Genomic DNA, 403650 nt, shown 5'->3' on the forward strand with positions numbered 1-403650 from the left:
ATACTAAACAATCTACCAGTGGTTTACTAATACACACTACAGTAACGATTGGTTATGATGTTCCGTGGAAGGAAATTTACGCCGCTTTAGTAGAAGCAGCTTTGAATACTGAAATGACAGAAAAAGAACCAAAGCCATTTGTACTTCAAACTAGCTTAGATGACTTTTATGTTTCGTACCAGATTAATGTTTACACCAAGGAACCTACTAAACAGCCTCGAATTTATTCTTCGCTCCATCAAAATATTCAGGATTCTTTCAATGCAGCCGGAATCGAAATTATGTCACCACATTATAATGCGATTCGGGATGGAAACACAACTACAATTCCACCAAATTATTTAAAAGAAGATTATGAAACACCCGCTTTTAATTTGAAGAACAAAAGTTAAATAATTGAAAACGAGTCATTAAATAATAAATTTTAACATGTATTTATTTTGTAATTAATTAGATAAAAATTAACTTTAGGCTGAAAATTTAATACTACTTGGAAGAAATTGCAGAATTATTTCTAACAAAATCACTAAATGTAGGTATTTTATTATTTTTTTATTTTGATTAAGTTTGCAATAAAATGTGAAAGAAAAAGTTTATGATTAATTGAAGAATTGAAGAATTATGAAGGACAATCAGCTCAGCCAGGAACAAAGCATGCAAGTATTTTCAAATATGATATCAAACAAAGTTCATAATGGATTTACGTTGGAAGAAAGAAATGATGAATTCCTTTTCGCTGTTTTATCAAAAGGAGGAAAAGTAGTTAATCACAGTTTAAATTTCATGATTTTTTGTTTAACTCTTGGGTTATGGTCATTTGCTTGGCTCTATTTAACCTTTGAGGCATCCAAACAAAAAAAGATTTTAGTAGCTATCGACGAAGATGGTCTTCCTTTTGAGGAAAGATGTCTGGTAGCTTAAAGTAAAAAAGAAATAAAAAAATAAGCCATAAATACAAACTAATCAATTGTATTTATGGCTTATTTTTTTGGAAGTTTTATAATTTATCTTTTAAATAAACTCCTGTTACAGATTCTTTTACTTTTACAATATCTTCAGGAGTTCCGGACGCGAGTAAATGCCCTCCGTTTTCTCCTCCTTCAGGACCAAGATCCAAAATCCAGTCGGCACATTTTATCAAATCCAGATTATGTTCGATTACAATAATAGAATGTCCTTTTTCTATTAAAGCATCAAAAGAAGCCAGAAGTTTTTTGATATCATGAAAATGAAGTCCGGTTGTAGGTTCATCAAACACAAACAGTGCTTTATCTTTTGTAGCTCCTTTTACAAGGAATGAAGCTAGTTTGATACGTTGTGCTTCACCACCGGAAAGGGTAGAAGAAGATTGTCCCAATTGAACATATCCCAAACCAACATCCTGAAGAGGCTGTAATTTTTGCGTGATTTTAGTTTGCTTATTCTTTTCAAAAAAAGCAATTGCATCATCAATCGTCATGGTAAGAACATCATTGATATTTTGATTGTCAAAATTGACTTCTAAAATCTCTTTTTTAAATCGTTTTCCTCCACAGGTTTCACACGGAAGCGAAACATCGGCCATAAATACCATCTCGACGTTTATAGAGCCTTCTCCTTTACAAGTTTCGCATCTTCCTCCATCAACATTAAAAGAGAAATGTTTGGCCTGATAACCTCTTATTTTAGATAATTTTTCTTTTGCATATAAATCTCTAATGTCATCATACGCTTTGATGTAAGTCACAGGATTAGAACGTGAACTTCTTCCTATTGGATTCTGATCGACATATTCAATATGTTTGATTTGAGAAAAAGAACCTTTTAGTTCACTGAATTGTCCTGCTTTTTCGGCAGCACTTTCCAGTTTTTTCTGCATTGCAGGAAACAGGATTTTTTTAATTAAAGTACTTTTTCCACTTCCGGAAACTCCTGTAACAACAGTCAATACATCTAATGGAAAAGTAACGTCAATATTTTTTAAGTTGTTTTCGCGTGCTCCGACAATGTCAATATGATTTTTAAATTTTCTTCTTTTTTTTGGAACAGAAATCTCCAGATTTCCATTTAGATATTGAGAAGTTAAAGAATCGGATTTCAGGATTTCATCATAAGTTCCCTGAGCAACCAATTTTCCTCCGAAAGTTCCGGCTTCAGGACCAATATCAATAATCATATCAGCAGCTTTCATAATATCTTCATCATGTTCAACCACAATAACTGTATTTCCCAAATCACGAAGAGAAAGCAATACTTTAATCAGTCTTTCTGAATCTTTCGGGTGTAGACCAATACTGGGTTCGTCCAAAATATACATAGATCCAACTAAGCTACTTCCTAAAGAAGTTGCGAGATTAATACGTTGGGATTCACCTCCGGAAAGTGTAGCAGAATTTCTGTTTAAAGTCAAATAATCTAATCCAACTTCACTCAAAAATGACAAACGGTTATTGATTTCGATCATTAAACGTTTGGCAATCTGCTGTTCGTAAACATTTAATTCGATGTTTTTAAAGAAAGTAACCAAATGTTTTATAGGCAAATCAACTAAATCTGAGACTGTTTTACCGTTGATTTTTACATAAGAAGCTTCTTCTCTTAAACGCTTGCCTTTGCAGACATGGCATTTTGTTTTACCACGGTAACGTGATAACATTACGCGGTTCTGAATTTTATAATTTTTCTCTTCTAATTCTCTGAAGAAATCATTTAATCCTTGAAAATATTGATTTCCGGTCCAGATTAAATCTTTCTGTTCTTCAGTTAGCTGAAAATAAGGTTTGTGAATAGGGAAATCAAATTTATAAGCATGTTTTACAAATTCATCTTTGTACCAGCTCATACTTTCTCCACGCCAAGGATAAATAGCACTTTCAAAAACCGATAAAGAAGTATTTGGAACAACCAGATCGGCATCAATTCCAATTATATTTCCATAACCTTCACAAGCTGGACAAGCTCCGTACGGATTGTTAAAACTGAATAAATGGACATTTGGTTCTAGAAAGGTGATTCCGTCCAATTCAAAATTATTTGAATAAGAAAATCTTTTATCACCGTTTAACTCCTGTAAATAGCAAATTCCCTTTCCTTCAAAAAAAGCAGTCTGAACAGCATCGGCAAGTCGATTATAGAATTCTTCCTCCTCTTTTACAACGATACGATCAATAATTAATAAGATATCTTTATTGTCAAACTGATGTAAATCTGAAGCTGAAAATTCATCTAAACGAATCATTTCGTTATCAACCAAAATACGGGCAAAACCTTGTTGCAGTAATATTTTTAGTTTGTCTTCCAGCTGTCTTCCTTCTTCAAGATGAATAGGAGCAAGCAAAAGCCATCTGCTGTCAATTGGCAAGGTTTTAACATCTGAAATTACATCAGTTACGGTGTTTTTTTTGACCTCTTGTCCGGAAACTGGAGAGTAAGTACGACCAATTCTCGCAAATAAAAGTTTGATGTAATCGTAAATTTCTGTTGATGTTCCAACAGTAGAACGAGCGTTGGTAGTGTTTACCTTTTGTTCAATTGCAATTGCCGGAGCAATTCCTTTAATATATTCTACTTTCGGTTTGTCCAATCGGCCTAAAAACTGACGGGCATAAGAAGATAAACTTTCTACATAACGTCTTTGTCCTTCGGCATATAAAGTATCAAATGCTAAACTCGATTTTCCGGATCCGGAAAGTCCTGTAATAACAACCAGCTTGTTTCTCGGAATAACTACATCTACATTTTTTAAATTATGTACTTGCGCTCCTTTTATTATAATATTTGATTTTGGATCTATTTTAGAAAGGTCAATTTGCATAAAAAAGTCAATTTTTACAAAAGTAATCAATTTTGAATTGGATTCTGTTAAGGATATAGTTCCAAATTTTAACTATTTTATCATAATTCCAGTAAGTTGAAAAGTTATTTTCAGAAGAGCTTTTTCAAATAAAATACATTTTTTAAAGGAACGAAGCCTTAAATAACATAATCATGAAAAAAAGAAAGGAATTAAAAACAAAGATTAATCAAAAAAAAAGTTGTAATTTAAATCTGTATTTTAAGAATATAATAAACCGTTTATCGATTAATTTTAACGTTTGAAAGCCTGTTTTTAAAGGGATTTGGTTAATTTTTATTTTATAGATTTTTAGCCTTTTCTATGTAAAAATTAGGTTTATTTTATTTTAATAAATGTTTTTATTAGAATTATTAGTGATTTTATTTGCTTTTTAAAACATTTATTTGTTAAATTTGGTCGCAATATTAACACAACTCAAAAAAGATTACGCCTATATAGAAAAACTACTTTTTAGAAAAATTACTCCAAATTTTAAAATTAAAACTAAAAAGGTAGAATTATGGCTGATCTGCATACTCCAGATGCTCTATTAGTGAAAAATTATGTCGATGGCAGTGAAGCTGCTTTGGCTACATTAATAAAGAGGCACGAATCGAAGATATATGGTTTCATATATTCTAAGATAGCTGATAGAGATATTTCAAATGATATTTTCCAGGATACATTTATTAAAGTAATTAAAACTTTAAAAAGCAATTCTTATAACGAAGAAGGTAAATTCCTTCCTTGGGTAATGCGTATTTCCCACAACCTGATTGTGGATCACTTTCGTAAAACTAAAAAAATGCCAATGTACAGAGAAACCGAAGAGTTTTCGATTTTCTCTATTATGTCGGATGATGCTTTGACGATTGAAGGGAAAATGATAGTAGATCAGGTGGAACTTGATTTAAAAAAACTTATTGAAGAACTTCCGGACGATCAGAAAGAAGTGCTTGTAATGCGTATGTACCAGGATATGAGTTTTAAAGAAATCTCAGAAATTACAGGTGTTAGCATCAATACTGCACTAGGAAGAATGCGGTATGCATTAATGAATTTGAGAAAAATAATTGATAAACATCAAATTATTTTAACCAACTAATAATATTATGGTAATAAGCTCGTTATACTATTATAAAACATTTTACAAGTATGGCGAAAATTTACTCAAAAAAAGCAATAGCTTCTAAAAATCTTAAACCTAATAAAGAAGTAGTTTCTTTTATTTTAAACTATTCTCAAGCTTTGACAGTAGTTAAAATTGAAGAAAAAAGTTTCGAGATTATAGCTAATTAAACAACCCACTGCTCCTGTCGGATGTTTAGTAAAATAAAACCAAATGGTCGTTTTGGTTAAAAGGCTCACTGTTTGTATGTACATCAAACAGTGAGTTTTTTTATGTAAAAATATTCTTCAAATTCCTTCCTCGGGACTAATACGGATTTCTTTTTGTAGCTTATATTTTTTTTATAAGTATTTTATATCAGTTTTTTGAAGTTTTGTTAAAATTTAATATTTTGACCCGATTTTGTTTAGATATTTAATATTTAATTTTATTTTAGTTAAAAACTAGTTTTTTATTCATTAAAAATGCTTTTAAGGAGTGTTTTTCATATTGTTGTATTCATTCGGATTTTCAATTAAAAGAATAGTAAGCTAAAAATAAAATACTTAACCCAAAACCTGATTACTTATGAAGAAAAATTACCCTGTCTTATTTAGTTAAGTTTGATGTCTATTTGATTTTAGCAGAAATATTTGTGCCAGAAGATATTTCCTGCTGAAAGAATAGCTGCTATCGATAATTGTTTAAACCAGTTTTAATTATCTGTTGTAGCTATGTTTCAGAAATAAAAAGAAAAATCATTTAACCAACCAAAACTTAACCGAAAAATGAAAGAGAATATTAGAATGTTATCCTGCTTATTACTAATAAACGTTTGCGCTTTTGCTCAAAAAGACCGAATTAAAGAAGCGCAATCTTTATACGATAAAGGAAAAAGCGATGAAGCTTTAGCAATTTTAACCAAAACGGAATATCTCATCCTTAATGCCCCGGACGAAGATAAATCCGATTATTATTTCTTAAAAGGAAATGTTTTAAAAGATTTAGCCTTAAAAAATATTGATGCTGCAAATAACTTCACATTGGCTGCTCAATCTTACCAGGATGTTTTTTTGTATGAAAATGAATCAGGTAAATTTAAATCGACTGTTAAAGCTAACATAGCACTGAAAGATATGAAAGCAGGTCTTGTTAACGGAGCAATGGCAGATTTTAAAGCCGGAAAATTCAAAGAAAGCGCAGAGAAAAGTTACAAGGTATATTTGTTTGATAAAAAAGATACATTAAACTTAGTAAATGCAGCAGCATCTTCTATAAATGCCAAAGACTACAGTTCTGCGGTTACTTATTATGAACTATTGAAAAAAATCAATTTCTCTGGAAAAGGTGTTTTGTATTACGCAACAAATAAGAAAACCAAAGAGGAAGATGTTTTTATTTCACCAAAAGCAAGAGAATCGGCTATTCAGCAAGGTTTTTATGAAAAACCAAGAACAGAATCAGTTCCTTCTAAAAAGATAGAAATTAATAGCAATTTAGCTTATTCCTATATGGAAAGAAAAGATTTTCCTAAAGCTGAAGCAACATATAATTATGTTTTAGAATTAAACCCTAATTATATTGATGCCTACATTAATCTCGCTTATTTGAAACTGCAAATCAAAAAAGACTTATCTGATGAAATAGCAGCATTAGGAACCTCTAAAGCAGAAATGCAGAAATATGATAAATTAAGTGCAGTAAAAGATGATGTAACAAGAAGTGCAATTCCATACTTAAAAAAGGTGTTGGCCATAGAACCTAAAAATCAAGATGCGACCAAAGTGTTATTAGGAGTTTATAGAGCTCTGGATATGACTGCCGAATACAATGCTTTGAAAGCAGGAATGTAGTTTTTTAAGTTACAAAGATACAGAGATACAAAGGCACAAAGTTTTTTTCTTTGTGCCTTATTTTTTTGAAACCGTTTTTTCCATCTCTTCAATTAGAGATTTTTTTCCAACTGTTTTAGTAATAATATCTTTTTCTAAGCTCCAACCGCGTGCCGGCGAATATTCACGTCCGTACCAAATAATCTGAAGGTGTAAATCGTTCCATAAATCTCTTGGAAATAATCTTTTAGCATCTTTTTCAGTTTGAGCTACATTTTTCCCGTTCGATAAATTCCATCTGTACATTAATCTGTGAATATGTGTATCGACTGGAAAAGCAGGAACTCCAAAAGCCTGAGACATTACAACACTTGCTGTTTTATGTCCAACTGCAGGTAATGCTTCAAGTGCTTCAAAGCTCTGCGGAACTTCTCCATTATATTTCTCAATCAAAATCTCAGATAAGCCGTGAATTCCCTTTGATTTCATTGGTGACAAGCCACATGGACGAATGATTTCTTTAATTTCCTCTATCGACATTTTAACCATATCATAAGGATTATCTGCTTTTGCAAATAACAAAGGCGTAATCTGATTCACACGAACATCGGTACATTGTGCAGACAGCAAAACTGCAATCAGAAGTGTATAAGGATCTTTGTGATCAAGCGGAACAGGTATAGTAGGGTAGAGTTCTTTTAATTTGTCAATAACAAATTGCACACGAGCTTCTTTATTCATTTTAGTCTTTTTAATCCCGTAAAAATAATGATTTATAAGTTATCAAGTTAAGAGTTATAAGTTATAAGTTATCTTTGTGAATAAATCTAAATTCAACAATCTGAAATCTAAAATAACAAGATATGACAACATTAAAAGCAGGAGATAAAGCACCCAATTTTTCAGGAACAGATCAAGACGGAAAAACACATAAACTGGCAGATTATGCTGGAAAAAAGTTAGTAGTTTTCTTTTATCCAAAAGCAAGCACGCCAGGCTGTACAGCAGAAGCTTGTGATTTAAGAGATAATTTTCACCGTTTTCAGGCTAATAATTACGAACTTTTAGGAGTAAGTGCAGATAGTGCAAAAGCACAAATTAAGTTTAAAGATAAATATGAATTACCTTTTCCGCTAATTGCAGACGAAGATAAATCGGTTATCAATGCTTTTGAAGTTTGGGGACCAAAGAAATTTATGGGAAAAGAATACGACGGAATTCATAGAACGACTTTTGTAATCGACGAAAAAGGAATTATCGAAGAGGTAATCGAAAAAGTAAAAACTAAAGAACATGCTTCACAGATTTTGAAATAGAGATTTTTTGTTTCAGGTTTTCCTTGTTTCAAGTTTCTTTACTTAATGCTTAGTTTTAACGCAAAGTACGCTAAGTTTTTTTATGAGCCAAACTTAATAAACCCGCAAAGTTCGCAAAGCTGAATCTAAATAAAGCTTTGCGAGCTTTGTAGGTTTAAATGCTCTAGCTCAAATAAAAAAACTTAGCGTACTTAGCGTTAAAAAAATACTCGCTCCAACAATAACTTCAAACCTGAAACAAAAAAAGCCTCTGTAAAGAGGCTTTTATATTAAGTATTTTGTTCCAATTCTTTTTGTGGATGGTATCCGAAAAGGTGATGTTCCTTGATGATTTCTGGAATTCCAGGTGGTAACATTGGTTCCCAGCCTTTTTTTCCCTGATTGATCATTTTTAGAACTTCTCTGGAGAAAACTTCCAAAATATTTGGGTCGTAATCTTCAATATCAACCACTTTTCCGTTGAATTTAAAGAATTTGTATAATTCTTTCATTCTAGGATGAACTTTCAGGTTGTTAGAATTCATTAAACTTCCGTCTTCATCTAACATTGGGTATAAGAAAACTTTCATATCACGATAGAATAATTTTCCGAAAGCTTCCAGAATTCCACCGCTTAAATGACGGTAATATTTCTCGTCAAAAATATCAACAAGGTTGTTTACACCCATTGCCAGTCCCATACGGGCTTTGGTATAATTAGCGAAGTATTCAACAACTTTATAATATTCCTGAAAATTGGAAATCATTACGGTTTGCCCTAAGGAACAAAGTAGTTCGGCTCTGTCCATAAAGTCACGTTCGTCAATTTCTCCGTCAGAACGTAAATTTGAAAGCGTGATTTCGAAAATAACCAATGTATTGTTTTTTTCAACCTTATTTTCCTGAAGGAACATTTTTAATGATTTTTCATACATGTCCATATTTACCTTAGTAACCGGACGGAAACTTCCTCTTAAAGCCAAAAGATTCTTTTTGTACAGAATTGCAGCAGGTAAAATGTTTTTTCCTTCCGGGTTAAACATTACGGCATCTGTCATTCCGTTTTTAACCAACTGTAAACTCATCAAACGGTTATCAACGTCGGCAAAACGCGGGCCGGAAAAGTTAATGGTATCAATCTCTAATTGATCTTTGTCTAAGTGATCGTATAAGTAACGAAGTAAACGTTTAGGATCGTTGTATTTGTAAAAAGCACCGTAAATTAAGTTAACTCCTAATATTCCAAGTGTTTCTTGTTGTAATCTGGCGTCGGTCTCTTTAAAACGAATGTGAAGAATAATTTCGTTATAAGCTTCGTCTGGTTCAATTTGGTATCGAATTCCAACCCAGCCGTGACCTTTGAATTGTTTTGCAAAATCTATTGTAGCTACTGTATTGGCGTAACTGAAGAAAAGTTTTGTTGGGTGTTTTTCTCTGCTCAAACGCTCTTCGATAATCTGACCTTCATGTGTCAGCATTTTTTTCAAGCGTTCTTCCGTCACATATCTCCCATCATTTTCAGCACCATAAACGGCGTCACTAAAATCTTTGTCATAGGCAGACATTGCTTTTGCTATCGTTCCTGATGAACCTCCGGATCTGAAAAAGTGTCTAACTGTCTCTTGTCCAGCTCCAATTTCAGCAAATGTTCCGTAAATATTCTCGTTTAAATTAATGCGTAAAGCTTTGTCTTTTATAGAAGGAATCTGTTCGATGACCTTGTCACCTTTGAGTTTTATTTCTGTACCCATTTTGTTTTAAATAGATTTGTTACAAAGTTAGTAAATTAGGAGTCTAATGAAAGAGAAATAATCTATTTTTGTAAAAAAATTAAGTTCAATTGAAGGTTTATTTTTTAGGTACAGGTACTTCTCAGGGCATTCCGATTATCGGAATCGATCATCCAGTTTGTAAAAGCACTGATGCTAAGGATAAAAGGCTTCGTGTATCCATCTGGATTACATGGGACGAAAATTCTTATGTAATAGATTGCGGTCCTGATTTCAGACAACAGATGCTTTCCTGCGGATGTCGAAAACTGGATGCAATTCTATTTACACACGAACATGCAGATCATACTGCAGGATTAGATGATATTCGTCCATTTAATTTCAGACAAGGCGAAATTCCGATTTACGGACATCAGCGTGTTTTGGATAATCTAAGACGTCGTTTCGATTATGTTTTTGAAACCGTAAATAAATATCCCGGAGCTCCATCGGTTAAAACAATTGAAGTGGAAAACAATGCTCCGTTTGCTGTTGGCGATAAAACGGCTATTCCAATAAATGTAATGCATGGCGAATTGCAGGTTTTTGGTTACCGAATAGACGATTTTGCTTATTTGACAGATGTAAAAACAATCGATCCAACTGAAACGGAAAAACTTAAAGGTTTGAAAGTTTTAGTCGTAAATGCTTTACGTGTAGAACCTCATGATACTCATTTTAATCTGCAGGAAGCGCTTGATTTTATAAACCTTGTAAAGCCTGAAAAAGCTTATTTAACACACATCAGCCACGTTTTAGGTTTTCACGAAGAAGTGCAGAAACAACTTCCTGAAAATGTTTTTCTGGCTTACGATAATTTAGAAATTACCATTTAATTATACCACAAAATGAAAAAATCCTTAATGCTTTATCTTTTTATTCTTGCCATTCTAATGAATGTTTTTACTTACGCATTTTACAGCGGAGAAGTAAAATTTGCGCAAAATAGATATGATAAAACTACTAAGAAGCTAAGAGATAGTATTAATCTAGTGAAAACACAATTAGCCGAAGCTGATTATTTTTCTTTGGAACATAACGAGAATGCTCAAAATTACTTTGACAACAGTGCTTCAGGAGGAAAAGTAATTCTATATGAAAAACTAATTCCGGTTGTAACTGAAAAGTTATTAGACTTTAATTCGAATCCAAAAGGAAACCCTTATACAGGACAAGACCAGATTGGACCAACTAAATTTATCATCAATAAAGTAAAAATTTTAAACCACAGATGGATTATTGCAGATTACAGTAATGGAGAGTTGTGGGGAGAAGTCTTGTTAAAATACTTTGTGGATAACGACGATAATATTACCTTTGAAGTAAATCAAACTTGGTTATATCAAAAATAGGATTTTATAATCCTATTTTTTTTGCTCAATTTAAAACTATTAGGATTATGAAAAAGATTTTTTTGTTTTTGATTATTGCGAGTGCATTTTCTTGTGGAAAAAAAGTTTCTCAGGAAAATAAAGAAAATAATAGTACTCCAAAAGAGCCTCAAAAAGAAACTGTCGTAGGCAGAGATGCTGATTCTCACGGCTGTAAAGCTTCTGCTGGGTATACATGGTCAACACTTAAAAACGAGTGTATCCGAGTTTTTGAAAATAGCACAAGATTGAATCATGCTGAAGATGGAAAAACGTATTCTACGGTTTCGTATGTAATTTTCGACGGAAATAAAGCAGAGCTTTTTTTGGATACTCAAAAAGAATCCATCATTTTAGAAAGAAAATCGGAAGGAGATTCGTGGGTTAACGGCGATTGGCAGTTAATTCCTTGGAAAGGCTATGTTTTGAAGAAAGGAGAGAAGATTCTTTATACTGGAGAATAGTTTAGTATTTTAAATCTGATAATTCTATTTGAAATTTAACTTTAGCTTTTAAAGCAGTAAAAACTTTAATTAAGGTTTCTAAAGTCACATTTCCAGCATTGTTTTCTAATTTTGATATTTGCGCTTTTTGAACACCAATAAGTTTTCCTAGTTCTTCCTGAGTCAAATTTCGTTCTTTTCGGGTTTGTTTGATTGCATTTCCAATTAAATCCATTTGTAAATCATACTCAAATTGATCTCTTTTTGGAGTTCCAATTTTGCCTACAATTTCGTCTGTAACTTGATCTAATGTATATGTTTTCATTTGTTTAAAGTTTAATTTTAATCTTTTTCTTTAAAATAATCGAATCTAATTTTTTTTGCTCGTTCGATTTCATTCACAGGAACTTTACTTTGTTTTTTTATAAATCCATGTGTTGAAATAACAAGGGTGTTTTTTGAATTTGTTTTATCCCAAAATGCTAATAAACGATATTGATTTCCTTGATATAAAGTTCGAAATTCCCAAATCTCATCGTTTAACTTTTTAAAGAGTTCAGGATCGTTGTTGGTTTGTGATTTTCTAATGTTATAAATTATTTTTTCTGAATGTTTCGGTTTTAATTCTTTTAGAAAAAGAAAAGCCTCTTCTAAAAATATAATATCAAAAATTTTATCCATTCTTTTCGTATTACAAAAATACCCAAAAGTTTCCTTGAAAAGAAACTTTTGGGTATTTAATTATTTTTTTGCTTTAATAAACTTAATTAGTTTACAGGACTAAAATACAATATTACGATTTATAAAAAAAAAAAAAATAAATAAGTTTTTTCTTTCTTTTTTTACAAAGCTAACCAATTCTTAAAATCAAAGAAATTCTGAGGTGCAACTCCATGTCCAACTGGATATTCTTTGTAAGTAACCGGAATGTTTAGTTTTTCTAAAATCGCAGGAGTTTTTCTAGCCCATTCAATCGGAATTACTTGATCTACAGTTCCGTGTGAAGCGAATATTGTTAAGTTTGTAAAGTTATTATTTTCAAAACCTTCTTTGATGATTTCTTCATTAAAATAACCACTCATTGCCACAACTCTCTGTATTTTTTTAGGATATGAAAGAGCTGTTGCATAACTTAAAATAGATCCTTGGCTGAATCCGATTAAAGTTACATTGTTGGCATCAATTGGATAATTTGCTACTAATTCGTCAATAAAATTGGCAATAATATCTCTTGAAGTTTTTGCTTGTTCGTTATCTGAAAATTTATTTTGGTCGGCATCAAAATTAATGGCATACCAGGCATAAGCGCCATATTGCAAATCGTAAGGTGCTCTTGCAGAAATGATGTAATAATTATCAGGAAGTTCAGAGGCAAAAGAAAATAAATCAGCTTCGTTGCTTCCGTATCCGTGTAATAACAATAAAAGCGGGTTTTTGTCTAAAATTACTTTTGGTTCTTGTATTTTATATTCTAAAGATAGATTCATTTTTTTAGTGTTCAGTGTTCAGATTTTTAGTGTTCAGTTTGAGCTTTATCAAAGTTTTAAACTTTGACAAAGCTTTATAGCGTCCAGTTTTGGAATTTGGAATTTTAAAACTTGGAATTTTAAAAATTACCCAATTTTTTTAAACCATTTTTGAAATAACTCTCCCACTAAAGGAATCGGTTTCATTTGTCCTTGAATAGCATTAAAAATGCCAAAAGTCCAAAGAATAGAAATGCATATCCACATTGGGAAAGTGATGTAAAAGCTATCGAAATTACTAACGATTGCTCCGAAAGAAATAAAGGTTAAAGACAAACCCAAAGCCTGGCGGATATGAAAAGAAGCAAAACTGTTTTTGTTTTCAGAATTCATGCTCATGGCAATCAAAACACCAACAATCAGAATATAACTGGTAATGGCGATTGGTTTTCCTTCTTCTACTGAATTATTCATTGTATTATTTTGTAACAAGTTGATTTTGATTGAAAATTCCATACACAGATCCTTTAAGTTCTGTTCCTAAAAAGGCAGAATTTTTAGATTTTGAAAGAATGTTTTCTTTTGTGAAAGTTGATTTGTGTTCAGGAGTAAAAAGTGTCAAGTTGGCTTTTGCGCCTTCTTGAATTGTATTGCTTTCCAGACCAAAAACAGTTCTTGCTGAAGTTAATTTTGCAACTACAGTTTCTAATGGTAAAACAGTCAATAAAGCTCCAAAAGCGCTTTCTAAACCAATAGTTCCATTTTTAGCTGTGTCAAATTCCATTTTTTTGAATTCAATATCAATCGGATTATGATCTGAAGTAATCATGTCAATTGTTCCGTCAGCAACTCCGTTTAGAAGAGCTTGTCTGTCAACTTCTGTGCGTAAAGGAGGTGTTACTTTAAAACGAGTGTCAAATCCGTCCAGTTTTTCATCTGTCAAAACCAAATGATGAACAGAAGCACTGCAGGTTACGTTTAATCCTTTTGCTTTAGCTTCTCTAATCAATTCAACCGATTTTGCTGTAGAAATCGTCGGAATATGAAGTTTACCGCCTGTATATTCCAATAAAAATAAGTTTCTTGATATTTGCAGTTCTTCCGCAAGATTTGGAATTCCTTTTAGACCTAATCTGGTAGAAACAATTCCTTCGTTTGCTACACCGTTTCCTTTGATGTTTGGATCTTGTGAATATGCGATTACCAAACCATCAAAATCCTGTACATATTGCAGAGCGATTTTCAGGATATTCGCATTGTCGATACTTTTGTTGTAATCTCCAAAAGCGATCGCACCGGCATTTTTCATGTCAAAAAGTTCTGCCATATCTTTTCCTTCACTTGCTTTGGTTAAAGCTCCAATTGGGAAAATTTCTGTCGCAAAACTATTTGCTTTATTTTTTACAAAACTTACCTGAGACTGGTTGTCAATAATCGGTAAAGAGTTTGGCTGTAAACCAATTGCTGTAAAACCACTTTTCGCCGCAACATTTAATCCGTTTGCAATGGTTTCTCTGTCTTCGTAACCTGGTTCTCCAAGAGAAACACTACTGTCAAACCAGCCTTGAGAAACATGAAGATCGTCAAATCGTACGACTTCAGCATCATCGTTTGGAAGTGAAACACCGATTTTTTCTATTAAACCATCTGCAATTAAAAGATCAACGGTCTGATTGTGAAACGGACTTTTGGAGTCGATAATTTTGGCGCTTTTGATGATTATTTTCATATGTAGAGAAATTTATTTTTTTTATTAAAAGATTTCGCTTTGTCATTTCGACGAAGGAGAAATCTCACTAGATATTCCGTTCCAAATGTTCTCAGCATGTGTGATTTCTCCTTCGTCGAAATGACATACTAAACGAATAATTTGAAGATTATTTCACAAATTTTATAATTGCCATTTCTAATGCTAAAAATAACAGTGCAAAGATAACAAACCATTTCCAAATTTGGCTGTCAGTTCGCTCAGTTTGTAAGGTGTTAAAAATGGTTGATATGGTATCGGCAGTTTTGAAATCTGAAACCAAATTGGTGTTTACCTGACTCAGATCGCTTTCGGTTCTATTGTAATTAAAGCTAATGTTTTCAATCCATTCTTTTTTGTCAAAAATTCCGTAATTGCCGGCCGTTTCGGGAAAGTCATTGAAAGTTAATTTTACTTTATTATTTAAAATCTGCTGAACCGGAATAAAAGAATCTTCATTTCCTTTGACTTCCAAAATAGCATCTTTAGTCAAAAGAACATCCACAAAATAAGGCTGATTATTTCCAATGGTTAAAGCATTTACACCTGTTTTCTGATTATTCTGCGCTATTTTATAAAACAACGGAACAATCAATGGCGATTGCTGAAAATTAGAATTAGTGCTATTTATCGGAGCTGTAAAAACCGTTATTCCTGCAACCTGATTCTGAACAGCAGTAACAAACGGAGTCTGATCTTCAAATGAAAGCACAGCTGGATAAGAGCTTGAAACAGCAAACGAACTGCTCACTTTCGGATATTGAAAATTCAAGATTTTATTTTCAAAAACACCTGAAAACAAAGGATGATCGAAGTTGATTTTAGTGATTAATTTGCTGTTGGTTTCTAAATTCCCAAATTGAACTTTTCCAAAATTACTCAGTAAATTATTCAAATTAGAAATTGAACTTTTTTCAGAAGGAATCACAACCAGATTTCCGCCTTTAGAAACAAACGCTTTCAAAGTAGTCTGTAATGCTTGTGGAATCTCCATTAATTCATTTAAAATAATAGTATTCTGTTTTTCTAAACTATTGTAATCAAGAGAACTAATGGAATAATTATGATAATTGAATTCACCAGAAGTATAAATTCGGGATAAGAAATTAGCTTTTTCAGGTTCACCAATACTAATTACGTTTGTTTTTTTGTTTTTAGAAATACTGAAAAACAATTTATTATCATAAGTCAAACCATTATCTTCAATGGTTACATAGCCGTGAAAAGCTTTTTTTGGAATAGTAAAACTGATTTTCTTTTTCTTTGCATCAAAATTGACAATCGTTTTGGCAATCAGTTTGTTTTGATTGTATAATGCAGTCGAAACAGGTTTGAAATCTTCTCCGTAAGCCGATAAATTAATGCCGATTTCATAGAAGTTTTCCAAAGTCTGATTGATGTAAACGCTGTCAATTGAAACGTTGTTTTTCTGCTCTGCTTTAGGAACTATGAAGTATGGTTTTTCTTCAAAATCTATATTCTGAATGTCTTTTTCTTTTAAACCAACTGCATCAGTGATAATGACAATATCTTTTTTGTGTGCCGATTTATGCGCTTTGATTTTAGCGGTAATGGCTGAAAGATCAAATGGAGAAGCGCTATATTTTAGATTTTGTAAAGCACTTTTTGAAGCTTTAATATCGGTATTCCAAAAATTTTCGGTGTTGGTTAAAAGCGAAAACTGCGTATTTTCGGGAGTATTTTCCAATAATTCCTGAACCGCTCTTTTTAATAATTCTCCTTTTTTTCCTTTTGCCTGCATACTGAATGAATTATCCAGAACAATATACATTTCGTTTGAAGCATTTTTACTGTCAACAGCTTCAAAAAAAGGTTGAGCAAAGGCTAATATGATGCAGGTTAGCAATAATAAACGAGTCGCTAATAAAAGTCTTTTTTTAATTTTGGAACTTTTACGAGTCTGAATGGCAAGTTCTTTTAAGAATCGAACATTGGTAAAATAGGAAGTTTTAAAACGTCTTAATTGAAATAAGTGAACCAAAATTGGAACGATCAATAAAAACAGAAAGTATAGAATTTCGGGATGTTTAAAATGCATTCTGGCTTCGATTTACTTCACTACGTTTTGTTTTTCGCGAAGATGCTGGTCAAAAATACGAATTAAAAATTATTTTAAACCATATAAGTTCATGTAAGAAATTATAAGCACTGCAGATGAACCGGAAAAAAAAATACAGTTGAAACCATATAAGTTCATATAAAAGATTATAAGTTGAGTTCTGAAAGCTAAAATGAACTTATATGACTTATATGGTTAATAATAAAAATGTAACTTTTGTAATTTCTTTTGTAACAATCAAGCAGTTTCAGAACAATATTATTCCTTATTTTAGCTGATTAAAAAAACAAACTATGAAGAAAATATATCTAGTTTTATTTTCTGCTTTATCATTAACCACGGTTAAAGCTCAAAATAAATTCAACTTATTGGTAGGAACTTACACCAACACCTGTCAAAGCAACGGAATTTATGTTTATGAATTCGATGCCTCAACAGGTAATTTTAAAGAAAAGAATTCCTCAGAAAATGTAATCAGCCCGAGTTATTTATCGGTTTCTGCAGATAATAAATTTATATATGCCGTAAACGAAAACGGAAATCAAAGTGCGGTTAGCGCATTTGGATATGATTCAGCTTCCGGAAAAGTAAAATTTTTAAATTCAAATGCTTCTTTGGGAGCTGATCCTTGCCATTTAATTAATGATGATAAAAACGTAATTGTTGCCAATTATTCTGGTGGAAATATTGTTGTTTTTAAGAAAAATGCTGACGGAAGCATTACAGAAGTACAACAATTAATTCAACATGAAGGAAAAGGGCCAAACGCAGCGCGTCAGGAAAAAGCACATGTTCACATGGTAATGTTTTCTCCAGACAAAAAGTTTGTTTTGTCAAATGATTTAGGTTTAGATAAAGTATTCATTTATAAATACAATCCAACTTCTAAAAACGAAATGCTGACATTAAAAGGAAGTGTTGATGTAAAACCAGGAAGTGGCCCAAGACATTTGACTTTTAGTAAAGACGGTAAATTTGTTTATTTGGTTCAAGAATTAGACGGAACATTAACAACATTAAGCTACGACAAAACAGGAAATTTAAAAGTAGTTGCTGAAACGAGTATTCTTCCAAAAGGATTTACAGGCGGAACTGGTGCTGCAGCAATCAAGACTTCACCAGATGGAAACTTTTTATATGTTTCTGACCGTGTAGATGCGAACTCTATTTCAGTTTATAAAATCCAAAAAGATGGTGCTTTAGAGTTAGTAGAACAACAAAGTACTTTAGGAAAAGGACCAAGAGATTTTGCTATTGACCCAACTGGAAATTATCTTTTAGTTGGTCATCAATACACAAATGATATTGTTATTTTTAAAAGAGATATCAAAACAGGAAAACTTTCTGATACAGGAAAAAGAATCGAATTGTGTTCGCCGGTTGGATTGGTTTTTACTAAAATATAAAAAGGAGCTAAGCTACTAAGATAAAAAAGCTCAAAAGTTTAATATGAAACTTTTGAGCTTTTTATTTTTTTAATGCAAAAAAACTTAGAACGTCAGTTCCTTACAATCTTAGCATCTATAAAAAGATTATTTTCCGTCTTTTTTCTTCTTAGCTCTTGTTTTTAGCATATTTCTGTTAACAGAACCGTGAGTTTTCTTTTTGGTTTTTGAAGGACCACCAAGGTTGACTTTTTGGTTCTTTTTGGCTTTTTCGTGGAAAGCGCCATCACCATCCAATTTAGGTTTCTTCATTAGAAACTTAACAGGTTGTCTGTCTTTTTCAGGGCCGATTAATTTATCTGAGATTTCAACTTCTTCAGGAAAATCAGCAATTTTAAGTTCTAAGTTCATTAAAACTTCCGCTTCGATTTTGTATTCTTCTTCACGAGGCGTTACAAAACTGATTGCAGTTCCGGTAGAATCGGCACGACCGGTACGACCAATTCTGTGCATGTATTGTTCCGGTAATTCAGGAAGTTCAAAATTGATAACGTGCGAGATATTAGAAATATCCAAACCTCTTGCCATAATATCAGTAGTAATAAGTCCGCGAAGATTTCCTTCCTGAAATTCAGCCATTGCACTCAAACGATAATTTTGAGATTTATTAGAGTGAATTACTCCAAACTGACCTTCAAATAGTTCTTCAATGCGCGTGTGAAGCATATCCGAAATCTTTTTATTGTTTACGAAAATCAGGATGCGTTCCATGCTTTCGTCTGTTTCCAATAAATGTTGAAGTAAATTTACTTTTGTATTAAAGTTTGGAACGTTGTATGTAATTTGTGTAATTTTTTCAAGTGGAGTTCCTGAAGTTGCCAAAGTAACTTCTTCAGGAAAATCGAAATAATCATTTAAAATAGCATCAACTTCATCCGTCATTGTTGCTGAGAAAAGAATATTTTGACGCTTGGTTTTCATCATTGCCAAAAGTGCCGTCAATTGCGTACGGAAACCCAAATTAAGCATTTCGTCAAATTCGTCGATAACTAGTTTTTGAGTTTCGTCAAAACGAACAACAGCGTCTAAAGCTAAGTCCATTGTTCTACCTGGAGTTCCAACTAAAATGTCAACTCCTTCGTAAACGGCTTTTTTCTGCGTATTGATGTTTACACCACCATAAATTCCTAAAGTTTTAACTGACATGTATTTTGTTAGTTTTTCTACTTCATCTACAACCTGAACGACTAATTCGCGGGTTGGAACCAGAATTACAATTTTAGGAGTATTAGTATGGGTAAACTTGTAAAGTTTTAAAAGAGGCAGTAAATAAGCAAATGTTTTACCCGTTCCGGTTTGTGCAATTCCCATCATATCTCGTCCGGAAGTAATCACTGAAAAAGATTTTTCCTGAATAGGAGTTGGCGTAACAAACCCTAAATCATCTATTGCTTTTTGTACTGATTTTGGAAGATTAAATTTTTCGAAAGTGCTCATTTGCTTTAAATTTTGTGCAAATGTACATTAAAATGACGGTTAGATCACTACAATTTTCGAATCATCTAAAATTTTGTTTGTGTAATGGTTTGATTTTCAGTTTTTAAAAGTGTTTTATTTGCGTTTAATTATATTTAGAAAGGTCTAATGTATTGAAATGATCTGGCGAATATTTTTATTATTTTTGGAAAAAGTAAAAAAAACTGCTAGCAGATTCAACAAGATGGCAACATATTCACAAACCAATATAAAATGTAATGATGTTCAAACTGTAGCAACCGAACTAAAGAAATATTTACGAATTGGAAGAGAAAAATGGTTTGATACTAGAAAACCATGGTTTTATAATGTGCCACACGATGAAAATTCTTTTAATGGTGATAATCTAACAATAGTAGTTTCAAAAATCGATAGTGAGGATTGGGTTGAAGTTGAGTTTGATTTTCAGTTTGGAGTGTATTTTTTTGATGAAATTCTGAAACAAATTTCAAAAAATCTTAATACTGATATTTTGTTAGCCTACTATCAGTCGACTAGTGGTCAAGGTAGGTTAGCGAAATTTAAAAATGGGAAATTGGAATTGTCTTATTATGAAAAGTATCGTTATGAAGTTACTCCTGGAAATGATTCTTATACTGTAGAATCCAATTATGTAGCAGATAATTTTGGAGTTTCTGGTTCAGATATCGAATTACTTAAAAACACAAAATTAGGAGATCAATCTCTAATAATTGATTACGATTTAATAAATGAATTCTATAAAGCAGAGGGCTGGAAAGGTGATTCAGGGAAAAACATATTTTCTGATTGGGACTATTTGCATTTAGAACAATTGAAAAAATAATTGCCAGTTTAAAAATTTAAAACCCTTCAAAAACGCCTAATCCAAATAGGGCAAAATCATATTTTACAGGATCATTAGCATCCATTTCCCTTAGTTTCGTATCTAATTCCAATAAAGCTTTAGCATCGTTTTGCTTTCGCGAAAGAATTCCAAGTTTGCGGGCTACATTTCCGGAATGAACATCGAGCGGACAAGATAAAACAGCAGGCGAAATGGTTTTCCAAATTCCTAAATCGACTCCTTTTGCATCTTGGCGAACCATCCATCTTAAGTACATGTTGATTCTTTTCGCTGCGGAATTATTTAAAGGATCCGAAATGTGTTTTTGAGTTCGGGCCAAATGATCTGTTTCGAAGAATATCTTTTTGAATTCGCTGATGCTCTTTTGTAAACTCTCTTTTTCCTGATTTTTAGCAAATACATTTTCCAATCCATTGTGGTTTTCATAGATGTTTTTTAAACCTTTTATAAAACCAGCAAAATCATTTCCGTTGAAAGTTCTGTGCACAAAAGTTTCGAGTTTGACTAAGTCTTCATCGGTATGCGACATAACGAAATCGTAAGGTGTATTACCCATTAATTCCATCATTTTATGCGAATTTTTGATAATCATTTTACGGTTTCCCCAAGCAATGGAAGCGCTTAAAAAACCCGCAATTTCGATATCTTCTTTTTGAGTAAAAAGATGCGGAATCTGAACGGGATCACTTTCTATAAAATCCTGATTGTTATATTGAATGACTTTTTCGTCTAGAAATTCTTTTAGTTCTGTACTATTCATTTTTGGTAATTTCTTTGGAGTAAAATCCGTCTTTTAAATTATTGGTGCGCATTTGCGGTCTATAATGAAAATATTTTTCAAAATATTCTATCTGCACTTTATTAATGCAAGGTAAATCGCCATTCCCATTTCCCCAGAAAAAATCATTGTTTTGAGGAGAATTATATTTTAAATTTCCTATTCGAATGGTTTCAAACGTGATGCTGTTTTTCGAATTGGAAAAAGGAAAAATAATATTTTGACTGGAAAAATTACTGATTTCCATCAATGAGTTATTATTGGCAAATTTACTCAGATTTATGGAGAAAAATAGAACAATAACAACAGGAATTAAGGAAAGCATTATTAGTATATTAATCACTCTGTTGTTTTTTATCATGCATATCAAACAGAAAAGAGAGAAAAATAAAATGTAATTAAGGAAAAATCGGTATTGCGGAGAGGTTATCAAAAGCAGAATCAACTGTATAACCATCACAAAATAAATGCTCCAATGTGCTTTTTCGTTTTTAAATTTCAAAATTAAAAATGGCGTAATAAGAATCAATAAAACACTGATTTTATTAAATAATCCATTAAGTTTTGACATTGTGATCCATCTTAGAAATAAATCACCGGCAGACATCGAATTATATTTTTCAGGAGTTACGAAATAGCCATAACATTTAATCTGTTCATAGTAAAAGCTCTGAATGGAATTTGGTATAGCATAATCCATATTAATGGAACCAAAAAGGTTTGAGGGAAAAGCAACTGTGCCAGATACAATCAAATTTTTTACAATAAATAACGAGATTAGAATTATTGAAAGTAAAGCTGGTTTTAATAATTCTTTGAATATTGATTTGAAATGAAATAGTAATAAGATAATAGGGAAAACAAAAAATGTTACAGTGGTGTTTTTTATATAGAACAAAAAAAGTGCTAAAATAACCAGTAGATTAAAAGTTTCAGGAGTTAATTTTTTAAAGTTTTCTAAGAAATAGAAAAAGAAGATAAACGAAAAAACATAAACTGGAATATCGGGAGAAGGTGCGCTGATAAATTGAAAGAACAAAATATTAAACAAAGGAAACAATCCAATAATTAAATAATTTGAGTTGTTGTTTTTGAAATAGTCATTCAGTTTTTGAATAGCAAATAGGTTTCCTAAAAGCAGGCAAAAACCGCTTAAATCATTAAAGTTTTGATATAAAAAAGAAAAATTAAAAGCACTTTGGGTAACGTGCCATCCGCTGGTTTGTCCTAGAAAAAGATGAAGATTTGCGAGTCCTTTTACAAAACCATACTCATTTAGCCATTTTATGGTTTGAATGTAATACGATTCATTGTCAATTACAAAAGGAATGGACGCACATTGAGCTAGAATCAAAAAAAATAGAATAATTAGAAAAACCTTTAATGCTTTATTTAATTGTTTTAGCTCAATCCAAAAAGCCGTATAATGTTCGGTTATTGATTTTTGAAATCTGATATATAACAAAATGTTAGTTAGCAGTAATAGAGCATGAAATTCAATGTTTATTCTCCCAAAAATTGCCCATATGCTAGCTAAAATTGTAACTGAAAATAATCCGAGAATAGAAGTGATGACAAAGTTTTTGTTTTTTAACTGAAGAATTTTATCGGTTAGAAAACCTAAGTTTATTGTTGTAAAAAGAATATAGATCCAGCTGATTACAATTAAAACCATATTTAGGAAATAATTTGCCCGTCTGACATTACTAATTTTCTGTCGGCCATATTGGCTAATTCTTCGTTGTGAGTAACAATTACAAAAGTCTGTCCGAATTCATCACGAAGCTGAAAGAATAACTGATGCAGGTTTTCTGCAGAATGTGTGTCTAGATTTCCAGAAGGTTCATCAGCAAAAATAACATCCGGTTTATTGATTAAAGCTCTTGCTACTGCGACACGCTGTTGTTCTCCTCCAGAAAGTTCGCTTGGTTTATGATTAATACGATGGGAAAGTCCTAGAAAAGTAAGCAGCTTTTTTGCTTCAGCTTCGGTTTCTGAAGTTTTTTTGCCCGCAATATAGGCTGGAATACAAACGTTTTCTAAAGCGGTAAATTCAGGTAAAAGCTGATGAAACTGAAAAATAAAGCCTAGGTTTAAGTTTCTGAAATCAGATAATATTCTGTCTTGTTTGCTTTTCTTTTTGAAATAACGATTGTAGTAAAAAAGCATTGAAATTATAGGCAGGAATAAAGTTATGCTTGCCACTAATCTAAGTGTGTCATCGAATATTTTAGTTCTGAAAAATAATAAATAAACAGCCAGAAGTACAATATAAATAGATCCTGTCCAAGTAATTATTTTGAATATTTTTTCTTCTTTTGAATTGCTTTTTTTGATGTCTTGCAATTCAAGAACATTTTTACCATTTATGGTTAAAGAAGAATCTGGTGCATAATCTGGCTTATCCAAAGTTCCCAGAATCTGCAGCAAAGTGGTTTTTCCAGCACCTGATGCACCAACAATAGAAACAATTTCGCCTTTCTTAATATGTAAATCAACTCCTTTTAAAACTTCAAGTTTATCGTAGAATTTATGTATGTTTTTTGCGTGTATCATTTAGTGAAACTGTTTTTACAAAGAAACGAAGTTTATAGTCAATATCAAATTCAAAATCCTAAATTCCAATTTTTAACCGCAAAGATTCGCAAAGGTCTTTTTTTAATTTCTTTGAGAGTATTTAAGTTCGCAAAGCTTTGTGGTTAAGAAATCTAAAATGGGTACGTTTCTTGATATGGGAATTTTAGAAATTAAACTTAATAAAGAAATAAAACAGTTTATGTCAATTATTTTTAATTTCGAATAAACTCAATTAGACTTAAAAATGCAAGACTTAGAGGCTATAGAAGATAACAGAATGTCCAAATTGATCATAGGTTTAATTTTGGACGGAATTGGTATGTTGACTTATTCTGTTTTTGGATTGGGAGAATTTGGAGATATAATTTGGGCGCCAATTGCAGGAGTCATTATGACGAGAATGTACAAAGGAAGAGTAGGAAAGGTTGCGGGGTTTTTGACTTTTGTAGAAGAAATATTGCCCTTTACAGATATTATCCCTTCGTTTACGCTGACTTGGATTTATACTTATTTTTTTCAGAGAAAATAAAAAAGACGGCTTTAAAAACCGTCTTTAGTTATTCTTGATTTCTTATTGAACAATTATCTTCTTAACATATTTTGTTTTTTTAGTTTGCGGATCTACTACTTTGATTATAAAAACTCCTTTAGAATGTAATTGAATAGTTTCCTGAGTGTTCCCTCTAATTTTTTGCTTCACTAATTCTTTTCCGGAAATATCATAGATTTTAAGATCTGAAATTTCGGTTTCTTCATTATCAACATATACAGAAAATGTTCCGTTGCTAGGGATTGGCCATACACTAAATGAATCTTTTGTTGTTTTTGTTATTTCTTCAGTGCCTAAATGTACAGTTTGTCCGCTTACAATATTTACTTTTCGTTTCATAGTACCTCCTTCAGAGTCCGTTACTGTAAATTCGAAAGAGCATAATCCATTTGAAGCTGGTGTAAATGCAACAGTATCTGTGTTTAGTGTAGCGTTTCCGTTTACAACATTTGAAATAGTATAAGAGACACCACTGGTAAATCCTCTTGATAGTTTTTGAATATTAATGTCAATTTTAGCGCCTTCCTGAGATTCATAACGCGGTAATGACATCCATTGCAGGTATTTATCCAGATTCGTATATCCGTCCTGATCTGTATCGGCATTTGCATCTGAAAAATCGCCAATAGCAGAATTTACATTTGTCCCGATTATGGTTTCCCACCAATTTGGGAGACCATCCTGATCAGTATCCCAGTTTGCATCTCTTACAGCAATTGGATAGACTTCAAATCCTCCTGCATCAGCTTCGTTATCAGGAAATCCTGGTTTGCCGGTAATGCTTCCAACAGCGGAATAAGTTCCGTTTAGGGTTTCTGTGATGATTCGCTGATCGTGCTCATCAAATTCAGGCTGTGTACATCCAACATCGGAAAGTACAATTTTATATGCGTTTTTTGCAGATTGAGTAGTTACGTAAGAGGGGAAAAAGGGTGTATTGACAAAATTTTCGAATGTAATGGCAACTCCGGAAGCCTTTCTTCCGGCTGTTTGATTGCTTTCGTCAAAATAGCCCGGCATTACATTTCCGCTAAAATAACATTGTTGAGTTCCGGTTCCTGCACCCTCATTTTGCTGATTGAATGCAGTAAATATTTTGGAACCTGCTCCTGGTTTGTAATAATTGTTTACAAAATTTACTTCTTTGGTTCCTCCATCAGTAGTTCTTCCGCCCCAATTGTAAACAACGTTATTAGTGATATCCATTCTTCCTGCATAAGCACCACTTCCGTCTAATCCACCTCCAAGACTCCAGTTACGTCCATAACAATGTGCTAATAGATTATGGTGGAAACTTCCAATATCACCGCCAATTGTTGCTGCATAACCATGTTCTGTTCCTGCAGGATAATTTTGGTGATTAGCAGCGTTTAAGGCTTCAGAAATTAGTGTTCTTTGCAGGGTAATATTTTTTCCCGATCTGGAGCTGAAAGATTCGTCTATTGTCCAGCTTATAGAGCAGTGGTCAATAATGCTGTTGTCGGCACCGGTAAGTCCCATTCCATCGTAAGTTGGGCCGGCTCCAATTCGAACTCTTAAGTTTTGCACAATAGCATCATTTCCTGTAACTCCAAAAGGAGCAGATCGAATACAGATCCCTTTTCCGGGTGCAGTTTGTCCTGCAACTGTCACATAAGGCTGACTTAAAACCAAACGAGATTGTAACTGGATTACTCCTGAGGTATTAAAAATGATTGTTCTGGGTCCTATATCATTGGTAACAGCTTCACGGAAACTTCCCGGACCGCTGTCATTTAAATTGGTTACAGCTACTACTTTTCCGCCACGTCCACCACGGGCAAAACGTCCATATCCTTCCGCGTCAGGAAAAGCAAGTTGGGCAGGGCGAAAACGCCAGACATTTCCTTTTTCAACTCCGTTTGCTAAAACTTCATCTACTCGCCAGTAATAAGTTGCTCCGGTATACAGTCCGTTTACTTGATAAGAAGTACTGGCTAAAGGCTGATTGCCTTTGTATTCTGGAGAAGAAGGTGTTGCGCTGTTAACAGCCGCCTGATCGGTTCCGAAATAAATGTTATGTGAAACTGCATTTGCGGCAGCTGTCCATTGCAATAATTTTCCTCCAGAAGTCAGTTCAACATGTTCGTCATTTTGTTTCGGATTTGGATTTGTTGCCTGATAGAAAATATTAGGCGTATTAAGTTCAAAACCATTAAACATAATGTTTTTAATGTTTTCAGTTCCTGAAGTCTCAGCCGCGATTAAAATCACAACATCATTTCCTGTTGTGGCTTGAAATTTTAAATAAGTAGATTTAGCATCGGCGGTTTTAAGTGCTCTTACAGATGGAATTAAATTATCGACAACTAAATTTCCATTAATGGAAATGTCAATTGGACTAAAGTTATTTCCGGAAGGACTGTCTACTGCATTAAAAAAAGCAAGTAAGGTATGTTCGCCAGTTGCTAGTCCGCTTATTTTAAGTTCTATTTGTGCACCTTGATTGGCAGTTGTTCCTTTTACGGTTAAGCCGTCACTAACTAATCTCGCATAATAAGGAGCTTGGATTCCAGCTTTGTACCAATTGGTTCCTAAGGCGTCTCCCTTATCTCCAACTCTTGTTACAGTAAAAGTAACACCGTTTTCAGTATAAGTGCTGGTATTTCCGGAAGCAATTACCCAAGAGGTATAATCGGGATCGTTGACTTCTGGTTTAGGTCTTCCTGACTGATCAAAGTCAATTTTAACAATCGGATTTTGGGCAAAAATCTTGGTCGGTGTCGTAATGAGACAGAGTATTGTCGCCATTACGGAGAATTTTAAGTAATTTTTCAGCATTTCAATGTGGTTTGGTTAGTAAGTAGATAATCTTAGTTTGGAATTTTTAAACAGTTGAAATTCAATGTTTAAAATGTTTCGAACTATTGTAAAGTTTGTTATTACCTAAAATAAAACCATCCTGCACCATCCTGTTCTGTATGATGATTTCTTAGTGAATTGCTATGAAAAAAATGTAATGTATTTTTTAAATGCTAAATTTTTAAATTGTTTGTATTTGATAAATAAAGGGATTGCCAACAATAGAAACTGTTTAGAAATGCAAAATTTCTAAAAATGGAAGGATTAAAATAAAACGAAAAAATAGGATTAAGAAAAAATCTTAACCAGAACGGTTTGTTTTATGAAAGAAGGAGTAATGGTAACAAGGGATTAATCTTTAAAAAGAAATCCAAGTCCCATTCTTTTTAGCATTTTCTTTTCAAAATTCCAAAAGAAACGGAATTGTCCAAAAATAGTTCCAATGGCAACTAATAAGACCTGATAAACAGGAAGGATAATTAATAAACGAATAAGAGTAAACCAAACTGCTCCTAAATCTTCTTTGTGTATTCCGACCCAGTCACAAAAAGGTCTGGAAATCCATGCAGATGCCGATCCGGTGATGGCAAAAACAATAAGTATAATTATGGCTTGTAGGTTGGAAGTAATTCCCCAGCGTTTTTTTAATCTATTCATTGTTATTTGTAATGATTACAAATATAGTATATTATCTTGAAGGAACATTACCCCAAAGCTTTTGTTTGTAAGTATTTTGAAAATAAATCATGTAATTGTAAATTAAGTAATTTACTTCATATCCGTAATGAATGTCAGGTCTATAATCGATACTCATTTCATATAAATTAGGATTGTAACGATTAGGTTGTAAAACGCGATTATTCCATTCGGTTACGTAGAGATAGTTTTTGTTTTCCAGATATGCCAAAGAATAATAATTACGAGGAAGAGCGCGGGATGCTAGCCACGTATTGAATCCGTTATCGATTATAATAACTTCGTATTCTAATGAATCATTTGCAATCCGGATTGTGTCGCCCAGTTTTTTATTTGGTACATTGTCATTACTTGCAATATTTTGCTGAGCTGTCGAACACGCAATTATTGTAGCTAAAACAAATAATATGGAAATGCATTTTTTCATGTTTTAAATTTACAAATAAATGATGGGAAAAAGTTAAGAATTAACTTTTTTTAAGGTTCTAAGGTGCTGAGATTCTAAGTTTTTAAGATTTTATTACGTTACGTTTTTAGAATTAATCATAAAAAAGGACTGCCTCAAAAGACAGTCCTTTTTTCTGTATCAGTTTAAAAACTTAAAAACTTAGAATCTCAGTACCTCAGTACCTAAGAACCTTTATTTGCTTCCAAATAATTTGCCAATAAATCCGGCTATGCCTCCTTTGCTTTTAGTAACCACTAAAACATCGGCTACATCTACTTTTCCGTCATTATTTTGGTCTAATCCGAATTGCATTCCGTATTTAGAAATAGTGTCCATTATTCCTGAAGCTTGTCCGCTGTTTCCGGATATTGAATTGATAATATCAGAAATTTGAAAACTGTTATCATTTGGATCTTTGGCTTTATTAACTAGGGAACCTAAGATCTGTGGGATTAAATTAGAAGCTACTCCGCTTGAATCTGCACTGCTAAGTCCGAATTTCTGTCCCAGGTTTCCGCTTAATTGTTGCTGAATTTGCTGTACAACCGGATTCGAACTGTCAATAGAAGAATTTCCGTTAAATAATCCGGCAATTTGATCAGTTCCGCCTTCAGAAACAATTTTTTTTAATCCTTCGAAGATTGAGTTACTGGTTTCGCTGATTACAGCTTCATTATGTTCGTTAGGAACAGCGTTATTGTTTACCACTGCATCGCCTCCATATTGTTGTACTAATTGGGTTAATTGTTCAAACATGATTTTTAGGATTTAGATTAGAACTCAAATTTAAACAAAAAAAGAAAGGGATTTATTAAACAATGTTAATAAATCCCTTGCAAGTAATTTAATTATAGTTAATTAGCTCAATAAAGTAATGATTTGTGAAGCTAATTCAGTACCAATTCTATCTTGTGCTTCTCCGGTTGCAGCTCCGATATGAGGAGTCAAAGAGATTTTAGAGTGCATTAAGATTGCCATTTCTGGTTTTGGCTCGTTTTCGAAAACGTCTAAACCTGCAAAAGCAACTTTTCCTGAGTCTAAAGCTTTAACTAAAGCTACTTCGTCAATAACACCACCACGAGCACAGTTTACAATTCCAACTCCGTCTTTTAGGATTTCGAATTCTTTCTCTCCAATGATGTATCCGTTTTGAGCAGGAACGTGAAGTGTAATGAAATCAGCTTCTTTGAATAAAGATTCTAAAGATTGAGAAACAATTTTAGTTGTGATTGACTGTCCGTCGAAAAATTCAACTTTTACGTCAACCTCAGGAATAAAACTATCAGCAGCAATAACTTTCATACCTAAACCAAGAGCCATTTTTGCTGTAGCCTGACCAATACGTCCGATACCAACAATACCTAAAGTTTTACCTCTTAATTCAGTTCCGTTAGCGTAAGCTTTTTTCAAACCGTCAAAATTAGTGTCTCCTTCAAGAGGCATGTTTCTGTTAGAATCATGTAAAAAACGTACACCGTTAAACAAGTGTCCGAATACTAATTCAGCAACAGATTCTGAAGATGAAGCAGGAGTATTGATTACGTGAATTCCTTTGCTTTTAGCATAATCCACATCAATATTATCCATACCGACACCACCACGTCCAATGATTTTAATTCCAGGACAAGCATCGATGATATCTTTACGAACTTTAGTTGCACTACGAACTAAAATTACGTCGATGTTGTTTTCGTTGATATAGTTAGCTACTTGTTCCTGAGCTACTTTTGTAGTGATAACTTCAAAACCACCTTTTTCTAAGGCTAGAATTCCACTTTTAGAAATTCCGTCATTTGCTAATACTTTCATTGTATTTATTTTGTTTATCTGGTTTGTCGTTTTAATTGTTTAATCAACAAACCAGCTATTTGATTTTTCTTTTTTGATATTTTAAAGGAAATACTTTTTAACGATTAAACAGTTAAGTAAATTAACGATTAACCGAGAAAAAATTAAACTTTAGATTCTAATGCTTTCATTACATCAACCAAAACTTGAACGCTTTCGATTGGCATAGCGTTGTAGATAGAAGCTCTGTAACCACCAACAGAACGGTGTCCTGGCAATCCTGAGATATTTGCTTCTTTCCATAAAGCATCAAAAGTAGCTGTATGATCTGGATTGTTCAGTAAGAAAGTTACGTTCATGTTAGAACGGTCTTCTACTGCAGCAGCGCCTTTAAATAATGGATTTCTGTCGATTTCAGCATAAAGTAATTCTGCTTTAGCATTGTTTAATTTTTCAACAGCAGCGATTCCACCTTTTTCTTTAATCCATTGTAAAGTTAAAAGAGACACATAAACAGAGAAAACAGGTGGAGTATTGTACATACTTTCTGCTTTGATATGTTTAGCGTAATCTAACATACTTGGAATAGTTCTTCCGTTTTTGCCTAGGATTTCCTCTTTAACTACAACTAAAGTTGTTCCTGCAGGTCCCATATTTTTTTGAGCTCCGGCATAGATTAAGTCGAATTTAGAGAAATCTAATTCGCGTGAAAAAATATCAGAACTCATATCGCAAACAACCGGAATGTTAGTTGCTGGGAATTCTTTCATTTGAGTTCCAAAAATGGTATTGTTACTTGTGCAGTGGAAATAATCAGCATCAGCAGGTATTTCGTAACCTTTTGGAATATGCGTATAATTGTCATCTTTTGAAGAAGCGACAACAATAGTTTCACCGAAAAGTTTAGCTTCTTTTATCGCTGCGGTTGCCCACGTTCCTGAATCTAAATAAGCTGCTTTTCCGTTTTCTTTTAATAAATTATAAGGTGCCATTAAGAATGCTGTACTTGCACCGCCTTGTAAAAATAAAGCCTGATAACCTTTTCCCTGAAGTCCTAATAATTCTAAAGCAAGGGAACGAGCTTCCTCCATAACTGCAACGAAATCTTTACTTCGGTGCGAGATTTCAAGGATAGATAAACCTGAATCATTAAAATTTAAAATTGCTTTTGATGCCTTCTCAAAAACTTCCTGAGGTAAAATACTTGGTCCTGCGCTGTAGTTGTGTTTTTTCATGGTTGTTGTTAATAGTCGAAAATTTTAAAGACGCAAATTTCGTCAATAAGAGCCGAAAAAGCGTTAAAATATTCGAAATAATTAAACAATTTATTACTTTGTTGTTAACAAAAACGTTATAGTATCGACATTATCTGCGTAATCCCACAATTGCGGTTTTTGCGTTTCTCCGAATGCAATGTTGTCTGAAGTAAAATTATTGCTTACAATACACTGAATTTGTTCTGAATCGTTCTGTAAACGTTTTTTAAGTTCTTCGGGATTTTCGTAGTACTCATAAAAAACGCTTGAGATAGGCGAGGCGTAGCTTGAGTCTTCTTTTATAGTCAGAAAACCGTTGTCTAATAACTTAAAGTTACTCATTAAAAACACCGCTTTATTGTAGTCGTAATTGTTGGCGTATTTTTCATAATGAATGACATCCTGATATTTGAACATAGCCTGAAAAAAGGCATCAAATGAGTAGTCTTTTGGAACAAAAAGTTTCGAAACATTACGGCATCCTAAACCAAAATACCTAAATATATCTTCTCCTAAATTTTCTAATTCTTCAGTAGATTCTTTTCCGGTTAAAACTGCTGCCGAATTTCTGTTTTTACGAATGATTGAAGGTTTATCTTTAAAATAATATTCAAAATATCGTGCTGTGTTGTTGCTTCCGGTTGCAATTACAGCATCAAAATTCTCCAGTTTTCCTTCTGTAAAAGTGATTTTGTCTTTAAGGTTTTCATCCACAGCAATTAAATATTTTGCAAGAAAAGGCAATAAATGCTGATCGTTTGATGATGTTTTAATTAAAGCTTTGTTCCCGGTTATTACAACTGATAAAAAATCATGAAAGCCGACAAGCGGAATATTTCCAGCCAAAATCAAAGCAACCGTCTTTTCTGTTTTATCAGATTTTGCAAATTCATCTTTATATCGGGAAAGCCATTTATCAATGTTTTCATCTGTTAAAGCTTCTGCCCAGGATTGTATTGAAAAATAAACTTGTTCAGGTGTATACCATCCATTATGAGATTGTGATAAATGAATTAGTTTTTCAAAATCGTCAAAAAAGATATCGTTATATAAAACGCTAGATTTTTGTATGGATCCTGTTTCGGAAAACTGACTTAAAAATTTTCCTAATTCAACAAAAACACTTTTTTTTGTTTCTAATGTCATAATGTTTGTTTATGAATTGTTTTGATTGTAATTTTGCACAAAAATAAGCTATATTACGTTATAAGGCAAAGTAGATTAAAATCTTTAATATTTTAATACTCTAAAGCTCATAACTTTTAACAAAAAGAAGAAAAAGATGGCAATTATTATAACTGACGAATGCATCAATTGTGGGGCTTGTGAACCGGAGTGCCCAAATGCAGCAATATATGAAGGAGCGGATGATTGGAGATATAAAGACGGAACAAGTCTTTCCGGAACTATAATTTTACCTGACGGAACTGAGATTGACGCTGATGAAGCTCAAACTCCAATTTCTGATGAAGTATATTATATTGTGCCAGGAAAATGTACAGAATGTAAAGGTTTTCATGACGAACCTCAATGTGCTGCCGTTTGTCCGGTTGACTGTTGTGTGCCGGATGATAATCATGTGGAAGACGAAGAAACTTTATTAGAAAGACAATCTTTCTTACATAACGAGTAAGAATAACGGTCATTAATATACAATCCTGAGCTAAAAAACTCAGGATTTTTTTTACCCTGATATCAGGTATTTCTAAAATTTACTTTCTTGATAACGAATGTTTTATTTTTTGACTGTTGCTTAATTGTTAGAAAATTAATACTTTAGTTGAAAATTTAATAACGCCTATGAAGAAAATACTACTTTTATTTGTCGTTTTACTCAACTGCTTAAATGTTTTGGCACAAAGTGAAGAGTATTCTGTTTTTGTAAAAGATATTGAAACTTTGCAGCCAATAGAAAATGCAACTGTAGTTGTTTTAAAAACGAAGCAGGTTTTAATGACGAATGAAGAAGGAAAAGTTACTTTTGTTCTGAGTGGCGGTTCGAATGTGCAGGTTTCTGAAATGAATTATGAGAATCTGACAGTTCGTTGGGCTTCATTAAAAGATAATGAGTTTGTGGTTTATCTGAAAAACAAAAAAGAAAACTTAGACGAAGTTGTAGTCTCTCAGGAAAATCTTCAAAAAACACTTCAGAGAATAGTTTCCAATTCGAAACAAAAAATAAGCGTAGCACATCGGTTGAAAGTATATGTTCGCGAATTTTTTATGCTCGATAATCAATATTCTTATTATAATGACGGACTGGTAAATTTTCAATTCAATAAAAACAATACTACGACTTTACTAGTAGAGCAAAATCGTTCTTACGGATTATTAGAAAATGATATAAGTGCCGATTTGATGGGGTATAACTTGAATAATATAATGGAGAATTATTCGAATTTCAAATACTTCGAACCGCTGCTTGATTCTAAAGCAAAGAAAGAATATGATTTTACAGTTAAAGGACATTCTAAAAATAAAGATTATTACGTGATGTCTGTTAACCCTTTGGATAAAGCTAAGGAAGCGGTTGATAATTTTGAGATAATTTATGATCCTGTTAAAAAGCTTATTTTAGAGTTTACTATTTCAGTTCCTCCTGCAAGTCTGGATAAAATTGTGGAAAAAACAGGTACAGGGGATAAGAATATGACCAAATCGTTTATAAATGTAAATTATCGCTTAGATGGAAATGATTATTATCTGTTGAGTTCCAATGAGGAAATCGGGTATACGCTGATTCAAAAAGAGAAATCAAAAAATATTCAGGTAAGAAATAGTTTTGTAACGACTGGTTTTAATAAGCAAAATTTCACTTATAACGAAAGTGATGTCTTTAAAGAAAAATCTCTTTTTAATAAAAAGAATAAAATCCTCACCAATTACTGGGATATATCCGGTTTTACAGCTACCGATGAAGAAAAAGCAATCATCGCTTCTTTAGAATTTAAATTGTAATTAAATAAATAGAAAAAAATCCTGAACTTAATTGGTCAGGATTTTTTGTTTTGTCAAAAAAGATCTCTGCTTTACTTCGTGCAAGAGCTATTAAATCTTATATTTGCAAAATTTTAAAGTCACGAAATATAATTTTGACTAAAAATTACAAGAAGCAGATAAATCATAATGCATTAAATTACAACGTTTAATGTTTTTAGGCTCAAAGAAAAAGCCGAATAAAATAATATAGAAACAAACAGATGAAAGCAGGAATTGTAGGATTACCAAATGTTGGAAAATCAACATTATTTAATTGTTTATCTAATGCAAAAGCGCAGAGTGCAAACTTTCCTTTTTGTACAATCGAACCTAATATTGGTGTTGTAAACGTTCCGGATCCAAGAATCAATAAATTGGAAGAACTGGTAAAACCAGAGCGCGTTCAAATGGCTACTGTAGATATCGTAGATATTGCAGGTTTAGTAAAAGGAGCAAGTAAAGGTGAAGGTCTTGGAAACCAGTTTTTAGGAAACATTAGAGAGTGTAATGCTATTATTCACGTTTTGCGTTGTTTTGATAATGACAATATCGTACACGTTGACGGAAACGTAAATCCAATTCGTGATAAAGAAACAATTGATATTGAATTGCAGTTAAAAGATTTGGAAACAATCGAAAAACGTTTAGAAAAAGTAAAACGTGCTGCAAAAACAGGAAATAAAGAAGCGCAGACTGAAGAAGCTTTATTAAACAGAATTAGAGAAGCTCTTTTACAAGCAAAATCGGCTAGAACAATTATTCCTCAAAGTAATGATGAAGAAGTTCTAATGGAAGGATTTCAATTGATTACTGCTAAACCAGTTTTATACGTTTGTAATGTTGACGAAGGTTCTGCTGTAAACGGAAATAAATATGTTGATCAGGTTCGTGAATTAGTAAAAGACGAAGATGCTGAGGTTATCATTCTTTCAGTTGGAGCAGAGGCTGATATTACAGAATTAGAAAGCTACGAAGAGCGTCAGGTTTTCCTTGAAGATATGGGATTAACCGAGCCAGGAGCTTCTGTTTTAATTCGTGCGGCTTATAAATTATTAAAACAACAAACTTATTTTACAGCAGGTGTAAAAGAAGTTCGTGCCTGGACAATCAACATTGGAGCAACAGCGCCTCAAGCAGCTGGAGTTATTCATACTGATTTCGAAAAAGGTTTCATTCGTGCTGAAGTTATTTCATATGATGATTACGTTCAATACGGTTCTGAGGCAAAAGCAAAAGAAGCTGGAAAATTCAAAGTAGAAGGAAAAGAATATGTGGTTAAAGATGGTGATGTAATGCACTTCCGTTTTAACGTTTAATCTTTTTTAGAGAAAATAGAATAAAGAACAAAGAATAAAGATTAAAACTGCTGGAGAGATTCAGCAGTTTTTTTATGTCTTAAAATTAGTCAAAGTAAAGTTTGTCATCCTGAGGAATGAAGGGTCACAAACGAGACTCTACAAAGATTGGCGACTTAGATTGCGGAAATTCTAGTGTGATCCTTCGTTCCTCAGGGTGACAAAAAACAGAAAAAAAATCCGTTCAAATCCGCGCTTTCGCGAAAGCGAATCAGTAAAATCCGTGTGCCATTTTCAGGAAGTAAAAATTTTTGGCTTAAAAATTGGTTACAGAAAAATTAACCAATTACTAATCTAAAAATCAACCAATCAAAATGCTAAAAAAATCTTTCAAATTTCTCGGCTGGACACTTTTCGGAATTTTTACTTTTCTGGCTTTGTACATCTCATCAGTACTTATTCTTTCAAAAATTACAGTGAATTCAGATATTGCAAAAGTTGAAGAACAAAATGCAGTTCCGATATATATTCTTTCCAACGGCGTTCATACTGATATTGTCGTTCCAATAAAGAACGAAATCAAAGACTGGCGAAATGAAATTCGGTTCAGTCAAACCCAATCAAAAGACTCTTTAATGAATTATATCGCTTTTGGCTGGGGTGATAAAGGCTTTTATCTTGACACACCAGAATGGTCAGATTTAAAAGCTAGTACAGCGCTCAAAGCGGCTTTCGGAGTTAGCTCTTCTGCAATGCATACTACGTTTTTTAAACAATTGCGAGAAGGAGACGACTGTAAGCGAATTTTAGTTTCAAAAGAAAATTACCAAAATTTAGTCGATTATATTTCTAACAGTTTCACAGATCCAGTTCGTCCACAATGGATTGAAGGTCACAGCTACGGAAAAAAAGATGCTTTTTACGAAGCAAAAGGAAGTTACAGTCTTTTTTATACTTGTAATACCTGGGCAAATAATGCTTTAAAAGCAGCTAATCAAAAAGCGAGTTTGTGGACGGTTTATGATAAAGGGATTTTTTATCATTATAAATAAATTTATAGTGTAGTCCCTACGGGAAAATTATTACGAACAGATTTTTCGGGTTACCAATATTTAATCTCTACGAGATTATTCCGCTAGGAATTCCATATTGGTAGACATGGAAAAAATATAAAATCCAACTAAAAATCAAGAAGAAAGAACTTTTCAGTATTGCGTAAATTTGAGAGAATATCAAAAAATCAGCAAATGAAAATCAAAAATATATTCTCCAAAACCTGGTTTCTCTTAAAGAATACTTTTTTAGAATTTAACGATGATAATGCCATTAAACTTAGTGCTGCACTCGCATATTATACCATTTTTGCACTGCCGCCTTTATTGATTATTATCATTACAATTTGTGGTGTCTTTTTTGGAGAAGAAGCTGTGACAGGCGAATTGTACGGGCAAATTAACGGATTAGTTGGTAACGGTGCGGCGAGTCAAATTCAGGAAGCTATTAAAAATGTACAATTATCCGGAGATAATGTTTTTGCAACCGTATTTGGAGTCATAATGCTGTTAATTGGAGCTTCAGGAGTTTTTGCTGAGATTCAAAGTTCTATTAATTTTATTTGGGGATTGCGTGCAAAACCGGATAAAGGAGTTAAAAAATTTATTCAAAACCGCTTAATGTCATTCTCTATGATTGTTTCTGTTGGTTTTTTAATGTTGGTCAGTCTTTTTATAAGTACCACTTTAGATTTACTTAGCACACGTTTAAAAGTCTATTTTCCAGAGAGTACAGTATATCTGTTTTATGTAGTCAATATAATTATTGTGTTGGCGAGTATCAGTACACTTTTTGCTATTATTTTTAGAACATTGCCAGACGGAAAGATAAGATGGAAAGATGCTTTTATTGGCTCTGGAGTTACTGCAATCCTATTTATGATTGGTAAATTTGCTATTGGACTTTATTTAGGTAATTCTACTGTTGCTTCCGTTTATGGCGCGGCAGGTTCTGTAATAATAATTCTCGTTTGGGTTTATTATTCGGCAATAATTCTGTATTTTGGAGCTGAATTTACGAAGGTCTATGCTAAATCATATGGAGGAAAAATTTATCCAAATGAATACTCTGTAGAAATAGCAAAAGAGATTTACGAAATCGACGGACCAAAAAAAGAACCAATAGAAGAAACACTACAAAAAGAGAAGCCATGAAAATTATCGCCTTTGGAGGAAGTAACAGTACACAGTCAATCAACAAACGTTTAGCTACTTATGCATCAAGTTTGTTTGAAAATGCAGATGTTGAAGTTTTAGATTTGAACGATTTTGCAATGCCGGTATTCAGCGTTGATCTTGAGAAAGAAATCGGTCAGCATAAAGTGGCGCAAGCATTTTTAAATAAACTCAAAGAAGCTGATATTTTAGTAGTGTCAATGGCAGAAAATAATGGTAATTATTCTGTTGCTTTCAAAAATGTTTTCGATTGGAGTTCCCGAATAGAAAAAGATGTTTTTCAACACAAACCAATGTTGTTATTAGCAACTTCTCCAGGAGGAAGAGGTGGCGCATCTGTTTTAGGAATTGCTCAAAATCTTTTCCCACGTTATGGGGCAGAAATTAAAGGAAGTTTCTCATTACCAGCGTTTGGCTCGAATTTTGATTTACAGGAAAATAAAATTTCTAATGTTGAGTTAGATAATGAACTGAAAGATATTATCAAATCAAATTTTTAAATGCCACAAAAAAAGATTGCCCTTATTTTCCTTTTATTAAATATTCTATTTATCAATTTTACTTTTTCGCAAAAGATTAGTGAAGTTGATAAAATAGTTTCAAAATACCCTAAAAGTTTCGATACTACCGAAAAATTGGCGGAAAAAATCGAAAAAGATTTTGATTCCGATGCTGAGCGCGCACGTGCTCTTTACAGCTGGATTGCACTCAATATAAGATATGATTATAATGCGTATCTGAATCCGCCGAGAGTGCAGGGTTTCAGTTATTCTACGGAAGCTGAAAAACAACGAAAAATCAAACAACTCAATGATAATCTGATTCAAAAAGCTTTTAAATCTAAAAAAGCAGTTTGCGAAGGATTTACAGCTTTATATCAGCATTTGGCTAATGCAATGGGAATTAAATGTGAAATAATACGTGGCGATTCTAAAGTATCAGTTAGAGATATTGGACGAAAAACTACCTCCTCCAATCATGCCTGGAATATGGTTTTGATTGATAAAAAATGGCGTCTTGTAGATGTAACCTGGGGACAGGGATATTATGACAGTAGTAAAGGAAGAATGGTAAACGATTTTAATCCGATTTATTTTGATACAGAGCCTGACTACTTTTTTGCAAAACATTTTCCGGATTCCGGAACTTTTTTAGGTGACAGATTAAGTAAAGAAAATTTTCTAAATGGTCCTTTGATTTACACTACTACAATCGAAAAAGATTATAAAATTAAATCGCCGGATTCCGGAATAATTGAAGCCGGAAATGGTGATAAAATTACAGTGGAAATCAAAAATCTTTCGAAATCAAATCAGGTTTTTTATTTAAATAAAAGAAATCAGCCTGTTAAAGTTCAGAATCCGAAAGAAAAACGGGGAGGTTTAGAATTTCAAATTCTAATTGATAGTAATATTGGCGATTATATTACTGTTTTTGTGGATGGTAACAGTGTTGTTTCTTTTAAAATAGTTTCAAAATAATGGATTAAGATACCGCAATTTTCATCTTTTCTGAAATTGCCGTATCTTAGCAAGAATGATCCGAATTTGAAAACTATGGAAACGACTTTTTTGAAATCTATTTTAGATAACGATTTCTACAAATTTACAATGCAGCATGCTGTAATAAAGCTTTTTCCAAAAGCAAAAGTTCGTTACGGATTTATAAATCGAGGAAAACATATATTTCCGGAAGGTTTTGCAGATTTACTTCGAAAATCTGTTGATGCATTGTCTGAACTTCGTTTAACAAAAGAAGAGAAGAATTATTTAGCTCATTATTGCCCTTATTTAGACCCGACATATTTAGATTTTCTGCAAGGATATAGTTTTGATCCGTCTGAAGTTCACATTAGTCAGGAAGGTTCAGAAATTGCAGTAACAGTAGAAGGATTTTGGTATCGAACTATTTTGTGGGAAGTTCCTTTAATGGCACTTATTTCAGAGCTTTTTTATAAATCGAATCATTTAATCCGTTTGAATGATGAAGCCATAAAAGATCTCACCAAAGAAAAAATTGACAATTACAACAAACTGGGGGTTTCTATTTTAGAGTTTGGAACAAGACGCCGCCATTCTTACGAAGTTCATGATTTAGTAAATAAAACTTTAAGAACCTATGGAGGTCATAGTTTTATTGGAACCAGCAACGTACATTTTGCCATGGTTAACAATAGAAGACCTTTGGGAACACATGCTCACGAATGGTTTATGTTTCATGCCGCTCAATATGGTTTTCAGGTAGCTAATTTTATAAGTCTGGAAAACTGGACAAAAGTTTATGGCGGTGATCTCGGAATCGCACTAACAGATACATATACAACAGAGATATTTTTTAATCAGTTTGATAAAAAATATTCGAAACTTTTTGATGGTGTCAGACATGACAGCGGAGATCCAATTGAGTTTGCTCAAAAAGTAATTTCTCATTATAATAAAATGGGAATTGATCCAAAATCAAAAGTCATTGTTTTTTCTGATTCTCTGAATTATGATAAAGTAAAAAAGATTGTCGATTTCTGTCAGGATAAAATAAAAATGTCGTTTGGAATCGGGACAAATTTCACTAATGATGTTGGTCTTCCGGCAATGAATATGGTCATCAAATTGACCGATACGAAACCCGATAATATACATTGGCAAGGTGTTGTAAAACTTTCTGACGAAAAAAATAAAAATACGGGAACGCCCGAAATGATTGCGTTGGCAAAAGAAGTACTGGGAATCAAATAGTTTTTTTATTAAAAAATCAGTTTTTTTACGATTTTACCGGTCTGTTTTATTTTAAAACCAATTTAAATAGATTTTAAACTGTTATTATTCATAACAAAAAAGAAATACGCTTTCATTTTTTGTTGAGAAATGGTACATTAGCAAAAAATCCTAAATTCATTTATGCTAGAGCAAAATCAATACAACGAAGACAATATTCGTTCACTCGATTGGAAGGAACATATTCGTATGCGTCCGGGTATGTACATCGGGAAATTAGGGGACGGATCATCACCGGATGATGGTATTTACATTCTTTTAAAAGAGGTTTTAGATAACTGTATCGATGAGTTCGTTATGGGAGCAGGTAAAACCATTGAAGTATCTATAAAAGACAAAACAGTTTCGGTTCGTGATTACGGACGTGGAATTCCGTTAGGAAAAGTAGTCGATGTAGTTTCGAAAATGAATACCGGAGGAAAATACGATTCTAAAGCTTTCCAGAAATCAGTTGGTTTGAATGGTGTCGGAACAAAGGCGGTTAATGCGCTTTCGAATTATTTCCGTGTAGAGTCGGTTCGTGATGATAAACAAAAAGGGGCGGAGTTTTCGGCTGGAAATTTAGTTTTAGAAGAAGAGATAATCGATACGACTAAACGTAAAGGAACAAAAGTAATTTTTACGCCAGACGAAACGATTTTCAAAAACTATAAATTCCGTTTAGAATATGTAATCAAAATGGTTAAAAACTATTGTTATCTAAACAATGGTTTGACCATTATTTTTAATGGAGAAAAATATTATTCAGAAAATGGACTTCGTGATTTATTGGAAGAAACAATCAGTGAAGAAGATTTAGAATATCCAATTATCCATTTAAAAGATCATGATATTGAGGTTGCATTAACACACAGTAAAACGCAATATAGTGAAGAGTATCACTCTTTCGTAAACGGTCAGAATACAACGCAGGGAGGAACGCACTTAGCGGCTTATCGTGAAGCGGTTGTAAAAACGATTCGTGAGTTTTACAATAAGAATTTCGAAGCATCAGACGTTCGTAAATCGATTGTGAGTGCGATCAGTATTAAAGTGATGGAACCGGTTTTTGAGTCTCAGACGAAAACCAAATTAGGTTCTACCGATATGGGTTCTGATGATGGAACACCAGCAGTTTCTGTTCGTACTTTCGTAAATGATTTTATTAAAACGAAACTGGATAATTATTTGCATAAAAATCCAACAACTGCCGATGCTTTATTGCGTAAAATTCTCCAGGCAGAACGTGAGCGTAAAGAATTATCAGGAATTAGAAAACTGGCGACAGATCGTGCTAAAAAAGCCAATCTTCACAATAAAAAATTAAGAGACTGCCGAGCACATCTTCCAGATACGAAAAACCCAAGAAACTTAGAAAGTACGCTTTTTATTACGGAGGGAGATTCGGCTTCCGGATCGATTACAAAATCGCGTGACGTGAATACACAAGCGGTTTTCAGTTTGCGTGGTAAACCTTTGAATTCATACGGAATGACAAAAAAAATTGTGTATGAAAATGAAGAATTCAATTTACTGCAAGCTGCGCTTGATATCGAAGATGGTTTAGAAAAATTACGCTACAACAATATAGTAATCGCAACCGATGCCGATGTCGACGGAATGCACATTCGTTTACTTTTGATTACTTTCTTTTTACAGTTTTTCCCTGAATTAATCAAAGAAGGGCATTTGTATATTTTACAGACACCACTTTTCAGGGTTCGAAACAAAAAAGAAACGATTTATTGCTATTCTGAGGATGAAAGAAAAGACGCTATCGAAAAACTAAAACCAAAACCAGAAATCACCCGATTTAAAGGTTTAGGAGAGATTTCGCCAGACGAGTTTAAAAACTTTATTGGAGATACAATCCGCCTTGATCCGGTTATGATGGATAAACACACTTCAATCGAGCAATTATTGTCTTTCTATATGGGAAAAAATACGCCGGATAGACAAGAATTTATTATCAAGAATTTGAAGGTGGAAATTGATGAGCTTGAAGAGGTTTAAGAGATGGAAAAGAAAAAATTGATATACGCAGCAATTGTTTTTATTTTCAGTTTTGCTTTAACTTATACTTTAATAAAAATGTATAAAAATAAGAAAAGCAACGAAACCGAAACAGTTGAGAAAATTAAGGATAAATAAAATAATATCGGAATCAAAATAAATGAAAGACGAAGAAGACGATAACATCATTCCAAACGACGACGAGAATAATCAAGATGAAAACCTGATGGATGACAATCAGAATGGAGATGACGATGAGATTATCGACGTAGATGCCAAACATTTTGAGGGACAGCATTTTTACGAAAATCAGGAAGAAGAAGGCGAAGACGTTATTACCAAAGTAACCGGGATGTACAAAGACTGGTTTTTGGATTACGCTTCATATGTAATTCTGGAACGTGCAGTTCCTGCTATCGAGGATGGATTCAAACCGGTTCAGCGTCGTATTATGCACTCTTTAAAGGAGCTGGATGATGGTCGTTATAACAAAGTTGCCAATGTTGTTGGTCACACCATGCAATATCACCCACACGGAGATGCGAGTATTGGTGACGCGATGGTGCAAATTGGTCAGAAAGATTTATTAATTGACTGCCAAGGAAACTGGGGAAATATCTTAACGGGTGACGGCGCAGCAGCTTCGCGTTATATTGAGGCACGTTTATCTAAATTTGCTTTGGAAGTTTTATACTCTCCAAAAATTACAGATTGGGGCGTTTCGTACGATGGTCGTCGTGCAGAACCAAACAACCTTCCTGTGAAATTCCCATTGCTTTTGGCACAAGGAGCAGAAGGTATTGCGGTTGGACTTTCTACAAAAGTTTTGCCTCATAATTTCAACGAATTAATTGATGCTTCGATCAAGATTTTAAAAGGAAAACCATTTACGCTTTATCCAGACTTTATGACTGCGGGTATTGCCGATGTATCAAATTATCATGATGGAATGCGTGGCGGACGTGTGCGTGTGCGTGCTAAAATTTCGCAATTAGACAAAAATACATTGGTGATTACACAAATTCCGTTTTCGACCAATACTTCGAGTTTGATTGACAGTATTTTGAAAGCCAACGAAAAAGGTAAAATCAAAATCAAGAAAATTGAAGACAATACGGCTGCCGATGTTGAGATTTTAATTCATCTTTTCCCTGGCGTTTCACCAGATAAAACAATTGATGCTTTATTTGCTTTTACAGCTTGTGAAACTTCTGTTGCGCCATTAGGATGTGTTATTGAGGATAATAAGCCGTTATTTATTGGGGTTTCTGAAATGTTGAAAATTTCGACACACAGAACCGTTGATTTGCTTCGTCAGGAATTAGAAATTCAGTTAGAAGAATTAAAAAATAAGTGGCACTTTTCTACTTTGGAGAAAATATTCATTCGTGAAGAAATGTATATTGACTTCAAATTATACGGAGACAGAGAATCGCTTTACAAATATTTATACGATCGTTTTGAGCCTTTCAAAAAATCATTCGTTAGAGAAATCAATGATGACGATTTACAGCGTTTGACTCAAATCCCAATGATCCGTATTACACGTTTTGATTCTGATAAAGCCGATGAATTGATTTCAAGGTTAGAAGAAGAAATGAAAGAAGTAGAGCATAATCTGGAACATTTAACCGATTTTGCAATTGCTTATTTTACCAAATTAAAAGAGAAATACGGAAAAGGCCGTGAACGTCAGACAGAACTTCGTGTTTTTGATAACGTAGAAGCAACAAAAGTAGTTTTAAGAAATACAAAACTTTACGTAAACCGCGAAGAAGGTTTCGTAGGAACGAGTTTAAAGAAAGATGAATACGTAGGTGATTGTTCTGATATTGATGATGTTATCGTGTTTTTACGAGACGGAACATTGATGATTACTAAAGTAGATGCCAAAACGTTTATTGGAAAAGATATTATACACGCTGCCGTTTTTGATAAAAATGATAAACGTACGATTTATAATATGATGTATCGTGATGGTAAATCAGGACCGTCATATATAAAACGTTTCAATGTTACTGGAGTAACTCGTGATAAAGCTTATGATTTGACAAACGGAACAAACGGTTCTCAGGTGGTTTATTTCTCGCATAATCCAAACGGAGAAGCTGAGGTAGTGACTATTTTGCTACGTCAGGTAGGAACGATTAAGAAACTGAAATTCGATATTGATTTTGCTAAATTAGCAATAAAAGGACGTGGTTCTAAAGGAAATTTAGTAACCAAATATCCAATAAAGAAAATTGAATTAAAGGAGAAAGGTATTTCAACTTTATTGCCAAGAAAAGTTTGGTTTGATGATACTGTAAAACGTTTAAATGTTGATGCAAGAGGAGAATTATTAGGTGAATTTAAACCAACAGACAAAATTTTAATTATTAGTCAGTCAGGAAAATTAAAGGTCATTATTCCAGAGTTGTCAACTCACTTTGAAGAAGATATGATTGTACTGGAAAAATGGAAACCTAAAAAACCAATTTCTGCGATTTATTATGATGGAGAAAAAGAGCGTTATTTTCTGAAACGTTTCCTTGTAGAAAATGAAGGAAAAGAAGAAAGTTTTATTACAGATCATCCAAATTCGCAATTGGAGATTGTTTCAACAGATTATCGTCCAGTTGCGCAATTAGTTTTTGCTAAAGTAAAAGGCGTCCAAAAAGATGATTTACATATAGATGTTGAAGATTTTATAGCGGTAAAAGGTTTCAAAGCGTTAGGAAATCAATTAACAACAGATAAGTTAAAACAGGTAAACTTATTAGAACCGCTTCCGTATGAAGAACCGGTTGAAGAAGTTCCTGAAAGACCAGAAATATCAGAAGACGATCCTGTTGAAACAGAATTGGATGATGATGGCCAGATTGGTTTGGTTTTAGAATAAAAATGAAAACGCTAAGATTAATTTCTTAGCGTTTTTTTTGTTTTAACAATTGATTTAATTCTCAGAAATAACTACTTCTTGTTTAATCCATTTTACTTCATTGTTTTCAATATAAACTGAAATAGTATCTCCGTTTTGTACTTCCCCCGATATTATTTTTCTGGCTAAAGGTCTTCTTAAATGAGTTCTAATAATATTTTTAATTGGTCTTGCGCCGAATTTATTATTATAGCCATTTTCTGCAAGATAAAGTTTAGCTTCTATAGGAATATTGACCGAAATATTGATGTTTTTTAATAAATCGGTAAACTCTTTTTTAAGATGAATCTCGAAGATTTTCAATGCATTTTGTTTACTGATAGGTGCAAAAGGTACTATTTCGGTTAGACGACCTAAAAATTCAGGGCGGAAATAATTGCCCATAATTTCCATTAAAGAACTTGAAGTCGGAATTTCACCATTATTGAATGTATTGATGATATGATCTGCCCCAATATTTGAGGTAAAAAGAATAATGGCATTGGAGAAATCACCTTCTTTACCTAAACGATCATGTAGTTTTCCTTCATCCATAATCTGTAGAAAAATATCGAAAACTGAAGGATGTGCTTTTTCAATTTCATCGAATAAAACTATTGAATATGGCAGAGATTAATCAACTTTTGGCTTCTGTTCAGCAACAAGCCAAGGAAAAAGATTTTTCTAAAAATAATGATCCTTATTTAATGATTAAACCCAAAAATGATGGACCTGAAGGAAAGAACTTTGGCATACACTATTGGTCAACCTGTGCTGAAGAAGGGAACGATATCAAAGCAGGTACAATGTTAGAATGCAAAGACACCTTTTTTATAAGTAAAGAGGTGACACTAATGACCAACACAGTTGGCGGTGTAAATAAACAAACCAATAAAGACAGAATCCTCGCTTATAGAAATGCCTTATTAACCCGTGGCAGAATTGTAACTTTTGCAGATATTAAAGCTTTTGGATTTAATCATTTTAAAGGCTCAATACAAGATATTCGAATTGAAAAAGGAACTCGAAAAGAAATCTCTGTAAAAGCAGGTTTCAGTCGCACAGTCGATATTTTCATAAAAACGAATCCTGAAGAAAGAAAACGACTCTCAGATTCTGAGTGGAATTATCTATGTGAAAGCTTTTTGAAAAACCTTAAAAGTAAATCATCAAATGTCTATCCCTATCGCATGTTTATAGATTAGAAATGAAAAACGCCAAAAAATATACTTTTCGGCGTTTTTGTTGAATTGAGGTTTTATTTTGGTTTTACTGGTATTTTTTATCCGTAAGTGTCTTCATAAAAGCAACAAGCGCTTTTTCCTCTTTGACAGTTAAATTCAGTTTATCGAAAGGCAGTGTTTGATTTTCTACTTCGTAACCCAAACCAATACCGCCTCCTTTGTTGTAGAAAGAAACGACTTCTTCCAGCGTTTTAAAAACTCCATTGTGCATATACGGAGCTGTAACAGCCGAATTTCTAACTGTAGGAGTTTTGAAAGCACCAACTAATTGTGGCATTTGATTGTAGATATAACGGCCTTTATCTGGACTTAGCGTTTTTCCGGAAGCCTCATTTGGAGTTCCAATAACTTCGTGTTCGGTTTTGGAATAACTTGGAGGAACTGTCCCGTTAAATAATGGTGTAAAATGGCAGGTGGCACATTTGGCTTTTCCCATAAACAGATTCATTCCCTCAATTTCTTCGTTATTTAAGGCATTTTTGTTTCCACGCATATATTCATCAAATCTGGAATCAAAAGCATTCAAAGAACGTACATAACTCGCAATAGCATTCTGAATCTGCCAGGCTTCAGGTTTTGAAATTTTTGGATAGGCTTTTTTAAAGAGTTTTAGATATTCTTTGTCTTGCTGAATTTTAGCATGAATGTTTTCCATTGAACCGTGCATTTCATCTTTATTCTGAATCACATCTACACTTTGTTTTTCTAAATCCAATTGGCGCATATCCCAAAATTGGGCATTCTGCAGAGAAGCATAGGTTAGAGTAGGAGTATTTCGTGGTAAATTCATTCCCGTTAATGAAACGTTTGTTTTTAAACCATCTGTAAATGCTTTTTCAGGATTATGGCAGGTGGCACAGCTTCGATCATTATTTTTAGAAAGGCTTTTGTCATAAAACAACTTTTCGCCTAAAACCGATTTTTCTTTAGTAAAATTATATTCTTTAGAAAGTACAAAAGCATTCACATCAAAAGCATCTTTATCAAATAACGTTTCAATTGTTGGTTTTAACGGACTGCTTTTTTTTACGTTTTTAATGTTTTCTTCTATCTGAAAAGTTTTTAGTTTTTTCGAAATCGGATTTAAATATTCGCTTATAAAAACAGCTCTGTTAAAAGCATTAAAGTTGTTGTTTTCTTTACAATACTTTTGAGCTTTTTCAGTCAGATTTTTTATTGCAGCTACTGATTTATTATTGGCATTAATCTTCTCAAGAGATTCAGGAATTGAAATTAAACTTTCTCCAGCTTCGGGAATTGATGATTGTAAAATTGGACTGTCAAAACCTGTAATTCCTAAGGCAATAACTCTAAAAACATTCTGCTGAATAGCATCCAAAACATAATCATCGCTTATTGTAATGACTTCAAAAGTACTTTCAAGCTGTTTTATATTCGATTTAAAAATGTTCAATTCCCTGATGAGGTTCTCTTTGTTTTCAGCTTCATATTCCGGATAAATCATTTCTTCCATAACCTGAAATCCGTGAGGTTCAAAAGACCTGTTTTCTTCCAGTTCCATTTCGTCCAAAGCAGGACCATTCATAAATCGGGCTGTTTCAGGGACAAAATATTCGATCGCCCATTCGACTTTTTTATAGAAAAGACGTGATTTTTTAAATTGTTCTAAAATTTCTTTTTGAGAAGAATTATTGTTTACTAGTTTCTGAAAAAGAACTATTTCATTATTGAGCTTGGTCAGATCAATAAGTAAATCTTGTTTGATAGTTGCTTTTGGAGTTTCATTTTCTTTGCATGAAAAGAACAAACATAGCATTAGAAATAAAAAAGTAAAGTGCTTTAATTTCATAATAGTATTGTAATAGCAACAACCCTTATTGAGAAATAAGGGTTGTTTTATGATTTTAAACGAAATTATTATCGTTGTACGTTTCTAATAATTACAGTTTGTCCGCCCTCTTTGTTCGTTTGAGTTCCTGAACCGTCAGCATTTTTAAATGCATCGCTCTGCCAAGTGTGAGGGTGAATATTTACTGTGAAAGTATCCGGAACACCAATGATATCAGAAATGTCTTCCATAGCACCAAATTCCCAGCTTCCAAATCTCATTTCACCTGTTTGGTTGTATAAAGTATTCCAAGCTGTATCAGTTCTTTTGTGGTTCATATTTAACCAAGGTTTGTTCTGTTTTGTAGCGATATTATATTGCCAGATATACGAATCATGTTTAGCATCTGCATAATAGCTATCCCCATCTTCCTGAATGTAAACAAAGTTTTCAGTTACACATAAGTTATCCGGATTGATGATTCCTGTTCCAGGAGTACTGTCGCCTTCAACTGCTAATTCTAAAGTCCCTTTTAACGGATTTGAAGCATCTAACTTCAATTTATAAACTCTTCCCCACATGGTATAGCCATCAACTGGAGCATTGTTTGTAGCCTGACCTGTTGCAGTAAAGTAGATTTCTCTGTTGTTGCTTGCGCTTCCTTTTCTGTAATCTACGTCTTCAACTCTAGAAAAACGGATTGCTTTTAAGTCATTAACCGTTGTGTTGATTACTGCGCCAGTTAAGTTTTTAGCATTAGGAATTTCAACAAATTCCACTGGATAAGAATTGTTTAATGTAATAGTCGTTTCAACCTGATTTCCGTCAGTTCTTTTTAAGGCATATAATTTTCCGTTAGATAAATCTCCAACCGTACTTACATACATAATTACCTGTCCTGCACTTACGTGAGAAGTTGCATAAGACTGATCTTCTCCAATCAAAATAACTGTTTTTCCAGGGTAAGCTTCTTTTGGAAGTGGCACCGCGTTTTCCATACTTGCTTTTCCTAAAGCTGGTAAAACTCTGTCTTTTCTTGCTTTATCTGAAGATAATCCTAACGGATTAATTCCGTGAACCATACTTTCCTGACCACTTTCTCCTGCAGTTAAAAACATAGGACCAAATCCGTGGATTTCAGGAGTTGCTAAAGTTGCAGAACACAAACGTGTTAAACCTCCAACACCATCAACGATATAATCTCCTTTTACAGGTTTGAAAGTTTTGTCTAAATATACTCTTGAAACCGATTGAAGGATTTCGTGATTGGTAATCATAATGTAACCATCTCCGTTTGGATCTTTCATTAATCCTGCACCATCTGGTTGTGCTCCATAAACAAATGAAGGAGATTGTGGTAAAACATCAGAACTTGCGATTAAAGTACTGATTTTTAAGTTTTCAAATCCGTTCATAGCATAAACAAACGCAGGAACTTTTGAGTGTGAGGTAAAATCGATGCTTGCATTTACATCGTTTTTGGAATCTTTGTCATCATTTTGACAGCTTACTAAGGAAAGAGAGGCTATTCCAAATAAAGCAATAGATTTAAGAAGGTTAGTTTTCATAATTGTTTCTGTTTTTTTTTGATAGAACAAAGCTATCTTTCCAAAACAAAATACAGGTTATGTTAATTTTTTCTTAATGCTAATAATTATAAGTCTTGTATTATGAAATAGTAAATTAAAAGTATTGAATGTAAATTTAATACTCTTAAAAAAATCTTAAAGTGGCTTAAAAAGCTGATTGAGATTAGTTGTTTTCTTCTCTTTCAGCTTTTTAACAATTTTTAAGAAGGCAATAGCGGTGATATAAGCATCGCCCAAAGCAGTATGTCTGTCTTTTTTAGAAATATCAAATTTATCAGCTAAATCATCTAAAGTGTAATGATCTTTTCGTTCAAATAAATGGGACTGAATCAAAGTCTTTTTATATAAATAAGCGGTGTCTAAAGTTTTATTGGTTAACTGAGGAAGTCCGTTTCTTTCCAGAGCTTTATTAATCATGGTGACATCAAAAATAGTATGATGTGCAATAATAATAGAATCTCCCAGAAACTCTAAAAACTGTTGTAAAGCTTCGAGTTCTGTGGGACGTTTTACCAGCAGATCTTTTAAAATACCATGAATTTGTGCTGTAGTTTTGTCATAATGTTCTTGTTCAAGATAGACTTCAAAGCTATTCTGAACATTAATAATTCCGTTTTGAAGAACTAACGCGCCAATGCATAACATTCGGTCGTTATCGTAATCAAAACCAGTAGTTTCAGTATCTAAAACCACAAAACGAGTTTCTTCGATTGTGACGCTTTCATCAAAGAAATTATGTTCTTCTTTTTTCCAAAAATTGAATAAACTCATTATTATACCAGATTTGAGATATTAAAACGTACTGAAATTAATTCCTGAAGCTCTTTAATGGTTTTAAAAGTACGTTTCAGTTTAATCTTTTCCATTTTCGTTAAAGATTCCAATTCGATAAACTGACCCGAATCATGATGTAATAATCCTTGTTTGGTTCTAAATTTCAATAAAGCTTTAAACGAATATGAGCAGGATAAATACAATTCTCTATTATTAGGTTCCAGTTCAGCCAATTTTTCAAAACGTTCTGCCGTATTACTAATTCCTTTTACAGAATGCGATAAAATTAAAAGACGTGCGGCGTCGGTTAAAGGCATTAAAGCTCTTCGTTTAATGTCAAAGTTGTCTTTGTTAGCCCCGTCTTGTTCCACCAAAAATTGCCTAAAGAAACCAGTAGGAGAAGGACTTTGCAAAGCACCACTCACCAAATGCATATAAAAAATCGGATTCGCTTTTACGTTTTCAAAAATAGAATCAGATAATTCGTTTACGATTTCAGAATCGCCATACGTTTTGCTGTAATCAAAGAAAATGAACGACAGTAAAACTTCATTTTTACCAGGATTGGTGATCCAGTGATGTACCTGAGCTTTCCAGTCGTCAAGGCTCATACACCATTTAGGACTTGATGCCATCATATCGGCAGGACAGTAATCGTAGCCAATTTCAAAAAGACCTTTGTTGACGTGTCCAGCCAATTTTAAGAAATAGATTTTAGTTTCATCTCTAAAAACGTCGTTTACATTTTCATACACAATAGCATTATCCTGATCGGTGTGAAGCATTTGTTCGCCTCTTCCTTGACTTCCAAGTGCCAGCCAGGCAAATTTTACTGGAGGCGGACTGCTCATTTTTTCCAAAGAAATCTCTATAACGCGGGTAGTGCAAGCTTCATTCAATTCTGTAATGATTTTAGTAATCAAAGTCATTGGAATATTTTGATCGAGATAACCCTGAAGCAACTGCATGATTTGGTTGCGAATCGGCTTTATTTCCTTAATTTTTTTGGTACGTTTTAACGCTTTTATCAAAACGGCAGGATTGTTTCCAAGCGCCACCATAACGTCATGCTTCGATAAAATTCCGACTGCTTTGGTATTTACCGTTCCGTCTTTCGTTAAACATAAATGACTGATATTACTTTTCATCATCGCCATTTGTGCTTCGGTAACCGTCATTTTTTTAGGATATGTAATTACCGGTTTTGTCATTATCGTTTCGGCAGTCGTCGTAATCGGAAAATCGCCGGTAACAATTTTATTTCGAAGATCTTTATCGGTCAAAATACCAATCGGAAGCATTTCATCTACAATCAAAATCGCTCCAACTTTCTTTTTACTCATAATCTTAGCAATTTCCTTAACTGTTGTTGAAGGACTGCAGGTTACGATTTTTTTAGAATATTTTATCGGCGTTAAATCAAAGGAATGATTGTTAGAATGCAGATTTTCATTCAACAGATCATCACCATATAATTTGTCTTTATGAATATCAGAATACGGATTTCGCGTATTAGAAGCATAACTTTCAATCAGGAAATTACCAACATTTCGGTTTTCCAATGCGTAAGGTTTAAAAACAGCAATCGGAATAGCGTATAAAATACTTTCTTCATGCGCTACCGCTTCCATAATATAGTTTTCCTGCGCTAAAAGCGGGCGAAGCCCAAAAATATCGCCTTCATCACACATATCCAGAACGGTATTTTTAGTGCTTTTTTTCAAAGCAACTGCACCTTTATGTACCACATAAAACGAATCGTGTGTTTTATCGTTTTCAGCAAAAATTACCGAATCTTTTTCTTTATATATAATTGAAATCTGTTCAGACAGCTTTTCTAAATCTTTCTGATGCAAAAAATTAAACGGCGGATATCCTTTTAAAAAGTCAGCAACTCTCTGCGAAATGGTATTTTTCATGTGGCTAGATTAAAGTCCTAAAGTACTATTTAAAATAGAAATGTAAAAGAAACACATTATAATAATTTGCCACAAAGGCACAAAGTCCCAAAGAAATAAATCCTTGGCGTCTTTGTGCCTTTGTGGCAAAAAAAACTTATATAATTTAATCGACTCTATGAACAGTACCGCGTTGCTTTTCTTCAGAACCAACCAAGCCAAATTCAAAAGTATAAGAATCCTTAGAAGTATTTAAAATCTTCATGCTGATGGCTTTTTCCTCTGCCATATTTTTTGGATGCATTTTTTGTAGCACATATTCGCAGTCACTTACCCAACGAATGGTTGCTGTGTCTGTTTTTCCTTCAAAAGTTTCGATTTCGATATCGTCTTTGCGTTCAAAAAAAGTCGTTTTTTTAACGCCGTTTACTTCTGTTTCAAATTTGAATTTTCCGGTTTTAAAATCTTTGCAGTTGTGTTCTGTATTATAGCATGAAACTAAAGTTAGAACAGGAAATAAGAATAGTATTTTTTTCATTTTAATTAAGTTGTTTTTTAGGAGCTAATCCCGCTTTCCATTTCAATCTTTTTATTTTTAAAGAAAAAATAAAAAGGATTTCCATTGCAATCGGGGCTAGGGCATTAGGATAACAAGAAACACTTGTATTATAATTTAGACTTTTTGAATATAAAATTCTTTGAGTTTTTTAGATTCTTTCACTTCTTCTCTCATTTCCTCTTTAGATTCGCTTTTTGAAGCTTTTGGCCAGATATGAAAACCTCCTTTTGTCATCGCTAGAACTTGTTGAAAAACGTTTGGCGAAAAATCAGCAAAAAAACTCAAGTCTTCAGGATTATCCCAAAGTCCCCAAATGCCGTTTTCGTCTATATCTCCAGCATAATTAATGATATGTGTTGGATAAGTTTTGACCATTTTCAGTTTAAAATGTTCCAAATTATAAGAACCGTTCCATCGAAATGAGTCCACATCATCAATTCCGGAACCCGTAATAATTGAATTCGTAAAACTTAATTCAATAGACATTTTATGTTGTGAAGGCGAATTAGAATAACAATAAAATCCTTCCCATTCGCCACTAGGCAGAAAATGATGCGTTTCGTTATCTTTTGATTTCATGTTTGGGGATTATTTCAATCTTTTTAATTCCTCATCGGTAAAGTTCTTGATTTCTTTTTCTTTGGCAAACTTTTCAGCATTATAATTTCCGGATTTATTCTTTGGAATTGATAAACTATTCCACTCGCTGTTTTTCAATTGTTTGGCATAAAAAACAATCTGACCAACATGATACGGATAATGTGCCAATTGACGATTGATGGCTTCAATTACCGTATGACCTTCGTTTCTAATGTAAATAATGTCTGAAAGCTGTTCTGGTTGTAAACTATTCAATGTTTCAAGAAAAATAGTCCAGCCTTTATTCCAAACTTCCAAAACTTCTTCTTTAGATTGTAAATCGTTTTCAAATTCGGCATCGCGGTTTCGCCATTCTTTTTCTCCATCAGAAGTTAAGAAATCCGTCCAGCGCGAAAGCATATTTCCTGAAATATGTTTGACAATAGTTGCAATACTGTTGGTATCGTCGTTAAAAGAAACAAAAAGCTGTGCAGGTTCGAGTTGATCGATTGCCTTTTCGCCAAGCATTTTATAATATAAAAATTGCTTTTTGACACTTTCTAAATAAGATTCATCCGTTTTCATGATGCAAAGATTTTAGATTATAGCTCAACTTTATTTTCAGAAATCAATATTTTTCCCCAATCATTTAGTTTCCAAAGAATTTCTACTAATTGTTTTCCTGTCTCGGTGAGAGAATATTCAACTCGTGGTGGAAGTTCATTAAAAGATTGTTTTAGCAATATGCCATCTTCGACCATTTCGCTTAATTGCTGGTTTAAAACCCGTCGATCGACTTTTGCAATGCCTTTTAAAAATTCGCTTGGTCTTTTTTTACCTTCATTGATCTGCCATACAATAGGGATTTTCCATTTTCCGCTAATGGTGTTTACAGCAATTTCTAATGGACAAATTTTATTTTCAGTACTTCTTTCCTTTGTTTGCATAAAATTGACTTTTATATCCCTATGGGATAAAAATATGCGGTATTGCTGGGCTGATCCCGCTTTCCGATCTTTACAAAAATAATCAAAATTTTAAGTCGAATGAATGATTTAGCCAATCAAATTGAAATTCTCAATGCAGAATTCTCAAAACAGGTTCCTCAGGAAATACTAACAGTTTTTCAAAAATCAATAGAAGATTTGCAATCTCAAAATATTGAGAAGAACAGTTTGAAAGTTGGAGATAAAATCCCTGATTTTTGTCTGCCTAATGCCAATCATGAGATTATTTGTTCAGAGAATATTTTAAAGAAAGGAAAAATGATAGTTGCTTTTTACAGAGGAAGCTGGTGTCCATATTGTAATTTGGAACTTCAGGAGTTGCAAAAGAATTTAGCTAAAATAATAGCAAAAGAGACAACGCTTGTGGCTATTTCACCTCAAAGTCCGGATAATTCCTTAACATTGTCAGAAAAGCATAACTTGCAGTTTGAAGTGCTCACAGATGCAAATAATATTTTTGCGAAACAATTAGGAATTACTTTCAAGCTGCAGGATTTCGTATTATCTTCATATAAATCTATTGGAATTAATCTCAAAGATTTTAATAAAGATGAGGAAAATACACTGCCAGTTCCTGCCGTATTTTTGGTAAATGAAAAAAGGGAAATATTGTATAATTTTTTTGACGTAAATTATACAAATAGAATCAACATTGAAGAATTACTTAATTTGTTATGAACGAAGTAAAACGAAAAGGGGCAAGATCGATAAAAGATATTCCCACAGTTATTTTGGAACAACTCAATAAAGGCGAAATTGAGACAGTAAATCTGGTAGAATGGCTTGCGGTAAATCAAACTAAGCTTCTGGAAAATGTCTTGAAAGAGTCTGATCGAATGGAATATCTGGAACCTATTTTAACAGATATAAGAAATTTGAAAAAGCAAACCGTAAATACTATAAATGAAGCAATAGGAACAGGTTTATTAACGGAATCAATCCTTAATAAAGATACTGATGTACTTTCAATAATTTCGAAACACAAATCGGATTTGGTGCGATGTTGGTCTGCATATGTAATTGGAAAAAATCCTGAATTGACAATTGAAGAAGTTTTGAAACAAATTCAATTCCTGTCAGCTGACAAACATTTTGGTGTCAGAGAAATTTCGTGGCTCGCAATTCGTTCCAGTATTATAAAGAATTTAGAGAAAAGTTTCGAAATTTTATTGGAATGGACTTCCAGTGAAGATGAAAATATCAGACGTTTTGCAACTGAATCAACAAGACCAAGAGGAGTTTGGTGCGAACATATTGAGCAATTGAAAAAGGAGCCGGAATTAGGTTTAAAGATTTTAAACGCCTTAAAGTCTGATTCTTCTAAATATGTTCAGGATAGTGTTGGCAACTGGCTCAATGATGCCAGTAAAACAAGACCCGATTTTGTAAAAGATTTATGTGAAAAATGGAAAACCGAAAGTCCAACAAAAGAAACGCTTTACATTATTAAAAAAGCATTGCGAACAATTGAAAAGTAGGGTTTTGTCTTTTGCCACGAATTACACGAATTTTTATGTTTCAACAGAAAATAATTGAAATATTAATTTGTGGAAATTCGTGTAATTTGTGGCTGAAAAAAAACTATACAATTTTAATATCATATTTATCCAAAAGCCCAACAATTCCTTCTGTCGAAAATTGCGCTTTTTTCATCGGATTGAATTCGGGATCGATTTTATAATTGTAAGCCGTTTTGAAATTGACTCCGGCTAGTTGTGTTTCGTTAAAAATAGCACCATCAAGATCGCAATTGTCAAAAACAGAACTCGTTAAGTTGGTTCCAATAAAAGTGACTTCTCTAACGGAAGAATTAATAAACTTGGTTTTAGGCATTTTTTTATTCGAAAATAAAGCATAATCCAAAGTACATTCTTCGAAATAAACCTGAAATAAAAAATCGTCACATTCGTTAAAAGCGATTCCCAGAAGTTTACAGTTTTTAAAAGTGACATTCTTTAAACTCGTTCCTGATAAACTTGTCATTGAAAGATTACAGTCAATAAACTCACAGTCTAAAAAAGTATTAGAGCTAAAATTACTGTTGGAAAAATCACAGTTTTTAAACACACAATCTTCAAACTCCCGATTGTTTATTTTTTTGTCGATGTAAACAACTTTCTCGAATGTTTTCTGAATGTGAATTAGGCTTTCCATGAATGTTTTTTAGGTTTTTGTGCATTGTGACGAACTCGAAGTATATAAATACTTTCTTTCGTTATTTGATAAGAAACAGCGTAATCGTAAACAGAATAAACTCTAAAACTTCCATCATTGTTAGTTTTTTGTTTGTCGAGTTTGTAAATTTCAGGTTGCGTTTTTAGTATTTCGGTACTATCAAAAATGGTATTGACTACTTTGTCAGCAATATTGAGGGATTTGCTTTCAAAAAAAATGTAAAATGAATGTCTTCTAATTGGTTTAAAGCATTGCTAGACCAAATTATTTTCTTCCCCATTTTTTTGCAATTTCTTTAGCTTCATTTTCAGTATAAAAATTGCCTTTTTTTATATTATCTAAGGCACTTTCAATATCTAGATTGTAAGATGCATCTGAATCAATTGTGGTATTATTTATTGATTGTAAAAGATGCTTTAGTTTTTCAACAAAAGAAGGATCTTTTACTTTATCAATTTCTTGATGAATCCAGTTTATTTCTGCTTGTATATCCATAACAAAGAATTTTAGTAAAGATACAAATTAGTCATTAAATATACCTTTCATAATGATTTTCAATCCTAAAAAGATTAAAAACATAGAAGCGAGGCAAGCCACAATTCCAATTCCTAAAACAAGATAGTGCCAATTCGTATGCTGATTCATAAAAGCATTATAAATCATTGATGGCCCCAGAAACATAAGAGGCAGAGCGCCTGTTAAATATTTCACTCCTTTTCTTAATAATTCTTTATTTGTTGCCATGTTTTTTGTTTCAAGTTTCAGGTTTTTTTTAGTTTCAAGTTGCTGGACTTGTATTTAACCGCAAAGTTCGCAAAGTTTTAGATAAAAACCTTGCGAACTTTGCGTAAATCTTAGTGTGCCTTGCGGTTAAATTACCAAGCAGAATTTTTTTTATTTTTTATAATTATCAACAGCATTTCTCACGCTGCCGTATTTTTTTAATAATTCAGAAGCTTCTTCGTAAGAAACTGGAATTTCTTCCATAATCATTTTAACGCCACGATCGACCAATTTAATATTGCTCAATTGCATATCGACCATTTTGTTTCCTCTTACTTTTCCAAGCTGAATCATTGCAGCGGTTGAAATCATATTTAGAACTAGTTTTTGAGCTGTTCCTGCTTTCATTCTGGAACTTCCGGTAATAAATTCAGGACCAACCACTACTTCAATAGGAAATTGAGCCGTTAAAGCCAACGGACTTCCAGCATTACAAGTAATACAACCCGTAATAATATTATTTTGATTACAAGCTTCTAAACCGCTGATTACATAAGGAGTTGTTCCCGAAGCAGCAATTCCAATTACGACATCATTTGAGTCGATATTATGATTTTGTAGATCAATCCAGGCATTTGTGGTGCTGTCTTCTGCGTTTTCTACTGCGCGTCTTATGGCTGTATCGCCACCTGCAATTATACCATTTACCAAATCGAAAGGAACACCAAATGTAGGTGGACATTCAGAAGCATCAACAACTCCAAGACGACCAGAAGTTCCTGCTCCAATATAAAATAATCGGCCTCCTAATTTTAATTTAGAGACGATTTGCGGAATTAAAGCTTCTATTTGTGGTAAGGCTTTTTCCACCGCATAAGGAACGGTTTTATCTTCTTGATTAATGTTTGACAACAATTCGTGAACAGACATTTTTTCTAAATGTTCATATTTTGAAGATTGTTCCGTGGTTTTCGTAAATGTCATTTTATCGTTATTTAGACTCGCCAAAATTAATATATTTTATCTCAATCTCGCAAAGTTCAAAGATTTATAATCTTCATTTTATTTGTTTTTTTGTTATTAAAGACGGTTTTTAAGCATCATTGTTACACCAACTAAAATATTATATTTGTTTATTATTTTAACTAAATAAATGGACAAATTAGATTTATTACAGGGAATAGCTCGAATTTCTGTTTTCGTGTCTTTATTGATGGCATTTTTTTTACTGACGGTTAAAACCGAAAATAAACTCGCAAACCGACTATTTGCGTTCTTTTTTATATTTTCGGCAATTGATCTTAGTGGTTTTTTTATGTATTTGTATACAGAAGATCATAGGAATTTGGAGATTTTCAGAGCCACTTTCTGTTTACTGGGTATGCCAACATTTTATTTGTATGTTTTATCTGTCTGCTACTCCGATTTCAGACTGAAATGGAAACATCTTATTCATCTACTTCCTTTTGTAATAGTCAATTTACTTTTTATCCCAAGAATTTATAAAAGTATCGAAGAAGGCAATTTTATTGGTCCATTAAATGAAATGTCTGAGATTTATTTTATTCAAATTTTAGTTGAATTACAGTATGTATTTTATATCGTGAGTGTATTTTTGATTTTAAAGAAATATAAAGAAATCTATCTGGAAAATTACACCAATGCCAGCGTTTCGACTTATAAATGGCTTTTCCAGATGACTTGTGTATTTCTTGCGGCACATTCTATAGTCCTATTAAAAAACGCACTTCGATATAGTGGTTTTAGAGATATTTTTTTGTGGGCAAATATTCTTGTTGGAACCATTGCTTTATTTATAACTTGTTGGTTTATAATGAAAGCTTTAAAACATCCTGAGCTTTTTAGGGGAGTAAATTCTAAACTGAAACTAACAAAAGATATTCTGCCTGAAGTGGAAGAAAAATCAGAATCAGTAAATGTGAAGAATGATTTGATTGCTGCTCAGATTACTTCGTTGAAACAATATATGAGTGAAAAAGAACCATTTCTGGATCCATCGCTTACGATACAAGAATTAGGAAATCAAATTAATATTCCGGCTCGGGATCTGTCTGTTTTGATTAATCATCATATGGACCAGCATTTTTTTGATTTTGTGAATGAATATCGTATTCAGAAAGCCATGAATATTTTGAAAGATCAGTCCAAAAGTGATCTTACCGTTCTTGAAATTTTGTATGAAGTCGGTTTTAACTCCAAATCTTCTTTTAATACTTCTTTCAAAAAATACACCAATTTAACACCTACGGCTTACCGAAACGCTTCATAGTAAAGGATTTGTAAAAAGTCGTACTTCATACTAAATAAAGTCGAACCAATTTCCGGAACAGAAAATGGTTCGACTTTTTTTTGTCGGTCGAAATCCGAAAATTTCTAAGGCAACTTTGCTTCAAATTAATCGAAACAAGTTTAAAATTAGAAATCATGAAAAAAGCGACCCTTCTTATCTTTTTAGTATTGCCTTTATTTTGTTTGGCACAATCACTTAAGTTAAAAGGAAAAATAACTAGCGAAAAAACGCCATTAGAATGGGCAGAAATTTCGATCTCCAATTTGGAAGGAAAAATTATTGACGGTACAACAACCAAACAAGACGGTACTTTTGAAATGAACCTTAAAAAAGGTTCTTATAAAATTGGCATTAGTCTTTTAGGATTTACAGATTACGAAAAAGAAGTTGCCATTGAAAACGACACAGATTTAGGAACAATTACTTTAAAAGAAAGCACAACTAATTTAGTAGAAGTAGTTGTTCAGTCTAAAAAGAAAACGATCGAACAGAAAACAGATCGTTTGGTCTACAATCTGGAAAATAATGTGACTACAGTTGGCGGAGATGCTTTGAGCGCCATTAATACGGCACCGGGAGTTGTGGTAAAAAATGATGTGATAACTATATTAGGAAAAGGAACTTCAAGAGTCATGATCGACGGAAGAATTATAGAATTGACTGGAGAAGAACTGAATAATTATTTAAAATCAATTTCGTCAGGAGATATCAAAAATATTGAGATTATCAGCAATCCGCCGGCTAAATACGAAGCCGAAGGTACTGGAGGATTAATCAATATTATTATGAAAAAAGGCGTTCGTGATTCCTGGAAAAATACAACTACAGTTTCTTACGATCAGAACAAATACGAAATTGGAACTTTGAGAAACAATTTTTTCTATAATAAAAATAAGTTCCGATTTTCTGCAAGTGTCAATGGGAGAACTGGTTATAAAAATTCTGAAGAAAATTTAGAAATGTACTTTCCTGATGGTCTTTCTACGATGAAAGCCGTTACAAAAGTGAAAGATGAAAATTTTTCAGGAAAATTGGCTTTAGATTATGATCTTTCAAAACGTACGACTATTGGTTTTCAGTTTTTGAATGACAGAAATAATCCGGATTTTAAATCGGATATCAGAATTGATAAATATGATACTCAAAATAAGCTGAATAATGTTACGCTGAATGACAGTTATACAGATAAAGGATCAAAAAATCAGACTTATAATGTTCATTTGATAACCAAATTAGATTCTTTGAACCGAAAATTGTCTTTTGATGCTGATTATTTCAATTACAATTCAAAGTTTGACAGAGCTTTTACAGCCAACAATTATACGCCTGAAATGTTATTTGTTGATGTGAATCAGTCCGGGCGAAATATTTCGAATCAGGCTATTGATAACTGGAGTTTTAAGGCGGATATGGAACATCCTTTACAAGCTTTAAATCTATCTTACGGAGCTAAAGTAAGCTTTATAAACAGTGAAAGCGATGTTTTGTATTACAACACAATTTCCGGAACTCCGGAATTGGATCCAACTCAGTCGAACCGATTTAAATACACTGAAAATAATCAGGCGGTTTATATTAACGGAAACAAAAAAATCAATGAGAAATGGAATTTTCAGGCTGGATTAAGACTTGAAAATACACAGACAAACGGATTCTCTGAAACTTTAAATCAGGAAACGGTAAACAATTATTTGAAATTATTTCCAACATTTTATGCTTCTTATCAGAAAAATGAAAACAATAATTTTAGTCTGAATTATGGAAAAAGAATCAACCGACCTCGTTTTGATTTGTTGAATCCGTTTAAGGTTTATATTAATAGTAACAGTTATTCTGAAGGAAATCCGTTTTTAAGACCTTCGTTTAGTGATAATTTTGAGTTGTCTCATTCCTATAAAGAAGTTTTAAGAACCAGTGTTTTTGTAAATCTTGTTACAAACGGTTACGGTGTTTTGTTTACTTCAAATCCGGAAACGAATACGCAGATTGTAACACGCGAAAACTATTTTAAGAATTTAAACTATGGTATCGGAGAAAGTTATTCGGTAAGTTTTGCAGATTGGTGGTCAAGCGAAAACACCTTGTACTTTTTAGGAGCTAAAACAGAATTTATAAAAGATATAAACGCAACGCCATCTAATAGTTTACAAGTAGATTTTTCGACCAATAATACTGTTATATTAGGAAAAACAACAAAACTTCAAATTGATTTTAGTTACAGTACGCCTTTTAAAAGTGGTTTATATGAAGTTGGATATGTGTCGAGTTTTGATATTGGTTTTAAACAGGATTTGTTTAATAAATCGATGCAGATTGCTTTTCTGGCAAATGATATTTTTAATACCGGTTATCTAAAAGATTTTACTTCGGTTGTAAATGGTGTAAAACAGGTTTATAGTCAAAACGAAAGCAGTCGATTTGTGCGATTGTCTGTGATTTATAATTTTGGAAATAAAAAAATCAACGTAAAAGAACGTGCTTTTGGAAATCAGGACGAGAAGAAGAGAACGGGGAATTAAATTAGATAATTAGTGAATTTGATAACTAATATGTTGTATAATTCTTTAAAAAAAAACATTAAAAATATGGTTTTTAATGTATAATCAAAAAGATCAAAAAGAAATATATTTCTTTCTGTTTTAAGATTTTATAAAGTGGCGGAATTAGAAGCATAAATTTTGGCTTAGAACAAAAGCTTACTAGAATTCTGAATGTTAATTTAGAATTGAATCCGCCATTTTTCTAAACCGTGAAGAACACAGTATTTCTTTATTATTCGATTTGTATCTTCTAAATTTTGGGTATCATAAGCTATTATCAATTCTTCTATATCTTTTTGGCTTAACTGTTTTATATTTGGTATTTTTAATTGTCTTAATACTTGTGATTGGAATCTAGGAAGACCTCCATTCATTCTAATTCCAATTTGAGCCATTTGATCTTTAACAAAGTCGGACATTAAAATACTACCTAGTATCTTTAATGAAGAGATATTTTTAGCTGTTATGTAGTAGATGTTGTGGTGTGGATAATAATTTCCCTCGTCAATGAATAGGAACTTGTTGCCTGTTAAGTCAGGTAATAAAAGTTTTGGTTTTGAAAGTAATTCAGGTTTTATTCGGTCAATAGTTTTATACCATTTATTAGGTGTTTTTTTTGCAGTATGTCTTTTTTGTAGAGTATCTTTATTGTTATTAAAATATGTCTGTAAATGGGGATATAATTTTAAATCGCAAAGACCATCATTGTCGTATGGATTTATTAAATAATTATCATTCCAACTGAATTTGTTATTTTTTAAATCTGATGATTTAATCAAAGGTAATATTCTACTCTTCTCTATACCGTTAAGTTCTTTACCTTGCTTTATAAATACTTTGTCTGCTCCTGTTGCAACGCCAATACCAATTTCAAAACCTTGTTCTTCAATTCCAACTAATGCTATGTCATTTATATTATAATGCAGGAATAAGTTTTGCCAAGAATAAGTTTGTGGTTTTTCTACTTGTATATATTGAATATTATTAAAATCAATTACTTTTGAATTGTCTTCACAGAAAAGAACCTTTTTTGATTTTGAGTTATTTTGAATGGTTGTTATACATGGATATGCCATAACGGTTTCATCAAATGGGGAAGATTTTTCAATATTTAAAATTTTTATAAGATTATAATTGTTTGAAATTTGCTCTCTTAAAATTTTACCATATTGATTATATAACCATCTATTTGAGCAAATAAAAGACAGCAAACCATTCGGTTTTAATAGATGAAGTGAATTTTCATAAAAAGGTATATATAAATCTGCCCTGTATTTAAATGTACTAAACTTTAGTCTGTAAATTTCTTTATCAAATTTTGGGATTTTTTCGTTACGTATGTATGGAGGATTGCCAACTATGCAGTCATATTTCAAATTAAAGTCGTGAGTTAAAAAATTTGTGTTCAAGCAAATTTTTGAACTCACATTATTTTTTTGATTAGTTAATTTAAGTACTAATTGATCAATAGAATTGCATAAATCTGAAAAGGCATTTTTGTCTAATTCTACAAAGGTTAAATTACTGATAACACAATTTATAAATGAAAAATTATATTTTGTGGCTGATTTAAACAAACGGTTGATTATTTCGATAGCAAATGCACCTTTACCTGAAGCTGGTTCTAGTATAGTAATATTACTTAAATCAAATTCAGAAAAATAATTAACTTCATCCAAGATAAATTGTATTGCATTTTTATTTGTAAATACTTCTCCATGATTTCTTCCATTTTTCCTTTTCATAACTTTACTTTTTAAACTCGTGGAGTTGTCCTGTTAAATGACCTATAAAAGAATTTAAAAAGCTATCCATTGAAATACTCTCTTCTAAATCTCCAAATTTATGATCATTAGTAACCCAAATTAAACAAGTTTGAGAATAAAGCCTTTCAAGCATTAATTTTTGACAGAAAAGTTTATATCTGTCTAAATAGGATGTATTATGAAACTCATTAAAAACCTTAAAATAAGGTTGGGTTATTCTTACTGGGGATGTAGATTTTTCAGATTTTTCAACAATCATCATGTAGCCTAACCAAGGCGCAGACTGATTTGGAAATGCTTTTTCTCTAAAAGCTGTCCATAAATCTGTTGCACTTCCTAATGCTTCCTCAGTTCTATTGTTAAAATTATTACCAAATGAGCCGACTTGAGATTTCAGCTCTAAAACGGCAACAAGTTTTTTAGAAGGGGTTATGATGAGCATATCCCAATCTTTTGTTGGTCTAAAGTAGCCTGGTAGTTGATTTCCTTTTATATAAATACAATCTTCTGGAATACCTGTATCCGTAGCTACTACATATAGTAATTTTAATAGCCCATCTAGTTGTTTGCCACCTGTTACAGAACTTCTATTACCAGTATCTTTAATTTCTTTTTCACTTTGTGCATCTTTTTGACTGTTTCGCGTTTCCCAAAAAAGCTTAATTGCATTTTCTAAAAGAGTTTGATATTTTTTCAGATTCATTTTAATTGTATATAATTAGTACAAATATAAGTTTTAATTGGGGCCGTTTTTGACGATCGATTTTTCAATAGTGGTCTAAATAATATCTAAATCTTTGTTTTTGAGTAAGTAAAATTTTCTATTGTAAGTTTAAAGTCTATGATTTTAAGTGTTTCAATATTAGTTAATTTTTAAATGTGTTTATTTAACTTAATTAAGAAAAGTAATTTTTTTCATGCCCAGATATGGCTAATTTGTTGCATTTAAATTAGAAAATTATCTTATTATCTAATAACACATTATCTAATAAATTTTTTATAAAAAGAACGCCAATAAAATCCCAAGAACAATCATCGAAACTTTGGCGATGTTGAATTTGTGTCCTTCACTGCTTTCAAAAATAATTGTAGAGGATATATGAAATAGAATTCCGATTACAATGGCTGTAATTTCCGTGTAATAATCGTTTAAAGAGGATAAATATTCGGAGGCAATTGTACCAAGCGGTGTCATAATCGCAAAAACGAGCATGAAGACAAAAATGGCTTTTTTGTTTAAATCGGCATTGATGAAAAATGTCGTTAAAATTACCGCAATTGGTAAATGATGAATCGCAATTCCTATGGCTAAATCATGATGATGACTTACCGGAAATCCTTCTAAAAAGGCATGAATACACAAACTAATAAACAGAAGCCAAGGAATCTGCGACATTTTTGCATGTCCGTGTACATGTCCGTGTTCGGCACCTTTGGAGAAAAATTCTAAAATGATCTGAAACAGGATTCCGACCATAATGAAAACCCCTATTTTATGATTGTGAGTTGCATAAACTTCTGGAAGTAAATGCATCACGGTTAATGACAATAGAAAAGAACCGCTGAAGGCCAACAGTAATTTTAAATTGGTTTTGTTTTTGGGTTTAATAAACAAAGCCACACTATATCCTAAAAGTACAGAAAGTAAGGGTAGTAAATAGTTCATTTTTATTTTGTTTAATCGTTGATTCGTTTAATCGGTTAATTGTTTTTTGTTTAGCGATTAAACGGTTAAACAATTACACGATTAACCAATTTATTTAAAAATCATGATTAATCTTTCGCTTTCGGTTTTATGGAATTTTTTGAGTTTGTAGTCTCCAAAAATGTCGAGAAGATAAATTCCCGCTTCGTCCATTAAATCCTGAAAATCTTTTAAAGTTAAGGCTTTTACTTTTTCTGTAAAATGATATTTTCTGCCTTTGTCTTCAAAATCAATTTGTTTAAAAATGTGACCGTCTTCGACATATCTTTTAATGTGAAAATCAATTTCGTCAACCGTTTTGGTTTCTTCCGGAACAAGGTTTTCAATTACGTTTGCTACGTTCATAAAATCGATAACGGCAAAACCATATTCTGAAAGGCTTTCTTTAATTGCTTTTAAAGTGGTCAGGTTGTCATCGTCGTTTTCAAAATAACCAAAGCTGGTAAACAAATTGAAAATGGCATCGAATTTTTCTTCAAAAGGCTGGCGCATGTCGTGCACTTTAAAATGCAGGGTTTCGTTGCTGTTTTTACTGGCTTCGGCAATGCTGTTTTCAGACAAATCGGCACCTAAAACATCAAAACCTAATTGATTTAAATAAATAGAATGACGGCCTTTTCCGCATGCCAAATCCAATACTTTTGCCTTTTCGGGCAAATTCAGATAGTGCGTTAAGTTGTCCATGAAAACCTGAGCTTCACGATAATTACGATCCTTGTAAAGAATATGGTAATAAGGTGTGTCAAACCATGAAGAATACCAGTTTTGATTGTCACCTTCCTGATTCGGAATTGATTCGTTATGCGTTACAGACATTTATTCTATTTCAATTAATTTAAAGTCCGGCAAATTTAGTGTATTTTTGCCGAAAAATAACTATTTAGCAACGATACATTGTTGCATTATGTGAAGATGCAGGATTGGCATCTTTTAAATTTTAGTTTTTTTTAATTTAAAAGAAAAGATGGAAGAAAATTTTAAAATGATTGCCAAATGTTTTTTTGGCTTTGAAGAAATATTAGAAAAAGAATTGCGTACACTTGGAGCTCAGGATGTTGAAAAAGGAGTGAGAATGGTGAGTTTTAAGGGAGACAAAGGTTTTATGTACAAAGCCAATTTATCTTTGCGTACGGCTCTTAAAATTTTAAAACCAATTTATTCTTTTAGAGCAAACAATGAACAGGCATTATACAAAGGGATTTCGGGTTTAAACTGGTCTAAATATTTAAATGCCAATCAGACTTTTGTAATTGATACTACTGTACATTCTACATATTTCAATCATTCTGAATTTGTTTCTCAAAAATGTAAAGATGCTATCGTAGATCAGTTTAGAGAAAGAACAGGACAGCGCCCAAGTATTGATAAACAATATCCGGATTTACGTATTAATATTCATATCGATAAAGATCAGGTTTCTGTGGCTTTGGATACTTCTGGAGCTTCACTTCATCAGCGTGGTTATAGAACTGCTACGAATATTGCGCCTATTAATGAGGTTTTGGCAGCAGGAATTCTTTTATTGTCAGGTTGGGATGGACAAAGTCATTTTTTAGATCCAATGTGCGGTTCTGGAACTTTCTTGGCTGAGGCGGCGATGATTGCCTGCAATATTCCAGCAAACATCAACAGAAAAGAATTTGCTTTTGAAAAATGGAAAGACTGGGATAATGACTTGTTTGATAAAATCATTGACAGTTTAATGAAAAAAACAAGAGAGTTTCATTACACCATAAAAGGTTTTGATAAAGCGCCAAGTGCTGTAAGCAAAGCGAAAGACAATATTAGAAATGCCAATTTGGAAGATTATGTGACTATTCGTGAAGATAACTTTTTTGATAGCGAAAAAGAAACCGAAGGAAAACTTCACATTGTATTCAATCCACCTTATGATGAGCGTTTAGATATTCATATGGAACGTTTTTATGCAAGTATCGGCGATACGTTAAAGAAAAATTATCCGGGAACAAATGCCTGGTTTATTACGGCAAACCTGGAAGCTTTGAAATTTGTTGGATTAAAACCTTCAAGAAAAATTAAACTTTTTAACGCTAGTTTAGAAGCACGTTTGGTTAAATATGAAATGTACGAAGGAAGTAAGAGAACGAAATTTCAAGTCTAAGTATCTAAGATGCTAAGAGTTTTAGTAAAATGAGAAAAAGAATAAGTTAAAATAAAAATTAAGTTTCTAAGAATGTAAGTTGCAAGGAGAAAAACTCAGCATCTTAGCATCTCAGAACCTTAGCAACTCTAAAAAAAATGTCAAAACTACAAGTAAGAGCTTTTTTATATCAATTAGGATGTTTTGCCGTCCTGTTTCTGGCGTTCCGATTTTTAATCGCCGCTTATACTGGTTTAACAGGAATCTGGATTCCTTTGACTGCTTTTGTAATTGGAACTATTATTGGGCCGAAATTTCAAGCAGCAAGAACTAAAGACGGAGAGAAGCTTTTTATGAAATGGATTTTCATTAAAGGCATTAAAGAAATCGGATAAACTAATGAATAGATTAAAAAAAGCTCAAATTCAAAAAAAAATGAATTTGAGCTTTTTTTAATCTTAGCAACTTAGTATCTTAGAATCTCAGCATCTTAAAAAAAGAATTATTTCTTTTTAGGAGCTTCTTTCTTTTCAGGAGCCATTACTTTTTTCTTGTAAATTGGGATGAAATAAGAAACTGTATAGTTGAATCCTACCCCAAAACTACCATCATACGTTCTGTTGAAGCCCGGAATATAAAGATTGTCAAATCCGCTTGGCTTTTTATTTGTAGCAAGAAGTTTAAGTTGTACTCCAAAACCAACAAATACATTATCAAAAACCTCTGCTTTTAATCCCATAGCAACTTCCAGCCAGCTAGCGGTAAGTCCGCTGTATTTTTGATTTGCCGGTACAGCAGACAGTTCACCCCAGTACGGATTTGGATTATAGATTTTATAGCTGTTTAAATCCTGACTGAAAGCACTAAAACCACCACGAAGTCCTATTGTGATTAAGTTTTCCATGTCAAGCCAATTTTCATAAAAATTGTAATCAAATCCGGCTTTTATATAACTTCCGGCTGCGGATGAATTTAATCGGTCGTCATCTGTAGTTTTGTTTTCATAACCTAATTCTGCTGCCAGATAATATTTTTTTGTCAGTCTCCAGTCTCCAACAAATTCTACTCCTTTATAATCTTTGTCATAAAGGCCTCGGGTAAGTTTATATAAGTCAACACCAACGCGAAGACCGTAACGGTCCGTTTTGACAATGCTGTCTTTTTTTACTTCCTGAATCTCCGGTTTAGCTGTTTCGGTTTTAGCTTTTTGAGTAATTACCTTTTTTCCTGTAGTTTCCGGTGTTTCCTGAGCGTACCCTAAAGAAATTGAAAACAGTAAACAAATACTAGAAATATACTTTAATGTGTGTTTCATTTTCAGATTCAATGTTTGGGTTTTCTAATTGCACGTCTGTCATCCATATCGTATCTCCATCAGGATCTGTACGAAGAAAAGGATCTTTGGCTTTTAAATCAAAAATAGTTTTAAAACCACACGCTCTCGATACATATACATTTTGAGTATTATAATTAATGGTTAATACATCTGTATTTCTTGACGTTGGATTGGTACTGGTAGAGTTATAAATAAATTTAAAAGTGACAGTGCTGTCATTAACTTTTAAAGGAAGCATTACATTATTTCCACTTGTAATATATTTCGCCTCATCGATAGCATTTTCATTAAAAACAATTCCCTCTTCCATATCTTCACCAATTACTTTCAAATTGCTGACATTTCTGGTTTTTGTCGGGTTGGCGATATCGTAAAATGTAATAACCAGTCTTGGTGTAGTAGGGGTATTTCCATCGCAGATATCATCTTTCTCGCAGCTTGATAAGCCAAAAGTAAAGAGCAGTAAAATCGAGATTATTTTTTTCATTTATTTTTTATCGAAGTTCTAAAAGTACAACATTTTCAACATGATGTGTCTGTGGGAACATATCTACAGGTCTCACACGGGTAACTTTATATTTTTCATCCATTAAAGCCAGATCACGTGCCTGCGTTGCAGAATTACAGCTTACATAAACTACTCTTTTTGGAGCAATTTTTAAGATTTGTTCTACTACATCTTTATGCATTCCATCACGTGGAGGATCTGTGATAATTACATCCGGTTTACCGTGCTGAGCAATAAAAGCTTCGTTGAAAACAACTTTCATGTCTCCAACAAAAAACTCACAATTGGTAATATTATTGCGTTCTGCATTGGCCTTGGCATCAATAATTGCTTCTGGTACACTTTCTACTCCAATTACTTTTTTTGCTTTTTTAGAAACAAATTGAGCAATTGTTCCAGTTCCTGTATATAAATCATAAACTGTTTCGTTTCCTGTAAGGTCAGCAAAATCTCTTGTTATTTTGTATAATTCGTACGCTTGGTCAGAATTGGTTTGGTAAAAAGATTTAGCATTGATGCTGAATTTTAAACCTTCCATTTCTTCAAGGATATAATCTCTTCCTTTGTAAAGAATGACATTCTGATCGTAAATGGTATCGTTTGGTTTTCCGTTTACAACATATTGTAATGAAGTAATTTGCGGGAATTTCTCGTATAAATGATCTAAAATTAATTCTCTGTTTTCTTTGTCCTCTTCAAAAAACTGAATCAAAACCATGATTTCTCCTGTAGAAACGGTACGAATCATTACGGTTCTCAACAAACCCGAATGTTCTCTAGGATTGAAAAACGCTAAATTATGCTCGTTTGCAAAAGCGCGTATTTCATTACGAATTGCATTTGAAGGATCTTCTTGTAAATGACATTTGTTAATGTCAAGAATTTTATCCCACATTTTTGGAATATGAAATCCTAAAGCATTTCTATTTCCTAAATCTTCAGTGCTTCCAATTTCTTTTTCAGTTAACCAACGGCTGTTTGAAAATGAAAACTCCATTTTATTTCTATAGAAAAATTGTTTCTCAGAACCTAAAATAGCTTCAAATTCCGGAAGTTCGATTTTTCCTATTCTTTGTAAGTGATTTTTAACTTCATTCTGTTTAAATGCAAGCTGTTGGCTGTATTTCATATTTTGCCATTTGCATCCGCCACATACTCCAAAGTGTTCGCAGATTGGATCTACTCTGTAATCTGATAATTCGTGAAATTTTACAGCTTTACCTTCGTAGTAAGCTTTTCTTTTTTTAAATGTTTGTACGTCAACTACATCTCCAGGCACCACATTCGGAATAAAGATAACTTTTCCGTCTGGTGCTTTGGCCACCGAAACTCCTTTTGCACCGGCATCAAGAACCTGAATTTGATGAAAGACAACTTTGTCTGTATTTTTTCTTCCCATAGCGCAAAAATAAGCCTTTGAAAACTTTTACAAATTTAATTTTAAAAAATTTTTAGAAATTCGTCAAAAAATTAGTTTAATACAGGATAAAAGTTAATTTTGTTTTGTAAGAACCCCCATGAATTTACAATATTAACCTACAATTATTGCCTCCTTTTCATGAAGTTGTACCACAAACTCTCACAGATTAGCTTTCTTAAAAAAAGTTATGCGTTTAAATTTCTTTTTGTTGCTTTTATCGGTATTCATATTCCTTTAATTGGTATTTTATTTTTTGTACTGTATTTTCAGCATAGCATTTCTCCTGCTTCTATTTTAGTTTTTTCGTTAATTATGACTTTGCTGGCAACGGCAATAACATTATTAGTGTTGAATAAATTAATAAAACCGATTGCATTGGCTTCGAAAGCACTGGACGATTATCGCAGTTCCAGAAAATTATCTGTTTTACCAACAGAATATGCTGATGAAGCAGGATTACTTATGTGTAATATTCAGGAATCGATTTATGAGGCGGAAAATTTTATTAATGAAAAGCAGGATTTGGTTTATATGCTTTCGCATGATTTAAAAAACTTTGCCGGAAATCCACAGGGATTAGCAAAATTAATTATAAGCGAAAACCCTTCTGAATCTGTAGTAAATCTAGCTGAATTAATCTGTGAATCGACTGATCTTCAATTCAGATATATTGAGAACTTCATTAAGCTGCTGAAAGAACAGGATGAAGTTGTAAAAATAAATCCGGAAATCAAATCAGTTCTGTTTCCTAATATTCTTCCATTTATTAATGAACAGGTTGAACAGCGACTGTTTGATAAAAATATAAAGCTCAATCTGGTTTTAGAATGTGTCGAAGCCAAACTTAAAATAGATGAAGGTCTTTTGATTCAGGTTTTAGTTAATTTGATCAGCAATGCCGTTAAGTTTTCTTATTTTGACAGCGAAATAAAGGTGAGAATTTACTCGGAAGATTCTAAATTGATTTTAACAGTAAAAGACAATGGAATTGGTTTCGATAAACATCAGATCGAAGAATTATTCAAAAAATTCACCAAAATGAGTCGACTCGGAACGGCAAATGAGGGTTCAACAGGAATTGGCTTGTATTTATGCAAGAAAATAATAGAACGCAACAAAGGCCGATTGAGTGCTTCAAGCGATGGTAAAAACAGAGGCGCTGAATTCAGAATTGAATTTGATATTTAAGAAAAAAGGTTACTAAGATTTTAAAATCTCAGTAACCTTAATTTTTTACTGTGCATTACTATAAATTAAAGTTGGTTTTTCGTCTATACACTTTATGCCGGTTGGAGGAGGTATAGTTATACATTCGGATGTGTAATAAACTCCCCATTTTGCATCAAATTTTCCTTGAGCTTCACGAAATTGATCAATTTTTTTTCGAAAAATAGCTGCATCAACTGCTTTGTTATAGATAATATACCCTGAGCAGTTTGAAGGAGAGTATTTCATAAATGCCCATTCGTCCGGATTAGTGCAGGATTTTGAGTTAACTTGAGAATAATCAATAATTTCCTGATACATTTTATCAAGTCTGGCTTGTTCTTCTTCACGTGTACTTTCATCTTTACTGCAAGAGATGGTTGTAATGCAGATTGCAAGCAGAAAAAAGGATAACTTTTTCATAATTTATGGTTTATTGGTTAGTATTTTATAACTAGATGCAATAAACCATAAATGGTTGCGCCTTTATGAAAGAAAAAACTTAAATAAATTTACCAAAGCTGATGGACAGCAGGTTTAATAAGATGGTTGTAAATTTTATTCATTTCAGAGATTTGTTCTGCGGTTAATTTAGGAGTGTCGTATACCGATAAATTAGATAAAACATGGTTTACTTTTGAAGCACCCGGAATAATACAGCTGATTTCGTTGAAACTCAAAATCCACTGTAAGGCAATTGGAGCAAGATTTTCTTGTCCGGGAAACAAAGCTTTTAATTCATTAACAGCTTTTAAACCTAAATTATAATCAATTCCTGAGAATGTTTCGCCTTTATCAAAAGCTTCTCCGTTACGATTAAAATGGCGGTGATCCTCAGGTTCAAAAGTGGTTTTTTCACTGAAAGTACCCGTTAAAAGTCCACTCGCTAAAGGAACTCTGGCAATAATTCCAATGTCTTTCTTTTTAGCTTCAGAGAAAAACAACTCAGAAGGGCGCTGGCGGAATAAATTGAAAATAATCTGCACTGTAGTCACATTGTCATATTCAATTGCTTTTAAAGCTTCTTCTACTTTTTCTACGCTTACGCCCAGATTAAGGATTTTTCCCTGCTCTTTTAAGCGTTCAAAAAGCTCAAAAATTTCAGGACGATAGTAAACTTCTGTCGGAGGACAGTGTAACTGAATCAAATCAAGCGTTTCTAAACCAGTTCTTTTTAAACTGTCTTCCACAAATTTTTGAAGCACTTTTGGAGTGTATCCTTCATTAACATGCGGATTAATCTGGCGTCCGCATTTTGTGGCAACGAAAATACGTTCAGAACGGGAGCGAACCACACGTCCAACAGCAGTTTCGCTTAATCCGTTTTCGTAAACATCGGCAGTGTCAATAAAATTAACACCATTGTCTATAGCTGTATTTAAAAGTTCGTCGGCGGTTTTATCATCAAAACCCGATCCCCATTTCCCTCCAACCTGCCAGGTACCAAGTGAGATTTCAGAGATATTAAAGTTTGTTTTTCCTAGTTTTCTGTAGTTCATTTTTTTTAAGATTCTAATGTTCTGAGTTTCTAAGATGCTAAGTTTTTTTCTAAAGTTGCTGAGATACTAAGATTCTGAGATACTAAGTTTTTTTAGTTATTCAAATCTTAGTTTTCTGTAGTTTATTTTTTTTAAGACTCTAAGGTTCTGAGTTGCTAAGATTCCATTTTTTTAAGTTAACCAAATGTTAGCATCTTAGAGCCTTAGCAACTTAGTATCTTTTTAATCAAATAAATCCGAAGACAGGTAACGATCGCCTCTGTCGCAGATAACGGCAACAATAACTCCGGATTCTAATTGTTCGGCTATTTTTAGGGCAACAGCAACAGAACCTCCGCTGCTCATTCCGGCAAAAACACCTTCTTCAAGTGCTAATCTTTTTGTCATTTCACGTGCTTCTTTTTCGCTTACATCTACAACAGTATCAACTTTAGAGGCATCAAAAATTTTAGGAAGATATTCTTGTGGCCATTTACGGATTCCAGGAATCTGAGAACCATCGCTTGGCTGTGCGCCAACAATTTGAACATTTGGATTCTTTTCTTTCAAATAAGTCGAAGTTCCAATAATAGTTCCCGTTGTTCCCATTGCAGAAACGAAATGAGTTACAGTTCCTTCAGTGTCATTCCATATTTCAGGCCCGGTTGTTTTATAATGTGCTTTCCAGTTGTCATCATTCGCAAACTGATTCAGCATTAAATAACCTCCTTGGGCTACTTTTTTATCAGCATAATCACGAGAGCCGATAATTCCTTCACTAGCAGGTGTTAGAATTACAGTGGCGCCATAAGCACGCATAGTTTGTGTGCGTTCTTTTGTTGAATCTTCTGGTAGAACCAGTTCGATTTCAATTCCGAATAATTGCGCAATCATGGCAAGTGCGATTCCGGTATTACCGCTGGTTGCTTCAATTAATTTGTCTCCTTTCTTAATGTCGCCTCTTTCTAGAGCAGCGGCGATCATATTGTATGCAGCTCTGTCTTTTACACTACCTCCAGGGTTGTTTCCTTCGAGTTTAAGTAAAAGTTTTACATTTTTATTTTGAACCAAATTGACGGTTTCCATCAAAGGAGTATTCCCAATTAGGTTTAATAATTTCTGTGGACCCATTTTATTTTTTTTCTTTTATTTTAACTTCAGTTGTGGTAGTGTTTAAAACGATGGAATCTTCAGGAATAGATTTGGTAACCCATGCATTTCCTCCCACAATACTATTTTTTCCGATTACAGTTTCGCCTCCCAAAATTGTGGCATTGGCATAAATGCAAACATTAGCCTCAACCGTAGGGTGTCTTTTTGCATTTTTCATTTCTTTGCTTACGCTTAAAGCACCCAGCGTAACGCCCTGATAAATTTTTACCTGTTTTTTGATTACAGTTGTTTCTCCAATAACGATTCCGGTAGCGTGGTCAATAAAGAACGGAGATGCAATATCAGCTCCGGCATGAATATCGGTTCCTGTAATTCTATGTGCATATTCGCTCATTAAGCGGGAGAAAAGAAGTAAATCAAGCTTATACAATTCGTGGCTTAACCTGTAAATTGCAATGGCATAAAAACCAGGATATCCTAAATAAACCTCGTCAATACTGTTTGAGGCGGGATCGTTCTCTAAAATATATTCCGCATCCTGATTTAATTTCTCTAAAACTCCGGGAAGTTTTTCCAGAAACTTATCCCAAATAGATTCACATAGATTTTGTGGTTTTTTGCAAGCCAAAACAGCAATTTCCTTAAAACGCACTTCCAGTTCATCAATGCTTTCGTCTAAGGCAGCATTAGAGTCAAAAAGAGTGTAAAAAAGCTTTTCTGTAAAGTCTTCTGTTTTGGTTTTAATACCGTAATTTATGTGCGAATGACTTTTTAAAGCCTTTATATTTTGTATGATAGTGTCTTTTGTCACAATGGTAAAAATGAATGAATAATTTTGGAACGTTAAAAGTAAGGTGTTTTTTGGAAATAAAGCCACGATTTAACTAAAGAAATTTTCTGTAGAAAAGCTCATTTGTGATAAAATAGAAATGGTAAACAGTTCTTTTTTATATCGTTCTTAAGAAGTTAATTACGTAAATTAGCTTTCAAAACAAATTAAAATGAAAAACAGTCAGACCTTTAAAAGTGCAATTTCCGGACTTTCTTTTGCTGAAAGCGAGAAAATCTATGGTAAATCAATTCATGATCCTATTTTGGGTTTAATAAAAAAAGAATTCCCAAGTTTTAATGATGATGACTGTATTGCTGTAAACGAATTAAATGTTTATCGTCAAAAATACATTTCAAACTATCTTTCGACAGAAATTGGTGCACTTTCAGCTATGGAAAAAAACGTCATTTCTTCTCTAAAAGAGGATAAGTCGATTGTAAGTATTGTTGAGGATGAAGAAGAAACACGCAATTTAGGGCAGAGGGTTGCAGATAGAGTTGCCGACTTTGGCGGAAGCTGGACCTTTATAATTTCGTTTGTTGTTTTTATTACAATCTGGATTGGGTCTAATGTACTTGTTTTTTTGAATAAGGGTTTTGATCCTTATCCATTTATTCTCTTAAATTTAATTCTCTCCTGCGTTGCTGCTTTACAAGCGCCGGTAATCATGATGAGCCAAAACCGTCAGGAAGAAAAAGACCGAAACCGCGCCAAAAAAGATTATATGATTAATCTGAAATCGGAATTAGAGATTAGAATGATCCATGATAAAATTGATCATTTGATTATGCATCAGCAGCAAGAATTAATCGAAATTCAGAAAGTACAAATCGAGATGATGAATGATATTTTAAATCAGATTAAGAGGTAAAAAGTTATTTAAGATTCAATCTTTTTAAATCCCAAATTTCAATTATCAAAAATCAATGTCAATTTAAAATAATCTAAAAGACGTCAAATACATAGAGAGAAGCAAATTTAAAAAAAAGGAGCGAAGCAACTTTTAGAAAATCTAAAATCTAAAATCTAAAAATAAAAATGTTTGAAGTAATAACCGCCAAGCATGAAAATGAGATTTACAGTTGCCATTCTCCAAATTATTTTTTTGTAATTTTTAGATTTGTCCAAAAAATGCAGGGCTATTAAAACGAAGAGTAAAAGACAGGAATATATCGCCGGATACATTTTGAAAGCGGCTAAAAACTCTCCCTGAAAAAGTAAGAATAAAGAGCGCTGAAAACCGCAACCCAAACACTCAAAACCAAAGAAGGTTTTGAAGAGGCAGGGGATCATATATTTCTCTAAAGTCATGAGGAATCTTTTTGCAATTTTACTAAAAAAATACGACAAACCTTTGAAGTAGAATAGAACTGCTATTTGAAAGTTTTATACTTTTGAAATCTTAAACTTTGAATTGATGAAAGCTTTTAAAATAATAATAATGATTCTTGCTATCTCGGTGGCATTCTATGAGCAGGTTTCAGAAGAAAAAAATATCTATATCATGATCATTGCAATTGTGGTTTTCATGTTTGGAATGATGCAGCTGAGTGCCAAAACCCCAAGTAAAAATAACGATAAAGAAGAGTAGGATGCTGGTAAAAGGAGATAAGGTTTCTGTATTGGATGAAGCCATAAACGGAACGGTCGTTTCGGTGAAAAATAGCGAAGTTTTGATTGAAACTGAGGATGGATTTATGATGACATTTTTTGTCAATGAGTTAATTAAGATTCAGGAATCCAGTAATTTAATGAATTCTATTAAAAGAATTGATTTAGAAGAAGTTTCAAAAGAGAAAACAGAGCCAAAACCAAGAAGTTTTGTTAAGGAAAAGAAAGAAAAACGCGATGTTGGTGTTCCGGAATTTGATTTGCATATTGAAAAATTAGTTCCAAATAAACGCGGTATGTCTAATTATGATATTTTGACATTACAAACGGAAACGGCAAAAAGACATATTGAATTTGCGATTCGGAACCGTATTCCTAAAATCGTTTTTATTCATGGTGTCGGAGAAGGTATTTTAAAAGCAGAACTGGATTTTTTATTAGGACGCTATGACGGAATAGATTTTCAGGATGCCAATTATCAAAAATACGGACTTGGTGCAACTGAAGTTTATTTTAGACAAAATAATAAATAGAATAAAATTAAGTGGTTTAAAATGTCTATTTTAAACATAAAAAAACGTCTGTCTTTCTAGCTGATTTAATCTTAAAATCAGTTTTGAAAAACAGACGTTTTTTGTAAGAATATTTTTTTCTGGAAAACCTGAAAAATTATTTGATAACACTTCCTAAAACAAAATTACTGCCTAGCTTAAAAGAACTATTTCCTTTTTCAAGAATAACATTTTTAAGAACAATAGTGTGTGTGTAAATTTGTGCTGCATGGGTAGTGGTCACTTCTATAATACCAGATTCACCTGTTTTTCCTAATTGACCTGTCCAGGTCTGATCTACAGCTGGCGTTGCAGTCGGAGTACAAATGTACTCTTGAGAGAAAGATCCCGTTTCTGCTTTTGCAGTTCTGTAATAAATTTTGTTTGCTGTTGAAGAAATCAATCTTGTTCTTGGCTGATTCGCCGGTGTATCTACATTTTCAAAGAGGGTGGGGTCAATATCCTCAATAGATAAGTAGAAGGAATTATTGTAATTGTAAACTCTTTTATAATTGTCACATTGGTATATGATCCCCGTTCCTTCCGGATTGGTTCTAAATGTAAAGTCAGCAGGTGTTACGGTAGTTTGGTACGTTCCAAATGTATATTTTGCCTCAATTTGGTCTCCGGACGGTTTTGCAAAAGTTATATTTCTAAAAATAATACTATGGCTGTAACCTGTAATCCTTGTTCCGTCATCATTTGTATTTTGTTTGTCTATTTGTCGGGATTCTATATGTATAATACCATCTTTTCCAAGCCATTCTTGTGTAACTCTTGGAGTGCTGGGCGGAATAGTACCGCAGATATTTGTAGTAGCAACTTTACCATCATAAGCTCTATAAACTACACGATATTGTCCGTTACCTTTAGAATCTATGGTATAATCATAATCTTCATTATCATTAATAATAGAACCTTCCGGCATTTGAAGTAAAAGAGCTTCTTGATCTTTTAATTTGTAAATTAATGCATTGGTTTCTGTATCGCAAGCCTGAGAAGAGGTAACACTTTCAAAATTTATTTCATCTACAGTTAAATCTCCGTCGTCACAACCGTTTAGCAAAAAAGCAAATAATATAAGGGAAGCGTATTTTTTCATTGTAAAAATTTATTTGGGTCAAAAATAGTGAAAAAAATGGCAAATGATATTGAAGATTTGACAATTGATATTTCTTAACTTTGCAACAATGAAAAAAGTATATCTAGATAATGCCTCAACTACTGCAATGCGTCCCGAAGTAATTCAGGAAATGACTAAAGTAATGCTGGAGGATTTTGGCAATCCATCGTCTACACACAGTTTTGGACGAAATGCTAAAACAATATTAGAACTTTCAAGAAAAAGTATCGCTAAACATTTAAATGCTACTGCCCAGGAAATTATTTTTACTTCTGGTGGGACTGAAGCCAATAACTGGATTATGCGTTCTGCAGTTGAAGACTTAAAAGTACAACGAATTATTACTTCAAAAATAGAACATCATGCAGTTTTGCATACCGTTTGGGCACTTCAGGAGGAATACAAAATACAGGTTGATTATGTAAATGTAAATCCGGATGGAAGTCTGGATTTGACTCACTTATCGAATTTGTTGTCTGATGAGAAAAAGACTTTAGTGAGTTTAATGCATGTAAATAACGAAACCGGCGCTATTTTAGATCTGGAAAGGGTTGGTCTTATTTGCAAGCAATACAATGCCTTGTTTCATTCTGATACGGTTCAGTCTGTTGGAAAAACCGAAATTGATCTTCAAAAGACTCCGGTAGATTTTATTTTAGCCAGTGCACATAAATTTCACGGACCAAAAGGAATCGGATTTGCCTTTGTTAGAAAAAATTCCGGTTTGCAGCCTTTGCTTTTTGGTGGAGAACAAGAGAAAGGACTTCGTGCAGGAACAGAAGCGGTGCATCAAATTGCAGGAATGGCAAAAGCTTTGTCTGTTTCTTATGAAAAACTGGAGGAAGAGAGAGCTTATATTTCGGATATAAAAAAATATCTTATAGAGCAGTTAGAAATTCATTTTCCGGACTTTAGAATTAATGGAAAAAAAGATGATTTCTACAATATCATCAATATTATTCTGCCTTTTTCATCAGATAAAACTTCAATGCTGCTTTTTAGTTTAGATATGAAAGGAATTGCGGTTTCAAGAGGAAGTGCTTGTCAGTCGGGTAGTATAAGACCTTCTCATGTTTTAAATGAAATGCTTTCAGAAGCCGATTTAAAACTGCCTAATCTCCGAATATCATTTAGCCATTATAATACAAAAGAAGATATTGATTGGCTTATTGAAAGTTTGAAAACGGTCTAAGTTGCTAAAATACTATCCCGTGGCTTCGGGACTGATATTCTAAGTTTTTTTAAGCGCGGAGTGCGCTAAGGATTACGCAAAGGTCGCTAAGATTATTTTAGAGCCATTAAAATAAAAAAGTTCGCAAAGTTTGTTTTGATAAAGCTTTGCGAACTTTTTTAACTCTATTTAGATTTTCAATAAAAGCTTCTTTGCGTTAAAAACTATACTCAAAGTTTTTTCAAAAATCTGAAACCTGAAACCTGAAACAAAAAACTATTTACGAATCACTTTTACTTGTGAATCGTTAGTCAGTTTAATAATTGTGGAAGATTTCCCGTTTACTTTGTCCTGATTTAATTTTACTACATAATCAACTCCGTTTATAATTTCCGGACTGATATCTTTAAAACTTTGTGGTGTTGGCTGTCCTGAAATATTTGCAGAAGTAGAAACCAGTGGTTTTTTCATTCTTTCCATCAATTTGTAGCAGAAAGGTTCTTTTACCAATCGAACTCCAAGAGATTTGTCTGCTGCAATAATATTAGAAGCAACATTTCTCGCATCATCCAAAATTAAAGTTGTTGGTTTTTCAGATAAATCAATAATCTGCCAGGCTACTTCAGGAATGTTCTTAAAAACATTATACATCATTTTTTCGCCATTCATCAAAACAATCATGCTTTGAGTTTCGGCACGTTGTTTTAATTGATAGATTTTTGCAACAGCTTCGGCATTTGTTGCATCACACCCAATTCCCCAAACAGTGTCTGTTGGATAAAGAATGATACCTCCTTCTTTAATGACTTCGTACGCATTGATTACCTCCTGATTGATATTTTCCATGAAAAAAACTTTAATTTTTGGCAAAGATAACAATTCAAAATCCCAGTATTTAAAATTTTTGTTTCTAATTTGAGCTTTAAAGTATATTTTTAATAATGGGATTAAATTTAATTTGCAATAATCAGGTTTTTGTAATTTATAAGATTATTTTTGTCACTAAAGTTAAAATGTCAGAAAAAATACGCGCTGGTTTTAAAAGCAATTGTCTTTCTGAAAAAATAGATTAATCTTAAAATACCACATGAATAAAAAAATAGTGAAAGTAATCATTCCTGTTTACAAGGAATATTTTGGTGAACTTGAAGAAAAATCATTTTTACAATGCTGTAAAATATTAAAAGATTATGAAATTGTAATTGTACATCCGGAAGGTTTAAACCATTCTTATCTTTCAGATAAATATGAAAATTTGACTTTTAAAAGTTTTGCCAAACATTATTTCGCAACTATAGATGGTTATAATGAATTATTATTGTCAACTGTTTTTTATGAGAGCTTTTTAGATTCTGAGTATATTTTAATTTATCAGTTAGACGCTTTTGTTTTTAGAGATGATTTATTAAAATGGTGTCAAAAAGGATATGATTACATTGGAGCACCATGGATTGCTACTTCTACAGATTCTTTTGGAATGAATATTTTCAATAAAGTAGCAAGATTGTTTAGATCTAAAAAGAAAAATGAACGTGAACAAACTTTTTTTAAAGTGGGTAACGGAGGATTTTCATTACGTAAAATAGCCTCGCATTATAAAATTACAAAAGACCAGCAAAAATTCATTTCAGATACTTTAAAAGCTAAAGAGAAGAAGATATATGCCATAGAAGATGTTTTTTGGTCTTTGAAAGCAATTGAATTTGATTCTGATTTTAAAATTCCTGACTACAAAGAAGCAGTTTACTTTGCAATTGACAGAAAACCCAATTTGGCAATGAAGTTAACCAATAACGAACTTCCGTTTGGTTGTCATGCAATCAATAAACCGAAGGTAATCGACTTTTGGAAACCAATAATTGATCAGTATTAAGAGCATTCAAATAGGCTCTTATAGAAATTGTAATAATTTGTTCCCATAATATCAAGGTCATGATTCTCTTTGACTAATTTAAAAGAATTAGTTATTAGGGTTTCTTGTAAAGCAGGATTTTCTAAAATCTCAATTACTCTTTGAGATAAGGTTTCAGAATCTTTAAAGGAGGAAAGAAATCCTGTTTTTCCATTTGTGATAACTTCAGGAATTCCTCCTGCTTCAGTTGAAACAACGGGTATTTTAGAAGCAAAAGCTTCGTAAATAGTTAAGGGAAGTCCTTCTGTTATTGAAGTTGAAAGAAACACGTCAAATTCAGGTAATAAATCGACTGTGTTTCTAAAACCTGTAAAAAAAAGATCATTTTCTAAACCGTTTGCTATTGTATAATTGATTAAACCATTCTTTAAAGGGCCATCTCCAATTACGATAAATTTTATTGGATAAGATTTATGATTTTTAGTTTTGATTTTTTTTGCTGTATCAATAAAAGTGTAAATGTCTTTTTGATTGGTTAAACCTGCAACATTGCCAATTATTTTTGTATCATCAGAAAAACTGAATTCCTTGTGTAAAAGATTCTGACTCTTTTTTTGCGTAAATTTTTCTACATCAATTGCATCATAAATGGTTTGTAAGCGATTTTTGTCAGTTATGATGTTATCAAAAATAGATTCTACAGCTTTAGATACACAAATGATTTTTTGGATTCTGGGATGCGAATATTTGTATTTGTTTAAGAATTTATCTTTGATTTTGTTGTTCCTTTTACGGCTTAATACTAAAGAAATGGATTTATCTAAAAATGATAAAGCAATTAAGGCTGCGTTTAAAGCCGAGGAATCATGAATATGGACTATGTTTATTGATTCTTTTTTGCAAATTCTAATAATTGCACGGACTAAATTAAATAGTTTGAAGTAATTTTTTTTATAGGTAAAAAAGCGGGCGTTGTCATTTTTACAAATAGATGCCAGAATGGAGTCATCAGGACATAAAATGTATTGCTTGAGATTATCTTTATTGTCAAGAAGTTTGTAGATCATATACATTTGAGCATCACCACCTCTCAATTCGGTAATTGAGGTAACATTTAATATTTTCATTGCTAAAATTTAATTCGCTGTAAAAATATAAGAAAAATACTATATAAAGAATAAATTTTATGTTTTTATCATTGTATGAAAGCATTTAGTTATTTTTGAACTCTAAAAAAATTACAGATATCTATTATGCCATTAAAAATTAACGAAAAATTTAAGCAAGACCAGAATTATATAGGACAAATCATAAATAATTTTAATTCTTCAGGTGAACTTTTTGGAAATGGAGACCGTAATAAGATTAAATTGTTTGATTTGAATGGAAAAAAAATTAACATCAAATCATTCAAAATTCCTAATATCGTAAATAAGATTGCTTATAAATATTTTAGAAAGTCAAAAGCGAAACGTTCTTTTGAATATGCTACAATTTTATTAGAAAAAGGAATTGGAACACCTGAACCAATTGCATTTCTTGAAAACTACAATTTTATTGGATTAAGAGATAGTTATTACGTAAGTGAACACTTGGTAACTGAACTGACTTATAGGGAACTGGTTGAAATCCCGAATTATCCGGATCATGATAATATTCTAAGACAGTTTAGTCAATTTTGTTTTGAACTTCACGAAAAAGGGGTTGAATTTCTGGATCATTCGCCGGGAAATACTTTAATAAAGAAAATGACTGAAAGTAAATATGCTTTCTTTTTGGTTGATTTAAACCGAATGAATTTTCATCATGAGATGAATTTTGAGCAAAGAATGAATAATTTCAGTCGTTTGACTCCTAAAAAAGAAATGGTTGCTGTAATGAGCAATGAATATTCTAAAGTTTACAAAGAAAAAACTGAAGCCGAAATTTTTGAAAAAATGTGGCAGGCAACTGTAGATTTTCAGGAGGGTTTCGCTAAGAAAAAAAGACTTAAAAAGAAACTTAAATTCTGGAAAAAATCTTAAATATAAAAACAAGAAAGTCTTTTTAATTCTGGTTCTTGATTTTTTTGAGTTCCTGAAAACGCTCGAAAACACTTAGGGCATTTAGATAACAAATTATTACCCCTTTTTTACCATCAAGAAAACCTAATCGTATAATGTATTGATGTAAAAACTGATATGCAGGACGAATATAAAAATGAAAGAAGTTTGGATTGGTGTTTTTAGCGAGTTCTTCGTGAGCTTTTAGCTTTCCGTAAAAAATCATTTTCTGTTTATAATCGCCAAATGAGGAGTAGGAAAAGTGAACTAATTTGTTTTTTAGTTTTCCTACTTCGCCATTTATAATCAGCTTTTCATGAACTATTTTTTCATGGTTGTAAAAAGCATTTTCCTTTTTAAATAATCGTATAATTTTATCGGTTTGCCAACCACTAAAACGCAGTCTTTTATTCATAAACATAAAAGTACGGTGCATAAAGTAGGCTACAGTTTCGTTTTCCTGATTGATAACCAGTACGATTTCCTTTTTTAGTTCCGGAGTCAGTCGTTCGTCAGCATCTATAAAAAGAATCCATGAATGGGAAGCCAGACTTAATGCAAAATTTCGCTGTGAGGCAAAATTTTCAAAAGTATGCTGTATTACATGAACATTTTCGAAAGAAGATGCAATTTGAAATGTCTGGTCAGAACTAAAAGAATCTACAACAATGATTTCGTCTGCAAATGACAGATTTTCCAAAACAGTGCGAATGTTTTGTTCTTCATCATGTGTAATGATTAAGGCTGTTAAAAGTTGTTTTTCTGAAGAAATCATTGAACCTAATTAAATCCGTTTTGCCCTAAAAATGATTTGATTTTATTTTCAAAAAACTCTGGTAAAAATTTCTCATACAACTCCAACGATTTTTTTTTAAGCATTTTTTCTGTTTTGTTTTCGAACAGTGCGGGACGGTAATCTTTTAAGTGTACAGAAAGATGATGGATTCCGTCTTCAAATGTTGCCCATATTTTCTTTTCAATCCAAGGAGAAAAAATTATAAAAGAAGGTTTTTCTAATGCTTTTGCCATATTAATTGCACCACCATCATTTCCGATAATAGCGTCACATTGATTTACCAAACCAATAAACGATCTTAAGTCTCCTCCCAATAAATCAAAATAAATTTTACTTTGGGTAGAAGGTTTGCAGGTATTAAAAACGATTTTGGCTTCTTCTAATTGTTTTGGGAAATAATTAAAAAGAATATTTACATCGGCATTATCGGCAACATAATCTACTACTTTAGACATGAATTCCAAAGGATAGGTTTTGAGTTTTTCGCTTCCCAAAAGGCTAATCATAATCGTTTTTCTGTCTTTTTGTACCTGATGTTTATCAAATAAAATTAGAGCTTCCTGATTTTCTTTTTCAGAAACAAATAATTTAGGAATTGGATCGATTGCTGTTTGAAGATGCAGTGGTTCTAATAGAGAAAGCCTTCTTTCAATTGCAAGTCCTAAATTGGTTTTAGGAAAAGGTTCAAACGGAACATTATCTGTATATAAAAAGCTTCTACCCGGTTTTTTGTATGAAATTTTTCTTTTAGCATTGCTTAATAAAACCAAAATCCAACTCTCTAATTTGGAATAAGCATCAATTAACAAATCGTAGTTCTCTTTTCGAAGTTGTAAGCCTAATTTAAGAAGCTCTTTTTTACTGCTTCGATGTTTTTCTTCAAACAAAATAATGTTGTCAATACTTGTATTTCCTTCTAAAACCGGTGTTGTAGAAGCATAAACCAGATAATCGATTTGTGCTTCCGGATATGCGGTTCTAAGGTTGTTGCAAATAATGCTGCTGACTAAAACATCGCCAATCATTTTTTGCTGAATTACAAGTATTTTCATCTAAAATAGTATTGTGTTAACGGACTACAAATTGAAGCAAAAAAAATCCAAATTCCAATCATTTTACAGAAAGGAATTCGGATTTTTAAAAATTGAAAATTTCTATTACTAATAATTAAACAGCGACATCGTATTCGCGAAGTGCATTGTTTAAAGAAGTTTTTAAATCTGTAGAAGGTTTACGGGTTCCAATAATTAATGCGCAAGGAACCTGAAATTCTCCGGCAGCGAATTTTTTAGTATAGCTTCCTGGAATAACTACAGAACGAGCAGGAACGAAACCTTTCATTTCAACCGGTTCATCTCCAGTAACGTCAATAATTTTGGTAGATGCAGTTAAACATACGTTAGCACCAAGAACAGCTTCTTTTCCAACATGAACACCTTCAACAACGATACAACGAGATCCGATGAACGCACCGTCTTCAATAATTACCGGAGCAGCTTGTAATGGCTCAAGAACACCACCAATACCAACACCACCACTTAAGTGAACATTTTTACCAATTTGTGCACAGCTTCCAACAGTTGCCCAGGTATCAACCATAGTTCCTTCGTCTACATAAGCTCCAATGTTTACATAACTTGGCATTAAGATAACACCGCTTGAAATGTAAGCGCCATAACGAGCAACTGCATTTGGTACAACGCGAATTCCTTTTGCAGCATAATCTCTTTTTAGTAACATTTTATCATGATATTCGAAAATACCAGATTCCCATGTTTCCATTTTTTGAATTGGGAAATACATTACAACCGCTTTCTTAACCCATTCGTTTACCTGCCATTTGTCGCCAACTGGTTCAGCAACGCGTAGTTTTCCAGCGTCTACCAATTCGATAACTTCTCTAATGGCATCTGTAGTTGTAGTTTCTTGTAATAAAGCTCTGTTTTCCCAAGCTTGTTCAATTATAGTCTGTAAAGAATTCATACGTTTAAATTTTTGGCAAAGATAAGGTATTTGCATAAATGCAAAAAAGCAAAACCACTGTAAAATGTTACATATTTAACTTTTTGTTTCTTATTTGTAAAACTTCGAATAATTGGAAAAGCCTAGATATTTACCAAACAACCTCTATAAGTTTTTTTTATGTCAAAATATGACAAAAGTCAGATTTTCTATTTTTTCTTCTCTCTACTTTCGCATCATTGAAAAACATTCCATTCAATACATTAATCATATAAGCAGTAAAATATGAATCAAGAAAATCAACTTCAGAACAGAGTCATAATTGACAAAGAGGTAACCTGGGATAAAACGCAGGTTATTATGAGTAAAACAAATGCATTTGGTATTATTGAGTATGCCAATGAAGTATTTGTTGACGTTTGTGGTTATGAAGATTACGAATTAATGGGACAGCCGCATAATATTATACGTCATCCTGATATGCCAAAAGTCATTTTTAAAGTGCTTTGGGAAAATTTGAAACAAGGTAAAAACTTTCACGCTATCGTAAAGAATCTGGCGAAGTCTGGAAGATATTACTGGGTAATTACCGACTTTGAAATTGCCCGTGACGAAAATGACGTAATTGTAAATTATTTTGGGCGCAGACAGGCTGTGCCTCAGGAAGTAATTGCGATGCATATTGAGCCATTATATAAAAAATTATTGCAAATAGAAGCAGCAAGCGGAGTTGAATTCAGTGAAAAATACCTAATCGGGTTTTTGGAAGAAAAGAAGAGAAGTTATGTGGAGTATATTAAGGAATTGATTTACGAACACGAAAAAGCACAATCCAAGTTTGCTAATTACGTTGAGGAAGAAGATAGTGAAGAGGAAGAACACAGAGGTTTTTTTAGTAGATTATTCGGAAGGTAAATTTGAGTTATTTTTTAGGTTTGAATATTTGGATAGAGTCCGTCCTGAGTTTTTCAGGGCGGATTTTTTTGTTTTAATTTATAAAGTTAGTTGATCATTTATAACTCTGTCATTAAAAGATTGTATATAGGCTTTTATGAATTTTTCTTCTTCTTTTACTTTTAAGTAATCTTGTTTCATTAAGTTGTTTTTTAATAAAGGATCTTCTTTCCATTTGTAGAAACCAATTGTTTTCCCATTTGCAAATGCTAAGTAATAATCATCTTTTATGTAATGATAAGTTCCCTGAAGATAATATACCACAAAGTTTTCTCTGGATTTATAGCTTTTACCAAAACTGATCATTTCTGCCTTTATATTTAAATAGTCCAAAATACTTGGCATAATATCAATTTGTTGGAAATTTTTAGTATCTACTCCAACAAAATCTGAATTGGTCGGATCGAAAAAGAATATAGGAATTCTAAATTTTCCAATACTTGTTTTATCTGTTTCTCTGTCGCCTTCTGAAGATGTATGATCAGCTGAAATCACAAAAAGTGTATTAGAATACCATTTCTGTTTTTTTGCCGTTTCAAAAAACTTCATTAAAGCATAATCTGTATAAGCAATACTTTCTTGTATTCGCGTGCTTCCTTTGGGAAATTTCCCAATGTATTTTTCAGGAATTGTGTATGGATTATGGGAAGAAATAGTAAATAAGGAGCTGAAAAAAGGCTGTTTGAAAGAGGAAAGTTTGGAAGCAAAAAACTGTAAAAACTCTTCATCATAAATTCCCCATTTGCCATCAAAAGAGTCAGGACCTTCGTATTGATCTTTCCCAAAATATTGGTCGAATCCTGCTATTTTTGCATACTGATCAAAATTTTGACTTCCGTTAAAGGCGCCATGAAAAAAGAAGTAGTATAGCCTTCCTTTTTTAGGATTTTAGGAAGTCCGTTTATTTTATTTAAGGAATAAGCAGAGGATATAAAAGAATTATTCATTAAACTTGGTATGCTCGAAAGTATAGACGGAACCGCATCTATGGAGACTTTTCCGTTTGCAAATCCATTTTTGAAATAATATGATTTGGTAATGAGAGAGTCTAAAAAGGGGGTTTGTCCAAGTCCAATGTTTTCATTTCCGAAGCTTTCTAAAATTAAAATAACAACATTTTTTTTAAAGAAAGGCTGTGTTGGTTGCAAGGAAACAATAGGATTGTAGATCGTTTTTAATTCTCTGGAATTGTAATATTGAACTTGTTCAATATCATCTTTTTTTGTAATACTTTTAAAGATGGTAAACGGAGTGTTTAGAACAAGGCCTGCATTTTGTAGAGCACCGTATTTTATTCCATCAACAACTTTAATGGGCTTTTTTTGCAAACCGCCTCTCCCTAATATTAACAAAATGAATATTGTAGTCAGAAAAAAAACGTATTTTTTTAGATAATCTTGTTTTGTTATTTTTTTTGGTGATGAATTTCTGTTTAAATCCGGAATGAGTTTCCAAAATAAAATGCTGGTAAGTAAAAAAGCAATCGCGATATACCAGAATTCTTTTAAAAAAGAGGGGAGCAGACCCATAGCTTCATGTTCCATTCCTTTTGCGGTAATCATTCCAAATGTGCTTCTTCTTCCAGTAAAACGATAATAAATTATATCTATAAAATTGGTAGCAATAAATAGTAGGTTAATGCTGTAAAAAACAATTTTTAAAATACGTTGATAGTTGTTGTTGTATTTAAAATTTCCCGGGATTAAATGGGCAAATAAAAAAAGTATATTGATATAACTAACAGAAGCAAAATCGAATATAAGTCCGCCCCAAAAAGACTGAAAAGAAACAGGACCCAATAATTTATGATTTATTAAATAAAATAGAATTCGGGTGAATTGATAAATGAAAACTATCAAAAGAAATCTTTTAGAAAATAGTTCAATACTTTTTTTATAATTATTCATTTTATTCTCAAAAGATGTATTTGAAAGTTGATTAAGATTGCCGCAAAATAACTGACATTAAAATGTGTTGATATAGCTGTAAAAGACATTTTTATAATGTAATAAGACATTTTTACAGTTGTATATTGAATATGGAATAGAGCATTTTTTGAAGGGAGCAACCTCTGAAAAGGACTTTCTTTGTTAAAGGATTTGAAAATAGAAATAGCTATTGCTTTTTATTTTTGTTTAAATTTGCATAAAAAAATAAATGCCAAGAATCCTCTCCATAGATTACGGACAAAAACGCACAGGAATAGCAGTTACCGATGAAATGCAGATTATAGCATCAGGTTTGACTACGATTCCGACACATACTTTGGTTGATTTTTTAAAGAATTATTTTGCAAAAGAAAAAGTAGAAGCGGTTTTAATTGGCGAGCCAAAACAGATGAACGGACAACCATCTGAAAGTGCTTCCGTAATAAATGGATTTGCCACTCATTTTTCCAATGTTTTTCCGGAAATAAAAGTAATTCGGGTAGATGAGCGTTTTACCTCCAAAATGGCATTCCAAACCATGATTGACAGTGGCTTAAGCAAAAAACAGCGTCAGAATAAAGGTTTGATAGATGAAATTTCCGCTACAATTTTGCTTCAGGATTATCTTTCCTCAAAAAAATAACGCTCTTCGTCGTATTTTTTATTTATAATTTAATGGTTTTTAGAAAATCCTAACTTTTATCCTGTAAAAATTAGTTTTTTTTTGCAATTAAAAAAGTACCTTTGCACTTTAAATAAAAATACTGTTATGCCTGACGAAACCATACGTTCAAATAGTGATGTAGTACTCATTGGCGCTGGAATAATGAGTGCCACTCTTGGAGTAATTTTGAAAGAATTACAACCTGATATAAAAATTGAAATTTACGAAAGATTAGATGTTGCCGCAGCTGAAAGTTCAGATGCCTGGAATAATGCCGGAACAGGACACTCTGCTTTTTGTGAACTAAATTATACTCCGGAAAAGGCAGACGGCAGTATAGATCCTAAAAAAGCAATAAGTATTGCTGAATCATTTGAGATTTCTCGCCAGTTTTGGTCTTACTTAGTGCAGCAAAACAAAGTGCCTTCTCCTGATAATTTTATTAAAAGCGTTCCTCATATGAGTTTTGTGTGGGGAGATAAAAACGTTGATTATTTAAAAAAGAGATTTGAAGCTCTTCAGAGCAATCCAATCTTCGCCGACATGACTTTTAGTACCGATTTTGAGCAGCTTCAAAAATGGATGCCATTGGTAATGGAAGGGCGTACTGCTGATGAAAAATTAGCAGCTACACACATGGAAATTGGTACCGATGTGAATTTTGGTGCTTTAACCAGAAGTATGTTCAATTACCTGGGAAAATTAGACGGTGTTTCTTTGTATTTTAACCATGAAGTTAAAAAACTAAGACAACGTGAAGACAAATCCTGGAGAATAAAAATTACAGATTTGTCTACAGGACAAAAACGTAAAGCGTATACTAAATTTGTATTTATTGGTGCTGGTGGTGGTTCTTTGCCCTTATTAGAAAAAGCAAATGTACCGGAAGGAAATGGTTACGGTGGTTTTCCTGTAAGTGGACAATGGCTAAAATGTACCAATCCGGAAGTAATTGCAAAGCATCAGGCAAAAGTGTACGGAAAAGCAAGTGTTGGAGCGCCTCCAATGTCTGTTCCTCATATTGACACGCGTGTAATTGATGGCGAAAAAGCATTGCTTTTTGGTCCGTTTGCAGGATTTTCAACTCGTTTCTTGAAAAACGGTTCTTATCTGGATTTGCCAATGTCAATTAAACGTAACAATTTAATTCCGATGTTAGCTGCTGGATATCACAATATTCCATTAACTAAATATTTGATTGAGCAGGTTCGTCAGTCTCCAAAAGACAGAATGAAAGCTTTACGAGAATATTTGCCAACAGCACGTTCAAAAGACTGGAAACTGGAAAAAGCAGGACAACGTGTTCAGGTAATTAAAAAGGATGAAAAAGAAGGTGGGGTTCTAGAATTTGGTACAGAAGTTATTAATACACATGATGGAACTTTAGCTGTTTTATTAGGTGCTTCGCCAGGAGCCTCTACAGCGGTAGGAATTATGGTGGATTTGATTAGCAGATGTTTCGGTAATCAAATTAAGACACCTGAATGGGAGGCGAAATTGAAAATAATGATTCCTTCTTATGGTCAGACTTTAAATGATAAACCTGTGCTTTTAGCAGAACTCAGAAAACATACAGCAGAAGTTTTGAAGATAAAATAAACTTCTTTCTTTAATTGAATAAAAAAAACAAATCCGGCTGAATTAATCCGGATTTGTTGCTTTTAGATCAGTTGTGTTTTTTAGGATTTTCTCTGCAAGATTACTCATCCATATTAATTGTTCTATAACCATTGAAGCCTCCTGCATTTTGGCCTGGCGCGTTTCTTTATCCAGTTCATCGTCTTCTGCTAATCGCGTGAAGTTTTTTCTTTTTAATTCTTCAAATTGCAACGTCACATCTTCTTTCTCAAAAAAAGTATCCGTCAAAATAGTTTCGTTTCTTAAAACAGCAATAGAATGATCCAGATTGGCTAAAATCGTTTTAATAATATAATTGAAAGATTCTGAAGCAGATGTCGTTTGATGTGACTGAATGTATGTTGAAAGTGAAGCTAAAGCAGATAATAAAGAGTGATTTAAAACCACTAATTTATTAACCAAAGGCATTGTTTTTTGTTTCGATTTGGGCTCCTGCATCATGCGCTGAAAAGAAGTCATCAGATTCCCAATTTCCACAAATGCATTTTTTCTGGCTAATCTGTACGAAGTTGGAACTTCTCCTTTTTTATTATAAAAATCGGCAATTTCTTTCAGGTAATTTCGATTGGCCCGAATAGAATTTTCGATATGAATTGGTGTATTGATAAATTCCCAGGCCGGCCATAAAAATTGATTGGCAATAAAGGCTAAAATAGCTCCGGCAAGAGAATCCAATATTCTGTACTGAATTACTTCGTTAATGTCAGGAGTTAGAATTCCGTAAATAAAAACCACATACATTGTCACAAAAGTGGCACTGATTTTATAGTTGATTTGAGTAAACGAAATTCCTAAAAGCATACAGATTATAGAGAAAATACTAAGTGCGACATGATTTTGAATGAAAGAAACAATTCCGAAAGCCAAAACACCCCCCAAAACGGTTCCGAACATTCTATGGTAAGATCGCTCTTTTGTTAATCCATAGCCAGGGCGCATGATTACAACTATAGTTAGCAAAATCCAATAGACATTTTGAAACGGAAGAATTTGTCCAAGAAAGAAACCGATTAAAATTGTGATGGTTAATCGTATCGAATGCCTGAAAATAGAAGAAGAATAAGATAAATTCTCAATTAAAGTTCGCAGTGGATAATATTGAGGTGTTAAGAATTTTTCAAGTTCCTTGTCTTTGTCTTTTAATTTATAAGACTGCATTGCCAGTGAGAATGCACGCTGAATAATTTTGATTTTTCCAACCTGATTTTTGGCATATTTCAGCATGTTTGTTAACATTAGTACGCCTTCTGCAGCTTCTTCTTTTCCTAAAGTTTTTTCGTAGTCAAAAATGGCAAATTCCAAAGCATCCAATTCATTTTTCAAATCGTGTTTGTCAACATAAACACTGATATGACGTACGTTTTTGGAAAGTTTCTTTAAAGTAGAAGCCAGCTTGTATGCCACATTTTGATAGGTTCTTAAAACATCCGGATGTTTGGCAAATTTTACATGAAGTTTGCTATGGTCAAAAGAAGTATAAAGTGCCAATTCCTGAATTTCGACCAAAGTAATAAAAACCAAAAGCATCTTTCTGTTTTGACTAGTGATTCCGGAAGCATTCTGATTTCCAATAAGCATTTTTCTTAAATCCTCATGAATAAGATTCAATTCGACCTGAACAGCCAGTTGTTTTTCGATAATTGCTTGCCTGTTGGCTTCAGGGCTCCACAGGTCTCCTCTAAGTTTTAAATATTTAGCGGTAAGCTTTATACCCTCGGCAATTTGTAATTCAACATATTTATAAGGCTGTACCAAATGAAATACAAGCGATACTATTAAATAGAGAATTCCTCCAATAAATATGAACCCGGAATATTCAAAGGCTTCGACTCCTTCATGTAGATGTCCAAATGAAAGAGAAATAGATAATAAAGCCGAGAATGAAATTAATGTCGCACGCTGTCCATAAACTGAAATCATGGAGCAAGCAAATAGAAGAATACCTAAAAAAGGATAAAATAGTACAGGGTAAGGATAGGCTAAATTGACTAAAAGATTTACTCCAGAAACGATAAACGAAGCGGCAATTAAACCTTTTACTTTATGAATTAAGGAACTTGGGATATCACTCGGATACGTATAAAAAGCACCCAAAGCAATGGTAAAACCAATTTCAAAATGACCTAAAAAATTTAAAACCAAAACAGGAACAACAGAAGCAATAGTTACTTTAGAGGCATTGAAGAAAGAGGTGCTGTTTGTAAATTTTGAAATTTTATCAATCATAAAGACAGGTTTACTAGCAAAGGTAAGAATTGTAAGAGTGATTTTGGCACAATTATAGCTGAGTTTTTTAGCGGTTAGGAAAAAATATCACATAATATAGTAATAGAATTATTCATTGACTATTTTTTACTATTTTTGCCAGCTGAAATATCAGAACTTTAATTCTGTTTTTTCAGCACCTAAAAACAAAAATAAAAACAAATGATTTTACCAATTGTAGGATACGGTGATCCTGTTTTAAGAAAAGTAGGGCAGGACATTACGCCAGAATATCCAAACCTAAAAGAAACGATCGCAAATATGTACGAGACGATGTACAATGCGTACGGAGTTGGGCTTGCTGCGCCGCAGGTTGGACTACCGATTCGTTTGTTTGTTATTGATACAACACCTTTTAGTGATGATGAGGATTTACCTTCAGAAGAACAAAAAGATTTGAAAGGTTTTAAAAAGACTTTTATCAATGCTAAAATTGTTAAAGAAGAAGGAGAAGAGTGGGGTTTTAACGAAGGATGTTTGAGTATTCCGGATGTGCGTGAGGATGTTTACAGAAAACCAACCGTTACAATAGAATATTGTGAGGAGGATTTTGTAATGAAGACGGAAGTATTCGATGGTTTAATTGCTAGAGTTATTCAGCACGAATACGACCATATTGAAGGGATTTTATTTACAGATAAAATTTCGTCTCTTAAAAAACGCTTGATCCAAAAGAAACTGAAAAATATTACTGAAGGAAAAACGTTTCAGGAATATAGAATGAAGTTTTTTGCGGCCAAAAAAGGTAGATAAGTTTTCTAACTATTTAGAAACAAAAAATAAATCAAATTCTTAATACAAATTTTAATAAAATGAATTTAACGAAAATTTTAGCCATTTCAGGAAAACCAGGTTTATATGAATTGAAAGTTCAAACTCGTACAGGTTTTGTGGCGGAGTCATTAATTGATGGGAAGAAGATTACTGTAAATCTAAAAAGCAATGTAAGTTTATTGTCTGAAATTTCGATTTATACTTATGAAGGTGAAAAACCGTTAACTGAAGTAATGCAGCAAATTGCCGTTAAAGAGAACAAAGGTCAAGCAATTTCTCATAAAGAAGACAATGCTACTTTGGCTGCTTATTTTAAAGAAATTCTTCCAACTTATGACGAAGAAAGAGTATATCCTTCAGATATTAAAAAAGTATTAAACTGGTACAATACGCTTCAGGCAAAAGGATTAGTAACAGATTTAGCTCCTGCTGTTGAAGAAGCTAAAGAAGAAGCTCCGGTTGCTGAAGAAAAACCTAAAAAAGCTCCGGCTGCTAAAAAAGCAAAAGCTAAAAAAGAAGAATAGTAGTTTTTCTTTCGATATAAATCAATCCTGTTGAGATGTTTCTTGACAGGATTTTTTAATTTTACCAAATAGAGCTTTAAATTTAAAAGACTTCAAAATGAATAGAGAAAACCAGTTAAAGGCATTTGAAAGATTACTAAATATCATGGATGAACTTCGTGAACAATGTCCGTGGGATAAAAAGCAAACCCTTCAGACTTTAAGACATTTAACAATTGAAGAAACCTACGAGCTGGGAGATGCTATTCTGGACAATGATTTGAATGAAGTTAAAAAAGAGTTGGGTGATTTGCTTTTGCATATTGTTTTTTATGCTAAAATAGGAAGCGAAACCAACGATTTTGATATCGCTGATGTCTGCAACGAAATTTGTGAAAAATTAATTCATCGTCATCCTCATATCTATGGAGATGTGAAAGTGGAAAATGAAGAGGAAGTCAAACAAAACTGGGAAAAACTAAAACTTAAGGAAGGTAAAAAATCGGTTTTAGAAGGTGTTCCAAGAAGTCTTCCTGCTTTAGTTAAAGCAAGCAGAATTCAGGATAAGGTAAAAGGAGTTGGTTTTGATTGGGAAGAACCGCATCAGGTTTGGGATAAAGTACAGGAAGAATTACAAGAATTGCAAGACGAAGTACAAGCTGGAAACCAAGATAAAATCGAAGATGAATTTGGCGACGTTTTGTTTTCGATGATCAATTATGCGCGATTCTTAAATGTAAATCCAGAAGATGCTTTGGAAAGAACCAATAAAAAGTTTATAAAACGCTTTCAATACTTAGAAAGTAAAGCAGGCGAATTAGGAAAATCTTTATCGGATATGACGCTTAGCGAAATGGATATTTTTTGGAATGAAGCGAAAAAGCTTTAGTTTTCGGCCAGTTTTTTTAAGGCACGAACATTTTTAAGCATAATCTTTTTACCAACCAACTCAATCAATTCTGATTTATTAAAATCAGATAATAAACGAATACAGCTTTCTGTTGCAGTACCAATAATTCCCGCAAGTTCTTCTCTGGTTAGTTGAACTTTCAGGGTTTTATCTGTATCTTCTCCAAAAGCTTCGTGTAATTGAAGCAAAGTTTCTGCCAGTCTTTGTTTTACTGTTTTCTGGACTAAAGCAATTTTTTCGTTTTCAGATTCTTTTAAATCTTCGCAGACAGACTGCATCATATTTAAAGAAAACTGATTGTTGCTGTTGAAAAAATTGATGATTTCGGTTTTAGGAATAAAACAAACCTCCATATCTGCGATTGCTTTTGCCGTTAAGTTTGCCGGCTCATTGCTAATCATCGAACGCTGACCAAGAAGTTCTCCGGATTTTACCAGTTTTACGATTTGGTCTTTTCCGTTTGCGCTTAATTTTGAAAGTTTACCCACACCATCTTTTACACAAAATACCCCATTGGTAACTTCGCCTTCTTCAAAAATGGCTTCCCCTTTTTTAATTTTGTAAGTGGTTTTACTGCTGGCTAATTTTATAACTTCTTCTTTGTTAAGGGCTTTTAAAGAGCTAAGCTGACGTACAATGCATTGATCACATTTATTCATGACAATATTTGTTTGGGACAAAATTAAAAATATTTAAGAGTTTTAGCCATTATTATATCGTAAAATTATTATAAATTAGAATTACTGCTATTTTGAATGCTCGTAATGAGGTTTAATTAGAATTCAATTTAGGTATAACATGACAATTATCATCTTAATAATTGTGCTTTAATTGGAAATTTGTGGCAAATAAAAACAAGTTTATGAGGGAGCAAAGTTGTTTTCATTGTGGTTTAACTATTGAACAAAATGAAGAAATTGATTTTGATGATAAAAAGTTTTGTTGTGCCGGCTGTAAAACAGTGTATGAAATTTTCAGCAGTAACAATTTAACCTCTTATTATGATTTCGAAAAATCACCTGGTGCCACACCACAGGACATTGCAGGAAAATACGATTTTTTAGATAATGAAGCCATACTTTCAAAAGTATTGGAATTTCAAGAAGGAAACACGGCTATTGTTTCTTTAAATATTCCACACATCCACTGCAGTTCTTGCATTTGGATTCTGGAAAATTTAAACCGATTGCAGCCTGGAATTAGCATTTCTCAGGTTAATTTTCATGAAAAAAGAGTTCGAATTACTTTTAATTCAGATACTGTTTCTTTAAAAGAAATCGTATATCTGTTGAGTTCAATTGGTTACGAACCTTACATCAGTTTAGAAAATTACGAAACAGGAAAAACAAAAGTTGACAGAAGTTTAACCTATAAATTGGGTGTTGCCTTTTTCTGTTTTGGAAATATCATGTTGCTTTCGTTTCCGGAGTATTTCGAAATGAAGGAATTTTGGTTAGATAGCTACAAACCGTTTTTCAGATTATTGATATTTCTTCTAGCCTTGCCAAGTTTTTTGTATTCTGCAAGCGGATATTATGTTTCGGCGTATCACAGCATCAGAACTCGAATGCTCAATATTGATATTCCAATTGCGTTGGGAATTATCGTAATGTTTATTCGAAGTACTTATGATATGCTTATGGATCACGGGCCTGGGTTCTTCGATAGTTTAGCCAGTCTGGTGTTTTTTATGTTGCTTGGTAAAATGTTTCAGATTAAAACGTACAGTTTTTTAAGTTTCGAAAGAGATTTTAAATCCTATTTTCCAATTGCTGTAACCAAAATAAATAAAGACGCTTCAGAAGATAATGTTGCCATTTACGATGTTGTTAAAGGAGATCGTTTATTGATTCGTAATCAGGAATTGATTCCGGTTGATGGAATTTTAATCAGCGAAAGCGCCGATATTGATTATAGTTTCGTGACAGGAGAAGCCGTTCCGATTACCAAAAAATCGGGAGATAAAGTTTTTGCAGGCGGTAAGCAGATTGGAAAAGTAATCGAAATGGAAGTTTTACATTCGGTTTCTCAAAGTTATTTGACCCAACTGTGGAGTAACGAAATTTTTCAGAAAAAAGTAGATCAAAAACACAAAACCATAACAGATGCGATAAGCCGTTATTTTACCCCTATCCTAATGCTCATTGCATTTGCTGGTTTTGGTTATTGGATTTCTATAGATGCTAATATTGCCTTTAATGTTTTTACAGCTGTTTTAATTGTGGCTTGTCCTTGTGCATTGGCATTAACAGCTCCATTTACTTTTGGTAATATTTTGAGGATTTTAGGAAAGAAGAAATTCTACTTAAAAAATGCTGTTGTAATCGAACAACTGGCAAAAGTAGATACCATTGTTTTTGATAAGACGGGAACCATTACCACTAATAAAAAATCGAATATAAGCTACGAAGGAAATACAATTTCTGATTTAGATATTGTACTGATTAAGAATGTATTACGAGCTTCAAATCATCCTTTAAGCCGAATGCTTTATGATTTTCTTCCAGAAGTAAAACGAATGAATGTTTATGATTTTCAGGAAATTACAGGAAAAGGAATTTTAGCTGTGACTGAAAATAAAGAAATAAAAATTGGTTCAGGACAGTTTATCGATAGTTTAGTTTCTGATGGTTCAGAGCTTGAAAAAACAGCTTTACATATTAAAATTGATGGAACTTATTTCGGAAGATTTGTTTTCCAAAATCAATATAGGGAAGGTTTGGAAAAGCTTTTTTCAAAACTGGATAAAGATTACGAAATCAAAGTGCTATCGGGAGATAACGATGGAGAAAAGAAAAATCTAGAAGCCATTCTTCCTAAAAATACGGAATTAGTATTCAATCAAAAGCCCGATCAGAAACTTGAATTTATTAAAAACCTTCAAGAGAATGGCAGAAATGTCATGATGGTTGGAGATGGATTGAATGATGCCGGAGCATTGGCACAAAGTAATGTCGGAATTTCGATTTCTGAGAATGTGAATGTGTTTTCGCCTGCCTGCGATGCTATATTAGATGCTTCTGAATTTTCACGTTTAAATTACTTTTTAAAGCTTTCTCATAAGGCGATTTTTATCATCAAGATGAGTTTTGGTTTATCATTGCTCTACAACGTTATTGGACTGGCATTTGCGGTCACAGGAAACCTTCTTCCATTGGTTGCTGCGATCATTATGCCGTTGAGTACAATTACCATTGTCAGCTTTGTTACTTTTATGTCTAACTATTTCAGTAATAGTAATTTAGAATAGTTTTAAATAATTCAAAAGATATTTTTTTTATTTTTATTATTCTTCTCTGAGCATGATAATTATCATATTTTAAACGCCGATCACCTAGTAATTTTGTTAACATAAATTTACGGTATGAGTGTTATTTATCTTTTAATTTCAGTAAGTATTTTCGTAGCAATTTGTTTCTTCATTGCTTTCATTATTGCTGTCAAATCTGGCCAGTACGACGACGATTATACACCTTCAGTCAGAATTCTTTTTGACGATGAGACCAAAATTATTTCCCAAAATAATAATTCACCAATCGAAGAAAAACAAGTATAATTATGGAAATGGAACAGTTTTATTACGACAACAAAATTGTAAAAAAATTCATTTACGCCACAATACTCTTTGGAGTTGTGGGTATGTTAGTAGGGCTTACCCTTGCGGTAATGTACCTTTTTCCCAACATCACAGATGGGATCTCGTGGCTTAGCTACGGCCGTTTAAGACCATTACACACCAACGCTGTTATTTTTGCTTTTGTGGGTAATGCCTTCTTTGCCGGAATGTATTATTCTATGCAGAGATTATTAAAAGCCAGAATGTTTAGTGATTTTTTAAGTAATCTGCATTTCTGGGGCTGGCAGTTAATTATTGTTGCTGCGGCAATTACACTTCCCTTAGGTTATACTTCTTCTAAAGAATACGCAGAGCTGGAGTGGCCAATTGATATTGCAATCGCTTTAATTTGGGTTGTAATGGGAATCAATATGATTGGAACCATGTTACGCCGAAGAGAGCGTCACTTGTATGTAGCGATCTGGTTCTATCTGGCAACATTTGTAACGGTAGCAGTACTGCACATTTTTAACAATATCGAAATTCCGGTTTCAGCTTTAAAAAGCTATTCTGTTTATGCTGGAGTTCAGGATGCATTAGTGCAATGGTGGTATGGGCACAACGCGGTAGCATTTTTCTTGACTACTCCGTTCTTAGGATTAATGTATTATTTCGTTCCTAAAATTGCAAACAGACCTGTATATTCTTATAGATTATCAATTATCCACTTTTGGTCTTTAATCTTTATCTATATCTGGGCGGGGCCTCACCACTTATTATATTCTGCATTGCCAAACTGGGCACAGAATTTAGGAGTTGCATTCTCAGTAATGTTAATTGCACCATCTTGGGGAGGTATGATTAATGGACTTTTAACGCTAAGAGGTGCCTGGGATAAAGTTCGTGAAGAACCAGTTTTAAAATTCTTTGTTGTAGCGATTACAGGTTACGGAATGGCAACGTTTGAAGGACCGATGCTTTCTCTTAAAAATGTAAATGCTATTGCACACTATACGGACTGGATCGTTGCCCACGTACACGTTGGAGCTTTGGCTTGGAATGGTTTTATGTCGTTTGCAATTATTTATTGGTTGATTCCACGAATGACAAAAACAGATTTGTTCTCTAAAAAATTAGCAAACTTCCATTTCTGGATCGGAACTTTAGGAATTATCGTTTATACAATTCCATTGTATGTAGCAGGTTTTCAACAAGCTTCTATGTGGAAACAATTTAATCCGGACGGAACTTTAACTTATGGTAACTTCCTTGAAACAGTAACGGCTATTATGCCAATGTATTGGATGAGAGCTATTGGTGGTAGTTTGTACTTAATTGGTATGCTGACATTGGTTTACAACATCATAATGACAGTTAGACAAGGTTCTCCGGTAGAAGACGAATTAGCTCAGGCTCCTGCTTTACAAAAAATCAGCAGCGGAAGAGTAAGAGGAGAGAAATTCCACTCCTGGTTAGAAAGAAAACCAATCCAATTGACCATTTTAGCGACAATCGCCATTTTAATTGGAGGTATTATTCAGATTGTACCAACGATTATGGTAAAATCAAATATTCCGACAATTTCAAGTGTAAAACCTTATACACCGTTAGAATTAGAAGGACGTGATTTATATATCAGAGAAGGTTGTGTGGGATGTCACTCTCAATCAGTTCGTCCTTTTAGAAGTGAAGTCGAACGTTACGGAGTGCAGTCAAAAGCTGGAGAATTTGTTTATGATCATCCATTCTTATGGGGATCAAAACGTACAGGTCCAGATTTGTTAAGAGTTGGAGGTAAATATAATGACAACTGGCATTTTAACCACATGTGGAATCCGCAAAGTACATCTGCCGGATCAATTATGCCAGGATACAAATGGCTATTTGATAATAAACCAATGGATATTTCATTGACGCAAAAGAAAATGCAGGCTATGATTTCGTTAGGTGTTCCGTATTCTCCTGAAGATGTTGCTAATGCGCAGCGCACTTTAAGAGAACAGGCAGTTAAGATCGAAAAAAGCTTAGAAAGTGATCCTGACTTTGTGAAAAGTTATGAAGACAGCAAGAAAAAAGCTGTTGCTAAAGGAGAGAAATTCATTCCGATGAATGAAAGAGAAATCGTTGCTTTGATTGCTTATATTCAAAGACTTGGTACTGATATTAAAGTAAAAGAAACTAAATAACAGCATTATGTTCGAACAAATAAAACACAATATGGAAACAATATCGGGTGTAGAATTATACCCGATTATTTCCCTCTTGATTTTCTTCTTCTTTTTCGTAGGATTAGGCTTTTGGGTGTTCTCTTATAGAAAAGATAAAATTCAGGAAATGAGTAGTATTCCTTTAGATGAAGGACTTGTTGTAATTACAAAAGAGATATAAAAATGAAAAAGTTTTTCCCAGTATATGTTAGAGTACCAGTAATTTTCTTCATTGTATTTGGTTTGATGGAGTATTTTGTAGACTCAGGCGATAGAGCGGCTTTTATAAAATATCCTATGGTATCGCTCTTTTTGTTTGTCTTCTTATTTATTTTAATTGCCATCGAGATTACGCTTAGCGCTGTAAATCGTGTCATGTATCAATTAATGACACCAGAAGAAAAAGCAAAAAAAGAATATGAAGAAAGCCTTAGTTTCAAAGAGACTACCTGGTTTAAAGATCTAATGCAGAAATTAACCAAAACATCTCCAATTGAAAAAGAAGGCGAGTTGTTGATGGATCATGATTATGATGGAATTAAAGAGCTTGACAACAATTTACCGCCTTGGTGGGTGTATTTATTCTATATCTGTATCATTTTCGGAGTAATTTATGTGATTCGTTATGATGTTTTAGGAGCTGACAATCAAGAAATGGAGCTGAAAAAAGAAATGGCTCAGGCAAAAATTGATGTAGAAGAGTACATGAAAACCGCTCCGGATTTGATGGATGAAAAAACAGTTGTTTTACTTACAGATGATGCAAGTCTTGCAGCAGGAAAAGAAATCTTTACCACAAACTGTGCAGCTTGTCACAGAGCCGATGGAGGAGGGCAAATTGGACCAAATCTTACAGATGATAAATGGATTTTAGGAGGTGGAATTAAGAATTTATTTCACACCATTACAAACGGAGGACGAGATGGTAAAGGGATGATTTCCTGGAAAGGAACCTTAAAACCAAAAGAAATCCAGAAAGTTGCGAGTTACATTTTGTCTTTACAAGGCAGTAATCCAAAAGATCCGAAAGAACCGGAAGGAGAGGTTTGGGTAGATGAAAGTGCCCCAATCAATGATGCAACGGCAGTTGCTCCAAAAACAGATACCACACAAGTTAAAAAATAATTAGAATACAAATATCATGTCAAATTTACCAGACGAAGCGTTTAGAGATACCATTGGAACTATAGATGAAGGTGGTAAACGGAAATTTATTTTTCCTAAAAAGCCGTCTGGTAAATTTTATGATTACAGAAAAATTGTCAGCTACGTTTTACTGACTATTTTGTTCATAAATCCTTTTATAAAGGTAAATGGAAACCAGTTTATGATGTTCAATATTATCGAGCGTCGTTTTAATATTTTTGGATTTCCGTTCTGGCCTCAGGATTTTTACCTCTTTGTAATTTCAATGCTCATCGGCGTTGTATTTATACTCTTATTTACAGTTGTTTTTGGAAGGATTTTTTGTGGCTGGATTTGCCCGCAGACTATTTTCCTTGAATTGGTTTTCCGCCGAATAGAATATTGGATTGATGGAGACCGCGGCGCACAATCCCGTCTGGCGAGAATGGAATGGAATGCAGAGAAAATTAGAAAAAGACTTCTAAAATGGACTATTTTCTTTTTGATTTCTTTTCTCATTGCCAACGTATTCCTGGCCTATTTAGTTGGAAGCGATAAATTGTTTCTAATGATAGAAGAGGGGCCAATTGCACAAGCTAGTAATTTCATTGCGCTTCTTATTTTTACAGGTGTCTTTTACTTTGTATTTGTATGGTTTCGTGAACAGGTTTGTATTATAGCTTGTCCGTATGGAAGATTGCAAGGTGTTCTTTTGGATAATAAGTCGATTAACGTTGCCTATGATTTTGTTCGTGGAGAAAAAGAAGAAGGACGCGCCAAATTCAATAAAAAAGAAGACAGAGCTTTAACAGGAAAAGGAGATTGTATAGATTGTTTGCAATGTGTTCATGTTTGTCCAATGGGAATTGATATTCGAAACGGAACACAATTAGAATGTACCAACTGTACAGCCTGTATTGATGAATGCGATCATATTATGGAATCAGTAGGATTGCCAAAAGGTCTTATTCGTTATGCTTCTGAAGATGAAATCGCAAAAAAAGAACCTTTCAGGTTCACGGCAAGAATGAAAGGTTACACAGCAGTTCTTTTTATTTTATTAAGTGTTTTTGTTGGAATGCTGTTTTTAAGAACAGATGTTCAGGCAGTTGTTTTACGTCTTCCAGGGCAATTATTTCAGCATAACGGAGATAAAATCAGTAATGTTTACACTTATAAAATTGTAAACAAAACGATGAAAGATTACAACGATATTCATTTTGAGCTAATTGATCAAAAAGGCGAAATTAAAAATGTTGGCAAAAGGCATTTTAAAGTTGCTAAAGAAGGAATTTCTCAGGGAACATTATTTATAGAAATAAAAGAAGTTTTATTAGAAAGTGATAAAACAAAAGTAAAAATAGGAGTTTACAATGGTTCTGAACTCATAGAAACAACCACAACAAATTTCTTAGGACCACGCAGTTTTAATTAAAAATTATAGTATCATGAAAATTAATTGGGGTACCGCAATTGTCATTGCATTCGGATTGTTTATGACGTTTATTTTATATTTTGTTTTTGAAGTACAGTCAAATTCTAAATACGATAACGATTTGGTTGTCGAAGAATATTACAAACATGACACACATTTTCAGGAAGAAATGGCGAGGATTCAAAACGCTCATGATTTACAGCACAAACCATTAATCAAATATACAGATAGTGGAGTAGCTGTAACTTTTCCTGCTGGATTTGAAAGTGATAAAGTACAGGGAAATATCTTGTTGTACCGACCTTCAAATAAAAAATTCGATTTCAATACCAAAATTGCTTTAACGAACTCTTCTATACTTATTCCGCAGAAAAAACTAATAAAAGGACGCTGGGATGTGAATATGGAATGGCAGTACGAAGGAAAAAAATATTTAACTAAAGAAGTGATTTACGTCAATTAATTTAGGTTCTAAAGATTTGATCCGCTAGGATCAATTCATAGGTAGAAAAAAAATAGCCATAGATAAATTGTCCTGTAGGGACACATTCTGAGGATTTGCAATTAAAAATTAATTAATATGTTGTTTTCAGCATTCATATTAGGCCTTATAAGTAGTCTGCACTGTGTCGGCATGTGCGGGCCAATTGCCATGATGCTTCCTGTTGACAGACAGAATGAAGCAAAAAAGGTAACACAGGTTATGACCTATCATTTTGGAAGATTAACAGCTTATGCTACAATCGGATTAATTTTTGGATTATTAGGAAGAGGTTTTTTTCTTGCCGGATTACAGCAAAAAATGTCTATTATTATTGGCGTAATCATGATTATTGTGGTTTTAATTCCAGAGAAAAAATTTGCGAATTATAATTTTTCAAAACCAATTTATAAAATCATATCAAAAATTAAATCAAACCTTGGAGCTCAATTTAAAAACAAAAGTTATAAATCTCTTTTTACAATTGGTCTGCTAAATGGATTTCTGCCATGCGGAATGGTTTATGTAGCACTTTTTGGAGCAATTGCAATGCAAAGTGCAGGTTTTGGGATTCTTTATATGCTTTTATTCGGAATTGGAACTATACCTTTAATGACTATTGTAGTTTATGTGAATTCATTACTAAAATTGCCTTTCAGAAATAAAATCCAAAAGGCAATTCCATATGTAGCTGTAATTATTGGAGTTCTTTTTATTCTTAGAGGATTAGGACTTGGAATTCCTTATATCTCTCCTTCTAATATGAGCTTATTTGTGCAGCAAACTCCTAATTGCCATTAAAAATTGAATGTAATTTTTAACACATAGAGACATAGATTTCACTATCGTTAAAAAGACGTTTCACTTATTTTTAAAAATACATAGCTCTATGTGTGAGAAATATATTTCTCTTTTGGATTCTTTATCTAAACGGTAAAAACTATGTTTGTATGTGTTTACTATTCTTTGAATACAATAATTAAATCTTGTTTAAATTATACAGTCATCGAAAACAAGTTGGTTTCCGGTGACTTTCTTTTTAAATGTAAATCAAAAGCCATACAGATGTTGCGTACAAAAGGTCTTCCTTCTTCGGTAATGGTAAGTTTTCCTTCTCCAATAGAAATTAAATTGTCTTTTTCTATTTCTTCCAAATCTTCTAAAACCGTTGGAAGTTCTTTAAAATAAAGAGCATCATTTGTCCAGGAAGTTTGTAATTCACAAGTTAAGTTCAGGATGTGTTTTCTAATAATTAAATCTTCTTCATTTAAAATGTGCCCTTTTATAACCGGCAATTTATCCCATTCTAATAATTGGTAATAATCTTCCAGATTTTTAGTATTTTGGGCAAAACTATACCAGCTGTCGCTAATTGAGGAAACTCCCAAACCAATCATAACTTGTGTTTTAGAAGCGCCATAACCCATAAAGTTGCGGTGTAGATTTCCATTATGAGCGGCTTTGTATAAACTATCGTTTTTTAGTGCAAAATGATCCATTCCAATTTCATGGTAGCCATTTTGAGTAAGAAGTTGTTTTCCAATTTCGTACAGTTTTCTTTTTTCGGAATCTTTTGGCAGATTTTCATCATTAAAACCGCGTTGTCCGTTTCCTTTTATCCAAGGTACATGAGCGTAGCTATAGAAAGCCAAACGATCTGGTTTTAAAGAATTTGTTTTTTCAACGGTATCGATAATATCTTCAATAGTTTGAAATGGAAGTCCAAAAATTATGTCATGACCAATAGAAGTGTAGCCGATTTCTTTTGCCCAAAAAGTCACTTTCGCAACATTATGGAATGGCTGAATTCTATTAATAGCTTTCTGAACCGTAGCAGAATAATCCTGAACACCAAAACTAACTCGGCGAAAGCCTAATTCATATAGTTTTTTAAGTTGTTCGTATGTCGTATTGTTTGGATGTCCTTCAAAACTGAATTCATGATTTTCAGCTTTTACAGCATAGCTGAAAATTCCATTGATAAGATGCTCTAGATTTTCTTTTGAAAAGAAAGTTGGAGTTCCGCCACCCAGATGAATTTCTTTAATAACGGGTTTCTCAGGAAGAATTTTGCAGTATAAATGCCACTCTTTTAAAAGCGCTTTAATATAAGTTTCTTCAACAGAATGATTTTTGGTAATACGTTTATTGCATCCGCAGAAAGTACACATACTTTCGCAGAAAGGCAGATGAATGTATAAACTAATTCCGTTCTTTGAATTGCTTTCCGAAAATGATTTTTGTAAAGAAGTGATCCATTTTTCAGCTGTAAAATCAGCTTCATTCCAATACGGAACTGTCGGATAGCTTGTATATCTTGGACCAGGGACATTGTATTTTTGTGTCAAAGAGATTTTCATAATGACGGATTTAGTTTACATCAAAATTAAAACTTCAGTGACGGACATAAAATGACAAATATCATGTAAATGACAAAAAAAAAGAGACTCAAAACAGAGCCTCTTTTAACTGAATTAAATAACTAACGTGAAATAGAATCTTGGATGATTTTAAGCCATTTTTTTGCAAACTGATGATCTTGATAGACACTGATCTGTTTTATACGGTCATCGTCAAAATCATAGAATGGAATTATTATCTTTTTGGATGTTTCTTTGTCCTGAAATTCGAAATCAATTTTAATAATAGTATCTGAATTTGCGTCTGTTGTTGGAATTAGCCTGCATGAACTAACAGTATTTAAATCAACATAAATTGATTCCTGTTGATTTGGATTGAAATTCATCAAAATAAACTTATTGTTTTTTTGATCCAGCGTTAATGTTTTATTATTAATCGATTCTGTCAAATCAAAACTTTCCGGATTAGAAGGATTGAATCTTTTTTTGATATTTAGAATTCTTGATTTACTGGCAGCGCTAGAGCGAGCAGAAAAATATACCGGAATTGCGACAATAATTAAAATCACAATTCCCATAATGGTTGTTGTAGTTTCCATGATGTTTTTTAATGAAATAAATAAATTGATATACGCCAGTTTTCTACTGAAAACAGCCTATTAAATGAAGAATAAATCTTCGATCTGAATCAAGTTTTATTTACCAGAAAAAATGGAAAGCATAGAGTATGACTAAAACCTTTTTACTTTGAGTTGTAAATAGTTTTGTATATGCTATAGTAGTTGTAATGGTTTGATGCTGTGGGATAAGCGGTAAAAATGAATCCAAGCATTTTAGTATCCCGGACGAATAGCTTTTGATGTTTGCTGCAAATTGATAACTTCCCTGAGGTTGAATGAATGCAGACGAATCTCCAGTCTCTTTACAAAAATTAGAATCCGTTTTTTGCGTTTCAGTTATATGCACACATGATGTGTCTGCTTGATAAGCAAACAAACCTGCAATCAGAAGTGCAATAAATATAACAGTTTTACGAATCCAATTCATGTCGGCGAATTTAAGTCATAAAACACAATTAATGAAATTTTATAGAATTAATTAACAAACAAAAATAATCCTCAGCTTTTTATGGAAAAAAACTGAGGATTTATAAGGTTATTGTTGCATTTTGAAGTAATAATCAGCAGAATGTTTGCCGCTTCCATAAAACAAGAAGAAGATGCAGACTAATAAAACAACTACAGCCAGAAGTAAACTTTCAGAGTGCATTTTGCCCATGAAATTTACGAGGACGGCACCAAATAGAATAGGTAATTGAGCAGCAATTGCCCAACGGGTTAATAGTCCAAAAATAATCATTATACCACCAATCATATGAGCAGGAGCAATGTAATGCAGCATAAACATTCCTCCTCCAAATTTATCAATAGGGGAAATTAAATCATGCAGGTACTGAATATTGGTGACAAACGAGACACCTTTCATAAATAAAAATCCACCCAAAACAATACGTACTAGATCCACCGGTAAATAAGTGTGCGAGTTCGCCCATTTATTCAAACTTTTTACATTTTCCATGATGCTGTGTGATTAAAAATTATATACTAAGTTACTAATTTTTAGCGATATGTATATTTTTAACAGCCTGAAAATAAGATTTTTGCTTTTTATTTAACGTATTGTTGTGAATTATTAAATTGCTAAACCTGAATTACGCCCAAATTAAAAGGTTTTTGAATAGGAGCGTGGTTTGCAGCTTCGATTCCCATTGAGATCCAGGTTCTGGTGTCTAACGGATCTATGATAGCATCTGTCCAAAGTCTTGATGCTGCATAATACGGAGAAGTCTGCTCGTCGTAGCGTGCTTTTATTTTATTGAAAAGTTCCGTTTCTTTAGCTTCATCGATGATTTCTCCTTTCGCTTTGAGCGAAGAAGCTTCAATTTGTGCTAAAACTTTTGCGGCTTGAGTACCGCCCATAACAGCTAGTTCAGCACTTGGCCATGCAAAAATTAATCTTGGATCATACGCTTTCCCGCACATCGCGTAATTTCCTGCACCATAGGAATTGCCAACAATAACAGTAAATTTAGGAACTACCGAATTACTCACTGCATTTACCATTTTAGCACCGTCTTTAATAATGCCACCATGTTCCGATTTTGAACCGACCATAAATCCGGTTACATCTTGCAGAAACACCAACGGAATCTTCTTTTGATTGCAATTGGCTATAAAACGAGTTGCTTTATCGGCACTGTCAGAATAAATGACACCACCAAACTGCATTTCGCCTTTTTTAGTTTTTACCACTTTACGCTGATTAGCTACAATTCCAACAGCCCAACCATCTATTCTGGCGTAACCTGTAATAAGCGATTGTCCATAACCATCTTTGTAAGCTTCAAATTCTGAATTATCAACCAAACGTTTGATGATTTCCATCATATCATATTGTTCGGTTCTCGCTTTTGGAAGAATTCCGTAAATATCGTTTGGTTCTAAAGCTGGTTTTTCCGCTTTGATTCGGCTGTAACCCGCTTTGTCAAAATCACCAATTTTATCTACAATATTTTTTATTTTGTCTAAAGCATCTTTATCATCTTTCGCTTTATAATCGGTAACACCTGAAATTTCACAGTGAGTTGTGGCACCGCCTAAAGTTTCGTTATCAATCGTTTCGCCAATTGCTGCTTTTACCAAATAGCTTCCCGCAAGGAAAATACTTCCGGTTTTATCGACAATTAAAGCTTCGTCACTCATAATCGGCAGATAAGCACCGCCGGCCACACAGCTTCCCATAACGGCTGCAATTTGTGTAATTCCCATGCTGCTCATTTGAGCGTTGTTTCTAAAGATGCGGCCAAAATGTTCTTTATCCGGAAAAATTTCATCCTGCATCGGCAGATAAACTCCTGCGCTGTCTACAAGATAAATAATAGGAAGTCGGTTTTCCATAGCAATTTCCTGTGCACGAAGGTTTTTCTTTCCTGTTATTGGAAACCATGCACCGGCTTTTACAGTAGCATCATTAGCAACAACAATACATTGTTTCCCTTTGATGTAACCAATTTTTACGACAACACCGCCAGAGGGACATCCGCCGTGTTCCGGATACATTCCTTCTCCTGCAAAACTACCAATTTCAATACTTTTAGAATTTTCGTCCAATAAATAAGCGATTCTTTCACGAGCCGTCATTTTGCCTTCGGAATGCAGTTTTTCGATACGTTTTTCGCCTCCGCCTAATTTTACTTTAGCAAATTTTTGTTTTAATTCAGAAAGGAGTAGTTTATTGTGATCTTCGTTTTTATTGAAGTTTAAATCCATGATATAGTATTGATTTTACAAAATAGTGTTGGCTAATTTACAAAATCAATTGAAATAAATGAGTTGATTTATGAATTAAGAAATAGAGTTCTTGGCTTCTTTTTATTTAAACACATAGAAACATAGGATGCATAATTTAAATAAGAAAGTAAAAAAGAAACTAGTTTCTAACACATAGATGACTATGTTTTTTTATACAAATGAAACGACTTTTTATGCATACTAAATCTATGTTTCTATGTGTTAAAAATAATTACACCACTTATTTTTCTTTAATTTGCTTTTTCATACTAATTAGTATTTTTTATGTCAAAAGCGGCAAATACAAGACTGAACATTCTTCATAAAGCCTTTGAGTTGATTTATACCAAAGGCTATCAAACTACAAGTATTGATGAAATCATTGCAACTACGCAGGTTACGAAAGGAGCTTTTTATTACCATTTTAAAACAAAAGACGAAATGGGAGTTGCTATTATTGAAGAAATTCTTAAGCCAACTATGCAGGAACATTTTATAAAACCAACAGAAGCTTCTCAAAATCCAATTGAAGATTTTTATAATATGATTTCGTATTTACTGTTGGAAGATCCTTTTCTGCAAGTAAAATATGGCTGTCCGGTTGGAAATCTTACGCAGGAAATGACGCCATGGAATAACAGATTTAGTGAAGCTTTAGCGGAATTGGTTGATCTATGGAAAAAGACGATCATAGATTCAATCGAAAAAGGACAAGAATTTGGCTTAATCCGTAAAGATGTTGTTGGAGAACAAGTAGCATTTTTTATCTTATCAGGCTATTGGGGAATACGAAATTTCGGAAAACTCCAAAACGATAATTCGTCTTATCTGGTTTATTTAAAAGAACTTAAGAGCTATTTGAATGGTTTGAAATAAAATTATTTTTCAAAAACATACTAATTGGTATGTTTTTGAATATATTTGCATTGTCTAAATCAAAAAACAATGTATCAAACACTTTTAGTTGGCCATTCTTTTATGCGATGGCTCGTATTGCTAAGCTTATTGTATTCTATTTTTATTGCTTACAAAGGCTATTCTCAAAAACTTCCTTTTACCAAGAAAGATAATTTGTTGCGTCACTGGACAGCCACAATTGCTCATATCCAGCTTCTTTTTGGAATATTGGTTTATCTGCAGAGCCCGATTGTGAAATATTTTTGGAGAAATTATAAAGAAGAATTTCAAAATCTGGATGCTTCATTTTTTGGACTAATTCACATTGTTTTGATGTTAGTTGCTATAATTATCATTACAGTTGGTTCCGCTTTAGCGAAAAGGAAACTTTCAGATCAACAGAAATTCAAAACGATGCTAGTTTGGTTTTCTATTGCCTTAATCATCATTTTTATTGCCATTCCTTGGCCATTTTCACCTCTTGCGAATCGACCTTATTTTAGATAATTATGAAAAATTTATTTCAAACCAATACCGGACGTTTAAGAATTATTGGATTTCTTGAAGGTATATCACTTTTGATTTTACTTTTTATAGCAATGCCAATGAAGTATATTTTTGAAATGCCGTTTCTAACAAGACCTGTAGGAACTATTCACGGTGCTCTGTTTTTGCTTTTTATATTCAATGCTTTGAGTGTTGGAGTAGAGCAGAACTGGAAGTTTAGGGATACAACTTGGAAAGTGCTTTTGGCTTGTGTAATTCCATTTGGCACTTTTTACATTGATTCTAGAATTCTAAGTAAAATTCAAAATTAGTGAAGTTATGATTTTTGTATTCAAAACAAACATTGACAGCATTTCTAAAGTGAAGAAAGTTGCGCCAAAACTAAATCAGTTATTTCCCAATTCAAAATGGAATTTTGATCTAGAAGATTGTGATAATATTCTACGATTTGAGTGTAAAGATGATATTATCGAAAAGGTAATTTTCTTAATGAAAGTAATTGGCTTTGAATGTGAAGTGTTATAAAACAAAAAACATCCGTAGAAGCGGATGTTTTTTTATATAAATTATAATTGAATTATTTTTTAGGTGCACAAACCATTCGTTTTAACATCGCCCATTGTTTTAGGGCGTCACGAGCTTCAACTGCAGGATAACCCAGCATTGTTTTTCCGGCAGGAACGTCTCCGGTTACACCAGATCCTGCGCCAATTACGGCTCCATCTCCAATAGTAGTATGGTCTTTTATAGAAGCGCTTCCGCCAATAATAACGCCATTTCCTAAAGTTACAGAACCTGCTAAACCACTGTTTCCGGCCATAATACAGAACTTTCCAAGTTTGCTGTTATGCCCAATTTGAACTAAATTATCTATTTTACAACCATCTCCTAAAATTGTAGAACTGAATTTTCCGCGGTCAACACATGAATTTGCGCCAATTTCAACTCCGTTTCCAATAATTACATTACCAATTTGCGGTATCTTTACTAGTCCTTTTTCACTGCAAGGACGAAATCCGAAACCATCTGCTCCAATGGTTGCGTTTGGATGAATGATACAATCGCTTCCAACATGACAACGCTCGCGAATCACTGTTCCAGACCAGATAATAGTGTTTTTTCCAACTGTAGATTCGTCTAAAATAGTGACATTTGGGTAGATTACTGCATTGGTGCCAATTTCAGCTTTTGGTCCAATATAACAGCCGGCACCAATTTTGGCACCTTCGCCAATTACTGCGGTTTCATCTATAGTAGCTGTTCGGTGAATATTGTTATGAAAAATTGGAGTAGGCGGAGCAAAAAGAGCAAGAATTTGCGACATCGCCAAATCGGCATTTTTAACTTTTATGAAAGCGCGGTTCTCTCCAGGTTCAATCGAAATATCTTCGTTGACCACAGCAATGGATGCATTAGAAGTCGACCAGTATTTTTCGTATTTTTTATTTCCAATAAATGAGATTTCTGAAGTCGTTGCTTTTTCTAGTTGTTCTGTGGCGTTTATGGTTTGGGAAGTACTGCCGTAAATTACGCCATTAATAACTTCGTTAATTTCTTGAATTGAATAGGATCTCATTGACAAATTTTAATCGACTAAAGGTTATTTTTTGCCAAATAAAATGAATTACATTCTAATTACCTAATTAATTTTTTTAGTTTCTTAATAAAAAAATAAAATAATAATGTGATTTTTGAAAAATTAACATTTAAAATATTAATTTAATGAGAGTTTTTTAAGGGACTGAGTAGCTGTAACTTAGTTTTTGAATAGAAACAGAGGAAAATTTGTAACTAAAAAATGAATAATTTAATTGTTAAGTGATGGCTTACATTTGTTTTGTTAAATCACTTGATTGTTGGTAGTTATAAAAAAAACGATTCACTTTTAAGGAATCGCTTTCTATAAATTATTCTTTAATTTTTGATAAAGAAACTGCGTTTATGCAGTAACGTAAACCACTTGGTGGAGGTCCATCTGGGAAAATATGCCCCAAATGTGCATCGCACACATTACATACAACCTCAACACGAACCATTCCGTATGACCTGTCAGCATGATATGCGATAGCATTTTCTTTGATTGGCTGTGTAAAAGAAGGCCACCCTGTTCCTGATTCAAATTTTTCACTTGCATCAAAAAGAACAGTTCCGCAGCACTTGCATTCGTAAATGCCAGGATCGAACAAACTGCACAATTCAGAGCTAAAAGATCTTTCGGTGCCTTTTAGACGAGTTACCTGAAATTCTTCCGGAGTTAAGATTTGTTTCCATTCTTCCTCCGTTTTTTCCACTCTCTTTTCAGGAGCTGGATTTCCTTTATTTGTAAAATGAATTACATCTGCCCATTTTATCATAACTATTTTTTTTAGTAAATATGAAAAGTTTAATTGTCAAAAGGGTAATTTTTATAACGCTTATATTCTCCGGTTTCGCAATTTATTTTAACCACATACTGTTTTAGATTTCTAGGAACTAAATCATTAGGAAGCGTTCCTGATTCAGTTTCTTCGCCAAATACATAATAACTATCTTTTGGGCCAACTTCAATTCCATTAATTGTAGTAGATCTAAAAACCTGATTTTTCCTTTTTTCTTTTAGGATCCGTTCGGCATCTTCTATTTTTATATTGCTCTTTTTTGCAAAACCATAATATCCAGCACTATCAGATACACTTATCTTTTTAATATGTTTGGATATTTCAGGGTTTATCCAGCCGTTTTCCCTGAAAAGTATTGGACTTAGCAGAACCTCATTGTTAATTGTAGGATTATCAGAAAATCGGCAGTCATGGCTTCCGACATATCCTGTCATTCCATAATGTAAGTAAGCGTAATGATGGTATCCTGAAATGTAATAATGTAATTTGTTTTGTGTAGTAACTACAATCGTATCAGTTTTTAAAAATGCTTTATAAGGAATATTAATTGATTGGTATTCGCTGGAAGAAGTTTTTTTATTAAACCCATTTTTAATTATTGTGTCATGGATGAATTTCCCTTCTCTTATGATCTGGAATTTAAGAATACTGATTTCGTTTTTCTTGAATTTTGCAAATTGAATCTCAGGTTGTTCTGTAATAAATTTGATGGAATCACATTCTTTTGAGAATGCGATTCCATCAATTTCAGCTTGTTTTTTACGGCTATTTGATGACCAAAAGAACCATCCAATTATTATTGCTAATAATATAAATACTGTGCCTGTAACTACTAAACAACCTTTGATGTATTTGTTCATTTATTCTTCTTCTTTCTGTCCCATCATCATTAAATAGGCTTTAAGGAAAGCGTCAATATTTCCGTTCATTACGCCATCGACATCGCTGGTTTCGTAACCTGTACGAACGTCCTTTACCAATTTGTAAGGCTGCATTACGTAATTACGAATCTGCGATCCCCATTCGATTTTCATTTTTCCGGCTTCAATATCAGCACGCTGCGCTTGTTGTTTCTTTAACTCAATTTCATACAATTGAGAACGAAGCATTTGCATAGCACGTTGTCTGTTATCTTGCTGAGAACGTGTTTCAGAACATTGAATCTGAATTCCGGTTGGTTTGTGAACCAATTGCACTTTTGTTTCCACTTTGTTTACATTCTGTCCACCGGCTCCACTTGAACGAGAAGTTGTAATTTCGATATCGGCAGGATTAATGTCGATTTCAATACTATCATCAACTAATGGATAAACGTAAACTGATACGAATGATGTATGACGTTTAGCATTACTATCAAAAGGTGAAATACGCACCAAACGGTGTACTCCGTTTTCTCCTTTTAGATATCCAAAAGAATAATCACCTTCAAATTCTAAAGTTACGGTTTTAATTCCTGCAACATCGCCTTCCTGAAAGTTCAGTTCTTTTATTTTGTAGCCATAACTTTCTCCCCACATCATGTACATACGCATCAGCATTCCGGCCCAGTCGCAACTTTCTGTTCCTCCAGCTCCAGCGGTAATCTGAACTACAGCGCTTAAACTGTCGCCTTCGTCAGAAAGCATGTTTTTGAATTCAATGTTTTCAATGTGCGATTGCGCGGCATTGTATTGTTCATCTAGTTCGTCAACAGTAAGTTCTCCTTCTTTGTAGAAATCATAAGCCAGCTGTAATTCTTCTGTTAAAGAAACGGCTTTGTCATAATCTTCGATCCATTTTTTCTTGTTTCGAAGATTTTTTACAATGTTTTCTGCTTCTTTCGGATTGTTCCAAAAGTCAGGAGCAAACGTTTTTTCTTCTTCGTTTGCGATTTCGATTAGCTTGGCATCGACGTCAAAGATACCTCCTCAACGCACCAAGGCGCTCCACAATACCTTTTACTTGTTCGGCTGTTGTCATAAATTAATTAATAGGATTTATATGTTTTTTATCAAAATTACGTTAATTTGGTCTATAGAAACGAGCGAGTTAAATTTTACTAAAACTTGCTGAGAATAACTATAAGTAATACGTAATTTTGCATACAAAAATAAGATATAGTTTTTAGAATATGGAAATAAATTTAATCAGCGATACCATAACAAAGCCTACTTATGAAATGCTGCAGTATATGTTTAACGCTCATGTCGGCGATGATGTATACAAACAGGACCCTACGGTGATTGAATTGGAAAACAGAACAGCAGAGTTTTTTGGTATGGAAGCTGGGCTTTTTTTTCCGTCTGGAACTATGGCTAACCAAACAGCGATTAAACTACATACACAGCCGGGAGAGCAGTTGATTGCCGATAAATATGCTCATGTTTATCATTATGAAGGAGGAGGAGTTTCTTTTAACAGCGGAGTTTCCTGTTGTTTAATAGATGGGAATCGCGGTATGATTACAGCAGCACAAGTGAAAGCAGCAATAAACGATCCTGAATTTTATCATAGTCCGTTAACCAGTTTGGTTTGTGTTGAAAATACGACAAATAAAGGTGGGGGAGCTTGTTACGAATTAGAAGATTTAAGAGAGATAAAAAAAGTTTGTGACGCTAATAATTTGAAATTTCATTTAGACGGTGCCAGAATCTGGAATGCTTTGGTGGCAAAAAGACAAAATCCGAAAGAATTTGGGGCTATATTTGACACCATTTCAGTTTGTTTGTCTAAAGGTCTTGGAGCTCCAATTGGTTCAGTGCTGCTTGGTAGTAAAGATGATATTCGCAGAGCGTTGAGAATCAGGAAGATATTAGGCGGAGGGATGCGTCAGGTTGGTTATTTAGCTGCTGCAGGATTATATGCTTTGGCGCACAATATCGAAAGACTGGCAGAAGATCATCGAAGAGCGAAAGAAATAGCGAAAGTGCTGAGTATTAAACCCTGGATTGGATCAATTGAACCAGTAGAAACTAATATTTTAATTTTTTCTTTGGCTGAAGGTTACAGCGATCAATTATTAATAGAAAAATTAAAGCAGAAAAACATATTAATAAGTTCGCTTGGTCATAACAAACTTAGAATTGTAACACATTTAGATTACAAAGAAGTAATGCATACTTATGTAATTGATACGCTTTCGAAATTTTAGACAAAGTGACAAAGGTTCAGAGTAACAAAGCTTACAAAAAAAGACGCACATTGCGTCTTTTTTTGTTTTTTGAGTAAGAGAGAAGAAATCTTTGTCCCTTTGTAACTCTGTATCTTTGCCTCTTATTTAAAAAGATTATCCATTCCAGGAATAGAAGGCATATCCATTCTTGCAACAGCGTCTAATTCTCTTTCGTTAACATTTGTTGCTTTTTCAATTGCTTTGTTTAGAGTTACAATTAAATAGTCTTCCAATTGTTCTTTATCTTCTAAAAGAGAATCATCAATAGAAAGAGATTTTATTTTTCTGCTTGCAGTAATAGTAACTTTTAATAATCCGTCAGCGCTTTGTTCATCAATCAAAACAGTATCTAAACGCTTTTTTGTATCTTCAATTTTTTGCTGGGTTTCTTTAAGTTTACCCATCATTCCCATTAAATCCATTTTTGTTGATTTTTTAAATTATTTCAGACAAAATTAGTATATTGCTGTGTTAAATCAATAGAATATTTTATGAAAAAATTAATTTTGTTCTATTGTGTTTGTACTATTTTTGCGTCTTTATATTTAAAAATTAATGCTCAGTCAATGCAAAATGATATATCGGCTCCAAAGGCCAAAATAATTCCAAAAACATTAAAAAAACACAAAGAATCCAGGATTGACAACTATTTCTGGCTGAATGACAGAGAAAATTCAGAAGTAATCGATTATTTAAATCAGGAGAATACTTACTATGAGGGAATGACTTCTCATACAAAAGTTTTAAAAGATAATCTGTTTGAAGAAATGAAAGGAAGAATTAAAGAAGACGATTCTTCGGTTCCTTATTTCTACAATGGATATTTCTATATTACCCGTTTTGAAACAGGACAGGATTACCCAATTTTCGCCAGAAAAAAAGGAAGCCTTTCTGCAGTCGAAGAAATTCTTTTTAATTGTAATGAAATGGCAAAAGGACATGCCTATTTCAAATTAGGTGGTTTAAGTATCAGTCCGGATAATAAATTTGCCAGTTTTGGGATAGATATTGTTGGGAGAAGAATTTATACCATTCAAATTAAAAATTTAGAAACAGGTGAAATTTTAGCTGATAAAATAGAAAATGTTACCGGAGCTTCTGTTTGGGCAAATGATAACAACACTATTTTTTATGTGAGACAAGATCAGGTGACACTTAGAGCTGATAAAGTTTTTAGACATAAATTGAATACAGCATCAGAAAAAGATGTTTTGGTTTTTGATGAAGTGGATGATACTTTTAATGTTTCGATTAGTAAAGAAAAATCCAGAAAATATATTGTTATTGGTTCAGGAAGCACTTTAACAACTGAATACAGAATTTTGAATTCGAATAATCCGGACGGAGAATTTGTTGTTTTTCAACCACGAGTTCGCGGATTAGAATACAGTATTTCGCACTACGAAGATTCGTTTTATATTTTGACTAATAAAGATAAAGCGACCAATTTTAAATTAATGAAAACGCCTGAAGATAAAACAGGGAAGAAAAACTGGGTTGATCTTATTCCGCACAGAGAAGATGTTTTATTGGAGGACATTGAAATATTCAAAAATTATTTAGTTGTAGAGGAACGTTCTAACGGATTAAATCATATTCGTATTATGCCTTGGAATGGTGAGCCGGATTATTATCTTCCTTTTGGTAGTGAGACTTATAACGCTTACACAACAACTAATGTTGATTTTGATACCGATATTTTACGTTACAGTTATCAGTCATTGGCAACGCCGTCTTCTATAATTGATTTTAATATGAGGACTAAAGCCAAAGAAATCTTGAAGGAACAGGAGGTTTTAGGCGGAAAGTTTGATAAAAACAATTATGTAGAAGAACGCGTTTGGGCAACTGCGAGAGATGGTGTAAAAGTGCCAATTTCGATGGTTTACCGAAAAGGATTAGAGAAAAACGGTAAAAATCCGTTGTTGCTTTATGCTTACGGGTCTTATGGAATTACGATGGATACTTATTTCTCTTCTACAAGATTATCACTTTTGGATCGCGGATTTGTATATGCTATCGCGCATATTCGTGGAGGAGAGGATTTAGGGAGGCAATGGTATGAAGATGGAAAACTGTTAAAAAAGAAAAATACCTTTACAGATTTCATTGATTGCTCTAAATTTGTAATAGACCAAAAGTACACTTCTCCCGAACATTTATATGCAGAAGGAGGATCGGCAGGAGGTTTGTTAATGGGAGTTATTGTAAATGAAGCTCCTGAATTATATAACGGAGTCATTGCTCAGGTGCCTTTTGTAGACGTAATTACCACAATGCTGGATGACAGCATTCCGCTTACAACCGGAGAGTATGATGAATGGGGGAACCCAAACAAAAAAGAGTATTATGATTATATGTTATCGTATTCACCTTACGATAATGTAAAAGCACAGGGATATCCTAATATGTATGTATCTACAGGATTGCACGATTCGCAGGTACAATATTGGGAGCCAGCTAAATGGGTTGCAAAATTGCGAGATTTAAAAACAAATGACAAACTTTTATTTTTAGATACCAACATGGATGCAGGACATGGCGGGGCTTCGGGACGTTTTGAGGCTTTGAAAGACTTAGCAAAAGAATTTAGTTTTTTATTAGATTTAGAAAAAATTAAAAGCTAATTAGATTTTTTTTGTTAAATTTGCAACCTATCAAGGTTAATTAAAAATGCCCTTGATTAACTATTTTTTTATGAAAGAAGAAATAACCGCTTATAATAATGTTTTAGAGTTAATAGGTAACACCCCGCTTATTAAACTAAATAAAATCACCGAAGAGTTAGAAGGAAATTTCTACGCAAAGGTAGAAGCTTTCAATCCAGGTCATTCCTCAAAAGATAGAATCGCGTTATATATTATTGAAGAAGCCGAGAAAAGAGGAATTCTTTCGCCAGGAGATACCATTATCGAAACCACATCTGGAAATACAGGATTTAGTTTAGCAATGGTAAGCATTATTAAAGGTTACAATTGTATTTTAGCAGTAAGTTCAAAATCATCCAAAGATAAAATTGACATGCTGCGAAGTTTAGGAGCTAAAGTATATGTCTGTCCCGCTCACGTTTCTGCAGATGACGAAAGATCATATTATAACGTTGCAAAACGTTTACACGAAGAAACAAAAGGATCAGTTTACATTAATCAATATTTTAACCAATTGAATATTGATGCTCACTACAACACTACCGGTCCGGAGATTTGGGAACAGACAAAAGGACAAATTACGCACTTAGTTGCTTGCAGCGGAACAGGAGGAACGATCTCCGGAACTGCAAAATTCTTAAAAGAAAAAAATCCAAATATTAGAATTCTCGGAGTTGATGCTTTTGGTTCTGTATTGAAAAAATACCACGAAACAAAAGAGTTTGACAGCAAAGAAATTTACCCATACCGTATAGAAGGTTTAGGTAAAAACTTAATTCCATCGGCTACAGATTTTGATATTATTGATAAATTCATGAAAGTAACCGACGAAGAAAGTGCGCACTCAGCAAGAGAAATCACTCGTAAAGAAGGTTTGTTTGTTGGATACACTTCCGGAGCAGTAATGCAGGCTATAAAGCAGTATGCTGAAGAAGGTGAATTTACAAAAGAGAGTAATATTATTGCTATTTTCCCGGATCATGGTTCTCGTTATATGAGTAAAGTATTTAGTGATGACTGGATGAATGAACAAGGTTTCTTTGATAGTGTTAACGAAGAAGAAGCTCAAAAAATTGAATTCGTAAAGTAATTTAATTGCTTTTTTAAATATAAACTCCATTCGTATTTGCGAATGGAGTTTTTTTATGGTGTAAGCTCAAGAAAAAAAATATTGAATATATTATTAAAAGAGCGTATTTATACGTAAGAAATTATTAAGTTGATTGAATTCTGACTTGTATTTTAGTAATATCGTTAAAAGTGTGAAAATATATTTTTTGGATATAAAATGTCCGAAATTGTTTATTTTAACGAGTATTTCTGTAGGTTGTCGGAAAAATTTCCGCTCCAATTCATAATAATCTAGTTTAGCAGTGTTAAAATAACCTTAGTTGTTTAATCCCTAAAATCTATTATTATGAAAAAATTACTACTCACAGTTTTGTTTGTAAGTTATTTGAATGTTACTGCTCAAACACCGATTCAGGAATTTAACTTTAATGGTACTTTAAATAATACCGCCAACACCACTTCATTTATGGGAATCGATAATTTCGTTGCCGACAGGGCAGGAGAGCTCAGAGGTGCCCAAAGATTAAATAATAAAGCTTTAGAGGCTGTAATAGACAATCTGCCGCAAGGTAAGACTGCGAGAACGGTTAGTATTTGGGTTAAATTCAATGATATTTCAAACGCAAATTATATCTGGGGCTACGGTAATGCTTATAATGCGCAATATTGCGGATTATTACAACAAGGAACCTCAACTTCTAACTCTGATCTTAGTTTGGCTGCCTGGGGAGCTTCTAACGATGTTATTGTGTCTACACAACTTGAAAAGTATGTTTGGTACAATTATACTATTACTTACGAAGGAGCAACTTCGAGAATATACCGTGACGGGAAGTTATTGAAATATCTGGAAGGCATGACTAGAGCAACAAACGGGAATATTTTTAGACTTGGAGAAATTAATACGACTATCGGAATTAATGCCGATATAGATGATTTAAAAATCTATAATGTGGCTTTAACACCGGAGCAGGTTAGTGCTCTTTATGAGAGTGGAAAACCTGTTGTAGCTATGGCAGCTGCGCCAACAATGGAGTTGAAAACTTCTAAGGCAACAACATCTGCTAAAGGCAAAACTACCGTTAAGCCAAGCGGGACAATTATTGCGTCAAATGATGTAAACGGATCTGTTAAAAATATTGAAGTGTATTCACAAGGTCAAAAAATAGAAGGAAGCAATGCATTGAACATTAATGATCTTCCGGAGGGAACTTATTTGTTAAAAGTTACCAGTTCTCCTGCCAAAAAGATTACTTCAAAATAACAATATTTACTTAGTTTTTAATTTTAGTTAGTTTGTATGTTGCGTTAGCAACGGAATTTTTTGAAATAGTAAAAAAAGCCTTCTGGAGTTCAGAAGGTTTTTTATTGATTATCTTTTTTTCTGCTGACCTGGAGCGTACTGTTTTGCGCTTTTGCTTCCTGAAGCTTTTTTAGCTTGTCCTGGTGGGATTTTTTTACCTGTAGTGGTTTGCGTGGCAGTGTGAGTGTGCGTACTACAGCTAATAACACTTAATATTAAAAATAAAAGTACTAAAGCGATAACTGCAATTCTAGTGATTTTTGATGTCTGCATTTGGGGTAATTAATAGTTAATTCTGTTGAGACAAATATAATTTTTTAAAACAGAAATTATGAAACAATAGCCTATAAACATGTTTTTTTAAGTTTTGTGAGAATTCTGTATTTATATGTAGGAATTGCTTGGTGATGCTGAATTAAAATTATAGTTTTAACAAAATTTATAAAAATACAATTAGGATTTTAATAAGCTGAAGTATTGTAGTTTAAAATTCTTTAAAAAAGAAGAATTTCATTCTGATACATTAAAAATATACTTTTAATATCTTTTATACATGAAAAAATTATTACTTTCTTTAATGTTTGTAAGTTTTTTGAATACGAATGCGCAAAATCCGGTGCAGGAATTTACTTTTAATGGAAACCTAAATAGTGCCGATAACACTATTTCATTTTTGGGAACTCCTGTTTTTGTAAATGACAGAATGGGCGCTCCTAAAAGTGCTTTACGACTTACCAATAAAGCGTATCAGGCAGTGGTAGGGGATCTTCCACAGGATAATAAACCAAAGACTTTTTCTGTTTGGGTAAAATTTAATGCCGTGACCGCAGCCAATTATATTTTTGGTTACGGTACTGCTGTAAATGGACAGTATTTCGGATTAATACAACAACCCACAGTTTCGGGCAGTTCTGATTTAAGTTTGGTGGGCTGGGGAGATACAAACAACGTAGTAGTGTCTGTGCCGCTCGTTAAAGAAACCTGGTATTTTTATAGCGTAACTTATGATGGAAATATATCAAAAATATATCGCAACGGAGAATTGCTAAAAGCTGTAGAAGGCATGCAGCGTTCGGCAAAAGGATATATTTTAAACATTGGAAAACTCAATACGGCAACCAGTATTAATGCCGATATTGACGATCTTAGATTATATACTGTTGCTATGACAGACGAACAGGTAAGAGAGGCTTATAACAGTTCTAAACCAGCTTCTTCAGCTGCAACAGTAAGTCAAGTTGCAGCGCCGGTAAAAAAAACAGCAGCGCCTGTAAAAACTCCAGTTCAAGCTCCGGCACCCGTTGCAGCTTCTTCAAATGAAGCTAATAAAGCAGGCGGTAAAAATATCGAGGTTTTCTCGCAGGGAAAAAAACTAATAGGGACTGATGCATCTAATATTAATGATTTACCGGAAGGAACTTATTTGATTAAAGTGACTAATGGAACTCCTCAGAAATAAAGGAGTTTTTCAAACTAAAAAAGCCTTCTGAATTTTCAGAAGGCTTTTTGTTTTTTAGCTTAATACGCTAATTACTATGAATAGAACTACTAGTGAAATTATGGCGTATCTTGTGATTTTTGAGGTTTACATGAAACTATTTATTGTTTAATTTTAATTTTTCAAATTAAGGTAAGTATTCATTAGCCATGGAAGTAAGAAGAGATTCTAGATATGAAAGTTTTCCGTCATAATCTGTATCATTGCATAATTTTAGGAACTTTTAGATTTTCCAATATCTAACCTCTTTAGGAATTAGTTCCAAAAACTTATCCTGATTTTCTATAAAAGAACCTTTCCATCCTTCCATAATTCTATTTTCAATTGCCTGATCAAAATAGTTGCTATAAAGCTCTTTATTATCAAAGTCGATGTATAAACTTGGAAGATAATTATTATAAGAGCTTTTAACTAAATTGGAGAAGTCATTTTTATATGATGTATTTTCAAATTCAATTTTTAGTGGTTTTATTTCTTGTAAATAAGTATTGTTAAGGATATCATTCTCCCAATCCTCTAAAAGCCACCAGGAATTTTCTCCGAAATAAATCGATGCTTTATTATCTAATTTGATAATTACGAATATTCCGTCCTTAAATTTATTAAAATAAGAACTCATTTGCCTGTAGTTTTAGACTTTTAGTATTGTGTTTCTAAGATTTCTATTAACTCCTTAAATAAATTATATTCGGAGTTCCATTCCTTATTATTTTTCATTTCCTGTTCTTCTTTTATATAAGTATTTAGCAGCCATTCTTTATAGAAATCATAATTTTTATTTTTGCAGATTCGCATAATGACAAGTTTTTTTAAATGCAATGGTCCAACACCAAAATAATCAGCTAAATTCATCTGATCAACTTTATTTATAATCTCATCATTTATATATTGTATATTACTATATTTTTTCCAAAAAGGAATAAAATAACGCTCAATTACTTCTTTATAATGTTCGCATAATTTATCCAGCATTTCTTTGTCTGTAGCTAAATCATAACCATCGAATTGTCTAAATGAATCCCATATTAGTTTAAAATTTGGAATCGTAAATTCATTAAACCAAATTGTAGGATGTAATTGACCTACATGTAAATCATGTTTTGAAAGTAACGCAATTAACATATTTTCTATAAAATTTACTCCAACCCAACAGTGAAACCCACCATTTACAATTTTATGATCAGGATAGGTGAGTTCTCCCAGACCTACAAATATTTCATGTTTATATCCATTTGTATTATTATGAAAATATAAAGCATCTTCGTTCATTTTGATCTTAAATCTTGAAAATTCGGGAAAGTTGCTTGACATAAAATCAGCTATATAATCATTTACAAAATTTAATTTTTCACTCATTTATTTGTTATTTTAAATATATTCAATACTCTTACTGGTTTTTGAGTTGATGATTTTTGAAGTTTGGTTTTTGCTTATGTTAGCAAGATTGGGTTTTAGTTATTACTGTTTTTGTAATCTCAAGCTGGCAGGAGAATTTCCATGCTCCCGAACGAATCTTTTCGTGTGGTATTTTACCTTTTTATTTATAATTTCATCTCATTTTTATAGTACTATTTTTTATAAAAAAACTAGACTTCGATCATTTGCATCGCCACACGAAAGGATTCGTGCGGGAGTGGCGTATCTTGTCTTTTTTGAGGTTTGCATAGTTTGGTTTATTTTGTTCTATTAATTTTTTTGGAAAATATGCAAGGTCCCACCAGTGTCTAAAACATATAGTTTGGTTTTAGATATTTGAATATCATTTAAAATTCCTGTACAGGATTCGGGAGGGAAAGTGTATATCCAGTCAAATTCTTTAGTTATTCTATTAAATATTATTATTTTACCGTTGATACTATCAATAAAATATATATGTGTTTTAGTAAAACATTTTTTTTCAACGTGAGGAGAATAGGCTAAGATTTTGCCACATTCTTCGGTAAAAATCCAATAATTTAAGTTCAAATCGTTTAAGTCTAATTCATAATACGTTTCGTGTTCAAATCCTATTATCTTTTTATTTTCTTCATCTATATATCCATCATAACCTCTAAAATTTTCTAATGTTTTGCCACTATTATATATTACTTGATTCGGTTCAGAATAAATATATTTTTTTTTCCCAGTATTGATGTCTATTCCCAATAAAGCTTTTGTACAACTTAGCCAAAGGATATCATTATAAATTCCTATTATTTTTTGTATACCATCAACCTGATAAGTAGAAAATTCTTGTTCTAGATTTGACTCCCATTCAAATTTGGCCGTTACGAGTGAAATGGATTTGATGATGTATGATGATTCTGTTATTAGTATGGTTTTGTTTAAAATTTTATTTTGTGGTTTTTCAATAAATAATAATTTTTCCAGTTGATTTCTTTTAAAATCATACCAATGATAATCTGCTATTTTTTGTCCTAAATCATTTTTTCTTCTATTGACACTTATTAAAACTTTATTATCTTCTAGAGTTTCCCAATAATACGAATACTTCGAATTTAATTCTTTTTTAATGTTATTCCTAAAATCATATAATATCATTGTTTCTAAATTGCCATAAAACAAATATTGATTATTTATAAAATTGCAAACATTATATTCGTCAAATTTAGGATGTAGTATTCGATCATTGATTTTTATATTGTTTACGGTATTAATCAAAACGTTGTCATTCCTAACACTAAAATTACGAATGCCTATTTGTGTATTTAAAAGATTGAAATTCATTAATTTAATTTTATAAAATTGAAGCTTTTATCAAGTATACTTAAGATAAGATTCAAACCTATTCTATTTTTTATAAACACCATAAATAAAAATACTTTCTGGTCCATAACTGCCACGAGTACAGTAAATGACAATTAGATCGTCGTTTTCTGAAATTTGAAAATGTTCTGTGTTGTAAGTTTCTGTGCCAGAATAATAAATTCCGTCTACTTCTCTTATTTGAAGATTGTATTTTGAAGATAAAAATTCCAGTTCCTCTTTGCTGTAGAATCTAAAAGTAGATAATACCTTCACATTTTCTTTAATAATATAAATTCTTTTGTTGTTTAATTCTACATAAGAATTACTCCAGATCGCGTAATCCTCAGAAGTTAGCCAATCATAATATTGATGAGTTACTTTGTGTAATTTTAAACCATCAAAAAAAACGTAATTATAGTTTTCTAAATCATTTTTTGGATGCTGTTTATCAAATGCTAAGTGTGAATGATCATCTAAACAAATTTTCAGTTTTTTAATCGCATCATAAATTTCTTCAGTCGAAACTTCACCTATACATTTCCAGTGATCAAAAGTATCAATAATCTGAGAGGTTTTCTTTCTGGATTCAACAGTATATATCTCAAAGCCGAAATCATATTCTTCTAATTCTCCCGATTTTACTTTTTTTAAGTTTTTTATGATTTCTATTAAATATTCAGGACTGCAGGATCCTAACTCATTGAGTCCTTCAAATTTTCCTGTAAATGAAAACAGATTCTTTCCTGTTTCGCTTTTATAAAATTCGTATTCAATCATTTTTTTTGAAGAAATAATTATTGCGTTGGTTTTGAGTTACAATTCTATGTTCTTAGAATGCCAATTCTTAGGTACGGTATTGCGATATAAAACTATTTCAAATTTTTCGCAATCTGTGCATTTGATATAACGTTCGCCACCACTGTAAATATCTTTTTCATTAAACGCAACGTCTACAATAAATAAGGTCCCTTTTTTACAGCTAGGGCAGACAACCAAAGAATTGATGTCATTTCTGAATTTTTTTTCGGCCTCTAGCCAAAGTTTTCTTTCTTCCATACTAAAACCTAAACTGACTACAACCATTTTCAAAACCAGTTGCACATGCACCACTCATATTTTCAGATTCAAAAGTAAAAGGTTGTTCTATTCCCAAATCTCTCTGTATTTTTTCTAATGTATTTGCTAAAACATTTCTGTTATAATTGGCACATTCTTCGCCTAATAAAAGCTTGTTAGGTTGGTCTAACGCTTCATTAAATCCAGCCCATATCCGTTCTGAAAAAACATTTATATTCATCCATAATGATATAGAAATAGTGCTTGTTGGATAATCGTCAGCTGTAAGTAAAAAAGAAGCACCATCTTTAATAATATATTTTTGCTTTCCTTCAAGGCACACATCAAAATGATAATCAGCTAAAGTAGATTCTATGCTATCGTCAATCACTTGAAGATTGTCTAACCAGGAATCAAAGTCTTCTGTATCTGCTACCCATGTTGCATAGTCGTTAGTTTGTATGCGCTTCATGTCGGAAATTAATAACCTGGACGGTCTTCCTGAGATCTCAAACATTTTCTTTAACAAATTAACAATTGAAAGAGATGTTAAGTCTTCTTTATTGGTAATAGAAATGATACCTGTCCAATGGCCAACAATTCTACAATGAGGATCTATTTTTTCAATTCTTCGCTGTACTTCTTCAGATATTTTGAATGTAATCATAATTTTTTGGTGCTTTCAGTGAGATGCTGAGTTGATCGAATTACATACTATAATTTATATTTTTGGTTCCAATAAAAAGATCTGTCAAATCGTGTTTTTAAAAAATCAGTACATTCTAACGTATTTAAATCTAAAATTTGAGATTCAGTATAATCTAGTCCATAATCAAGGTCAATAATATCAAAATCAATTTGTTTTTCACTTCTATATCTCGAATAATGACTAAAGCAAAATCTTTTACCATTTAAAGAGCTTTTTAGAGGAGGATTTGCCTCATTGTGTTTTTCTATTTCTTCAATAATAATTTCAGATTTGAATGAAGGAAAAGTTAGTATTTTTTCCAATGTACCATCTAAATTTAAAATTACAGCATTATTAGGATAAGGATAAGTTTGACTATCTCTAAATATTGCCACTATATATTGTAAATTAGAAAGAGGAAATCCTTCTATACTTCCGTTTTTATCGGAGATGCTTATTTTTTTTTCATTGTATTCCCAATATATTCCTTGTTTTTTACCTTTTAAGAATTCTTCTTTGATGTCCTTTTCAATTTTGTCCAAATAAAATGCATTTGGATTTAAAATGTCAATAGGAATATAAATACCGGATTCATTAAATTTTTTCCAATTTTTGATCATTTTTATAAATGTTTATTTGAAAATACGATGTTAAAAATAATATTAGGTTGTAATTGTTTTTCTCCAGTTGAAAGCATATCGCTTTTCAATCTAAAATCTAGTTTGTTTTAAAGTAGGTACTTATAAATTGACCATCTTTTTTTTGAATTAATTCTAATTGCAATTGATTAGATTGATACTGTTGTCCTCTGTAAATCCATCGGAATATATTAGGGTAGAGTGATTCGCTAATCATATTTTTTCTGTCAATGATTTTCTGTTCTTCTAAGTCATATACAAAACAGGTATTCGAAAAAGCCTGAATAATTTGTATTTGTTTTGGATTAATAAAAAAAGCCCATTCAATATCAATATCATTTTCAAACTTGATTCTTGTCTTTTGTAAAGTTGAAAGATTAGTAACGACAAGGCTTCTTTTATTCATTAGAAGATGATTCTCTTCATAAAAAAAACTACCGGCCAAGTCATCTCGGCTTGTATTACCATTTTCTCTAAAATAAACGGCTAATGTTGTTTTATTGAATTTTAAAGTATCTACTAACGGACAATTTGAATAAGGAATAAATACAAAATTTTTGGATGGATGCTCCGTTTCCATTTTCTCATTGATGTGACACTGAATCTTATCTTCTGAAAACAATTCTTGTGTTCTGTCTATTGCGTTTATCAGAACACTATAATAGACAATTTCCAGGCCTCTGTTTGGTTCTTCCCATCCTTTGTAAATAAACTCCAGTTTTTTGTTTTCTCTTTTGAAGTCGTTTAACTTTTCAATCTTTGTCAGTTGTATCATTATCTAATTCTGGAAAGTTTAATTGAAGATTTAATAAAAAAATTATTCATGTGTTTCTGCTTCCCATCTGCCTAGTCGTTTTCTTTTTTCAATTTGATGCAATGCTAATGCTTTTATTTCTTCATCTTCGGATTGTGAAATAATTTCTAATGCTTCAAAATTATAAGGCTCTGGCTGTGCACCAATGGCATAAATGATTTTTCGAATATAAGGATATTTAAGATCTTCATCGTACTTATAAAACTCAGGAAGAGAGGAAAACGCCTGCATTAGATACTTTATGTTTTCTTTATCCTGATTAAACCAATCTTGGAAAGATCTAATTATCGATTCGTGATCATGATGCCAATTCTCTACTAAAAAGAATTGCAGTAATTTCATAAATTCATTATCCGACATGGAAATTGGAAATCTCCATAATATTGCATTAAATCTATTATTGAATACAGAATCAGTTTTTGATTCCAGAAGTAACTGTTTCAACTCTTCAAAATTTGCTCTGTAAGGGAAAATAGGAAACAATTCTTCTCTGCTAATTCTGAAGTTTTTATGCAAAATTTCCCAGTCTTTTTCTGTTACCTTTATCATTTTTTAATTTCTTATTAGCTTTTAATTTTTGCAATTATATCATCAGTTAAAAAAGGATTTTCCCATATACCATAAATATAAGTGACATCTTCCCCTAGGCTATCTTCTCCGGCTCCTCTGGGTTGATAATCATATTGCCAACGACGAAATTCTATTAATAAATAATTTTTGTTTGATTCATTATCTTCAAATAGCGCAACATTAGCGGGCAAATCATATAATTTATTTACTGCTGAGTTGTCTGTGATGAATCTGTAGGTATATATTGTATTAGAGATCAGCTTAACGCCATAATGCTTTTCAAAAAAGAATAATTCTTCCTGGCTGAATGGGTTTTCTTTCAGAGCTTTATTGAAACTATACTTGAATTTAATTTTATTGCCATTTATCAGCAGAAAAATTTCGGGTCTTATTAATTCAGTTTTAATTTTATTAATGCCTTCCGAAAGTATTAGCTCATTCCCATTGCCCTGAATTTCTCTTTCAATACAATAAAATTCTTCAATTAACTCCATTTCTTTCTACTAAAAAATATTATAATTCACCTGCTTTCATGAATTTGAAAATACAGTATTAGGATTTTCTTTTACTTTATTAATGTAAGTACCTAAATAGTATGCAAAATTTACTGTATCCCAGTCGTCAAATCCAGACGCCATATCGATATAAGGTTCTTCGTTGTTCTTGTATTCTATTTGATAAAGGATGTGGTTTTTATCGTATATTTTAATCCAACTGAGTTGTTGGTCACTTTGTTCACAGTAATATTGAATAGTAATATCCGTAGTTATAACAATCAATTTATCTTTTACATACAGATAATTTTTTTCTTCATGACTAAAAACGGCTAATAATTCATCATTAATTAATTGATATAAGCCATTGGTTTCAGTTAAACTACCTTCAAAATTTTCAAATCCATGAATTGCTATATTCCCTTCTTTGAATTCAAAAGATAGTATTTCTTTATGGTTATAAAATCGATGTATTTTCATTACGGTCTATATTTTTTTGAATAGGCTATCTGTGGCGAGTGTCTCACTTTTGAAAACCTTAGTGTATCGTACTGAAAAAAAACTGGAAAGCCTTCTGTAATTTCAGAAGGCTTTCCTATTTTTTTAGCCTAATACGCTAATTACTACGAATAAAACAACTAGTAATATTATAGCATATCTTGTGATTTTTGAGGTTTGCATAAAATTGTATTTAAATTAGTTTATTACTGAGATTAGCAAATATAATTTTTTATTTGAATTTAAAAAGTGAAAGTGTATCAAAACAAAAAAGCTCCGGAAAAATCCAGAGCTTTTGCATCTATTTTATAAAAGATTATTCCTCTTTCATAGTATGATAAACGTTCATTACGTCATCATCTTCTTCGATTTTCTCGATTAGTTTTTCAACATCAGCGATTTGAGCTTCAGTTAATTCTTTTGTGATTTGCGGAATACGTTCGAAACCAGAAGATAAAATTTCAAGACCTCTGTTTTCTAATTCTTTCTGTAAAGCACCAAAACTTCCAAAAGGAGCGTAGATTAAGATTCCGTCTTCGTCTTCAAAAACTTCTTCTGCACCAAAATCGATTAATTCTAATTCTAATTCCTCAGCATCAAGACCATTATTCGCAATTCTGAAGTTACAAGTATGGTCAAACATAAATTCAACAGACCCCTGAGTTCCCATTGTTCCGTTGCATTTGTTGAAATAACTACGAATGTTTGCAACCGTTCTGTTATTGTTATCAGAAGCAGTTTCAATTAAGATTGCAATTCCGTGAGGAGCGTATCCTTCAAACAAAATTTCTTTATAGTTGGCAGTATCTTTATTACTTGCGTTTTTAATCGCGCGCTCCACATTGTCTTTTGGCATGTTGGCCGCTTTCGCATTTTGTATAACAGCTCTTAATCTGGAATTAGCGTCTGGGTTAGGACCGCCTTCTTTAACAGCCATTACGATATCTTTACCAATTCTGGTAAATGTTTTGGCCATTGCTGACCAACGTTTCATTTTTCTTCCTTTTCTAAATTCGAATGCTCTTCCCATTTCTAATTTTTAGTTTTGTGATGCAAAAATACGGTTATTCCTTATTTTTCCAAAAACAAAATGGCTCTTTTTTTTGTTTCAGGTCTTAAGTTTCAGGTTTCAGGTTGAATGGATTGTGTTGATTTAAACGCAAAGTTCACAAAGTTTTTTTATTTAAGGTTGAGTGTGTAAAAACAAAGTTCGCAAAGCTACATGGATAAAGCTTTGCGAACTCTTTTATTTTATAAAATTAACTCAAAAATTTCTTAGCGTTCTTAGCGTGAACCTTTGCGAACTTTGCGGTTAAACCTGAAACTTGAAACCTGAAACTTGAAACCTGAAACTTGAAACCTGAAACTTGAAACCTGAAACTTGAAACCTGAAACCTGAAACTTGAAACCTGAAACCAATTCTATTTAGCCCCTCCATTAAATTCGTTAATGATATTTACAGCTTCATTCAGATAAGGATTCGTTTTAAGATTGTCCATTTGATATTGATTAATAGTTTTATCATTTGGATAAGCACCAAGTAAAAGCTGATTTACACTCGAATTGTAAACATCCAGCGGATTGTTTTCGTCGTTAAAAGTGTTAATCTCTGTCCAAAGTGCATTTAATATTTTTTTCTGTTTAAAAACAGCATCTAAAGTCATTGGTACTTCTGCTTTGGGCGTATTCACAAGCTGATCAATTTTAAGATTGATCTTTTTAATGTTACTAAAAAAATAGTTGTCTGCAAGTCTTACAGAACTGTTTTTAGCTATTTTGTCAATTAGATTTCGCTTAACATAGGTTTTGTATTTCAGGAAAGGCTGAAGGCTATCATTTTTAATAGCCGTCGGGAAATCACTTTCTTTCTGATAAATATCCTCATAAAATTCAGGAAGAACAACATCCGGTGTTACGCCAACATATTGATGGCTTTTTCCGGTAATTCTATAAAATTTATTAATGGTGATTTTTAAGAAATCAGTATTTTTTGTTTCATCGAGCGGAAGAATAGTTTGCATAGTTGCTTTTCCTAGTGTACTGCTTCCTAATAATAAGGCACGGTTATAATCCTGCATAATAGAAGAGAAAAATTCACTGGCCGATGCCGTATTACTATTAATTAAAACCACAATTGGACCTCTGTAAATAACCCCTTTAAAAGGATCTGTAATAACCGATTTCTCCTGACGATTATCGACCACAATCGAAAGCGGACCGTAATCGACAAACATACCGGCAAGTTTTATTGCTTCCTCCATGGAGCCACCGCCATTATCAATCAAATCAATAACAAGTCCTTTTATATTATCTCTTTCCAGTTTAATAACTTCTCGTGCAACATCGTCAGCACATCCTTTTCGGCCATTTCCGTCTAAATCAGCATAAAAACTTGGAATTTTGATATAGCCAATTTTACTGTCTTTCCCGATTATAAAACTAAATACCGAATTGTCTTCGTCTTTCATTACTTGTTTTTCGATGTATACCTCAAAACTTTTCCCCGAATTACGTTTCAGGGTGAGCGTAATATGTTTGTTAGCTTCCGACAAAATCATAGATGAAATGGATTCCAGTGAAGCACAAGAAACCTGAAGTGTCTCTTTTTGGTTAGAAATAGAAATAATCTGATCTCCCTTTTTTACTTGTCCCGTTTGATAAGCAGGACCATTTGGGTCGACCTCATCAATAATAATTTCGTTTTTATCGTTTAGATTAACGGTCATCCCAAGAGATAGATGCTCTTTCGATAAAGAAGCCATGAAACTGTTTTTACCATCATCACTAAAATAAGCTGTATGAGGATCAAAATACGTACAAAAGAAATTATACAGTTTCTCTTCCTGTTTGGTGTCAGTATCCAGTAAAGTTGTAAAACGACAGATTTCGTTGCTCAGAATTTTATTTTTAGAAATCTGTTCAATCGATTTGAAATTAGCCTTTATAGAATCCAGGTTATCGCTAGTCTCCGCAATATCATCTAAAATTTGATATCGCAGTTTTTTGATCCAGACTTTCTCTAAATCTTCCTTTTTTAGATAAAAAGCAAAAGACTTTTTATAAAAACGAATCGTATCTTTTTTGGCATAATCAATTGGAATAGTCTGGATTTTTTCCAAAACTTTTTTAGTTCGCAAAAGACCGTTGACATATACCGCTTTAATATCAGTCAGAAAATTGCAATCGTTCTTTAAAATTAAATCATCCAGATTGTAACGGTATTTTTGTGCGAGCTCATCGTATTCACTTTTATAAAAGATATTGCGGGAAGGATCCAGTTCGTTAATGAGATTGTCAAAAACAAATACAGAAAGGCTGTCATCAACAGGTTTAGGTCTAAGATGTTCAGCTTGAATAAGCGCATTTATTTTGTTTACTATTTCACAAGTTTCTGCGCTGTTCTGACCAAAAAATACAGTTGATGTCAGCAAAAAAAGGAGTAGTGAAATCTTTTTCATAAACGGAAATTCAGTGTTCATGATTAAAGTTACACTAATTTTTTTAGAATTAATAGTATTTTATTGAAATATCGACGACCAAAAGTTTTTCTCTTTGAAATGCATCTGTCACTAGTTTCGTCAATGTATTTTGAGTACAGGACAAAAAAAATGCATTACCAAACAGTAATGCATTCTTAATGTATAGTTTAAAAAATTATTTCTTGTAAAAAGGCAGTTTTACCACTTTAGCAGGAACATCATTTTTTCTGATTCTGATAAAAATATCGCTATCAACAGCGCTGTTTGCAACAGTAACATAACCTAAACCGATACCTTTATTCATAGAAGGCGACATAGTTCCTGAAGTTACAATTCCGATTACTTCTCCAGAAGCATCTACAATTTCGTAATCGTGTCTTGGCACTGCACGCTCCTGCATTTCAAAAGCAACTAATTTTCTCGTAACCCCAGCTTCTTTTTGTTTTTTAAGAGCCTCAGAATTAGTAAAATCTTTAGTGAATTTTGTAATCCATCCTAAACCGGCTTCAAGAGGAGAAGTAGTATCGTTAATATCATTTCCGTACAAACAGAATCCCATTTCTAAACGTAAAGTATCACGAGCCGCAAGACCAATTGGTTTAATGTCATAAGAAGCTCCAGCTTCAAAAGCTTTGTTCCAGATTTGCTCTACCTCATCATTTTTGCAGTAAATTTCAAATCCGCCTGAACCAGTATAACCAGTAGCAGAAATAATAACATTTTCAATTCCCGCAAAATCACCTACTTCAAAATGGTAATAAGTAATTGCAGACAAATCAACAGAAGTCAAAGACTGCATAGCCTCAACCGCTTTTGGTCCCTGAATTGCCAATAAAGAATAATCATCAGACAAGTTTCTCATTTCAACACCCAAATCATTGTGAGACGAAATCCAGTTCCAGTCTTTTTCAATATTAGAAGCATTTACAACCAGTAAATACTGCTCTTCTTTCATTTTATAAATAATCAAATCGTCCACAATGCCGCCTTCATTATTAGGAAGACAAGAATATTGCGCTCTTCCAATAGTTAAAGTTGAAGCATCATTTGAAGTCACTTTCTGAATCAGAGCCAAAGCATTTGGACCCGTCAGCAAAAATTCACCCATATGCGAAACGTCAAAAACGCCCACACCATTACGAACCGTTTCATGTTCAGCATTAACCCCTTCATAAGTAATAGGCATGTTATAACCAGCAAAAGGAAGGATTTTTGCTCCTAAACCTTCATGTATGTGCGTAAGCGCAGTATTTTTCATTGTGTTGTTTTATAAAATTGTTTTGCAAATCTATTCAAAAAATATCGATTTCGAATACCTTAAATTGTAAATTTCGCAATAATTAGAAGCTATTTCCTGCTATCCGCTATATCTTTTTGTTTTTAAAGAAAAAACAAAAAGGATGTCGCTACTATCAGGGCTAGGGGTGACCGTTCAAAAGAGAGATTCATGATTTCAATTTTTTATGTAATTTTAGTCTAAAATCATGCTTTTTGAAGTTTAGCTATGTTTATTTAAACAAGTGAAACGCCTTTATACGCAAAATAAAACTATGATTCTATGTGTTTAAAAATTAACCGCAACAACTAAAAGAAGCTAAATGAAGTCTCCCTATTTAATCACAAAAGAAGAAGTCTTAAAAATTTACAAACCTGTAAATCCGCATGCACACAAAGGAACACAAGGCCACGCCGTAATTATTGCTGGAAGCTACGGAAAAATAGGAGCGGCAGTTTTAGCTTCAAAATCCTGCCTAAAATCAGGATGCGGACTCGTAACGACTTTTATACCCAAATGTGGTTATCAGATTCTTCAGATTTCCATTCCGGAAGTAATGACCGTTACAGACGAAAACACCAATTTTATTACCAATATTCATTTGCCATTCATTCCACAAGCAGTTGGAATAGGACCAGGTTTAGGAAAAGAACTTGGAACACAAAAAGCCTTATTTGAATTTTTAAGAGTAAATAAAGTGCCTTTGGTTCTCGATGCCGATGCTTTGAATATTATCTCAGAAAATTTATCTTGGCTGGAATTAATCCCCGAAGATACTATTCTCACACCTCATCCAAAAGAGTTAGAGCGATTAATAGGCAAATGGAATTCAGAATCCGAAAAGTTTCAAAAAACAATTGCGTTTTCAGAAAAATATAAAGTCATCATCGTTATGAAAGGCGCACCGACATTTATTATCAACAGAACTTCAGTTTATGAAAATACTACAGGAAACGCAGCGCTTGCCACAGCAGGAAGTGGCGACACCTTAACCGGAATCCTCACCAGTCTTTTGGCACAAGGCTACGAACCTAAATATGCCTCAAAACTAGGCGTCTACCTCCACGGTTTAACAGCAGATTTTGCTTTACCCAAAACAGGTTACGAATCTTTTACGGCTTCTACGATTATTAAATATTTAGGGAAAGCTTTTTTAGAATTAGGAAATGTGTCAATTTGATAATTAGATAATTGCATGCAGTTTTGTCATCCTGAGGAACGAAGGATCACACGAGTAATTCCGCACAGTAACCATAAAATAATTCACCAATCTTTGTCGAGTTTCTAGTGTGATCCTTCGTTCCTCAGGAGGACAAAAAAGGAGAATGAATCAAAAAAAACTTTGCGACTCTGCGCCTTTGCGAGATTAAAAAAAACTTCGTGTCTTTGCGTCTTTGTGGCAAAAACCACAAAGTAATTCGCCAATCTTTGTCAATATACGAGTGTGATCCTTCGTTCCTCAGGAGGACAAATAAAGGAGAATGAATCAAAAAAAACTTTGCGACTCTGCGCCTTTGCGAGATTAAAAAAAACTTCGTGTCTTTGCGTCTTTGTGGCAAAAACCACAAAGTAATTCGCCAATCTTTGTCGATATACGAGTGTGATCCTTCGTTCCTCAGGAGGACAAATAAAGGAGAATGAATCAAAAAAACTTCGCGTCTTCGCGTCTTCGTGGCAAAAACCTTAGTAAGTTTGTAACATGAAAAACTTCGATCTTAGAACAGTAAACGTCATGCGTTATATAACGCCGCTGCGCGAAGGTGGATCTTTACCCGCTTTGGCAGAAGCCGATGACGATTTTAAATACGTATTAAAATTCAGGGGAGCCGGACACGGCGTAAAAGCCCTTATAGCCGAATTAGTTGGCGGACAAATTGCAAAAGCCTTAAAATTACAATTGCCGGAATTAGTATTTGCCAATCTCGACGAAGCGTTCGGAAGAACCGAAGCCGATGAAGAAATTCAGGATTTACTGCAAGGAAGTCAGGGATTAAATCTTGCACTTCATTTTTTATCCGGAGCTATAACTTTTGATCCTGCAGTAACAACCGTAAATGCTAAATTAGCCTCACAGATTGTTTGGTTAGATGCTTACATTACAAACGTAGATAGAACTTTCAAAAACACCAATATGTTGATCTGGCATAAAGAATTATGGCTGATTGATCACGGTGCTTGTTTGTATTTTCACCATTCCTGGAACAACTGGGAACAGCACGCTAAAAGTCCGTTTGCTTTGATTAAAGATCACGTTTTATTGCCTCAGGCTTCACTTTTAAAAGAAGTCGATGTAGAATTTAAAGCGATTTTGACTCCAGAAATTTTAGAAGAAATTGTAAATACGATTCCAGTTGATTGGCTGCAATGGGAAGACGCAGACGAAACTCCTGAAGCATTACGAAATGTGTACCTGCAGTTTTTAAAGACAAGATTAGAGAATTCAGAAATATTTGTAAATCAGGCTCAAAATGCAAGATAACCACTTATACGAATATGCTGTGATTCGGGTTGTACCAAGGGTAGAACGCGAAGAATTCCTGAATATCGGAATCATTTTGTTTTGCAAAAAAGCCAAGTTTATAAAAGTACTTTTTCATCTCAATAAAGAAAAAATCCAAGCCCTTTCTTCCGATTTTGATATTGAACAATTAGAATGCAATTTAACGTCGTTAGTAAAAATAGCCAACGGAGCCAAAGATGGAGGACCAATTGCTGAATTTGAGATTCCGGAACGTTTTCGATGGTTAACAGCTATTAGAAGTTCTGCCATCCAAACTTCAAGACCGCATCCGGGTTTGTGTCAGGATTTGGAGAAAACGATCAATCGTTTGTTTGAGGAGCTAGTACTTTAATTATAAGACAATTTGAGATTTAGCTTAAAAATAATCTCGCAAAGTCACTAAGGCGCAAAGAAAAACAAAACTTTGCGTCTCTGTGGCTTTGCGAGATTAAATAAAACTTTGTGACTTTGCGGCAAAAAACAAAATAAAAAACCACGAACTGCATTCATTGCAATCCGTGGTTTTAGAAACTAAAAACTAACTCGTGTTTTTGCTATCCGGAGTCAATTAAAAAGAACCGCAGATGTTACCGCCCAAAGTTGCACCTGCATTAGCAGAAATATCAGCTTTAACAGCAGTTTTATTCAATTTTACGATATTATAAGGAGGGGTAAAAGCAGTACCGCTTCCAGCTTGATTTCCTGTAACGTTTGTAAATACATTATCTGTAGCAGTAACTGCAGTAAAGCCTGTCATTAAATCGATTGGATTTTTTACCCCTTCAAAAACATTGCTTTCTACGCGAATACTAGCTTCAAATCCAGCTGCGATACATTTGTTGCTTACCGTACTGTTAAAGAAACTATTTACAATATGTACTTTTCCAAAACGAACTCTTGGCATTCTTTCTTTACAGCCCGGAGCCCACCAGCATCTTGCAAAAGTGATTCTTAATTTGCCGCGGTCGCCAGTTGCACCATCGCTAGAACCAATTAAGTTAGAAAACCTGTGATCGTCTGTACCTCCAGAACCTCCTGCTTTTGGAGCTTTTAAGTAACCGAATTTGGTATAAGAAACTGTAATATAATCTGATTTGTTTTTGATGTCAAAGTTTCCATCAACACCATCTCTAAATTCGCAGTGATCCACCCATACGTTTGTACATTCGTCTAAGATAGCATTATCCCATCCATCAGTATCATAAGCGCCCGGACCTTCGAAAATAAGGTTTCGGATAATGATGTTTTTACATCTTTTAACGTTTATGATTCCGGAAGCATCTTTAGTCTGATTTGTTGAAACTAATTTTGCACCATTTGCACCGTAAATTGTTTTACCAGTCTGATCCTGAAAAGATAATCTTGTAGTAACGGTAATGGTTCCGGAAACTTTGATCACTTTTACAGAAGCGTTCTCAATAGCCGATTTCAATTGTGCATAAGTGGTAACAGTAGTTTCGGCTGCAGAACCTCCACCAGTTGTATTTCCGTTTTGAGAAGCCCAACCGGGAACCTCAGAACAGTTTCCAATTTTAGCAGTTGAATTTGTTGAAGCATTTTCGGTAATTACTTCATTTGTGGTTTCGATTTTTGCTTCTGTGTTTGAAGCAATTTCTTCAGAGTTACATGCGGTAAATCCGAAAGTCAATGTTAGTAAAAACATTGAAAGTTTTGATTTTAAGTTCATAATTAAAGTTTGGTTATTTAAAAAGTTAACAACGCAAAACTCAGAATTATCTGTAGAAAAAAAGTTGAACAAGTTCAAACTTTTGGAAAAAAATCTAGCAAATGTGTTTTTTTAACAGTTGTTAATTTACAAAAATGCATAAAAAATGTATTTTTACGTAATCGATTACATTATTTAAGCCCCTAATTAATAATGGATTGAGTAACCACTTTATTCCTTAAACAAAAAACCACAAAATGTACAACCTACTACGAAAAAACATTGAAAGGAAAGTTCCCCTTACCGACGAAGAATGGAACATTATTGTTTCAAAAGCAGAACTCATTAAGCTGAAAAAAAATCAGTTTCTGCAGATTCAGGATTCTCATAACAGTTATGAAGGATTCATTTTAAAAGGATCATTTAAAACCTACATCGTAAACGAAAACGGAACTGAAACCGTTATTTTCTTTTCGTTTGAAGATGAATGGATGTGTGACCTGGAAAGTTTTTACCATCAAAAACCAACGACTTACAACATCAAAGCTATTGAAGACAGTGAAATTTTAGTCATCAGTAAAATCAGAAAAGCGCAATTGTTTGCAGAAATTCCTAAGATTATGCAATTTCATGTGCTCATGATCGAACGTGCTAATGTCGCCATTCAGCAAAGACTTTTAGACGTTTTAAACAAAACCTCAAAACAGCGTTATCTGGATTTTATTGAACGATATCCTCAGAAAGTCCAAAATATAAATAACAAGAATCTGTCTTCCTATTTAGGAGTTTCACACGAGTTTCTTTCGAAGATTAAAAGGAGGTGTTGAGATTATAGGTTCAAAGTGACATAGTAACAAAGGTTCAAAGGTTTTTCTAGAGACGCACAGCAGTGCGTCTCATGTCATTTAAATCTCGCAAAGTCGCAGTGATGCAAAGTTTTTTTTTGTTAACCATATAAGTCATGTAAGTTCATTTTAGACCAAGCTTAAATTATCTTAAATGACTTATATGGTTTTATTTTTCTTTGCGTCTCTGCGACTTTGCGAGAAAAAAACTTAGTGCCTTAGCGCCTTCGTGGCAAAACAAAAACTTAGAGCCTTTTTTCTAAATATATAAACTCCAAAGGTTCTTCAGAAACCGTAATATGAATATCACTTTCAGGAAAAGCTTCTCTTTTGCCTGTATCAACATAACCATGACGTTTGTACCAGGCAATAAGTTCTTCCCGAACCGAAATAACGGTCATGATAATACTCGATAATCCTAAAGATTTTGCATGATTTTCGGCTTCAGCCAAAAGCTTTTTCCCGATTCCGCTGTTCTGAAGTTCCGGCGAAACTGTCAGCATTCCTAAATACAATTGGTTTTCTTTTTCAACCAATAAAACCGAACCAATGATTTTGTCGTTTTCTGTAAATTTCAGAATAGTATTTTTTGGATCGAGGAAGATTTCTGTCATTTCTTCTTCGTCAGTTCTTTTTCCTTCCAGTAAATGAGCTTCGGTTGTCCAGCCTTTTTTAGAAGATTCTCCTCTGTAGGCTGAGTTGATTAAGATTGTTAATGCCGGAATGTCTTCGCGTAATGCTTTTGTAATCATGGTAAGCGTTCTGTGAATATAGGGTGTTTTTAAACTAATTGTTTCCAGTTTTAATTGGAGAAACAAAATTACATTAGAAAAATGGCTATCAGCAGAATTATCGTTTAATATTCTTTGGTTTTCGATTTATCAAATAACAGTAGGTAAGGTGTGAGGATAAAACTAATGCCAAGCCAATGTTCCAATAAATCTCAAAGTAGGCAAAAGCATTATACAAACAAAAAATAGAATTTTTGACTTCATCTACAATTTGAAAATGAAGAGGAAAAACAAATAAAAAAAGCATCAGAAAAATAGATAGAACAGTAAGACGTCCATATTTTATTTTATAATAGTCCACTACGCCGTAAGATAGCATTTGCATCACTAGTATAATTAGAAAAAATCCTTCCATGATTCTTTATTTAAGCTTTTATATACGATTTATATTTTCTTACTTTCAAAAATTTATTAAATGTAAGCAAATATTTAAATAAAAAATATTGAAGAATATCGAATTGAAATTCTGATTATTTATAATTTTTTAAAATGCTATGTTTTGCTCATTCATTAGATGTTTTTTGAATTTTAATTCTCTAAGTTATTAAGAATTTAATACTATTCAAATATTCCCCAAATACGTTTGTCGTCAACAATCGCATTTGGATTCTCTTTTATTCTTTCCGAAAAAAGATCAAAGCTTCCATAATTGCTTCTCATTTTATAAACAATTAATTTGCCGGCATCATTTATAATTATTTTCCAAACTCTTCTTTCGTTTATTTTAACAGCTGTTCTTCTGACTTCAGTAATCTTAGACAACGAATGTTTTACTACAGGATCTTTTCTCGTTATTTTGTACAAATAGTTTTCGTCAAAATAAAAAATAGAACGATTTAGAAAAAAATATTCTAAACCATATAAAATCATAACTGGACGAGCCGATATTCTTGTTAATGTATTAAGATCCAGATTCGTTCTTTTCTTAAATTCATTTGCTCTTTTTTCTTGGATGTAATCTATAAAAGACAGGATTCTTTTATAATTTAAAATTGCCAAAACAAGCAGAGCTAAAACAACAATAATTTTAATGTTCATGTAAAATGTAAATTGAAGATTGAGATATTCGAATCAAACATAATGAAACTATTTAGTTTTATAAAGGCAAAAACACAAATTCCGACTAAAAAATTGAAACACAGTTTTGTAAAGATGTTGTATTTGTTGGGAACTAAAAAATGAATTGCCTACAGCTTTAGCTGTAGGAGTAAAGTTGTATTAGAAAATGGCTTTAGCCAAAACTATTGCGGTCTTTGGCTAAAGCCTAATTTAGCATGAGAATAGCAAACCTCCAGCTAAAGCTGGAGGCAACTTATTTTAATATTGTAAATAAATATTGGTTTGTTTAATTGTAAGTTTGACAAACAATGGTTTATAAAGATTATGAAAAGCGTATCTTACAAAAACAGTTCTGTTTTTTACAGAAATCGATTTTCGTTTAAGAATTTTAAATATCTTTGAATTATGAGTACAGCAATAAAACCAAAACATATCGGCAGAAATATAAGCCGTATCAGAGAGCTTAAAGATATGAAACAGGAAGCACTGGCGCAGGCTTTAGGTACAAACCAGCAGGCGATTTCGGCTATTGAAAACAGCGAAACTGTAGATGAGAAAAAACTAATTGAGATTGCAAAAGCTCTTGATGTTTCTGTTGAAGCGATTGAAAACTTTTCAGATGAAGGTGTTATAAATTACTTTAATAGTTTTAATAATAATGTTGTTACGACAGGTAGTATTTTTGCAACAAATTGTACTTTTAATCCTTTAGATAAAGTTGTAGAACTTTACGAACGTTTGGTGCAAGCTGAAAAAGATAAAGTGGAGTATTTGGAGAAGTTATTGAATGGGAAATAAACGTTTTTTAAATATATTAAATTGAGAAGAGACCTTTGTTGAGGTCTCTTTTTTGTTCTATTGCTAGTGTGAGCGTCTCGCTCGTGCACGTTCCAAATGGTTTTTAATTTCTTTGTGTTCACGAGCGGGACGCTCGCGCTAGCGGGGGAACTAATGTTTAATCTTCATAAATGTCCAATAGAAGTCGTTCAGCCCCGCTTTTGACAATACAATGTTAGCTGCGGTTTTTCATTTCTTCACCATTTAGAAATTTGAATGATATACCCTTGTTTTCTTCCCAAAATTCATTTGATAAAATTGCAGAGAGTTCGTTACGCGATTTTCGACCTGGTAAAATAACCATATTCTGTGTTTTTCTACCGGTTACAAGAATACTCCAGCCCTTGCTTACTCCTTCATAATATGATTGGTCTTTATTTTTCAGTTGCACCAGTTTGTCTTCTTCAGATTCATTTAGTTCTCTTGGAGCGACAAATGCTGTAAGAACGAATTGTTTCTTAGTACTTTCACCAAATCTTTCGTTTATTTCATATAAACCAAAATTTGATCTCTTTTTGTCAAATTCGTACACCCTGTTAATTTCTTTTTCAAAAAGATTTGAGTCAGGTGTATATAATCCAAGTGTTTCATGGACAAGCAAAGGGTCTTGGTCAAAAAATGCAGTAATACCGTTTCCATAGGCATGAACAACTTTAGTTCTAGCGTTTACTTTAGTTCCTTCAAAATTACTAATAGCATTGAACAAATGTTCAGGTATTAATGGAAACAAAGAAGATACAATATCGAATTCGGTATATTTATCAGCCCAACTGTCAGATTTTATAAGTATTTTGTTAAAATTTAGATCATTTTTCTTGCCTATGAATGGAGCCTTAAATAATTGCTTTGATTCGCACATCACAGAATCATTCTTTACATCAATTTTGTGAGCCGAAATTAATTTGAATAAAATTAGTTTCTCAGTTAATTTATCTAATGTTGAAAAGTTGAAATCTTTGAATTCAATATTTTCTCTTTTCAAAAACTCTTTAATAGATATTTCTTCATTGGTGGCATTAGTAACTCCTTTCCAAAAAATATCACCATAATCAGTATAAGAGAGTTCATTTATAAATATAGAATCAGCAAAGCCTATTTTATCAAATACAAACTTCCATAACAATTCTAATTCCTTTTCCTGTAAATTGTAATTAGAAATATGATGTCTTGTTTTAGAAATTACTTCTTGAATAAGTTTTTTGGAAATTTCCTCTGCGTTTTTTTCATATTCTAAAGGATAACTTACCAATGATGTTCTATCTACAGTTAATTGCGGTTTACTTTCTCCAATGAAATTTAATATTCCATTCCTATGTAAGGCATCTGAATAAAAATGACTAATACTAATTTGCCTATCATCAATATTTACTCCATCTACACATACGGCACTCGCTCCAATTTTAGGAATTGAGTAAAATGCATGTAATTCAGGGTCGATTGCTCCTGGCTTAGGTAAAGTAAGAGTAGTTCTAAAATGAATTGAATCTGATTTAATATCTATTTCGTAAGTCTCTAATGCTTCTTTAATTTCGCTATAGTTAATATTTAGTTTTACAAAACGTCCTTGACTATTTAGAAAGTCAAGAAACTCTAAATCTTCTTTTGTGAAACTAAATTCTTTATATGTTGGAAGTATAGGTTTATTCAAAATTTGTAAATTTTCATTATTATCCAAAACAATTTCCACATTGATGTCATCAGGAATTATAGTAATAAAAGAATTGACTAATCGGTATAGATGCTTATCCCAATTATTATACAAATTTTCATATTGTTTAAACTGTTCAGGAAAATAATTCGGCTTTCCTTCTAATAAAAGATAGAGTTTTTCAAGTTGATTATTGAATATGTTTTTGTTTTCTTCAGAAAGAAGCACTTTGACTATTGTCCCAGATTCCAATATCAATTCTTTTTCTGAATCTGTTGTCATCTTATAATAAAAATTTTCGTGTGGACCATCTATTGCACATGAAACAAAACCTCCGTTTTTAGTTTTTGTAATAATTTCTATTTTACTTCCAAGCATAAAACAAGAAAGTATACCTATTCCGAATTGAGAAGTTGGAGTAAATGTACCTCCCCATTCAGCTTGCTTTTTATAGAATTCAGAAGATTTGTAATATGAGTTACCAATTTTTAAAAGGTAATTTTCAATGATTTCTTTTGTCATTCCAATACCATTATCTGAACAACATAAATATACTTTTTCATCTACTTTTTCAATACTGAATTGAATTTTCCCTTTCACATCATTATGAATTGATTTTACTCCTGAAATCATACATCTACAAGCATCAAGAGCATTTTGGTATAATTCTCTTAAACTGGCAAACTTGTCTTTGTATAAGCCAACTCCCATCAACAATTCAATAATTCTTTTTTGATTTAATGAAAAACTCAATCCACGTTTTGGTAAAAATACTTTTTCATCATTGGTAATGTTTGTTCGTTCAATTTTGTCTTGTAAATTAGGAATGATTGATTTATATGATTCATTCCAATACCTGTCTAATTTGAAATAGTTTTGAATTTCAAATTCGATCCAGTCCAAGTAATCGTGCAACTTAAAATAAATTTCTGGAGTTTCACAATATGCTCGGAAAGAGATTTTTCCATTTTCAATTGAGTAATTTGCACCATTATTTTTTAATGCCCATTGTAAAAAACTAAATTCAGAATGGAATAATCTTGATGTTCTTAATTCTAATGGTGCTCTATCATAACTAAAATGAATGATATCACCTAAGCGAAGTAACATTGCAACTAGTTGTAAATTAGCAGACTCATTACCATAATATTGTGCTGATTGATTGAAATTTTCAATATAGCTAATATCTTCTCCGTGAGACCTACATACCAGCGCTAAATCTTTGGCTAACCTTTTACCCCAAGCAGGTTGTTCAAAAGAATTTCCAAATATTGATTCTAAATTATTTATGTATGATTCAATTCTTATATGGTGTGTTGCACGAATATAGTCTGTACGTATAAAAGTATTTAATTTTTCAAATTTTTCTTTATCATTAATTTTACGAAGTTGTTCTGCAAAACCATTTCTATAGTTTTGATATTCAATAAGCATGGAAGCGAGATAATCTATTAATTTATTCTCGTTATTTGGCGAGAATAGCCAGTTTTTTACATCCCCTTCAAATGTTCCATAAAAAGTACTTTTATTTTCCTTAATAATGTTTTTTGCATTAGAAATCTTAAAAGGTTCTTTCAAATCATGGCAGATTGATTGTTCAAAAACTTTGAATTTTTCTGTCCCTTCGGTAAATTGTAGAACATTGAGTTCCCAATCTGAAGGGGCCATAGCACAATCATGAAAAAAGGAAGAAAGGTGAAGTAAAAAAAGCTCATAAATAGAAAGCTTTTGAACATTATCTGCTAAAAGCTTTTCTATATTAAATACAACTTTCTCACTATGCTTTTCATCATGAATATCAAATTCCGGTAAAATTCTAGTGATTCTTTTTAAATGATTACGTGCTTTTTTTTCAAGATCATCCGCAAGTGTGTAAAGTTTTAATTCAATTTTGACTGAATCGCTTGGTTCTTTACTTCGGTTTTCAAGTTCGTCTATTATTCTCATGAGTTTATGTTTTGCGGAAATTTCGCTTTAAAATCAAAGCTAACTTATTTATAGGCGAAACAAACCTTCGGGTATATATTTGAATTCGGGTAAATAAGCGAAGGTTTGTTTCATTTTCTTGCTTTTCAAATATATAGTTTTTTCTTACTATATTTTTAGACTTGATTGAGAAAAATTGTTTTTGAAAGAAAAGATAATTGAATAAAAAAACGACTGAAATAAATCCCAGTCGTCTTAGTATATGATGTTTTATAAATTGTTTACCCCAAGAAACTTTTCAACTCCTCATAAGTCCCAATCTTCACACTAACTTTTTCCTCATTAATAACACTTTCAATCTGAGCAGGAATAGGAAGTGTAATTCCTAAAGCAGGTTCAACAACATCTAAGAATTTAATAGGATGTGCCGTTTCTAAGAAAATACCAATGGCGTTAGGGTGTTTTTCTAGTTCTTTTTTCAAACCTAAATAACCAACAGCACCGTGTGGTTCTGCAATATAGCCGTCTGTGTTGTAGATTTTCTTTAGCGCTTCAAGTGTTTCTTCGTCAGTATAACTATAAGAAGAAAAATCTTTTTCAAAAGCTTTTAAATCATTGTTGTATAATTCCTGAATTCTAATAAAGTTACTTGGGTTTCCAACATCCATAGCGTTAGAGATTGTCGCTTTAGAAGGTTTTGGGTCGTATTTTCCGTTTTCTAAGAATCTTGGCACCGTATCGTTTACGTTTGTAGACGCTACGAAATGTTCAATTGGCAAACCTAATTTCTTTGCCATAATTCCGGCGCAGATATTCCCGAAGTTGCCGCTTGGGCAAGAGAAAACTAAAGGTTTGCTTTGGCTTTTCAATGCTTTGTAAGCAAAGAAGAAATAAAACATTTGCGGTAACCAGCGCGCAATATTAATAGAGTTTGCCGAAGTCAGGTTTTTATGCGCTAAAGTTTCATCCAAAAACGCTTTTTTTACCATATCCTGACAATCGTCAAAAACGCCGTCCACTTCAAGCGCTTTAATGTTTTGCCCTAAAGTAGTCAATTGTTTTTCCTGAATATCGCTCACTTTTCCGGACGGATATAAAATCACAACATCAACACCGTCAACGCCTAAAAATCCGCTGGCAACAGCTCCGCCTGTATCTCCAGAAGTAGCTACTAAAACGGTATTTTTAGCCTCTTTTTTGTCTTTATTGAAATAACCCAAACAACGCGACATAAAACGCGCTCCAACGTCTTTAAATGCCATTGTTGGCCCGTGAAATAATTCTAACGAATAGATTCCGTTTTCGACTTTCACCACTGGAAAATCAAAAACTAAAGTCTCGGCAATGATTTCTTTTAATATTTCTGCAGGTATTTCATCGCCAACGAATTGTTTAATCGCTTCAAAGGCAATTTCTTCGTGGCTTAAACTTTCGATTTTATCAAAAAAAGAAGGATCAAGCGGTGTAATACTTTCCGGGAAATATAATCCTTTGTCAGTGGCTAATCCTTGTATAACAGCTTCCTGAAAAGAAACTTTTGGGGCATTATGGTTTAAACTATAGTATTTCATTTTTTTTTAGTTCTTAGTTGGTTAGTCCTTAGTCCTTAGTCCTTAGTTTTCAATCTTTAGCTTTTAAAACTAAGGACTAAGGACTAAGTACTCTTTTTAAATAATTCTTACGCCGTCTGGGTTTATCTTCGAAACGTGAATTTCATACGGTAAATTCATTTTTTCGTAAACGTCACTCATGGCTTTTGCGATTTTTTCGGCGGTTTCTTTTCCTCTGCTTAAAGCGAAAATCGACGGGCCGGAACCTGAAATTCCGGAACCTAAAGCGCCGTTTTCGTAAGCCGTTTGTTTGATTTGGTCGAATCCAGGAATTAAAACGCTTCGAACCGGTTCAACGATTTCGTCGTGAAGCGATCTTCCGATTAAATCATAATCTTTAGTGTAAAGACCAGCAACCAATCCGCCTACATTTCCCCATTGCATGATCGCGCTTTTTAGGGAAACATTTTGTTTTAAAACCGAACGGGCATCAGACGTTTTTAATTCGATCTGAGGATGAACAACTGTTGCGTATAATTCTTCCGGACTGTCAATTCTAATAATATCCAAAGGCGAATAACTTCTTACCAAAGTAAAAGCGCCTAAAAGGGCAGGAGCAACGTTGTCGGCATGTGCGTTGCCGCTGGCTAATTTCTCGCCCTGCATCGCAAACTGAACCAAATCTTTACGTGAATACGGTCTTCCTAATAATTCATTAATTCCGAAAACCGCTCCGGCAGAACTTGCCGCACTGCTTCCGATTCCGCTTCCGGCTTTGATATTTTTATAAATTTCGATTTCAAATCCGAAGTCCAATTCATCTAAGGTTTCCAGCATGGCCAAAGCCGCAACTCCGGAAACGTTTTTCTCGGTTTCCAAAGGCAAATCGGCACCGACAATTTTAGTGATTCGAACTCCTTTTTGATCGACTTTTCGAACAATCATTTCATCGCCGGCATTGTCTAAGCAAAGTCCCAATACGTCAAATCCGCAGGAGAGGTTGGCGATAGTTGCCGGGCAAAAAAGTTTTATTTCTTTCATTTTTGGTTGGTTTTGCCACGAAGGCACAAAGTCACAAAGTTTTATTTTTTTAAGGCTTTGGTTTTTTGCCACAAAGGCGCTAAGACGCAAAGATTTTTTTATTTTTTGCGCTAAGTCTCAAAGAGAAAACTTAAAAACTTAGCGTCTTAGTGCCTTAGCGGCTAAACATTCCCAATGCGTATTACGTCTGCAAAAATTCCTGATGCTGTAACTGCAGCTCCGGCCCCGGCTCCTTTGATCAATAAAGGCTGATCTACGTAACGATCTGTGTAGAACAAAACGATATTATCTTTTCCTTCTAAATTGTAGAAAGGATGATCTTTTGGAATGAACTGTAAACCAACACTTGCTTTTCCGTTTTCGAATTGTGCTACGTATTTCAATCTTGAATCTTTGGCTAAAGCTTCGTTGTAAATGCCTTCAAAATGAGCAGCATGTTTGATTAACGAAGCAAAAAAGTCTTCGTTGTTTGTTGTTGCCAGACATTCTGCCGGTAAAAACGATTCGTTTGCAATGGCGTCAATATCCATTTCGTAACCGCTTTCGCGAATTAAGATTAGGATTTTACGAGCTACGTCGATACCGCTTAAGTCAATTTTTGGATCTGGTTCTGTAAAACCTTGAACGCCGGCTTCTTTTACCACATCATGGAAAGAATTGTCTTTATCAAAATTGTTGAAAATAAAGTTCAAACTTCCGGATAAAACTGCTTGAATTTTATGCACTTTATCTCCGGATGCAATCAGATTTTTTACCGTATCAATAATTGGCAATCCCGCACCAACATTTGTTTCAAATAAAAACGGAGCGTTATATTGACGAGATAAGTTTTTTAGTTTTTTATAATTGTCGTAAGCAGATGAACAAGCAATTTTGTTGCAAGTTACAACGGCAATACTTTCTTTTAAGAATTTTTCATAGGCTTCAGAAACCGTTGCATTTGCCGTAATATCAACAAAAATGCTGTTGCGTAAATTCAAGTCTTTTGCTTTTTTGATGAATTCTTCAATGTTTGCTAGTTCACCTTTGTCTAAAGCCGAATGCCAATCTTTTAATGAAATTCCGTCCTCATCAAAATACATTTTTCTTGAATTGGATAAAGCAATAACACGAACATTAATTTTCAAGTTGTCTTTTAAGAATTTCTTTTGGCTGTGAATCTGTTCGATGAATTTTTCTCCCACATTTCCAACTCCCATTACGAATAAATTCAGCTGTTTTGTGTTTTCTTCAAAGAAGTTTTCGTGTAAAGTATTCAGCGCTTTTTTGACATCTCTTTCGTTGATTACAGTCGAGATATTTCTTTCAGAAGCACCTTGCGCAATGGCACGAATGTTTACGTTGTTTTTTCCTAAAGTAGAGAACATTCTACCGCTTAAACCTTGGTGGTTTTTCATGTTTTCGCCCACCAAAGCAATAATGCAAAGGTCTTTTTCTACATAACACGGATCGATTTTGTTCTGTGAAATTTCGATTTCAAAAGCACTGTTAATTGCAGCTTCAGCATTATCAGCATCCGAGTTTAAAATTCCGATACAAATAGAATGCTCAGAAGAAGCCTGAGTAATAAAAATTACGTTGATTTTTTCCTGAGACAACACTTCAAACAAACGTCTTGACGAACCTGCGACTCCAATCATTCCTGGGCCTTCAAGAGTTAAAAGCGAAATATTATCAATATGGCTGATTCCTTTTACAACTGTATCTTTTGAAACAACAGTGTCAGAAATTAAAGTTCCTACGGCTTCCGGCTCAAAAGTGTTTTTGATTAAAATTGGAATATTTTTTCTTAAAACCGGCTGAATTGTTGGTGGATACAAAACTTTAGCGCCAAAATGCGATAATTCCATCGCTTCCTGATACGAAATATTGGCAATTGGCTGCGCTTGTTTTACGATTTTCGGGTTGGCAGTAAACATTCCGTTTACGTCAGTCCAGATTTCTAATTGTTCTGCATCTAAAGCTCCTGCAATAATTGCAGCAGTATAATCAGATCCGCCGCGTCCTAAAGTTGAAGTGATTCCGTCTAAAGTCTGCGCGATAAATCCAGGCAAGATATTGATTCTGGATTGGTTTTCAACAAAATATTCCTGGATTAGTTTATTTGAAACTTCAAAATTTACCGCAGCTTTTCCAAAGTTAGTATCAGTTTTGATTAATTCGCGACTGTCTTTGTAAACTGCATCTTTATTAATTTGTTGGTATGCCTGAGCAATAATAAATGACGAAAGTAATTCACCAAAACTTAAAATAGTGTCAGCAGTTCTTGGAGATAATTCGCCTAAAAGGAAACATCCGTCTAATAAAGTTTCTAAGTGATTGATGATTCTTTTTACATGACTTAAAAGACTACTTTGTTCGCTTACCGGAATCAGTTCTTTAAGTGTGTCAAGGTGTTTTTTCTCGATTTCAGCAACAACTTCTCTAAAGCTTTCGTCGTTTGCTGCTGCTTTTGCTGCTGCAGACTGCAATAGATCGGTTACTTTACTTAAAGCTGAAACGACTACGACTAATTGATCCTGCTTTGCTTTTTGATTAACAATGTCAAGAACGAGTTTTATATTTTGAGCATTGGCTACCGAAGTTCCGCCAAATTTTAATACTTTCATTTTGTGATATTTTTTCTTTTTATGCAAATATTTTTATGTATCCAATAACTCTCTTCTTTCAAGAAAAAAGTATAGGTAACCTAGGATTATATGTGAAAATGTATACCCCTAAGGGGTAGTAGTTGTTGTAGTAGAAATAATGGTAGCAGCAATTGCAGTTCTAGTTTGAACTGTCATTGTAGATTGATATTTTGTGCTGTTACTTTTCATTTTGATTTTCCAAAAGTACAGTTTTTTATATAAGCGGAAAACCTAAAAAGCCTTTTTGCGAATATTTTAATAATTCAAATCTCAATAAATCAATATTGAGTATTTGTTAAAATTGAATAGGCTAAATTGAGGTTTTGGCATATTTCAACCGTTGTTTTGGGTTGATTTAATATCTGTAACGAATTGAATTTTAAGAAAAAGATAATGAAAAAGCATTGAATAACGAGAATTTTGGTTTGCAATAAAAAATAAAGACTCTGGATAGTATTTACTGAAATTTTAATTATTGTGATAAAATGTTGCTTTTTAATATTGATTTGTTGAATTTTGACGTCTTAAAATTGAAAAACATCATGAGAGATATCCATTATATAAGTACTGAAACGATCACTTTAGAAACACTACACGAGATTTTATCCAATAATAAAATACTCGAATTATCGGAAGAAGCTAAAGTTAACGTACAGAAATGCCGTGATTATTTAGATAAAAAAATGGAATCGCATACAGCGCCAATTTACGGTATCAATACTGGTTTTGGTTCGCTTTATAGTGTGAAAATTTCAAATGAGAATTTATCTAAACTTCAGGAGAATTTAGTAAAATCTCATGCGTGTGGAACTGGAGAAGAAGTTCCGGCTGAAATTGTGAAGATGATGCTTTTGCTCAAAATTCAATCTTTAAGCTACGGACATTCCGGAGTGCAATTGAAAACGTTAGAGCGTTTAGTTGACTTTTATAATAATGATATTCTACCTGTTATTTATACGCAAGGTTCACTTGGAGCTTCAGGAGATTTGGCGCCATTGGCTCATATGTCATTACCATTAATTGGAGAAGGCGTTGTGCTTTTTGAAGGAAAAAAGACAGATTCAGCTGAAGTTTTAAAGCATTTTAACTGGGAACCAATCGTTTTACAATCCAAAGAAGGTTTGGCTTTATTGAATGGAACACAGTTTATGAGTGCTTATGGAGCTCATATTTTGATTAAAGCTTATAAATATTCGTATTTGGCAGATTTAATTGGAACTATTTCTTTGGAAGGTTTTGATGGAAGAATTGAGCCATTCAATGAATTGATCCATTATATACGTCCGCACAAAGGTCAAATTATAACGGCACAAAGAATTACTGAATTCTTAGACGGTAGTGAAATTATCGCTCAGGAAAAGAAACATGTTCAGGATCCGTATTCTTTCCGTTGTATGCCTCAGGTTCACGGCGCTTCAAAAGATGCGATTGATTATGTTCGAAAAGTATTCAAAACAGAAATCAATTCGGTTACGGATAATCCGAATATATTTATAGAAGCCGATCAGATTATTTCTGGCGGAAATTTCCACGGACAGCCTTTAGCTTTAGCTTTAGATTTTATGGCCATTGCTTTGGCAGAATTAGGAAGTATTTCTGAAAGAAGAACCTATCAGTTAATTTCTGGATTGCGTAATCTTCCGGCATTTTTGGTTGATAATCCGGGATTGAACTCTGGTTTTATGATTCCGCAATATACAGCAGCAAGTATTGCGAGTCAAAATAAACAATTGGCAACTCCGGCAAGTATCGATAGTATTGTTTCAAGTAACGGTCAGGAAGACCATGTGAGCATGGGAGCAAACGGAGCGACAAAAGCCTTACGAATTTTAGACAATTTAGAGCGTATTTTGGCAATCGAATTGTTGAATGCTTCACAGGCAATTGCCTACAGAGAGCCACTAAAATCAAGTGATTTTATCGAAATGTTCCTGAGTAGTTATAGGGAAGTTGTTCCTCTGGTAAAAGAAGACAGAATCTTACATAATGACATAGAAAACACAGTGTTATTCCTGGAGAGTTTCCAAATAGAAAACGATTTGTTAACAATGGCTTAACATTGCAAAATATTATTGAAGTAATTTTGCACTATCAAAAATAAAACAATGTCAATAAACAGTATTTTCCAATTTTTAGTGCCGAAAGACAAAAAATTCTTTCCACTTTTTGAAGAGGCTTCAAGCAATTTAATTGAATTAGCTTCTAACTTACACGAAGCTGTAAATTTACCATTAAAAGAAAGAGAAATTCTTTTTCAAAAAATTGACGAATTAGAACAAAAAGGAGAAGACATTACCCGTCAGACTAACCTGGAGTTAAGCAGAAACTTTATTACTCCATTTGATAGAGAAGATATTCACACGTTAATTACTTCGATTGACAACGTTGCTGATTATCTTCACGGCGCATCAAGCCGTATGAGATTGTATCAGGTTGATAAGATTACAAAATCGATCAGAAAAATGACGGAAATTAATCTTGAGGCTTGTCAGAACATTGACAGTGCAGTAAAAGAATTGAGAAATTTACAGAATTTCAAAGTCATTAAAGATGCTTGTTCGAGAATTAATAAATTAGAAAACAAGTCTGATAACGTATATAACAAAGCAGTTTTTGAAATTTTTGAAAACGAAACAGATGCTAAAAATATTATTAAATATAAAGAAGTGTTATCTGTTTTAGAATCAGCAACAGACAAATGTAAGAGTGTTGCGAACATACTGGAATCTATTTCTGTAAAACATTCTTAAATTCAATTTTTCATTCTGAAGTTATAATTTTATGACGCTACTTATATTAATTATAGTATTAGCTTTAATTTTTGATTACATCAATGGTTTTCATGATGCGGCAAATGCTATAGCGACTGTTGTTGCAACAAAGGTTTTAACACCTTTTCAGGCGGTTGTCTGGGCAGCATTTTTTAACTTTCTGGCTTATTGGGTTTTTGGATTTGGTGTTGCAGATACTGTTGCTAAAACAGCGCACACAATGGAAATTAACCTGGTTGTTATCCTGGCCGGAGTAATTGCGGCAATTTGCTGGAATTTATTGACCTGGTGGTTAGGAATTCCTTCCAGTTCTTCGCATACATTAATTGGAGGTTTTGCCGGAGCAGCTGTAGCACATGCCATTGCAGTTCATGGTTTTTCTGGTTATGTTGGAGAAGACGGAGCAACTCATTACTGGTACGAAATTGTAAGCTGGTATAAGGCTGGTAAAGATGGTGGAATGCCTTCTGGTGTTATTATCATTATTGCTTTTATTGTTCTGGCACCACTTTTGGGAGCTTTGGCATCTTATTTAATTTCAATTTGGTTATTAAATGCATCTCGCAAAAGTATCGGTCCAAAAATCTTTACTGTAGCTTTAATGCTTGCGACTATTATATTTGTTTACTACCAAATGGTTCCGTATTCAGAGATTGAAAAACCAAGATTTGAATCGCATTTTTGGAGTGTTGCTTTTGAGGCTCATAATATTAAATGGTTTTTAGTTGCATTTATTGTCTTGACCGTTAGTGCATTTTGTTTAATATTCAGTAGTTTAAATCTACATCAGGCAGATGCTGCTTTGAAAAAAATGCAATTATTGTCTTCTGCGGCTTTTAGTTTAGGACATGGGGGTAACGATTCTCAAAAAGTAATGGGTATTATTGCAGCTGCTGTTGCGGTATATATCAATACAAATCCTGGTGTTCACATGGATGCTTGGTTGGATGTTGTTTTGCCAAATGATGATGCAGGTATTAAAGGTGTAATGCCGAGCTGGATTCCGTTAGCATGTTATTCTGCAATTGCGGCAGGAACTTTAAGTGGTGGATGGAAAATTGTGAAAACAATGGGATCTAAAATTACAAAAGTAAGTTCGTTTGAAGGTGTTGCTGCTGAAACAGCCGGAGCTTTAACTCTTTACTTTACTGAACACTTAAAAATTCCGGTAAGTACAACGCATACTATTACAGGATCTATCATTGGTGTTGGATTAACAAAACGTGTTTCTGCCGTAAGATGGGGAGTTACAGTAAGTTTAATCTGGGCTTGGATTTTGACAATTCCGATTTCAGCTCTTTTAGCTGGATTAGTATACTTTATTTTAAGTGTATTTATTTAATGAAAGATATAAAATGTGAGAAGTAAATCGCATTTTTCTAAGATATTTAAAAAAGCCGATTTCAATTTGAAATCGGCTTTTTTTTTGTATTGTTATAAGTTTTGCAAATTCTTGCGATTGTGTTTGCGTTTGTAATGTGTTTGTTTAAGATGTTTTTGATCTGCTGAAATGATGCTGATTGTTCCATCAATTTCCAGCATGGCAAGTTTGACATCTGTAAGGTGTTCTAAGCCATGTTCACGTGCTGCCTCTTTTAATTCATCATGTGAAATATCTAATTTACTTAAAGTTTTAAAATCTAGCTTTCCGTCATGGATTAATACTTCGGGTTTGTCAAGTAATAAATTGCTTAAGGTTTTAGAGTTGCGTGTTAGTTTTTTAATTATAAAGTTGATTATAAACAGTACTAGTGCAGCAACCAATCCGCCTAGAAGACTGGTGTCCGGGCCGACCATTGCATTTTGAACAGAATTACTGATCAATAAAATAAGAATAATATCGGCAGTGTTTAATTGTGAAAGTTCTTTTTTGCCAAATACTCGTAAAGCAATCATCATGAAAAAATAGACAGCTATACTTCGGATTATTATATCTAAATAAGGAAATTGAATCATTTTACTCTTTTTGTTTGATTAAAGTTAAATAAAAAAGCTTTGCCAAAGTTTTAAACTTCGACAAAGCTTTAAATTATGAATTGTTAATTAAGTTTAAATGAACTTAATTATAGTTTAAAATTCTTTTCAATCGCTTTAATCATTTCTCCGGCAACATCTTTGTTAGTTGCGCCTTCAATTCCTTCAAGTCCCGGAGAAGAGTTTACTTCCAATAATAATGGTCCTTTTGAAGAACGAATAATATCCACTCCAGCTACTTTTAAGTCCATTGCTTTTGCTGCTTTAATGGCAATCTTTTTTTCTTCGGCAGTTACTTTTATGACAGAAGCGGTTCCGCCAAGGTGAATATTGGCTCTAAATTCGCCTGGCATAGCTTCGCGCTGAATTGCAGCAACTACTTTTCCATCGATTACAAAACAACGAATATCTTTTCCGTTTGCTTCTTTGATGAATTCCTGTACTAAAATATTGGCATTTAAACTTTTAAAAGCATTGATAACACTTTCTGCAGCTTTTTTGGTTTCAGCTAAAACAACCCCTTTTCCTTGTGTTCCTTCCAGTAATTTTACAATTAAAGGTGAGCCTCCAACCATTTTGATTAAATTGTCTGTATCAAGCGGAGAATTGGCAAAACCAGTTGTTGGAATATCAATTCCGCTGTTTAAAAGTAATTGCAGGGAGTATAATTTATCGCGTGATTGAGTTATGGCTGTAGCTGAGTTTAAACAGAAAACCTTCAAAGCTTCAAACTGACGTGTTAAAGCACAGCCATAAAAAGTAATACTTGGTCGAATTCTCGGAATAATGGCGTCAAACTGATTCAGGATTTTTCCGCCTCTGTAATGAATTTCAGGAGTTTTAGCATCCAATTTCATGTAACATTCCTTGATGTTCAAAAAATGCATTTCATGACCGCGCATTTCGCCGGCTTCCATAATCCTTTTGTTGCTATATAGTTCAGGGTTGCTAGCTAAAAGTCCGATTCGTAAACCGGAACTCGCTTTTTCTGAATTTTGGTATAATTCTTTAAGAGATTCCGGAGTAGGCTGTCCTAAAAGATATTTTTGTTCCGGATCAACCAAAACCCTTCCGCTCATAGCTTCACGTCCTAAAAGCATTCTAAATCCCATAGAATCACGATTAGTCAAAGTCATTTCGATTGGCCATTTAGTATCGCCAATTTTTAAACTGGTTTGAATAACGTAGCGATGTTCTCTAAAACCGCTCGAACTTTTAACAATTCGTTTGTCAACCAAAGGTGCTTCACAATGAATAATAGTTTTAATATTATTCTGAATTGGATTAATATCAAATTTAACCCAATTGGCATCATTTTTTATAAAAGGAGCTATGTTTAAAGCGTGCATTGCCGAAGTTTTAGCGCCGGAATCAACACGAGCTTTGATTGTCGGAATTCCAAGTTCTGGAAATGAGCACCATTCTTCGCTGCCTAAAATGACTTTGTTTTGAAGCATATGTTTTTATTTAGTTTTATGATCTGTTGGTTGTAATTATTTTAAACACATAGAAACATAGTATTTGAAACTGTGTAAAAGGCGTTTCACTTGCATAAATTAACATAGTTTGTTATATGTTAGAAACTGGTTTCTTTTTATTTTCCTTTCTTTAGTAAAATAAAAATCTATGTTTCTATGTGTTTAAATGTTTTTTAAAATTTCATCACCCAACAGGTTTTGTTATAGAATTTAAATTCAAAAATAGCTATTTGCTTTTACTAAAGATAGTGATTTTTGCAAAAAAAATACCCGTTATGTTATGAAAACGTAACGGGTAAGTTATTTCTGTTATAAATTTTAACTAATTTACTGATTTGTCGGCTCTTCGGCTTTGTGGATTTCAACTGACAATTCTTGAGAATCGTCTTTTAAGTCCATTAAGATTTCATCGCCTGAATGTATTTTTGAAGTGATGATTTCTTCTGCTAACAAATCTTCAACATATTTCTGGATTGCTCTTTTTAGAGGTCGTGCTCCAAATTGCTTATCAAAACCTTTTTCAGCAATAAATGCTTTTGCTTTGTCTGTTAAGCTTAGTTTGTAACCTAACTCTGCAATACGAGAATATAGTTTTTTCAATTCGATTTCGATAATCAAATCGATATCTCCTTTTTCCAGGGCGTTAAATACGATTACGTCGTCAATTCTGTTTAAGAACTCAGGAGCAAAAGTTTTCTTCAATGCATTTTCAATAATGCTTTTTGAATTTTCATCGGCCTGAGCTGTTCTTGCTGCGGTACCAAATCCAACACCTTGTCCAAAATCTTTCAACTGACGTGCACCAACATTAGACGTCATGATAATGATCGTGTTTTTAAAGTCAATTTTACGACCTAAACTATCAGTCAAATATCCGTCATCTAAAACCTGAAGCATCATATTGAATACATCTGGATGCGCTTTTTCGATTTCGTCTAAAAGTACAACGCAATATGGTTTTCTGCGAACTTTTTCAGTTAATTGTCCACCTTCTTCGTACCCGACATATCCCGGAGGTGCTCCAACTAAACGAGAGATTGCAAATTTTTCCATGTATTCACTCATGTCAATACGAACTAAAGCGTCTTCAGAATCAAATAATTCTTTTGCTAATACTTTGGCTAATTGTGTTTTACCAACTCCAGTCTGACCTAAGAAAATAAATGAACCAATTGGTTTGTTTGGATCTTTAAGTCCGGCTCTGTTACGTTGAATAGAACGTGCAATTTTAAGAACCGCTTCGTTTTGACCAATTACTTTGTTCTGAATCAATTCAGGCAATTGAGCCAATTTATTACTTTCTGTCTGCGCAATTCTATTAACAGGAATTCCGGTCATCATCGAAACAACATCGGCTACATTATCTTCTGTAACTTCGATTCTGTTGTTTTTAGAATCTTCTTCCCATTGTTCTTGTGCGATAGCTAAATCTTTTTCGATACGTTTTTCATCGTCGCGAAGTTTAGCGGCCTCTTCATATTTTTGTTTTTTAACAACCATATTTTTAAGCTCACGAACTTCTTCTAATTGACGCTCTAAATCCAAAATTTGTTTTGGAACATCAATGTTGGTAATGTGAACACGTGATCCTGCCTCGTCCATTGCATCAATAGCTTTGTCTGGTAAGAAACGCTCAGACATATATCTGTTTGTTAATTTAACGCAGGCTTCAATAGCTTCCGGTGTGTAAGTTACATTATGGTGATCTTCGTATTTATCTTTTACGTTGTTCAGGATAGCAATTGTTTCTTCAACAGAAGTTGGTTCTACAATTACTTTTTGGAAACGTCTTTCTAAAGCACCATCTTTCTCAATATATTGTCTATACTCATCAAGAGTAGTAGCGCCAATACATTGGATTTCCCCTCTTGCTAAAGCAGGTTTGAACATGTTTGAAGCATCAAGTGAACCTGTTGCTCCTCCAGCGCCTACAATAGTGTGGATCTCATCTATAAAAAGAATAATATCGTCGTTTTTCTCCAGCTCGTTCATTACGGCTTTCATTCTTTCCTCAAACTGTCCTCTGTATTTAGTTCCGGCAACTAAACTTGCTAAATCTAAAGTGACAACACGTTTGTTGAAAAGTATACGAGATACTTTCTTTTGAATAATACGTAAGGCAAGTCCTTCTGCGATAGCAGATTTACCAACCCCAGGTTCTCCAATAAGAAGCGGATTGTTCTTTTTTCTACGGCTTAGAATTTGAGAAACGCGTTCAATTTCTTTTTCGCGTCCCACAACTGGATCTAGTTTTCCTTCTTCTGCCATTTCTGTTAAATCTCTCCCAAAATTATCTAAAACCGGAGTCTTAGATTTTTTGTTTGACTTATTGGCGGGATTATTAAAACTACTTTCTTTTAGACTGTCATCTTGTCCTGAATCGTCATTGTACGATTCGTTTCTTGGCAAGTTTTCTAAGAATTCTTCTTCGTTTGGAGTCATATTTAAATACTGTTCTTTAGCTACGTCATAATCTATTTTTAGTTTATTCAGTAACTTGGTTGTTGGATCGTTTTCGTTGCGCAAGATACATAACAGCAGGTGGGCGGTGCTAATGGATGAACTTTGAAATACTTTTGCTTCAAGAAAAGTGGTCTTCAGGGCTCTTTCGGCCTGTCGGGTAAGATGAAGGTTTTTCTTTTCTGCATTTACTTCAACGCTCAGGTTAGCGGGGCTAAGTATTTCTACCTTCCTGCGTAAATGATCTAAATCGACTGCCAGGTTATTAAGTATATGAATAGCTTTTCCGTTACCATCTCTTAAAATACCCAGCATGAGATGTTCAGTACCAATAAAGTCGTGGCCTAAACGTAGTGCCTCTTCTTTACTATACGTAATAACATCTTTTACTCTTGGTGAAAAATTATCATCCATAATATATAATTGGTATTGTAAATTTAGTGAATTACTGTTTTAAAAACAAAAACCGTACCTGTCAAGATCTCCTGACAGCTAATAGACGAAAAAAAAGAGAATAAAAGCGTTAAAAAACGCTTAATTTATTAACTAAAAGCCAAAATAAAGTTGTTAATAAATCATTTAAATAAGTGTAAGGAAATAGCTGAAAAAATTTTAAAAAAACGTATCTTGGCACGCTTTGAAACTATTATAATTATTTAATATAACAACTTATGTCTGAAGGAGAAAAGTTAATTCCTATTAACATTGAAGATGAAATGAAATCAGCTTACATCGATTATTCGATGTCAGTAATTGTATCAAGAGCACTTCCTGATGTTAGAGATGGCTTGAAACCAGTGCATCGAAGAGTTCTTTATGGAATGTATGATTTAGGAGTAACTTCAAGATCTGCCCATAAAAAATCTGCAAGAATCGTGGGAGAGGTTCTGGGTAAGTACCACCCGCACGGAGATACCTCTGTTTATGACGCAATGGTACGTATGGCTCAGGAGTGGAGTATGCGATATTTATTAGTTGATGGTCAGGGTAACTTTGGATCTGTCGATGGAGATAGTCCGGCAGCAATGCGTTATACTGAGGCCAGAATGCGCAAAATTTCTGAAGAAATTATGGCAGATATCGAAAAAGAAACAGTTGATTTTCAATTGAACTTTGACGATACTATATATGAACCAAAAGTAATGCCTACCAGAGTTCCTACTTTATTAGTAAACGGAGCTACAGGTATTGCAGTTGGTATGGCAACGAATATGCCGCCACACAATTTAACTGAGGTTATCAACGGTACTTTAGCGTACTTAGATAACAATGATATTGAAGTAGATGAATTAATGACGCATATTAAAGCTCCGGATTTTCCAACCGGAGGTATAATATATGGATACGAAGGTGTTCGTGAAGCTTTTAAAACAGGTAGAGGGCGTATTGTAATGCGTGCTAAAGTTGGTTTTGAAGAAGTAGATGGAAGAGAGTGTATCATTGTTACTGAAATTCCGTATCAGGTTAACAAAGCCGAGATGATTAAACGTACGGCTGATTTAGTTAATGATAAAAAAATTGAAGGTATTGCGAATATCCGTGACGAATCTGATAGAACGGGTATGCGTATCGTTTATATTTTGAAACGTGATGCTACGCCAAACGTAGTTTTAAATACCTTATATAAATATACTCAATTACAGTCTTCTTTTAGTGTAAATAATATTGCATTGGTGAAAGGACGTCCTCAATTATTGAATCTGAAAGATATGATTCATTATTTTATTGAGCACCGTCATGATGTAGTAGTTAGAAGAACACAGTTTGAATTGCGTAAAGCTGAAGAAAGAGCGCATATTTTAGAGGGTTTAATCATTGCTTCTGACAATATTGATGAAGTAATTGCGTTAATTAGAGGTTCTAAAAATACTGATGAGGCAAGAGAAAAATTAATCGAGAGATTTAAATTGTCAGATATTCAGGCTCGTGCAATTGTTGAGATGCGTTTACGTCAGTTAACAGGTCTGGAGCAGGATAAATTAAGAGCTGAGTACGACGAATTGATGAAATTAATTGAGCATTTGAAAGCTTTATTAGCAGATGTTAATTTAAGAACCGACTTAATTAAAGAAGAACTTACTGAAATTCGTGATAAATATGGGGATGATCGTCGTTCTCAAATCGAATATTCTGGAGGTGATGTAAGTATTGAAGATTTAATTGCAGATGAGAATGTAGTAATTACAATTTCACACGCAGGTTATATCAAACGTACAAACTTATCTGAGTACAAAACACAAAATAGAGGTGGAGTTGGGCAGAAGAGTGCAGGAACAAGAGATCAGGATTTCTTAGAACATATGTTCGTAGCAACAAATCACCAATACATGATGTTCTTTACGCAAAAAGGAAAATGTTTCTGGATGCGTGTTTATGAAATTCCGGAAGGAAGTAAAACAGCAAAAGGAAGAGCAATTCAGAACCTGGTAAACATTGAAAGTGATGATAAAGTAAAAGCTTTTATTTGTACGCAAGATTTAAAAGACAAAGAGTATATCAATACACATAATCTTGTAATGGTGACGAAACAAGGTCAGGTGAAGAAAACTTCTTTAGAGAAATATTCTAAACCAAGAGTGAATGGAGTTGCTGCTATTACAATTAAAGAAGGTGATGAGTTAATTGGAGCTCAGTTAACAAACGGAGAAAGTCAAATTATTCTGGCGGTTAAATCTGGAAAATTAGTTCGTTTTGAAGAAACCAAAACACGTCCAATGGGAAGAACTGCTTCCGGAGTTCGTGGTATTACTTTAAAAGATGAAACCGACGAAGTAATTGGAATGGTTACGGTTGATAAAAATGATATTACAGAATCTCAAATCTTAGTGGTAACTGAAAATGGATACGGAAAACGTACGAAATTGGTTGATGAAGACGGAGAAGATGTTTACAGAATTACTAACCGTGGAGGTAAAGGTGTGAAAACACTTAATATTACCGAGAAAACAGGAAAATTAATATCTATCAATGCGGTTACAGATGCTGATGATTTGATGATTATTAATAAATCAGGTTTAACAATTAGAATGGCAATTGAAGATTTGCGTGTTATGGGACGTGCAACTCAAGGTGTCAGATTGATTAATCTTAAAGGAAAAGATTCTATCGCTGCTGTTACAAAAGTAATGAAAGATGATGTTGAAGAAGTAGTTGTTGATGAGGATGGAAATGTAATTGAGTCTGGAATCGAAAGAGTTAAACCGGATTTGGAAGTACTGGAAGATGATGGGCCAGTAGAAGATGACGATGATTCTGATGATGAAGTAATTGACGATGAAGATGATGCTGAAGAAGAAGAATCTGAAGAATAATTAAAATAGAATAAAAAGAAATTTAAATACAAATAAATCACTATGAAAAGTAAATATGTAATACTTGCTTCAGCATTATTGATCTCTATGGCTTCTTTTGCACAAAAAGATCAAATTAAAAGTGCTGAAAAAGCTTTAAAAGGAGGAGATGCTCAAGGAGCAATTACAATCTTAAATGATGCTGAAAATATGGTTGCAAATGCCAAAGACGTAGAGCAGGCGCAATTTTATTTTGTAAAAGGAAATGCTTATTTGGAACTTGCTGATAAAAAAGTAGAAGAAAGCAAAAATTTAACTGCTGCTGCTGAGAACTACAAGAAATTGATTGAGATTGAAAAAACTTCTGGAAAACAGAAATATTCAACTCAGGCAGCGACTTCGATTAGCAATATCAAGGGAAAATTGATCAATTCTGCAATTGCTGATACTCAGTCAAACAAAAATGTTGAAGGAGCAAAAAAATTGTATGATGCTTATGCCTTAGACAGAAATGATACAATTAACTTGTATTATGCTGCTTCAACTGCGGTTAATGCACAAGATTTTGATCTTGCTTTACCAATGTATGAAGAGTTGAAAAAAGTGAACTATTCTGGAAAAGGTACTTTGTATTTAGCTTCAAATAAAGCTAGTGGAAACGAAGATAACTTTGCTAATGCTAAAGAAAGAGATATGGCTGTAAAATTAGGTACACACGAAAAACCTAAAACAGAAGCTATCCCTTCTAAAAGAGGCGAAATCTATAAAAATTTAGCTTTAATCTTAGTTCAAAAAGGACGTACTGAAGAAGCTAAAAAAGCAATCGCAGACGCTAGAAAAGCAAATCCGGAAGATACTTCTTTAATCTTAACTGAAGCTAATTTATATCTTGAGACTAAAGATTTTGATATGTACAAAAAATTGGTTGGTGAGGCTTTAGAGAAAGATCCAAACAATGCTGATTTAGTATTCAATTTAGGAGTTATTAGTTCAGGTGCAAAAAACAATGCAGACGCTGAGAAATACTACTTAAGAGCAATTGAAATTAATCCAAGCTATACAAATGCTTACTTAAATCTTGCGGCATTAAAATTAGAGGCTGAAAAACCGATCATTGATGAAATGAATAAATTAGGTACTTCTGCGAAAGATATGAAACGTTACGATGTTTTAAAAGCACAAAGAGAAGGTGTTTTCAAGGGAGTTATTCCTTACCTTAAAAAAGCGAACGAGTTAGATCCTAAAAACGAAGATGTTTCTAAAACATTATTAGGTGTTTACAGTGCTCTTGAAATGACTGCTGAAGCTAAAGCTTTGAAAGCTAAAATGTAATAAAGTCAATTCTTTATAAAAAAAAACCATTCGCGAAAATCGAATGGTTTTTTTTATGTTTAATTTTTTCTAGCTAATTAATTCAGCAGATAATGTAATAGTAGTGTTTAGTAATTTAGAAATCGGACAGATTTCTTTTGCTTTATTAGCGGTAGCCGTAAATTCCTCTGCAGAAATTGAAGGAACTTTTCCTTTCAAATCTAAATGAATTAGGGTTATTGAACCATCTTCAAAAGTAACGGTTGCTTCTGTAGTTAAATCATCTGCAGTAAATCCGCCTTCATTCAGTAAAAAGCTTAATTGCATGGTAAAACATCCGGAATGTGCCGCTGCAACTAGTTCTTCCGGGTTTGTTCCTACACCATCTGCAAATCTTGTTTTAAAAGACAATTGTGCGTTATCTAAAGTTGTACTTTGAGTGCTTATTGTTCCTGTTCCTTCCATACCGGTTCCTTTCCAGTTGGCGTGTGCTTTTCTAGTAAATTTCATTTGTGTGGTATTAAAATTAATAAAATGTTGTTATTAGTTTGATTATCAAAAGATAATGTGATGAATCAAATATAATCAATATTTTACAGAATTGTTTTATAGAATTTAATCAGAATGTTAAGTTTTGATTTGGAGTGAATTTTACCGCAATCCCGATAGCTATCGGGATTGCGGTAAAAAAATCAAACAAAAAAGGTGTAATGAATATTTTCACTACACCTTTACATAATTTGTTTTAACTCAGTTCTTATTCCTGACCTAAGTTTCTTAGTTGTTTTAGTTTATCTTTCCAGACATCAAGGCTTTCTTTGTGAATCGCGATATTTTTGCGAACTTCAGTAACGATAGAATTCTCTTTTTTAGCGTTTTTAGTATTAGTAAAAAACTGAATGTTGTTTTCTAATTGGAAAATCTCATTTTGAACTTCCTCAATTTTACGCATAATAAAGATTTTTTCATTATCTAATTTACGTGTGTCATTGCTGTCAGAAAGAGAATCAATACGATTGGCAAAGCGCATCATTTCAGATTCTTTTTTGCTTAAGCTTAGTTTTTCAAAAAGCGCATCCAGAATTTTATTGAATTTACCTTCGATATGACGTCTTGAAAAAGGTACTTTTCCAAATCCTTTCCAGGTTTCTATATGTGCTTTTATGCCATCTAAATCTGTTTTATGATCTCCAGTCAACTGAAAAGCTCTTAGGATTTCCAAGTAGGCTTTTTTGTTGTCGAAAGCGGCTACTTCTTCACTGTTTTCTTCAGATTTGTGTTCTTTTAATTTATCAAAATAATGGTTGCAGGCATCTTTAAATTCTTTCCAGATTTTGTCTGAATATTTTTTAGGAACATGGCCAATTTGTTTCCACTCTTCCTGAATTTGTTTCATTATAGGGGTTGTAGCTTGAAAATCGGTACTTTCCTGCAATTCTTTTGCCTTGGTTACAAGAGCTAATTTTTTATTTAAATTGTCGTTTTGATCTTTCTTGATATCCTTGTAGAAAGAATTTTTAAAAGCATTGAAATTTCTAACAGCAGTTTTAAATGCGGCCCAGGTTTCCTCGTTAACCTCAGACGGGACTTTTCCTGCTGCAAAAAACTCATTTCTTAAGTCTTCTACTTTTTGGATTTGTATTAGCCATTGAGAGTGAGAATTTACTTTTTCAGTACCTAAAACAGCTATTTTAGAAATAATCTCTTTTTTAATTTCAAGATTTTGCTGTTCGTTAGCTCTTTGGTTTTCGAACAGCACTTCTCTTTTATCGTGTATTTTTTTCGTTAATTCACTGAACTGATTCCATATCGCATCACGATGTTCCTTAGAAACAGGTCCAATTTCCTCTTTCCAGATTCGGTGTAAATCCTGTAATTCACGGAAAGCTTTATTTACGTCAGTATCATTTACTAATTCTTCGACACGAGCGATTATTTTTTGTTTAAGTTCTAGGTTGTGTTTAAAATCCAGATCTCTCGCTTCACGGTCTAAATGAAGGTAATCGTAGAAGTTTTCTACGTGGAAATGGTAATTGTTCCAAACATGATTGTACTTATCTTTAGGAATTGCACCAGCATTTTTCCATCTTTCTCTTAATTCATTAAAATGCTTAAGGGTGTCTTTTATATTTTCCTGCGGATTGATGAGTTCTTTTAATTCCTCAACAATCGCCAGACGAGTTTCTAAATTGGTTTTTAGATTCGTCTGTAAATGTTTAAAATGAGCATTTCTTTTATCTCTAAAAATATTATAATATTCGTCAAATTTTAGCTTTAATGGAAGATGATATTCGAATTCTTCGCTTGGATCAGGGTTAGAAGCAAGAAATTCTTCTTTCTTTTCCTCTAAAAGATGGTGGTACTGTAGTAAGAATGCTTTTTTGATTTCTTCAATATGATCTTTTACAGACATTACTTTATCTGTATTAACCAGTTTTTTTAATTCATCTACAAGAGCATCCAGAGAGAATGTATTGTAATCCTGCATTGGAATGTCATGACGTTCTTTTAAAGTTTCGTCTTCACTCTCAGCCGCATTTGAACTTGTGATGACATCCAAAGCTTCCTGATGGGTATTGTCAGTGTTATCTGGTAAGATTTCAGTTTCTGAAACTGAATTATCAACTAAAGTTTCAGGACCAGATGTTTCAATTGCATCATTTGCTGTAGAATCATTTATCTCGATTCCTGATTTTCCGTCTGCTTCCTGCAGGTTATCATTCTTTTCTTCTAACATCTTTAAAATGTATAAGGTTTTTATTTTAAACAGTGCGAAAGATAGTAAAGGTGTTTCTAACTACAAAATAAATCGCTTGATTATGCTGTATTTTACGACGAAATTCTTGTTCTTTCACCTTATTCACTACTATGTTGAATTACTTTTTATTGAATCACTGGAGTATCTGTAAATTTAGAATCTGTATTCTTTTATTCCTTTAAAAATATAAATTAGTAAAGTTCTATTGTTTTTTCTTTCTTAAAAAAGAATCAAAACGCCCATTTCAATGCCAAAATTGTAGGTTCTGTTTGTACCAAATCCTGCGCTGGGATGTATGTAAACTAAATTTGTAGGCGTAATTTTTCGTCCAAATTCGACAAAGACATTGTTCTGAAATCCGTCAATAATATCATTGTATCTAAAGGCAACATCTGCAGCGACCCAGTTTTTTCCAAAAAAATGTAGAATTACATTTTCAAAAAGAGTAACGCTTATATCATTTCGATTGTCGTCACCAGCAAAACTGGTTTGATATTCCATCGTGGATAGCCAAAGAAATTTTTTATTATATAAATACTTTCCATAAATTACAGCGGGCATAATAACCCATTTTCCGGTTCCAAAATTGGGATCTGCTGCTGTATTCCCATAAACTCTTGTTCTTAAAGCAAAACCGTTACTGTTTTTCATGTATGGAATATAGCTGACTCCCATTCCCACATCTCCAATTGCGGTTTTGTTTATCGAATTAGTGTTTGCTGAAACCAGAGGAAGATCAAAACGCAAGTTCCAGGCTTTGTTTCCAATTGGTAGCAAAACACGAATTTGAGTAGTGTTAAAAGAGCCATTATCAGTATCTAAATATTCGTCGAAGAGAATAATGGTTTTTAGAAAATAGTGATAACGAGGCTCAGAGAAAGGACTTTCTAAGGTATCGTTTTCCTGAGCTGAAAGAAGATTGTGAAATAAAAAAAATAAAATGCTAAGTACTTGTATTTTTCTCATAACCACTTGTTAATAAGTGATTTAAAAATACAAAAAATACATTAACATTTTATTTTTTACTTCTTTTTATTTGTTCCAGATTTTCCAGGCTTTTTCAGCTTGAAAAATTAGCATGTCATGTCCATTTTTTATTACAGCACCTTTCTCTTTTGCTAATTTCAGAAATGTAGTCTCTGCCGGATTGTAAATTAAATCGTAAGCAATATGTTTTTCTGTAAAAAACTCGTAGGGTAAGTTCGGACAAGCATCAATATTTGGACTTGTTCCAACAGGTGTACAATTGATTATAATTTGAAAATTATCAAAAGTAGTGGCATTGATCAAATCGTAATCAATAATGTTTTCTTTGGCTTCTCTGGAAACAAAAGTGTAGGGGATACCTAATTCATCAAGAGCAAAAGCAACACCTTTTGAGGCGCCGCCTGTTCCTAAAATAAGGGCTTTTTTATGATGTGGTTCTAAAAGTGGTTCTAAAGACTTCTTGAATCCATAATAGTCAGTATTGTAACCTTTTAACTTACCGTTTTTAGTAAATTTTATAGTATTAACAGCCCCAATTAAAGTAGCTTTTCGTGATAATTTATCTAAGAAAGGAATAACTTGTTCTTTGTACGGAATTGTAACATTTAATCCCTTTAGATCAGGATTGTTTTTAATTAATTCTGTGAAATAATTAATTTCCGAAATGTCAAAATTCTCATAGCTGTTACCAGCAAAAACTTCATTATTAAATTTTTCTGTAAAATAACCTTTTGAAAAAGAGTAACTAATGTTGCGTCCCAATAATCCAAAACGTCTTCTTAATAAAATATCAACCATTCTTATTTACGATGTTTTTCTATATAATTTTTTACTGTTTTTTTTGACCAAACCACAGGAAACAAGTCTTCAATTAAGATGTAATTATCAAAATTAAGACGTAAGCCGTTGCTTAAGTGGAATTTAGCTTTTGTGGTGTCTTGAATCATGAAATACAATCCAGCTAAACGATATTCGATTTCATTTTCTTCAGGAAAATATTCTGATGCTTGTAGCAAAGTCTGAATAGCACTTTCAAATTCTCCTAAAAACTGTAGAATATCAACCCAGTATAACCAAGTGTCTAATGCATAATCTCCAAACTCAACCGCTTTTCTGAAACCGAATTCGGCTTCTTCAAAGAAATTCATGTGTTTGTTGATTGTAGCGTATCTTTTCCAGTACAAACGATTTTGATTGTCAATTGCCAGTGCTTTATTGACAAAAAACAATGCTTTTTGATAGTTTTTCTGGCGAAGATGAAAGTCTGTTATCGCAATCCATCCTTTGTCTAAAAGCGGATCTTCATGAACAGTCTGGTTATAGTATTGAATCGCTTTCGCTAAATTCCCAAGTTTCTCGTAACATTTTCCAATTCGAAGAAGAGCGTAAGATGTTGCGTCGTCTAGTTCTATTGTTCTGTTGTAGCTTTCAATCGCTTCGTTGTATTTTTTTAGACGTTCATAAGCTTTTGCTTTTTCCATAAAAGCGCCTAAGAATTCGTCATCAATCAACGTTGCATAATCAAATGCTCGAATTGCATTTTCATATTCTTTTACGCCATAATGAAGACGTCCAAGCTGATGCCATGCAATTTCGCTATACGGATTTCTGTTGATATATTCGTTAAGATAGACAATAGCTTCTTGGTTTTGATCTAAAAATTCAAAACAATACACTACGTTATAAAGAGCAGATTGATCTTCTAAATCTTCTTCAAGACATTTGATGAAATTCTCTTTTGCCAGTTCGAGATTATCCATAAAAAGATATTCCATTCCGATTAAGTTATACACATCAGCATAATCATCAGTGTACTGCAACGCGATTTTTAACAGTTCGACTGCTTTCTCGTGTTGGTCTCTTTTGGAACAGATATTGGCTTTCTGGATGTAGATTTCCTCGTTATTAGGTTCAATTGCATACAACTCATTCAAAAGCTTTTCAGCAAGATCGAGTTTGTCATCATAAACCAACATTTCTACTTGTACTAATTTTAAGCCTGTAGATTTTGGATGTTGGTCTAATGCAAGTTTTAAGGCCTTTTTTGCTAAATTAGCCTTGCCTATGTCTAAATAATGAAGAATAATTTCTTCGAATTCTTCAGAATCAAAAAAGAGTACTTTGTTAGTTTTTAACATTGACTCAAATTTGGATAGGGATAGGTTATAATCTTCTTCTTCGTTGCTTAATTGCATACTTCGTATTTTTGAAATTAGCCTGATATAAATTTAGGCAACCATATAATTGTTGTAAGGATAGGAAATTAATTGTTTTGAACAATTTAATTAACAATATATGGCGTTTTTTATTCTGTTTTGGGAAGAAATCTCTTTTATTGTCAGGAGATTAACTTCAATTTTGTTGTTTTTCTGTTAATGCTGAAAAGTTTCATCAAAATATAAAGTAAGTTGAAACTAATGGTATTTTAATTAGAAGGGTATAAAAATTAGGATAGTTTTTATTTTGTATTCTTTTTCATTATTTCATCCATAACCTCTAAAATAATCGCGCAACCTTCTCTAATTTCTTCTTCTGAAATAGTCAAAGGAGGTGTAATTCGTATCGCACATCCTTCAAATAAAAGCCAAAATAATATCAATCCTTTGTCCTGACAATTTAAAATGACCTCGTTGGTAATTTCAGCAGATTCTGTCATCGCTGCCAGCATTAATCCTTTTCCTCTAACTTCTGTAATCAAAGGATGTACCAAAAGCGATCTGAAGAGTTTTTCCTTTTCAAGCGTTTCGGCCATTAAATTTGTTTCAGTTAATTCCTGCAAAGTAGCTAAGCAGGCTGACGCAATGACAGGATGACCGCCAAAAGTAGTGATATGACCCAATTTTGGATTTTCGGTTAAAAGATCCATTCTTTCGGCAGATGCTGTAAAAGCTCCAACCGGCATTCCGCCTCCCATTCCTTTTCCCATTACCACTATATCTGGAACGACGTCATAATTTTGAAACCCAAACAGTTTTCCGGTTCTCCCAAAGCCAGGCTGAATTTCGTCTACAATCATCAAAGCTCCAACCTCATCACAGCGCTTTTTGACTTTTTGAAGAAAATTATTTTCAGGTTGAATAAATCCTGCGCCTCCTTGAATGGTTTCTAAAAGAATAGCGGCAGTTCGGGTAGTTATTTTTTGTAAATCTTCTTCGTTGTTAAAAGTGATAAAATCAACATCGGGCAGTAAAGGTCTGAAAGCTTGTTTGCGTTCTTCAAATCCCATAACACTCATTGATCCCATAGTGTTTCCGTGGTAAGCATTATGACATGAAATAAGCTGACTGCGTCCTGTGGTTCTTTTGGCTAATTTTAAAGCACCTTCGATAGCTTCTGTTCCCGAATTAACCAAATACGTTTTGTTTAACGATTCAGGTAGGAGCGAAGCCATCATTTTGCAATATTGAACCGCCGGACTCTGCGAATATTCTCCGTAAACCATTACATGAGAGTATTTGTCCAGTTGATCCTTTATGGCCTGATTTACCCTCGGATGTTGATGTCCAAGTGTACAAGCAGAAACTCCGGCAACAAAATCTAAATATTTTTTATCGCTTGTATCGTATATGTAAGAGCCAACAGCATGCGAAACTTCCATTCCAAGTGGGTAAGGAGAAGTCTGAGCCTGGTATTTTATAAAATCTGGATTCATCTTTTTAAGGTTCAAAGTTGCAAAGGTACTGAGGTTTTAATTTTATACTTAGATTCTTAACTGTTTTAATTCCTAAAAAGAATACAAACAGCGACTGTGACTGAAAATTATTTTAAGAATTAAAGTGGCAAAAATGCTGATATTATAAGGTTTGAATTTCAGGGTTAAGATTAAATGAATTAAGTATATATTTTCAAAGAAAATTTTTCTAAATCATAAAGTAATCTAAAATATAAACTAAAAACTATTTATTAGTTTTTGTCTTTTCTTTAGTAACAGGCGTTATTACAGGCTTCGCAGTTGGTTTCTTCTTGTCATAATCCAATGTTTCCTTTCGAACTTTCATTGGAATATTTTTGCCTTTTTCTTCCTCGTCTTTCCCTTCTTTTATCAGTTTGTCATTAAGTTCGTTTTCTTCGGCAGTAAAAATATCGTCTTTGGATTTTATTCTTTCATCGCCCCGCCAGACCATACCTCGTAATTTTCGGGCATTCTCAGGGAGTTCGTCTTCGGGATAAATATCTCCGTCTACTTTATTATAAAACGTAATGGTTTCGACAGCATTGTTTTCTAATATTAAATTGATTTTACTGCTGACATTTTTGTTAATTCCAATTAGTTCATTGGCGTCATTTCGCATAAAATAGACGACTTCTGTATTTTTGATGACATCAACATCATGTAATTTTCCATCCCGAAATTTTCCAAATAAGTTGAGACCTTTAACCTGGTTATAACCGGTTCCGAGCGTATCCTTGGAGATGAGAAAAGTGTTGTTTAAGACTTTAAGGGAATCAATTTTTCGGGTTTCATTATCTCCAATCAAATGCATTAAATCTCCTGTAATCTGGCTTTCTCCATTCCAAAGAATTGGATTTCCAATTAATTTAGTCAAAGCACTTTTAGAATCAGAATGGATAGAATCGCATTTTCCGCTCATATCAATTTTAAAGAAACGGACATTTTTATACGCTCTCAAAATCCTTTCACCTTCTTTTCCTGTAACCATTAATTTTTGTCCGTGAATGTATACGGAGTCATTTTCTACTAAATTAATTGCAACCGCCCTTTTGGTTACAAACATCGAATCTTTCAGTTTGTAAAGCTCTGCATAATGACCTTTTACAATTCCTTTGTTAATCGAATCGGTAATTTTTACATTGCGGGTTGCCGACGCAAATTCAGTATTTCGATTATAAAAAAGACTGTCCCCTTCTATAAGGCGGTCATCATATTTGATATATGATTTCCGTAGAAAATGAGCCAAATTTTTCTTGGTATCGTAAAATCCTTTTTCAGTATAAATATAATTGGCTTTACTTGTAATGGTTGAGGGGCCCAAAAGATAAGTATGTCCGGAATTACTGTAATAATCCAAATGATTAGATTTGATGACGTATTTAGGATTTGTAATCGTAACTTCAGTTAAAAACTGAAATTTCTTTTGTTCGACATAATATCTGCCGGATTTACTTACTAAAGTATTGTCTTTGTTTACAATCGTCCCTTTAGTATTATAAAAAACTTCCTGAACATTTCTGTCAAAATTTATCGTATCGGTTCGTAAAGTAGCATCAGGAGAAGTTAAAACGGCATCACCTGTTGCAAAAGCTTTTTTCACATTTCCGCTATATTCTGCATATTTACTGTTTAAAAATAGAGTATCTCCCTGTACTAATTGTACATTTCCAAAGGCTTTTAAATAATTCTCTTTTTGAAAAAAATAAGCTTTGTTGCACGTAAGTACAACTCCGTCATGATTTATTTTTACGTTTCCTGTTAGCAAAAGAGCATCTGGAGCATTAACCTGGTCTACGTCAGAATAATCAGCATTCTCGATGACGATTGTTTTAGGAGTTTGTACCTTTTTTTTTGCTTGTGCGAAAGTGAATTGAACGCTTAAAAATGACAGACAAATAAATATGAAAAAGAGTGATTTCTTCAACTGATTAAATTTTTGTCAAATTTATAAAAAAGGTTAGAACCTATGGTGGATATTAGGATTAATTTATAATTAGTCATCAACACACTAATTAAGAAATTTTACTTAATTTATTTTTTCAACAAAACGACGAACTCTCACGTTGTAGTTGAGCTATTGTGCCTCTAAAATGGTGTAAACTGAAAACAGTATGATCTGAATTTTAAAAAATGAGCTACATTTAGAAAATTGTTTTTTAAAACCTGAAGAGGTATTTAGAATTTTAAAAGCTATATTAGGTAATCCAAAATATGATAAGTAAAAAAATAATTGCAGCTGGAATTACGTTAACTGTACTGTTCTCAGCATGTAAAACGCAAGAATTAAAAATGAGTACAGCAAAAAAAGAAGCTGCAGCAGAAAAGAAAGTTGTAGTTTATCAAGTTTTTACACGCCTTTTCGGAAATAAAAACAAAACCAACAAACCCTGGGGAACCATTGAAGAAAATGGCGTTGGTAAGTTTAATGATTTTACAGACAAAGCTTTACAGGAAATAAAAGATTTAGGGGTTAATTATATTTGGTATACTGGTGTTCCTCACCATGCTTTGGTAAGAGATTATACTGCTTTTGGAATCTCTGATGATGATCCGGAAGTGGTTAAAGGAAGAGCGGGATCACCATACGCAGTTAAGGATTATTACAATGTAAATCCTGATCTGGCTGTTGATCCGGCTAAGAGATTGGAAGAATTTGAAGCATTGATAAAACGTACACATCATTCCGGATTAAAAGTGCTTATTGATATTGTTCCAAATCATATTGCGAGAAAATATGAAGGAAAATCGAATCCTCCAGGTGTAAAAGATTTTGGCGCAGATGATGATGTAAACGTTGAATACAAACGGGATAACAACTTCTACTATATTCCGAAAGAACATTTTGAAATTCCGGATGGAGATATTCCGCTAAACGGAGAAAAAAATGTGCTTATTGATGGAAAATTTGATGAGAATCCTGCAAAATGGACAGGGAATGGTTCTAGAAAAGTAAAACCGGATCAAAACGACTGGTATGAAACGGTAAAGGTAAATTATGGTATTCGCCCTGACGGAACTAAAGATTTTCCTGAACTTCCTGCTGGTTTTGATCAGAAATCGTACAAAGAGCATTTTGATTTTTGGCAGGATAAAGTTGTGCCGGATTCCTGGAAAAAATTCCGGGATATTGCTTTGTACTGGACAGCAAAAGGAGTAGATGGATTTCGTTACGATATGGCTGAAATGGTTCCGTATGAATTTTGGAGTTATATGAACTCTTCCATTAAAATGAAAAATCCGAACGCCTTTTTACTGGCAGAAGTTTATAATCCAAATGAATACCGCAATTACATTCGTTTAGGTAAAATGGATTATTTGTATGATAAAGTAGAAACTTACGATAAACTGAAAGATATTATTCGTGGAAAATCTTCTCCGGATGAATTAACGACTATTCAAAATCGAATGACGGATATTGAACATCATATGCTTCATTTTTTAGACAATCATGATGAACAGCGTTTGGCAAGTTCAGAGTTTGCAGGTACTCCGGAAAGAGGAAAGCCGTTAATGGCAGTATCGGCAACATTAAGCACTTCTCCCACGATGATTTATTTTGGTCAGGAAGTGGGAGAGGCTGGAAAGGAAGATGCCGGTTTTGGAAAACCAACCAGGACTTCAATTTTTGATTATATCGGAGTGCCAAATCATCAAAGATGGATGAATGAAGGTAAATTTGACGGAGGACAATTGTCTGATTCTGAAAAAGAACTTCGTGATTTTTACAAGCGTTTATTAAATTTTACAATCAGTAGCAGTGCTTTGATGGGAAGTTTTGAAGAAATTCAATCTGCAAACCGTCAAAATCCAAATTATGATGCGTTATTGTATTCTTACGCTCGCTGGTCAGAAAAACAAAAATTGATTATTGTTGTTAATTTTTCTTCTGAGAAGGAAAGCGAATTTGATTTAAAAATTCCTTCATCTATTGTTTCAGCATGGAATTTAAAAGATGGAGAATACAAATTAAACGAACAGTTGTATAAAACTAAAACGTATATTCTGAAAGTTCAAAACGGGGAGGGGATTGTTAAGGTTTCAATTCAATCTTCAGAATCTTTGATTTTAGAGTTAAAATAAAAGTGATTTGCATATAAATTAAAAACATGTTTAGAGATGTTCTCCAGGCATGTTTTTATATTTTTAAACACTTTTTAAAAGAGAAAAAATTTCTTGTATTGAGAATTGTGCGCCACAAACAAATTCATCCGACGCACCATAATAAACAGTCAGAGTGTCTCCATCGGGTTCTGTTATATGTCCGTTCGTAAAAACAACATTTCCAAAAAAACCGCTCAATTCGTAATCTGTTGTGGGAAACATAATTGGGATTTCGGTTCTTGAAATCACTTTTGCAGGATTTTCCAGATCTAAGAGAAAAGCACCCAGACAATATTGATGCAATTCATTTGCGCCATGATAAATTTCAAGCCAGCCTTTTTCTGTTTTGATAGGAGAGGCGCCGGCACCAACTCTTTTGCTGTCCCAATTTCCTTTCCTTGTTTTAATGATACATTGGTGATTTCCCCAGTGAATGCCATCTGGTGAAGAAGCTAACCAAATGTAATTTCCCCCAATGTCTACACTGCTCGGACGATGTAAAGCATAAAATAAACCATTTATTTTCTCCTCAAAAATGGCACAGTCTTTATTGTGGGGCGGAAATATTATTCCATGTTTTTGAAAATTCTTCCAATCCGTTGTGGTTCGTAAACCTACACCCACACCATTTTCAGATACGGAAGTGAAAGTGAGATAATATTTTTCTTCAATGAGCGAAACACGACAGTCTTCAATTCCAAAAGTTTCCAATATTCCTTCACCAGCTAAATGAGGATAGTTTTCGGGCTCGTAAAAGTGTTTTCCGTCGTCGCTGCAGAGTAAACGAATGTGGGATAAAGTTGTCAAGTAATCATTTCCCTGATAATTAATAACCCTTGCATCAGTTGCAATTAACTCAGGATGGTCTTTAAAGATTTCTACAATTTCAATTACCCCTGTTTCTGTAAGTATCGGAAAAGAAATACTATTTTCCATTTGTTTTGGCCTTTCAGCGACTCTTACCGCCAGCCAGGTTTTATTTTGAAATTGAAATACACCAGGATTTAAGAGACAGGTAATTTCTAAGCCTTCCCTGCTAGGAGGTAAATCAGATGGCGATAATAATGGATTTTCTATAAAACGATTGGCAATGTCTTTCATGTTTTCGTGTCTAGAGTTACCATTAAGGTATAAAAAAAAGCTGATACTTAATTCGTACCAGCTTCTTTTCTATACTTTTTTGACTTTTTTTAGAGCTTCAACGTAATATTCGTTTACTTTTTCCCAATTAATATGTTCATAAAAAGCGTCAATATAACTTCCTTTTCGGTTTTGATAATCTAAATAATAGGCATGTTCCCAAAGGTCAATTGCTAAAATAGGAGTTCCTGGAATCAAGGCATTTTTCATCAGCGGATTATCCTGATCCTGAGTTGTTGTAATTTGAAGTTTACCATATCGATCCACCACTAACCAAACCCATCCGGAACCAAATTGTTTTTCTGACTGTGCCTTAAACTGATTCGTTAAATTATTAAAAGAACCAAATTCTTTATTGATAGAACCTGCAAGAGTATCTTTTGGAGTCTGCTCTTTTGGGGTTAAAACATTGAAATAAAGTGTATGATTGTAATATCCTCCCGCATTTTGACGAAGTTTAGCATTGTTTAGATCCATCTTTTTTAAAATGTCCTCAATCGGCATATTTTCAAAGTCTGTTGATACAATTTCTTTGTTGAAATTGTTGGTATACGAGAGATAGTGTTTTGAATAATGCGTTTCCATAGTCAAAGATCTTATCGCTGGTGAAAGACCATCGTAAGCAAATGGTAATTTTGTCATTTCAAAAGAACCAGGATCTGCTTTTACATCATTAGGCGAACCAATAGTGATTTTTTCTTCTTTGGTTGGAAGAGGTACCTCAACTACTTCAGTCAGCTTATCTTCTTTACAGGAAAATAATAGTAAAAATGAAGCTAAAGCAGTAAAAAGAACAACGTTTTTCTTCATAATATTTTATTTTGACGTTAATGAATTAATGATCTCGATGTAATTTTCTTTTGCTTCGTCAACAGACATATGACTAATTTGCATCCAGGCATTGGTTTTAAAGGCATCTCTTAAATCAAAATTTTCAGAATGATTGTAGACCGCTGTTCCAAAAGTAGCCTGTTTGTAAAAAGCGTAAAGTCTTAACTGCACATCTTGCGGCAGTGAAGCCTGAGTCATTGTCATGGCAATTTCTACAGCTTCTGCAAAGCGAGTATCTAAGTCTTTTTCAGTCATTTATGCTTTTGTAGCAATAATAGTTTTTCCTCCAATCGCTTTTTGATTTAATTCAACGTTGATTGGCGTACCTAAAGGTAAAAATAAATCTACTCTCGATCCAAATTTAATGAAACCGGCATCAGTTCCCTGAACAACCTGCATTCCTTCTTTAGCATAATTAACAATTCTACGGGCCAATGCTCCTGCAATTTGACGGTATAAAATAGCGCCAAAAGTCTCGTTTTCAATAACTACGGTAGTTCTTTCATTTTCTTCACTTGCTTTTGGATGCCAGGCAACAAGGAATTTTCCCGGGTGATATTTACTGAATTTAATGATTCCATCCATGGCGTAACGTGTTACATGCACATTGATTGGTGACATAAAAATGGATACCTGTAAACGTTTATCTTTAAAATATTCTCCTTCATAAACTTCTTCAATAACCACAACTTTTCCATCAACAGGAGCAAGAATATGATCAATGTTTCTAATTGCAATTCTTTTAGGGTTTCTAAAGAATTGTAAAATGATAATCAGAATTACTAATGCAGCAATCTGAAGAGCAGTTCTCAGCCAATAGATATCAATAAATTTGTCAGCTAATAAAACGACAACAACAGTAAAAACTACACCTAATAAAATGGACGGGCCTCCTTCTTTATGAAACATAATATAAAATTTGATAAAATAAAAATATAATGGGTGCTACAAATATAACACTATCTAATCGATCTAGTATGCCTCCGTGGCCCGGCATTATGGAACCACTGTCTTTTACACCTGCAATTCTTTTAAATTTGGATTCAATCAAATCTCCGATAGTGCCAAAAATACTAACGATTAATGCGATTGTAGTCCATATTAAAATAGACATATTACTGAATTCAGCTTTAGGTTGTATGTAAAATTTAGAGATTAAAAAACCGGCTAAAGCAGCAAAAACAACTCCGCCAAGGAAGCCTTCAATGGTTTTTTTAGGAGAAACGCGTTCAAATAATTTGTGTTTTCCCATTGATTTTCCAACCAGATAAGCAAAAGTATCGTTGGTCCATATCAAAACAAACAATCCAATAATAATTTTTGGATTATAATCATGTGTTCCAAAAGATATTTTTACTATAAATAAAAATGGGAGGGTAATATAGCCAAGCAGATATAAATATTTTGAAGAAGTACTTATTTTTTGAACAGAATCATAAAATAAGAATATGATGCATTTTACAGAAACAACAAGAGTTATTGCTAAAAGAACCAAATCAAGCTGTTTGATGTTGGTTTCTAAACTTATGTTGGAATTAAATGATTCGTTTAAGAATTTGCTTGTTTGTTTATTGTAATGACTGATAAGAGTTATTAGAGTATAAACTATTGTTCCGAAAACTATAGAAAAGACTTTGTTTAGATTTACGATATTAGAAAATTCATAAATCGTAATGATTAAGAAAGCACCAAAAAGGATAATAAAGCTTTCGGTAGAAAACAATATCGAGGTTAGTAACAGAGCGATATAAACAGCACCAGAAATGGTTCTCTTCAGCGTTTCATTCATCTTAAAGATCTTCTAAAAGCAGTAAATAAAGGTTCTTGGCGACACTTCCGTATTGCGTAAAATCTTCTTCTTTCGCTTTTTCGAAATATTTTATTGTAGTGATATTGGTAGGATAGTCTCTCTCGTACTTACGTTTTATAGCGCTCAATCCGTCACTTTTCATTGGAAGGATTTGGCTTGTTGTAGCTATAATAACAATATTTGCAGGTAATTCGTTTGGTTTGTTTTGTCGAATTTGTTTGGATGAAAATAAGATAGAACCTTCATCAGCAATAAGGTTCTCACAGCTGGCTAATAAGAATCTTGGATTTGAAGGTGCGATATAGAATAATTTGTTTTCTTCTAATAAGCCAAAAAGAGACGGTTCATAGCATAAAGCCTCTTTTTCAAACCAGTCATTTTCCTCTAATATGTTTTCAAACTGTTCAGTAACTTCACTTTTGTTTTCACAGTACAGAAATTTACCTCCATTTTTTTTAAAATTGAAAATAAATTGTTCATCTAAAGACAAATGACTGTTCTGCGCAGAGGTACCTGCATATTCGCTTTCGTTCTCTTCATCAGAAGGGGCTTCACTCGAACCAAATATTTTTTTGAAAAAATTCATTTTTTATATGAAATACTTTACATGTTAATTGAAAACGTTCAAAGATAAAAAAATCTTAATTCAAAAGGGTATTTTGAATTAAGATTTTAAAAATTTATTACGTTTTTCGTAATTATTTATGAAACTACTTCTTCTAAGTTTTTATCAAAAGTACGTTTTCCGAAAATGTTTTCTAAGTCATCTTTAAAGATTACTTCTTTTTCAATCAGGATATCAGCAAGTTGGTTTAGCTTGTCCTTGTTTTCTTCTAATATCTGAATTGCTCTTTGGTATTGTCCTTCGATTAACTCTGAAATTTCAGCATCAATAATTTTTGCCGTTTCATCAGAATAGGGTTTAGAAAAGTTGTATTCACTTTGACCTGTTGAATCGTAATAAGTAACGTTTCCGATTTTATCATTCAAACCGTAAATTGTTACCATTGCACGAGCCTGACGTGTTACTTTCTCTAAATCGCTCAAAGCACCGGTAGAAATTCTGTCGAAAGTTACTTTTTCAGCAGCTCTACCGCCCATAGTAGCACACATTTCGTCTAACATTTGATCTGTTCTTACGATTTGTCTTTCTTCCGGTAAATACCACGCAGCACCTAAGCTTTGTCCACGAGGCACAATAGTTACTTTGATAAGCGGTGCAGCATGCTCTAACATCCAGCTTACAGTAGCGTGACCTGCTTCGTGAATAGCAATTGCTCTTTTTTCTTCCGGAGTAATGATTTTATTTTTCTTTTCCAAACCACCGATGATTCTGTCAACAGCATCAAGAAAATCTTGTCTGTCTACGGCAGGTTTGTTATTACGTGCAGCAATTAAGGCGGCTTCGTTACAAACATTGGCAATATCTGCACCAGAGAATCCCGGAGTTTGTTTGGCTAAGAAATCTAAATCAAGACCTTCTACTTTTTTAATAGGAGCTAAGTGAACTTTAAAGATTTCTGCTCTTTCGCGAATGTCCGGTAAGTCAACAAAAATTTGTCTGTCAAAACGACCGGCACGCATTAAAGCTTTGTCTAAAACATCGGCTCTGTTGGTTGCAGCCAAAACAATTACGTTAGAGTTTGTACCAAAACCATCCATTTCTGTTAGTAATTGGTTCAAAGTGTTTTCTCTTTCGTCGTTTCCGCCTGACATATTGCTTTTTCCTCTCGCCCTACCAACAGCATCAATCTCATCGATGAAGATAATAGCAGGAGATTTTTCCTTTGCTTGTTTGAATAAGTCACGAACGCGTGAAGCACCAACTCCAACGAACATTTCTACGAAATCAGAACCTGACAAAGAGAAGAAAGGTACCTGAGCTTCACCGGCAACAGCTTTTGCCAATAAAGTTTTACCTGTTCCAGGAGGACCTACCAATAAAGCTCCTTTTGGAATTTTACCTCCAAGATTCGTGTATTTTTCAGGGTTTTTAAGGAATTCAACGATTTCCTGAATTTCTTCTTTAGCTCCTTCTAAACCGGCAACATCTTTAAATGTCGTTTTGATATCTGTTTTCTCATCAAACAATTTAGCTTTAGATTTTCCGATATTGAAAATCTGTCCACCTCCGCCAGCGCCTCCGCCAGACATTTTACGCATAATGAAGATCCATACACCCACAATGATGATGATAGGTAGTAAGCTGATTAAAATATCGCTCCAGTTATTTTTTTGAAGGAAGTTGAAATCTTTTAATTTTCCTTCGCTAACTGCTTTTTCCAGTTTAGTCTGAAAGATTTGATCGTTACCAATTTCCAAAGTGTAATGTGGACCTTTGTTTGGTTGTTTGAAAATATCTTCAGCTACTTTTTTATTAGCCGGGTCTTTAAGAGCCGCAGCATTTAAATATACTTCAGCCTCAGCTTTATTGAATACAATAACTTTGTCAATCTGGCCTTTTTCTAAAAGTGTATTGAATTTAGAAGAAGTTAATTGAGCTGGTTCGCTTAAGCTCGATCCTCCTGTGGCAAAACTTATGAATAAAAAAACTAAAAGTATTGCGGTGTATATTAACCAAGGACTTATTTTAAATTTATTCGGATTTGGATTATTATCTTTAGCCATTTAGTGAAAGTTTCTTTAGTATTTGTTCTCGATTGTAGTGATTTTGGCATCGCCCCAAAGGCTTTCGATGTTGTAATATTCGCGAATGTGTTTCTGGAAAACGTGTACTACAATGTGTACATAATCCATTAAAACCCATTCGGCGTTATCGGTTCCTTCTACGTGCCAAGGCTTATCTTTTAAGTCTTTTGATACTGTTTTTTGAATTGAGTTTACGATGGCGTTAACTTGGGTATTGGAACTACCGTTGCAAATAACAAAATAGTCGCAAACAGCAGTATCTATTTCTCTTAAGTCAAGAATATCAATATCATTTCCTTTTACTTCCTCAATCCCTTTGATTATGTTCGCCAGTAGAACATCATTATTAATCGTCTTTTTCGCCATGAATTATTTTATATGTGAATTTGTAAAGTTACCAAATTTTGTGATTATTTTTGATCCTTAACAAAATATTAAATTAAGTTATTTAAATTGTTTTAATGAAACTAATCAAACTCGATGCCATAGATTCAACAAATGACTTCCTGAAAGCTTTGTCAAGTCAGGATGAACTGGAGAATTTTACCGCGGTAACAGCTGAAAATCAGACAAAAGGCAAAGGACAAATGGGAGGGAAGTGGAAGTCTGAAATTGGTAAAAACTTAATTATGAGTGTATTGGTGAAAGATTTTCTGTTTGATAATGAGCAGGTTTTTAATTTGAGCGTTGTAGTTTCTTTAGCGGTCAGTGAAGTCTTAAAATCTTTAAATATTCCTGATATCTGTATAAAATGGCCAAACGACATTCTGTCATACAATAAGAAATTAGTTGGCATATTAATTGAAAACACCATCAAAAGTGATGGCAGAATCGTGTCAGTTGTCGGAATCGGAATTAATGTCAATCAAACCGATTTTACCGAATTGCCCACTGCGTCTTCTCTTGCCGTAATTTCAGGTAAATCTTTTGATAAGGAAGAAATCGCTTTTTTAATCGTTGATCAAATAAAAGAAAACATTGAATTGTGGCAGACTTCTGCCAAAGATTTATGGGAAAAGTATTTTAATTCTTTGTTTAAAAAAGGAGTTCCAATGCCTTTTAAAAACTTAAAGGACCAAAATTTCATGGGAATCATTCAAGGCGTTTCTCCAATTGGAAAATTGCAGGTTCTATTAGAAGATGATTCTATTGCGGAGTTTGAGATTAAGGAAGTAAAAATGCTTTACTAAGTTGCTTTTTTTGCCACAAAGGCGCTAAGGCACAAAGATTTTCTGTAGACACGTACTGCAGTCCGTCTAAGGTATTTATGAAATCTTTGCGATTTCGCGTCTTTGGGAAAAATAAATCTGCTCAATCAGCCAAATCTGCGAGAAAAAAACTTTGTGCCTTAGCGTCTTCGTGGCAATAACAAAAAAAGCCTGATCGTTAAATCAGGCTTTTATTTATAATTCACAATTTACAATTTGCCATTATAATTTGTTCATATTGTTTGCTAAAGTTTCAATGAACTTACTGATTGGACCTTTAACCATCATAGCCATCATTGCATTAAATTCGCCTTCAAAGAACAATTGAACCGCACTTTCTGAATCAGAAATAGTGTCAATGTTTGAAGTTAGTGTAAACGGAAGTTTATCACTTGCAGCGCCTAAAATAATTTTGTTTGGAGCTGTTTTTTCTTTCATTTTTAATTTGATTTCAGGCATTCCTTTCAATCCAAAAATAAAAGCATCTTCGCCAGTTACTTCAAATTTAGCGATGTTATCCGGCATTAATTTTTCGAAATTCTTGACATCAGTCAGTTGATCAAATAAATCCTGAGCTGATTTCTGAACAGTAACTTTTGGACTTTCTAAGTTCATATTGTTTTTTGTTTTTTTATTTTTTACCGCAAATGTTTACTGCAAATGTTTTTTACCGCAAAGGGCGCAAGGTTTTTTTATTTACTTTGACCTTAATTTAAGTTCGCAAAGCTAAAACTTTAAATAAAATCCCAATTTTTTAAATCCCAAATTCCAAAAGGAGCAAAGCGACTTTAAAATCTAAAATCTAAAATCTAAAATCTAAAATCTAAAATCTAAAATCTATTCCTGTCCCCATGTTGATGGACTTTCGTTCCATTCTAACAGAGTCGATTGCTGGTCTTCTGTAATATATTGTTTTTGAACTGCTAAGTCTAATAAGTTTTCGTAATTGCTTAAAGTAAATAAATCAATATTCGCTTCTTTAAAATTTTCTTCGGCAACACCAAAACCGTAAGTAAAAATAGCTGCCATTCCTTTAATGTTCGCACCTTCGCTTCTTAAAGCTTCCACAGCCATTAAACTGCTTTTTCCGGTACTAATTAAATCTTCTACAACTACCACATTTTGTCCTTTTTGTAAAAAACCTTCCACTTGGTTTTGTCTACCGTGTTTTTTCGGTTCCGGACGCACGTATACGAACGGAAGACCTAAACTCTCGGCAACCAAAATTCCAACTCCAATGGCTCCGGTAGCAACACCAGCGATCACATCAGGTTTTCCAAATTGTTTTTCGATGTTTTTAGCAAATTCATCACGAACATAGTTTCTGATGCTCGGAAATGAAAGAATTAACCTATTATCACAGTAAATAGGGGATTTCCAACCAGAAGCCCATGTAAAAGGATTTTCGGGATTCAATTTAATTGCATTTATTTGCAAAAGCAATTCGGCTGTTTTTTCGGCAGTATCTTTATTAAAAATCATAGTACAAATGTATAAAGTTTTTGTAAACGACAAACCACTTTTTTTGACAAATGAAATCTCAAAGGAAACAGATTTCCAATTGTTCTTGTTGGAGAGTATTGATATCGAACAGCTTATCATAAAAATTTTTCAAAATAAAATTCAAAAAGCTATTCTATATCATCCCGACGAAAGTGAAATGATGAAAACCCTTAAAGCCAAAATCCCTGTGAATAAAGCGGGCGGAGGCTTTGTCTATAATAAGAAAGGAGAGGTTCTGTTTATCTTTAGAAACGGAAAATGGGACTTACCAAAAGGCGGAATAGAGAAGGGAGAAGACATTGAAACGACTGCAATGCGCGAAGTCGAAGAAGAAACCGGAGTAAATCAGTTAAGGATAACGAATAAACTTCAAAAAACGTATCATATCTTTAAACGCAACGGAAAATACAAACTTAAAATCACGCATTGGTTCGAAATGCAGTCTGATTTTGAAGGAACACCACACGGACAATTAGAAGAAGGAATTGAAAAAGTAGCCTGGCTAAACCCGGAACAAATCAAAGAAGCTCTTAAAAACTCCTACGAAAACATCAAATTGTTATTCGAAGAAGATAAAAGCGTTCCAGTAGATTTCAAGACAAAAAAAGAAAACCTAGAATCTTAGATCCAGCATTTAAAAAAACTTAGTATCTTAGAGCCTTAGCACCTCAGAATCTTAAAAATTAGGGCGTGCCACCAATAAAAAAAAGACCCAATCAACTTTGCGTTCATTGGGTCTTTTTTTTATTGCTGTCGGGCTATCCGCGCTACTTCGGTAGCTAACTTCTATCCCTCACGCGGGCAATCAGTTCTAAAAGAATGTTTAGAATCTTAAGAATTATTACCGTTTAGATTTGTCAAAAGATTATCTTCATTAAAAACAGCATTAATGGTATTTCCATTTTTTTCTGCTTTAATTTCATTTCCGTTTGAAGTCAGTTCGTAACCTTTTTGAGAAAGATAATGGGTAAAAGCATTTTTATGATTCTGAATTTCAAATGTCGAAATCAATTCTGGAAAAACAGTTGTAATTCTGGAGAATTCTTCGCTTTCAACTTTATCAATTCTATCAGATTTAATGGTAACAACCATTGTTCCCTGACCGTAATTTCCAAGATAATAACCGCTTCCGTCAAACATTTCGGTTGCAATCATTCCAATTAAATGTAAATCATTCGGAACGGCGTCAAATTTTCCAACGGTTAGTAAATCGATATTATTTTCTTCTCCATATTGTTTCAATAAAAGTGCCTGTTTCATTACAGATTCTGCATAACCGCCCGCTTTATTTTCCCAAAGCCAAAGCCAGGTTTCAGAAGAATGCGAAAAGGAACCCAAAACCTGCATTGGAAAAGTTAGATTGTCTCCAAAAGTTATTTCTTCTTTATCCATGTCAACATTCCAGGAAAGTCCGCCCGTTATTTCAAAAAGATTTCTTTGTTTTTCTAAAGCCAAAGCGCCATATTTTTCTAAAAAATCATTTTCAGATACAAAGTGTTTACTGTTATTTTGTTGATTAGTAGTTGATTCTGTGTTTTCTTCTTTCTTTTTAAAAAGATTGTTGAATAGTCCCATTTCCTGATGATTTTTTAGAATTATAAAATTGATCTTTTCAAATATAGGATTTTTAAAATAAGTGAGAAAAATAGTAGCTAAATATAAAAGTTGTGTAACAGACTATTTTTTAAAAATGAACTCCTGGTGCCATTTCAAATATTCAATTTTAGGAGGATTTTGTAATGGTTTTCTAAAAGAAAGAGCTGTAGTATGACATTTTACACTTTGTTTTAGTTTTTTAGAAACCAGAACATCGTTTTCGTTTAGCGTTATAAAGCCTTTGTCAAACAATTTATCATGCATTATACACAAAAGAATGCAATTTTCTAGCTCTAAACGCTTCGTTTTATCGATACTCCAGGGAACAATATGGCTTGCAATTAATAATTCGGGCTGATCAATTTCGCAAAAGGCACATTTATGATTGTAGTTTTCCAGTAAGTATTCTTTTAAAACATCCTGATATACTCTTACCTTAACTGTTGCATTTCTTTCTGTATCCTTTTTATTCGGATTTATTGGTTTTCTTTCAATGAGGTTTTTGGCTTCGCTTCGTGTTTCGATAAAACTTTCAATAAGCTGTCTTGCATTTTCATCTAAAACCAAAATGTTGCTGTAATCTTTGCTTAGCAAACCTTTGTGTTCATTTCTGATATTAAAATGGTGCAGAATATCCATAGTAACATATCCGCCTCCGTTTGCATTGGCAGGAATACCCAGAATTTCTTTTTGTATCCATCTGTGACTTTGTTTGTCGAACAAGAAAGAATACAGAACTTTAAAAATGGTGTATTCATCAATATTTTTGGCTCTCATTGTATTGATTAGATAATTATTGGTGTTTCCCAAATATATAATTTTTAGAAGAAGTCAGAAAAATAGTAATTAATTTTATGTTTGTTATTTGATTTTTTGAGCTGGTATAATTTTTTATTTTTAGTTATTCATGTCTCAAAAATCGTATTTTTGTTTAATAAGTAATATTTTGAATTATGAGCGCACTTGCAAAACCAAGCCATATAGGGCGAAAAATAAGCCGAATTCGTGAACTTCGTGACATGAAGCAAGAAGCTTTGGCTCAGGCTTTAGGAACAAACCAACAGGCGATATCTGCTTTAGAAAACAGCGAAACGATAGATGATGAAAAGCTAAAACAAATTGCAAAAGCTCTAGGAGTAAGTGTTGAAGCGCTGAAAAATTTTTCGGACGAAGCGGCAATTAATTATTTCAATAATTTTACAGATCAAAGTGCTGGAACATTTAATAATCATTGTAATTTCAATCCATTAGATAAATTAATAGAATCTTACGAAGAAAATAAAAAGCTTTATGAACGTTTAATTCAAGCTGAAAAAGATAAAGTGGAGTATTTGGAGAAGATATTGAAGGATAAATAGTTGTTCTTTTTACAATTTGAAAAAGCCTAATAAAATTTGTTTTTTATTAGGCTTTTTAATTTGGTTTATTGTCGCTGGCGCGAGCGTCTCGCTCGTGTCCGTTTACTGTATTGATTTAGATTGTGTTCACGAGCGGGACGCTCGCGCTAGCGGGGGTTAATCATCCCAACTGCACGCGCTAATCACCCAATCGTTATCTTTTTTTGTGAAAACAGCTTCAAATCCATAACCTGCGAGTGAATCGGATGTAATGGAAAATTTAATGATAGCAATTTGGTAATTTCTAAGGAAAATTGGAGAAGAAAATGAGGTTAGAGAATGTCCGTATGATTTATGAAATTCATTCCAGCCATTATTTGCATTATTAAAGACACTATCAATCTTTTCGTTTTCTATAATTTTAAGATTTGGGAAATACTCTTTTTGCCAATATAAAATTTTAGGATTATTAATGCACTTTACTACGTACTCTTTTTCATTATTATATAGAATAGGAGATTCATAAGTTGAAGGACAATCTTGTATATTAACTCTGCTGGCTTTTTTTTCTATAACTGTATTGGTTTCTAAATAATTTTTAAGAATATAGTTTAGAAGTAATTTAGTTTCTTGTTTATATTTTAAATCAATTGGTTTCTCTTGGCAATGAATTAAATAAGGGACATTAAAGAATATAAATAAAATTATTTTTTTCATTTTAAGTTTGCTGATTTTTTTAACTTTTTAAATGCTTAATGTAATTGTCAAGTAAACTTTGAATCTGTAAACTTGCAACAGGATTAGCAGAATGTACATTAAATTTTAAATTCTGTAAATCCGATAGCGCGGATTTGCAATCCGTGCCCGCAAAGAAAATCATTCTTGCTTTTTATAGTTATTTTTTTACTGGCAAAGATTCTGAATCTATACTATTGTAATCTCAAATATCTAATATAATTATCAAGTAAACCCTGAATCTGCTGGCTGGCAACAGGATTTGCAGAATGTACATTAAATTTTAAATTTTGTAAATCAATTCCAGATTCATAAACCAGCCATTTGGCACAAGCGTAACCATCTTCGGCGACATTATCATTTTCATCAAGTCCTAAATCATTGTCAAAGCTAATTAGATTAGGTAATCCTTTTGCTATAATTACAGTTTTAAAATCCTCAAAATTTCTAACTATGACAAAATCACTGTTAGTGAGATTCTTGTAAACCATATTTACATCTCTTATATCGTCAAGAAAAAGTTTGTATGTCATAATTTTTAAAGTAAAAAGGTTTTGAGATTCAACTTTGTCAAAGTTTAAAACTTTGACAAAGTTCTTAGCGCACAGCTTTGCGTTCTTATCTAAGGCAAACCCAATCAAAATTAAGAAAAACTTAGCGCACTTTGCGTTAAAAAAAATCAGGCAATCAATAGCCAAATCCAATCAAAAATAAAAAAACTTAGCTCCCGATAACTATCCGGATTGCGAATAAAAACCTGAAACCGCAAACAAGAAAAACTTGAAACAACTTTTTTACCTACTTTTGCAAAATGAATAAAAAACACCATTCCAACGACATACTTTCGAATTTAGGAATTGAAAGCCTAAACGAAATGCAGGAAACTGCAAAAGATGCAATTCTACACGATAATAACGTTTTATTACTTTCTCCAACGGGATCCGGAAAAACACTGGCGTTTTTGCTTCCTGTTTTAGAATTATTACAACCGGAAATTTTATCAGTGCAATGTCTGATTTTGGTTCCATCCCGCGAATTAGGATTGCAGATTGAACAGGTTTGGAAAAAAATGGGAACGCCATACAAAGTCAATATTTGTTATGGCGGACATTCGATTGATACTGAAATCAAAAATTTAAGCAATCCGCCGGCGGTTTTAATTGGAACGCCCGGAAGAATTGCCGATCATATTGACAGGGAAACTTTCAGAACTGATAAAATTCAGACTTTGATTCTGGATGAGTTTGATAAATCGCTTCAGTTAGGGTTTCATGAGCAAATGTCTTTCATTATTGGAAGATTAGCCAAAGTAAACAAAAGAGTTTTGGTTTCGGCTACATCTGATATTGAGATTCCAAAATATACCAGAGTTGTAAATCCGACTGTTTTAGACTTTATTCCGGAGGAAGAGGAAAAAGAGAACCTTTCGATGAAAATGGTTCTTTCGCCAGCCAAAGATAAATTACAGAGTTTGTTCAATTTAATTTGTTCACTGAAATCAGAATCGGCTATTATTTTCTGTAATCACCGTGATGCTGCAGAACGAATCAGCGATACTTTAAACGAAAAAGGAATTTATTCGGTTTATTATCATGGCGGAATGGATCAGGAAGAGCGTGAGCGTGCTTTGATTCAGTTTAGAAACGGAAGTGTGACCTATTTAGTTACAACCGATTTGGCTGCGAGAGGTTTGGATATTCCGGAAATGAAACACGTTATTCATTATCATTTGCCATTAAAAGAAGACGAATTTACACATCGTAACGGACGTACAGCCCGTATGCAGGCAACGGGAACGGCGTATATTATCATTCACGAAAGTGAAAAACAATTGGATTATATTGATTATGAAATGGAAGTCCTGGATGTGGAGGGAAAAGTTTCCTTGCCAAATCCGCCTCAGTTTCAAACTATCTATATCAGTGGCGGAAAGAAAACCAAACTAAATAAATTTGACATTGTAGGTTTCTTTTCTCAAAAAGGGAAACTGGAAAAAGAGGATTTAGGATTAATTGAAGTAAAAGATTTTGTTTCGTTTGCGGCGGTAAAATTTAATAAAGTAAAAGACCTTTTGAAAAATATCAAAGATGAAAAAATGAAAGGCAAGAAGTTTAAAATTGAAGTGGCCCGAAATGTCATTAAAAAAGTAGAGGAGGAGAAAAGAGGGAAGTACTGATTTTAGATTTTAGATTTATTTATTTGTATTTCAGTGTTTTAGGTTTGGATGGCTAAGTTTTACAATTTTATGTTAAAAAAATAATGATTTGATAGGTGTTTTTTCAATATTTCTATGTTTTTTTGCTACAGTAAAATTGTAAACCCCAAATTCATTATGAAAAACATTATTACCATTGCCGTTCTGTTCTTTAGCTTTGTGTCGTTTGCCCAAGTTAAGGTTCTGGAAACAGTTCCTGTTGAGAAATTAGGAAAAGTAAATAACAATTACATCCAAAAAATTGGAGATGAGTACACGGTGTATTATACTATTGTCCAAAATGATGAGGATTCTTCAAACCTAAGAAAATTTTCATTCAAAAACATTGATAATGCATACAACAACCTTTACAGCATTATTGTTGGAGGATTTACTGCAACACCTTTGTATGATATCAAATTAGAATTACCAAACAATTACATTTGGTTACACTATACTTCAAATGTAGTTCCGGACAAAGCAACTGTACAGTTCATGGTTTCAAGCAAAGAAAGAGACGCTGATACAAATAATGTTTCTGAGCCATTCGTAAAAGATCAAATCAATAAATTATTCCAGAAATAATTTTTTTAAGGTTCAAAGGTACAGAGTTACAAAGGGACAAAGTTTTTTGAACTTTATTTCACTATCATAAAAAAAGCTGTTCTATTGAACAGCTTTTTTGTTTAGTTTCATGTTATTTTGGTTTAAGAGAGAAACCTTTGTCACTTTGTAACTCTGTACCTTTGCTACTAAAAAAAAATTATATTTTTTTGACATATTGTGTAATAATCACAATCTGTTGTCCATCAACTTTTCCTTCAATATATTCAGCATTTTCGTGATCTAAACGGATGTTTCTAACGGCAGTTCCTTGTTTGGCAACCATACTTGAACCTTTAACTTTAAGATCTTTGATTAAAACAACAGAATCGCCATGTTGTAGTACTACGCCGTTGCTGTCGCGGTGAACCAGTTTGTTTTCGTCATCTTCGCCTTCTCCGGTTGATTTTGCCCATTCCAAAATATCTTCTTCTAAATACATCATATCCAGCAATTCCTGAGGCCATCCTGCAGCTCGCATACGGCTTAACATTCTCCAGGCCACAACCTGAACCGGAATATTTTCGTTCCACATGCTGTCATTAAGGCATCTCCAGTGATTTAAATCGACGTTGTCGGGATTTTCAATTTGGTCAATACAGGTATTACAGGCTAATATAGCTTCATCGATTCCGCCTTTTTTAGTTGGCAGAACCTGATAAACTTTTAAATTTTCTTCAGCGCCACAAAGCTCACATTTAGCTCCGCTTCGTTTGCTTAATTCTCTTTCGATGCTCATTTTTTGGTGTTTATTTTAAAATGCGAAATTACTTATAATTTGGTTTGATTGCAAGTTAATGTTTAAATGGTGTTTTACTTAAAATTTTAAATCATGTTTTTTGAATCCACTTTACAATTGTATCAACTGCTGTTTTATCAATTTCATATATCGAATGATAATCTTTTGTTTGTTTCCAATCATCTTTACCTTTCGTTAAAAAATGATCCAATCCTTTTAAGCTTGTTGTATTTATTTTTTTATTATTTAATGCATTTATAAGATTTATAGTTTTTTCAGTATTAAAAAATGTATCATTAGTTCCTGCAATAAACAATAAAGGGATATCTATGTTTTCAAATATATTCAAAGCGCTAACCTTTGACTTTGAATTATTATTTTTAGAAGAAAATTGGGGATTCTTAAACTTTCCATATTTTTCTACTGGAGTAGACAGGAGTATAATAAAGTCTGGATTGATTCCTTTCTGGTGATTTTCAATTGCAGCAATTCCGCCTAAGCTATGTCCTAAAATTCCAATGTTCTTATTTGATAAGCTATGAATTGTTCTAATATTTTTATAAACACAATACAAATCCCGAATAATTTGGTCTACACTAAAATTTACCGTTCCACCAGATTTGCCAACACCACGGTCATCAAAACGATAAACTCCAATATTGTTTTTTAATAGTTCTTCGGCTAATTTATAATGAGAATTACGTGTGTCTTTTCCGCTTCCAGGTGTTATGATGACAATTTTTGAATATTCAGTTTTTGGAAAAATGAATGTGCCACTTAATAATGTGTTATCTTCAGTGTCTATAAAGTTGATTTCTTCGGAATTATACTGTTCAGAATTTTCTATTTCTTTTCTTAAAACAATACTCTTTTGTGCGAGTAGTTGATTAAAGTAGGTTGAAATTAGAAGTACGTGAACTATTTTAAAAAATATGTGAATTTTGTTGTTTAACATTTTACTTTTTAACCCTAACAGCTTTTGGAACCAATTGTTCGTATTCGCCACCATGACGCAATACATCACGTACAATGCTTGAACTGATAAAAGAAGTACTTGCAGCTGTTAATAAAAATACGGTTTCTATCTTTGACAATTTTCTGTTGGTATGTGCAATGGCTTTTTCAAATTCGAAATCGGCTGGATTACGCAAACCTCTTAAAATGAAGTTGGCTTTTTCCTTTTTAGCTAAATCGATTGTTAATCCTTCGTAGGTAATAACGGAAATTTTTGGTTCATCTTTAAAAGTTTCTTCAATAAAGCGTTTTCTTTCTTCTAACGAAAACATGTATTTTTTTTCGGCATTGACACCAATCGCAATTACAATTTCATCAAACAAAGGAATTCCTCTTTTGATAATATCTTCGTGTCCAAGTGTAATAGGGTCAAATGATCCCGGGAATATGGCTTTTCGCATTTTTTTCTTTTTAAGGTTCAAAGCTACAAAGGCACAAAGGCGCAAAGTTTTTAGAAATTAATTGAAGCTTTGTTTGAGATTTATATGTTATGTTATTCTTTTTGTGTTTATTGCTTCAACCCATTCGTCTTTTTTGCAAACTCGGCAATTTGCTGTTCCTTTCTTTTGTTCTTCGGTATTTCCGCAGAAACTACAGGAATAAATACCATCAGAGGGAATGAATTTATTTTTTGCATAGAATAATGACGGCAAAATGGGCAATCCGTATCCCACCTCTTTGTCTTCGTAATAAAAAACGCTTATTTCGCCACTGGTTTCTATAAAAGCGTGTTTTACCTGTCCTAAATGCTCAATTGATTTGATACGCAATTCTGCGAAGAATTCGTCTTGTGCTAAACTTTCTTTTTTGAAAGTGGAAACAGAAAACTTTCCGTCATTAATCAAACACTCTGTTTTACCTTCTATAAATTCTTCAAACTTTTTGCTTTTTCCTGTAAGCCAGGTTACAGAGCGATATAAAATAATTATGGTAGTAAAAACAATTGCTGCGGGAACAATTCCAACATCTTCATAAAACATAGGATCTCCTGCTGCAGAACCTAATGCAATGATAATTACTGTCTCAAAAATCGATAATTGTTTTACGCCTCTTTTTCCTGCCAGTTTTAAGGTCAGCAACAAAATGGTAAACATTACTGTTGAACGGAATATTACTTCCAGAAGAAAACTTTCAGGCAAGCTGTTAAAAAAGAGTCTATCCCATTCAAAGATTTGTTTCATTTTTTTTGAGGTGCTAAGGTTCTAAGATGCTAAGTTTTTAGGTTTAAAGTAAAAAGGTTTTTACCTCACTTTGTTTAGTTTGATTTTTAAAAAAATAAGGTTCTGAAATCTTAGTGTCTTAGAATCTCAGAACCTTAGTATCTTTAAGCTAAAGCTAACTCAATTGCATTTGTAAACAAATCTTCCAGAGAAATTCCGGCTGCTTTTGCTTGTTGCGGAATCAAACTTTCTGTTGTTAAACCTGGAATAGTATTCATTTCAAGCATGTGAGGCTCGTCATTTACGATAATGAATTCGCTTCTGGAGAAACCTTTCATTTTTAAAACTTCGTAAGCACGTTTTGCTGTATCTGCTACTTTCTTGGTTAGTTCGTCAGAGATTCTTGCTGGCGTGATTTCTTGTGATTTTCCTTCGTATTTTGCTTCGTAATCAAAGAAATCATTGTCTGAAACGATTTCTGTAATTGGAAGAACTTTAATTTCGCCTTGATAATTGATTACGCCTACAGAAACCTCAGTTCCGTCAAGGAAACTTTCGATGATGATTTCGTTGTCTTCTTTGTAAGCTACTTCAATAGCAATTGGAAGTTCAGCCTCAGTTTTTACTTTTGAAATTCCGAAACTAGAACCTGCTTTGTTTGGTTTTACGAAACAAGGCAATCCTACTTTTTTAACGATTTCAGCTGTATTGATTTCGTCTCCTTTGTTCAAATAATAAGAAACTGCAGTTTTGATTCCGTATGGTTTTAAAACCGATAATAAATCTCTTTTATTGAATGTTAGAGCCGATTGGTAATAATCGCAAGAAGATTGTGGCAGACCGATTAATTCAAAATAAGCTTGCATTAATCCGTCTTCGCCTGGAGTTCCATGAATGGCGTTGAAAACACAGTCAAAAGTGATTTTTTCACCATTTACCGTTACAGAAAAATCATTTTTATCGATTGGGAATTCGGCATCTTTATCGTCTACATAAACCCATTTTTCTTTAAAAATATGAATTCGGAATCCGTTGTATTTTGTTTTATCAAGATATTGATACACGACATTCCCGCTGATTAAAGATATTTTGTATTCGCTGGAATAGCCGCCCATGATGATGGCAATGTTTTTCATGTTTTTTGTTTCAGGTTTTAATTTGTTTACTTCGTCAGTTCGGCTAAAGCCTCGTGTCAAGTTTCAGGTTTCAAGTTTTGTTACGATTGTGAAAACTGATTGTTGAATCTTTTTTATTGAGTATATGATTTTTTAATAAATAACGTTCTTATGAAACCAAGAGTTCTAGCCCTGATAGAAGCGGCATCTCCCGATTTAGAAAAACAAGGCTTTTTAGCCGTAGTTTTTGTTTATCGGGAATACAGCGGATAGCAGGAATCAGCTCCTGAAAATTATCCTTGAACTTCGCTCAGGATTACAATCTTGTCACTTTCTTGTTTTAAACAAAATTATCATTTTTTTTGAAACGAAATACTTTATCTTTGTCGCTATTAAAAATAAATTTATGAGTTTACGTCAGTATCTAACAAGCCGAGTTTTTTTCTTGCAATTGCTTGCGGCCGCAGCTATTATCGCTGTTATTGGTTATTTATTTATGCATTGGTTGACTTTTACAACTGATCACGGACACGAAATCGAGGTTCCGAATTTGTCTAAATTAACTGAAGAGCAAGTTGAAAATAAATTGGACGAATTGGATTTGGATTACGTTCTATTGGATAGTGTTGATTACAGAAGCGAATACCCAAAATATAGTGTTGTAGAGCAAGATCCACTTCCAGGAACTAAGGTAAAAGTGGGCAGAAAAATTTATATTAAGATCAATGCATCCGGATTTTCTTCTGTGAAAATTCCTGATTTAATCGAAAAAACATATCGTGAAGCGGTGCCAACGTTAAAAGCGTTAGGGCTTGAGCCGGGAACGATTACGTATATTCCAAATCTTGGAAAAGATATGGTTTTGGAAATGCGTTTAAAAGGAAGAAACTTAAAAGTAGGAGACCGCGTTTTGAAAGCGTCTAAAATCGATTTGGTTTTAGGAGACGGAAAAGCAAGTTATGTAGATGAAAGCCAGGCAACAGATAGTACTGCAACGCCTGTAGAAACCCCAAATGATGAACAATAATATTGAAGAAAATTTAGATCTGGAAGACGAATTATTTGAGCACTACAGATTTGAAGTCCCAAAAGGTCAGGCGTTTTTACGTATTGACAAATATTTAATGTATTTGATTCCGAATGCCACACGAAATAAGATTCAGAATGCGGCAACTAACGGAAATATTTTTGTAAATGATATTCCGGTAAAATCAAATTACAAAGTAAAACCTCTTGATGTGATCACAGTTATGTTGTCGCATCCTCCGTTTGAAAATCATATTCTTCCTGAGGATATTCCGTTGAATATTGTTTATGAAGATGATGCTCTTTTATTGATTAATAAAGAGCCTGGAATGGTTGTGCATCCGGGTCACGGAAATTATACCGGAACTTTGGTAAATGCTTTGGCGTATCATTTTGATAATCTGCCAATGAACAGCAGTGAACGTCCAGGTTTGGTGCACCGAATTGATAAGGATACTTCCGGACTTTTGGTTGTTGCGAAAACAGAAGCGGCGATGACGCATTTGGCAAAACAGTTTGAAGCTAAAACTACCGAACGTGAATATATAGCTTTGGTTTGGGGAAATGTTGCTGAAGAAAGTGGTACTATTGAAGGAAACCTGGCAAGACATTTAAAAGACCGTATGCAAATGGCGGTTTTTGATGATCCGGAAATTGGAAAACCGGCTATTACACATTATAAAGTTTTGGAACGTTTTGGTTATGTGACTTTGATTTCTTGCAAACTGGAAACAGGAAGAACGCACCAGATTCGTGCTCATATGAAACATATTGGTCATCCGTTATTTAATGATGAACGTTACGGCGGTCATTTGATTTTGAAAGGAACGACTTTTACGAAATACAAACAGTTTATCGAAAATTGTTTTAAAGCTTTACCTCGTCAGGCACTGCATGCCAAAACGCTTGGATTTGTTCACCCAAACACAGGAGAATTAATGCGTTTTGATACGGAATTACCAGACGATTTTAAAGAATGTATCGAGAAATGGCGTAATTATGTGAAATCGCATAATACTGACGATGAGAATTAGTTTTTTAGAAAATAGAGAATAGATTAAAGAATATAGAAAAAAGCTCCATAAAGGAGCTTTTTTTATGATTCTACTTTGACATTACGATCTAAGAATATGGAGATTTTCTCTGCTATCTCATGTGCGTCTTTTTCTAATAACTGTTTTTTTATGATGTAGTCATTTGATGAAATAGGAAAAACATCTAAGTATACCTTCCAGCCTAAACTATATTTTCCTCGTAAATAAGTAACATTTACAGATTGTAATTTATATAATTTGCAGTGAAATTTATTGTTAATATACAAATCTTCGTTTCTAATGCTAAGTATATGAAATTTGGTTCTGTACCATTCAAAGTAATCATTAAATAACATGTATGCTAGTGCTGACGTTGCAATGATTATTGAAATAGAGGTTTCGACTAATAGTTCAGGTTTTAGCTGGCTGAAAATTAATAGTAATATTGAAAAGAAAATTATTAAAGGAACAATCAGTGCTTTTTTATTGAAATAAAATGAAATAGTCATTTCGTTATCACCATTTTGCAATATCTCGTATTTTTCCATTCGTTACGATTATTTCTAGAAAGTTCTAATTGTCAAATCGGTTATTTTTACTTCTCCATTGGTTATAAAACCTAATTTTCCTGTTTGGCTTAGGTTGTTATTTTCTAAAGAACATTCTAATGTGGTTTTATTATCTACTGAAAATAATAATTGGTTGTTTTGAACTTTAATTTTTACAGAATACCATTTGTGGTTTTGCAGTTCAATAGGTTTGTTGAAAAGGCTTTTCCCACCTCTTTTCCCATACTCATTACTGTTTATGTCATAAACACCTTTTCCAATTACGATATTTTGATCTATTTGATAAAGATAGGTTCTAATGTAATTTCCTTTTTCTAAATTCAACATGACTTCGAATAAAGATTCTTTCGTCATATTAGCTTTAAATTCTATTTCATAGTTTTTTGGCAGTTTCTTTTTTGATTCTAAAACACCCCATTCTGAAGCAGATCCAGTTCCGATAATGGTGTCATTTTTTAGAATCCATTCTTTTGAATTGATTCTCCAATCTGACTTTAATTTTGAAGATGTATTAAGAGTATATTCTTTTTTTACTGTTGAAATTGTACCTGAGCAGGAAAACAATAACAGCTGTAAAATAAACACTATAGAAATCTGGTTTCTCATTTTAATTTATGTAAATATTACTTTATTTGTCCTGTTGAACCTGTTTCTGATGGAAGAAGTTCAAATACTGAAGTAGGAGCAAGGCCTTGTTCAATTCTATGTGAAACGTACAAAATAGATACGTTTGTTTCTTGTTTAATGGTATTAATTAACTGAATTACTAAATCTACGTTTTCGTCATCTAAACCTTCTACAGGTTCGTCTAAGATTAATAATGGCGGGTGTTTTAAAACGGCACGAACAATTAATCCAACTCTTTGTTGACCGATAGAAAGATCGATGAAACGTTTTTTACGTAAATGAGTCATCTCGATTACTTCCAGCCATTGCGTCACGATGTTTTTTTGATGTGTGGTTGGTTCTGTGTAAAGTCCGATTTGATCAAAGAAACCCGATAATATCATTTGCTCCAAAGTATGACCTTTTTGAAACAAATCCATCATTGCGGTTGTATAAATTCCGATTTGTTTTTTGATGTCCCAAACGCTTTCTCCGGTTCCTTTTTTTCTTCCGAACAAAAATAAATCCTGTCCAAAACCTTTTGGATTATCTCCTGTGATTAAGGATAAAATAGTACTTTTTCCGGAACCGTTTGGACCAATTAACTGCCAGAATTCGCCTTGTTTGATCGTCCAGGAGATGTTGTCAAGAATCTTTCTTTCGTCATAACTTACCGAAACATTTTCCAGTCTGATTAACTCGTTTTCTGGAAACGAATGAACTTCAGTTGCTTTTGGAATTGCAGTTGTATTTAAGGTTTTGAAATGATTTTCGCTTTTTACGAACGGATGCAATTCGAATGTATTGTCTTTTATTTGCGCTTTGTTGGGAACAAATTCAAGAACATCAACGGTACGATTTAAAAGCTGAATAATGGCAATGTCATTCGTCAGATCTTTTAAAGAATCGGCTAAAACTACTCTTGAAGCCTGATCTAAATGATCAAAAGGATTATCAAAAATAATGAAATCCGGTTTTTGATTGATGCAATATTTTAAAAACTCTTTTTTACGTTCGCCTGAAGAAAACGTTCTTAGCTGTCTGTTTGAAGTAGTCGAAGCTTCGACGCTGTCGTATTGAAATTCTTTTTCGATGAATTTTTCGATGGCAATATCAGAGAACAGTATTCCTTTTTGAGTGTTAAAAACGGCTAATTCTCCAGTTGCTTCGCCATTTAATATGTTGTCAATTAATTTCTTTTTATTTACCTGATTTGATAAAAGTATATCCCAGTGTTGCATTGTATTTTTAAATTTTTGTTTTTTGCCACAGATTATGAGGATTAAAAAGGATTAATCATTTGAATCTTTTTATCCCGATAATTATCGGGAGTGGCTAAATATTATTTTATTCTAATTTTTTTGTTGCCATTTCGCGGTGATTTCTTGACCATTCGCTCCATGATCCCACATATAATTTCGGAATTGGAAGTCCGGCGTAATCCATTGCTAACAAGGTGTGACAAGCTGTAACTCCCGATCCGCAATGTACAATTATGTTTTCGTCTTTTTTATCTCCAATTACAGATTTGTATTTTTGAGCTAATTCTTCAGCAGATTTAAAGAGTCCGCTTTCATCTAAATTTTCAGTTAGCGGAATATTAACTGCACCGGGAATATGTCCTGCAATTAAATCCAAAGGTTCTGTAAGTCCGTCGAATCTGTTTTTATCCCGAACATCAATGACAAGATTTTGATCGTTTTTACGAGCTTTTTCGACTTCTTCTATACTGGCTAATGGTAAATTCCATTCTTTAATTGGGTATGTTGTTTTCTGATATGTTTCAGTTCCTGAATTTGTTGGAAAGTCATTTTGTAATGCTGATTGGTAACCACCATTTAAAACCTGAATTTTTTCGTGTCCAATTGCACGCATCAACCACCAGAATCTTGCAGCGAAATTAGATCCATTTTTATCATCGTAAACAATAATATGATCTGATGGTGAAACTCCTAATTTTGAAAGTGTTTCTGCAAATTGTTCTATAGTTGGCAATGGATGTCTGCCTCCATTTGCCGGATTTTCCGGAATAGAAGCCAAATCCAGATTTAGATCTACAAAACGAGCGCCTTTTAAATGCTCTTTTTGATAAACTTCAAATGCATTTGAACCCGCTCTGGCGTCAATTAAAATGATTTCAGAAAGATTGAGTTGGTTTAATTCTTCAGCGGAAATTATTGGAGAAAGAGAAGTAGACATTTTTATTGTTTTTTAAATTGTTAATCGGCGAAAGCCTGACCATAAAAAATTAAAAAAGTATTGCTTTTTTTGTCGTATAGTAAACATTCCCAATTATTGTAAACGGCACTGGTAGCAAAACAAAGCGTATTCGCTAGGTTTGTTTTTGACACATTTTTGGCGAAACATCCATCTTTTAATATAAAATTTTCATCTTTTGATATATCTGTAATTTTAAGATATGAAGATTCTAAATAAGACTCTATGCTTTTTTCAAGGTAATCTTCATTGCTAATCAAAAATTCATTTGCAAATTGATAATCTAATGTTCCAAAAGAGTAGAAATTACAATTAGCATCTTTTAGACCATTTATGACTTTTATATCCTTATACAATTCAGCATACGTTGAAGATTTTTCATTGTAGAGCAGAATTGAAATTTTTTCATTCTTTTTGTCATAAACTATAAATGCAAAGTCATTGCTGTTTTCTTGAAACAAGCTTCCTTTTGCAATAGAGAGTAATTCATAATTATGATTCTTCTTGAAATAAGATTGTTGTTCTGTGTCTATTTCTTCAATCAATTTATTATGAATATTTAAAAAAATCTTCTTTTCAGAAAGTTGTTTTAAGCTTTCTTTTTCTCTTTGTATACGATCGATGTCTTCAGGATTATCAAACGTAGAAACTTGATAATTTACGCTTTCAGATTCCTTTTTTTTATTAATTATTTCTGGTGATGTTTCTTTTTGTTGATTGTCTTCTTTATTTATTTTATTCTCCTGCTGTTTTGAGTTGCAAGAGATTATTAGTAATGTAAAGAGAATTAGGACAATTTTATTTTTCATTCAATTTAAATCTTGGTGGCGGTATTTATAATAATATTTATTAGGGAATTATAGTAAATAAAGACTATTTGAAGAGTCTTCACTGAACCTGTTTTTTTGAATTACCAAGCCAAAGCAATGTGTTCAAAATCATTTGGCTTTGTATTTTATTTTCAAAAGTGTACGATACTGTTTTGTTAGTTCCGCCTTCATAATCGATGTCGTTATGTCCCATGTTTACGTACAGCATTTTGTATTTTTTATTCGTCCATACAACAGGATAATAACCGCTATGCCAGATTTCATGTGCTTTTGGCCCAGTTCCTAACGGAAAACTGGATTCGTCTATGGCCAATAAAATCTCAATATCGGGATTTTTAGTTAAGTCGTTAGACCAGCGATACCACTCGTTTGGAGCTGAACTAAAAATCTTAGGAAGATTTTTAGTAACAGGATGCTGATTTTCTACGCGCAAAACCGCCGAAGTTGGTCTCCAGGTATTACTGCCATATTCGCCGGAACCTAAAAAAGTATTATGATACCAATTCCAATCCTGATTGTAACTTGAATTATTCAAAGCGAAAGCAGCAAAATGAAATCCGATAAAACCACCGCCATTTTCCATATATTTTTGAAAAGCTTCTCGTTGTTCTTTCTTTTCAGGTCGTGTGTCCAGAAACAAAACAATTTTATATTGGGCTAAAAATTTTGCGTTTAGATTATCCCAATTGCTGGTTGAATCGTATTGAAAATGATTTTCTTCAGCTAATTTTGGAAAATATTTATTGGCTTCATGAACAAAGCTGATATGCGCCTGATCATTTTTGGCGGTGTAAAAAGCAATGACTTTAAATTTTGGTTTTTCCTTTTTGTTTTGCGAAAATCCAAGGAAAGAAATGGCTAATATAAAGATGAAAATACTTCTTCTAAAAGTGGTTTGGAGGTTTTGGTTAGAAATGATCATGAAATAAAATCTAAGATTAGCTTGGAATTTTTTCGATCAAAATTTCATTTTCAGCTTTATCAAAATAAGTGCAGGTCATTTCGACAATATCTACACGCCATTTTGCAATTCCACATTGTGCACAGTGATTACAAAATGTCATATAATCAGTTTCGCCATGCTGATGTTTTACCAGATTTTCTATAAAAAGTTCTTTGTTGGGAAAATCAGCTACTTTTATTTCCGGATATTTTTCTTCTGCTTCGGCAGTGTAATTGTTTAAGCCGTAATATACTACGCTTCCGTCATGAACGTAAGTATCATATCCTTTTACACCTAAAATAATTAAATCCTGAATGTAATTTGGAAAATCTGCACCAGATTTTACTTTTGAGTGAGCTTCTTTTATTTGGTCTATTGTAAACATATTTATATAGTTTTTTAGGTTAGGTTTTTTTAGCCACGAATTCACGAATTTTATTAAAATAATTCGTGAATTCGTGGCTAATGAAATTATTTCAAAAATACGATTAATGCTTTTATAAATGGATCAAAAGATTCAATATGTGGTAAATGTCCGGTGTTTGGAATTTCTACCAGTTTTGAATTCGGAATTGCTTTTTGCGTTTTTTTACCTAATTCGGCATAATTTCCCATTGTTTTTTGAATTTCGGCAGCAACTAAAGGTTTTCCTAAAGCGGTTTTATCTCTGGTACCAATTATTAAAAGTGTTGGACTTTTAATATTTTTAAATTCATATAAAACAGGCTGAGTAAAAATCATATCGTACAAAAGAGCAGAATTCCAGGCTACACGATCGTAATTTGGAGCAGTTGTCCAACCCGCACCAAGTTCTGCCCATTTTTGATAATCGGCATTCCATTTTCCATCGTAATAATTCGCCATTTGATACTTTTTAATGCCCTCATAATTTTGTTTCAGTTCCGATTCGTACCACCAGTCAACAGGTTGGTACGGCACAATTAATTTCCAGTCTTCTAAACCAATCGGGTTTTCTAAAACTAATTTTTCTGTTATTTCAGGATATAGCAACGCAAAGCGAGTCGCCAGCATTCCGCCCATAGAATGTCCTAAAATTGTTGTTTTTTGAATTCCTAAATGGTCTAAAAGTTTTTTGATGTTTTGAGCTAATTGCTGAAAAGTATATTGAAAATTATCCGGTTTTGTTGATTTTCCAAAACCAATCTGATCCGGAACAATGACACGAAATCCTTCTTTGGTCAATGCTTTTATAGTAGTTTCCCAATAAGCGCCGTTGAAGTTTTTTCCATGAAGCAGTACAATATTTTTGTTATTGTAATTATCAGGTTTGATATCCATATAAGCCATCTTAAGTGCCTGACGCTGATTGCTTAATTCTAGAAAATGAACAGGAAAAGGATATTCGTAATTCGTTAGATTAATATCTAATTGTTTGATTTTCTGCTCTTGTGCCAAACAAAAAACAGGCAATAAAAGTATGAGGAGTTTTAAGTTTTTCATTTAAAAACGGTTTTTTATTAAGGAACATAAAATTACCGCTATGCATTTTTAAAACCAAAAAATACACTCTTAAAGTTATTACAAAAAAGTGATTGAGTTAACAATTAAGCCATTACAGCAACTATGTTAAGGGCAATGCAACCAAGATCTTTGTCACCGATAATTTCCACTTTTTCCAGTGCTTCAATTGGCGACATTCCTTTCGAAAATAAAAGCCATGCATCTTGTGGATTAATTTTGACAGTTGAAGTAGGATTGTTTTCTATAGAATCAATAAATTCCCAATTGTTTTCTTTTTTAATGATGTTCCATTGTCCGCCAATTTCTGTTGTTACAATTAGACTCACAATTGTACCATTTGGAGCTTGTGTATTTCTATAAGTATGCGGTAAAGCCTGAATAAAAGTTTCAATAAACGGATAAAACAATTCTTTAGTCATCAAAGCCGGTTTTCCCACAGCATCTCTAATCTGTTGTTGATGGAGGAACTTTTCGGTATATTCTCTTGCAATATGAAACCAGTTTAACGAAGTTTCCTGTCCGGCCCAAGCCACTGAAAATATTGCATTTTCAAATGAGTTTAATGTTTGTAAATGATCCGAATATTCTTTTCCTGTGCTCTCCAGTAAATCAATCAGTACATTAGGACTCAGTCTTTTTGTAGCATTCGTCCAAGTCATATTCAGATGGTTTAAGAAATCGACTAAGTCTTGATAAGAATTAATATTTTCTGGATTTTCTCCAAAATAACGATCTCTGGAAATAGATAATCCTCTTAAATTTCCATCTAATAAATGGGATGCAATATCTTTAACTTTCCATTTTTTTGCTACAGTTTGGGCGTTCCATTCTTCTTCTGTTAATGATTTTAAAAGATCGATTAATAAAGTATCCAGAATAGGGAAGAGGTGTAAAGTCTGAATTGGAATTATTTCTGAAGATTTCATTTATTTTATTTTTGATCAGGGATTTTGAAATCGCTATTTTTTAAAGTTACAACGCGCTGTGGGTATGGAATATCAATATTATTTTCGTCAAATTTTTTTTTGATGCTTTGCAGTAAATCACAATACATTACAAAACCGTCTGTAGAATTTTTTGCCCAAGCCCAAGCTTTTAGATTGACGCTCGAATCGGCTAAAGCTACTACACGAGCCACAACCAGAGGAGTTTTTTCTTTTTTGGCTTCAGCAGTTCGGATATCAATAAAAAGGGGATGTTTGGCTATTTCATCTTTCATTATCTCCAATGCTTTTTCTATGTCAGAATCGTAACCAATCCCAATTTCGATTATTTTACAGCATTTGGTATCATGCATATTGGTGTTTACGATAATCTGCGTACTAATTACAGAGTTAGGGATTATGATACGATTGTTTTCAGCATCTTTCAGAACAACTTGTCGCAGATTAATATCTTCGACGGTTCCAACAAAATTATTGATAGTAATTTTATCATTGATTTTAAAAGGTTTGAAAATCACTAAAAAAATACCGCTTACAATGTTACTCAACGCTTGCTGGGAAGCCAGACCGGCAACAAGAGAAATAACGCCGGCACCTGCTAAAAACGAATGCCCGATAATTTTAAATTCAGGAATCTGAATTAACGCAAAAGCAAATCCCAGAATATAAATTATCGTTATGATTAAATGTTTTAAGAATTTAAAACCAGTCGCATCATAATCTTTATCGATTTGTTTTCTGTATAAAAGATAACGAAGCGCTCTGTCTGTAACTGCACCAAGAATAATAGTGGTAATTGCAATTATGGCAATGATAATACCGATTCTAAAGTCTTTTATATAGTCAACCATAATTCCAGACTTTTTATTTTATTGATTTTGAATGATTGATTCTATGAGCCATTTTTTATTGTTTTTTTTTAATTTAAATTCAGTTGACATTGTAGATTGACCAAAACGAACAATAATTTGAGCAGTTGAATCTGTTATTTCTTTTTCTTTATAAAAAACATTTTTTTCTATGTCCTTAAATTTTTCGTTCTCAATATTTGGTTTGATAAGAGCCATTTTTTTGAGTATTTCTATGTGCTCTCGATTTTCTTCAGTGGGAATCAAAAAAAAATCAGCATTTTCAAAATCATGATAATATGTGTATTCTCGAAATGCAGCAACCGTCTCCTTTGGAGATTTATTTGGTTTGCAACTTATAAAGAGTGCCATAAAAATAAATAAGGTGATTAAACGTTTCATTTGATTAGTTATTTATAGTCCTACGAAATCATCACTTTTCGGAAAAATACTTAAAGCCTGAATAGCGATTTCAGGAGTTGGAGAAGCCAGTTTACGCAGTTTAGTGTCCATCCAGGCTCCGTCAACCGTAATAGTGGCACAAAGTGTATCATCTTCTCTTCTAAACTCGTGAATGATTGACCAGCGTGAAGCATCGGCTTTCATTTTAGAGGTTTTTGTATGAATGAAGATTTTATCTGAAAGTTTTAATTCTTTTCTGAAAACACATTCTTCCCTAAATAAAACAGGTCCAAAACCTTGTGTCTGCATTACTTTCAGCGTTAGTCCTAATTCTTCAAGGATTTCGATACGATGCTGTGCACCAAAATCGTAATAAGCACTGTGACGAACATGAAAATTTGGGTCAAGATCTGACCAGCGAAAAGATATTTCTTTTGTAAATGATGCCATTTTGTAATTGTAATTTTAATTTAAAACCGAAATTACGAATAAAAACTGAGTTTTATTAGAGTTCCATTTTGGATAATTCTATTTCAAGTTTATCAAAATTCTCTTCATTTTTATCGATAACATACGGCTTTAGTTTTTGACATTCTTCTACTGTTTCAAAAAGCATTTTGAAAACGACTTTTGTCTCGTTTTCAGAGATCGCTTCAAAAGTTGTTAAGATTTGAAAAAGTGGTTTAGAATGACGTTTCCAAGCAATAAGATTTGGTTTTTCTATTTTGATGAATTCACATTCGTTTGCATAATTTCCAACTTCTGGTCCATGCATAATAAAACTCCATTTTCCGCCTTCGCAAAAATTAAATTCATTAAAAGTATTGGTAAAACCTTTTGGTCCCCACCAGTTTTTTAAATGTTCAGGAGTGCTCCAGGCTTTGAACACAAGTTCTTGCGGAAAATTTAAAACTCTCGTAGTAACAATTTCTGAATCTGGTGTGGTGGAAAGAATTTCTGAAGTCATTTTCTGAAAAGTTTTAAATTAAATTGCAGTTATAGAATGATAAAGTTAAGATTAATTTTGTTGATCAATAGCTTTTTCTTCTGTTCTGGAGTTTAGCTTTTTGACAATCCACGGTAATGTAAGTCCTTGTCCTATAAGCGTAAAAAGTACAACAGCTACAGAAATGAAGATAATAGCATTCCTTTCCGGAAAAGGATCTCCATTTTCTAAAAATCTCGGAAGTCCAATAGCAATAGCAAGGGATACAATACCACGCATTCCCGACCAACCTAAAATGATACTGTTTTTGAAGTCAAGAAGGGCATCTTCGCTGATTTTTCTTTTTCCTTTTTTAATTTTTTCAAAACCTTTCTGAAGATTAATTCTCTGAAGAAATATTCTAACAAATCTAATGAGTAAGGCAACAATGGTAATAATAAAGGCGTAACCAATATACGGCAGTAACATATTATCATCTATATCTTTAAGGACGTATCTAAAATTAAGTCCGATAAGGATAAAAATTAACCCATTTAATAGAAAGATGATAATATCCCAAAGGTTCCGCGAACTGTTTTTTAAGCTTTCAGGGAAAATCTTTTTACTAAAACGGGCAATTGCTAATCCGGAAATTACAACTGCAATAACACCCGAAACATGTAGATGTTCTGCAATTAAATAAGTTACAAAAGGCATTAAAAGCATGAAACTAATAGTAACATTTGAATTTTTATGCACTTTTTTCAAGATAACAGCCAGAATTTTTGACATCACAAAACCGACTAAAAATCCGCCTCCTAATAATAAAATAAATTGCAATGTTGCCTGCCAGATTATAAAAGCAGATCCCATTACAGCGGCAACAGCAAAACGATAAGCAACCAAGGCAGAAGCATCATTAATCAAACTTTCGCCTTCCAGGATGGTTATAGTTTTATGCGAAATATCAAGTCCTTTGGTAATGCTTATAGCGGCAACAGCATCGGTTGCGGAGAGAATTGCTCCCAATACAAAGGCAAGAGACCAAGTTATATTAGGAATCAAATAATGGGCAACAACAGCGATCCAAAAGGTGGTAAGAAAAACCAAAGTTATCGCTAAAGTACTAATGGTGCTGATGTTTGTCTTGAAATCTTTAGGTGAAATATTAAACGAAGCATCATACAGAAGTGGAGGAAGAAACAATAAAAAAATAATCTCGGGATTAATCTCTATTTCATTCATTGTTGGAATAAAACCAATTCCAACACCAACAATTACAAGCAGAATAGGATAGGGTAATTTGGCTTTATCAGCAAAGGCAGATAATCCGATGACTATGGCGAGTATAAAAATAATGATGCTGTAGTTTTCCATTATTGGTAGTTACTTGAATTTAGAGCTAAATTACGTGTTTTTACAGATGGTTTGTTGTGAGTAATGAACGAAATTAGAATAACGACAAAATCAATTTATAGACTTATCATTTGTATTTCTAAGTTTATTATGGAGGCCCATCTATAGTTGGATTAGGATCTAATATGAATTTTCTTTTTGAATTACTATAAGTAACGGTTAGGGTACCGCCCATTCTTCCAATATCATTCCACACTATAAAGTTATTAGATTTTGGTTTTTCTGTTATGACATTTTGGTAAATAATTGTGGCAACATTCCCTGTCTGAGTTTCAATATTCGAAAAATCCAAAATTTGGAAAACAGAATTGTCACTTTTTTTTATAATTTTAAGTTGGTCCATTTGGGCACTATCCTGCGATTTTTGTTTAGAATAAAGTCCAACAAAATAATAATCGTTTAAGGAATGCAATTGTAATATTTCAATATTTTTAAAAGCATATTTTTCTGAAGTATCAATTAGTTTAGAAATGAAGTTTAATTGTAAAGACAATACTTTTTTGGTGCTTAAATTTGTCCAAGTTCCTTTGCACTCTTTTTCTGAAAAGTTAAACTCAAAAACAGCAGTATTTTTATTGTTTTGTACTTCATAAATAAAAGCTTGATTCGTTTTTAAGTTTATTTTTCCTTCAAGTGCTATCGGATTATTATGTTTGTCATACTTATATACTCCGTTAATATTGAATTCTTTTTTTTCTTTTTCGCCAAAAAAACCTTCTGTAATCTGAATAGAAAAAGTTATAGGATATTTATCAATAACACCTTTGTAATTATAAGATTTGAACCATCCGGCATAAATGTTATTTATGCTGAAAATTAAAAGAATTATTATTTTTAATGTTGTATGTTTCATAATTGATAAACTGCTGTGATTTATTAATTGTAAAAGTCAGTAATCGAAGTATTTTCAAATAAATAAACTTTTAATTTTGCTTTGTTGGTTTGAGATGTTGTTGGTTCATCTTCTTTCATTGTATTGGTTTCTGTCTCGGTTATTTCTCCTTTTTCAAAATCATAAAAAAGTCCAGAACGACCTCCAGCACCTCTAAAATAAGCTTCCATAGAGTAAAGTACAAGCTCATTTTTGACATATTTAAATGCACTGTCAAATGTGCCACTAGGACCAATGCTATAGAGGCTAATATGTAATTCGCCATTTTCAATTATAATGTCTTCCGTATCATATAGCTTAAAATCGTATTCATTGTATTCTGCAGGCATGACTACATCAGATACTTTGTCTAGATGATACAACTTGTCCGTGTTTTGCAAAAGAATCAGCATTGGTCTTTTAGCAGTTTTTACATCTTTGTGCTTTAAAACAACGGCAATGTCTTTTAAACCGTCATTATTTAAATCTCCCTCAGCTTCGTATTGAATTTCATAAATGCCAAGTTTTGGCAGGAAATCAGTAGCTTTTTTTCCTGTTTCCGGATAGGTAACATCTGCTTCTTCAGGATCATTTTCTTCGTACTCTTCGCCATTTTCTTCAAATTCTTTTTTGGTTGGAAGGCTGTCGGTAACGGCAACATTGTTTGAAGAGGTTTTGGTGTCTTTTTTACAAGACAATATTGTAAAAACAAGTAAAAAGAAAAGTATAGAAATTCTGTTTTTCATTAATTTAAGTTTTAATATCTCTCAAATATAAAATATTTTCCTACGTTATTCTTCAAATGATAAATCACTAGTTAGTGGATAATTGTTTTTCTAAATTTTGAATTTCCGATCCACCACTTAGTTTTTTGTTTAAAATAGTTCCGTTTTCATTTACAAGAAAATGCCACGGAATTGCAAGTGACTGACTGCCGAATATATTTCGTAAATCGTCGTCTAATTTTTTACTGGCTCTTATGTGATATCCTTCTAAATTGTAAAAATGTGCCATATCACGCCATTGTTTATCCTTGCCCTCTTTGTCTATCGAAATGTAAACCATGGTGATGTTTTTGGATTTCAGCAATTCATATAGCTTTGAGTTGTCTTTAAATTCTTCTTTACAGGGACCACACCAGGTTGCCCAAACGTCGATATAAAATGGTTTTCCGTTTAGATTCTTTACCAGATCTTTTACGGAGTTTATTTCGACAGTATTTTCTATAAATTTTACTTTCTCATTTAAAGGTTCCTCTTTTTTCTTGTGAAAAGAAAGAATAGGAATAATTGCAGGTTCAAGAAAATGAGTATAAGAACTGGAAGGATATTCTTTTTTAAATTCTTCAAAAAGTTTTATCAGTTCCTGTTCATAGTTATTATTGATTGCTTCGTAATAAATATAGGCTGCGAAATAATATTCTAACTGCAAGCCGGATAAATGTTTTTTTGCATTATCAATATTATGTGTGTGAATAAGTCCTTTTTTATTGAAATCAGTAAGGACAGCAGTATCTATCTTGTCCAGAATTAATTCATTATACCGTAAATAATTTTCGGCATAAAAATAAAACCACGGAGATTTTAAGAGTTCAGGATTGGTTACTGGATTAGATTTGAAAATCGCCGCCCAGAGTTCTGTATATTCAGCTTTATTTAAAGTATTCTTATTTTGGGCTTCATTCAAATAATTGATAAAAGCGAAACTTCCCTGCGCTCCTTTATAGAAATAATCTCTGTCTGTTTCAACAAGACGGTAGAAATCTTTAGAAATAACTTTTTCTTTTAAAAGATTTTTAAATCCTTGTAATTCATTTATTCTGCTTTCTTCCAGTTTTTGTTTGATTATAGCAGGAACACTGTCTTTGCTGTAATTTCTGGATTCGAGTTCAAAATGTCCCCCAACGATCATGCTTCTGTTGGGAATTTCATTGTATAAAAGCTGACCTTTTGCATTTTTGGATTCGACTAGAAATGGATTTTTAGCATCTTCAGTGTTAATTTGAACTTTATAGGTCATCCCTGGTTCAATAATCAAAGTTCCGTATGATTTGTATTTGTAAGATAAATCAATAAAACAGGTTTGATTCAGTTTGAGATTGATTTGAAAATTGCCTGAAGAATCCGGCTGAACGGAATCTGTAAAACCGAAATAATCAATTCCATTAATAGGTAAAGTATATTCTAATATTTCAGGAATTTTTCCGTTTATACTTCCTAAGATTTGAATATTGTTTTTTGTCTGGCATAGAACCAATCCGGGAAACAGAACGAATAAAACTAAATGGAACCATTTCATTTTTTCAGTTTTAAGAATTTTAAAGTATTTCAAATGTAATTTTTTTGAGAGAAATTAAGAAGGATTATTGGGTTAATTAGTAAATAATGACATGTAAAACAGCGATATGCCACACTTGTCATGTTTTGGAAATGTCATGTTGGCAGATGAAATTTAGACCCGGACAGTAAAACTGACAATTTTATTTAGTTTTTTATATTGGCACAAAGATTGACTTATGCCACCTGAGTTAATAAAATTAAATCAAAAATTAAATATATAAAAAATGGGTAAAATAATCGGAATTGACTTAGGTACGACGAACTCTTGTGTTTCTGTAATGGAAGGTAACGAAGCAGTTGTTATCCCTAACGCAGAAGGAAAAAGAACTACACCATCTATCATCGCTTTTGTTGAAGGTGGAGAAATTAAAGTAGGTGATCCTGCAAAAAGACAAGCAGTAACGAATCCTACAAAAACGATTGCTTCTATTAAACGTTTTATGGGACACACTTTTGCTGAAACTCAAGATGAGGCAAAAAGAGTTCCTTACAGTGTTGTAAAAGGTGACAACAATACACCACGTGTGGATATTGACGGTCGTTTATACACTGCTCAAGAATTGTCTGCAATGACACTTCAAAAAATGAAAAAAACTGCTGAAGACTATTTAGGTCAAACTGTAACTGAAGCGGTTATTACTGTTCCTGCTTACTTTAACGATGCGCAACGTCAAGCTACAAAAGAAGCTGGTGAAATCGCTGGTCTTAAAGTTATGCGTATCATCAACGAGCCAACTGCTGCTGCACTTGCTTACGGATTAGATAAAAAAGGAACTGATCAAAAAATTGCTGTTTACGATTTAGGTGGAGGTACTTTTGATATCTCTGTTCTTGAATTAGGAGACGGTGTATTTGAAGTATTGTCTACAAATGGTGATACTCACTTAGGTGGTGATGACTTTGACCAAGTTATTATTGACTGGTTAGCTGACGAATTCAAATCTGAAGAAGGTATTGACTTACGTTTAGATCCAATGTCATTACAGCGTTTGAAAGAAGCTGCTGAGAAAGCTAAGATTGAATTATCATCTTCTGCTGAAACAGAAATCAACTTACCTTACGTAACTGCTACTGCTTCTGGACCAAAACACTTAGTGAAAAAATTATCTAGAGCTAAATTTGAGCAATTATCTGATACTTTAGTAAAACGTTCTATGGAACCAGTTGCTAAAGCATTAAAAGATGCAGGTTTATCTACATCTGATATCGACGAAGTAATCCTTGTAGGAGGTTCTACTCGTATGCCAAGAATCGCTGACGAAGTGGAGAAATTCTTCGGTAAAAAAGCATCTAAAGGTGTTAACCCTGATGAGGTTGTTGCTATTGGAGCTGCTATTCAAGGTGGAGTTTTATCTGGAGATGTAAAAGATGTATTGTTACTTGACGTAACACCTCTTTCTTTAGGTATCGAAACTATGGGTGGTGTATTGACTAAATTAATCGAGTCTAACACAACTATCCCAACTAAAAAATCTCAAGTATTCTCTACTGCTGCTGATTCTCAACCATCTGTTGAAATCCACGTATTACAAGGAGAAAGAGCTATGGCTGCTGATAACAAAACTATCGGTCGTTTCCACTTAGACGGTATTCCACCAGCACCAAGAGGAGTTCCTCAAATCGAAGTAACTTTCGATATCGATGCTAATGGTATCATCAAAGTTTCTGCAACTGACAAAGGAACTGGAAAATCTCACGATATCCGTATCGAAGCTTCTTCTGGATTAACAGCTGAAGAAATAGAAAAAATGAAAAAAGATGCTGAAGCTAACGCTGATGCTGACAGAATTGCAAAAGAAAGAGCTGAGAAATTGAACGAAGCTGACAGTACTATTTTCCAAACTGAATCTCAATTGAAAGAGTTAGGAGATAAATTGACAGACGATCAAAAAACAGCTATCGAATACGCTTTAACTGAATTGAGAATGGCTCACCAATCTCAAGATCTTGATGCAATCCAAAAAGGATTAGACAATGTAAATGCAGCTTGGAAAACAGCTACAGAAGCAATGTACGCTCAAGGTGGTGAAGGACAACAAGCTGCTCCACAACAAGAGCAGTCTTCTGGAGATAACGTTGAAGACGTTGAATTCGAAGAAGTGAAATAAGTACTGATTAATATCAGTTAATATTAAGTGCTAAACCGCTGTAAACATATTGTTTACAGCGGTTTTTTCTTTTTTGTTATTTATTATTTGTGTTATTTTTTAATCGTTTTTTATCATATATTTGTATCACATTTGTACCGGCACTTAAAAGGAGATGAAGTGGCACTTATGTATACTTATGGTACCTTAAATAGGAGATATGGGCGATGAAAAGAGTAAATAAACAATGTCTTTTGTGCGACGGGGAATTTCTGCCCAAAACTGTGGAATCTGTTTACTGCTCGGCTATATGCAGTAAAAAAGCATATAAGCAGAAGATCAAGCTGAAAAAAAAGGAAGCGGAGCTCAAAGCGATAATAGATAAAATTCCAGAGGATAGGGCGTTTATTTCTGTCCCAGAAGCTGGCATGCTTTTTGGCATTGCCAAAAGAACCCTCTATAGGCTTGTCGACCAGGGAAAAATTCCGTCAGTCAATTTAGGAACCCGTCTTGTAAGGATAGACCGGAGCATCATGGAAGGGATGTTCGGCCCTGCCCGCAGCCTTCCGAAGGCTGAGAGCGTACCGAAGAGAAAATTATACAGCTTTGAAAAAGAAGACTGCTATTCCATTGGCGAGATAGCTGCAAGGTTTCAAATTTCTGAAGGTTCTGTATACAGCCATATCAGGAAATATTCAATCCCAACCAGACAGATCGGAAAGCATGTATATGCTCCCAAAAGCGAAATTGATAACTTGTATAACGGAAATGATTTTATATGAAACAATTAGCAAAAACCAAGGTAACTGTGCGTCTTCGAAAAGCAGAAGACCGAAAAGAATGGTATGTTTACATTGAAAGCTATCCCGTTAAGGTTTCCGGAAAGAAAACTCCCCAGAGAATCCGTGAATATTTAAACAGGTCCGTAACATCTGTGGAGTGGGACAAAAAGAGAACTGCCCGTACAGATTCAGAAGGTGCAAAATCCTATAAACCCAAACGCAGTGATAATGGAATAATAATATGCAGAAGCGAGAGCGACCGTGAAGTGATGCTGTATGCTGATGGAGTGCGTAAAATACGGCAGAAAGAATACGATAATACAGATCTGTTCAGTGATTCTGAGACTCTTTTAGCCGAACAGAAAGAGAGAGGAAAAGAAGATTTTATTAAATACATTGCTGCTACTGCGGCTAAAAGACACGCCCGAAGCTCAAAATCTGTTCAGATCCATTGGGAGCGAACCAAAGAATTTTTAAAAAGCTATTCGGCAGGCAGCTTGATTTTTTCTCAGATCGATAGCAGAATGGCGGAAGATTTTAAACTATTTTTATTGGCAGCTCCGTGCGGAGGAGGCAAAAAAGGGATTATTTCGAGCAACACCGCAGCTACCTATTTTTCCGTTTTTAAAGCTGCCTTGAAACAGGCTTTTATCGACGGATATTTAACTGTTGATTTATCTTCAAAAGTAAAAGGGATTCCGGAGCAGGAATCAAGACGCGAATATCTTACCATTGAAGAATTGAACACGATGGCATCCAGACCATGTGAAAAAGATGTCCTTAAAAGGGCTGCGCTTTTCTCAGCGCTTACAGGTCTGAGGCATTCGGACATCCAAAAGCTCCGATGGAAAGAGATTAGTCTTGAAAACGGAATGGCTAAACTGCATTTCACTCAAAAAAAGACAAAAGGTGTTGAATATATGCCTATTTCTGAGCAGGCTTTGCAGCTCTGCGGAGAACCGCGACTTCCCGAGCAGCTTGTTTTTGAGGATTTGACAGACCCTTCTTGGATTTCAAGACCTTTGAAAAAATGGGTCGAATCTGCAGGCATTAAAAAAAATATTACCTTCCACTGCTTTCGCCATACATTTGCAACACTGCAGCTGTCGAGCGGAACAGACATTTATACGGTAAGTAAAATGCTGGGACATACCAACGTAAAAACTACTCAAATCTATGCAAAAGTAATAGATGAGAAGAAAAACAAGGCTTCGCAGGCAATACAATTGGAATATTTAAAAAACAAGTCGTAATGAAAACAAAATACCTTGAATATATTGTTATTTACCTGTCTGTTTTTTTAGTCTGCATTTTTATTGGTGCAATCACAAGATTTGTATTGCTGGAAATAGGTGCTGATGATTATACGGCCGGTGTATTTTTTTGGATAAGCACTGGATTTGGAATTTTGCTTTTTGCTATTTTAAGTTTATTTCTTAACGATTTAGCTGAGAAATTACTGAACCGTTTTTTGAAGGGTAAAAAAAATGAATTGCCTCGAAGCCGCATTCCAAATGAAGAACATGTAAAAATAGAGGAGGAGCGACAGGATGCTTTAACTAAACCCTGTTTGTCTGAAAATAAAAATGCAGTCATTGATATTGAATGGATAAGGGAAGAGCGGCAAAATGCAGCCAAATATCAAAAACAGGCAAGAATTGATCTTGCCATCCGTTATGCACAGCAGGAATTCGCGCTGTATGCGTCGGATGATGATCTGAAACAATTGGGTAAGAATATAATCATATATGCTGAAGACATAAATTTCGAAAAGATTAAACCGGTCAAAGTAAAAGATCTGTCCAATCTCGATCTTTATCATTTTGGTTGGAATATCTGGAATTGTTTTAAAGTCAGCAGGCAGGACAGAGCCGCACATTTTTTAAAACTGACTTTTGCTGGCGCTTTAAAAGATGTTGAAGAGAACAGCATCAAAACGCATCTCAAAGATGACGAACAGAAAGGGCTTATAAAGATTATGGAAGATTTTACAGATTTTTAAATGCTGATAGTTGTAAAACACTGTGTTTTTCAAGTGTTTCTGCTGTGACGAAGGACACAGCAAAAACACTTTTTTCATTTGCACCATAACTATTAAAAACGATTGCTATGGATGTAAATGAAATCTCTTTTGAGAACCTGCCCAAAGCAGTAGCGCAGTTAGTGAAAGAAATTGCCGAGATCAAACTTATGATTCAGAATGTACAGGTATATGAATCTAAAGACAAAAGTATTCCTATTGGCATTGAAGAAGCAAGCCAGCTGATAGGTAAAGCAAAGCCTACAATTTATGCTCTTGTAAGGCAGAGAAAAATTCCGTGCTATAAATACGGTAAAAAGCTGTATTTTTTTGAAGAAGAACTTTTAGAATGGATTTCTAAAGGGAAAAAGAAAACAATACAGGAAATCGAATCAGAAGTATTGAAATATAATCATAATCGAAATAAATAGAGTGATAAAAGCCGGCAGTAAGCCTTTTATCACTCCATTAGATCATTAAGAAGCATTTAATATAAAGCGATAAGTTATCTAAAGAAAAATACAACATATCTTTTTTCTTTTTCTATACGCTTTAAAATAGTTTTTACGCCTGCGTCCCGACATTTCAAAAATATAAACGAATGGAAAAATTAGCCAACATACTCAACTCCACATTTATACAATTCATTAATAATTGGTTCTAATTTTTTGCCTTTTGTAGTTAAGGGATATTCTACAGTAGGTGGTACAGTTGCAAAAACTTCTCTAATAACAATTCCATTTGTTTCCATATTCTTTAATTCCTTTACCAACAAGAGCTGAGTTGATGTTTAAGATTTTTTAAGCTTTCCATTTTTTTAAATGTTCTTAATATTATTAACTCAGGGGTAGACTAGCATAATGTAAAAAATAACGCAGACATCTAATCGCTGTATTCGGGCTGTTGGTAAATTAAATAAAGGGGGCTGAAGTAACAAAATTTCCCGCCTTTTCCACTATTAAGACCAGTGATAATCACATCTACTAAAACAGTTTTATTCTCGTTTCTGCAGATTAAAGGTCTTTGCCAGAAATCGTCATTAAAACCTTGCATCTTAGCAGGAACCTTTAAAAATATATTATGTGTTTTACTGCTGTGGTAATTCTAGACATATTTATGCTGGAGCTAATGACTTAATTTGATCTGTGTTTTGTAAACAGAGCAGAAATTTTGTATTAATAAAAATTTAAGGGATTAAAAGCGATATAAATATTTTTTTTGAACTTTTTTTATGTAATTAATCTTGGTGTCAAAATAATGGTTATTTTTATTGCCTAAATTAAAGGCAATTTAATCTCTTGTATTTAATAATCAGAGAAAACTAATTATAAAAGACAAATAAATTTAACTTATGAAAAAAATATTTAGTCCTATTGGGTTAGTGATGTTGACTTATGTTGTAATGCTTTTTCCAGAGCAATCCTATGTACAGACAAAGAAGAAAATAAAGTCAGTTACAGGTAGTGCGGTTGATACAATTATAATGAACAAAAAAGAATAAAAAAGTAAAAACGTAATGTTAAATGCCGGCTCTAATCTAAGTCCGATAGCAGTAAATATTTGATTGCCCTTTCAGGACATGATTGTGTTTCAAAATGATTTACCAGTTAATTATAAAACTACACTATAAACAATAATAATTGTAACAAAATGACAAGAAAAATATTTTTAGTACTTCACGTGTTTGCCGTATTTGGGTGGACAATTGCTTATGGACAAGAAACTCCAGCGGCATTAAAAAAACAAAAAACATTTTGTAACCCAATGGATCTTAATTACAGGTTTCAACCCAGGGGAATAAAAGCATTTAGGGAAGCTGCAGATCCGGTAATAACACGTTATAGAGGTAAATACTTTTTGTTTGCTTCCCATTCGGGGGGGTATTGGTATTCCGATAGCATGCTTGACTGGAAATACATTCCCATCAAAAGTTTGCCTATAGAGAATTATGCTCCTGATGTCCTTGTTAAGGGAGATACCGTTTATTACACGGCATCGACCCACAAGAAAGGATACATCTATTATTCTACCAATCTTTTTGAAGACAACTGGAAACCAATGAGTAAGATTTTTCCTCTCACTTATTCGGATCCTCATTTTTTCAAAGATGATAACGGTAAGGTTTTCTTATATTCCGGTTCTTCGGATATTGAGCCGATTACTGTAGTTGAACTCGATGACAATATGCAGCCCCTCGGGGAACCTGTTGCTATGATTGGGCATAATGGTGCTGAGCATGGCTGGGAAACTTTTCTGGACGCAAACAAGAAAGAGAAAAATGGATTTAATGAGGGAGCCTGGATGACAAAATACAATAATAAATATTACCTGCAGTACGCATCTCCTGCTACCGAAGAAAAAACGTATGCCGATGGTGTGTATATTTCTGATTCGCCAACTGGCCCTTTTAAATATGAAACCTATAGTCCTTTTTCTTATAAACCTGGTGGCTTTGTTGGTGGTACAGGTCACAGCTCCACTTTTGAGGATAAGCAGGGGAATTACTGGCATGTATCAACTCTTGTGATTACTAATCGTTCCAGAGTTGAAAGGCGCTTAGGGCTATTTCCTGCAAGTTTTGATAAAGATGGAGTGCTGCGAACCTATACCGCTTTTGGCGACTATCCTACCACTGTGCCCGATAAGAAAATAAATTTTGAAAAAGAGAGCTTATTCAAGGGTTGGATGTTATTATCATACGATAAAAAAGCGAAAGCATCTTCTTTTGTAAGAGAATTTCCTGTTGAAAATGCCTTTGATGAGGATATTCGAACATGGTGGTCTGCCGACAGTGGCAACAAAGGCGAGTGGTTGAGCGTAGAACTGGATAATAACGTAACTATAAATGCTATTCAGGTAAATTTTGCAGATAACGATTCTAACCTTAGATCTGACAGCACTGTAGATCTTGCTTATTGTTACCGGATTTTGGCCTCGGATGACCAAAAATCCTGGCGTGTTGTCGTTGATAAAAGCAATAATACAAGAGATGCCTGCCATGAGTATATAGAGCTGGATGCTCCCTTGAGAGCAAAATATATAAAAATTGAAAACATAAGGATTCCCGATGGAAAATTTTCTATATATGATCTTCGGATTTTCGGAATCAGAAAAGGTAAAGTACCACAAGAGGTTAAAGATTTTGATGTTAATCGAAATACAGATTCTCGCCGGGCTACGGTAAAATGGGCAAAAGACAACTCTGCAACAGGTTATGTTGTTAACTATGGAGTAGAGGTTAATAAACGTTACACATCTTACATGGTTTATAATTGTAATTCGGTAGAACTAACGGGCCTAAATAAAGATCTCCCTTATTATGTTAGTATTGATGCTTTTAATGAATCAGGAATCATAAAAGGAAAAAGAACAGTAATTGTGAAATAGTATAAATTAGACTGTTGTGATGTGATTTTGAAAAATGAAAAATTACCGTAATTAATTTTGAAAATCCAATTGAAATTTAATGTATTGAGCAATAAAAAATAAGTTTAACCCCATCGATAAGATTAAAGAAAGTTTAAAATTAGTTCTGAGAGCATTGATTTAAGAACAAGTGTAAAATGATTAGGTGAAGGAGCATCGAAAACTCGGTTAAAATATATATAATGGATAATTATATGAAAAAACCAATTCTTAACAGGGTATCTGTAGTCTTTTTTATTCAGCTTGGATTAAACTCCTATGGCCAAAAGGGAAAATTAAAGTTGCCTAAGGTGTATTATGGCGATATCACGCCCCGTGGTGTTCCGTTTGCAAAGTATTCTCAAGTTATCAAGATTATGAAATTCCGCAATCGTTAAATTCCGTGGAGCAGAATGCCTTCTATTTATATTGTGGAAATTTTTTATATAACCGCCAAATGAAATCTTGGGCTTTTTCTTTTGGTGCATATGTGTTATGGTAGACTAATACGGTTTTTTAGGGTGTAAAGAAACTTTCTGTCATAGCATTGTCAAAGCAGTTTGCTCTTCCGCTCATCCTTGGGATTACTTATCCGGTTTATTTTAATATAGAAGTAAGTCACAAGCAGGCATATTGCCTTGCGCTGTCCGAGTGGAAGAACTGTTCTAGTTACTCTCCAGAGTACAATTTCGTATTATTTCTAAGAGCCATGATGCTTGTTTCTTTTGCTTTGAACGTTTCGCTTAGCTGCCATAAGATTACCTTGCGATCAAAGAGGTCTATTGCCAGTGCGAGATACAGTCAACCCTCTTATAAAGTGTTATACAGCAGGTCTGCTCTGCTAAGGTATTTCTGCGTCTTTTTTAAAATATCCCGTTCCACTCTGATTTTTTTGAGTTCATTCTGCAGCCTGGTTGTTTTCTATCGGTTTAAATCTGGGCAGTTTCTTGAGTGCAACGTGGGCTTTCTGTTCCGAAAGAGATTTTCCTTTCCTGCAGGCTATTTTTGTTTACCCGCAGCTTATCGGCAACGAGCAACAAGTTTTTACGCTCTAAGCAGGTCTTTAAGGGCCAGACTTTAAAGTCAGTGCTTGTTTTTTCTATTATTTTTCGTCCCGTCAAAAGTTAACTGCGCTATTCTGCCGTTGAGCAGTAAAAATAATGCAGAATATTTTTTAAACTTTTTAAACGGATTTTAAGATAATCCCCCTTAACTTTTTGGGGGTAGCTCCATTGCGCCATTAATCTGCCAAAAACTTTGAAACACTGTAATTTTAGACTTAAAACTAATTTCATTTTACAGTATGAACAAATTCTAAGTAATTATGAATTTGCAACATATTTCTTTTTGACTGATGCGTTAATAATTCTGGATATAATTTATGCTGGTGCTAATGATTTAATTTGATCTATGTTTTAGAAATAGAGCTGAAATCTTGCATTTTGTAAGAAATTGGGATAAAAAAACGATATATGTATTTTTTTATACTTTTTTTTTTAGATAATTAATTTTTGTGTTAAAATAATAATTACTTTTATTGCCTAAATATAAGGCAATGGACTGTTTTGTATTTACGCAATCAAAAAAAACTAATTATATAACCAAATAAATTTTACTTATGAAAAAAATATTTATCCCTATCGGGTTAGGTGTCTTGATTATTGTTGGAGCGCTTTTTCCAGAGCAAACCTATGCACAGACAAAGAAGGAAAAAAAGTCAGCGGCAGGTAGCGCAGTTGATACAATTGTAATGAACAAAAAAGAAGAAAAAAATAGAAATGTAATGTTAAATGCTGGTTCTAATTCAAGTCCGAGATCAGTAAATATCGGATTGCCATTTCAGGACATGGTTGTGCTTGAAAATGATTTACCAGTTAATTATACAACTACACCACAAACGCCTATTGCAAACTGGAGATATGACAGCAGTATCGGCAGGATAGGTATGAATTCTTTTACAGAAACTGCTTTAACTACAGGTAGGGTTGGGATGAGTGTAAGCACCTTTGACCGCGAACCCGGATCTAAATTCAAAGGAATCTTTTCGGTTTACACCAATAGCTTTGGATCTTTGATATATAGTGGTAGTGTATCCGGTCCTATTGATAAAAAAGGCTGGGGCTATATTTTTGATTTCCATGAAACATACGACCGCGGAAGCGGGACAAATCGAATGTACACACCATGGAATGATAGAACAGAAATAATTAAAACAGGTATTACAAAGAAATATAAGAATGGCTTGGTTACCCTTCTTTATAAACATTCTGACTCCTATGCTCAATACAGTAGTAATCAGCCGGTTATTTATAAAGGGAACGGTAAGTTTGTAGAACGGCCTGGTTTTGCCTTAGGCTCGGACAGCTACGTGCTTGCTGATGGAAAAATACCTTACAATGATCCGTTAACCGGTGAATCAACAGTATCAAATTTAGGCGATTCAAAAGCTAATGGAACTCATTCCCAAGCAATTTATTTAATGGGTAATCACAATTTTGGGAATGGTTATAAGTTGAACTATTCTACAATGTACATGCATTCTAAAGCAGCTTTCACAATGCAATATCCGATTAGTTTATTAGTTCTTGATCCAGATCAACAATATAATGAAACAACTAATCCTGGGGGCAATCAGTTTCGCTTACATGGTCAAAGTGCTGTTTATGAAGGTTCTGCTCAGTTAGTAAACAATTTTACTTTATTACCCACGAAGCTGAATCACGAATTCACTAAAATTGAGCTTACTAAAAAATTTGGTAAACATTCTATGAGATTTGTATTCACAAATTTATTCTATGAAAATATGGGGCAAAAAACAGTTAGTGGTATTTATTATCAAACTGTCGAACCCAATCCAAAGCTTCTGGATATGTATATGCCTATGTTAGCATCCTATGGAATGAATACACAAATTACAGATAAAAATGGACTATTACCAGTAAAAGGCGGTGACTATTTAGAAATTAGAACAAATAAGTCAGCACTTTATTTCTCCGATGATGCTAAATTAACAAATTGGCTGTCTATGGGAATTGGTGCCCGTATTGAAAAACAAGATGATAGAGAAACGCATGATCAATATATTAATGATTTTGTGCTAGGTAGGCCTCTAATGACCAACGACTTTAAGAATAAATTTAATCATGTAGCTCTTGCCAGTTTTGTAGCCAATCTAACCTCTAAATTCGGATTTATGGGAGATGTAACCTATATCGATTTCTATAATCGATTTTATGATTATCCGGATAATCAAAAAGATGAATTAGGAGTACCAATAGAAGGAGCACAGACAACTAAAATTATTCAAAACCAGATTCATATTTATAATTATGGTGCGGGGGTTTTTTGGAATCCCAGCGATAAATTTAGTATTACTTCAAAAATTTGTTCAATCAAAAAAGATAATAATACTGCTAATTTAGATGTAATTAATTCGGAAAATCAAAAACAGGTTGTCCCAGTCAATTATAATATTAGCACTCTGGGTCTAACTACGGATTTTAATGCTCAGCCATTTAAAAATTTTAATCTCCATTTTTTGCTGACAATTCAAAATCCAGAATATCAAAATTATGTAGTAAATCTGCCAGGAAAAACTTTTGATTACAATAGTAAGAGCGTTCCTGCCATATCAAAAGTGCTGATGGAAATTGACCCAAGTTATAAATTGGGAAGTTTTAGACTTTGGGCTAGCTTACGTTATTTTGGAAAACAGTATGGCAATCTTACAAATTCATTTGAGTATGCTCCTTGGTGGGAAAATTTTGCAGGAGTTGATTATCGTTTAAGCCGCAACGTTGATTTTAAATTACAAGTAGTCAACTTTTTGGATCAGAAAGGGATAAATGGTTCGTTGCAAGGAGCTGATCAGATTGAAGATGCAACTTCTTATATCGGAAGGACGGTTGTTGCCGGAGGTATGCGACCACGTACTATTGAGTTTACAGTTAATTTTAAAATATAATAAGGAATAAATTAATCAATATTATTAACGTATCAAAATTCTTTACTCATAATGAAGAGTTTTGACGGTTAGCTTGGAGTTAAAAAGCAATCATTAAAAATTAAAAATTAAAAATTATGAAAAAGTTAAGTGTTTTTATTGCTGCTACAGTATGCAGCTTGGTATTTTCATTCAGAGCTAATGCTCAAGCATCGGAATCTAAATTTGTTGGTAAATGGATTCTTCAGGATACATCTAAAGATGATAAGAATTTTATGTACATTACCAGAGATGGTGAAAAGCTTGGGGGTTATTTTACAGGAGAAAAAGGTGAGAATAAATTGATTTTCACAAAGATTGAAGAAAAAGAAAATTCTATGACTTGTTATTTTAGCGCACAAGGGTATGATTGCTATCTTTTTCTTGAGTCAAAAGATGAAAAACATCTCGAAGGAACTATGATGGATATGTTTGATTATAAAGCTACCCGAGTCGAAGAAACTGACAAAAAGTAATAAAATATAAAGGGCGATTTGATCATTGCCCTTTATTAATCGTTTTTGTTTCTATCTCTATAGAAATAATATTTACAATCCGATAATATAATTAAAAAGAAATCTAAGTCAGTCAATAAATGATATTTATGTGATTTAAATTGCTGATTGGTATTTTCTTATTAATGAATTAGAACTTTAAATGAATTTTATACTTTTTTGAAATGAAAAAAAATATAATAATATTAAGCTTAGTATTTTCAATAGTTCAATTTAATCTCAATGCACAGCATTCAAACACACCATTATACATTACTGTTGCAGGAAAGAAATTTGTTGACTTAAATAAAAACGGAAAACTTGATAAATATGAAGATACTCGTCTTTCAATCGATGTTCGGCTGAATAATATTGTTTCCCTAATGACAAGCGAAGAAAAGTGCAATATGCTGCTTGGTATGGGGATGTCAGGTTATAATGGTGTCATACCGATTGTTGGTTTTGTTGATAAAAGCAAGGTGCCTGGTTCTGCTGGTCTAACTTATCCGATACCCAGATTGGGTATCCCGTCTGTTGTATTGTGCGATGGTCCTGCCGGACTGCGAATCTCGCCGAAGCGTTTTGATACTGATAAGACTTTTTATTGTACAGCATTTCCAGTAGGCACCGCATTGGCTTCCACATGGAATGAAGAATTGGTAAAAAATGTTGGTAAATCTATTGGTAACGAAGTAAAAGAGTATGGAGCAGATGTACTATTAGCCCCGGGATTGAATATCCAGCGCAACCCCTTGTGTGGCCGTAACTTTGAATATTATTCAGAAGATCCGCTTGTGTCTGGTAAAATTGCAGCTGCTTATGTCAACGGGGTTCAATCAAACGGAGTTGGTTCAACAGTCAAGCATTTTGCGGCAAACAATCAAGAAACAAATCGTTTTGGAGTAAACGAGCACATAAGCGAAAGAGCTTTGCGCGAAATCTATCTCAAAAGTTTTGAGATTGCCATAAAAGAGTCGCAGCCATGGGCAGTCATGTCTGCTTATAACTCAATAAACGGAGAATTTGCTTCCGCAAGAAAAGATCTTTTGACAGATGTGCTACGTTCAGAGTGGGGATTTAAGGGGGTTGTAATGACAGATTGGCTTGGTGGTTATCCAAGCTACAAAGATATTGTTAATAAAAAATTCTCAAGTGATGTTGTAAAGCAAGAAACGGCAGGTAACGATTTGTTAATGCCGGGTATGAATTCACAAAAAAATGCTATGCTGGATGCTTTTAACAACGGGAAATTATCTCGCGAAATAGTGGATCAGAATGTAAAGAGAATATTGAATTTGGTTTTCAAATCACAGGTTTTTACAGACTATAAATATTCAAACTCTCCAGACCTCAAGGCACATGCCCAAGTATCTCGAAATGCTGCAAATGAAGCCATTACATTACTTAGAAACAACAGCCAAACACTGCCTTATACTACTTTTTCTGCTCCCGTTGCAGTTTTTGGAGTTACTTCCTATAACTTATACGCAGGAGGTACCGGTAGCGGTGATGTAAACAAAGCATATGTGGTATCGCTTATTGAGGGACTGAACAATGCGGGGTTTCAGCTTAACAAAGAAGTAGTAGATAGCTACACACCATATTTATTGAAACTAAAGCAGGAGAGTGATCTTAAAACTAAAGAAGGAGGTGGTATGCCAACACAATGCTTTGCCATTCCTGAAATGGATGAAGATCAAGATTATTATAATAGAGCTGCTTCAACATCGCAAATTGGTATTATTACTTTAGGACGAAATTCTGGAGAGGGTTTCGACCGTGTTCTGGAAAATGATTACAATCTGACCATAAGTGAGCTTAAACTAATTGACCAAGTTTCCAACGCATTTCATGCAAAGGGCAAAAAGGTTGTTGTTATTCTTAATGTTGGAGGTGTAGTTGAAACCGCAAGTTGGAAAGATAAGGTCGACGCAATTCTACTTACTTGGCAGGTAGGCCAGGAAGGTGGTAATGCAATAGCTGATATCCTATCGGGAAAAGTTAATCCTTCTGGTAAACTTCCAATGACTTTCCCTGTAAATTATACAGATCATGCTTCTGCTAAAAACTGGGTAATCAACACAAAGGTAAGTTTTGATGGAAAAGATACAACTCAGCAACAAGTTAGTTATGAAGAAGGTATTTATGTAGGTTATAGATACTTTAATACATTCAAGGTAAAACCGTCATATGAGTTTGGATATGGTCTTTCATACACAGACTTCTCTGTTTCAAATATGCAGTTAAGTAATAAGGCTTTCGCCGGTAAGATCACTGTGACAGTGGATGTTAAAAATACAGGTAAATTGGCTGGCAAAGAAGTTTTACAGCTTTATTTATCAGCTCCATCAAAAGAATTAGACAAACCGGCAGAAGAACTCAAAGCATTTGCTAAGACCAAACTGTTGCAGCCGGGCGAAACGCAAAAGGTAAAATTATTTATAGATGAAAGGGATTTAGCTTCATATGATGAAAAAACTTCTTCATGGATCGCTGAGGCAGGAATTTATAAAGTATTGATAGGCACTTCGTCTCTCAATATTAAACAATCAGATTCATTCACCCTAAAAGCAAATACAGTAGTTGAGAAAGCTCATAAATCTTTTGCTTTAGATATAAAGTTAGATGAATTGAAAAAGTAAATACAACATTCACAAAAATGTCTGTCGTTTTTTAAATGTTTTTTCGACATTTTGAAAAATATTTATTTGAGAGTGTGAATCTATAGTTTGTAACCCAAAAAATAAATATATTTTTTTGGGTTACAATTCACTTATTGTGAATGTGAAATCTTAGTATAGCGACTAATGTTGATTAATGCTATTAATATTAAAAAATAAACTATTTATGAAAAATAGATTTTGTCTGATATCGTTATTTCTGGTCTCTATTTTTTCTTTTAGTCAAGATAACATACAATCCAAAACATTGCAGCTTAGAAAAAGTACGGTGAAACAAATTGTAGCAGTAATGACTTTAGAAGAAAAAGCCAGTTTGGTTGTTGGCGTAGGGATGCCTGTTGTTTCTTCATCGAATGAGAATGGAATAGTTGGTAATTGGGACGGCAAAGTTCAAGGTGCTGCCGGAGGCTCTAAAGCTTTTCCAAAGTTTGGTATTCCGGGCATCATCATGGCTGATGGCCCTGCAGGAGTAAGAATTGATCCTATTCGGGACAATGATAAAACTAAAACATACTATGCTACTGCCTGGCCAATTGGAACATCGCTGGCATCAACCTGGAATGCTGATTTGGTGAGGAATGTTGGTATTGCTTTTGGTAATGAAGCAAGGGAATATGGAATTGACATCATTTTGGCTCCGGGCATGAACATACAACGAAATCCGTTAAATGGAAGAAATTTTGAATACTATTCCGAAGACCCGTTGGTAACAGGTTTCATGGGAGCTGCTATGGTCAATGGAGTTCAGTCTAATGGAGTGGGTACTTCTATCAAACATTTTGCGGCTAACAACCAAGAGACTAGCCGAACAATCATCAATGCCAATATCAGTGAAAGAGCATTGAGAGAAATTTACCTTCGTGGTTTTGAAATAGCGGTAAAAAAAGCACAACCTTTAACAGTTATGAGTGCATACAATAAAATCAATGGTATATATACACCTGAGAGTTATGATTTACTTACTACTATTCTGAAAGATGAATGGGGATTCAAAGGCTGCGTAATTACTGACTGGGGAGGAGGCCGCGATTATTTATTACAGCAAAAAGCCGGTAACGATTTAATTATGCCAGGATCATCAAAGCAGATTGATATTATTGTAAATGCGGTTAAGAATCGTACTCTGGATGTGAATGTTCTGGACAAAAATGTTGAAAGGATTTTAAAGGTTGCTTTGCAAACCCCATCATTCAGAAAATATAAATATTCAGACAAACCAGACCTGAAAACACATGCGACACTTAGTAGAATTGCCGCAACAGAAGGAATGGTATTGTTGAAAAATGATAATTTTACACTTCCAATGAAAGAATCTTCGAAAATTGCCCTTTATGGTAATGCTTCGTACGAAACTATTTTTGGCGGAACAGGTAGCGGTGAAGTTTATGTGGCCTACAGTGTTTCACTGGCTGAAGGACTTAAAACTTCGGGATTTAAACCCTTTGAAGATATTAAAACAAAATATATCAATTACATCAAGCAGGATAAGATTGATTACCCAAAACCAAAAAAAACAGCGGGTGCCGTAAGAATGACGCCTGAAATGAATTTAACCGCCGATGACGTCAAAAACACAATTGCCGGTGCCGACTATGCTATTTATACCATAGGACACAGCTCGGGCGAAGGACTTGACCGAAAAATTGATGGTGATTTTATCTTGTCTGATCTCGAAAAAACATTAATTAAAAATATATCTGAATCAATCCATGCTGCAGACAAGAAATTGGTTGTGGTGATTAATGTGGGTGGAGTTATTGAAACTGCAAGTTGGAGAGATTATGCCGATGCTATTTTAGTGGCATGGCAACCAGGTCAGGAAGCAGGTAATGCCATTTCTGATGTGCTGAGCGGTAAAGTTAACCCATCGGGCAAACTTGCAGTCACATTCCCTATGAAATACGAAGATGTACCTTCGTCAAAATGCTTTCCTGGAACTCCTGCAAAGAAGCCAACAGAGGTAATTTATGAAGAGGGCATTTATGTAGGCTACCGCTATTATAATTCATTTGATGTTAAACCTGCTTATGAATTCGGTTATGGTTTGAGCTATACAACTTTCTCGTACAGTGGATTAAAACTAAGCTCTTCTAACTTTAAAAATGAGATAACAGCTACTGTGAAAATTACCAACACCGGAAAAGCTGCAGGAAAAGAAGTGGTGCAGCTATATCTGAGCGCTCCTGAAAAAACCTTGGAAAAGCCAAGCGAAGAACTTCGTGCTTTTGCTAAAACAAAACTTTTGAAACCTGGCGAATCACAAACTCTTACATTCCAGTTAAACGCAAGAGATCTTGCAACTTTTTACACCGACCAATCATCTTGGATTGCCGATGGAGGAAATTATACCGTAAAAATAGGAGCATCAAGCAGGGATATAAAACTAACTAAACAATTCAGTTTAGCCAAAGATATGGTGGTGGAAAAAGTACATAAGGCGCTGACTCCACAGATTGAGATTAATGAGTTGAAAAAAAAATGAGGTATTTCCTGCCAGTTACAATTGGAATTTTTTTCCTCTGATTGACATAATACTTAATCCTCGCTGTTGAAATTTAAGGGAAGGGGCCTGTGCAGATGCCTATGTTGGCGGCAAATTAAATGTTCTCTTTTAGCAGAGATTTATTTCAGTGAATATAAAAAAACAGAATTAAAATTAATTATAATGAAAAACCGAATTTCTTTATTCAGTCTGTTTCTCCTTATTGGATTAGCAACGTCTGCACAAAAAAGTAAGTTGCAATCTCAAACTAAAGAAGTTACTTTTTGTAACCCAATGGATATAAATTACAGATTTCAACCCTCAGTAAATGAAACATATTTCAGGGAAGCAGCAGATCCATTAATAACAATTTATAAAGGAAAATATCTTCTATTTGCATCTCATTCCGGAGGATATTGGTATTCAGAGAATATGCAAAACTGGAAATATATTCCTATCAAGAGCTTGCCCATAGAAGATTATGCTCCGGATGTAACCATTAAAGGTGACACTATATTTTATATGGCTTCTAAAATAGGACTAGAGTATATTTATCATACAACTAATCCGTTTGAAGATAGCTGGAAAGCTAAAGATCAAATGTTTCCAATATCAATCTGGGATCCTCACTTTTTTAGAGATGATGATAACAAATTGTATCTTTATTGGGGGTGTTCGAATTTTACACCCATTAAAGTTGTGCAGCTTAATGAAAACATGCAGCCAATTACAGAACCAATAGCTGTTATTGAACACAATATAGAGGAGCATGGATGGGAAGTGTTTCCTTCAACAGGGAAAAAAGAGAAGAAAGGCTTTAATGAAGGAGCATGGATGACTAAATATAATAATAAATATTACCTTCAATACGCATCATCTGGAACACAATTTAAAGTTTATGGGGATGGTGTATACAAGTCTGATTCACCTCTGGGACCATTTAAATATGAACCTTATAGTCCATTTTCATACAAACCTGGAGGTTTCATAAGTGGTGCTGGCCACAGTTCTACTTTTCAGGATAAGTATGGTAATTATTGGCACGTCTCAAGTATGGTAATTACCAAACGCAATGATTTTGAGAGACGACTGGGTTTGTTTCCTGCTGCTTTTGATAAGGATGGTGTACTGCATACCTACACCGCTTTCGGGGATTACCCAACCAAAATGCCAACCAGAAAAATAGATTTTGAAAAAGAGGATCTTTTTAAAGGCTGGATGCTTTTGTCCTATAATAAAAAGCTTACAGCTTCATCTTCATTAGAAAACTTTCCAGTTGCAAATGCTACTGATGAAAATATTCAGACATGGTGGTCGGCAAAAACAGGTGGTAAAGACGAATGGTTGTGCTTAGAACTGGATGATAAGGTAACTGTAAATGCTATTCAGGTAAATTTTGCTGATAACGATGCTAAACTTACCGACAAGAGTAAGAATCTTGAGTACTGTTATCGAATTTTGGCTTCAAATGACAAGAAGTCTTGGAGGATTATTGCTGACAAAAGCAGGAACACCAAAGATGCTTGTCACGAATATATAGAATTGGAAAAGCCGGTAAAAACAAAATATGTCAAAATAGAAAATGTGAAAGTGCCAGATGGTAAATTCTCAATTTACGATTTTAGAGTTTTTGGATTAAAGAATGGTAAAAAGCCGCAAGAAGTAAATAATTTTGAGGTAAAGCGTGATACAGATGCTCGCAAAGCTATTGTAAGTTGGAAAAAAGATATATCGGCTACTGGTTATGTTATAAACTATGGTGTAGATAGCAATAAACTTTACACTTCTTACATGGTTTACGACAGCGATTCTGTAAAACTCACTGGATTGAATAAAGGGGTTTCTTATTATTTCACTATAGATGCCTTTAATGAATCAGGAATCTCGAAAGGTCAAAAGATAATAATGGTAAAGTAAGTTGTTTTTTTACAAATAATAAACAAGACTTATGCATTTGTAATGAACGTGTTAACTAAGAACTTGGAATTCAGTTTTACGGAGACAGCTTACGCAAATAATTATTTTGTCAGCAATACACGTTTTCCCAAATGTATTGGTTATGGGGGTACTGTCTGAGAAACTCAGTTTGCCTTATATATATACATATATATAATTGAAAATTATTTATAATCGAAATACTGTTATATATGTTAATTCTAATATAAATTTTATGAAAAAAGTAATTATTTTATTTATGATACTTCCTATGGTATCATTATATGCTCAAACAAAAATAAGTTGGGTTACAACCACGCAAAAGGAACAATGGAAAGAACAGAGAATCCAAACTTCACACCAAATATCAGGTTCATCTGATGTGGAGGTTGAAGTTAATAAACCCCAACAAACTATTGAAGGCTTTGGTACTTGTTTCAATGAACAGGGCTGGGTCTCTTTGAGCTTTTTAAGCCCTAAAGAAAGAAATAGCATTTTTCGTGAATTATTTGCTCCCGGAGTTGGAGCAAATTTTACTATTTGCAGAATGCCGTTAGGTGCCAACGATTTCTCAATGAATTGGTACTCTTATAATGAAACGGATGGTGATTTTGAAATGAAAGATTTTAATATTTCCAATGATTTGAAAACCCTTGTTCCTTTTATAAAAAATGCTCAGAAATACAATCCTTCTCTTCGTCTATGGGCTTCTCCATGGTCACCTCCAACATGGATGAAGTATAATCATCATTATGCAGGTCTGAGTGTGCTTGGTAATAGCAAATTACATATGGAAAATATGGGAATAGACATGCGTGGAATCAACAATGGTTTAACAAAGGATAAACAAGGAAAAGAAGGAACTGATATGTTTATTCAAGAAGAAAAATATTATAAAGCCTACGCTTTGTATTTTGCCAAATTCATTGAGGCATACAGGAAGCAAAAAATAAAAATTGGCATGGTAATGCCCCAAAATGAATTCAATTCATCTACAGTTTATCCAAGTTGTACCTGGACACCTGAGGGTCTCACAAAATTTATCTCTTTTTTAGGACCACAGATGCAACAACTTGGTGTAAAAGTATATTTTGGAACTGTAGAGCGAGCAAATGCAAAGCTTGTTGAGCCTTTACTGACCAATCCGATAAGCAGTAAATATATTCAAGGTGTTGGATTTCAATGGGAGGGGAAAGATGCAATGTCTATTATTCACAAACAGTATCCCGAGCTTACACTTTATCAATCAGAACAAGAGTGTGGTAATGGTAAAAACGACTGGAAGAATTGTGTCCATTCATGGGATTTAATGAAACATTATATAAATGATGGTGCTAATGCGTATATGTACTGGAATACTTCTTTAAAGACAGATGGGATTAGCAAATGGGGATGGAAGCAAAATTCACTTATTACTGTAGACTCATTAAACAGAACATATAAATTTACCTATGAATATTATCTGATGAAGCACGTGAGTCATTTTGTAAAGCCGTCTGCAAAACTTCTGCAAACAACAGGTTCCTTTACGAACATACTTGCCTTTATAAATCCAGATAAATCAGTAGTACTAGTTGTGCAAAATGAAACAGATCAAGATAAAGAGGTTAGGATAAAAGTCGGAGAGCAAACTTTTAGCCCATTGTTAAAAGCAGATTCGTTTAATACTTTTTTATTAAAGTGATGATTGTGGACGGTTAAAACTATTGTTATTGAAAGTTTCAAGATTTCTTATTGAATAATAAAAATCAATAAGATATAAAATTTTAAAAATATGGATTCAATTATGCTTTTTGGCTCCCATATATCTTGGGTTGTTACAGAATTAGTATCTTTAATATTATTTTTTGTGTGCTTAAATCATATGTCTAAGCAGCAAAATGCTATTCATAAGTTGATGGAGTATTTTGCTTTTATTATTCTGGCAGGGATTTTTGAAAATATTGGAGTTTATGTTAATGATTATGTTTACGATTTACATAGATATATGATGATAGGTAAGGTTCCTTTGGAGGTCCTTATTGTGGAAGCTTCGATTCTCTATGCAGCATTTTTACTTGTAGATTATCTGAATATACCAACTTGGAGCAAGCCTGTGGTAATAGGCTTTCTAGCATCTGTGCAGGATATAAGTTTAGATCCATCAGCGGTATATGATATGTATTTGTTAGATGGTAAAATGTCAGGTCAGTGGAATTGGACATTTAGATATGACGGAGGAATTGCTGGTATTAAGTATCAAAATTTTTCAGGCTGGTTTACCATGATGATGTTTTTTGCCACCTCAGTATATGTTGGAAGATGGTTGTATGAAAAATACAGTAAAGAGAGTATCGGATTTTCATATCCATTTGTAGCAATTCTTACATCACTATTGCTGATAGTATCACCAGTAAATGTTTTCCTTATTGGAGCTACTCCAATATTTCCAATGAATCAGGAAATGCCCGGTCTTGTAATGCTGATATTTAAATATTTTATTGCGATTGTAATATTAATTAAATATAGAAAACGTTTGATTCCTATCGATTTAAAGAAAGATAAACTTGTCTATATAATACCAATAACATTACATTTATTTGATGTAGCGTTGGCAGTAATATTAGGCATCAAAAAAGCTTATGCTCCTGCTGTTATTGTTACAATTATTCATTTTTTATATCTTTATTATCTTTATAATAACTCTAAAAAGTCTTTAGTTGTAAGTGCAATATAATTTTAAAAATTATAACGATAAGTATTTGATGAAAAGACTATTAGTATTTTAAATTCTCCTTAATCGATATTGGAAACCTCTCAGCTTTACAAAGCTGTAGAATGAAAAATTGAGATAAATGATCGATAAGATAGAAATAAACTTCGGTGTGAAAACTATCCAGCTTCTAAGGGAACAAAGGGATCCTGAATGGAAAAGTAACTGTATTGAAAGACATTTGTATTTATCGGGATAATGATTCTTTAGGAGTAGCTGCAGAATTATTTTACCAAATTTGGATGCTACTGAAATGACATACAAACTTACTGGAAATACAACGATTGTCGGAATTGGAAATGATATTGCTGCCGATATGTCGAGCATTCGGCAAAACCTCAACAAAGTGTATGAAGGAAAAGGGTGGCTTATTGTTAGGCCTAAAAGTTTCATAGCAAAGAGTGGTCTTAAAGCTAATGTACTGGATTTCCAGAAAGTTTTATTGAAATCATGATAAAAATAATTAATAACAAGTGCTTTGCTTAAGTAAAGCATGAGAGTCAGTTTATATTATTCATACCTGATAGATTTTAAAACACTATTGGGTATTCTATTTTATTAAAAATATTTTAGAACTGTATAAACTCTTAAACATTATAGAATGAAAAAAACATTTGTAATTATTGCACTTTTTGTGAGTGTAATGGCAGTCAGAGCCCAAGAATACCTGACAAAAAAGGATATCAACTATTATTCAGAAGCGATTTGTATTAGTGACAGCTATATTAAAAGAAAATGTGTCTTGGACGTTTATTATCCGATAGAAGGCAAAAGCCTGGGTACAATTATTTGGTTTCATGGTGGTGGCCTTACAATGGGTAAAACAGAAATACCGGATGCCTTGAAAGGTCATGGTTACATCGTGGTTGGGGTTGATTATAGATTATCCCCCAAAGTAAAGGCTCCTGCATATATCGAAGATGCTGCAGCGGCCACAGCTTGGGTTTTTAATCATATAACTGAATTTGGAGGAAGCACCAATTCTATTTTTATTTCAGGACATTCTGCCGGAGGTTATTTAGCTTTAATGATAACACTGGATAAAAGTTATCTACACAAATATCAGATTGATGCCAATAATATAGCGGGAATTATACCTATGAGCGGTCAGGCTATATCTCACTTTACTATTAGAAAAGAAAATGGAATTGAGCCTCTTCAACCAACTATCGACAAATATGCTCCTCTGTATTTTGTGAGAGCAGATGCTCCACCAATGCTTCTTATTACAGGAGATAGAAAATTGGAATTATACGGCCGCTATGAAGAAAATGCTTATTTAGCACGTATGATGAAACTCGTTGGAAATAAAAGCACTACATTGTATGAGCTGCAGGGTTTTGATCATGGCATGACAATTCCGGCTTTCCCTCTTTTGTTGAAATTTGTAAAAAAAAACAAATTGTAGCTTTCGTTGATTTAACATGTTCTTGAATGTCTGATTAAAAGCAATTATATGGAAGAAATAGATTCCATAAGAAAGACTAAGAAATCAATTTCAGCTGGAAAGTATCTGAGTTAACTCAAAACGGTACAAATCTATTGGGCATAAATCGATTGGATGATTTGCAATAAATTTGAAATCTGTACCGAATCCTTTTTTTGTTATTAGATTGATAATTTAAGAAATGGAATGAAGTTCTCTAAAAACTAAACATCATGATTAAAAGCCTTGAATGCTCATTTGGCAAGGCTTAAAGAAAGCTACATAGAGTCATAACGGACAACTTATCTTCTCTGAAATAAGTCTATACAAAAACTTAACAGTTTACAAAGCAAAAAAAGAAGATAATACTGGGATACAAAATAGAATATTAACCATTCACGACACCCTATTACGACGATATCTTAGATTCCAAACTGCTACTTTCAAAGCAGATTTGCAGTTATAATTTCAAAGAAACAGCAGCTGTAATAATTAGAATTAATGTCTAATAAAAAAAAAGTTCCACAAAATCAGCAAGAAAAATATATTGCAAAAATCTACCGTAAAAAAATTAAAGGGTTAATGCTAATCTCTCATTTAAAGCGTTTGTATAATTAGTCTTATGAAATTTATATAGAAACGGTGAACGATGCTGACCAATATTTCGTTTCTCTTCCAATTTCTCAATAATTTTCATAGTAAGTAATTTATTTGGAAAATTTCTTCTGTGAAGCTTCTTATCTAATATCGTTTCATATAAGGTTTGAATTTCAGGTAAAGTGAATTTCTCTGGCAATAATTCATAACCTATTGGCTCATGAAAAATTTGGTTTCTAATCGTTTTTAAAGCAACATCAAATATTTCATTATGATCGTACGACAAATTATTTGGTAGTTCCTCTATATTGACCCATTTATAGTCATCAAAATATAAGTCTGATTTGATTATTGCTTTCGAACAGTCAATCAAAGCATAGTAGCCAACACTAAATGTGCGTTCTAATAGCCAACAATCTTTAGAAATCTCTACTATTGGCAATTTATTAGTTTCATCTATTGTAATAACTCTATCATCATTCATCCTAAATGCACTGTCTCCAAAGTTGTGAAATTGCTTCAGAAAAACATTATCTAAAGAAGTTCTTTCTTTTAAAATTCTTGTAGCTGCACCTGTCAATGATTCAGTACGTTTTATAAAGCCTCCTGGAAGTGACCAATCATTTTTTGCATTAGTTTTTAATATTAATACTTTTAATTGTCGGTTTTCATAGCCAAAAATAACACAATCAATTGTGATGTTTGGAAAATATACTTTATAACCATTTTGAATAAAGTCATTTAATTCATCTATCGTATCCATAAAAACTATTTATAATTTTAGCCCAAATATACAAAGAATAAGTAAAGAATTTAAGTTGATAAACGCAACTAAACACCCAATTAACGATATTTAACTAAACCAAAATCAGCAATGGAGCAGTTAGTATATTTTGATGATGGTTCAATTGCTTATGCCTGCTCTTTGAATTCACTAATGGTGTTTTTTATTCTTATCATATTGTACATTCTTCATCTTCCTATATTTTTGGCTTAGGAGCAATGAGATTCCATTTTTCTGCTGTTGAACATATTTACGGCATGACAAAAGGGGAAAGCTTGTATCAGTTTAGGTTTTCATCAAAAAATGTATAGATATTTATTTTATATATTTTTAAGAAATAAAATTGAAACTGGATCTTTTTCAGAGTTTTCAGAACGGAAAGTAATATTGCGGAATTCGGGCTCGTTTGTATAATTTTTAACCTGCATTTATTGTATATGCAATTGTTTATTACCGTCTTGAATTTTATGAAATTCTATTTAATAAATAGATTTATAATGAAATTATAATGGTTTTTATCTTTAACCTTAACTTGTAGAATTCTTCATGCCCTCAAACTACTGTTAGCCACATCTAGTTTGAGAACTTACTTATAAATAAAAATTTAATTTTTTCAAAAAAAAAGAGAAATGTGCCCGATTCAAGTTTGATTGCTTAACGATAATAAAATAAAAATTACGCTAATGGCGTTCATGTAATTTCCTAGATCACTTAACTCCATTCTTAAAATTATAAGCTAATTTTGTTTTATGAAACTAATGAAGATTTACCAAAATTTTTGGCTAAGGAATTTAGCTGTATTTACATTTTTTATACTTCTGATTTACTTCTGCGTTTATGTAGATTATGGTGATAAAAATGAATTTAAGAATTTAGGCTATTTTGGTATCCTATGTAAAATCATCATAGGTTTTTTACCAGTATATTTGTTTCAGACACTTAGTAATGTTGTTTTTATAAATAAACTTTTTCTTAAAAAGAAATACATATTTTTTTTCCTATCGATAATTCCATTTTGGTTTGTCGCCCAAAAAATTATGAACTGGTGCTCCAGATTAAATGGTGTGGAAGAATCCACACTAATTTCAACGATGGCTGCAGCTATAAGCGGTTCAGGAATTTATGCGCTTCATTTATATGTTTTAAAAAGTTTAATGCAGGGGAGAAAGGAACTTGTTAATACTCAGCTGGAATTAGCTCTTCTCAAAGAACAGTTGAATCCGCACTTTCTTTTAAATGCTATGAATAATTTATATGGGGAGGCATTGTCCTTTCCTGATAATGTAGCTGAAAGAATTTTAAATCTGTCAAAACTGCTGCGGTATCAGGTTGAAACTTCAAAAAAAGACTTGGTAATTTTATCCGAGGAGTTTAATTTCATCAAGCAGTATTTAGACTATTATAAGTTTAGAAATGAAAGGCTGATTGTGACGCAGAGCATTTTTGGTAATATGGAGGATATTTATCTGCCTCCTTTACTATTTATGTCTTTATTTGAGAATGCTGTAAAATTTTCCTCTGAGACGGATGATCCGCTTATTGAATTTGAAATGACTGTAAAAGACAACAGTCTGTGCTTTATGCTTCGGAACAATTATATTGAAAAGCAGGCTTTAAATTCGGGCACTGGTGTGGGACTTTCAAATTTGAAACGACGTTTGAAGGTGTATGATTACCATTATGATTTTACTTATTATGCAGAAAATGATGTATTTGTAGTAAAATTAAATTTATGGGGATTATGTAAAAGTTTTGAAGTAATCAATAATTGATTTTTTTGCTTTTTTATCGTTGGATACTTCTTATGTTCATTTAATTCTATTTAAAATTTTAGAAAAAGACTCTAAACGGCTGCATTATCTAAGCAACTTAGAATAAGTTTTCAGCCGAATTGTATAAATATTTCTGATGGAGAAATAAAGTTTTTCTTCTCCAGTGCTCAAATAGCAAAATCAATTTTAAAAAAAATATAGTAAAAAATATAATTGTATATTGTACACTTATAATTAACTGAAAGATGTATGCTGGTTATAATTTTGCTAGTGGAAGCGTACATCTTTATTTACATTTTATATCTACCTTATTAAATGAGAACACTACAATATTTCTGGGCAGCAATTTTTGCACTAGTGAGCACTACAATAGTGGCACAAAACAATATATCTGAAAAAAAATCAAAAATTGATTTTGGATGGAAGTTTAAGCTGGGAGATTATCCTCTTGCATCAGAACAGAATTTTGATGACAGTATGTGGCGTGAACTAGATTTACCCCATGACTGGAGTGTAGAAGGCAATTTTGATGCCAAACATCCTATGGGAAATGATGGAGGGTATCTTCCGGCAGGAATTGGATGGTACAGAAAAGTTCTGAATGTCGCATCTTCGCAAATGAACAAGAAACTCAGTCTTTATTTTGAAGGCGTTTACATGAATGCTGAAGTATTTATTAACGGAACTTCGCTGGGGATCCGCCCTTATGGCTTTTCTTCATTCTTTCATGATATAAGTCCGTATGTAAAAGAGGGTAAAAATGTTGTTGCTGTAAGAGTAGATAACTCGCAGCAGAAAAATTGCCGTTGGTATACAGGATCAGGAATTTATCGTCATGTTTGGCTAATTACTGAAAATCCTATACATGCAACTCAGTGGGGTACAATTATCACAACTCCTCAAGTTGACGCCAAACAGGCCTTGGTTAATGTTCACGTAAATGTTCAAAATGAAACAAATTCCTCTGAGCAGGTAATAGTGGAAATAAATATTTTGGACAAGAAGAATAAAATTACTGGCAAGTCGTCACTAATGGTAGATATTCAGGCAAATAACAGTAAAGATATTATTGAAAATATTATTGTAAAAAGTCCATATTTATGGGCTGTTGAGAGTCCGAATTTATATCGTGCAGTCATAAAGATTTTTCAGAAAAATAATTTACTGGATCAATCTAATATTTCATTTGGAGTTAGAAAAATAGAATACAGCGCTGCTAAAGGTTTTATTTTAAATGACAATAAGTTAAAGCTTAATGGAGGATGTGTTCATCATGACAATGGACCTTTGGGTGCAGCTGCTTATGATCAGGCAGAAGTTAAAAAAGCGGTATTGTTAAAAGGAGCGGGATTTAATGCTGTCAGAACAAGTCATAATCCTCCATCAGAAGTTTTTTTGCAGGCATGCGATTCTATAGGTTTATTGGTTATAAATGAAAGTTTTGATGGATGGCGTGAAGAAAAAAACACATATGATTATTCAATCTATTTCGACAAGTGGTGGAAAAAAGATATTGAAGCACTAGTAATGAGGGATCGAAATCATCCTTCTATAATTATGTGGAGTATTGGTAATGAAATCATAGAGAGAAAAACTCTTGAAGCTGTACAGACCGCCCATAAACTGGCAAATCATGTACGTAAACTAGATTCTACCAGACCCGTGACATCGGCTATGACGACATGGGATAATGACTGGGAAGTTTTTGATCCTTTGTTTGCAATGCATGATATAGGCGGATACAATTACCAGATGCATCGAGCTGTATCCGATCATGAAAGAGTGCCTTCACGCATCATTTTACAGACAGAGTCTTATCCTAGAGATGCCTTCAATAACTGGAAAGCCGTAAATGATAATTCCTATATAATAGGTGATTTTGTTTGGACAGCCATGGATTATCTTGGTGAATCAGGCATTGGCAGGTATTATTATAAAGGAGATGTAAAAGGTGAACATTACGAGCGTGATTTATTTCCGTGGCATGGGGCATATTGTGGCGATATAGATCTAATAGGATGGAGAAAACCAATATCCCATTATAGAGAGATGCTTTATAGTTATAGAGAGATGCTTTATCTGGCTGTTAAAGAACCAAATAATTACTATGGCGAGATCCAAGAGACATTATGGTCAGTATGGCCAACATGGGAAAGCTGGAACTGGCCTGGATATGAGGGTAAGATGATTGATGTAGAAATATATTCTACTTATCCTTCGGTGCGACTTTATCAGGACGGTAAATTGGTGGGTGAAAAATCAACTACAAGAGAAGAAGAATTTAAAGCTGTATTTCAGATTCCTTATAAAGCGGGGGAATTAAAGGCAACAGCTATATTGAACGGCAAAGAAGTTCAAACGCAAATTCTAAAAACAGCAGGAAAAACGTCTTTAATTAAATTAACCCCGGATAGAACTGCTCTAAAAGCAGATGGACAGGATTTAGTATATATTAATATAGACCTTACGGACTTACAGGGGGTCCGAGAACCTAATGCTGATAATCTACTAAGCTTCGAAATTGAAGGGGAAGGCATCATTGTAGGTTCAGCTAATGCAAATCTTAAAGATACAGCCTCGTATGCCTCCAATAAACGAAAAGCGTGGAAAGGTCAGGCGTTAATTATAATAAAAAGTAAAAAAGAGAAAGGAAGTATTATTTTGAGCGTTAAATCTCCGGATTTAAAAGATGTTTCCTTAAAACTTAAAGTTGAATAATCATAATGATTAATTTTGATTCTTTAAGTCGATAAACAGCAAGGAGGCGTATCAGAACTTTGCGGTTTATTCTTTCAGATTTAGAAAAAGAATAGTAATTTAATGTTTTATTAAATTGTTTTTTTTTATTAGTTTAAATTAAAAATAAGCTACCTGTAAAGGTTATATTAAATTTTAAAACCTTGGTTTGGCAGGAATTATTTTTGCCTGAAATCTATTTTTTTATAATAAAGATGTACACGATTCTGCCACAAAACATGGAATAGTAAGATATCTTTAAAAAGATTCTTAACATTTTGTGGCAGAACAGGTACCCGTTCCAAATTGGCTCCGCTGTTCCATAAAACTTAATTACCAAATCTCTAAATAATTTTCAGGTAATTTAGGGGATTGACTTGCTTAAATGAATGTTGTTTTAAATAGACCCAATTGAAAAAATGCCCATTATTTTTAGAAAATATATTAAAAATATTTTGATCCTTTTTTGATATAAAAATCCGAAAAAAACACAGCTTATTTACAGCAGAAGAGGATATATCAATATGATACAGCGCTGCTATTTCCATACTAAAATCTTAATGGGAATTCAATTGAAGATTTTTAGTAAAAGAAGTTACACCTCCATCTATCAGTAAGTCTGTACCAGTAATAAAGCTGGCTTGGGAGCTCTGCAAAAATTCAACGGCTGCCGCAATGTCTTCCGGCGTTACCATTCGCTTCACAGTAGCATTTTCCAGCGTATAATTCTTTGCAGACTGTTTTCTTTTTTCCACCCCTACCATAGGATTAGAAATTATTCCGGGGCTGATAGAGAGGATTCTTGCACCTTTTTCAGCCCAGTTTACGGCCGCTGCCTGAACTTGCAGAATATTCGCTTTTTTTGAAATAGAGTAGGCTTCTGCACTTTGTTTGATCTCCAAACTGTCAACAAATATTTTTAACTCGTCTGCAGCAGCTGACCATTGCTGCTTTTCAAGTATATTGTCATATCGAGTGCTCATATGCCCTGCCATACTAGCTATAATGATCCCAACGCTACCTGCTTTCATGTGCTTTTGAAATGTTTCGATGATCCGGCCTGTACCTATCAGGTTAACATCCAGTATACGCTGCGCATCAGACATAGTAGGTGAGAGTCCAGCTGTATGGATTACAGCATGGATCTCGCCGAGCTGTGAGGCAGTTTCAGCAAGGTCCTCAACGGATTTCCTGTTAATTATATCCAGTACAACTGCTTCAACTTCATATCCTGCATTGATTAGTTCTCTCGCAGCAGCATGCAGTTTCATGTTATCAAAATCGGCCAGTACTAGTCTGTTTCCTCTGCCGATTCTTCTGGCAATGGCTATGCCCATACCTCCAATACCTATTATTACAATTATATTTTTCATGCTACAGCTGATTTTATAAATATTTTCAAATCTAAAAAGCATTAGTTTTTTTAAGTTGTAAACGTGATTCCTCTGTCTTTGAAATCATAGAATAATGCCTGTCTTGCATTGCTGAGTACTTCTTCGGTTCGGTATATGCTACACCAGAATTTTATAAGAATCTTGTAGTTATCTTCTGATAAGGCGTTGTAAAAAATCTGCGGCGCTCTGCTGTTCTCTACAAGCGGAACTTTTTCTAATGTTTGCAAGATTATTTGGCTTATGTTTTCTGGTGTAATGTTCCCATTTACAGTGCAGTTCATTTCTACCAGTTTCAAGTTGTCAGTATAGGTCCAGTTGGTAATATTCTGGGAAAGTATATTTCCATTAGGGATTATAATTTCCGCACCGCTTGCAGAATTGATTTTGGTACTTCGCAGCCCCATGGATTTAATTCTGCCAGACTGGGAACTTACTTCGATTATATCGCCGACCTGGATAGGCCTGTCAAAAATCAATATAATTCCTGAAACAAAATTTGTCACAATATTCTGCAGACCCAGACCGATACCTACACCAAGGGCACCAATTACAATACTCAGCTTGTCCATCGGCATTCCTGAGGCGGCAACTGCCAGCAGGTAACCCACAATCAGTACGATAAGTCTGGTGATTAATAATTTGGAATGCTGCTGTTTATTAATATTTTCTTCGTCTTCGTCATTATCCACTTCACCAAAAAAGTAAGCCACGTATTGCTGCAGTAAATGGGCAATCCACACAATTATAAAAAACAGCAGTACACCAGCCAAAGTAAAACTAACACTTCCCAATACAATTGGTTTATGCAGTAATGTTCCGGCTGCAGTAGCCAGAGATTCCCAAATATTAAGATTTGAAGCAATAACGATAAACCACATATAACTAATCAGTAATACAAAAGGTTTTCTAAGGGTTTGAGACAGGGCTTCCTGATTAAAAAGTTTATCAATTCCACGCTTTAATCTGGTTGTATAGATTTGCAGCAGAATAATTTCAAGTACAATTTTCAATAATACGCTTAGCGCAATGATCTGGGTAAGGGCAATAATTGCAGCTAAACTCAACATGTGTGAAATCGTAACCCTTCCAAATATATTGGCTATTATTGAGATGGCATTAAGACTGATAAAAATGACACTTGCCCATTTGAAAAAACCTTTAATATAAAGCTGTTCTCTAATGCTTTTAAGCTGTATTATTCCATATCGTATTCCCAAAATATTGACCGCAATAAAAATGCATCGTTCCAGAAAGCTGACATCAACAAATAGATCAAAAAAGCAAAGCACAACGTATATAATAACCAGAAAATACCAGTTGGCAAGTGATTTCTTGAGCCAGTTCTTTTGAAAAAGCAGCGATAGTATTCCAAGTAAAAAGAATTGCAGCAGTTCGACATATAAGGCTGGAGCGTGCAGATTAGTTACAATGGCAATATTCAGCCCTAATACTGCTGCGGGAAGCCAGACGGAAGAGGTAAGATATTTAAAATTAAGCTGACCGAGATTATGAAATTTGTCCAAAGATTTTATAGTGTTGATATTTCTTTTGATATACCATCCCATGGCTGCCATAAGCAGGACCAGCACCAGCAGTCTGCTGAAATTATAGTTAAAGTAATAGGCCACAACATTTTTTTCAGCCTGCCATTTGCCATCAATATTAGACGAAATCTTTGTATTTCCGGGCTTTGTGCCTAAATCCCATAAATTAAGATATTCGTTGCCAAATAAATTAATGCCTGATTTTTCGAGTTTTTTCTGTACGGTAATTACTGCATTGGCCACAGATAGATTTGCATTTACGACAAGTCTTTTCTGGGCAGTCATCGTATTGATGTTACTGCTGATTATGCTGTCAGCATGTATATACCTGTTTTTAAGGTTATGCAGTTCTAGGTTAAACTGTTTTATACGCAGGGTGTCTTTGACCAGTGCCATAAAAACAGTATCTCTGGCGATGCTGGAAATCTTTTTTTTGATTTTTGCCAGTCTTTCACTATCGGCATCAACCATCTTGTTCTGCTGCTCCACATTAAGCTGCAGTTCGCTGAGCATGGTTTGGTACATCTGCTGGTTGCGCACGTTTGAACTTGACTGCTTAAGACTTTTAAGGATCAGGTCGATGCTTTTTTTATTTTCCTCAATAGACTTCATAAGCCCAATTGCAGCAGTGCCAAATTCAGCATCTGACTGAGCCGTTTCCAGAATATCTGCGGCTCTTTCAATGGCCCTTAAATAGTCGGAATCTGTTAAGGTGCTGTTGTTGAATAATGCTCCCTGCGTCGGTTTTATTGCCGCCGTTGAATTTTGGCAGTGGGCTGATAGTCCGAACAGTACTGATATTAATAGTATTATTGGTGTTATTTTATTTATTTTAGGCATTTTACGCAGGTTTTAATAGGAGTGTTTTTATTTATAAATATGGCAATAGTTTAGAACTATTGCGGATTAATATTTTTTTGGCTGAACTTTAAAAGCAACTGTTATTTCCAAATTTTTCTTTGTAGCTGTGAAGTTCGCAATCGACCCTTGTCAGCAGTTTTTTCAAAAGAAATATTTTATCTTCATAGAGTTTTATTTCTTTTTTGCTTTGAGTGCTGATGTTGATGCTGCCATTTTTATTCCCGGTCACTTTATTGGAACTATTGAAGTATTTTTGACTGTCGAAAGAAATTGTGTCAACAATATTGACTTCTAAAATTTCAGAAATTTCAATAAGTTTATCAAAAGTCAGCCTTGTTTTTCCTTTCTCAATTTTATTATAACCCGCTTGTGTAATACTAAGTTTTTCGGCCATGTATTGCTGGGTGTAATTTTTTAATTCCCTGAGATTTTTTATGTTATCAAATATTTGGGGCTTCATGTAATATTTAGTTCGCGGTCTTACTTGTTAAGCCAGAGCAAGAGTCATTTAAATGTCATGAAGAAGGCTTAGATCTACAGTGTGATATTGATTTTCTTTTCCTTCATTCTTAAACTATTTCTTGATTCGGATCTAAATCCGTATTTGGTCCCTTATTGGTAAAATGCTCCTGTAAACGCTCAATAATTAAATACATCGAGGGTACCACAAACAGCGTAAGTATCATGGAACTTGTAAGTCCTCCAATAATTACCCAGGCCATTCCATTTTTTATTTCAGCACCTGAGCCGCTGGCTAAAGCAATTGGCAGCATGCCCAGTATCATCGCAAGTGTCGTCATAAGGATTGGACGGAGCCTTTCTTCCCCAGCTTCTATCAGTGCGTCTTTCACATTTTTTCCCTGTTTTTTAAGGTGGTTGGTAAAATCCACAATTAAGATAGCATTTTTTGACACCAGACCCAGAAGCATGATCATTCCGATGATTGAGAAAATATTAAGTGTTTCCATAGTAAGTGCCAGGGCAAGTAATGCTCCAATAAGCGCCACGGGTATAGAGAACAGCACCACAAAAGGATAAACCGCATTCTCGTATAGTGCCACCATGATCAGATATACCAGCAATATGGCAATGAGCAGTGCCATTCCAAGGCTCCCAAATGCATCACCCTGATTTTTAGCATCGCCCAGATACTCAATGGTAATTCCTTCAGGAAGTTTAATTGATGCAGTTTTCTCCTTGATGTCCGAGATGATTGTTCCGGTCGGTCTTCCTGCGGCATTGGACTGCACGCTGATGGTGCCCAGACGGTCACTTCTCTGCAGGGTGCTTTCGCCTATTGATTGGGTAACCTCCGCAAATTGGCTTAAGACAAAAGTCTGTCCGTCATTGTTTGCAAAAGCAAGATCTTTTACACTGTTGATATTATTGCGGTTGAACTGGTCAAGCCTGATTAATATATCATATTCACTGCCGTCGTTTTTAAACTGGCTTTTGTCATTTCCGCTGAATGAATTTTGCAGTGCAGCACCCACCTGACTGGCGTTTATGCCCAGCAGTGTCATTTTTTCCCTGTTTAGTTTGACTTTGACTTCGGGTTTAGGATCCTTAACAGATAATTGGACAAATTGCGTACCCGGCACCTGGGCAACTGCTTTAAGGTATTTTTCAGCAGTTTCCCTTACTTTTATAAGGTCAACTCCCTTCACGGCTATTTGAATAGGAGCAGCATTACTGCCGCCTGATATTGAAGTAGGCGAGGCGGTAAATTTTGCTCCGGGTATTGCCTTGGTTAGTTTTCGCTGCATGGCAATTCCAAAATCCTCTGCTGTGATGGAACGCTCTTTTTTATCCACCATAGTTACAGTCATTTCTGCCAGATTTGCATTACTTGAAGTCCCTGAAACACTTCCGCTGACAAAGCCGACACTAGAGAATACTTTTAACACCTCAGGCTCGGCCATAATCATTTTCTCTGCCTGCTGGGTGAGTATGTTGGTCTTGTAAATCGCAGTAGAAGGGTCAAGTTCAATGTTGATGGCCAATTCTCCCTGATCACCATTTGGGATAAAGGCTGCCCCGACATAACCGGCAGGTATCAGAGCAATGGAGGCGATTATAAGTATAATGATTCCTGAGAGTACATATCTTTTTCTGCCCAGAGCCTTTCTAAGCAGTTTTCCATATTCGGCCTTAAGTACATCGATGAAGTGTTCGAAACCAAGATTTATCCTTCCCCAAAGGGTGTCTCTGCTAAGTTCTTCAACTTTTCCAAACCTGCTGGCAAGTAGAGGAGTGATGGTAAAGGAAACAAACAAACTCATTAATGTTGAGAATACCACTACCAGTGAGAACTCGCGCAGCAGTGAACCAATTATACCTCCTGAGAATGCTAATGGAAGAAATACCACCACATCTACAAGGGTAATGGCAAGGGCTGTAAAACCTATTTCATTTCGTCCCTCAAGGGCAGCAGTACGTTTGTCTGAGCCCATTTCAAGATGCCTGTAAATATTCTCCAATACCACTATGGAGTCATCAACAAGGATGCCAACTACAAGTGACATAGCCATTAAAGTCATTAGGTTCAATGAAAAATCAAAGAAATACATCGCAATAAAAGTTGGAATAATTGAAGAGGGAAGTGCCAGAAGCACAAACATGGAACTTCTGAAACTATGCAGGAATGCCAGCATTACAATCCCGACAATAAGAATTGCCAGCACCAAATCTTCCATAACGGCATCTGCCGATTTTAGGGTGTAGATACTCTGGTCGGAGGATATATTGAATTCCAGTTTTTTAGATTTGTACTGGCTTTGTATTTGATCAAAAGCTTTTTTAACCTGTTGGCTTACATCCACGGCATTGGCGTCTGACTGTTTGATGATCTGAACACCAATGGAGGGAAGCCCGTTAATATGATTGATAGCAGTTGTTTTTGCCGTAGCATCCAAAACTTCAGCTATATCACGCAGGTAAATGTTTCCCTGACCCGGCCTCTGGCTTATAATAAGCTCTCGGAGCTGCTCTACTGAACCAACATTGGCATCGTAGCGGATGGATAGCTGCTGGCTGGCAGTCTCTATACTTCCTGCCGGGAAGGAAAGATTGGAGTTGTTCACTGCACTGGTAACGGTGGCTATAGAAAGCCCATAGGCACGCATTTTATCCTGATCGATGTTAATTTGTATCTCGCGCTCGTCACCTCCAATAATGTTGACCTGTCCCACACCGCTGACATTCTGAAGCACAGGGCGAAGCTGTTTATCTACAAGTTCATAGAGTTCTCGAGGTGGTATGGAAGCCGTAATACCGGCATTGATAACAGGGGTTTCTTCCAGGTTTATTTTGTTGACCTGAGGACGCTCTGCATCATCTGGAAGATCATTAACAGCCTGATCGGCTTTACGCTGCACATCCTGTTCTGCTTTGTCAATATTGGTTCCGCTTTTGAACTGGATGGCTATCTGTGAAACACCTTCCTGCGAGGTAGAAGTAATCTTGTCAAGACCTTCTACCGAGGAAAATACATCTTCTAATTTTTTAGTTACTGAGCTCTGTATTTCGGTTGCTGCGGCACCTCCATAAATAGTTGTTACAGAAACCGTTGGGACTTCAATTTTAGGCAGCAGGTTGTAATTAAGATTGCTATAAGTGACAGCGCCAAATAATATCAGGACGGTAAAAATAACAATCAGCAGCAACGGCCTCTTGATGGAAATTTCTGTTATAGACATAATTTTTTATTTTGAAATGCTGATTAACGCGTCATCTTTCAGGTTGATTTGTCCCGATGTTACTACTTGTTCTCCTAGCTGTAAACCGCTTAAAACCTGTATGTTGTTGCCATGCTCACTGCCGGTTTTTATTTGACGCAGCTTTGCCTTTCCATCCCTTACCACATAGACAGCTGCATCTTTAGTGCTTTGGGTTAACGCCTCACGGGGAATGAGCATGACTGACTGATTGGTTTTTCGAGAGAAATCGGTGTAGACAAAAGTGCCGGAGCGAAGTGGTGCAGCCTTATCATTCGAGGCTCTAATCTCCACTGCATAACTGTGGGTCTGATCGGCCTGCGGACTGATATATGAAATTACTCCTTCAAAGCTTTTTCCTGGATAAATATCGGTGGTTAGTTTCACTTTCTGGCCTTCCTGTATCTTGTACACTTCAGTTTCAGTAAGGTTTACCTGTACTTTAAGCTGCGACAAGTTAACTATCGTGGCTATTTCGCTTCCACCTGATAAAAACACCCCTTCTTCAACAGCTTTAGAACCAATTATACCGCTTGTGGGTGCTTTTATTTTAGCATCATTGAGCTGTTTTCTAACCTGATCAGCTGCATTGACTGCATTTTGGTAATTCTGGCGAATTTCATTTACCTTTTCCTGCGTGGCAGCATTTCCCTGTAATAGTTCATTATAGGTTTTCAGGTCATTTCGCAGTTTAGCGGCTTGTGTTTCCGCTTTTTGAAGGTCCAATTCAAGCAGTTGCGAATCGATAACAGCGAGCACCTGGCCCTGAGCCACCCTGTCCCCGAGATTGAAAAGCAATTTCTGCACATTTCCGCTTGTCACCGAAATTAGTTTAGCTTCCCTAAAAGGCGCTAGAGCACCAGTTTTTACCATATTGATTTCCTGCAGCTGTTCCTTGACTCCACTGACTGTTACAGGGATTCTAATTAGCTGTATCTCTATTTTATTATTACTTTGGTTAATCTTGCTTTTATTGGCTGCGAGTTTAAAAATTATGAGAACCACAAGGGCTGCGAGAATCAGTATTACGATATATTTCTTATTCATTTTTTAAAGAGAGTTATAAAATATTTTTAAAGTTCCGGCGGCTTTTTCAAGATCGATTTTTGCCTGAAAGTAGGAGTATAGGGATTTTAGATAGCTGTTTTGTGCTTCTTTTAATGAATTTTGAGTATTGAGCCAATCGGTTAAATCAGTAACACCTTTTTGAAACTGCAGGTCTGTAGTTTTCAAAACAGATTCCGCCAGAATCACATTTCTTTGATTATTGTCGACATTGGCCTGCTCCTGCAATACTTTGGTGACAGCATTCTGGTGATCTACTTTATAGCGGCTCTCGTCTATTTTCAGCTGCTGTTCTGCATTTATGCGTTCAATTTTTGCCTGGCTGTACTGGGCATTTCGCTTGTAAAAATCCAAGATTGGAATATTAAGTTTCAGTCCGATTGCCGCGAAGTCCGAAACGTCACTGTAGGTCTGGCTGAGGTTTTCACCAAAACCTACCGCACCGTACCGTGCATATGCATTCAGTTTTGGAAGACCTTCCGCCTGTATGCGGTCCTGCTGGATATCCAGCAGTTTTATATTGACTTCGGAGAGCTGGTAATCTGTTTTTAAGGAAGCTTGAAAATCGGATTTGGGATCTTCCAGTAAAGCCTGCGGAGCAGCGTCACGTGTTATGGAATTTACCACTAAGGTTTGATCAATGGGATACCCCATTTCAAACTTAAGCTCATTTTCGGCCAGTTTCAGGTTGCTCTGTGCTACGCGCAGCTGTGATGTTGTATTGTTAAAATCTACGCTTACTTTATCAAGATCTTTTTGCAGGGTAATTCCTTTGCTGACCTGCAGCTGGAAAATTTGGATCTGTCTGCTGTAGGTTTCCAAATTGCTCTTCAGAAAATTAAGCTGCTGCCTGTATACGGAAATCTGGAAATAAGCGGCGGTGATATTGTAAATAAGGGCTTCCTGATTTTGCTGGCTGTTAAGTTCTGCCTTCTGTCTGCTGTATTTGTTAGCTTTTAGCCCCGTAATGAGAGCTTGGTCGTACAGGGTTTGATCTAATTGCGCTGTAGCATTGGCATTAAATTTTTGAGCAAAGGCAACCCTGATCGGTTCGTCACCAAACACTCCTGCCGGAATGACGCTTTCCTGCAGTTTGAGGTTATTGTCCAAGGTTGAGGTCAGACTGATTTTTGGAAGGTAGTCAGCTAGAACTTCTTTAGCTTTGGCATCAGCGGCAAGTCTGTCATTGTCATAAATGGAATTGCTGCGGTTATTTTTGAGCCCGTATTCGATACACTGCTTAAGAAGCCAGGATTCCTGGGCCGTCATATGTGCAGAGATCAGCACAGCCAGTAGTACTATTGTTGTTTTGTTCATCTTAATTGCATGTGATTTATTAATACAGGGTGCGCCCATTAAAAAAGATTATAAGACAATCCCGCATTTACGTACAATTGGCCATCTTGTTTATTCTCAATAATATACATACTGGTTTTTTCTCCTTTTTCGGTAATTCTGGAAGTCACAACGCTGTTCAGGCCTCCTTTTAGGGTCACGATGAAGTTTTTAGCAAAATTATATTCATACATAATCCCGGTTTTTAATTCCAGCTGATTTAGTTCGTAAGTCCCTTTCAGGCTCTCATTGTCAAAATTGATATAAAAATTTTCACTGTCAAGCTCCGTTCCAAAGGAGAAGCGTCCATTTTCAAGAAGCTGACGCTGGAACTTTATACGCTGGGGCAGTATGATATCAATTTTCCATTCCGAGCGGTCAAACTTGTGTTCGTAGGTAAAAACCGGCGAAAATGGAATGATGGAGGAGGGGTCTAATAGTGCGGCAGCACCAATAGTTATCGTTGTGTTTTGTGTTCTTTTAAGCACCATCGCTGCAGTTATGAGCCCTTTTACACGCTGCACATCCTTATCATTACCGTCCACGGTAACAGAAGCATTAAAAAAAACAGGCTTTCTGAATAACGAAGAAAAGTAGGTTGCACTCACAGACTCTGATAAATAATGGAAATTTTGGTCAGCTCTGGAAGCACTGGTATTTGAAATATAATTGTAGACATCCCCATAGTGGTATGTTTCATATTTATATCGCATTGTATTGGTAATAAAAAAGCGCTGCGATTCTGACTTGTATAAAGGGATATTTGCGGCGATTTTTACTCGGGAATGATTGCTGACCTCCGCTTTTTCAAAATCTTGATCAAGAAACTTTGTGTCATAATTTGTTCTGCCCATTGTCTCATATTGCACATCGAAAGTTCGTGTTACGGGAAACTTGTCTGTAATTGCTGTACCGGCTCTTCTGGCTGCATTATTCTGCGCAGCAGCGGTTAAACCTAAAAAAAGAAGCAGGTAATAAATCTTTCGTATTCTCATGGAAGAAATTGTAATCAGTTAATTTTGAGGGACTACTTCCCCCGCACTGATGCAAAAGTACTGACCATGAGGGGCAGAGAGTTGAGATTTTTCATCAACGCCACAGTAATTACACAAACGCCGTTCGTGTAATTTAGTGCCGCTTGGTAGATCTGTAATAAAATTATAGGCTAATTTTGCAATTATGAAGCTGATAAATGTTTACCAGTAATATAGCCTGTGCTTTAAAATGCAGAATAATTTTCTTGATAAGAAGATGCAGCACAGCGGAACACGAATCGGGCTGTCAGATCTGAAGAGGCATTGAAGGTTATAATTACAAAAAATGAACATACTTATAATAATCAAGATGATTTATTCATTACAAAATTAAACTTATGGGGATTATCTACCGATGTCTTATCATAGATGATGAATCGCCAGCCCATAGGGCGTTGGCATCACATATTTCTAAATTTGATTTTTTGGAACATACTGCCAGTGCTTTCAGCGGCAGACAGGCACTGCAGATGCTTAATGAGTTTGAGTACGATGTGATTTTTCTGGATATCAATATGCCTGTGATTTCAGGTGTGGACTTGATGGAATTACAGCCCAACAGACCCCTTACGATTGTAACAACGGCTTACTCAGATTATGCTTTGACGGCATTTAAGCACCAGGCAATAGATTATCTGCTCAAGCCCATTTCACTCGAAGATTTTACCAGAGCTGTTGAAAAACTAAGGGTTTATTATGCAGGATATGAATTATCGAAGGAAAAACCGGCTGAAAGCAAAATCCTGACATTTAAAATTAGTGGTGATAACCACTCCTTTGCCCTTGATACAATTATCTGTATAGAAAGCTTTGGGCATTATCTAAAATTACATGTGGAGGACAACAAGACACCAGTTGTAATTTACGGGACTTTACTCAATTTACTAAGTGAAATAGAGGATCCTGATTTTATCAGGGTACACCGCTCCTTTATTATCAATACAAAAAAAATTAAATCGTATAAGCAGAACCTGGTGGTTCTAAATAATGAAAAAACTGTGCCGGTGGGCAGAAAATATAAAATCCTTCTGGATGGAAACAATTGATTCTTGACTGGTTATTGAGCATTCAGGCAGGAAATGATATTTTGTAGATTTTGGTGAAACTGTTTTTTTATTTTTCAGCTTATTGCCCTAGATGTTCTAAAGGAAAGCTCTCTGATTTTCATACAGAAACAGCCCCAAGCTTAATTTTTTTAGTCCATGTTTTAATTTTTCGTTCTTCCGTTAAAAAAAGCATACTTAATGTTTTAATAAATGTGCTACTCAAAAGTAGAGAGAAGGGTATGTATCGTACCGGATCTGGTTGAGTTTTACTTAATATTTATTTTTAATGTCGCTGGTGTAAAATATTTGTCGTTCGTGTAAAAAAAGTGGAAGCATTTTTATTATCCAATACTTTTACGCTGAATTAAAAATATAAACAATAATGAAAAAGTTTTTTTTACTATCCGCCTTATTTGTTGCACTAACAGGGTACAGCCAAATCCACATCGGCGCCAAGGCAGGGGCAAATTTGAGCAAGCTTGACGGGCAGGCTTTTGATGATAAATTCGAATTTGGGTACCAGTTAGGAGGTTTTGTATACTTCAATCTTACTGATTTTGTAGGAGTTCAGGGGGAGGTCTTATTTAATCAGACCAACACAAAGGTCAGTGATGATTACAGAGATGTTTTTGATAACGCGTTCAAGAAAAATAAAACTCTTAATTACGTAAGTGTACCAGTTTTATTAAGACTAAACAGTGAAGGCCTGATCACTATTTTGGCAGGTCCGCAATTCAGCTTTCTTGCCAATAATGATGATAGTTTCGTAAAGAATGGGAAAAAACTTTTCAAAAAAACCGACTTTTCAGCTGTTGCCGGGGCGGAGATCAATATCAGGCCATTGACTATTTATGCAAGGTATGTCTGGGGATTCTCGGATATAAGCGATTTTGGTAATAAGGCGAACAGTGAACAGTTCCAAGCAGGACTGTCGCTGCGGTTGTTTTAACTTAAAGCAGGCCCGTATTAAATATTAATACATTTTGACTTAGGCAGTATGGGCCGCTTTTTAATTCTGAGTTATTTTTGAAGCCTGTTTTAAAATTGAATATCGAAAGGGCTTTCAGATTATTCGATGGCAGGTGTAAAGTAAAGAGTGGTTTTGGTTATTCCAGTTCCTCTGAATTGAAATAAGCGGTCCCTGCTTATGTTAAAAGAAAGACTTATCCGTAACTAACGGGTCAAATAGTAAAAAATGCCATCGATAATTTTGATATGGCAGCTAATATAAAAAATAATGCTGTTTGAAAGAGACCAATTATACGATAGTAGACTTTCTGTATGGAAAAAGTGATGATGTTTTCGAACGTTTGATAAAAGTGGACCTTGCTAAAGTAGTAAAAAGGCACGGCATGTTTCCCGGAGTACAAAGACATACAGGAAGCGATACGGGATTTACATCTGGATCAGAAAATGTTTTGTACTTTGATGATTATTCCATAATTGAGCAGGATGTGCTTTTTTACATACCTAACATTTCATTTGTTTTAAGGTTTTTCAATGCAAAAGGATCTCTGAGTTATTTTATAAGAGAGGTTCGGTGTTATGTAAGTGTAAATCAGCTGTATGGTGATATTGTACAGCTTACCTTTGATTTTACTTTTATTACTTCTGGAGCATTTCAGAATTTCTTCTTTAAGCTTCTCATTAAGCAGCCCCTAATATCTTATATCGAGATTGGTTACAGCAATTTAAAGATAAAGCTGGAAAGCAGTCCTTATATCTTAGAGGGTAGAAGGCTTCGCTGACCAGGATAACCTTTGTTCTGTTCATTTTTTTATGCACACCTGCCTGCTTTTTAAGATTCGGACAGAACGGTGTCAAATAACTTATTTCAATGTTTAAATTTTTTAATTACCGAACACAAAAGATTGTGCTGACTACTGTTGCAGAAGGCACTCCAAAAGAAATTATAAGCAGATTGCGGCAAATAAGGCTGCGGAGTTTTATAAATAGAATAGCAGGAAATCCGGCTTATGCAGATGGATCCTGGTTTTTAAATAAAGATGGTTTCAATCAATATTCCATGATCGTAAAAAATGAGAATATCGTAAAAGAATCACTAAAAGAAATTACGCCTTATATAAGCTATTTGGGGGAAATTAAAAACATAGCTTCTTTTTTCGGATGGATCTGCCCGAAGGTTACCTACCAGATACTTTGTTATAAAAGAGAGAATGAGATATGGATATGCTGGAATTACACCTTTCAGATTGGGGGCATTCTGAAGGGACTTTATTTTTTATGGTTTATGAAAAATAGAGTAAATGTAAGTATTGAAAAAATCACTTGTCAGGCTTTTACGGCTTTTGCCGTATAGCTCTGCCAATGAACGGTTCTAAGGAAAATGCTGAGTAGGTTGCCGGATTCTTTAGAACTGTTAATTTGATCTCCTGGTGATAAAGGATTGAATTTTGTATTTTTTCAGTAACAGTAAGGTGCAGAAGCTTTGAAGCTCATCTGCACCTGCCTATCCGTTAGTGGAGATATAGATAGAATAATTTTGTGCTTTACTACGGCTCCATCATAGAAATTATTGAAAAGCTCATGCCAATTTTAAGAGACAGCAGGATGCAGTTAACATGGTTATTTTTGAGTTAATATTACAGCGGGTACCGGGTGATTAAATCTCTATTTTTAATTTTTAAAAGATATTTTCAGAGCATATGATTAAGAAATTTTTAAAGAAAGCGTCAATTATAATCGTAACACTATTATTATTAGTACTGCTGCTGCTTACCATCATTCCTTACTTTTTTAAAGAAGAAATAACAGCTAAAATAGAAAGTATTGCTAATGAAAAACTAGATGCGGCGGTGCATTTTGATGAAATTGGGCTTTCTGTTTTCAAACATTTCCCTGCCTTGATCGTTTATGCAAAGAATGTCAGTATAACGAACAAAAAAATTCAATTCACTTCACACAACATAGTAAAGGCCCAAACAATGTCAGCAGGTCTTAATTTTTACAGTTTATTGAAAGGGAAAATTGTTTTAGATGCTCTTTATTTGGATGATGCGGATTTAAATTTAGAAATTGATCCCAAAGGGAATGCAAATTTTAATATTGTAAAACCCGCTAAATCTTCTCCAGATACTACCCAGACCGAATTTAAAATCAAGATGATCATCATAAAGAAGACCAACCTGACTTACAACGACAGAAGTGTTCTTCTGAAATTCAAAGTCCAAGACCTTAACTACAAAGGGACCGGCAATTTGAGCGAGGCTGTTTTTGATCTTAATTCCAGTTTAAAAATAAAAGCATTCGATTTCAGTCTAAATGGGGTCGATTATGTACGCAGCAAACCAATAAATGCCGAAATTGTAACTTATATAGATGCCAAAGCACTTAAGTTTAAATTTGAGCGTAATGCCATCCGTATTAAAAATTTTCCTTTCTCCTTCAACGGCCATTTCGCTTTCATTAAAGGAGGTTACGATTTTGATTTAAGGATGCAGTCCAAAAGTTCTACATTAGAAGAGCTGCTCTCGCTAGTGCCACCGGCCTATGATCAGTGGCGTGAGCAGATGACCATCAGCGGTAACATTAATTTTGGAATTTTTGCTCGCGGAAGGTACATGCAGGACCAATCAGAAAAACCGGTTGTATCGGCAGATCTGCAGGTTACCGGCGGTGCAATTGCTTATAAAAAAATTAAAGAACCGATAACAGATATCAATATTGCAGCCAAAGCAGAGGTGCGTGATTTAGATATTAATAAACTAAAATTTGATTTAGAGAACCTGTCTTTTACTCTGGATAAAAGAAAAACGGTAGTTAATTTTCATTCAGAAGGTTTTAAAAAGTTAAAGATTAAAACCTTGATAAAAGCTGATCTGGATGCAGTAAAGTTTAAAGAAGCCTTAAATCTGAATCAGCATGATATCCGCGGGGATATTGCTCTTAACTTAAAAGCTGATGGTATATTTTTAAGGGAACCAGGCTTCAGTTCCCATTTAAACAAAATAGATACGATCATCAAAAGTATCCCCAAATTCCAGTTAAATTTCTGTTTAAAAAATGGATATCTAAAAAATAAGAACAAACCAGATGCTGTTAAAAATATTAATCTAAACCTGATTGTAACAGCCAAAGACAGTATCCTGCGTAATATTACCGGCAGGGTAAGCAATTTAAACATTCAGGCAATGGATAATTTTATACGCGGTCATTTCGAACTTCACAAATTATATCCGTTGACAGTAGACACAGAATTAGAATCTAAAATTAATTTAGCAACCCTACCTAGATTTTATCCCTTAGACAGTCTTGAGGTAAAGGGCGATCTAAATTTAAAAATCAGCATGCATGGGATTCTAAACCTTAAGCAGAAAAAATATCCCTCGTCCAAAATGGTGGTAAATATTAAAAACGGGTATCTAAAATCACTTAAATTCCCGAGCATACCTGTAGAAAATATAAATGTGAATGCCGCTTTAAAAAGTACAAAAGGTACGGGAGAAGATTTAAATATAAAATTGGAGCCGGCAGAATTTATTTTTGCAGGATCCCCATTTAAAGTCGAGGCAGAAGTCAGTAATCTTTATGATTTAGTGTACAATATCAAAACCAACGGAACCTTGGACCTTGGCAGATTAACACAGCTGTTTCCAGTCAAGGACGTTAACATTACTGGGATAATCCAGTCCAACCTTACTGCAAAAGGCTCTAAGAAAGATCTGGATTCCAGAAATTACGACAATATCAAAAATGGCGGAAAATTTGAAGTTAAAAACATAGTAATCAAAAGTGTCATGTTCCCGGAGTCTTTTCAAATTTCTAAGGGAACATTCAAGTTTTTTAAAGATGAGATGCGTTTCGAGGAAATTAATGCTGCATATGGTAAATCGGATCTTGTATTGAATGGTTATATCCATAACATTCTGCGATATTTATTCAATCGAAAACACCTTCGCCAGTCCAGCGAAAAACTGGAAGCGGATATCAATCTTTTTAGTAGCCATATCAATACGAATGAGTTTTTTGACATGGTTGCAAAATACACAGACCAGAAAGTCGAAGAAGAAGCACCGCAGAAAATTGACTCGGCCGCTGTACAGACTGCAGTTAAAAACAGCAGTCTCAAAACTCAAAACTATGTCATCCGAATTCCGGGCACGGCAGATCTAAAGATTGCGGCCAAAGTGAACAGTTTTCAATTTGACACCTATAAAATTAATGATTTTGCAGGAGACCTGACCGTTAAAGACCGCAAAGTCCAAATCACGCAGGCTTCTTTTAATATGGCAGGCACAAAGATAGAGATGAGCGGTGACTATAAAGCGCAGCACCGTCTGCTGGCTAAGTACAATGCTAATTTTAAGGCCAGTAATTTTGATATCCAGCGTGCTTACAAGGAAATGCCGATTTTTGCTGACCTGGTAAGTATGGCCAAGGATGCCTATGGTCTGGTGTCGGTAGATTACAAGCTTTGGGGGAGCATTGACCAGAATATGAATATTGATTTTAAATCTATAGCCGGGGAGGGGACACTGACCTTGGAAGATATCAAATTCAAAAATTTTAAAATTTTAAACCATGTAGCTAAAAAAGCATCTGCGGCAGACTTAGAGAAGGCATCATTTAATAAAATAGCCATTCATTCCACTATCAGAGACAATGTCATGACTATTACGCCCACAACAATGAAGATGGCCGGTTTCAGGGGAAAGCTTGAAGGGCAGGTTACGATGGACGGTAAGTTAAATGTGGGATTTCGTTTAGGGCTGCCACCTCTGGGGCTTATTAATATCCCAATGAAAATTACCGGTACGGCAGAAGATTTTGAAATTTCTACTGGTAAATATAAAGAAGACACTACCTTTTCTGAACAGAGCGAGCTTAACAGCCTGCAGCCTGAACAGCGACCATTAAGAGAAAGCGATACTTTAAAATTCTATCCCGCAGATTTAAAAAAGGCAGACTCACTAAAATCAAGATATAAATAGAAACAGTTTATTTATTTTTTATTGCAGGGAAGATTTCTATTAGTATTTTTTTAAACCTGCACATCATGTTTTCATTTTAAGCCTGGGCAGATTAATCTCATGTTCCTGGGGATATGGTGCACGATGAGTCATGCTGACATCTTCCCTTATCTGCTCGTGAACCTTAAACTGCCTGTTATCAGCATTGGAATAACGAGGATCAGCAATGAAAGGCATTTTTGCCATTTTAGTCACGATAATTGCTGGAAAGTGATAATCGACTTCCACATTTCCCGACAGCAGGTAACATCCGCCGCCCTGAAAAGGGTATTTTGCCAGACTATCTGTAAAGTGCGCTGTATCAAAGAATTCACCATTAGCATCTATCCACGTTCCAAAATACATAGCACCCATTTTAGTAGGCACATGTTTGCGGGAGATAAGATAAGCCAGCATACGTACTGTTTTTTTGTGATGCTGGAGCAAATCTTTTGCCATAACATCACCCCTGAAATTCGTTTTCAGTAAATCAAAAGGGGAGCAGGATACAGGAAAACTTAATAGTTCAATTTCATCAAAGGCATCCTCAAATTCGCAGCGTTCCAAAGTAGGGAGCTCATATTCCTTTACAGGTTCCTGAATCAGCATAAGGGTTCTGTTCTCAGGTTTGAAATTGACCAGTATCAGTCTTGCAATAACAAGCAGCTGGTTTTTTGTTTTGCCGGTAAAACGCAGTGCACCGATAAAAATTAAGATTTGAATTCCTTCAATGCCAATTGGAATACGGTTGATGAAATCTTCAATGGATTTATATGCGCCATTGTTATCGCGTTCGCTTTGTATTAAAAATGCTGTTTTAGACTCCAGACTCTGAAGGTGCATAAAACCAAGATAAACATCCGTGCCGTATAATGTTGTTTCAAATTCGCTTTTGTTTACACAAGGGTTATGAATGACAGCGCCTGACATTTTTGCTTCATGCACATAAACTTCAGTTCTGTAAAAACCGCCCTGATTATTAATGACGGCTACCATAAATTCCACTGGATAATGCACCTTTAAGTAAAGGCTCTGATAACTCTCTACAGCATAAGAAGCAGAATGCGCCTTGCAGAAGGAATAACCGGCGAAAGATTCTATCTGTCTGTAAATTTCCTCGCTAAGTTTCAATTGGTGGCCTTTTTCGGCGCAGCAGACAAAGAAATTGTCCTTTACTTTTTGCAGTGCCGCTTTGGATCTTCCTTTTCCCGACATAGCGCGCCGCAGAATGTCCCCATCTGCGGCAGGGAGCCCGCCATAGTGCAGTGCAATTTTAATAACATCCTCCTGATATACCATAATGCCGTAAGTCTCGCCTAACTGCTCCTGGAAAACCGGATGGAAATATTCGAATTTATCGGGATGATTGTGCCTGAAAATATACTCCTTCATCATCCCCGACTGGGCCACACCGGGACGAATGATAGAGGAGGCGGCAACAAGTATTTTATAGTTATCACACTTCAGGCGTCGCAGCAGACCGCGCATAGCAGGGCTTTCGATGTAAAAACATCCTATTGTTTTACCTTCTCCCAAGTATTCATTGCACCTGATTTCATTTTTTGAAATGGTGGTGTCGCGTATATTCAGCCGTATGCCTCGGTTTTTTTCAATGAGTTTCACGCTGTCATCAATGTGCCCGATGCCTCGCTGGCTTAGAATATCAAATTTTTCCAGTCCGATATCCTCTGCGGTATGCATATCAAAAAGTACGATAGGAAAACCTTTTGGCGGCATTTCCAAAGGTGTGTAATTTGTGATAGGCTCCTCGGAGATCAGTATGCCGCAGGAATGCATACTTCTCTGGTTTGGATATTTTTCTAAAAGCATTCCAAATTCCTGTACTTTCTTCACTACCTTATTTGCGGCGTGAAGCTGCATTGGATTTTTAGCCAGCGCATCGAGTTCTTCTTTGGGAAGACCGAAAACTTTGCCTACTTCACGAAATATAGACTTGTACTTGAATTCAACATTTGTACCGCAGAAGGCAACGTGATCGTAACCGTACGGTGAAAAGATATATTCAAGGATCGTATCTCTCTCTTTCCAGCTCCAGTCAATATCAAAATCAGGCGGGCTCTTTCGGTTAAGGTTCAAAAAACGCTCAAAATACAAGTCAAGTTCCAGCGGGCAGATATCGGTTATGCCCAGGCAGTAGGCGATGATGCTGTTAGCACCGCTTCCTCGTCCGATATGAAGAAATCCCTGAGAGTTGCTGTACCTGATAATATCCCATGTAATTAAAAAATAACCGCTGAACTCCAGCTGGTCAATTACTTTGAGTTCTTTGAACATGCGGGACTTGGCCTCAGCATTATTTTTGCCGTAGCGCCACTCCAGGCCCTGCTTGGCCAGAGTAGTCAGCAGGTTGATGTCATCTTGCCTATTATTGGTGTAAAATTTCTTGTTTTTTGGAGCCTTAAAATCAAATTCAAAATTACACTGCTCTATTATTTTTTTCGTGTTGGCTATAATACCGGGATACTGCTCATAACAGGACAGAATCCTTTGAACTGCCACCATTACCTCTGAATCCCTGCAGGAATCAGCAGGGGAAAGTTTAGACAAAATAATATTCAGGTCAATTGCGCGGAGGATTTTATGAAGTTCATATTCCTTTTTGGTTCGAAAAGTTACCGGCTGGAGTATGACCATTTTTTGCTGCCTTTCTCTCCACTGGGATAAAATTAGTTTTTGAAGCTGCTCGGGACGAATTCCGATGTATTCATTTTCCTTTAATACCGGCGGTGCATTCTCAAGTGGATAAATTACAAATACGTCTGAGAACTCCGGAGCAGATTCAGGCAGGGCGGTTTTGTCAAAATTGTGCTGGGTCAAAAAACGGTTCATTTCAGCGAGTCCCCCTGCATTTTTAGCCAGTCCTATAAAACGCATTTTATGTTCCGAGCGGAATTCCATTCCGATAACAGGTTTAATACCGACCGCCTCACAGCCTTTTATAAAATCATAAATTCCTGTCACCGTATTGATATCAGTAAGCGCCATAGCAGTTACACCGCAGTTTACCGCTCGGGCAATCAATTCCTCCAAAGGAATTGTGCCGTAGCGAAGCGAGTGAAACGAATGACAGTTAAGATACATGGCTTAGGATTTACGTTTTAAAATTTCATCTTTGGTATTAGGTTTGAATGTAGCCCCGGCGCACCGCATAACTGCATCAAAGCCGTATCGGCTTTTCATTTTGTCCATGGCCTGGTAAAGCGCCAGCATCTCTTCGGTATCCTGAAAAAGATCGATCTGGTAAGTGCCCCGGACAAGTCCGCTGAACCGAACCCCGATAAGACGAAGTCGCATTCGGCGCTGGTATAATTTGTCAAAGAGTTCGGTCACGGTTTTAGTGAGAATGTGATCGGCAGATGTATACTGCACCCTGCACTGCTTGGTTTCAGTGTCAAAATTCGCATAGCGTATTTTAATGGTTACCGTTGAAGCCAGCCACTCTTCTGAGCGCAGCTGAAAGGCAAGCTTTTCCACCATTCCCAGTATTATTCTTTTGAGCTTATCAATGTCAATGGTATCCTGTGAGAAAGTATGTTCAGTGGATATGGATTTTCGCTCTGTGTAGGGTTCTACTGGATTGTTGTCTATGCCGTTGGCTTTTTTCCATATCTCGATCCCGTTTTTTCCGATCATCTGCTGGAGCACTTCTGCCGGCATTTTGGAAAGGGTTTCAATTTTTCTGATCCCGATACGCGAGAGAAGTTCAAAAGTTTTCTGGCCTACCATTGGAATTTTCTGCACGGACAGCGGATTTAAAAACTGCTGTACCATATGCTCTGGAATCTGAAGGTTCTCCTTTTGTTTTCCTTCTCCGGTACCGATTTTGGAAACGGTTTTATTGACCGATAATGCAAAAGTGAGGGGAAGCCCGGTTTCTTTTGTAATAGTCTGTGCCAGTTCATCAGTCCACTTATAACTCCCATAAAATTTATCCATTCCGGTAATGTCCAGATAGAATTCATCGATGCTCGCTTTCTCTACTACGGGCGCTTTTTCCTGAATGATTTCTGTAATATCATGGGAAAGCCTGGAGTATAATTCCATATCGCCTTTCATTATTTTGGCCTGTGGGCAGAGTTTCATGGCCATATGGATGGGCATTGCAGAGCGTACGCCGAATTTTCTTGCTTCATAGGAGCATGAAGCCACAACGCCCCTGTCGCCGCCGCCGATAATCAGCGGTATACCGTTTAATTCAGAATTCGTTAGCCTTTCGCAGGACACGAAAAACGTATTCATATCAATGTGTACAACTGCTCTTTCCATAATCTTTTCCTTTTATACAGGATAAAATTAGTACAGATAATAACAATTTTGAATTTTTATATGTTATAAATAGCAACAAAATTTAAGAATCCTTGTTTTATAGAAGGTTAGAGCAGGCCGGTTTCGAATCGGTTTTGGGTTTATTCAGAATTTACGGCGGATTGAAAAACGCAGGAAATGGGATATCTCTTGAGTCAAATTTTTTTATGAAGTTGAATGATGCTTTCTTTTGGAAGCTCTTCCCGCTATGCGTTCCAAACTTTTATGCCGAACTCTGGCACAAAAGGATTTCACTGCTATCGGGGCTGGGCCATCTGGAGTGACTTTTTTAGTTTTTGAAGCACTGGGTATTGGAACTTTTTGCTATAATAAAAATAATGAGCTGCTCATCAAACAAAGATTTGCTGCAATGCTTTGCCTTAGAAAGTAACAGCGATTAAATATTCTAAATAGGCTTGCGGAACTTAATCAGATATGAGGGATAAAATTAATGCCGGCACGCTTTTTCTTCTATTATTTTTACAATATTTCCACTGACAAGAGTGCACTGGGCAAAAGCTTTGCTGGATCCGGTTAAAAAACTGTTTTTTGTTTCTGAGGGGAATATATCACAAGTGGACTCCTAAAGGTTACCCGTTTATTTTTTCCTTGTGGTGCTGGGAGAGCCATTTTTCCATTTTTTGGAGCAGCTGTATTTCTTTTGGATCACCTAAAGGGTCTTTAAGTCCAGTGAGGGTTCTCTGGTAATTGAATTTTTTATCTTCAAAAAGGCAGGTGAACCTGGGGAACTCATTGTGGGATACCAGCCAGTTGTCATTCTCTTGTTTTTTAATTTTAAACTTCTTCATTTTTCTTGATCTCCATAAAAGCAGCATTTTTTTTAATAATTACTGTATTGCGCTGTTTTTACTTGTGAATTCTAAACTGCAAAAATAGAACATTATTGCTACAGGTGCCCGATAGTATAAATTTAGAGCTTAAATGGGAATCTTTCTTCTGCTGTCCTAAAAATAGAGCTTTTTCTCTTTTAATCTGCAGGGCTTGAATTGACGATGTATTGGGAATTCTTGCCGGATTTTCTTTTATAAAATGCTATCTTAATCTTCTTTGCTGAAAAATGTATTCAGCACCTTTTTTGCAGAATATCTTTTTCCTATTTAATATTCTTAATTTCTTTTTTTAGCTGTAATATTTCTTTTTGACTAGTATCTGAATCAGATTAAAGTTGGAAATTACGGTTTTCCGTAATAAATTTTTATTTTTTTTTATTTCTTTTGTAATTATTGCTTTAAACGGTGTATTATCTCTTTAAAGTTTAATAGAAAAATTATTACAGGTATTAAAAGGATTAGCTTAAAAAGATGCAAAGAGATTTTACAAAGTCAAGTAATGAGCTACATAATATATAATTTTGACTTTTAATGTACTTTTAAGTATGATTGAAAATTGTAAGATAATATTAAAAAATATAATATATCTAAATTAATAAATAAACAAACTAATTTAATTTTATAAAATGATAACATTAGAAAATGAAGAAAGAGGATCCTATTCCTTGGGTTTTTTGCATATTAAAATTAATACGACAGAAAGCCTTAATAATTTAAATGAATTAGTTAAAAACAACAGCTTGACTTTTTCCACTTTTCTTCATGAGTATATTCACTTTTTACAAAATTTTACTACCACAAGCGGTTTGTACTCCAGTTCGTTTTATATTCAGCTTATAAAGTACACTGTTACAAAGATTAAAGAAAACAAAGCGTCAATTATACAACTTCCGGTAGGCATTGATGATGATTTTAATAGATTGTCAATTCATTCATTAAATACGATCTATCTGGGTGATCGTTTTTTAAGAAATAGGGTAATTTATAGAAGTTATTATTTTGATGAAGTGCAAATTATCGATTTAAGCGATAATGTGCCGATTAAAGTAAAGAAATATTTTGTTGAATACACAAATATGGACAGCTATAAGGAAGAAAAATATAATTTTGGAATCACTGCTTTAAAAGAGCTTGTAGCCCATAAAATACAGAATAGTTTTGAGGAAGTTAACCACCCCGATATTCCATATTTAATTGCCGAATTAATAATAGACAAGGAATTGCCTGAACTTAAAGACAATGATAAATTAAAAATATTGTTATGTGATGCGGCGCTGATGCATCTTCATCCTGCACAGTTATTTTTTGAAACCATAGAAAAATTAAAGGGTACAAGTTATCCGAAATCGCCAGCTTTGTTTTATAAGCATATTTTTAAGGATTTACGCTATGAAGGCAAGCTTGGCAATTTTCCAAATACCATTAAATTGTTTGACCACATTTATCAGGATATTTGTTCTAATTACAAAGATGCTTTCAAATCAGAAATTTTTAATGAAGAGTTGATATGGCTGCTTCATATTTTAAAAAATGCACGAGAAATTCGTTTAAGGAATCCTCTTTTTATAATAGATTTAATAAATTCGAAGGGGAAGTTTACAATACAGTTTAAGAGAATAATAAAACAATTAGGAACCCCTTTTTTTATAAATTCCCTTGACGAGGGAGGTTTTATACCTCCGGCAAAACTTAAGAAGATTCCCAAGCAAGTTTATATTTTGTTTTCAGCGGCGGAATTATTGTTAAATGCCCATGGAAAAAAAGGATGTGCAATGTTTGGGTTATGTTCAAAAAATTATGTTGAAAAAAATGTGACGAATGACTTTTGCAAGTCCAATCCGTTTGAAAGGATAGGCGAGGCTGATGCCTGCTCATTTGTTCAATTATGTAAGACATGGGGAATACATGAAAAACAATATGTCATATAATTTTTTTGAATCTTTTTACAATCGAAACTGCAAACTAAAATTCTTGGAACAGTTATTTACTTCTCTCTTCATGATTCTGATCATGGTAAGAGTGTCTAATCTATTGTCTTAATAATTTATTGAAGCGCTATGCAGAAATTGTATTTTTTAATTAAGTTAAATTGTTTGCTTATAATATTTAAATTTTTGATTATGTTTAAGGAAAAAAAAATGTACTTTGTCTAAAATAAAAGTCTCAGTAAACCATCAGTTAAAGCATGATGAAGCATTAAGTCGTGTTAAAAAATTTTGTGAGACTGCCCCAAAAAGATTTGCTGATCAAGCTTACGATTTGAAATTTACCTGGAATGGCTCCACAAATAATTTTAGTTTTAAAGTTGGAAGCGCTAAAATTAGTGGTACTTTAGCTGTTAATTCAACCAATGCAGTTGTCGTTTGTGCTATTCCTTTTGTATTTCTTCTTTTTAAGAGTCAGATCGAGGAAACGGTAAGACAACATGCAATTCAAATTTTAAAAAAATAGCTGTTAGGCTAAATCAATTCATATAAATGGCACTTAAAATTTTACACATTTCTGATATTCATTTCAAACATTATAAAAATTTCGAATGCCTTGATTTGGATAAAGATATTCAAAGGGAAATCGAACACGATTTATCTGGCTTGAAGAGTGAATATGGCACCATTGATGTTATCTTAATTGGGGGAGATATAGCGTTTTCCGGAAAGTTGGAAGAATATGCTCAGGCAGATCAATGGATTAAACGCATTTGTGAAATCACGGGTTGCAAAGAAGAAAATGTTCTTATGGTTCCCGGTAATCATGATGTAGACAGAAGCAAGTTTAATCCAATTTTAAAAAATCTTCATCAAAGTTTCAAAACTTTACGCAGCAGACGCGATATCGATTATCAAATATCAGAATTTATTAGGGATCCCGAATCAGCTTCCATATTATTGAGCCCGTTCCATAATTATAGAGCATTTGCCCAAAAGTACGGTTCTATTCCGGAAGAAACTAATTTATTGTACTGGGAGAAGGACTTCAATGTAGACAATTGTGTTTTAAGAATTAGAGGAGTTAATTCTGCTTTAATTTCAAATGAAACGGATGAAGAACATACATCGAAATTAATTTTAGGTTCCCACCAAAGCAATATTGTAAGGGATAATGGGGTGGTTTATTTGGTATTATGCCATCATCCGCCGCAATGGTTGTATGATATGGATGATACAGTTCGGGATTTTAATGCTCGGGCAAAAATTCTTTTGTATGGGCACAAACATTCGTTTAGTGCAGATACCTTTAACAACAGCCTTGTTCTATCGGCAGGAGCAATGCAGCCCTCCCGAAATGAATCAGATTGGGAGCCGCGCTATAATATTATTGACCTGCAGATTGATAATTTGAATGATCCTGTTCAATTAGCGGTAAAACTTTATGAAAGAAAATGGAATAAAAGAGATAAAGCATTTGATGCTGAATATTCTCGAAATGGAGAAGATTTCAAGAAATTTAGCTTAAAGCTGACGGAACACGAAATTCGTGCATATGATGAATTTACTAAGAATGTTGAAGAGAATGATAATGAATTAGAAAATAATCCAATGGCTGAAAATATTATTGATCCAAGCATTTCAGATCCTAAAAGAAAATTAGCCTACATGTTTCTTAGTCTGCCTTATCACACAAAGCTTATTATTGCTGTGAAACTTGATTTGATTGATGACAGCGACAGTGATTTGGAAGAAATAAAAAAGACTCAAAATTATTTTAGGAGAGCAGATGAAAAGGGAAAATTGCGTGAACTTTGGGATGAGGTAACACAGCAGTCCGGTAATAAACTAACTAACCCATTTTAAATTATAAATATGATTGAAAAATTACCGCAATGGTATAAAGTTGCTTCATTAAGTGCTTTAAACACTGAGATTATAGATAAACGTAGTGCCTCTATCAAGGAAATATTAAGTGAAAAAGATCGCGACTGGTTTTTGGAATGTGTAAGGTATTATTTAGGGAAGGCACAAAAAAATAAAGATTTTAAAGATCAGTTTTTTGCTTTATTTAAAAAACATGATTCAGTACTATTGGAAGATGAGTTTGAATTAGAGGGCAGAGTATTAGCCGGAGCAATAGTTGCAGAGTCTATTATTGCAGATTCTGAGTCGAGTATATATTGTGCACTTGCATTGATTTCGGGTAATTTTGGTATGGAACTTTCATCTATTATAAATATTGATGTTTTACAATCAGCTCTTGATTATCTTAAAAAAGAATCTTTACAGGTTAGAAAGCTTAGAGCCCCGGTAACAACTCCGGTAAAATATCCGGCATTAAAAGAAGATGGTGCGACTCTTGAAGCTGTTACTGCTTATGCTAAATCATTGACACAGGCTATTAAGGTTTTTGAAAAAAATGCGGATAACCAAAAGAGTTCCTTTGAGCATAATCTGAGTGTTCTTAAAGAAGAATCTGAAATTCACTGGTGGATTTTTAGAGAATATTGCAATACCCTTGAAATGCCAATTAAGGACTTGTCCGGTGCTGAGGCTCCTTTGGCAGTTGCGAAAGACTTGTATGAATTAATTAGCATGTATCTGCCTCCAGTTAATTTTAAAGAATTTCTGCGTATTGAAATAGCTAAAATTCCTGACGGACTTGAAAAAGAATTCACAGTTAGTGAATATGTTCATGCTTTATGTCAAAAAGATGAATTGCGCATTGAAGATGCTGAAAATGATGCTTATTACAATCTTTGCCCTTTGCATTTCGCATGCTCTCAAGCTGCCCAGTTTGAGACAGCCGCTTGGGTTTCAATATTTGAACAGAAGACTGGATTAAAATCGGATACAAATTTTAAATCAATAGATATAGCCGAACAATTTTTAATAGAACAGACATTATTTAATTTATAATTTTTTATTATATGGCAAGTTGTAATGAAGATGGCTGCTCTGTTTTAACGTTAGGAAAATGTGTGAACGGATTAGAACTAGATGAATGTCCGCACTATAGTAAAGAGGACAATGATAATGTAGCTGCTCAAGAGATAAATGATGAAGATTTAGATCAAGATGATCAGGATAATCAAAGTTTTCTAAAGGCCAATGAAGTTAATAGAGAAAATTTAAAAGATGTCCACTCCGGAAAAGCTTTAACATTGGATGAAGCAAATAAAATTGCAAAATCTGTTTTAGCCCGTGTTATTGTGCTGGCCGGGATGCCCGAGGCAGGAAAAACCACATTGCTTCTTACTTTAATGCATCTATTCTCCAGCAAATTATCTTTTAAGGAGTATATTTTTGCAGGATCCCAGACATTAATAGATTTTGAGGAAAAAAGTCATCCTTCTAAAATTGATTCCGATATTAGTACACCTGAAACCGGAAGAACTCCTGTAGGACCGCATACTTTTATGCATATTGGAGTTGCAGATTTAGCGACGTTAAACAATAAAATAAATTTGTTATTCACTGATATTTCAGGGGAAACTTTTAAAGCATTGAAAGATTCTGCCGAAGAGTGTCAAAAATTTGAGTTAGGGGCTAGAGCAGACCATTTTGTATTGTTCTTTGATACTAAAGATTTGACATCTTTAAAAGAGAGAGCAAATTCTAAAGCAGCCGGTTTAGGCATGCTAAGGGGGTTGACAGAAGCAGGAACTCTTTTGCCTACTACTAAAATTCAAATTGTTTTTTCAAAATGGGATCTTTTTGACCAGGAAAAAAAAGAAAATAATTTGCAGTTTTTGGAAGTTTTAAAAGATGAAATAAGAAAAAATTACGGAGAAAAATATGCTGTATCATTCTATGAAATATCATGTAGATCTAAAGATGGAACTTTTACTTTTGGATACGGTTTAGATAAGTTATTTTTGTCTTGGGTAAACCAATCCCAACTAGATCATAATGAAATTCAGAATTCAGAAGTTGAGAATGAATTTGAGCTAAGCCAATTTTTGAAGTTTAAGTATAATCAATAACTATATGTCCAAGAAATCTAAATCTAATAAATGTATGTTTTTAGGTTTGCCAAACTCAGGTAAATCATCTTTTATAGGCGCTTTCTGGCATGTTGTAGAAACTGGAGAGATTGATGCGCATTATAAAGTAACTACCCAGCCGAGCGATAGAGAATATTTAAATGCATTAAGAGCATCTTTTTTAAATTGTCAGGCTCCAGAAAGAACAAAAACGGATTTTGTTAAAAATATTGAGTTATCAATTCTAGACAAGACAAGTAAAGAAGAAATTGAATTAGTTTTTCCTGATCTTTCCGGAGAAACTTTTTCCAGCCAGTTTGCTTATCGTAAAATTACTGATGATTATATTGATCAGATTCAAAATTGCAATGGAATAATGTTATTCATAAATCCGGATTTCGTAAAAAAAGCAAATCTAATTGCAGATTCCTTTTTAATGTTCGGTAGTGAAGAACTTAGTAATAATGTTGAAGAATCTGCAAGTTCCCTTGTTCCCTGGGATGTTAAGATGTCTCAGACACAAGTTGTAATCGTGGATGTTTTACAGATGATTTTTAAGTATATTACAAAACCATGTAAAATTTCGATAGTTGTTTCGGCTTGGGACTTAATAAAAAATATGCCTTTAGCAGAAAATATACAGACACCAGCGGAGTGGCTTAGTAGGGAATTGCCATTATTAAAACAATATTTGGACGCAAATAACGCTTCATTCAAATATAATGTTTTTGGAGTCAGTGCACAAGGAGGCAGTTATAAAGAGGATGAAAACGATATAATTTCAAAGCTTCAGGAATTGGTAAAACAGTCAGAAAGAATTTGTGTTCAGCATGAAAGTGAAATTACAAACGATATCACTATTCCGATAAAATGGCTTATTAATGGATAATTTAAATTCAATAAAAATTCACCAGACTTTGCATGGATATAGTAATGGACATTCATTATTAGCATCTTCAATTGAATTGGATTCAGAAATTAAGAGAGTAATGCTTCCTATTAGCGATATGTCAGGAAGCACAATGATTTCTGGGTTTGAAAGTTACATTACGGGCTATCCTTTAAAAGATGGTAATTTTTATGCACTTTCAAAGACTTGGTATGCCCCTGAAATGAAAAGGCCCGGATGTGTTTACACTCATACTCTTTTAATTGACTTTACGGATCTGCCTAAAATTAAAGATATTTATCAGCTATTATCTTTATTTAAACGTCCTGGTTCTGAAAAAGTAAAATTCTCAGATTACGAAAAATCTTTAAAGTATAATACAAATAATCATAACACAAATAATCAGAGTCTAGTTTTTTTAAAAGAAAAATATGAAAAAACTATAAAAGAAATTTTGTTTCATCTATACAGTTTTTCAAACACATTGTTTTTAAAAAACAAACAGTCATTAGAAGATTTTGAAAGAATTTTTCTACTGATATGGATGCAGCAATGGCCCAGATTAAAGCGTAACTTCAGTTTTTGCACCGGGGCTATTGCTCCAAGAATTTTTGCAAACACATTACTGGATCTACAGCTGGTTTCTCCTAAATTAGATTCGATTTTCACATCGGATAATAATGTTCTGATATTAGAACAGAATTCAGGTATAAATATTAATATGCCTGAATGGGTAAATTTGGCTTTTGAAAGTTTATTTAATCCATCAAATACTTTAATTAGATATTTTAATTTTTTTGGATCAGATTTTACAGCCAGGAGATCTTCGTTTAAAGTACTGAGTGAAACTTATCTATTTTTTTACAAAAATAACCCAGCTCTACCTGAGTGTATAGATTATATAGCAAAAAATTTTCCAGCGCAGAAAGACGGGCGGAGTTTGAAAAATTCAATTTTTGGTTATCAAAAAACGCAGATAAATGAAATATTGCCCAATTATGATGAAGCGGCAATATTATATCATTTTGCCATTACAGAAGACTTTATGACATTTGATTACGAAAAATTAGATTATTGCAATAGATTCTGTAATTATTTTTTAGAACTTTCAGAAAATTCCCTGCTTTTGCTGAAAGAGATTTTGGCAAAAGATATTAATCAGCAGGCAATGAATTCAATGTCAAGTCTAGCATTGAAACTTGAAAGCAGCAATGATTTAAAATCAATATGGAACGATGAATATTTATCCTATGTCTTTATCAATTTAAATACTGATTTTGCTTACAGGAAGGAATTTTGGCAGCACAATGTTAAAAATCATTTAGAATTAATTGTAAATCTTCAGTATTTAAATGAAAAAAATATTGATTGGCAAACCATTATAGGAATATTAATTGAAATTAATTCTCCTGTTGATCCGGTTATGTTTAAAGACTATCATTTGGAAATACAAAATCTTGTATTAGATAGGATTAATAATAATTTGAATGTGAAAATTGGAGAGAATTGGTTGAAAACTTTAACTGCGGGACCATCTTTGCAATGGTTTAGCAAACAGGAGAATTTTAGCACACCGGTTATTGAAAGACTGATTTACGTATTTAACCCTAATTCTAAACAAGTAATAAATGTCGGCTTGACGCCATGGCTGAATTACATCCAAAAACTTAATAATCCAAACGAAATGTTATCATTGGACGCAAAAAGTTTCCTATTGGCATTAGCTTTTAATTGTAAAGAAGAAAAAGGAAAAAAAATCTTTGAGTCTACGGTTGAAACGGTTTATTTTGCTTTAGCTAACGAGATCCTTAATTTTTATTTATGGCAGAACATTCAGCTGCATACAAAATCATTAGGTTTATTTAAAGATTGGGATAAGTGTAAAAAGCTTTTGAATGCAGTGGCGGATCAGTATATTAAAAACCGTTGGGATATTGCAGATCTTCTGGATAATTTTAAAAATAAAGAATTAGTCAATAGAATGTTTACCCAGTATAGGAAAAGAAAATGATTACTTATCCCGGCAGTCAGGGAACGTTTATATACTCTGAAAAATTGTGTATTTCAATGACCATGAAATATTAAAAGCGTTGGATAAATAAAAAATAATTATAATTTAGAAAATTGCTTTTGAATAAAATATTTAGTTGAAGTAAGCGAAAAAGGTGAACAATTTGGTTCGCCTTTTTTTATATAATCTGTTGTGCTAAAATTATTGATGACGATGTAACAGCTTTTTTAAGAAAACCTTTTTATCAGTAATTTTTACCCAAGTTTCCAGTGTTTTTTTTTGAGATAATGTGCTTTCAAAATAGCATTTTATGCCTTCATGATTCAGCAAATTTATGTAATAAGTTATTGCAGGTATTGGCCTGTTGCTTTTATAATACTTCTAAAACCCATATAATTGCCTGTCTTGATTTTTAGTTGTTTTTTATATAAAATTATTGGAAGTTCATAAGCCGGTGGCGCCGTTTTAAGAATCCGTCTTCGAGGCCGTCTGTTTTTTCTTTCCCTCTGCTTTTTATCCTTGCGTATCCCTATTTCTTCCCGTTGCTTTTTTGATTAAAGACCCAGTATGCTGTTTGTCCGATTTCAAGAGCAAAGGTAACTCCGTGTTCTAAACCCACAGGCAAGGCCGAGCCTTTCAGGTTTGCTAAAAAAATCTCCACCCATTCGGGTTGTATTTTTTAGCAAAGCCTTGCCAGTGCTAAACACTAACCTTTTTATGCTCCTGAAACGAAACAAAGCATACTCCGGCTCTTTAGACGAATAAAAAAAATGTCAGAAATAAAAAATCAAATATTAAAAACGATAATGATGAAACGAAACAGCGCCTCCTCTCATTGCCGAATAAATTTCAAAAAAAAAAGTAAAAAGTGAAAAGCAGGGCGGGGAAAAGAAAGTAAAAATTTAAAAACTAGAAATCATGAACATCACAGGAAGACTGACAAAGGATGCAGAGGTACGCACCTTGTCAAACAGCAGACAGGTAGTTAATTTTTCAGTAGCGGTAAACGAAAGCTACAGAAATAAAAAAGGGGAAAAAGTAGAACAGACCACATTTTTTGAATGTGCCTATTGGATCAGTGCCAAGGTAGCGGGCATCCTTACCAAAGGGGCGCTTGTGGAGCTAGCAGGCAGGGTAAGTGCAAGGGCATGGAAGGGAAATGACGGCGAGCTCCGAGCAGGGCTTAATTTTACCACCTCGCAAATCACACTGCACGCAGGGGGGCAAAAATCCGAGACGGCGAAAAGCGCTTCTAAGGAGCAGAAAACACTGCTTGAAACAAAGCCGTTAATAGGCAGGGACGATGTTCCGTTTTAGCTGCTTCTATTAATCATTTTATACGGGAATTGTAAACTTTAAAAATCAAAAATCATGGCACATAATATCAATTATAACAGCTCAACAGGGAAATACTCCTTTTTCAGCGTAAAGCAAAATGCGTGGCACGGTCTGGGACAGATTGTACAACAGTATCCGACTAGCCAAGAAGCCATCAGGCATGCAGGTCTGGATTATGATGTGGCTAAAAGTGAACTCTACACCAAAGGTTCGGGTATCATACAGTCCGCCGACGGCATTGAAGTGTGCAGTACCGAACTTATAGTACCTGATTACTATGCCAATATCCGAACCGATAACAATGCTGTGCTCGGGGTTGTGGGCAAAGATTACCAAATCGTGCAGAACCGTGAAGCGTTCAGTTTCTTTGATGCCATAATAGGCGGTTCCGATGGGATTCTGTACGAAACCGCAGGAGCATTAGGGCAGGGAGAACGCATCTTTATCACAGCCAAACTCCCTGATTATATCCGTGTAGGGAAAGGCGATGATGTGACCGAGAAATATATTTTTCTGACCACATCACACGATGGAAGCGGAAGCATAACAGCAGCTTTTACACCAATCCGAATCGTATGCCAAAATACCCTTAATGCTTCACTTCGTTCCATGAGCAATGTGGTGCGTATCCGTCATACATCCGGAGCAAAACAGCGTTTGGATGATGCACATAAGGTTATGGGGCTCGCGGACAAACTGAGTCTTCAGTTAGAAGGCATTTTTAATGAGTGGGCTAAAGTAAAGGTTACCGATCAGCAGGTTAAAAAAATGATTCAATTGGCATTATGTCCCAATGCAGAAACGTTGGCACTAATCAAAAAAGGGGCAGAGGAGCAGGTGTCAACCGTGTTTAAAAATACCGTAGAAGATGCTTTTGCCTATGCAATGGTAAGTGATACACAGCAGATGGAAACAACAAAAGGTACTCTTTTCGGTGCTTACAATGCCGTGACAGGCTACTATCAGAATGTACGTAAGTACAAAGACCAGGAAGCCAAACTGCAGTCAATCGTGATGGGCGGGACAGCGCAGGCAAAGAGCCAGAAAGCTTTTGAATTGTGTACCGCTTTTCAGACGCAGGGAGCGGAAATCTTAAAGCTCAACTAAATAACCACAGGGCTGTTGCCTTAATCCGTGACAGCTTTAATAAAAACATTGACCATACAAATTAACTGCATAAATCTAACTTAAATATTTAGAGCGATGAACACCAATTTTTTCAATCAGATAGCCCAGTTGCAGATCATAGGAGACCTGCACATTACAATTGCCAAAGGGGAACAGGACAGGCTTATCGTACTGGTTATGCTTCAAAACGAAGCCTGCGGGGACAACGCAAAAAACAGCATACCGCCCCTTAATCTCAGGGGAACAGCCGAAGAACTTGATAATGGCTTTTTTGAGAATATTGCCACGCCCCTTGAGTCTGCTTCGGGCTTGATGGTCAATATGGAAAGCTTTATGAAACAGTTGGACGAGACCAAAAAGCAGTCGGCAATGGAGAAAGAAAAAGCCGATAAGAAGAAGAAAGAAAGCGAAGCCAAAGACAAAAAGTATAAAGACGCAATGGTAAAAGCAGACGAATTGGAGAAAGAAGGCAGACACCGTGAAGCGTGGATGAAAGTGCCCGAAATTTCAGAGTTTCCCCAGTACGCTGAGGAGATTCGCAGGAGAAAAACGGCATTGTCCGATAAGTTCTCTGCACCGAGCCTTTTCGGGGCAGTAGAACAGGAAAACACCGAAACTCCGAAGCAGGAACAAATTTCTGCCGATACTTTCATTGAAGAAAGCGAAGCGGAGGAAATTGAAGAAGATGAAACAGAAGAAGAAGAATGAAGTATTAATTTAAAATTGAAAAATCATGCTATTAGCCACGCAGTTAGAAAGGGTATTTATACTCAAAGACAAAGGGCAGGAAATCAGGCTTTCTGACCCCGAGCCACGTTGGAGCACCGAAGCCGTACTCAATTTTTATGCAGGTACATACCCAATATTGACCACCGCCAAAATATCCGCCCCTGCCATCAAGGATGATGCAGTCGAGTACCGATTTGAAAGTGTAATGGGAACCAAAGGGTAGCCAAATTTTAAAAGCGATGAATGATGTACAGACAAATTACAGCGGGCACAATCAGCCCGCCCGAACAAAAAAGGCAGAGAGAACTGCACCGACAGCTCAGCGGGTTTATGAACTGGATGCAGAGACCCAAAGACGCAGGCGAAGTACAGAAAGACAAACGCAGGTCAGTTCCTGCGCCAATGCTTCCGATGGTTTTCTAAAAACTTCTTTTCTGCCCAAACTAGAAGAAAATAAAACGGTGCAGGATGGTCAGAATCCAATAAGTATGCAGAGGGATTTTTACACCTCCCTTACAAAGCTTGCCAAGCATTACAGCATTGTGCCCATGCAGACCGCTCACTTTGATTATCCCTGCAATATGGCATTGGCTTTATGGGATATAGAGGAAAAACTAAAAAAAAGTGTTTTAAACTGGCAGGAGTTAAGATTGTTACAGGACAGTAAGAGAACATATTTTGTAAGCGAGGAGAAGTACAATACAGGCACAACCCTGTATTATATACCAATTGAACCGCTGTACCTGATGACACGTGACCCTTTGCGCAGAAAGACCGCACAGCTTTTGCTGTCCGTATGCTCTTATCTCTATCACATTGCAGACATCCCCTATTTCAGACAGGAAAACAGCTACCTCTATTGGATGTATGAAATGCACCGTGAATGGGCAGAGCAGGACGAGGAAAGAGAAGAAAATGAAAGGTACGTGCGTGAGTTTGACAAAGCGGAACTTATAGGGGACTTCATGGAACAAAAGATTTTTAGCAGTATGAATTTAAAGGTATTTGAAAGACGTTTAAATGCTTTTAAATGCCGTGATGCATTTGATGAAAAGTGCCTGCATACAGCCCGTCAGGCTTTTCATTTATATGCGCAATATCCAAATGAAAACATTTTTAGAAATGCTCCGCTGAATAACGAAGATGAAGATGAGCGTGAGGAGATCGAGAGCATCGGTATGGAAAAGTACATTTCCTTTATAGGAAGTACGAAGGGATGGCTTTATGAGAGCCTTGCTGATAGCATCAACAATGAGTTCAATGAATACGGGGCAATGGATGAACCGACCATAGTAAAAAGCTTTGATGGAAATGAACTTGCAGATAACAGCCTTGATGTTGAGGTCAGGCTTTTCGACCTTTTGGACGATCTGTGCGAATTACTGTATAACTATAATCAACCCTAAAATGGATAATTTAAATAATATAACCCAAAGCTTTGGGACATTATACCACCCAAAATCCGCACTTGTTTTTTATGAATGCAAAGGAACGGAAACAGCTGTATATGTGGAGCATTTTGACATGGATAAAAACGGCAGTCCCATTAATGCACATCCGCTCACAGAGCGTGAAGCAAAAGCCTTGGCTAAAGCATTACTGACCGAAAAAGAAAAGGACAAAGCCTTTTTGAAATCAAGCGGAATTATGCCCACCAATATTCTGCATATCAATCCAAGTGCCGATAAAGGTGCAGTTTTGTGGCACACCAAAGCGAAAAAGCGAAAGCTTTATTTTGTCGATGGTCTTGGCATTCCAAGCGGTACAGCTTATGTACCGCCAATGGTATGGCATGCCTCAAAAAACAGCCTTTCGGTATTTGCCCTTGCAGGCAACAGCAGACCCACAGCCAAAACACCATTAAACTACGCCCCTTTTTTCAATATCTATGAAGACGGAAGGGTATGCATGGGTTCGGTAAACATCAATATTAAAAACTCCGCATCGGTGGAGGAATTCACCAGCGCATGGGAAGACTATTTTTTCAACAGCTATTTCAGCCATTTAATGGGAGATAAAAGTCCCATTAAAGGAAATTGCGTAAGCCTTTGGAAAGAACTTTTAGCAACAGGAAAAACTTTTCCTAAAGAGGTGCTTCAAAAAAATCATAAAACACTTAAAAACCTGCTAAAATGAATACCGATAAAACAAAAATGCATTTTACAGACCCTTATCTGATCAGCCCGACAAACCCAGTCAGCGTAAATGTAATAGGGGCAGGAGGTACAGGCTCAAAGGTGCTTACCGCCCTGATGGAAATGAACCACAGCCTTACGGAACTTGGACACGCTGGATTGTCTGTCCGCTTGTGGGATGATGATATTGTAACTACTGCTAATTTAGGCAGACAGCGTTTTGCACCAAGTGAAGCAGGACTTCATAAATCGGTTGCCCTGATTAATCGTGTGAACCGTTTTATGGGGACTAATTGGAAAGCGGAAACAGTAAAATTTGAAAAAGATAGTTTGGGAAAACTGCCTGAAAACACAAAGGCGGTTATTTATATAACGTGCGTAGACAGCGTACGCTCCCGTTTTGAAATTGCAGATATTTTAAACCTGCTCAAAGGTATTCGAAATCAAAGGGACTCGCCCAGATACTGGATGGACTTTGGCAACAGCCAGCATACAGGACAGGTTATATTATCTACTGTAACAGCGGTCACACAACCTGATTCGCAAAAGTACCAGACCATAGCAGAACTTCCCTTTGTTACAGAGGAATTCGGAGCGTTATTAAAACAGTCAGAATCAGCAGACGACACGCCTAGCTGTTCGGTAGCCGAGGCACTCGAAAAACAGGATTTATATATTAATTCGGCATTGGCGCAGATGGGATGCTCGCTTTTGTGGAATTTGTTCCGCTATGGCATGATTGAAAACAGGGGATTTTTTCTGAACCTTAAAAACTTCACTTCCCATCCCTTAAAAGTGGAATAAGCCCGAAATCGGGCGGCAAAAAGACAATTCCTTCCTTTGGTCGGGACAGTCTTTTTGCGTTAAATCGGAACAGCAAGTTTGCCAAAATGCAATGCTTCGCGATTTTATCAAACCCGCTGAGGTTCTATTTATAAGGGATGTTAGTATCCCTTTTGTTGTTTTCATCGGGCTTCTTTTCTTTCCACATCAGCGGTCAAAGAAAAGAAGCAAAAGAAGACCGCAAGACACCCTCATATAGTTTAGATTCTTCAAAATAACAGGATATAACAGATTTAATTTTTATTCTTTTAATTTTGCAGTTTCCCTGTTATACCACCTTGTAAATCTTCCGCTTTTATTTTCTCCGGCTACAATTTTTCCATTTGGCAGCACTGCGCACTGGCATTTATCAGTAAGCAGTTTTAATTTACCGCCTTCAATAAATACCAGTCCGGTACTTTTAAGTTTTTCTAAAAAATCATCTAAGGATTTGTACAATCCATTTCGAGTTACAAAAAAGCCAAGATTTTGGCCTACAAGATCAATTTCTTCTTTCAGGCATAACTCTCCAATAACTGCGTGCTGTATTACATCCAGTTCAGCGGGCTCCCAGCTTAAAGGCTCAATATGCTGCTTTAAAGAATTCTTATCCAATTCAAAGTACCTGTACTGCCATCCATAATTTCCTTCGGGTCCCTGAAGCCTGCAGTCCAGAAAGCGGTTGACCGGGTCCATTGTAAGGTCTTCTCCAAATTTCATTGGAAGCTGTTCGAACTTATAAGATAATCTGGTCCAGATTGCTTCCAGAAAATGTCTTGTTTTATTGTTCGAGGCTGTACTGTAAAATGCCCACCAATCTTTGTCATTTATTGTACTTCCAAACGGCATTCCGTTGTGCTTTATCATGGAGTATGGTCCGCAGAAAATTAAACTGGGAAAGTTTTGCGGTCCAAAGCCGCCAATTATATGGTTCAGATCCGTTGTGGTATTTGCCTCTAAGTAATTCGAAAATGATTCCCTGAAACTAAATTCGCTTGCAAATCCGTTGTATCCCCAGATTATTCTCACCGGCAGTACGGCTTCAATTTTCAAAGTATTAAAAATTGACCATTCATGTTTTGTGAGCTCACCTGATTTATATGATGTAATATCTTTTCTGCAGATAGTTTTAAAGGCATCTCTAAACAGCCTAAACTTAAAATTTTCTGCCTTGGCCGGATCGAAGTTATCGATCAGGAATTGTAAATTGGCAAAACCTTCTTTTATATCTTTTGCATATAATTTTTTTTTAACCTGTATCACTGCAATTATTTGTTCAGGGCGGTATTTGTATCTTTCCGTATATGGGATCTGCTCACCGTCGCCTTCAACGAGCATTACATCAAATTCCGTGTCACACCCCTTGATAAAGCTGTTTTTGATTACCCTTAGGTTCAGTCCCTCAAAAACTGATTTTTTCAGTACAGTCTCTGTCAGCCCTTCATACATTGCACCGATAGTGGTGGGGTGCTTAATGTCCTGCTTGTTGAGGATTTCTGTTTCAGCTGAAACAAATTCATCAAGGAGATCTGCGATTGTAGTTATATCCATCGTGCTGATGTTTTAAGGTTACTGAATCTGGCTGGGAATGTACGTCATTAATAAAGTTAAATTAAATATTTAAATTAGTAAAAAAACTGATTATAAAAAAATGACCTGCTGTAATTCAGCAGGTCACTACATAAAGAGTGCTCGTTATCAATACACTAATCAGCACTGTTAAACTCAAAACTCAGTTTCTTCTCATTCCCAAAATTATCTGAAATCCAAACATCAAAAGACTGGGAAACGACAGAATTAGAAGTATAATAGAGCCTGAATTCCTCAGCAGGCAGAGCATAGAGATCATTGGGCAGGTACTTCGGCGCATCGTAATACTGCAGGGTCCCCTGACCGTCATACTGAAAGTACCGGATGAAGTACAGAGCTCCAGAGTAACTGCCTTCCCGCTCAATGCTTATTCTTATCTCTGCAGTACCTCCGTTGGCAATATCCTTGGCAACAGGCATTATTTTTACCTCAAAAGGGAAATTCTTCTGTATTTCCAGTTCGTCCTTGCCACAGGACAACAGGATAATAGAACTTATAAACACTGCCAGCATTGCAGGCAGAAGTCCTTTTGTGAACTTACTTAAAATTGCTTTCATCATTTTCGTTTTAAAAATTAAACCTTATTCCAGCACCTGCAGACGGGCGGAACTGCTCCAGATCGGTGCCAAATAAAACTTTTATGTGTCCCTGCAGCAGCAGCACAAAATGGTCGGATAAATACGTTTCAAAAGAGAGCCGTCCGCCTCCGCCATAAACAAAGCTGTCTTCACTTAGTATTATCGCTCCGTCCTGCAGCAAAGCGTCACCACGGTTGATACTTTCGTAACCCGCAATACCGCTCAGCCCTGCATTAAGGGTAATGTTCTTACGGGCATCTCCCAGTAAAAAAAAACTGTAACCGCCCTCTGCGGTGTATATTTCTAGGGGTATGCGCAGGTGCTTGTATGGTAAGTTCTGTCGGGAATATTCTAAAGCCCAAAGTTTATAATTACCATTTTTGCCATTTATGGTCATCCCTATGCTGAGGTAATAACTGCTGTAAGGTTTATCATCGGACAGCGTTCCTGCATGAATTTCCATACCTTTTTGTTTGGGCAGCATGCGCTGGGCGGTTGCCATTGTAATGCCTGTCAAAATCAGCATCACGGTATAGATATACTTTTTCATTTCTATGTTTCTTTTAATCGATTATTAAAATTTCAGGTGCAGATCGGACACTAATCTGGCTTTTACCAGATCCGAATTCTCTAGCTGAAAAGCCTGGTATCTGCTACCGTTTTTCTCAAAAATCTCAACCAGAAGTATCTTATCATCGGAAATGGTAAACTGATCCAGCAGGAAAACATTATTATCTGTCGCTTTTCCGGCTATCTGATCCAAAGGCTTGAAAATACGCAGCGGTACAAGCAGCCTTTCCTGGACGGCAATACGCTTGGCTGTTTTTTTATCCACAACCTTGAAGTTTACAAAATCAATACGAAAAGGAACATTGCTTCGGTTGACAAGCTGGGTGTGGAAGTAGTATCTGCCATTATGGATGTAAAGGCCTTTTAAGATAAACTGGATCCCGAAACTTTCAGACCCGATGTGCTTTACAGTGCGCTTGTCGTTTTTGTAAATGGTTTCCAGCAGCAGGCCTGCCAGTGAGGGGGAGGTGTTTCCAAGCTCCTCAAACAGCACATTGCTTCCGGCGGTTTTTTCTACAGTCTTCTGCATGTCCTGCAGATCATAGCTAAGGACTTGCGGGCTGGGGCTGTACTGAGCATTAAAACTGTAAAATCGGCCGTCATCGGTAATGACCGAAAAATTGGTCTCGGGTTCAAAATCTTTTATTGATGCTTTTATTCGCAGCACATTTGGGGCATCATCCGCCTTGGCGGCAATCAGGCTCGCGCTTCCCAGATCCACATAACGGATAGCGGATGGGAAAATCAGATGGGAAGTTTTATCGTACGTTACTTCCATCGCATAGGGCTCTATCTTTCCCAAAGCAAGCTGTGCTGCTGGTCTTTCCTGCGAAAAGGCAGGCAGGGTAGAAACTATCAAAAAGGGTAATAACCAAAAGGTTGTAAAATAATTTTTCATATTTAATATATTTAGGATTGCTTTTATTTTTTGGAGACCAGAAAAACCTGGTGTCCGCTTTTCAGTGTTACTTTGGGTGTCTTTATTTTTTTGGAGAAGTAACCCGAAATCCCCTGAACCACACCTCGGCTCAGATCAGCCGCCATCTGCTGTCCTGCCGACTGGGTCAGCATCAGGCTGGTGCCGGACTGCTGGCTCATATTGCCTGCCATTTCAGTCAGGGCATTCATTTCAGCAGAATAAGGCATGGATAATCCCTGCTGGCCGTCGATATCATAAATGGTTATATCAACCGGAATAATACTGCCGTCCAGTTCAATGGAAGTAACTTTTAACTGTAAGCGTCCTGCCTGGATCTTAGCCGCCGCGGTCAGGATCGTTCCACTGGCAATGATGTGCCCGGGCAGCTGGGCATGCTCCAGTAAACGAAGTCGTACACTGCCTTCTGAGGTAATGGTCTGGGTTTCCTGTACACAGGCCCTGACGCTGTTCTTGGGCTGTAATGCCTCCTGCTGGCAGCCCGCTGTATAAAACCCGCTGTTACTGCCCTTGTAACGGCCAGCTGAAAAAGCGCTGTCGGCAGTTTCTCGGTAAAGGGAGGATACACCGCTTTTTATCTCTGGAACAAAGGGTGCAAAATAGGGTGCCTTATTACCTGCAGCAGCAGGTGCAAGTGAACTATTTTTGTCTGCTCCTGCTGCAATAGTACCCGAAGGAAGATACTTGGCAGCCAACTGATAGGATTTCTCCATCAGTGCCAGCTGGTCATCCACCGTTACTGCGGCAGGGACTTCTTTTTGTGCCAGCCTGTCCTTGATCTGCTCCAGTTCCTTTTTAAGCTGCCTGGTCTCGGCGTTCTCATCCTGATAGAAAGAGCCCAGTGTGCTCTGGGCATTTCGATAGCTGTTTACTGCCGGATTGCCCTGTCTGTGAGAACTGCCGGTTTCTTCTTCAGGTACCCCTTCCTGCTGGTCATCTGCTCCGCTGCCTTCATTCCAGTAATCGGACAGCGAGTTTAAGGCGTCTCGCTTCTTATCTTCTTTATCCTGGAGCACTTCCTGCTCATAAGCCTTCTGCTTGTCTGCCTGCAGCACTGCCTGGGCAGGCTGCGGCACCGAATCGTTAATGCCGGGATTTTCCTTCAGCTCGTCTTGCGGAGAAGGACGGAATATCAGGACCATACAGCCTATAAACACGACGCCCATTAAAGCGAATATGAGCGGTTTTACAGCACGTTCACTGAATTTTTTTTTATCATCGTACCCTGATGATTCCGCGTTTTGACCGGTATCTTCAGTAAGGATTACGGCCTGTTTTTTATTTTCTTTCATTGATCTAATTATTTAGGATTATCTCTAATGTGTCCCCGAGTCGTGCGGGACTTTTTTTCTCTGATGGAACAGCGGTCCCAATGTGCCCGATGTTCAGATTGTTCTGGGATCTTGCAGTATCTTTCCATACATTTACAATTACAGCAATGGTCAGCAGCAGATATCCTGCAAAAAAGTACAGCAGGTATTTGTGCTGTCTTTCAATTGGAAGCTCTTCCCAGCGTCTGTCCAGACTCTCAAGCCATTGGTCTGCGGTATTTCTTATGTTTTTCATTACCTGTATTTTTAGCGTTCGATGACCTCTATATCCCTGTTTTCTGCTACAGCGAACTTTTCGATATTGAAGCCCTGCGGGTTATTGTCCGAGCGGACTGAGTTTACCAGAAAACAGGTCGTAACAAGGCTTCTCTTGGTCACATTGCTGGATCGGATAATAAATTGTCTGGCGTAACTCCGCACTGCGTAAGGATACTTTTCGAAATTGCAGACAACACTGTCCATTTCGATACGCTGCTGTACATTGCCCGATATGATGCGGTTGTAATATCCTTTTTCCGTAAGGTCTTTGTAATAATCAAAGGCACTTTTATCGGCGAGATTAAACGCCCTTTTCATATTGCTTTCAATAGCATTCTTATCAGGGGCAAGTGTAAAGAACAGTTCATGAAAACGTCGGACATGTTCCCGTGCTTCTACCGGGCGGTTGATCGACGCATCCTGCGCAAGGGCCAGCATCAGGGACTTGCCGTTGTCAAGGACATAGATTTTCTGTCGCTGCTGTTCTGCAAAACGGTAGGACTGCCACAGGGCATATCCTGTAATGCTGATGCAGAGAACAGCAAATACAATGGCATAGAGCCTGATCTGCCTGAAGCTGTTTTCGATATTTCTTAATGTTTTAAATTCCATTTTGTGACTGTTTATTAGTTATTTACTCATCAGCCTCCCGCCGATATTACCTGCAGTTGAACCTGCTCCGGCCCCGGCAATGTTTCCGGATTTCATGGCGGTCTGGTTGACATTGCGGGTAAAGTTACCAGCGCCTCCGGCCTGAATAATCCAGCCAGTTACAGTCGGAATAGTGAAATAGCCCACGATGCCGATAATCATAAAAATGATATATACTGTATTGGAGGTATCGGGAATGAAAGACGGATCGGCCAGCATTTCAATATCCCTTTCAATAATGAGCGATTGGATCTTGGCGAGCATTGAGCTGAACAAATCCGCTACCGGAAGCCATAAATAGACACTGATATACCGGGTGATCCACTGGGTGAGGGTGGACTGGAAGCCATCCCATACCGATATGGCAAATGCCAGAGGTCCGAGTATAGACAGTACAATCAGAAAGAAAGTCCTTATCGTGTCTATTACCAGAGCTGCGGCCTGAAAAAGTATCTCCAGCAGGTTGCGGAACCATTCTTTTATGACCTTCTCTATCTGATAGGTCTGCCTGTCCATGTACATTCCAGCCATTGTTCCAATGTCCGAAGGCGACCAGCCCAGTTCATCGAGTTTCTTGTCAAATGCTGCGTCCGATACCATGTAAGCGGTTTCAGGATTGCGGACCATCGCTTCATGCTCCAGCAGGTCTTTTTTAGCCTGCAGATCATTCAGGTCCAGCACCTGATTCTCCAGAATGCTGTGTGTTCCCTGCACAATCGGGCTGAGTATGGCATTGATGGTACCGAGCACCATTGTCGGGAAAAACATGATGCAGAGCCCCAAGGCAAAAGGCCGCAGCAGAGGGTATACATCGATTGGTTCTGCCCGGCTGAGCGCCTGCCATACTTTCAGGGCTACAAAGAACAGGGCTCCCAGACCGGCCAGCCCCTTGGCCACTGCCGCCATATCGGCGGACAGCGGGAGCATTTCATCATACAGCGAGCGAAGTACTTCATGAAGGTTATTAAATTCCATAGCTTACCAGTATTTTTGGCTGGGAGTTCCATAGAGATCCAGCACCCTTTTGGTATTGCTCTGCTTCTTAGCCCTTAAGATGCTTACCGTGATATTCTTGTTGGTGTAGTAACGCACCAGACCGTGGTATTCTTTGACTTCTTTATATACACGATCGATGATATCCATGCGCTCTTTATCATTAAGAGACAGGGTAGAAGAATTTACAATCTGTTTGAGCTCCTTGAGCAGCTCGGTGCTTTCTCCCAGCAGTACCGAATAGCCGTTGGCAATAGCGGTCAGCTCCTGCACGGAAAAATTGGGGTCATTGAGCATTTTTCCAAAATTCTGCACATACATCTGCGATACATCGCCCACCAGCAGTACGGTCTGCTGCACCTTTCGCGCATCTTTTACCAGATTATTAATGGCCTGAAGCTTGTCATAATATTCCTTGCCCTGTTTGTAGACCTTTTCCACTTCCTTGAAATTTTTTACAACATTGCTTACCGTGGAAGAAGTCTGTATGATTTCATTTGCGCTGTTAAGGATTCCTGAAGCCAGGTTTGCCGGATCGGTGACCACAAATTGGGCTTTCGCTGATGGTGCAGCGGTAAGCATGAATGCCGCGGAAACCGTAAATACTAATTTTTTCATTTTTCTTCGATTTTTAATTGTTATGGACTATTTATTTTCCTGCTCGCGCCGCCTGCCAGCGATCTGTTTGATGGCCAGCTCTACATTGCCGTCCAGTTCAGCAGCAAGCTCCATCACTTCCAGTTTTTCACTTTCTTCAGTGGTGTAGGCGAGATATTCCTCCAGGCTCACTTCGGTGGCATATACCGCAGAATTTGTACCGCCAAGTCCGATCCAGACTTCCTTGTAAAGCCTTGACGGATCATTGTTCATGTTAATGGAAAGCACCTGCGCCTTTTCCTTATCGGTCAGGCCGAGCATCGCCTGGATATCATCAAACTTGTTCATGTACTTGCGCTGGTCCAGAAGGATTTTACAGTCCGAATTGTTGATAATGCTTTCCTTGACTATAGGGGACTGGATAATGTCGTCGACCTCCTGCGTTACCACGATGGCTTCTCCAAAGAACTTCCTCACGGTCTTAAAAAGGTACTTCAGGTATTCTGCCATTCCTTCCTTGGCAATAGCTTTCCAGGCCTCTTCGATCAGGATCATCTTGCGGATGCCCTTAAGCCTGCGCATCTTATTGATGAAGACCTCCATGATGATGATAGTCACGATGGGGAAAAGGATTTTATGCTCCTTGATGGCATCAATTTCAAACACTATAAAACGTTTGGAAAGCAGGTCCAGCTGTTTGTCGGAATTCAGCAGGTAGTCATACTCGCCGCCATTGTAATAGGGTTCCAGTACATTAAGGAAATTGGCAATATCAAAATCTTTCTCCCTGACTTTTTTTTCCTCAAGCACCCTGCGGTAATCCCCCTGCACATACTCATAGAATCCATTGAAAGAAGGATTGGCATCATCGTGTTTGATCTTTTCGATGTAACCGCTGACCGCGTTGGACAATGCCACTTCTTCGGAGCGGGTGGGAGGCTCGTCATCACGTTTCCAGAGCGTGAGAATGAGTGTTTTTACGCTTTCTCTTTTTTCGATGTCAAATACACCGTCATCGGTGTAAAAAGGATTAAACGCAATCGGATTGTCTTCGGTATAGGTAAAATATACCCCGTCTTCTCCCTTGGTCCTGGCCTTGATAAGCTCGCACAAACCCTGATAAGAGTTACCTGTATCGACCAGAAGGACATGGGTTCCCTGTTCATAATACTGCCTGACCATATGATTGGTAAAAAAGGATTTACCGCTTCCCGAAGGCCCCAGTATAAACTTGTTCCGGTTGGTTATAATGCCGCGTTTCATGGGAAGATCCGAAATGTCAAGATGGATGGGTTTACCAGTCAGCCTGTCAGCCATCTTGATTCCGAAGGGCGAAGGCGAATTGTGGTAATTGGTTTCTTCTGTGAAAAAGCATAATGCAGGTTCAATGAACGTGTAAAAGCTTTCCTCACTTGGGAAATCCCCTGCATTTCCCGGCATTCCTGCCCAGTAAAGTGCAGCTGTATCAGTTGTGTTGTGCCTTGGCTTGCATTCCATCAGCGCGAGTGCGCTCCCGCAGTCATTTTTGATCTGCTTGAGCTGTCCGGGGTCTTCCGACCAGGCCATGATGTTGAAGTGGGCCCTAATTGAGGAAAGCCCAAAAGAATGCGCTTCATTGAGATAGCGCTCTATCCACTCTTTGTTGATCTGGTTCGCGCGGCTGTAACGGGCTAGGGAATGCATGTTTTTTGCAGATTTTTCAAACTTCTGCAGATTTTCCTCGCTGCTGTCCAAAAACAGGTACTGGTTGTAAATATGGTTGCAGCCCAGCAGCAGCCCGACAGGTGCGGCAAAGGACAAACGGCAGTCACTGCGGTCGGTTGACAGTTTTTCGTAACGCGTATCTGAGGATACTGCCGAAGGCAGGTCATCGGTATCCGAAAGCGTGTGAAGGCAGAGCCTTTTGCTGCCGATCCGAACCTGCTCACTGCCCAGTGCAATATCCTCAAGGGATGCTCCGGCTTCCCTTGAAAGGGTCAGGTATTGATCCAGTATCCCCTGTTTTTCTTCCGTACCGATTATGTCCTTTTCGCTCAGGCGCTGCAGGTTTATAAACCCGCTGTCGTTCACGATACGCTCAAACTGTGCCACCGCTTCCATAAAACGGTGTATCGTTTCCTTATCCCTGATTTCCCTGGGTATGAGCGAGCTTCTGCAGAGCGAAGAAAAATTGCTCTGCATGCTCATACGTTCTTTGGTGGTCTTGGTCAGAAACAGGTAGCAGTAATGGTTCAGGAACGGACGTTCGTTGAAATGACGCTGGTAGGACTTAGCTAAAAAGCTCTGGTCATTCTTTTCCATAGCAGGATCGTAACTTTCCTTTATATACCAGTCCTGTTTGTGCACCACGGTAAAATCAGGAAGTGTCTTGACTGCCTTATGCCACGCGCTGTGCATCGCTTCATATTCGGCTGAACCTACCGTAAAGAGTTCGGGCAGCTGAACGGCAAAGCAGGCTGTAATATCCGCGTCCTTAGAAACAATGCAGTTGTTCTCTACCGCCAGCAGGGGAAACCTGCTTTCCAGTGTAGTGGTTTTTGCTGTATTTCTCATATGGCGCTCGTTTTGGTGCTGGACTTCAAAAGGCAGCGTACAGCCCTGCGGGAGATAATATATCGGGGATGTCTTTTTCCTGCACCAGCTTTCATAAGTCCGTGCTCCCCGTACTTATTGTTCAGCGCGAAAGTCTGCCACACAATAACCGAAGCGCCTGCAGCTCCAAGAAACAGACAGATATAGGAACTGACCCCGGCCATGTATAAAACCATAACCAGGATAAGGGTTCCAAGCAGTCCGCCTGCGAAGATGAACAGGTACTGCGCTTTAAGTCCCCGGAATTCAACCGTTCTCCCAATTCCCTTATTAATACTGTAAGTACTCATAGCGGTACGGGATTAAAGGAAGAAGGAGCGCAGAATAGTCGCCGCTACAATCAGGAAGATACAGGCACCAAACCAGCTTGCAGCAGTTTTGCTGGTATCCGGATCCCCGCTGCTGAATTTGTTATACACCTTAACACCTCCGATCAGCCCTACCACGGCCCCGATGGCGTAGATAAGCTGTGTGGCGGGATCAAAGTAGGAGGTTACCATCTGGGTGGCTTCAGTAATACCCGCCGTTCCGTTTCCCTGGGCCCCTGCATTGAGACCTGCCAGAATTGATAATGCTGCCAACAGGATTTTTTTTCTTTGTTTTTTCATGACTAAATACTTTAGATTGTTGTAGTTATCCCGCAGGATGCGGGCTTCAGCAGCAAAAGTGTTATGAAAAAACGCTGGTCATATCCAGTTGGAAGCCAGCAGGATTACTTGGCTTGCAGTGGCAGTGCAGGGAGAAAAAAAGACATAAAAAAACGCCGAAATGATTTGATTTCGGCGTTTGTGTTTTTAATGGAAAGAGGAGTTGAAAATGCTAGATCTTTCGTCCCTTTTTACTTTGTAAAGCAGAATCGGACAGCTTTTCGTCTTGCTGAATTCTTTTTTCCTTCAGGTTCAGCTTTATGCTGTTTGGTATATTGGTTTGTTCCCAGGGGAGGATCAGGGCTTTAAAATTCATCTGATATTGCTTTTCTGATATACAGTGCGCAGGACCAAAACCATTTATAATATTGCAGCCGACCTTATCAAGCTCTTGAAGGTTTGGGAATTTTACTACTATGATCTCCTTTGGCAGTTCTGTAATTTTGAGATGGTCTATCTCCTGGAATTCATGTGTTGTCGGGTTATAGGGTATAATGTAGGCTTCGGCATTTGGGTCGTAATAATTTTTTATCTCCCTAAAATCTATGCCTTTAGATGAGAAATCGTCTTTCGGACGAAGCTTATTTATTGCAGTATCAACAAAAAAGGTTTGTCCCGCAATATCTAATGTGGGGAGTATTTTTTTGTTCCATCGTAAATCAAAAAAGCTGCCCTCCTGCATACTCAAGTCAGGATCGGTTCTGCCCGTTGCCTTGTCGATTATTTTAGTGTAGTTTTGGATAATTCCAACCGGGGGTGCAAAGTCTGTAAGATTAGGCATAAAACTGAGTTTTATATGCTTGTCATTTATAGGGCTGTTAATTTCTTCAAAAGGGACCATATTTTTAGTTCGGCTGTCATAATGAAAATGATAACCGTCGTCGTCATGAAACATTTCTTTAATATTTATTATGTTTTTAGGGTCGGCTTTTTCCCTCAGTTCTTCTTTCACTACGTCAATTATAAACAATGTTCCGCCAATGTCTATCTGGGGTTCTATCTTTTCCATATTGTGTTTTTGGTTAAATAATAAAAGGGATTATTGTCCTTAGACAAAATCCCCAATATTAAAATCATTTAATTCATCTTTACGCAGATTGAGACTTGTGTCTTCTTTTTCAGAAGAAAGGCTCCCGTCCAGCAGTGCTGCTATTTTACGGGAGGCGCTTTCTATGGAATTTTCCAGCAGGCTGAATAATTCGGTCCCCTGTATTTTCTGAACTAATGCTGTCGCTGTTTCCTGCTCGGAGTGCTCCAATCTCTCTTTTTGAAGCAGCATCCCCACGGAGCTTAGTTCTTCTAAGGTAACCCCTTGGGCGAAACCGTCATCACTGCCGGAGATTCCATAACTGTTCCATTCTTCCTGCTCTTCTCTCAAGTCAGCTGCATTTCTGAAAATAGCATTCAGCTCGTCTTCGGGAATTTGTGCAAAGAGATCTTCATTGATTTCAATATCAAAATTATCTGTTTCCTGCAGCTGTTTTTTATCTGGGATCTCAGCGGCGCGCTTTGGCAGTAAAAGGCTTCTTAAAGGTTTGGGATGACCCATGATATCGGGCAGTTTCGGATTCGTTTTTTCGTGCTTTGGTTTTTCCTGCTGGTCTTTACCAGCCGCAATTTTATCCTGCAGGAGCAGGGCAATAATTAGGAGCAGGCAGATAAGTATTACGGTTTCCATAATTATAAGATAGGTTTGTATTTATCGTTGAAACTTGTTGTAATCTGTTCTCTAAATTCCTGGAAATGATAATCGAGAAGATTGTCCAGATAGGCATAGATGGTTATTTTATCTTCGCCGATTACCTGCACGATCCGGGTCAGCTTCTCATGAAAATCAGGACGGATATATACTGTCTTGCCATCTCTTGCATTGGTTGCAGGCTTTTTGAAAAACAGGGTTTCATAATTCTCATCAGCTGATTTTGGTTCTTTGCTGCGCTGCTTTGGCATTGATTTAATCTGATCTTTGGTTTCTTCCTCGGGAAGCTGCAGTCCTTCTTTTTTTACCCCGTCCACCATCAGGCTCATCATCAGTTCCTCGTTGATTTCGGGATTGGACTTTTTCTTATTATCACTTTCCATAATCTTACAATTGAACAATTCTTAAAAATTCTGTCATAAATTGGTCTAAACGGCATGCTTTCATCAGGCGCTTATCAGCTGGCATTAAAGTGGAGCGGAAAACAGTTTTGGCGCCAGCTTCGCTTTCCTTACGAAAACGGGTGCTGTTCATGATCTGGCACTGCATCAGAGGTAATTCGAGCTCATCAATCAGTGTATTGTAAACTTCATACAAGGGTGAGCGTTCACGTCCGTCTACCTGATTCCAAAACAGGTTAATAGACTTGATTGATGTTTCTCCCTTTTTCATAATAACATCCCGCATCAGCTGAGTAAAAATGAGTGTACTTTCCATAACCACGCGGTCAGCGGTGATGGGCGTAAAAATATGATGCATCCCGGCAAGGGCTTTCAAAATCCCCGGAGTATTTACAGTTCCCGGAAGATCAAAAAAGATAAAGTCGACCGGTACAGGCACAGCTTCTAAAAAATCATACGCAGCCTGCAGTACACCCTCAGCCTTATGCTGGATGACGGGATACGCTTTTTTGTTAATGGCTGTAAACTGTTTAAATGCCGCCTTTTTTAAAAATTCATTTTCCATTACCATAGCAAGATCGCGGGTCTTCATTTTCATAAGACTGTATTGAGGAAAGTCGGCATCAAATACCGCTACATTATATCCCATTCGATAATGCAGATTACTGGCGGCCAGGGCCGTAAAAGTTGATTTGCCTACACCTCCCTTCTGGGAAGAAAAGGCAATAAATACTGTTTTGTGTTCTGTTTTCATTTTTATGGTATTTAATTATTTACTTATATCTGTAAGCAGGAACTTAGGTGTTTACCAACTGCTGTATGTATGCAGTCAGATAAATAAAACTGCAGATAGTCAGGCAGCTGGCACCATGCGTTAATAGGTACTTACTGCTGTCTGATAAAAGATACCTGCCTATATAAGTTTGTATGCTCAGAGTGGAGCAGTTATATATCCAGATCTGTAAAGGACTGCATCAGCAGCTCTGTAATTTTGTCTGCCCGTCTGGCTCTACTGATTTACGCATGGTCATTTGCGCATAAGCACCCGGATACATACTGCTGAAACTGCCTGACAGCTTAGCTGCCTGTTAACATCTTGATGCAGAGACAAAGAAATGCACATATGTATGTTCATTTTTACAGGCAGCGTACATTGGCGTTTTAAGGCAGTGTTTGGCAGTTTTGTATAGTAAAATGTTCTGAGTGAGTGAAATTCTGGTGCTTTTGTTTTTTAGGACGAAAATCGGAAGGGAATATTTTAGCAGGGTTAAAGGCGCTATATGGCATTTGGCGGCACACTTTGGCAATGCTGTACAGTATGCTCTTTTTACTTTCATGCCCTTACTTTGCAAAAGGTTTTACCCGCTCTTTAAAATGTTTTGAAAAAAGCAAGCGGGAGTTGGGCAGAGCCCTACTCGCTTGCCCCTTTGCTGGGGCTGCGGGGAAATTTGGTATACTCAGGGTATATTCACGGTACTCTAGAGCAATATGTATAAAGGATTTAGGTATACCATAAGGTATACCTCCAGCCAGTAAATGAATGATATGGATTTGCGTAAGAGAACATGAAATTATGAAAGAGAGAGAGACCAACAGCATCCGTTATCCCAAAGAAACAGATGATAAAATTCAGAAGCTGTCTGTAAACCTAAGGAGAAGCAAGAAAGAGCTCTTCTGCCAGATGGTGGATTACTTTTACCGAAGCAAAAAAGATCCGGCAGACCCAGGTGATGAAATGCTCAAGCGCGAGCTGTCTTCAGGAATCAGCCGTATAGTATCTTTTATTCGCCAGCAGGAGAAAGATTTTCTCCTGCCGCTTTTTAGCGATACAGCAAACTTGAAAACCGTTTTTTCAAGACAAGTTGAAATTCTCGAAGGGGTAGGCAGGCATCTTTTGGCCGAAAGTGAGAAGAACGCTGTTTTTGCAGCCCGGAGCGAAAAGATTTTAAATGGTATGAAATACCTGATCTCCAAACAGAAAGAGAAAGAACTGCTTAAAAAACAGTTCAGCGATCTGCTGGATTATTACATTTCCCAGCGTGAAGAAATGGGGTGGGGTACAGCCGGAGCAAAGAAAGAAGAACTTATGACCCGCGTAAAGAACTCACTCAACAACCTGTAAGTCATGTATATCAGCATTACGGATTCTGAGACAGGAAACAATAAAGCAGGCTCCAGACAATTGGTAAACTATCTGGAAAAGGAGAATCGCGTCTTAACTGAAGGCGGTATGGGAAGGGAATTATGGTTCAATACTGCAAGCAGGAAGATCCTGCCCCAGGAAGTGAGGGTTACAATAGACAATAATACAGCCAAGCTGGGCAGGAGTGATGCGAAGTTTTTCCTTGTCAACATCAGTCCAAGCCAGAAAGAAATTGCCTTCTTGAAAGAGCGGTACGGGGACAAGGGAGCAGAAGAGAAACTAAAACTATATGCTGTTCAGGTAATGGATGCTTACGCACATAATTTTAAACGCGCAGGAATTCACAACAGTAAAAATCTATTATGGTATGGCAAGCTGGAACGTTACCGCTACTACAGCTTTAAGGATCCGGAGGCGGCTCAAGGAACCGTAAAGTCAGGAGACCGCAAGACCGGGGAGCAGCTGCATCTGCAGATCATCGTCAGCAGAAAAGACATCTCCAACAAAATCAAGCTCAGTCCGATGAACAATTCCAGGGGCAGCAACAAAGAGCATTCCCAGAAGCTGGGCCAGTTTGACCGGGTTGCATTTAAAGCTTCGGGAGAATTGATTTTTGATCAAATGTTTGGTTTTGACCGCTTATTAAAAGAGACAATGGCCTACGCCATGACCATGAAAAATGGCAGCCCAGAGCAGAAGCGGGAAATTCACCTGCAGGATCATCTCCAAAGGAGTAATGCAGATTTGCACAAAGAGCCATCCCCTTATACAGGAAAGACTGTTCTTAAGGACAAAACCTTGGAACTGCAGCAGCTGATAGCCGGAATTGATTTCTCCCAAGCAGGCCTGTTTGACACTCTTTCTGCTTCAGATCCTTTGATTTATGAAAACATGGAAGATCAGATTTCGGACTTCAAGAAGAAAAAGAAAAAAAGACGTCCGCCCGGGATATAATCGCATCATGGTAAATCGCCAAATTCTTCCTTTCCCTGCCAAATAACGCCATATTATTAAGTTTGCTCTGCACCTGTTTTATATTCATGCCCGAATATTGAAAAAGTAAAACGATGCAGGGAGATGACGATTTAAGAGGACTTGCCAAGATTATGGGATTTATGAGAGCTGTAAGCATCCTCATAGTGCTGATGCATTTCTATTGGTACTGCTACGGTTTTTTTCTTGAAAAAGGATGGACACTGCAGACTATAAATAAAATTATAAGCGGGTTTAACCAAAAAGCAGGTTTGTTTATGCATGTGCTTTATACAAAGATTTTTGCACTGCTGCTGCTGGGGTTAAGCTGCCTGGGAACCAAAGGTGTAAAGAATGAAAAAATTACCTGGACGAAGATTTACAGCGCTTTAGGTGTTGGCTTTATCCTATTCTTTTTCAATACTCCATTGCTTAAGCTTTCACTGGAAACAGCTGCTTTGTTATATATCCTTACAATGGGACTTGGCTATATCGCACTTATGATGGCCGGTGTATGGATCAGCCGGCTTTTACGAACTAATCTTATGGAAGATGTATTCAATAATGAGAACGAGAGTTTTCAGCAGGAAACCCAGTTAATGTTAAACGAATATTCCGTTAATCTTCCTACCAGATTTTATTATAAAAATAAATGGAATAACGGCTGGATTAATATTGTCAATCCATTTAGGGCAACAATTGTGCTGGGTACTCCGGGATCCGGTAAATCATATGCAATTGTGAACAATTATATCAAACAGCAGATTGAAAAAGGTTTTTCCATGTATATCTACGATTTTAAGTTTGATGATCTCTCTACCGTTGCCTACAATCATTTATTGAAGCATCATGATAACTACAAAATCAAGCCAAAATTCTATGTTATCAACTTTGACGATCCAAGAAAAAGCCATCGCTGCAACCCGCTTAATCCTGAATTTATGACCGACATTTCAGATGCTTACGAAGCGGCTTACACCATAATGCTGAACCTTAATCGCAGCTGGATACAGAAACAGGGCGATTTTTTTGTGGAGAGCCCTATAATACTGCTGGCAGCCATCATTTGGTTTTTGAAAATTTATGATAACGGAAGGCATTGTACATTTCCGCATGCCATTGAGCTGCTCAATAAAAAGTATGCAGATGTCTTTACCATCCTGACCTCTTATCCGGAACTGGAAAATTACTTATCACCGTTTATGGACGCATGGCAGGGCGGGGCACAGGACCAGCTTCAGGGACAGATCGCATCAGCAAAAATACCATTATCAAGGATGATCTCCCCAAGTCTTTACTGGGTAATGACAGGTGATGATTTTTCATTAGACATCAATAATCCCAAAGAACCAAAAATACTCTGCGTAGGGAATAACCCGGACCGCCAGAATATATATTCAGCTGCACTCGGATTGTACAATTCACGTATTGTAAAACTGATCAATAAAAAAGGACAGTTAAAAAGTTCAGTAATTATAGATGAGCTGCCTACGATATATTTTAGAGGTCTGGATAATCTTATTGCAACTGCAAGAAGCAATAAAGTCGCAGTATGTTTAGGATTCCAGGATTTCTCACAATTGAACAGGGATTATGGGGACAAGGAGAGTAAAGTGATCCAAAATACAGTTGGTAATATTTTCAGCGGGCAGGTGGTAGGGGAAACTGCCAAAAATCTTTCAGAACGTTTTGGCAAGGTGCTCCAGAAAAGACAAAGTTTGTCCATCAACCGCAATGACACCTCTACATCCATCTCCACACAGCTGGACAGCCTGATTCCCGCTTCTAAAATTTCTACCCTGACCCAGGGCTTTTTTGTCGGGGCTGTATCGGACAATTTTGATGAGCGTATCGAACAGAAAATCTTTCATGCTGAGATTGTAGTGGATAATGAAAAAGTTGCAGCCGAAACCAAGTCCTATCAAGCCATACCAGAAATTTTATCCTTTGTCGATAAAAATGGTTGCGATAATATGAAACAGGAAATAGAAGCCAATTACCGGCAGATAAAACTTGATATTGTTCAGGTTATTGAAAGTGAACTGGAGCGTATTAAAAATGATCCGGACCTGCAGCATTTGGTGCAAAAGGATAGTCGCAAAGCGGATAAATAAATGTGATTATTAGCCGCCAGATCATTTTTAGATGCAACATCATTTTGATGATTTGTAAAATATTATATTTACCAATCAAAATGAGCTTTGATCACATATCATGGCCAGTCTGAATGAATTTTATTGATAACAAATTCAGAGCAGTATATATAAGCTCAACAAAAAGAGCAGCAGAAATAAATAAACCTATGGCAAAACTAATTCGGATTTCAAATACATCCTGGCAGCAGCCTTTTAAAGACAGAAAAAAAGAACTTCATCTATGGAATACTCAAACCGAAGTCGCTTCTTTCTGTAAATTAAAAAATGAAACGAAAAGATTATTGAACATAAGATTTGAAGATAGATTTAACATTGACATAACTCAAGAATTCCAAATAACAAGTTTAACGCAAATATATTTTCCTAAAGATTTACAAGATAAAATACAAAATATTATTTTTAATAATCCGGAATCTTATTTTACCGTCACTGTGCTCGATACTTCCGAAACCTTGTATACGCCATCAGACATTAAATGGTTTAAAAGCGTCACGAATGAAGAATTGCGAGAAGCGTATTTAGATTTTGATGAAAATACCTTCGTTTTAAATTTTCCTAATAAGCATAAAACAAATATTCTATCTCCTAATAAAGGTGAAATTATTCTTATCTATCAAAAAGTAAATGGTATTCCGGCATTTACTCATCTAGTTACGCCTGTAAATGATACACTTGTTGATACTGAGAGAATTAATTATAGATATGGTAGACTTGTAAAAATTATTGCAAAAACAAATAGAAATAATTATATCAATGTTTCTTCAACACTCTGGAAAAAAGTTAAACTTTCTGGTATTACTCAAGGAAATGCTTGTAAGATTGAAAATATTGGAAGCGCAGAAAATATTGATGAGCTGCAATTAAATATTTGGGAATGGTTTAAAAATTATTTTGTACCTAGTGAACGACAATCGGAAGCAATCACTTCATCGATTATTAAAGAATTAGAACTTACAAATTCAGATGTCACTGGTAAGGAAGGTGAATTGAAACTTATAACTCATATCGTAAAAGAAAGAAATCGGAAAATTGTTATTGAAAAAAAAAGACTGGCAGTTAAAAACAATACGCTCAAGTGTGAAGTTTGCTCATTTTCATTTATTGATGTCTATCAATCAAATTTTATAGAATGTCACCATATTACTCCAATTTCACAATCTGAAGGTATAATCGAAACCCGATTAGAAGACCTTGCATTAGTTTGTTCCAATTGTCACCGCATGCTGCACACAAAGTTCAATGGACTGTATTTATCAATCAGACAGTTACAAATTAGACTTCAAAATATCTGCAGACAAGAGAAGTAGCACATATTGATATTAAATGCTTTAAATAAAAACAAGATAAATATGATCGAAATAAATGCTTTTTTAGATGAAAACGTATCTTCCATTAAAAATATCATTGCAGAATTTGAAATTGATAAAGAATTTAGTTCACATGATTTTATCGAGAAATTTACAGACAAACATGAATCTGACTATATAGAAATGCTTGTCAAGTATAAAGGATCTGGAAATTCCTTTAGAACTGTTCACAGCCAGATAGCTTTATATTTAAGTTCAAAAAAGGAGTTCTTGGGAATTTATAAGACCCAAAGAAAAGAAAGTGAAAATGTAAGAGGCAAAATTGACTTTGTACAATGGTGGATAAGATCAAAAGCTAGCTTATAAAACTGTTTAACATAAATCATTCTTGGCGTAAACTAGTCTTATCATCTAGTCTTAAAGCGTACAGGAGATTTTTCTTGGGCTTGAGCAATGTCGATTTTAGTAGCTTTTAGCTGTTCTTCATTATTAAGCTCTTTATTGTCAGTACTAATAGACAAATGTATCTTCCTGTCAACAGCAGCTAATTCTGTTTTAAGTTCGCTCAATTTGTTCTCTTTTGCCCATGTGCTGTTAACCATTTCCTCAAGGACAGGAAGATCCTTTTTCAGTTCATTAATTTTCTTTTGTTCCTGTGCAATATAACCCGGCAGTTTTTCCAGTGCATTTAAAAAATTCATGCCTGCTGTGTGAGGATCCTTGGCTATAATTCCATTGTTGTAGGTGTACTTTATATTGCCTTCTCCCTGTATCAAAAAGCGATTGATTTTTATATCAATACCGTCTTTTTGCGATATTTCAGTTTTTACCAGTATTGAAAAACCATATAGACTGCCAATCTCTTCGTACTGGCCGCCAGTGCGGGTTTTCTGCGCAATCTCATTCAGCCTTTCTCCCATTTGTTTTAAATCAGCATTTTCCGGTAGACCATCAAGCTGAAGCAGATTGGCAATTGTACCGTCGGGAAGCTTTTCTAAGCGCTTTTGTAAGTTTTCGTAATCAAGGCTCATACGCTCAAAACGTGAGCTTGCAGATTCCAGGCTAACTGTAATATCTTCAAGCCTGTATTTAGAGCTGTATTTGGAACGGCTGAAGGACTGCTTTTCGCTTTCCAGGGCACCAACTTGTTTTTCCAGTTTTGCCTTTTCCAAAAGATCGGTATTGCCTGATAGTATCGCAACATATTCAGAGAAATTCATACCCGACTTTTCATCCATGCTGCCCTCATCAATAGTGCGTTTTCCAAGGCTGTTGTTTTTTAACTGGTCAATAAAAAGCTGCTTATTGTACAGGAGATTGAATTTATAGCTGTCCAACGATTTTTCTACGGCATAAATAACAACATCAACGCTGTTATCTGCAAAAAACTTGGCAATCTCATTTCCTTTACGGATTGCCCTGCCATCACGCTGTGCCAGATCGCTTGGCCGCCACGGCGTATCGAGATGATGTACGGCGACTGCGCGTTTCTGAGCATTTACCCCTGTTCCCAGCATGTCAGTAGAACCAAACAGCACGCGAATTCTTCCTTCATTCATCCCGCTGATAAGCTCCTTGCGATGCTTGTCATTTTTAGCTTCCTGTATAAATCGTATTTCTTGGGCAGGCAGACCATGGTCTTCCACCAGCTTGCGTTTGATTTCAGAATAAACATTCCATACACCGCTCTTATAAGTTCCCAGGTCAGAAAATACGAACTGGGTTCCTTTCTGCGCATTGAACCTGTTATAGTATTTGGCAATATTGGCAGCGCAGTGTGATGCTTTGTTATCGGGATGGTCATCGTACTTGCCGCTAACCATACGCAGATCCAATGACATTTTACGGGCATAGTCCGTTGCAATGAGCATCTTAGCTTTCTCTTCGCTTTGCGATAGGGGCGCTCGTCCAAGTAAGAGCGCATTGCCTGTTCTGGCAAATTCCATGAGGTTTTTTATGAAGGCTTCCTGATCTGGTGTAGGCGGTATATTGTAAAGTATCTCCTTCTTTTCTGGACGGTCAATACCGATGTCCCTGGCAGTGCGGTAGTCTGTAATCTCCGAATAGAACTGGGCCAGCTCTGGAACTTTTATAAAATAACGGAAACGTTCTTTCTGGACTATATTGTTGGCCACCGAGAATTCATAGTCCGTAGTTTTTCTCGCATAAATAGCAGCCCAGGCATCAAAACAATTAATACCCTGTTTTTCTAATGCCTGAGGGCGAAGGTATTTAAAAAGCAGGTAGAGTTCAGTGAGCGAATTGCTTATGGTTGTGCCGGAAAGAAAAGTTACCCCAAGGTCTTTACCGGTGTGATTCTGAATGGTGCGGATGGCAAACAGCAGGTTCAATGCCTTTTGGCTTCCCTGCATATTGCCTAAACCAGCAACGCGCTCATGGCGTGTATTGAACATCAGGTTTTTAAAACGATGGCTTTCATCTACGAGCAAATGGTCAATGCCCATCATCTTGAAATCCACGACATCGTCCTTTCTGTTTTCGATATCGTGCTGAAGTGTTTTTAGCTTTACTTCAAGATTTTGCTTTCTGACTATAACCCCTTTGAGCATTCCTCTGGAAATTTCATTTCCCTGCGCTTCCAAAGCCGCAAGGTTATCCTCTACGCTGTGCAGCTCTGTTTGCAGGATTTCTTTTTGTATTTCAGGGGACTGCGGTATCATTCCGAACTGGTCGTGCGTGAGTATTACACAATCCCAATCGTTATTTTTAATGTCTCCAAAAATTCTTTGGCGCTTTTGCGGTGTAAAGTCTTCTTTACCCGGGTATAAAATTTTGGCATGAGGATAAGCGGTTCGATATGTTTCTGCAATTTCATGGACATTAGCTTTAAGTGCCATAATCAAGGGCTTATGTACCATTCCCAGCCGCTTCATTTCCTGTGCGGCGCAGCACATAATGAGTGTTTTGCCGGCACCGACTTCATGGTCGCATATGGCACCCCCATTAAGTTTTATCATCCATACTGCATCTTTTTGACTGGAATAAAGATCTTCTATACCTAATGCTTTTCTGTCAAGTCCCGGGAAATCCTGATGACCTCCATCATACCTCGGGCGGACGAAACAGTTAAAAGTATTGTTGTACTGATTGGTCAGCTCTTTTTTTAAATCTTTATCCTGCGTGTGCAGCCAGTCGGTAAAAGCAGTACGGATCTCATCAATTTTGGTATTAGCCATCTGTATGGCCTCCATATCACGAACTTTTACTGTCTTATCATCAATTGTAACGTTTTTTGTTATGTCCGGTGTGGTGTTGACCAGCGCATGTTTGAGCAGTGCAATTCCATCATAAGTGCGGCTTTGTGATTTGACAGCATATTTATCGCGTATCTGCACATTCTTATCACTGCAGCTAATATTAAAATCGTCGCTGCTTTCAGAGTAGTGAATGTTTACTTTGGTGTCAAATAATTGGGAAGCGAAATCAGCATATTTGTCCGTTGGAATCCAGCGCTCGCCCAGGTTAAAGTCCAGTTCTTCAAATTCAATGCGTCGTGGATAAGCTTCTTCCAGGGCAGTAAGGCTTGCCTTGGATTCAACAGCATTGGGATTACTTTCCAGATAGGTTTTTACCTGCTGGGCTTTTTCTACTATATTTCCTGATATCCAGCGTTCGGATATTTCGAACTCGCTTCGAAGTGGATTATAAAAAATTTGTCCGCGCAGTGCTTCTTTCAAATCACTGGTGTTCATACCGCTGATCTTGGACATGTAGTCCAAATCCACATTGCCGTATTTGTTAAGCGATGCAGCTAAGGCTTCATCAGGATTGTCGGTTGCCAGTGTTGTGATGGAAAAACTAACGGGATGGCGGAATATATCGGCCTTATGTGCGATGCCGCCCACAATACGCTCCAGATAAAGGATTTCCTTTCCCGAACTGTCTGTTTTGATAAGTTTGATATTCTCTGCGCTGTTGAGCTTACCGTACCTTTTTATAAAAGTATCGTATAGCCTGTTAAGGTTTTCCCTTTCATCATTATGCTGGATTTGCAGTACGGCTTCTTTCTGATATAGATCAAGATAGGAATCTCTTACACTGATATAAGCCTCGGTTCTTGCTTTCTGCAATGCTGGAAGCTGCAAAGGGTGGAACATTACATCGTTTTTATTACCATCAAAATCTTTGAGATAACCAACCAATCCTTTATCAATTACAAGGCAGTTGTTACGGTAAAAAGGCTGCAGCTCTTTGGAATAAATTGCAGGTTGTGGGATAGTGCCGCTCTGCGGAACCTTTTCTGGCTTTCCATGTACCTCCAAACCGGAAAACAGGTCGCCTGTACTTGCCTGTTTATTTTTATTATTTTGAGTATTTTCATTTTTGTACGAGCTAGGAGCTTGCGCAGTGTCAGATTGCTTCAGACCACTAAAGAGGTCCGGTTGATTTTTATTACTGCTCTTATTCCTTTTAGGATATTGTTTTTTATTTTTGATAGGCGCAGCACCGGTAATTTTTTCTCCAATATCTTTGAACAAATCAAAAATAGTCAATTGTCTTTCCTCTTTTTGAGCAGGAACGCTGCTTGGTTCTTTTGGGGTAAAAACGGACGACTCTTGTGCAGTGCGCATTAATTTTTGAGGATCAGGCTGTGTGTTTTCGGGCAGTGAAAGCCTGCCTTCCTGTTTTTCTCTGTACAGCCCCAAGTCCAGATGCATTGAGAGGTCTTCCAACAACATTTGTTTTAGGTCTTTGGCTATTCCCTGCACACCGTCCCGGTGCGTGTAGATAAATGCAGGACGTCCATAAGGATCGGTGCCCAGCGTCCGGCTTGTATGGACAATTCTTGTGCTTTCCGTAAATATAGCGTTGCCGGGAATGTCGTCCAGAGTCAGACTTTTGCAAAAGAGTTCCTCGGCTCTGGTCAGGCTTTGCTTTTTTGTGTTTTTTTGCAGTACAATCAGGTCGCTTCCGACTTCCGTGCCGGCGTACTCAGTAAACAAGTTGATGGGCAGCCTGATGGCTGAAACAAGATTGTTATCCTGCATGAGCTCCTTTCGGATGGTTTCATTTTTAGGGCTGTTCAATACCCCTTGTGGAGTGATAAAAGCCAGTATGCCTCCATCACGGATCATATCGCTTCCTTTGAGCAAAAAGTAATTATGTATATTTTGGGCTGCCTGTCTTTCTGCCTGGTTTTTGCTTCTCGAATAGGAGAGGTCAAAAATGGAGGTATCTCCGAAAGGGATATTGCTGGCTATCATATCATAGTTGCTTTTTTCCCTTTCAGGCACTTCTTCAAAACCCTTTATTCGGATTGTATGATCTGGATAAAGCTGCTTTAAAACGGTACCGGTAAGCAGGTCTTTTTCGTAAGCTACTGCCTGCCTGATATTATTCTTTGCAAAGGATTCAATAAAAGAGCCATTTCCGGCTGAGGGCTCCAGAAATTTCTGAATCTTCAGCTGGCTTTCTTCAAATGAATCCGCTATGGCATCGATAACCAAGGGGGGAGTGTAGAATGCTGTAAGCACAGAACTCCGCATGCTGTCCACATAACTGCGATACTGTTTTTCATCAGCTGCGCTTTCTTTTAAGAGCTTGTGGAGTTCTAAAGTAAGGGGAAAAAGTTCCTCTTCGTTTTTTTTCCAGTGCGATATGTCTGCTGGGTATTGTGCCGGGTACAACACAAATTTAAGACCGCCAAATCCGCTGTATTGCATCATTAGCAGTCTTTCTTCTGTTGAGGCATTTCTATTCTCGCTTTCCAGCTTGAAAGCAATTCTCAGTGCCTCAATATTGCCTTGCAGATGCAGTCGTTTACTGAAGCCCATTTTCTTCTATCCAAATGGCTATCGTTCCAGTCAGTTCGGTATAGAGGAAGTCAAAGTCCGCGCTGTAGGCAAAGTCATCTGTCAATTTGTAGTTTGTAAAAACAGCTGCACAGACACTAAGCATCTTCAAGGAAAATGGTCGAAGTTCCTCGTCAGCCATTCTGGTATCGAATTCACTGCAGACTACCTGAAAAATGGTGTCGAAACTCGAGAAATGCAGCCCTTCAAAGAGAATATGCTGTGCAATCTGATCGCATTGATTTACCGGATTTCCTGCCATAAAAGCGCCTTCGTAGGCACTCGCTGCCCAAGAAGAACGCTGGTCAATAAATTGAATGTCATGCGCTCTTTCAGGAAAGCTCGTATTTAACAATTCTTGCAGGCGCAGCCTGTAATAGGATAGATCTTTACTATGTAGTACCATGATTTAATTTTTTATGTTTTTTATGTGCGTAAAATTTAGAGTATGCTGCCAATGTCCAGAACTAGTCTGAAAATAGTTAACTACTATTTGAAAAAGTGTTCTGGTGCTCTAATAATGTTTCATTCTATCCTTTAGTTCCCGTAATTCCATGAGAGCGCAGTTCAGGAAATTATTTATTTTTAGTTTTCAAATTTTCAAATTCAAAAGAACTGTGGGCCTTGTTATTCAATACAATGTAGGCATCAAACTTTTTTCCTGCTTTGGTTTGCAAGGATTTGATAAGAGCAGTTTTGCCTATATTTACAAGACTTTCAATGTCGGATAGACTTAATTCTACACCGCACACGTTACGAAACAGCAGCCAGCTGCAGGATTTACTTGGACATTTGACTATTTTGTCCCTGATAATTAAGTTCTGATTTTTGCATTTTGGACATAAAAGTTCAGGGCGATGGGGCTTTGCAATTGAAGTTTCAAGCAGTTCAGTGGTAATAGCTCTTGTATAGGTCTCTATTTCCATTTGGAAGTCTGCGCAATTAACCTGGTTGTTTTCAATTTTATGTAAAGCTGATTCCCACTGGGCAGTCATTGCAGCATCAGCAATTTTCTTATATTTTATTAACTGATAGACCTGCAGTCCTTTACTTGTGGGTATAAGATGTTTCTTTTCTCTTTGGATATAATTACGTGCAAAAAGAGATTCGATTATAGCGGCTCTTGTAGCCGGCGTACCTATGCCTGTAATTTGTAAAGCTTTGCGCTCTACCTCATCCTTTATCTGCTTTCCTGCAGTTTCCATTGCTGAGAGAATACCTGCTTCGGTATAGAGCAAAGCAGGTTTGGTTGCTTTTTCCAGAGCAGAGGCATACCTTATTTTGAGTTCATTTCCCTTTTTCAGTTCGGGCAGCACCTGCAAAGGTTCGGCATCATCATCAGAGAAAATGCCTTTGATGGAGCGCCATCCTGTTTTTATAATTTTAGAGCCTTTCAAGGCAAAGTCATAATGCAAAGCCTGTAAGGATACTCCAGTAATCTCTTTGATACAGGCTTGTGATATTGCTTCAAGTATCCGCAGGGCAATCATATTGTAAACGGCATTTTCTTTTGCTGATAATGCAGATGGGAACTTTTCTGTAATGAGCAGACCGTGATGGTCTGTAACATTCAACTCGTTAACGATTTGTTTATTTAAATTTCCCCATTTCACACCAGCTAAAGCTTGGTTCCAAGTTTCGGTCTTCTGCATAGCCCTTAGAATTTTGGATATTTCTTCCCACATATCTTCAGTAATGTAGGTACTTCCGGTACGTGGATAGGTAATAAATTTTTTTTCATACAGAATTTGGGCAATCTCAAGGGTTTCTGCCGCCGATAAATTTAATTTTGTGCTGGCTTCCTTTTGCAGGCCTGTCAGATCAAATAGCAATGGCGGCTGTTCAGTCAGGATTTTGGTCTCTACCGATGTGACAATAGCAGTGCTTCCATTTCTCTCGATAGATTTTAATGCATCTTCCGCAGACTTTTTATCTTCCCACTTGTTTTTTGAAAGACATTTAAAGTCGATAAACTCCCTGGTATGAGATAACTGTATCTGCCAATAGTGCTGTACGGAAAAATCTTTATTTTCGAGATAACGCCTGCATATTAAGGCCAGGGTAGGAGTCTGTACTCTTCCAAGCGAATAAATTCCTTCACCCATGGCAATGGTAAGTGCCTGCGAAGCATTGATTCCTACGAGCCAGTCAGCACGGCTTCTGGCCTGTGCAGCCTCAAATAAACCGTTAAAATCACTTCCGGGTTTTAGGTTTTCAAAGCCCTGCCTGATGGCCCTTTCTGTAATCGAGCTGATCCACAGCCGCTCAAACGGCTTACTGCATTTCAGATATTCATAAATGTAACGGAATATCAATTCGCCCTCACGCCCGGCATCGGTAGCTGCAATAATTTTTTTGCTTTTTCCGATGACTTGCCCAATAATTTTTAACTGCTTCAGGGCACCTGCATCTTCTGTATAATCTTGACCTTTCTTTACTTTGCGGACAGTTAGTAAAAAAGGATTGGGAAGTATTGGCAGCCTTTTTTTTTCAAATCCCAAGATGCCATAATCTTCCGGCATTCCCAATCCCACTAAATGTCCGAAAGCCCAAGTAACAAAATAGCCATTACCCGTCAGATAGCCTTCTTTCTTTTCGAAAGCTCCTAAAAAGCTGGCTATTTCCCTTGCTACACTTGGTTTTTCTGCAATAACTGTTACCATGATAGATTACATTTTACGTCCTTTCGATTTGGCGGTTTCCTGGGAATCTTCCTGCTGCTCCTGCTGTTTTTTGCTGTCAGGATTTGTTTGTCCTGATTTCAAAGGTTCGCTGCTGTTTTTGGTAGCTTCATTAGTTTTTCCCTCAGAATTGACTGCGGTCTGTGTTTTATAAGCGTCTGCAGGTTTTACCTGTTCTTTTAGCTTATCTGGATTTTGAAAAGAAAATTCTGTTTTAGAGGTTTCCTTGTTGAAGGTGATATAGCCATTATATTCCTGACCTTTCTTATCCACCAGTCCGCTGATATATACAGTCTGGCCGTCTTTCAATTTTTGGTATTGTTCGTTATCCAATTCTTTATCTCTAAAGGTTTTTGGAGCTTCCTGGGATTGGTTTTGTCCATTTCCTTGTACCTGTTTAACCGGTTCATTTCTGTCAAAGATAAACTCAACAAAACGTTTGTCCGCATTGAACTGCACGTTTGCGTCAAACTCAGTTCCTTTTTTTGAAACCATTCCTTCTAAATGAAGTGCTTTGCCTTCCTGCAGGGTCTGCTTTTGATCATCGCTTAGTTTTACTCCTTTTATCTCGTCAGGGATTTTAATGAAATCGGTTTTTAGTGCGACTATCTCATTGGTTAGTCGATCTAAACTAATCAAAGAAGGCATTATCTCGTCGGTTCTCGGATTAACCAAATTAACGATACGTCCCATGTTGCCGCTCTGCAGAAGATTATCTTTATCTTCCTTGGTGAACTCGTGCCCAAAGAAAGGGTAGTTTAGGTTCGGGGCTTTTCGAATGCCGTGAATAATAAGAACAACTTCTCCTTCATCACTTGCCCTAAGGGATAAACGGGCATCCATGCGCGAAACGGCAGTGCCCAGATTAAGGGTAACAGGTACAAGTTCATTTGTTTTGTATCCCTTTAACAAGGAATCTAAAAGGTTCATTTTTTCAAGTTTCTCTTTGCCTAATCCCAGATGGTTTAATGTTTCCCAATCAATCTGTTCCGGTTTATATTTGTATTCACCTGTTTCCGGATTTGTCTGTGTTGTTTCCATACTATTTTTATTTTCGTGTTTATTATTTTTTATTTCTTCAGTCTTAATCTCATTCTGCTTCATTATCTCTGCAAACTCAGGCTTTGGATTAATAATTTGTTTCTCCAATTCTTTGGCCGCATTTACAGCCAATGGTGCGGGGACCTTGAAAAACATGAAATTGGTAGGATTCCGCAGCTGGCTGAAAAAATTAGAAAAGAAGTTCGAAAACAGATCACCCTGCCTGTCGACCCGCATAAATTGGTTCTGATTTTTTTTTGTAGGGTCTACTGTTTCCAAATTTCCATTTTGGTCCACTCCCGTTACTGCCTGAATTTTCTTTTTATCTTTATCAAATACCAGAAGGATATCCGATAATTGTTCAGCAGCTTTTATTGAATCTATTTTTTTTTCGCTCATAATCATCTTTTTAAAATTCTGTGCCGAAATTAAAAGATGCCATCCTTATTGATTGATAAGTGGAATTCTTTGGCATCCTATTTCATTCGCCGGCGGGTGTTTTGGTCAAGCGTGCAGTAAAGCTGTCTCTTATAAATTGATGTACATCAGATAGTTTGTAATATATTTTACCGCTGATTGTGTAATACGGGAGTTTACCTGATGATCGGTATCGCTGCAGCGAACGCCCGCTTATTTTAAGCATTTGTAAAATATCCTGATTATCTAAAAGTTCTTCTCCATCAACGCTTGCACGTTTTTTGTCAACTTCACTAATATGCTGGCTTAGAAGATCAAAACGCTCTATAATTCGCTCCATCCATGATAGGAATTCGATTCGGTCTAGGTTCATATTGAATTGTTTTGCATTAATACTCTAGATTCTGCCTCATGCAGTTTCATAATGCAAAGTTGTATGGAATGAATATTTTTTACTGCCAATGCCTGCCAATGTAAATCTAGGATTTAAGATTATTTTAACATTTTTAGATTCGTGAAAAAACAGTCGTTTTTAATGACCTTAGAGCTTTTTGTTAAAGAATGGGAGGAAGCAAAAGAGAAATTGCCAATTGCCTGTCCCTTGGCACTAATTGACTCATAATTGGCAAGTTAAATTTCTTTCTCCATATGCTGTTTTAATGACGATTTAAGCTGGTCCAGAAAAATACTTTTGCTGTCTGTTCTGTCTTTCATCCTATGAAAGGCGTGGTGGACATCACCCAATTGAATCCTAAAAAGCAGCTGGAAAACCTTGCTGATTTTTCGAATGCCTGCTTTTCCATGTGAAATGCAGCCTGAAGCATGCAGCGCATATATGAGTTCTATTAGCGCACTTTTAGAATCAGTCCAGAAGAAATCCCTGGATGTGTTGCTGTCTTGGGCAAAAAGCATGATTTCATCTTTATCAGGTTCAATTTTGGAAAGAAGGTATTCATAAAGAAGTTCATTTGCGATTATGCGTGCAACCTTGTAATCGTAATAAGTGGAAAAATCCGTATCAATTTCAAAAACGAAACTGCTTACCCCTTCATGAAGGTCTATTTTGCCCAAGCAAAAAAAATGATGGTCCCATTCGGTCCTTCCCGTCCGGTAGTAGCGGTAGAAATCAGTATTGTAAAACTGATCTTTAAATTCCTGTTTTAAAAGGTTAAGCTCATTGGAGTAATGCTTGTGATGCATTTTGCCGCTTACAAAAGGACATGATGCTTCAATGCGGAAAACCTTGTTGTAAAAGATCAATTTTCCAAGAATCTCAGGCTTTACGTTTTTAAAAAAATTAATTTCTTCCTTCTCATCAGAGAATCCTTTTTCTATGACATTTTTCTTGACCGTAGAGAGCAGACTTCGAAGCACGGTAGTCATGTGATAGGATTTTTCAATAATGTGTTCAGGATCTAAGCTGAATTCCTGTTCCGCTTTGCGAATTACCTGAAGTGTTTTCTCACATGTAGATCTTGTCATGGCAACAGAATTTAGATATTTAAGAACAAGGAAAAGCGGGGGCAATTGCCCTAGAGGTTTAAATCATCACTTTTCATTGGAATTTAGATTGCATTATTTCTCAGCGTGCAGCTTTATTTTCGTTCTGCAGCATCTGCATGAGTTCCATAGCGTAGTTATCTCTGGACTGCATATAAGCTACTTTTGGTATTACGTCAGCGCCAATTTTTTTCTTTTCGAAAGTGGCCGATATACCGAAATCTATTCTTGAAATTTTAAGCTCTCGTGCTCTTTTGATCGTTTGGTATAGAAGCTGTCTGTAAAGATTATAACCAGCGCTGGCAGTATAATCCATTCCTATAAGTTCGGGAACATATACAAGGGATGAATTTTTGTAGCAGAACATTATTCCGGTGATATCGCCTGGTTTTGCCGTTTTGAGTGTTAGAATTATAAACTCCCAGTTTTTACAGCTGTTCATATTTTTGAATACTTCCCTGCTGTACGTAAAGTTATTGATGGCCAGATTACGGTTCTTTACATTGCAGAAGAGCTGGTAGGCCCTGCTTAATTCTTCCTCATTGAGAAAATCTTTTATTTCAACATTATAGAATTTTTCAAACTTTACTATTTCCCTATTGAAATGCTGGCGCGAACGTGGCGAAAGAGCAGAGCCATAATTATCAAATTCAAGGAGGTGTTTATTTTCAATAATACAGGATTCCGGCATATCGATCCTAAAATATCCTTGGTTTCTTATCATTTCATCCCACTGAAATCCATTTTCAAAATCACGCAGAACCAGCATATCGGCTGACAATTCATTGTATGATTCTTCCAGCCTGTTCAGCAGCATTTCAATTGAATGCTGTGCCAGAGGATGGCCTTTGTCAATAAAGCAGTGCTGTCCCTCAGTAAACAATGAGCCGGTGCTCAATACTTTGGAAGTCATATGCATTGGTTCTGTAAGTCTAATTTCTTCGAGATGCCTTGATACGGATTCCGTTGCCAGCATATCATCTTTCCAGAAACCCAGTGTGCAGAAGGTCATTAAAACCACCTGCATATTCTGGTCGCGGATTATATAGTAAAAGAAATCCCATTTATTGGCTGGGTCCTGACTATCGGAGAATGTTTGTTCCAGATACTGCATGCCTTCCCAGTCAAATATATTGTAAGCGCCCAGATGCCTATTCCATTCCTGTTTTTCTATGTCTGATATTGTGCATACTTCTTTCATCTGCAGCATTTTTTCCTGCTGTTTTTTAGCAGGCAGCGTCCCTGTAATATCCATTCTAAAAGCCTGCCGTATCTTTTGTTCACTGCTTCCTGTTTCTTCCACTGCTTTGTGGAAGTGTTTCCCTATTGCATGGGCAAGTTCAGTTATATCCTCATTTTGGTTGTGTGCGGATATTGTGATACGGATTCCTGTATTTTTAATGGGGACTGCCGGGTATATGCCAAGGTTGAGGTAAAATCCCTCAGAGAAGAGGCGCTTTGTAAAATTGTAAGCAGTGGCAGGTGTCCCCATTCCAAGAAAGAAAACCGGAGAATCGTTTACAGAGACCAGCGGCATGCCGCTGTTTGAAAGCAGCGAGCTGAACAGCTCTGTTTTCTTGGCAAGTTCAGCTTGACGCTCATAAATTTCAGGGGAAAGATGTATGTCGCATGATGCAATGGCAGCCGCAACTGAGGCAGGTTCAAGCTGGGCGGAGAAGGTAAGGGGACCGCCAAAAGTTTTAATCTTCTCGCGTAATTTAGGATCACTGCAGAAAAAGGTAGCGCCACTCGCGCCAAATGTCTTGCTCAGCGTGCTGACAACAAAAATGTTCTCTTCCAGCGTTCCAATGGCGTCAAAAATAAAGCCTGTGCCATTTTTTCCTTTCCAGCTCATCCCGTGGACATCATCAAAATAGAGATGAAGCTGCGGATACTGCTGGGTTAGCCTAAGCAGCTCCTGTACCGGTGAATAATCTCCATACATGGAATAAACACCGTCGGCCATGTACCATATTTTACCAGATCTTCCAAGCAGCGCCCGAATTTTGTCTTCAAGCATTTCAAGGTTATTGTGGCGTATCATCTCCACCGGTATTCCCCTGAGCTTAAGAAGCTGACAGGCATTCTGCACGCTCCAGTGCGCCTGATGATCTATAATAACGGCATCTTCATCCCGTATAAGGGTAGGGATTACTGCCATATGTCCAAGGGTGCTGTTTTTAGTTATGATTGGCGGTATATTGTACATCTTCTCAATCTTGTTTTCCAGTTCGGCATATAACGGATGAGAAAGATAAGTTTTAGAAAGAGGGAACTGTGTCCCATAATTGCTTATCGCGCTTATTGCGGCCTCTTTAAGCCTTAGATCCTGTTCCAGTCCAAGATATCCTGTAGTGCCAAAATGGAGCATTTCATTTCCTTTGATTTTTACGGTTCGTCCGCTTAGATTTTCATCTTCACTATATAAGTGCAGCAGGCCTTTTTCTTTCGCATTTGCAAAAACAGTGTCGACTGTATCAATAAAATTGTTGTGTTTTATTTTTGCCATTTTTTTTAAGATTTATTTGGTTTAGACTTTGTGATATTTAACTATCTGATAAACAGTGGTCTAAAATTCTTTATAAAAAATGGAAATATTTTTGTTTTATGAAATTTTACTCCCAATAAGGCAAGTTTTGTTCCCGATTTAGCAACGAATTTGATGTTTTTACAAGAAATAATCCACAATTAGCAATTATTATGTTTATTTATCTTTATATTTTTGTTAAATTACAATCCCATAATTTAAACTGATAAGACATGATTGCAGCACATGAATCTTATGAGAATCAAAACGCTAGGTTTTGGATTGAGGATGGAATCCTTTTTTTCGAATACAAGCCAAGAACGGCAATTGACTTAGAAGTGGCTATGCGTGTCGTAGCTGACAGGATTGCATTTCAAAACGAACGGCATTTTCCTGTCTTCTGTGATACCAGAGGCATAGCTTCGATTGATAAAGCGGCTAGGGATTATCTCGCCAAATCCGGTTCAATGCTTGCAAAAGCAGTCGCTCTTATCGGCAGTGAAAATGTTTCGATTACTATGAGCACTTTTTATCTGGAAATCAGCAGACCTTCAGTGCCTACAAGAATTTTTACAATTAGGGAGGAGGCGCTGGATTATCTTAAAAGTTTTATTAGGTGATGAAGAAGTCAAAGAGTAATAGGTATAACTAAAATCAGGACCGATGAAAAGACCCCACAACCGCAGACGGATGATATCCATGCAGAAGATGTTATTTGAGATGGCAAGGGGCAATTTCAATAACCAGATTCCCCTGAGTAATTATGATGATGAAATTGAAACTCTTGTTGTCCTGGTAAATATGGTGGCAGAGGAACTTAAAGAGTCTGCCTTTCATTCCGGTTTTGTGAATCCTTATATTACTCACAGGATGTTAATGCCTGCAACTTTTATTCTGGATGAAAAACATCACATAAAAAATATAAATCAGGGTGCATTGGAAATTTTGGGATACAATGCAGCGGAAATGCTCGGACGGCCGATACGTGATTTCCTAAACATTGACATAAGCGATATATCAGACAGTATGAGAAAACAAGCGGAAGAAATGCTTTTGGCAGGTGAAATTATTACACTTGATTTTATAACAAACAAAAAGCTGACTGTTGATGCCGAGTGCTCCGTATCTAGGTTATCGGATGGAAAGCATTTTGTTCTAAGCTTTGTGGCACCCTTTCTCCAGGTTAATGAAACTGCTTCGGAATCTTTGCAGATAAAAGAAGTCAGACACCCTAATTTCGGACAGACTGAAGCGCGAATGCTGCAGCGGGTTTATGATTACATTTTAGCAAATTTGACAGAACCATTACCGTCTATTAAGGAACTGGCAAGACAGTTCGGTACAAATGATTTTAAGCTTAAAGACGGATTCAGGCATTTTTTCCATACAAGCATATATAAATTTTATACAGAGCAGCGACTCAAAAGAGCCTACCTGATGATAGAGCAGACCGATATTCCCCTGAAGAATATTTCATTTATGAACGGGTTTAACAGTTATCCTAATTTTTCCAAATCATTTAAAAAGCAGTTTGGATTTTCTCCTAAAGAACTCGGCAGAGGTAAAATAGGCGGTCTTTTCCCTTTACATGGCCTTAATCCTTCTTAGTTAATTTTTGCTCCCGATAGTATAAGTGTTATTGAGTTGGAATTCAGAATTTTACAACACTGAATTTAAATTGATTAACAATGAACTTTAAAGCAAACATGAGATTTAAAAAAAATACGGTAGATACAATCTGCATGCTGTATTTATTTCTTTTTGTATATGCAGCAATGAATAAAGGGCTTGATTTTGAAAAGTTTCAGGTAGAGTTAGGCCAATCTCCTTTGTTAAGTGCTTTTGCAGCTTGGATTTCTTGGATTGTACTGATAGTTGAATTTACAATTGTCTTTTTTCTGCTGATTCCCAAAACAAAAATTAAAGCACTTTATGCCGGTTTTTGTCTGATGTCAATGTTTACAGCCTATATTTTCATCATGCTGAATTATAGCTCCTTTTTACCATGTTCGTGTGGTGGAATATTAGAAAAAATGAGTTGGAAACAACATTTGTTGTTCAATGTTTTCTTTGTTGCAATGGGCGGAATAGCACTCTGGCTGCATCATAAACAAACATATGTAAAATCAAATAAATGGGGACTATCTTATTCAGTCCAATTATTTGTAAGTACTGTGGGAGGTACTGTCATTGTTGTTGTTTTATTTCTTTTATCTGAAGAAATGATGCATCATAAAAACCCATTTATACGGCGTTATCCGCATCATCCTGTTACACTTAAACACACAATCGACTTAAAATATAATTCGTACTACTTTGCAGGGTCAGGTGATGGGAAAATATATCTTGGAAACACAACTGTTCCGTTGTTTCTGTTATCAATCGATTCTAAACTCAAACAGCAAAAAATCAGGGCTACTTTTGACCGCAAAAGCTTCGCATTTCAAACACTGAAAATAGCCGTTCGCCCTCCTTATTTTTATATTTTGGACGGAAGGTCGCCGGTTATTTTCAGCGGACAAATCAGTGATTGGAAAGCATCCTTACAAAAACACAGACCTCCGTACTTTAATGTTGCCGTTCCTATAGACAGCTGTCGGATTGTTTTTAGGGGTAACAGAAAAATAAACAAAAACAATGTATTGGGCATTTTTAATAGTTCCAATGCAAAAACTCAATTGGCGCCACAGTTATTACAAAAGCAAATTGATGGTATATTTGATACGGACGGAATGCTGCATTACAGTGCTGAAATGAAAAAAATTATATATATCTACAACTACCGAAACCAATATATAGTGGCAGAGGAAAATGGCAAATTGGATTATCGTTCCAATACTATTGATACTATATCCCATGCCCAAATAAAAGTTGCCTATCTCAAAAATAAGACAGAAAGAACTATGGCAGTACCTGCCTTAACTGTCAATGGATATAGTAGCGTCTATAGTCATTTACTTTTTGTGAACTCTAATGTTCCAGGGCGTTATGAACATGAAAGAGTATGGGAAGAAGCCTCGGTAATTGATGTGTATGACCTTAATAAGAAAGCATATTTATTTAGTTTTCATGTTTATGAGAATGAGAATAAAAAGCTTCGAAGTTTTATGGTTACCGCTAGCCATCTTTATGCACTTATCGATACTAAACTGGTTATCTATGAACTGAATGAAAAGCTTAAAAATGAAATTAAAGGTGTGTCGGAAATAAAGTTCTGACGCATCTAAAATATATCGGGCCCGATAGCAGGCAAAAGATCGAACACCTGAAGAAAAAAGTAGATCATTTAATCTTTAAATTATAATGTTATGAAACCGATAAATTTAAAACCAATTACGCCCTTTGCAGTTTTTGTATTGGGAATTTTAGGTGCCTTCGCAACCACATCGATGCAGAGTGCCTCAAAAATTGATGCTCCCGTAACGGGTTATGCTTCAATGCCTGGCGCACCCTGTAGTGTAGAAGTGCTGTGTTCCGATGACGGAGGTCAGACTTGTCATGTAGATGATGACGATACTAAACCTCAGGCATTTATCAAAGACGGTGAAACTATCTGTGTAAGAGAACTGTATCGTCCACAATAGTTTTAGAATTTTTAAAAAATGCAATGCAGTTCATTTAGGACTGCATTGCTATCTATTGTTAATTGCTATTGAATTCCTTTTTTTATCCATTCAGCAGGTGTCACATCCTTTAAATGAAAATCGAACCATTCATGTATACGAATCGATAAGTCTTTCTGATTTTTACTTTTTTTAAGTGAATGACCTTCGTTTGGATACAGAAGTAAAATATTTTTTTTGTTTAGACGGCGCAAAGCAAGATAGAATTCAACGCTTTGACTCCAATTTACCTGAAAGTCAACATTTCCTGACCATGATAGCAGGGGAGTTGTAATATTCTGCGCATGTGTTATAGGAGAATTTCTTTCATATCCGTACTTATCATCGTATAGGGATTTGCCCATTCGCCACTGTTGTGTCTCAAACCTCCACATGTCAGGTCTTCCCGTGTTCCATCCTAATGTCAAATAGAAGCTGGCGAGGTCTGTAACCGCGGCGCCAGCTACAGCTGCCGCAAAAATATCAGTTTGAGTAATAATGAAATCTGTTTCATAGCCTCCAAAGGAATGCCCAATAAGTCCAATTTTATCTGGCTTTATGAACCCCATTCTTATTGCCTCTTTTGTTGCTGATACTACACAGTCCGTTGCAGCTATACCAGGGTTGCCAAGTTCGTACGATATGTCAGGTGCCAATACAAAATAGCCCTGTGTTGTAAAAGTAGTAATATTGAATTGCCCGTCACCAGTATATTGCGAAGGATTAGTATATCTATGAAGGTCTTGTGATAATTTTTCATAAATCAAAACAATCATTGGATATTTTTTGTCAGGATTATAATCAGCCGGATAATATAATGCGCCCTGTAAAAGTTTCTCTTTACTATTTTTGTATTGAATCATTTTTGACACTCCCCAATAAAATTGTTTTTGCTGCGGGTTACTTTCATAGACAGTTTTAATTTCTTTTCTAGTTCTGTTGTAGAGCATTACTTTAGGAGAAAGAGCATGACTCTGTTCAAGGTATGCAAACGTATTTCCATCATCGGACATCATCAATTGATTCAAATTACTATCGGTTGAGAATACTAATTTTTCAATATAGTCAGGAGTCCATTTATAATAAGCGGAATGTCCTTGTTGGTTGCTGGATTCTAATAGAAGCCCTTTCTTGAGATCTATTGTCCTGTGCATGCTTCCATCATAATTTTTTTGAGTTGATACGCGGTATTTATATCCAGGCCATCTAAATCTGGTATGGGTCTCACGACCTTTGGTCAGCCTTTTTGCTAAAGTACCATCAGGACTAATTGCCCAAATATCATACGCATCACAAAGGATTATTTGCTTATCTCCAGCCGTCCATCCTAAAGTGGGATAAGCTTCAATATTTTTTGGTAATTCCTGTTCATTGTGAAAAAATGGCTGTCCGATATGCCCAGTAATATTGGTATGCGTCTGCTTTACAGTATCATAAATCCACCAGTTTTTTTGAGAAAAATAAGAAATGTACCTACCGCTGGGAGAGGGAATAATATAGTTAGGAAATCCTGACTGCGAGCTCACTAGCAGATTTCTTTTACCAGCAGAAATATCAAAGAGATAAAAATCCCGAGGACCTTCGTAGACTAATTGTGGTTCATACTGTTTTTTATTAGAAAGAAGGGCAAAATTCTGATTGCCTGTGAGCATAATCTCTGGCAGGGAATTATTAGAAATAAGCATGCTTTGGTTACTTGACGGAGACCATCTTGCAACAAAGGGTCTATTGGATAATTTTTCTAATTCCTCCATTGGGTAAACCCATTTATCGTTGCCGTTCCAAATTTGAACATCTGATAGTTTTGTATCGTTTTCAGATTTTTTTTTGTGGCACACTTCAAAGAAGACCTGCTGTTTAGTATCAGAGATTTTCAATTTATATCTTGAAGAAAATATATAGAGCGAATCACCAAAAGATTTTTGCATATCTATAGATGTATAGCTGTATATTTTTTCACTTTTGATGTCATAATAGATTATATTATTTTCTGACTTGTCTTTATTTGCTGCTTCCTCAATGAAAGCGACTGCCTGATTTCCTTTATGCCAGGTAAGGTCACTAAAATTACCCTTGTCCTTCCAAATCATTTTTTTGAAGTTCTTTTTAAAAAGATCTAGAATATATACTTGATTTTCCTGCTTGTTTGTTCTTACGGTATACAATACTTTTTTATTATTAGGAGCTAAAAGAAAATCATGTACTCCATCAATGCGGTCCTGCGAAGTTCCTGTAAGGTCTCGAATAATCAATGTGCTTTTTTTTTGATTGTCAGCAATTAAAATAAGAAGGCGTTTTGCTTCAGGAGAATAAACATAACTATTCACATTGGCTATGGTTTCTGGACTGCAACCATTTAGATTAAATAGTTGAAGCCCTTCAGAATTATTGTAAATGAAAAAGGATGAAGCTATAAATTCCCCTCTGTTGCCTGAAGGGAAACTATAAGTTTGTAAGGATTGCGTATTCCTTATAAATAAAGTATCTGCTCCCCCTTTATAGGATACATTATAACTGATCCACTGGCCACTGTCATCTATTTTGTTCAGGTTTAAATTTCCCCATTTTGAATAATCTGCAGGGGTAAGCATTTTTTTTTGCATACCCTGCCCCCAAATAGAGCAGGTTACTAATTGCAAAACAAATATTAAAATAAAGTTGGCCTTAAGGCGGAGTAATCTAAAGGTTATATAAAAATGTGTTTTCATCAGAATTTGTGTATAGGAAATGGTCTAATATCCAGGATTTTGAAAGCCAAGGTTCGGATTGACAAGAAATTCGGTTTCCGGAACAGGCAATAGACGGTCAGTGGTTTCCCAGCCTGGTTTTGAAGCCAATGTGATATCCAGTTTGCTGTTACGTTTAAGGTCAAAAAAGCGATGCCCATATTCGGTAAAAAGTTCTTTTCTTCTTTCTTCTGCTATTGCTGACAAGATTTCTTCTTTGGAAGAGGAAGTAATATCAGCAAGGCCGGCACGGTTTATAATTTTATGGAGATCTTCCTTCGCGCCTAAATGATCATTCAAGTGAGTTCTAGCTTCTGCCCTTATAAAATATTGTTCGGTCAGTCTTAGGACAATAGAGTATTCCTTTGAAGATGCAGTAGACTTATTTTCTTTATATTTAGAAGCGTAGTACCATGTTCCTGAAACATTGCTTACTGCAGTTGTCCATTTTAATTTACGAGCGTCATTTGCAGTGAAGGAGTCCATTAAAGACTGGCTTATTGCTACCAGTTGCGGTGGTCCAGAAGCAAAATAGAAAAGGGTTCCCTCATCGGTGTTTTTACCTGCCAGACTTGGGATGAACTGCCAGATTGTTTCTGTTGAATTTTTCAGGAAAACTTTTTCAGGATTATTTTCAAAAACATACAATGATTTATTTTCAATTACTTCAGTGGATAGTTTTGCGGCATTTTCCCAGTCTTTTTGGTATAAATAAACTCTTGCCAGCAGCGCTTTTGCGGTAAATGAATTTGGACGAATCCGTTCCGTATTGAGATAGGTTATAGGAAGCAATTTTTCAGCAGTTTTTAGATCTGATATTACATTGTTATAAATTTCATATTCCGGGATACGTTTGGCAGTACTGTTTACTTTGTAATCGGTAGAGTAGAGATAAGGTATGTCGCCAAAAAGTTGCAGGAGGTAAAAGTGGAGCAGGCCACGAACAAAATGTGCTTCACCTTCTAATTGTGCTTTTTCTTTTGAATTCAAAGCACTAGAAGCTTGAATACCTTCAAGCACTGCGTTTGCAGCATAAATCTGATTGTACGAATTGTTCCAAAAAAGAGAAATTATAGAATTGGAAGGTAATATGGTATTGGTATAAAATCCCGTTCCTGAATTGGATGGCGGTCCATAAAAGTTCAGTTCATCAGTATAAATTCCCAAACAATTGGATATACCCAATTGTGTTCCGGTAAGGAGGCCTTTGTCGCGAATTTTAGCATAGATATCGGTCATTGCGGCATCTGCTGTCATGTTATCTTCAAAAACTTTAGCGGCAGTCAGCTGTGATTTAGGAAGTTCCACTTCTACAAAAGAATCACAGGAATTAAAAGAGAACACAATACTTAAAAAAAGCACTGAAAAACATATAGGCAATCTTGTTATGATCTTATTCATGGTTTTAGGATTAAAAAGTTAATTGTACACCAGCTGTAATAACTTTAAGAGGAGGTAGGTAGCCGCTGTTTTTAAACTCAGGATCGCCATCCTTATAAGAAGTAAAAGTTAGGAGGTTCTGTCCCTGTAGCATTATACTGCAATGCAGCTCTTTTAGACGCAAAGGAAGCTGATAGTTCAAGGCAATATTTTTTAGACGGATATAAGAGGCATCGACAATGGTTGCATCGCTTGACGTATAGCGTGATTGAGCAGCAACAGCAGCAGCATTGGCTCCGGTAGTGAATATTTGATAAGGAGCAATTTCTCCGGCCTCCTGCCAGCTATTGCTCAGTCTTTCTGGACGATTAGTCATATTTCCTGCCAATCCCGCAAGCAGGGTTGCATTTTGCTGTTTTACAAACTGAAAAGTAAAATCAAGTTTCCAGTTTTTGTAACTCAGTTGATTCTGCAGCCCTCCAAAATAGTCAGGACTAAAATCCACAATAGTCTGTTTGTCATCAGGAGAAGATATCAGTCCATCATTGTTCTCGTCTTTAAACTGATAAATTCCTGTCTGGGGGTCAACTCCTGTGGAGTGATATAATAGTTGAATGTTCAATGGCTGTCCTATCCGATAGGTGTTTTTATAGGTTGAGCTTTTTAGATTAGGAAAACTAATGAGTTTGTTTTGGGCAAGACTGATATTAAAAGAGCTACTCCAGTTAAAGTTCTTAGTCGAAAAATTGACAGTGCGAAGCGTAAATTCAACTCCCGTATTTTCTACTTTGGCATCCAGATTGGCTTGAAGCTGTGTAAAGCCAGTTGTTCCTGGCAGTGGAATTCCAACCAATTGATTGGATGAACGATTTCTGTACCATGCTCCTGTAAAAAATATTCTATCATGTAAAAATCCGATTTCTAAGGCAGCTTCAAGTTTTTTATTGATTTCCCAGCCAAAGTCAGGATTAAATAAGCGAGTGGGTTGCATACCTATATTATTCTGATAACTTACTCCTGATGAAGTATAGGTATTCAAAAACTGATAATCGCCAATCTGGTCGTTGCCGGTTATACCATAACTGCCACGAAGCTTTCCGAAACTCAGCCAAGAGCTGCCCCGCAGGAAACTTTCATTGGAGAGCAGCCAGGCAGCACCCACAGCCCCAAAAGTGGCAAATTGATTGCCAGAACCAAAACGGCTTGAACCGTCTCTTCTAGCAGTAAGGTTTACTATGTAACGATCCTGCCAGTTGTAGTTGGCTCTTCCAAAGAATGCCTGATATTTATAAAGCGTTTCATCGCTTAAAAAGACCAGTTTTGTAGTTGCCGATGCCAAGTCATAAATAAGACTATTCGAGGTAAAGCCGCTACCAGACTGATACAGCCTGCCTGTATTCTGCTGTTGAAATGTACCGCCGAGCAAAATGTCTATTTTTCCCTTTCCTACTGTTTTTTCCCAATTGAGCTGAGGTTCTACAATCCAGGAACTTCGTTTGGTATTGTTGACAATAATGCTCGAATTTGCGCTTGTATATCCGTAAGAAGGGCTGTACATTGTTGAAGGATTGGTCCTGCTTTCGACATGCTGGGTATCAGTATAGCCAAAACTGCTTTTGAGCTGTAGGCTGGGAAGAATTTTATAGCTCAGCATAGTATTGGCTATAAGATCTTTTGTTTGGGAAAGGTATTTGGCAGTCAAGCTTTGAAGAGGATTTTCCCATGTCGAGTTCTCCCAGTTCAGATTTCCATCAGCATCATACAATGCAGGTGCATTTGGAGGAATAAAGCGTGCCTGAGTTGTTATATCTGCGGCAGGCTGGTCATTGTTTTGTACTGTGTAGCCTGCTGAGAATACTAAATGGAATTTATCATCTGCCGATTGGTGGTTGAGATTAAATTGCGAACCTCCCTTTTTGTATAAAAAATTACCCGGAAGTACAGTGGTCTCACTATGGTAATTCGCATTTAAGAGAAACTGCGTGTGCTTGGTACCCCCACTAATACTTCCACGTAGTTCACTCATGACTGATGTACCGCCAAATAGTACTTTTTGCCAGTCTGTATAACGATTCTGGTTCCAGGTACCGTTGACATCGTAGGCATTTGCCGGATAGGTCGTAATCTTATCATTGGCAAATGCCTGACGACGCATGGCGAGATAATCTTCCGTATTCATAAGCTTCATGTAGCTGGTTACTGTTCCTGCGCCTGTTGAAGCATTAAAGGAAAATGTAGTTTTTCCTTCTTTGCCTTTTTTTGTCGTTATAAGCACAACACCATTGGCGCCACGAGATCCATAAATAGCAGTCGCATCTGCATCCTTAAGAACTTCGATACTTTCTATATTGGTAGGATTTATACTATTTAACGGGCTTGTAGTGGTTGGGAAAACATTTGAGGTCTGGTTATAGCCAATGGCATCAGCGCTATAAGGTACACCATCAATAATATACAAAGGGGCATTAGCATCTGCCCGGAGACTATTTCGTCCACGGATCTGGATTTCAAACCCTCCGCCAGGTGTTCCTGTGGTCTGGGTAATATTTACTCCTGCCATACGCCCCTGCATAGTTGCAAGTACATTGGTTACAGGCTGGGTTTCGATATCTTTTGCTGTTATGCGGGCAATACTTCCGGTGCGTTCGCTTTCTTTTACTGAGTAATATCCCGCATTGACACGCACTTCCTGAAGTGTTGTGGTATCGTACTGAAGGACAATATCAATTTTAGGACGTCCTGCAATAGGGATAACAGCGGTCTTAAAACCGATAAAAGAAACTACCAACGTATCATGGACGGAGGCAGAAATACTGTACTGCCCATTGTAATCGGAGATTGTCGCTGTATTTAATTTGCCTTTTATGGCGATAGTAACTCCTGGCAGGGGAGAACTGCCATCAGAGACAGTACCCTGAAGCTTATGCTGTTGAAAATTGGATTTGAAATGCCGAAAAGAATTTTCGGCAAATGAGGATGAAAAAGACATTAGAAAGCCTGCAAAAATTAGGCAATAAAGTGCTTTCCCATCCTTGTAAAATGAAAAATTATTCATAATATTGGGATTGGTTAGTTAAATATGATTTGATTAGCTATGGTCCTCTGCTCTAGTTAGTCGCTGCTGCAGAGGGCCTTTTTTTGTGTTGAAGTCAAAGCAAAACTTTAAAATTACTTCAACGGAAGTGTTTCATAAGCATTCTTTTTTAAGGTTTAATAATTGGGAAGTCACACCACCATTTCCTAGTTGCAGCCAAGTATAGGCAGAGTGTACCCCAATTAAACTAATTCAGTGTTTTTTATGGTAGCGAAAAACAATATAACATTTTCATTGCTATGAATCGAAGTTGCCAAAATGTAAGAATAAAAAAGGCATGGAACTCAACTTAAACGCTATCAAGGTACTGGTATACCCACGCACGAATAAGTGAGCCCACGCCAAAAGACGTGAGCATCTTACTTATCATCTCGTGCGTTAAAAATTACCAGTTTTTGATAACGAGATTCAAAGCGAATGCTTCAATGTTTTAATGAAGAGTCGCAAAATTACATTTTAGTTGTAATTATTTTACAAATATAACAAAAAAAACTTTTGGTATGATATATCATACCAAAAGTTTTTTAAATAAATCTGATATTTATTTTTTTAAATACATCAATGTGACTGAAAAGGAAAAAATAGGAGAGGAATGTAGAAAACTACGTGAAAAGATAAGTGGTTTAGGTTCTCTGGATAAACCTATTTCCCAACAAGAACTTGCAGATATTAATGATGGAGTAACAAAAGAGTTAATAGGAACAATAGAAAGGGGTCAAGCTAATCCTACTTTGGAAAAGATGGTTTTGATCGCTAAGTCTTTAAAAAAAGAAACTGTTACAATTCTTGATGTCGAAATAAATGTAGAGAAATTTATTAGAGAAATGAATAAATAATAAATTTGAGTTTTTACATGTCAAAAAAGCCTTTCAAACTTTGAAAGGCTTTTTTGATTCGGATTATTATTTAGATTTTCGGACAGAAACCTTTCTTAACTCCTTTAAAAATCTTTTCGATTGCAAGAGATAATCTACATGATCTAGCTCAAGTCGCTTTACAAATTTCTCTAATAAAAAGATTCATATTATTTTTTTTAATCTCTTTCAATGTCTTCTTGCGAGCCACCTAGAAAGACCAGTTGTTATTTTGTATCCGTATTTTTAGGGTTCAGACTTAATTCCGAAACAAAGTTCGGGAACTAAAGGCGGTTCGCGGAAAAAAATTCCCCATAAATGCAGGCGAAATCCTGCTTTATTGCGTTGCTTTTTTCGCTCGCTTTCTCATTCCCGGTTCAAGTTCCATTATTAATCTTAAAACTTAAGAAATCATGGAAACTTCAAGAACAGTTCAGAATTGGAATCAGGTGGCAGAAATCCAGTTGGTCTACAAAACGAAAGTAAAAGCTTCAGAAAGACCTTTTATCAAATCTTCCAAAACGGTTTACCAGCTGGCGCTCCAATGCTGGAATCCTGATACAATTGAATTTTTCGAAGAATTTAAAATCCTACTTCTGAACCGGTCCAATAAGGTATTGGGCATGTATGAAGTATCCTCAGGCGGAATTGCCGGCACTTCAGTAGACCTCAGAATGATTTTTGCAGCGGCTCTCAAATCTAATGCCGTATCGCTGATTATGATTCATAACCATCCATCAGGACAGTTGAAGCCATCTGAGGCGGATAAACAGATAACCAGAAAAGTTAGAGAAGCAGGCAGAGTTATGGATATAACACTGCTGGATCATCTCATCATTACTCCTGAAGCCTATTATTCCTTTGTAGATGACGGAGCTTTATAGCTCCGTTATGTTTATTTGCATACATTTCAAAGCACTATTGCTCTATTTACTGAAGCAAAGTTTTAAAATTTTATTTTATAGAAACTAAAATTAAAGAGCGATTAAAAGTAAGATTTAGTTATATAAATGCATCTCTTATAGTTATATTTTGTTAATTTGTAGCAAACAAAATTACAATACTATATATGTCTGAAATATTGACAATTCCATCAAATAAGCTTACTTTTTCTGGGCATGACACTTTTCACTGCAGACATTTGTGGTTGAAAAAAGGTTATGATTTTGTAAAAAAGGGAAATAAATTCACTGATAGTGAAGCAGTAGTTTTATTGGGTGTCGGCAAAAATATGGTTTCTGCCATATTTTTTTGGATGAGAGCATTTGCATTGATCGATAAAGACGGTAATACAACCGATGTAGCGGATTATATTTTTTCCTCGGAAGGAAAAGACCCATATTTGGAAGATGAAGCGACATTATGGCTGCTTCATTATCAATTGACAAGTCAAGGAATTGCTTCTATATACCACTTGGTTTTTAACTATTTGCGAAAAGAAAAGATTGAGTTTACAAAAGAAAATTTTTTAGTTTTTGCGGAAAGAAAAGCAAATGAGATAAGTTTTACGCAATTTAATAAAAAAACTGCTGCGACAGATTTCGATGTAATGACCAGAATGTATATCAGGACGAATGATCAGATCAAGGATAAAGAGGATACTTCATCAGGGCTTTTGACAGATTTAAATCTTATTCAGGAAGAGAAAAAGCATAATTCAATTTACTCGATTCCTAATGAGAGCCGTAATAATTTACCTGAAGAGGTAATATTATATACGATTTTGGATCAAAGTAACATTCAAAACTCAGTAAGTTTAAATTCATTGTCTCAGGATAGAAATATGGCTGGTTCTGTTTTTGCAATTACAAAAAACGCACTAATGGAAAAGTTAGAATCAGTTGCAAACAATGTACAATATCAGAAATACGGTATCACATTAAGTGATCATGCAGGAATTAAAGAATTGCAGTTTACATCAAAACCGGACAAATTTGAAATTCTAAATCTTTATTATGGCAAATAAGTTCAACACATCAACTAACATCATTCGTGATACAGATAGGGAATTAACATATATTCCTACTCCAAATGCCATCCGCATAAGCAATCAGATTAGTAATGATTTTAAGCAAGGAACCAGATCATTTAATGTGATTGGATCATATGGAACAGGTAAAAGTTCTTTTTTATGGGCTGTAGAGCAGACCCTGAAAGGGAATAAGTCGTATTTTGGCTTGAATTTGCTTCCAAATCCAAAAATCGATTTTATTAAAATTGTAGGAGAATATAAGTCATTGAAGCAGTCATTTATTGATTTGCTTGAAATCAAAAATGATAAAGATCAGATTGAAAATGTTTTTTCTGAAATCTACAATCGATATTATGATTTGGATAAGAAAAGTCCGCTCCTTTTTATTTTCATAGATGAGTTTGGAAAATTTCTTGAATACGCTTCTCAAAATGAACCGGAAAAAGAATTGTATTTTATCCAGCAATTGGCTGAGTTTGCTAATAATTCAGATAACAATATTGTTTTATTAACCACAGTTCATCAAAATTTTGATGCATATGCCATTAACTTGGAATCCACGCAGAGACAAGAGTGGACAAAAGTAAAAGGCAGGTTCAGGGAAATTACATTCAATGAGCCTGTTGAGCAATTATTGTTTCTTGCTTCTGAACATATAGAGGAAAGACAATCTGCAATTAAAAAAGAAAAAACGGTCAACGAACTAGTTGAGTTGCTTACTGTATCAAAGGCTTTTAAAACCAATGAGGACTATGTCAGGGAGATAGCTAAAAAGTTGTATCCTTTAGATGCAATTTCTGCTTATGTACTAACATTGTCACTACAGAAATATGGGCAGAACGAGAGATCATTATTTTCTTTTTTGGAATCAACCGATCACACGGGATTATATCAACATAGTATTCTGACTGATAATTTTTACTCGATAGCAGAAGTATATGATTTTTTGATCTATAATTATTTTTCTTTTCTTAATTCAAAATATAACCCAGATTTTGCTGCATGGAAGGCGATAAAAACTTCTTTAGAGAAAATTGAATCTTTGTTTAATGGAAGCATTTCTGATTATGCAAAAATAATCAAAACGATAGGCTTGCTCTCAATCAATGCCCAAGGGGGATCATTTATAGATCGTGATTTTTTGGTTTTATATTCTGAAAAAAGTCTGGGAATACCAAATGCAGATAAATTAATTGAAGATCTAGAAGGGAAAAAAGTTATTCTATATAGAAATTATAATAACAGATACATTCTTTTCGAAGGAACCGATCTTGACATTCCCACGGCTCTATATGAAGCAGGTAACAAGATTGATGATATTACAGATGTTGTTACGTTACTAAATAAAAACTATTCACTGCCGGCAGTTTTAGCAAAAAGGGCAATGTTTGAAACAGGAACACCTCGTTTATTTGAATATAAGATATCATCCCAGCCTATTTCAACAAAACCGGAAGGAGAAGTTGACGGATTTATCAACCTGATTTTTAATGAGAGGGATATACTTTCAGACATAGAAAAACTATCATCAGAAAATCAGGAGTCTATTTTATATTGTTATTATCTAAATTCAAAAGACATTAAGGATCTTCTTTTTGAAATAGAGAAAACAAGAAAAGTAATTGAAGATAACCTTGACGACAAAGTTGCGGTTACAGAGCTTAAAAATATTGTTGTTCATCAAAGAAATTTATTAAATCATAAAATCCTCAATAGTTTTTTTGGAGACAAAACCTCAGTCAGATGGATTTTCGCAGGTAAACAGAAAGAACTAAAATCTCAAAAAGAGTTTAATTCCTTTCTTTCATTTATATGTCAAAAAGTTTACTTTAAGACACCATATTTTAATAATGAACTTGTAAACAAGCATAGGATATCTACCTCTATCCATACAGCAAAAAGGAATTATTTCAGAGCTCTTGCCAATGATTGGGATATGCCTCAGCTTGGTTTTCATAAGGATAAGTTTCCGCCTGAGAAAACAATATATCTTTCCTTATTGGAAAACAACGGAATTAAGTTATGTGATGATAATCTGTCAAATTTGATAGAACCACATAATGACAATGGTTTTCATAATTTGTGGAAGGCATCCGTTGAATTTTTGGATAGTGCCAAGCTTACCAAAAGAAATGTTTCTGAATTTACTGAGATTTTAAGTAACAAACCCTTTAAGCTCAAACAAGGATTCATTGATTTTTGGGTTCCTTCTTTTCTGTTTATCAAACGAGACGAGTATGCGTTATTTAATGTAGGTATTTATACCCCAACAATTAATGAAGATATCTTAGAACTTATTGCAAAAATTCCAAAAGATTTTGAAGTGAAATCGTTCGTATTGGAAGGCGTAAAATTGGATATTTTTAACAGCTATCGTAAATTTTTAAATATCGATCTGAATAAAAACGGTAACGCGCAGACTTTTATTGAGACAATCAAACCATTCTTGGTGTTTTACAGGAGTTTGCCTGATTATTCAAAAGAAACCAAACGACTCTCTAAAGAAAGTATGGCTATCAGGGAGGCAATTGCTACATCTAAAGATCCAGAACAGTCTTTCTTTGAAGATTTTCCAGCAGCATTAGGTTACTCTGTGGCAAAAATCCAGAAAGACAGAGCAGAATTACAACATTTCATTATACATTTACAGGATTCAATCAAAGAAGTCCGGAATTGTTTTGATGAACTTGTCAATCGCTTTGAGTTTTATCTTCAAGATAAATATTTTGATACAAATTTATCTTTTGAGCAATATAAATTAAAATTTCAAATAAGATATAAAACATTGCATCGTCACTTATTGCTTAATTCTCAGAAATCATTTGTTCAGCGAATCGATTCGAAGATTGAAGATAAAAAGGCTTGGCTTAGCTCGCTAGCACAATCGCTTGTCGGTAAGTCATTGGAGAAATTCAAAGACGAAGATGAGCTTATGCTGTATGATAAGTTTACAGATATGATTTTGAGCCTTGATAGCTTGAACCGAATATCTAAAACGACATTTGATGAAGAAAAAGAGATAGCGTTGGATGTTCAAATCAATTCTTTTGATGGCGGAATGGCAAGCAAAGTGATTCGACTGCCTAAAGGAAAATTTAAGGATGTTGAAAAACTTGAAGAGAAAATCAAGGAGTTGTTATCTAAAGACAAAAGCACTGATTTGGCTGCGTTGGCAGCAGTTTTAAAAGAATTATTATGAGCGGTAAAGTTAGACACGTGTTAGGGATTTCCGGAGGGAAGGATAGTGCAGCTTTGGCTATTTACATGAAGCAGAATTACCCTGAATTGGATATCGAATATTACACATCTGATACAGGTAAAGAGCTTGAAGATACATATAATTTAATTGAGTATCTGGAAAATTTTTTAGGCAAAGAAATTTATAAATTGCCTGTCCTTGCTGATGATTCTTTAAATCCATTTGACCATTTTATTAAAATGTATAACGGTTTTTTACCGGGAAATATGTCTAGATGGTGTACCAAAAAATTGAAGCTTGAGCCTTTCGAGAAGTTTGTAGGAGATGATTTGGTGATATCTTATGTCGGCATTCGAGGTGATGAGGATAGGGAAGGTTATATCTCAAAAAAATCTAATATACAGTCTGTTTTTCCATTTAGAAAAAATATGTTCAGTGAAGATGTCACTGCTAAATTTCTTGCAAATAACAATATTAATTACGTATTGAAATATTATAGCACGTTGGATTTGGGAGAAAAGAAAGCAAGGATTTTCGAAGTTATTAATGAAGAGATTTCGATTAATTTTAGCCAGAGCCAAAAATTGAATAGCCTTCTGGATTTAGGAATCAAGGAATATAATCATGCTATGTTCGAGTTCTTGCAGACAACCGAATATCCATTATCTAGGGAAAGTGAATTTCCACTAGTGAGTAACGAGGAAATTCTTGTCAGAGATGATATTTTTAGAATATTGGAAGAATCAGGTGTTGGTGTCCCTGCTTATTACAAGGCAATTGAATTCGAAGTGAACGGAAAAAAATCAACATATGCACGTAGTCGTTCCGGTTGTTTTTTCTGTTTTTATCAGCAAAAAATCGAATGGGTATGGCTTTATGAACAGCATCCTGATCTGTTCTTGAAAGCAATGGAATATGAGAAAGAGGGTTATACTTGGATACAGGATGAATCACTTGCAGATTTGGCAAGACCGGAGCGTATAGAAAAAATAAAAGAAGAATATATTAAACGTAAAGAACGAACAAAATCAAAAGTACAATCTCCTTATCTGTTGGATATTTTAGAGGATGCAGAGGGAGAAGGTTGTGCAAGTTGTTTTATATAATATAATATTTTAAATGAAAATAAGACTTGCTAATTGGAAGGTAAAGACTCTGAATACTAGAATCGACAAAATAAATCCTGCTCCACAATATCAAAGAACTTCAGTCTGGTCATTGTCAAAAAAGAAACTACTTATTGATTCTATGCTTAGAGGTTATGATTTACCTAAATTTTATTTGAGAGCTACTCCAAACGATCCTTTATATGAATATGAAATTACAGATGGACAGCAGCGAATAAGAGCTATATGGGAATTTATGAGCGATGACTCAAAGTATAGTCTGGAAAGAACCATTATAAATGGTACAAGCACGCATAATTTAGAGTATAAAGAGCTTGGAGCTCTAAAGGAAGATTTTGATAATTATGAACTTAATATAGCGATAATTGAAGAAACTACTCCTGAGGAAATAAGAAGCCTATTTGCTAGATTGCAAATGGGTGCTCAATTGAATCAGGTTGAACTTCGACATGCAATGGCGAGCAACATAGGTTCAGCTATTTTTTCAGTGGTTGAGGCGCATAAATTTTTTAAAGGTTGTAGAATTATAAATACAAGATTCAAACACCAGGATTATTTGGATCATGTCATAACAATAGCCTACAATAACGGTTTGTCTGATGTCAAAGCTAAAAACATTGAGAAACTCTACAAAGATTTAGCTGATTCCACTTCTAATATTTTTAGTCCATATATTCAGAAAACAAACCAAATTTTAGATTTGATGGATAAATTGAACTCGATCAGCAAAGGAATTTTCAAAAATAAATGGACTTTTGTTGACACTTTTTGGTTGTTATACAGTTGTCATGACGATATTGATCGAATTGATGAAAAGAAGTTTGTTGAACAATTTAAAATTTTTGAACAAAGGCGAGTAGGAAATAATAGAAATCCAGATATGCTAATAAGTGATCCAACCAAACCAACCTATGATAGAGATCTTTATGATTATATTCTATCATTTAAGTTTTCAGGAAATTTTCAAAAAAATATAGCACTACGTCATGCTATTTTTAGAAAAAAATTTATTGGTAATGGAATTTATCTAAAAAAATAAAATGGTAGAAGATATCAAAAAAGCAATCAACAAAAATTCCTTTGGTCTATATGTTGGTGCAGGAATGTCAATGGGAGCAGGGCTTCCGAGTTGGGGTCAATTACTGAATGAATTAATTGATATTCTTGAGAGAAAAGGAATTGCAAGTACTCGTATTGCGGAAATGAGGATATTGGCAGGAATCCCGTCTAAATATTTAATGCTTGCCGAGGAATTGAGAGATCTTATCCAAAGTGATCTGGATAGACTAATCAGGGACCGGTTTGAGGATAAAACAAAGGTACCAACAGAAACACATGATGTTTTAGTTAAATTAAAATCGAAGTTTATTATCACTACTAATTATGACACATTAGTTGAAAAGGCCTTAGTTAAGAATTTCAATAACTATTTTCCAACAGTTTATACCTATAAGGATGCATCCTCTATAAATTACAGCTTATGGAATAATGACCATTTTGTACTTAAAGCCCACGGCGATGCTAAAACTCCTAAGGAAATCGTCCTTACTGAAAAGGATTATAGAAATATAATTTATAATCAGAGCGGATATCAAAGTATTTTGCATGCAATATTTTCGACAAATTCAATCCTATTTGTTGGGGTTTCCCTAAACGACCCCGAATTATTGCTACTGCTTGGCTATATCCACAACATTTTTCACGGTGGTTCTCCGACTCATTATGCTTTAGTCTCAAAAGATATGGTGACAGAGACAGAAGTTGAAAGATGGAGGAAAGATTTTAATATTGAAATAATAAAATATGACCCAGCTGGTAATCATATTGCAGTGAAAAACTTTTTGGAAGAAATAATAGCTGTAACTGAGGAAGCTAATTTTGACGTTTAATTTTTTTGGAAGCCATCTCGTAAATACCAATTTATTTTAAACAGCATATTATGATATCTACACACTCTTATAGTGTGTAGATAATGATTCTAATTTTCTAAATCTGATAATATTTCACCAGTAAATTTTGCTAATGGTCTCTTACCAAAATTGTTCTCATGAATATAGTTGCCATATACAACTCTTTCAATAAAATTCTCATCAATTCCCGAATTAGTTCCTAAAATAGACTGTAATTCCTCTATTTTAGTTTTATTGTAATAATAAGCCTTATAGACTAACTCTTGTGCAATGTCTTTATGATTATTGTATAATTCTTTAGTTTTAAAAGTTTTTAATGAGTTGTTAATCATCGTCATTTCACTATTATTCAAGCTAGGATTAAAATTAAAATCAATTTCGAATTGATTGATATTTGGAATGACGGTTTCTATTTTCAAGTCTGTGTACTGTAATTTAAATGTAATTTTACTTTGATTTAAATTTTCAAAAGGATGGATGTGTTGCTCTTCAAAAAAATTTTTCGAGCCTTTTAAATTAGAATTACAGATATGACAACTTGGAATTAAATTGTAAATTGATATTGAAAGAAAGGGGTACAAAGATTTTGGATAAAAGTGGTCCAATTCTGCACGTGTTCTACCGGAGTCTGTTTCCAACGTATGAATGTAATTTCTGTTACAATACGGACAAACTGTAACGCCTAAATCTGTAGTGTATTTATATGCGTTCCAGTTATCGCTTATTTCGATAAACTTAGAGTAATCAAAAATAGATTTCAGCAAATCATTCCAAGATTCTAAATTTGAAGAAATATTATTATTAATGTTGTCAAATCTGCTTTTTAATGTACCGATGTTTAATCTCTCATTGTTAACTTGCCCATAAAGCCTTTCCATTGAAGAAAATCTTTTATCTAGATAAATCATTCTCGCTTTAATATTTTTTTTATTGGATAGCCCCGCTGCATCTCTGTTAATTTTCACCCATATAGAATTCCAGCCGCCAGTAACAATAAAATCCTTATAAAAAGCAAAGGCGTCATTTGAAACGATACGACCTTTATTAATAACTAACTCGTTATATTTGTCAATTAATTCCCTTATCTCAATAGGTTTACCTATAATTATTTTTTTTAATAAATCGTGATTACTAATAAATCGAAATAGTGCTCTTTGTTTTATTGGTAACGCATTCTGTTTTTTGTATTCCTCAATTTTTTTATATCCAATTGAGTTTTCGAAATATTCCCAATGTTTATCTAATATTTCTTTCGGTATATCTCCTAAGTATATCATTCAATTTCCTTGTTTAATTGCAAAATTTGTGACTTATGCCATTCAATTAAAGCTTCTTTTCCAATTTTCTGAACATGTTTTTGAAGTTCCTCCTCTAATCTAATCCTTAAGACAGGTTCTCCAATCATTGATATCAATTTTTGATACTTTTCAAGACTTTCCCTATCAACATCTTTTAATTCTGATAAAATATTAGAAATTTTACTTCTGGCAAATTCGCCAATGGCACCATTGACTAAGAAAAATTGCTTATTATACAACTGATGAATATTAGCACCAAAAGAGGATTTTTGATCTAACTGTCGATCTGGCTTACAATTCTTGTCTAGTAGAATAACGTTCTCTTTTGGTAAATCAGAAATTAAAAAAGGTGAATGCGAGGTTAATATTAACTGAATATTGATGTTTTTAAAAATTTTCTCTATAAACCATATCAAGTCATTTAAGAAATTCTTTTGCCATTCAGGATGTAGGTAAAGGTCTCCTTCATCGATACAAATAAGTATATTTTCATTTTTCGTTTTAGAAACTTTATCAGTTAAATCAAACAATTGGGAAAATAGATTAAGGTACGCTTTCAATCCTGAACTTAATTGGGACCAATCATGAGTAATTAAACTTGCATTATTAAATGCTATTTGATTTCCTTCTATTAAATTAATAAAATCTTCATTATAGTCGACAAGTATTGAATTATCAAACTTATCAACATCTCCAAACTTGTAAATAATTGCTTTGCCACTTTCATCTTTCAATAAAAAATTATTTAGTATAGTTTTATATGAAGCGAATTCATCTTGATTCATTACACTTGAATCGATACTGTCAATATCTTCTATAAAAGATGTTATTTTAGGATGTAATACTCTGATTTCTTCAGCGAACCCGTCTGTTCCAACTAAATTAACATTGGCTAAAACTCTTCCTATGTTATATTGATTTTCGTATAGAAAGCATAACAAATTAATGGCTAAGCCATAATAAAAACGATTAGCATTAGAAGATGATTCCTCATATATTGCTTTTCGATATCTTTTTAAAATTCCCGCTAATTTTTCATTTAAATCATTTAATCTTTCGGTTCTGAGAAAAGCAACAGGATTAAAAACAAATCTAACATTCTTTATTGGTGAATCTATTGTATTTAGCCTCTGCCATGTATCCTCAAAAAAAATAGAATTTACAAAATCAATTTTGTTTGACTGTAATTCATTTAATTTGTTAAAAGAATAATTTAAAACAGTACTGCCGTTAAAAATATACTCTTTATTATCAGCTACATTTGAATAAAACATTGCTGACCAACTTTTTTCTGGCTCAATATTTAAGACCTTTTTGTTCAAACAATTTAAATCGGAAGTTTTCAGACTCTTATTAGTTTTACCAAAAAAACATAACTCATTATCTTTTTTAAAAACCAGAATATAATTTGATTGCAATTTTTTTCTATTTCCTGTACTAATTGCAGTCAAAATAAAATCTATAATGTTGCTTTTTCCGGATGAGTTTTTTCCAATCAAGGCGCACACTTGTGAGATCCTTACATTGTTTGTGTTTTGAAAATGGAAAAAATCCTCTAAATAATGCTTATCATCAGTAAAAAGTAATTTAACATCATTTTCTTGTAAAGCGGGAAAACCATCGATGGTATTTACGGTTATTTCATTTGATTCTATTTTGTAGCTAATCTCATAACGATTAGAAAAATTAAATCCGACATTTTCGATATTTCTAAATTTTTCAACCCAAACAAATAGTAGTTGATTCATATAATTTTATTTAATTTAATCTTCCAAACTTCCCATTAATTGTTCCATGCCGAAATTCAATAAAAAATCAGAGTAGTAGCTATCAAAAACATCACGGATATAATCATCAATGGTAATTTCTTCTTCATTATTGTCGGAAGTCAAACAGAGTTTGTAATTTTTCTTTTTGGTAATCATGTACAGGAATAAAGAGTGGAAGTACACTGAAGCAATATATCTTTTTTGGGCCACGATTATTTGTTCTGCATTTTTCAGCTTTCTTCGATAATTGAGAAATACATTGCTGTCTACATTTATATAGATTTTTTCCAGCATGTCTCCTGAAGCTACAGGATTCATAACTGTGTCATAATTCATGGAAATTCCCTGTAGTTCCACTTCTTCCCATTGTTCTTTTGTAACTTTTACAAGTTCAGGTAGTCCAATATTGTTGAACTCATCTTCTTGCTTTGATGCTGTTTCTTTTTTCTGATCAGGATCGACTATTTTCAGGAAAACAATTTCCTGAAAATAGTCGTCACCAGCAGCTTTTAAAGAAGCTTGTATTTCAATTTCGTCTCCCTGTCTTAAATCCGTATCGGGGTTGAATGTAATTTTGATTGTACCCTTATCTGGACTTGACTTGATGATATTTATTAATTCTCCTGGCTCTTTTTGACTACCTTGTTCGGTTCCTCCCTGTGAGACTGTGCGTTTTACATGCAAAACACTGACCTGTAAATCTCCGGGATTATCTGTTCTGTCAAAGTAATGATCCTCAACATCAGTTTCAAAACGCAAAGTCTTTTCGCCACCTACCGGAACAGGAATAGGATTGTGTGCTTTATGTTGTAATTTAAAAAAACTTGGAAAGCGTTCAGGCTTAAAAGGTATTTGTTCTTTTTCAGGTCGTCCTGTTGGCTGTTTTTTCTCAGGTTTATCCTTTGTTCTCTCTTCAAGTTTAAGGGTATTTTGCAGTAGCTTAAAGAGTTCGCTGTCCTTTGATAGGTTTTTAGCAAAGCTTTTTATTAATTCTGATGTATCCTCGCTTTCTAATCCTATTGAATCTTTTCTGCGTTTATTGATTTCGTCAAGCTTTGATTTCGTTAACTGTTTTTTTATGTAATCACGAAGTTCTTCGGATTTTGCTCCATTTTTTAAACGATCGCGTGAGGCCATAAAAAGATCTTTCCTGAAATCATAGTTCATCATCGTGCAATCTACATTTATAAGTAAATAATCCTTCAAAAGATTATATCTTAAGCCTCGGGTAATGAATTCGGAGGTATAATGGCCATGAACTTGTCCATTCATTGAAAATAAAGTGGACATGTTATTTTTGAAATACCTACGCTGTATATCGGCCTTTGTTTCTTTAACTGTCTTTCCGTCTTGTTTTGCCTTAAAAACATAGCAGGTAACTTTCATTTTGCCGAAAAGGGAGTCTTTATATTCTTCTGAAAACCAATCCTCCACATAGTCCTTTTCTTCCTCCAAGCGCCTTTGAAGGCCATATACTGTGGTTTCTAATACCTTATTGTTAGGATATCTCTCTTTTGTATCAATTGTGAATACTGGCAGTACCGGTTTAAAAAGGAATTCATTTAAATTTTGGTTTAAATCCTGTGCAAACCCAGAGACTCCTTTCATCTGATAGGAATACATTTTTATTATTGAACCGGTAGTGAACTGTTTATTAAGAAGTCGTAGATCAAATTCAGTGATAGCAAAAGAAGGTATACGTCCATTAATTTTTAAGTACTCATACCAAGTATTTTTTTTAGTTTCCAATTCGTTTTTAGATAGGGGGTGTTCTCTTACTAATGTAAAACCAAAGTCTCCAGAACCATCATATCTTTTTGAACCTATCAATTGATATCCTTTGCCACAAAATACAATTGCGCCGCTTCCACCCATGTTGTATTTACCCTGAACAAAATGGATTTCATTTTTATTTCCTCTCATTAAAGAAAGAAATGTGTCCTCAAAATCTTCAGGATGTTGCCCCTCTCCATTATCATATATTATAACTGAACTTTGTTTAGGTGGACCGTCAGCTATAATTTGAATGTCTTCAGCCTGTTTCCTTCTTGTTGTAGTCAAATCCCAATTTTTATTGTTTGGAAAGAACAAATCAATTGCATCGTCCATTGATTTAGGAGCTTCTTTTCCTTTTGGGTTTAAATCAGCGTCCAAACATTTTTTCATCAGAATTGCATCTATTGAATTGGTAACTTTTTCGACTAATGCAGCAATTGGATTTGATTGTTGATTTTCTATTATGCTGAAATTTGATTCAGTTCCTCCAATCGGAAACCAGTTATTGGGATCAGACAACATAGATTCTAGTGAAATCACTTCATCAATATCATTCTCCGTTTTGCAATTATAAATAGAAAGGAATAGAGCTTTCAGCATATAAGTTAATTTATTTAATTGTTGATGAATAACTTGATTCTTTGAATAAGGAACTGGATATCTTGCAAAGTGTTATCCTTGCCGATAGAAACACGCAGGCTGTTCATCGCATCTATATTATTTAAACCCATTGCCAATAAGACATGCGATGGCTCGATTATTGCAGAAGTGCATGCAGAACCATTGCTTACAGCAATATCCTTGTTTATGGCAATAAAAATTTCTGTATCTAATTGAGGTACGCAAATATTAGTTGTATTGTAGATTCTAAGAGTATTTTCACCATTGATGTAGGCACCTTCAATGTCTAAAAGTTCGCTTTCAAGAAAGTGTCGCAGATTGCTGATGTGAATTTTGTTAGCGTTCATTTCCTCTTTAGCTAGAGTGATCGCTAATTCTAGTCCCGAGATTAATGGCGTATTATAAGTTCCGCTTCGTAATCCATTTTCCTGTCCGCCGCCATGCATTAAAGGCTGTATTTTGTTTTGTTTGGTTATTGATTTATTGATGTAAATTGCGCCGATACCTTTAGGAGCATATAATTTATGACCTGAAAAGAATAATACATCGATTCCAGAATCATTTACATCAATTGGTAACTTCCCAATACCTTGTGTTGCATCACATAAAAAATAAACACCGGCTGTTCTTGCTATTTTTCCAATCTCAATAATTGGATGGATAACGCCTGTTTCATTATTTATCCACATTAGACAAATCAATAAAGTATCTTTTCTAATAGCTTTCTGTAAGTCATGCAAATTAATTTCTCCCGTACTATTTACAGGAAGATAATCGATTTCATATCCTATACTCTCCAAATATTGACAGGTTTCCAGAACTGCTTTATGCTCAGTAACACAAGTTATGATATGTTTTTTGGAATTATTATTATGTAGAGCTAATCCTTTTAATGCAAAATTAATTCCCTCAGTGGCACCTGAATTAAAATAAATTTCATCTGCATTTGCGCCTATTAATTTGGCAATATTTGTTTTAGCATTTTCAATTGCCATTCTTGAATTATTAGCAAAGAAATAGGAGCTAGATGCATTTGCATACAGCTCTTGAAAATTTGATGTGACTTCTGTGATTACTCTTGGATCCACAGGGGTCGTTGCATTGTGATCTAAATATATTATTTTGTTTTTCAAAAGACATTAATTAATGTAAGCTAATATAACACAATTTACTTTTTGAAATTTGATTTATTTTTAGGTTATGGTCAATTTTTAGAAATACACATGTTTTAAATTCAAGAGCTTATTGTTGAATGTAAGATGTTACACAAAATATGTTCCGTGAATCCTTTCTTAGTCTATAAAAACTAGAAATTCAACCAGTCATACACTTAATATTATTATTATTATTATTATTATTATTATTATTATTATTATTATTATTATAATAAGATTTTTTAAAATTATAAATTATGGGCTTAAAAAAAACAAGTATTTATACGCGTTTTAAAAGATTCACTTTCATAGGTCGATATGTTTTACTTTTACAAAATAATAAATGTTTCCAAAATACTTTTTGGACATTTTTTTCAAAGTGCTAGAGGATGTTTCTTTTCTGCTAAGTATTATTCCTCAGAGATAAATTAAATTTTTATTGTACCTTATTTGTACCATTGCTTTGTGAGGTACTGATTTATATGGAATGTTAGTTTTGAAGAAGTGAAATAATTCTTTAGTATTAAGTAATTAGTACAAAGTATTAAGATAGAAAACCGAGTCAGAAATGACTCGGTTTTTTTATGGGTTTATGTTTTTTTTATGTTGTTAAACCCGACAGGTTTTCAAAACCTGTCGGGTTTGCTATTGGATTGAGATTTAGTTTCGTTGTTTTTATTTTCTAAGTTCTTTCATCGTTTAGTTTTTAAGATGATTAAAGATAGAAAAGAGTCTTCTTTACCTTGAAGTTAAACCCGACAGGTTTCAAAAACCTGTCGGGTTTGCTATTAGATTGAGATTTTAGTTTTGTTATTTTGATTTTCCAGGTTCTTTCATCGTTTAGTTTTAGGGTGATTAAAGATGAAAGAGAGTCTCCTTTACCTTGAAGTTAAACCCGACAGGTTTTCAAAACCGGGTTTGCAATAAATTATAAATTAAGAAATTTTTCTAATGAAGTGAAATTCTCTTTTTCATTATGAGAAGATTTTAAATTGTCAATGTTTTCAAATAATGAAATCACTTTTTCACGTTTTAATTTAGTCGATTTCTCAGATATGCAAGCTGAATAAGAACTCCATGGATATTCTAGTGGATGTTCGCAAAAACCATGATTTACTGGATTGTAATGAATATATTTTATAACGGAACGTAAATAAGATTCATTACTGATTAGTTTTCTTTTAAAAGGTCTTTCAAATAAGGCTCCATGCCTATTGTAGCCTTTATTAATTGCTTTTGTGTAAGCGTTAAATAAATTTCCAAAAGATTGATGTGCAGGGATTATTTTTTTGATTTCATATTCCTTGTGGCTTTTTAGAATTTCTTCAAAAGTTTTAATTCTTACTAATAAATGAAAATGATTTTTCAGTAAACACCAAGCTAATGTTTCGGCAATTGGATCAATGTGTTTGGTATAAAGCATCAGGAAATATTCATGATTTCTATTTTCTTTAAATAGATTTTCACTATTAATTCCACGATTATAAATGTGGTAATATTTTCCAGATTCGAGCTTTTCAGTTTTTTGCATGTTTATTGTTCTTAAGAAACCCGACAGGATTCAAAACCTGTCGGGTTTAATCTAATATAAAAGTAGTAAAAAGATTACTTTTGAATATTTAGATATTTTGTTAAATCTTTCTGAGCAAACTGACAATTGTCATTTCTTCTTCGAATTCTTTTTCGTAATATTACTATTGTAAATTTTTTTGAATGAGAAAGATCAAATACAAGAAAGGACGCAAGCTGCAACACATCACATTAGAGTACACAGGAACACACAAAGAGCATGAAACCGAAATGCAGCTTTTTGTATATGATGATAATGATGTTGTTGAATATGATAAGTTTACGGTTTTGGCTTTAAATTCTTGTTTTGATTACACTAAAAACAATTGGCTAAATGTTCATGGCTTAAATGATATTGGTTTACTTAAAACCATTGGAACACATTTTAAACTTGATGATTTCCTTTTAGCGGATATTCTAAATACAACCAAAAGAACCAAGTTAGAAGAACAGCAAAATGTTTTATTCTTCAATATAAAATCCCTTTTACCTTCTGAATATTCAGATAATATCAGCGTTGAGCAGATCAGTTTTATTCTGAAAGAGGGAATTCTAATTTCATTTCAGGAAAAACGAAGCGATTTCTTTACGCATATTCGAGAGCGATTACGTACTCATGCGGGAATAGTTAGAACCAAAAAAGTAGATTATCTCTTGTATTTGCTTTTGGATGCCGTTATGGAAAACTTCTACATTACGCTGGAAGATGAAGAAGATAAGATTGAAGAATTAATCAATATAACTAAAAAAGAAGCGAAACCGGTTATTTTAGAGAAAATTGAAAATCACCGTGATAACCTGAATTTCTTAAAGCGTTCGATTGTGCCATTACGAGATTCATTATATTATCTGAAAACAATAAAAGACGATGACGAAAATAATGGCCTTATACAGAAAGAAACGTTTAATTTCTTCGTAAGGCTTCATCAGAAAAGTTTAGAGCTCTTAGAACAGATAGAATCGGATATGAGTGCATTGGAGAGTGCTTCTAATTTCTATTTTTCGGAACAAAGCCGAAAAATGAACGAGATCATGAAAACACTGACAATAATTTCAGCCATATTTATTCCGCTTACTTTTATTGTGGGAGTGTACGGAATGAACTTTGAATACATGCCAGAACTCAAAATGAGAAATGGCTATTTCGTAGTTATGGGCATTATGTTTTTACTGGTCATCGCTTTGATTGTTTATTTCAAAAAAAGACGTTGGTTTTAACGTTTGTTTCAGCGAGAAAAGAAATGATTTCTATTAAATTTTTTATTTAGAATAAATATAAATAATTATGAGTAAAGCAATATATATAGCAACAAGCGATCACAATAGTGGTAAATCGATTATTACGCTCGGTTTGATGAGTATTTTGATTGGAAAAACTGCTAAAGTGGGTTATTTCAGGCCTATAATCGAAGATTTTGTTGACGGGGATGTAGATAATCATATTGAGACTGTTTTGTCGTATTTTAACCTTGATATTCAGTTTGAAGATGCTTATGCCATTACCAAAAGCAGATTGATTAAGAAGAAGAATAAAGGGAAAATAGGCGAGGTTCTGGATTTGATTATTGAGAAATATAAAAAGCTGGAAGAACGTTTTGATTTCGTTTTGGTCGAAGGAACCAGTTTTACAGGAGAAGGAACTTCAATTGAATTGGATTTAAATGTTTTAATAGCTAAAAACCTTGGAATTCCAACCATAATTATTGGTTCCGGAGTTGGAAAAACGTTAGAAGAATTAGTTGACAGCTTGTATTTGGTTTATGATTCATTTAAAGTAAAAGAGGTAGAGGTTTTATCGGTTTTTGCTAATAAAGTACAACCTGAAAATATAGAATTGGTTACCAAAAGTTTACAGAAAAGTCTTCCTCCAAATGTTTTAGTCAATACCATTCCGTTGATTTCTAGCTTGAATAATCCAACTATGCAGGAAATTGTCAACGAACTGGATGCCAAAGTTCTGTTTGGAGAAAATTATCTGAATAACGAAATCGGTCATTACAGTGTAGGAGCAATGCAATTGCATAATTATTTGGTTCATCTGCATAATAATGCTTTAGTAATCACGCCGGGAGATCGCTCTGATATTATTTTAGGAGCTTTACAGGCAAATGAATCGGCTAATTATCCAACGATTTCCGGAATTATCCTAACCGGAAATATTGTTCCTGAAGAAAGTATTTTAAAACTTATAGAAGGACTTTCTGCCATTGTACCCATTATTGCAGTAGATGGCGGAACTTATCACATCACAAACAAAATTGGATCGATTAAATCGGAGATTTATGCCAACAATACACATAAAATTGAAACCTCAATAACCACTTTCGAAAAATATGTCAATAATGACGCATTATCTGAAAGATTAATCACTTTCCAGGCGGAAGGTATGACGCCGAAAATGTTTCAATACAACATGGTTAAAAGAGCAAAACAGCACCGAAAACATATTGTTTTGCCAGAAGGAAATGACGATCGAATTATTACCGCTGCGTCAAGATTATTGGACATGGATGTAGTCGATATTTCTATTATTGGAGATAAAAAACAGATTGAAAATAAAGTGGTAGAACTTGGAATTACATTTGATTTTTCTAAAGTAAATATTATCAATCCGATAGAATCTGAGTTTTATGAGGATTATGCGAATACGTATTACGAGCTGCGAAAAGCAAAAAACGTAAGTATTACAATGGCAAGGGATTTAATGGAAGATGTGTCGTATTTTGGAACAATGATGGTTTACAAAGGGCACGCAGACGGAATGGTTTCCGGAGCGGCTCATACGACACAGCATACGATTTTACCGGCACTTCAGTTCATTAAAACCAAACCCAATTCATCTGTAGTTTCTTCTGTCTTTTTTATGTGTTTAGAAGACCGCGTTTCTGTTTTTGGAGATTGTGCCATCAATCCAAATCCAACGGCAGAACAATTGGCAGAAATCGCTATTTCTTCGGCAGAATCAAGTGCAGCTTTTGGAATTGAACCCAAAATAGCAATGCTTTCTTACTCTTCAGGAGCATCAGGAAAGGGTGATGAAGTAGATAAAGTGAGAACGGCAACGGCTATTGTAAAAGAAAAAAGACCTGATTTAAAAATTGAAGGACCAATTCAGTACGATGCAGCAGTAGATTTGAGCGTTGGAAAAAGCAAAATGCCGGATTCTGAAGTGGCTGGACAAGCAAGTGTATTAATTTTCCCTGATTTAAATACAGGAAACAACACTTACAAAGCCGTTCAAAGAGAAACTGGAGCTTTAGCCATTGGCCCAATGTTACAAGGTTTAAACAAACCCGTAAACGATTTAAGTCGTGGCTGTACTGTAGATGACATCATTAATACAGTTGTCATTACAGCGATTCAGGCACAAGGAATGTAAATTCAATTAACAATTAAAAAATAGAACGCGGATGAGACAGATTCGCTATCGCGAAAACACAGATTTGCACAGATTTTATTTTGATGAAATGAAAAATCCGTTTTAATCCGCGTCTTTACGAAGTAAATCCGAATCATCCGCGTACTGATCTCAACAATAAAAAATTAAAGATTTCTATTTTGAGATTAAAACAAAAACTTAGTGACTTAGCGCCTTCGTGGCAAAAACATAAAAAATGAAAATACTTATAATAAACTCAGGAAGTTCCTCCATAAAATATCAATTAATGGTAATGCCTACAAATGAAGTAATTTGCAGTGGTATGATCGACAGAATTGGTTTGGAAACTTCAAATATTACCTTTAAAACAGCTTCGAATTCATTTGAAGAAATATTACCAATTCCAACTCATAAAGTTGGATTACAGAAAGTATCCGATTTGCTTTTGGATCCCGAAAAAGGAGTAATAAAAACAACTTCAGAAATTACTGCTGTTGGACACAGAGTGGTTCACGGAGGAAGTTATTTTTCTGATACAACAATTATTACCGAAGAAGTAAAAGACAAAATCAAAGAACTTTCAGAATTAGCACCTTTACATAATCCGGCACATTTGGTTGGAATAAATGTGGCTGAAGAAATTTTCTCAGATGCCAAGCAAGTCGCTGTTTTTGATACCGCTTTTCATCAGACTATTCCGGTTGAAGCCTATAAATATGCCATTCCAAATTTCCTTTTAACAGAACATAAAGTCCGTGTTTATGGTTTTCATGGAACAAGTCATAAATACGTTTCAGAAAAAGCAATTAGTTATTTAGAAAAGAATTCAAAAATCATTACCATTCACTTAGGAAACGGATGTAGTATGAGCGCTGTAAAAGACGGAAAAAGTATCGATACCACAATGGGATTTTCGCCTTCAAACGGCTTAATTATGGGAACCCGAGCAGGAGATATTGATCAGTCGGTTATCTTTTATATGATAAAAAGTTTAGGATATACGCCGGATGAGGTAAATTCGATTTTGCTGAAACAAAGTGGTATGCTTGGTTTAACCGGTTACAGCGATTTAAGAGATATTGAATCGAAAGCTCAGGAAGGAAATAAAGATTGTGAGCTGGCCTTATTGATGAATGCTTACAGAATCAGAAAGACAATTGGAGCATACGCAGCGGCTTTAAACGGATTGGATGCTATTGTATTTACAGCGGGAATTGGAGAAAATTCCTCTTTCATGCGTAATTTAATCTGTACTGATATGGATTATTTCGGAATTGAAATTGACAAGGAAAAAAATCAAATTCGTTCTAAAGAATTGAGAGAAATCAATACAGAAAAAGCTATTGTAAAAGTTTTGGTTGTGCCAACAGATGAAGAGTATGAAATTGCTAATCAGGTTTTTCAATTGCTTGAAAATTAATTAAGTTTGACCGAATCATAATCTAAATATTTATAAAAAGCTTTCAATTAGATGGCAATAACAAAAATTTCGCTTACAAAAGAAGATATTCAATTAGTAAAGAATAAAATAAAAGCGAATTCTACGATTAGAATTTTAATTTCAGGCTTTTCGCTTCTGGTTCTTTTAATTGTTTATTTAGCTGTTAGTTGTGATGCCTCAAATTCAGCTTTTTATCATGTCCGGATTGTAATAATTGTAATAAACGCTTTTCTTCTTTTGGGTTCGCTTAGAGATGCTAATTTGTATAATGATCTAAAAGAAAAGCGAAAATATGTTGGAACCGTAAAAGTGAAGAAAAAGGAATATTTCTATGATCAGGAAAATAATTCTGAACTTCATCAGATTGTTTTTGATGAATGGAGAATTGGAGAAAAATTGTTTAAAAAAGAATTTTGGAATGATATAAAGGAAGGCGATGAATTCTATGTTGAACAAGCGGCAAACTCTGCCCTGGTTTTAAAACTTGATAAAGAGAATATAGATTTTAGAATAGGATTAGTCTTGTAAATATTACGTAACTATTTTATTTCTAGTTGATAATAAGAAAAAGCTTCCCGCACGGAAGCTTTTTTAGTTTTCGGTAATTAAATTTTTGTGAGTATCTTTGAATATAAATCCACACATCTTGAAATCGATATTATTTAACCCCCTTTTTTTCTTTTTCATTGCTTTACAACTTCAGGCACAAGAATTACTTCCATTTGTAGAAAATTACAGCAAATCTGATTATCAGGGCGATAATCAAATCTGGAATGTGGCTCAGGGTAATGATGATGCCATGTATTTTGCCAATAACCATTATTTGCTTCGTTACGACGGCGTAAAATGGGAAAAATATACACTTCCAAACAAAACCATTATTCGCTCTATTTTGATTGAGGGTGATAAAATTTATTCCGGATCTTATAAAGAGTTTGGTTATTGGTACAGAAAAGACGGAACGATGCATTATGTTTCAATCACCAAAAATCTGAGATTATTTGATGAAAGAGATAATGAAGAGATCTGGAAAATTTTCAGGTTTAACGGTTCGCTATATTTCCAATCTTTCAACGATGTCTTTATTTACAACGGAAAAACAATCAAGAAAATCAAATTCCCTTTTCTTATTTCGTACTGTTTTGCAGTAGATAAAAATCTGTATGTAGCTTCTGTTCAGGATGGAATTTTTAAAATGAATGATAAATACATTTCAAATCCAAAAGGCTGGAATGTTCTGAAAAAAACAGTCGTTCATGCTATAGAAAAGTACCAAAATAAGACCTATATATTTACCCAGAAAAAAGGCGTTTTCGTTGTGGATCAAAATGGTCTCAAAAGTTGGGACAATCCGATAAACGAAACTTTAAAATCGGCTACAATAAATGTGGCTAAATTTATAAAAGGAGAAAAAATAGTTATTGGAACAGGAAATAGAGGAATTATCATTCTGGATTTAAAAACCAATTCTTATAAAAACATCGAGCGTGATAATGTTTTAATGAACAACTCCGTACTGAGTTTAGGATTTGATAAAGAAAACGATCTTTGGGTTGGTTTAGATAACGGAATTGCACATGTAGAGGTCAATTCGCCGATTTCTTTCTTTTATGATAATTCGGGACTTTTAGGTTCGGTTTATTCTGTGGCGACTATTAATAAAGGGTATTTAATCGCTTCCAATCACGGAATTTTTGAATACAGTGCAGGAAAATTTAATATGATGCCCAATACGCAGGGTCAGGGTTGGAATATTTCTTTAATAGATGGAAAGTATATTATTGGCCATAATGATGGAACCTTCTCATATGAAAATAATACGCTGACCAAGATAAACGGTGTCAGCGGAGGCTGGAACATGTCTAAAAGCAGTATTAATGATACGTATTTTCAATCGACTTACAGTGGAATTTTAGTTTACAATAATCCGGCTGATCTTTCTCATTATAAAATTATCAAAGATCTGGCGAAACCTATAAAGTATGTAGCACAGAATAAAAAAAATGAAATTTGGGCAGCAGATAATTATCGCGGATTGTATCGTGTTGTGTTAGATGACAATTTCAATACTTTAAAAGTTGAAAATGTTACGCAGCAGAGCAAAATAATAAACGATTTTGGCATCAAGATTTTTGAATTTAGAAAAGAAATACTCTTTCTAATAAATAATGTTTGGTACACTTATAATTCGATTGCGGGTAAACTGGAAGAAAACGAATTGTTTAATGAAAGTTTTAAAAACGTAACCGATATTGTTTCTATAGATGAAGACCATTTTATGGTTTTGCAAAACGGAATCTTGTATCATATTTATGTTGAAGGAAATAAATTTATATGGAACATCATTCAGGAAAAATATTATAAAGGAAAACTCATCAATGAAAATTTAAGAATTTTTAAAAAAGACAATTATTACTTGTTTAATCTTGATGATGGATTTATTTCGCTTAAACTAAAATATGAGAATAAACAAAATTCTAAAATAGAAATAGAAGCATTTAGTAATGATGTCTTAGTTCCAAATGAATCCAAAATTAAATTCAATACCGAATTAAGAATAAATGCCATTTCCGGAATTTACGGAGCCAGTAAACCGAATTTGTTTTATAAACTGGATAAAGGAAAAGATTTTATTCCAATTTCTGACGGATTAATTATTCTCAACAATTTAAGTAGTGGAAATCATGCTGTAGAAATCTTTAAACATGACGGGGCAACATATGAAAAAGTTTCTAATTATAAATTTAAAGTTTCGGAACCCTGGTATTTTTCTTTTTGGATGATTTTGCTTTATTTGTTTATAATTGCGGGAGTTTTATTTTTCTATTATAAATGGAATAAATTCAGATATACACAAAAATTAAAATTGCAGGCTGAAGAATTAAAACATCAGAGAGAGATTCTGGAAATGGAATTGAAAAAAGAAAATGAACTTAATCTTCAGGAATACGAAAAACATATTTTAGAATTAGAACTGCAAAGTAAATCTTCTGAAGTGGCCGGAAAATCTTTGTCTATTGCGAAGCAGACAGAAATGATTGATAAAATTCAGGGAATTCTGGAAACAGAAAAAGATTTTTCTAAACTGAAGAGTGAAATCAAAAAAGCGATTAAGATTAATGAAGTAAATAAACATGAATGGGAAATATTTGAAACCAATTTAAATCAAATCCATAATGAGTTTATTATAAATCTTTCTAAAAAATATCCACACTTAACTCCAAAGGATATCAAACTATGCGTTTATCTAAAAATGAACCTTTCTTCTAAGGAAATTGCTCCTATGATGAACATCTCTTTTAGAGGTGTAGAACTGCACAGATATCGTCTAAGAAAGAAGTTAAACCTTAATCAGGACGAAAACCTGTCAAAGTTTTTATTAAGTCTGTAAGATTTGATTTTATTTTTTACAGATATTCTATTTTTAGATATCAATTTTTACATAATTCTAATACATCATTACTACATCATAACGTTATGTTAAAGAAAAATAGTAAGTATTTATTATGTTGATAATCAGTTATATAATCTTAAAATTTAACATAATGATGTAGCTGTGTTGTAGTGGTATTTGATGTACTACAACGTTGTAATTGTTTAATTTGGCTCTACTAACTTAAACGATTACGTACTGTATGAAAAATTTTATTTTTAGCTTTTTAGCACTCTTGTTGCTGCCTACATATATGATGGGGCAGGCACAAGCAATTAAAGGGAAAGTAGTAGACAGTAGCGGAATGGGAGTTCCGGGAGCAATTATTAGTGCTTCTGAATCCAGAGCTTCTGCTGATGCTGACTTCGATGGTAATTTTACCATTAATGCTAAAGTTGGGGAAATCTTAAAAATCTCTATGCTTGGTTTTGATGCTGTTTCTGTTCCGGCAACAGCGGGTCAAATGACTATTACATTAAAAGAAGCAGGTGATACTGCTTTAAAAGAAGTAGTTGTTATTGGTTATGGTACCAGAAAGAAAATTGACAATACTTCAGCAATTACTTCATTAAAAGCAGAAGATGTTACAAGAACAAAAGTACTAAACGCTTCTCAGGCTATTCAGGGTAAAGCAGCAGGGGTTCAGGTAACTTCTTCAGATGCTCCGGGAAGTACACCTTCTGTAGTGATTAGAGGTTTAGGTACTGCATTAGGAGGAAGAAATCCTTTATATATTGTTGATGGAATGCCGACGGAAAACATCAATAATATCAATACAAACGATATTACATCGTATGAAATCCTTAAAGATGCTTCTTCTCTTGCTATTTATGGTACCAGAGCGGCAAACGGGGTTATCATTATTACTACTAAAAAAGGTAAAGGAGACAAAGTTTCTGTAGAAGTGGAAAGCTTTGGTGGTATCAGAACACCACTTAAAAAAGTGAAAATGGCTGATGGAAATCAATATGCAAGCTATACTAACGCAGCTTTAGGAACAAACAGATTCTCTACAGATCAGCCAGTAAATACAAACTGGTTTGATGAAATTACAAGAACGGGTACTTATACTCAAAATAATATTTCTATTTCTGGTGCTACAGAAAATGTGAAATATTTCTTTAGTGCAGGTAACTATCAGGAAAAAGCGATTTTGAACGGTTTAGATTATAGCCGTACAAGTTTTAGAAATAACAATGAATTTAAACTTTCTAAAAAAATCACTTTAAATCAGAACTTTAGCTTTACAGCAGCTAATTCTACTCCAAAACCATTAAGTGCTTTTACAAATGCATACAAACAGTCATCAATTATTCCTGTGCGTTTTTCAAATGGTCAGTATGGTGCGCCTTTTGCAGATGCAAGCGGAGTAGCAAGCCCAACAGGAACTTCATTCAATAACGTTGGTAATCCGGTAGCTCAATTGGATTTTTATGACGAGCAACAAAGAAGTATTACACTTCAGGGTGGTTTGAAATTGGACTATGAAATCTTAGAAGGTTTAAAATTCACTTCACAATTTAATGGTGAATACTATACCTGGAAAAATTACAATTTCGAGGATACTAAAAATGTTTGGTTAGCTGCTAACCCAACTCGTAAAGATGGAGACTATACAAGTACTGATCCTATCAATTTATTGACTAGAGGTAGAGAGCAGTATTTTAACTGGAACTTATCTAACTATTTAACTTATAACAAAGTATTTGCTAAAATTCATGATGTTGAATTAACTGCAGGTATCGAAACTTCTGTAAAAGGACCAAGAGAAAAACTGGTTATTACCAGAAAAAATGTAAGTCCTGATTCCAACTATTGGTCTTTATATAATTCAACAGATGCTAAAGGTGTAGATTATTCAGGTACTGTTACAAACTTACAGGATATTGTGTTCAACGAGAGTAAATTAGCTTCTTATTTTGGACGTGTACAATACAAATTAATGGACAGATACTTAGTTACCGGTACTATCAGACGTGACGGATCTTCAAACTTTGCAAAAGATTACCGTTGGGGAACTTTCCCATCTGTAGGTCTTGGATGGATTATGACTAAAGAAAGTTTCTTGTCTGATATAAAAGGAGTTGATTTAATTAAATTAAGAGGAAGCTGGGGTAAATTAGGTAACCAAAATGTACCGTTGAATAATCAAGGTTATGCTTCTGGATTAAATAGTTATTTAGGCGGATCTATCTTAAATGATGGTACTAGTATTACTTCTCAGATTGACCCTACTTTAACTTGGGAGATTACTGAGGAAGCTTCTGCAGGTTTAGATTTTGAATTGTTCCAAAACAGATTAAAAGGATCTTTTGATGTTTATGATAAAAACACAGACAATGTTATCCTTAATGTGAAACCATATCCAACTTCTGGTATTACTGTAGCAACTCCTTCTCACGTTGGTGAAGTTTCAAATAAAGGTTACGAGATCGCTTTACGTTGGGATGATAAAATTACAGATGATTTAAGCTACTGGATTGGAGGTAACTTCTCTCACAACAAAAACGAACTTACAAGTTTAAAAGACGTTTCATTATCTCAGGTTATTGGAGGTAATTTAGGAAACGGTCAGGATACTAAGTTGTTATACAATAACTCAATCGGTCAGCCATTAGGTAGTTTTTACCTTTATGAATATGCAGGTGTAGATCCGGCAAACGGAAATATGCTTTATTATAATGCGTCAGGAGCTAAAGTAACTCAGGATGCTTTATCTGCAACAGCTGATAAAAAATATGTTGGTTCAATTTTACCAAATAAAAACTACGGAGTTACTTTAGGATTAGTTTACAAAAACATTGATTTCTCTGTTGATGGATATGGAACTGGCGGAGCTAAAGTTTACAATGGTAAAAAAGCGCAGCGTTTTGGAGGTGAAAATATTGAGGCTTCTATGACAAACGATTACTGGACTCCAACTAATACAACATCACCAAATCCAAAACCATTTAATATTGTTCCTGTTGCTTCGACTTATTATATGGAATCAGCAGATTTCTTTAGAATCAACAACATTACAGTAGGATATAAACTTCCTCTTAGACAAGACTTATTTATTAGTTCTTGCAGAATTTATCTTAATGCAATCAACCCATTCATTACACAAAAATTCTCTGGTTTCTCTCCTGAGTTAAATGGAGACGGAAATCCTTACGGGACACAAGGTGTAGAATTGGATGCATACCCTACATTAAGATCATTTGTAATTGGTGCTAATTTAAAATTTTAATATTATGAAAAAGATATATATATCAATCTTCGTGTTAGCAGCATTTACGTTTACAGGTTGTGCTGATGATTACTTAGATGTTAAACAAACAGAAACAGTTTCTGTAGATGATATTGAGTTGTACAACAACGACAATGGAGCAAAAACTTTTGTGACTTCAATCTACAGTAAATTCTTAGACTGGGATATGAGTTCATTCGGATGGATTGGATTGGCAAGTATTACTTCTGATGATGCTGACAAAGGATCAACTCCAAGTGATACCGGTACAGATAAAGATGTTTTGGATGCTTTGACTTACAATGCATCAAATCCATCTGCTGAAAGTACATTTAATGCAAACTATGATGGAATCAACAGATGTAACCAGGCATTAGCTATTCTTCCTAAATTGGATAAAGCGGATCCTGTATTAAGAGAAAGATTAATGGCAGAGGCAAAATTTTTAAGAGCTTTCATGTACTTTACTTTAGTAAAATGTTATGGAGGTGTGCCAATTGTAGACCACGTATCCAGTATTCCATTATCTGCAGAAGATAAAGCAATGCAGTTAACTCGTAAAACAGCTGCTGAGGTTTATGCATTTATTGAAAAAGATTTAACAGAAGCTGCTGCAGTTTTACCAAATAAATCTCAATACGCTGATTCTGAAAAAGCAAGAGCGTCAAAAGGAGCGGCTTATGCTTTATTAGCAAAAGTGAGTTTGTATCAGAAAAAATGGCAAGCTGTTGTAGACAACTGTAATCTGGTTACAGGATATATCATTTCTCCAGATTATGCTAAAATGTTCAGATTAGAAGGAGAAAATGATGGAGAATCTATTTTTGAAATCAATGGTAATGGTGCTGTTCCGGCTCGTGGAATTCAAGGGTATTCTAATACTCAGGGTGTTCGTGATGCATGGGGATGGGGATTCAATCAGCCTTCTCAAAGTTTAGTAAATGCTTACGAAGCCGGAGATGTTAGAAAAGATGCTACTATCATTTTTAGAGGTACAACTTTATATGATGGAAGAGTAATTCCAGTGATTAGTGCAGATGATCCTAATCCAAGATATAACTTTAAAGCCTATTCTTCTGCTTATACAAGTGCTTGGGAAACAGATGCTAATATTAAATACTTAAGATATGCTGAGGTTTTATTAATGAAAGCTGAAGCCTTGAATGAATTAGGTCAGACTTCTGAAGCAATTCCATTATTAAACGTAATCAGACACAGAGCTGGTTTAGGAGATACTCCTGCAACTTCTCAGGCAGCAGTCAGAACTGCAATCTGGAAAGAAAGAAGAGTAGAATTGGCTTTTGAATTTGACAGATTCTTTGATTTAGTTAGAACAGGTCAGGCAAAAGATGCTTTTGCAGCCGATAAGAGCACTTTCTTCCCTAACGGAAGAGTATTCACAGTAGGTAAAAACGAATTGTTCCCAATTCCGGCATCATTTATTTTAGTTGCTGAGGGAATGTCTTCTCAAAATCCTGGATATAATTAATATTCTTAAAATCACTTCCTTCTGGTTTCCAGGAGGAAGTGATTATTTATTACAATCTCAAAATCTTTATAATGATTAGAATTTCAGTTTTATTTTTAGCTTTTACTTTTTTTGGTTGCGGCAATACAGATAAATCAAAAAAAGAGGTACAGGAAAATACTTCTGTTGTTGCGGCATTAACAGATGAACAGCTTTTAGATGCTGTTCAGAAACAAACTTTTAAATACTTCTGGGATTATGCTGAACCCAATTCGGGATTAGCCAGAGAACGTTATCATCCGGATGGAGTTTATCCTGAAAACGATTCAAATATCGTAACAACAGGTGGTTCAGGTTTTGGATTAATGGCTTTGGTTTCAGGAATGTCTCAAGGTTATATTACAAAAGAAAAAGGTGTAGAAAGACTCAACAAAATTGCAGATTTTTTAGGCAAAGCAGATCGTTTTCACGGAGCATGGTCACATTGGATTGACGGAAATACAGGAAAAGTAAAACCTTTTGGAACCAAGGATAACGGCGGCGACTTAGTCGAAACTTCATTTTTGGTTGCAGGAATGATTACAGTTCGTGAATATCTTAAAGATGGTTCTGAAAGTGAAAAAGCAGTTGCACAAAAATTTGACGCACTTTGGAAAGGGGTAGACTGGCAATGGTTTACAAATAATAAAAATGTTTTATATTGGCACTGGTCTCCAAATTATGCCTGGCAGATGAATTTTCCTCTTCAGGGGTATAATGAATGTCTGATTACTTATGTAATGGCAGCATCTTCGCCAACACATTCAATCGATGCAAAAGCATATCACGAAGGATGGGCGAGAAGCGGAGGCATAGTTTCTTCAAAAACAAAATATAATCTGCCTTTAATTTTAAAGCACAATGGTGCAGAAGAATTTGGTGGGCCTTTATTCTGGGCGCATTATTCTTATGTAGGTTTAGATCCAAATCAGTTGAGCGACAAATATGCTAATTACTGGGATTTAAATGTAAATCAGACCAAAATCAATTATCAGTATTGTGTTGAAAATCCAAATAAAATTCCGGGTTATGGTCCTGAATATTGGGGATTAACAGCATCTTATTCCAGAAATCCTGATGGATCTGTGGGATATAATGCACACATGCCAAGTAACGATCAGGGAGTGATTTCGCCTACTGCAGCAATCAGTTCAATTGTTTATACGCCTAAAGAATCTTTGACTTTTATTCGCAATTTATACGAAAATCATAAAAAAGAAACCTGGGGAGAAGCAGGATTTTACGATGCACTTAGTTTAGGAAACAAATGGGTTGCAAAACGATATCTGGCAATTGATCAGGGACCTGAAGTTGTTATGATTGAAAATTACAGAACAGGTTTATTATGGAAATTATTCATGAATGCGCCTGAAGTAAAACAAGGTTTAACAAAACTTGGATTTAAATCCGGGAAATATGGGATTTAAGAAATAATATGAAATACAAATTAGCCTTTTTATCTCTTTTGATTTCTCTGTTTGGCTTTAGCCAAAGCGAAACAACAGGAAAAATTAATACCGTAATAATGGCAAAGTATGAGTTGGGTTATGTGTTGCACAAACCTGCGAATACAAAAGACAAAAAGCCTTTGATAGTCTTTATTTCCGGAGATGGAGAAAAAGGAACCGATCTTGAAAAAGTAAAAATTAACGGGCCTTTAAAATATTTAAAGACGCATCAGTTAGATGCATACGTTCTGGCTCCGCAATGTAAGTCAGATGAAGATTGGGATATCGAATCCATTTACCAGCTGATTGTAAAAGTTCAGAAGGAAAACAAAATTGATTCAGAAAGAATATATGTTACTGGTTTGAGCTCAGGAGGTTGGGCTTCGTGGAAATTGGCTTTTACACATCCGGATCTATTTGCCGCAAACGTACCTGTCGCTGGTTTTGTAGATTTAATTCAGTTAGAGCACGCTTGTGAAATAGCCAATATTCCAACCAGAATTTACCACGGATTATTAGATGATGTGGTAAACGTAAATTATGCAATCACGATTTATAAAGAATTGAAAAAGTGTAATGCAAAAGATGTAAAGCTGACCATTTTTGATGATGCGAATCACGACAGCTGGACAAGAGTTTATGATAATCAGGAAATCTACGACTGGATGTTTCAGCAGAAAAAAACGAATACAAACAAATAAATAAATTAGAATGAAAAACAAATTAGTCTTACTTTTTTTAGGATGCGCTGTTTTGGGTTATGCTCAAAAAAAGCCTGCTAAAAATACAGTAAAAATTAAACCAAAGTCTGAATTTGTAGCAGAGTTAATGTCAAAAATGACTTTAGACGAGAAATTGGGTCAGTTAAACTTGCCAACATCTGGTGATATTACCACAGGGCAGGCAAACAGCTCAAATGTGGCAAAAAATATTGCTGAAGGTAAAGTGGGCGGTTTGTTCAATATAAAATCAGTACAAAAAATTAAAGAAGTACAGAAAATCGCCGTTGAAAAAAGCCGTTTAAAAATTCCGTTGCTTTTTGGTATGGACGTTATTCACGGTTACGAAACAACATTTCCAATTCCGCTTGGATTATCTTGTACTTGGGATATGGCTTTAATTGAAAGAAGTGCGCAGATTGCAGCAAAAGAAGCAAGTGCAGACGGAATCAATTGGACATTCTCTCCAATGGTTGACGTTTCTCGCGATCCAAGATGGGGAAGAGTTTCTGAAGGTTCAGGAGAAGATCCGTATTTAGGAAGCCAGATTGCTAAAGCCATGGTTAATGGTTACCAGCAGCACGATCTTTCTAAAAACAATTCAATCTTAGCTTGTGTAAAACACTTCGCATTATATGGTGCTCCAGAAGCTGGACGTGATTATAATACTGTTGATATGAGCCACATCAGAATGTTCAACGACTATTTTCCTCCTTACAAAGCGGCTGTTGATGCTGGAGTAGGTTCGGTTATGGCATCTTTCAACGAAGTTGACGGAATTCCTGCAACTGGAAACAAATGGTTAATGACAGATGTTTTGAGAAAACAATGGGGTTTCAAAGGATTTGTAGTAACAGATTTTACCGGTATTCCTGAAATGATTCCTCACGGAATGGGAGATTTACAACAAGTTTCTGCTTTAGCATTAAATGCGGGAGTTGAAATGGATATGGTTGGAGAAGGTTTCTTAGGAACTTTGAAAAAATCTTTAGACGAAGGAAAAGTAAAAATCGAAACAATCGATAATGCTGTAAAATTGATTTTAGAAGCAAAATACGATTTAGGATTATTCCAGGATCCATACAAATATTGTGATGAGAAAAGAGCAAAAACTGAAATCTTCACAACAGACAGTAGAAAAGAAGCGCGTGAAATTGCTGCACAATCTTTAGTTTTATTAAAAAACCAAAACCAATTATTGCCGCTTAAAAAATCAGGTACAATTGGGTTAATTGGACCATTAGCAGATGCTAAAGAAAACATGCCAGGAACCTGGAGTGTGGCTACAAAAATGGAAAATGCTGTTTCATTATTAAGAGGAATCAAAGAAGTTGCCGGAGCAGGAACTAAGGTTTTATATGCAAAAGGAAGCAATTTAGATTACGATGAAACTTTTGAAACTAATGCTACAATGTTTGGTAAAACCTTACACCGTGATGCTCGTACAAAAGAAGAATTATTAGCTGAAGCTTTAAAAGTGGCTGAGCAGTCAGACGTAATTGTGGCAGCTTTAGGAGAATCTGCAGAAATGAGCGGTGAATCTAGCAGCCGTACAAACTTAGAGATTCCACAAGCGCAAAAAGATTTATTGAATGCGTTATTAAAAACAGGAAAACCAGTTGTATTAGTTTTATTTGACGGACGTCCGTTAGTAATTACTGACGAAGAAAAAACAGTTCCAGCTATTTTAAATGCTTGGTTTGCTGGTACAGAAGCTGGTTATGCTATTGCTGATGTTTTATTTGGAGATGTAAATCCTTCTGGAAAATTGACTTCAACTTTCCCAAGAAGCGTTGGTCAATTGCCAATTTACTACGCACACAAAAATACAGGAAGACCGCTTTCTAACACAGAAGGGAAATTCGAAAAATTCAGATCAAACTATATTGACGAAAGAAACGAACCTTTATTTCCATTCGGATTTGGTTTAAGCTACACCACTTTTGATTATTCAAACTTGAAAATTTCTTCTGATAAGATGAACTCTACTGGAAAATTAAAAGTAACAGTTGATGTAACGAATACTGGAAATTTTGACGGAAAAGAAACGGTTCAATTATACATTAGAGATTTAGTTGGTTCTGTAACAAGACCAGTTAGAGAATTGAAAGGTTTCCAAAAAATAGCGCTTAAAAAAGGCGAAAAACAAACAGTAAGTTTTGACATTACTGTAGAGGATTTAAAATTTTATAACTCTGATTTACAATTTGTAGCAGAGCCTGGGCAGTTTGATATCTTCATTGGAGGTAATTCAAATGCCGATAAGAAAGTTAGTTTTGAGTTAACTAAATAGTTGGTTTATTGATTAGTAATTAGCCCTTCGCGTGTTTGGTTAGCGAAGGGCTTTTTTTCTGAAATAAAAAATCAATTTTAAAAAGGAATGTAATGAAGAATTTTAAAATAGTAAGTTCATTAGTTTTTGTACTTGTTTTTTCTTTGTGTAATGCACAGAAAAATGCCATTGTAGCACATCGTGGCGCATGGAAAAAGAATAATCTGCCGGAAAATTCTATTGCATCATTAAGACATGCAATTGACTTAAAACTGCCGGGTTCCGAATTTGATGTTTGGAGAACTGCTGATGATTCGCTTGTGATCAATCACGATGCACATTACAATAAAATGCTTATTGAAGAAACAAATTACGCTGATTTGATAAAATTTAAACTTTCAAACGGAGAAAAACTTCCAACGCTGCACGAGTATATCTCAGAAGGAAAAAGAAACAATAAACATACACTTTTAGTCTGCGAAATAAAACCTTCGGAAATCAGTAAAGAAAGAGGACAAAAAACTGCTGTAGCAGCAGTCGAAACCATTAAAAAATTAAAAGCCAATAAAAACACCTGCTACATCAGTTTTGATTATGACATTCTAAAAACAATCAGAAAAGTAGATGCTAAAACTTCATTGCAATATTTAGAAGGAAATAAATCTCCAAAAGAAGTTAAAGCAGATGATATTAATGGTGTCGATTATCATTATTCCGTCTTCAAAAAACATCCCGAATGGATTCAGGAAGCAAAGGATAATAACATAATTCTAAATGCCTGGACTGTAAATGAAACTTCAGATATGGATTGGATTATAGACCACAAATTCAATTACATTACGACAAACGAACCCGAACTTTTAAGTGAAAGATTAAAAATCAAAAAATAATCCGCAGCTTACTAACATCTATCAAACAATGAAAAAAAGATATAAACTGTCTGCATTGTCAATTTTATTTGTGATTCTTTTTAGTCACAATCTTTTGGCACAAAAAATAGGTAAAACAGAATGGTTTGATCCTAATAAACCAGCGACTACTTATTGTAATCCAATCAATATTGGTTACAATTATACCACTCATAATCACAACGGAATTCCGGAATCACGCCGTTCAAGCGCGGATCCGGTTATTATAACTTACAAAGGCGAATATTATTTATTTGCTACGAATCAGGCCGGTTTCTTTTGGAGTAAAGACATGTCAGACTGGAATTTTGTTTACGGAAGTTTCCAAAGACAGCCGGGCGATGACGACCAATGTGCACCGGCAGCGTGGGTTGTAAATGATACTTTGTTTTACGTTGGTTCAACCTGGAAAAGAGATCATCCAATCTGGAAAACAGCCGATCCAAAATCAGGAAGATGGACACGTCATGTAGACAAAGCAATGCTTCCAACCTGGGATCCAGCGATTTTTCAGGATGATGACAAAAAAGTATATATGTATTACGGTTCAAGCGGAAAACTACCTCTTGTAGGTGTTGAAGTTGATTACAATACCTGGCTTCCAAAAGGAAATCAGGCTGATTATGCTACATTATATAAAGCTACAGAAGTAGAAGATATTCAAAAACCGTATGGTCAAATTAAAGAAGTGGCAATTTTAGATCCCTCTGCTCATGGTTGGGAGCGTTTTGGACCAAACAATGATATGGAACCCGCACCTTGGGGGAATTTTATTGAAGGAGCCTGGATGACCAAACACAACGGAAAATATTATATGCAATACGGAGCACCGGCAACCGAATTTAAAGGTTATGCAAATGGGGTTCATGTTGGAGATAATCCGTTAGGGCCATTTACCTATCAAAAACATAATCCGATGTCCTATAAACCAGGCGGATTTGTAATTGGTGCAGGACACGGAAATACTTTTGCCGATAACTACGGAAATTATTGGAATACCGGAACTTGTAAAATTTCAATAAAAGATCGTTTTGAGCGTCGTATCGATATGTTTCCTGCTGGATTTGATAAAGATGATGTAATGTATTCTATAACATCTTACGGAGATTTTCCAATTGTATTGCCAACAAGCGAACGTGATCAAACCAAAGGGGCCTCATCTGGCTGGATGTTACTTTCATACAAAAAGCCTGTAACGGTTTCTTCTTCTGAAGAATGTATGGAAGTGGAAACACACAGAATGGATAACGGAGGTAAAAAAGTGTATGAGAAGTTCTGTTATGGTCCTGAGAATTTGACCGATGAAAATATTCAAACATATTGGTCGGCAAAAACTAGTAATCCGGGCGAATGGCTTCAAATGGATTTGGGAAGATCAATGGAAATTAAAGCGCTGCAGATTAATTATGCAGATCATAAAGCAACGCAGTATAATAAAGCAATGGATATTTATTACCAGTATAAAATCTTCATGTCTGATGATGCTCAAAACTGGACTTTGGTAGTCGATAAATCTAAAAACGATAAAGATGCTCCACATGATTATGTAGAATTGACAAAGCCATTTAAAGCGCGTTACATCAAAATGGAAAACATCCACAACGCCTCAGGTTTATTTGCTATTTCTGATTTCAGAGTTTTCGGAAACGGATTAGCAGCAAAACCAAAAGCAGTAACTTCATTTAAAGTTGACAGAAAAAAAGCAGATTCCAGAAACGCCATGATTTCCTGGAAAAAACAAAATGATGCAATTGGCTATAACATTTACTACGGAATTACTCCGGATAAACTATACAACAGTATTATGGTTTATGGCGACAATACATACGATTTTAGAGGTTTAGATAAAGGAACAAAATATTATTTCACAATTGAGCCATTTAATGAAAATGGTATTGGTACAAAAAATAAGATTATCGAAGTAAAATAGTTTTTATTTTATAATAATTTAAAAGCTCCGATTACAAATTACTGAATTTGTAATTGGAGCTTTTTTTTGAGAAAAGGTTGAAGAAAATATCCTTTTCCTGTAAAGAATTTTGTTCCTTTGTGAATATGCCAAAGGCAGAATAAACTCCAAAATTACTATAGAAAATATGAAAAAAACGATTCTTTTAACTGCTTTAGTTTTAAACGGATTGCTGTCATCTGCTCAGACAAATGACGAAAAAAACATCAAATTATTTTATAAAAAAGCTTTAACTGAAGCAAAATGCTATTCATGGTTAGAATATTTATCTAACGACATCGGAGCTCGTTTATCTGGCTCAAAAGGTGCTGCAGAAGCTGTAGAATACACAAAAAGACAATTAGAATCTCTTGGATTAGATAAAGTATATCTTCAGGAAGTAATGGTTCCACATTGGGTTCGAGGCGAAAAAGAAACCGCTTATATTTTAGATGGAAAAGTAAAAACCAACATTCCAATCTGTGCTTTGGGAGCTTCTGTGGCGACTCCGAAAACAGGACTTACTGCTGAGGTGATTGAAGTTCAGGGAATAAAAGAACTTAATGAACTAGGTGCAGATAAAGTAAAAGGTAAAATTGTTTTTTACAACCGACCAATGAATCCTGAAAATATTGAAACCTTTACCTCTTATGGTGCTTGTGTTGACCAAAGATATGCCGGAGCAAAAGAAGCAGCCAAACTGGGAGCAGTTGGAGCAATTGTTCGTTCAATGAATTTACGATTAGACGATTTTCCTCACGCAGGAAATCAGAGTTATGGTGATTTGCCAAAAGAAAAATATATTCCTACAGCAGCAATTAGTACAAATGGTGCTGAATTATTGAGTAAATCTTTAAAAGTAAATCCAGCTTTAAAGTTTTATTTCAAACAATCCTGTGAGACTTTGCCGGATGCATTATCTTATAACGTAATTGGAGAGTTAACAGGAACTGTAAATCCAGATAATATTATGGTTGTGGGCGGTCACTTAGATTCCTGGGATTTGGCTGATGGTTCTCATGATGATGGAGCAGGAGTAGTGCAAAGTATGGAAGTAATCAGAATTCTTAAAAATCTGAATTATAAACCTAAAAACACCATTCGTGTAGTTTTATTTATGAATGAAGAAAACGGTGGAAAAGGTGGTGCGAAATACGAAGAAGTGTCAAAGCAAAAGAACGAAAACCACATTTTTGCTTTAGAAAGTGATTCAGGAGGGTTTTCTCCACGTGGATTTTCAATTGAAGCTGATGATGCAAATGTGAAAAAAATACAAGGGTTTAAAGACTTTTTCGAACCTTATTTAGTACATAGTTTTACAATCGGACATGCAGGTTCAGATATTAGCCATTTAACTTCTAAAGCGATCGTTAAAGCAGGTTTAAAACCAGATTCACAACGTTATTTTGATTACCACCACGCAGCAAATGATAAATTTGATGCCATCAACAAAAGAGAGTTAGAACTGGGTGCTGCAACAATGACTTCTTTGGTTTATTTAATCGACCAAACAGGAATTGAATTACCAAAAGCAAATTAAGATTTTAAAAATCGACATAAAAAATAGGCTGTCAGCAATGACAGCCTATTTTTTTGTTTATGAATAATTTCATAGGATGACCCTATATTGTAACAAAGGATTTTAATCCGTTGATTTCAGAATGATTCATTTTAGATTTAAAGCTTCATCACAATCAAATAATAAAAAAATGTGATTGGAATATTAGAAAGTAACAATAGAATCTTAATACCAATTTCTTTACGTTGCTGAGGTAAATGAATAAATCTATCTGCCAAATGAACAAACATGATGAGGTTTACAATTATTGCAAACAAAGCAAACGGCCATGCAATAACCAAAACATTCGGACTTTCATTTGAAATAATGTATAAAACAAAAAGCACAGTTGTTATTATAAATGAACCAATTGCCAGCTCAATTGATTGAGTTTCTTTGAATGGTTTATTATCAATTGTTTTCATAATATTATATTTTAAAGGTTTGCTGAATAGATTGAACAGGAATTAAAAGCATTTTCGAAAAGTCCAGATAATGAAAAGGAAGTGCACTTTTTCCTTTTTTAAATTGTTGAATAAAGTATTTTAGCCGCTTCGGATAAAAGATTGTTCCCGTTAAAATCACCATATAGAGATATAAACTTCTTTTTCCGTTTCCGAACAGATAATACTGCATTCCGATTTCTTCGTAAACAGAAACTCCTGTATTGGTTAAAACATGAATAATATCGTGATCTTCCAGTTTTTCCTGAATATCAAAATGATTTCGGGAAAGAAAATTTCCTAAGCCCAATCCTAAACTGTTTTCCGGATAGCTTAATAATTTGGTTTTATCAATTTCCCAGGGTTCATTTTTCTTAAAATATTTTTGATACGGTTTTTTAGAACATTCATACAATTTCTCAATTAAATAATCTCTCATAATTATATTTTTAAAAGTTCTTTGAAATTCAAAGTTAATTAGTAAATAAAAAAGCTAGTACTAATAAATCAACCAGCTTTTTGCTATTTAATAGGTGTCTATAACAGTTTTTAATAAGTTAGAATCAGAAAGATCAGAAGGAGCAACAACTTTCTCTTCCAGCGGAATATCATTGCCGTAACGTTCTTTTAGTATTTTTTGAACCCTTGGGTCAGTTAAATTAAATTCTTTCAATTCACGAAGTTTTGACAATTCAATTCCGGCAGCATTCTTGTAAATTTTCCAAACCAATTCGGAGCAGTAAATTCTGTTATCTGTCCATTCAAAATAAGCATCATATTCTTTGCCATCAAATTGCTGACTGTAATCCTTCATTTTTTGTAAAACTTCAGGTTTCAAAACACTATCATTTTTCAGTCTTTTCACTACATATTTGCTGTCTTTTCCATGTTTGATCCAATCTTCCAGCGGAGTCAGTTTTACAGGTTGAACGGCTTCAAAAACAAACCATTTTCCATTTATATCATAAATAATCCCACAATGCGAAAACTTAGAATTAGTAGCGATACGAACTGCCTCACATTGTTTGGATTCCGATGTCTGAAAAATTACATCACCATCTTTGTACTTACTCGTTATTATTTTTTCCTGTTTATTTCCTGTAAACGGATTATTTGGAAAGACCTTTAAACTAATGAATAAGGCGCATCCAAAACTGATAATGAATGTGATTAACGGAAATAGAAACTTTTTATTTTTCATAACATGATAATTAAAGTACTTTGAGTTACAAAGTAAATAATAAAAAAAATAGCTGCCAAATAAAATGACAGCTATTTTTCTAAATATATTTTTCAGCAGTTATTAGATTCTGAAAATCCCTCCAACAGCAATAATTCGTTGAAAATAAGTAAAGTGCTGAGAAGCTTTATCTTCATTGCTTGCTGTGGTTTTAATGTCCTGCATGTTGATATAACCTCCTTTTAACTCTCCTTGTACATAGAAATGCTTGAAGAAAGTAATGTTAAGACCTGCTTTTGCAGAAACACCATAACCGGAAACATGAAAATCATCGTGACGTTCTTTTCCTAAAAGTGTAGTATTGGTTTTAGGATACAAAACCCCGGCGCCAATACCTTCAGTTAAGTTAATCTGAACTTTATCAATATTTGGTAAGCCAAACCATTTAGAAATATCATCAAATCTGGCAACTTCAGTATTAATATAATTCAAACCATCTGTATGCTCATACATTAAAAAAGCCGGACCGTTTGTATTTATTTCACCATTGCCATAACCACCTTCTTTAGCGCCTCCTTGAGACATATCAACAGGAGTATTGTTGTAATTACCATTGTAAATAGATGCAGGATCATCTGAAGGTAAATTGATGTTTCCAGTAACATTTGCAATCTGATTCTGTGACATTACATATTTCATGTGGTCAACACCAATGGTAACACTGTAATGATCACTAAAAAAGTAACCCAATCTCAGGTTTGTCTGAGGAATTGTCATATTAGCAGGATTGATGTAATCTACATGCCAGCCTTTTGGTTTGTCATGCGCTCTCATATCTTCAACCGTAAAATTGTAATCTTTACCTCTAAAGTTTACATCAGATTTTGAGTAACTTTCTCTGTTACCACCCCACATCACAAAGAATTTACCTTTATTGTGAGCGGCGTATTTTTGTACAGGTATTTCTTCCTGAGCAAATGTGTTTAATGAAACACAAGCTAGTAAGAAAAATAAAATTTTTGTTTTCAAAGAACTTAGTATTATAAATTAAAATGCATTAACTGTTTTTCTGATAGCCACTAATTTATTCATTAGACCTTCGAAATAGTCTAAATGAAGCATGTTAGCACCATCACTTTTTGCGTTTGCAGGATCGAAATGTGTTTCAATAAAGATTCCGTCAACTCCAACTGCGATTCCAGCCTTAGCAACGGTTTCAATCATATCAGGTCTTCCGCCTGTAACTCCTGCAGTTTGATTTGGTTGTTGTAACGAGTGTGTAACATCCAGAACCGTAGAAGCATATTGCTGCATAGTAGGAATTCCTCTAAAATCAACAATCATGTCCTGATAGCCAAACATAGTACCGCGATCTGTAACCATAACATTTTCGTTATTACAGTCTAATACTTTTTGTACAGCATGTTTCATACTTTCAGGACTCATAAATTGTCCTTTTTTTAAGTTTACCACTTTTCCAGTATTTGCAGCTGCAACAACAAGATCTGTCTGGCGAACAAGGAAAGCTGGAATTTGCAATACGTCTACATATTGCGCAGCCATATCGGCATCTTCGTTTGTATGAATATCAGTAACAGTCGGAACGTGAAAAGTTTCAGATACTTTTCTTAAGATTTTTAAAGCTTTTTCGTCACCAATTCCGGAGAAACTGTCAATTCTGGAACGGTTTGCTTTTTTAAAAGATCCTTTAAATACATAAGGAATCTGAAGATTGTCGGTAATACCAACCAATTTTTCAGCAATTCTTAGCGCCATTTCTTCTCCTTCGATGGCACAAGGCCCCGCCAATAAAAAGAAATTTCCGCTGTCAGTATGCTTAATTTGTGGAATATGTTGTATGTTCATAATATGATTTTTTGACAGTGCAAAGGTAGTTATGATTTATGAGTTTGAGATTAAGATTTAAGATTATTTTATGAAGCTATTCCTGCTATCCGCTCCAATATTTTTCTCTAAAACTTTTTTTCCCAAAGTCTGTTCAGGAGCTTCCTCCGGTCGCTCTGCCCAGCCAGGAAAAAATAAGTTTTAGAGAAAAATGATTTCCGCTGCTATCAGGGCTAGGCTTTATGGGAATTATGAAAAATTATCTAAAATCGTAATCTCTTATTTGGCGGCAATATTAGGATATCAAAAGAAATTGGTAAATGATATTTATCATGTATTATTACTCTCAGTGATTTTTTATTTAAAACCGATTAACAGAATTGTCATTTCAAGAGGATTAAGAAAATTTAAGTTAAATTATTAGTACTGGAAGATCTTTTGGATAGAATATAAAGCCTCCAAAAATAGATTTGACCAATAAAAAATAAAATATTCAAACAAATATTTATAAAAACTACAACTCGGATACGATTTATAATATCTTCAGAGCTGAATGAAATTAGTTCATAAAGACTAATTCTTCCAATAAACAATGCAGGAATAGTAAATAAAAGATAAACAATAAAAGTCTTTAAAGTTATTTGATCTTTGATTTTAGAAAGTTTCCAGGAACAAATTACAGTTGCAATAAGGGTAAGAAACTTAATTGAATTAGAAAGTATTTGTCCGGGAATAATAGTAGTATGCCAACCAGGAATTATTGATGATGAAAAATCAGAATTAATGCAGAGAACAGCAATATGATATGGAAAAATAAAGAGGCATAAAAGGATCATAATTTTAAAAGTAGCCTTAGTTCTCATCATAATTAATTATTTATAATAGATTTTGCTGACTTTTCGTTTTTTAGTTTGATAATTTTTTCAAATGTTAAATCATTCAAAGCAAGTTCTTTTTCAATTCTAAGGATTTCATATTTATTTTGTCTAATAAAGTCGCATAAATCCAGCGTATCGTTTTGTTTTGTTATGACATTTGATCTTCTCCAGTTTTTCGAAATTATACCGAATGTTTGATTTTGTTTATTTATGATTAAATCTCCATTTTGAGATTCAAAGTAAACTTCTTGCAAATCACCATAGTGATCTTCAATTTCCATTAAATACAATCCCAACGTGATGAATCCTGCACAGAAAAGTAATAGCAGTGAAAAGATAAGGAATGTTTTTCTTAACATGTTTATTGTTTCAGCCTCAATCCCATAGGAACCATCAAAATCCCTTTTTCATAGATATTCAGATAAAGTTTAATCGGTTTTTTTTGCCCTTCCCAAGTCAATTCGTAGACATTTAAAAATCCGGCGCCCATATTACTTCTTTTGGTAGGAAACGGACAACAGGTTTCCAATTTTGTGTACGTGATTTTTTCGCCACTTGGTCCGGCAAGAGCATTTAGAAAACGGGTTTCGTTTAATGTTTCGCTATTAGTATTTTGAAAAAAAATATTGACTGGATAATCAGGATCGTAACCGTATTTTCGATCTTTTGCAAATTGAGTAATGACAAAAGTATTGTCTCTTTTTAGAACCAAATCAGGCGCATTATCATCTACATTTTTTAATGTTGATTTTGTACTTACACAAGAAGAAACGATAATTAATAAAACAATTAAAAGAGTTATTTTTTTCATGAGAAATGTTATAGACTATTGTTCTTTTACTTTTTTTGGGTTTAGTTTTAAAATACCAAGTACAATCAGATATTGTGCCAGAAGATAAGTAATCATTATCAAAAAGGAACTTTTTGGAATTGGGTAATAAAACTTATTTACTGCCAGAATACTATCTGAAACCACAAAGAAAAAAGCTCCTAAAAATACCAAAAGATTTCCAGGTCTTTCCCAAACCAAAAGTCCGTTAAAAGCAAATAAAAGCATGATTGAAATAACTGTTGCATAAATAGAAACCGGGATTTCAAGATCGCCAAGATGCGGCATTAAAACCGAAACCATTCCGATTAAGTAAGTTGCAATCAAGACGCTTCCAATTACAAAAAAGGTTTTGTTTTGTTTTTTTCTAACTCTGTTTTGTTTGTTAAACAGGATACAATACAGAATATGTGCTATTAAAAAAGAGACTAACCCTATTATAAAATATATTTCTCCAAGATCTGTAAAAAGCAGAATAACATCTCCAATCCAGGAAAATAAAAGGGCAATCAAAAGGGTATTCTGAGTTGGAAATTTTCTGTAGAAATAAGCTCCAAATCCAAGAATTGGTATTAAAATGGGTTTCAAAAACAGATCGAAACGTTCATAACCAAGCGCCAGAATGGCCAGATATACAATGCTGAAAGCTATGTAAATTTTAAAAAATGAAGAGTTTCTCATAATAGGGGATTATGAATTATATATGGGTTTTGGTTGGTTTTTAAATTCAAAACGAATAAAATATACTGTCATTATAATTGATAGTATTAAATATGTAAAAATAATATAATTACCAATTGGAATTACATTATTTAAACCAAACCAGTCTCCATAATAGCTTATAATGCAGATTACGATGCCTAGTCTTAAGCTTTCCCATAAAACAGCGAATCTGTTTTTATCCATTAATTCTGTATAACTATAAATGGTAACAAAAATAAAAAAGCCGTAAACAAAAATGTTCGGAAGCCCAATCTTAGCAATATTGTCAAAAAGAAAACTAACAAATAATAAGGTAATCAGCATCTGGATTACAGACCAATATATTAATCTTTGAGAGTTTTGTGTTCCGTATTTTTCAAAGTCAAAAACATTTTCGATTTTGTTTACGGGATATTTTTCTTCAAAGCTCTCAGGACGCCATCCTGTTGGTTTAAACCAAATGGTGAATTTATCTTTCCATTTTGGAGCGCACCAGGCATCTTTTATCAATAAACTTAAATGCTGAAAATTTATTTTGATGGGATTCCAGGTATTTGCAGGTCTGGTAATTCCAAATACAGGAGGAACATCTTCCAATTCTTCCTGAAACGTGCCAAACAGTTTATCCCAGAAAATAAAAATCTGCGAATGGTTTTTATCCAGATATTCCGGATTAATGGCATGATGCACTCTGTGATGTGATGGAGTAACTAAAATATGCTCGACAAATCCCATTTTTTTAATGTGTTTGGTATGATACCAAAATTGCAAAAACAAATGAATAGGAAGCGTTATGGCTATGACAGAAGGAGGAACACCCAATAAAGCAGCCGGAATCAATAAAAAAGTAAATAAATTGACCAAACTCGCAATAGGCTGTCGAAGCGCGCAGGCCAAATTAAATTCTTCACTGCTGTGATGAATCGCATGTTTGTTCCAAAGAAAATTAATTTGATGAGCTAATCGATGACTCCAATAACCATAGAAATCAATCACAAAAAAAGCAATAAAGTAGGAGAGGACATTGGCTTCTAAATGTTGCAGAGCAATTTTGGAAACCAGCCATTCATAAGAAAGAAATGTAATGCTTAAGCCCAGAACATCTTTTACAGAATTGGTAATTCCGGAACTAATACTTGATACACTGTCAATAAGAGGTGCCGTATCATTTTTAGTATAAATGCCATATATTTTTTCGATGATAATTAAGGTCAAAAAAACAGGCATTGCAATAATCAATATTTTTCCATATTCCTCCATAAAAAAAACATTCTATTTATTTCAAATATAAAATAAAATAGAATGTTTTTTAAAATATTTTCAATCTAGACAATTTCAGCGCTCAGTCCAGCTTCTAAAAGTTGTGTACACTGTGGTTTCAATTTGTCAATAGGTCCTGTTTTTACGGTACATTTTCCGTTGTAATGAACAATTAAAGAACATTGCTCAGCTTGTTCGGCTGTATGGCTGCAAACACGCATAAGAGTGTCAATTACGTGATCAAAAGTGTTTACATCATCATTGTAAACGATAATTTCGTTATTGAAACCCGTTGCTTCTTTCTCGCGAATTCTTTCTCTAACTTTTTCTTTAGTACTCATTTTGTTTAAGTTTTTGTACTGATTTGATTATCAATATCTAATTTACGTATTTTAAAGATACCCAGTTGTTTCTTTGAAGCTTTTTAACATAAGTTAAACCCTTTTCAACGCAGGAAGCATCAATAAATGGAATATCTTCTTCATAAAATCCACTAAAAAGGATAATACCTTTAGGATTTAAGGCGTCGACGTAAGCCTGCATATCATTCAACAAAATATTTCTATTGATGTTGGCAATAATTAAATCGTATTTTTTACCGGCCAATAAAGCAGCGTCGCCTTCATAAACGCTGATGTGTTTGCAATTATTGCGTTCGGCATTTTCGATAGAATTCAAATAACACCAGTTGTCAATATCAATGGCATCAATAGGTTCAGCGCCTTTCATTTCAGCCAAAATTGCCAAAATTGCAGTTCCGCATCCCATATCAAGAGTTTTTAAACCTTTAACATCCATTTCCAGTAAATGTTGAATCATCATATGAGTCGTTTCGTGATGGCCCGTTCCAAAACTCATTTTAGGCTCAATTAAAATATCAAATTCAGCATCAGTTTTTGGATGGAAAGGAGCGCGAACGTGGCATTTTCCGTCAACATCAATAGGTTCAAAATTCTTTTCCCATTCTTCATTCCAGTTTACCTGATCGATTTCTTCGATAGTATATTCAATCTTAAACTCTTGCGATTGCAAAATATAAATATCATCCAGAATATTCTCATCCCATAAATCTTTCTTCACAAAAGCCGAAATTCCATTTTCTGTTTCTGTAAAACTTTCAAACGCTTTTTCGCCCAATTCTGCCACTAAAATTTCTGAACCCAATTCTTTTGGTTCAATAGTAAAATGATATCCTAAATAGATGTTTGACATAAATAAATTTTTTGCAAAGGTAACAATACAAAGTAAAAGTTGCTTGAAAATCTATAAGAACATTGATAATTTAAGAATAATTTAAAGCATAAAAAAAGCGATGTTTAATACATCGCTTTATATTGTTTAGCCACAGATTAAAAGATTAAAAGGATTTTTTTTAAAGAAATCTGTGTGAATCCTTTTAATCTGTTGTTGAAAAAAAAAGATTTAGATAGCTGTTACAATTGCTAAGAAATCATCAGCTTTTAAAGCAGCACCTCCAATTAAACCACCGTCTACGTCTGGTTTAGAGAAGATTTCTTTTGCGTTTTCAGGTTTCACAGAACCACCGTATAAAATAGAAACTTCATCAGCGATTTCAGCTCCAAAAGCTTTACGGATCGTTTCTCTAATGAATTCGTGCATTTCTTGTGCTTGTTCTGGTGAAGCAGTTTCTCCAGTTCCGATAGCCCAAACTGGCTCATAAGCTAAAACCACTTTTGACCAAGATTCTTTTGCGATGTGGAATAATCCGTCACGTAATTGATTCTCAACAATGTTGAAGTGATTATCAGACTGACGGTCTTTTAATTCTTCTCCGAAGCAGAAAATAACAGTCATGTCATGTTTTAAAGCAGTATCTACTTTGTTTGCGATTAAAGCATCTGTTTCGTTGAAAATAGCTCTACGCTCAGAGTGACCTAAAATTACAGTGTTAACACCAATGCTAGTTAACATATCAGCAGAAATTTCTCCAGTAAAAGCACCGCCTTCTGCCTGGTGAACATTTTGAGCAGAAACGCCGATAGTGGTATTTTTTAATTTTGCAGCAGCAGCTTGTAAGTTTACAAATGTTGGAGCTACAATTACTTGTGCATTTGTTTTAGCTGGAATTTTAGCTACTAATTCGTTTAATAATTCTTCAGTCTGCGCCGCATTTTTATGCATTTTCCAGTTTCCTGCAACAATCGATTTTCTCATTTTGGTAGTTTTTATTATTTTTTAATTTTTTGTTTTTGAAGGGAGTCAAAATTGAAATTGAATTTTGACATTGAAATTTGATATTGTTATTGAAAAATTATTTCAATGATTTTAAAGTTTCGTCAATTTTAGCAAAATCTGTTTCGATAGCGCGATAAAGCACAATTTTACCGGTTTTATCTACAACAATGTATCTTGGAATCCAGTCCAGATCGATAGCTTTTCCGAAAAGACCTTTCATTCCGTCATTCATCATATAATGATCGCCTTTGTTTAATTCGTGTTTTTCAATTCCGGCTTTCCATTTATCAGCAGTTTTATCAGCAGAAATGAATAAGTAAGATACATCAGGATTATTAGCTTGTAATTCTTTTAATTTTGGCATTGCTTTTACGCAGTCACCACACCATGAAGCCCAAACTTCGATAACTAAAGTTTTGCCCTTGTATTTTTTTAAGATGTTTTTAAAGGTAGTTTGGCTATCGTCTGTTCCTAATAATTTTTCAGATAGAGCTTCTTTAGAAAAAGCTGTTTTTTGAGCTTGTGAGCAAGAAAAGGTAATAAATGCAATTACTACTAAAGCAATTTGTTTCATATGTAAAATAAATTATTTTTAAAATTAAGTACTGAATTCACAAAGTTAAACAAACAATTTGAAAGCCAAATGGAGATTAACAAAATTTGAAGACTCGTTTGTTTTGTAACAATAAGTTAAATTTTGGTTACAAAAGCAGGAATGAAAACGTAATAGTACAGGAGAAAATCAGGTAATTTTTTTAACCTTGCTTTTTGAATTCAAAAAAAAGATTGAATTTTTGATTTGAAGAATAATTTTGAGAGCAAAAAAACGTCAGATTTCAATAAAAAAGTCTTCAAATAAATGGAATCATTTGAAGACTTAATTATTTTATTTTTTTGAAATTTTATTTCAGTTCATAGTTTCCATTTGCCCATTTTTTACTCGGAACAATCCATTCGTCTAAAGCTTTGTATAAAAAACCATGTTTTAAATTGGTATTCAATTCAATTTCCTTAAAATGATTGACTTTAAGTTTTGAAGTTTCTTTGCGTTTGATTGCTGAAACACCATAAATATCTGATTTTTCGTAAATCGTTAAAATATTACCACAGAAATTAATATCCGGAATTTCTTTTATGTCGACATCTCTGAAACATCCAATAAAAACAAAATTCATGTCTGGATTGGCTACAAAAGTTGAAACATATTGTGCTATATAACCACCTTTAGAAGTTCCAATTACGGTAATTTTATTTGGAGCAATTCCTTGTTTTACAAGTTTTTTGATTTGTTTCGTTATCTTTTCAGCATAATCGTATGCATTCGTGTTTTTCTTTCTGATTTCGCTGTAGACAATAAAACCGTCTTTTCGTAAAGAAGCTAAAATTTCATTGTATTCAGCTTTTCCATATTCTGGATGTGCAACGTCTAAAGGATTTTCTTCTATAAACTTATTGTGAAGGAAAAAGATATAACGTTGGTCTTTTTTTGATGTTTCGGATTGACTAAAACTTGTTTGAATTAAGAAAGTAGTTAGTAAAAAGGTCAGGAATGATTTTGAGATTTGTTTCATGAATTAGTTTGCTTTTTTTTAATGGTTGAAACAAATATAGATAACAAAATATATGATTTACTATTTTTCTTACTTAAGTTTAAGTCAAAATAAAACGCCAATTCAACTAAATTAATAGAAAAATTGGCGTTGTTAATTTTAGGTTTAAAACTTTATAATTTCAAATCATCAACATCGTTGTAATGTACTTTTTGAACAATAGTTCCGTTTTGTACAATCACAATACTTGGATTCGCTCTTTCAACGGTTTTTAAAGCTGTTCCGTCGCAGAAATAGAATTCAGTATCCAGGTTATATTGTTTTTTAGCTTTTGCTATTTCATCTGCTCCGGAAGCAGTCATTCCAATCACTTTATATCCTTTAGCTTTTGCATCAGCACTTACTTTTGCTAATTTTTTCATTCCTTCGGGATTGGATAGATTCAAATCGTAAGTAACAAAAATTAATAGTTTTGGCTCTTTTAACAACTCTTCTTTGTAATCGGAATCATCTTTAGTCATGGTGAAATCATGAATTGGCGGAATGTAACCTTCAGAAATTATTTTGTCTTTTCTGTCAACGAATGTTGCACCTTCCGGGATATTCATTAAATCTTTCTCCGTAAATTCCTTTTCAACACCGTTTACTTTGTAGATGAAAATCATTTCTACAACTGATTTTGGTGCACCTTCCGGAATTTCCATTCCTTTCTCGATGTTGGTACCCACTTTATACGGACGGAAATCTTTTATCGGATTATGATTTAAAACCCAAACTGCCATAAATACACATAAAATAATGGAAATTAAAGTAATTATATTGGTAACTAATTTTGAAAACAATGGTTTTACTAATTTTTTATTGATGAATAAAATCAAAATAAAGAATAGTAAAACAACGTCTTTTGTAAACGACTGCCAAGGTGTTAAGTGTAAAGCATCGCCAAAACAACCACAGTCTTTTACCACATCAAAATAAGCAGAGTAGAAGGTAAGGAACGTAAAGAAAACAATTAAAAGCAATAATGCCCAGATCGTTAGTTTTGACTTGTAACCTACCAAAAGCATTACACCTAAAACTACTTCTAAAATTACCAGAAAGATTGCCAGCCCTAAAGCCAATGGCTCTAAAAAAGGCATGTTGAAAACCGGCTCGCTAAAATATTCTGCCAGTTTATAAGAGAATCCGACAGGATCATTTAGTTTTATTAATCCGGAAATGATAAATAGGACACCGACAAATAATCGGGAGAATTGGGTAATGATGTTTTTCATGGCTAATATTTAAATTTAAAAATTCAATAAAAAAATCCCAAATTCCAATCTTACTTGGATTTTGGAATTTGAAATATTGGATTTTATTTGTTTATTGGATCTAAGATTAAAGCAAAAACCGAATAATTAATCATATCCTGATAATTTGCATCTATTCCTTCAGATACTATTGTTTTTCCTTTATTATCTTCAATTTGTTTTACGCGAAGTAATTTCTGCAAAATCAAATCGGTTAAAGAACTCACACGCATATCACGCCAGGCTTCTCCGTAATCATGATTTTTAGCTTCCATTAAATCTTTGGTCAGTTTTACTTTAGCATCATATAATTCAGTTGCTTTTTCAACATCAAGATCCGGCTGATCTACAACGCCTAATTCTAACTGAATCAAAGCCATTATAGAATAATTGATGATTCCGATAAATTCTCCTTTTTCGTCTTCATCCACTTTACGGACTTCGTTTTCCTGTAAACTTCTAATTCTTTGTGCTTTTATAAAAATCTGATCAGTAAGCGATGGTAATCTTAAAATTCTCCACGCACTGCCATAATCTGTCATTTTATTGATAAACAACGTACGGCAAACCGCGATAACATTATCAAACTCTTCGGAAGTATTCTTCATTTATATGCTGTATATTTGCTAAAATTTCTTCAAAAATAAGGATAATTTTTTAAGAGTTTCAAGTTTCAGGTTTTCTTTGTTTCAAGTTTTTTCTAAACAAATTGTTAACGCTGCGAACTTGAAACTGAAAAAATGTTTCAGGTTTCAGGTTTCAAGTTCCCAAACTTGCGTAATCTGCATGAACTTGGAACTTTAAACAAATAAAACTTGAAACCAAATGTTTATTAACTGCAAAGGCAAACTTATAGATTTAACGATTCCAAAAGTGATGGGAATCTTGAATGTAACGCCAAATTCTTTCTTTGACGGAGGAAAATATAAAAACGAAGACGAAATTATTTCACAAGTTGATAAAATGCTTTCTGAAGGAGCTACATTTATCGATATTGGTGCTTATTCCAGTAAACCAAGTGCCGAATTTGTTTCAGAACAAGAAGAAATCGACCGAATTGTTCCCTCAATAGAATTGATTTTAAAGCATTTTCCAGAAGCATTATTATCCATTGATACTTTTAGAGCTGAAGTTGCCAAAGCGAGTATAGAAAGCGGTGCAGCAATCATAAATGATATTGCAGCCGGCGAATTGGACGATAAAATGTTTGAAGTAATTGCCAAATACAACGTTCCATACATTATGATGCACATGCGAGGTAATCCGCAGACGATGCAGAGTTTGACGCAATATGAGGATATTGTAAAAGAAATGCTTTTTTATTTTTCTGAAAAAGTGCAACAAGCAAGAGCTTTAGGAATCAACGATTTGATTTTGGATCCTGGTTTCGGTTTTGCCAAAACTACTGATCAAAACTATGAAGTGATGAAACAAATGGAACTTTTTACTTTATTGGAATTGCCTGTTTTAGTTGGTATTTCAAGAAAATCGATGATTTATAAGACACTTGATATTACACCGCAAGAAGCTTTAAACGGAACCACTTTTCTGAATACGATTGCTTTGACTAAAGGCGCAAAAATTTTGAGAGTTCATGATGTGAAAGAGGCGGTAGAATGTGTTACTTTGTTTAATAAAATGAGTTTATAATAATATTTAAGCAATCGTTTTGTCATTCCGAGGAACGAGGAATCATACTAGTGTTTCCTCACAGAATGTCGCCAATCTTTGTCGAGTTTCGAGTGTGATTCCTCGTTCCTCGGAATGACAAACGTTGTGTTAATTCTTTGGGTAAAAAATAAATATGATGAAATACTTCACTTTAGTTATCGCTTTTCTTCTTTTCTCCTGCGGAAAAAAAGAAGATGTATTGTTGCCAAAATCAAACGTTACAATTGTAAAAGACGTACAAGATCATTCGCCCATTTATATCTTTTTTAAAACAGAAGGAAAAGATACAATTGCCGATTTAAACCGAAAAAGCGCGATCATTTCAACCAACTGGATTTTGAATGTAGACAAACGTCTTCCTTTAAAGTTGGTAATTCCGCAAGTAATGAAAATGCAGGATAAAAAGCGAACTGAAAAGATGCATCAGAATGAAGAATCTGAGAACTATTATTCTTATGCAGATTCTATTGGAAAGAATTTAGCTTTTCTGCCTTTCACGAAAGTGTTCTATAAAATGGAAAAACCTGCTAAAGGAAGTTTTATAGTTTACTTTAAAAAAGGAAAACAACAGGTTTTTGTGGGAAATCAAGAAATAAAAATAGCAGAAATATTAAAGCAATTTTACAGTATAAAATTTGAAAAAGTTCCAGATTTAGTCTTTCTGTTTGATAAAAATATGAGTTACGAAGAATATCTCCAATATAAAATTCTACTGCAAAAAGAAGTGACTTACAATCTCGACAAACTTCCAGTAGAGTACATTTTTTAAAACTTGAAGCTTTAGAAAAAACTTTGAACCTTTGTTTCTCTCGGCCTTTATCCCTTAAAAAAATCTACTGATGATGATAAGGCTCATTTCGCAAAATCGTAAATCCACGGTACAATTGTTCTATAAAAAACAAACGAACCATTTGATGTGAAAACGTCATTAACGATAGCGAGACTTTTCCCTGTGCTTTTTTATAAACGGTTTCAGAAAATCCGTAAGGCCCGCCAATTACATAAACCAAAGTTTTAACGCCTGAATTCATTTTCTTTTGCAATTCTTCAGAGAAACCAACGCTTGAGAATGTTTTTCCGTTTTCATCCAATAAAATTAATTGGTCGGTTGGGGAAAGTTTCGATAAAATCAATTCGCCTTCTTTTTCTTTTTGCTGGCTTTCAGATAAGTTTTTTACGTTTTTGATGTCGGGAATAATCTCCAGATCAAATTTGACATAAAAGGACAAACGTTTGGTATAATCGTCGATCAAAGTCTGAAGCGATTTATTATCTGTTTTGCCTATGGCGATAAGTTTAATATTCATTGTTTTGTTTTCTTTTTTGCCACGAATTGCACGAATTGGCACGAATTTAATTTAAACACATAGAGACATAGTTTCTCTTTGTCTGTAAAAGGCGTTTCACTTGCATCAATGCACATAGCTTCAATTGTAATCTATGTGTTAAAATCTAGATTTTTTCTAAATTCTTATATTCCTAATTTACTTTAAAATCTATGTTTCTATGTGTTTAATTTTTTTAGCACAAAGCATAGCTATTATTTTTTATTCTCAAAAACGGTTTCGAAATGTTCTACAATTGGAAATGGTTCGTAATAATGGTGTAGAATCTTTTTCCATTCTAAATACACTTCAGAGGTTCTAAAACCTACTGTGTGGTCTTCAAGTGTATTCCAGTCCACCAGCAAAAGATATTTGTTTTCGACTTCAAGACACTTTTCCAAACGATGCCCTAAATAACCATCTATTGATGAAATGTATTGACTTGCTTTTGCAAAATCAGCTTCAAATTGATTGGCTAATTCTGGTTTTACATATAGAAATGCACTTTCTAAAATCATAGTAAATTATTTTATCTGCTTGATCAGCTAAATCTGCGGGAGAAAATTATATTCTCGCAGATTTAGCAGATTCAGCAGATTTTATTTTTATAATATTTTGAACAAAAGAATCTGCGCTAATCTGCTTAAATCTGTTTAAAATCTGCGTGCAATCTCGCACAGATTAGTTTTTAGAAAACTTCGCTTCAAAAGATTTAAAACGGTTGTCTAAATCTTTAATTAATTGTTTTTTAACCGATGCGTCCTGAATGAAACTATAATTAATACTGTTGTAAACAAATTTTTTAATTGTTTCGTAATTCACATCAGGATATCTTTTAGCCAGTAAAACATATTGCTCCGTCATGTTACTCCTTAAAATTCCTGCGTCGTCTGTACTGATTACAATTGGCACATTGAATTCTTTGTAAAGTGTAAACGGATGTCTGTTTTCTTTTACTTTTAAAATGAACTCGTTGCTCACTAAATTGATCTCAATCGGAATGTTTTTTTGAGACATGTATTTCAATAAATCGTACGAATTAGCTTCGTAAGCAATGTCAACTCCGTGACCAATTCTATTTGCGCCTGCTATATAAATGGCATCGTTAATATGCCAGGTTAATTCTTCCGGCTGAACCAAACCTAAAGTCAACTCGCCTGCGTGAAGTGTGTATTTTACGTCAGGAAATTTAGAATGACAGTATTTAAACATGACCATATGAAGCCAGTAATCTTTCATAGAAGTCTGCCCGTGTTCCGGAGAAACGATATTTACGCCAGCTGTTAGTTTGCTTTCGCTTGACGAAATAAAAGCAATCACCAGATTTTTGAATAAATCTACCGGTTCCATAAAACGCAATACGAAGTTTTGATAACGCATCGTGAATTTTTCATCATCTATTTTTAAATCTTTGTGAAGTTTTGCGATGAAATTAGTATTGAAATCTTCAGCGTATTTTTTAGCCTCTTTTTTCTGAAGTGATTTATACAATTCATCCAAAAGTTTCAGAACCGCTTTTTCATCTTTTTGAATAGAAGCCTCTCGAAGTTTTGTATTGAAATCAGTTAAATCTGAAACATTCATATCACACGGAATTGTAGATAATTGTGTTTCGATATAAGTAACGTTTTCAGCAATGGCTCGTTTTTTTAATTCAAGCATTCCTTCTGCAAAATGACCTTTGATTGTAGGTTCAAATTTCATAAAAGAATCAAAAAACTGATCGTCAGAAGGGACAGAACCATTATAGTCTTTAACCGACCAGGTTTGCATTATCTGTTGTTCGTAAGAATCTAATTTTCCTTTTTTGGTAAGTGATGAAAAGTTTTCCCAGTTTCCATTCTCAGGCTTGGTTTTAGAAACTGCCATAGTTTCTAAATTCAAATAAAAGTCTTCTGCAATGGCTCTTTCCAAAAGAGGTTCTGCATAAACGGATCCTGAAAAATGGTGATGTAAATCGCCTCCTTTAGGCATTTGTTGGAAGAAAGCGGTTAAGAGCGCTTCATTATTTCTGATTTTTTCTAAATAACTCTCAGCAGTTTGAGAAAAGCCGATTTGTGCTATAAAAATGCAGAAAATTGTAATTATTCTTGTCATACTCTAAGATTAAATTACGCGCAAATATACGACTTTCTGCGAAAATTTGAAAACCGAATTTGTTGGGGCGTTTTTTTACCGCAAAGTTCGCTAAGGTTTTATTCCATGCGAGGCTTAATAGAAGCGCAAAAGTTCGCAAAGCTATGTCTAAAAAACTTTGCGAACTTTGCGTAATTCTTAGCGTGTTTTGCGGTTAAAAAATCTTAGAACCTTAGCATCTTAGTATCTCAGCACCTTTAAGAAAAAAGCACATCACGAATTTCCTCAACTTTATCAAAAACGCTTTTTGCAAAAGGACAAAGCGGAATAATTTTAAGGTTATTGTTTCTGGCATATTCTACAGCTGCCATAACCAATTTTTTGCCGACACCTTTTCCGTTAAAATCTGGGCTTACTTCTGTGTGGTCAATTATAAATTTGGAATCCCCTGCCCAAGTATAGGTCATTTTTCCTGCTTCTTTTCCGTCTTCAATGGCTTCAAAATAGCCTTTTCTTATATCGTTTATTTGTTGAATTTCCATGATAATTATATTAGTGTGGTTTTGATTTCGATTGAATGTGTCAATGTTTTATGGATTGGACAGCTGTTTGCAATCGTTTCTAATCTTTGTCTTTGTTCGTCATTAATTTCTCCAATTACTTCGATTTTTCGTGTAAATACCGAAACACCTCTTTCAGAATCTCTTTCAAAATCAATTTTGGCGTTGATTTCAGAAACGTCCCATTGTTTACGATTGATATACATTCGCAAAGTAATTACCGTACAGGAAGCTAATGAAGCGGCCAGAAGTTCTGTTGGATTTAATCCTAAATTTTTTCCGCCTAATTCCTGAGGTTCATCAGAAATTAAAACATTATCACTAGCTGATTTTATTTCTGTTCGATACAAACGTGTATCTATTTTTGCTGAGATTGTATCCATAAATTATTTGATTCTTGGTTCAGGTAATGGCACAAATTCTGTTTCTCCGGGAACTTTTGGGAAAGTTTGTTCTGTCCAGTCTTTTTTTGCTTTTTCGATGAGGTTTTTGTCTGATGAAACAAAGTTCCAAAAGATGAAATGTTCTTCAGGAAACGGCTGTCCACCAAAAATATAAACAGTAGAGTTTTCAGAAATTTCAAATTCACAAAGAGAAGCTTCAGTTGTAATTAAAATTTGTCTTGGATCGTATGTATGTTCTCCATTTTTAATACTTCCTTCTAAAATATACAAACCGCTCTCACCAAATAAATGGTTTCCAATATTGATTTTTTTAGCTTCTTTGCTTTTAATCTCAATAAAATACAACGGACTATAAACAGGAACCGGAGATTTTTCACCAAAAGCTTCACCGGCAATTAATTTGTACGAAACGCCATCTTCTTCCCAAGCCGGAATATCATCTGCTTCAACATGTGTAAAATTAGGCTCCATTTGCTCTAATTCTTTTGGAAGTGCCACCCAGATCTGTAATCCGTGAAGCATTTTGTCTGAATGTCTTAAATATTCGGGAGTTCTTTCAGAATGTACGATTCCTTTTCCGGCAGTCATCCAGTTTACGGCGCCTGGTTTTATTTCTAATTCTGTTCCTAAACTGTCGCGGTGCATAATGCTTCCTTCAAACAAAAATGTAAGCGTTGAAAGTCCAATATGCGGATGTGGCGGAACATCCATATTTTCATGATCACTTAAATGTGCAGGTCCCATATGATCGATAAATACAAATGGTCCGACAGCTCTTTTTTCACGGAAAGGCAATAAACGACCTACCATAAAGTTGCCAATATTGGCGGCACGTTCTTCGATAATTAAACTGATATTTGACATGTGGTATTATTTTATTTGAAAACAAAATTACAGTTGTGATAGAAATCTGTAACTTAATTTAGATTAAGAAAGCTTGTTTTTTGTATTATCTATAAAAGTAGGGAAAATGTAGAATAATTCAAACGCTTTATTTCTATGCATTTCAGTTTGTCATTCAGAGGAACGAGGAATCACACTCGGGATTCGACAAAGATTGGCGCTTTACTTTGTGTAGTTTCTAGTGTGATTCCTCGTTCCGAATGACAGAAAAGAGAGAATTCTTTTTGTTTAATCAATCAACTCAAATTCCAAAACTTCACTCTCAGTACCATTAATAATAATCGATAAATGATGCACTCCGGTATAAAAAACTCTCGTTGTAATCAATTTAAAAGACTGGTTTCTTTCAATCTTAGTTAATTGATTCGGATGGTAAATCTTTTCACTGATTTTAAAGACTTTTTTAGCCAAATGTCCTTTTGCTTTTTTATAGTGAATAGCATATTCTAAACGAACCGTTTTTGGTTCTTCGTTTTTATTGTTTAAATGAAATTGAAACTGAAGATAATCGCCAATTTTTACCGTCGGTGTTTTAATTTCGAAAGACGAAAGTTCAATATTACTGCTTTCTAAACCATAATGACTGAGAATTTCGGGATGTCCTTGTTTTAATAAAGTTCGGCATCCGTGTTTGATGATTCCGTCAGTTTCTTTGCTGTGACCTTTCCATTTAGAAGCAGTTTCCAATACAATCTGCGGATTATCTTTGGCAATATCATTTAAATTATTGGCTACACTTCTTCGGACATATTCGGAAGAATCGTTTTTTAAATTCTCTAAAATCGGCAAAATATAAGAGGGATCTTTCTTCAAAAAAGGAATCGCCATTGCCCAGGGTAATCTTGGGCGTGAACCTTCACTTGCTAGACGACGCACGTGATGATTTTTGTGTAATGACCATTTGATCATTTCGTCAATCATTTGTTCTTTGTATTTTAAGATGAAAGGGCGAACGGCAAATTCACAACTGATAAATTGTGTTACAGAAACAAAGGCTTTTTTGGAAGTTTCAAAATCTTCTAAACCGTAAATTTCAATATAATCGGCAAAGAAAATGAAGGCCAGATTACTGTCGGCAAAATTATTTTTTCTTAAGTTTTCTATGATTTTGTCAATTAAAGCAACAGCTTCAGGAAAATTTTGAGGCATAAACTGATGAAAAACAACAGTAGTATGTTTCATTCTTTCTTTCCATTCTTTTTGGGTAAAATTTCCATCAAAAATAGCTTCAATAAATTTTTGTTTTTCGAATGTTGGATGGACTTCAGCGACAGCTTTGCTAAAATTTTCGTAAAAAGAAACCGAGTAAATATCTTTAATTAATCCCATGATTTTTGTTTGAATAAACCTCAAAGATATTTAATTGATCGCTTATTAAGGGGTTAAGTTTTGTTAAGAATTGTAACTTTATTTTTCATACTATCTTAAGGGTTAAAAAAGAGATATTTAATGTTTTAAGTAATTTTTCGCAAAAAGTAAACTTTTAATTCCATAAAATAAGTTCTAATTTAGCGTATTATTAAAAATAAGGAAATGATAAGTAAAGTTCAGTTTCAATCAGAATTACAGCTTTTGATAAGCAATGCGATTAGAGAAGATGTTGGTACAGGAGATTACAGTTCTCTGGCCTGCATTCCTGATACGGCTCATGGTCAGGCAAAATTATTAGTAAAAGATCAGGGAATTATTGCCGGTGTTGAACTTGCTAAAATGATATTTGAATACGTAGATCCAAAACTAAAAGTAAAAACATATATTGAAGATGGAACGCATGTAGAATATGGTGAAGTTGTTTTTGAAGTTTCCGGAAGCTCACAATCTATTCTGAAATCAGAGAGAGTGGTTTTAAATACTATGCAGCGTATGTCGGCAATTGCTACAAAAACGAATCATTTGATGCAGCTTTTAGAAGGCACAAATGCTAAAATATTAGATACGCGCAAAACAACACCAAATTTTAGAGCCGCAGAAAAATGGGCTGTTAAAATAGGAGGTGGAGAGAATCATCGTTACGCTTTGTACGATATGATAATGCTTAAAGATAATCATATTGATTTTGCAGGCGGAATCACGCGTGCTATTTCTAAAACAAAAGAATATTTGAAAGCCAACAATCTTGATTTAAAGATTATTGTAGAAGCTCGTAATTTAGACGAAATTAGAGAGATTTTACTGAGTGACGGAGTTCATAGAATTTTGATTGATAACTTTAATTACGAAGATACCAAAGAAGCCGTAAAACTGATTGGATCCAAATGTCAGACAGAATCTTCAGGAAATATAAGTGAAAAAACAGTTAGAGAATATGCTTTGTGCGGTGTAAATTATATTTCATCCGGAGCTTTAACACATTCTGTTTACAACATGGATTTGAGTTTGAAAGCTTTTTAGGGAAGTTTTGAGTTTTGAGTTATAAGTTATGAGTTATGAGTTAGTTTTTGGTAATCTAAAATCTAAACTCAAAAATCTAAAATCATAAGATATGTCGCAAGAGATAGAAGCTCGGATTGAGAAACTGCCTATTATACGCAATTTGGCCCGACTTTTAAAAAGAATAAAGCTTCCTTGGTTAGAAGGTTTTTCGCTGTATGATTTGCTTGAAATGTACACTTTAGGTATTCTTGAAGGTGCATTTTCTTATCATGCCAGTGCGGTTTCTTTTAGCTTTTTTATGGCTTTATTTCCTTTTGCGCTATTTATTCTGAACTTAATCCCATTTATTCCGATTGATAATTTTCAGGAAGATTTTCTGCAATTTGTCCAGCAAAGTGTTCCGCCAAATACTTATGACGCTATTAGTAAAATTATCAGCGATATCCTGAATAATAGTCATTCGGGCTTATTGTCCTCGGGATTTTTGCTTTCTATTTTTTTGATGGCAAATGGTATTAACGGAATTTTAAGCGGTTTCGAATCTTCTAAACACGTTTTTGATAAACGAGGTTTTTTCAGGCAATATTTGGTCGCTTTGGCTATTTCACTTGTTATGACCGTTATACTCTTTGTTACTGTGGCAACGATAGTTGTTTTTGAGGTTTTTATTCAAAAAACAATCATTCAGGATGTGTTGAGCGATCGTATTCCGCTGATTATTTTAGGAAGGTATTTATTCGTTATTTTAATGATTTTGATAACATCTTCAATATTATTACGTTATGGTACAAAACAGTACAATAAAGTACCTTTTATTAGCATTGGTTCTGTTTTTACAACCGTCTTAATTGTTATATCTTCATTCTTTTTTGGGATTTGGGTTATAAAATTCTCAAAATATAACGAACTTTATGGTTCAATTGGGACATTATTAATTCTAATGTTTTACATTTGGATAAACTGTATGATTCTGCTTTTAGGGTTCGAATTGAACGCTTCTATCAGAAAATTAAAACAAAAAAAACAAAAAATATGAAAAAATTAGCGCTAACTATCGGAGTGTTCTTCTTTGCCCTGACCATGCAAAGCCAAAGTGTAATTGGAAAATGGAAAACCATTGACGACGAAACAGGCGAAGCAAAATCGGTAGTAGAGATTTACGAAAAATCAGGAAAAATATATGGAAAGATTGTAGATATACTTCGTGAGAATCATAAAAAAGATGTTTGTGTAAAATGTGATGGTGCTGAAAAGAATAAACCGATTTTAGGAATGGTTATTATTAATGGTCTTAAAAAAGATGGTTCGGAATATAACGGAGGAACAATTTTAGATCCAACAAGCGGTAAAAAATACAAGTGTTATATTTCGTTGGAATCTGCGGATAAATTGAAACTTCGCGGTTATGTGGGAATTTCTTTGATGGGAAGAACACAATATTGGACACGAGTAAAAAATTAATTATAAAATCTAAATGCGAAAATTAGCTTCGATAATTTTATTCTTAGCAATCGTTTCAAATAGCTTTGGACAATCTAAGAATTCGCCTTTACAAATAAGTCATCTTACGGGTGACTTTTATGTTTATAGAACCTTTAATGATTATAAAGGAAACAAGATTTCCGCCAATGCCTTATATCTGGTAACAGATAAAGGCGTTGTGCTTTTTGATGCTCCTTGGGATAAAACACAGTTTCAGCCTTTGCTGGATTCTATAAAAGTAAAACATCATAAACAGGTGGTTATGCTTTTTGCGACGCATTCTCATGATGATAGAGCAGGAGGTTTTGACTTTTACAGAAAAAAAGGAGTTAAGACTTACTCCATTAAATTGACGGATGATATTCTTAAAAAGAAAAAAGAACCCAGAGCAGAATTTGTAATTCCGAATGACACAATATTTACCGTTGGTCAGCATAAGTTCGAAGTTTATTATGCGGGAAAAGGTCATGCGCCAGACAATATTGTGGTTTGGTTTGATAAAGAAAAAGTGCTTTACGGAGGCTGTTTTGTAAAAAGTGCCGATGCGCAGGATTTAGGTTATTTAGGTGATGCGAATGTAAAAGAATGGAAGAAATCGATTAGTAATGTAAAAACCAAATTTAAAAATCCAAAGTTTATTATTCCTGGACATGATGATTGGAGGAATATTGAATCTCTAAATCATACTGATAAATTGGTTAATGAGTATCTGGCTAAAAAATCTGCTGGAAAAAAGTAACTTTGCAATCCTATATATAGCACATGTTTTTTATCGAAGTTATTTTACCGCTTTCTTTAGCAAAAACGTTCACTTACCGTGTTTCTGAGGCCGAATTCCATTTTATTAAAAAAGGAATGCGCGTGGCAGTGCCTTTTGGTAAAAGCAAAATTTATACGGCACTTGTATTAGAGGTGCATGAAAATGCGCCAACACTATACGAAGCCAAAGAAATTCATCAGATTTTAGACGAAAAACCAATCGCAACCGAAACTCAGATAAAACACTGGCTTTGGGTGGCGAATTATTATATGTGTGGTATTGGTGACGTGTATCGCGGTGCTTTTCCTAGCGGATTATTGTTGGAAAGTGAAACAGTGGTTTCGCATAAACCAGATGTTTTGGTAAATGATTCTGAACTTTCAGATGATGAATTCCTGATTTATGAAGCACTCCAGCATCAAAGTTCGCTTACAGTTCATGAAATTGCTTCTATTTTAAATAAGAAAAACATACTTCCGGTTCTGCAGAAATTAATAGCGAGGGATATTATTTTTCTGGAAGAAGAAATCAAAGAAAGCTATAAGCCTAAGTTGGTTCGATATGTGAAATTACATTCTAAATACGAATCGGATAATGGATTGGCAGAATTACTTGAAACTTTAAAAAATGCCAATAAACAAAGAGAGATTGTTTTGGCTTATTTTCAGCTTAGTGCTTCAGAAAAGAAACCTATTACTGTTAAGAAATTGACTGAAGTTTCCGGATCAACTTCTACAGTTGTAAAAGCATTAATAGAAAAGGAAATCTTTGAAGAATATTATTTGCAACAGGATCGTGTTTCATTTAATGGAGAAAAATCAGAAAAAGAACTACAGTTAAGTGAGGCGCAAGAAAAAGCTTTTCTGGAAATTAAAGAAAGTTTAGCAGAGAAAGAAGTTTGTCTGTTGCATGGTGTTACTTCAAGTGGAAAAACAGAAATCTACATTAAATTAATTGAAGAATATTTAGAAACAGGAAAACAGGTTTTATATCTGCTTCCGGAAATTGCACTTACAACACAATTGGTTTCGAGATTACGTCTGCATTTTGGAGATAAAGTGGCTGTTTTTCATTCCAAATACAGCAATAACGAAAGAGTTGAGGTTTGGAAACAGGCACTCGAAAATTCCCCAAAGGCTCAGATTGTAATAGGAGCAAGGTCGGCTTTGTTTTTGCCTTTTAATGATTTAGGATTGTTGGTTATTGATGAAGAACACGAACAGACCTTTAAACAGACCGATCCTGCACCAAGGTATCATGCGAGAGATTCTGCAATAGTTTTGGCTAATTTTCATAATGCCAAAGTGTTATTAGGTTCTGCAACTCCAAGTATCGAAACCTATTTTAATACAAAGAGTGATAAATATGGTTTGGTTACCCTTTCAGAACGTTATAAAAATGTCCGCCTTCCTGAAATTATTTTAGTCGATTTAAAAGATAAGTATTTTAGAAAAAGAATGACTGGTCATTTTAGTGATGTTTTGACTGAAGAAATTGCTGAGGCTTTATCGTTGGGAGAGCAGGTAATTTTGTTTCAAAACAGAAGAGGATATTCTCCTGTAATAGAATGTATGACTTGCGGACATGTACCGCATTGTCAGCAGTGCGATGTGAGTTTAACTTATCACAAGAATAAAAATCAGCTAAGATGTCATTATTGTGGTTATTCGATTGCAAAACCAACCCATTGTCATAGCTGTTCGAGTATTGATTTGACGACTAAAGGTTTTGGAACAGAACAAATAGAACAGGAGTTGTCTTCCATTTTTCCAAAAGCAAAAATTGGAAGAATGGATCAGGATACCACTCGTGGTAAATTTGGATTTGAGAAAATTATCGATACCTTTAAAAACAGAGAGATTGATATTTTGGTAGGAACACAGATGCTGGCTAAAGGTTTGGATTTTGATAATGTGAGTTTGGTTGGAATTATGAATGCCGATAATATGCTTCATCATCCGGATTTCAGAGCTTTTGAGCGCAGTTTTCAAATGATGACGCAGGTTGCAGGAAGAGCAGGAAGATCTGAAAAACAAGGAAAGGTTGTGATTCAGACTTACAATCCAAATCATAATACCATTCAGCAGGTTACCAACCATAATTATATAGGTATGTATAAGGAGCAGTTATACGATCGACAGATCTACAAATATCCTCCTTATTTCAGAATTATAAAACTGACTTTGAAACATCGTGATTACGATAAACTTAAAGAAGGGGCAATGTGGCTGTATCAGGTTTTAAGTCAGAATCTAGGAATTCCTGTTTTGGGACCAGAAGAGCCTGCGATAAGCAGAATACGAAATGAGTATATCAGAACTATCTTAATTAAGATTCCACACAATCAGCATTTGGGGAATACAAAAAAAACTATTCAGAAAATGCTGAATAGTTTTGAAGCTGTTGCTCAATACAGAGCTATAAAAGTTGTTGTGAATGTCGATTTTTATTAGCTGTAATTAAGAAGGAGTAGAAAGTGCTTTTACTAAGTCTTCTTTTTTGTTACGGCTTAAAGGTATTTTTGTAATGCCAATTTCAGCGAATTTACTATTAAAACGCTCTACCTTATCTATATTAATAATGTATGATTTGTGAACACGAATGAATTTGTCTTTTGATAAATCGTTTTCAAAAGATTTCATTGTAGAAAGAACCAGGTTGCTGTCATCTTCTGTTACTACTCTCACATAATCACCAAAAGCCTCAATCCATTTTATTTTTGAAGTGAAGATTTTAAGCTTTTTTAAATTACTTTTGATGAAGATATGTTCACCTTCTTCTTCTTTGACATCTTTTTTAAGTAAGTGCATGTCGATTGCTCTTTTAACCGAAGCATTAAAACGGTCAACAGCAATTGGTTTCTGCAGGTAATCAGTAGCATCGTAATCAAAAGCTTTTAAAGCGTATTCTGCTTTAGAAGTAATAAATATAATTTGTGGTTTTGATTTTAATCCATCAAGGAAATCAAAACCATTGATAACAGGCATTTCTATATCAAGGAAAATTAGGTCAATATTATTCAGGGAGATACAACTTTTTGCTTCAATTGCATTCGAAAAGTCACCAATTAAATGCAAGCCTGGGTGATTATTAACCAATTTGGCAATAATTGTCCTCTGTATAGAACTATCATCTACAACAACACAATTTAGTTTCATAACATGTCAATTTAAAATAAATTCAGGATAGCAGTAGTAAATGTATTGTTTTTTTTGGAAAAAAAACTAAAATGAACGCATATTTTTTGCATTATGACGAATAAAAGAAAAAAAGTGTTGTTTATTTAAATTTAATGATTACTTTTGCACCCAATTTTAACAAATAAATATTGTATTTATGAATCATTATGAAACTGTTTTCATTTTAAATCCCGTTTTATCTGAGGTTCAGGTGAAGGAAACAGTAACGAAATTTGAAGAATTTCTTACTAGTAGAGGAGCTGAAATGGTATCGAAAGAGGATTGGGGTCTTAAAAAAATGGCTTACGAAATCCAAAACAAAAAAAGTGGTTTTTACCATTTATTCGAATTCAAAGTAGCTGGAGAAGTTCTTGTAGCTTTTGAAACTGAATTCAGACGTGACGAAAGAGTTATGCGTTTCTTAACTGTAAGTTTAGACAAACATGCTATTTCATGGGCGGAAAGAAGAAGAGCTAAATTAAAATCTACTAAAGCGTAATTATTATGTCTACAATTGAGCAATCTGCAAAAGGAAAAAAAGACGGAGATATCAGATATTTAACGCCTTTAAACATTGAAACTAACAAAACTAAAAAGTATTGCCGTTTCAAAAAATCTGGAATCAAATACATCGATTATAAAGATGCTGATTTCTTATTGAAATTCGTAAATGAGCAAGGAAAAATTCTTCCTCGTCGTTTAACTGGAACTTCATTAAAATACCAAAGAAAAGTTTCTGTAGCTGTAAAAAGAGCTCGTCACTTAGCTTTAATGCCATACGTGGCCGATTTATTAAAATAATTAAAAACTCTAGTCGCTGGTTTCTGTATCAGGCAGAACCTAACTTCTAAAATATAAGGACAACAACATGGAACTTATTTTAAAACAAGACGTACAAAACTTAGGATTTAAAGATGATGTAGTATCTGTAAAACCTGGTTACGGTCGTAACTTTTTAATTCCTCAAGGTTTTGCTACTTTAGCAACTCCTTCTGCTAAAAAAGTTTTAGCTGAAAACCTAAAACAAAGAGCACATAAAGAAGCTAAAATTGTCGCTGATGCTAAAGCATTAGCTGAAACATTAAAAGCTCTTGAAATTAAACTTACTGCAAAAGCTGGTGGAGAGAAACTTTTTGGTTCTATCACTAATATCGATATTGCTGAAGCTTTAGAGAAATCTGGAAATGCTATCGATAGAAAATTCATCACTAGCGGTATTGTTAAACGTACTGGAAAATACAATGCTACAGTTCGTTTACACAGAGATGTAATCGTTGATTTACCATACGAAATCATTGCTGAAAAGTAATAGTTTTGAAAACTATACAAAAATCCCGATGAAAATCGGGATTTTTTTTGTTTAATGAATATTGATTAATTGACTTAAGGTTATTTGAATAAGTGTTTTGCTTATTGTTTATAGCGTAAAGGATAAGCCTAAAATAAAATGAAATACGCAAGATTAACAAAAGAACAGTTTGATGAATTACATGCTGAATTTGCCAGTTTTTTAGCGACACAAACAATTGATAGAAAAGAATGGGAAGAACTAAAGGAGAATAAGCCGGAAGTTGCAGAACAAGAGCTGGATGTGTTTTCAGATTTAATTTGGGAAGGTGTACTATCCAGGGCAGAGTATTTGGAGCATTTTTCTAAGAATCATATCTTTTTATTTCAATGTTTTGATACTTATATCAAGTCTATTGTTTTAAAGTCGCTTTCTTCTGAAACTGATTTTTTAACTAAAGACGGGCTTCAATGGCTGAGTGATAATATGTTTACAGAAAACATTGAAATGAAAGTGGGAAAAAAAGTATTTACTGACGAAAGAAATATTTCGATTTTTGAATTGATTAAACAAGGCGCATTTTTAAGCGACGGACAACTTTTTAATCAAATTAACACAATTATCGAGTCATAATAAGAATAAGAAGACTTTTTTGAAGACAAACAATTGAATGTTAATTGTTTGTCTTTTTTTTTATTTTTTAACTTTTGTTTAATTTAATGTTTATTTTTTAGCAGGTAATTATACGCGTTTTTTACTTTTTTTTAATCTTTTAGCAAATTGAGTAATAAGACCTTATTTTTAATGTATTTGGTCTGAAAAACGGATAGTTTTGTCGATAAAATTCTTTTTATTGTAAGTTTATACTTTCTTTTTTGTTATTTAACATTTTTTGTTGAACTTTTTTTTAAGAAAATTTTTGCAACATAATTATGTTAAAACTGTAGGTTTTTCTGATATTTTCAGAGGTTGTTAAAATTATAGTTTCCATTTTAAGATATAAATTATAAGAATTTATCCTTGTTTTGTGTTTTTGTTTTTTTTAATTTTAGAATACAAAAGTTAAACAAAGTTTTTGCTTTGTACTTTTTCCAAAAACAAATTATAATTTAATAAATCTGGCGTATGGAATTGACAATTACTTTCTTCACCAATTTTACTTTAGTTGTTTATTTTATTTTAGCTTTATTCTTTATTCTAATAAGCTTATTTCATCTTAATGATGATTCTAATCGCTATGCGATTTCTAAATCTGTTTTTTTATCCAAATTTTTATATTTAAAGTTTCTGCTTTTTGTAAATCCTGACCGATGGATTTGTAAAGAGCAGCAAAACTATTTGTGCTGATATGAACATGTTCAGATCTTAAGAAAAATTCTTAAGTGTTTAGAGAAAGACTAATCAATTTTCTTTAAAGTATTGAATCAAATTACATATAAATAGAATTATCCCCAATTCTATGTCAACTAAAAATTTTCGTTATGAAAATTAGACCTGCAACAAATCACTCCTCTGAGAAAAGTGACTACAATCATTTTTTCTCACAAAAGACGGAATACTTTTTATCTCTTGTAGATAGGATTTATCCTCTGGTATATTCAGGTATACCAAATTCAACATAATTTTTTTCTGAAACTTTGTTTAGAGACTTATTTCATAGGTCTTACGACTTTGTTTTAACTGTTTGATTTTTAATTGATTGTTTAATTGCGTAGGTGCGTGCACTTACTGCGAGAGGTGTTTTATTGTCCATTTTCTAATCTTCCAAATTATGAAAAAAAAATTTACTTTTCATGATCTCCTCTTTAAGATGAGATTATTAGGTTTGTTGTTTTTATTGCTTTTTTGTAATAAAAACATTGCACAAACCTTTTGCAGACCAGTTTCGCACACATCCGGTATAGGAGGTGTTTGTCTTGGTACTACAGAAATTACTAATCCAACGCTGGCTTATGATGCTAGTTTGAGTACTTACTCAACACTGACAAATGCACTTGGTGTACTTTGTTTTGCACAAGAAACCGTAACGTTTGGTCAAATGGCAAAAGCCGGCGATCAGATTGTTATTTACTACGGTTCAAGTTCTCCGTTACTAGATGTTGGTTTACTGTCAAATGCTAGTATTCAACCGAGAAATTCTGTAGCGGGTACCAATGGACCGACAGTCGCATTGAATAGTCCTCTTTTAAATCTTCAGTTATTAGCCGGAGATACAATGGGGGTTATTAGATATACGCTGACTGCTGATTCTGATCAGGTTAGGATTCAGGTTGGAGGTCTTGTCAGTTTATTGTCAAATCTGAGAGTGTATGATGTTCGCTTGCAGTTTGCTAAACCAACAATAACAGGAGGGGAAACACAATCTGTATGTACAGGACAATCTATTTCGCTTACTGCTACTGCAGCAGCAGGAACAACAGTAGCATGGTACGATTCGCCAACAGCTACTACTGCTCTTTCAAATACTGCAACATACACAACGCCAGCTTTGACAGCTTCTACTACTTATTATGTGAGTACTTCAAGAGTTGCAGGCTGTGAAAGCAGTGAACGTTTACCTGTTACTATAAATGTAATTGAGCCAGTTTTACCTGCGGTAAGTACAGCTGGAACAGCTATTTGTTCTACCGGAGCAACTCAGGCAACTACTTTATCTGTCATAAATCCGGTTCCAGGAACGATCTATTCCTGGTATAATGTAGCGACGGGTGGCGTTGCATTGGCTACGGGGAATACTTATGCACCAATTGTATCAACGGGCCTTTCTGATTTTTATGTAGAAGCATCAATTGGTACTTGTAAATCTGCTCGTACTCAGGTAACAGTTACTTCTACTGCTGTGCCTGCGCCTGCAACGGTTTTAACACAAAGTGTAACTATATTATCAGGACAAAATGCAACACTGAGTGCTTCATCTGAAGTAGGTGTGGTTTTAGATTGGTACGATGTTCCAACAGGAGGAATTAAATTATTGGGAGATTCTAATACATTTACAACTCCGATTTTAACAGCTTCAAAAACTTATTATGTAGAATCCCGTAATAGTATTGCCGGATGTGTAAGTACAGCAAGAGTTCCTATAACAGTAACTGTTTTAGCAAATCCGTTAGGGACTTGTTTGGAGGCCAATAGTCAGCAGACTACTCAAAACGGATTATGTTTACTTTGTTCTTCAACAAACCCCAATCTTTCTGTTGATGGAAATATTGCTACAGCGGCAAGATTAACTCTTCCTGTAGGTTTAGTAAATGGCTATATTCAGCAGACTTTACAGTTTAATAATCCGGGAAAAACTGGTGATATTGTAGATGTAGAATTGGCTTTACCAGGCGGAATTGCCGATGTTTCTTTATTAGGAGCAGTCAGCTTGGCTACTTACAATGGAGCTACTTACAATAATGACAGAGTTTTTATCAATAATTCTCTGGTTACTCTTCAACTACTTTCGGGAAATCGATTTAAAGCGAGTGTAGTTGCAGGTGCAAATTTTGATCGTGTGGAAATTAGATTAGGCGGAGTTGTAACAGCTTTGACTAATTTGGATATATATCAGGCAACTTACAGATATAAAGCTCCAGTAATTTCTGGAAATATAAACATTTGTGGTGGACAGACTACAACTTTAGTAGCCAATTTAGCAGTTGGAGAAACTGTTAATTGGTATAGTGCTGTAATGGGGGGGACTTTATTAGCCAGCACAGCTGCATATACTACTCCAGTTTTAACTGCTGATACTACTTATTATACTGAAATTACCAGAAATGGTTGTGTTAATAGTCAAAGATCTCCAGTTTTAGTAACAGTTAGTAATCCTATAGCTCCAATTATTGACGCTTCTCCTTCAACTGTTTGTAGTGGAAGTAATACTACTTTAAGTGTTCAGACTCCAATTGCGGGAACAACTTATAGATGGTATGATGCTATAACAGGAGGAAATTTAGTATTTACGGGTACGACTTTTAATACACCTAACTTAACAGCAAATACTAGTTATTTTGTTGAAGCTTCTATTGGTAATTGTTCTACAGCAAGAATTCAGAAAGATGTAGTAATTAGTCCGCGACCTGCGGCACCGGTTGCTGTTTCTTCAAATATTGTAATTCAATCAGGACAAACGGTAACGTTAGCGGTTACGGCTACTTCAGGATTTGGTTATGAATGGTATGATGTTCCAACAGGAGGAACTCCTTTAGTTTCAAATACAAGCACTTACACTCCAAGCCCTGCTTTGACTGGAAATAAAACATTTTATGTTGAGGCAAGAGATTTGTCTACAGATTGTGTAAGTCCATCAAGAACTGCGATTAGTGTTATAGTAACCAATACTATTAGTAATTGTTTACAGCCTAATTTGGAGGCAATAACTACAGATGGTTTATTATGTGGTTTATGTACTTCAGCTAATCCAGGTGGTTCTGTAGATGGAAATATAAATACATTTACTACTCTTTTTACTCCAGTTGCAGCATTAGGCGCATATATACAACAGCAACTGACTTTTCCTAATCCTGGTAAGGCAGGAGATATTATAGAGGTTGATTTAGAATTGCCAAACGGATTAGCTGATGTATCTTTGTTAGGAGGAGGTATTAGTTTAGCGACTTATAATGGAGCAACCTTTAACAATGACAGATTTTTGCTTACTAACAATTTGCTAAGTCTACAATTACTGTCAGGAAATAAATTCAAAGCTACTTTTGCGGCAACTGCAGCATTTGATAAACTTGAAATTCGTATAGGCGGAGGAGCGGCAACTTTATTGACTACTCTTAATATTTACGGAGCTTCATACAGATTTCCAAATGTTACAGTGACAGGTGCTGCTTTACCAATTTGTGCGGGAAGTACTGCTTCACTAGCAACTCCTACTCCGGCTATTGGAGAAACTTATACATGGTATGATGCTCCAACTGCAGGCGCTGTAGTCAATAATATTAATCCAACGATTCCATTAAATGCTACTACAACTTATTATTTAGAAGTTGCCAGAGGAGGTTGTATCAATAGTGTTCGTCAGCCAGTAACAATTAATGTGTTGCAAATTCCAACTGCAGCAGATATTGCTATTACAAGTCCGGTAACGGCGTCTTGTGCCGGTGGAATTGTATTAACTCCGACATCTACTTTAGCAGGAGCGACATTTAAATATTATACAAGTCAAGATAAAACACAAGAAATAATAAACGGTACTGTAGCGGGAGTCACTTACTCTAAAAATCCTACAACGGGAGCGCTTACTATTAGCGGACTTAATTCAGCTAATTCACCTTATAATTATTATGTTTCAGTACTTAATGGGGGTATTTGTGAGAATGCCGCATCAAGTTTAAAAGAAGTAGTTGTTAATTATCCTGTAGGTTCACTATTAACAGTTACACCTGCATTAAGTGCTTGTGTTAAAGCGAATCTTAAAGATGCAATTACAAATTTTGATACATTAGGAAATACAACTTATGCATTCTTTGATGCAGCCAATAATCCAATTAACGAACAGGCTGCAACCAATATTCTGACAAGCGGTAATTATTTTATTGAAGCACAGACAAACGGTGTTGCTTGTCCTTCTGTTAGATTGCCAGTTGCGGTAACTGTAAATCAACCACCAACATTAACAGGCGTAACCAGTTCAATTGCTGTTACAAAAGGATCGTCAGTTACATTAAATGCAACATCAAACGGTACAGTTGTTTGGTATGATCCTCAAGGAAACGCACTTCCTTCTAATACTACAGGGGTTTTGAATACTGTTGGTATTTTTACTTATACTGTAGTAGCTACTAATACAAATGGAACTTGCACTGCTAGTCAAACAGTAACAATAAGTGTTATTGATTCGGCGACATGTGATTCTTTATTAGAAAGAGTATATGCTAATTCTCAATTATCAGGAACGATAATAAGTGGTACAGTTAATAATGGAGTTTTGGGAGCAGATGGTGATCCTAGTACACATTCCACTATAACAACAGGTTTAGGACTTTTAGGTATTGGAACAACATGGCAGAATTTACAATGGCCAACTACTATTCCTAAAGGAACTCCTGTAACCGTTAAACTTGGTTTAGAAAACAGTTTAATTGCCGTTGGACAAAGTATTTCAGTAATTGGGACTAAACGTGACGGATCTAACAATCCGGTTGATATTGGAACTTTACAATCTGTTTCAGGATCATTATTAAATTTATTACCAGGTCAAAATTCATTCGAATATACATTTGTTCCTTCCAATACTGCGGGACTTCAGGATTATGATGGTATCCGTGTACAATTAGGGTCAATTTTAAGTGTAGCTCAAAATATTAATGTTTATGATGCTTATTATAAAAAACAAGTAACTCAAATTGCTTGTGGACAAGGAGATATCGAAGATGTTTTTTCTGGAGTAAGAGATAGGGGAGTTGGTGCATTAACAGCTACTGTTGGTGTTTCAAATCCGTTTAATGTGGCAGACGGAGACGTTGCTACTTATGCAACAATGTTTAGCGGAACAGGAGTACTTGCAGCGGCAGAACTTACAGCAACATTTAGAACACCATCTATGGTGGGAGACAGTTTAAGAGTTACGATTTCTAAACCAGGAACACTTTTAAATCTTAATCTGCTAACAGGGTTCACAATTCAGTTATATTCGGGCAATATTCCTGTTGGTGGTCCAATAGAAAATACAAGTAGCTTGTTGACTTTAAGATTGCTGTCAGGAGATACAATGGCGATGACACTAGTAGCTCCTCAAACACAACCTTATGATAAAGTTGTTATATCTTTTGGAGGTGTTGCCAGCGTTTTAGATCAGCTTAGAGTTCACACTATTGATCGTGTAACGAATACAAAAGTTATTGATTCAGATACAGATAATAAAGTCACAGTCTGTCCAGGAGCTGAAATAAAACTCACAGTTCCTCCCAAGTCATGTGCTGATTATGCTTGGTACGATTCTCCAACAGGTGGAAATCTGGTAGCTAGCGGTCAGACATTTACATTACCGGCAACAATGGCTGCAGGGACTTATAAATATTATGTTCAGCCAATTCGCTATGGTTGTCCTGCATTAGAAAGAGGAGAAGTAACGGTTGTAGTTAGAGCAACAGCTCCAGCTGGTGCAATAGCAAACGTAAACATAAACGGAGGAAACAGTACAATAATTTGTTCAGAAAATGGACAAGTAACATTAGACGCCATATTAAGTGCATCACCGGTATTAACAAATCCTGTATATGCCTGGTATAGCTTTGATGGTACAACAACTCAATTAATAGCTGGTGAGACAACTTCTACATTGAATTTAACAGGATTAGCTCCTGGAACTTATACTTATTATGTTGGTGTTAGCTCAACTGAAAATTGTGAAACAGCACCAGCTGACAGAAAACAAGTAACTTTTACTATTCTTCCAAGCTCTCTTGAAACAGATATAACAGTAGATAATGTTACTATTTGTCATGATACAGTTGCAACATTAACAGCAACCAGTGCTTTAACAAATCCATTGTTCTTTTGGTATTTAGATGTTAATAAAACACAACCAATTACAAACGGAACTATAAGTGGAATAACTTATACAGTTGATAGTACAACAGGAGTTTTAACAGTTACAGGTTTAACAACAGCAATGAGTCCTGTATCTTATTATGTAGCAGTTTCAAGCGATTTGACTTGTCAGAATAAGAACGGAGAGCTTAAGGCAGCAAGTGTGATGATTAATGATCCGGCAACGCCAACTTCTACATCATATACTCAGACTTTTTGTTTGGTCAACAATCCTACAGTTGCTAATCTTCAGGTAAATGAGGCAAATGTAGTGTGGTATACTTCATCTACAGGGGGAACAGCGTTAAATCCTGCTACTCCTTTAGTAAATGGAGTTTATCATGGCGCTATACAAGATCCAAGTGGTTGTGAAAGTTCTGTTAGATCAGATGTTACTGTGATAGTGACTGATCCGGCAATGCCAACAACAAATGATACCACTCAGGATTTCTGTTTGGTAAATAATCCAACAGTTGCTAACCTTCAAACTAATGAAACAAATGTTCTTTGGTATACTTCGTCTACTGGTGGAACTGCGTTAGATCCAACAACTGCATTGACAAATGGACTATATTATGCAGTATTAAAAGATGTGACCACTGGTTGTGAAAGTTCAAATCGTTTAGTGGTAACAGCGACAATAACTGATCCTTTAGCACCAACTACTAATGATAATACACAAGAATTTTGTTTAGCAAATAATCCAACGGTTGCTAATCTTCAAACAAATGAAGCCAATGTAGTCTGGTACAACTTAGTTTCAGGAGGAGCTGCACTTGATCCGACTACTACGTTGGCTGATGGACAATATTATGCTGCTCTAAAAGATGCTGTAACAGGTTGTGAGAGCTCAGTTCGTTTACTTGTTACTGTGACTATTAACGATCCGGGAACACCGACGTTGGTAACAGCAGGAACTCAAAACTTCTGTTTGGTAAATGCACCGACTTTTGCAAGCGTTCAATTCAATCAAGCTAATATTGTCTGGTATACAGCTTTAACAGGAGGGACTGCAATTCCATCAACGACAGTGTTGACCACAGGGCAATACTTTGCAGCAATTTCAGATCCAACAACAGGTTGTGAAAGCGCATCAAGATTAACAGTTGATGTAATTGTAAACGATCCTGGAACACCAACATTGGTAACGGCAGGAACTCAAAACTTCTGTTTGGTAAATGCTCCAACGTTTGCAAGTGTTCAGTTCAATCAAAGTAATATTGTTTGGTATACAGCTTTAACAGGTGGGACTGCAATTCCATCAACAACAGCGTTAACCACAGGACAATACTTTGCTGCAATTTCAGATCCAACAACAGGTTGTGAAAGTGCATCAAGATTAACAGTAGATGTTATTGTAAACGATCCCGGAACACCAACATTGGTAACAGCAGGAACTCAAAGTTTCTGTCAGGAAGATGCATTAACATTCGCAAGTATTCAGACAAATGAAAGCAATATCGTTTGGTATACAGCTTTAACAGGAGGGACTGCAATTCCATCAACAACAGTGTTGACTACAGGACAATATTTTGCAGCAATTTCAGATCCTGCAACAGGTTGTGAAAGTAATGTAAGATTAACAGTTGATATAATTGTAAACGATCCGGGAACACCGACGTTGGTAACAGCAGGAACTCAAAACTTCTGTTTGGTAAATGCACCGACATTTGCGAGCGTTCAATTCAATCAGGCTAATATTGTGTGGTATACAGCTTTAACAGGAGGGACTGCAATTCCATCAACGACAGTGTTGACCACAGGGCAATACTTTGCAGCAATTTCAGATCCAACAACAGGTTGTGAAAGCGCATCAAGATTAACAGTTGATGT

Annotated in this window: 355 protein-coding genes and 3 pseudogenes (1 of these 358 only partly in view); 156 read left to right on the top strand and 202 right to left on the bottom strand. The window is 34.5% G+C overall.

Annotated elements, in window-relative coordinates; genetic code table 11:
- Both ACFS3A_RS02580 and ACFS3A_RS02585 read left to right on the top strand, forming a co-directional pair.
- Window positions 1–392 carry the end of a mechanosensitive ion channel family protein gene (locus ACFS3A_RS02580; RefSeq protein ID WP_379823772.1) on the top strand. It extends 1255 nt beyond the left edge of the window, so 392 of the gene's 1647 nt are visible here — the last part of the coding sequence; its start codon lies off the left edge, out of view; it ends in the stop codon at window positions 390–392.
- Between the two features lie 280 nt (window positions 393–672).
- The gene (locus tag ACFS3A_RS02585; RefSeq protein ID WP_379823773.1) at window positions 673–921 is read left to right on the top strand and encodes a hypothetical protein; all 249 of its coding nucleotides are present in this window, start codon (window positions 673–675) and stop codon (window positions 919–921) included.
- A 76-nt stretch (window positions 922–997) separates the two neighbouring features.
- Here the strand turns inward: ACFS3A_RS02585 and uvrA are convergent, their stop codons facing one another.
- Window positions 998–3793, bottom strand: coding sequence for an excinuclease ABC subunit UvrA (gene uvrA, locus ACFS3A_RS02590; RefSeq protein WP_379823774.1), 2796 nt, complete (start codon window positions 3791–3793; stop codon window positions 998–1000).
- A 541-nt stretch (window positions 3794–4334) separates the two neighbouring features.
- Here uvrA and ACFS3A_RS02595 point away from each other — a divergent pair.
- From ACFS3A_RS02595 to ACFS3A_RS02605, 3 genes are all read left to right on the top strand, one after another.
- Window positions 4335–4919 carry an RNA polymerase sigma factor gene (locus ACFS3A_RS02595; protein ID WP_248726140.1) on the top strand — a complete coding sequence of 195 codons (585 nt, stop codon included), beginning with the start codon at window positions 4335–4337 and terminating at the stop codon, window positions 4917–4919.
- A gap of 50 nt (window positions 4920–4969) precedes the next feature.
- The gene (locus ACFS3A_RS02600; RefSeq protein ID WP_379823775.1) at window positions 4970–5113 is read left to right on the top strand and encodes a hypothetical protein; all 144 of its coding nucleotides are present in this window, start codon (window positions 4970–4972) and stop codon (window positions 5111–5113) included.
- Between the two features lie 597 nt (window positions 5114–5710).
- Window positions 5711–6775, top strand: a complete 1065-nt coding sequence (locus tag ACFS3A_RS02605; RefSeq protein WP_379823776.1) for a tetratricopeptide repeat protein — start codon at window positions 5711–5713, stop codon at window positions 6773–6775.
- A gap of 57 nt (window positions 6776–6832) precedes the next feature.
- Here ACFS3A_RS02605 and ACFS3A_RS02610 read toward each other — a convergent pair whose 3' ends face one another.
- Window positions 6833–7495 (bottom strand): endonuclease III domain-containing protein, encoded by a 663-nt coding sequence (locus ACFS3A_RS02610; protein WP_379823777.1) that lies wholly within the window; start codon window positions 7493–7495, stop codon window positions 6833–6835.
- 122 nt (window positions 7496–7617) lie between these two features.
- Here ACFS3A_RS02610 and bcp point away from each other — a divergent pair, with 122 nt between their 5' ends.
- The gene (bcp, locus tag ACFS3A_RS02615) at window positions 7618–8070 is read left to right on the top strand and encodes a thioredoxin-dependent thiol peroxidase (RefSeq protein ID WP_379823779.1); all 453 of its coding nucleotides are present in this window, start codon (window positions 7618–7620) and stop codon (window positions 8068–8070) included.
- Between the two features lie 269 nt (window positions 8071–8339).
- Here the strand turns inward: bcp and ACFS3A_RS02620 are convergent, their stop codons facing one another.
- Window positions 8340–9800 carry a TonB-dependent receptor gene (locus ACFS3A_RS02620; RefSeq protein WP_379823780.1) on the bottom strand — a complete coding sequence of 487 codons (1461 nt, stop codon included), beginning with the start codon at window positions 9798–9800 and terminating at the stop codon, window positions 8340–8342.
- An 89-nt stretch (window positions 9801–9889) separates the two neighbouring features.
- Between ACFS3A_RS02620 and ACFS3A_RS02625 the strand changes: the two genes are divergently transcribed.
- The 3 genes from ACFS3A_RS02625 to ACFS3A_RS02635 are packed head-to-tail and all read left to right on the top strand — an operon-like array spanning window position 9890 to window position 11652.
- Entirely contained in the window at window positions 9890–10654 is a 765-nt protein-coding gene (locus ACFS3A_RS02625; protein WP_379823782.1) for an MBL fold metallo-hydrolase, read from the top strand.
- A gap of 12 nt (window positions 10655–10666) precedes the next feature.
- Window positions 10667–11170 (top strand): hypothetical protein, encoded by a 504-nt coding sequence (locus tag ACFS3A_RS02630; RefSeq protein WP_091491319.1) that lies wholly within the window; start codon window positions 10667–10669, stop codon window positions 11168–11170.
- A gap of 47 nt (window positions 11171–11217) precedes the next feature.
- Window positions 11218–11652, top strand: coding sequence for a hypothetical protein (locus tag ACFS3A_RS02635; RefSeq protein WP_379823784.1), 435 nt, complete (start codon window positions 11218–11220; stop codon window positions 11650–11652).
- A gap of 1 nt (window position 11653) precedes the next feature.
- Here the strand turns inward: ACFS3A_RS02635 and ACFS3A_RS02640 are convergent, their stop codons facing one another.
- From ACFS3A_RS02640 to ACFS3A_RS02665, 6 genes are all read right to left on the bottom strand, one after another.
- Window positions 11654–11956, bottom strand: a complete 303-nt coding sequence (locus tag ACFS3A_RS02640; RefSeq protein WP_379823785.1) for a helix-turn-helix domain-containing protein — start codon at window positions 11954–11956, stop codon at window positions 11654–11656.
- A 17-nt stretch (window positions 11957–11973) separates the two neighbouring features.
- Window positions 11974–12312 carry a type II toxin-antitoxin system RelE/ParE family toxin gene (locus tag ACFS3A_RS02645; RefSeq protein ID WP_379823786.1) on the bottom strand — a complete coding sequence of 113 codons (339 nt, stop codon included), beginning with the start codon at window positions 12310–12312 and terminating at the stop codon, window positions 11974–11976.
- A 161-nt stretch (window positions 12313–12473) separates the two neighbouring features.
- Window positions 12474–13118 (bottom strand): alpha/beta hydrolase, encoded by a 645-nt coding sequence (locus tag ACFS3A_RS02650; protein ID WP_379823787.1) that lies wholly within the window; start codon window positions 13116–13118, stop codon window positions 12474–12476.
- A gap of 126 nt (window positions 13119–13244) precedes the next feature.
- Complete coding sequence (locus ACFS3A_RS02655) at window positions 13245–13571, bottom strand: hypothetical protein (protein ID WP_179007593.1); 327 nt, start codon at window positions 13569–13571, stop codon at window positions 13245–13247.
- A gap of 4 nt (window positions 13572–13575) precedes the next feature.
- On the bottom strand, window positions 13576–14826 hold the full coding sequence (locus ACFS3A_RS02660) for a dihydroorotase (protein WP_379823788.1): 1251 nt from the start codon (window positions 14824–14826) through the stop codon (window positions 13576–13578).
- Window positions 14827–14974: 148 nt separating this feature from the next.
- Window positions 14975–16903: a BatA domain-containing protein gene (locus ACFS3A_RS02665; RefSeq protein WP_379823789.1), complete on the bottom strand. Its 1929-nt coding sequence runs from the start codon at window positions 16901–16903 to the stop codon at window positions 14975–14977.
- Window positions 16904–17217: 314 nt separating this feature from the next.
- Between ACFS3A_RS02665 and ACFS3A_RS02670 the strand changes: the two genes are divergently transcribed.
- Window positions 17218–18330: a lactonase family protein gene (locus tag ACFS3A_RS02670; RefSeq protein ID WP_379823790.1), complete on the top strand. Its 1113-nt coding sequence runs from the start codon at window positions 17218–17220 to the stop codon at window positions 18328–18330.
- A gap of 126 nt (window positions 18331–18456) precedes the next feature.
- Here ACFS3A_RS02670 and ACFS3A_RS02675 read toward each other — a convergent pair whose 3' ends face one another.
- Complete coding sequence (locus ACFS3A_RS02675; protein WP_379823791.1) at window positions 18457–19806, bottom strand: DEAD/DEAH box helicase; 1350 nt, start codon at window positions 19804–19806, stop codon at window positions 18457–18459.
- Window positions 19807–20029: 223 nt separating this feature from the next.
- On the opposite strand from ACFS3A_RS02675, the gene ACFS3A_RS02680 reads away from it, so the two are divergent.
- A complete protein-coding gene (locus tag ACFS3A_RS02680; RefSeq protein WP_379823792.1) occupies window positions 20030–20650 on the top strand; it encodes a hypothetical protein in 621 nt (206 codons plus the stop codon).
- Window positions 20651–20666: 16 nt separating this feature from the next.
- Here the strand turns inward: ACFS3A_RS02680 and ACFS3A_RS02685 are convergent, their stop codons facing one another.
- The 4 genes and pseudogenes from ACFS3A_RS02685 to ACFS3A_RS02700 form a co-directional block, all read right to left on the bottom strand.
- Window positions 20667–21431 carry a TIGR02757 family protein gene (locus ACFS3A_RS02685; RefSeq protein ID WP_379823793.1) on the bottom strand — a complete coding sequence of 255 codons (765 nt, stop codon included), beginning with the start codon at window positions 21429–21431 and terminating at the stop codon, window positions 20667–20669.
- Window positions 21424–23124 carry an LIC_10190 family membrane protein gene (locus ACFS3A_RS02690; RefSeq protein ID WP_379823794.1) on the bottom strand — a complete coding sequence of 567 codons (1701 nt, stop codon included), beginning with the start codon at window positions 23122–23124 and terminating at the stop codon, window positions 21424–21426. The genes ACFS3A_RS02685 and ACFS3A_RS02690 overlap by 8 nt, the downstream gene beginning before the upstream one ends.
- A gap of 2 nt (window positions 23125–23126) precedes the next feature.
- A pseudogene (locus ACFS3A_RS02695) lies at window positions 23127–23564 on the bottom strand (ABC transporter ATP-binding protein); the annotation flags it as partial.
- A 216-nt stretch (window positions 23565–23780) separates the two neighbouring features.
- Window positions 23781–24005 (bottom strand): annotated as a pseudogene (locus ACFS3A_RS02700) (ATP-binding cassette domain-containing protein); the annotation flags it as partial.
- A 265-nt stretch (window positions 24006–24270) separates the two neighbouring features.
- On the opposite strand from ACFS3A_RS02700, the gene ACFS3A_RS02705 reads away from it, so the two are divergent.
- Complete coding sequence (locus ACFS3A_RS02705) at window positions 24271–24555, top strand: hypothetical protein (RefSeq protein WP_379823796.1); 285 nt, start codon at window positions 24271–24273, stop codon at window positions 24553–24555.
- A 42-nt stretch (window positions 24556–24597) separates the two neighbouring features.
- On the opposite strand, the gene ACFS3A_RS02710 is transcribed toward ACFS3A_RS02705, so the two are convergent.
- The 7 genes from ACFS3A_RS02710 to ACFS3A_RS02740 all read right to left on the bottom strand — a co-directional run bounded on the left by ACFS3A_RS02710 (window position 24598) and on the right by ACFS3A_RS02740 (window position 32730).
- Window positions 24598–27345, bottom strand: coding sequence for a T9SS type A sorting domain-containing protein (locus ACFS3A_RS02710; protein WP_379823797.1), 2748 nt, complete (start codon window positions 27343–27345; stop codon window positions 24598–24600).
- Window positions 27346–27747: 402 nt separating this feature from the next.
- Window positions 27748–28053: a DUF6787 family protein gene (locus tag ACFS3A_RS02715; RefSeq protein WP_289657923.1), complete on the bottom strand. Its 306-nt coding sequence runs from the start codon at window positions 28051–28053 to the stop codon at window positions 27748–27750.
- A 31-nt stretch (window positions 28054–28084) separates the two neighbouring features.
- Window positions 28085–28519 carry a DUF6146 family protein gene (locus ACFS3A_RS02720; RefSeq protein WP_379823799.1) on the bottom strand — a complete coding sequence of 145 codons (435 nt, stop codon included), beginning with the start codon at window positions 28517–28519 and terminating at the stop codon, window positions 28085–28087.
- Window positions 28520–28732: 213 nt separating this feature from the next.
- A complete protein-coding gene (locus ACFS3A_RS02725; protein WP_379823801.1) occupies window positions 28733–29296 on the bottom strand; it encodes a DUF937 domain-containing protein in 564 nt (187 codons plus the stop codon).
- Between the two features lie 102 nt (window positions 29297–29398).
- The gene (locus tag ACFS3A_RS02730) at window positions 29399–30349 is read right to left on the bottom strand and encodes a D-2-hydroxyacid dehydrogenase (RefSeq protein WP_091491293.1); all 951 of its coding nucleotides are present in this window, start codon (window positions 30347–30349) and stop codon (window positions 29399–29401) included.
- Between the two features lie 143 nt (window positions 30350–30492).
- Window positions 30493–31563 carry a 3-phosphoserine/phosphohydroxythreonine transaminase gene (gene serC, locus ACFS3A_RS02735; RefSeq protein ID WP_379823802.1) on the bottom strand — a complete coding sequence of 357 codons (1071 nt, stop codon included), beginning with the start codon at window positions 31561–31563 and terminating at the stop codon, window positions 30493–30495.
- Between the two features lie 93 nt (window positions 31564–31656).
- Window positions 31657–32730, bottom strand: a complete 1074-nt coding sequence (locus tag ACFS3A_RS02740; RefSeq protein ID WP_379823803.1) for an acyl-CoA reductase — start codon at window positions 32728–32730, stop codon at window positions 31657–31659.
- Between the two features lie 136 nt (window positions 32731–32866).
- Between ACFS3A_RS02740 and ACFS3A_RS02745 the strand changes: the two genes are divergently transcribed.
- From ACFS3A_RS02745 to ACFS3A_RS02790, 10 genes are all read left to right on the top strand, one after another.
- Window positions 32867–33217, top strand: a complete 351-nt coding sequence (locus tag ACFS3A_RS02745) for a 4Fe-4S dicluster domain-containing protein (RefSeq protein ID WP_379823804.1) — start codon at window positions 32867–32869, stop codon at window positions 33215–33217.
- Between the two features lie 167 nt (window positions 33218–33384).
- Entirely contained in the window at window positions 33385–34542 is a 1158-nt protein-coding gene (locus ACFS3A_RS02750; RefSeq protein ID WP_379823805.1) for a hypothetical protein, read from the top strand.
- Between the two features lie 242 nt (window positions 34543–34784).
- Complete coding sequence (gene ychF / locus ACFS3A_RS02755) at window positions 34785–35879, top strand: redox-regulated ATPase YchF (protein WP_379823806.1); 1095 nt, start codon at window positions 34785–34787, stop codon at window positions 35877–35879.
- A gap of 353 nt (window positions 35880–36232) precedes the next feature.
- On the top strand, window positions 36233–36910 hold the full coding sequence (locus ACFS3A_RS02760) for a TIGR02117 family protein (RefSeq protein WP_379823808.1): 678 nt from the start codon (window positions 36233–36235) through the stop codon (window positions 36908–36910).
- A 195-nt stretch (window positions 36911–37105) separates the two neighbouring features.
- Complete coding sequence (locus tag ACFS3A_RS02765) at window positions 37106–38065, top strand: YihY/virulence factor BrkB family protein (protein ID WP_379823809.1); 960 nt, start codon at window positions 37106–37108, stop codon at window positions 38063–38065.
- The gene (locus ACFS3A_RS02770; protein ID WP_379823810.1) at window positions 38062–38586 is read left to right on the top strand and encodes an NADPH-dependent FMN reductase; all 525 of its coding nucleotides are present in this window, start codon (window positions 38062–38064) and stop codon (window positions 38584–38586) included. Before ACFS3A_RS02765 ends, ACFS3A_RS02770 begins: the two co-directional genes overlap by 4 nt.
- A complete protein-coding gene (locus ACFS3A_RS02775) occupies window positions 38587–39567 on the top strand; it encodes a transglutaminase domain-containing protein (protein WP_379823811.1) in 981 nt (326 codons plus the stop codon).
- Between the two features lie 75 nt (window positions 39568–39642).
- Window positions 39643–40818, top strand: coding sequence for a nicotinate phosphoribosyltransferase (pncB, locus tag ACFS3A_RS02780; RefSeq protein WP_379823812.1), 1176 nt, complete (start codon window positions 39643–39645; stop codon window positions 40816–40818).
- A gap of 162 nt (window positions 40819–40980) precedes the next feature.
- Window positions 40981–42849, top strand: a complete 1869-nt coding sequence (locus ACFS3A_RS02785) for a DNA topoisomerase IV subunit B (RefSeq protein WP_379823813.1) — start codon at window positions 40981–40983, stop codon at window positions 42847–42849.
- Window positions 42850–43009: 160 nt separating this feature from the next.
- The gene (locus tag ACFS3A_RS02790; protein ID WP_379823814.1) at window positions 43010–45730 is read left to right on the top strand and encodes a DNA gyrase/topoisomerase IV subunit A; all 2721 of its coding nucleotides are present in this window, start codon (window positions 43010–43012) and stop codon (window positions 45728–45730) included.
- A 54-nt stretch (window positions 45731–45784) separates the two neighbouring features.
- Here ACFS3A_RS02790 and ACFS3A_RS02795 read toward each other — a convergent pair.
- Window positions 45785–46375: pseudogene (locus tag ACFS3A_RS02795) on the bottom strand (AAA family ATPase); the annotation flags it as partial.
- On the opposite strand from ACFS3A_RS02795, the gene ACFS3A_RS02800 reads away from it, so the two are divergent.
- Window positions 46372–46953: a hypothetical protein gene (locus ACFS3A_RS02800; RefSeq protein ID WP_379823815.1), complete on the top strand. Its 582-nt coding sequence runs from the start codon at window positions 46372–46374 to the stop codon at window positions 46951–46953. The pseudogene ACFS3A_RS02795 and the gene ACFS3A_RS02800 overlap by 4 nt on opposite strands.
- A 64-nt stretch (window positions 46954–47017) precedes the next feature.
- Here ACFS3A_RS02800 and ACFS3A_RS02805 read toward each other — a convergent pair whose 3' ends face one another.
- The 8 genes from ACFS3A_RS02805 to ACFS3A_RS02840 form a co-directional block, all read right to left on the bottom strand.
- Window positions 47018–48802: a cytochrome-c peroxidase gene (locus ACFS3A_RS02805; protein WP_379823816.1), complete on the bottom strand. Its 1785-nt coding sequence runs from the start codon at window positions 48800–48802 to the stop codon at window positions 47018–47020.
- A 68-nt stretch (window positions 48803–48870) separates the two neighbouring features.
- The gene (locus ACFS3A_RS02810; protein WP_379823817.1) at window positions 48871–50349 is read right to left on the bottom strand and encodes a hypothetical protein; all 1479 of its coding nucleotides are present in this window, start codon (window positions 50347–50349) and stop codon (window positions 48871–48873) included.
- A gap of 156 nt (window positions 50350–50505) precedes the next feature.
- The gene (locus ACFS3A_RS02815; RefSeq protein WP_379823818.1) at window positions 50506–51141 is read right to left on the bottom strand and encodes a 3'-5' exonuclease; all 636 of its coding nucleotides are present in this window, start codon (window positions 51139–51141) and stop codon (window positions 50506–50508) included.
- A gap of 2 nt (window positions 51142–51143) precedes the next feature.
- Window positions 51144–53063 (bottom strand): DUF294 nucleotidyltransferase-like domain-containing protein, encoded by a 1920-nt coding sequence (locus tag ACFS3A_RS02820; RefSeq protein ID WP_379823819.1) that lies wholly within the window; start codon window positions 53061–53063, stop codon window positions 51144–51146.
- A gap of 145 nt (window positions 53064–53208) precedes the next feature.
- A complete protein-coding gene (locus tag ACFS3A_RS02825) occupies window positions 53209–53580 on the bottom strand; it encodes a DNA topoisomerase IV (RefSeq protein ID WP_379823820.1) in 372 nt (123 codons plus the stop codon).
- Window positions 53581–53715: 135 nt separating this feature from the next.
- A complete protein-coding gene (locus ACFS3A_RS02830) occupies window positions 53716–54180 on the bottom strand; it encodes a hypothetical protein (protein ID WP_379823821.1) in 465 nt (154 codons plus the stop codon).
- A gap of 9 nt (window positions 54181–54189) precedes the next feature.
- Complete coding sequence (locus ACFS3A_RS02835) at window positions 54190–54765, bottom strand: DUF1572 family protein (RefSeq protein ID WP_379823822.1); 576 nt, start codon at window positions 54763–54765, stop codon at window positions 54190–54192.
- A 17-nt stretch (window positions 54766–54782) separates the two neighbouring features.
- A complete protein-coding gene (locus ACFS3A_RS02840; protein ID WP_379823823.1) occupies window positions 54783–55127 on the bottom strand; it encodes a winged helix-turn-helix transcriptional regulator in 345 nt (114 codons plus the stop codon).
- Window positions 55128–55226: 99 nt separating this feature from the next.
- Between ACFS3A_RS02840 and ACFS3A_RS02845 the strand changes: the two genes are divergently transcribed.
- On the top strand, window positions 55227–55865 hold the full coding sequence (locus ACFS3A_RS02845) for a peroxiredoxin-like family protein (RefSeq protein WP_379823824.1): 639 nt from the start codon (window positions 55227–55229) through the stop codon (window positions 55863–55865).
- On the top strand, window positions 55862–56665 hold the full coding sequence (locus ACFS3A_RS02850; RefSeq protein ID WP_379823825.1) for a DNA alkylation repair protein: 804 nt from the start codon (window positions 55862–55864) through the stop codon (window positions 56663–56665). Before ACFS3A_RS02845 ends, ACFS3A_RS02850 begins: the two co-directional genes overlap by 4 nt.
- Window positions 56666–56768: 103 nt before the next feature.
- Here ACFS3A_RS02850 and ACFS3A_RS02855 read toward each other — a convergent pair whose 3' ends face one another.
- The 5 genes from ACFS3A_RS02855 to murQ all read right to left on the bottom strand — a co-directional run bounded on the left by ACFS3A_RS02855 (window position 56769) and on the right by murQ (window position 59069).
- A complete protein-coding gene (locus tag ACFS3A_RS02855; RefSeq protein WP_379823826.1) occupies window positions 56769–57341 on the bottom strand; it encodes a pentapeptide repeat-containing protein in 573 nt (190 codons plus the stop codon).
- Complete coding sequence (locus tag ACFS3A_RS02860) at window positions 57329–57601, bottom strand: type II toxin-antitoxin system RelE/ParE family toxin (protein ID WP_379824356.1); 273 nt, start codon at window positions 57599–57601, stop codon at window positions 57329–57331. The genes ACFS3A_RS02855 and ACFS3A_RS02860 overlap by 13 nt, the downstream gene beginning before the upstream one ends.
- A gap of 25 nt (window positions 57602–57626) precedes the next feature.
- Window positions 57627–57857 (bottom strand): hypothetical protein, encoded by a 231-nt coding sequence (locus ACFS3A_RS02865; protein ID WP_379823827.1) that lies wholly within the window; start codon window positions 57855–57857, stop codon window positions 57627–57629.
- 27 nt (window positions 57858–57884) lie between these two features.
- Window positions 57885–58106, bottom strand: a complete 222-nt coding sequence (locus tag ACFS3A_RS02870; RefSeq protein ID WP_109192685.1) for a DUF6095 family protein — start codon at window positions 58104–58106, stop codon at window positions 57885–57887.
- A 150-nt stretch (window positions 58107–58256) separates the two neighbouring features.
- Window positions 58257–59069 carry an N-acetylmuramic acid 6-phosphate etherase gene (murQ, locus tag ACFS3A_RS02875; RefSeq protein ID WP_379823828.1) on the bottom strand — a complete coding sequence of 271 codons (813 nt, stop codon included), beginning with the start codon at window positions 59067–59069 and terminating at the stop codon, window positions 58257–58259.
- 169 nt (window positions 59070–59238) lie between these two features.
- On the opposite strand from murQ, the gene ACFS3A_RS02880 reads away from it, so the two are divergent.
- Both ACFS3A_RS02880 and ACFS3A_RS02885 read left to right on the top strand, forming a co-directional pair.
- Window positions 59239–60375 (top strand): helix-turn-helix domain-containing protein, encoded by a 1137-nt coding sequence (locus ACFS3A_RS02880; protein WP_379823829.1) that lies wholly within the window; start codon window positions 59239–59241, stop codon window positions 60373–60375.
- A gap of 155 nt (window positions 60376–60530) precedes the next feature.
- Complete coding sequence (locus ACFS3A_RS02885) at window positions 60531–62915, top strand: TonB-dependent receptor domain-containing protein (protein WP_379823830.1); 2385 nt, start codon at window positions 60531–60533, stop codon at window positions 62913–62915.
- A 200-nt stretch (window positions 62916–63115) separates the two neighbouring features.
- Here the strand turns inward: ACFS3A_RS02885 and ACFS3A_RS02890 are convergent, their stop codons facing one another.
- The 4 genes from ACFS3A_RS02890 to ACFS3A_RS02905 form a co-directional block, all read right to left on the bottom strand.
- A complete protein-coding gene (locus tag ACFS3A_RS02890) occupies window positions 63116–64681 on the bottom strand; it encodes an Eco57I restriction-modification methylase domain-containing protein (RefSeq protein ID WP_379823831.1) in 1566 nt (521 codons plus the stop codon).
- Window positions 64682–64685: 4 nt separating this feature from the next.
- Window positions 64686–65405 (bottom strand): PaeR7I family type II restriction endonuclease, encoded by a 720-nt coding sequence (locus ACFS3A_RS02895; protein WP_379823832.1) that lies wholly within the window; start codon window positions 65403–65405, stop codon window positions 64686–64688.
- A 294-nt stretch (window positions 65406–65699) separates the two neighbouring features.
- Entirely contained in the window at window positions 65700–66368 is a 669-nt protein-coding gene (locus tag ACFS3A_RS02900) for a ZIP family metal transporter (RefSeq protein WP_379823833.1), read from the bottom strand.
- 90 nt (window positions 66369–66458) lie between these two features.
- Entirely contained in the window at window positions 66459–67223 is a 765-nt protein-coding gene (locus tag ACFS3A_RS02905) for a class I SAM-dependent methyltransferase (protein WP_179007685.1), read from the bottom strand.
- A 148-nt stretch (window positions 67224–67371) separates the two neighbouring features.
- Here ACFS3A_RS02905 and ACFS3A_RS02910 point away from each other — a divergent pair, with 148 nt between their 5' ends.
- Both ACFS3A_RS02910 and ACFS3A_RS02915 read left to right on the top strand, forming a co-directional pair.
- Complete coding sequence (locus ACFS3A_RS02910; protein WP_289658003.1) at window positions 67372–68529, top strand: THUMP domain-containing class I SAM-dependent RNA methyltransferase; 1158 nt, start codon at window positions 67372–67374, stop codon at window positions 68527–68529.
- A gap of 137 nt (window positions 68530–68666) precedes the next feature.
- Window positions 68667–68903, top strand: a complete 237-nt coding sequence (locus tag ACFS3A_RS02915; RefSeq protein ID WP_091491243.1) for a hypothetical protein — start codon at window positions 68667–68669, stop codon at window positions 68901–68903.
- Window positions 68904–69010: 107 nt separating this feature from the next.
- Here ACFS3A_RS02915 and ACFS3A_RS02920 read toward each other — a convergent pair whose 3' ends face one another.
- The 3 genes from ACFS3A_RS02920 to rlmD are packed head-to-tail and all read right to left on the bottom strand — an operon-like array spanning window position 69011 to window position 71751.
- On the bottom strand, window positions 69011–69823 hold the full coding sequence (locus ACFS3A_RS02920) for a DUF6048 family protein (protein ID WP_379823835.1): 813 nt from the start codon (window positions 69821–69823) through the stop codon (window positions 69011–69013).
- A complete protein-coding gene (locus ACFS3A_RS02925) occupies window positions 69795–70331 on the bottom strand; it encodes a DUF6452 family protein (protein WP_379823836.1) in 537 nt (178 codons plus the stop codon). The genes ACFS3A_RS02920 and ACFS3A_RS02925 overlap by 29 nt, the downstream gene beginning before the upstream one ends.
- Before the next feature lie 7 nt (window positions 70332–70338).
- Window positions 70339–71751, bottom strand: coding sequence for a 23S rRNA (uracil(1939)-C(5))-methyltransferase RlmD (gene rlmD, locus ACFS3A_RS02930; RefSeq protein ID WP_379823837.1), 1413 nt, complete (start codon window positions 71749–71751; stop codon window positions 70339–70341).
- Window positions 71752–71910: 159 nt separating this feature from the next.
- On the opposite strand from rlmD, the gene ACFS3A_RS02935 reads away from it, so the two are divergent.
- Window positions 71911–72960, top strand: a complete 1050-nt coding sequence (locus ACFS3A_RS02935; RefSeq protein ID WP_379823838.1) for a sensor histidine kinase — start codon at window positions 71911–71913, stop codon at window positions 72958–72960.
- Window positions 72961–73005: 45 nt separating this feature from the next.
- Here ACFS3A_RS02935 and ACFS3A_RS02940 read toward each other — a convergent pair whose 3' ends face one another.
- From ACFS3A_RS02940 to epsC, 4 genes are all read right to left on the bottom strand, one after another.
- The gene (locus ACFS3A_RS02940; RefSeq protein WP_379823839.1) at window positions 73006–73401 is read right to left on the bottom strand and encodes a hypothetical protein; all 396 of its coding nucleotides are present in this window, start codon (window positions 73399–73401) and stop codon (window positions 73006–73008) included.
- An 89-nt stretch (window positions 73402–73490) separates the two neighbouring features.
- Window positions 73491–74477, bottom strand: coding sequence for an aldo/keto reductase (locus tag ACFS3A_RS02945; protein ID WP_379823840.1), 987 nt, complete (start codon window positions 74475–74477; stop codon window positions 73491–73493).
- 222 nt (window positions 74478–74699) lie between these two features.
- Window positions 74700–75587 (bottom strand): cysteine synthase CysM, encoded by an 888-nt coding sequence (cysM, locus tag ACFS3A_RS02950; RefSeq protein WP_379823841.1) that lies wholly within the window; start codon window positions 75585–75587, stop codon window positions 74700–74702.
- Between the two features lies 1 nt (window position 75588).
- Window positions 75589–76380 carry a serine O-acetyltransferase EpsC gene (gene epsC / locus ACFS3A_RS02955; RefSeq protein WP_379824357.1) on the bottom strand — a complete coding sequence of 264 codons (792 nt, stop codon included), beginning with the start codon at window positions 76378–76380 and terminating at the stop codon, window positions 75589–75591.
- 190 nt (window positions 76381–76570) lie between these two features.
- Here epsC and ACFS3A_RS02960 point away from each other — a divergent pair, with 190 nt between their 5' ends.
- Complete coding sequence (locus ACFS3A_RS02960; RefSeq protein WP_379823842.1) at window positions 76571–77272, top strand: DUF1003 domain-containing protein; 702 nt, start codon at window positions 76571–76573, stop codon at window positions 77270–77272.
- A gap of 155 nt (window positions 77273–77427) precedes the next feature.
- Here ACFS3A_RS02960 and ACFS3A_RS02965 read toward each other — a convergent pair whose 3' ends face one another.
- Complete coding sequence (locus ACFS3A_RS02965; protein WP_379823843.1) at window positions 77428–77712, bottom strand: DUF2752 domain-containing protein; 285 nt, start codon at window positions 77710–77712, stop codon at window positions 77428–77430.
- Between the two features lie 130 nt (window positions 77713–77842).
- Here ACFS3A_RS02965 and ACFS3A_RS02970 point away from each other — a divergent pair, with 130 nt between their 5' ends.
- Window positions 77843–77992 (top strand): hypothetical protein, encoded by a 150-nt coding sequence (locus ACFS3A_RS02970; protein WP_186296678.1) that lies wholly within the window; start codon window positions 77843–77845, stop codon window positions 77990–77992.
- Window position 77993: 1 nt separating this feature from the next.
- The gene (locus ACFS3A_RS02975; RefSeq protein WP_379823844.1) at window positions 77994–78545 is read left to right on the top strand and encodes a Smr/MutS family protein; all 552 of its coding nucleotides are present in this window, start codon (window positions 77994–77996) and stop codon (window positions 78543–78545) included.
- 136 nt (window positions 78546–78681) lie between these two features.
- On the opposite strand, the gene ACFS3A_RS02980 is transcribed toward ACFS3A_RS02975, so the two are convergent.
- On the bottom strand, window positions 78682–79665 hold the full coding sequence (locus tag ACFS3A_RS02980; protein ID WP_379823845.1) for a hypothetical protein: 984 nt from the start codon (window positions 79663–79665) through the stop codon (window positions 78682–78684).
- Window positions 79666–79753: 88 nt separating this feature from the next.
- On the opposite strand from ACFS3A_RS02980, the gene ACFS3A_RS02985 reads away from it, so the two are divergent.
- Window positions 79754–80878, top strand: a complete 1125-nt coding sequence (locus ACFS3A_RS02985) for a cysteine desulfurase family protein (protein WP_379823846.1) — start codon at window positions 79754–79756, stop codon at window positions 80876–80878.
- A gap of 255 nt (window positions 80879–81133) precedes the next feature.
- On the opposite strand, the gene ACFS3A_RS02990 is transcribed toward ACFS3A_RS02985, so the two are convergent.
- A complete protein-coding gene (locus tag ACFS3A_RS02990) occupies window positions 81134–81703 on the bottom strand; it encodes an L-threonylcarbamoyladenylate synthase (protein ID WP_379823847.1) in 570 nt (189 codons plus the stop codon).
- Between the two features lie 241 nt (window positions 81704–81944).
- Here ACFS3A_RS02990 and ACFS3A_RS02995 point away from each other — a divergent pair, with 241 nt between their 5' ends.
- On the top strand, window positions 81945–82730 hold the full coding sequence (locus ACFS3A_RS02995; protein WP_379823849.1) for a DUF5672 family protein: 786 nt from the start codon (window positions 81945–81947) through the stop codon (window positions 82728–82730).
- Here ACFS3A_RS02995 and ACFS3A_RS03000 read toward each other — a convergent pair.
- Complete coding sequence (locus tag ACFS3A_RS03000) at window positions 82727–83836, bottom strand: glycosyltransferase family 4 protein (protein WP_379823850.1); 1110 nt, start codon at window positions 83834–83836, stop codon at window positions 82727–82729. The two genes, ACFS3A_RS02995 and ACFS3A_RS03000, sit on opposite strands and share 4 nt — an antisense overlap.
- A gap of 126 nt (window positions 83837–83962) precedes the next feature.
- Between ACFS3A_RS03000 and ACFS3A_RS03005 the strand changes: the two genes are divergently transcribed.
- Complete coding sequence (locus ACFS3A_RS03005; protein ID WP_379823851.1) at window positions 83963–84733, top strand: Kdo domain containing protein; 771 nt, start codon at window positions 83963–83965, stop codon at window positions 84731–84733.
- Between the two features lie 22 nt (window positions 84734–84755).
- Here the strand turns inward: ACFS3A_RS03005 and ACFS3A_RS03010 are convergent, their stop codons facing one another.
- The 3 genes from ACFS3A_RS03010 to ACFS3A_RS03020 all read right to left on the bottom strand — a co-directional run bounded on the left by ACFS3A_RS03010 (window position 84756) and on the right by ACFS3A_RS03020 (window position 87530).
- A complete protein-coding gene (locus ACFS3A_RS03010; RefSeq protein WP_379823852.1) occupies window positions 84756–85526 on the bottom strand; it encodes a glycosyltransferase family 2 protein in 771 nt (256 codons plus the stop codon).
- A gap of 5 nt (window positions 85527–85531) precedes the next feature.
- A complete protein-coding gene (locus ACFS3A_RS03015; RefSeq protein ID WP_379823853.1) occupies window positions 85532–86599 on the bottom strand; it encodes a glycosyltransferase family 9 protein in 1068 nt (355 codons plus the stop codon).
- 115 nt (window positions 86600–86714) lie between these two features.
- Window positions 86715–87530, bottom strand: a complete 816-nt coding sequence (locus ACFS3A_RS03020) for a 2,3,4,5-tetrahydropyridine-2,6-dicarboxylate N-succinyltransferase (protein ID WP_057118644.1) — start codon at window positions 87528–87530, stop codon at window positions 86715–86717.
- A 264-nt stretch (window positions 87531–87794) separates the two neighbouring features.
- Between ACFS3A_RS03020 and ACFS3A_RS03025 the strand changes: the two genes are divergently transcribed.
- Entirely contained in the window at window positions 87795–88424 is a 630-nt protein-coding gene (locus tag ACFS3A_RS03025; protein ID WP_379823854.1) for a PAS domain-containing protein, read from the top strand.
- A 78-nt stretch (window positions 88425–88502) separates the two neighbouring features.
- On the opposite strand, the gene ACFS3A_RS03030 is transcribed toward ACFS3A_RS03025, so the two are convergent.
- Together ACFS3A_RS03030 and ACFS3A_RS03035 are read right to left on the bottom strand one after the other, a co-directional pair.
- Window positions 88503–89270: an LTA synthase family protein gene (locus ACFS3A_RS03030; RefSeq protein ID WP_379824359.1), complete on the bottom strand. Its 768-nt coding sequence runs from the start codon at window positions 89268–89270 to the stop codon at window positions 88503–88505.
- Window positions 89267–90322: an LTA synthase family protein gene (locus tag ACFS3A_RS03035; protein ID WP_379823855.1), complete on the bottom strand. Its 1056-nt coding sequence runs from the start codon at window positions 90320–90322 to the stop codon at window positions 89267–89269. The genes ACFS3A_RS03030 and ACFS3A_RS03035 overlap by 4 nt, the downstream gene beginning before the upstream one ends.
- A gap of 298 nt (window positions 90323–90620) precedes the next feature.
- Between ACFS3A_RS03035 and ruvX the strand changes: the two genes are divergently transcribed.
- Both ruvX and ACFS3A_RS03045 read left to right on the top strand, forming a co-directional pair.
- On the top strand, window positions 90621–91034 hold the full coding sequence (gene ruvX / locus ACFS3A_RS03040) for a Holliday junction resolvase RuvX (protein WP_379823856.1): 414 nt from the start codon (window positions 90621–90623) through the stop codon (window positions 91032–91034).
- Between the two features lie 126 nt (window positions 91035–91160).
- Entirely contained in the window at window positions 91161–92654 is a 1494-nt protein-coding gene (locus tag ACFS3A_RS03045; protein WP_379823857.1) for a malate:quinone oxidoreductase, read from the top strand.
- A 42-nt stretch (window positions 92655–92696) separates the two neighbouring features.
- Here the strand turns inward: ACFS3A_RS03045 and ACFS3A_RS03050 are convergent, their stop codons facing one another.
- Window positions 92697–94919, bottom strand: a complete 2223-nt coding sequence (locus ACFS3A_RS03050) for an FUSC family protein (RefSeq protein WP_379823858.1) — start codon at window positions 94917–94919, stop codon at window positions 92697–92699.
- Window positions 94920–95120: 201 nt separating this feature from the next.
- Here ACFS3A_RS03050 and def point away from each other — a divergent pair, with 201 nt between their 5' ends.
- The 3 genes from def to mazG all read left to right on the top strand — a co-directional run bounded on the left by def (window position 95121) and on the right by mazG (window position 97124).
- Window positions 95121–95711, top strand: coding sequence for a peptide deformylase (gene def, locus ACFS3A_RS03055; RefSeq protein ID WP_109192716.1), 591 nt, complete (start codon window positions 95121–95123; stop codon window positions 95709–95711).
- 59 nt (window positions 95712–95770) lie between these two features.
- The gene (locus ACFS3A_RS03060; RefSeq protein WP_289658061.1) at window positions 95771–96256 is read left to right on the top strand and encodes a DUF5606 family protein; all 486 of its coding nucleotides are present in this window, start codon (window positions 95771–95773) and stop codon (window positions 96254–96256) included.
- Between the two features lie 97 nt (window positions 96257–96353).
- Window positions 96354–97124, top strand: coding sequence for a nucleoside triphosphate pyrophosphohydrolase (mazG, locus tag ACFS3A_RS03065; RefSeq protein WP_379823859.1), 771 nt, complete (start codon window positions 96354–96356; stop codon window positions 97122–97124).
- On the opposite strand, the gene ACFS3A_RS03070 is transcribed toward mazG, so the two are convergent.
- Complete coding sequence (locus ACFS3A_RS03070) at window positions 97121–97804, bottom strand: Crp/Fnr family transcriptional regulator (RefSeq protein WP_379823860.1); 684 nt, start codon at window positions 97802–97804, stop codon at window positions 97121–97123. The two genes, mazG and ACFS3A_RS03070, sit on opposite strands and share 4 nt — an antisense overlap.
- A gap of 203 nt (window positions 97805–98007) precedes the next feature.
- Here ACFS3A_RS03070 and ACFS3A_RS03075 point away from each other — a divergent pair, with 203 nt between their 5' ends.
- The 8 genes from ACFS3A_RS03075 to ACFS3A_RS03110 all read left to right on the top strand — a co-directional run bounded on the left by ACFS3A_RS03075 (window position 98008) and on the right by ACFS3A_RS03110 (window position 106750).
- Window positions 98008–100395, top strand: a complete 2388-nt coding sequence (locus ACFS3A_RS03075) for a heavy metal translocating P-type ATPase (RefSeq protein ID WP_379823861.1) — start codon at window positions 98008–98010, stop codon at window positions 100393–100395.
- A 114-nt stretch (window positions 100396–100509) separates the two neighbouring features.
- Entirely contained in the window at window positions 100510–100701 is a 192-nt protein-coding gene (gene ccoS, locus ACFS3A_RS03080) for a cbb3-type cytochrome oxidase assembly protein CcoS (protein ID WP_091491194.1), read from the top strand.
- Between the two features lie 2 nt (window positions 100702–100703).
- The gene (gene ccoN / locus ACFS3A_RS03085) at window positions 100704–102887 is read left to right on the top strand and encodes a cytochrome-c oxidase, cbb3-type subunit I (RefSeq protein ID WP_379823862.1); all 2184 of its coding nucleotides are present in this window, start codon (window positions 100704–100706) and stop codon (window positions 102885–102887) included.
- A 7-nt stretch (window positions 102888–102894) separates the two neighbouring features.
- Window positions 102895–103089 (top strand): CcoQ/FixQ family Cbb3-type cytochrome c oxidase assembly chaperone, encoded by a 195-nt coding sequence (locus ACFS3A_RS03090; RefSeq protein WP_091491191.1) that lies wholly within the window; start codon window positions 102895–102897, stop codon window positions 103087–103089.
- A gap of 2 nt (window positions 103090–103091) precedes the next feature.
- The gene (locus tag ACFS3A_RS03095; protein WP_379823863.1) at window positions 103092–104033 is read left to right on the top strand and encodes a cbb3-type cytochrome c oxidase N-terminal domain-containing protein; all 942 of its coding nucleotides are present in this window, start codon (window positions 103092–103094) and stop codon (window positions 104031–104033) included.
- A 16-nt stretch (window positions 104034–104049) separates the two neighbouring features.
- Window positions 104050–105468, top strand: coding sequence for a cytochrome c oxidase accessory protein CcoG (ccoG, locus tag ACFS3A_RS03100; protein WP_379823864.1), 1419 nt, complete (start codon window positions 104050–104052; stop codon window positions 105466–105468).
- Between the two features lie 13 nt (window positions 105469–105481).
- Window positions 105482–105931 carry a FixH family protein gene (locus ACFS3A_RS03105; RefSeq protein WP_379823865.1) on the top strand — a complete coding sequence of 150 codons (450 nt, stop codon included), beginning with the start codon at window positions 105482–105484 and terminating at the stop codon, window positions 105929–105931.
- 117 nt (window positions 105932–106048) lie between these two features.
- On the top strand, window positions 106049–106750 hold the full coding sequence (locus ACFS3A_RS03110) for a sulfite exporter TauE/SafE family protein (protein WP_379823866.1): 702 nt from the start codon (window positions 106049–106051) through the stop codon (window positions 106748–106750).
- 194 nt (window positions 106751–106944) lie between these two features.
- Here ACFS3A_RS03110 and hemN read toward each other — a convergent pair whose 3' ends face one another.
- From hemN to ACFS3A_RS03135, 5 genes are all read right to left on the bottom strand, one after another.
- A complete protein-coding gene (gene hemN, locus ACFS3A_RS03115; protein WP_379823867.1) occupies window positions 106945–108309 on the bottom strand; it encodes an oxygen-independent coproporphyrinogen III oxidase in 1365 nt (454 codons plus the stop codon).
- Between the two features lie 122 nt (window positions 108310–108431).
- Window positions 108432–108908 (bottom strand): hypothetical protein, encoded by a 477-nt coding sequence (locus ACFS3A_RS03120; RefSeq protein ID WP_379823868.1) that lies wholly within the window; start codon window positions 108906–108908, stop codon window positions 108432–108434.
- A 100-nt stretch (window positions 108909–109008) separates the two neighbouring features.
- Window positions 109009–109356, bottom strand: a complete 348-nt coding sequence (locus ACFS3A_RS03125; RefSeq protein WP_379823869.1) for a hypothetical protein — start codon at window positions 109354–109356, stop codon at window positions 109009–109011.
- 108 nt (window positions 109357–109464) lie between these two features.
- Entirely contained in the window at window positions 109465–109887 is a 423-nt protein-coding gene (locus ACFS3A_RS03130) for a DoxX family protein (RefSeq protein ID WP_109192729.1), read from the bottom strand.
- 122 nt (window positions 109888–110009) lie between these two features.
- Complete coding sequence (locus ACFS3A_RS03135) at window positions 110010–111638, bottom strand: acyl-CoA carboxylase subunit beta (protein ID WP_379823870.1); 1629 nt, start codon at window positions 111636–111638, stop codon at window positions 110010–110012.
- Window positions 111639–111944: 306 nt separating this feature from the next.
- Between ACFS3A_RS03135 and ACFS3A_RS03140 the strand changes: the two genes are divergently transcribed.
- From ACFS3A_RS03140 to ACFS3A_RS03155, 4 genes are all read left to right on the top strand, one after another.
- A complete protein-coding gene (locus tag ACFS3A_RS03140; RefSeq protein ID WP_379823871.1) occupies window positions 111945–112535 on the top strand; it encodes a TetR/AcrR family transcriptional regulator in 591 nt (196 codons plus the stop codon).
- Between the two features lie 69 nt (window positions 112536–112604).
- On the top strand, window positions 112605–113063 hold the full coding sequence (locus ACFS3A_RS03145; protein ID WP_379823872.1) for a hypothetical protein: 459 nt from the start codon (window positions 112605–112607) through the stop codon (window positions 113061–113063).
- A 2-nt stretch (window positions 113064–113065) separates the two neighbouring features.
- A complete protein-coding gene (locus ACFS3A_RS03150) occupies window positions 113066–113374 on the top strand; it encodes a DUF3817 domain-containing protein (RefSeq protein WP_379823873.1) in 309 nt (102 codons plus the stop codon).
- Between the two features lie 7 nt (window positions 113375–113381).
- Window positions 113382–113588 (top strand): hypothetical protein, encoded by a 207-nt coding sequence (locus tag ACFS3A_RS03155; protein WP_379823874.1) that lies wholly within the window; start codon window positions 113382–113384, stop codon window positions 113586–113588.
- Between the two features lie 52 nt (window positions 113589–113640).
- Here the strand turns inward: ACFS3A_RS03155 and lpxD are convergent, their stop codons facing one another.
- The 4 genes from lpxD to prfB form a co-directional block, all read right to left on the bottom strand.
- Entirely contained in the window at window positions 113641–114639 is a 999-nt protein-coding gene (gene lpxD, locus ACFS3A_RS03160) for a UDP-3-O-(3-hydroxymyristoyl)glucosamine N-acyltransferase (RefSeq protein WP_379823875.1), read from the bottom strand.
- Window positions 114640–114970: 331 nt separating this feature from the next.
- Window positions 114971–115417, bottom strand: coding sequence for a peptide-methionine (R)-S-oxide reductase MsrB (msrB, locus tag ACFS3A_RS03165; RefSeq protein WP_109192736.1), 447 nt, complete (start codon window positions 115415–115417; stop codon window positions 114971–114973).
- A 29-nt stretch (window positions 115418–115446) separates the two neighbouring features.
- Window positions 115447–116301 carry a hypothetical protein gene (locus tag ACFS3A_RS03170; protein WP_379823877.1) on the bottom strand — a complete coding sequence of 285 codons (855 nt, stop codon included), beginning with the start codon at window positions 116299–116301 and terminating at the stop codon, window positions 115447–115449.
- A protein-coding gene (gene prfB / locus ACFS3A_RS03175) for a peptide chain release factor 2 (RefSeq protein WP_179004035.1) occupies window positions 116302–117400 on the bottom strand; the annotation gives its coding sequence in 2 pieces (ribosomal slippage) (window positions 116302–117336 and window positions 117338–117400; 1098 coding nt in all). It abuts the gene before it with no gap.
- Window positions 117401–117551: 151 nt separating this feature from the next.
- Here prfB and ACFS3A_RS03180 point away from each other — a divergent pair.
- The gene (locus ACFS3A_RS03180; protein WP_379823878.1) at window positions 117552–118571 is read left to right on the top strand and encodes a threonine aldolase family protein; all 1020 of its coding nucleotides are present in this window, start codon (window positions 117552–117554) and stop codon (window positions 118569–118571) included.
- A 122-nt stretch (window positions 118572–118693) separates the two neighbouring features.
- Here ACFS3A_RS03180 and ACFS3A_RS03185 read toward each other — a convergent pair whose 3' ends face one another.
- On the bottom strand, window positions 118694–119014 hold the full coding sequence (locus ACFS3A_RS03185) for a YbaB/EbfC family nucleoid-associated protein (protein ID WP_276174292.1): 321 nt from the start codon (window positions 119012–119014) through the stop codon (window positions 118694–118696).
- A gap of 69 nt (window positions 119015–119083) precedes the next feature.
- On the opposite strand from ACFS3A_RS03185, the gene ACFS3A_RS03190 reads away from it, so the two are divergent.
- From ACFS3A_RS03190 to ACFS3A_RS03200, 3 genes are all read left to right on the top strand, one after another.
- Window positions 119084–121219 (top strand): S9 family peptidase, encoded by a 2136-nt coding sequence (locus tag ACFS3A_RS03190; RefSeq protein WP_379823879.1) that lies wholly within the window; start codon window positions 119084–119086, stop codon window positions 121217–121219.
- A 70-nt stretch (window positions 121220–121289) separates the two neighbouring features.
- On the top strand, window positions 121290–122330 hold the full coding sequence (locus ACFS3A_RS03195) for a PLP-dependent cysteine synthase family protein (RefSeq protein ID WP_179004031.1): 1041 nt from the start codon (window positions 121290–121292) through the stop codon (window positions 122328–122330).
- 327 nt (window positions 122331–122657) lie between these two features.
- On the top strand, window positions 122658–123575 hold the full coding sequence (locus ACFS3A_RS03200; RefSeq protein WP_379823880.1) for a LamG-like jellyroll fold domain-containing protein: 918 nt from the start codon (window positions 122658–122660) through the stop codon (window positions 123573–123575).
- A gap of 108 nt (window positions 123576–123683) precedes the next feature.
- On the opposite strand, the gene ACFS3A_RS03205 is transcribed toward ACFS3A_RS03200, so the two are convergent.
- Window positions 123684–123887 (bottom strand): hypothetical protein, encoded by a 204-nt coding sequence (locus tag ACFS3A_RS03205; protein ID WP_379823882.1) that lies wholly within the window; start codon window positions 123885–123887, stop codon window positions 123684–123686.
- Window positions 123888–124167: 280 nt separating this feature from the next.
- Between ACFS3A_RS03205 and ACFS3A_RS03210 the strand changes: the two genes are divergently transcribed.
- Window positions 124168–125073, top strand: coding sequence for a LamG domain-containing protein (locus tag ACFS3A_RS03210; protein WP_379823883.1), 906 nt, complete (start codon window positions 124168–124170; stop codon window positions 125071–125073).
- 262 nt (window positions 125074–125335) lie between these two features.
- Here the strand turns inward: ACFS3A_RS03210 and ACFS3A_RS03215 are convergent, their stop codons facing one another.
- From ACFS3A_RS03215 to gcvT, 14 genes are all read right to left on the bottom strand, one after another.
- Window positions 125336–125731 (bottom strand): hypothetical protein, encoded by a 396-nt coding sequence (locus tag ACFS3A_RS03215; RefSeq protein ID WP_379823884.1) that lies wholly within the window; start codon window positions 125729–125731, stop codon window positions 125336–125338.
- Between the two features lie 20 nt (window positions 125732–125751).
- Window positions 125752–126468, bottom strand: a complete 717-nt coding sequence (locus ACFS3A_RS03220; protein ID WP_379823885.1) for a hypothetical protein — start codon at window positions 126466–126468, stop codon at window positions 125752–125754.
- Between the two features lie 330 nt (window positions 126469–126798).
- Complete coding sequence (locus ACFS3A_RS03225) at window positions 126799–127839, bottom strand: hypothetical protein (RefSeq protein WP_379823887.1); 1041 nt, start codon at window positions 127837–127839, stop codon at window positions 126799–126801.
- A gap of 63 nt (window positions 127840–127902) precedes the next feature.
- On the bottom strand, window positions 127903–128637 hold the full coding sequence (locus ACFS3A_RS03230) for a hypothetical protein (RefSeq protein WP_379823888.1): 735 nt from the start codon (window positions 128635–128637) through the stop codon (window positions 127903–127905).
- Window positions 128638–128673: 36 nt separating this feature from the next.
- Window positions 128674–128943, bottom strand: coding sequence for a hypothetical protein (locus ACFS3A_RS03235; protein WP_379823889.1), 270 nt, complete (start codon window positions 128941–128943; stop codon window positions 128674–128676).
- Window positions 128918–129583: a hypothetical protein gene (locus ACFS3A_RS03240; RefSeq protein WP_379823890.1), complete on the bottom strand. Its 666-nt coding sequence runs from the start codon at window positions 129581–129583 to the stop codon at window positions 128918–128920. The genes ACFS3A_RS03235 and ACFS3A_RS03240 overlap by 26 nt, the downstream gene beginning before the upstream one ends.
- Window positions 129584–129630: 47 nt before the next feature.
- Window positions 129631–130224: a hypothetical protein gene (locus tag ACFS3A_RS03245; protein WP_379823891.1), complete on the bottom strand. Its 594-nt coding sequence runs from the start codon at window positions 130222–130224 to the stop codon at window positions 129631–129633.
- 97 nt (window positions 130225–130321) lie between these two features.
- Window positions 130322–131017, bottom strand: a complete 696-nt coding sequence (locus ACFS3A_RS03250) for a hypothetical protein (protein ID WP_379823892.1) — start codon at window positions 131015–131017, stop codon at window positions 130322–130324.
- A 42-nt stretch (window positions 131018–131059) separates the two neighbouring features.
- Window positions 131060–131605 (bottom strand): hypothetical protein, encoded by a 546-nt coding sequence (locus ACFS3A_RS03255; RefSeq protein ID WP_379823893.1) that lies wholly within the window; start codon window positions 131603–131605, stop codon window positions 131060–131062.
- A 14-nt stretch (window positions 131606–131619) separates the two neighbouring features.
- Window positions 131620–132120: a hypothetical protein gene (locus ACFS3A_RS03260; RefSeq protein ID WP_379823894.1), complete on the bottom strand. Its 501-nt coding sequence runs from the start codon at window positions 132118–132120 to the stop codon at window positions 131620–131622.
- Between the two features lie 36 nt (window positions 132121–132156).
- Entirely contained in the window at window positions 132157–132600 is a 444-nt protein-coding gene (locus ACFS3A_RS03265) for a hypothetical protein (RefSeq protein ID WP_379823895.1), read from the bottom strand.
- Between the two features lie 334 nt (window positions 132601–132934).
- Window positions 132935–133648: a YebC/PmpR family DNA-binding transcriptional regulator gene (locus ACFS3A_RS03270; protein ID WP_026729302.1), complete on the bottom strand. Its 714-nt coding sequence runs from the start codon at window positions 133646–133648 to the stop codon at window positions 132935–132937.
- A 391-nt stretch (window positions 133649–134039) separates the two neighbouring features.
- Window positions 134040–136076, bottom strand: coding sequence for a S41 family peptidase (locus tag ACFS3A_RS03275; protein WP_379823896.1), 2037 nt, complete (start codon window positions 136074–136076; stop codon window positions 134040–134042).
- 196 nt (window positions 136077–136272) lie between these two features.
- Complete coding sequence (gcvT, locus tag ACFS3A_RS03280; RefSeq protein WP_379823897.1) at window positions 136273–137355, bottom strand: glycine cleavage system aminomethyltransferase GcvT; 1083 nt, start codon at window positions 137353–137355, stop codon at window positions 136273–136275.
- 340 nt (window positions 137356–137695) lie between these two features.
- Here gcvT and ACFS3A_RS03285 point away from each other — a divergent pair, with 340 nt between their 5' ends.
- The 3 genes from ACFS3A_RS03285 to ACFS3A_RS03295 all read left to right on the top strand — a co-directional run bounded on the left by ACFS3A_RS03285 (window position 137696) and on the right by ACFS3A_RS03295 (window position 140225).
- A complete protein-coding gene (locus ACFS3A_RS03285) occupies window positions 137696–138553 on the top strand; it encodes an NAD(P)H-hydrate dehydratase (RefSeq protein WP_379823898.1) in 858 nt (285 codons plus the stop codon).
- Window positions 138554–139072: 519 nt separating this feature from the next.
- Window positions 139073–139852, top strand: coding sequence for a HipA family kinase (locus ACFS3A_RS03290; RefSeq protein ID WP_379823899.1), 780 nt, complete (start codon window positions 139073–139075; stop codon window positions 139850–139852).
- Window positions 139842–140225 carry a DUF3037 domain-containing protein gene (locus tag ACFS3A_RS03295; RefSeq protein ID WP_379823900.1) on the top strand — a complete coding sequence of 128 codons (384 nt, stop codon included), beginning with the start codon at window positions 139842–139844 and terminating at the stop codon, window positions 140223–140225. Before ACFS3A_RS03290 ends, ACFS3A_RS03295 begins: the two co-directional genes overlap by 11 nt.
- A gap of 216 nt (window positions 140226–140441) precedes the next feature.
- Here the strand turns inward: ACFS3A_RS03295 and ACFS3A_RS03300 are convergent, their stop codons facing one another.
- Window positions 140442–141560, bottom strand: coding sequence for a pectate lyase family protein (locus ACFS3A_RS03300; protein WP_379823901.1), 1119 nt, complete (start codon window positions 141558–141560; stop codon window positions 140442–140444).
- A 236-nt stretch (window positions 141561–141796) separates the two neighbouring features.
- On the opposite strand from ACFS3A_RS03300, the gene ACFS3A_RS03305 reads away from it, so the two are divergent.
- Window positions 141797–142366 carry a Crp/Fnr family transcriptional regulator gene (locus ACFS3A_RS03305; protein ID WP_379823903.1) on the top strand — a complete coding sequence of 190 codons (570 nt, stop codon included), beginning with the start codon at window positions 141797–141799 and terminating at the stop codon, window positions 142364–142366.
- Window positions 142367–142629: 263 nt separating this feature from the next.
- Here ACFS3A_RS03305 and ACFS3A_RS03310 read toward each other — a convergent pair whose 3' ends face one another.
- Complete coding sequence (locus ACFS3A_RS03310; RefSeq protein ID WP_379823904.1) at window positions 142630–143136, bottom strand: GNAT family N-acetyltransferase; 507 nt, start codon at window positions 143134–143136, stop codon at window positions 142630–142632.
- A gap of 597 nt (window positions 143137–143733) precedes the next feature.
- The gene (locus tag ACFS3A_RS03315) at window positions 143734–144213 is read right to left on the bottom strand and encodes a hypothetical protein (RefSeq protein ID WP_379823905.1); all 480 of its coding nucleotides are present in this window, start codon (window positions 144211–144213) and stop codon (window positions 143734–143736) included.
- A gap of 426 nt (window positions 144214–144639) precedes the next feature.
- Here ACFS3A_RS03315 and ACFS3A_RS03320 point away from each other — a divergent pair, with 426 nt between their 5' ends.
- The gene (locus ACFS3A_RS03320; RefSeq protein ID WP_289658167.1) at window positions 144640–145032 is read left to right on the top strand and encodes a helix-turn-helix domain-containing protein; all 393 of its coding nucleotides are present in this window, start codon (window positions 144640–144642) and stop codon (window positions 145030–145032) included.
- Window positions 145033–145246: 214 nt separating this feature from the next.
- On the opposite strand, the gene ACFS3A_RS03325 is transcribed toward ACFS3A_RS03320, so the two are convergent.
- From ACFS3A_RS03325 to thrA, 4 genes are all read right to left on the bottom strand, one after another.
- A complete protein-coding gene (locus tag ACFS3A_RS03325) occupies window positions 145247–148666 on the bottom strand; it encodes an HD domain-containing protein (protein ID WP_379823907.1) in 3420 nt (1139 codons plus the stop codon).
- A gap of 260 nt (window positions 148667–148926) precedes the next feature.
- The gene (gene thrC, locus ACFS3A_RS03330; RefSeq protein ID WP_379823909.1) at window positions 148927–150216 is read right to left on the bottom strand and encodes a threonine synthase; all 1290 of its coding nucleotides are present in this window, start codon (window positions 150214–150216) and stop codon (window positions 148927–148929) included.
- Window positions 150217–150312: 96 nt separating this feature from the next.
- Window positions 150313–151236, bottom strand: coding sequence for a homoserine kinase (locus ACFS3A_RS03335; protein ID WP_179004001.1), 924 nt, complete (start codon window positions 151234–151236; stop codon window positions 150313–150315).
- Window positions 151237–151397: 161 nt separating this feature from the next.
- On the bottom strand, window positions 151398–153845 hold the full coding sequence (gene thrA / locus ACFS3A_RS03340) for a bifunctional aspartate kinase/homoserine dehydrogenase I (RefSeq protein ID WP_379823910.1): 2448 nt from the start codon (window positions 153843–153845) through the stop codon (window positions 151398–151400).
- 563 nt (window positions 153846–154408) lie between these two features.
- Here thrA and hutH point away from each other — a divergent pair.
- From hutH to ACFS3A_RS03355, 3 genes are read left to right on the top strand one after another with little or no spacing between them, the layout of a single operon-like run.
- Window positions 154409–155923 carry a histidine ammonia-lyase gene (gene hutH, locus ACFS3A_RS03345; RefSeq protein ID WP_379823911.1) on the top strand — a complete coding sequence of 505 codons (1515 nt, stop codon included), beginning with the start codon at window positions 154409–154411 and terminating at the stop codon, window positions 155921–155923.
- A 48-nt stretch (window positions 155924–155971) separates the two neighbouring features.
- Window positions 155972–156616 carry a DUF47 domain-containing protein gene (locus ACFS3A_RS03350; RefSeq protein ID WP_184164697.1) on the top strand — a complete coding sequence of 215 codons (645 nt, stop codon included), beginning with the start codon at window positions 155972–155974 and terminating at the stop codon, window positions 156614–156616.
- A gap of 31 nt (window positions 156617–156647) precedes the next feature.
- A complete protein-coding gene (locus ACFS3A_RS03355) occupies window positions 156648–157979 on the top strand; it encodes an inorganic phosphate transporter (RefSeq protein WP_379823912.1) in 1332 nt (443 codons plus the stop codon).
- Window positions 157980–158071: 92 nt separating this feature from the next.
- Here ACFS3A_RS03355 and ACFS3A_RS03360 read toward each other — a convergent pair whose 3' ends face one another.
- The 3 genes from ACFS3A_RS03360 to ACFS3A_RS03370 form a co-directional block, all read right to left on the bottom strand.
- Window positions 158072–158593: a DUF421 domain-containing protein gene (locus ACFS3A_RS03360; protein ID WP_379823914.1), complete on the bottom strand. Its 522-nt coding sequence runs from the start codon at window positions 158591–158593 to the stop codon at window positions 158072–158074.
- Window positions 158594–158700: 107 nt separating this feature from the next.
- Entirely contained in the window at window positions 158701–160068 is a 1368-nt protein-coding gene (gene rimK / locus ACFS3A_RS03365; protein ID WP_379823915.1) for a 30S ribosomal protein S6--L-glutamate ligase, read from the bottom strand.
- Between the two features lie 348 nt (window positions 160069–160416).
- A complete protein-coding gene (locus ACFS3A_RS03370; RefSeq protein WP_379823916.1) occupies window positions 160417–162963 on the bottom strand; it encodes an ATP-dependent Clp protease ATP-binding subunit in 2547 nt (848 codons plus the stop codon).
- A gap of 257 nt (window positions 162964–163220) precedes the next feature.
- Between ACFS3A_RS03370 and gyrA the strand changes: the two genes are divergently transcribed.
- Both gyrA and ACFS3A_RS03380 read left to right on the top strand, forming a co-directional pair.
- The gene (gene gyrA / locus ACFS3A_RS03375; RefSeq protein WP_379823917.1) at window positions 163221–165860 is read left to right on the top strand and encodes a DNA gyrase subunit A; all 2640 of its coding nucleotides are present in this window, start codon (window positions 163221–163223) and stop codon (window positions 165858–165860) included.
- A 42-nt stretch (window positions 165861–165902) separates the two neighbouring features.
- Window positions 165903–167171, top strand: a complete 1269-nt coding sequence (locus ACFS3A_RS03380; protein WP_379823918.1) for a tetratricopeptide repeat protein — start codon at window positions 165903–165905, stop codon at window positions 167169–167171.
- 69 nt (window positions 167172–167240) lie between these two features.
- Here ACFS3A_RS03380 and ACFS3A_RS03385 read toward each other — a convergent pair whose 3' ends face one another.
- From ACFS3A_RS03385 to ACFS3A_RS03415, 7 genes are all read right to left on the bottom strand, one after another.
- Window positions 167241–167660 (bottom strand): OsmC family protein, encoded by a 420-nt coding sequence (locus tag ACFS3A_RS03385; protein WP_379823919.1) that lies wholly within the window; start codon window positions 167658–167660, stop codon window positions 167241–167243.
- Window positions 167661–167907: 247 nt separating this feature from the next.
- Window positions 167908–169887 carry a DUF349 domain-containing protein gene (locus ACFS3A_RS03390; protein ID WP_379823920.1) on the bottom strand — a complete coding sequence of 660 codons (1980 nt, stop codon included), beginning with the start codon at window positions 169885–169887 and terminating at the stop codon, window positions 167908–167910.
- A gap of 240 nt (window positions 169888–170127) precedes the next feature.
- Window positions 170128–170874, bottom strand: a complete 747-nt coding sequence (locus tag ACFS3A_RS03395; RefSeq protein WP_379823921.1) for a lipid A phosphoethanolamine transferase — start codon at window positions 170872–170874, stop codon at window positions 170128–170130.
- 66 nt (window positions 170875–170940) lie between these two features.
- The gene (locus tag ACFS3A_RS03400; RefSeq protein ID WP_379823922.1) at window positions 170941–171693 is read right to left on the bottom strand and encodes a shikimate dehydrogenase family protein; all 753 of its coding nucleotides are present in this window, start codon (window positions 171691–171693) and stop codon (window positions 170941–170943) included.
- Between the two features lie 2 nt (window positions 171694–171695).
- Window positions 171696–173090, bottom strand: a complete 1395-nt coding sequence (locus ACFS3A_RS03405) for a tetratricopeptide repeat protein (RefSeq protein ID WP_091491100.1) — start codon at window positions 173088–173090, stop codon at window positions 171696–171698.
- Between the two features lie 263 nt (window positions 173091–173353).
- Window positions 173354–174547 carry an aspartate aminotransferase family protein gene (locus ACFS3A_RS03410; protein WP_379823924.1) on the bottom strand — a complete coding sequence of 398 codons (1194 nt, stop codon included), beginning with the start codon at window positions 174545–174547 and terminating at the stop codon, window positions 173354–173356.
- Window positions 174548–174791: 244 nt separating this feature from the next.
- On the bottom strand, window positions 174792–176492 hold the full coding sequence (locus ACFS3A_RS03415) for an OstA-like protein (RefSeq protein WP_379823925.1): 1701 nt from the start codon (window positions 176490–176492) through the stop codon (window positions 174792–174794).
- Between the two features lie 287 nt (window positions 176493–176779).
- Here ACFS3A_RS03415 and ACFS3A_RS03420 point away from each other — a divergent pair, with 287 nt between their 5' ends.
- A complete protein-coding gene (locus tag ACFS3A_RS03420) occupies window positions 176780–178648 on the top strand; it encodes an alpha-amylase family glycosyl hydrolase (protein ID WP_379823926.1) in 1869 nt (622 codons plus the stop codon).
- Between the two features lie 63 nt (window positions 178649–178711).
- On the opposite strand, the gene ACFS3A_RS03425 is transcribed toward ACFS3A_RS03420, so the two are convergent.
- From ACFS3A_RS03425 to rsfS, 8 genes are all read right to left on the bottom strand, one after another.
- Window positions 178712–179770, bottom strand: coding sequence for a glycoside hydrolase family 130 protein (locus ACFS3A_RS03425; protein ID WP_379823927.1), 1059 nt, complete (start codon window positions 179768–179770; stop codon window positions 178712–178714).
- A 69-nt stretch (window positions 179771–179839) separates the two neighbouring features.
- Entirely contained in the window at window positions 179840–180619 is a 780-nt protein-coding gene (locus ACFS3A_RS03430) for a superoxide dismutase (RefSeq protein WP_379823929.1), read from the bottom strand.
- A gap of 6 nt (window positions 180620–180625) precedes the next feature.
- Window positions 180626–180895 (bottom strand): acyl-CoA-binding protein, encoded by a 270-nt coding sequence (locus ACFS3A_RS03435; RefSeq protein WP_379823930.1) that lies wholly within the window; start codon window positions 180893–180895, stop codon window positions 180626–180628.
- Window positions 180896–181549: a phosphatidylserine decarboxylase family protein gene (locus ACFS3A_RS03440; RefSeq protein WP_379823931.1), complete on the bottom strand. Its 654-nt coding sequence runs from the start codon at window positions 181547–181549 to the stop codon at window positions 180896–180898. It lies immediately after the preceding gene.
- Window positions 181539–182429, bottom strand: a complete 891-nt coding sequence (locus tag ACFS3A_RS03445; protein ID WP_379823932.1) for a phosphatidate cytidylyltransferase — start codon at window positions 182427–182429, stop codon at window positions 181539–181541. Before ACFS3A_RS03445 ends, ACFS3A_RS03440 begins: the two co-directional genes overlap by 11 nt.
- Window position 182430: 1 nt before the next feature.
- Window positions 182431–183036 carry a lactate utilization protein B/C gene (locus ACFS3A_RS03450; RefSeq protein ID WP_144214346.1) on the bottom strand — a complete coding sequence of 202 codons (606 nt, stop codon included), beginning with the start codon at window positions 183034–183036 and terminating at the stop codon, window positions 182431–182433.
- Window positions 183037–183152: 116 nt separating this feature from the next.
- Entirely contained in the window at window positions 183153–185078 is a 1926-nt protein-coding gene (gene ftsH, locus ACFS3A_RS03455; RefSeq protein ID WP_109192783.1) for an ATP-dependent zinc metalloprotease FtsH, read from the bottom strand.
- Window positions 185079–185093: 15 nt separating this feature from the next.
- Window positions 185094–185465, bottom strand: a complete 372-nt coding sequence (gene rsfS / locus ACFS3A_RS03460) for a ribosome silencing factor (RefSeq protein WP_007809313.1) — start codon at window positions 185463–185465, stop codon at window positions 185094–185096.
- Window positions 185466–185560: 95 nt separating this feature from the next.
- Here rsfS and ACFS3A_RS03465 point away from each other — a divergent pair, with 95 nt between their 5' ends.
- Entirely contained in the window at window positions 185561–186289 is a 729-nt protein-coding gene (locus tag ACFS3A_RS03465) for a biotin--[acetyl-CoA-carboxylase] ligase (RefSeq protein WP_379823933.1), read from the top strand.
- A gap of 240 nt (window positions 186290–186529) precedes the next feature.
- Here ACFS3A_RS03465 and ACFS3A_RS03470 read toward each other — a convergent pair whose 3' ends face one another.
- Window positions 186530–186922: an SRPBCC family protein gene (locus ACFS3A_RS03470; protein WP_379823934.1), complete on the bottom strand. Its 393-nt coding sequence runs from the start codon at window positions 186920–186922 to the stop codon at window positions 186530–186532.
- A gap of 222 nt (window positions 186923–187144) precedes the next feature.
- A complete protein-coding gene (gene pyrE, locus ACFS3A_RS03475; RefSeq protein WP_071637185.1) occupies window positions 187145–187789 on the bottom strand; it encodes an orotate phosphoribosyltransferase in 645 nt (214 codons plus the stop codon).
- A 7-nt stretch (window positions 187790–187796) separates the two neighbouring features.
- Here pyrE and ACFS3A_RS03480 point away from each other — a divergent pair, with 7 nt between their 5' ends.
- A complete protein-coding gene (locus ACFS3A_RS03480; protein WP_379823935.1) occupies window positions 187797–188435 on the top strand; it encodes an NUDIX hydrolase in 639 nt (212 codons plus the stop codon).
- Window positions 188436–188641: 206 nt separating this feature from the next.
- Here ACFS3A_RS03480 and ACFS3A_RS03485 read toward each other — a convergent pair whose 3' ends face one another.
- On the bottom strand, window positions 188642–189385 hold the full coding sequence (locus ACFS3A_RS03485) for a DUF6882 domain-containing protein (RefSeq protein ID WP_379823936.1): 744 nt from the start codon (window positions 189383–189385) through the stop codon (window positions 188642–188644).
- Between the two features lie 102 nt (window positions 189386–189487).
- Window positions 189488–190216 carry an HNH endonuclease gene (locus tag ACFS3A_RS03490; RefSeq protein WP_379823937.1) on the bottom strand — a complete coding sequence of 243 codons (729 nt, stop codon included), beginning with the start codon at window positions 190214–190216 and terminating at the stop codon, window positions 189488–189490.
- A gap of 143 nt (window positions 190217–190359) precedes the next feature.
- Here ACFS3A_RS03490 and ACFS3A_RS03495 point away from each other — a divergent pair, with 143 nt between their 5' ends.
- Window positions 190360–190764: a helix-turn-helix domain-containing protein gene (locus tag ACFS3A_RS03495; protein WP_379823938.1), complete on the top strand. Its 405-nt coding sequence runs from the start codon at window positions 190360–190362 to the stop codon at window positions 190762–190764.
- Between the two features lie 156 nt (window positions 190765–190920).
- Here ACFS3A_RS03495 and ACFS3A_RS03500 read toward each other — a convergent pair whose 3' ends face one another.
- Window positions 190921–191460: a hypothetical protein gene (locus ACFS3A_RS03500; protein WP_379823939.1), complete on the bottom strand. Its 540-nt coding sequence runs from the start codon at window positions 191458–191460 to the stop codon at window positions 190921–190923.
- Between the two features lie 212 nt (window positions 191461–191672).
- On the bottom strand, window positions 191673–192011 hold the full coding sequence (locus ACFS3A_RS03505; protein WP_379823941.1) for a cyclic-phosphate processing receiver domain-containing protein: 339 nt from the start codon (window positions 192009–192011) through the stop codon (window positions 191673–191675).
- 278 nt (window positions 192012–192289) lie between these two features.
- Between ACFS3A_RS03505 and ACFS3A_RS03510 the strand changes: the two genes are divergently transcribed.
- Complete coding sequence (locus tag ACFS3A_RS03510; protein ID WP_379823942.1) at window positions 192290–193654, top strand: DEAD/DEAH box helicase; 1365 nt, start codon at window positions 192290–192292, stop codon at window positions 193652–193654.
- 156 nt (window positions 193655–193810) lie between these two features.
- Complete coding sequence (locus tag ACFS3A_RS03515) at window positions 193811–194257, top strand: hypothetical protein (RefSeq protein ID WP_379823944.1); 447 nt, start codon at window positions 193811–193813, stop codon at window positions 194255–194257.
- Window positions 194258–194435: 178 nt separating this feature from the next.
- Here the strand turns inward: ACFS3A_RS03515 and ACFS3A_RS03520 are convergent, their stop codons facing one another.
- From ACFS3A_RS03520 to ACFS3A_RS03540, 5 genes are all read right to left on the bottom strand, one after another.
- Complete coding sequence (locus tag ACFS3A_RS03520) at window positions 194436–195014, bottom strand: PhnA domain-containing protein (protein WP_379823945.1); 579 nt, start codon at window positions 195012–195014, stop codon at window positions 194436–194438.
- A gap of 91 nt (window positions 195015–195105) precedes the next feature.
- Window positions 195106–195969, bottom strand: a complete 864-nt coding sequence (locus ACFS3A_RS03525; RefSeq protein WP_379823946.1) for an alpha/beta hydrolase — start codon at window positions 195967–195969, stop codon at window positions 195106–195108.
- Window position 195970: 1 nt separating this feature from the next.
- On the bottom strand, window positions 195971–196429 hold the full coding sequence (gene coaD / locus ACFS3A_RS03530) for a pantetheine-phosphate adenylyltransferase (protein WP_379823947.1): 459 nt from the start codon (window positions 196427–196429) through the stop codon (window positions 195971–195973).
- 87 nt (window positions 196430–196516) lie between these two features.
- A complete protein-coding gene (locus tag ACFS3A_RS03535; RefSeq protein ID WP_379823948.1) occupies window positions 196517–197209 on the bottom strand; it encodes a DUF421 domain-containing protein in 693 nt (230 codons plus the stop codon).
- A 143-nt stretch (window positions 197210–197352) separates the two neighbouring features.
- Entirely contained in the window at window positions 197353–198324 is a 972-nt protein-coding gene (locus ACFS3A_RS03540; RefSeq protein ID WP_379823949.1) for a D-alanine--D-alanine ligase, read from the bottom strand.
- A gap of 385 nt (window positions 198325–198709) precedes the next feature.
- Here ACFS3A_RS03540 and ACFS3A_RS03545 point away from each other — a divergent pair, with 385 nt between their 5' ends.
- Complete coding sequence (locus ACFS3A_RS03545; protein ID WP_379823950.1) at window positions 198710–199330, top strand: PASTA domain-containing protein; 621 nt, start codon at window positions 198710–198712, stop codon at window positions 199328–199330.
- Window positions 199320–200363 carry an RluA family pseudouridine synthase gene (locus ACFS3A_RS03550; RefSeq protein ID WP_379823951.1) on the top strand — a complete coding sequence of 348 codons (1044 nt, stop codon included), beginning with the start codon at window positions 199320–199322 and terminating at the stop codon, window positions 200361–200363. The genes ACFS3A_RS03545 and ACFS3A_RS03550 overlap by 11 nt, the downstream gene beginning before the upstream one ends.
- A gap of 62 nt (window positions 200364–200425) precedes the next feature.
- Here ACFS3A_RS03550 and ACFS3A_RS03555 read toward each other — a convergent pair whose 3' ends face one another.
- The 17 genes from ACFS3A_RS03555 to ACFS3A_RS03635 all read right to left on the bottom strand — a co-directional run bounded on the left by ACFS3A_RS03555 (window position 200426) and on the right by ACFS3A_RS03635 (window position 214714).
- Complete coding sequence (locus tag ACFS3A_RS03555) at window positions 200426–200911, bottom strand: hypothetical protein (protein WP_379823952.1); 486 nt, start codon at window positions 200909–200911, stop codon at window positions 200426–200428.
- A 15-nt stretch (window positions 200912–200926) separates the two neighbouring features.
- Entirely contained in the window at window positions 200927–201538 is a 612-nt protein-coding gene (locus ACFS3A_RS03560) for a hypothetical protein (protein ID WP_379823953.1), read from the bottom strand.
- A 17-nt stretch (window positions 201539–201555) separates the two neighbouring features.
- Window positions 201556–202779, bottom strand: a complete 1224-nt coding sequence (locus tag ACFS3A_RS03565) for an ATP-binding cassette domain-containing protein (RefSeq protein ID WP_379823954.1) — start codon at window positions 202777–202779, stop codon at window positions 201556–201558.
- 106 nt (window positions 202780–202885) lie between these two features.
- Complete coding sequence (locus ACFS3A_RS03570; RefSeq protein ID WP_379823955.1) at window positions 202886–203737, bottom strand: sulfurtransferase; 852 nt, start codon at window positions 203735–203737, stop codon at window positions 202886–202888.
- A gap of 20 nt (window positions 203738–203757) precedes the next feature.
- Window positions 203758–204564 (bottom strand): hypothetical protein, encoded by an 807-nt coding sequence (locus ACFS3A_RS03575; RefSeq protein ID WP_379823956.1) that lies wholly within the window; start codon window positions 204562–204564, stop codon window positions 203758–203760.
- 79 nt (window positions 204565–204643) lie between these two features.
- On the bottom strand, window positions 204644–205507 hold the full coding sequence (locus tag ACFS3A_RS03580; RefSeq protein WP_379823958.1) for a ThuA domain-containing protein: 864 nt from the start codon (window positions 205505–205507) through the stop codon (window positions 204644–204646).
- Between the two features lie 16 nt (window positions 205508–205523).
- Window positions 205524–205913, bottom strand: a complete 390-nt coding sequence (locus ACFS3A_RS03585; protein ID WP_379823959.1) for a DUF1398 domain-containing protein — start codon at window positions 205911–205913, stop codon at window positions 205524–205526.
- 86 nt (window positions 205914–205999) lie between these two features.
- Window positions 206000–206989, bottom strand: coding sequence for an alpha/beta fold hydrolase (locus ACFS3A_RS03590; protein WP_379823961.1), 990 nt, complete (start codon window positions 206987–206989; stop codon window positions 206000–206002).
- Between the two features lie 104 nt (window positions 206990–207093).
- A complete protein-coding gene (locus tag ACFS3A_RS03595) occupies window positions 207094–207936 on the bottom strand; it encodes a maleylpyruvate isomerase N-terminal domain-containing protein (protein WP_379823962.1) in 843 nt (280 codons plus the stop codon).
- Window positions 207937–207941: 5 nt separating this feature from the next.
- Window positions 207942–208805: a mechanosensitive ion channel family protein gene (locus ACFS3A_RS03600; protein ID WP_379823963.1), complete on the bottom strand. Its 864-nt coding sequence runs from the start codon at window positions 208803–208805 to the stop codon at window positions 207942–207944.
- A gap of 18 nt (window positions 208806–208823) precedes the next feature.
- Window positions 208824–209204, bottom strand: coding sequence for a hypothetical protein (locus ACFS3A_RS03605; RefSeq protein ID WP_379823964.1), 381 nt, complete (start codon window positions 209202–209204; stop codon window positions 208824–208826).
- Window positions 209205–209216: 12 nt separating this feature from the next.
- A complete protein-coding gene (locus tag ACFS3A_RS03610) occupies window positions 209217–209654 on the bottom strand; it encodes an acyl-CoA thioesterase (RefSeq protein WP_057122622.1) in 438 nt (145 codons plus the stop codon).
- 55 nt (window positions 209655–209709) lie between these two features.
- A complete protein-coding gene (locus tag ACFS3A_RS03615; RefSeq protein ID WP_379823966.1) occupies window positions 209710–210171 on the bottom strand; it encodes an SRPBCC family protein in 462 nt (153 codons plus the stop codon).
- Between the two features lie 51 nt (window positions 210172–210222).
- A complete protein-coding gene (locus tag ACFS3A_RS03620) occupies window positions 210223–211506 on the bottom strand; it encodes a Na+/H+ antiporter (protein WP_379823968.1) in 1284 nt (427 codons plus the stop codon).
- Window positions 211507–211633: 127 nt separating this feature from the next.
- On the bottom strand, window positions 211634–212398 hold the full coding sequence (locus tag ACFS3A_RS03625) for a hypothetical protein (protein ID WP_379823969.1): 765 nt from the start codon (window positions 212396–212398) through the stop codon (window positions 211634–211636).
- Between the two features lie 23 nt (window positions 212399–212421).
- Window positions 212422–213162, bottom strand: a complete 741-nt coding sequence (locus ACFS3A_RS03630; RefSeq protein ID WP_379823970.1) for a hypothetical protein — start codon at window positions 213160–213162, stop codon at window positions 212422–212424.
- A gap of 67 nt (window positions 213163–213229) precedes the next feature.
- A complete protein-coding gene (locus ACFS3A_RS03635; protein ID WP_379823971.1) occupies window positions 213230–214714 on the bottom strand; it encodes a TlpA family protein disulfide reductase in 1485 nt (494 codons plus the stop codon).
- Between the two features lie 265 nt (window positions 214715–214979).
- Between ACFS3A_RS03635 and dnaK the strand changes: the two genes are divergently transcribed.
- The 5 genes from dnaK (at window position 214980) to ACFS3A_RS03660 (ending at window position 220075) form a co-directional block, all read left to right on the top strand.
- Entirely contained in the window at window positions 214980–216863 is a 1884-nt protein-coding gene (gene dnaK, locus ACFS3A_RS03640; RefSeq protein ID WP_115886724.1) for a molecular chaperone DnaK, read from the top strand.
- Window positions 216864–217069: 206 nt separating this feature from the next.
- Window positions 217070–217624, top strand: a complete 555-nt coding sequence (locus tag ACFS3A_RS03645) for a helix-turn-helix domain-containing protein (RefSeq protein ID WP_330913309.1) — start codon at window positions 217070–217072, stop codon at window positions 217622–217624.
- On the top strand, window positions 217621–218877 hold the full coding sequence (locus ACFS3A_RS03650; protein ID WP_379823972.1) for a tyrosine-type recombinase/integrase: 1257 nt from the start codon (window positions 217621–217623) through the stop codon (window positions 218875–218877). Before ACFS3A_RS03645 ends, ACFS3A_RS03650 begins: the two co-directional genes overlap by 4 nt.
- A gap of 86 nt (window positions 218878–218963) precedes the next feature.
- Window positions 218964–219626: a hypothetical protein gene (locus ACFS3A_RS03655; protein WP_379823974.1), complete on the top strand. Its 663-nt coding sequence runs from the start codon at window positions 218964–218966 to the stop codon at window positions 219624–219626.
- A gap of 107 nt (window positions 219627–219733) precedes the next feature.
- Window positions 219734–220075: a helix-turn-helix domain-containing protein gene (locus ACFS3A_RS03660; RefSeq protein ID WP_330913312.1), complete on the top strand. Its 342-nt coding sequence runs from the start codon at window positions 219734–219736 to the stop codon at window positions 220073–220075.
- Window positions 220076–220254: 179 nt separating this feature from the next.
- On the opposite strand, the gene ACFS3A_RS03665 is transcribed toward ACFS3A_RS03660, so the two are convergent.
- Window positions 220255–220419, bottom strand: coding sequence for a winged helix-turn-helix transcriptional regulator (locus tag ACFS3A_RS03665; protein WP_379823975.1), 165 nt, complete (start codon window positions 220417–220419; stop codon window positions 220255–220257).
- Between the two features lie 576 nt (window positions 220420–220995).
- On the opposite strand from ACFS3A_RS03665, the gene ACFS3A_RS03670 reads away from it, so the two are divergent.
- The 11 genes from ACFS3A_RS03670 to ACFS3A_RS03720 all read left to right on the top strand — a co-directional run bounded on the left by ACFS3A_RS03670 (window position 220996) and on the right by ACFS3A_RS03720 (window position 238783).
- The gene (locus tag ACFS3A_RS03670) at window positions 220996–221145 is read left to right on the top strand and encodes a hypothetical protein (RefSeq protein WP_330914418.1); all 150 of its coding nucleotides are present in this window, start codon (window positions 220996–220998) and stop codon (window positions 221143–221145) included.
- 149 nt (window positions 221146–221294) lie between these two features.
- Window positions 221295–223031, top strand: a complete 1737-nt coding sequence (locus ACFS3A_RS03675; protein WP_379823976.1) for a family 43 glycosylhydrolase — start codon at window positions 221295–221297, stop codon at window positions 223029–223031.
- 1636 nt (window positions 223032–224667) lie between these two features.
- Window positions 224668–227013, top strand: coding sequence for a hypothetical protein (locus tag ACFS3A_RS03680; protein ID WP_379823977.1), 2346 nt, complete (start codon window positions 224668–224670; stop codon window positions 227011–227013).
- A 116-nt stretch (window positions 227014–227129) separates the two neighbouring features.
- Window positions 227130–227507: a hypothetical protein gene (locus tag ACFS3A_RS03685; RefSeq protein ID WP_379823978.1), complete on the top strand. Its 378-nt coding sequence runs from the start codon at window positions 227130–227132 to the stop codon at window positions 227505–227507.
- 203 nt (window positions 227508–227710) lie between these two features.
- Window positions 227711–230167 (top strand): glycoside hydrolase family 3 N-terminal domain-containing protein, encoded by a 2457-nt coding sequence (locus ACFS3A_RS03690; RefSeq protein ID WP_379823980.1) that lies wholly within the window; start codon window positions 227711–227713, stop codon window positions 230165–230167.
- Window positions 230168–230372: 205 nt separating this feature from the next.
- A complete protein-coding gene (locus ACFS3A_RS03695) occupies window positions 230373–232688 on the top strand; it encodes a glycoside hydrolase family 3 C-terminal domain-containing protein (protein ID WP_379823982.1) in 2316 nt (771 codons plus the stop codon).
- A gap of 183 nt (window positions 232689–232871) precedes the next feature.
- Window positions 232872–234605, top strand: a complete 1734-nt coding sequence (locus tag ACFS3A_RS03700) for a family 43 glycosylhydrolase (RefSeq protein ID WP_330913013.1) — start codon at window positions 232872–232874, stop codon at window positions 234603–234605.
- Window positions 234606–234858: 253 nt separating this feature from the next.
- Window positions 234859–236307 carry a glycoside hydrolase family 30 protein gene (locus ACFS3A_RS03705; protein WP_379823983.1) on the top strand — a complete coding sequence of 483 codons (1449 nt, stop codon included), beginning with the start codon at window positions 234859–234861 and terminating at the stop codon, window positions 236305–236307.
- A gap of 90 nt (window positions 236308–236397) precedes the next feature.
- On the top strand, window positions 236398–237339 hold the full coding sequence (locus ACFS3A_RS03710; protein ID WP_379823984.1) for a hypothetical protein: 942 nt from the start codon (window positions 236398–236400) through the stop codon (window positions 237337–237339).
- 289 nt (window positions 237340–237628) lie between these two features.
- Window positions 237629–237829 (top strand): hypothetical protein, encoded by a 201-nt coding sequence (locus ACFS3A_RS03715; RefSeq protein WP_379823985.1) that lies wholly within the window; start codon window positions 237629–237631, stop codon window positions 237827–237829.
- A gap of 147 nt (window positions 237830–237976) precedes the next feature.
- Window positions 237977–238783, top strand: a complete 807-nt coding sequence (locus ACFS3A_RS03720) for an alpha/beta hydrolase (RefSeq protein WP_379823986.1) — start codon at window positions 237977–237979, stop codon at window positions 238781–238783.
- Between the two features lie 589 nt (window positions 238784–239372).
- On the opposite strand, the gene ACFS3A_RS03725 is transcribed toward ACFS3A_RS03720, so the two are convergent.
- Window positions 239373–240161, bottom strand: a complete 789-nt coding sequence (locus tag ACFS3A_RS03725; RefSeq protein WP_330913109.1) for an NUDIX hydrolase — start codon at window positions 240159–240161, stop codon at window positions 239373–239375.
- A 111-nt stretch (window positions 240162–240272) separates the two neighbouring features.
- Here ACFS3A_RS03725 and ACFS3A_RS03730 point away from each other — a divergent pair, with 111 nt between their 5' ends.
- From ACFS3A_RS03730 to ACFS3A_RS03740, 3 genes are all read left to right on the top strand, one after another.
- Entirely contained in the window at window positions 240273–240395 is a 123-nt protein-coding gene (locus ACFS3A_RS03730) for a hypothetical protein (RefSeq protein ID WP_330913110.1), read from the top strand.
- 824 nt (window positions 240396–241219) lie between these two features.
- On the top strand, window positions 241220–241954 hold the full coding sequence (locus tag ACFS3A_RS03735; protein WP_379823987.1) for a sensor histidine kinase: 735 nt from the start codon (window positions 241220–241222) through the stop codon (window positions 241952–241954).
- Between the two features lie 315 nt (window positions 241955–242269).
- The gene (locus ACFS3A_RS03740) at window positions 242270–244672 is read left to right on the top strand and encodes a sugar-binding domain-containing protein (protein WP_379823988.1); all 2403 of its coding nucleotides are present in this window, start codon (window positions 242270–242272) and stop codon (window positions 244670–244672) included.
- Between the two features lie 575 nt (window positions 244673–245247).
- Here ACFS3A_RS03740 and ACFS3A_RS03745 read toward each other — a convergent pair.
- The 7 genes from ACFS3A_RS03745 to ACFS3A_RS03775 form a co-directional block, all read right to left on the bottom strand.
- Window positions 245248–246063 (bottom strand): SDR family oxidoreductase, encoded by an 816-nt coding sequence (locus ACFS3A_RS03745; RefSeq protein WP_379823989.1) that lies wholly within the window; start codon window positions 246061–246063, stop codon window positions 245248–245250.
- A 50-nt stretch (window positions 246064–246113) separates the two neighbouring features.
- A complete protein-coding gene (locus ACFS3A_RS03750) occupies window positions 246114–248468 on the bottom strand; it encodes a mechanosensitive ion channel family protein (RefSeq protein WP_379823990.1) in 2355 nt (784 codons plus the stop codon).
- Between the two features lie 88 nt (window positions 248469–248556).
- A complete protein-coding gene (locus ACFS3A_RS03755; RefSeq protein WP_379823991.1) occupies window positions 248557–248949 on the bottom strand; it encodes a helix-turn-helix domain-containing protein in 393 nt (130 codons plus the stop codon).
- 109 nt (window positions 248950–249058) lie between these two features.
- Window positions 249059–252187, bottom strand: a complete 3129-nt coding sequence (locus tag ACFS3A_RS03760) for an efflux RND transporter permease subunit (protein ID WP_379823992.1) — start codon at window positions 252185–252187, stop codon at window positions 249059–249061.
- Window positions 252188–252193: 6 nt separating this feature from the next.
- The gene (locus ACFS3A_RS03765) at window positions 252194–253252 is read right to left on the bottom strand and encodes an efflux RND transporter periplasmic adaptor subunit (RefSeq protein ID WP_379823993.1); all 1059 of its coding nucleotides are present in this window, start codon (window positions 253250–253252) and stop codon (window positions 252194–252196) included.
- Between the two features lie 3 nt (window positions 253253–253255).
- Window positions 253256–254587, bottom strand: a complete 1332-nt coding sequence (locus ACFS3A_RS03770) for a TolC family protein (RefSeq protein ID WP_379823994.1) — start codon at window positions 254585–254587, stop codon at window positions 253256–253258.
- Between the two features lie 38 nt (window positions 254588–254625).
- Window positions 254626–255600: a DUF6268 family outer membrane beta-barrel protein gene (locus ACFS3A_RS03775; RefSeq protein WP_379823995.1), complete on the bottom strand. Its 975-nt coding sequence runs from the start codon at window positions 255598–255600 to the stop codon at window positions 254626–254628.
- A gap of 377 nt (window positions 255601–255977) precedes the next feature.
- Here ACFS3A_RS03775 and ACFS3A_RS03780 point away from each other — a divergent pair, with 377 nt between their 5' ends.
- The 5 genes from ACFS3A_RS03780 to ACFS3A_RS03800 all read left to right on the top strand — a co-directional run bounded on the left by ACFS3A_RS03780 (window position 255978) and on the right by ACFS3A_RS03800 (window position 262636).
- On the top strand, window positions 255978–256685 hold the full coding sequence (locus tag ACFS3A_RS03780; RefSeq protein ID WP_379823996.1) for a LytR/AlgR family response regulator transcription factor: 708 nt from the start codon (window positions 255978–255980) through the stop codon (window positions 256683–256685).
- 382 nt (window positions 256686–257067) lie between these two features.
- On the top strand, window positions 257068–257634 hold the full coding sequence (locus tag ACFS3A_RS03785; RefSeq protein WP_379823997.1) for a porin family protein: 567 nt from the start codon (window positions 257068–257070) through the stop codon (window positions 257632–257634).
- A 295-nt stretch (window positions 257635–257929) separates the two neighbouring features.
- Window positions 257930–258433, top strand: coding sequence for a hypothetical protein (locus ACFS3A_RS03790; protein WP_379823998.1), 504 nt, complete (start codon window positions 257930–257932; stop codon window positions 258431–258433).
- Window positions 258434–258522: 89 nt separating this feature from the next.
- Entirely contained in the window at window positions 258523–259005 is a 483-nt protein-coding gene (locus ACFS3A_RS03795; protein WP_379824000.1) for a hypothetical protein, read from the top strand.
- 346 nt (window positions 259006–259351) lie between these two features.
- Window positions 259352–262636 (top strand): AsmA family protein, encoded by a 3285-nt coding sequence (locus ACFS3A_RS03800; RefSeq protein ID WP_379824001.1) that lies wholly within the window; start codon window positions 259352–259354, stop codon window positions 262634–262636.
- Window positions 262637–262699: 63 nt separating this feature from the next.
- Here the strand turns inward: ACFS3A_RS03800 and ACFS3A_RS03805 are convergent, their stop codons facing one another.
- The 3 genes from ACFS3A_RS03805 to ACFS3A_RS03815 all read right to left on the bottom strand — a co-directional run bounded on the left by ACFS3A_RS03805 (window position 262700) and on the right by ACFS3A_RS03815 (window position 267789).
- The gene (locus tag ACFS3A_RS03805; RefSeq protein ID WP_379824003.1) at window positions 262700–265756 is read right to left on the bottom strand and encodes a DNA polymerase III subunit alpha; all 3057 of its coding nucleotides are present in this window, start codon (window positions 265754–265756) and stop codon (window positions 262700–262702) included.
- 3 nt (window positions 265757–265759) lie between these two features.
- Window positions 265760–266941: a DNA polymerase IV gene (gene dinB, locus ACFS3A_RS03810; RefSeq protein WP_379824004.1), complete on the bottom strand. Its 1182-nt coding sequence runs from the start codon at window positions 266939–266941 to the stop codon at window positions 265760–265762.
- Between the two features lie 629 nt (window positions 266942–267570).
- Window positions 267571–267789 (bottom strand): hypothetical protein, encoded by a 219-nt coding sequence (locus ACFS3A_RS03815; RefSeq protein WP_379824005.1) that lies wholly within the window; start codon window positions 267787–267789, stop codon window positions 267571–267573.
- 668 nt (window positions 267790–268457) lie between these two features.
- Between ACFS3A_RS03815 and ACFS3A_RS03820 the strand changes: the two genes are divergently transcribed.
- The 14 genes from ACFS3A_RS03820 (at window position 268458) to ACFS3A_RS03885 (ending at window position 282779) form a co-directional block, all read left to right on the top strand.
- Window positions 268458–269759, top strand: a complete 1302-nt coding sequence (locus ACFS3A_RS03820; RefSeq protein WP_379824007.1) for a hypothetical protein — start codon at window positions 268458–268460, stop codon at window positions 269757–269759.
- 217 nt (window positions 269760–269976) lie between these two features.
- The gene (locus ACFS3A_RS03825) at window positions 269977–270282 is read left to right on the top strand and encodes a polyhydroxyalkanoic acid system family protein (RefSeq protein ID WP_330914147.1); all 306 of its coding nucleotides are present in this window, start codon (window positions 269977–269979) and stop codon (window positions 270280–270282) included.
- Between the two features lie 26 nt (window positions 270283–270308).
- A complete protein-coding gene (locus ACFS3A_RS03830; protein ID WP_379824008.1) occupies window positions 270309–271622 on the top strand; it encodes a metallophosphoesterase family protein in 1314 nt (437 codons plus the stop codon).
- Window positions 271623–271631: 9 nt separating this feature from the next.
- Window positions 271632–272678, top strand: coding sequence for a GTPase-associated system all-helical protein GASH (locus tag ACFS3A_RS03835; protein WP_330913460.1), 1047 nt, complete (start codon window positions 271632–271634; stop codon window positions 272676–272678).
- 11 nt (window positions 272679–272689) lie between these two features.
- Window positions 272690–273745 (top strand): TRAFAC clade GTPase domain-containing protein, encoded by a 1056-nt coding sequence (locus ACFS3A_RS03840; RefSeq protein WP_379824010.1) that lies wholly within the window; start codon window positions 272690–272692, stop codon window positions 273743–273745.
- Window positions 273746–273779: 34 nt separating this feature from the next.
- Window positions 273780–274634 (top strand): TRAFAC clade GTPase domain-containing protein, encoded by an 855-nt coding sequence (locus tag ACFS3A_RS03845; RefSeq protein WP_379824011.1) that lies wholly within the window; start codon window positions 273780–273782, stop codon window positions 274632–274634.
- Window positions 274627–276645 (top strand): GAP1-N1 domain-containing protein, encoded by a 2019-nt coding sequence (locus tag ACFS3A_RS03850; protein WP_379824012.1) that lies wholly within the window; start codon window positions 274627–274629, stop codon window positions 276643–276645. Before ACFS3A_RS03845 ends, ACFS3A_RS03850 begins: the two co-directional genes overlap by 8 nt.
- A gap of 918 nt (window positions 276646–277563) precedes the next feature.
- Complete coding sequence (locus ACFS3A_RS03855) at window positions 277564–277962, top strand: single-stranded DNA-binding protein (protein ID WP_379824013.1); 399 nt, start codon at window positions 277564–277566, stop codon at window positions 277960–277962.
- Window positions 277963–278016: 54 nt separating this feature from the next.
- Window positions 278017–279090 (top strand): DUF932 domain-containing protein, encoded by a 1074-nt coding sequence (locus ACFS3A_RS03860; RefSeq protein ID WP_379824015.1) that lies wholly within the window; start codon window positions 278017–278019, stop codon window positions 279088–279090.
- 96 nt (window positions 279091–279186) lie between these two features.
- A complete protein-coding gene (locus tag ACFS3A_RS03865; RefSeq protein WP_379824016.1) occupies window positions 279187–279819 on the top strand; it encodes a PRTRC system protein E in 633 nt (210 codons plus the stop codon).
- Window positions 279820–279844: 25 nt separating this feature from the next.
- Window positions 279845–280063 (top strand): PRTRC system protein C, encoded by a 219-nt coding sequence (locus ACFS3A_RS03870; protein ID WP_379824019.1) that lies wholly within the window; start codon window positions 279845–279847, stop codon window positions 280061–280063.
- 16 nt (window positions 280064–280079) lie between these two features.
- Window positions 280080–281246, top strand: a complete 1167-nt coding sequence (locus ACFS3A_RS03875) for a hypothetical protein (RefSeq protein WP_379824020.1) — start codon at window positions 280080–280082, stop codon at window positions 281244–281246.
- Between the two features lies 1 nt (window position 281247).
- On the top strand, window positions 281248–281976 hold the full coding sequence (locus ACFS3A_RS03880) for a PRTRC system protein B (protein WP_379824021.1): 729 nt from the start codon (window positions 281248–281250) through the stop codon (window positions 281974–281976).
- Window positions 281973–282779 (top strand): PRTRC system ThiF family protein, encoded by an 807-nt coding sequence (locus tag ACFS3A_RS03885; protein ID WP_379824022.1) that lies wholly within the window; start codon window positions 281973–281975, stop codon window positions 282777–282779. The genes ACFS3A_RS03880 and ACFS3A_RS03885 overlap by 4 nt, the downstream gene beginning before the upstream one ends.
- A gap of 279 nt (window positions 282780–283058) precedes the next feature.
- On the opposite strand, the gene ACFS3A_RS03890 is transcribed toward ACFS3A_RS03885, so the two are convergent.
- From ACFS3A_RS03890 to ACFS3A_RS03965, 16 genes are all read right to left on the bottom strand, one after another.
- Window positions 283059–284348: a DUF6602 domain-containing protein gene (locus ACFS3A_RS03890; RefSeq protein ID WP_379824023.1), complete on the bottom strand. Its 1290-nt coding sequence runs from the start codon at window positions 284346–284348 to the stop codon at window positions 283059–283061.
- A 155-nt stretch (window positions 284349–284503) separates the two neighbouring features.
- Entirely contained in the window at window positions 284504–284944 is a 441-nt protein-coding gene (locus ACFS3A_RS03895) for a DUF3872 domain-containing protein (RefSeq protein WP_379824024.1), read from the bottom strand.
- Window positions 284945–284954: 10 nt separating this feature from the next.
- The gene (locus ACFS3A_RS03900; protein WP_379824025.1) at window positions 284955–285515 is read right to left on the bottom strand and encodes a conjugal transfer protein TraO; all 561 of its coding nucleotides are present in this window, start codon (window positions 285513–285515) and stop codon (window positions 284955–284957) included.
- 24 nt (window positions 285516–285539) lie between these two features.
- Complete coding sequence (traN, locus tag ACFS3A_RS03905) at window positions 285540–286433, bottom strand: conjugative transposon protein TraN (protein ID WP_379824026.1); 894 nt, start codon at window positions 286431–286433, stop codon at window positions 285540–285542.
- A 23-nt stretch (window positions 286434–286456) separates the two neighbouring features.
- Complete coding sequence (gene traM, locus ACFS3A_RS03910) at window positions 286457–287764, bottom strand: conjugative transposon protein TraM (protein ID WP_379824028.1); 1308 nt, start codon at window positions 287762–287764, stop codon at window positions 286457–286459.
- A 4-nt stretch (window positions 287765–287768) separates the two neighbouring features.
- Window positions 287769–288038, bottom strand: a complete 270-nt coding sequence (locus ACFS3A_RS03915) for a nitrogen regulatory IIA protein (protein WP_379824029.1) — start codon at window positions 288036–288038, stop codon at window positions 287769–287771.
- Window positions 288039–288049: 11 nt separating this feature from the next.
- The gene (gene traK / locus ACFS3A_RS03920; protein ID WP_379824031.1) at window positions 288050–288673 is read right to left on the bottom strand and encodes a conjugative transposon protein TraK; all 624 of its coding nucleotides are present in this window, start codon (window positions 288671–288673) and stop codon (window positions 288050–288052) included.
- 18 nt (window positions 288674–288691) lie between these two features.
- The gene (gene traJ, locus ACFS3A_RS03925) at window positions 288692–289687 is read right to left on the bottom strand and encodes a conjugative transposon protein TraJ (protein ID WP_379824032.1); all 996 of its coding nucleotides are present in this window, start codon (window positions 289685–289687) and stop codon (window positions 288692–288694) included.
- 3 nt (window positions 289688–289690) lie between these two features.
- On the bottom strand, window positions 289691–290323 hold the full coding sequence (locus tag ACFS3A_RS03930; RefSeq protein WP_379824034.1) for a DUF4141 domain-containing protein: 633 nt from the start codon (window positions 290321–290323) through the stop codon (window positions 289691–289693).
- A gap of 27 nt (window positions 290324–290350) precedes the next feature.
- The gene (locus ACFS3A_RS03935; protein WP_379824035.1) at window positions 290351–292855 is read right to left on the bottom strand and encodes a TraG family conjugative transposon ATPase; all 2505 of its coding nucleotides are present in this window, start codon (window positions 292853–292855) and stop codon (window positions 290351–290353) included.
- Complete coding sequence (locus ACFS3A_RS03940) at window positions 292852–293184, bottom strand: DUF4133 domain-containing protein (RefSeq protein WP_379824036.1); 333 nt, start codon at window positions 293182–293184, stop codon at window positions 292852–292854. Before ACFS3A_RS03940 ends, ACFS3A_RS03935 begins: the two co-directional genes overlap by 4 nt.
- 12 nt (window positions 293185–293196) lie before the next feature.
- Window positions 293197–293502 carry a DUF4134 domain-containing protein gene (locus tag ACFS3A_RS03945; RefSeq protein WP_379824037.1) on the bottom strand — a complete coding sequence of 102 codons (306 nt, stop codon included), beginning with the start codon at window positions 293500–293502 and terminating at the stop codon, window positions 293197–293199.
- Window positions 293503–293713: 211 nt separating this feature from the next.
- Window positions 293714–294550, bottom strand: coding sequence for a hypothetical protein (locus tag ACFS3A_RS03950; RefSeq protein ID WP_379824039.1), 837 nt, complete (start codon window positions 294548–294550; stop codon window positions 293714–293716).
- A gap of 39 nt (window positions 294551–294589) precedes the next feature.
- Window positions 294590–295219, bottom strand: coding sequence for a conjugal transfer protein TraD (locus ACFS3A_RS03955; protein WP_379824041.1), 630 nt, complete (start codon window positions 295217–295219; stop codon window positions 294590–294592).
- A 2-nt stretch (window positions 295220–295221) separates the two neighbouring features.
- Window positions 295222–295623, bottom strand: coding sequence for a DUF3408 domain-containing protein (locus ACFS3A_RS03960; protein WP_379824042.1), 402 nt, complete (start codon window positions 295621–295623; stop codon window positions 295222–295224).
- 4 nt (window positions 295624–295627) lie between these two features.
- Complete coding sequence (locus ACFS3A_RS03965) at window positions 295628–296395, bottom strand: ParA family protein (protein WP_379824043.1); 768 nt, start codon at window positions 296393–296395, stop codon at window positions 295628–295630.
- Between the two features lie 819 nt (window positions 296396–297214).
- Between ACFS3A_RS03965 and ACFS3A_RS03970 the strand changes: the two genes are divergently transcribed.
- The 5 genes from ACFS3A_RS03970 (at window position 297215) to ACFS3A_RS03990 (ending at window position 302585) form a co-directional block, all read left to right on the top strand.
- Entirely contained in the window at window positions 297215–297763 is a 549-nt protein-coding gene (locus tag ACFS3A_RS03970) for a BfmA/BtgA family mobilization protein (RefSeq protein WP_379824045.1), read from the top strand.
- A gap of 3 nt (window positions 297764–297766) precedes the next feature.
- Window positions 297767–298738 (top strand): DUF5712 family protein, encoded by a 972-nt coding sequence (locus tag ACFS3A_RS03975; protein ID WP_379824046.1) that lies wholly within the window; start codon window positions 297767–297769, stop codon window positions 298736–298738.
- A gap of 113 nt (window positions 298739–298851) precedes the next feature.
- Window positions 298852–300870, top strand: coding sequence for a conjugal transfer protein MobC (gene mobC, locus ACFS3A_RS03980; RefSeq protein WP_379824047.1), 2019 nt, complete (start codon window positions 298852–298854; stop codon window positions 300868–300870).
- A gap of 113 nt (window positions 300871–300983) precedes the next feature.
- Window positions 300984–302219, top strand: coding sequence for an HNH endonuclease (locus tag ACFS3A_RS03985; protein WP_379824048.1), 1236 nt, complete (start codon window positions 300984–300986; stop codon window positions 302217–302219).
- Between the two features lie 42 nt (window positions 302220–302261).
- Window positions 302262–302585, top strand: a complete 324-nt coding sequence (locus ACFS3A_RS03990; RefSeq protein WP_379824049.1) for a hypothetical protein — start codon at window positions 302262–302264, stop codon at window positions 302583–302585.
- 41 nt (window positions 302586–302626) lie between these two features.
- Here ACFS3A_RS03990 and ACFS3A_RS03995 read toward each other — a convergent pair whose 3' ends face one another.
- The 7 genes from ACFS3A_RS03995 to ACFS3A_RS04025 all read right to left on the bottom strand — a co-directional run bounded on the left by ACFS3A_RS03995 (window position 302627) and on the right by ACFS3A_RS04025 (window position 316180).
- On the bottom strand, window positions 302627–308014 hold the full coding sequence (locus ACFS3A_RS03995; RefSeq protein ID WP_379824051.1) for an N-6 DNA methylase: 5388 nt from the start codon (window positions 308012–308014) through the stop codon (window positions 302627–302629).
- Window positions 308001–308438 (bottom strand): DUF1896 domain-containing protein, encoded by a 438-nt coding sequence (locus tag ACFS3A_RS04000; RefSeq protein WP_379824052.1) that lies wholly within the window; start codon window positions 308436–308438, stop codon window positions 308001–308003. Before ACFS3A_RS04000 ends, ACFS3A_RS03995 begins: the two co-directional genes overlap by 14 nt.
- A gap of 169 nt (window positions 308439–308607) precedes the next feature.
- A complete protein-coding gene (locus ACFS3A_RS04005) occupies window positions 308608–310695 on the bottom strand; it encodes a type IA DNA topoisomerase (RefSeq protein WP_379824053.1) in 2088 nt (695 codons plus the stop codon).
- A 6-nt stretch (window positions 310696–310701) separates the two neighbouring features.
- Window positions 310702–312153, bottom strand: a complete 1452-nt coding sequence (locus tag ACFS3A_RS04010; RefSeq protein ID WP_379824054.1) for a DUF3945 domain-containing protein — start codon at window positions 312151–312153, stop codon at window positions 310702–310704.
- 82 nt (window positions 312154–312235) lie between these two features.
- A complete protein-coding gene (locus tag ACFS3A_RS04015; protein WP_379824055.1) occupies window positions 312236–312544 on the bottom strand; it encodes a helix-turn-helix domain-containing protein in 309 nt (102 codons plus the stop codon).
- A gap of 257 nt (window positions 312545–312801) precedes the next feature.
- Window positions 312802–313653, bottom strand: a complete 852-nt coding sequence (locus ACFS3A_RS04020; protein ID WP_379824056.1) for an RteC domain-containing protein — start codon at window positions 313651–313653, stop codon at window positions 312802–312804.
- A gap of 100 nt (window positions 313654–313753) precedes the next feature.
- On the bottom strand, window positions 313754–316180 hold the full coding sequence (locus tag ACFS3A_RS04025) for an aminotransferase class I/II-fold pyridoxal phosphate-dependent enzyme (protein WP_379824057.1): 2427 nt from the start codon (window positions 316178–316180) through the stop codon (window positions 313754–313756).
- A gap of 251 nt (window positions 316181–316431) precedes the next feature.
- Between ACFS3A_RS04025 and ACFS3A_RS04030 the strand changes: the two genes are divergently transcribed.
- The 4 genes from ACFS3A_RS04030 (at window position 316432) to ACFS3A_RS04045 (ending at window position 319782) form a co-directional block, all read left to right on the top strand.
- Window positions 316432–316818 carry a DUF7793 family protein gene (locus ACFS3A_RS04030; protein ID WP_379824058.1) on the top strand — a complete coding sequence of 129 codons (387 nt, stop codon included), beginning with the start codon at window positions 316432–316434 and terminating at the stop codon, window positions 316816–316818.
- A gap of 43 nt (window positions 316819–316861) precedes the next feature.
- Window positions 316862–317806, top strand: a complete 945-nt coding sequence (locus ACFS3A_RS04035) for a helix-turn-helix domain-containing protein (protein WP_379824059.1) — start codon at window positions 316862–316864, stop codon at window positions 317804–317806.
- A gap of 80 nt (window positions 317807–317886) precedes the next feature.
- The gene (locus ACFS3A_RS04040) at window positions 317887–319416 is read left to right on the top strand and encodes a MauE/DoxX family redox-associated membrane protein (RefSeq protein ID WP_330911714.1); all 1530 of its coding nucleotides are present in this window, start codon (window positions 317887–317889) and stop codon (window positions 319414–319416) included.
- 90 nt (window positions 319417–319506) lie between these two features.
- Window positions 319507–319782: a DUF6520 family protein gene (locus tag ACFS3A_RS04045; RefSeq protein ID WP_330911713.1), complete on the top strand. Its 276-nt coding sequence runs from the start codon at window positions 319507–319509 to the stop codon at window positions 319780–319782.
- Between the two features lie 65 nt (window positions 319783–319847).
- On the opposite strand, the gene ACFS3A_RS04050 is transcribed toward ACFS3A_RS04045, so the two are convergent.
- The 3 genes from ACFS3A_RS04050 to ACFS3A_RS04060 all read right to left on the bottom strand — a co-directional run bounded on the left by ACFS3A_RS04050 (window position 319848) and on the right by ACFS3A_RS04060 (window position 326961).
- Window positions 319848–322391 (bottom strand): alpha/beta hydrolase family protein, encoded by a 2544-nt coding sequence (locus ACFS3A_RS04050; protein ID WP_379824060.1) that lies wholly within the window; start codon window positions 322389–322391, stop codon window positions 319848–319850.
- A 141-nt stretch (window positions 322392–322532) separates the two neighbouring features.
- Window positions 322533–323927 (bottom strand): RagB/SusD family nutrient uptake outer membrane protein, encoded by a 1395-nt coding sequence (locus tag ACFS3A_RS04055; RefSeq protein ID WP_379824061.1) that lies wholly within the window; start codon window positions 323925–323927, stop codon window positions 322533–322535.
- 10 nt (window positions 323928–323937) lie between these two features.
- Complete coding sequence (locus tag ACFS3A_RS04060; protein WP_379824062.1) at window positions 323938–326961, bottom strand: SusC/RagA family TonB-linked outer membrane protein; 3024 nt, start codon at window positions 326959–326961, stop codon at window positions 323938–323940.
- A gap of 539 nt (window positions 326962–327500) precedes the next feature.
- On the opposite strand from ACFS3A_RS04060, the gene ACFS3A_RS04065 reads away from it, so the two are divergent.
- The 7 genes from ACFS3A_RS04065 to ACFS3A_RS04095 all read left to right on the top strand — a co-directional run bounded on the left by ACFS3A_RS04065 (window position 327501) and on the right by ACFS3A_RS04095 (window position 336041).
- On the top strand, window positions 327501–327836 hold the full coding sequence (locus ACFS3A_RS04065) for a helix-turn-helix domain-containing protein (protein WP_379824063.1): 336 nt from the start codon (window positions 327501–327503) through the stop codon (window positions 327834–327836).
- A gap of 431 nt (window positions 327837–328267) precedes the next feature.
- Window positions 328268–328738 carry a JAB domain-containing protein gene (locus tag ACFS3A_RS04070; RefSeq protein ID WP_330911224.1) on the top strand — a complete coding sequence of 157 codons (471 nt, stop codon included), beginning with the start codon at window positions 328268–328270 and terminating at the stop codon, window positions 328736–328738.
- Between the two features lie 185 nt (window positions 328739–328923).
- Window positions 328924–329820, top strand: a complete 897-nt coding sequence (locus ACFS3A_RS04075) for a DUF4007 family protein (protein WP_330911225.1) — start codon at window positions 328924–328926, stop codon at window positions 329818–329820.
- Window positions 329821–330112: 292 nt separating this feature from the next.
- A complete protein-coding gene (locus tag ACFS3A_RS04080) occupies window positions 330113–333025 on the top strand; it encodes a hypothetical protein (protein ID WP_379824064.1) in 2913 nt (970 codons plus the stop codon).
- A complete protein-coding gene (locus ACFS3A_RS04085; protein WP_379824065.1) occupies window positions 333022–334131 on the top strand; it encodes a phosphoadenosine phosphosulfate reductase domain-containing protein in 1110 nt (369 codons plus the stop codon). The genes ACFS3A_RS04080 and ACFS3A_RS04085 overlap by 4 nt, the downstream gene beginning before the upstream one ends.
- Window positions 334132–334144: 13 nt before the next feature.
- The gene (locus tag ACFS3A_RS04090; RefSeq protein WP_379824066.1) at window positions 334145–335191 is read left to right on the top strand and encodes a DUF262 domain-containing protein; all 1047 of its coding nucleotides are present in this window, start codon (window positions 334145–334147) and stop codon (window positions 335189–335191) included.
- Window position 335192: 1 nt separating this feature from the next.
- Window positions 335193–336041, top strand: coding sequence for an SIR2 family protein (locus ACFS3A_RS04095; protein WP_379824067.1), 849 nt, complete (start codon window positions 335193–335195; stop codon window positions 336039–336041).
- 89 nt (window positions 336042–336130) lie between these two features.
- Here the strand turns inward: ACFS3A_RS04095 and ACFS3A_RS04100 are convergent, their stop codons facing one another.
- The 5 genes from ACFS3A_RS04100 to ACFS3A_RS04120 form a co-directional block, all read right to left on the bottom strand.
- Complete coding sequence (locus ACFS3A_RS04100) at window positions 336131–337339, bottom strand: hypothetical protein (protein ID WP_379824068.1); 1209 nt, start codon at window positions 337337–337339, stop codon at window positions 336131–336133.
- Entirely contained in the window at window positions 337336–339108 is a 1773-nt protein-coding gene (locus tag ACFS3A_RS04105; protein ID WP_379824070.1) for an AAA family ATPase, read from the bottom strand. The genes ACFS3A_RS04100 and ACFS3A_RS04105 overlap by 4 nt, the downstream gene beginning before the upstream one ends.
- Window positions 339109–339123: 15 nt before the next feature.
- Window positions 339124–341505, bottom strand: coding sequence for a hypothetical protein (locus tag ACFS3A_RS04110; protein WP_379824071.1), 2382 nt, complete (start codon window positions 341503–341505; stop codon window positions 339124–339126).
- 14 nt (window positions 341506–341519) lie between these two features.
- Complete coding sequence (locus ACFS3A_RS04115; RefSeq protein WP_379824072.1) at window positions 341520–342659, bottom strand: cysteine desulfurase family protein; 1140 nt, start codon at window positions 342657–342659, stop codon at window positions 341520–341522.
- A 949-nt stretch (window positions 342660–343608) separates the two neighbouring features.
- On the bottom strand, window positions 343609–344211 hold the full coding sequence (locus tag ACFS3A_RS04120; protein WP_379824073.1) for a transposase: 603 nt from the start codon (window positions 344209–344211) through the stop codon (window positions 343609–343611).
- 182 nt (window positions 344212–344393) lie between these two features.
- On the opposite strand from ACFS3A_RS04120, the gene corA reads away from it, so the two are divergent.
- From corA to ACFS3A_RS04185, 13 genes are all read left to right on the top strand, one after another.
- Window positions 344394–345467 (top strand): magnesium/cobalt transporter CorA, encoded by a 1074-nt coding sequence (corA, locus tag ACFS3A_RS04125; RefSeq protein WP_379824074.1) that lies wholly within the window; start codon window positions 344394–344396, stop codon window positions 345465–345467.
- 67 nt (window positions 345468–345534) lie between these two features.
- Window positions 345535–347628, top strand: coding sequence for a phosphate acetyltransferase (gene pta / locus ACFS3A_RS04130; RefSeq protein WP_379824075.1), 2094 nt, complete (start codon window positions 345535–345537; stop codon window positions 347626–347628).
- A 235-nt stretch (window positions 347629–347863) separates the two neighbouring features.
- Complete coding sequence (locus ACFS3A_RS04135; RefSeq protein WP_379824076.1) at window positions 347864–349048, top strand: acetate/propionate family kinase; 1185 nt, start codon at window positions 347864–347866, stop codon at window positions 349046–349048.
- Between the two features lie 51 nt (window positions 349049–349099).
- On the top strand, window positions 349100–349597 hold the full coding sequence (locus ACFS3A_RS04140) for a hypothetical protein (RefSeq protein ID WP_379824078.1): 498 nt from the start codon (window positions 349100–349102) through the stop codon (window positions 349595–349597).
- 118 nt (window positions 349598–349715) lie between these two features.
- Window positions 349716–352460, top strand: coding sequence for a helix-turn-helix and ligand-binding sensor domain-containing protein (locus ACFS3A_RS04145; RefSeq protein WP_379824079.1), 2745 nt, complete (start codon window positions 349716–349718; stop codon window positions 352458–352460).
- A gap of 244 nt (window positions 352461–352704) precedes the next feature.
- Complete coding sequence (locus tag ACFS3A_RS04150) at window positions 352705–355734, top strand: SusC/RagA family TonB-linked outer membrane protein (protein ID WP_379824080.1); 3030 nt, start codon at window positions 352705–352707, stop codon at window positions 355732–355734.
- Window positions 355735–355738: 4 nt separating this feature from the next.
- Window positions 355739–357223: a RagB/SusD family nutrient uptake outer membrane protein gene (locus ACFS3A_RS04155; protein WP_379824081.1), complete on the top strand. Its 1485-nt coding sequence runs from the start codon at window positions 355739–355741 to the stop codon at window positions 357221–357223.
- 71 nt (window positions 357224–357294) lie between these two features.
- Window positions 357295–358668, top strand: coding sequence for a glucoamylase family protein (locus ACFS3A_RS04160; RefSeq protein WP_379824083.1), 1374 nt, complete (start codon window positions 357295–357297; stop codon window positions 358666–358668).
- Between the two features lie 8 nt (window positions 358669–358676).
- Window positions 358677–359390 (top strand): carboxylesterase family protein, encoded by a 714-nt coding sequence (locus ACFS3A_RS04165; RefSeq protein ID WP_379824084.1) that lies wholly within the window; start codon window positions 358677–358679, stop codon window positions 359388–359390.
- Window positions 359391–359400: 10 nt separating this feature from the next.
- On the top strand, window positions 359401–361701 hold the full coding sequence (bglX, locus tag ACFS3A_RS04170) for a beta-glucosidase BglX (RefSeq protein WP_379824085.1): 2301 nt from the start codon (window positions 359401–359403) through the stop codon (window positions 361699–361701).
- 92 nt (window positions 361702–361793) lie between these two features.
- Window positions 361794–362570, top strand: a complete 777-nt coding sequence (locus tag ACFS3A_RS04175) for a glycerophosphodiester phosphodiesterase family protein (RefSeq protein ID WP_379824086.1) — start codon at window positions 361794–361796, stop codon at window positions 362568–362570.
- Between the two features lie 28 nt (window positions 362571–362598).
- On the top strand, window positions 362599–364518 hold the full coding sequence (locus ACFS3A_RS04180) for a discoidin domain-containing protein (protein WP_379824087.1): 1920 nt from the start codon (window positions 362599–362601) through the stop codon (window positions 364516–364518).
- A gap of 166 nt (window positions 364519–364684) precedes the next feature.
- Window positions 364685–366076 (top strand): M20/M25/M40 family metallo-hydrolase, encoded by a 1392-nt coding sequence (locus ACFS3A_RS04185; protein ID WP_379824088.1) that lies wholly within the window; start codon window positions 364685–364687, stop codon window positions 366074–366076.
- A gap of 137 nt (window positions 366077–366213) precedes the next feature.
- On the opposite strand, the gene ACFS3A_RS04190 is transcribed toward ACFS3A_RS04185, so the two are convergent.
- The 16 genes from ACFS3A_RS04190 to ACFS3A_RS04265 form a co-directional block, all read right to left on the bottom strand.
- Entirely contained in the window at window positions 366214–366519 is a 306-nt protein-coding gene (locus ACFS3A_RS04190; protein ID WP_379824089.1) for a hypothetical protein, read from the bottom strand.
- A 4-nt stretch (window positions 366520–366523) separates the two neighbouring features.
- Window positions 366524–366976: a hypothetical protein gene (locus tag ACFS3A_RS04195; RefSeq protein ID WP_379824090.1), complete on the bottom strand. Its 453-nt coding sequence runs from the start codon at window positions 366974–366976 to the stop codon at window positions 366524–366526.
- An 87-nt stretch (window positions 366977–367063) separates the two neighbouring features.
- Complete coding sequence (locus ACFS3A_RS04200) at window positions 367064–367738, bottom strand: YiiX family permuted papain-like enzyme (RefSeq protein ID WP_379824091.1); 675 nt, start codon at window positions 367736–367738, stop codon at window positions 367064–367066.
- 102 nt (window positions 367739–367840) lie between these two features.
- Window positions 367841–368746 (bottom strand): hypothetical protein, encoded by a 906-nt coding sequence (locus ACFS3A_RS04205; protein ID WP_379824092.1) that lies wholly within the window; start codon window positions 368744–368746, stop codon window positions 367841–367843.
- A gap of 18 nt (window positions 368747–368764) precedes the next feature.
- Window positions 368765–369583: a 3-deoxy-8-phosphooctulonate synthase gene (kdsA, locus tag ACFS3A_RS04210; protein ID WP_184163646.1), complete on the bottom strand. Its 819-nt coding sequence runs from the start codon at window positions 369581–369583 to the stop codon at window positions 368765–368767.
- Window positions 369584–370430: 847 nt separating this feature from the next.
- A complete protein-coding gene (locus ACFS3A_RS04215; protein WP_379824093.1) occupies window positions 370431–370799 on the bottom strand; it encodes a hypothetical protein in 369 nt (122 codons plus the stop codon).
- A gap of 2 nt (window positions 370800–370801) precedes the next feature.
- On the bottom strand, window positions 370802–371251 hold the full coding sequence (locus ACFS3A_RS04220; RefSeq protein WP_379824094.1) for a 2-dehydro-3-deoxyphosphooctonate aldolase: 450 nt from the start codon (window positions 371249–371251) through the stop codon (window positions 370802–370804).
- A gap of 15 nt (window positions 371252–371266) precedes the next feature.
- Window positions 371267–371950 carry a lysoplasmalogenase gene (locus ACFS3A_RS04225; RefSeq protein ID WP_379824096.1) on the bottom strand — a complete coding sequence of 228 codons (684 nt, stop codon included), beginning with the start codon at window positions 371948–371950 and terminating at the stop codon, window positions 371267–371269.
- 9 nt (window positions 371951–371959) lie between these two features.
- The gene (locus ACFS3A_RS04230; RefSeq protein WP_379824097.1) at window positions 371960–373231 is read right to left on the bottom strand and encodes a sterol desaturase family protein; all 1272 of its coding nucleotides are present in this window, start codon (window positions 373229–373231) and stop codon (window positions 371960–371962) included.
- 65 nt (window positions 373232–373296) lie between these two features.
- Window positions 373297–373572 (bottom strand): ATP-dependent Clp protease adaptor ClpS, encoded by a 276-nt coding sequence (locus tag ACFS3A_RS04235; protein WP_057118487.1) that lies wholly within the window; start codon window positions 373570–373572, stop codon window positions 373297–373299.
- A 37-nt stretch (window positions 373573–373609) separates the two neighbouring features.
- On the bottom strand, window positions 373610–374443 hold the full coding sequence (gene prmA / locus ACFS3A_RS04240; RefSeq protein ID WP_379824099.1) for a 50S ribosomal protein L11 methyltransferase: 834 nt from the start codon (window positions 374441–374443) through the stop codon (window positions 373610–373612).
- Between the two features lie 210 nt (window positions 374444–374653).
- On the bottom strand, window positions 374654–375406 hold the full coding sequence (gene tpiA, locus ACFS3A_RS04245; protein ID WP_379824100.1) for a triose-phosphate isomerase: 753 nt from the start codon (window positions 375404–375406) through the stop codon (window positions 374654–374656).
- A 97-nt stretch (window positions 375407–375503) separates the two neighbouring features.
- Window positions 375504–376001 carry a TlpA family protein disulfide reductase gene (locus ACFS3A_RS04250; RefSeq protein ID WP_379824101.1) on the bottom strand — a complete coding sequence of 166 codons (498 nt, stop codon included), beginning with the start codon at window positions 375999–376001 and terminating at the stop codon, window positions 375504–375506.
- 328 nt (window positions 376002–376329) lie between these two features.
- Entirely contained in the window at window positions 376330–376998 is a 669-nt protein-coding gene (locus ACFS3A_RS04255; RefSeq protein ID WP_379824103.1) for an alpha/beta hydrolase, read from the bottom strand.
- A gap of 152 nt (window positions 376999–377150) precedes the next feature.
- Window positions 377151–378251 carry a BT_3928 family protein gene (locus ACFS3A_RS04260; RefSeq protein ID WP_379824104.1) on the bottom strand — a complete coding sequence of 367 codons (1101 nt, stop codon included), beginning with the start codon at window positions 378249–378251 and terminating at the stop codon, window positions 377151–377153.
- Window positions 378252–378334: 83 nt separating this feature from the next.
- Window positions 378335–378877 carry a DUF1599 domain-containing protein gene (locus ACFS3A_RS04265; protein ID WP_379824105.1) on the bottom strand — a complete coding sequence of 181 codons (543 nt, stop codon included), beginning with the start codon at window positions 378875–378877 and terminating at the stop codon, window positions 378335–378337.
- A gap of 217 nt (window positions 378878–379094) precedes the next feature.
- On the opposite strand from ACFS3A_RS04265, the gene folP reads away from it, so the two are divergent.
- Together folP and ACFS3A_RS04275 are read left to right on the top strand one after the other, a co-directional pair.
- Window positions 379095–379919, top strand: coding sequence for a dihydropteroate synthase (folP, locus tag ACFS3A_RS04270; protein WP_379824106.1), 825 nt, complete (start codon window positions 379095–379097; stop codon window positions 379917–379919).
- 157 nt (window positions 379920–380076) lie between these two features.
- The gene (locus ACFS3A_RS04275; protein WP_379824107.1) at window positions 380077–380709 is read left to right on the top strand and encodes a hypothetical protein; all 633 of its coding nucleotides are present in this window, start codon (window positions 380077–380079) and stop codon (window positions 380707–380709) included.
- Window positions 380710–380773: 64 nt separating this feature from the next.
- On the opposite strand, the gene rlmH is transcribed toward ACFS3A_RS04275, so the two are convergent.
- The 7 genes from rlmH to ACFS3A_RS04310 all read right to left on the bottom strand — a co-directional run bounded on the left by rlmH (window position 380774) and on the right by ACFS3A_RS04310 (window position 386537).
- Entirely contained in the window at window positions 380774–381247 is a 474-nt protein-coding gene (rlmH, locus tag ACFS3A_RS04280; protein WP_179003332.1) for a 23S rRNA (pseudouridine(1915)-N(3))-methyltransferase RlmH, read from the bottom strand.
- Window positions 381248–381480: 233 nt separating this feature from the next.
- Window positions 381481–381783 (bottom strand): antibiotic biosynthesis monooxygenase family protein, encoded by a 303-nt coding sequence (locus ACFS3A_RS04285; RefSeq protein ID WP_379824109.1) that lies wholly within the window; start codon window positions 381781–381783, stop codon window positions 381481–381483.
- Window positions 381784–381946: 163 nt separating this feature from the next.
- Window positions 381947–383362 (bottom strand): adenosine deaminase, encoded by a 1416-nt coding sequence (locus ACFS3A_RS04290; protein ID WP_379824111.1) that lies wholly within the window; start codon window positions 383360–383362, stop codon window positions 381947–381949.
- Window positions 383363–383598: 236 nt separating this feature from the next.
- Window positions 383599–383883, bottom strand: coding sequence for a GNAT family N-acetyltransferase (locus ACFS3A_RS04295; protein WP_281632155.1), 285 nt, complete (start codon window positions 383881–383883; stop codon window positions 383599–383601).
- Between the two features lie 5 nt (window positions 383884–383888).
- Window positions 383889–384284 (bottom strand): OsmC family protein, encoded by a 396-nt coding sequence (locus ACFS3A_RS04300; RefSeq protein ID WP_109192842.1) that lies wholly within the window; start codon window positions 384282–384284, stop codon window positions 383889–383891.
- A gap of 3 nt (window positions 384285–384287) precedes the next feature.
- Window positions 384288–385169 (bottom strand): pirin family protein, encoded by an 882-nt coding sequence (locus ACFS3A_RS04305; RefSeq protein ID WP_379824113.1) that lies wholly within the window; start codon window positions 385167–385169, stop codon window positions 384288–384290.
- Between the two features lie 267 nt (window positions 385170–385436).
- Window positions 385437–386537: a DNA alkylation repair protein gene (locus ACFS3A_RS04310; RefSeq protein ID WP_379824115.1), complete on the bottom strand. Its 1101-nt coding sequence runs from the start codon at window positions 386535–386537 to the stop codon at window positions 385437–385439.
- A gap of 204 nt (window positions 386538–386741) precedes the next feature.
- On the opposite strand from ACFS3A_RS04310, the gene nadC reads away from it, so the two are divergent.
- The 5 genes from nadC to priA all read left to right on the top strand — a co-directional run bounded on the left by nadC (window position 386742) and on the right by priA (window position 392276).
- Window positions 386742–387599 carry a carboxylating nicotinate-nucleotide diphosphorylase gene (nadC, locus tag ACFS3A_RS04315; protein WP_379824116.1) on the top strand — a complete coding sequence of 286 codons (858 nt, stop codon included), beginning with the start codon at window positions 386742–386744 and terminating at the stop codon, window positions 387597–387599.
- Window positions 387600–387690: 91 nt separating this feature from the next.
- On the top strand, window positions 387691–388617 hold the full coding sequence (locus ACFS3A_RS04320; protein WP_379824118.1) for a YihY/virulence factor BrkB family protein: 927 nt from the start codon (window positions 387691–387693) through the stop codon (window positions 388615–388617).
- Window positions 388614–389042 (top strand): DUF2147 domain-containing protein, encoded by a 429-nt coding sequence (locus ACFS3A_RS04325; protein WP_379824119.1) that lies wholly within the window; start codon window positions 388614–388616, stop codon window positions 389040–389042. The genes ACFS3A_RS04320 and ACFS3A_RS04325 overlap by 4 nt, the downstream gene beginning before the upstream one ends.
- A gap of 13 nt (window positions 389043–389055) precedes the next feature.
- Entirely contained in the window at window positions 389056–389802 is a 747-nt protein-coding gene (bla-B1-FLAV, locus tag ACFS3A_RS04330; RefSeq protein WP_379824120.1) for a subclass B1 metallo-beta-lactamase, read from the top strand.
- Window positions 389803–389825: 23 nt separating this feature from the next.
- On the top strand, window positions 389826–392276 hold the full coding sequence (priA, locus tag ACFS3A_RS04335) for a replication restart helicase PriA (RefSeq protein ID WP_379824121.1): 2451 nt from the start codon (window positions 389826–389828) through the stop codon (window positions 392274–392276).
- Window positions 392277–392282: 6 nt separating this feature from the next.
- Here the strand turns inward: priA and ACFS3A_RS04340 are convergent, their stop codons facing one another.
- Window positions 392283–392981: a LytR/AlgR family response regulator transcription factor gene (locus ACFS3A_RS04340; protein WP_091497027.1), complete on the bottom strand. Its 699-nt coding sequence runs from the start codon at window positions 392979–392981 to the stop codon at window positions 392283–392285.
- 178 nt (window positions 392982–393159) lie between these two features.
- On the opposite strand from ACFS3A_RS04340, the gene rpsF reads away from it, so the two are divergent.
- The 5 genes from rpsF to ACFS3A_RS04365 form a co-directional block, all read left to right on the top strand.
- Complete coding sequence (rpsF, locus tag ACFS3A_RS04345; protein WP_026729424.1) at window positions 393160–393501, top strand: 30S ribosomal protein S6; 342 nt, start codon at window positions 393160–393162, stop codon at window positions 393499–393501.
- 5 nt (window positions 393502–393506) lie between these two features.
- On the top strand, window positions 393507–393803 hold the full coding sequence (gene rpsR, locus ACFS3A_RS04350) for a 30S ribosomal protein S18 (protein WP_002987043.1): 297 nt from the start codon (window positions 393507–393509) through the stop codon (window positions 393801–393803).
- 67 nt (window positions 393804–393870) lie between these two features.
- Window positions 393871–394311 carry a 50S ribosomal protein L9 gene (rplI, locus tag ACFS3A_RS04355; RefSeq protein ID WP_379824122.1) on the top strand — a complete coding sequence of 147 codons (441 nt, stop codon included), beginning with the start codon at window positions 393871–393873 and terminating at the stop codon, window positions 394309–394311.
- 138 nt (window positions 394312–394449) lie between these two features.
- On the top strand, window positions 394450–394923 hold the full coding sequence (locus tag ACFS3A_RS04360; RefSeq protein ID WP_379824124.1) for a DUF6495 family protein: 474 nt from the start codon (window positions 394450–394452) through the stop codon (window positions 394921–394923).
- Between the two features lie 1138 nt (window positions 394924–396061).
- Window positions 396062–403650: Ig-like domain-containing protein (locus ACFS3A_RS04365; RefSeq protein WP_379824360.1), on the top strand; the 7589-nt coding region annotated here is incomplete at its 3' end.

It is taken from the genome of Flavobacterium notoginsengisoli (assembly GCF_042686225.1).
In the GTDB taxonomy this organism is placed as follows: Bacteria; Bacteroidota; Bacteroidia; order Flavobacteriales; family Flavobacteriaceae; genus Flavobacterium; species Flavobacterium notoginsengisoli.

Coding starts and splice junctions, on each gene's coding strand:
- ACFS3A_RS04000 (WP_379824052.1), bottom strand. CDS start 308,438: ATGGTACTACATAGTAAAGATCTATCCTATTACAGGCTGCGCCTGCAA.
- ACFS3A_RS04150 (WP_379824080.1), top strand. CDS start 352,705: ATGAAAAATTTTATTTTTAGCTTTTTAGCACTCTTGTTGCTGCCTACA.
- rlmH (WP_179003332.1), bottom strand. CDS start 381,247: ATGAATATTAAACTTATCGCCATAGGCAAAACAGATAATAAATCGCTT.
- ACFS3A_RS03450 (WP_144214346.1), bottom strand. CDS start 183,036: ATGAATTTTTTCAAAAAAATATTTGGTTCGAGTGAAGCCCCTTCTGAT.
- ACFS3A_RS03990 (WP_379824049.1), top strand. CDS start 302,262: ATGATCGAAATAAATGCTTTTTTAGATGAAAACGTATCTTCCATTAAA.
- ACFS3A_RS04025 (WP_379824057.1), bottom strand. CDS start 316,180: ATGGCAAAAATAAAACACAACAATTTTATTGATACAGTCGACACTGTT.
- ACFS3A_RS03540 (WP_379823949.1), bottom strand. CDS start 198,324: ATGAAAAACATTGCCATCATCATGGGCGGCTATTCCAGCGAATACAAA.
- ACFS3A_RS03150 (WP_379823873.1), top strand. CDS start 113,066: ATGAAAAATTTATTTCAAACCAATACCGGACGTTTAAGAATTATTGGA.
- ACFS3A_RS03715 (WP_379823985.1), top strand. CDS start 237,629: ATGACATACAAACTTACTGGAAATACAACGATTGTCGGAATTGGAAAT.
- ACFS3A_RS03735 (WP_379823987.1), top strand. CDS start 241,220: ATGAACTGGTGCTCCAGATTAAATGGTGTGGAAGAATCCACACTAATT.
- ACFS3A_RS03650 (WP_379823972.1), top strand. CDS start 217,621: ATGAAACAATTAGCAAAAACCAAGGTAACTGTGCGTCTTCGAAAAGCA.
- ACFS3A_RS03300 (WP_379823901.1), bottom strand. CDS start 141,560: ATGAACTTAAAATCAAAACTTTCAATGTTTTTACTAACATTGACTTTC.
- ACFS3A_RS04185 (WP_379824088.1), top strand. CDS start 364,685: ATGAAAAAAACGATTCTTTTAACTGCTTTAGTTTTAAACGGATTGCTG.
- ACFS3A_RS02715 (WP_289657923.1), bottom strand. CDS start 28,053: ATGAATAGATTAAAAAAACGCTGGGGAATTACTTCCAACCTACAAGCC.
- ACFS3A_RS03110 (WP_379823866.1), top strand. CDS start 106,049: ATGTTGTTTTCAGCATTCATATTAGGCCTTATAAGTAGTCTGCACTGT.
- ACFS3A_RS02645 (WP_379823786.1), bottom strand. CDS start 12,312: ATGGATAAAATTTTTGATATTATATTTTTAGAAGAGGCTTTTCTTTTT.
- ACFS3A_RS02900 (WP_379823833.1), bottom strand. CDS start 66,368: ATGAACTATTTACTACCCTTACTTTCTGTACTTTTAGGATATAGTGTG.
- mobC (WP_379824047.1), top strand. CDS start 298,852: ATGCAGGGAGATGACGATTTAAGAGGACTTGCCAAGATTATGGGATTT.
- ACFS3A_RS02980 (WP_379823845.1), bottom strand. CDS start 79,665: ATGAAAAAATACGCTTCCCTTATATTATTTGCTTTTTTGCTAAACGGT.
- ACFS3A_RS03855 (WP_379824013.1), top strand. CDS start 277,564: ATGAACATCACAGGAAGACTGACAAAGGATGCAGAGGTACGCACCTTG.
- ACFS3A_RS03355 (WP_379823912.1), top strand. CDS start 156,648: ATGACGCTACTTATATTAATTATAGTATTAGCTTTAATTTTTGATTAC.
- ACFS3A_RS03105 (WP_379823865.1), top strand. CDS start 105,482: ATGAAAATTAATTGGGGTACCGCAATTGTCATTGCATTCGGATTGTTT.
- ACFS3A_RS03420 (WP_379823926.1), top strand. CDS start 176,780: ATGATAAGTAAAAAAATAATTGCAGCTGGAATTACGTTAACTGTACTG.
- ACFS3A_RS03325 (WP_379823907.1), bottom strand. CDS start 148,666: ATGAGAATAATAGACGAACTTGAAAACCGAAGTAAAGAACCAAGCGAT.
- hemN (WP_379823867.1), bottom strand. CDS start 108,309: ATGAAAATCTCTTTGACACAAAAATACAATGTCCCTGGTCCAAGATAT.
- ACFS3A_RS03830 (WP_379824008.1), top strand. CDS start 270,309: ATGGCACTTAAAATTTTACACATTTCTGATATTCATTTCAAACATTAT.
- rpsR (WP_002987043.1), top strand. CDS start 393,507: ATGTCTACAATTGAGCAATCTGCAAAAGGAAAAAAAGACGGAGATATC.
- ACFS3A_RS03290 (WP_379823899.1), top strand. CDS start 139,073: ATGAAAAACTTCGATCTTAGAACAGTAAACGTCATGCGTTATATAACG.
- ACFS3A_RS03285 (WP_379823898.1), top strand. CDS start 137,696: ATGAAGTCTCCCTATTTAATCACAAAAGAAGAAGTCTTAAAAATTTAC.
- ACFS3A_RS03295 (WP_379823900.1), top strand. CDS start 139,842: ATGCAAGATAACCACTTATACGAATATGCTGTGATTCGGGTTGTACCA.
- ACFS3A_RS02635 (WP_379823784.1), top strand. CDS start 11,218: ATGAAAAAGATTTTTTTGTTTTTGATTATTGCGAGTGCATTTTCTTGT.
- ACFS3A_RS03595 (WP_379823962.1), bottom strand. CDS start 207,936: ATGAAATCTTCAGAAATAATTCCAATTCAGACTTTACACCTCTTCCCT.
- dinB (WP_379824004.1), bottom strand. CDS start 266,941: ATGGAAAGAGCAGTTGTACACATTGATATGAATACGTTTTTCGTGTCC.
- ACFS3A_RS03435 (WP_379823930.1), bottom strand. CDS start 180,895: ATGACTGAAAAAGACTTAGATACTCGCTTTGCAGAAGCTGTAGAAATT.
- ACFS3A_RS03005 (WP_379823851.1), top strand. CDS start 83,963: ATGCCATTAAAAATTAACGAAAAATTTAAGCAAGACCAGAATTATATA.
- ACFS3A_RS03740 (WP_379823988.1), top strand. CDS start 242,270: ATGAGAACACTACAATATTTCTGGGCAGCAATTTTTGCACTAGTGAGC.
- ACFS3A_RS03130 (WP_109192729.1), bottom strand. CDS start 109,887: ATGGAAAATGTAAAAAGTTTGAATAAATGGGCGAACTCGCACACTTAT.
- ACFS3A_RS02850 (WP_379823825.1), top strand. CDS start 55,862: ATGAACGAAGTAAAACGAAAAGGGGCAAGATCGATAAAAGATATTCCC.
- ACFS3A_RS03985 (WP_379824048.1), top strand. CDS start 300,984: ATGAATTTTATTGATAACAAATTCAGAGCAGTATATATAAGCTCAACA.
- ACFS3A_RS02940 (WP_379823839.1), bottom strand. CDS start 73,401: ATGAAAAAGTTATCCTTTTTTCTGCTTGCAATCTGCATTACAACCATC.
- ACFS3A_RS03180 (WP_379823878.1), top strand. CDS start 117,552: ATGGAAATAAATTTAATCAGCGATACCATAACAAAGCCTACTTATGAA.
- ACFS3A_RS03555 (WP_379823952.1), bottom strand. CDS start 200,911: ATGGAAAAATACGAGATATTGCAAAATGGTGATAACGAAATGACTATT.
- ACFS3A_RS03240 (WP_379823890.1), bottom strand. CDS start 129,583: ATGATTACATTCAAAATATCTGAAGAAGTACAGCGAAGAATTGAAAAA.
- ACFS3A_RS03430 (WP_379823929.1), bottom strand. CDS start 180,619: ATGAAGAAAAACGTTGTTCTTTTTACTGCTTTAGCTTCATTTTTACTA.
- ACFS3A_RS02650 (WP_379823787.1), bottom strand. CDS start 13,118: ATGAATCTATCTTTAGAATATAAAATACAAGAACCAAAAGTAATTTTA.
- ACFS3A_RS03870 (WP_379824019.1), top strand. CDS start 279,845: ATGCTATTAGCCACGCAGTTAGAAAGGGTATTTATACTCAAAGACAAA.
- ACFS3A_RS02670 (WP_379823790.1), top strand. CDS start 17,218: ATGAAGAAAATATATCTAGTTTTATTTTCTGCTTTATCATTAACCACG.
- ACFS3A_RS03215 (WP_379823884.1), bottom strand. CDS start 125,731: ATGAGTTCTTATTTTAATAAATTTAAGGACGGAATATTCGTAATTATC.
- ACFS3A_RS03940 (WP_379824036.1), bottom strand. CDS start 293,184: ATGAGTACTTACAGTATTAATAAGGGAATTGGGAGAACGGTTGAATTC.
- ACFS3A_RS04295 (WP_281632155.1), bottom strand. CDS start 383,883: ATGGAAATTCAACAAATAAACGATATAAGAAAAGGCTATTTTGAAGCC.
- ACFS3A_RS03770 (WP_379823994.1), bottom strand. CDS start 254,587: ATGAACAAAACAACAATAGTACTACTGGCTGTGCTGATCTCTGCACAT.
- ACFS3A_RS04065 (WP_379824063.1), top strand. CDS start 327,501: ATGATATATCATACCAAAAGTTTTTTAAATAAATCTGATATTTATTTT.
- ACFS3A_RS03480 (WP_379823935.1), top strand. CDS start 187,797: ATGTATAAAGTTTTTGTAAACGACAAACCACTTTTTTTGACAAATGAA.
- pyrE (WP_071637185.1), bottom strand. CDS start 187,789: ATGATTTTTAATAAAGATACTGCCGAAAAAACAGCCGAATTGCTTTTG.
- ACFS3A_RS03535 (WP_379823948.1), bottom strand. CDS start 197,209: ATGAAACAAATCTTTGAATGGGATAGACTCTTTTTTAACAGCTTGCCT.
- ACFS3A_RS03095 (WP_379823863.1), top strand. CDS start 103,092: ATGAAAAAGTTTTTCCCAGTATATGTTAGAGTACCAGTAATTTTCTTC.
- ACFS3A_RS03245 (WP_379823891.1), bottom strand. CDS start 130,224: ATGATCAAAAATTGGAAAAAATTTAATGAATCCGGTATTTATATTCCT.
- ACFS3A_RS03250 (WP_379823892.1), bottom strand. CDS start 131,017: ATGATACAACTGACAAAGATTGAAAAGTTAAACGACTTCAAAAGAGAA.
- ACFS3A_RS03445 (WP_379823932.1), bottom strand. CDS start 182,429: ATGAATGAAACGCTGAAGAGAACCATTTCTGGTGCTGTTTATATCGCT.
- priA (WP_379824121.1), top strand. CDS start 389,826: ATGTTTTTTATCGAAGTTATTTTACCGCTTTCTTTAGCAAAAACGTTC.
- ACFS3A_RS03780 (WP_379823996.1), top strand. CDS start 255,978: ATGGGGATTATCTACCGATGTCTTATCATAGATGATGAATCGCCAGCC.
- ACFS3A_RS03945 (WP_379824037.1), bottom strand. CDS start 293,502: ATGAAAAAACAAAGAAAAAAAATCCTGTTGGCAGCATTATCAATTCTG.
- ccoS (WP_091491194.1), top strand. CDS start 100,510: ATGAGTGTTATTTATCTTTTAATTTCAGTAAGTATTTTCGTAGCAATT.
- ACFS3A_RS03265 (WP_379823895.1), bottom strand. CDS start 132,600: ATGAAAATACATCGATTTTATAACCATAAAGAAATACTATCTTTTGAA.
- ACFS3A_RS03360 (WP_379823914.1), bottom strand. CDS start 158,593: ATGATTCAATTTCCTTATTTAGATATAATAATCCGAAGTATAGCTGTC.
- ACFS3A_RS02690 (WP_379823794.1), bottom strand. CDS start 23,124: ATGGTTTTAATTGTAATCAGCTGGATCTATATTCTTTTTACAACAATA.
- ACFS3A_RS04230 (WP_379824097.1), bottom strand. CDS start 373,231: ATGGAGGAATATGGAAAAATATTGATTATTGCAATGCCTGTTTTTTTG.
- ACFS3A_RS03685 (WP_379823978.1), top strand. CDS start 227,130: ATGAAAAAGTTAAGTGTTTTTATTGCTGCTACAGTATGCAGCTTGGTA.
- ACFS3A_RS03000 (WP_379823850.1), bottom strand. CDS start 83,836: ATGAAAATATTAAATGTTACCTCAATTACCGAATTGAGAGGTGGTGAT.
- ACFS3A_RS02660 (WP_379823788.1), bottom strand. CDS start 14,826: ATGAAAATAATCATCAAAAGCGCCAAAATTATCGACTCCAAAAGTCCG.
- ACFS3A_RS03635 (WP_379823971.1), bottom strand. CDS start 214,714: ATGAAATGGTTCCATTTAGTTTTATTCGTTCTGTTTCCCGGATTGGTT.
- ACFS3A_RS02925 (WP_379823836.1), bottom strand. CDS start 70,331: ATGAAAAAAATAATCTCGATTTTACTGCTCTTTACTTTTGGCTTATCA.
- bglX (WP_379824085.1), top strand. CDS start 359,401: ATGAAAAACAAATTAGTCTTACTTTTTTTAGGATGCGCTGTTTTGGGT.
- ACFS3A_RS03960 (WP_379824042.1), bottom strand. CDS start 295,623: ATGGAAAGTGATAATAAGAAAAAGTCCAATCCCGAAATCAACGAGGAA.
- ACFS3A_RS03545 (WP_379823950.1), top strand. CDS start 198,710: ATGAGTTTACGTCAGTATCTAACAAGCCGAGTTTTTTTCTTGCAATTG.
- ACFS3A_RS04300 (WP_109192842.1), bottom strand. CDS start 384,284: ATGGATACAATCTCAGCAAAAATAGATACACGTTTGTATCGAACAGAA.
- ACFS3A_RS04055 (WP_379824061.1), bottom strand. CDS start 323,927: ATGAATAAGATCATAACAAGATTGCCTATATGTTTTTCAGTGCTTTTT.
- ACFS3A_RS04090 (WP_379824066.1), top strand. CDS start 334,145: ATGAAAATAAGACTTGCTAATTGGAAGGTAAAGACTCTGAATACTAGA.
- ACFS3A_RS03750 (WP_379823990.1), bottom strand. CDS start 248,468: ATGCCTAAAATAAATAAAATAACACCAATAATACTATTAATATCAGTA.
- gcvT (WP_379823897.1), bottom strand. CDS start 137,355: ATGAAAAATACTGCGCTTACGCACATACATGAAGGTTTAGGAGCAAAA.
- ACFS3A_RS03570 (WP_379823955.1), bottom strand. CDS start 203,737: ATGTCTACTTCTCTTTCTCCAATAATTTCCGCTGAAGAATTAAACCAA.
- ACFS3A_RS02845 (WP_379823824.1), top strand. CDS start 55,227: ATGAATGATTTAGCCAATCAAATTGAAATTCTCAATGCAGAATTCTCA.
- ACFS3A_RS03550 (WP_379823951.1), top strand. CDS start 199,320: ATGAACAATAATATTGAAGAAAATTTAGATCTGGAAGACGAATTATTT.
- ACFS3A_RS02750 (WP_379823805.1), top strand. CDS start 33,385: ATGAAGAAAATACTACTTTTATTTGTCGTTTTACTCAACTGCTTAAAT.
- uvrA (WP_379823774.1), bottom strand. CDS start 3,793: ATGCAAATTGACCTTTCTAAAATAGATCCAAAATCAAATATTATAATA.
- ACFS3A_RS02990 (WP_379823847.1), bottom strand. CDS start 81,703: ATGGAAAATATCAATCAGGAGGTAATCAATGCGTACGAAGTCATTAAA.
- ACFS3A_RS03185 (WP_276174292.1), bottom strand. CDS start 119,014: ATGGATTTAATGGGAATGATGGGTAAACTTAAAGAAACCCAGCAAAAA.
- ACFS3A_RS04095 (WP_379824067.1), top strand. CDS start 335,193: ATGGTAGAAGATATCAAAAAAGCAATCAACAAAAATTCCTTTGGTCTA.
- ACFS3A_RS04100 (WP_379824068.1), bottom strand. CDS start 337,339: ATGATATACTTAGGAGATATACCGAAAGAAATATTAGATAAACATTGG.
- ccoG (WP_379823864.1), top strand. CDS start 104,050: ATGTCAAATTTACCAGACGAAGCGTTTAGAGATACCATTGGAACTATA.
- ACFS3A_RS03970 (WP_379824045.1), top strand. CDS start 297,215: ATGAAAGAGAGAGAGACCAACAGCATCCGTTATCCCAAAGAAACAGAT.
- ACFS3A_RS04310 (WP_379824115.1), bottom strand. CDS start 386,537: ATGGGATTAATTAAAGATATTTACTCGGTTTCTTTTTACGAAAATTTT.
- ACFS3A_RS03775 (WP_379823995.1), bottom strand. CDS start 255,600: ATGAGAATACGAAAGATTTATTACCTGCTTCTTTTTTTAGGTTTAACC.
- ACFS3A_RS02820 (WP_379823819.1), bottom strand. CDS start 53,063: ATGAAAAATACCATTTCGCAGAGAGTTGCTGACTTTTTAAAAGGATAT.
- ACFS3A_RS04275 (WP_379824107.1), top strand. CDS start 380,077: ATGAAATACTTCACTTTAGTTATCGCTTTTCTTCTTTTCTCCTGCGGA.
- ACFS3A_RS03840 (WP_379824010.1), top strand. CDS start 272,690: ATGGCAAGTTGTAATGAAGATGGCTGCTCTGTTTTAACGTTAGGAAAA.
- ACFS3A_RS03975 (WP_379824046.1), top strand. CDS start 297,767: ATGTATATCAGCATTACGGATTCTGAGACAGGAAACAATAAAGCAGGC.
- ACFS3A_RS03505 (WP_379823941.1), bottom strand. CDS start 192,011: ATGACATACAAACTTTTTCTTGACGATATAAGAGATGTAAATATGGTT.
- ACFS3A_RS03155 (WP_379823874.1), top strand. CDS start 113,382: ATGATTTTTGTATTCAAAACAAACATTGACAGCATTTCTAAAGTGAAG.
- ACFS3A_RS04220 (WP_379824094.1), bottom strand. CDS start 371,251: ATGAAAAAAATAACTCTTTTAATTGTTTTATTAATTATCGTTTCTTCT.
- ACFS3A_RS03585 (WP_379823959.1), bottom strand. CDS start 205,913: ATGTTTACAATAGACCAAATAAAAGAAGCTCACTCAAAAGTAAAATCT.
- ACFS3A_RS02870 (WP_109192685.1), bottom strand. CDS start 58,106: ATGGCAACAAATAAAGAATTATTAAGAAAAGGAGTGAAATATTTAACA.
- ACFS3A_RS03745 (WP_379823989.1), bottom strand. CDS start 246,063: ATGAAAAATATAATTGTAATAATAGGTATTGGAGGTATGGGCATAGCC.
- ACFS3A_RS04255 (WP_379824103.1), bottom strand. CDS start 376,998: ATGAAACAAATCTCAAAATCATTCCTGACCTTTTTACTAACTACTTTC.
- ACFS3A_RS02840 (WP_379823823.1), bottom strand. CDS start 55,127: ATGCAAACAAAGGAAAGAAGTACTGAAAATAAAATTTGTCCATTAGAA.
- ACFS3A_RS03015 (WP_379823853.1), bottom strand. CDS start 86,599: ATGAAAATACTTGTAATTCAGCAAAAAATGATTGGCGATGTTTTAGTC.
- ACFS3A_RS03235 (WP_379823889.1), bottom strand. CDS start 128,943: ATGGTTGTAGTCAGTTTAGGTTTTAGTATGGAAGAAAGAAAACTTTGG.
- bcp (WP_379823779.1), top strand. CDS start 7,618: ATGACAACATTAAAAGCAGGAGATAAAGCACCCAATTTTTCAGGAACA.
- ACFS3A_RS04030 (WP_379824058.1), top strand. CDS start 316,432: ATGATTGCAGCACATGAATCTTATGAGAATCAAAACGCTAGGTTTTGG.
- ACFS3A_RS04305 (WP_379824113.1), bottom strand. CDS start 385,169: ATGTCAAATATCAGTTTAATTATCGAAGAACGTGCCGCCAATATTGGC.
- ACFS3A_RS02815 (WP_379823818.1), bottom strand. CDS start 51,141: ATGAGTTTATTCAATTTTTGGAAAAAAGAAGAACATAATTTCTTTGAT.
- ACFS3A_RS02600 (WP_379823775.1), top strand. CDS start 4,970: ATGGCGAAAATTTACTCAAAAAAAGCAATAGCTTCTAAAAATCTTAAA.
- ACFS3A_RS03660 (WP_330913312.1), top strand. CDS start 219,734: ATGGATGTAAATGAAATCTCTTTTGAGAACCTGCCCAAAGCAGTAGCG.
- ACFS3A_RS02830 (WP_379823821.1), bottom strand. CDS start 54,180: ATGAAATCAAAAGATAACGAAACGCATCATTTTCTGCCTAGTGGCGAA.
- ACFS3A_RS03680 (WP_379823977.1), top strand. CDS start 224,668: ATGAAAAAAATATTTATCCCTATCGGGTTAGGTGTCTTGATTATTGTT.
- dnaK (WP_115886724.1), top strand. CDS start 214,980: ATGGGTAAAATAATCGGAATTGACTTAGGTACGACGAACTCTTGTGTT.
- ACFS3A_RS03630 (WP_379823970.1), bottom strand. CDS start 213,162: ATGAAAAACAGAATTTCTATACTTTTCTTTTTACTTGTTTTTACAATA.
- ACFS3A_RS02935 (WP_379823838.1), top strand. CDS start 71,911: ATGAAGTTGTACCACAAACTCTCACAGATTAGCTTTCTTAAAAAAAGT.
- ACFS3A_RS03205 (WP_379823882.1), bottom strand. CDS start 123,887: ATGCAGACATCAAAAATCACTAGAATTGCAGTTATCGCTTTAGTACTT.
- traN (WP_379824026.1), bottom strand. CDS start 286,433: ATGAAAAATTATTTTACAACCTTTTGGTTATTACCCTTTTTGATAGTT.
- ACFS3A_RS02685 (WP_379823793.1), bottom strand. CDS start 21,431: ATGAATAGTACAGAACTAAAAGAATTTCTAGACGAAAAAGTCATTCAA.
- ACFS3A_RS02595 (WP_248726140.1), top strand. CDS start 4,335: ATGGCTGATCTGCATACTCCAGATGCTCTATTAGTGAAAAATTATGTC.
- ACFS3A_RS02620 (WP_379823780.1), bottom strand. CDS start 9,800: ATGGGTACAGAAATAAAACTCAAAGGTGACAAGGTCATCGAACAGATT.
- ACFS3A_RS02960 (WP_379823842.1), top strand. CDS start 76,571: ATGAAAAACAGTCAGACCTTTAAAAGTGCAATTTCCGGACTTTCTTTT.
- ACFS3A_RS03400 (WP_379823922.1), bottom strand. CDS start 171,693: ATGGTTGATATTTTATTAAGAAGACGTTTTGGATTATTGGGACGCAAC.
- ACFS3A_RS03565 (WP_379823954.1), bottom strand. CDS start 202,779: ATGCAACACTGGGATATACTTTTATCAAATCAGGTAAATAAAAAGAAA.
- ACFS3A_RS02895 (WP_379823832.1), bottom strand. CDS start 65,405: ATGAATCTGAAAAAATATCAAACTCTTTTAGAAAATGCAATTAAGCTT.
- ACFS3A_RS04035 (WP_379824059.1), top strand. CDS start 316,862: ATGAAAAGACCCCACAACCGCAGACGGATGATATCCATGCAGAAGATG.
- ACFS3A_RS04190 (WP_379824089.1), bottom strand. CDS start 366,519: ATGAAAACAATTGATAATAAACCATTCAAAGAAACTCAATCAATTGAG.
- ACFS3A_RS02730 (WP_091491293.1), bottom strand. CDS start 30,349: ATGAAAGTATTAGCAAATGACGGAATTTCTAAAAGTGGAATTCTAGCC.
- bla-B1-FLAV (WP_379824120.1), top strand. CDS start 389,056: ATGCGAAAATTAGCTTCGATAATTTTATTCTTAGCAATCGTTTCAAAT.
- ACFS3A_RS02920 (WP_379823835.1), bottom strand. CDS start 69,823: ATGAAACACACATTAAAGTATATTTCTAGTATTTGTTTACTGTTTTCA.
- ACFS3A_RS03880 (WP_379824021.1), top strand. CDS start 281,248: ATGGATAATTTAAATAATATAACCCAAAGCTTTGGGACATTATACCAC.
- ACFS3A_RS03950 (WP_379824039.1), bottom strand. CDS start 294,550: ATGGAAAAGATAGAACCCCAGATAGACATTGGCGGAACATTGTTTATA.
- ACFS3A_RS03485 (WP_379823936.1), bottom strand. CDS start 189,385: ATGGGACTATTCAACAATCTTTTTAAAAAGAAAGAAGAAAACACAGAA.
- ACFS3A_RS02605 (WP_379823776.1), top strand. CDS start 5,711: ATGAAAGAGAATATTAGAATGTTATCCTGCTTATTACTAATAAACGTT.
- ACFS3A_RS04285 (WP_379824109.1), bottom strand. CDS start 381,783: ATGATTTTAGAAAGTGCATTTCTATATGTAAAACCAGAATTAGCCAAT.
- ACFS3A_RS03860 (WP_379824015.1), top strand. CDS start 278,017: ATGGCACATAATATCAATTATAACAGCTCAACAGGGAAATACTCCTTT.
- ACFS3A_RS03675 (WP_379823976.1), top strand. CDS start 221,295: ATGACAAGAAAAATATTTTTAGTACTTCACGTGTTTGCCGTATTTGGG.
- ACFS3A_RS03305 (WP_379823903.1), top strand. CDS start 141,797: ATGTACAACCTACTACGAAAAAACATTGAAAGGAAAGTTCCCCTTACC.
- ACFS3A_RS03385 (WP_379823919.1), bottom strand. CDS start 167,660: ATGAAATTTACTAGAAAAGCACACGCCAACTGGAAAGGAACCGGTATG.
- thrC (WP_379823909.1), bottom strand. CDS start 150,216: ATGAAATACTATAGTTTAAACCATAATGCCCCAAAAGTTTCTTTTCAG.
- ACFS3A_RS03620 (WP_379823968.1), bottom strand. CDS start 211,506: ATGGAAAACTACAGCATCATTATTTTTATACTCGCCATAGTCATCGGA.
- ACFS3A_RS04160 (WP_379824083.1), top strand. CDS start 357,295: ATGATTAGAATTTCAGTTTTATTTTTAGCTTTTACTTTTTTTGGTTGC.
- ACFS3A_RS04105 (WP_379824070.1), bottom strand. CDS start 339,108: ATGAATCAACTACTATTTGTTTGGGTTGAAAAATTTAGAAATATCGAA.
- traK (WP_379824031.1), bottom strand. CDS start 288,673: ATGGAATTTAAAACATTAAGAAATATCGAAAACAGCTTCAGGCAGATC.
- ACFS3A_RS04320 (WP_379824118.1), top strand. CDS start 387,691: ATGTCGCAAGAGATAGAAGCTCGGATTGAGAAACTGCCTATTATACGC.
- ACFS3A_RS03020 (WP_057118644.1), bottom strand. CDS start 87,530: ATGAATTCTTTACAGACTATAATTGAACAAGCTTGGGAAAACAGAGCT.
- ACFS3A_RS03335 (WP_179004001.1), bottom strand. CDS start 151,236: ATGAAAGAAATAAAACTTTTTTGCCCGGCAACTATCGCCAACCTCTCC.
- ACFS3A_RS03090 (WP_091491191.1), top strand. CDS start 102,895: ATGTTCGAACAAATAAAACACAATATGGAAACAATATCGGGTGTAGAA.
- rplI (WP_379824122.1), top strand. CDS start 393,871: ATGGAACTTATTTTAAAACAAGACGTACAAAACTTAGGATTTAAAGAT.
- ACFS3A_RS03710 (WP_379823984.1), top strand. CDS start 236,398: ATGGATTCAATTATGCTTTTTGGCTCCCATATATCTTGGGTTGTTACA.
- ACFS3A_RS02785 (WP_379823813.1), top strand. CDS start 40,981: ATGCTAGAGCAAAATCAATACAACGAAGACAATATTCGTTCACTCGAT.
- ACFS3A_RS03580 (WP_379823958.1), bottom strand. CDS start 205,507: ATGATCATTTCTAACCAAAACCTCCAAACCACTTTTAGAAGAAGTATT.
- kdsA (WP_184163646.1), bottom strand. CDS start 369,583: ATGAACATACAACATATTCCACAAATTAAGCATACTGACAGCGGAAAT.
- ACFS3A_RS04020 (WP_379824056.1), bottom strand. CDS start 313,653: ATGACAAGATCTACATGTGAGAAAACACTTCAGGTAATTCGCAAAGCG.
- ACFS3A_RS04260 (WP_379824104.1), bottom strand. CDS start 378,251: ATGAAAAACATCATTACCCAATTCTCCCGATTATTTGTCGGTGTCCTA.
- ACFS3A_RS03575 (WP_379823956.1), bottom strand. CDS start 204,564: ATGAAAAATAAAATTGTCCTAATTCTCTTTACATTACTAATAATCTCT.
- thrA (WP_379823910.1), bottom strand. CDS start 153,845: ATGAAAGTATTAAAATTTGGCGGAACTTCGGTAGCCAATGCTCAAAAT.
- ACFS3A_RS02745 (WP_379823804.1), top strand. CDS start 32,867: ATGGCAATTATTATAACTGACGAATGCATCAATTGTGGGGCTTGTGAA.
- ACFS3A_RS03380 (WP_379823918.1), top strand. CDS start 165,903: ATGAAAAGTAAATATGTAATACTTGCTTCAGCATTATTGATCTCTATG.
- ACFS3A_RS03730 (WP_330913110.1), top strand. CDS start 240,273: ATGGAGCAGTTAGTATATTTTGATGATGGTTCAATTGCTTATGCCTGC.
- ACFS3A_RS03785 (WP_379823997.1), top strand. CDS start 257,068: ATGAAAAAGTTTTTTTTACTATCCGCCTTATTTGTTGCACTAACAGGG.
- rpsF (WP_026729424.1), top strand. CDS start 393,160: ATGAATCATTATGAAACTGTTTTCATTTTAAATCCCGTTTTATCTGAG.
- traM (WP_379824028.1), bottom strand. CDS start 287,764: ATGAAAGAAAATAAAAAACAGGCCGTAATCCTTACTGAAGATACCGGT.
- cysM (WP_379823841.1), bottom strand. CDS start 75,587: ATGGGTCCACAGAAATTATTAAACCTAATTGGGAATACTCCTTTGATG.
- pncB (WP_379823812.1), top strand. CDS start 39,643: ATGGAAACGACTTTTTTGAAATCTATTTTAGATAACGATTTCTACAAA.
- ACFS3A_RS02985 (WP_379823846.1), top strand. CDS start 79,754: ATGAAAAAAGTATATCTAGATAATGCCTCAACTACTGCAATGCGTCCC.
- ACFS3A_RS04085 (WP_379824065.1), top strand. CDS start 333,022: ATGAGCGGTAAAGTTAGACACGTGTTAGGGATTTCCGGAGGGAAGGAT.
- ACFS3A_RS02655 (WP_179007593.1), bottom strand. CDS start 13,571: ATGAATAATTCAGTAGAAGAAGGAAAACCAATCGCCATTACCAGTTAT.
- pta (WP_379824075.1), top strand. CDS start 345,535: ATGAGTAAAGCAATATATATAGCAACAAGCGATCACAATAGTGGTAAA.
- ACFS3A_RS03390 (WP_379823920.1), bottom strand. CDS start 169,887: ATGTTAGAAGAAAAGAATGATAACCTGCAGGAAGCAGACGGAAAATCA.
- ACFS3A_RS04045 (WP_330911713.1), top strand. CDS start 319,507: ATGAAACCGATAAATTTAAAACCAATTACGCCCTTTGCAGTTTTTGTA.
- ACFS3A_RS04200 (WP_379824091.1), bottom strand. CDS start 367,738: ATGAAAAATAAAAAGTTTCTATTTCCGTTAATCACATTCATTATCAGT.
- ACFS3A_RS04060 (WP_379824062.1), bottom strand. CDS start 326,961: ATGAATAATTTTTCATTTTACAAGGATGGGAAAGCACTTTATTGCCTA.
- ACFS3A_RS03885 (WP_379824022.1), top strand. CDS start 281,973: ATGAATACCGATAAAACAAAAATGCATTTTACAGACCCTTATCTGATC.
- ACFS3A_RS03605 (WP_379823964.1), bottom strand. CDS start 209,204: ATGAAACGTTTAATCACCTTATTTATTTTTATGGCACTCTTTATAAGT.
- ACFS3A_RS02805 (WP_379823816.1), bottom strand. CDS start 48,802: ATGAAATTAAAGCACTTTACTTTTTTATTTCTAATGCTATGTTTGTTC.
- ACFS3A_RS03425 (WP_379823927.1), bottom strand. CDS start 179,770: ATGAAAGACATTGCCAATCGTTTTATAGAAAATCCATTATTATCGCCA.
- tpiA (WP_379824100.1), bottom strand. CDS start 375,406: ATGAGAAAATCGATTGTTGCAGGAAACTGGAAAATGCATAAAAATGCG.
- ACFS3A_RS03590 (WP_379823961.1), bottom strand. CDS start 206,989: ATGAAAAACTTAAAACTCCTCATACTTTTATTGCCTGTTTTTTGTTTG.
- ACFS3A_RS03195 (WP_179004031.1), top strand. CDS start 121,290: ATGAAAGAAGAAATAACCGCTTATAATAATGTTTTAGAGTTAATAGGT.
- ACFS3A_RS03610 (WP_057122622.1), bottom strand. CDS start 209,654: ATGGCATCATTTACAAAAGAAATATCTTTTCGCTGGTCAGATCTTGAC.
- ACFS3A_RS02825 (WP_379823820.1), bottom strand. CDS start 53,580: ATGAAAAAAATACTATTCTTATTTCCTGTTCTAACTTTAGTTTCATGC.
- traJ (WP_379824032.1), bottom strand. CDS start 289,687: ATGGAATTTAATAACCTTCATGAAGTACTTCGCTCGCTGTATGATGAA.
- ACFS3A_RS02720 (WP_379823799.1), bottom strand. CDS start 28,519: ATGAAAAAATGCATTTCCATATTATTTGTTTTAGCTACAATAATTGCG.
- ACFS3A_RS03875 (WP_379824020.1), top strand. CDS start 280,080: ATGAATGATGTACAGACAAATTACAGCGGGCACAATCAGCCCGCCCGA.
- corA (WP_379824074.1), top strand. CDS start 344,394: ATGAGAAAGATCAAATACAAGAAAGGACGCAAGCTGCAACACATCACA.
- rlmD (WP_379823837.1), bottom strand. CDS start 71,751: ATGGGAAGAAAAAATACAGACAAAGTTGTCTTTCATCAAATTCAGGTT.
- ACFS3A_RS03060 (WP_289658061.1), top strand. CDS start 95,771: ATGAATTTAACGAAAATTTTAGCCATTTCAGGAAAACCAGGTTTATAT.
- ACFS3A_RS03495 (WP_379823938.1), top strand. CDS start 190,360: ATGAGCGCACTTGCAAAACCAAGCCATATAGGGCGAAAAATAAGCCGA.
- ACFS3A_RS03690 (WP_379823980.1), top strand. CDS start 227,711: ATGAAAAAAAATATAATAATATTAAGCTTAGTATTTTCAATAGTTCAA.
- ACFS3A_RS03645 (WP_330913309.1), top strand. CDS start 217,070: ATGAAAAGAGTAAATAAACAATGTCTTTTGTGCGACGGGGAATTTCTG.
- ychF (WP_379823806.1), top strand. CDS start 34,785: ATGAAAGCAGGAATTGTAGGATTACCAAATGTTGGAAAATCAACATTA.
- ACFS3A_RS03900 (WP_379824025.1), bottom strand. CDS start 285,515: ATGAAAAAGTATATCTATACCGTGATGCTGATTTTGACAGGCATTACA.
- ACFS3A_RS03275 (WP_379823896.1), bottom strand. CDS start 136,076: ATGAAAAAGATTTCACTACTCCTTTTTTTGCTGACATCAACTGTATTT.
- ACFS3A_RS04195 (WP_379824090.1), bottom strand. CDS start 366,976: ATGAGAGATTATTTAATTGAGAAATTGTATGAATGTTCTAAAAAACCG.
- ACFS3A_RS03800 (WP_379824001.1), top strand. CDS start 259,352: ATGATTAAGAAATTTTTAAAGAAAGCGTCAATTATAATCGTAACACTA.
- ACFS3A_RS03695 (WP_379823982.1), top strand. CDS start 230,373: ATGAAAAATAGATTTTGTCTGATATCGTTATTTCTGGTCTCTATTTTT.
- ACFS3A_RS04165 (WP_379824084.1), top strand. CDS start 358,677: ATGAAATACAAATTAGCCTTTTTATCTCTTTTGATTTCTCTGTTTGGC.
- ACFS3A_RS03600 (WP_379823963.1), bottom strand. CDS start 208,805: ATGGTTGACTATATAAAAGACTTTAGAATCGGTATTATCATTGCCATA.
- rsfS (WP_007809313.1), bottom strand. CDS start 185,465: ATGGCGAAAAAGACGATTAATAATGATGTTCTACTGGCGAACATAATC.
- ACFS3A_RS04140 (WP_379824078.1), top strand. CDS start 349,100: ATGGCAATAACAAAAATTTCGCTTACAAAAGAAGATATTCAATTAGTA.
- ruvX (WP_379823856.1), top strand. CDS start 90,621: ATGCCAAGAATCCTCTCCATAGATTACGGACAAAAACGCACAGGAATA.
- ccoN (WP_379823862.1), top strand. CDS start 100,704: ATGGAAATGGAACAGTTTTATTACGACAACAAAATTGTAAAAAAATTC.
- mazG (WP_379823859.1), top strand. CDS start 96,354: ATGAATAGAGAAAACCAGTTAAAGGCATTTGAAAGATTACTAAATATC.
- ACFS3A_RS04040 (WP_330911714.1), top strand. CDS start 317,887: ATGAACTTTAAAGCAAACATGAGATTTAAAAAAAATACGGTAGATACA.
- ACFS3A_RS04175 (WP_379824086.1), top strand. CDS start 361,794: ATGAAGAATTTTAAAATAGTAAGTTCATTAGTTTTTGTACTTGTTTTT.
- hutH (WP_379823911.1), top strand. CDS start 154,409: ATGAGAGATATCCATTATATAAGTACTGAAACGATCACTTTAGAAACA.
- ACFS3A_RS03805 (WP_379824003.1), bottom strand. CDS start 265,756: ATGTATCTTAACTGTCATTCGTTTCACTCGCTTCGCTACGGCACAATT.
- ACFS3A_RS03140 (WP_379823871.1), top strand. CDS start 111,945: ATGTCAAAAGCGGCAAATACAAGACTGAACATTCTTCATAAAGCCTTT.
- ACFS3A_RS03075 (WP_379823861.1), top strand. CDS start 98,008: ATGAGGGAGCAAAGTTGTTTTCATTGTGGTTTAACTATTGAACAAAAT.
- ACFS3A_RS02835 (WP_379823822.1), bottom strand. CDS start 54,765: ATGAAAACGGATGAATCTTATTTAGAAAGTGTCAAAAAGCAATTTTTA.
- ACFS3A_RS03050 (WP_379823858.1), bottom strand. CDS start 94,919: ATGATTGATAAAATTTCAAAATTTACAAACAGCACCTCTTTCTTCAAT.
- ACFS3A_RS02915 (WP_091491243.1), top strand. CDS start 68,667: ATGTCAAAACTACAAGTAAGAGCTTTTTTATATCAATTAGGATGTTTT.
- ACFS3A_RS03845 (WP_379824011.1), top strand. CDS start 273,780: ATGTTTTTAGGTTTGCCAAACTCAGGTAAATCATCTTTTATAGGCGCT.
- ACFS3A_RS04010 (WP_379824054.1), bottom strand. CDS start 312,153: ATGAGCGAAAAAAAAATAGATTCAATAAAAGCTGCTGAACAATTATCG.
- ACFS3A_RS04110 (WP_379824071.1), bottom strand. CDS start 341,505: ATGCTGAAAGCTCTATTCCTTTCTATTTATAATTGCAAAACGGAGAAT.
- ACFS3A_RS04155 (WP_379824081.1), top strand. CDS start 355,739: ATGAAAAAGATATATATATCAATCTTCGTGTTAGCAGCATTTACGTTT.
- lpxD (WP_379823875.1), bottom strand. CDS start 114,639: ATGAGATCCTATTCAATTCAAGAAATTAACGAAGTTATTAATGGCGTA.
- ACFS3A_RS03935 (WP_379824035.1), bottom strand. CDS start 292,855: ATGAGAAATACAGCAAAAACCACTACACTGGAAAGCAGGTTTCCCCTG.
- ACFS3A_RS03890 (WP_379824023.1), bottom strand. CDS start 284,348: ATGGATATAACTACAATCGCAGATCTCCTTGATGAATTTGTTTCAGCT.
- ACFS3A_RS03310 (WP_379823904.1), bottom strand. CDS start 143,136: ATGATTACAAAAGCATTACGCGAAGACATTCCGGCATTAACAATCTTA.
- ACFS3A_RS02710 (WP_379823797.1), bottom strand. CDS start 27,345: ATGGCGACAATACTCTGTCTCATTACGACACCGACCAAGATTTTTGCC.
- ACFS3A_RS02640 (WP_379823785.1), bottom strand. CDS start 11,956: ATGAAAACATATACATTAGATCAAGTTACAGACGAAATTGTAGGCAAA.
- ACFS3A_RS04050 (WP_379824060.1), bottom strand. CDS start 322,391: ATGCTTACCCCTGCAGATTATTCAAAATGGGGAAATTTAAACCTGAAC.
- ACFS3A_RS02585 (WP_379823773.1), top strand. CDS start 673: ATGATATCAAACAAAGTTCATAATGGATTTACGTTGGAAGAAAGAAAT.
- ACFS3A_RS03835 (WP_330913460.1), top strand. CDS start 271,632: ATGATTGAAAAATTACCGCAATGGTATAAAGTTGCTTCATTAAGTGCT.
- ACFS3A_RS02970 (WP_186296678.1), top strand. CDS start 77,843: ATGATTCTTGCTATCTCGGTGGCATTCTATGAGCAGGTTTCAGAAGAA.
- ACFS3A_RS02855 (WP_379823826.1), bottom strand. CDS start 57,341: ATGGAAAGCCTAATTCACATTCAGAAAACATTCGAGAAAGTTGTTTAC.
- ACFS3A_RS02945 (WP_379823840.1), bottom strand. CDS start 74,477: ATGAACTACAGAAAACTAGGAAAAACAAACTTTAATATCTCTGAAATC.
- ACFS3A_RS03930 (WP_379824034.1), bottom strand. CDS start 290,323: ATGAAAAAATTAGTATTTACGGTTTCCGCGGCATTCATGCTTACCGCT.
- murQ (WP_379823828.1), bottom strand. CDS start 59,069: ATGACATTTACGAAAACCACGGAACAATCTTCAAAATATGAACATTTA.
- ACFS3A_RS03255 (WP_379823893.1), bottom strand. CDS start 131,605: ATGATAAAGGTAACAGAAAAAGACTGGGAAATTTTGCATAAAAACTTC.
- ACFS3A_RS04070 (WP_330911224.1), top strand. CDS start 328,268: ATGGAAACTTCAAGAACAGTTCAGAATTGGAATCAGGTGGCAGAAATC.
- ACFS3A_RS02765 (WP_379823809.1), top strand. CDS start 37,106: ATGAAAATCAAAAATATATTCTCCAAAACCTGGTTTCTCTTAAAGAAT.
- ACFS3A_RS03135 (WP_379823870.1), bottom strand. CDS start 111,638: ATGGATTTAAACTTCAATAAAAACGAAGATCACAATAAACTACTCCTT.
- ACFS3A_RS03765 (WP_379823993.1), bottom strand. CDS start 253,252: ATGAATAAGAAATATATCGTAATACTGATTCTCGCAGCCCTTGTGGTT.
- ACFS3A_RS03025 (WP_379823854.1), top strand. CDS start 87,795: ATGAATCAAGAAAATCAACTTCAGAACAGAGTCATAATTGACAAAGAG.
- def (WP_109192716.1), top strand. CDS start 95,121: ATGATTTTACCAATTGTAGGATACGGTGATCCTGTTTTAAGAAAAGTA.
- ACFS3A_RS03350 (WP_184164697.1), top strand. CDS start 155,972: ATGTCAATAAACAGTATTTTCCAATTTTTAGTGCCGAAAGACAAAAAA.
- ACFS3A_RS03525 (WP_379823946.1), bottom strand. CDS start 195,969: ATGTTAAACAACAAAATTCACATATTTTTTAAAATAGTTCACGTACTT.
- ACFS3A_RS02965 (WP_379823843.1), bottom strand. CDS start 77,712: ATGACTTTAGAGAAATATATGATCCCCTGCCTCTTCAAAACCTTCTTT.
- ACFS3A_RS02610 (WP_379823777.1), bottom strand. CDS start 7,495: ATGAATAAAGAAGCTCGTGTGCAATTTGTTATTGACAAATTAAAAGAA.
- ACFS3A_RS03010 (WP_379823852.1), bottom strand. CDS start 85,526: ATGATTTCTTCAGAAAAACAACTTTTAACAGCCTTAATCATTACACAT.
- ACFS3A_RS03915 (WP_379824029.1), bottom strand. CDS start 288,038: ATGAAAAACATAAGAAATACCGCAGACCAATGGCTTGAGAGTCTGGAC.
- ACFS3A_RS03760 (WP_379823992.1), bottom strand. CDS start 252,187: ATGTCTATAACAGAAATTTCCATCAAGAGGCCGTTGCTGCTGATTGTT.
- ACFS3A_RS02740 (WP_379823803.1), bottom strand. CDS start 32,730: ATGACATTAGAAACAAAAAAAAGTGTTTTTGTTGAATTAGGAAAATTT.
- ACFS3A_RS03170 (WP_379823877.1), bottom strand. CDS start 116,301: ATGAACAAATACATCAAAGGTTGTTTAGTAGTTACAGGCACAGTATTT.
- ACFS3A_RS03725 (WP_330913109.1), bottom strand. CDS start 240,161: ATGGATACGATAGATGAATTAAATGACTTTATTCAAAATGGTTATAAA.
- ACFS3A_RS03190 (WP_379823879.1), top strand. CDS start 119,084: ATGAAAAAATTAATTTTGTTCTATTGTGTTTGTACTATTTTTGCGTCT.
- ACFS3A_RS02975 (WP_379823844.1), top strand. CDS start 77,994: ATGCTGGTAAAAGGAGATAAGGTTTCTGTATTGGATGAAGCCATAAAC.
- ACFS3A_RS03230 (WP_379823888.1), bottom strand. CDS start 128,637: ATGATTGAATACGAATTTTATAAAAGCGAAACAGGAAAGAATCTGTTT.
- ACFS3A_RS04265 (WP_379824105.1), bottom strand. CDS start 378,877: ATGAAGAATACTTCCGAAGAGTTTGATAATGTTATCGCGGTTTGCCGT.
- ACFS3A_RS02630 (WP_091491319.1), top strand. CDS start 10,667: ATGAAAAAATCCTTAATGCTTTATCTTTTTATTCTTGCCATTCTAATG.
- ACFS3A_RS03995 (WP_379824051.1), bottom strand. CDS start 308,014: ATGGGCTTCAGTAAACGACTGCATCTGCAAGGCAATATTGAGGCACTG.
- ACFS3A_RS03670 (WP_330914418.1), top strand. CDS start 220,996: ATGAAAAAAATATTTAGTCCTATTGGGTTAGTGATGTTGACTTATGTT.
- ACFS3A_RS04120 (WP_379824073.1), bottom strand. CDS start 344,211: ATGCAAAAAACTGAAAAGCTCGAATCTGGAAAATATTACCACATTTAT.
- ACFS3A_RS02760 (WP_379823808.1), top strand. CDS start 36,233: ATGCTAAAAAAATCTTTCAAATTTCTCGGCTGGACACTTTTCGGAATT.
- ACFS3A_RS04290 (WP_379824111.1), bottom strand. CDS start 383,362: ATGACAAGAATAATTACAATTTTCTGCATTTTTATAGCACAAATCGGC.
- ACFS3A_RS04005 (WP_379824053.1), bottom strand. CDS start 310,695: ATGGTAACAGTTATTGCAGAAAAACCAAGTGTAGCAAGGGAAATAGCC.
- ACFS3A_RS02680 (WP_379823792.1), top strand. CDS start 20,030: ATGGCAACATATTCACAAACCAATATAAAATGTAATGATGTTCAAACT.
- ACFS3A_RS02800 (WP_379823815.1), top strand. CDS start 46,372: ATGGCAGAGATTAATCAACTTTTGGCTTCTGTTCAGCAACAAGCCAAG.
- ACFS3A_RS03700 (WP_330913013.1), top strand. CDS start 232,872: ATGAAAAACCGAATTTCTTTATTCAGTCTGTTTCTCCTTATTGGATTA.
- prmA (WP_379824099.1), bottom strand. CDS start 374,443: ATGTCAAACATCTATTTAGGATATCATTTTACTATTGAACCAAAAGAA.
- ACFS3A_RS04180 (WP_379824087.1), top strand. CDS start 362,599: ATGAAAAAAAGATATAAACTGTCTGCATTGTCAATTTTATTTGTGATT.
- ACFS3A_RS03320 (WP_289658167.1), top strand. CDS start 144,640: ATGAGTACAGCAATAAAACCAAAACATATCGGCAGAAATATAAGCCGT.
- ACFS3A_RS02775 (WP_379823811.1), top strand. CDS start 38,587: ATGCCACAAAAAAAGATTGCCCTTATTTTCCTTTTATTAAATATTCTA.
- rimK (WP_379823915.1), bottom strand. CDS start 160,068: ATGCTTCAAAACAAAGTCATTTTAGGCAGCGAAGAATGGTGCTCATTT.
- ACFS3A_RS03225 (WP_379823887.1), bottom strand. CDS start 127,839: ATGAATTTCAATCTTTTAAATACACAAATAGGCATTCGTAATTTTAGT.
- ACFS3A_RS02885 (WP_379823830.1), top strand. CDS start 60,531: ATGAAAAAAGCGACCCTTCTTATCTTTTTAGTATTGCCTTTATTTTGT.
- ACFS3A_RS03125 (WP_379823869.1), bottom strand. CDS start 109,356: ATGAATTGGATTCGTAAAACTGTTATATTTATTGCACTTCTGATTGCA.
- ACFS3A_RS03470 (WP_379823934.1), bottom strand. CDS start 186,922: ATGAACTTAGAAAGTCCAAAAGTTACTGTTCAGAAATCAGCTCAGGAT.
- ACFS3A_RS04075 (WP_330911225.1), top strand. CDS start 328,924: ATGTCTGAAATATTGACAATTCCATCAAATAAGCTTACTTTTTCTGGG.
- ACFS3A_RS03705 (WP_379823983.1), top strand. CDS start 234,859: ATGAAAAAAGTAATTATTTTATTTATGATACTTCCTATGGTATCATTA.
- ACFS3A_RS03520 (WP_379823945.1), bottom strand. CDS start 195,014: ATGAGCATCGAAAGAGAATTAAGCAAACGAAGCGGAGCTAAATGTGAG.
- ACFS3A_RS03965 (WP_379824043.1), bottom strand. CDS start 296,395: ATGAAAACAGAACACAAAACAGTATTTATTGCCTTTTCTTCCCAGAAG.
- ACFS3A_RS03120 (WP_379823868.1), bottom strand. CDS start 108,908: ATGGAAACTACAACAACCATTATGGGAATTGTGATTTTAATTATTGTC.
- ACFS3A_RS03795 (WP_379824000.1), top strand. CDS start 258,523: ATGTTTAAATTTTTTAATTACCGAACACAAAAGATTGTGCTGACTACT.
- ACFS3A_RS03865 (WP_379824016.1), top strand. CDS start 279,187: ATGAACACCAATTTTTTCAATCAGATAGCCCAGTTGCAGATCATAGGA.
- ACFS3A_RS03260 (WP_379823894.1), bottom strand. CDS start 132,120: ATGGAGTTAATTGAAGAATTTTATTGTATTGAAAGAGAAATTCAGGGC.
- ACFS3A_RS03220 (WP_379823885.1), bottom strand. CDS start 126,468: ATGAGTGAAAAATTAAATTTTGTAAATGATTATATAGCTGATTTTATG.
- ACFS3A_RS03405 (WP_091491100.1), bottom strand. CDS start 173,090: ATGCAATTAAGCAACGAAGAAGAAGATTATAACCTATCCCTATCCAAA.
- ACFS3A_RS02910 (WP_289658003.1), top strand. CDS start 67,372: ATGGAAGAAAATTTTAAAATGATTGCCAAATGTTTTTTTGGCTTTGAA.
- ACFS3A_RS03370 (WP_379823916.1), bottom strand. CDS start 162,963: ATGGATGATAATTTTTCACCAAGAGTAAAAGATGTTATTACGTATAGT.
- ACFS3A_RS03515 (WP_379823944.1), top strand. CDS start 193,811: ATGAAAAACATTATTACCATTGCCGTTCTGTTCTTTAGCTTTGTGTCG.
- ACFS3A_RS03820 (WP_379824007.1), top strand. CDS start 268,458: ATGATAACATTAGAAAATGAAGAAAGAGGATCCTATTCCTTGGGTTTT.
- ACFS3A_RS04235 (WP_057118487.1), bottom strand. CDS start 373,572: ATGAGTACTAAAGAAAAAGTTAGAGAAAGAATTCGCGAGAAAGAAGCA.
- ACFS3A_RS04360 (WP_379824124.1), top strand. CDS start 394,450: ATGAAATACGCAAGATTAACAAAAGAACAGTTTGATGAATTACATGCT.
- ACFS3A_RS03560 (WP_379823953.1), bottom strand. CDS start 201,538: ATGAGAAACCAGATTTCTATAGTGTTTATTTTACAGCTGTTATTGTTT.
- coaD (WP_379823947.1), bottom strand. CDS start 196,429: ATGCGAAAAGCCATATTCCCGGGATCATTTGACCCTATTACACTTGGA.
- ACFS3A_RS03070 (WP_379823860.1), bottom strand. CDS start 97,804: ATGAATAAATGTGATCAATGCATTGTACGTCAGCTTAGCTCTTTAAAA.
- ACFS3A_RS02790 (WP_379823814.1), top strand. CDS start 43,010: ATGAAAGACGAAGAAGACGATAACATCATTCCAAACGACGACGAGAAT.
- ACFS3A_RS03440 (WP_379823931.1), bottom strand. CDS start 181,549: ATGTTTCATAAAGAAGGAGGCCCGTCCATTTTATTAGGTGTAGTTTTT.
- ACFS3A_RS04325 (WP_379824119.1), top strand. CDS start 388,614: ATGAAAAAATTAGCGCTAACTATCGGAGTGTTCTTCTTTGCCCTGACC.
- ACFS3A_RS04135 (WP_379824076.1), top strand. CDS start 347,864: ATGAAAATACTTATAATAAACTCAGGAAGTTCCTCCATAAAATATCAA.
- ACFS3A_RS02810 (WP_379823817.1), bottom strand. CDS start 50,349: ATGAAAACTAACCTTCTTAAATCTATTGCTTTATTTGGAATAGCCTCT.
- ACFS3A_RS03955 (WP_379824041.1), bottom strand. CDS start 295,219: ATGGAAACCGTAATACTTATCTGCCTGCTCCTAATTATTGCCCTGCTC.
- ftsH (WP_109192783.1), bottom strand. CDS start 185,078: ATGGCTAAAGATAATAATCCAAATCCGAATAAATTTAAAATAAGTCCT.
- ACFS3A_RS03270 (WP_026729302.1), bottom strand. CDS start 133,648: ATGGGAAGAGCATTCGAATTTAGAAAAGGAAGAAAAATGAAACGTTGG.
- ACFS3A_RS03720 (WP_379823986.1), top strand. CDS start 237,977: ATGAAAAAAACATTTGTAATTATTGCACTTTTTGTGAGTGTAATGGCA.
- ACFS3A_RS03895 (WP_379824024.1), bottom strand. CDS start 284,944: ATGAAAGCAATTTTAAGTAAGTTCACAAAAGGACTTCTGCCTGCAATG.
- ACFS3A_RS03145 (WP_379823872.1), top strand. CDS start 112,605: ATGTATCAAACACTTTTAGTTGGCCATTCTTTTATGCGATGGCTCGTA.
- gyrA (WP_379823917.1), top strand. CDS start 163,221: ATGTCTGAAGGAGAAAAGTTAATTCCTATTAACATTGAAGATGAAATG.
- ACFS3A_RS03315 (WP_379823905.1), bottom strand. CDS start 144,213: ATGAACATTAAAATTATTGTTGTTTTAGCTCTGCTTGTTTTGGCAATT.
- ACFS3A_RS02905 (WP_179007685.1), bottom strand. CDS start 67,223: ATGTCTGTAACGCATAACGAATCAATTCCGAATCAGGAAGGTGACAAT.
- msrB (WP_109192736.1), bottom strand. CDS start 115,417: ATGATAAAATGGGCAGATGTAATTCATTTTACAAATAAAGGAAATCCA.
- ACFS3A_RS03625 (WP_379823969.1), bottom strand. CDS start 212,398: ATGAAACATACAACATTAAAAATAATAATTCTTTTAATTTTCAGCATA.
- ACFS3A_RS02995 (WP_379823849.1), top strand. CDS start 81,945: ATGAATAAAAAAATAGTGAAAGTAATCATTCCTGTTTACAAGGAATAT.
- ACFS3A_RS02665 (WP_379823789.1), bottom strand. CDS start 16,903: ATGCATTTTAAACATCCCGAAATTCTATACTTTCTGTTTTTATTGATC.
- ACFS3A_RS02890 (WP_379823831.1), bottom strand. CDS start 64,681: ATGAAAAGGAAAAATGGAAGAAATCATGGAGAAGTATTTACAAATAAA.
- ACFS3A_RS04250 (WP_379824101.1), bottom strand. CDS start 376,001: ATGAAACAAATTGCTTTAGTAGTAATTGCATTTATTACCTTTTCTTGC.
- ACFS3A_RS02880 (WP_379823829.1), top strand. CDS start 59,239: ATGGACAAATTAGATTTATTACAGGGAATAGCTCGAATTTCTGTTTTC.
- ACFS3A_RS03850 (WP_379824012.1), top strand. CDS start 274,627: ATGGATAATTTAAATTCAATAAAAATTCACCAGACTTTGCATGGATAT.
- folP (WP_379824106.1), top strand. CDS start 379,095: ATGTTTATTAACTGCAAAGGCAAACTTATAGATTTAACGATTCCAAAA.
- ACFS3A_RS03815 (WP_379824005.1), bottom strand. CDS start 267,789: ATGAAGAAGTTTAAAATTAAAAAACAAGAGAATGACAACTGGCTGGTA.
- ACFS3A_RS03500 (WP_379823939.1), bottom strand. CDS start 191,460: ATGAAAAAAATAATTTTATTTATATTCTTTAATGTCCCTTATTTAATT.
- ACFS3A_RS02725 (WP_379823801.1), bottom strand. CDS start 29,296: ATGTTTGAACAATTAACCCAATTAGTACAACAATATGGAGGCGATGCA.
- ACFS3A_RS04215 (WP_379824093.1), bottom strand. CDS start 370,799: ATGTTAAGAAAAACATTCCTTATCTTTTCACTGCTATTACTTTTCTGT.
- ACFS3A_RS02865 (WP_379823827.1), bottom strand. CDS start 57,857: ATGGATATACAAGCAGAAATAAACTGGATTCATCAAGAAATTGATAAA.
- ACFS3A_RS03045 (WP_379823857.1), top strand. CDS start 91,161: ATGCCTGACGAAACCATACGTTCAAATAGTGATGTAGTACTCATTGGC.
- ACFS3A_RS02705 (WP_379823796.1), top strand. CDS start 24,271: ATGCAAGACTTAGAGGCTATAGAAGATAACAGAATGTCCAAATTGATC.
- ACFS3A_RS03410 (WP_379823924.1), bottom strand. CDS start 174,547: ATGAATCCAGATTTTATAAAATACCAGGCTCAGACTTCTCCTTACCCA.
- ACFS3A_RS03395 (WP_379823921.1), bottom strand. CDS start 170,874: ATGAGAAAAATACAAGTACTTAGCATTTTATTTTTTTTATTTCACAAT.
- ACFS3A_RS03510 (WP_379823942.1), top strand. CDS start 192,290: ATGAATAAAAAACACCATTCCAACGACATACTTTCGAATTTAGGAATT.
- ACFS3A_RS03615 (WP_379823966.1), bottom strand. CDS start 210,171: ATGACTTCAGAAATTCTTTCCACCACACCAGATTCAGAAATTGTTACT.
- ACFS3A_RS04225 (WP_379824096.1), bottom strand. CDS start 371,950: ATGAGAAACTCTTCATTTTTTAAAATTTACATAGCTTTCAGCATTGTA.
- nadC (WP_379824116.1), top strand. CDS start 386,742: ATGATAAGTAAAGTTCAGTTTCAATCAGAATTACAGCTTTTGATAAGC.
- ACFS3A_RS04340 (WP_091497027.1), bottom strand. CDS start 392,981: ATGAAACTAAATTGTGTTGTTGTAGATGATAGTTCTATACAGAGGACA.
- ACFS3A_RS03210 (WP_379823883.1), top strand. CDS start 124,168: ATGAAAAAATTATTACTTTCTTTAATGTTTGTAAGTTTTTTGAATACG.
- ACFS3A_RS03200 (WP_379823880.1), top strand. CDS start 122,658: ATGAAAAAATTACTACTCACAGTTTTGTTTGTAAGTTATTTGAATGTT.
- ACFS3A_RS02675 (WP_379823791.1), bottom strand. CDS start 19,806: ATGAGCACTTTCGAAAAATTTAATCTTCCAAAATCAGTACAAAAAGCA.
- ACFS3A_RS02770 (WP_379823810.1), top strand. CDS start 38,062: ATGAAAATTATCGCCTTTGGAGGAAGTAACAGTACACAGTCAATCAAC.
- ACFS3A_RS04015 (WP_379824055.1), bottom strand. CDS start 312,544: ATGAACCTAGACCGAATCGAATTCCTATCATGGATGGAGCGAATTATA.
- ACFS3A_RS03755 (WP_379823991.1), bottom strand. CDS start 248,949: ATGAAGCCCCAAATATTTGATAACATAAAAAATCTCAGGGAATTAAAA.
- serC (WP_379823802.1), bottom strand. CDS start 31,563: ATGAAAAAACACAACTACAGCGCAGGACCAAGTATTTTACCTCAGGAA.
- ACFS3A_RS03465 (WP_379823933.1), top strand. CDS start 185,561: ATGAAACTAATCAAACTCGATGCCATAGATTCAACAAATGACTTCCTG.